379 protein-coding genes, 8 tRNA genes and 1 pseudogene (1 of these 388 cut by a window edge) are annotated in these 461,373 nt (G+C 38.1%); 202 read left to right on the top strand and 186 right to left on the bottom strand.

From position 1 onward, the window contains the following. The 8 genes from ACZZZK_RS08725 to ACZZZK_RS08690 form a co-directional block, all read right to left on the bottom strand. On the bottom strand, positions 1 to 623 hold the 5' portion of the coding sequence (locus ACZZZK_RS08725) for a bifunctional riboflavin kinase/FAD synthetase (RefSeq protein ID WP_463483814.1). 388 nt of this gene lie to the left of the window's left edge; the window shows 623 of its 1,011 coding nt (coding positions 1–623); the start codon lies at positions 621 to 623; the stop codon falls past the left edge of the window. Positions 624 to 757: 134 nt separating this feature from the next. Continuing rightward, positions 758 to 1,618, bottom strand: coding sequence for a YitT family protein (locus ACZZZK_RS08720; protein WP_463483813.1), 861 nt, complete (start codon positions 1,616 to 1,618; stop codon positions 758 to 760). Further along, complete coding sequence (gene truB, locus ACZZZK_RS08715; protein ID WP_463483812.1) at positions 1,615 to 2,346, bottom strand: tRNA pseudouridine(55) synthase TruB; 732 nt, start codon at positions 2,344 to 2,346, stop codon at positions 1,615 to 1,617. The genes ACZZZK_RS08720 and truB overlap by 4 nt, the downstream gene beginning before the upstream one ends. 27 nt (positions 2,347 to 2,373) lie before the next feature. Beyond that, positions 2,374 to 3,174 (bottom strand): undecaprenyl-diphosphate phosphatase, encoded by an 801-nt coding sequence (locus tag ACZZZK_RS08710; RefSeq protein ID WP_463483811.1) that lies wholly within the window; start codon positions 3,172 to 3,174, stop codon positions 2,374 to 2,376. Between the two features lie 15 nt (positions 3,175 to 3,189). Further along, positions 3,190 to 3,576, bottom strand: coding sequence for a type II toxin-antitoxin system VapC family toxin (locus ACZZZK_RS08705; RefSeq protein WP_463483810.1), 387 nt, complete (start codon positions 3,574 to 3,576; stop codon positions 3,190 to 3,192). Then, entirely contained in the window at positions 3,577 to 3,780 is a 204-nt protein-coding gene (gene vapB / locus ACZZZK_RS08700; protein WP_463483809.1) for a type II toxin-antitoxin system VapB family antitoxin, read from the bottom strand. A 36-nt stretch (positions 3,781 to 3,816) separates the two neighbouring features. Beyond that, on the bottom strand, positions 3,817 to 4,047 hold the full coding sequence (locus ACZZZK_RS08695) for a DUF3098 domain-containing protein (RefSeq protein ID WP_463483808.1): 231 nt from the start codon (positions 4,045 to 4,047) through the stop codon (positions 3,817 to 3,819). Continuing rightward, positions 4,047 to 4,925 carry a cell division protein FtsX gene (locus tag ACZZZK_RS08690; RefSeq protein ID WP_463483807.1) on the bottom strand — a complete coding sequence of 293 codons (879 nt, stop codon included), beginning with the start codon at positions 4,923 to 4,925 and terminating at the stop codon, positions 4,047 to 4,049. The genes ACZZZK_RS08695 and ACZZZK_RS08690 overlap by 1 nt, the downstream gene beginning before the upstream one ends. Before the next feature lie 180 nt (positions 4,926 to 5,105). Between ACZZZK_RS08690 and ACZZZK_RS08685 the strand changes: the two genes are divergently transcribed. Further along, positions 5,106 to 5,528 (top strand): lipocalin family protein, encoded by a 423-nt coding sequence (locus tag ACZZZK_RS08685; protein WP_463483806.1) that lies wholly within the window; start codon positions 5,106 to 5,108, stop codon positions 5,526 to 5,528. On the opposite strand, the gene ACZZZK_RS08680 is transcribed toward ACZZZK_RS08685, so the two are convergent. After that, positions 5,510 to 5,716, bottom strand: coding sequence for a hypothetical protein (locus ACZZZK_RS08680; protein WP_463483805.1), 207 nt, complete (start codon positions 5,714 to 5,716; stop codon positions 5,510 to 5,512). The genes ACZZZK_RS08685 and ACZZZK_RS08680 overlap by 19 nt on opposite strands. A gap of 69 nt (positions 5,717 to 5,785) precedes the next feature. On the opposite strand from ACZZZK_RS08680, the gene leuS reads away from it, so the two are divergent. Beyond that, positions 5,786 to 8,572 carry a leucine--tRNA ligase gene (leuS, locus tag ACZZZK_RS08675; protein WP_463483804.1) on the top strand — a complete coding sequence of 929 codons (2,787 nt, stop codon included), beginning with the start codon at positions 5,786 to 5,788 and terminating at the stop codon, positions 8,570 to 8,572. A gap of 702 nt (positions 8,573 to 9,274) precedes the next feature. Here leuS and ACZZZK_RS08670 read toward each other — a convergent pair. From ACZZZK_RS08670 to ACZZZK_RS08660, 3 genes are all read right to left on the bottom strand, one after another. Then, entirely contained in the window at positions 9,275 to 10,579 is a 1,305-nt protein-coding gene (locus ACZZZK_RS08670) for a DEAD/DEAH box helicase (protein ID WP_463483803.1), read from the bottom strand. 274 nt (positions 10,580 to 10,853) lie between these two features. Then, positions 10,854 to 12,188, bottom strand: coding sequence for an MFS transporter (locus ACZZZK_RS08665; protein ID WP_463483802.1), 1,335 nt, complete (start codon positions 12,186 to 12,188; stop codon positions 10,854 to 10,856). A 467-nt stretch (positions 12,189 to 12,655) separates the two neighbouring features. Next, on the bottom strand, positions 12,656 to 13,993 hold the full coding sequence (locus ACZZZK_RS08660; protein WP_463483801.1) for an APC family permease: 1,338 nt from the start codon (positions 13,991 to 13,993) through the stop codon (positions 12,656 to 12,658). 362 nt (positions 13,994 to 14,355) lie between these two features. On the opposite strand from ACZZZK_RS08660, the gene ACZZZK_RS08655 reads away from it, so the two are divergent. Both ACZZZK_RS08655 and ACZZZK_RS08650 read left to right on the top strand, forming a co-directional pair. Beyond that, positions 14,356 to 16,224, top strand: coding sequence for a DNA topoisomerase IV subunit B (locus ACZZZK_RS08655; RefSeq protein WP_463483800.1), 1,869 nt, complete (start codon positions 14,356 to 14,358; stop codon positions 16,222 to 16,224). Between the two features lie 41 nt (positions 16,225 to 16,265). Continuing rightward, positions 16,266 to 18,410 (top strand): ATP-binding protein, encoded by a 2,145-nt coding sequence (locus tag ACZZZK_RS08650; protein ID WP_463483799.1) that lies wholly within the window; start codon positions 16,266 to 16,268, stop codon positions 18,408 to 18,410. 57 nt (positions 18,411 to 18,467) lie between these two features. Here ACZZZK_RS08650 and ACZZZK_RS08645 read toward each other — a convergent pair whose 3' ends face one another. The 3 genes from ACZZZK_RS08645 to ACZZZK_RS08635 are packed head-to-tail and all read right to left on the bottom strand — an operon-like array spanning position 18,468 to position 26,789. Further along, positions 18,468 to 19,499, bottom strand: a complete 1,032-nt coding sequence (locus ACZZZK_RS08645) for a YihY/virulence factor BrkB family protein (RefSeq protein ID WP_463483798.1) — start codon at positions 19,497 to 19,499, stop codon at positions 18,468 to 18,470. Between the two features lie 8 nt (positions 19,500 to 19,507). After that, positions 19,508 to 21,808 (bottom strand): translocation and assembly module lipoprotein TamL, encoded by a 2,301-nt coding sequence (tamL, locus tag ACZZZK_RS08640; RefSeq protein ID WP_463483797.1) that lies wholly within the window; start codon positions 21,806 to 21,808, stop codon positions 19,508 to 19,510. Beyond that, the gene (locus ACZZZK_RS08635) at positions 21,792 to 26,789 is read right to left on the bottom strand and encodes a translocation/assembly module TamB domain-containing protein (protein ID WP_463483796.1); all 4,998 of its coding nucleotides are present in this window, start codon (positions 26,787 to 26,789) and stop codon (positions 21,792 to 21,794) included. The genes tamL and ACZZZK_RS08635 overlap by 17 nt, the downstream gene beginning before the upstream one ends. A 147-nt stretch (positions 26,790 to 26,936) precedes the next feature. Between ACZZZK_RS08635 and ACZZZK_RS08630 the strand changes: the two genes are divergently transcribed. From ACZZZK_RS08630 to ACZZZK_RS08615, 4 genes are all read left to right on the top strand, one after another. After that, complete coding sequence (locus tag ACZZZK_RS08630; protein WP_463483795.1) at positions 26,937 to 27,431, top strand: cytidine deaminase; 495 nt, start codon at positions 26,937 to 26,939, stop codon at positions 27,429 to 27,431. Between the two features lie 362 nt (positions 27,432 to 27,793). Next, positions 27,794 to 28,297 (top strand): cupin domain-containing protein, encoded by a 504-nt coding sequence (locus ACZZZK_RS08625; RefSeq protein ID WP_463486284.1) that lies wholly within the window; start codon positions 27,794 to 27,796, stop codon positions 28,295 to 28,297. Positions 28,298 to 28,630: 333 nt separating this feature from the next. Continuing rightward, positions 28,631 to 29,059, top strand: coding sequence for an EamA family transporter (locus ACZZZK_RS08620; RefSeq protein ID WP_463483794.1), 429 nt, complete (start codon positions 28,631 to 28,633; stop codon positions 29,057 to 29,059). A gap of 160 nt (positions 29,060 to 29,219) precedes the next feature. After that, the gene (locus ACZZZK_RS08615; protein ID WP_463483793.1) at positions 29,220 to 32,135 is read left to right on the top strand and encodes a DNA gyrase/topoisomerase IV subunit A; all 2,916 of its coding nucleotides are present in this window, start codon (positions 29,220 to 29,222) and stop codon (positions 32,133 to 32,135) included. 77 nt (positions 32,136 to 32,212) lie between these two features. Here the strand turns inward: ACZZZK_RS08615 and ACZZZK_RS08610 are convergent, their stop codons facing one another. The 6 genes from ACZZZK_RS08610 to ACZZZK_RS08585 form a co-directional block, all read right to left on the bottom strand. Beyond that, positions 32,213 to 34,402 carry a tail fiber domain-containing protein gene (locus ACZZZK_RS08610; RefSeq protein ID WP_463483792.1) on the bottom strand — a complete coding sequence of 730 codons (2,190 nt, stop codon included), beginning with the start codon at positions 34,400 to 34,402 and terminating at the stop codon, positions 32,213 to 32,215. Positions 34,403 to 34,508: 106 nt separating this feature from the next. After that, complete coding sequence (locus tag ACZZZK_RS08605; protein WP_463483791.1) at positions 34,509 to 34,763, bottom strand: hypothetical protein; 255 nt, start codon at positions 34,761 to 34,763, stop codon at positions 34,509 to 34,511. Positions 34,764 to 34,792: 29 nt separating this feature from the next. Beyond that, positions 34,793 to 35,935, bottom strand: coding sequence for a type IX secretion system outer membrane channel protein PorV (gene porV, locus ACZZZK_RS08600; protein ID WP_463483790.1), 1,143 nt, complete (start codon positions 35,933 to 35,935; stop codon positions 34,793 to 34,795). A 29-nt stretch (positions 35,936 to 35,964) separates the two neighbouring features. Next, positions 35,965 to 36,456, bottom strand: coding sequence for a T9SS type A sorting domain-containing protein (locus tag ACZZZK_RS08595; RefSeq protein ID WP_463483789.1), 492 nt, complete (start codon positions 36,454 to 36,456; stop codon positions 35,965 to 35,967). Positions 36,457 to 36,637: 181 nt separating this feature from the next. Then, a complete protein-coding gene (locus ACZZZK_RS08590) occupies positions 36,638 to 37,288 on the bottom strand; it encodes a response regulator (protein ID WP_463483788.1) in 651 nt (216 codons plus the stop codon). Further along, on the bottom strand, positions 37,278 to 40,307 hold the full coding sequence (locus tag ACZZZK_RS08585) for a ligand-binding sensor domain-containing protein (protein ID WP_463483787.1): 3,030 nt from the start codon (positions 40,305 to 40,307) through the stop codon (positions 37,278 to 37,280). Before ACZZZK_RS08585 ends, ACZZZK_RS08590 begins: the two co-directional genes overlap by 11 nt. A 426-nt stretch (positions 40,308 to 40,733) precedes the next feature. On the opposite strand from ACZZZK_RS08585, the gene pnuC reads away from it, so the two are divergent. Further along, on the top strand, positions 40,734 to 41,354 hold the full coding sequence (gene pnuC, locus ACZZZK_RS08580) for a nicotinamide riboside transporter PnuC (protein ID WP_463483786.1): 621 nt from the start codon (positions 40,734 to 40,736) through the stop codon (positions 41,352 to 41,354). Between the two features lie 30 nt (positions 41,355 to 41,384). Then, on the top strand, positions 41,385 to 42,473 hold the full coding sequence (locus tag ACZZZK_RS08575) for an acyl-CoA dehydrogenase family protein (RefSeq protein ID WP_463483785.1): 1,089 nt from the start codon (positions 41,385 to 41,387) through the stop codon (positions 42,471 to 42,473). A 7-nt stretch (positions 42,474 to 42,480) separates the two neighbouring features. Here ACZZZK_RS08575 and ACZZZK_RS08570 read toward each other — a convergent pair whose 3' ends face one another. From ACZZZK_RS08570 to ACZZZK_RS08540, 7 genes are all read right to left on the bottom strand, one after another. Continuing rightward, positions 42,481 to 43,887, bottom strand: a complete 1,407-nt coding sequence (locus ACZZZK_RS08570; protein ID WP_463483784.1) for a hypothetical protein — start codon at positions 43,885 to 43,887, stop codon at positions 42,481 to 42,483. Between the two features lie 65 nt (positions 43,888 to 43,952). After that, positions 43,953 to 44,996, bottom strand: coding sequence for a hypothetical protein (locus ACZZZK_RS08565; RefSeq protein ID WP_463483783.1), 1,044 nt, complete (start codon positions 44,994 to 44,996; stop codon positions 43,953 to 43,955). A 100-nt stretch (positions 44,997 to 45,096) separates the two neighbouring features. Beyond that, positions 45,097 to 45,978: a class I SAM-dependent methyltransferase gene (locus tag ACZZZK_RS08560; RefSeq protein WP_463483782.1), complete on the bottom strand. Its 882-nt coding sequence runs from the start codon at positions 45,976 to 45,978 to the stop codon at positions 45,097 to 45,099. Between the two features lie 3 nt (positions 45,979 to 45,981). Next, the gene (locus ACZZZK_RS08555; protein WP_056851564.1) at positions 45,982 to 46,365 is read right to left on the bottom strand and encodes a type II toxin-antitoxin system VapC family toxin; all 384 of its coding nucleotides are present in this window, start codon (positions 46,363 to 46,365) and stop codon (positions 45,982 to 45,984) included. After that, entirely contained in the window at positions 46,365 to 46,610 is a 246-nt protein-coding gene (gene vapB / locus ACZZZK_RS08550; protein ID WP_056851565.1) for a type II toxin-antitoxin system VapB family antitoxin, read from the bottom strand. Before vapB (ACZZZK_RS08550) ends, ACZZZK_RS08555 begins: the two co-directional genes overlap by 1 nt. A 20-nt stretch (positions 46,611 to 46,630) precedes the next feature. After that, the gene (locus ACZZZK_RS08545) at positions 46,631 to 47,383 is read right to left on the bottom strand and encodes an ABC transporter ATP-binding protein (RefSeq protein WP_056851566.1); all 753 of its coding nucleotides are present in this window, start codon (positions 47,381 to 47,383) and stop codon (positions 46,631 to 46,633) included. Beyond that, positions 47,383 to 48,117, bottom strand: a complete 735-nt coding sequence (locus ACZZZK_RS08540; RefSeq protein ID WP_056851567.1) for an MlaE family ABC transporter permease — start codon at positions 48,115 to 48,117, stop codon at positions 47,383 to 47,385. Before ACZZZK_RS08540 ends, ACZZZK_RS08545 begins: the two co-directional genes overlap by 1 nt. A 145-nt stretch (positions 48,118 to 48,262) precedes the next feature. Between ACZZZK_RS08540 and ACZZZK_RS08535 the strand changes: the two genes are divergently transcribed. The 7 genes from ACZZZK_RS08535 (at position 48,263) to ACZZZK_RS08505 (ending at position 55,523) form a co-directional block, all read left to right on the top strand. Continuing rightward, positions 48,263 to 48,952: an SDR family oxidoreductase gene (locus ACZZZK_RS08535; protein ID WP_463483781.1), complete on the top strand. Its 690-nt coding sequence runs from the start codon at positions 48,263 to 48,265 to the stop codon at positions 48,950 to 48,952. Between the two features lie 23 nt (positions 48,953 to 48,975). Beyond that, positions 48,976 to 49,668 (top strand): PspC domain-containing protein, encoded by a 693-nt coding sequence (locus ACZZZK_RS08530; RefSeq protein ID WP_463483780.1) that lies wholly within the window; start codon positions 48,976 to 48,978, stop codon positions 49,666 to 49,668. Positions 49,669 to 49,670: 2 nt separating this feature from the next. Next, positions 49,671 to 50,657, top strand: a complete 987-nt coding sequence (locus ACZZZK_RS08525; protein ID WP_463483779.1) for a LiaF transmembrane domain-containing protein — start codon at positions 49,671 to 49,673, stop codon at positions 50,655 to 50,657. Between the two features lie 93 nt (positions 50,658 to 50,750). Beyond that, positions 50,751 to 51,353, top strand: coding sequence for an RDD family protein (locus tag ACZZZK_RS08520; protein WP_463483778.1), 603 nt, complete (start codon positions 50,751 to 50,753; stop codon positions 51,351 to 51,353). A 65-nt stretch (positions 51,354 to 51,418) separates the two neighbouring features. After that, complete coding sequence (gene ispG / locus ACZZZK_RS08515) at positions 51,419 to 53,401, top strand: (E)-4-hydroxy-3-methylbut-2-enyl-diphosphate synthase (protein WP_463483777.1); 1,983 nt, start codon at positions 51,419 to 51,421, stop codon at positions 53,399 to 53,401. A gap of 199 nt (positions 53,402 to 53,600) precedes the next feature. Continuing rightward, a complete protein-coding gene (locus tag ACZZZK_RS08510) occupies positions 53,601 to 54,059 on the top strand; it encodes a hypothetical protein (protein ID WP_463483776.1) in 459 nt (152 codons plus the stop codon). A gap of 189 nt (positions 54,060 to 54,248) precedes the next feature. Beyond that, the gene (locus tag ACZZZK_RS08505) at positions 54,249 to 55,523 is read left to right on the top strand and encodes a mechanosensitive ion channel family protein (RefSeq protein ID WP_463483775.1); all 1,275 of its coding nucleotides are present in this window, start codon (positions 54,249 to 54,251) and stop codon (positions 55,521 to 55,523) included. 153 nt (positions 55,524 to 55,676) lie between these two features. On the opposite strand, the gene ACZZZK_RS08500 is transcribed toward ACZZZK_RS08505, so the two are convergent. Next, positions 55,677 to 56,495 carry an alpha/beta hydrolase family protein gene (locus ACZZZK_RS08500; RefSeq protein WP_463483774.1) on the bottom strand — a complete coding sequence of 273 codons (819 nt, stop codon included), beginning with the start codon at positions 56,493 to 56,495 and terminating at the stop codon, positions 55,677 to 55,679. A 394-nt stretch (positions 56,496 to 56,889) separates the two neighbouring features. On the opposite strand from ACZZZK_RS08500, the gene hemA reads away from it, so the two are divergent. Then, complete coding sequence (hemA, locus tag ACZZZK_RS08495; RefSeq protein WP_463483773.1) at positions 56,890 to 58,116, top strand: glutamyl-tRNA reductase; 1,227 nt, start codon at positions 56,890 to 56,892, stop codon at positions 58,114 to 58,116. A gap of 42 nt (positions 58,117 to 58,158) precedes the next feature. Here the strand turns inward: hemA and ilvA are convergent, their stop codons facing one another. The 17 genes from ilvA to atpD all read right to left on the bottom strand — a co-directional run bounded on the left by ilvA (position 58,159) and on the right by atpD (position 77,846). Next, complete coding sequence (gene ilvA, locus ACZZZK_RS08490; protein ID WP_463483772.1) at positions 58,159 to 59,409, bottom strand: threonine ammonia-lyase IlvA; 1,251 nt, start codon at positions 59,407 to 59,409, stop codon at positions 58,159 to 58,161. Between the two features lie 361 nt (positions 59,410 to 59,770). After that, positions 59,771 to 61,276, bottom strand: coding sequence for a 2-isopropylmalate synthase (locus ACZZZK_RS08485; RefSeq protein ID WP_265798113.1), 1,506 nt, complete (start codon positions 61,274 to 61,276; stop codon positions 59,771 to 59,773). Then, positions 61,276 to 62,376, bottom strand: a complete 1,101-nt coding sequence (leuB, locus tag ACZZZK_RS08480) for a 3-isopropylmalate dehydrogenase (protein WP_463483771.1) — start codon at positions 62,374 to 62,376, stop codon at positions 61,276 to 61,278. Before leuB ends, ACZZZK_RS08485 begins: the two co-directional genes overlap by 1 nt. A gap of 44 nt (positions 62,377 to 62,420) precedes the next feature. After that, entirely contained in the window at positions 62,421 to 63,926 is a 1,506-nt protein-coding gene (locus ACZZZK_RS08475; RefSeq protein ID WP_463483770.1) for an ATP-binding cassette domain-containing protein, read from the bottom strand. Positions 63,927 to 64,107: 181 nt separating this feature from the next. After that, positions 64,108 to 64,689: a 3-isopropylmalate dehydratase small subunit gene (gene leuD, locus ACZZZK_RS08470; protein ID WP_463483769.1), complete on the bottom strand. Its 582-nt coding sequence runs from the start codon at positions 64,687 to 64,689 to the stop codon at positions 64,108 to 64,110. 57 nt (positions 64,690 to 64,746) lie between these two features. After that, entirely contained in the window at positions 64,747 to 65,433 is a 687-nt protein-coding gene (locus ACZZZK_RS08465) for a class I SAM-dependent methyltransferase (RefSeq protein ID WP_463483768.1), read from the bottom strand. A 57-nt stretch (positions 65,434 to 65,490) separates the two neighbouring features. Continuing rightward, positions 65,491 to 65,781, bottom strand: a complete 291-nt coding sequence (locus ACZZZK_RS08460) for an antibiotic biosynthesis monooxygenase family protein (protein WP_463483767.1) — start codon at positions 65,779 to 65,781, stop codon at positions 65,491 to 65,493. A gap of 80 nt (positions 65,782 to 65,861) precedes the next feature. Continuing rightward, entirely contained in the window at positions 65,862 to 67,283 is a 1,422-nt protein-coding gene (gene leuC, locus ACZZZK_RS08455) for a 3-isopropylmalate dehydratase large subunit (RefSeq protein ID WP_463483766.1), read from the bottom strand. A gap of 86 nt (positions 67,284 to 67,369) precedes the next feature. After that, positions 67,370 to 68,851, bottom strand: a complete 1,482-nt coding sequence (gene ilvC, locus ACZZZK_RS08450) for a ketol-acid reductoisomerase (protein WP_463483765.1) — start codon at positions 68,849 to 68,851, stop codon at positions 67,370 to 67,372. A gap of 240 nt (positions 68,852 to 69,091) precedes the next feature. Continuing rightward, positions 69,092 to 69,550: a DinB family protein gene (locus tag ACZZZK_RS08445; protein WP_463483764.1), complete on the bottom strand. Its 459-nt coding sequence runs from the start codon at positions 69,548 to 69,550 to the stop codon at positions 69,092 to 69,094. A 79-nt stretch (positions 69,551 to 69,629) separates the two neighbouring features. Beyond that, the gene (gene ilvN / locus ACZZZK_RS08440) at positions 69,630 to 70,268 is read right to left on the bottom strand and encodes an acetolactate synthase small subunit (protein ID WP_056851585.1); all 639 of its coding nucleotides are present in this window, start codon (positions 70,266 to 70,268) and stop codon (positions 69,630 to 69,632) included. An 89-nt stretch (positions 70,269 to 70,357) separates the two neighbouring features. After that, positions 70,358 to 72,109: a biosynthetic-type acetolactate synthase large subunit gene (gene ilvB, locus ACZZZK_RS08435; RefSeq protein WP_463483763.1), complete on the bottom strand. Its 1,752-nt coding sequence runs from the start codon at positions 72,107 to 72,109 to the stop codon at positions 70,358 to 70,360. 21 nt (positions 72,110 to 72,130) lie between these two features. Beyond that, the gene (locus ACZZZK_RS08430; protein ID WP_463483762.1) at positions 72,131 to 72,712 is read right to left on the bottom strand and encodes an ORF6N domain-containing protein; all 582 of its coding nucleotides are present in this window, start codon (positions 72,710 to 72,712) and stop codon (positions 72,131 to 72,133) included. Between the two features lie 45 nt (positions 72,713 to 72,757). After that, the gene (gene ilvD / locus ACZZZK_RS08425) at positions 72,758 to 74,440 is read right to left on the bottom strand and encodes a dihydroxy-acid dehydratase (RefSeq protein ID WP_463483761.1); all 1,683 of its coding nucleotides are present in this window, start codon (positions 74,438 to 74,440) and stop codon (positions 72,758 to 72,760) included. A gap of 87 nt (positions 74,441 to 74,527) precedes the next feature. After that, entirely contained in the window at positions 74,528 to 75,418 is an 891-nt protein-coding gene (locus tag ACZZZK_RS08420) for an aminotransferase class IV (RefSeq protein ID WP_463483760.1), read from the bottom strand. A gap of 564 nt (positions 75,419 to 75,982) precedes the next feature. Next, positions 75,983 to 76,228 (bottom strand): ATP synthase F1 subunit epsilon, encoded by a 246-nt coding sequence (gene atpC / locus ACZZZK_RS08415; protein WP_231425138.1) that lies wholly within the window; start codon positions 76,226 to 76,228, stop codon positions 75,983 to 75,985. A gap of 115 nt (positions 76,229 to 76,343) precedes the next feature. Further along, a complete protein-coding gene (gene atpD, locus ACZZZK_RS08410) occupies positions 76,344 to 77,846 on the bottom strand; it encodes a F0F1 ATP synthase subunit beta (RefSeq protein WP_463486283.1) in 1,503 nt (500 codons plus the stop codon). A gap of 161 nt (positions 77,847 to 78,007) precedes the next feature. Here atpD and ACZZZK_RS08405 point away from each other — a divergent pair, with 161 nt between their 5' ends. The 6 genes from ACZZZK_RS08405 to obgE all read left to right on the top strand — a co-directional run bounded on the left by ACZZZK_RS08405 (position 78,008) and on the right by obgE (position 82,062). Next, positions 78,008 to 78,916 carry an SDR family oxidoreductase gene (locus ACZZZK_RS08405; RefSeq protein WP_463483759.1) on the top strand — a complete coding sequence of 303 codons (909 nt, stop codon included), beginning with the start codon at positions 78,008 to 78,010 and terminating at the stop codon, positions 78,914 to 78,916. A gap of 158 nt (positions 78,917 to 79,074) precedes the next feature. Continuing rightward, positions 79,075 to 79,539 carry a redoxin domain-containing protein gene (locus ACZZZK_RS08400; protein ID WP_463483758.1) on the top strand — a complete coding sequence of 155 codons (465 nt, stop codon included), beginning with the start codon at positions 79,075 to 79,077 and terminating at the stop codon, positions 79,537 to 79,539. 167 nt (positions 79,540 to 79,706) lie between these two features. Then, a complete protein-coding gene (locus tag ACZZZK_RS08395) occupies positions 79,707 to 79,949 on the top strand; it encodes a GIY-YIG nuclease family protein (protein WP_463483757.1) in 243 nt (80 codons plus the stop codon). Then, positions 79,940 to 80,013, top strand: a tRNA-Arg gene (locus tag ACZZZK_RS08390). Before ACZZZK_RS08395 ends, ACZZZK_RS08390 begins: the two co-directional genes overlap by 10 nt. Positions 80,014 to 80,329: 316 nt before the next feature. Beyond that, positions 80,330 to 80,899 carry an adenylate kinase gene (locus ACZZZK_RS08385; RefSeq protein WP_056851595.1) on the top strand — a complete coding sequence of 190 codons (570 nt, stop codon included), beginning with the start codon at positions 80,330 to 80,332 and terminating at the stop codon, positions 80,897 to 80,899. 167 nt (positions 80,900 to 81,066) lie between these two features. Further along, positions 81,067 to 82,062, top strand: a complete 996-nt coding sequence (gene obgE, locus ACZZZK_RS08380) for a GTPase ObgE (RefSeq protein WP_463483756.1) — start codon at positions 81,067 to 81,069, stop codon at positions 82,060 to 82,062. Between the two features lie 278 nt (positions 82,063 to 82,340). Here obgE and ACZZZK_RS08375 read toward each other — a convergent pair whose 3' ends face one another. Further along, positions 82,341 to 83,084 (bottom strand): YdcF family protein, encoded by a 744-nt coding sequence (locus ACZZZK_RS08375; protein ID WP_463483755.1) that lies wholly within the window; start codon positions 83,082 to 83,084, stop codon positions 82,341 to 82,343. 47 nt (positions 83,085 to 83,131) lie between these two features. Then, positions 83,132 to 83,497 carry a YtxH domain-containing protein gene (locus ACZZZK_RS08370; RefSeq protein WP_463483754.1) on the bottom strand — a complete coding sequence of 122 codons (366 nt, stop codon included), beginning with the start codon at positions 83,495 to 83,497 and terminating at the stop codon, positions 83,132 to 83,134. Between the two features lie 368 nt (positions 83,498 to 83,865). Between ACZZZK_RS08370 and ACZZZK_RS08365 the strand changes: the two genes are divergently transcribed. The 5 genes from ACZZZK_RS08365 to ACZZZK_RS08345 all read left to right on the top strand — a co-directional run bounded on the left by ACZZZK_RS08365 (position 83,866) and on the right by ACZZZK_RS08345 (position 90,387). Next, entirely contained in the window at positions 83,866 to 84,873 is a 1,008-nt protein-coding gene (locus tag ACZZZK_RS08365) for an IS110 family RNA-guided transposase (protein WP_463483753.1), read from the top strand. Between the two features lie 326 nt (positions 84,874 to 85,199). Further along, complete coding sequence (locus ACZZZK_RS08360) at positions 85,200 to 85,580, top strand: OsmC family protein (protein WP_463483752.1); 381 nt, start codon at positions 85,200 to 85,202, stop codon at positions 85,578 to 85,580. Between the two features lie 91 nt (positions 85,581 to 85,671). After that, positions 85,672 to 86,922: a DUF2130 domain-containing protein gene (locus ACZZZK_RS08355; RefSeq protein ID WP_463483751.1), complete on the top strand. Its 1,251-nt coding sequence runs from the start codon at positions 85,672 to 85,674 to the stop codon at positions 86,920 to 86,922. 438 nt (positions 86,923 to 87,360) lie between these two features. Continuing rightward, positions 87,361 to 89,496, top strand: coding sequence for a glycoside hydrolase family 97 protein (locus tag ACZZZK_RS08350; RefSeq protein ID WP_463483750.1), 2,136 nt, complete (start codon positions 87,361 to 87,363; stop codon positions 89,494 to 89,496). Positions 89,497 to 89,910: 414 nt separating this feature from the next. After that, a complete protein-coding gene (locus ACZZZK_RS08345; RefSeq protein WP_463483749.1) occupies positions 89,911 to 90,387 on the top strand; it encodes an acyl-CoA thioesterase in 477 nt (158 codons plus the stop codon). Positions 90,388 to 90,462: 75 nt separating this feature from the next. Here the strand turns inward: ACZZZK_RS08345 and ACZZZK_RS08340 are convergent, their stop codons facing one another. From ACZZZK_RS08340 to kdpB, 5 genes are all read right to left on the bottom strand, one after another. Next, positions 90,463 to 92,220: a HAMP domain-containing sensor histidine kinase gene (locus ACZZZK_RS08340; protein WP_463483748.1), complete on the bottom strand. Its 1,758-nt coding sequence runs from the start codon at positions 92,218 to 92,220 to the stop codon at positions 90,463 to 90,465. A gap of 87 nt (positions 92,221 to 92,307) precedes the next feature. Further along, on the bottom strand, positions 92,308 to 93,432 hold the full coding sequence (locus tag ACZZZK_RS08335) for a sensor protein KdpD (protein ID WP_463483747.1): 1,125 nt from the start codon (positions 93,430 to 93,432) through the stop codon (positions 92,308 to 92,310). Positions 93,433 to 93,790: 358 nt separating this feature from the next. Then, on the bottom strand, positions 93,791 to 94,861 hold the full coding sequence (locus ACZZZK_RS08330; RefSeq protein WP_463483746.1) for a porin: 1,071 nt from the start codon (positions 94,859 to 94,861) through the stop codon (positions 93,791 to 93,793). 256 nt (positions 94,862 to 95,117) lie between these two features. Further along, positions 95,118 to 95,678, bottom strand: a complete 561-nt coding sequence (gene kdpC / locus ACZZZK_RS08325) for a potassium-transporting ATPase subunit KdpC (RefSeq protein WP_463483745.1) — start codon at positions 95,676 to 95,678, stop codon at positions 95,118 to 95,120. Positions 95,679 to 95,794: 116 nt separating this feature from the next. Beyond that, entirely contained in the window at positions 95,795 to 97,822 is a 2,028-nt protein-coding gene (gene kdpB, locus ACZZZK_RS08320) for a potassium-transporting ATPase subunit KdpB (RefSeq protein ID WP_463483744.1), read from the bottom strand. A 132-nt stretch (positions 97,823 to 97,954) separates the two neighbouring features. Between kdpB and ACZZZK_RS08315 the strand changes: the two genes are divergently transcribed. Further along, positions 97,955 to 98,317 carry a four helix bundle protein gene (locus ACZZZK_RS08315; protein ID WP_463483743.1) on the top strand — a complete coding sequence of 121 codons (363 nt, stop codon included), beginning with the start codon at positions 97,955 to 97,957 and terminating at the stop codon, positions 98,315 to 98,317. Positions 98,318 to 98,487: 170 nt separating this feature from the next. Here ACZZZK_RS08315 and kdpA read toward each other — a convergent pair whose 3' ends face one another. The 3 genes from kdpA to ACZZZK_RS08300 form a co-directional block, all read right to left on the bottom strand. Further along, complete coding sequence (kdpA, locus tag ACZZZK_RS08310) at positions 98,488 to 100,209, bottom strand: potassium-transporting ATPase subunit KdpA (RefSeq protein ID WP_463483742.1); 1,722 nt, start codon at positions 100,207 to 100,209, stop codon at positions 98,488 to 98,490. 186 nt (positions 100,210 to 100,395) lie between these two features. After that, on the bottom strand, positions 100,396 to 100,473 hold the full coding sequence (locus tag ACZZZK_RS08305; protein WP_082468366.1) for a potassium-transporting ATPase subunit F: 78 nt from the start codon (positions 100,471 to 100,473) through the stop codon (positions 100,396 to 100,398). 333 nt (positions 100,474 to 100,806) lie between these two features. Further along, positions 100,807 to 102,144 carry a sigma-54-dependent transcriptional regulator gene (locus ACZZZK_RS08300; RefSeq protein WP_463483741.1) on the bottom strand — a complete coding sequence of 446 codons (1,338 nt, stop codon included), beginning with the start codon at positions 102,142 to 102,144 and terminating at the stop codon, positions 100,807 to 100,809. 114 nt (positions 102,145 to 102,258) lie between these two features. Here ACZZZK_RS08300 and ACZZZK_RS08295 point away from each other — a divergent pair, with 114 nt between their 5' ends. From ACZZZK_RS08295 to ACZZZK_RS08265, 7 genes are all read left to right on the top strand, one after another. After that, on the top strand, positions 102,259 to 102,489 hold the full coding sequence (locus ACZZZK_RS08295; RefSeq protein ID WP_463483740.1) for a hypothetical protein: 231 nt from the start codon (positions 102,259 to 102,261) through the stop codon (positions 102,487 to 102,489). Between the two features lie 3 nt (positions 102,490 to 102,492). After that, complete coding sequence (locus ACZZZK_RS08290; protein WP_463483739.1) at positions 102,493 to 102,783, top strand: type II toxin-antitoxin system RelE/ParE family toxin; 291 nt, start codon at positions 102,493 to 102,495, stop codon at positions 102,781 to 102,783. An 84-nt stretch (positions 102,784 to 102,867) separates the two neighbouring features. Beyond that, the gene (locus ACZZZK_RS08285) at positions 102,868 to 105,336 is read left to right on the top strand and encodes a PIG-L family deacetylase (protein WP_463483738.1); all 2,469 of its coding nucleotides are present in this window, start codon (positions 102,868 to 102,870) and stop codon (positions 105,334 to 105,336) included. A gap of 102 nt (positions 105,337 to 105,438) precedes the next feature. Next, entirely contained in the window at positions 105,439 to 107,130 is a 1,692-nt protein-coding gene (locus tag ACZZZK_RS08280) for a sodium:solute symporter family protein (protein ID WP_463483737.1), read from the top strand. 35 nt (positions 107,131 to 107,165) lie between these two features. Then, positions 107,166 to 107,687 (top strand): DUF2911 domain-containing protein, encoded by a 522-nt coding sequence (locus ACZZZK_RS08275; protein WP_056851610.1) that lies wholly within the window; start codon positions 107,166 to 107,168, stop codon positions 107,685 to 107,687. Positions 107,688 to 107,830: 143 nt separating this feature from the next. After that, positions 107,831 to 109,912 carry a glycoside hydrolase domain-containing protein gene (locus tag ACZZZK_RS08270; RefSeq protein WP_463483736.1) on the top strand — a complete coding sequence of 694 codons (2,082 nt, stop codon included), beginning with the start codon at positions 107,831 to 107,833 and terminating at the stop codon, positions 109,910 to 109,912. Positions 109,913 to 109,995: 83 nt separating this feature from the next. After that, the gene (locus ACZZZK_RS08265; RefSeq protein WP_463483735.1) at positions 109,996 to 110,187 is read left to right on the top strand and encodes a hypothetical protein; all 192 of its coding nucleotides are present in this window, start codon (positions 109,996 to 109,998) and stop codon (positions 110,185 to 110,187) included. Between the two features lie 552 nt (positions 110,188 to 110,739). Here ACZZZK_RS08265 and ACZZZK_RS08260 read toward each other — a convergent pair. Beyond that, positions 110,740 to 113,868 (bottom strand): PAS domain-containing protein, encoded by a 3,129-nt coding sequence (locus tag ACZZZK_RS08260; protein ID WP_463483734.1) that lies wholly within the window; start codon positions 113,866 to 113,868, stop codon positions 110,740 to 110,742. Positions 113,869 to 114,170: 302 nt separating this feature from the next. Between ACZZZK_RS08260 and ACZZZK_RS08255 the strand changes: the two genes are divergently transcribed. Further along, positions 114,171 to 116,144 carry a PAS domain-containing sensor histidine kinase gene (locus ACZZZK_RS08255; protein WP_463483733.1) on the top strand — a complete coding sequence of 658 codons (1,974 nt, stop codon included), beginning with the start codon at positions 114,171 to 114,173 and terminating at the stop codon, positions 116,142 to 116,144. A 31-nt stretch (positions 116,145 to 116,175) separates the two neighbouring features. Here ACZZZK_RS08255 and ACZZZK_RS08250 read toward each other — a convergent pair whose 3' ends face one another. Together ACZZZK_RS08250 and ACZZZK_RS08245 are read right to left on the bottom strand one after the other, a co-directional pair. Beyond that, the gene (locus ACZZZK_RS08250) at positions 116,176 to 116,541 is read right to left on the bottom strand and encodes a response regulator (RefSeq protein WP_463483732.1); all 366 of its coding nucleotides are present in this window, start codon (positions 116,539 to 116,541) and stop codon (positions 116,176 to 116,178) included. A 210-nt stretch (positions 116,542 to 116,751) separates the two neighbouring features. Further along, positions 116,752 to 116,955, bottom strand: coding sequence for a hypothetical protein (locus ACZZZK_RS08245; protein ID WP_463483731.1), 204 nt, complete (start codon positions 116,953 to 116,955; stop codon positions 116,752 to 116,754). 180 nt (positions 116,956 to 117,135) lie between these two features. On the opposite strand from ACZZZK_RS08245, the gene ACZZZK_RS08240 reads away from it, so the two are divergent. The 12 genes from ACZZZK_RS08240 (at position 117,136) to ACZZZK_RS08185 (ending at position 138,643) form a co-directional block, all read left to right on the top strand. Then, on the top strand, positions 117,136 to 117,465 hold the full coding sequence (locus ACZZZK_RS08240; RefSeq protein ID WP_463483730.1) for an ArsR/SmtB family transcription factor: 330 nt from the start codon (positions 117,136 to 117,138) through the stop codon (positions 117,463 to 117,465). Between the two features lie 33 nt (positions 117,466 to 117,498). Beyond that, on the top strand, positions 117,499 to 117,966 hold the full coding sequence (locus tag ACZZZK_RS08235; RefSeq protein WP_463483729.1) for a DUF6428 family protein: 468 nt from the start codon (positions 117,499 to 117,501) through the stop codon (positions 117,964 to 117,966). Positions 117,967 to 117,984: 18 nt separating this feature from the next. Further along, positions 117,985 to 118,284, top strand: a complete 300-nt coding sequence (locus ACZZZK_RS08230; protein ID WP_463483728.1) for a hypothetical protein — start codon at positions 117,985 to 117,987, stop codon at positions 118,282 to 118,284. Between the two features lie 519 nt (positions 118,285 to 118,803). Next, complete coding sequence (locus ACZZZK_RS08225; protein ID WP_463483727.1) at positions 118,804 to 119,202, top strand: GreA/GreB family elongation factor; 399 nt, start codon at positions 118,804 to 118,806, stop codon at positions 119,200 to 119,202. 251 nt (positions 119,203 to 119,453) lie between these two features. Next, a complete protein-coding gene (locus ACZZZK_RS08220) occupies positions 119,454 to 119,771 on the top strand; it encodes a hypothetical protein (protein ID WP_463483726.1) in 318 nt (105 codons plus the stop codon). 880 nt (positions 119,772 to 120,651) lie between these two features. After that, on the top strand, positions 120,652 to 126,192 hold the full coding sequence (locus ACZZZK_RS08215) for a beta strand repeat-containing protein (RefSeq protein WP_463483725.1): 5,541 nt from the start codon (positions 120,652 to 120,654) through the stop codon (positions 126,190 to 126,192). Positions 126,193 to 126,279: 87 nt separating this feature from the next. Further along, a complete protein-coding gene (locus ACZZZK_RS08210; RefSeq protein WP_463483724.1) occupies positions 126,280 to 129,411 on the top strand; it encodes a beta strand repeat-containing protein in 3,132 nt (1,043 codons plus the stop codon). Between the two features lie 68 nt (positions 129,412 to 129,479). Beyond that, positions 129,480 to 133,739 (top strand): hypothetical protein, encoded by a 4,260-nt coding sequence (locus tag ACZZZK_RS08205; RefSeq protein WP_463483723.1) that lies wholly within the window; start codon positions 129,480 to 129,482, stop codon positions 133,737 to 133,739. Between the two features lie 4 nt (positions 133,740 to 133,743). Further along, entirely contained in the window at positions 133,744 to 134,256 is a 513-nt protein-coding gene (locus ACZZZK_RS08200) for a hypothetical protein (RefSeq protein WP_463483722.1), read from the top strand. Positions 134,257 to 134,306: 50 nt separating this feature from the next. Continuing rightward, positions 134,307 to 135,599 (top strand): gliding motility-associated C-terminal domain-containing protein, encoded by a 1,293-nt coding sequence (locus tag ACZZZK_RS08195; protein WP_463483721.1) that lies wholly within the window; start codon positions 134,307 to 134,309, stop codon positions 135,597 to 135,599. 69 nt (positions 135,600 to 135,668) lie between these two features. Further along, on the top strand, positions 135,669 to 136,637 hold the full coding sequence (locus ACZZZK_RS08190; RefSeq protein ID WP_463483720.1) for a PorP/SprF family type IX secretion system membrane protein: 969 nt from the start codon (positions 135,669 to 135,671) through the stop codon (positions 136,635 to 136,637). Positions 136,638 to 136,684: 47 nt separating this feature from the next. Then, the gene (locus ACZZZK_RS08185) at positions 136,685 to 138,643 is read left to right on the top strand and encodes an OmpA family protein (protein ID WP_463483719.1); all 1,959 of its coding nucleotides are present in this window, start codon (positions 136,685 to 136,687) and stop codon (positions 138,641 to 138,643) included. Positions 138,644 to 138,873: 230 nt separating this feature from the next. On the opposite strand, the gene ACZZZK_RS08180 is transcribed toward ACZZZK_RS08185, so the two are convergent. Then, positions 138,874 to 140,892, bottom strand: coding sequence for a tetratricopeptide repeat-containing sensor histidine kinase (locus tag ACZZZK_RS08180; protein WP_463483718.1), 2,019 nt, complete (start codon positions 140,890 to 140,892; stop codon positions 138,874 to 138,876). A 342-nt stretch (positions 140,893 to 141,234) separates the two neighbouring features. Here ACZZZK_RS08180 and ACZZZK_RS08175 point away from each other — a divergent pair, with 342 nt between their 5' ends. After that, complete coding sequence (locus tag ACZZZK_RS08175; RefSeq protein WP_463483717.1) at positions 141,235 to 141,684, top strand: NUDIX domain-containing protein; 450 nt, start codon at positions 141,235 to 141,237, stop codon at positions 141,682 to 141,684. 2 nt (positions 141,685 to 141,686) lie between these two features. Here ACZZZK_RS08175 and ACZZZK_RS08170 read toward each other — a convergent pair whose 3' ends face one another. Further along, positions 141,687 to 142,784, bottom strand: coding sequence for a DNA alkylation repair protein (locus tag ACZZZK_RS08170; RefSeq protein WP_463483716.1), 1,098 nt, complete (start codon positions 142,782 to 142,784; stop codon positions 141,687 to 141,689). Positions 142,785 to 142,944: 160 nt separating this feature from the next. Between ACZZZK_RS08170 and ACZZZK_RS08165 the strand changes: the two genes are divergently transcribed. The 4 genes from ACZZZK_RS08165 to ACZZZK_RS08150 all read left to right on the top strand — a co-directional run bounded on the left by ACZZZK_RS08165 (position 142,945) and on the right by ACZZZK_RS08150 (position 148,396). Continuing rightward, positions 142,945 to 143,787 carry an NAD(P)-dependent oxidoreductase gene (locus ACZZZK_RS08165; protein WP_463483715.1) on the top strand — a complete coding sequence of 281 codons (843 nt, stop codon included), beginning with the start codon at positions 142,945 to 142,947 and terminating at the stop codon, positions 143,785 to 143,787. A gap of 1,387 nt (positions 143,788 to 145,174) precedes the next feature. Further along, positions 145,175 to 145,564: a BlaI/MecI/CopY family transcriptional regulator gene (locus ACZZZK_RS08160; protein WP_463483714.1), complete on the top strand. Its 390-nt coding sequence runs from the start codon at positions 145,175 to 145,177 to the stop codon at positions 145,562 to 145,564. A gap of 28 nt (positions 145,565 to 145,592) precedes the next feature. After that, complete coding sequence (locus ACZZZK_RS08155) at positions 145,593 to 147,476, top strand: M56 family metallopeptidase (RefSeq protein WP_463483713.1); 1,884 nt, start codon at positions 145,593 to 145,595, stop codon at positions 147,474 to 147,476. 77 nt (positions 147,477 to 147,553) lie between these two features. Next, complete coding sequence (locus ACZZZK_RS08150) at positions 147,554 to 148,396, top strand: alpha/beta hydrolase (RefSeq protein WP_463483712.1); 843 nt, start codon at positions 147,554 to 147,556, stop codon at positions 148,394 to 148,396. Here ACZZZK_RS08150 and ACZZZK_RS08145 read toward each other — a convergent pair. The 3 genes from ACZZZK_RS08145 to ACZZZK_RS08135 are packed head-to-tail and all read right to left on the bottom strand — an operon-like array spanning position 148,393 to position 150,859. Next, entirely contained in the window at positions 148,393 to 149,682 is a 1,290-nt protein-coding gene (locus ACZZZK_RS08145; protein ID WP_463483711.1) for a GntT/GntP/DsdX family permease, read from the bottom strand. The two genes, ACZZZK_RS08150 and ACZZZK_RS08145, sit on opposite strands and share 4 nt — an antisense overlap. 31 nt (positions 149,683 to 149,713) lie before the next feature. Further along, entirely contained in the window at positions 149,714 to 149,896 is a 183-nt protein-coding gene (locus ACZZZK_RS08140) for a hypothetical protein (RefSeq protein WP_463483710.1), read from the bottom strand. 42 nt (positions 149,897 to 149,938) lie between these two features. After that, positions 149,939 to 150,859, bottom strand: a complete 921-nt coding sequence (locus tag ACZZZK_RS08135; RefSeq protein ID WP_463483709.1) for a diacylglycerol/lipid kinase family protein — start codon at positions 150,857 to 150,859, stop codon at positions 149,939 to 149,941. 66 nt (positions 150,860 to 150,925) lie between these two features. Between ACZZZK_RS08135 and surE the strand changes: the two genes are divergently transcribed. Beyond that, positions 150,926 to 151,666: a 5'/3'-nucleotidase SurE gene (gene surE, locus ACZZZK_RS08130; RefSeq protein WP_463483708.1), complete on the top strand. Its 741-nt coding sequence runs from the start codon at positions 150,926 to 150,928 to the stop codon at positions 151,664 to 151,666. Between the two features lie 22 nt (positions 151,667 to 151,688). Here the strand turns inward: surE and ACZZZK_RS08125 are convergent, their stop codons facing one another. After that, positions 151,689 to 152,231: a lipocalin family protein gene (locus ACZZZK_RS08125; protein ID WP_463483707.1), complete on the bottom strand. Its 543-nt coding sequence runs from the start codon at positions 152,229 to 152,231 to the stop codon at positions 151,689 to 151,691. An 89-nt stretch (positions 152,232 to 152,320) separates the two neighbouring features. Continuing rightward, entirely contained in the window at positions 152,321 to 153,184 is an 864-nt protein-coding gene (locus tag ACZZZK_RS08120) for an AraC family transcriptional regulator (protein WP_463483706.1), read from the bottom strand. 204 nt (positions 153,185 to 153,388) lie between these two features. On the opposite strand from ACZZZK_RS08120, the gene hxlB reads away from it, so the two are divergent. Then, positions 153,389 to 154,021 carry a 6-phospho-3-hexuloisomerase gene (hxlB, locus tag ACZZZK_RS08115; protein WP_463483705.1) on the top strand — a complete coding sequence of 211 codons (633 nt, stop codon included), beginning with the start codon at positions 153,389 to 153,391 and terminating at the stop codon, positions 154,019 to 154,021. Between the two features lie 29 nt (positions 154,022 to 154,050). Next, positions 154,051 to 154,683 carry a 3-hexulose-6-phosphate synthase gene (hxlA, locus tag ACZZZK_RS08110; protein WP_056851640.1) on the top strand — a complete coding sequence of 211 codons (633 nt, stop codon included), beginning with the start codon at positions 154,051 to 154,053 and terminating at the stop codon, positions 154,681 to 154,683. A gap of 179 nt (positions 154,684 to 154,862) precedes the next feature. On the opposite strand, the gene ACZZZK_RS08105 is transcribed toward hxlA, so the two are convergent. Together ACZZZK_RS08105 and ACZZZK_RS08100 are read right to left on the bottom strand one after the other, a co-directional pair. Next, positions 154,863 to 157,412 (bottom strand): ABC transporter permease, encoded by a 2,550-nt coding sequence (locus tag ACZZZK_RS08105; protein ID WP_463483704.1) that lies wholly within the window; start codon positions 157,410 to 157,412, stop codon positions 154,863 to 154,865. Continuing rightward, complete coding sequence (locus ACZZZK_RS08100) at positions 157,390 to 158,079, bottom strand: ABC transporter ATP-binding protein (protein ID WP_463483703.1); 690 nt, start codon at positions 158,077 to 158,079, stop codon at positions 157,390 to 157,392. The genes ACZZZK_RS08105 and ACZZZK_RS08100 overlap by 23 nt, the downstream gene beginning before the upstream one ends. Before the next feature lie 94 nt (positions 158,080 to 158,173). On the opposite strand from ACZZZK_RS08100, the gene ACZZZK_RS08095 reads away from it, so the two are divergent. After that, positions 158,174 to 158,860 carry an arylesterase gene (locus ACZZZK_RS08095; RefSeq protein ID WP_463483702.1) on the top strand — a complete coding sequence of 229 codons (687 nt, stop codon included), beginning with the start codon at positions 158,174 to 158,176 and terminating at the stop codon, positions 158,858 to 158,860. A 23-nt stretch (positions 158,861 to 158,883) separates the two neighbouring features. Here ACZZZK_RS08095 and ACZZZK_RS08090 read toward each other — a convergent pair whose 3' ends face one another. Beyond that, positions 158,884 to 159,477 (bottom strand): dihydrofolate reductase family protein, encoded by a 594-nt coding sequence (locus ACZZZK_RS08090; protein ID WP_463483701.1) that lies wholly within the window; start codon positions 159,475 to 159,477, stop codon positions 158,884 to 158,886. 239 nt (positions 159,478 to 159,716) lie between these two features. Here ACZZZK_RS08090 and ACZZZK_RS08085 point away from each other — a divergent pair, with 239 nt between their 5' ends. Genes ACZZZK_RS08085 through ACZZZK_RS08075 form a run of 3 tightly spaced genes read left to right on the top strand, consistent with a single transcriptional unit; the run spans position 159,717 to position 163,880 of the window. Continuing rightward, a complete protein-coding gene (locus ACZZZK_RS08085) occupies positions 159,717 to 161,189 on the top strand; it encodes an ankyrin repeat domain-containing protein (RefSeq protein ID WP_463483700.1) in 1,473 nt (490 codons plus the stop codon). A 4-nt stretch (positions 161,190 to 161,193) separates the two neighbouring features. Next, entirely contained in the window at positions 161,194 to 161,679 is a 486-nt protein-coding gene (locus tag ACZZZK_RS08080) for a DUF2271 domain-containing protein (RefSeq protein ID WP_463483699.1), read from the top strand. A gap of 11 nt (positions 161,680 to 161,690) precedes the next feature. Further along, complete coding sequence (locus ACZZZK_RS08075; protein WP_463483698.1) at positions 161,691 to 163,880, top strand: PepSY domain-containing protein; 2,190 nt, start codon at positions 161,691 to 161,693, stop codon at positions 163,878 to 163,880. A gap of 499 nt (positions 163,881 to 164,379) precedes the next feature. Here ACZZZK_RS08075 and ACZZZK_RS08070 read toward each other — a convergent pair whose 3' ends face one another. The 6 genes from ACZZZK_RS08070 to ACZZZK_RS08045 form a co-directional block, all read right to left on the bottom strand. After that, positions 164,380 to 165,381 (bottom strand): FAD:protein FMN transferase, encoded by a 1,002-nt coding sequence (locus tag ACZZZK_RS08070; RefSeq protein WP_463483697.1) that lies wholly within the window; start codon positions 165,379 to 165,381, stop codon positions 164,380 to 164,382. A gap of 66 nt (positions 165,382 to 165,447) precedes the next feature. Further along, positions 165,448 to 166,572, bottom strand: a complete 1,125-nt coding sequence (locus ACZZZK_RS08065) for an alpha/beta hydrolase-fold protein (protein WP_463483696.1) — start codon at positions 166,570 to 166,572, stop codon at positions 165,448 to 165,450. Between the two features lie 37 nt (positions 166,573 to 166,609). Beyond that, on the bottom strand, positions 166,610 to 166,969 hold the full coding sequence (locus tag ACZZZK_RS08060) for a hypothetical protein (protein WP_463483695.1): 360 nt from the start codon (positions 166,967 to 166,969) through the stop codon (positions 166,610 to 166,612). Between the two features lie 3 nt (positions 166,970 to 166,972). After that, positions 166,973 to 168,382: a D-alanyl-D-alanine carboxypeptidase/D-alanyl-D-alanine endopeptidase gene (gene dacB, locus ACZZZK_RS08055; RefSeq protein ID WP_463483694.1), complete on the bottom strand. Its 1,410-nt coding sequence runs from the start codon at positions 168,380 to 168,382 to the stop codon at positions 166,973 to 166,975. A gap of 272 nt (positions 168,383 to 168,654) precedes the next feature. Then, complete coding sequence (locus ACZZZK_RS08050; RefSeq protein WP_463483693.1) at positions 168,655 to 169,257, bottom strand: CDP-alcohol phosphatidyltransferase family protein; 603 nt, start codon at positions 169,255 to 169,257, stop codon at positions 168,655 to 168,657. Positions 169,258 to 169,311: 54 nt separating this feature from the next. Next, positions 169,312 to 170,301: an aspartate-semialdehyde dehydrogenase gene (locus ACZZZK_RS08045; protein ID WP_056851652.1), complete on the bottom strand. Its 990-nt coding sequence runs from the start codon at positions 170,299 to 170,301 to the stop codon at positions 169,312 to 169,314. 49 nt (positions 170,302 to 170,350) lie between these two features. Between ACZZZK_RS08045 and ACZZZK_RS08040 the strand changes: the two genes are divergently transcribed. Continuing rightward, positions 170,351 to 171,358 carry a lamin tail domain-containing protein gene (locus tag ACZZZK_RS08040; protein ID WP_463483692.1) on the top strand — a complete coding sequence of 336 codons (1,008 nt, stop codon included), beginning with the start codon at positions 170,351 to 170,353 and terminating at the stop codon, positions 171,356 to 171,358. Positions 171,359 to 171,448: 90 nt separating this feature from the next. Here ACZZZK_RS08040 and ACZZZK_RS08035 read toward each other — a convergent pair whose 3' ends face one another. The 15 genes from ACZZZK_RS08035 to ACZZZK_RS07965 form a co-directional block, all read right to left on the bottom strand. After that, complete coding sequence (locus ACZZZK_RS08035) at positions 171,449 to 172,318, bottom strand: sugar phosphate isomerase/epimerase family protein (protein WP_463483691.1); 870 nt, start codon at positions 172,316 to 172,318, stop codon at positions 171,449 to 171,451. Between the two features lie 11 nt (positions 172,319 to 172,329). After that, positions 172,330 to 173,202, bottom strand: a complete 873-nt coding sequence (locus ACZZZK_RS08030; RefSeq protein WP_463483690.1) for a sugar phosphate isomerase/epimerase family protein — start codon at positions 173,200 to 173,202, stop codon at positions 172,330 to 172,332. A 9-nt stretch (positions 173,203 to 173,211) separates the two neighbouring features. After that, entirely contained in the window at positions 173,212 to 174,003 is a 792-nt protein-coding gene (locus tag ACZZZK_RS08025; RefSeq protein WP_463483689.1) for a hydroxypyruvate isomerase family protein, read from the bottom strand. 66 nt (positions 174,004 to 174,069) lie between these two features. Further along, positions 174,070 to 175,308, bottom strand: coding sequence for a nucleoside permease (locus ACZZZK_RS08020; protein ID WP_463483688.1), 1,239 nt, complete (start codon positions 175,306 to 175,308; stop codon positions 174,070 to 174,072). A gap of 110 nt (positions 175,309 to 175,418) precedes the next feature. Next, positions 175,419 to 176,099, bottom strand: coding sequence for a 3-keto-disaccharide hydrolase (locus tag ACZZZK_RS08015; protein ID WP_463483687.1), 681 nt, complete (start codon positions 176,097 to 176,099; stop codon positions 175,419 to 175,421). An 85-nt stretch (positions 176,100 to 176,184) separates the two neighbouring features. After that, the gene (locus tag ACZZZK_RS08010; protein WP_056851659.1) at positions 176,185 to 177,642 is read right to left on the bottom strand and encodes a Gfo/Idh/MocA family protein; all 1,458 of its coding nucleotides are present in this window, start codon (positions 177,640 to 177,642) and stop codon (positions 176,185 to 176,187) included. A gap of 31 nt (positions 177,643 to 177,673) precedes the next feature. Further along, entirely contained in the window at positions 177,674 to 178,057 is a 384-nt protein-coding gene (locus tag ACZZZK_RS08005; RefSeq protein WP_463483686.1) for a c-type cytochrome, read from the bottom strand. 13 nt (positions 178,058 to 178,070) lie between these two features. Continuing rightward, positions 178,071 to 179,129 carry a sugar phosphate isomerase/epimerase family protein gene (locus tag ACZZZK_RS08000; protein ID WP_463483685.1) on the bottom strand — a complete coding sequence of 353 codons (1,059 nt, stop codon included), beginning with the start codon at positions 179,127 to 179,129 and terminating at the stop codon, positions 178,071 to 178,073. Between the two features lie 8 nt (positions 179,130 to 179,137). Then, positions 179,138 to 180,295, bottom strand: coding sequence for a Gfo/Idh/MocA family protein (locus ACZZZK_RS07995; RefSeq protein WP_463486282.1), 1,158 nt, complete (start codon positions 180,293 to 180,295; stop codon positions 179,138 to 179,140). Between the two features lie 69 nt (positions 180,296 to 180,364). Next, positions 180,365 to 182,065 carry a GMC family oxidoreductase gene (locus ACZZZK_RS07990; RefSeq protein ID WP_316809016.1) on the bottom strand — a complete coding sequence of 567 codons (1,701 nt, stop codon included), beginning with the start codon at positions 182,063 to 182,065 and terminating at the stop codon, positions 180,365 to 180,367. 26 nt (positions 182,066 to 182,091) lie between these two features. Beyond that, positions 182,092 to 182,676, bottom strand: a complete 585-nt coding sequence (locus ACZZZK_RS07985; RefSeq protein ID WP_265798192.1) for a gluconate 2-dehydrogenase subunit 3 family protein — start codon at positions 182,674 to 182,676, stop codon at positions 182,092 to 182,094. Positions 182,677 to 182,931: 255 nt separating this feature from the next. Continuing rightward, positions 182,932 to 183,837 (bottom strand): TIM barrel protein, encoded by a 906-nt coding sequence (locus ACZZZK_RS07980; protein WP_463483684.1) that lies wholly within the window; start codon positions 183,835 to 183,837, stop codon positions 182,932 to 182,934. Between the two features lie 46 nt (positions 183,838 to 183,883). Beyond that, positions 183,884 to 186,814: a TonB-dependent receptor gene (locus tag ACZZZK_RS07975; protein ID WP_463483683.1), complete on the bottom strand. Its 2,931-nt coding sequence runs from the start codon at positions 186,812 to 186,814 to the stop codon at positions 183,884 to 183,886. Between the two features lie 192 nt (positions 186,815 to 187,006). Continuing rightward, on the bottom strand, positions 187,007 to 188,029 hold the full coding sequence (locus ACZZZK_RS07970; RefSeq protein WP_463483682.1) for a FecR family protein: 1,023 nt from the start codon (positions 188,027 to 188,029) through the stop codon (positions 187,007 to 187,009). 105 nt (positions 188,030 to 188,134) lie between these two features. Further along, positions 188,135 to 188,695 carry a sigma-70 family RNA polymerase sigma factor gene (locus ACZZZK_RS07965; protein WP_463483681.1) on the bottom strand — a complete coding sequence of 187 codons (561 nt, stop codon included), beginning with the start codon at positions 188,693 to 188,695 and terminating at the stop codon, positions 188,135 to 188,137. Positions 188,696 to 188,886: 191 nt separating this feature from the next. Here ACZZZK_RS07965 and ACZZZK_RS07960 point away from each other — a divergent pair, with 191 nt between their 5' ends. Both ACZZZK_RS07960 and ACZZZK_RS07955 read left to right on the top strand, forming a co-directional pair. Beyond that, positions 188,887 to 189,834 (top strand): NAD-dependent epimerase/dehydratase family protein, encoded by a 948-nt coding sequence (locus ACZZZK_RS07960; RefSeq protein WP_265798197.1) that lies wholly within the window; start codon positions 188,887 to 188,889, stop codon positions 189,832 to 189,834. A gap of 78 nt (positions 189,835 to 189,912) precedes the next feature. Beyond that, positions 189,913 to 190,641: a YebC/PmpR family DNA-binding transcriptional regulator gene (locus ACZZZK_RS07955; RefSeq protein ID WP_086547484.1), complete on the top strand. Its 729-nt coding sequence runs from the start codon at positions 189,913 to 189,915 to the stop codon at positions 190,639 to 190,641. Between the two features lie 185 nt (positions 190,642 to 190,826). Here the strand turns inward: ACZZZK_RS07955 and ACZZZK_RS07950 are convergent, their stop codons facing one another. The 10 genes from ACZZZK_RS07950 to ACZZZK_RS07905 all read right to left on the bottom strand — a co-directional run bounded on the left by ACZZZK_RS07950 (position 190,827) and on the right by ACZZZK_RS07905 (position 208,601). Continuing rightward, positions 190,827 to 191,609, bottom strand: coding sequence for a carboxylesterase family protein (locus tag ACZZZK_RS07950; RefSeq protein WP_463483680.1), 783 nt, complete (start codon positions 191,607 to 191,609; stop codon positions 190,827 to 190,829). 67 nt (positions 191,610 to 191,676) lie between these two features. Beyond that, positions 191,677 to 193,974, bottom strand: a complete 2,298-nt coding sequence (bglX, locus tag ACZZZK_RS07945; RefSeq protein ID WP_463483679.1) for a beta-glucosidase BglX — start codon at positions 193,972 to 193,974, stop codon at positions 191,677 to 191,679. Positions 193,975 to 194,087: 113 nt separating this feature from the next. Further along, positions 194,088 to 195,833 (bottom strand): discoidin domain-containing protein, encoded by a 1,746-nt coding sequence (locus ACZZZK_RS07940; RefSeq protein ID WP_463483678.1) that lies wholly within the window; start codon positions 195,831 to 195,833, stop codon positions 194,088 to 194,090. Between the two features lie 27 nt (positions 195,834 to 195,860). Continuing rightward, positions 195,861 to 197,228, bottom strand: a complete 1,368-nt coding sequence (locus tag ACZZZK_RS07935; protein WP_463483677.1) for a glucoamylase family protein — start codon at positions 197,226 to 197,228, stop codon at positions 195,861 to 195,863. A gap of 15 nt (positions 197,229 to 197,243) precedes the next feature. Further along, positions 197,244 to 198,911 (bottom strand): glucoamylase family protein, encoded by a 1,668-nt coding sequence (locus tag ACZZZK_RS07930; protein WP_463483676.1) that lies wholly within the window; start codon positions 198,909 to 198,911, stop codon positions 197,244 to 197,246. 70 nt (positions 198,912 to 198,981) lie between these two features. Next, entirely contained in the window at positions 198,982 to 199,812 is an 831-nt protein-coding gene (locus ACZZZK_RS07925; RefSeq protein WP_463483675.1) for a LamG-like jellyroll fold domain-containing protein, read from the bottom strand. 19 nt (positions 199,813 to 199,831) lie between these two features. Then, positions 199,832 to 201,316 (bottom strand): RagB/SusD family nutrient uptake outer membrane protein, encoded by a 1,485-nt coding sequence (locus tag ACZZZK_RS07920; protein ID WP_463483674.1) that lies wholly within the window; start codon positions 201,314 to 201,316, stop codon positions 199,832 to 199,834. Positions 201,317 to 201,327: 11 nt separating this feature from the next. After that, positions 201,328 to 204,342 carry a SusC/RagA family TonB-linked outer membrane protein gene (locus ACZZZK_RS07915; protein WP_463483673.1) on the bottom strand — a complete coding sequence of 1,005 codons (3,015 nt, stop codon included), beginning with the start codon at positions 204,340 to 204,342 and terminating at the stop codon, positions 201,328 to 201,330. A gap of 344 nt (positions 204,343 to 204,686) precedes the next feature. After that, positions 204,687 to 207,566 carry a triple tyrosine motif-containing protein gene (locus tag ACZZZK_RS07910; protein WP_463483672.1) on the bottom strand — a complete coding sequence of 960 codons (2,880 nt, stop codon included), beginning with the start codon at positions 207,564 to 207,566 and terminating at the stop codon, positions 204,687 to 204,689. A gap of 201 nt (positions 207,567 to 207,767) precedes the next feature. After that, positions 207,768 to 208,601 (bottom strand): polysaccharide biosynthesis/export family protein, encoded by an 834-nt coding sequence (locus ACZZZK_RS07905; protein WP_463483671.1) that lies wholly within the window; start codon positions 208,599 to 208,601, stop codon positions 207,768 to 207,770. 250 nt (positions 208,602 to 208,851) lie between these two features. Between ACZZZK_RS07905 and ACZZZK_RS07900 the strand changes: the two genes are divergently transcribed. The 30 genes from ACZZZK_RS07900 (at position 208,852) to ACZZZK_RS07755 (ending at position 243,907) form a co-directional block, all read left to right on the top strand. Beyond that, positions 208,852 to 209,274: a hypothetical protein gene (locus tag ACZZZK_RS07900; protein WP_463483670.1), complete on the top strand. Its 423-nt coding sequence runs from the start codon at positions 208,852 to 208,854 to the stop codon at positions 209,272 to 209,274. Positions 209,275 to 210,491: 1,217 nt separating this feature from the next. After that, positions 210,492 to 210,968, top strand: coding sequence for a hypothetical protein (locus tag ACZZZK_RS07895; RefSeq protein WP_463483669.1), 477 nt, complete (start codon positions 210,492 to 210,494; stop codon positions 210,966 to 210,968). Between the two features lie 139 nt (positions 210,969 to 211,107). After that, on the top strand, positions 211,108 to 211,494 hold the full coding sequence (locus ACZZZK_RS07890) for a hypothetical protein (RefSeq protein WP_463483668.1): 387 nt from the start codon (positions 211,108 to 211,110) through the stop codon (positions 211,492 to 211,494). Positions 211,495 to 211,568: 74 nt separating this feature from the next. Then, positions 211,569 to 211,949: a hypothetical protein gene (locus ACZZZK_RS07885; protein WP_463483667.1), complete on the top strand. Its 381-nt coding sequence runs from the start codon at positions 211,569 to 211,571 to the stop codon at positions 211,947 to 211,949. Then, complete coding sequence (locus ACZZZK_RS07880; RefSeq protein WP_463483666.1) at positions 211,918 to 212,658, top strand: glycosyltransferase family 2 protein; 741 nt, start codon at positions 211,918 to 211,920, stop codon at positions 212,656 to 212,658. The genes ACZZZK_RS07885 and ACZZZK_RS07880 overlap by 32 nt, the downstream gene beginning before the upstream one ends. Before the next feature lie 323 nt (positions 212,659 to 212,981). Further along, the gene (locus ACZZZK_RS07875) at positions 212,982 to 214,067 is read left to right on the top strand and encodes an MraY family glycosyltransferase (RefSeq protein WP_463483665.1); all 1,086 of its coding nucleotides are present in this window, start codon (positions 212,982 to 212,984) and stop codon (positions 214,065 to 214,067) included. Between the two features lie 74 nt (positions 214,068 to 214,141). Further along, positions 214,142 to 215,140, top strand: coding sequence for a type I glyceraldehyde-3-phosphate dehydrogenase (gene gap / locus ACZZZK_RS07870; RefSeq protein WP_463483664.1), 999 nt, complete (start codon positions 214,142 to 214,144; stop codon positions 215,138 to 215,140). A gap of 267 nt (positions 215,141 to 215,407) precedes the next feature. Further along, positions 215,408 to 216,286: a helix-turn-helix domain-containing protein gene (locus ACZZZK_RS07865; protein WP_463483663.1), complete on the top strand. Its 879-nt coding sequence runs from the start codon at positions 215,408 to 215,410 to the stop codon at positions 216,284 to 216,286. Between the two features lie 408 nt (positions 216,287 to 216,694). Further along, positions 216,695 to 217,231, top strand: a complete 537-nt coding sequence (locus ACZZZK_RS07860) for a hypothetical protein (RefSeq protein WP_463483662.1) — start codon at positions 216,695 to 216,697, stop codon at positions 217,229 to 217,231. Positions 217,232 to 217,312: 81 nt separating this feature from the next. Beyond that, positions 217,313 to 218,107 (top strand): fimbrial biogenesis chaperone, encoded by a 795-nt coding sequence (locus ACZZZK_RS07855; protein ID WP_463483661.1) that lies wholly within the window; start codon positions 217,313 to 217,315, stop codon positions 218,105 to 218,107. Next, on the top strand, positions 218,100 to 219,119 hold the full coding sequence (locus ACZZZK_RS07850; RefSeq protein WP_463483660.1) for a hypothetical protein: 1,020 nt from the start codon (positions 218,100 to 218,102) through the stop codon (positions 219,117 to 219,119). The genes ACZZZK_RS07855 and ACZZZK_RS07850 overlap by 8 nt, the downstream gene beginning before the upstream one ends. 61 nt (positions 219,120 to 219,180) lie before the next feature. Next, positions 219,181 to 221,907, top strand: a complete 2,727-nt coding sequence (locus tag ACZZZK_RS07845; protein ID WP_463483659.1) for a hypothetical protein — start codon at positions 219,181 to 219,183, stop codon at positions 221,905 to 221,907. Between the two features lie 444 nt (positions 221,908 to 222,351). Then, positions 222,352 to 222,783 (top strand): GNAT family N-acetyltransferase, encoded by a 432-nt coding sequence (locus ACZZZK_RS07840; protein ID WP_463483658.1) that lies wholly within the window; start codon positions 222,352 to 222,354, stop codon positions 222,781 to 222,783. A gap of 9 nt (positions 222,784 to 222,792) precedes the next feature. Then, positions 222,793 to 223,986, top strand: a complete 1,194-nt coding sequence (locus tag ACZZZK_RS07835) for a phosphoglycerate kinase (RefSeq protein WP_463483657.1) — start codon at positions 222,793 to 222,795, stop codon at positions 223,984 to 223,986. A gap of 199 nt (positions 223,987 to 224,185) precedes the next feature. Further along, a complete protein-coding gene (locus ACZZZK_RS07830; RefSeq protein ID WP_463483656.1) occupies positions 224,186 to 225,112 on the top strand; it encodes a hypothetical protein in 927 nt (308 codons plus the stop codon). A 443-nt stretch (positions 225,113 to 225,555) separates the two neighbouring features. Next, complete coding sequence (gene mraZ / locus ACZZZK_RS07825) at positions 225,556 to 226,023, top strand: division/cell wall cluster transcriptional repressor MraZ (RefSeq protein WP_463483655.1); 468 nt, start codon at positions 225,556 to 225,558, stop codon at positions 226,021 to 226,023. Continuing rightward, positions 226,013 to 226,918 (top strand): 16S rRNA (cytosine(1402)-N(4))-methyltransferase RsmH, encoded by a 906-nt coding sequence (rsmH, locus tag ACZZZK_RS07820; RefSeq protein WP_463483654.1) that lies wholly within the window; start codon positions 226,013 to 226,015, stop codon positions 226,916 to 226,918. Before mraZ ends, rsmH begins: the two co-directional genes overlap by 11 nt. Further along, entirely contained in the window at positions 226,915 to 227,337 is a 423-nt protein-coding gene (locus ACZZZK_RS07815; protein ID WP_463483653.1) for an FtsL-like putative cell division protein, read from the top strand. The genes rsmH and ACZZZK_RS07815 overlap by 4 nt, the downstream gene beginning before the upstream one ends. Beyond that, on the top strand, positions 227,327 to 229,423 hold the full coding sequence (locus ACZZZK_RS07810) for a penicillin-binding protein (RefSeq protein ID WP_463483652.1): 2,097 nt from the start codon (positions 227,327 to 227,329) through the stop codon (positions 229,421 to 229,423). Before ACZZZK_RS07815 ends, ACZZZK_RS07810 begins: the two co-directional genes overlap by 11 nt. 181 nt (positions 229,424 to 229,604) lie before the next feature. Beyond that, the gene (locus ACZZZK_RS07805; RefSeq protein WP_463483651.1) at positions 229,605 to 231,062 is read left to right on the top strand and encodes a UDP-N-acetylmuramoyl-L-alanyl-D-glutamate--2,6-diaminopimelate ligase; all 1,458 of its coding nucleotides are present in this window, start codon (positions 229,605 to 229,607) and stop codon (positions 231,060 to 231,062) included. Further along, complete coding sequence (gene mraY, locus ACZZZK_RS07800) at positions 231,062 to 232,309, top strand: phospho-N-acetylmuramoyl-pentapeptide-transferase (protein WP_056851702.1); 1,248 nt, start codon at positions 231,062 to 231,064, stop codon at positions 232,307 to 232,309. The genes ACZZZK_RS07805 and mraY overlap by 1 nt, the downstream gene beginning before the upstream one ends. Before the next feature lie 163 nt (positions 232,310 to 232,472). Beyond that, positions 232,473 to 233,864, top strand: coding sequence for a UDP-N-acetylmuramoyl-L-alanine--D-glutamate ligase (murD, locus tag ACZZZK_RS07795; RefSeq protein WP_463483650.1), 1,392 nt, complete (start codon positions 232,473 to 232,475; stop codon positions 233,862 to 233,864). Positions 233,865 to 233,880: 16 nt separating this feature from the next. Then, the gene (locus tag ACZZZK_RS07790; protein WP_463483649.1) at positions 233,881 to 235,074 is read left to right on the top strand and encodes an FtsW/RodA/SpoVE family cell cycle protein; all 1,194 of its coding nucleotides are present in this window, start codon (positions 233,881 to 233,883) and stop codon (positions 235,072 to 235,074) included. Positions 235,075 to 235,191: 117 nt separating this feature from the next. Next, entirely contained in the window at positions 235,192 to 236,298 is a 1,107-nt protein-coding gene (gene murG, locus ACZZZK_RS07785; RefSeq protein ID WP_463483648.1) for an undecaprenyldiphospho-muramoylpentapeptide beta-N-acetylglucosaminyltransferase, read from the top strand. A gap of 136 nt (positions 236,299 to 236,434) precedes the next feature. Then, on the top strand, positions 236,435 to 237,790 hold the full coding sequence (gene murC / locus ACZZZK_RS07780) for a UDP-N-acetylmuramate--L-alanine ligase (protein WP_463483647.1): 1,356 nt from the start codon (positions 236,435 to 236,437) through the stop codon (positions 237,788 to 237,790). Continuing rightward, positions 237,783 to 238,949 carry a cell division protein FtsQ/DivIB gene (locus tag ACZZZK_RS07775; RefSeq protein ID WP_463483646.1) on the top strand — a complete coding sequence of 389 codons (1,167 nt, stop codon included), beginning with the start codon at positions 237,783 to 237,785 and terminating at the stop codon, positions 238,947 to 238,949. Before murC ends, ACZZZK_RS07775 begins: the two co-directional genes overlap by 8 nt. 5 nt (positions 238,950 to 238,954) lie before the next feature. Next, positions 238,955 to 240,313, top strand: coding sequence for a cell division protein FtsA (gene ftsA, locus ACZZZK_RS07770; RefSeq protein WP_056851706.1), 1,359 nt, complete (start codon positions 238,955 to 238,957; stop codon positions 240,311 to 240,313). A 130-nt stretch (positions 240,314 to 240,443) separates the two neighbouring features. Beyond that, on the top strand, positions 240,444 to 242,063 hold the full coding sequence (gene ftsZ / locus ACZZZK_RS07765) for a cell division protein FtsZ (protein WP_463483645.1): 1,620 nt from the start codon (positions 240,444 to 240,446) through the stop codon (positions 242,061 to 242,063). A 168-nt stretch (positions 242,064 to 242,231) separates the two neighbouring features. Beyond that, a complete protein-coding gene (locus tag ACZZZK_RS07760) occupies positions 242,232 to 243,473 on the top strand; it encodes an aminotransferase class I/II-fold pyridoxal phosphate-dependent enzyme (RefSeq protein ID WP_056851707.1) in 1,242 nt (413 codons plus the stop codon). 257 nt (positions 243,474 to 243,730) lie between these two features. Beyond that, positions 243,731 to 243,907: a hypothetical protein gene (locus ACZZZK_RS07755; RefSeq protein ID WP_010602932.1), complete on the top strand. Its 177-nt coding sequence runs from the start codon at positions 243,731 to 243,733 to the stop codon at positions 243,905 to 243,907. A gap of 53 nt (positions 243,908 to 243,960) precedes the next feature. Here the strand turns inward: ACZZZK_RS07755 and dapA are convergent, their stop codons facing one another. The 3 genes from dapA to ACZZZK_RS07740 form a co-directional block, all read right to left on the bottom strand. Beyond that, positions 243,961 to 244,848: a 4-hydroxy-tetrahydrodipicolinate synthase gene (gene dapA / locus ACZZZK_RS07750; RefSeq protein ID WP_463483644.1), complete on the bottom strand. Its 888-nt coding sequence runs from the start codon at positions 244,846 to 244,848 to the stop codon at positions 243,961 to 243,963. Positions 244,849 to 244,936: 88 nt separating this feature from the next. After that, complete coding sequence (gene ligA, locus ACZZZK_RS07745; RefSeq protein ID WP_463483643.1) at positions 244,937 to 246,949, bottom strand: NAD-dependent DNA ligase LigA; 2,013 nt, start codon at positions 246,947 to 246,949, stop codon at positions 244,937 to 244,939. Positions 246,950 to 247,003: 54 nt separating this feature from the next. Continuing rightward, positions 247,004 to 247,684 carry an ACP phosphodiesterase gene (locus ACZZZK_RS07740; protein ID WP_463483642.1) on the bottom strand — a complete coding sequence of 227 codons (681 nt, stop codon included), beginning with the start codon at positions 247,682 to 247,684 and terminating at the stop codon, positions 247,004 to 247,006. Positions 247,685 to 247,803: 119 nt separating this feature from the next. On the opposite strand from ACZZZK_RS07740, the gene ACZZZK_RS07735 reads away from it, so the two are divergent. From ACZZZK_RS07735 to ACZZZK_RS07720, 4 genes are all read left to right on the top strand, one after another. Then, positions 247,804 to 249,096, top strand: a complete 1,293-nt coding sequence (locus ACZZZK_RS07735; protein WP_463483641.1) for a patatin-like phospholipase family protein — start codon at positions 247,804 to 247,806, stop codon at positions 249,094 to 249,096. Positions 249,097 to 249,157: 61 nt separating this feature from the next. Next, positions 249,158 to 250,444 (top strand): tyrosine--tRNA ligase, encoded by a 1,287-nt coding sequence (tyrS, locus tag ACZZZK_RS07730; RefSeq protein ID WP_463483640.1) that lies wholly within the window; start codon positions 249,158 to 249,160, stop codon positions 250,442 to 250,444. 109 nt (positions 250,445 to 250,553) lie between these two features. Further along, entirely contained in the window at positions 250,554 to 251,033 is a 480-nt protein-coding gene (parS, locus tag ACZZZK_RS07725; RefSeq protein ID WP_463483639.1) for a type II RES/Xre toxin-antitoxin system antitoxin, read from the top strand. Then, positions 251,033 to 251,488, top strand: a complete 456-nt coding sequence (locus ACZZZK_RS07720) for an RES family NAD+ phosphorylase (RefSeq protein ID WP_463483638.1) — start codon at positions 251,033 to 251,035, stop codon at positions 251,486 to 251,488. The genes parS and ACZZZK_RS07720 overlap by 1 nt, the downstream gene beginning before the upstream one ends. Here ACZZZK_RS07720 and ACZZZK_RS07715 read toward each other — a convergent pair whose 3' ends face one another. From ACZZZK_RS07715 to ACZZZK_RS07705, 3 genes are read right to left on the bottom strand one after another with little or no spacing between them, the layout of a single operon-like run. Then, positions 251,489 to 252,469 carry a LuxE/PaaK family acyltransferase gene (locus ACZZZK_RS07715; RefSeq protein ID WP_463483637.1) on the bottom strand — a complete coding sequence of 327 codons (981 nt, stop codon included), beginning with the start codon at positions 252,467 to 252,469 and terminating at the stop codon, positions 251,489 to 251,491. Positions 252,470 to 252,491: 22 nt separating this feature from the next. Continuing rightward, positions 252,492 to 252,851, bottom strand: a complete 360-nt coding sequence (locus tag ACZZZK_RS07710) for a hypothetical protein (protein WP_463483636.1) — start codon at positions 252,849 to 252,851, stop codon at positions 252,492 to 252,494. A 6-nt stretch (positions 252,852 to 252,857) separates the two neighbouring features. Beyond that, positions 252,858 to 255,287 (bottom strand): penicillin acylase family protein, encoded by a 2,430-nt coding sequence (locus ACZZZK_RS07705; protein ID WP_463483635.1) that lies wholly within the window; start codon positions 255,285 to 255,287, stop codon positions 252,858 to 252,860. Positions 255,288 to 255,489: 202 nt separating this feature from the next. Here ACZZZK_RS07705 and ACZZZK_RS07700 point away from each other — a divergent pair, with 202 nt between their 5' ends. The 3 genes from ACZZZK_RS07700 (at position 255,490) to glgB (ending at position 263,079) form a co-directional block, all read left to right on the top strand. Further along, positions 255,490 to 258,381, top strand: coding sequence for a TonB-dependent receptor domain-containing protein (locus ACZZZK_RS07700; protein ID WP_463483634.1), 2,892 nt, complete (start codon positions 255,490 to 255,492; stop codon positions 258,379 to 258,381). Positions 258,382 to 258,543: 162 nt separating this feature from the next. After that, positions 258,544 to 261,006, top strand: a complete 2,463-nt coding sequence (locus tag ACZZZK_RS07695) for a glycoside hydrolase family 31 protein (RefSeq protein ID WP_463483633.1) — start codon at positions 258,544 to 258,546, stop codon at positions 261,004 to 261,006. 99 nt (positions 261,007 to 261,105) lie between these two features. Beyond that, on the top strand, positions 261,106 to 263,079 hold the full coding sequence (gene glgB / locus ACZZZK_RS07690) for a 1,4-alpha-glucan branching protein GlgB (protein WP_463483632.1): 1,974 nt from the start codon (positions 261,106 to 261,108) through the stop codon (positions 263,077 to 263,079). 144 nt (positions 263,080 to 263,223) lie between these two features. Here glgB and ACZZZK_RS07685 read toward each other — a convergent pair whose 3' ends face one another. Continuing rightward, on the bottom strand, positions 263,224 to 265,410 hold the full coding sequence (locus tag ACZZZK_RS07685) for a TonB-dependent receptor (RefSeq protein ID WP_463483631.1): 2,187 nt from the start codon (positions 265,408 to 265,410) through the stop codon (positions 263,224 to 263,226). A 49-nt stretch (positions 265,411 to 265,459) separates the two neighbouring features. Next, complete coding sequence (locus ACZZZK_RS07680) at positions 265,460 to 265,792, bottom strand: DUF6660 family protein (RefSeq protein WP_463483630.1); 333 nt, start codon at positions 265,790 to 265,792, stop codon at positions 265,460 to 265,462. 240 nt (positions 265,793 to 266,032) lie between these two features. On the opposite strand from ACZZZK_RS07680, the gene ACZZZK_RS07675 reads away from it, so the two are divergent. Further along, positions 266,033 to 266,308, top strand: coding sequence for an RNA polymerase sigma factor (locus ACZZZK_RS07675; RefSeq protein WP_463483629.1), 276 nt, complete (start codon positions 266,033 to 266,035; stop codon positions 266,306 to 266,308). Positions 266,309 to 266,979: 671 nt separating this feature from the next. Here the strand turns inward: ACZZZK_RS07675 and gap (ACZZZK_RS07670) are convergent. Genes gap (ACZZZK_RS07670) through pfkA form a run of 3 tightly spaced genes read right to left on the bottom strand, consistent with a single transcriptional unit; the run spans position 266,980 to position 269,820 of the window. Beyond that, entirely contained in the window at positions 266,980 to 267,981 is a 1,002-nt protein-coding gene (gene gap, locus ACZZZK_RS07670) for a type I glyceraldehyde-3-phosphate dehydrogenase (RefSeq protein WP_056851723.1), read from the bottom strand. 7 nt (positions 267,982 to 267,988) lie between these two features. Then, positions 267,989 to 268,831 carry a hypothetical protein gene (locus tag ACZZZK_RS07665; RefSeq protein ID WP_463483628.1) on the bottom strand — a complete coding sequence of 281 codons (843 nt, stop codon included), beginning with the start codon at positions 268,829 to 268,831 and terminating at the stop codon, positions 267,989 to 267,991. A 2-nt stretch (positions 268,832 to 268,833) separates the two neighbouring features. Beyond that, a complete protein-coding gene (pfkA, locus tag ACZZZK_RS07660; protein ID WP_463483627.1) occupies positions 268,834 to 269,820 on the bottom strand; it encodes a 6-phosphofructokinase in 987 nt (328 codons plus the stop codon). Between the two features lie 109 nt (positions 269,821 to 269,929). Here pfkA and ACZZZK_RS07655 point away from each other — a divergent pair, with 109 nt between their 5' ends. Further along, positions 269,930 to 270,619 (top strand): NUDIX hydrolase, encoded by a 690-nt coding sequence (locus ACZZZK_RS07655; RefSeq protein WP_056851726.1) that lies wholly within the window; start codon positions 269,930 to 269,932, stop codon positions 270,617 to 270,619. Positions 270,620 to 270,757: 138 nt separating this feature from the next. Here the strand turns inward: ACZZZK_RS07655 and ACZZZK_RS07650 are convergent, their stop codons facing one another. Then, a complete protein-coding gene (locus ACZZZK_RS07650) occupies positions 270,758 to 271,618 on the bottom strand; it encodes an N-acetylglucosamine kinase (RefSeq protein WP_463483626.1) in 861 nt (286 codons plus the stop codon). Positions 271,619 to 271,838: 220 nt separating this feature from the next. Here ACZZZK_RS07650 and ACZZZK_RS07645 point away from each other — a divergent pair, with 220 nt between their 5' ends. The 5 genes from ACZZZK_RS07645 (at position 271,839) to ACZZZK_RS07625 (ending at position 278,361) form a co-directional block, all read left to right on the top strand. Continuing rightward, positions 271,839 to 272,861 (top strand): threonine aldolase family protein, encoded by a 1,023-nt coding sequence (locus ACZZZK_RS07645; protein WP_463483625.1) that lies wholly within the window; start codon positions 271,839 to 271,841, stop codon positions 272,859 to 272,861. Between the two features lie 58 nt (positions 272,862 to 272,919). Then, positions 272,920 to 274,434 (top strand): acetyl-CoA carboxylase biotin carboxylase subunit, encoded by a 1,515-nt coding sequence (accC, locus tag ACZZZK_RS07640; RefSeq protein ID WP_463483624.1) that lies wholly within the window; start codon positions 272,920 to 272,922, stop codon positions 274,432 to 274,434. Positions 274,435 to 274,437: 3 nt separating this feature from the next. Next, complete coding sequence (locus ACZZZK_RS07635; protein ID WP_463483623.1) at positions 274,438 to 275,025, top strand: riboflavin synthase; 588 nt, start codon at positions 274,438 to 274,440, stop codon at positions 275,023 to 275,025. Positions 275,026 to 275,179: 154 nt separating this feature from the next. Beyond that, positions 275,180 to 277,831, top strand: coding sequence for a family 78 glycoside hydrolase catalytic domain (locus ACZZZK_RS07630; RefSeq protein WP_463483622.1), 2,652 nt, complete (start codon positions 275,180 to 275,182; stop codon positions 277,829 to 277,831). A gap of 68 nt (positions 277,832 to 277,899) precedes the next feature. Further along, on the top strand, positions 277,900 to 278,361 hold the full coding sequence (locus ACZZZK_RS07625; RefSeq protein ID WP_463483621.1) for a DUF4268 domain-containing protein: 462 nt from the start codon (positions 277,900 to 277,902) through the stop codon (positions 278,359 to 278,361). On the opposite strand, the gene ACZZZK_RS07620 is transcribed toward ACZZZK_RS07625, so the two are convergent. After that, positions 278,354 to 279,502 carry a tetratricopeptide repeat protein gene (locus ACZZZK_RS07620; RefSeq protein ID WP_463483620.1) on the bottom strand — a complete coding sequence of 383 codons (1,149 nt, stop codon included), beginning with the start codon at positions 279,500 to 279,502 and terminating at the stop codon, positions 278,354 to 278,356. The genes ACZZZK_RS07625 and ACZZZK_RS07620 overlap by 8 nt on opposite strands. 114 nt (positions 279,503 to 279,616) lie before the next feature. On the opposite strand from ACZZZK_RS07620, the gene ACZZZK_RS07615 reads away from it, so the two are divergent. Further along, the gene (locus ACZZZK_RS07615) at positions 279,617 to 279,913 is read left to right on the top strand and encodes a hypothetical protein (protein WP_056851817.1); all 297 of its coding nucleotides are present in this window, start codon (positions 279,617 to 279,619) and stop codon (positions 279,911 to 279,913) included. 21 nt (positions 279,914 to 279,934) lie between these two features. Further along, positions 279,935 to 280,525 (top strand): porin family protein, encoded by a 591-nt coding sequence (locus ACZZZK_RS07610; RefSeq protein ID WP_463483619.1) that lies wholly within the window; start codon positions 279,935 to 279,937, stop codon positions 280,523 to 280,525. A 47-nt stretch (positions 280,526 to 280,572) separates the two neighbouring features. On the opposite strand, the pseudogene ACZZZK_RS07605 reads toward ACZZZK_RS07610, so the two are convergent. Both ACZZZK_RS07605 and ACZZZK_RS07600 read right to left on the bottom strand, forming a co-directional pair. Further along, a pseudogene (locus tag ACZZZK_RS07605) lies at positions 280,573 to 281,498 on the bottom strand (YihY/virulence factor BrkB family protein). A 76-nt stretch (positions 281,499 to 281,574) separates the two neighbouring features. After that, positions 281,575 to 281,973: an META domain-containing protein gene (locus ACZZZK_RS07600; RefSeq protein WP_082455125.1), complete on the bottom strand. Its 399-nt coding sequence runs from the start codon at positions 281,971 to 281,973 to the stop codon at positions 281,575 to 281,577. A gap of 360 nt (positions 281,974 to 282,333) precedes the next feature. On the opposite strand from ACZZZK_RS07600, the gene ACZZZK_RS07595 reads away from it, so the two are divergent. After that, positions 282,334 to 282,873 (top strand): hypothetical protein, encoded by a 540-nt coding sequence (locus ACZZZK_RS07595; protein ID WP_463483618.1) that lies wholly within the window; start codon positions 282,334 to 282,336, stop codon positions 282,871 to 282,873. A gap of 69 nt (positions 282,874 to 282,942) precedes the next feature. Here ACZZZK_RS07595 and ACZZZK_RS07590 read toward each other — a convergent pair whose 3' ends face one another. Continuing rightward, complete coding sequence (locus tag ACZZZK_RS07590; protein ID WP_463483617.1) at positions 282,943 to 283,473, bottom strand: GNAT family N-acetyltransferase; 531 nt, start codon at positions 283,471 to 283,473, stop codon at positions 282,943 to 282,945. 137 nt (positions 283,474 to 283,610) lie between these two features. Here ACZZZK_RS07590 and ACZZZK_RS07585 point away from each other — a divergent pair, with 137 nt between their 5' ends. Then, positions 283,611 to 284,402 carry a hypothetical protein gene (locus ACZZZK_RS07585; RefSeq protein ID WP_463483616.1) on the top strand — a complete coding sequence of 264 codons (792 nt, stop codon included), beginning with the start codon at positions 283,611 to 283,613 and terminating at the stop codon, positions 284,400 to 284,402. 59 nt (positions 284,403 to 284,461) lie between these two features. On the opposite strand, the gene ACZZZK_RS07580 is transcribed toward ACZZZK_RS07585, so the two are convergent. The 10 genes from ACZZZK_RS07580 to ACZZZK_RS07535 all read right to left on the bottom strand — a co-directional run bounded on the left by ACZZZK_RS07580 (position 284,462) and on the right by ACZZZK_RS07535 (position 290,735). Then, a complete protein-coding gene (locus ACZZZK_RS07580) occupies positions 284,462 to 285,070 on the bottom strand; it encodes an alpha-ketoglutarate-dependent dioxygenase AlkB family protein (protein WP_463483615.1) in 609 nt (202 codons plus the stop codon). Positions 285,071 to 285,085: 15 nt separating this feature from the next. Further along, positions 285,086 to 285,460 (bottom strand): iron chaperone, encoded by a 375-nt coding sequence (locus ACZZZK_RS07575; RefSeq protein WP_463483614.1) that lies wholly within the window; start codon positions 285,458 to 285,460, stop codon positions 285,086 to 285,088. A 98-nt stretch (positions 285,461 to 285,558) separates the two neighbouring features. Next, positions 285,559 to 286,125: a DUF4256 domain-containing protein gene (locus tag ACZZZK_RS07570; RefSeq protein WP_463483613.1), complete on the bottom strand. Its 567-nt coding sequence runs from the start codon at positions 286,123 to 286,125 to the stop codon at positions 285,559 to 285,561. Between the two features lie 166 nt (positions 286,126 to 286,291). Next, positions 286,292 to 287,029 (bottom strand): SDR family oxidoreductase, encoded by a 738-nt coding sequence (locus ACZZZK_RS07565; RefSeq protein WP_463483612.1) that lies wholly within the window; start codon positions 287,027 to 287,029, stop codon positions 286,292 to 286,294. A 76-nt stretch (positions 287,030 to 287,105) separates the two neighbouring features. Continuing rightward, a complete protein-coding gene (locus tag ACZZZK_RS07560; RefSeq protein ID WP_463483611.1) occupies positions 287,106 to 287,675 on the bottom strand; it encodes a Crp/Fnr family transcriptional regulator in 570 nt (189 codons plus the stop codon). Positions 287,676 to 287,811: 136 nt separating this feature from the next. Beyond that, positions 287,812 to 288,243 carry an NAD(+)--rifampin ADP-ribosyltransferase gene (arr, locus tag ACZZZK_RS07555; RefSeq protein ID WP_463483610.1) on the bottom strand — a complete coding sequence of 144 codons (432 nt, stop codon included), beginning with the start codon at positions 288,241 to 288,243 and terminating at the stop codon, positions 287,812 to 287,814. Positions 288,244 to 288,289: 46 nt separating this feature from the next. Next, the gene (locus ACZZZK_RS07550) at positions 288,290 to 288,829 is read right to left on the bottom strand and encodes an STM3941 family protein (protein WP_463483609.1); all 540 of its coding nucleotides are present in this window, start codon (positions 288,827 to 288,829) and stop codon (positions 288,290 to 288,292) included. Between the two features lie 2 nt (positions 288,830 to 288,831). After that, positions 288,832 to 289,443: a hypothetical protein gene (locus tag ACZZZK_RS07545; RefSeq protein WP_463483608.1), complete on the bottom strand. Its 612-nt coding sequence runs from the start codon at positions 289,441 to 289,443 to the stop codon at positions 288,832 to 288,834. 124 nt (positions 289,444 to 289,567) lie between these two features. Beyond that, the gene (locus ACZZZK_RS07540; RefSeq protein ID WP_463483607.1) at positions 289,568 to 290,224 is read right to left on the bottom strand and encodes a hypothetical protein; all 657 of its coding nucleotides are present in this window, start codon (positions 290,222 to 290,224) and stop codon (positions 289,568 to 289,570) included. Positions 290,225 to 290,243: 19 nt separating this feature from the next. Beyond that, positions 290,244 to 290,735 carry a hypothetical protein gene (locus ACZZZK_RS07535; protein WP_463483606.1) on the bottom strand — a complete coding sequence of 164 codons (492 nt, stop codon included), beginning with the start codon at positions 290,733 to 290,735 and terminating at the stop codon, positions 290,244 to 290,246. A 42-nt stretch (positions 290,736 to 290,777) separates the two neighbouring features. Between ACZZZK_RS07535 and ACZZZK_RS07530 the strand changes: the two genes are divergently transcribed. Beyond that, positions 290,778 to 291,077 (top strand): hypothetical protein, encoded by a 300-nt coding sequence (locus ACZZZK_RS07530; protein ID WP_463483605.1) that lies wholly within the window; start codon positions 290,778 to 290,780, stop codon positions 291,075 to 291,077. Positions 291,078 to 291,269: 192 nt separating this feature from the next. Here ACZZZK_RS07530 and ACZZZK_RS07525 read toward each other — a convergent pair whose 3' ends face one another. The 3 genes from ACZZZK_RS07525 to ACZZZK_RS07515 form a co-directional block, all read right to left on the bottom strand. Then, the gene (locus tag ACZZZK_RS07525) at positions 291,270 to 292,538 is read right to left on the bottom strand and encodes a tetratricopeptide repeat protein (protein ID WP_463483604.1); all 1,269 of its coding nucleotides are present in this window, start codon (positions 292,536 to 292,538) and stop codon (positions 291,270 to 291,272) included. A gap of 62 nt (positions 292,539 to 292,600) precedes the next feature. Further along, a complete protein-coding gene (locus ACZZZK_RS07520) occupies positions 292,601 to 293,038 on the bottom strand; it encodes a VOC family protein (RefSeq protein ID WP_463483603.1) in 438 nt (145 codons plus the stop codon). A 35-nt stretch (positions 293,039 to 293,073) separates the two neighbouring features. Beyond that, positions 293,074 to 293,439 carry a hypothetical protein gene (locus ACZZZK_RS07515; RefSeq protein WP_463483602.1) on the bottom strand — a complete coding sequence of 122 codons (366 nt, stop codon included), beginning with the start codon at positions 293,437 to 293,439 and terminating at the stop codon, positions 293,074 to 293,076. A 237-nt stretch (positions 293,440 to 293,676) separates the two neighbouring features. Between ACZZZK_RS07515 and ACZZZK_RS07510 the strand changes: the two genes are divergently transcribed. After that, positions 293,677 to 294,021, top strand: coding sequence for a single-stranded DNA-binding protein (locus ACZZZK_RS07510; RefSeq protein ID WP_463483601.1), 345 nt, complete (start codon positions 293,677 to 293,679; stop codon positions 294,019 to 294,021). A gap of 58 nt (positions 294,022 to 294,079) precedes the next feature. Here the strand turns inward: ACZZZK_RS07510 and ACZZZK_RS07505 are convergent, their stop codons facing one another. The 6 genes from ACZZZK_RS07505 to ACZZZK_RS07480 form a co-directional block, all read right to left on the bottom strand. Then, on the bottom strand, positions 294,080 to 296,128 hold the full coding sequence (locus ACZZZK_RS07505) for a TonB-dependent receptor (RefSeq protein WP_463483600.1): 2,049 nt from the start codon (positions 296,126 to 296,128) through the stop codon (positions 294,080 to 294,082). Between the two features lie 86 nt (positions 296,129 to 296,214). Further along, positions 296,215 to 297,534, bottom strand: a complete 1,320-nt coding sequence (locus tag ACZZZK_RS07500; protein ID WP_463483599.1) for a PQQ-dependent sugar dehydrogenase — start codon at positions 297,532 to 297,534, stop codon at positions 296,215 to 296,217. 177 nt (positions 297,535 to 297,711) lie between these two features. Continuing rightward, positions 297,712 to 299,052: an ankyrin repeat domain-containing protein gene (locus ACZZZK_RS07495; protein WP_463483598.1), complete on the bottom strand. Its 1,341-nt coding sequence runs from the start codon at positions 299,050 to 299,052 to the stop codon at positions 297,712 to 297,714. 18 nt (positions 299,053 to 299,070) lie between these two features. Further along, positions 299,071 to 300,264 (bottom strand): ankyrin repeat domain-containing protein, encoded by a 1,194-nt coding sequence (locus tag ACZZZK_RS07490; RefSeq protein WP_463483597.1) that lies wholly within the window; start codon positions 300,262 to 300,264, stop codon positions 299,071 to 299,073. Continuing rightward, the gene (locus ACZZZK_RS07485) at positions 300,264 to 301,469 is read right to left on the bottom strand and encodes an ankyrin repeat domain-containing protein (protein ID WP_463483596.1); all 1,206 of its coding nucleotides are present in this window, start codon (positions 301,467 to 301,469) and stop codon (positions 300,264 to 300,266) included. The genes ACZZZK_RS07490 and ACZZZK_RS07485 overlap by 1 nt, the downstream gene beginning before the upstream one ends. A gap of 176 nt (positions 301,470 to 301,645) precedes the next feature. Beyond that, the gene (locus ACZZZK_RS07480; RefSeq protein WP_463483595.1) at positions 301,646 to 302,218 is read right to left on the bottom strand and encodes a hypothetical protein; all 573 of its coding nucleotides are present in this window, start codon (positions 302,216 to 302,218) and stop codon (positions 301,646 to 301,648) included. A 262-nt stretch (positions 302,219 to 302,480) separates the two neighbouring features. Here ACZZZK_RS07480 and ACZZZK_RS07475 point away from each other — a divergent pair, with 262 nt between their 5' ends. Further along, complete coding sequence (locus ACZZZK_RS07475) at positions 302,481 to 304,700, top strand: NADP-dependent isocitrate dehydrogenase (RefSeq protein ID WP_463483594.1); 2,220 nt, start codon at positions 302,481 to 302,483, stop codon at positions 304,698 to 304,700. Positions 304,701 to 304,754: 54 nt separating this feature from the next. Here ACZZZK_RS07475 and ACZZZK_RS07470 read toward each other — a convergent pair whose 3' ends face one another. From ACZZZK_RS07470 to ACZZZK_RS07460, 3 genes are all read right to left on the bottom strand, one after another. Then, positions 304,755 to 305,351 (bottom strand): transposase, encoded by a 597-nt coding sequence (locus ACZZZK_RS07470; protein ID WP_463483593.1) that lies wholly within the window; start codon positions 305,349 to 305,351, stop codon positions 304,755 to 304,757. Positions 305,352 to 305,475: 124 nt separating this feature from the next. Continuing rightward, the gene (locus ACZZZK_RS07465; protein WP_463483592.1) at positions 305,476 to 306,894 is read right to left on the bottom strand and encodes a hypothetical protein; all 1,419 of its coding nucleotides are present in this window, start codon (positions 306,892 to 306,894) and stop codon (positions 305,476 to 305,478) included. A gap of 7 nt (positions 306,895 to 306,901) precedes the next feature. Further along, positions 306,902 to 309,346 (bottom strand): TonB-dependent receptor, encoded by a 2,445-nt coding sequence (locus ACZZZK_RS07460; RefSeq protein WP_463483591.1) that lies wholly within the window; start codon positions 309,344 to 309,346, stop codon positions 306,902 to 306,904. A gap of 78 nt (positions 309,347 to 309,424) precedes the next feature. Here ACZZZK_RS07460 and ACZZZK_RS07455 point away from each other — a divergent pair, with 78 nt between their 5' ends. After that, positions 309,425 to 310,417 carry a helix-turn-helix transcriptional regulator gene (locus ACZZZK_RS07455; RefSeq protein ID WP_463483590.1) on the top strand — a complete coding sequence of 331 codons (993 nt, stop codon included), beginning with the start codon at positions 309,425 to 309,427 and terminating at the stop codon, positions 310,415 to 310,417. Between the two features lie 82 nt (positions 310,418 to 310,499). After that, positions 310,500 to 310,907 (top strand): hypothetical protein, encoded by a 408-nt coding sequence (locus ACZZZK_RS07450; protein ID WP_463483589.1) that lies wholly within the window; start codon positions 310,500 to 310,502, stop codon positions 310,905 to 310,907. A gap of 77 nt (positions 310,908 to 310,984) precedes the next feature. Here ACZZZK_RS07450 and ACZZZK_RS07445 read toward each other — a convergent pair whose 3' ends face one another. The 4 genes from ACZZZK_RS07445 to ACZZZK_RS07430 all read right to left on the bottom strand — a co-directional run bounded on the left by ACZZZK_RS07445 (position 310,985) and on the right by ACZZZK_RS07430 (position 315,221). Continuing rightward, positions 310,985 to 311,509, bottom strand: a complete 525-nt coding sequence (locus ACZZZK_RS07445; protein ID WP_463483588.1) for a hypothetical protein — start codon at positions 311,507 to 311,509, stop codon at positions 310,985 to 310,987. 1 nt (position 311,510) lies between these two features. Then, a complete protein-coding gene (locus tag ACZZZK_RS07440) occupies positions 311,511 to 313,337 on the bottom strand; it encodes a DNA polymerase III subunit gamma/tau (protein WP_463483587.1) in 1,827 nt (608 codons plus the stop codon). A gap of 64 nt (positions 313,338 to 313,401) precedes the next feature. Continuing rightward, the gene (locus ACZZZK_RS07435) at positions 313,402 to 314,295 is read right to left on the bottom strand and encodes a hypothetical protein (RefSeq protein WP_463483586.1); all 894 of its coding nucleotides are present in this window, start codon (positions 314,293 to 314,295) and stop codon (positions 313,402 to 313,404) included. Between the two features lie 53 nt (positions 314,296 to 314,348). Further along, on the bottom strand, positions 314,349 to 315,221 hold the full coding sequence (locus tag ACZZZK_RS07430) for an AraC family transcriptional regulator (protein WP_463483585.1): 873 nt from the start codon (positions 315,219 to 315,221) through the stop codon (positions 314,349 to 314,351). A 177-nt stretch (positions 315,222 to 315,398) separates the two neighbouring features. Here ACZZZK_RS07430 and ACZZZK_RS07425 point away from each other — a divergent pair, with 177 nt between their 5' ends. The 5 genes from ACZZZK_RS07425 (at position 315,399) to rplI (ending at position 318,106) form a co-directional block, all read left to right on the top strand. Continuing rightward, complete coding sequence (locus ACZZZK_RS07425; RefSeq protein WP_463483584.1) at positions 315,399 to 315,992, top strand: hypothetical protein; 594 nt, start codon at positions 315,399 to 315,401, stop codon at positions 315,990 to 315,992. A 135-nt stretch (positions 315,993 to 316,127) separates the two neighbouring features. After that, positions 316,128 to 316,826 carry a DUF1826 domain-containing protein gene (locus ACZZZK_RS07420; protein WP_463483583.1) on the top strand — a complete coding sequence of 233 codons (699 nt, stop codon included), beginning with the start codon at positions 316,128 to 316,130 and terminating at the stop codon, positions 316,824 to 316,826. A 203-nt stretch (positions 316,827 to 317,029) separates the two neighbouring features. After that, positions 317,030 to 317,386 (top strand): 30S ribosomal protein S6, encoded by a 357-nt coding sequence (gene rpsF / locus ACZZZK_RS07415; protein WP_010599581.1) that lies wholly within the window; start codon positions 317,030 to 317,032, stop codon positions 317,384 to 317,386. Next, complete coding sequence (gene rpsR / locus ACZZZK_RS07410; RefSeq protein WP_010599582.1) at positions 317,386 to 317,649, top strand: 30S ribosomal protein S18; 264 nt, start codon at positions 317,386 to 317,388, stop codon at positions 317,647 to 317,649. Before rpsF ends, rpsR begins: the two co-directional genes overlap by 1 nt. A gap of 13 nt (positions 317,650 to 317,662) precedes the next feature. Next, on the top strand, positions 317,663 to 318,106 hold the full coding sequence (rplI, locus tag ACZZZK_RS07405; RefSeq protein ID WP_056851766.1) for a 50S ribosomal protein L9: 444 nt from the start codon (positions 317,663 to 317,665) through the stop codon (positions 318,104 to 318,106). Positions 318,107 to 318,269: 163 nt separating this feature from the next. On the opposite strand, the gene ACZZZK_RS07400 is transcribed toward rplI, so the two are convergent. Together ACZZZK_RS07400 and ACZZZK_RS07395 are read right to left on the bottom strand one after the other, a co-directional pair. Next, a complete protein-coding gene (locus ACZZZK_RS07400) occupies positions 318,270 to 318,968 on the bottom strand; it encodes an SDR family oxidoreductase (RefSeq protein WP_463483582.1) in 699 nt (232 codons plus the stop codon). A gap of 30 nt (positions 318,969 to 318,998) precedes the next feature. Continuing rightward, positions 318,999 to 319,808, bottom strand: a complete 810-nt coding sequence (locus ACZZZK_RS07395) for a 3-keto-disaccharide hydrolase (RefSeq protein WP_463483581.1) — start codon at positions 319,806 to 319,808, stop codon at positions 318,999 to 319,001. Positions 319,809 to 319,951: 143 nt separating this feature from the next. Between ACZZZK_RS07395 and mtgA the strand changes: the two genes are divergently transcribed. Continuing rightward, positions 319,952 to 320,674, top strand: coding sequence for a monofunctional biosynthetic peptidoglycan transglycosylase (mtgA, locus tag ACZZZK_RS07390; protein ID WP_463483580.1), 723 nt, complete (start codon positions 319,952 to 319,954; stop codon positions 320,672 to 320,674). A 63-nt stretch (positions 320,675 to 320,737) separates the two neighbouring features. Here mtgA and ACZZZK_RS07385 read toward each other — a convergent pair whose 3' ends face one another. After that, on the bottom strand, positions 320,738 to 323,149 hold the full coding sequence (locus tag ACZZZK_RS07385; protein WP_463483579.1) for an AsmA family protein: 2,412 nt from the start codon (positions 323,147 to 323,149) through the stop codon (positions 320,738 to 320,740). A gap of 125 nt (positions 323,150 to 323,274) precedes the next feature. Next, on the bottom strand, positions 323,275 to 323,754 hold the full coding sequence (locus ACZZZK_RS07380) for an ABC transporter ATPase (RefSeq protein WP_463483578.1): 480 nt from the start codon (positions 323,752 to 323,754) through the stop codon (positions 323,275 to 323,277). A gap of 50 nt (positions 323,755 to 323,804) precedes the next feature. Between ACZZZK_RS07380 and ACZZZK_RS07375 the strand changes: the two genes are divergently transcribed. Further along, on the top strand, positions 323,805 to 324,275 hold the full coding sequence (locus ACZZZK_RS07375; RefSeq protein WP_463483577.1) for a hypothetical protein: 471 nt from the start codon (positions 323,805 to 323,807) through the stop codon (positions 324,273 to 324,275). A 108-nt stretch (positions 324,276 to 324,383) separates the two neighbouring features. On the opposite strand, the gene ACZZZK_RS07370 is transcribed toward ACZZZK_RS07375, so the two are convergent. Both ACZZZK_RS07370 and ACZZZK_RS07365 read right to left on the bottom strand, forming a co-directional pair. Further along, on the bottom strand, positions 324,384 to 325,172 hold the full coding sequence (locus ACZZZK_RS07370) for a (Fe-S)-binding protein (RefSeq protein ID WP_463483576.1): 789 nt from the start codon (positions 325,170 to 325,172) through the stop codon (positions 324,384 to 324,386). A gap of 101 nt (positions 325,173 to 325,273) precedes the next feature. Next, entirely contained in the window at positions 325,274 to 326,569 is a 1,296-nt protein-coding gene (locus ACZZZK_RS07365) for a 4Fe-4S dicluster domain-containing protein (RefSeq protein ID WP_463483575.1), read from the bottom strand. Positions 326,570 to 326,828: 259 nt separating this feature from the next. Between ACZZZK_RS07365 and ACZZZK_RS07360 the strand changes: the two genes are divergently transcribed. Both ACZZZK_RS07360 and ACZZZK_RS07355 read left to right on the top strand, forming a co-directional pair. Beyond that, positions 326,829 to 326,901: transfer RNA gene (locus ACZZZK_RS07360), tRNA-Phe, on the top strand. A gap of 125 nt (positions 326,902 to 327,026) precedes the next feature. After that, positions 327,027 to 327,099, top strand: a tRNA-Phe gene (locus ACZZZK_RS07355). 64 nt (positions 327,100 to 327,163) lie between these two features. Here the strand turns inward: ACZZZK_RS07355 and ACZZZK_RS07350 are convergent. The 4 genes from ACZZZK_RS07350 to ACZZZK_RS07335 all read right to left on the bottom strand — a co-directional run bounded on the left by ACZZZK_RS07350 (position 327,164) and on the right by ACZZZK_RS07335 (position 329,230). Next, a complete protein-coding gene (locus ACZZZK_RS07350; RefSeq protein ID WP_463483574.1) occupies positions 327,164 to 327,589 on the bottom strand; it encodes an SRPBCC domain-containing protein in 426 nt (141 codons plus the stop codon). A 16-nt stretch (positions 327,590 to 327,605) separates the two neighbouring features. After that, positions 327,606 to 327,962, bottom strand: a complete 357-nt coding sequence (locus ACZZZK_RS07345; protein ID WP_463483573.1) for a DUF1801 domain-containing protein — start codon at positions 327,960 to 327,962, stop codon at positions 327,606 to 327,608. A 184-nt stretch (positions 327,963 to 328,146) separates the two neighbouring features. After that, positions 328,147 to 328,749 carry a hypothetical protein gene (locus ACZZZK_RS07340; protein WP_463483572.1) on the bottom strand — a complete coding sequence of 201 codons (603 nt, stop codon included), beginning with the start codon at positions 328,747 to 328,749 and terminating at the stop codon, positions 328,147 to 328,149. Between the two features lie 64 nt (positions 328,750 to 328,813). After that, positions 328,814 to 329,230: a hypothetical protein gene (locus ACZZZK_RS07335; RefSeq protein ID WP_463483571.1), complete on the bottom strand. Its 417-nt coding sequence runs from the start codon at positions 329,228 to 329,230 to the stop codon at positions 328,814 to 328,816. A 96-nt stretch (positions 329,231 to 329,326) separates the two neighbouring features. Here ACZZZK_RS07335 and ACZZZK_RS07330 point away from each other — a divergent pair, with 96 nt between their 5' ends. The 5 genes from ACZZZK_RS07330 to ACZZZK_RS07310 all read left to right on the top strand — a co-directional run bounded on the left by ACZZZK_RS07330 (position 329,327) and on the right by ACZZZK_RS07310 (position 333,180). Continuing rightward, positions 329,327 to 329,809 (top strand): GNAT family N-acetyltransferase, encoded by a 483-nt coding sequence (locus tag ACZZZK_RS07330; RefSeq protein ID WP_463483570.1) that lies wholly within the window; start codon positions 329,327 to 329,329, stop codon positions 329,807 to 329,809. Positions 329,810 to 329,901: 92 nt separating this feature from the next. Continuing rightward, positions 329,902 to 330,909, top strand: coding sequence for a sensor histidine kinase (locus ACZZZK_RS07325; protein ID WP_463483569.1), 1,008 nt, complete (start codon positions 329,902 to 329,904; stop codon positions 330,907 to 330,909). A gap of 50 nt (positions 330,910 to 330,959) precedes the next feature. After that, complete coding sequence (locus tag ACZZZK_RS07320; RefSeq protein ID WP_463483568.1) at positions 330,960 to 331,679, top strand: LytR/AlgR family response regulator transcription factor; 720 nt, start codon at positions 330,960 to 330,962, stop codon at positions 331,677 to 331,679. 159 nt (positions 331,680 to 331,838) lie between these two features. Beyond that, entirely contained in the window at positions 331,839 to 332,306 is a 468-nt protein-coding gene (locus ACZZZK_RS07315) for a pyrophosphohydrolase domain-containing protein (RefSeq protein ID WP_463483567.1), read from the top strand. 10 nt (positions 332,307 to 332,316) lie between these two features. Further along, entirely contained in the window at positions 332,317 to 333,180 is an 864-nt protein-coding gene (locus ACZZZK_RS07310; protein WP_463483566.1) for an alpha/beta fold hydrolase, read from the top strand. Here the strand turns inward: ACZZZK_RS07310 and ACZZZK_RS07305 are convergent. Continuing rightward, positions 333,177 to 333,896 (bottom strand): SDR family NAD(P)-dependent oxidoreductase, encoded by a 720-nt coding sequence (locus ACZZZK_RS07305; RefSeq protein ID WP_463483565.1) that lies wholly within the window; start codon positions 333,894 to 333,896, stop codon positions 333,177 to 333,179. The two genes, ACZZZK_RS07310 and ACZZZK_RS07305, sit on opposite strands and share 4 nt — an antisense overlap. 380 nt (positions 333,897 to 334,276) lie before the next feature. Between ACZZZK_RS07305 and rhaT the strand changes: the two genes are divergently transcribed. The 7 genes from rhaT to ACZZZK_RS07270 all read left to right on the top strand — a co-directional run bounded on the left by rhaT (position 334,277) and on the right by ACZZZK_RS07270 (position 343,282). After that, positions 334,277 to 335,371: an L-rhamnose/proton symporter RhaT gene (gene rhaT / locus ACZZZK_RS07300; RefSeq protein ID WP_463483564.1), complete on the top strand. Its 1,095-nt coding sequence runs from the start codon at positions 334,277 to 334,279 to the stop codon at positions 335,369 to 335,371. Between the two features lie 25 nt (positions 335,372 to 335,396). After that, positions 335,397 to 337,517 carry a bifunctional aldolase/short-chain dehydrogenase gene (locus tag ACZZZK_RS07295; RefSeq protein ID WP_463483563.1) on the top strand — a complete coding sequence of 707 codons (2,121 nt, stop codon included), beginning with the start codon at positions 335,397 to 335,399 and terminating at the stop codon, positions 337,515 to 337,517. Positions 337,518 to 337,807: 290 nt separating this feature from the next. Then, positions 337,808 to 339,088 carry a sugar isomerase gene (locus ACZZZK_RS07290; RefSeq protein WP_463483562.1) on the top strand — a complete coding sequence of 427 codons (1,281 nt, stop codon included), beginning with the start codon at positions 337,808 to 337,810 and terminating at the stop codon, positions 339,086 to 339,088. Between the two features lie 17 nt (positions 339,089 to 339,105). Next, the gene (locus ACZZZK_RS07285; protein WP_463483561.1) at positions 339,106 to 340,485 is read left to right on the top strand and encodes an FGGY-family carbohydrate kinase; all 1,380 of its coding nucleotides are present in this window, start codon (positions 339,106 to 339,108) and stop codon (positions 340,483 to 340,485) included. Positions 340,486 to 340,663: 178 nt separating this feature from the next. Beyond that, a complete protein-coding gene (locus ACZZZK_RS07280) occupies positions 340,664 to 341,695 on the top strand; it encodes a GntR family transcriptional regulator (RefSeq protein WP_056851789.1) in 1,032 nt (343 codons plus the stop codon). A 39-nt stretch (positions 341,696 to 341,734) separates the two neighbouring features. Next, a complete protein-coding gene (locus ACZZZK_RS07275; protein WP_463483560.1) occupies positions 341,735 to 342,334 on the top strand; it encodes a histidine phosphatase family protein in 600 nt (199 codons plus the stop codon). Between the two features lie 6 nt (positions 342,335 to 342,340). Continuing rightward, complete coding sequence (locus tag ACZZZK_RS07270; protein ID WP_463483559.1) at positions 342,341 to 343,282, top strand: glycerophosphodiester phosphodiesterase family protein; 942 nt, start codon at positions 342,341 to 342,343, stop codon at positions 343,280 to 343,282. A gap of 60 nt (positions 343,283 to 343,342) precedes the next feature. Here ACZZZK_RS07270 and ACZZZK_RS07265 read toward each other — a convergent pair whose 3' ends face one another. Continuing rightward, positions 343,343 to 344,110 carry a DeoR/GlpR family DNA-binding transcription regulator gene (locus tag ACZZZK_RS07265; RefSeq protein WP_463483558.1) on the bottom strand — a complete coding sequence of 256 codons (768 nt, stop codon included), beginning with the start codon at positions 344,108 to 344,110 and terminating at the stop codon, positions 343,343 to 343,345. A 205-nt stretch (positions 344,111 to 344,315) separates the two neighbouring features. On the opposite strand from ACZZZK_RS07265, the gene ACZZZK_RS07260 reads away from it, so the two are divergent. Both ACZZZK_RS07260 and ACZZZK_RS07255 read left to right on the top strand, forming a co-directional pair. Further along, entirely contained in the window at positions 344,316 to 347,693 is a 3,378-nt protein-coding gene (locus ACZZZK_RS07260; protein ID WP_463483557.1) for a DEAD/DEAH box helicase, read from the top strand. Between the two features lie 424 nt (positions 347,694 to 348,117). Then, positions 348,118 to 348,258, top strand: a complete 141-nt coding sequence (locus tag ACZZZK_RS07255; RefSeq protein WP_463483556.1) for a hypothetical protein — start codon at positions 348,118 to 348,120, stop codon at positions 348,256 to 348,258. Between the two features lie 550 nt (positions 348,259 to 348,808). Here ACZZZK_RS07255 and ACZZZK_RS07250 read toward each other — a convergent pair. Next, positions 348,809 to 349,597 carry an SDR family oxidoreductase gene (locus ACZZZK_RS07250; protein ID WP_463483555.1) on the bottom strand — a complete coding sequence of 263 codons (789 nt, stop codon included), beginning with the start codon at positions 349,595 to 349,597 and terminating at the stop codon, positions 348,809 to 348,811. A gap of 58 nt (positions 349,598 to 349,655) precedes the next feature. Beyond that, positions 349,656 to 350,237, bottom strand: a complete 582-nt coding sequence (locus tag ACZZZK_RS07245) for a thymidine kinase (RefSeq protein ID WP_265798321.1) — start codon at positions 350,235 to 350,237, stop codon at positions 349,656 to 349,658. A 122-nt stretch (positions 350,238 to 350,359) separates the two neighbouring features. Between ACZZZK_RS07245 and ACZZZK_RS07240 the strand changes: the two genes are divergently transcribed. Beyond that, on the top strand, positions 350,360 to 351,565 hold the full coding sequence (locus ACZZZK_RS07240; RefSeq protein WP_463483554.1) for a hypothetical protein: 1,206 nt from the start codon (positions 350,360 to 350,362) through the stop codon (positions 351,563 to 351,565). 530 nt (positions 351,566 to 352,095) lie between these two features. Here the strand turns inward: ACZZZK_RS07240 and rodA are convergent. The 7 genes from rodA to purH all read right to left on the bottom strand — a co-directional run bounded on the left by rodA (position 352,096) and on the right by purH (position 360,046). Then, complete coding sequence (rodA, locus tag ACZZZK_RS07235) at positions 352,096 to 353,358, bottom strand: rod shape-determining protein RodA (protein ID WP_056851796.1); 1,263 nt, start codon at positions 353,356 to 353,358, stop codon at positions 352,096 to 352,098. A 1-nt stretch (position 353,359) separates the two neighbouring features. Next, positions 353,360 to 355,366: a penicillin-binding protein 2 gene (mrdA, locus tag ACZZZK_RS07230; protein WP_463483553.1), complete on the bottom strand. Its 2,007-nt coding sequence runs from the start codon at positions 355,364 to 355,366 to the stop codon at positions 353,360 to 353,362. Further along, on the bottom strand, positions 355,366 to 355,881 hold the full coding sequence (locus ACZZZK_RS07225; RefSeq protein ID WP_463483552.1) for a rod shape-determining protein MreD: 516 nt from the start codon (positions 355,879 to 355,881) through the stop codon (positions 355,366 to 355,368). The genes mrdA and ACZZZK_RS07225 overlap by 1 nt, the downstream gene beginning before the upstream one ends. Continuing rightward, complete coding sequence (gene mreC / locus ACZZZK_RS07220; RefSeq protein WP_463483551.1) at positions 355,874 to 356,713, bottom strand: rod shape-determining protein MreC; 840 nt, start codon at positions 356,711 to 356,713, stop codon at positions 355,874 to 355,876. Before mreC ends, ACZZZK_RS07225 begins: the two co-directional genes overlap by 8 nt. Positions 356,714 to 356,771: 58 nt before the next feature. Next, positions 356,772 to 357,143 carry a four helix bundle protein gene (locus ACZZZK_RS07215; protein ID WP_463483550.1) on the bottom strand — a complete coding sequence of 124 codons (372 nt, stop codon included), beginning with the start codon at positions 357,141 to 357,143 and terminating at the stop codon, positions 356,772 to 356,774. 36 nt (positions 357,144 to 357,179) lie between these two features. Beyond that, positions 357,180 to 358,202, bottom strand: coding sequence for a rod shape-determining protein (locus tag ACZZZK_RS07210; protein WP_010601761.1), 1,023 nt, complete (start codon positions 358,200 to 358,202; stop codon positions 357,180 to 357,182). 317 nt (positions 358,203 to 358,519) lie between these two features. Continuing rightward, a complete protein-coding gene (gene purH / locus ACZZZK_RS07205; RefSeq protein WP_463483549.1) occupies positions 358,520 to 360,046 on the bottom strand; it encodes a bifunctional phosphoribosylaminoimidazolecarboxamide formyltransferase/IMP cyclohydrolase in 1,527 nt (508 codons plus the stop codon). 3,069 nt (positions 360,047 to 363,115) lie between these two features. On the opposite strand from purH, the gene ACZZZK_RS07200 reads away from it, so the two are divergent. The 3 genes from ACZZZK_RS07200 (at position 363,116) to ACZZZK_RS07190 (ending at position 367,270) form a co-directional block, all read left to right on the top strand. Next, positions 363,116 to 363,931 (top strand): hypothetical protein, encoded by an 816-nt coding sequence (locus ACZZZK_RS07200; RefSeq protein ID WP_463483548.1) that lies wholly within the window; start codon positions 363,116 to 363,118, stop codon positions 363,929 to 363,931. 436 nt (positions 363,932 to 364,367) lie between these two features. Further along, entirely contained in the window at positions 364,368 to 365,939 is a 1,572-nt protein-coding gene (locus ACZZZK_RS07195) for a type I restriction-modification system subunit M (protein ID WP_463483547.1), read from the top strand. 50 nt (positions 365,940 to 365,989) lie between these two features. After that, positions 365,990 to 367,270 carry a restriction endonuclease subunit S gene (locus ACZZZK_RS07190; protein WP_463483546.1) on the top strand — a complete coding sequence of 427 codons (1,281 nt, stop codon included), beginning with the start codon at positions 365,990 to 365,992 and terminating at the stop codon, positions 367,268 to 367,270. On the opposite strand, the gene ACZZZK_RS07185 is transcribed toward ACZZZK_RS07190, so the two are convergent. After that, a complete protein-coding gene (locus ACZZZK_RS07185; protein WP_463483545.1) occupies positions 367,263 to 368,363 on the bottom strand; it encodes a restriction endonuclease subunit S in 1,101 nt (366 codons plus the stop codon). The two genes, ACZZZK_RS07190 and ACZZZK_RS07185, sit on opposite strands and share 8 nt — an antisense overlap. 130 nt (positions 368,364 to 368,493) lie before the next feature. Here ACZZZK_RS07185 and ACZZZK_RS07180 point away from each other — a divergent pair, with 130 nt between their 5' ends. From ACZZZK_RS07180 to ACZZZK_RS07170, 3 genes are all read left to right on the top strand, one after another. Beyond that, positions 368,494 to 369,420, top strand: coding sequence for a tyrosine-type recombinase/integrase (locus ACZZZK_RS07180; RefSeq protein WP_463483544.1), 927 nt, complete (start codon positions 368,494 to 368,496; stop codon positions 369,418 to 369,420). 404 nt (positions 369,421 to 369,824) lie between these two features. Beyond that, the gene (locus ACZZZK_RS07175) at positions 369,825 to 370,724 is read left to right on the top strand and encodes an Abi family protein (RefSeq protein WP_463483543.1); all 900 of its coding nucleotides are present in this window, start codon (positions 369,825 to 369,827) and stop codon (positions 370,722 to 370,724) included. A gap of 1 nt (position 370,725) precedes the next feature. Next, positions 370,726 to 373,611, top strand: coding sequence for a type I restriction endonuclease subunit R (locus ACZZZK_RS07170; protein WP_463483542.1), 2,886 nt, complete (start codon positions 370,726 to 370,728; stop codon positions 373,609 to 373,611). Positions 373,612 to 373,678: 67 nt separating this feature from the next. Here the strand turns inward: ACZZZK_RS07170 and ACZZZK_RS07165 are convergent, their stop codons facing one another. After that, positions 373,679 to 377,122 carry a DEAD/DEAH box helicase gene (locus ACZZZK_RS07165; protein WP_463483541.1) on the bottom strand — a complete coding sequence of 1,148 codons (3,444 nt, stop codon included), beginning with the start codon at positions 377,120 to 377,122 and terminating at the stop codon, positions 373,679 to 373,681. 251 nt (positions 377,123 to 377,373) lie between these two features. Between ACZZZK_RS07165 and ACZZZK_RS07160 the strand changes: the two genes are divergently transcribed. From ACZZZK_RS07160 to ACZZZK_RS07125, 8 genes are all read left to right on the top strand, one after another. After that, positions 377,374 to 378,126, top strand: a complete 753-nt coding sequence (locus ACZZZK_RS07160) for a hypothetical protein (protein WP_463483540.1) — start codon at positions 377,374 to 377,376, stop codon at positions 378,124 to 378,126. A gap of 41 nt (positions 378,127 to 378,167) precedes the next feature. Continuing rightward, positions 378,168 to 379,946, top strand: a complete 1,779-nt coding sequence (locus tag ACZZZK_RS07155; protein ID WP_463483539.1) for an McrB family protein — start codon at positions 378,168 to 378,170, stop codon at positions 379,944 to 379,946. Continuing rightward, the gene (locus tag ACZZZK_RS07150; protein ID WP_463483538.1) at positions 379,921 to 381,213 is read left to right on the top strand and encodes an McrC family protein; all 1,293 of its coding nucleotides are present in this window, start codon (positions 379,921 to 379,923) and stop codon (positions 381,211 to 381,213) included. The genes ACZZZK_RS07155 and ACZZZK_RS07150 overlap by 26 nt, the downstream gene beginning before the upstream one ends. Positions 381,214 to 382,357: 1,144 nt before the next feature. Continuing rightward, a complete protein-coding gene (locus ACZZZK_RS07145; protein ID WP_463483537.1) occupies positions 382,358 to 387,445 on the top strand; it encodes a hypothetical protein in 5,088 nt (1,695 codons plus the stop codon). A 292-nt stretch (positions 387,446 to 387,737) separates the two neighbouring features. After that, positions 387,738 to 390,395, top strand: a complete 2,658-nt coding sequence (locus ACZZZK_RS07140) for an autotransporter outer membrane beta-barrel domain-containing protein (RefSeq protein WP_463483536.1) — start codon at positions 387,738 to 387,740, stop codon at positions 390,393 to 390,395. A gap of 52 nt (positions 390,396 to 390,447) precedes the next feature. Then, the gene (locus tag ACZZZK_RS07135; protein WP_463483535.1) at positions 390,448 to 394,731 is read left to right on the top strand and encodes a beta strand repeat-containing protein; all 4,284 of its coding nucleotides are present in this window, start codon (positions 390,448 to 390,450) and stop codon (positions 394,729 to 394,731) included. 135 nt (positions 394,732 to 394,866) lie between these two features. Beyond that, on the top strand, positions 394,867 to 397,218 hold the full coding sequence (locus ACZZZK_RS07130) for a T9SS type B sorting domain-containing protein (protein WP_463483534.1): 2,352 nt from the start codon (positions 394,867 to 394,869) through the stop codon (positions 397,216 to 397,218). A 322-nt stretch (positions 397,219 to 397,540) separates the two neighbouring features. Continuing rightward, on the top strand, positions 397,541 to 397,897 hold the full coding sequence (locus tag ACZZZK_RS07125) for a response regulator (protein WP_463483533.1): 357 nt from the start codon (positions 397,541 to 397,543) through the stop codon (positions 397,895 to 397,897). A gap of 10 nt (positions 397,898 to 397,907) precedes the next feature. On the opposite strand, the gene purN is transcribed toward ACZZZK_RS07125, so the two are convergent. Next, positions 397,908 to 398,486, bottom strand: a complete 579-nt coding sequence (gene purN, locus ACZZZK_RS07120) for a phosphoribosylglycinamide formyltransferase (RefSeq protein ID WP_463483532.1) — start codon at positions 398,484 to 398,486, stop codon at positions 397,908 to 397,910. 243 nt (positions 398,487 to 398,729) lie between these two features. Here purN and rpsT point away from each other — a divergent pair, with 243 nt between their 5' ends. The 15 genes from rpsT to ACZZZK_RS07045 all read left to right on the top strand — a co-directional run bounded on the left by rpsT (position 398,730) and on the right by ACZZZK_RS07045 (position 415,986). After that, complete coding sequence (gene rpsT / locus ACZZZK_RS07115) at positions 398,730 to 398,984, top strand: 30S ribosomal protein S20 (protein WP_010603296.1); 255 nt, start codon at positions 398,730 to 398,732, stop codon at positions 398,982 to 398,984. A 75-nt stretch (positions 398,985 to 399,059) separates the two neighbouring features. Beyond that, positions 399,060 to 399,758 carry a RadC family protein gene (gene radC / locus ACZZZK_RS07110; protein ID WP_463483531.1) on the top strand — a complete coding sequence of 233 codons (699 nt, stop codon included), beginning with the start codon at positions 399,060 to 399,062 and terminating at the stop codon, positions 399,756 to 399,758. Between the two features lie 1,605 nt (positions 399,759 to 401,363). Then, complete coding sequence (locus tag ACZZZK_RS07105; RefSeq protein WP_463483530.1) at positions 401,364 to 401,573, top strand: hypothetical protein; 210 nt, start codon at positions 401,364 to 401,366, stop codon at positions 401,571 to 401,573. A 277-nt stretch (positions 401,574 to 401,850) separates the two neighbouring features. Continuing rightward, the gene (locus ACZZZK_RS07100) at positions 401,851 to 402,687 is read left to right on the top strand and encodes an endonuclease/exonuclease/phosphatase family protein (RefSeq protein ID WP_463483529.1); all 837 of its coding nucleotides are present in this window, start codon (positions 401,851 to 401,853) and stop codon (positions 402,685 to 402,687) included. A gap of 10 nt (positions 402,688 to 402,697) precedes the next feature. Continuing rightward, entirely contained in the window at positions 402,698 to 403,468 is a 771-nt protein-coding gene (locus tag ACZZZK_RS07095; RefSeq protein ID WP_463483528.1) for a prolipoprotein diacylglyceryl transferase, read from the top strand. Beyond that, positions 403,461 to 404,855, top strand: coding sequence for a radical SAM protein (locus ACZZZK_RS07090; protein WP_463483527.1), 1,395 nt, complete (start codon positions 403,461 to 403,463; stop codon positions 404,853 to 404,855). The genes ACZZZK_RS07095 and ACZZZK_RS07090 overlap by 8 nt, the downstream gene beginning before the upstream one ends. A 1-nt stretch (position 404,856) precedes the next feature. Continuing rightward, on the top strand, positions 404,857 to 405,045 hold the full coding sequence (locus ACZZZK_RS07085) for a hypothetical protein (RefSeq protein ID WP_056849478.1): 189 nt from the start codon (positions 404,857 to 404,859) through the stop codon (positions 405,043 to 405,045). A 3-nt stretch (positions 405,046 to 405,048) separates the two neighbouring features. Further along, complete coding sequence (locus ACZZZK_RS07080; RefSeq protein ID WP_265798381.1) at positions 405,049 to 405,243, top strand: hypothetical protein; 195 nt, start codon at positions 405,049 to 405,051, stop codon at positions 405,241 to 405,243. A 239-nt stretch (positions 405,244 to 405,482) separates the two neighbouring features. After that, positions 405,483 to 407,882 carry a phenylalanine--tRNA ligase subunit beta gene (pheT, locus tag ACZZZK_RS07075; RefSeq protein WP_463483526.1) on the top strand — a complete coding sequence of 800 codons (2,400 nt, stop codon included), beginning with the start codon at positions 405,483 to 405,485 and terminating at the stop codon, positions 407,880 to 407,882. 31 nt (positions 407,883 to 407,913) lie between these two features. Beyond that, on the top strand, positions 407,914 to 408,204 hold the full coding sequence (locus tag ACZZZK_RS07070; protein WP_463483525.1) for a hypothetical protein: 291 nt from the start codon (positions 407,914 to 407,916) through the stop codon (positions 408,202 to 408,204). A gap of 33 nt (positions 408,205 to 408,237) precedes the next feature. Beyond that, positions 408,238 to 408,528: a cell division protein ZapA gene (locus ACZZZK_RS07065; protein WP_056849483.1), complete on the top strand. Its 291-nt coding sequence runs from the start codon at positions 408,238 to 408,240 to the stop codon at positions 408,526 to 408,528. A 296-nt stretch (positions 408,529 to 408,824) separates the two neighbouring features. Further along, complete coding sequence (gene rny, locus ACZZZK_RS07060) at positions 408,825 to 410,396, top strand: ribonuclease Y (RefSeq protein WP_056849484.1); 1,572 nt, start codon at positions 408,825 to 408,827, stop codon at positions 410,394 to 410,396. Between the two features lie 628 nt (positions 410,397 to 411,024). Continuing rightward, positions 411,025 to 411,540: an Mpo1 family 2-hydroxy fatty acid dioxygenase gene (locus ACZZZK_RS07055; protein ID WP_463486281.1), complete on the top strand. Its 516-nt coding sequence runs from the start codon at positions 411,025 to 411,027 to the stop codon at positions 411,538 to 411,540. A 150-nt stretch (positions 411,541 to 411,690) separates the two neighbouring features. Next, complete coding sequence (locus ACZZZK_RS07050) at positions 411,691 to 414,447, top strand: TonB-dependent receptor (RefSeq protein ID WP_463483524.1); 2,757 nt, start codon at positions 411,691 to 411,693, stop codon at positions 414,445 to 414,447. An 84-nt stretch (positions 414,448 to 414,531) separates the two neighbouring features. Further along, positions 414,532 to 415,986, top strand: a complete 1,455-nt coding sequence (locus tag ACZZZK_RS07045) for a hypothetical protein (RefSeq protein ID WP_463483523.1) — start codon at positions 414,532 to 414,534, stop codon at positions 415,984 to 415,986. Positions 415,987 to 416,042: 56 nt separating this feature from the next. Here the strand turns inward: ACZZZK_RS07045 and ACZZZK_RS07040 are convergent, their stop codons facing one another. Further along, entirely contained in the window at positions 416,043 to 416,351 is a 309-nt protein-coding gene (locus ACZZZK_RS07040) for a hypothetical protein (RefSeq protein ID WP_463483522.1), read from the bottom strand. A gap of 54 nt (positions 416,352 to 416,405) precedes the next feature. On the opposite strand from ACZZZK_RS07040, the gene ACZZZK_RS07035 reads away from it, so the two are divergent. After that, on the top strand, positions 416,406 to 416,624 hold the full coding sequence (locus ACZZZK_RS07035) for a hypothetical protein (RefSeq protein ID WP_463483521.1): 219 nt from the start codon (positions 416,406 to 416,408) through the stop codon (positions 416,622 to 416,624). 26 nt (positions 416,625 to 416,650) lie between these two features. Here ACZZZK_RS07035 and ACZZZK_RS07030 read toward each other — a convergent pair whose 3' ends face one another. Both ACZZZK_RS07030 and ACZZZK_RS07025 read right to left on the bottom strand, forming a co-directional pair. Beyond that, the gene (locus ACZZZK_RS07030; RefSeq protein WP_265797995.1) at positions 416,651 to 416,926 is read right to left on the bottom strand and encodes a hypothetical protein; all 276 of its coding nucleotides are present in this window, start codon (positions 416,924 to 416,926) and stop codon (positions 416,651 to 416,653) included. Positions 416,927 to 417,051: 125 nt separating this feature from the next. After that, positions 417,052 to 418,182: a hypothetical protein gene (locus ACZZZK_RS07025; protein WP_463483520.1), complete on the bottom strand. Its 1,131-nt coding sequence runs from the start codon at positions 418,180 to 418,182 to the stop codon at positions 417,052 to 417,054. Positions 418,183 to 418,803: 621 nt separating this feature from the next. Here ACZZZK_RS07025 and ACZZZK_RS07020 point away from each other — a divergent pair. Then, complete coding sequence (locus ACZZZK_RS07020; protein ID WP_463483519.1) at positions 418,804 to 418,926, top strand: hypothetical protein; 123 nt, start codon at positions 418,804 to 418,806, stop codon at positions 418,924 to 418,926. A gap of 178 nt (positions 418,927 to 419,104) precedes the next feature. Here the strand turns inward: ACZZZK_RS07020 and ACZZZK_RS07015 are convergent, their stop codons facing one another. Beyond that, a complete protein-coding gene (locus tag ACZZZK_RS07015; RefSeq protein WP_265797993.1) occupies positions 419,105 to 420,856 on the bottom strand; it encodes a lysophospholipid acyltransferase family protein in 1,752 nt (583 codons plus the stop codon). A gap of 92 nt (positions 420,857 to 420,948) precedes the next feature. On the opposite strand from ACZZZK_RS07015, the gene ACZZZK_RS07010 reads away from it, so the two are divergent. The 3 genes from ACZZZK_RS07010 (at position 420,949) to ACZZZK_RS07000 (ending at position 423,744) form a co-directional block, all read left to right on the top strand. Next, positions 420,949 to 421,848 (top strand): ComEA family DNA-binding protein, encoded by a 900-nt coding sequence (locus ACZZZK_RS07010; protein ID WP_463483518.1) that lies wholly within the window; start codon positions 420,949 to 420,951, stop codon positions 421,846 to 421,848. Positions 421,849 to 422,217: 369 nt separating this feature from the next. Beyond that, on the top strand, positions 422,218 to 423,369 hold the full coding sequence (locus tag ACZZZK_RS07005; protein WP_265797991.1) for an acyl-CoA dehydrogenase: 1,152 nt from the start codon (positions 422,218 to 422,220) through the stop codon (positions 423,367 to 423,369). A 198-nt stretch (positions 423,370 to 423,567) separates the two neighbouring features. Further along, a complete protein-coding gene (locus ACZZZK_RS07000) occupies positions 423,568 to 423,744 on the top strand; it encodes a DUF6496 domain-containing protein (RefSeq protein WP_463483517.1) in 177 nt (58 codons plus the stop codon). A 97-nt stretch (positions 423,745 to 423,841) separates the two neighbouring features. Here ACZZZK_RS07000 and ACZZZK_RS06995 read toward each other — a convergent pair whose 3' ends face one another. Next, positions 423,842 to 424,216, bottom strand: a complete 375-nt coding sequence (locus ACZZZK_RS06995) for a hypothetical protein (RefSeq protein ID WP_463483516.1) — start codon at positions 424,214 to 424,216, stop codon at positions 423,842 to 423,844. Between the two features lie 165 nt (positions 424,217 to 424,381). On the opposite strand from ACZZZK_RS06995, the gene rpsU reads away from it, so the two are divergent. From rpsU to ACZZZK_RS06885, 22 genes are all read left to right on the top strand, one after another. Then, the gene (rpsU, locus tag ACZZZK_RS06990) at positions 424,382 to 424,576 is read left to right on the top strand and encodes a 30S ribosomal protein S21 (RefSeq protein ID WP_010601088.1); all 195 of its coding nucleotides are present in this window, start codon (positions 424,382 to 424,384) and stop codon (positions 424,574 to 424,576) included. Between the two features lie 158 nt (positions 424,577 to 424,734). Then, a complete protein-coding gene (locus tag ACZZZK_RS06985; RefSeq protein ID WP_463483515.1) occupies positions 424,735 to 425,619 on the top strand; it encodes a tyrosine-type recombinase/integrase in 885 nt (294 codons plus the stop codon). A gap of 14 nt (positions 425,620 to 425,633) precedes the next feature. Beyond that, positions 425,634 to 425,981 carry a ribosome hibernation-promoting factor, HPF/YfiA family gene (hpf, locus tag ACZZZK_RS06980; protein WP_056849497.1) on the top strand — a complete coding sequence of 116 codons (348 nt, stop codon included), beginning with the start codon at positions 425,634 to 425,636 and terminating at the stop codon, positions 425,979 to 425,981. Positions 425,982 to 426,211: 230 nt separating this feature from the next. Continuing rightward, positions 426,212 to 426,284, top strand: a tRNA-Thr gene (locus ACZZZK_RS06975). A 37-nt stretch (positions 426,285 to 426,321) separates the two neighbouring features. Then, positions 426,322 to 426,404 (top strand) — tRNA-Tyr (locus ACZZZK_RS06970). An 88-nt stretch (positions 426,405 to 426,492) separates the two neighbouring features. Next, positions 426,493 to 426,568, top strand: a tRNA-Gly gene (locus ACZZZK_RS06965). Between the two features lie 76 nt (positions 426,569 to 426,644). Then, a tRNA-Thr gene (locus tag ACZZZK_RS06960) sits at positions 426,645 to 426,716 on the top strand. 120 nt (positions 426,717 to 426,836) lie between these two features. After that, positions 426,837 to 428,024: an elongation factor Tu gene (gene tuf / locus ACZZZK_RS06955; protein ID WP_056849498.1), complete on the top strand. Its 1,188-nt coding sequence runs from the start codon at positions 426,837 to 426,839 to the stop codon at positions 428,022 to 428,024. A 61-nt stretch (positions 428,025 to 428,085) separates the two neighbouring features. Continuing rightward, positions 428,086 to 428,159, top strand: a tRNA-Trp gene (locus tag ACZZZK_RS06950). Positions 428,160 to 428,251: 92 nt separating this feature from the next. After that, complete coding sequence (gene secE / locus ACZZZK_RS06945) at positions 428,252 to 428,449, top strand: preprotein translocase subunit SecE (protein ID WP_025143264.1); 198 nt, start codon at positions 428,252 to 428,254, stop codon at positions 428,447 to 428,449. 9 nt (positions 428,450 to 428,458) lie between these two features. Further along, complete coding sequence (gene nusG / locus ACZZZK_RS06940) at positions 428,459 to 428,998, top strand: transcription termination/antitermination protein NusG (protein ID WP_029283241.1); 540 nt, start codon at positions 428,459 to 428,461, stop codon at positions 428,996 to 428,998. A 412-nt stretch (positions 428,999 to 429,410) separates the two neighbouring features. After that, positions 429,411 to 430,517: a SprT-like domain-containing protein gene (locus ACZZZK_RS06935; protein ID WP_463483514.1), complete on the top strand. Its 1,107-nt coding sequence runs from the start codon at positions 429,411 to 429,413 to the stop codon at positions 430,515 to 430,517. Between the two features lie 2 nt (positions 430,518 to 430,519). Continuing rightward, complete coding sequence (locus tag ACZZZK_RS06930) at positions 430,520 to 431,149, top strand: hypothetical protein (RefSeq protein WP_463483513.1); 630 nt, start codon at positions 430,520 to 430,522, stop codon at positions 431,147 to 431,149. 165 nt (positions 431,150 to 431,314) lie between these two features. Beyond that, entirely contained in the window at positions 431,315 to 431,758 is a 444-nt protein-coding gene (gene rplK, locus ACZZZK_RS06925) for a 50S ribosomal protein L11 (protein ID WP_010601094.1), read from the top strand. Positions 431,759 to 431,778: 20 nt separating this feature from the next. After that, positions 431,779 to 432,477 (top strand): 50S ribosomal protein L1, encoded by a 699-nt coding sequence (rplA, locus tag ACZZZK_RS06920; protein WP_025143259.1) that lies wholly within the window; start codon positions 431,779 to 431,781, stop codon positions 432,475 to 432,477. A 2-nt stretch (positions 432,478 to 432,479) separates the two neighbouring features. Then, the gene (rplJ, locus tag ACZZZK_RS06915) at positions 432,480 to 433,001 is read left to right on the top strand and encodes a 50S ribosomal protein L10 (protein WP_056849501.1); all 522 of its coding nucleotides are present in this window, start codon (positions 432,480 to 432,482) and stop codon (positions 432,999 to 433,001) included. A 64-nt stretch (positions 433,002 to 433,065) separates the two neighbouring features. Continuing rightward, positions 433,066 to 433,443 (top strand): 50S ribosomal protein L7/L12, encoded by a 378-nt coding sequence (gene rplL, locus ACZZZK_RS06910; RefSeq protein WP_029279312.1) that lies wholly within the window; start codon positions 433,066 to 433,068, stop codon positions 433,441 to 433,443. A gap of 157 nt (positions 433,444 to 433,600) precedes the next feature. Continuing rightward, positions 433,601 to 437,404, top strand: coding sequence for a DNA-directed RNA polymerase subunit beta (gene rpoB / locus ACZZZK_RS06905; RefSeq protein WP_056849502.1), 3,804 nt, complete (start codon positions 433,601 to 433,603; stop codon positions 437,402 to 437,404). Positions 437,405 to 437,495: 91 nt separating this feature from the next. Next, positions 437,496 to 441,782, top strand: coding sequence for a DNA-directed RNA polymerase subunit beta' (rpoC, locus tag ACZZZK_RS06900; RefSeq protein WP_056850016.1), 4,287 nt, complete (start codon positions 437,496 to 437,498; stop codon positions 441,780 to 441,782). Between the two features lie 134 nt (positions 441,783 to 441,916). Next, a complete protein-coding gene (locus ACZZZK_RS06895; RefSeq protein ID WP_056849503.1) occupies positions 441,917 to 442,228 on the top strand; it encodes a DUF3467 domain-containing protein in 312 nt (103 codons plus the stop codon). Positions 442,229 to 442,318: 90 nt separating this feature from the next. Continuing rightward, complete coding sequence (locus ACZZZK_RS06890; protein WP_463483512.1) at positions 442,319 to 443,542, top strand: OmpP1/FadL family transporter; 1,224 nt, start codon at positions 442,319 to 442,321, stop codon at positions 443,540 to 443,542. A gap of 11 nt (positions 443,543 to 443,553) precedes the next feature. Further along, positions 443,554 to 444,828 carry an SGNH/GDSL hydrolase family protein gene (locus ACZZZK_RS06885; RefSeq protein ID WP_463483511.1) on the top strand — a complete coding sequence of 425 codons (1,275 nt, stop codon included), beginning with the start codon at positions 443,554 to 443,556 and terminating at the stop codon, positions 444,826 to 444,828. Positions 444,829 to 444,874: 46 nt separating this feature from the next. On the opposite strand, the gene miaA is transcribed toward ACZZZK_RS06885, so the two are convergent. The 4 genes from miaA to ACZZZK_RS06865 all read right to left on the bottom strand — a co-directional run bounded on the left by miaA (position 444,875) and on the right by ACZZZK_RS06865 (position 448,682). Further along, the gene (gene miaA, locus ACZZZK_RS06880) at positions 444,875 to 445,780 is read right to left on the bottom strand and encodes a tRNA (adenosine(37)-N6)-dimethylallyltransferase MiaA (protein WP_463483510.1); all 906 of its coding nucleotides are present in this window, start codon (positions 445,778 to 445,780) and stop codon (positions 444,875 to 444,877) included. Between the two features lie 75 nt (positions 445,781 to 445,855). Beyond that, positions 445,856 to 446,500, bottom strand: coding sequence for an IS1096 element passenger TnpR family protein (locus ACZZZK_RS06875; RefSeq protein ID WP_265797982.1), 645 nt, complete (start codon positions 446,498 to 446,500; stop codon positions 445,856 to 445,858). Positions 446,501 to 446,598: 98 nt separating this feature from the next. Then, positions 446,599 to 448,005, bottom strand: a complete 1,407-nt coding sequence (locus ACZZZK_RS06870) for a CCA tRNA nucleotidyltransferase (protein WP_463483509.1) — start codon at positions 448,003 to 448,005, stop codon at positions 446,599 to 446,601. Between the two features lie 110 nt (positions 448,006 to 448,115). Continuing rightward, the gene (locus ACZZZK_RS06865; RefSeq protein ID WP_463483508.1) at positions 448,116 to 448,682 is read right to left on the bottom strand and encodes an L-threonylcarbamoyladenylate synthase; all 567 of its coding nucleotides are present in this window, start codon (positions 448,680 to 448,682) and stop codon (positions 448,116 to 448,118) included. 196 nt (positions 448,683 to 448,878) lie between these two features. On the opposite strand from ACZZZK_RS06865, the gene ACZZZK_RS06860 reads away from it, so the two are divergent. After that, positions 448,879 to 449,445, top strand: coding sequence for a DUF4136 domain-containing protein (locus tag ACZZZK_RS06860; protein WP_463483507.1), 567 nt, complete (start codon positions 448,879 to 448,881; stop codon positions 449,443 to 449,445). Here ACZZZK_RS06860 and ACZZZK_RS06855 read toward each other — a convergent pair whose 3' ends face one another. Further along, complete coding sequence (locus ACZZZK_RS06855; RefSeq protein WP_463483506.1) at positions 449,446 to 450,633, bottom strand: glycosyltransferase family 4 protein; 1,188 nt, start codon at positions 450,631 to 450,633, stop codon at positions 449,446 to 449,448. Positions 450,634 to 450,665: 32 nt separating this feature from the next. Next, entirely contained in the window at positions 450,666 to 451,484 is an 819-nt protein-coding gene (locus ACZZZK_RS06850) for a 2,3,4,5-tetrahydropyridine-2,6-dicarboxylate N-succinyltransferase (RefSeq protein WP_056849511.1), read from the bottom strand. Between the two features lie 187 nt (positions 451,485 to 451,671). On the opposite strand from ACZZZK_RS06850, the gene ACZZZK_RS06845 reads away from it, so the two are divergent. After that, positions 451,672 to 452,073 (top strand): RNA-binding S4 domain-containing protein, encoded by a 402-nt coding sequence (locus ACZZZK_RS06845; protein WP_463483505.1) that lies wholly within the window; start codon positions 451,672 to 451,674, stop codon positions 452,071 to 452,073. Here ACZZZK_RS06845 and ACZZZK_RS06840 read toward each other — a convergent pair. The 3 genes from ACZZZK_RS06840 to ACZZZK_RS06830 form a co-directional block, all read right to left on the bottom strand. Next, a complete protein-coding gene (locus ACZZZK_RS06840) occupies positions 452,070 to 452,840 on the bottom strand; it encodes an EcsC family protein (protein WP_463483504.1) in 771 nt (256 codons plus the stop codon). The genes ACZZZK_RS06845 and ACZZZK_RS06840 overlap by 4 nt on opposite strands. 244 nt (positions 452,841 to 453,084) lie before the next feature. Then, positions 453,085 to 453,561: a nucleoside deaminase gene (locus ACZZZK_RS06835; RefSeq protein WP_463483503.1), complete on the bottom strand. Its 477-nt coding sequence runs from the start codon at positions 453,559 to 453,561 to the stop codon at positions 453,085 to 453,087. A gap of 65 nt (positions 453,562 to 453,626) precedes the next feature. Next, positions 453,627 to 454,226: an OmpH/Skp family outer membrane protein gene (locus ACZZZK_RS06830; RefSeq protein WP_463483502.1), complete on the bottom strand. Its 600-nt coding sequence runs from the start codon at positions 454,224 to 454,226 to the stop codon at positions 453,627 to 453,629. Between the two features lie 950 nt (positions 454,227 to 455,176). Here ACZZZK_RS06830 and gyrB point away from each other — a divergent pair. Next, on the top strand, positions 455,177 to 457,135 hold the full coding sequence (gene gyrB, locus ACZZZK_RS06825) for a DNA topoisomerase (ATP-hydrolyzing) subunit B (protein WP_056849516.1): 1,959 nt from the start codon (positions 455,177 to 455,179) through the stop codon (positions 457,133 to 457,135). A gap of 80 nt (positions 457,136 to 457,215) precedes the next feature. On the opposite strand, the gene ACZZZK_RS06820 is transcribed toward gyrB, so the two are convergent. Together ACZZZK_RS06820 and ACZZZK_RS06815 are read right to left on the bottom strand one after the other, a co-directional pair. Beyond that, complete coding sequence (locus tag ACZZZK_RS06820; RefSeq protein ID WP_463483501.1) at positions 457,216 to 457,626, bottom strand: hypothetical protein; 411 nt, start codon at positions 457,624 to 457,626, stop codon at positions 457,216 to 457,218. 54 nt (positions 457,627 to 457,680) lie between these two features. After that, entirely contained in the window at positions 457,681 to 458,481 is an 801-nt protein-coding gene (locus tag ACZZZK_RS06815) for a tRNA pseudouridine synthase A (RefSeq protein ID WP_463483500.1), read from the bottom strand. Positions 458,482 to 458,559: 78 nt separating this feature from the next. On the opposite strand from ACZZZK_RS06815, the gene ACZZZK_RS06810 reads away from it, so the two are divergent. Further along, positions 458,560 to 458,934, top strand: coding sequence for a YchJ family protein (locus ACZZZK_RS06810; protein ID WP_463483499.1), 375 nt, complete (start codon positions 458,560 to 458,562; stop codon positions 458,932 to 458,934). Between the two features lie 134 nt (positions 458,935 to 459,068). On the opposite strand, the gene ACZZZK_RS06805 is transcribed toward ACZZZK_RS06810, so the two are convergent. The 4 genes from ACZZZK_RS06805 to ACZZZK_RS06790 are packed head-to-tail and all read right to left on the bottom strand — an operon-like array spanning position 459,069 to position 461,360. Beyond that, complete coding sequence (locus ACZZZK_RS06805) at positions 459,069 to 459,659, bottom strand: hypothetical protein (protein WP_463483498.1); 591 nt, start codon at positions 459,657 to 459,659, stop codon at positions 459,069 to 459,071. 37 nt (positions 459,660 to 459,696) lie between these two features. Further along, the gene (locus ACZZZK_RS06800; protein ID WP_463483497.1) at positions 459,697 to 460,092 is read right to left on the bottom strand and encodes a hypothetical protein; all 396 of its coding nucleotides are present in this window, start codon (positions 460,090 to 460,092) and stop codon (positions 459,697 to 459,699) included. A gap of 1 nt (position 460,093) precedes the next feature. Further along, complete coding sequence (gene mazG, locus ACZZZK_RS06795) at positions 460,094 to 460,900, bottom strand: nucleoside triphosphate pyrophosphohydrolase (protein WP_463483496.1); 807 nt, start codon at positions 460,898 to 460,900, stop codon at positions 460,094 to 460,096. A 10-nt stretch (positions 460,901 to 460,910) separates the two neighbouring features. Continuing rightward, positions 460,911 to 461,360: a DoxX family protein gene (locus tag ACZZZK_RS06790; RefSeq protein ID WP_463483495.1), complete on the bottom strand. Its 450-nt coding sequence runs from the start codon at positions 461,358 to 461,360 to the stop codon at positions 460,911 to 460,913. Positions 461,361 to 461,373 lie beyond the last annotated feature (13 nt).

Below are 461,373 nucleotides of genomic sequence, written 5' to 3'. Positions count from 1 at the left end.
GTTGGAAAGCCTATTATTCTGCCAATTTTATCGCCTTTAATTACTCTGCCGAAAATTGAAAATGGATAACCTAAGTAATCGGCGGCTAAGCTTACATCGCCGGCTAAAAGTGCCTGGCGGATTTTAGTCGAACTCACTGCAACATCGTGAATATCCTGCTCTTTAATTTCTTCTACCGTAAAACCAAAATGGATGCCTGCAGCTTTTAAGTCGCTTAAGTTACCCGACCGGTCTTTTCCAAAGCGATGATCGTATCCAATTATAATGTGTTTGGTTCCGATGTTTTCAACCAGCGTATTTTTGATGTACTCATCAGGTGTTTGATTCGAAAAATCTCTGGTAAAAGGGGTGATAATTAAATGATCAACACCTAAACTTCTTAAAATTTCTGCTTTCTCGTTGATGGTATTAATCATTTTCAGATCCTGATTTTCAGGATCGATAATCATTCTTGGATGCGGAAAGAAGGTTAAAATAACACTTTCACCCTTGTCGGCTTTGGCTTTGGCAACCAATTGTTTGATGATTTTTTGATGGCCGAAATGTACCCCATCAAAAGTGCCAATGGTAACTACGGCATTATCCAGTTTTTGAAAGTCTGAAAGGTTGTGGTATATTTTCAATGGGAATGTTTTATGGTTATGGGTTTTGCATGAGGGATGGAAGCGGTATACCCCGATTTTACATCGGGGATTTAGCGTACAGCCCGACCCCTTGCGCAGCTTGAGGGCATGCCCTAATTATTATTATTTGTATTTTAATGTAAGGCATGGCGTTTTACTACACCGCCCTTTAAATCGGCAATTTGTTGCTGAATAACGAACGCATCTGCATCGATTTGCCTGATAGCCGATTGTAATTTGCTCATTTCTAACTTCGTTACTACGGTAAAAATGATATCGAGATCTTTCTTTTCGCCATAGCCGCCTTCGCCTTTGTAAATAGTAACACCACGTTTCATATCGTTAATAATATAGGCCTTAATTTCTTCCTGGTGCTCGGAAATAATGGTGACGCCAGTGTACTGCTCCAAACCATTTACAATAAAATCGATCGTACTTGATGCAGAGAGGTAGGTTAAAATGGCGTAAAGCGCCGTTTCGATGTTGAGGAAATAGGCGGCAAATGCAAAGATAATGATGTTTAAAATCAGGATGATATTGCCCACCGTTAAAATGCTGTTTTTACTGATGTAAAGCGCCAAAACTTCCGTACCATCAATTACGCAACCGCCTCTCATAGCCAAACCAATTCCTCCGCCTAGAAACAAACCGCCAAAAAATGCAATCAATAATTTATCGTGGGTAATGGGTTGGAAAGGAACTACAATCAATGCTACGGCCAATGTTGCAATGGCAATGGCAGTTTTAATAGCAAAACCCTTACCTATTTGTTTGTATCCTAAAATTACGAAAGGAATGTTAATGATGGCAATGAGGTAAGATAAATTCCATTTGGTTAAGGTGCTTACTAACAGTGAAATACCTGTTACGCCGCCATCAATAAATTCGTTTGGCATTAAAAAGCTTTTCAAACCAAAACAGGCTGAAGTTACACCAGCAACAATTAAAAAGAATTCTTTTACAAATCTGGTGTTTCGATTTTTAATGTTGTTCATAGTTGAGATTCGGTTTTTGGCTCTTCCTTCTTACTGCGAATATAATTAACGAGTTCTAAAACCTCAAATGAATCGGAAAGCAAAAAGTTTCCACTACGGGTACGCGTGAGTTTTGATAAATAGGCGCCATTGTTGAGCTGTTTCCCGAAATCGGAAACGAGTGAACGGATGTACGTTCCTTTACTGCAAACAATTCTGAAATCTATTTCTGGTAGTTCGATACGGGTAATTTCAAACTCAGGAACGGTAACAAAACGTTTTCGCAATTCTACTTCTTCGCCTAACCTTGCTTTTACGTATAAACGTTCGCCATTAACTTTTACCGCTGAATGTGCTGGTGGATATTGTTCTATATCGCCAATAAACGGCTTACAGGCTGCGTAGATTTCATCTTCAGTAATTTTGCTAATGTCGAAAGTTTCATCAACCGCAGTTTCCATATCAAAAGATGGGGTGGTAGCACCCAAAATCATGGTGCCGGTATATTCCTTTTCTTCTGCCTGAAAGGTATCTATTTGCTTGGTTAATTTGCCAGTGCAGATAATGAGCAGGCCTGTAGCTAATGGATCTAAAGTGCCGGCATGGCCAACCTTAAGTTTTAGAGGCTTTAAAGAATTACGAATCTTGCCAACTACATCAAAGGATGTCCACTTGTAAGGCTTATTTATTAGAAGCAGTTCGCCTTCTGCAAAATTGAAATCTTTAAACTTTGAATTTTCTGTACTCACAAATCTTTTTTTGCGCAAAGATACAGATTAAATTATTTCTAAGTTATGGCCAGTCATTAGCAGGATGATGATGATTAAACCCGCAACAATTCTATACCAGCCAAACATTTTGAAACCGTGTTTATTTAAATAGCCAATAAAACTTTTTATAGCCAATAACGCCACAATAAAAGCAATAATATTTCCAACTATGAGAAAGTTAATTTGTTTTGGAGTAATGATATTTTTAGGATCTTGATAAAAATCCAAGAGCTTCTTAGCAGTTGCAGCAAACATCGTAGGCACCGCTAAAAAGAATGAGAATTCTGCTGCCAATTTTCTACTTAGTTTCTGAGTCATACCACCAACAATTGTCGCTCCTGAGCGAGAAACTCCAGGAATCATAGCAATGCATTGAAAGAAACCAATTTTCAAAGCAGTAAGATAAGTTACATCTTCTTCTTCGTTAAATGTTGGCTTGTTAAACCATTTATCTACAAACAAAAGAATTACACCGCCAATTAAAAGTGAAATGCCTACAGCCATCGGACTTTCCAAAAGCTCATCGATTTTTTTGCTTAATAATAAACCAAATATTGCCGCCGGTATGAAGGCCACTAGAAGTTTAATGTAAAAATTGATCGATTTAAAAAATCTTTTAAAATATAGTACCACAACCGATAAAATAGCACCCAATTGAATGGCTACTGTAAATAATTTCACAAACGGATCGCTTGCGATGCCCATAAATGAAGAACCGATAATCATGTGGCCCGTACTCGATACGGGTAAGAATTCAGTTAATCCTTCAATTATTGCTAGAATTATGGCTTGATAATAGTCGTTCATAGGTTTAATAGTGGATTATTCCCACCTTAATTTTATTTTGTATTTTTTTAATTTATGATCTTTCGAGATTAAAACTAAATCTTCAGCAATAGCTTGCGAGACAATAATTCTATCAAAAGGGTCATTGTTGATGAATTCTAAATCTAGGAGTGTAGAAAGATGAGTTTCATTAATAGAAATGATTTCGATCTGATTTCGCTCGGCAAACCGAAATAATTCATTAAAACCGATATTTAATTCTAGTTTGCCAATTTGCTTTTTGATGGCTATTTCCCAGAGAGATGCAATGCTTAAAAAACAAGGTTGATTGATGTCAATGAGTTCGGATTTAATAGATAAAGGCAATTGTTTGTCGCCTGCCACAAACCAGAGAAATGCGTGTGTATCTAAAAGAAAAGCCATTTAGATATAATCAGCAAACATTTCTAAAGGTTCGTCAAAATCATCCGATAGTTTTATTTTGCCTTTTGCAAACCCAAATTCACGTGATTCTGGCCTCGATGTATTTTTGTTTTTTGATTTCAGAAATTCAACAAAGTCTGCAACCTCCTGCCTAAGATTCATGGGCAGAGAATTTATCTCGATTTGCAAATTAGTTGTTGTCATCAATTAAAGTTAAAAAAATGCGCTAGCTATGCCAAATTATTTTTTTAAAATAGCGTAAATGCCGAAGGCAAAACCAAATAATACCACTAAAGGAGCAAGTAATGTTCTTCTAAAATCGTAAATGTCGCCTGTTGTGCCCATCATTAAAATGAAGCCAAGAGCTACAATAGCCATACTAATTAACAACAATTGATAATTCTTTTTCGTAAAAACCAACTCGTTTTTCACATCCTTTGCAATCGGATTTGTTTTTTTCTCTAATGCCATTATCTGTAAAGGTTATAAGATTTTAAACGTAAATATCTGCTCACTGCAAACCAGGTACTAATGCCTGTTATAAATATGCCTATAATTACTAATGCAACAAATACAAAACCAAATTCTTTGTAATTGTTTAAAATGATAATTTCGGGCACTTCTTTTCTGGCATATATTAAAGTAGCCAATAAAATAATGATTGCAATGAACGCTGCTATTAAACCATGTAATGCAGCAAATAATAAGAAAGGACGTCGAATAAAATTTTTCGTTGCACCAACTAGCTGCATACTTTTGATTAAAAATCTTTGAGAATAAATAGCTAGTCGTATCGTGTTGTTTATCAGTGCAATAGAAATGACTAAAAGTAGTGCTGCAAAAGCCAAAATAATCAATCCAATGGTATTGATATTTTTGTTTACCATGTCAATTAAAGAGCTTTGATAAACAACCTCTTTAACCACGGGGTTTTTTGAAATAGAAGCTTTCAACCCCTCTATACTTTTGTTATTTGCGTATTCTGCTTTCAAATACACATCAAAGGTTGATGTTAAAGGATTGTAGCCTAAAAAGTTTACAAAATCCTCGCCTAAATCCTGAGTAAGATTTCTGGCTGCAAGCTCTTTGTTTACGTATTGGGTTTGTTTAACCGCTTTATTTGCATTTAACTCTTTTTGGAAAGCCAAAACATCCGCCTCTTTCGCACCCTCATCTACAATGATATTTAAAACTATGTTTTCTTTAACATAGTTTGATAGGTTTTTGGCATGTACAAGTACCAACCCAAGCAGTCCGAGCATTAATAAAACCAATGCAATACTAATAATAGTAGAGATATATACGGTTTTGGTTTTCTTAGATGCGTCACTTACTTCGAATTCTTCCATGTATTTTTCTTTTGTTTTTGCGAAAATATAAATTATACCTGATAAACACCAATATAATCATCATTAACGGCACAGGCCAATATTTAGTTTGGGAAATACCTTAAAAATTTTGATGATTTTAACAGTGCGGTACGAAATTTGTTCAAAGGCCGTTATCTTAATAACCCAATTAAAATTCAAATGAAAAGACAAATTACCCTGCTCGGTTTAATTATTGTATTTACCTCTGTTCTATTTTCGTGTAAGAAAGACGATGAGTCTGTTAAAGCTCGTATTACTGGTAGATGGAGCATCGCGAAGATAGAGGTATCTGGCTACACAGCTGCTGATGCGCTGGCAGATCCAAGTAAAGTTAATGTTCCAATTATTGGCTTAAGCGGCGACTATATGGATTTCAAAGCAGATAATGACGATCAGGTAGAACAAAGTATTAAAGGAAACAGAACCATTGGCAATTATGTTATCGTTGATAACAAGTTGAATATTTCTTTTGCTGAAGGCAATTATTATGGCACAGTTACGGCGCTAACTACAAACCAATTGCAGTTTACTGCTAAACTTGATAAAACAAACGTTGTTAAAATCTATTCTTTAACACGATAAAAAATCTTAATTCCCCGATTATTTGCTTGCGCCATTGGTTTTACATCAGTGGCGCATTTTTTTAAGTCTTTCGTCATTGCGAGGCGCGAAGCAATCTTTAAAGAAAAAGTGGATTGCTTCGTGCCTCGCAATGACGATCTATCGAACAAACCTGTAAATCCTAATTCAGTGAAAATCTGTGTTTCCATAGCTAAAATTATGTTTCACTAAACCCCTTAATTTCCGTAATTTCGCCCCTTTAAAAATTAAAACTTGCAATGGATTACCAATTCAAAGAAATAGAACAAAAGTGGCAGAAGTTTTGGGCCGACAATCAAACATTCAAAGCCGAAAATCATTCTGAGAAACCAAAATATTACGTGTTAGACATGTTTCCTTATCCATCAGGAGCTGGCTTACATGTTGGTCATCCGCTGGGTTACATTGCATCAGATATTTTTTCGAGATATAAGCGCCTTAAAGGATTTAATGTGTTGCATCCAATGGGATACGATTCATTTGGTTTGCCAGCAGAACAATATGCTATCCAAACCGGTCAGCATCCGGCTATTACAACGGAGGCAAACATTGCCACTTACCGTCGGCAGTTAGACCAAATTGGTTTTTCTTTTGATTGGAGTCGCGAAGTGCGTACCAGCGAGCCATCTTATTATAAATGGACGCAATGGATTTTCATGCAGTTATTCAATTCATGGTATAACATTGAAAATGATACCGCAGAAGACATCACTACCTTAATTGAAAAATTCAATGCCTCAGGCACAGCAGATGTAAAGGCAGTTTGCGATGATGATGTGAAATCTTTCTTACCGAGTGATTGGGCTACTTTTACAGATGAGGAAAAACAAATCGAGTTGTTAAAATACCGTATGACTTACCTGAGAGAAAGTACCGTAAACTGGTGCCCGGCTTTAGGAACAGTTTTGGCAAATGATGAAGTGAAAGATGGTTTTTCTGAGCGTGGCGGATTTCCTGTTGAGCAAAAGAAAATGATGCAGTGGAGCATGAGAATCACGGCTTACTCGGATAGGCTTTTGCAAGGTTTAGATACTATCGACTGGCCTGAACCTATTAAGGAAATGCAGCGCAACTGGATCGGTAAAAGCGTTGGTGCGAGTGTGAAGTTCCAGGTGGAAGGCAGCGATAAACAAATTGAAGTTTTTACCACTCGTGTAGATACTATTTTCGGCGTTTCCTATTTGGTATTGGCGCCAGAACACGAATGGGTTGCCGAACTAACTACGGCAGCACAAAAACAAGATATCGAGAATTATATATCTCAAACCAAAAAGAAATCGGAATTAGACCGCATGGCGGATACAAAAACGGTTTCAGGTGCTTTTACTGGTACTTATGTGATTAACCCGGTAAATGGCGAACGCGTTCAATTGTGGATTGCCGATTACGTACTTGCCGGTTATGGAACCGGTGCGGTAATGGGTGTGCCAAGTGGCGATCAACGCGATTGGTTATTTGCAACGCACTTCAACTTGCCAATTATTCAGATTTTGGACCGTCAGCAGGATATTGAAATACAAGCTGACCCAACTAAAGAGGGCAAGTATATTAACTCAGGTTTTATTAACGGGTTGACTTATAAAGAAGCTGTTCCGTTTTTAAATAACTGGTTAGAAGTAGAAAAAGTGGGTAAAGCGAAAGTTAATTTTCGCCAGCGTGATGCGATTTTTGGTCGCCAACGTTATTGGGGAGAGCCAATTCCGGTTTACTTCAAAGATGGTTTGCCATACTTGATTAAGGAAGAAGAATTGCCTTTAATCCTACCCGAAATTGATAAATATTTACCTACCGAAACCGGTGAACCACCTTTAGCAAGAGCTGAAGGATGGAGCCCGAAGGAGGGCGGACATTATGAATTAAGCACCATGCCGGGTTGGGCAGGAAGTAGCTGGTACTGGTACCGTTACATGGATGCCAATAACAATGCTGACTTCGCTTCAAAAGAGGCTATTGAATACTGGAAGGATGTAGATTTGTACATTGGTGGTTCAGAACACGCAACCGGCCACTTATTATACAGTCGTTTCTGGAACAAATTTTTGAAAGATTTAGGTTATACCATGGAGGAAGAACCTTTCAAAAAATTGATCAACCAAGGGATGATTCAAGGTAGAAGTAATTTTGTATATAGAATTAATGATGCCGATGGCAAGCCAACTAACACTTACGTTTCTGCGGGACTAAGAAAAGAATATAAAACATCAGCATTACATGTTGATGTTAACATCGTAGAAAACGATACGCTAGATTTAAATAGATTCAAAGCCTGGAGGGAAGAGTATGCTAATGCTGAGTTTATTCTTGAAGGTGGAAAATATACTTGTGGTGTTGAAGTCGAGAAAATGTCTAAATCAAAATTCAATGTAGTTAATCCAGATGATTTGATTGAGCGTTACGGAGCTGATACGTTGCGTATGTATGAGATGTTTTTAGGTCCGCTGGAGCAAAGCAAACCCTGGAATACAAACGGTATTGAAGGCGTATTTAAGTTTTTGCGCAAATTCTGGAGATTATTCCACAATGAAGCCTGGGAGTTTGCTGTTTCGGATGCTGAACCGACCAAAGCCGAACTGAAATCGCTTCATAAAATCATTAAGAAAGTTCAGGATGATATTGAACGTTTCTCTTTCAATACATCTGTTTCCAGTTTCATGATTGCGGTAAATGAGTTAACGGATTTAAAATGCAACAAACGGAGCATCTTACAAGATATGGTGATTATTTTGTCGCCTTATGCGCCACACATTTGCGAAGAACTTTGGATTCAATTGGGTAATGAAGCAGGTAGCTTGTCTTACACGGAATTCCCGATTTTCAATCCAGAACATTTAGTAGAGGATGAATTTGCATATCCTGTTTCTATCAATGGTAAAATGAAGATGAATCTAAATTTGAGTTTAACGTTAGCGCAGCCAGAAGTTGAATCTATTTTATTAGCAGATGAGCACTTCCAGAAATTTTTAGATGGCAAAGCACCTAAAAAAATCATCTTCGTAAAAGGCAAGATTATTAATGTGGTGGTTTAATTAAGAGGAAAGCTTAAAGCTTTATACAGTTTCAAAAAGATAACCCTGAGTTGAGTTTTCAACTCAGGGTTTTTTATGCGCTTCGTCATTTTGAGGTACGAAGCAATCCTAAAACTATGGGTTTCATAGCGAACGCATTAAGATTGCTTCGTACCTCGCAAGGACGACCGTTTGTGTTTTGGGTATTTTGCAATTTGCCTATTCATTGCCGTCCGGCTTCAGCCGACGGAAATAAAAGAATTGCAAACTCAACTCAGGGTTTTTTATGCGCTTCGTCAGTTTGGGAAAGAAGCAATCCTACAATTGTGGGGTTCATAGCGAACGCATTAAGATTCCTTGCGTACTTCGCAAGGACGACCGTTTGTGTCGAGTATTTTGCAATTTGCCTATTCATTGCCGTCCGGCTTCAGCCGACGGATAAAAAAAGAATTGCAAACTCAACTCAAGGTTCTTATGCGCTTCGTCATTTTGGGAAAGAAGCAATCCTACAACTATGAGCTTCATAGCGAACGCATTAAGATTGCTTCGTGCCTCGCAAGGACGACCGTTTGTGTCGGATATTTTGCAATTTGCCTATTCATTGCCGTCCGGCTTCAGCCGACGGATAAAAAACAAAACCCGAGCTATAATTTACAACCCGGGTTTTATTATGTAATTGACAAGAAAGGCTTTAGCTTTTTTGCTTTGTTCTTTCAGCTTAAACTATGCTTTAGCCTTATTTCTATTTCCGCCGAACCTACGGTTGTTACTGGCATTACGAGGTTTGCCGCTCATGTTTCCATCACCGCCACCTCTTTTGCCACCACCGCCACCTTTCGATTGTGCTTGTGGCTTGCGTTTAACCTGGTTTTTTGCCAGCATACTTTCCCAGGTTAATGGGTAAGGGTGGTTATCCACAACAGGTAACGTAATTTTAATCAATTTTTGAATATCTAATAAATACTCATTCTCTTCGGCATCGCAGAATGAAATCGCAATACCATTTGCACCCGCACGACCAGTACGGCCGATTCTGTGTACATAAGATTCAGGAATATTGGGTAATTCGTAGTTAAAAACGTGAGATAACTGATCAATATCAATACCGCGGGCAGCAATATCAGTAGCCACTAAAACGCGGATTTTTCTATCTTTAAAATCAGTTAAAGCCCTTTGACGAGCATTTTGCGATTTATTCCCATGAATGGCAGCAGCTTTAATTCCAGCATGGGCTAAATCTTTCACAATACGATCTGCACCATGTTTTGTACGGGTAAATACCAAAGCTGTCTCAATCGCTTTGTCTTCCAACAAATGAATTAAAAGTTTCTTTTTATCCGGCTTATCTACAAAATAAATCGATTGGTTAATGGTTTCAGCGGTAGAAGATACTGGTGTAACCTCCACTTTTGTCGGACTAGATAAAATGGTATTCGCCAATTTTTGAATTTCATCAGGCATCGTAGCCGAGAAAAATAAGGTCTGGCGCTTTGCAGGCAATTTAGCCACCACTTTTTTCACATCGTGGATGAAACCCATATCCAACATACGGTCAGCCTCATCCAAAACGAAAAGTTCTATCGTATTTAAACTGATGAAACCCTGGTTCATTAAATCCAACAAACGGCCTGGGGTAGCCACTAAAATATCAACACCTTTACGTAAAGCTTCTACTTGCGAGTGTTGGTTTACACCACCAAAAATAACCAGTCTGCGTAAATTAAGGTTGCTTCCGTAAGCTTTAAAACTTTCTTCAATTTGAATCGCAAGCTCACGCGTAGGAGTTAAAACTAAAGCTTTTATATTTTTAGTTGCTTTAGTATTGATATGTTTTTCGTGCAATAATTGCAACATTGGGATGGCAAAAGCCGCGGTTTTACCCGTTCCGGTTTGTGCGCAACCTAATAAATCTTTTCCTTTTAATATTGTGGGTATGGATTGCTCCTGTATTGGCGTAGGTTGAGTATAACCTTCTTTCTCAAGGGCCTTTAAAATTGGCTCAATGAGGTTTAATTCTTTGAATAACATGTGTTTTTTTCTGTAATATTTATCGAAGAAGCTAGAACGATCAATTGTTGAAGGACTAACTTGCGGAGAGAATATGCCATTCAGAATGGCAAGCCCTTATTCCTGCTTCGCTGCAAAGATAGGTAAATTAAAATGATTGAAGGAGTGAATTTCGAATCTATGAATTGTTAAATGATTCAATCAGCGAAGAGCAACTAATTTTGAATGGACGAGTCGGACGGATTGAATGACTTTAGGATGGTTTATTCTATCATTCAATCATCCTCTAATTCAATCATTTCTCTTCCTTAAACCTGCTAAAGCAAATTAAAGCGATTAAACAGAGTCCAAAACCTACAATTCCATTTAAGCGTAAACCGAAATCATTTCCTGGATCTTTTCCATAGATAGTCAGCATGGCAAAAATGGCTATTCCAAGCGTTTGCCCTAGTTTTACAAACAGGTACTTCACTGCAAAGAACATCCCTTCATGGTTTTCACCAGTTTCCAAGGTATCTTTTTGAGCAATATCAGCCAAAATGGCGTTGGGTAAAATCCCTAATGCCGCCAACGGAAAGGAAGCAGAAAGGACTAAAATATAAAGTTGCGTACGAGGTAATAGCGGTAGTTTACCCAAAAAGAAGATCGTTACAAAGATTAAGCATAAAACAACAAATGCTAAAAGAACAAATGGTTTTTTGCCAATTTTTGCTGATCCGAAATTAACAACGGGATAAAAAAGTAAAGAAGCCATCACCATGGCACCCATGAATTTTCCGCCTTCTGATTCTGGCAAGCCCAGTAAAACGGTACAGAAGAATAATAATCCGCTTGAGATAATGCTCAAAGCCGTATAAAAAGCAAAATCTGAAACGAGGTAATATTTGAAATTGCTGTTTTTAAAGGTATTTTTAATCGCAGGCCAAAGTTGAATGTGTGTAGGTTTAGCTACCGAAAAATCTTTTTCGTTAATAAAGAAAACAGGCAATAACATCACCAATCCTGATAAAATACATAAACCCCAAATGGCTATTTGCACAGCCTCGCTTCGGTTTGCAATTGCAAAATGCTGCTGAACCAGATCAGCAAAATTATTGGTACAGGCAGATAGAATAATTCCGATCACAAAGCCGACTTGCTGGTAGCTGGATAATTTCACTTTTTGTCTCGGGGTATTCGTTACCTCAGCCAATAAGGCGTTATACGGAATAATGTAAGTGGTGACTGAAACGAAAAATAAACAAAGTGTTATGGTTAGCCACCAGGCATTGTGTAAACTTTCACTTTTTTGTATTGGGTAGAAAACTAGTCCACAGAAAATGATTGCTGGTATAATGGCCCATTTCATAAAGGGCATCCTTCTGCCCTTCGGGTTTGTGCTTGCATCGCTTTTAGAAGCAATAAAGGGATCGAAAACTGCATCAACCAATCTTCCGGAAGCGGCAATAATGGATAAGATATTGAACAACCCTAAAAAAACAAGCTGCGGTACCAATGGCGGTAAGCCAGCGTTACTTGGTGGCAGATAAAAATAGGGCAGCATCACAATGATGATATTCGTCATTGTGCTCCAACCAATCATACCGGCGGCGTAAGCAATTTCTTGTTTTAGCGAGAGTGTTTTATTCATTAATTTGGTTAAAACTAGATTATTTATTCGTCATTTCCCTACGCTCAAGTAGGAATGAAGATTTATTTTCCTATTCACTACAATTAGGTTTGTTTTATGCAGGGTAACTTAATTATTTTACGGTAAAGCGCCAAACAAATCATTTAATAAAGGTTTTAAAATCACATTTATACCCAACGGAAGCTTAGGTGCTTTTCAAATGCCACAATCTTAAATAAGCTGTCATTCTGAGGCACGAAGAATCTGCAGCCTATGAAATACCCTTCCTGCGGAAGGCACGCGAAATGGATTTGTCATCGATTGAAGCTCCAGAGGAATGCTTTTGGCACAATCTCATTTATGGTATCTTTTTATCAAATGAGATTGCTTCGTGCCTCGCAAGGTCGACCGTTCTTAACATCATTAATATCGATTTTTATGCGATAAATTAACCATCAGAAGGTTAGAAGTTTTAAAAAGATTTCAATTTATTTCTTGTTGAACAATCTCGATATGAAATAGATTACTAAAAATCCTATAAAGATATAAAGTCCATTTAATGCAGCATTTGGGTCATCGGCATAAATACTAAACGCTACAAAGGTATAAGCAGCAATAAATATGATGGGCAAAACAGGATATAATGGAACAGTATAAATGGTTTTCTTATCCAGATTTGCAGTTCGCTTTCGAAGGATAAAAATCGTTGCTGCAGAACTTGCCATACTTATGCTTTCAAGAAAAATGGTGTAGTTTAAAATCTTATCGAATGTTTTGGCGTAAAAAATGATCACCACTGCCACTACCGTAAAAATAGTTAAGCTCCAGGTAATCACCTCGGTTTTTTTGTTCATCTTACTGAAAAAGCGTGGCAAAGCACCTTCTTCGCCCATAGCAAACATTGCCCTCGGGTTGCTTAGCAGGTTTACATTTACATAACCCATCACGGAAATGAAAATGATAACCGAAAGCATTTTGAAACCCGCCGGGCCAAATATTTTCGAAGCCAAAATTGCTGCAATACTTTCTGCGGTTTTCAGTTCTTCAAAACCGATAACTTTAACATAAACATAGTTAAGGATGAAGTAAAGTGCTACGATTATGGTTAAGCCGATGATAATAGATCGCGGAATGATCTTCTTGGCGTCTTTCACTTCGCCACCAAAATTAATGGTTTGTGCATATCCAGCGTATGAAAATGAAACCGCTATGAGGCAAAGCCCTAAAGCCTTGCCGTAATCTTGCCAACTTGGTAATACACCACTGCTTGTTTTGAAAACCGGAGCAACATCCTGGGTTTGTCCGCCAAAAAATACCGCACAAATTAAGGTTAAGATTAAGCCGATTTTGATAACTGTTAAAACATTTTGAGTTTTAGAACTGGCTTTTAAGCCGAGCAGGTTAATGAGGTAAAATATTAAAATAGTGGCGATGGCAATGGCTACACGATAAGTTTCATTCTGCATTTCTGTAGGTAACACAATTTTGCTTAAGTATTCTGCACCAATTATTGAGATTGCCGCAACCGATGCAGCACTGGAAATAAGCACAATGCAATTAATAGCAAATGCAATTGAAGGATGATAGGCTTGCGAGAAAATTTTGTAGTAGCCACCGGTTACGGGGTAACGGGAACCGATTTCGGCGTAAGTTAATGCACCACAAAAGGCTACAAACCCGCCAATAAACCAAGCCAGATAAAATAATTCGGGTATTTGCGCTTTTGTAGCCACGTTTACAGGCGTCCGGAAGATGCCCATTCCGATGACCAAACTAACCACAATCATGGATAAATCGAAGAGCGAAAGTTGCTTTTTTTGTTGCATTAGGGAGTAATAAAATAATGGGGTGAAGATAGGTAAATAGGCTGGATAGAAGATGTATGATTTGAGATCTGAAAATGGATTTGAGTGTTCACCTATTATTCATTTTAACTCCTACATTTTAGTCGTTTGTTTTGTTGAAATTTTCTTTTGCTAGCCTCGCAGAATAAATCTATTATTGTATAATAATTTTTGCTATTAGAGATTTGCGAAGTCAAACAACGTTTAACTCGTAAAAACTCGATATCAAATCATCCCTAAATACTTATCATGTTGACTGTTAAAGCTTGCTCCGAACCATCCCTCGGTATGGCTGCTTTGCGTTGTGCAAAGTTCAATCAATCTGGTAACAAATAACAAAATTTATGGCAGAAGTAATTTATAACGACGACAGCATTCGCTCATTAGACTGGAAAGAACACATCAGACTACGCCCCGGTATGTATATTGGTAAGCTTGGTGATGGCTCTGCGCAAGATGATGGTATTTATGTTTTATTGAAGGAAATTGTCGATAACTCAATTGATGAGTTTGTGATGGGAACTGGAAAAACCATTGAAATTACAGTTTCTGAGCAAAAAATAAACGTCCGCGATTATGGACGTGGCATCCCCCTTGGGAAAGTTATAGATTGTGTAAGCAAGATTAATACTGGCGGAAAATACGATAGTAACGCCTTTCAAAAATCGGTTGGTTTAAATGGCGTGGGAACAAAAGCAGTGAATGCTTTATCTACCAGTTTTACTGTACAATCTTACCGTGATGGGAAAACTAAAAAAGTAGAATTTTCTAAAGGTGAAATTGTAAATGAACAACCTGTTATAGATACTACTCAGCGAAACGGTACTGCCATAACGTTTTATCCCGATGAAACTATTTTCAGAAATTACCACTACATTCCCGACTTCGTAGAGAGCATGGTTTGGAATTATGTGTTCCTTAACACGGGTTTAACCATCAATTTCAATAACCAGAAATATTTTTCAGAGAGAGGTCTTTATGATTTGCTTTCTAAATTCAATAAGCCTGAAGAAATCCGTTACCCGATTATTCACATGATCGGTAACGATATCGAAATTGCGATGACACATGGTCAGCAATATGGCGAAGATTACCACTCTTTTGTAAACGGACAACATACTACACAAGGTGGAACACACCAGGCTGCTTTTAGGGCAGCGGTGGTGAAAACCGTTAGAGAGTTTTTCAAAAAGGAATTCGATGCTGCCGATGTTCGTTCATCAATCATTGCGGCAATTTCCGTTCGTGTGCAGGAACCGGTTTTCGAATCGCAAACCAAAACGAAGTTAGGCTCTCAAAATATGGGGCCTGAAGGACCTTCAGTAGCAACATTTATCAATGATTTTGTTAAAAAAGAGCTTGATGATTATCTACACAAAAATCCGGATGTAGCCGATGCGCTCTTAAAGAGAATCAATCAATCAGAAAGAGAGCGAAAAGATATTGCCGGAATCAAAAAGCTGGCAAATGACAGAGCGAAGAAAGCTTCGTTACATAATAAAAAACTTCGCGATTGTAAGGTTCATTTCAATTCTACGCATGAGAAGCGATATGAAACTACCTTATTTATCACTGAAGGAGATTCAGCATCGGGTTCGATTACCAAATCCCGGGATGTAGATTGTCAGGCCGTTTTCAGCTTGAAGGGTAAACCGCTTAACTGTTATGAGCTCACCAAAAAGGTGGTTTATGAGAACGAAGAGTTTAACCTTTTACAACATGCTTTAAATATTGAAGATGGTTTAGATGGTTTGCATTACAACAACATCGTTATCGCTACTGATGCGGATGTGGATGGCATGCACATCAGATTGTTAATGATGACTTTCTTTCTCCAGTTTTTCCCTGATTTAGTAAAAGCAGGACATGTTTACATTTTACAAACCCCATTGTTTAGGGTTCGAAATAAAAAAGAAACCATTTATTGTTATAGTGATGAAGAGCGCCGAAATGCTATCGAAAAATTAGGAAATAAACCTGAAATAACCCGTTTTAAAGGATTAGGAGAAATTTCTCCTGATGAGTTTGGTTTGTTTATTGGAAAAGATATTAGGCTAGATCCTGTTATTTTGAAAGATCAAACCATTAAAAGTTTGCTGGAGTATTATATGGGCAAAAACACTCCCGATAGGCAGCAACACATCATTAGAAATCTGCGTGTAGAAAAAGACGAGGTACAGGAAGAACCTAAAATTATTGATGAAGTAGCATAAAATTCGGCGTTGATGTAATCGCAAAAATTAAATCAACGAAATTGAAACCCACTAAAAGTTCAGCAGGAAAGTATTTAATAGTCGTATTTTTAATCTTAGTCATTTTCGGAATAACAGCAGGTTTATTCGTTAATTTCTCAAAAATACCACTCTTAAAATCGGTAAATAAAATTGCTCAGGTACAAAGTGATTTTACAAAACTAGATAGCTGTATTTTTAAATTGTACAATGCAGAAAATAGCTGTAGAATGTATGTTGTTAGTGGAGAGAGAAGCTATTACAAACAGTTCGTAAAAGAGATTAAGGAAATTTCCTTAATCATGGATACAATAGAGAAACAGAATAATAGCGAAAGAGCTTTTAGTTCCGATAACTTTGATCAACTCATTCTTCAAAAAAAGCTTCGTACCGCCCAATTTATTCAGCTTAAAAGGCTTTCTGATAGCTTAATTAATTTTTCAGTTGAGGTAGATAAAGACGTAGAAAAGATAAATCCTCAGAGCAAACTTTTTACCGCAAGGCAATTCAAAAGCATTGTAAAAATTGATACGATAAAACCAAGTGTTGCCGCACAGCCAAAGAAGAAATTTTTCGGACGAATTATTGCCGCCATAAATGATAAGGGTAAAAATAGTGTCGACAGTTCTAAATCAACATTTATTAAAACCATTATTACTGCCGATACCTCCTCACTCAATTTGGCATACAACAAATTGCAACTTAAAGCCATTAACGATTACTATTTAAAACTTTATCGTACCAATAAAAAACTTAAAGACAAGGAAAAACAGTTGCTCGATGTAAATCACCTCTTGATTTCGACAATTGTTGATGGGCTGAAGAAATACAAATCCACAGAGAAGGATTATTATTCATCTGTACAACAAGTTATTAGTGTAACAGCGTTTAGCACGGTAGAAAACCTGGATAAATTTACCTGGGTTTTACTTGCTTTGGCTGGAGGCTTACTGCTATTCGTTTTTTACATGGTTTATAAATTTTATAGAAATGAAACGGCATTAATTGATTATAGCAATAAGGCCGCATTATATGCCCTTTCGAAAAGTAGGTTTTTAGCCAATATGAGCCACGAGATCAGAACCCCGCTGAACTCAATTGTTGGTTTCTCTGAACAGCTAACGCAGGTTGAATTACAAGCCGAACAGAAGGAGCAGGTTGGCGCCATCAGAAATTCGTCTGTAATGCTACTTGATGTGGTGAACGATATACTTGATTTTTCGAAATATGAAACAGGAAAAGTTACTCTAGAAAGTGTTCCATTTTCTCCCTTTGTGGCTATTCAAGATGTTTTTGATAGCATGAAAATCCAAGCTGATAAAAAGAAAATCGGCTTTGTTATGAATATGGATATTGATAAAAACCTGTACATTTTGGGCGATCCGTTGAGGTTGAAGCAGGTAGTAATGAATTTATTAAGCAATGCAATAAAATTTACGGCAGAAGGAAAAGTAAGTTTAAACGCAAGTCTCGAGCATCTTGAAAGAAACAATACAAGCTTAAAGGTTAGTATTGTTGATACGGGGATGGGTATAAACCCTGTTGACCAAAAAATTATTTTCGATGAGTTTGCACAAGTTTATTATGCCTCTACTAAAGAAAAGCAACAGGGTACAGGGCTTGGTTTAGCCATTTGCAAAAAAATTGTAGAGTTTCAGGGCGGAACTATCGATGTAAAAAGCGTTGAACGAAAAGGTTCTACTTTTTCATTTGAGTTGCCATATCAAATTACAAATAAACCTATTAGCCAAGATTTACCAGTATCTAACTGGGATGTCGAACTTCAAATCTTGGCAGGAAAAAGAGTCCTTCTGGCCGACGATAATATGCTGAACATTTTGCTTGCCAGTACCATTCTAAAGAAATATAAAGTTACTTTTGATGCCGCCTATAATGGGAGGGAAGCGTTAGAATTGTTTAATGAAAATGATTACGATTTGGTATTAACAGATATCCAAATGCCTGAAATGGGTGGAATAGAACTCACTCAAAAAATTAGAAGCTGCGAAGACATGAACAAAAGATCCGTATCAATACTGGGTGTTACGGCAAATGTAATGCAGGAAGATCGCAAAAAGTACCTTGCTTCTGGCATGGATGAGTTGGTGCTCAAACCATTTTTAGAGCAAGAATTATTAGAGAAAATTCTGAAATATATTCGCAAATAACAAACAAATTCTATCAAAGAAGATTTGCACTAAAGACTAAAGACTAAAGACTAAAGACTAAAGACTCTTCTTTTCCGGTTCATCAACTGTATCTTCAGGGTGTTGGGGAGGCAGTATATCCACCTTTTTTTCTACTATGGTAATTTTCGTAAAAACAGCATATTTACTAGGTGCAATTCCGCCATCATATTTTTCGGCGTAAGCCTGGGTAAATTCTGCACCAAAATATAAAATAATAGAGGTGTAATAGATCCAAAGTAAAATTACAATAATGGAACTGGCCGCACCAAATGCAGAGCCTGGATTTCCTTTTTCGATATAAATGCCAATTAAGTACTTTCCTAAACTGAAGAGTACTGCAGTAAATAGTGCGCCGATAATAGCCGATTTCCATTTGATGATCACATCTGGTAAAACCTTGAAAATTACCGTAAATACTGCAGTTACCGCGGCCAAAGTAATCACGTTATTCAAAATATAAATGATTAATGCCATGGTATCATCAGCCACAGGAACAACTTTATCTATTTCAGTTTTTGATAACAATGAAATGAGTTTATCGCCCAAGCCTACTACCACACTATTTACAACTAATGAAACCAGTAATAAAAATCCCATCGAAACGATTAAAGAAAAGGAGAGTAGTCTGTTGGTAATCATTTTTAGCCAGCCTTTTTTCGGGATTGCTTTTACCTTCCAGATCATATTGATACTGTCTTGAATTTCAATAAATATAGCTGTCGAACCAACAATTAAGGTTGCAATTCCGATGATTAGTCCTATCGAAGATTGACCGCTTTTGTTAGCGTGTTCAACAAAGCCTTGAATTTGCATCGCCGCATCGGGGCCAACCATATCGTTTACTTGCGCAAAAAACTTATTCCTGGTTTCTGTATTCATTTTATCACCGAAAAACAAGGTTGCGGCAGATAAAACAATGATGATTAGTGGGGTGAGGGAGAAAATGGTATAATATGCTAAAGAAGCACTTAATTTAGTGATTCTATCTTCAGCAAAACCCTTCCCAGCTGCTATAAAAAGATGATAAAGTGCAATAAAAAACTGTTTGATTTTTTTGATTAATCTCATTTAAAAAGTTAAAAAGGATAACCAATCCCGATATTAAAAATTAAATTTTGTCTGCGCCAGTCCTTATTTCCAAATGCGATATCATCAAACACCCAGCGCTGACCTTCTGCAAGATACGGTTTACGAACAGGAAATGCTACATCCAGGCGAACTACAAAAATTGAAGCATCAACACGCAATCCTGCTCCGGTACCCACAGCTAATTCGTTAAGCACATTTTTTAATTTAAATTCCGAACCTAGCCTGCCGGTATTTGAAGTTCCAGGAACGCCCATATCCTCTTTGCGTAACCAAATATTTCCAGCATCAACAAATAAGGCGCCATATAAAATACTTACAATTTTAAATCTCAGTTCCGAATTCAGCATTAATTTGATGTCGCCACCTTGATCAGCAAAAATGGCATCATCTGGTACTTTATATGTTCCGGGACCTAAGGTTCTGGCCGGAAATGCCCTGATGTCGTTACTTCCACCAGCAAAAAACTGTCTAACAAATGGGAGTGAGGTACTATTTCCATAAGCATAACCGTAACCTAAATTCAATCTATTTGCCCAGGTTACATTTCTGGTCACTTTGTAGTAATCTCTTAAGTCTGCTTCTAATCTCACAAATTGCGATAAAGGAACGTTGAAAATAGAACGTTTGCCTTGCTCATCTTTTGGAACAAATGTTCCCCAAAGGTTACCACCAGTTTCTAGCGCACCATAGAAAAATGTGTTGTTTCTGCGATTGGTTTCCATTTGGTTGGTATAGGTAAAGTTGTAGCTACTACCAATGATAAACTGATTCTCTAATGTTGTTCTAAGTAAAGGGTTTTCAGCAAATAACCGATCTCTTGTTGTATCAGATGGAAATGTTGTTGAAACATAACTTACCGAAATTGGGTTAAAATTATGTTCTTTGTATTGATTTTCTTTGAAATTATAGCCAAACTCTCCTTTAAAAGCATGCAATGTATATTCTGATCCTCGGTTCAACATCTGGTAAGACAATGAAGCAATTGTTTTGGGGATAAAGGCTGTTGTACTATTGGGCTTATAAAACGGCACAATAAACCTTGGAAAGGTCAACTTTCCTTCAGCTGTAAGAGACAGTGAATTTTTACCTAATGAAGTACCTCTGGTTTGCGTTTCAAAACCACCACTCACGCTCACATCCAATTGCTCAGCCCCCCTAAAAAGGTTTCTTGTAGTTTGCGTAACCTTTACTTCAGAACCTACGAAATTGTTCGATTTACTGGTCCCCGTTACTGAGAAGGTAAGTGAATTTTTCTTTAGCGGTGTTAAATAAATATTCAAATCGAGTTCATTATTCTTGAAGCTATCTACCGGTAAAAATTCAGCTCTAACATCTTGAAAGGCACCGATATTTACCATCCTGTTTAAGGATTGGTTATGGTCTTTGCGGTTATATACTTCCCCTTTTTGAAAGAAAACCAATCGATCAAATAATCTGGGCTTGAAGGTATTGCGGTCATCGTAAATATTGAAATCATGATATTCCAAAGGCTTCAATTTACGAAGTGTGCTATCTCTACGGATCGAGTAATTCGGATAAATTTTAATATTTTTTATAGTATAGGGCTTCAACGCCGCGTCTGGAGCAATATCTTTAACCTTAACGGTAACATTTACCAGGTTTTTGCCGATCGTGCTATCAACCTGCATAATCAAGTAATCAGGACTGAAATAGAAGTATCCATTTTCTTTTAAGTCGTTATCAATTCTGATTCGCTCGTTTTTATAAACATCTAAATCATAAAAGTCTCCAACTTTTAACAGCGTTTTATCTTTATTGGCATTAATGATTTTAGTTAACACGCCAGAGTCAGGCGGAAAAGTGATTTTATTAATTTTATACCTCTCGCCAGTAACAGCAGTATAAATTGCCTTTCCTTTTTTATCTTTAACAACTGTATCTCCGGTTACAGCTGCTTGAAGGTAGCCTTCACTCAATAAATAGCTGGTTAATACATCGTTATTGTATTTCAATTTAACTTCACTCAAAAGTACCGGCGGCTCACCTTTTTTCCTGATCCAGTTTCTTAAACCTTTAGGTTTTTTAGGTTCACCAGCAAAGTTGTAGATAGCCAGTTTAAGTTTGTTATTTGGGCGGGGTCGGGTTTTAGTTTTTAAATCAGCCTTAACTTGTTTCTCATCATCAATTTTTCCTGCTGAATCTGGGTTGATGATCACATCTGCTCCCGTATATAAAATTTGTCCAGGTTTTAAGGATTTCGTACTACTGCAACCTGCATAAACTAAACAGGCCAATACAAATAAAATAGGTCTAGTTAGTTTTCTCATTTTGTGCTTTCTGTTCAATGTTTCTTGTTCTTCTATTGCGTTTTTTCTGGAAAATTTCTCTGAATTTGTTGTAATCAACCACTAAAGTAAAACCTAATCCGGTTTCAATAATCTGTCCTTGTACAATTACATCGTTTTGGTTGCGTCTGTAAGCTCTTAAACGGTACCTTCCATCGGCAGATAAGGCATATTCTACATTTACATTACCCGCAATATCGGTAGATTTTTCTCCTGGTGCTTGTGGTCCTTCCAATGCAAATGAACTTCCAACGGTAACAGTTAGCCTATCGTTCAATAATTTTTTAGATAAACCAATTTCCAAGTCCGTTTTTTGCTGCAGAGATCCGGTAGAATAATCTTCTGATGAATTTACACCAAAGTTTAAATCAACCCCTTGAATTAAATCCGAAGTTAAATTATTTAATTGTTCTGTTAATAATTTACTCACGCTCGATCGGGCAAGGGTAGAAACACCACCACCACCGCCAGACAAGCTTTGGAATGGATTATTAGCAATGAACCGATTGAGTGCTAATAAAGCAAAAACCTGTTTATTTAGTTCGCTTTCATCACGATTAACGTTTTGAAGTCGGGTATAAGACAAGCTCCCGATTTCTGTAGCTCTTTCATTTTCAGGTAAATCAATTCTGAATGAAATAGTAGGTTTTAATAATTCACCTTTCATCATTAAATAAACTTGAAATGGAATTTTGGTTTTGGCCTGTACTAAATCGGGTTGGTTAAGCAAATCAATTGGAGCAGCGTTAACTTCATACATTGCCGTTAAGTTGGCATTAGCCGAAGTTGGTTCGCCTGTCCAAATGATTGTACTACCTTTCACGATTCGGAATTCCTTTTTACCTAATGGTCCAACAGATAAATTGTAAGAACCATCCACCACCTCGTAACGTCCGGTTAAGCTTATTTTTCCGCTTGGATCCATGGTTGCATTCAAATCCGCATCTCCCTTGATATTAAGCGCATCACCATTTGATGGATCGACAACTACATTTAATTCTGCTTCAGGATCTATTTTCACTGCAGCAACTAGGTTTATTCCCTTTATTGGCGATTTGCTAATGCTATCTACCTTGAGTGCTTTCTGACCGTTAAAAGGCGGTGCATCTGCATCAATAAACTGAACAATTCCATCCTGATCAATGATTGATGGATCACTCGAAGGCAAAGCAAAGAAAAACTTAGTGCCTTTATTTACAGTGATATTCATGTTTACATCTGGCTGATTTAAATCTCCACGAACTTTAATGTCGCTGGTTAGATAAACCGTACCATAAATCATCTCATTATCAGCAGCAGTAGAATTAATTGCCCGGAAATTATTCATTCTGATATCCAGACCAAAGCGATAATTTTTATAATCTGTAGTTAAAACCTTTCCATTAATGGTTGCTTTCTGGTTCAAAGAATCGATCAATGTAAAGTTATTAAAGGCAATGCCCTCATTGGTAAAAGATATCTTCTCGTTCGGCATACGGAAATAGGAATTTACATAAGCCACATTTATTCCAGCGTTGTTAAAGGTTAAATCGCCTAATATTTTTGGAGCAGTTAATTCCCCTTTAACTGTTAGTGCACCAGTTAGTGTTCCCGTACCATTTTTCAGCTGCCCTTGAGATAAACTCTCGATATTTTTCATCTCAATTTTATCAATGTTCACCGTTAAATCTAAGGCGCTTTGAGGGGCGGTGTAATAAAATCCATTCACTCGTAAATCGTGAACGCCTGCTAAAGCCACATTAACTTCAAAGGCATTTTGTGTATTGTTGTTAACAGCCACACGCAAAGTCCCAAGTTGGTCTTTCTGGTAACGGAGCTGATCTATCGTTAAGTTCGCTTCAAATTTTGGCGTCGATGCCAAATCTTTCACATTGGCAGTTCCATTTAAACGGCCTCCAACTAAAGTAGTATCCGTTTCTGCGAATTTCGTTAAAGTTTCCAGTTGAAAATCTTTAAACTCAACACTTAAAGGTGCATTAGGCTGAGTTGGATTACTGTTTATTGATAGCGACTGACCACTATTGCTAATCGCAAACTGATTAACTAATATTCCGGATTGACCGAATTGAATAAAATTATCTTGCGATACCACCCACTTTTGATAATCCAATAAAAGTTTCTGCGGATCAAGGGTAAACTTAAAATCTTTGTTTATAGATTGAAAATTACCGCCAATTACATATTTATCTTTCAATTGTCTATCCCGAAGGAAGATATTAACACCTAATAAGTTGTTTAGTGCTTCACCGCTTATTTCGGTATTGAACAAGGCAATGGAAGGACTTTGTAAACTCTTCACCCTTAGGGCATAATCGAGCTTATTGTTTTCGTTATTGATGTTGATTGAAGTAGTATCAATTTTAAAATCTCCATATACCACCTGCGGGAAATTTCCTTTAATCTGTAAACTATCTTTCTGGGTATCAATTAAACCATAAAACTGCGATTGCTTGAAAACACTCAGCTCTGGAACAAACTGTTTCAGTAATTTCGAATCGTAAATTTGAACAGCGAACCGCATTCTTTGATCGGGAATTTTAGTTACCTGCCCAAAAGAATAATATTTGTTGATTTCGTTAATGAATGCACTACCGATTTTTGTCAGCTCGTACTTCCCATCAATTTTTGCCGATATAATTTCCGACTTCAACGAAAGCTCGTTTTCTGTAGCTGTCGATTTTGCCCGAACTGAAATGGTATCAACATTAATTCTTTGCGCATCTTTAGCCAACTGTAAGCCTGTAATATCTACCGAACCATTTAAATAATCTGCATCGGCAGTTTCTAAATCAACTTTTATTAAACCAGCAGCGCTTAACAACGTCGGACTAAAGTTAAGGGCCTGAAGATTTAACTGTTTTAAGTTCAAATTGGCCTTTACCGCAGGATATTTCCCCGCCAGATTTGCTTTGGCATCCAGAACAAAATTTGCGTTGCTATCTGGCATGTTACCTTTAATGGTAACATTCTGATTAGCATAAGTTCCTGCCAGATTTAAGTTTCGGTAAGTATATTTATTGTAGTAGGCGTTTAGTACCCGGGCGTTAAATTTGGCATTTATTTTTTTAGGATCAAGCCCCGTTCCAGCCACATTTGCTTTAACCGTTATTCGTCCTAATTTTGGTTGCATCTTTAACAAGCGGCCAACATTAAAATTGTTCAAAGAAACATCAGCTTTATAACGCTCTCTCCCTTTTGGTCCATTCATTGCTGCAGTTAAAATTGCACCTCCCATATCAGTTTGAATATTCATGTTGGTGTTAAAATCCGTTATCGAACCTTTAAATTTACCATTGGCATTAATCACATTTGGCAATTCGATTGTAGGTGGAAGGGATTTTTTTGGTACGGCAACTAAAATATCACTCTTGGTAACATAGAGCTTTTTAATATTTAAATCAAGGAAAGTTTTATTTATGTCGGGCAAACCTTTAGCCGTTCCGCTAATATCGATTTGTGTATTTTTTAATCCGGTGATTTGCAGGCGAGGAATGTTAAGGTTATTTAAATAGCCATTCACATCTGCATTTATTTTTATTTTTTCATTGCGGTAATTCGCTGGGATGGCATCACTAAAATAACCCGCATCTTTTAGTCCGATGGTTGTGTTTTTTAAGCTTAATGCTAGTTTCACTCTTTCCGGATGTTTAGTTAAATCATCCATCGAAGTGAAGTTCAGTTCCGTAGCATTTTCAATGGTGGTATTTGGTGTTTTTAAAACAAAGTTGCTTAGCTTAATTTGCTTGTCGTTATAGACAGCGTTTCCTTTTAACTCATTCAAAGCAAAGCCACTTTTCTCCTTTAGCGAACCATTTTTAACATTGGCCTTAATGCCATCGGCACTGTAACTTACGTCGCCAGCGCCAAAATTTAAACCAGTAATTTTTAAATGATTAAAATCCATTCCTTTCGGCGCAGCTTTTGCACCTAGGTTGTCAAATTGCACATTATTATCAGCCAGGCTAATGTTTTTAATCATCAGGCCGAGCGCCGATTTTTCAGCAACAACGGTGTCTTTAACCTTCTTTAAATCGTTACTTGGAGCAGGTTTAAAAGCAAAAAGAATATTCGATTTATTTAACTTGGCATCTTCTACCGAATATTTACTATTCGTTAAATCAACTTTAAGGTTAACCAGGCCCAATTCGTTAACATCAGCTACTGCTTTCGTAGTAGAAATCTGATCGTCGTAATTCACTTTTACATTGTTGAAAGCAAATTTTTCCACCTCAATCAATGGCAGTTTTCCAGTTTCCTTTTGGCTGCTATCTACACTATTGGTAACATGTTGGACCAGTTCTACCAAAGGTTTTTGCTGTAAATATCTAAGCGATGTATTATTCAGTGCCAAATCGCGAATTACGTAATGTTGGCCAGCTAAATCGAAAGTTTTTAGTTTTGCCTTAAATGCGCCAAGGTAAATTTTGGCATCGTTACCCGCTACATCATCACGGTAATTAATGCCTATATCTTCAAAAGAAACCTTATCAACAGAAAATTTCATAGTAGATGTGGTATCCTTATCCACCTTTTCTTCAGGTTTTTTTTGATCGCTCATAAAAGCATCAACTAAAAAAGAAAAGTTAAAAGTTGTGTCTGGCGCAATCCTTTTAACGTTAGCCCGTATGTTTTTTAGCTCAACACTGTTAATCTCAACAGTATTGTCCAATAGTTTAAATAAACTAATATCAACGGCTAGTTTTTCAGCATATAACAAAGTATCACCTTTTAAATCTTCGATATAAAACTTGTTCAAAACCACATCTTTGGGTAATGCGATTTTAATACTTTCAAGGCTAACTTCAGTCTTTGTTTTCGTTTTAAGGTAATCAATAGCTTTTCCCTTAACAAAATTTTGCACTGCAGGAATGTTGAGCGAAAGGGCAACAGCCACCACCAAAATGATGATAGATGCAATTACCCAAAGCAAAATTTTTAAACTTTTACGTACGTATTTATTCAAAGCGAATGTGTTTGGTGGTTGTTAAATGCCAAAAGCATGCCATTAAAATTAAATTTAAGGCAGTTATTTATAAATACTACAAAAATTAAACTAAATTGTTCGCCCGCTATAAAAATTTAACACTGGCGATTTATTAAAGTATTAAAAATGAAATTATTAAATCTTAATATAACCTTCGAACAGTACAATGGAGTTAGTGAATTAAATGAGCAAGATGCCATACTTTGTGAAAACGCGGAGAAAGCGTTGGCAAGTTCGTATTCCCCTTATTCAAAATTCCGGGTAGGAACCGCTATCCGTTTGGCTTCTGGTGAAATAATATTGGGCAGCAACCAGGAAAATCTGGCCTATCCTTCTGGTTTATGTGCCGAGCGTGTTGCACTCTTTTCCATTGGTTCGGCGTATCCAGATGCAGTGATCGAAAGTATGGCCATTACAGCGCAAACCGATGCCTTTGAAATTTTGAAGCCAGTTACCTCTTGCGGTGGTTGTTTGCAGGTAATGGCCGAGTTTGAAAGGAAGCAAGCATCGCCAATTGAAGTAATATTTTACTGTTTAAACGGCGAAGTTTTAAAAGTGCCCAGTGTACAAAGTTTGTTGCCATTTTCATTTGTAGAAGATCGCTTAGGGGCTAAAGCTTAAAAATATTTGGAAATTGGCAGTTCTGTAATCCTTCGGCATTTTAGCCCTGCTATCGCTGCAAGTCCTCGCTTTTATAAAAGCAGAAAATGCTTTTATTCGCTGCGGGCTTTTCGCTTTAATCAGGTTTATATTTTTCGGCTGATGTTCTTGGGTTAGGTTAAGTCCCACCCACAATATTATTCTTTATAAAATGCTTTTTCTTCTCTGATATTCAATAAATTAGTAAAAAAATCATCAGTATGGAGAATGAACAGAACAATATTTTAACTCGGAGAAGGTTGTTACAATTGCTTGCAATATCTTCGATTGGTTCAGCTGCACTGCCTTCTCAAGCTTTTGCCGATATTAAATCGCCATGAGATATTTTTGATGATATTAAGAAACCTATCTTCGTACCTGAAAATGCTGGTAAAAAAGGCAAAATCGGTGATGGAGACATCAGTTTTAAACTTAATAAAAGCCAAACCGATGGCCATGTTGGCATAACTGAATCTACACTACCTGTTGGTTATTTGGGCGCCCCGCCACATTATCATAAAACTTTCGATGAAATTTGTAGAGTGACACAAGGCGTTTTAACCATTATGGTAGGCAATGAGTTATTCGAGGTAAAAGCTGGTGATTGGCATTTACGTCCACGAGGAATTGTTCATAGCTTTTGGAACACTGGCAAAGAAACCGTAAAGTTTATAGAATTGTACAGTCCTGCTGGCCACGAAGCATATATGAGCGATTTGGCTGACTTGTTTATTAACAATCAACGACCAAAACCTGGTGATTTGGATCGACTGGCGAAACAATATGATATCACTTTCGATTGGCCAAGGTTAAAAGAGATCATGGATAAATATAAAGTTCATTTGTAGTGTAAGAGCAAGAAAGGTTTATTTCAAAGTCACATCCAAATAAACCGAGTGGCGGCCATAAGAATCGTAAAATGGTTTAAAGGTAACACTTGAAAAAACTGATGAATTTACGCCACAAGCTTATATTCGGATCACTCAGCCGGTTAAAATTCCAGGAGTACGCAGTTATGAGTTAATAGGAGATTATAAACAGGAGCGTGGCGCAACGCAGGTTAAACTTTCAACTTCCAACGTAGTGCAAGTCATTATCACCTAAATAATAAAGTTTTGCCTATTGTTTTTTGTTACAATCTATTTTGAATTTTTGCTGTTAAGCTATAAACAAAAATAACTATGTGGGTTTTATGGGCTATGCTTGCAGCAATATCAGCTGCATTGGTAATTGTACTAACAAAGGCGGGATTAAAAAATGTAGATTCCAGCTTGGCTTTTGCCATTCAAGCCGTCTTGATTTTACTCATTACCTGGGGAGTAGTTTTTTACCAGGGCAATTTTAGCGATTGGAAGGGAATCGAAAAAAATGCATGGATATTTCTGCTTTCGGCAGGGGTTTTTACATCATTGTCAACTTTGTTTTCTTATAAAGCGTTATCAATGGGCCCAGCATCTTATGTGGCTACTATTGAAAGAACGTCGTTAGTGATTGCTATTGTTTTATCCATCATCTTTTTGAAAGAAAAAATCACCTGGCAAATTGTAGTTGGTGGCACCGTGATGATTGCCGGTGCGGTACTTATCGCTTTATCAGATTCTGCTGAGTAATCTTCAAACAATTTACCGAGTTTTTTACAGGTTTTGATGTACTTCTAACCTAATTACAGCCTGCCTTGCCGATATTCCTAGGCACTTAAATGTGAATAACCTGTTTTTACACTGTGCAATCATTTTTATTATATTTACGGCTGCCAATTTCTGTAGATAAATGAGTGAAGAATCAGATCAAAACCTAAATCCAAACGAAGAGCATAAACACACCATTACACCAATTAACGGTTTGTACGAAAATTGGTTCCTCGATTACGCATCTTATGTAATTTTGGACAGGGCAGTTCCTCATATTCATGATGGATTAAAGCCTGTTCAACGTCGTATTATGCACTCGCTTAAGGAAATGGACGATGGACGTTTCAATAAAGCAGCGAATGTAATTGGTAACACGATGAAATATCACCCTCACGGGGATGCTTCTATCGGAGATGCGATGGTGCAGATTGGGCAGAAAGATTTGCTAATTGACATGCAGGGTAACTGGGGCGATCCGATTACTGGCGATAGCGCTGCGGCACCGAGATATATTGAAGCCCGGTTATCCAAGTTCGCCAATGAAGTTGTTTTTAATCCTGATACTACGGAGTGGCAGTTAAGTTATGATGGACGTAACAACGAACCGATTACTTTACCGGTGAAATTTCCGTTATTATTGGCACAAGGGGCAGAAGGTATTGCAGTTGGTTTGGCTACAAAGGTGATGCCTCACAATTTTATCGAATTGTTAGATGCCTCCATTGATGCCCTGAAAGGCGTTCGGCCTAATATTTTGCCCGACTTTTTTACTGGTGGAATGGCCGATTTTTCAAACTATAATGAAGGTCAGCGGGGTGGAAAAATTCGTGTTCGTGCTAAAATTACCGAAAAGGATAAAAAGACACTGGTTATAACAGAAGTTCCTTATAGTACCACTACAAGTTCCATCATTGATAGTATTTTGGCCGCCAATGATAAGGGTAAAATAAAAATCAAGAAAATTGAGGACAGTACAGCGGCTCATGTAGAAATTATTGTGCATTTAGCACCGGGTATTTCGCCGGATGTGACCATCGATGCACTTTATGCTTTTACCGCTTGTGAAGTTTCCATTTCTCCAAATACGTGTATTATTCAAGGTGACAAACCACACTTTATGAGTGTGAATGATATCTTAATTGAAAATACAAAGCATACTAAAAGTTTATTGAAAAAAGAATTGGAGATTCGCCTGCACGAGTTGCAGGAGAAAATTTTCTTCAGTTCGCTTTTAAAAATATTTATTCAGGAGGGAATGTATAAAAATCCTGAATATGAAAATTCGGCCAACTTTGATACGGTAGTTGAAGTTTTACACTTGCTTTTTGATCCTTTTAAGCCATCGCTCTATCGAGAAATATTACCAGAGGATTTTAAAAAACTGATCGATAAACCGATGAGCAGCATCACCAGGTTTGATGTGAAAAAGGCAGATGAGCAGATGAAAAACCTGGAGGATGAAATCAAAGTAGTTAAAAATCACTTGAAACATCTAACCGATTATGCCATCGCCTGGTTTCAGAAACTAAAAGATAAGTATAGCAAAGGCAGAGAACGAAAAACAGAAATCCGTTTATTTGATAGGGTAGAGGCATCAAAAGTGGCCTTGGCGAATGTTAAGTTGTATATGAACCGCGAGGATGGTTTTATTGGTACAGGTTTGCGTAAGGATGAATTTATTGCCGATTGCTCTGATATTGATGAAGTAATTGTTTTCCGTGAGGATGGAAAATGCATGATTACTAAGGTTGCTGATAAAACTTTTGTTGGCAAGGGGATTATCCATGCGCAGGTTTTTAAGAAAAACGACGAGCGAACAATTTACAATATGGTTTATAAAGATGGTTCTTCTGGCACGTCTTACATTAAACGTTTCGCGGTTGTTGGGGTTACCCGTGATAAGGAATACGATTTAACTAAGGGTTCGAAAGGTTCGAAGGTTTTATATTTCACTGCTAATCCAAATGGTGAGGCCGAAGTGGTTAACGTTGCTTTAAAGCCGCATTCAAAGTTACGTAAACTGCAATTTGATCAAGATTTTGCAGAAGTTGCCATAAAAGGTCGTGGTTCGCAAGGAAATATTATTTCCAAATATCCGGTCAAGAAAATCATTCTGAAAAGCAAAGGGGTATCCACTTTATCAGGACTAAAAATTTGGTACGATGATTTACTGAAGCGTTTAAATGTTGATGGACGAGGTAAGTACCTAGGCGAATTTGACGGCGATGACAGAATTTTGCAGGTTCATAAAGATGGATATTACGAGCTAAGCTCTTTTGAACTTAGTAATCACTTTGATGATGGGCTAATTTTGATTGAGAAGTTTGATGCCGATAAGATATTTGCTGCTGTTCATTTTGAAGGAAAAGCACAAAATTATTTCATCAAACGCTTCAATTTTGAATTACAGACGAATGGTAAAAAAGTCGTTTTTATTAGCGAAGAACCAAAATCCAAGCTGTTATTTCTCACGTCAAATCCTGCCGCTAAAGTATTGCTTGATGTATTGAAAGGCAAGACACAAATTCCGGAAACACTTGACTTAACATTGTCCGACCTGATTGATGTAAAAGGTTTGAAAGCTAATGGCAATCGTTTATCACCTCACGATGTTCAAAAGGTAGTTTTAGAAGAGCCTGAAATTGAAGCAGAAGAAGCTAATGAAAATGAGGGTAGTGGAGAAGATGAAACTTCGGTTGAAGAGAATCCTGTGGAGATAAAAGAAGATAACGAGGAAGCGGCTCCTGAAAACGTAGGTCCTAATAAAGGTGACGAGTCTACACAGGAAAAGCAAAAGCCTAAATTTGAGCGTAAGCCTGATTTGACGGCTGAAAAGCCAAGCGTGATGGAAAAGCCACTGGCTCAAAAGGCAGTCGATGAGGCCAAAGCTGTTGAAGAACCAGTTAATGAACCTAAAGCAGATACGGTTAAAAATCAGTCAGCTAAAGAATCGGAGAAACCAAAAGAAGAAAAGCCTATTAAGAAAGTTGATTTTGAAATCACCAATCCAGATGATATAGAAATTGATGAAAAAGGACAATTAGGCTTATTTTAAAAGCATTTTCTCAGCTCCAAACAAAAACAGCCGCTTGATTTTAATCAGGCGGCTGTTTTTGTTTCAAGTAGAATTGGCTATTTACTCTTAGCTATTTCTGGCTTGTTCTTTCTTGGTTCACTATTAATTGCTTTTAGTTTTTCGCTTAATTCTTTCGTTTCCAATTGCTTGCTTAAAAGCGTTTTCAGCTGGTTCCATTCCTCATTTGCTTTTTTTGTCTCTGAAAGTAATAATGCAAGCTCTTGATTCTGCGTTTTTAGTTTGGCAATTTCTACCGATTGTTCGGCAGTTCTTTTTTCAAGGGCTTTAACCATGATCATTAAAACACCTTCCATATCTGCCTGGGCGATGGTTGTATCGCTACCAATTGTTCCATATTTGTCTTTACCAAAAGCTGCATAAAAATCTTGTGCCATTGGGCCATAGTGGCGGTGATTTGCACCACGCTGAACTTTATAGTTCCAGGATCCCAATCTCATAGGTCTTAATTTTAGTAACATTTCTTCGCCGTTAGATGATATAAATCTTTCTTTTTTGGTGGAGTCGGATATGATATTCCACGAGTTGTCTCCAGGAGTTAAAGAAACACCTACATTCATATCATCGTTTGTAAATAACCTAAAACCACCAGCATAACGAGCGGTAAACTGGTTGGCAGCACTTGAAGTAGTATAATCCGCACGGTTTCCACTCAAACTAGATGCATCAGACAATACCAACGCACCCTCGTGTCTAGCTAAGCCTCTGTAGCCAATAGCCACGGCATAATCTTCCAGAGATTCTACTCTGTAACCAATAGCAACAGAACCTTGACCATTTGCTATAGTGGTATAACCTAGAGCCACCCCACAAAATCCACCAACAGTATTGCTCGCTCCTGCAGAAAAACCCGCAGTTCCAGTAACTGTGACGGCAGAACCAAATCCTACGCCAACTGTTGATAATACTTTAACTTGGTCGCCAAAAGCAACAGAGCCATATCCACTGGCAGTTACCTGATTTCCAAAAGCATAAGAATAGTCTTTGATATTCAAATCATCCCACTCCGTTGCAACAGCATTTCCAACTCGGAGTGCACCTTTTTTAGGGTACCACATCAAGCGAGTACCTGGTCCTTCTACTGGAATTGTACCTGTTAAAAATTTACCAGGTAGTACAAGGCCTCCTGAATTATCGAATTTGGCTGTATTGATAGTATTGTTTATGCTAGTCTTAAGCGTTAAAGCACCATTATCCTCTAATGTTAATCCATTACTGCCATTATTGGTAACAGGCTGATTATTTAATTTTAACGGAAGGGTTGCGGTATGGTTGCCTAAATCATCGCCAGAAACATTGTCTGGTTTCCAATTCGTACCATCAAATTTGAGTACTTGGTTTAAAGTTGGGGCAGTATTGGCAACCGCAACTGATTGGATTTTTGATACAACTGGATCTGGATAATTTCCAGTAAGGTCTCCACCAGCGGGTGATGCAGTAATGGTTCCTGGAATCCCCTGTGGTCCAATTGGACCTGCAGGCCCTGTTGCACCAACCGCTCCTTGAGGTCCAGCTGCCCCCGGCACGCCTTGTATCCCAATTGGTCCTGCTGGTCCGGTTAGTCCAATTGGTCCTTGCGTTCCTTTTGCGCCTGTTGCACCAATCGGTCCCTGAATGCCAATAGGTCCTTGTGGGCCGGCGGGTCCTATTGCACCAACTGGGCCTTGTGCGCCAATTGGTCCAGTCAAGCCCTGCAGTCCCATAGGTCCAGCGGGTCCTGTTAAACCAATCGGCCCCGTAGCCCCTGCAGGACCGTTTAATCCTATCGGGCCCTGTGCACCTGTTGGTCCGGCTGGGCCTACTGGTCCTATTGGGCCAGGCGTTCCGTTTGCAGAGTATAAAGCATAGGGTACACTCATTAATTGAGTAGTACCCAAATCAGTAAAACTCCCGCCTCCAATGGCTAGTTCTACCCTTAAGTATTGATTCGCATTTTGCCAAGGCACTCCAGCTAAAGTTCCTTGAGAGGGTGTCCCTTTACCTATTTGCAAAGTGAATAAACCTAATGTATTTGTGGTTAAATCATGGTTTTCAAGATATTGAACTGTACCATTGGTACTTCCGCCAAGGATAGATATGCGCACTTTTACATTTTGTTTTGCCAAAACTGTTCCATCATTATTTCTGGCAGCTGCCTGATAATTTATTCCAGTAAGACCACTTTGAGCAAGCACGTTGCCTACATATAAAAAGGTTGCTAGGGCAAGGATAAGCGTAATTTTTTTCATTTTGCTAAAATTTGATTAGGTCAATTAGATAATACATGAGCTCCTATAACTTGATTGAAAGAGATTCACTTGTTTAATTTGAATACCTGGACAGGGTAGGAGTATTTTATAGTTTAACTTGTTCTTTTTGAATTAATGGCAGTTTAATAGCATCTATTTTAGCCATTTTCTGAGCTGGAGCGAGGGTGGGTTGATCAGATGACAGGTTTTGGCCCGCTATTGTTGCAGGGATGTGAACATTTGTCTTGGCAACTTTAACATCTGTATTTTGTTGAACAGGCATGCTGCTTGGTGTAGATTGAGCTTTTGCATTTGCGATACCGATAAAAATCAGTATAAGCAAGAAAATTAATGTTTTCATTTTTTTAATTTTAAGTTGAGTGTTATAGATTAATCGATGGCATAACTTAAGGTGAACTTTATCCCATTTCTAAGTACATATCGCTTGGCAGTTGGCGCTATGTAGCTCATATCAAATTGTATAGGCTTTAATTTCAGTCCTAACCCAAGTGCAAAGTGCTGCCTGTTTCCTTTTTCTGGATCCTCATAAAAATATCCTGTTCGTACAAACAATTGATTTTGGTAAGAAAATTCTATTCCTCCAGCAATGGTGAATTCTGATATCTCTTCCCTAAATCCACCGGGAGCATCAAATAAAGAAGTAAACAATCCGCTTGGAACACTTCTACTTGGATCTTTTCCCTTTTCAATTTCTGTAGTTGTTATTCCATTTGCATCCAATTTATACCTTGGAGCAGTTGGTACCATCAACTTATTGAGGTCAACTAGAAAAGTGATGCTATTGGTTTGACTTTTTAGTATCGTGTAACCACCACCGATTCTCAAATTCATTGGCAGAAATGATTCGCCGGCAGATACTGATGAGTATTTTAATTTTGTACCTATGTTGGTTAAACTTACCCCCCAAGCATATCTGGAGGTATTTAAGGTTTTTTCAGAGTAAATACTAATGTCTGCAGAATAACCATTTACAGCATTCACTTCCAAACCATTAAACATTCCGTTGCCTAAATCGCTTCTGATGTATCTTGCTGCCAAGGCTATAGCTAAATCATTTCCAAATTTTCTGGAATAAGTGCCATCGATTGAAAACTCACTTGCCTGATACTGTTGAAGCAATCCTCCAGCGTCATTTCGAAAATTTATAGTCCCTAAATCGAAATATTTCAATGAAAGGCCGACTACATCTTTATCGCTAAATTTATGATAAGCACTTAAGTTGCCGAGGTGCAGGTTTTTATCTACTTCACGCATCCAGGGAACGTAAGAAACGCTGATTCCAGTTGTATTGGCAAAAGAAAGTTTGGCGCCATTTACATAATTGGAATTTGCATCGCTAACAAGTCCTGTTCCAGCTTCTGCCACTCCCGTATTCCTTGCATCAGTACTAACTAATAAAAAAGAAGCAGCTGTTGTTACTGTGCGGTATTGGTTTTGTACCTGCGCTTTACTATAAATTGCCAGACAAAGCGAAAGCAATAAAACTGATGAGGTTTTGATAAGCGTTTTCATGGAAAGTATTTAAGTAAGAGATTAAAGTCTTATTGGATTACAAGCTTTTCAGAATAGGTTCTGAAGTTGGCATAAAGTACTACATGGTACATTCCGGAGGCCAATCCATTTAGTGGAATAATGTATTCTACCTTTCCTGCCAGGCTCGTTACAGTGCTGGAGTGTACAATTTGACCAGCGTTATTAACCAGGTTGATTAGAACCTTGCTATCACTAAATAAATCGAAATCTACCTTTGTTCTGCCAACAGCTGGGTTTGGATAAACCCTCATGTTACCTACAGCGGGTACAATGATGTTAGATATAGTGAATTCTGGTTGCTGGAAACCTTGAGTAAGTAAAATACCGGCAGTCTGCTGAGTGAGTATTGCGACTTCGCCTACGGTATATTGTACAAGAACATTGCCTACTTGCGCACTGCCGCCAGTACTGGCCACCACATTTCTGGTAAGCATGGTTTGAGCTTTTGAATTTGAAATAGCAATAGATAAAAATAGCAAAAGTAGAGATACCGTTTTCATAGAGCGTAGGAGTTTGACTAGTTAATTTTCGTAAAATCAATTACTGATTTTTATTTTCCAATCACTATTTCTCTATTTTTTTTAGGGATTTTTAGAGCAGCGTTAATGATCGAACTATACAAATTGACATAAATCAATTTGTTAATTCAATACGCTTTTTACGGTATTTTTTGAAGGGATTTTACTCGTAGCCTAAAAACATTTTATTCTCCATGGCATACTTAACCAACGATGCAGTATTGTTTAAATCAAGCTTGTGAAAAATATTTTTTCGATGAGTATCTACTGTCCTCGTACTCAAAAAAAGTAGGTCTGCTATTTGTGCATTTGTATTTCCCTCAACAATAAGGTTAACAATTTCCATCTCCCTTGCCGAAAGTGTGTGTTTCGTTTTGGGTTTTTTATGTTTGATGTTATTCAAAAATTCATCGAGAATATCATTAAGACTTTCTGATACATAGTATTCCTCGTTCATCACGCAATCAATAGCCTTAAAGAGGTGTTTATCGTCCGTATCCTTAAAAAGGAAGCCATTTGCCCCAGCTTCGAGCATATTAAGAACGCTTCGCTTATCATTAAGCATTGATAGCACAATTACTTTAATGTTAGGGTGATTCGTTTTTATCAGCTTGATGGTTTGATAACCGTTTAATATGGGCATATTGATATCTAGCAAGATAACATCTGGAGATTGGTGTAGTAGTAAATCAATCACTTCCATGCCGTTATTTGCAATTGCAACTACTTCGTAATCATTTCTTACGGCCAAAATGAGTTTGAGCCCATTAATCAACACCTTATGATCGTCGGCTATCAAAATTTTAACTGCCATTTTTAAACTTTAAAATTTGTTTTAAATTAATTGTGATGGTCACCGCTACTCCTTTTCCAATTTGCGTATCAATAGCCAGATCTGCTTTTATAGCTTTGATATGAGCCTCGATATTGTAAAGCCCGTATCCTCTTTTTACGAGTAAAGTATCATAACCCATGCCATCATCTTCATATAAAATGATCACTTTTTCATCTCGATTAATAATTGCGATGTAAATGTTTTTAGCGCCTGCATGTTTGATGGTGTTGTTAATCAACTCCTGGCAAATTCTGTAGAGCGAATACTGTTGTGTACTTTTAAGTGCGATGTTGAAGCCTGCATAATCAAAATGTATGGTAATGATTTTGAGTTTGTTGATATTCTCAATCAGGTCTTCAAGTGCTGTAATTAATCCATGTTCATCAATAGTTTTGGGGCTTAAGTTGATCAACGTCGATCTTAATACGCTAACCGCCTGATCAATATATTCTGATGAAAGTTTGCGTAGTTCACCGCCATCTATCATTTTATTGATGTCGCCTGCCAGAAGATAGTGTTTCAACGATGATAGGCGCAAACCGACATCATCATGAAGATCATCAGCTATTCTTTTTCGGTCTGCCTTTTGGAAATTGATCATTTGACGAAGCTGAAGTATTTGTAGATGTTTTATCCACCTTAAATAAATAACAAAGCCCATAAAAGAGATGATGATCAGACTCAATAAACAAATCACCAAAAACCACCACTTTTGCCAGAATGGAGCGCTGATGTAGATGGGTAGTTCGGTTCTTTTATTGCTATACACATCAACTAACACTAACTTGAATTTTCCGGATGGCATATTTGGAAAACGAATACTGTTACTGCCTATAACAGTGATCTTCTTATCGTCGTAACCAACCATTTGATAAACAATTTTTCTTTGTTTTGGATTGGTGAAATCCATCGGACTAAATGCAATTGTAATCGTGTTTTGGTTGTGTTTTAAGTTTAGCTTGGATATTGTAGTTGGGATACCAACTAGCGAGGACGTTTTATCGTTTATTAATATAGATGTAATTTGAGGTTTGGCAACGCTGGTGTAAACCTTCGCTTTTGAGGGGTTCACTACATTTATGCCGTTTATTCCTCCAAAATAGAGCAAACCATCGTTACAGGAAAGTGCTGAGTTAATATTGAAAACCATGCTTTGTAAACCGTCAGCAGTAACATAACGGGTTTGATTTGCCTGTTTAGGTTCGTAAAAATAAAGACCATGATTGGTTCCAAGCCATAAATTGTTGTTTCGATCGGCGAGTATACTGGTGCAATTCGCATCCAATAGGCTGTACTTATCCAATGTTTTAGTAACCGTATTAAACCTGATCAGCCCGGAGCTAGTCCCTAAATAAATGGTCTCATCAATAGTAATGTTTCCATTTATGCCGAATGGAGTTGGCGCTATTTTCTGATCCAGAACAAATCGATCACCTTTTAATTTAGCTGAATAAAGCGAGGTATAATAGGTTTGAACCAATACCTCATCTTTATTAAAGGGTATAATTCTTTGAATATTTGGCCAGGTAATCGACTGATTAAAACCCTTGTCTGCAGCAAACAAAAGCTCATGGCTTGCGCTTATGGATAGTTTAGCTACTCCGTACTCTGTAGCGGCAAATAGCGTGTTATTAATTTTCACAATCTGGTTAATCTGCACCTTTCCATTTTGCTTTTCAGAAAACTTTATTTTTAATGGGATGAACCTATCAATCTTACTTTCGTAAAGAAAAAATCGTCCATCGGCAAGCTCTAATAATACATCCCCGTTGCTCGTTTCAACAAGCTTTGAGATACCTATTTTTGCAAATTCATTTTTAAATGGCTTCTTTAAATCTTTTAGGTAGATGTACAAGCCTCCATTTTTTGTGCCACACCACAGCTGTCCATTTTTAAGCCTCAGCATGGCCACAACATCATTATCAAATCCAGTGGGTACAGTGTTCGTTTTCTCTAATAGCCGAGTAAATATCACCTTATTCAAATTGGTATAATCTAGTCCATGGCCGTCAATACCAATAAAAAGATTTTGTTTTTGATCGATGTAAATTCTCCTGATATAGTTACCGGAAAGGCTTAAAGAATTGTCCGACTCGTGGCTATACCAGCCAAAAAATTTCCTTGATACTAAATTGAATAAGAGCAAACCATCGTTTCTTGTGCCAACTAATAGCCAGGGTTGGTCTGGATATTTAGCAATTGCAGTCGCGATTATTTTCTTGTTTGTTTTACAATTGCTGAATATTTGATGGCTTTTAGTTTTGGGATTGAGAAGAATTAAACCTTTATCCGTTCCAAGCCAAAGCGACGTGTCGGTTTCAACGTAAACGTCTTCAACGTGGCTATTTAACGGAGGGGAATCGTTATTCATCAAAAATTTCTGAACATGTTCTTCTTTTGTATCGTTAGCTTTATTGATATAAATTCCCTTTACTCCACGGCTTATAAACCAATCTAACTCGTGATAGAATGGAATAGGAACAAATTGAAAACCGTTAGAGTAAGTTGTAATGTATTTGGTTTTCTTAGTTTGATTACTGTACCTGTAAATATTTCCGGCAAGATAAACCCACAAATCTTTCCGATGATCGATGTAAAATGGAAAAGAATAGTAATTATCTTTTAAGTTCGGATTTTCAGGAAATTTATAACTGGTAAAATTATCTTGTTGCCTGTTATATTTAACCAGATTATTTTGCGAGCCTATGATTAAATCGCCTGCGCTGTCTTCGATAATATTGGTAATATAATTGCCAGGAAAGTTTTTAGAATTGTTGATGTTTTTGTAGGTGTAACAAGTTGTTCCATCAAAGCGGTTTAAACCATTTTCAGTTCCAACCCATAAAAAGCCATTCCTATCGATGTGCAGGGCTCTGATCGTCGGATCGCTAAGTCCATCTTCAAGGGTTAAATGTTTAAATAAAAGGGTAGGTTTAGTTTGCGAATAGCCGATCAATCCACCAAAGAAAAGGCAGAAAACGCTACAAAGCTTTATCATAAAATTTAATCTCTGGAGAGCGTTATTAAATCGCATATTAAATTTATTTGATCGGTTTCTATCTTAAATATAGAAAATATAATGTTACATCTTTAGTTATGTACTAATAATCAGCTACTTGCTTTGGTTAGTGATTTTTATTATTTGCCATGGGAAAAATAAAACTATATTTGCGTCACTCAAAGGGGTGCTTTTTGTTCTGCAATTTCTGTTGCAATCAAGAGGCTGAGATTACACCCATTTTAAGCGAAAAGTCAAGAGTGAAAAGTTTGAAGAACTTTCAACTTTGAACACTAAACTTTCAACTTAAATGCACCTGATTCGGATAATGCCGACGGAGGGAAGAGGTTAAATTATCTTACTGTTTCGCCCTGAAAGCAGTTTTCAATTATTTTTTATTAGTCGGAAGACATCAAATTATTGTTAATGAATTTTCAAGAGTGGTTCAGGCTTTTTCAGGAGCAAATTTTACATACCTCGTTAATCGAATGGCTGGCCGTAGGCTTTGGCGTTTCTGAAGTGTTGCTGGCAAAGAAAAACAACATTTGGCTTTATCCTACAGGTATTGTTTCTATCTTACTATCCATGTATCTGCTTTTAAATGTAAAGCTATATGCCGAAATGTGCCTTAGTATTTACTATTTAATCATGAGCGTTTACGGTTGGATTATCTGGAAGAAACGCAAAGTTGAAGGGGCAAACCAAGTGGCCTGGAGCACTAACAATGAGTTACTCATTGCGGTTATGATTTCGGTAGTTGGCTTTTTTGTTTTCTATTTTGTACTGCGCAACCATACCGATTCAGATGTACCACTTCTCGATGCATTTGTATCAAGCACAGCCTGGGCAGGAATGTGGCTTTTGGCCAAACGTAAAATTGAAAACTGGATTTTTCTAAATGTGTCGAACGTTGTAGCTATCCCGCTCCTGTTTCATAAAAAGTTGCCTTTAATGGCTTGTTTAACTATTTTCTTGTTTGTAGTTGCCATTTTCGGTTTTATCGATTGGAAGAAGATTATAGGCAAAAGAAGCCTTCGAACCATTTAACTCATCAACCCTATATTAAATCGGAATCCCATGGAAAATACATTAACACAAACCTGGCAGGAAAAGGTAAAGGCATTCGCGGCACCATCTGAAGAAATGGGCGAGCTGCACCCGTCGATTTTAGAACTTGCCTATCAGGAAAATTGGTTTAAACTTTTTGTGCCCGAGATTTATGGTGGTGCAGGTAAAAAGCTGCCCGAAATATTAAGATTAGAGGAAGAACTTGCCGAAGCCGATGGAAGCTTAGGCTGGACCATCACTTTGTGTGCCGGAGCAGCATGGTTCGCGGGTTTTCTAAATCCTGAACTGGCTTCGGAAATATTTGCAGACCGAGAAGTTTGTTTTGCTGGAAGCGGTGCAGTTGGTGGTATGGCGGTTAAAACGAATAATGGTTATCTGGTAAACGGCCACTGGAAATATGCAAGCGGTGCTTTGCATGCTACTATATTTACCGCCAATTGTGTACTAAAAAATCCAGATGAAAGCGATATTCTGGATGAGAACGGAAACCCGGTTATTAAATCATTTATTCTTAAGCGGGATGAGGTAGAAATTTTAGCAGGATGGTCTTACTTTGGGTTAATTGCTACCGGAAGCCATGCCTTTGAGGTAAAAGATTTGGTAGTACCAACCAATAGAACTTTTACCATTAATAGTAATATCGAAGTGGCTGATGAAGGTTTTGACTATCCTTTTCTACAGCTTGCAGAAACTACTTTGGCTGTAAATAGCTTAGGTATGGCAAAACATTTTATAGCACTTGTAGAAGAAGCTTTTAAATCACGATCGGGGTTGAAGAGATACAATGAACAACAAATTTTGTTCTTCCAATCAGAATTGCAAAAATGTAAAGAAGAGATTGCAGATTTACGCAGCCGATTCTATAATGCCTTCGATCAATCCTGGAGCCAATTGATTACCTTAGGAAAAATTGAAGAAAATTTACTTGCAGAAGTAAGTTTAACTAGTAGGAAACTCGCTCATGCTTGCCGACGAGCGAGTGACACCTTATTTCCGTATTGCGGATTAGAAGCTGCAAAGAAAGAAAGCGAAATCAATAGAGTTTGGCGAGACATCCATACAGCTAGCCAACATGCGTTGTTAACTTTTGTAGATTAGCAATTGATTATAATGTTCTTGCTTTAATTTTCTTCAGCTCTAGTTCAAAGTTAGTAGTTGATATCTGCTCCTTCTTAGCTTTCTCGATAGCTGTTTCTTGCGTTTTGATTGCTTCTTCGAAGTAACCAATTCGATATAAAATATGAGCTAACGTATCGTAATATCCCGAAATTGGATTTAATTCTATTGAACGCCGACTCCAAAGCATGGCCTTGGTTAAATAATTGATATTCTTAGTTCCAATTTCGTAAAACTTCCAGGCTGCATTGTTGAGTTCATTTGCGTAGTTATTACCTGAAGAACTTATAGATACAATAGATGAAGTCACCGTTTTAATGCCGGGAAGTTTCATTAGACTATCCATTTTCTCTTTTGAAACCATCTTCTTTGCACCCAATTGAAGAGATTGATTTTTTGAATTAACTGTATGGTTTCGCTGTTCAATTTTTTTGATGCTATCTGCACCGATATTCATGTAATGATTGTCGTAGAAATATGCCGCCGTTCTAAGATATGAAGCAGTATCCTTTACTGTACTGTAATACCAGAGCATTTGATTATTATACGACCTATCGGCTCCACGGTAATCTCTAGACCAAGTTGACCGGGCAAAATTTGCACCTGCCATCGCTTTGTTCAGATTCTTATCTTTCGCCGCCGCAATCATCGTATTTGATATAATTGCATTGTTAAATGCTACCCGTTTATATTGTGGTTCTGTTTTGTATATGCTATCTACAAGCTTTCGGTTTGTATAGGCAAGCCTGTATGCGGTGCCATCTGCATAGGGTCCGGCCTCTAGAATATAAACAACATTATCATAATTGTTAAAATCACTGATTTTCAAATTACCAACATATTGCTCTATTAAGTCTGCGTTGTTCGTAATGCCAATTTTCTTGCGGGCATCAATTAACTTTTTTAATGTTACAGCGTCTCCCTTCTGTTGAGCATCTTTCTCCAAGTCTGAAATTGACTTTTCTTTAAAAGCAGCTTTTGCCCTTTCAATCAATGAAAAATATCTGTTTTTATCTGTAGAGTTTGCAGATTCACTAAAGAATATTTCCCTGTTCGACCGAAGAAAGATATACGCAGGAAATTGTTTGATATTGCCCGAACGCATGATAGACCGCACGCTGGTATCAACCATCGTAGTGTTAAATACTACAAAGTTTTCTTCGACTTTTGATATGACCTCTTTGTCATCTAAAGCAGATGTGAAATCTACTTTGGCATTCTCAGGTAGTTTTTTCAAATGATCAATAGTAGGAGTATTAATGATCAGGAATACCGGCTTTCCGCTTTTTGCAGCTGTAGAGAATGCAGCGGTTAATGATTTGGCAGATTTAAGTTTTTGCGAAAAGCTGGCCAATGAAGAAAGTAGAAATGCAGTAATAATTAAGATGGATTTCATGAAGAGCGCAATTAGATGATTTAAAAAAACAAAAGCCCGCAACATTTGGCTGCGGGCTTAAAATATTATTGATACTGGATGTAAATTGGTTTTGGTGTAAGTTTTAGCAATTCCTCTGGCGTCATCAATCTGTTAGGTGCTTTCTTTAAATCATTTTTATAGAATAATTTGAAACCTGTAAACTGAACCGGTTCGCTTTGAATAAAATGTCTGTATGTACCTTTTTTCAACTCTGGTTCGCCCCAACCATCCATATGCATTACAACCTGTACCTCTGGGCGCAATTTAATGTTTTTAGAGTTGGTTACCATTTTTTTGGTGAAACGGTGCAATACAAAAACTTTTGGAGGCAGGTTATATTTTTTAACCAAATCTGCTAAGTAACCTGTTACATAGTTGATATCAGCTGCATCATAGGTACCTATCTTTTTACCTGGAAGTGATCCATCTTTCATGGAGAATTCAGGATCGATACCTAAGTGTACGTAGGGTAATTGTAAATATTTCTCGATGTGAGGTAATTCTGCCTTAATGGTACTTAACGCCACCTGAAGATCCAAAAATACGATCGTATTGGGTTGCATCTTTGAAATTTTCAAAACCGAATCAATCTGTTTATTACCCATGCGGTTGATGTATTTTCCATCTTTACCTGGCGTACCGCTAGCTACTGCTGCGATGTAATGTAAACCTGGCTGAACTGGAGTAGTTGGATCTGCTTTCTCCCATTTTTTTACTTCGGTGTTTAAGCGTTGCCACATCTCTTTAGGAGCATATTCGCCTAAAGCACCCATTTTTTTTGAGTGCAGGTTACCATAATAAACCACAATACGTTTAAATGGCAATATTGCTCCAGCTAGTGGTGTAGGTTGGTTTTTAACGGGCCATCTGCCTGTGGTATCACCGTTAGCCAATTTTTTATCTAAAGAGTCATATAGTTTTCTATCAACAGGTTTCATGACATTTACTGTTGAATCTGTTTTCTTTTTAGAAGTGTCGGCACTTGAGCCATTGCCGCCGCCATTTTTGCCATCTGCTGTGCAGTTAGCAAATAAGGTTACTGTAGCAAGCCCGAGCATTAAAGTACCTGCTAATTGAGGAAGTTTCATAGATATTTATTATAGTATTAAGGTGTAGACAGTTTTTCCGAATCTGTTTTGCATGAAAGTAGGATGGAAAACCGGTAGTTTAAAATAAAGTAATTAACATTTACACATTGCAGAATTTGCCAAATACACCTAAGGGTAATTTAACGCCTGCTGAAGCTTGTAAATATAATTCTCCGGTTTCTAAATTTTTAACGCTAGGGAATGAGGTGCGAATTAAATTCTCTACAATTACGGAAGAAAATCCTAAAGAATAAGTATTCAAAATTAAAAAATGTTCTTTCTCATCTAAAAGATGAACAACATCTTGCATCATTTCTTGAATATGATCTTCCAACTTCCATTTTTCGCCATTTGGTCCATGACCGTAAGCTGGTGGATCGAGGATGATTCCATTGTATTTTTTTCCTCTTTTAAGTTCTTTTTTAACGAATTTTAAAGCATCCTCCACCATCCAGCGGGTGTTTTTTAATCCAGAAAGTTCCTGGTTTTCATTTGCCCAAGTAACCACTTGTTTAATAGAATCAACGTGAGTGGTTTCTGCACCTGCTGCGTTTGCAATAAGTGATGCTGCACCTGTATAAGCGAAAAGGTTTAATACCTTAGGCTGCGGTGTTTTAAATTTTTTGATGGATGATGAGATAAAATCCCAGTTTACAGCCTGCTCTGGGAAAACACCAACATGTTTAAATGAAGTTAAGCCTAAACGTAGTTTAATGGCAACTTCGTTGTTTTTGTATTCAACATGCCAACGGTCTGGAATCGATTGGTTTTTCTTGACCCATTCTCCTGAAGTTGCTGAGCGACCTCTAAAAGTAATGTTAGCTGTTTTTTTCCACTCTTGCTCTGATAACGTTTTTTTCCAAACCGCCTGAGGTTCCGGACGAATCAAAATTGCAGTACCAAAACGTTCTAATTTTTCAAAATCCCCGCAATCAATCAGTTCATAATCTTTCCAATGGGTTGGGGCTAATAATTGTATCATGTATTAAAATAACTTTAAATTTGGATAACTTCTGATGTATTGGTCATCAGTTATCAGTGTTAAATCATCTGCTACAGCTTGCGAAATGATCATTCTATCAAAAGGATCTTTGTGAATAAATGGTAAGGATAAATATACTTCGAAGTTTATTTTATTTAGTTGAAGTATCTTTATATCAAAATTGTCTAGTAAAATGTAAATGGATTTTAGATCATCTTTGAGCCTAAGTTTTCCAATATTCATCTTAATTGTAATTTCCCAAATACTCACAATGCTGATAAACTTTTCTGTCTGTTTATCATTTAGAATTTCAATGATCTCTTCACTTATTGAGGATTCTCCATTTATAAAGAATAAGAATATATGAGTATCAAGCAGGAAACGCATTACATGTAATCTTTAAATTCATCCAACGGTTTGTTAAAATCATCAGATATATAAAGAATAGTTCCCTTCGCTGCTCCATATAAACTTTTTGGTTCTTCAACCACATTATTATTCTCTTCAGATGGTTTGAAGAAGTTTTTAGCGTGCTTAGCTTTCAAAAAATCAATAAAATCTTCTACCTCATTTACCATGCCTTCTGGTAAGGTTTCTAATTTTTTAATGATATTTTGTGTAGCCGTAGTCATAGCCAAATATAAGAATTTTCTTAAAACTTGTCTTTTGCGGCTTTCATGAAGCGACTTGCGAAAACGAAATCATTAAGTTCTTTAATTTCTGTATGGGCAATTTCCTTATTGCTGCCTTCCCAAAATTTCTTTCCTTCGTGTAAAAATAAGATGTAATCGCCAATACCCATCACCGAGTTCATATCGTGAGTAACCACGATCGTTGTGGTTTTAAATTCCTCAGTAAGTTCTTGGATTAATTCATCAATAACGATAGATGTTTTCGGATCTAAACCCGAGTTTGGCTCATCACAAAATAAGTATTTCGGGTTCATCGAAATAGCCCGGGCAATACCCACACGCTTTTTCATCCCGCCAGAAAGCTCTGCAGGGAAAAGCTTGTTTTTACCTGCCAGGTTTACGCGTTCTAAACAGAAATTTACACGCTCTATCTTTTCTTTGCGAGTTTGATCAGTAAACATGTTTAAAGGAAACATGATGTTATCCTCTACCGTCATACTATCAAATAAAGCCGATCCCTGGAAAAGCATGCCAATTTCTTTCCGAACTTCAATACGTTGCTCGTAAGTCATTGGCGTAAAATCACGCCCATCGTATAAAACAGAACCCGAATCTGGCTGGTGCAAGCCAACCATACATTTCAAGAGCGTTGTTTTTCCAGATCCAGAGCCTCCAATAATTAAATTGGTTACTCCTTCTTCAAATTTTCCTGAAATGCCTTTTAAAACGTCGTTCCCAGAGAATGATTTGTATATATCTTTAACTTCAATCATTACAATAACAGTTGAGTAACCAAATAATCGCAAACAAGAATAGAAATACAGCTAATAACAACCGCTCTTGTACTTGCCTGTGAAACCTCTAAAGCACCACCACGAACATAGAAACCTTCATAAGCCGGTACCGAGGTAATGATGAAGCCAAAAACAAAAGCCTTAACTAATGCCACAACGATAGTGTAAGGATTAAAATCTGTTGTAATCCCTTGGATATATTCGGATGGGGTAACTGCTCCGGAAATTGATCCACCTATGTAACCACCAGAAATACTTAAAAACATAGAAATGATAACCAACATGGGAACCATTGTTATTCCAGATATAATTTTTGGAAGAATGAGGTAACCAGGTGCGTTAATGCCCATAATTTCTAAGGCGTCAATTTGTTCAGTAACACGCATCGAACCAATTTCTGATGAGATGGCCGAACCTATTTTACCTGCTAAAACAATAGCGCTAATGGTTGGGCTCAACTCTAAAATACTCGAATCTCGGTTTACCGAACCGATAATGGTTTTAGGAATAAAATCACTTACCAACTGGAAAGCAATTTGTAAAGTCATTACAGCGCCAATAAACGTAGAAATGATGGCAATTAAACCCAAAGAACCCACGCCAACATAATCCATTTGTTTAGCGATTTCTTTGAGATATATTTTCAGTTTTTCCGGCTTTCTGAATACAGACTTGAGTAGCAGGATGTATCTGCCGAAATTGGTAAAATTCATTCCGTATGTATTGCTTAATTTAAATGATCATTTTATATTACTACAAAGAAACGATAAAAAAGTTGGAGCGCTTTGATAATTGCGAAAATATTCGTGGTTTAGAATATAAATATGGTTTTTTGTCAACAAAAATTAATTAATGACTATGAAAGCGGTAATAACAGGAGCAACAAAAGGAATTGGTAGAGCAATTGCAATTAAACTCTGGAAAGAAGGTTATCATTTGGCGCTGGTAGCTCGGGGTTTGGAAGAACTTAAAGCATTAAGAGATGAATTATTTCTCATTGGGAGAACAGTTTTAATATACGCAGTAGACTGCGCAGATAAAGATGCAGTTTATCAATTTTTAAATGATGTAGAAAACGATTTTGGTTTCGCAGATGTATTGGTTAATAATGTTGGTGCTTTTTTACCTGGAAGTATGTTGGATGAAGACGATGAAGCTTTCGAAAAACAACAAGCCCTTAATGTGAACGCGGCTTATTATATGAGTAAATTTTTTGGAAAAAAAATGCGTACAGCTCAACGTGGGCATATATTCAATATTTGTTCGGTAGCAAGTAAAGCCCCTGTAGAAAATGGTGGAAGTTATAGTGTAACAAAAGCAGCGATGTTAAGTCTTAACAATGTATTGCGGCAAGAGTTAGGTCCTCAGAACGTTAAAGTAACTGCTTTTTTGCCGGGTTCAACAAAAACCTCATCCTGGGCGGGAACAACTATTCCGGATGAAAAATTTGTACAACCCGAAGATATTGCAGAAACGTTATTTACCATTTTAAACTTAAGTAAAGGGGTAAATGTTGATGAGGTTTTGATTACTCCGCTGAATTTTTAAACACACACAAAATGAACAGCGTTATGGAAAAGAAGCTTTTTAGAAACGAACACGATAAGATGATTGCCGGTGTAGCTTCTGGACTTGCAGATTACATGCAAGTAGAGGTTACCATAGTGAGGCTATTATTTGTGCTATCAACCATATTTATGGCTGGAGCCGGCTTAATTGCTTATGTCGTAATGTGGATTATCGTGCCGGTTAACAATGACCCATCGTTAAAATTCACAAAATTTAATGATTATTTTAACAAAAATAATCCAAATACACCGCCATTTGGAAATGCAAATCCTTTTGGAGGAACTACCAATACTGGAAATACAAACTGGTCTCAACCGATAAACGAAACGGAGAAAAAACCATTTGAAACGCAGCCAGACTTTGGTAAAATGAGCAAGCCGAACGATGCTGGAAGAACCGTGGCTGGTTTACTCCTTTTGGTAATTGGTTGCATATTTTTGATGCGGGAGCTTGATTTTATTCCCGAATGGTTTACCATTCGCAACTTCTTCAAGTTTATGTGGCCGCTTATTTTTATCGCTTTAGGAATTGGCATTATTGCGAAATCAAAAAGAAAAAATGAATGGGCAACATTCGAAAATCAACAAGCCCAGGAGGAAGAAAAAAAGGCTGCCGATTTTACTGAAACTACAGTGGTAGAAGAGGAACCGAAAAACGACAACAATTCTACATCAACTACTCACCCTCAAGCATAAACATGATGAAAATAGATAGATTAATTTGGGGTATTTTACTGCTTTTTATTGGTGGTGTACTTCTACTAGAAAACTTTGGTGTTATCGATTTTTACTGGCGTAGCATTTGGGGCTTTTGGCCAGTGTTTTTAATCATTGCTGGTTTAAACATATTATTCAACAGAAACAATTCGCAAACCGGTAGCATCATTTCGGTTGGAGTTTTAGTTGTGGCATTAGCATTTTTATTTTATAAAGGCCAACAAGAACCTAGTCAAAGTGGTTGGTGGGGCCATAAGTTTAAGAAAGATATCGATATTAATATCGATGACAGCGACAATGACAACGATGATGAAAGTGACCATACCGATACAGCATTTAATAGCTTGAAATTGGCGGAGCCTTTTGTTGAAGCGGAAAATGCTAAGAAAACCGTTTTAAATATTTCCGGTGGAGGAATTTCATTCAACCTGGACGGCGAAACTTCTGAACTGATTAATGCCCAGGTTAAAAAAAGCCATGGTAACTTTTCGTTGAAGAAATTAATTACCGATTCGGCAACTGTGCTTACTTTTAGCATGGATGATAGGAAAAGCAAATGGAAATTTGGCGAAAATGGTAACGATGTAGATTTTAAATTGAACAAAGCTGCCAATTGGGATATTCTAATGAAGCTTGGTGCTGGTGAAGCCAATTTCGATTTCGCTGATTACAAAGTTCGTACTTTCCGCTTTGATGGTGGTGCAGCAGCGCTGGATATTAAATTCGGCGACTTACTTCCCATTACTGATGTGATTGTAAAATCGGGAGTGGCTGATGTGAAAATTAAAGTGCCAACCAATTCTGGTTGTCGCATTAAAACAAAAACAGGCTTATCTGCAAAAGATTTTGAAGGTTTTGAAAAACTAAGCGATGGCGTTTATGAAACCTCAAACTATAAAACATCAACCAAAAAGATTTTTATCAATTTAGACGGCGGATTAAGTAGCTTTGAAGTGTCAAGGTACTAGAAAGCTCAAAGAATAAAGCGAAGAGCTGGATGTTCGTAAATAAGATATTAATCATACAAAGCCCTCGCTTCTGGGGAGGGTTGGGAGGGGCTTATGGAATACACAGTTGTAATTAATGGAAAACCTCAAGGCCCATATAGTTTAGCTGAACTTAAAAATTTAGATATTACACCCAATACATTCATTCGCAAACCAGGAATGGATGACTATAAAGAAGCTCACGCGATGGAAGAATTGCGTGAGCTTTTGGGTTTTAAGTATCAAAAGACAGCACCTCAATATTTTGCCGCTTTCGATCAGCGATTGTTGGCTTCGGTGATTGACCATTTCATCATCTTTGGATTTTACTCGGTTATCATTTTAGTTAGCTTTGTTTTTATCGAAGGGAAAGATGCCCGCATAATGGCATTTTTGATTCCATTCCCATCAATTTTTGTCATCAAGCTTATTTATGGGAGTGTTGCCGAATCTTCTGCTTCACAAGCTACAATAGGAAAAAAGTTACTCAACATTAAAGTAACTGATCTCGAGGGATCACGGATTTCATTTGGTAGATCTTTAGCAAGAAATTTCTCCAAAATCCTTTCCGTAGTGCCAGTTTTTTTTGGTTATTTGTACAGCTTCCTCAATAAGAAAAACCAGTGCTGGCATGATATTGCAGCCGATGCGCTGGTGATTAAAGATAGGCTGATATAGAATAAAAGTCATTCTCTCCTTCAAAATTCTCTCATTCAAATTTCTATCTATATCTTTGCAATCACATGGAAAATTTATCGGTAAAGCATGATTTAGAAGGCGGTTATTGTAACAGTTTAACCACTTATTCGAGGTTTTTAACTCGCGAAGTAAAAATCGGTGACATCGCTTTGGGTGGTCACAACCCCATTCGAATACAATCTATGACCACTACTGACACCATGGATACCATCGGAACGGTTGAACAAACCATACGCATGGTAGAATCTGGCTGTGAATATGTTCGAATTACCGCTCCAAGTATAAAAGAGGCCGAAAACTTAGCCAATATCAAAAAAGAGTTGCGTTTCCGTGGATATGATGTTCCGCTAATTGCTGATATCCATTTCACGCCGAATGCTGCAGAAATGGCGGCAAGAATTGTGGAAAAGGTGCGTGTAAACCCTGGTAATTACGCCGATAAAAAGAAATTTGAAAATCTAGAGTATACTCAAGATGCTTATACCGCAGAGCTGGAAAGAATCAACAAAAAATTCATTCCGTTAATAAAAATCTGCAAAGAGTACGGAACAGCAATGCGTATTGGTACCAATCATGGTTCGCTATCTGATCGGATTATGAGCCATTATGGCGATACGCCACGAGGAATGGTAGAATCTGCGATGGAGTTCATCCGCATGTGCGAAGCGGAAAATTACTATAACCTGGTTATTTCCATGAAAGCCAGCAACACACAGGTAATGGTTCAGGCCTACCGTTTGTTGGTTGAAACCATGGTGAAAGAAGGGATGAAATATCCGTTACACCTAGGTGTTACCGAAGCGGGCGATGGCGAAGACGGTCGCATTAAATCAGCTGTAGGAATTGGAACTTTACTAGAAGATGGTTTAGGTGATACCATCCGCGTTTCATTAACCGAAGATCCTGAATTTGAAGCGCCAGTTGCTAAAGCATTGGCAGATCGATATGCTTTAAGAAGTCGGAAGTCGGAAGTCGGAAGTAGAGAGATTGATGACGCATCTAGACTTCGGACTTCGGACTTTAGACTACAGACTTATTCACCCTATGCCTATTCTCGCAGAGTTACTGAACCCGTACAACATATTGGTGGTCACAACCATCCGGTAGTCATGATCGATGTGTCGCAAGAAAATTTAAAAGATCCTTATTTTTTAAATGCTGTGGGCTATAACTATAGCGCAGGATTAGATAAGTACAACTTAACAGATCAAGCTTGTGATTTGGTTTTTTTGGGAGATAACTTGCCCTCATTTTCGTTTCCCGGCAACTTAAAACAAATTTATAACCATAAAACATGGTTGGCTTTAAAAGACAAACATAATTGCCACCCTGTATTTTCTTTAGATGAATTTAATACCTCCACTATTAAGGATGAGCATTTAAATTTTGTGGAGATTGACGCAACGCAGTTTAATCATCTATCGTTACATCAATTGGTAAATGTCGTTTTTATATTAAATACTTCTGCTCAACACGGTATGGCCGAACAACGAGCTTTCTTTGTTGCGCTACAGGAAAAGAATCTACAGATTCCGGTAATTATTAAGAGAACTCACAAAGATTTGGATGCAGATAATTTGCAATTGTATGCCGCCACTGATTTAGGCGCTTTATTTACCGATGGGTTTGGCGATGGAATCTGGATTGACGCCGCAAGACAAAATTTAGCCTTGTTGAATGCGACCAGTTTTGGCATTTTGCAGGCAACCAGAACAAGAATTAGTAAAACTGAATATATTTCTTGTCCGAGTTGTGGAAGAACACTTTTCGATTTACAGGAAACCACTCAATTAATCCGATCACGTACTGACCATTTAAAAGGTTTAAAAATTGGGATCATGGGTTGCATTGTGAATGGTCCCGGTGAAATGGCTGATGCCGATTATGGTTATGTAGGAACGGGTCCTGATAAAATCACCTTGTATCGTGGACAAGAAGTAGTTAAGAAAAATGTAAATACAGCCTTTGCTTTAGATGAATTGATCGATATTATCAAAGGCGACGGAAATTGGATAGAGAAGGTTTAAAAATGTTTTAGGTCTCATGGTCTGTGTCCTAAGAGATCATTATAATCCATTCAATTTCTGTCTATGAGGACACAGACCGAAGTATAGAAGGTTTAAAATCACTTCATCATAAGACAAATAATGCTGATTTGTTAATTGGTTTTACTATTTTATCCAAGTTATTAAGCTATAACTCAAATTAATAGTTAACCAAATTATAATGAAGAATGTCATAAAAATTTTTGCAGGACTATTATTGATGTATTTCGGTTTTAAATTGGGGATAGATACCGATGAGATGATTGATAAAAGTGAAATAAAGAAGTACAAAAATCTTTGTGAAAGAGGAATCATGACGAAAGGATATTTAACAGATTCAATTGAAAACAAAAATATAAAGTACACATATAATTTAGAATATAGTTATTTGGCAAATGGAGCTACATACAAGCTAAATCGCACAGCTCCTATAGGAGCTTTTGAGGATAGTATATCTGTTTGGTTTGATAAAGATTCACCCTCAGTTCATTCGACTTCTGAACCTTGTAATTTTTTGAAAAACAGTATTCAGTCAAAAGAGATTGGTAATCCAAAGTTTTACACAGTTTTTGGAATTATCTTAGTATTCATTGGCCTAATTTTACTTATTAATTCTACCAGGGAGTTAATAGGAATTTAGGTAGGCTATTTTTTATATGCAATCTACAACTCAACCCATGGTCTGTATTACGTTGTATTAAGTCGATCTTTGAGCACACAGACCGAGGGATTAAAGTATATACCATCCGCAAATCCATGGTCTGTGTCCTCACAGATCATTACTAAAGCGATCCTAAAAATATAATCAATAAACCCCTAAATTACCGCTATGCGCATCCCTGAATTTCAAATTATTTTTGGTGAACTTAGAAACTGGCTTTCCAGCAGAGGATTAACTGGTGGCGAGTTAATTTATTCTTATTTCTTCATCGGGTTAGTTGGTGTTACGCTATTCCTTTTTATCACTATATTTTTAACTCGGCAGGCCTTTATTGCTGTTGTGAAAAGCGCCAAAACAAAGTCTAACTGGCAGAGTGCACTTTTCGAATTTAGAGTATTTAGGGCTTTTGCACTAATTTTTGGCGCCTACATTATTTATAACGCTGTTCCTTTTGTTTTTGTCGATTTTAAGGTTTGGTTGTTCTACGCCTCAATTTTCGCTAAAATATACATTGTACTTGCGGTAATGTTCGCGGTAAATGCTTTCTTGAATGCATTGGTTTCCATTATGGAAGCCTCCAAAAAATATGCTGATAAACCGATTAGAAGTTATAAGCAGGTAGCAAAAATTGTTTTCTATATCGTAGGGTTTGTACTGATCTTATCGATTATTTTAAACCAGTCTCCATTGTATATTTTCGGAGGTTTTGGTGCAGTAACAGCTGTTTTTATTTTGGTTTTCCGCGATCCGATTTTAGGTTTTGTGGCCTCTGTGCAAATGAGCGCCATCGATTTAGTACGGGTGGGCGATTGGATTACCGTCGAAAAATACGGTGCCGATGGCGAAGTAACCGAAATTAACTTAACGACTATAAAAGTTAGAAATTGGGATAAAACCGTAACGATAGTTCCAAGTTATGCCATTGTAAGTGAATCTTTCAAGAACTGGCGGGCTATGGAAGAGAGCGAAGGACGGAGAATTAAGAGACACATCAACATTAAAATTTCGAGCATTAAATTTTGCGATGATGAGTTGATTGGCCGTTTAAAAAGCATCGATTTCCTAAAAGATTATTTGAGAGAAACGCAGTTACAAATCGAAACTTTCAACGCGGAGAACACTGTAAATCCGAATAATCTGGTCAACGGCCGGCACATGACAAACATAGGAACCTTTAGGGTTTATGCAGAGAAATATTTGGAGAGTAATCCACACATCAATACTGACTTAACCTTCATGGTTAGGCAATTACAGGCCACAGAGAATGGTTTACCTATCGAAATTTATGTGTTTTCGAAAGAAAAAGGACTGAAGAAGTTTGAAGAAGTTGCTGCAGATATTTTTGACCATTTACTTGCTGCAGTTCCTTATTTCGATTTGGAAATTTTTCAAAGCCCGAGTGGAAGCGACATGCGAGGTTTTGTAGGAAGAGGGAATGATTAAAATTGCTGCTGTCATTCTGAACATAGTGAAGAATCCCTGAGCTATTGACTCTGCCCTAAAATACAGAATTCCATTTTTTAGGTGTAGGATAATTGATCATTGCTTTTCATCGCCTGCAGATTCTTCGTAAACTCAGAATGACAGCGAGCCTTGTTATTCCCCCAAAAATGTTAGAACCTTCTCGCAAACTTTAAATAAAAGCGGAGGTAGAGTTTCATTCTCATAAGGATGAGAAGCGCCATAAACGTGGTTAGCTCCTTCAATCTTCACCAACCTGCTGTTCGGATTCGCATCAGCCAACTTTTGTGCATTCTCAAATGGAACATTCACATCATCATCGCCCTGAACAATTAACCACGGAATGTTGACGCGTTTCGCTGCATCGATAATATTGAAAGTTTCAGCATGTTCTTCAAAATCTTCGAGCAAAGTAACATTTAGTGGCATTTGCTCTTTAGTCCTGGCGTTAACCACATAGATTTTACCTGTTTTTTTCCATTCGGCTTCCTGCTCTTTTTTCCATAAACTATCAAAACTTGAAATCGCACTCCAGGTAATTAGCTTTTGTATTCTTAAATCGTTTGCTGCCTCGATAATCGCCAGTCCGCCGCCTCTGCTATGCCCAATCATATTTACTCCCGTTTCCTTTCCATACGCTTTCTCAATGTAATCCAGCAAGGCATTAACATCAAATAGCTCCTTCGAAAAAGTGTTGCTGGCGAAGGTTTCCAGGTCGGTAACATCTTTTGGCTGATCAGTTGTTACGCCGCTATGTGATAGATTAAATTTAATATAGCGATAACCGTTTGCTGCAAAATAGCGGGCAACAAGATTATGGGCACCCCAGTCTTTAAAACCTTTAAAGCCATGAACAAAAAGTATGATAGGCGTATTGGGGTTTTTATCGTCGAAAGTAATGTCGCCGATAATTAATTTTCCATCTGAACCACTAAGGCTAAACTCATTTTGCATAATCATCGTTTAAGGTATTGGTACAATTTATAAACCTACAAATTATAATTTTGTTGTATTTTAATCCGAGTATCAATTATAAGGGCGTACCATCCCTGTTTTCAACGGAAAGATCCTGGCGGGATAGGTTGGTTTTTATTGTTGAGCAGCGACCTGAGTGATCTAAACCTGATTGAAAGAAAAGCCACAATTTTTCATTGTGCTTGCAGGGAAAGCAGGACGAACATTAAAATGAAACACTGTTCTTGCTTTTCTAAAAGCGATTTGAAGATTTTGTCAACAGAATGCGCCTATTTAAAACCGTTCTAAATTGATGTAAATTACAGATTAATGACGTTCGCAACCGCTAACCGTGTTACTTTTGTTTCCCGATAATAGTTAATAACGGAAGCACTTGGAATATTTAAAAGTAATAGCTTTTACGCATCACCACATCGACCTAAAATCTTTAGGGAAATTGGTTATTTGTGATCAAAGTTTAGATAGCAGGTTGAAGAATATTCAAACAGAACTTCCGGTTAGTGAAATATTTTACATTGGTACATGTAATCGTGTAGAGTTTGTTTTTCTTACTAAAGAGAAAACTGACAAGGAATTTGTTACCCGGTTTTTAACCGTTTTGGATATGGGCTTACCTCCAGAATTTATGGAGCGTTTTCTGGATAACGTAACGGTTTACGAGAACGAAGAAGCTTTTAATCATTTGTTAAGAACATCTTGCTCTTTAGAGAGTTTGGTTGTTGGCGAAAAGGAAATTCTTGCTCAAATACGTAAAGCTTATGAAAACTGCCGTGATGCAGGTTTTACAGGCGACTACATGCGTATGATTATGGATAGGGTGGTGAAGACGGCTAAAGAGGTTTATACCCATACTAATATTTCAAAAAACCCTGTTTCGGTTGTTTCTTTGGCTTATCGTAAGCTTAAAGAATTAAATATGTGTGGCAATTCGAGGGTGCTGATTATTGGCGCTGGCGAAACCAATCAGAATATTGCCAAATACCTTAACAAACATAAATATTCTAACTTTTCTATTTTTAACCGTACGCTTTCTAAAGCTGAAACTTTGGCTGCGGAGCTAAACGGCAAAGCTTATCCTTTAAGCGATTTAGAAGATTTTACCGAAGGTTTTGATGTGATTATTACTTGTACAGGCTCTACAGAAGCTATTATTGACGAAGAACTTTATGCTAAGTTGCTGAATGGCGATACTGGCAAAAAGGTGATCGTTGATTTAGCGATCCCGAATGATGTTGCGCCTGCAGTAATACATAATAACCTTGTTCATTACATTGAGGTTGAATCTTTAAAAGAGGTTGCCCGCAAAAATATCCAGGAACGTTACAACGAATTGGTTCATGCGGAAGATATCATTAACAACAACATCACCGAATTTTTTACTGTTTTAAAGCAACGCCGCATTGAGCTGGCTATGCAAGAAGTGCCAAGGAAGATTAAGGAAATTAAAAATACAGCTTTAAATGGTGTGTTTGCCGATGAAATCAGCCAGATGGATGAAGCTTCTCGTGAGGTTTTAGAACGGGTGATGAACTACATGGAGAAGAAATGTATCAGTGTTCCGATGATTATGGCCAAAGAAATTTTGGTAAAAGAATCATAATGTAACTGCTCTAAAAAATTATCTTTCAGAGCAGTTAATCTTTTAAACCAAATACTCAAATAAAGTTTGATCCTGGTTTAATTCTATAATCTCAAATTTGAAATCTTTCATACGTTGCAATAAACTTGCATAATCGTCTTTGTCGGTTAATTCTATACCCACTAAAGCTGGTCCGTTTTCTTTATTTGTTTTTTTGATAAATTCAAAACGGGTGATATCATCATGTGGACCTAAAACCTCGTTTACAAACAATTTTAAAGCACCCGGACGCTGTGGGAAACGAACGATGAAATAATGTTTCAAGCCCTCAAACAGTAAAGATTTTTCTTTGATCTCCTGCATGCGTTCGATATCGTTATTGCCGCCGCTAATTACACAAACGATTTTTTTTCCTACAATCTGATCTTTCACTTGCTCCAGCGCTGCTACCGAAAGCGCCCCCGCAGGCTCTACCACAATTGCATCTTCATTATAAAGTTTTAAAATGGTGGTACAAATTTGCCCTTCGGGGATTAAATAAGTGGAGCTCAATAACTCTTTGCAATAGTTGTAGGTAATCCAGCCCATTCGCTTTACTGCTGCACCATCAACAAAACGCTCTATGTTTTCAACGGTTATTGGACCACCATTTTTAAGCGCCTCACTTAACGAAGGGGCACCCATGGGTTCTACACCGAAAATTTTAACATCGGGCTTTACAGTCTGTAAATAGGCGCTTACGCCAGAAGCTAAACCACCTCCACCAACCGGAACTACAATGGCATCAAGCTCAGGTAAATCCTGAAAGATTTCCATAGCAACGGTTGCTTGCCCTTCAATTACTTTTTCATCATCAAAAGGAGGAATGAAGGTTGATGATTTTTCGTCGCAATAAGCTAAAGCTTCTTTTAGGCAATCATCAAAAGTATCGCCTACCAAAACAATTTCAATGTTATCGCCACCAAACATATTTACCTGTTTGATTTTTTGCTTTGGCGTTATCTCGGGCATAAAAATTACGCCTTTGATACCCAGTTTTTTGCAGGAATACGCAACCCCTTGTGCATGGTTTCCGGCGCTTGCACAAACAATGCCGTTTTGCAAGGCATCGGCATTTAAAGTGCTGATTTTGTTATAAGCACCACGCAATTTATAAGAACGTACAATTTGTAAATCTTCTCTTTTAAGGTAAATGTTGGCATTGTATCTTAAAGATAAACCTTCGTTTAGCTCGAGAGGAGTGCGTTTTACCACACCTTTTAAGGTATGGTATGCACTTTCAAAATCAAAAGTATTTTTTATGGTGTCGTTCATTTTTTAACCCCAAACCCCTAAAGGGGCTTTTAGTATTGTGTATATATCTTGCTAATTTTTTCAAAAGCAGGTTCAGTGCTTTTTCGGTTGTTGTAGCGCTTCCGTTTTTGGCTGTCCGGCAGGCGTTGCAATTTTTTAGGGAATTGATTTGTAAAAGGAAGTCAAAAACCACCCCCGACCCCTCCTTGAAAATAAGAAGGGGAGCTTCCCTCAAAATTATTTAATCATTTTCTTTTCTCTATTTATTATTGCGAGGGACGAAGCAATCTTAATACTCAAGAATATTCCTCTCGCTTTAAGATTGCTTCGAGCCTCGCAATGACCATTCTATTTATGTTTTCAGCTTAACCTTTCAGCTTGTTTACAAAAACTTGTTTATTGCGTCTAAATATGCATTTGCCGAAGCTTTTACAATATCCGTGCTAAAACCAAAGCCTACGAAGGATTTGCCATTGTAATCTACTTTCATATTCACTTTACTCACGTCGTCGCTTCCACCATGCATGGCTTGTATCGTAAATTCTTTAAGCGTAATGTCTTTATCAATTAAGCTTGAAATTGCATTAATAGTGGCATCTACAGGTCCATTTCCTTCTGCCTTCGCTTCTTTCTCTTCGTTGTTGTATTGCAGCTTAATCGTAGCCGTTGGGTTTACCAAATCCCCACAAACTACTTGAAGCAAGTTCAATTTATAACCGTTAAGGTATGAAGGTGTTTCTCCATCACTCATTAAAAAAAGTAAATCGTCATCGGTAATGTCTTTCTTTTCATCGGCTAAAACTAAAAAACGCTCGTAAACATCATCAATGTTAATTTTATCAATGTCGTAATCTAAGCGTTCTAAATGGTGCTTTAACGCATGGCGACCGCTTCTTGCAGTTAATATAATGTCAGCGCTGTTTAAGCCTACATCTTCGGGATTGATAATTTCATAGTTTTCACGATGTTTTAAAAATCCATCCTGATGAATACCAGAACTGTGTGCAAAGGCATTTTTACCAACAATTGCCTTATTTGGCTGAACAGGCATGTGCATCATTCGGCTTACCATGCCACTAATTTCGGTGAAATGTTTGCTGTTGATGCCTGTATGTAAACCCAAACTATGGGTTTTTAAAATCATTGAAACTTCTTCCAATGCAGTGTTTCCCGCTCTCTCACCGATACCGTTAATGGTACATTCAATTTGACGGGCACCGTTTACTACACCTGCAATACTGTTTGCTGTTGCCAAACCTAAATCGTTATGGCAATGTACAGAGATAATAGCCTGGTCGATATTTTTTACGTTTTCTTTAAGGTAAAGGATTTTAGAACCGTATTGATCAGGCATGCAATAGCCATTCGTATCTGGTATGTTTACAACCGTTGCACCAGCGGCAATTACTGCCTCAATCATTTGAGCCAAGAATTCATTATCTGCTCTTCCGGCATCTTCTGCATAAAATTCTACATCCTCCACAAATTTCTTAGCATATTTTACAGCCTCAACTGCTCTTTCTAAAATCTTCTCGCGGGTGCTATTAAATTTGTATTTAATGTGCATATCAGAAGAACCAATTCCGGTATGAATGCGTGGATATTTTGCATACTGTAAAGACTCTGCCGCAACATCAATATCCCCTTTTATAGCACGTGTTAGCGCACAAATGGTTGGGTTTTTTATTGCTTTTGATAATTCTACAACGCTCTGAAAATCGCCAGGACTGGATATCGGAAAACCTGCCTCAATTACATCAACGCCAAGTAATTCCAAAGCTTTAGCGATTTCAATTTTTTGGTTGGTATCTAACTGGCAACCTGGAACCTGTTCTCCATCACGTAAGGTGGTGTCGAAAATATATACTTTATTGGGATCGTGTATCATTATGCTTGGGGGATTGTAGTTGATTTTTGTGATAAGAATTTTAATACCAATTTACCCATCTCGGCGGTGCCTAAAACTTTAAATCGGTTGGTGGTTTGGTCGGCAATATCATGTGTTCTGAAACCTTCTTTCAAGACTTCGTCAACAGTATCGACCAATAATTTGGCTTCTTCTTTTAGTCCGAAACCAATTTCGAGCATTAGCGCTGCCGATAGGATGGAAGCCAGTGGATTTGCCAAATCTTTTCCGGTAATATCGTGTGCCGAACCGTGAATCGGCTCGAAGAAACCAGTGCTTTCGCCAACAGATGCAGAGGCTAGCATACCCATCGAGCCTGCAATTTGAGAAGCTTCATCCGTTAAGATATCGCCAAATAAATTTGCTGTTAGTACCACATCAAATTTTTTCGGGTTTTTAATTAACTGCATCGCCGCGTTATCGATAAACATGTGCTCCGTTTCCACATCAGGATATTGTTTTGCAATTTCCTGAACAGTTTCACGCCATAAACGGGAACTCTCTAATACGTTCGCCTTATCGACCGAGCATAATCTTTTTTTGCGTTGTTGCGCAGCCTGATAAGCTTTATGTGCAATACGCTCCACTTCGTAACGGTGATAAATCATTAAATCAGAAGCGGTATTTCTATCCTCCGAACGAGATTTTTCACCGAAATAGACGTCGCCAGTTAGTTCACGGAAGAATAATATATCAGTTCCTCTTAAAATTTCAGGTTTAATGCTCGATGCCTGAAGAAGTTCGTCAAATAGTAATATTGGGCGGAGGTTTGCAAATAACCCAAGTTCCTTACGGATTTTTAACAAACCTTGTTCTGGCCTTACTTTTAGGCTTGGGTCGTTATCATATTTGGCATGGCCGATGGCTCCAAACAGGATGGCATCGCTTTTTCTGGCTTTTTCTAAAGTTTCATCTGGCAGTGGTTCACCAGTAACTTCAATCGCCGCATGTCCCATTAAAGCCTCATCGAACACAAATTCATGTCCAAAGATTTCAGCAATTTTTTCTAATGCTGCTTTTCCCCACGTGGTAACTTCGGGTCCAATACCGTCTCCAGGTATTACTAAAATGTTCTTCTTCATTGTATTGTATATTGCCGTCATTGCGAGGTACGAAGCAATCTCAGTTAGATAGTACGGTGCAAAAGGTTGCTTCGTACCTCATCATGACGAATTTTGGTGTTTAAACTTTCGACGATTTTTACTTCGCCGTTTTCTAATAATATTCTCTTTTCTATGCAGGTTGGCAGCTGCGATTCAAAGTGGCCAACGTAAATCATCGTCATGCCGTTATTGCACAACTCATCAATAAATTGATTAAAAAGTTTTGTTTGCTGCTGGTCTAAACCCTGACATGGTTCATCCAGAATCAATAATTCGGGATTTTTGATGATGGTTCTTGCCAGCAAAACCAAGCGTTGCTTTCCTAATGGAAGCGAGCCTAATAGCTCGTTCTTATTTTCGCTTAGCCCAAAATATGCGATCAGTTCATTTACCTGCTCAATTTTTGAGTAGGGTAATTGCTGAAATAAGCCAACGGTATCATAAAAACCGGAAGCAATACTTTGCCAAACGGTTGAGCTAGCATCAAAATACCAATGAAACTCAGGGGAGATTAAACCGATATGTTGTTTAATGTCCCAAATGCTTTCGCCACTTCCCCGTCGGTTACCAAACAAATAAAGTTCGTTGGCATATGATTGCGGATGATCACCGTTTATAAGACTCAATAAAGTTGATTTGCCAGATCCGTTATGGCCTTGCAGTAACCATTTTTCGCCAGCATTAACTTCCCAATTGATGTTTTTTAAAACCTGTTTTTCGCCATAGCTAATGTTAACATCAACCATTTTCACAATATTTTTCGAAGAATATATAGGTGATTCCTTAAGAAAATCTGGAATTTCTCTTGTATGTTTTTCTTCAAAAACTGATGTTATAGGTTTTGAATCAGAAACTGAAATTTGACCATTTACTATTTCCGCAAAACGATTAATAGCGCTTGGTAACTCCGAATCGTTGGAAATTAAAATCAATTGAACACCATCCGTTGAAACTTCGTCTAATAAAAGGTTAAGGTTTTTACGAGATGCGGCATCCAGGCCTGTATAAGGTTGGTCGATAATTAATAATTGCGGCTTCAACCATAAAGCTTTAACCAGTTGCACTTTTTTATGCTCCCCACTTGATAACTCAATCAATTGAGAACTGGCAAATGTTGTAAAGTGTAGTGCTTCTAAAATCGGTTCTACGTGATCAAAATGTAGATGGTTCTCTTTGCCGAAATCAACTAATTCTGCATGAACAGTTAAGGTATCTTTAGCCTGCTGACTGGTATAGCGCTGTTGATAATAGAAGTTAGCGACGCCTTCCAGGTTTTTAAACTGATACCAGCTTTCTACAAATAAAACCTCTGCTGGTAAATTGCTATTGTTATTGAAATTAATTTTTACCTCGCCAGCTGCACTTAACAAGCCTGAGATAATTTTAGCTAATGAGGTTTTTCCGCTTCCACTCGTGCCACCTAATGCCCAGTTTTCACCACGATAAATAGTCCAGTTCAAATCCTTTAACACCGATTTTTGTTGGTGTTTTAAGGTTAGGTTTTGAATGTTGACTATACTTTCTTTCATGGTTATTAATTCCTGCGGTTTGATGACACAGATTGATTGATTACACTGATTTTTACTGTCGTCATTGCGAGGCAAGAAGCAATCTTAATGCGATGGTTTAAAGAACCTAGCAATAGTTGTTGGATTGCTTCGTTACTCGCAATGACGATTGTCTTAGCTTTTTGCTTTAATCTTTTCGATATTAATTTTTTTCAAATTCCTCAATCAAATCTTTTTGGGCTAAAATGAAATCTATGTCATCATAACCATTAATCAGGCAAGATTTTTTATATGCGTTAATCTCAAACTTTTCAGTAGCGCCTGTTTCTACAATCGTAACCGTTTGGTTTTCTAAATCAACTTCCAAAGGAGATTTTGCATTTGTATCCACTGCTGCGAAAATCTGAGCTAGAAATTCTTCGCTAACCTGAATAGGTAACAGGCCGTTGTTTAGTGCATTGCCTTTGAAAATATCGGCAAAGAAACTACTGATTACGACATCGAAACCTGCATCCTGAATAGCCCAGGCCGCATGCTCACGACTGCTACCACAACCAAAGTTTTTTCCGGCCACTAAAACCTGACCGCTATAAGTTGGATCATTCAGCACAAAATCAGCTTTAGGTTGATTATCGTTCTCATAACGCCAGTCGCGAAACAGGTTTTCGCCAAAACCATCACGGGTGGTCGCTTTTAGAAACCTCGCCGGAATAATCTGGTCGGTATCAATGTTCTCTATGTTTAAAGGCACTACTGCCGATGTTAATTTTGTGAATTTTTTCATTGTACAAGTATCAAGTTGCGAGTTTCAGGTTTCAAGAACCGTTATATCGCCTTTTTTTTATTTATTTGCAGCAAATACTACAAAATTGTAATACTGATAATAGCAATTTGCATTTTGTAACCCCGCTTTTTCAAGCCATTCTAACTGCGGTTTTAAAGGCGCCATAATATCAATCTTAATTCGCTCAAATGCACTTTGTTTCTCTTCATCCGTTAAGTTAGGACTTTGCTCCACATGACTTTTCCAATTTTCAGTATATACTTTTTCTGCTATTTCAGTTGCGCCTAAAACCTGATCAGCGTTGATAAACCAACCTCCAGGTTTGAGTGTTTTTGCAATTTTGCTGAACAACTGTTGTTTCAATTCATTTGGTAAATGGTGTATTGCCAGTCCTGAAACTACTAGTTCATAATGATTTTCTGGTAAATCCATAGTGGAGAAATCGGCATTTAAAAAACTAATGTTTTTATTTCTCTCGAAACGCTCCTCAGCTTTTTTAAGCATCTCTTTAGAAATATCAACCAAAGTGATTTTCGCCTTTGGGTATTTCTCATGAAAGAATGCACTCATCAATCCTGTTCCTGCACCAATATCCAAGATGTTCTTAATTCCTGAAACATTTTCAGACAGCGATAAAGCGGTACCATAAAAATCATCAAAACAAGGTATAAGGAAACGCCTTTGCCTATCGTATTTTTCGGATACTGCATTAAATTGGTTCTGTATCTCTTGTAATGTTTCCATTTTTGTTTGTCTTTGGTTATGGGTTATTTGCTTTACCGTAAATCATTTACATTTAAGCTATCTCACCTCAACATAATGTTCAACAGTTGGAAAAGGATCATAAAAATGATGCAGTAGCTTTTTCCAGTCTTGGTATTCTGCAGAACCTCTAAAACCTTCGGTATGTGCTTTTAATGTTGCCCAGTTTACCAGCAAAATATATTTGTCAGTTTCTTCCAAACACTTTTTTAGTTGATGCGAAATGTAACCTTCCATGGAGGAAATGATTTTTTGAGCTTCGTTGAAAGCATTTTCAAAATCGGCTGATAAGCCAGCTTTTACATTTAATATCGCAACTTCTAAAATCATATTTTCTTAACTTTTCGTCATTGCGAGGTACGAAGCAATCTCTCATGTAAAATAGATTGCTTCGTGCCTCGCAATGACGACTAGGTTAGGCCACCTTCTACCGGTTCAAGCATTTCTCTAACATCCGTGATCACGCCGGTTACGGCAGCGGCAGCAGCTGTTAGCGGACTGGCCAGTAACGTTCTGGCATTCTGTCCTTGTCTACCTTCAAAATTTCTGTTCGATGTAGAAACGCAATATTTTCCAGCTGGAATTTTATCTTCATTCATCCCTAAACAAGCACTGCAACCTGGTTCACGTAATTGGAAACCTGCTGCTTCGAAAATTTTGTCTAATCCTTCGTTTTTAGCCTGTTGCTCTACTTGTTTAGAGCCCGGAACAATCCAAACCGTTACGTTATCCGCTTTGCGTTTATCCTTTACAAAATCAGCTACTTCGCGTAAATCTTCTATACGAGAGTTGGTACAACTTCCAATGAAAACATAATCAACAGGTTTTCCAATTAACGACGCATCATCATCAAAACCCATGTAATCTAACGCCTTTTGATAAGAAAGTTTTTCTTTCTCAGGTTGAGCATTGGTTGCAGGGATATGTTCTTGAATTCCCATTCCCATTCCCGGATTGGTTCCGTAGGTAATCATTGGCGCAATATCTGCTGCATCGAAAGTTAATACACTATCGAATTTCGCATCAGCATCGCTATATAAAGTTTTCCAATAAGCCAAAGCTTTATCCCACTCTTCGCCAGCTGGCGCAAATTCTCTTCCTTTAATATAATCGAAAGTAGTTTGATCTGGTGCAATTAATCCACCTCTGGCACCCATTTCTATGCTCATGTTGCAGATCGTCATTCGGGCTTCCATACTTAAAGCTTCAATTGCAGAACCCGCATACTCAATGAAATAACCCGTGCCACCAGCTGCAGAAATTTGAGAGATGATGTAAAGGATAATGTCTTTTGCACCAACACCTTTTCCTAATTCGCCGTTAACCTCAATTTTCATGGTTTTAGGTTTTGATTGCAATAAACATTGCGTTGCAAAAACCTGCTCCACTTGCGAGGTTCCGATACCGAAAGCAATTGCGCCAAAAGCACCATGTGTTGAGGTGTGACTATCTCCACAAACCATCGTTTTTCCTGGTAAGGTAATACCCAATTCAGGCCCGATTACGTGGACAATGCCTTGAAAAGGATGACCTAAGCCATACAATTCAATCCCAAATTCTGCACAATTTTTGGTCAGCATATCTACCTGGTATCGAGAAAGCTCTTCTTTAATTGGCTGTAACTGGTTTAAAGTTGGCACGTTATGGTCGGCAGTTGCCACCGTTTGTTTCGGACGTAAGACAGGCAAACCTCTTTTGCGCAGACCATCAAAAGCCTGCGGAGAAGTTACCTCGTGTATTAAGTGTGTATCAATGTATAAAATATCAGGAAATCCCTCTTCGCTTTTTACAACGTGTGCATCCCAAATTTTTTCTACTAATGTTTTTGACATCTTGTTAATCTTTTTTAAACCTCGCAGGTTTTTAAAACCTGCGAGGTTTGGTTTTGTATTTAAAACCCCCTTCAGGGGGTTGGGGGTTATGCCGTTTTAATCGCTTTCATAGCAGTCATCGCTTTACGCAAAGTAGCACCAATTTGTTCTACCTCATGCGAGCGGATAGCCTCGTTAACATCAATTAATTTTCGATTATCTACAGCACCATCTTTACCGTCGTTAAAGTTTTTACCCACTAAATCAGTATCCACTTTTTTCATGAAATCGGCTAATAGTGGTTTACAAGCCTGGTCGAATAAATAACAACCATATTCAGCAGTATCAGAAATTACACGGTTCATTTCAAATAATTTCTTACGAGCAATGGTGTTAGCAATAAGAGGTGTTTCGTGTAAGCTTTCGTAGTAAGCACTTTCTGGTTTAATCCCTGCTTGCACCATTGTTTCGAAAGCCAATTCAACACCTGCACGAACGAAAGCAACCATTAATAAATAATTGTCGAAGTATTCTTGCTCACCGATTTTAACATCGCCAGCAGGCGTTTTTTCGAAAGCCGTTTCACCAGTTTCAGCTCTCCATTTCAACAAATTTTTATCACCAGCAGCCCAATCTTCCATCATCGTGCGGCTAAACTCACCACTCATAATATCATCCTGGTGCTTTTGGAATAAAGGACGCATAATGTCTTTCAATTCTTCGGAAATTTCGAAAGCCTTGATTTTAGCAACATTGCTTAATCTGTCCATCATTGCAGTAATACCTCCTTGCTTTAGAGCCTCAGTAATTACCTCAACACCATATTGAACCAATTTGGATGCATAACAAGCATCGATTCCTTTCTCTACCATTTTATCGAAAGATAGGATAGAGCCAGTTTGCAATAAACCACAAAGGATGGTTTGCTCGCCCATTAAATCAGATTTAACCTCAGCCACGAAAGATGATTTTAAAACACCAGCTCTGTGCCCGCCAGTGCCTACGCAATACGCTTTAGCCTGTGCTAACCCTTTACCTTGAGGATCGTTTTCTGGATGTACAGCAATTAAAGTTGGTACACCGAAACCACGAACATATTCTGCTCTAACCTCGCTACCTGGGCATTTTGGTGCCACCATAATAACCGTTAAATCTTTACGGATTTGCATGCCTTCTTCCACAATGTTGAAACCGTGCGAGTAAGATAACGTTGCACCTTCCTTCATTAAAGGCATAATTGCGTTTACAACGGCAGTGTGTTGTTTATCTGGTGTAAGGTTAATTACCACATCGGCAGTTGGAATTAACTCCTCGTAAGTACCCACTTTGAAGTTGTTTTCGGTGGCATTTTTCCATGAATCTCTTTTGCCTTCAATCGCCTCTTTGCGCAATGTGTAGCTTACATCTAAACCACTATCTCTTAAATTTAAACCTTGATTTAAGCCTTGAGCACCGCAGCCAACAATCACCAGCTTTTTGCCTTTCAAAGCGCTAACGCCATCTAAAAACTCGTTGCTATCCATGAAATCGCAAACACCCAGTTGGTTCAATTTTTCTCTTAGAGGTAATGTGTTAAAATAATTTGACATCGTTTTTGTTATTTATTTTATGGTTCTATTTTCTAATAATATTATTGTCAAGTCCGTGGTTTCACGAAACAGTTTTTCTTTTCGGAATAATTGACCGATATGTTATGTGCGGTCGTCATTGCGAGGAACGAAGCCATCCTATAACTATCGCTAGGTTTTAAACTATCGCATTAAGATTGCTTCGTTCCTCGCAATGACGAGTGTGTTAGCTTTCGTCTTTTCGCTAACCCTAAACCCTTTCTACGCTTTCTTCAGTGCCCAGGCATATCCGTAATGCACATTATCGTGTCCTATAGTGGTAACCAGCACTTCTTCTATGCTTTTCATCTCTGCTCCATAGGTGGAAGTTGAAAAAGGCGTGATGTTTGCAAAAACGCCATTCGCATAATCTTCTTTTATCTTTTCAACGCTATCAAGTGCTAAAGCTTTTAATTCCTCAACTTCTTCCATCGTTACAGTGTATGTTGGCCGAGTGTCTTTCTTGTAGAATTCGTTAAACTTTACCGAGCTTGTATCTGCCAAAATACCGCTACGTACATAGCAAAGGGTTTGTGTGCTCACTACAATGTGCCCGAAATTCCAAATGATATTGTTGTTGTAACCTTCAGGGATTTCATTCAATTGCTCAATCGTTAAGCCATCTATTAACTGAATAAAGGCTTTGCGTGACGTATTTATAAAATCAAATATTTCGTTCATTTTTTCTATTGTTTTAGGTTTTAAGTTATACGGTTTACGTGCTGAACTTATAACTTACAACTTCTAACGTCGTATTCATTTACATTGTAAATATCTTCTCGCCTTTATCTAAAAACTCATTTTCTACCAGTTCTTCCCCGGGTTCAAAGGCCTCAAATTCTTTCAGTTTCTCGTGGAAACCAGCGCTATCTTTAATAATCGCAACCCTTGCAGAACGTACAAACTCAATCAGTTCGTAAGGCTCAAGTGCTTTCACTAGCGCATCGGTTTCTTCTCTGTGGCCAGTTACGGCAAAAACGGTATAATCTTTACGGATTACCACGGCACTTGCGCCATATTGTCTAAGCAAACGTTCTACGGTTACTTTTTCCGCAATTTCATCTGTAGAAACCTTGTACAGGGCTAGTTCCTGCCAGATAATTTCTTCATTGGTATTGAAATAGACTTTCAGAACTTCAATTTGCTTTTCAATTTGACGGGCAAGTTTCCGCACCACTTCATAACTTTCGGTAATGACGATGTTGAAACGGTGGATACCATCGATTTCGGAAGCAGAACTATTTAAACTTTCGATATTAATTTTTCTTTTCGAGAAAATAATCGCAATCCTGTTTAATAAACCAATGCGATTTTCAGCATACACGGTGATGGTGTACTCTTGCTTCCCGTCGATATCAGCTTTATCTATTGTATGTTGTATTGTATTTTCAGTACTCATGTTTATTGGATTAAGGATAAAGGAACAAGGATAAAAGACATCATGCCTTTTTTTATCTTTATTCCTTGCTCGTTGTTCTTTTATCTTAACTATTTCAACCTAATTTCACTTACGCTCATTCCTTGTGGAACCATTGGGAAAACGTTATTTTCTCTTCCAACCATCACTTCTAAAAGGTAAGAACCTTCGTGATTGATCATCGTTTCCAAAGCTTTTCTTAAGTTGGCACGTTCATCAACTTTATCGGCCTCGATGTAATATGCTTTAGCCAGGGCCACAAAATCAGGACTGGTAATGTTTACAAAAGAGTATCGTTTATCGTGGAATAATTGTTGCCATTGGCGAACCATTCCTAAAAAGCGATTATTCAAAATCAAAATTTTTACTGCCGCACCAAACTGCATAATGGTTCCCAGTTCCTGTGGTGTCATTTGGAAACCTCCATCACCGATAATTGCGATAACCGTTTTATCTGGCGCACCATATTTTGCACCAATTGCGGCCGGCAAGCCGAAGCCCATGGTACCCAAACCACCAGAAGTGATGTTGCTGCGGGTATTATTAAATTTGGCATAACGGCAGGCAACCATTTGGTGTTGACCAACATCGGTTACGATTATAGCATCGCCGCCGCAGATTTCATTGATATTACGCAATACTTCGCCCATAGTCATTTCATCACTTGTTGGATGAAGCTCTGGCGTAATGACCTGGTCTATTTCTTGCTGATTATAATCTTTGAATTTCGCTAACCATTCTTCGTGTTTGCTTTCATTAACAAGATTGGTTAATAGGGGTAGGGTTTCTTTACAATCGCCCCAAACACCTACTTCTGCCTTTACATTTTTATCAATTTCAGCAGGGTCGATATCGAAATGAATTACCTTTGCCTGTTTGGCATATTTGTCTAAACGGCCAGTTACGCGGTCATCGAAACGCATTCCAATCGCGATTAATACATCACATTCATTAGTCAAAACATTCGGACCGTAATTGCCATGCATCCCAAGCATACCCACATTTAATGGGTGTGAAGTTGGAATTGCGCCATCACCCATGATTGTCCAGGCAGCTGGGATGCCAGATTTCTCAAGAAACACTTTGAACTCTGCTTCCGCTTTGCCTAAAATAACGCCCTGTCCGAATAATACAAATGGTTTTTTTGCTGCATTGATTAATGCTGCCGCTTGCTCAATATATTCAACCCTAACTTTTGGTTTTGGGCGATAAGAACGGATATGATTACATTTTACATATTCAGGAAATTCCTCAACCTGTAATTGTGCGTTCTTAGTAATGTCAATTAAAACTGGTCCTGGTCTGCCACTTTTTGCGATATAAAATGCTTTAGCCAAAACCTCCGGGATCTCTTTAGCATCGGTAACCTGATAATTCCATTTAGTAACGGGGGTTGTAATATTAATCACATCCGTTTCCTGAAAAGCATCGGTTCCCAATAAATGTGCAAAAACCTGCCCAGTGATACAAACCAAAGGTGTACTATCAATTTGCGCATCAGCCAAACCAGTAACTAAGTTTGTAGCACCCGGACCGCTCGTCGCGAAGCATACGCCTACTTTTCCACTGCTTCTGGCGAAACCTTGAGCCGCATGAATGCCACCTTGCTCATGGCGAACCAAAATATGTTCTAATTTGTCTGCGTAATCGTAAAGTGCATCGTAAATTGGCATGATAGCGCCGCCCGGATAGCCGAAGATGGTGGTTACGCCTTCTTCAATTAATCCATTCAACAAAACCTGCGAACCTGTTCCTTTGAATAAAGTTTTTGAAGCTTCTGCTTTCGCCTCGGTTTGTTGTATCGTATCTTGTGCAGTTTCCATAATTATGTTTTTACGGTTCTATTATTCTTTAATTTTATACCCAATCCGCTCCCTATCTTTCCATTTTAATTGAGCAATTTTTTCGTCGAGCATGTTATCCATTGCATCGTAGAGTTCGCTTAATTGAACATCATGCTCTCCAAGTCGCTCTTTAATTTCAAGTAGCTGTTCATTAATATTGCTTTGTTTTAGCAAAATTTTGCGAATATCTACAAATGCTCTCATAATGGCAATGTTCATATTAATTGCCCTTTCACTTCTCAAAACCCCACTTAGCATGGCTACACCCTGCTCTGTAAAAGCGTATGGTAGGTTCCCACGGTGTTTTTGGGAACCGGTCACAATTTGTGACCGGTTCATTATCACAATCTGTGAGGACGGGGTAATTTCATTTGAGGTTTCAATTTGAAACCTCAAATTTCCCCACTCTTCTATTGTTAATTGAAACATAAAATCTTCCGGAAAGCGTCGTATGTTACGCTTAACCGCTTGATTCAAAACCTTTGTTTCAACTTCATAAAGCAAAGCTAAATCGAAATCTAACATTACTCTTTCACCCCGAATCATATAAATTCTACTTTGAATGCTCTTAATAATCTGCATATCTTTAAGTTTAATATTGATTTATAGTCGGGATGACCTCAAAATTTAATATTCGTCAGTTACACAACCACTTGCTGCATCTGATACTGTTTTAGCATATTTATAAAGCACGCCTTTTGTTACCTTTAGTGCCGGTTGCACATATCTGCTTCTTCGCTCTGCGATAATCTCATCGCTTACCTGGAGACTGATAATGTTATTAACGGCGTCGATTAAAATCGGATCATTATCTTCAACCAAACCAATTAAACCTCCTTTATAAGATTCTGGCGTGATGTGACCTACTACAAAGCCGTGTGTTCCACCAGAAAAGCGACCATCGGTAATTAAAGCAACCGATTTACCTAAACCCGCACCGATAATGGCTGAAGTTGGCTTTAACATTTCAGGCATACCTGGAGCACCAACTGGGCCAGAGTTTTTGATTACAATTACATCACCCGGTTGAACACGACCGCTAGAAATACCAGCAATTAAATCATGTTCACCGTCAAACACACGTGCCGGACCTTCAAATTTTTCGCCCTCTTTACCAGAAATCTTTGCAACTGAACCTTTCTCCGCTAAATTTCCATAAAGAATTTGTAAGTGACCTGTTGGTTTGATTGGTTCACTTAGTTTCTGAATGATTTTCTGATCATAATCCATAATTGATTTCACATCAGCCAAGTTTTCAGCCATAGTTTTTCCAGTTACGGTCAAGCAATCGCCATGTAACAAACCTTCATTCAATAAGAATTTCAATACTGCAGGAATGCCACCGTATTGGTGTAAATCTTGCATCAGGTATTTTCCACTTGGTTTAAAATCAGCTAAAACCGGAGTTACATCGCTCATTCTCTGGAAATCATCCTGGGTAATTTCAACTCCGATAGCTTTACCCATTGCAATAAAATGTAGTACTGCATTGGTGCTTCCTCCTAAAATAATGATCGAACGGATGGCATTTTCAAATGCCTTCCTCGTCATAATATCAGATGGTTTGATATCTTTTTCTAATAATATCTTGATGTATTTTCCGGCATCTAAACACTCTTGCTTTTTCTCCGGACTAATTGCCGGGTTTGAAGAGGAGTAAGGCAAACTCATACCTAAAGCTTCGATAGCTGATGCCATCGTGTTTGCAGTGTACATTCCTCCACATGCACCTGCACCCGGACAAGTATGTTTTATAATTCCCTGATAATCTTCTTCAGATAAATTACCACAGATTTTTTGTCCTAATGCTTCAAATGCTGAAACTATATTTAATTCTTCGCCTTTATAATGTCCTGGAGCAATCGTTCCGCCGTAAACCATAATTGACGGACGATCTAAACGGGCCATAGCCATGATTGCTCCCGGCATGTTTTTGTCACAGCCTGGAATGGAGATAATTCCATCATAATATTGTCCACCGCAAATGGTTTCGATACTGTCAGCAATTACATCGCGACTAACCAATGAGTAACGCATCCCATCTGTTCCGTTACTCATCCCATCACTTACGCCAATGGTATTAAAAACCAAGCCCACTAAATCATTTTTCCAGACCCCTGCTTTAACATCTTTTGCAAGATCGTTAAGGTGCATGTTGCAGGTGTTGCCATCGTAACCCATACTTGCAATTCCCACTTGTGCCTTTGCCATATCTGCATCGGTTAATCCGATTCCATATAACATAGCTTGTGCAGCAGGTTGTGTTGGGTCTTGTGTAAATGTTTTACTGTACTTGTTTAATTCGCTCATTGTTTAATAATTGGTGGTAATGTTGTAATGTTTTAAGGTTGTAATGTTTTGCAATCAATCTTGATACTCAATACTTACTACTTGATACTAAATAATCACCTCGTAGTTTACTTTTTCCAGTACAAGGTTTTTATAAGCTCTTTGTATGGTATAACCGATAGATTCTCTCCAGAGAGTGCGGAAAACGATATCGTCAATAGAGGCAATACCTGCAATTTCGGTGGCAGTCCCACATAGGAAGGCACTATCCGCATTTCTCAAATCTTCAACGGTCAATTTTTTCTCGATGCATTCTATATCTAAGACACTACAAAGTTCTTTAACCGTTGCCCGGGTAATGCCTGGTAAAATATTACCCAACGATGGAGTGTATAATTTTCCGTCTTTCTCTAAGAAAATGTTCGCACCCGAAGATTCTGCAACAAATCCATGCATATCTAAAAGTAGCGCATCATCATAGCCCTTTATGTTGGCCGCAGTAGTTGCCAAAATAGAGTTTACATAGTTTCCACTTAACTTAGCCTCCATCGGAGTCGATTTCGGGTTTGGTCTTTCGTAATCGGAGATGGTGAGCTTTAAAAGTTTATTCCCTGAATAAGCTTCCCAATCCCAGGCGCAGATCAGTATCGAAACCCCACTTGGTCCAGTCAGTTTCATGTTTGGATGGCAAAAAACCAACGGACGGATATAGGCATCCTTAAGCTTATTTAAAGAAAGAAGCTTGTAGGTTTCTTTAATTAATTCTTGTTTATCCCATGGGAAAGGAATATTTGCCAGCTGGCAAGAACGCTCTAAACGGTCAAAATGGGCAGCGGCTTTGAAAATCCGATTTCCATTGTGCGTTTTATATGCTCTGATACCTTCGAACGCCGCATAACCATAGTGTAACGACTGGCCATAAAGGTCGGTGCCACTATCTACGGCTTTTTCGAACCTTCCATCAAGATAAATAATCGTATTAGAATTGTAGTACTTCATAATACTGCGTTTTGTTATTTAAAAAAAGCGTCCTGTTTGTATCAGGACGCTTTAGGTATATTTAGTTTTTTAAATCTATTTAAAAGCTGCCCGTCTTCTTTCCTAAAATTAGGAGTAGGAGGTTTAGAATAATGACAAATAACAACACAATATTTCCGCCCGCATTTGCGGTGCTGATTTTGAAAAGATTGTTGTTTTGAATTGTCATTATTTTCTGATGCTTTATAAATACCAATTTAGTTTTTGGTTCATTAATATGCAAGCGAAATCAGAAAAAAGTTAAATAAGAACAATATTTTTAAATTTTATGTTTAAGCAGAATGTTATTCTTTATAGAAACGGAATTAGTGATTTAATGCCGTTGGTGGTATACCGAATATCAAAACGGTATACGGTATGTTTGTTATGCTTGCATTGTAAAATTTACTATTTTCTTCCTAAATGTGACTTATGGTTGGAGAAATGTTCAAATTCTAAGCAGTAACTATAACAAAAAAGCCTTCCCGAAATTAATCGGAAAGGCTTTCTATAATGATGCTAAAATAAATTCAGCACTAATTTTATTTAAGCAATACCTTCAGCCAAAACAACAATTTTGTTGTGGATGGCTTCAACAACACCGCCTTTTATGAAAAAACGTTGCTCATCGGCTTTGCCAGCTTTGATAATAACTTCTCCATCTTCTAAAGTTGAGATGATCGCCGCATGGTCTTTCAAAATCTGAAAAGAACCTAAAGTACCCGGAACGGTAACTGCTGTTACTTCACCTTCGAAAACTTTTTTATCTGGAGTTAATATTTCTAAATTCATTTCTTTAGTAGTTAGTATTTAGTAACTAGTAATTAGACTAGTTCGCTAAATAAATTATTGAGGTAGTACTTAGGCTAGAGACCGTATCTGTATACTAAGTACTAACTACTATATACTAATTAGCTTCTGCCAATAACTTTTTACCTTTTTCAATAGCATCTTCAATGCTACCAACTAAGTTAAATGCAGCTTCTGGATACTCATCAACTTCACCATCCATAATCATGTTGAAACCTTTGATGGTATCTTTAATATCAACCAACACACCTTTTAAGCCTGTAAATTGCTCAGCTACGTGGAAAGGTTGAGATAAGAAACGTTGCACACGACGAGCTCTTGATACTACTAATTTATCTTCTTCAGATAATTCGTCCATACCTAAAATCGCGATGATATCTTGTAATTCTTTATAACGTTGTAAAGTTTCTTTAACGCGTTGTGCAGTGTTGTAATGCTCATCGCCTAAAACAGCAGGAGAAAGGATACGTGAAGTAGAATCTAATGGATCTACCGCCGGATAAATACCAAGCTCAGCAATTTTACGAGAAAGTACTGTAGTTGCATCTAAGTGGGCAAATGTTGTTGCCGGTGCAGGGTCAGTTAAATCATCCGCAGGTACATAAACAGCCTGTACAGATGTAATTGAACCACGTTTAGTTGAAGTAATACGCTCTTGCATTAAACCCATTTCAGTTGCCAATGTTGGTTGGTAACCTACTGCAGATGGCATACGGCCTAATAAAGCCGATACCTCAGAACCTGCCTGAGTGAAACGGAAGATGTTATCAACGAAGAAAAGGATGTCTTTTCCAGCACCTTCGCCATCACCATCACGGAAATATTCTGCAACTGTTAATCCTGATAATGCTACACGAGCACGTGCACCAGGAGGCTCGTTCATTTGACCGAAAACCAATGTTGCTTTAGATTCTTTTAATTTTTCAGTATCAACTGCTTTCAAATCCCATCCACCTTTTTCCATTGAGTGTAAGAAATCGTCACCGTAGTTGATTACGCCTGATTCTATAAATTCACGAAGTAAATCGTTACCCTCACGAGTACGCTCACCAACACCTGCGAATACTGATAAACCAGCATAAGCTTTAGCGATGTTGTTTACCAACTCCATAATTAATACCGTTTTACCTACACCAGCACCACCGAATAAACCAATTTTACCACCTTTTGCATAAGGCTCTAATAAATCGATTACTTTAATACCTGTGAAAAGTACCTCAGTTTCAGTTGATAAATCTTCGAACTTAGGAGGAGTAGCATGGATCGGACGACCGCCAGTTTTATCTACAGCAGTAATACCGTCAATCGCATCACCTACTACGTTAAATAAACGACCTTTAATTTGATCGCCCACTGGCATTTTAATCGCTGAACCAGTATCAAGTACCTTCATTCCACGAACTAAACCATCAGTAGAATCCATAGAGATTGCACGTACGCGATCTTCGCCTAAATGCTGTTGAACTTCTAAAACAATTTTTTGTCCATTTTCTTTTGTTATCTCTAACGCATCGAAAATTTTAGGTAGATGGGCATCATCAGCAAAGCTAACGTCAACCACTGGGCCGATAATTTGTGCTATTTTTCCTAAGTTAGGCATATCTGTTGTGAGTAAATTTATTACAGTCAATGAATTAAAGCTGTTTGTAAGGGCTCCAATTCGGTTGGCAAAGTTAAGTTATTATTAGTAAATTTTAAATATATATTACAAATTTTTCTTAGGCGATTTTAATGGGTAGTTTAGCGGTATAAAATCAATCGATGAAAACAATTTTAACTACCGGTAGCAATGGACTTTTAGGTCAGAAATTAACAGAAAAAATTTTGACAGAGGGTAGGGTGAGGTTAGTAGCCACATCAAAAGGTATAAACCGTTATCCAGTCAAAGCCGGCTATGAATATACTGAAATGGATATTCTCAATCCGCAACAGGTTGAAGAAGTTATAAATAAATATCAGCCAGACGCCATCATTCATACCGCGGCAATGACCAATGTAGATACCGCCGAAGCGGATAAAGAGTTGTGTTATCAATTAAATGTAGTAGCGGTTCAAAATCTTTTATCGCTATGCGAAGAAAAAAATATCCAATTGATTCATTTAAGTACCGATTTTGTTTTTAATGGGGAAGAAGGGCCATATAAAGAAGCTGATCCGGTTAACCCCGTGAGTTATTATGGCGAATCGAAAGTTTTGGCCGAAGAAATAATTAAGAAATCGACAGCAAATTGGGTAGTCATAAGAACGATTTTGGTTTATGGCATTACCAGTGATATGAGCAGAAGCAACATTGTATTGTGGGCAAAGGGGGCATTGGAGAAAGGTTTGCCAATAAACGTTGTAAATGATCAATGGCGAATGCCAACCTTAGCTGAAGATTTGGCGGAGGCTTGTTTGTTAGCTGTTGAAAAAAAAGCCAAAGGAATTTATCATGTATCTGGCAAAGATTACATGAGCATTGCAGATTTAGTGCGAAAAGTTGCCGATTATTGGGCATTGGATCAATCGGTTATTTCAGAAGTAAGTTCTGTCGGCTTAAACCAAACGGCGAGGAGACCAATGAGAACCGGTTTTGTATTAGATAAAGCGATAAACGACTTGGATTACCGGCCGCATAGTTTTGAGGGAGGTTTGAAGATCGTGGATGAGCAGATGAAAATTAGAAAGTAGGGAATAGGAAATGGAAAATAGAAAAACGGGGGAGATGGAAATTAGGAAATAGACAAATCCGTAAGCTCTTTCTTTTCGAAACTTTGTACCGCAATTTATCAGTTAGCCAATTTATTCCAGCAATTCAAACAATTAAACAATTTAACAATAATAAATATATGTCATTACAAATAGGCGATCAGGCCCCAGATTTTAAATTATACAGTTCAGATTTAGCGGAAGTGTCTTTATCTGCATTCAAAGGAAAAAAAGTAATCATACACTTCTTCCCGATGGCTTTTACGGGTACGTGTACCGAACAACTTTGTACAATGAGAGACAATTTCAGTTTCTACGAAGGAATTGATGCGCAAGTTTTAGGAATTTCTGTAGATTCTCCATTTTCTTTAGCCAAATTTAAAGAAGTGCAAAATTATCAGTTCCCGTTATTGTCTGATTTTAATAAGGAAGTATCTGAATCGTTTGGTGCTATCTACCCAGAATTTGTGTTCGGTTTAAAAGGCGTTTCCAAAAGAGCAGCTTTTGTGATAGATGAGGAAGGAAAAATAGCTTATGCTGAAGTTTTAGAAGACGCCAAAGATTTGCCTGATTTTAAGGCGATTGATGATGCTTTGAAAGCTTAATATTCTGTAACGCTAAGTTTATTTGAGATTTTTTTTCAAAATTATTTTGAATTTAAATCTCAAATCTTACCTTTGCAGTCCGTTAACAAACGGAAATGCATTTGTACCTGCCTGCCGGCAGGCAGGGCTCAATTAAAAAACCCCTGAAATATTTAAACTGAGTAAATGTGAGTTATTTCGCATATGTATTACGAAGTTTAAAAGTTAAAAGGCGTTATATTGGGATGTCAGAAAACCCTGATAATAGACTTTTACAACATAATGCAGGTTCAACTAGGTCGACGAAGGGTGACAGACCTTGGGAATTGATTTATAAAGAAGAATTTGAAACTCTTCAAGAAGCCAGAAGTAGAGAAATCTTTCTCAAATCAGGCAGCGGCAGGGAGTTTTTAGATAGATTGCATTTGTAGCTCAATTGGATAGAGCATCTCACTACGGATGAGAAGGTTTGGGGTTCGAATCCCTACAAGTGCACTTAAAGAGGATCTCGAAATGAGATCCTCTTTTTTTATGTTCAATTTTTTATAATGAACTAGTCTTGTTTTGAGAATTGCATAAAAATCTGCTAGAAATTCTGCAAAGATTCCCTAAATCATAAGATTCTTCGCAAAATAATTTAGATAGGTTTCAAATTGCCTTGTTTTTCAAATAAATTCTCAATTATAAAACTCATCCAAATTAATAATGATATATTTGCAGCCTTGAAAGGCAGCGCTTTGTGCGATTTTCATGATTAGTTGATGTCTTGTTGTCAAGACTGTTTATTTTAAAGACAACCTAAACCACGTTAATGCTTAATTTAGTTCTCTTTGGCCCTCCAGGGGCGGGTAAAGGCACCCAATCTGAAAAGCTGATTGCAAAATATCAGTTGGTACATGTTTCAACAGGCGATCTTTTTAGAGCACACGTTAAAGGTGAAACAGAATTAGGAAAAAAAGTTAGTCAATTGTTAGCAGATGGAGAGTTAGTTCCTGATGCAATTACAATTGCCATGCTTGAAGAAGAAGTAGATAAAAATCCTGATGCAAAAGGTTTCGTATTTGATGGTTTTCCTCGTACTGTTCCTCAAGCAATAGAACTCGATTTATTTTTAGAACGTAAAGGAAGCAAGATTGCTGGAGTTATTGCTTTAGATGTTGATCAGGTGGAGCTTACCAAACGCATAGCTGAACGTCATAAAACAAGTGGCAGACCGGATGATGACGCGGAAAAGTTAAAAAAACGGATCTCAGAATACTTTGAAAAAACAATCCATGTTTTGCCTTATTATGAAGAACAAGGAAAGTTGAAAAAAGTAAACGGCATTGGAGAAATTGAAAATGTATACAATGATCTTTGCGCAGTAATTGATCAATTTTAAAGGATAAAAATATAAATTTTAACATCCGCAAAAATAACAGTTGTTGTTTTTTGCGGATGTTTGTTTTTTAGCGATTTTTGTAAATCAGATTCGTTAAATACAATAATACAACAAGAGTTCATCGATTTTTTTAGTCTAAAATCGTCAATCTAAAATCTAAAATCAATATGTCACAGGGTTCGAATTTCGTAGATTATGTAAAAATTTGCTGCCGTTCTGGTAAAGGAGGAGCTGGTTCAGCACATTTACATCGTGATATTTTGACTTCTATGGGCGGACCGGATGGCGGTGATGGTGGTCGTGGCGGCCACATCATTGTAAAAGGCAGCGTTCATATCTGGACATTATTACACCTCAAATACCGTAAGCATATCATTGCCCAGGATGGTGGTGCCGGCGGAAGTTCACACAAATTCGGCAAGCAAGGTCAGGATGAAATCCTCGAAGTGCCTTTGGGAACAATTGCTAAAGATGCTGAAACCGGAGAGGTTCTTTTTGAAATTACTAAGGATGGGGAAACTAAAATTTTAACTGCTGGCGGTCGTGGCGGTTTAGGAAATGCACATTTCAAAAACGCGGTACAGCAAACTCCACGTTTTGCACAACCTGGCGAGCCAGGAAAAGAGGTTTGGAATATCCTTGAACTGAAAGTTTTAGCAGATGTAGGATTAGTTGGGTTTCCAAACGCTGGAAAATCTACCTTGTTGTCAGTGGTTTCGGCTGCTAAACCAGAAATTGCAGATTATCCGTTTACCACAATTGTTCCTAATTTGGGTATTGTAAGTTATCGCGGAGGCAAATCTTTCGTTATGGCCGATATTCCGGGAATTATCGAAGGCGCCTCAAAAGGTAAAGGTTTAGGATATCGTTTCTTGCGTCACATTGAACGTAATTCGGTGTTGTTATTTATGGTTCCTGCAGATACCAGCAGAACTATCAAAGAAGAATACGAGATTTTAAAAAGTGAGCTTCAATCTTATAATCCTGAATTAATGCAAAAACCACACGTTTTGGCCATTACGAAATCTGATATGTTGGATGAAGAATTAATGGCTGAAATGAAACAGGATTTGCCAGAGATACCGTCGATTTTTATCTCTTCTGTGGCACAAAAAAACTTAATGGAGCTAAAAGATATGCTTGTAAAAGCGATTGAAAGCTAAGGGTTGCAGGTTGCAGGTTGCAGGTTGAAGGTTGCAGGTTGAAGGTTGAAGGTTGAAGGTTGAAGGTTGAAGGTTGAAGGTTGAAGGTTGAAGGTTGAAGGTTGAAGGTTGAAGGTTGAAGGTTGAAGGTTGAAGGTTGAAGGTTGAAGGTTGAAGGTTGAAGGTAATTTGGGCATACAAGTTACATTGTTTAGTTCGCAACCTGTCCATCTAAATTATTTTTTGGGTACTTCAGTATTTTAAAACGATAAGTTATCAATATCATATTAAAATCAAGCCTAACTTCTAAGCCGGTCTACTACACATCCAACCCATTCTTTCAAAATAAATTGCCAGTAGCTTAGCGCATCTGCGTTGGGCATGTAATAGTCTGATATATCATATTTTTCCTTACCGATGTAATCTGTTGGGTAATAAGCCAATTGCTTATTAAAAGCTTTGTCAAAAATCATCTTTGAACGCGGAATGTGCCATGCACTGGTGATTACCAAAACGGTTGCGTCCCGTTTATTTTTGTTGATCAGTTCTACACTATATTTTGCATTCTCTATCGTATTCTTGCTTCTATTCTCAATCAAAACGGATGAGTCTGGTATCCCAATCTGTTTTAGATACTTCGCTACATAATCGGCTTCAATAGATTCTTTGCCAATCAGTTTTCCGGAACCACCACTAATCAGGATTTTTTTGATTACACCCGTTTTAAATAAATAAATAGTTTGAATAAGCCGATCTCCACGTTCATTTGCGGCAAGTTCGCCACGTTGAGTAGATTTAGAAAAACCACCTAATAATATCCCTATATCATATGTCTGATATTTAGGATAAGTGGGTTCATAAACGTTGTATATTTTTCCGATTAAAAAACTGTTCGAAAAAACAAAAAGCAGTGAGGCTGCTATTATAAAAAGTATCTTCTTTCGCCGCTCTTTTCGCGTAAAAATTGCAAATAATAATACGGCGAAAACCCATACAATGGGTTGCAAAAGAAAAAGTAATAATTTTGAAAGAATAAATATCATAAAGCAAAATAACCTCTCAAAATTAAGGTTATTTTGCTAATTGTGCGTTATCCCTGGCCATCCTGAACTTGCCCATTATCATGAGCATGCTCTAGAATTTCCTTAATGTCTGATTTCGGTTTTTTGGTTACCGTATGTTTATAATGTGGCACTTCATGTTCTACAATATCATTTTCTATTGCTTCTACACCAAAAACCTTCTCCTTTAACAAGTTATATTTATCCTGAAAACCATAGCGTAAATTTTTTGCGCCACTGGCAATTTTACCTCTTGTTCCTGAACCACTATCTGGTGCAAATAAAATACTTACTATTGCCCCTGCTGCTAAGCCAGCCACTAATGCCAATGCAACTTGAGCGTTATTGGTAGATTTGTGGGCAACATATTTTCCGATTAACTTTCTGTATTTCATAATTATGAGCTTTTAAATTCAACAAACGCTAAGTTAATAATGTTTCATATTTTTTGTTTTGGAAAGCAATTACAGCAGCAATTGGTTTAAATCGATCCCGCTCTCGCTTCTGCTCCGATAAAAAATCGGGAGCATCTCGCTAAGATCCCTTAGGTTTGAATATTCTTAGAAATATTTGAGATTTGAATAAAACCTTAACGGCAGTGCTGCACTTTGGCTCGATCTAGGTTAAAGACCTAAAACCCGTATCAGAGCACTGCCGTTTGTTGAACAAGAACCATATAGAATTTTAGTCTTCGCTGGACCGTTAAGGGATTTAGTTTTATTCAACATTAAGGTTTGTTTTTTCCACTTAACAACCCAAAGTTATGAATTACAGATTATTTGCGGGCATCGATGTTTCAAAAATGAAAACAGATGTAGTGTTTTTTCTTACTGAAAATCCTGATGAGCAGTTTCATGGCACCTTTAGCAACAATGAGGAAGGCTGTAAGGAAATGGTGGCCTGGATGCAGGAGCTTACCGGCCTTTCGATTGCTGAGATGCTTTTTTGCGCAGAGGATACCGGACTCTACACACTTCCTATCTGCACCTATTTTGACGGACAGGGCGGAAATCTCTGGGTTGAGAACGCCCTGAGGCTTAAGCGCTCCCTTGGTCTAAAACGTGGCAAATCTGATAAGGCAGATGCTGCCGAAATAGCCAACTATGGTTTTTTACATAGGCGCAAAGCTGTTCTTTTTAAACTTCCGAGCAAAACCATAAGCAAGCTAAAGCATTTATTGAGCTGTAGAAAGCAGCTTGTGAAGCAACAGACGGCATTAAAAAACGCAAGTGGAGAGCTGGAAGCTTTCGATGGAGATTCAGCGGATTTTACATTGGAGATCAGGAAGTCACTGATCAAAGAATATGACAAGAAAATTGACATGATTGAAGCGGAACTTATAAGATGTGTAAAAGCGGACAAACTACTTGAAAAGCAATATCGTCTGGTCAACTCCGTATACTGTATAGGGCCTCAGACAGCGATGTTTATCGTGGTCCTTACGCAAGGATTCAGTCTGTTCGAGGATCCCAGGAAGTTTGCCTGTTATTGTGGTATTGCCCCTTTCGGAAATACCTCTGGAACAACACTAAAGGGGAAACCAAAGGTTAGCCACCTGGCAAATAAAAGAATAAAAACACTACTTACCATGTGTGCGCTCAACACAATCAAAAAGGATAATGAGTTCAAAAGGTATTATGACAGAAAGATACAAGAAGGAAAGCATCATTCAGCTGTTCTAAACGTATTGAGAAACAAACTGGTCAGCAGAGCTTTTGCAGCAGTATTGAAAGACAGACCCTATAAGAAAGATCTTTATAATGCTGCCTAAATATTTTAAAATTTATTTGCAAAAACCATAGAATACGGGTTTAAGCGGCAACAGCTGTGCAGCTATGTAAAAAACCTAGCGTTTGTTACATTACCTATTAGAGAAAGCGTAATAAAATTGCAGGAACAGGTTTATTTTTATTGCAGCGGCTAGCGTTTATAAACCTGAGAGACGCGAGCACGCAGTGTTAACCTTTCGAGGTTAACAACGAAGTAAAGCAAATGGCAGGACTACAGACCGCCTAAAGTTGGTTCCCCTTCATTTTCTAATAATTATAGCGCTATGTTTAAAATAAAACGTAATATTTGGAATCAAATACATTTTAAATGGTAAAAGCAACGATAAACAAAGCGCATTATGCATGTTCGGTAACAAACGGATCTCACCAAGTGATCGTAGATGAGCCGATAGAATTAGGCGGAACACACAAAGGATTTGCTCCTAAAGGTTTACTAATGGCTTCGCTAGCATCTTGCGTGGCCATAACGTTGCGCATGTATGTAGATAGAAAGGGTTGGGCTGTCGATAAAATTGAGGTGGAAGTTAATATGGGCATTGAAAATGCAGAAGATGTTTTTTTAGAAGAAATTACGTGTACGGGCAATTTAACAGAAGATCAGAAACAAAGGCTTGAAGTTATAGCCTCCAAGTGCCCGGTAAGCAAAATATTGACCGTTGGTCATGAAGTACGCTCTAAAGTGCTTTAACGGTAACGGTGCAAAACTCGTTTCACACAATGCTAAAAAGTCTTAATATCTTTGTAGCGCTTCAGTTTTTTAGGAAGTAGAAAAATTATTTATGGCCACCGAAATTAAATGTCCGAACTGTGCCCATGTTTTTCCGATGGAAGAAGCAATGGCCGAAGATTATAAGAAAGAGCTGCGTGAGAAAATGGTCACTTTTACCAAACAAAAAGATGAAGAATTTCAGCGTAAGCTTGCCACAATAGAAAATGAAAAGCAACTGCAGCAAAAGGCTTTTGATGCAAAGCTGGTTGAAGAGAAAAACAAACTCAAGGGCGATTTAGAAGAGAATTTACGTAAAAGTATTGCTTCGGATTATGAGACCAAACTTCAGATGCTGGAAGGTTCTGCAAGGGACAATGCCGAAAAATTAAGACTGGCACGGGACAAGGAACTTCAGTTTTTGAAACGTGAGGAAAGCTTAAAAATTAAGGAAGAGGAGATGGAATTGGCTTTCCAACGCAAAATGCAGGAGCAACGCAATGAGTTAGTAGAGCAAATTCGTAAACAGGAAGCCGAAAAAAATAGCATTAAAGATACCGAACATCAGCTCCGCTTAAAAGAGCTGGAGAAACAACTCGATGATCAGAAAAAACTGGCCGAAGAAATGAAGCGTAAGGCCGAGCAGGGCAGCATGCAGCTGCAAGGCGAAGTCCAAGAACTGATTTTAGAGGAATTGTTGCGGAGTAATTTTCCCTTCGATTTGATTGAAGAAGTAGGGAAGGGGGTTCGTGGTGCCGATTGTGTGCAGGTGGTGCGCAACAATTTCGGACAGGAATGCGGAAAAATTATTTATGAGAGCAAGCGTACGAAAGATTTTGGTGGCGACTGGATTGAAAAGCTGAAGAAAGATATGCGAAGCATGGGCGTTGATGTGGCGGTAATTGTAAGTCAGTGTTACCCAAAAGGTATGGATTGCTTTGGACAAAAAGACGGGGTTTGGATTTGCTCTTTCGAAGAAGTAAATGCAGTGGCTTATGTGCTGCGTGATGGAATTTTGCGGTTATCAAGCGCTATGAAATCGCAGGAAAATCGTGGAGATAAAATGCACATGCTTTACGATTACCTCACCGGAGCTGAATTTTCAGAGCAATGGAAAGCTATTCGTGAAGGTTTTATGAGTATGAAACTATCCATCCAAAGGGAACGTGATGCCATGGAACGTTTGTGGAAAGCACGAGAAAAGCAACTTGAAAAAGTATTGTTAAATGCAACGCACATTCGTGGCTCAATTGAAGGAATCGCCGGTAGCGATAGTATTCAGTTAAGTTTAACTGATGACGATGAAACATTGCTGTTGGATTAGTTTCAAACGTTTGTCATTCTGAACGCAGTGAAGAATCTAATGGTCTGGAATGCTAACCCGAAAAAATTTAGTTACAAAAATTAGTGGGTTAATTTTATGTAGTGCTGTTCGGTTATGGATTCTTCACTGCGTTCAGAATGACGGTAAAATAAATACGAGAATTACTAACGTAGATTCAGCAAAACGAGATGTCCAAGCGAATTATCTTGAGTCGGTCGTCACCCTGAATTCATTTCAGGGCCTTAATAAAATGGCGACTTGTTGAGAAAATCGCTGAAATAAATTCAGCATGAAGAGATGGCTAAGCGATGTGTCCTAAGTCGGTCGTCACCTCATCTCGACTGAAGCGCAGCGGAATGGAGAGAACTTTAAAAATTTCTACGAAAGGTAGAAATGACCATGCCAAATAAAAGAATTACAAAAATTAAATTATATAAAGTGAATAAAAATCTAACCAACAAATCCCTTAACCTTTATAAACTTCTGGTATTCATTTGCATTTTTCTTTTTTCCGGGAACGTTTCCGGACAGGAATTAAAATCGCCTGATGCAAACTTAGTAGCCAATTTTTTATTGACTGACGGTGGCGTACCAACCTATAGCTTAAAGTATAAAGGTAAAGAAGTAATCAAAACCAGTAAACTAGGTTTAGAATTAAAAGACGGTAAATCACTCTTAAATGGTTTTACCATTACCGATTCTAAGACCAATACCTTCAACGAAACCTGGAAACCGGTTTGGGGAGAAGTGAAAGAAATTGTAAATCATTACAACGAACTGGCTATAACTTTAACACAGAAGGAAACGAATCGTTTCATCATCATCCGGTTACGCTTATTTAATGATGGTTTAGGATTTAGATACGAGTTTCCGGAGCAAAAGAATCTTGATTATTTCGTAATCAAAGAAGAAAAAACGCAATTTGCCTTAGCAGGAGATCACAAAGCATTTTGGTTGCCGGGTGATTATGATACGCAAGAATACATTACGGTAACTTCAAATTTATCAGAAGTTCGCAGTAAAATGAAGGCTGCGGTTACACCAAATGCATCTCAAACTACTTTTTCGCCAACCGGTTTACAAACGCCTTTAATGATGAAAAGCAAAGACGGTCTGTACATCAATATTCACGAGGCAGCGTTAATCAACTATTCGTTAATGTCATTGAATCTCGATGATAAAAATATGGTTTTGGAATCTTGGTTAACGCCAGATGCGGTAGGGGATAAGGGTTATATGCAAGCGCCGTGTTTATCACCATGGAGAACCATCATCGTAAGTGATAAAGCGGCTGATATTTTAACATCGAAATTAACCTACAACCTTAACGAACCTACAAAATTTAAAGATGTTTCATGGATTAAGCCTACCAAATATGTTGGCGTTTGGTGGGAAATGATCACTGGAAAAAGTACCTGGGCTTATAACAATTTAACTAGTGTACAGTTGGGTGTAACCGATTATGCTAAAACAAAACCAAATGGTAAACATGCAGCAAACACCGCTCACGTAAAAGAATACATAGATTTCGCTGCTAAAAATGGCTTGGATGCGGTATTGGTTGAAGGCTGGAACGAAGGATGGGAAGATTGGTTTGGGAAAACAAAAGATTATGTTTTCGATTTCGTAACGCCTTATCCTGATTTTGATGTGAAAGAATTGCATCGCTATGCAGCTAGCAAAGGCATCAAAATGATAATGCACCACGAAACTTCTTCTTCTGTTCGTAATTACGAAAGACACATTGATACTGCTTATAGGTTTATGAAAGCCAATGGGTACGATGCAGTAAAGAGTGGTTATGTGGGTAATATGATTCCCCGTGGCGAACATCATTATGGACAGTGGTTAAATAATCATTATTTGTATGCCATCCAAAAAGCAGCTGAATATAAAATTATGGTAAATGCACATGAAGCGGTTCGGCCGACTGGTTTGGCCCGTACTTACCCTAATTTAATTGGTAATGAATCCGCCAGAGGAACAGAATATGAAGCATTTGGTGGGAACAATGCCGACCACACGACTATTTTGCCATTTACGAGGTTAATTGGTGGTCCGATGGATTACACACCTGGCATTTTCGAAACGAAGGTGAGTGCTTATAATCCAGAAAATAATTCATTTGTTCACAGCACACTTGCCCGTCAGCTTGCACTTTATGTTACCATGTATAGTCCGCTGCAAATGGCGGCCGATTTGCCTGAAACTTATAATAAATACATGGATGCTTTCCAATTTATTAAAGATGTGGCGGTTGATTGGGATGATACCAAAGTTTTAGAAGCTGAGCCTGGCGATTACATTACTTTCGCCCGCAAAGCCAAAGGCAAAAATAATTGGTTTGTGGGTCGCACCAATGATGAAATTGCCCGTACGTCGAAAATAGATTTCAGCTTTTTAGATGCCGGTAAAAAATATACGGCAACCATTTATGCCGATGCGAAGGATGCGCATTACGAAACTAATCCTAAAGCATATACCATTCGTAAAATGGAAATGACTAATAAAACGAAATTAACGTTGAATTGTGCGCCGGGTGGTGGTTATGCAATCAGCATCATGGCGAAGTAAGTTCAACTATGAAGAACGTTAAGTTTTTCAGTGATTTATTTCATTTCAAGTCGTTCCATTTGGAACGACTTTTTTAATGGTATTTTTTGAAAAATACACCAGCAAATTAAAATGATTTACGCAGATTATGATTTTCTGTGTGATTTATGATAGGCTTTTCGTCATTGCGAGGTACGAAGCAATCTTAAAGCGAAAAGTTTAATAGCTACCGTTGTAGGATTGCTTCGTACCTCGCAATGACGACCTTTCTTAAAGTCATTTATATTGATTTATATGAAGTAGACTAATCCTCACAATAGCATGCATCGGAACAATAATGCTCAAGTTTTCATTTAAAAAATCCAAATTTCTTTCTTTGCGTTTTCACTTTTTGTACTTTGCGGTTGATAACTTAATCTACGCAAACTCACCATTATGGCCAGAACCAAAAACCACATCGAACTACAATTTTTAAGCGAACCATCTGATGTAAATTATGGCGGCAAAGTTCATGGGGGTATGATGATGAAGTGGATTGACCAGGCTGCGTTTGCCTGTGCTTTGCAATGGAGTGAATCTTACTGCGTAACGGTTTACGTAGGCGGTATCCGATTTTTCCATCCCGTACATATCGGGCATTTGGTGAAAATGGAAGCAAGGATTATTTACACGGGTAAAACCAGTATGCACATCGCTGTAGATGCTTATTCAAAACCTGTGGGTAAAGCCGATTTTGTTAAAAACACACACTGTATCATTGTTTTTGTAGCGGTAAATGATGAGGGCCAGCCACAACAAATTCCTACCTTTAAGCCGAAAACTGAAAAGGAAATTGCCATGCATGGCTACGCTATAAAATTAATGGAGTTAAGAAAAAGCATTGATAAAGAAATGGAACCTTACATTGTTTAGCCAACTTAGTGTTCAAATAACAATGGACAACTGTTCGAATCCCTTCGGCTCCACTTATTGTTTACGTTTCTTTTCTTAACTATTTGCAGAAATAGATGCTACACTTGGCAACACAAAACTAAACTTACTTCCTTCTCCAAGCGCACTTTCTACCCATATTTTTCCGTCTTCTGCTTCGATAAAATCTTTTGATATGGCTAAGCCCAATCCAGAACCAGATTTGTTTTGCCCATCAGTAGGTACCTGGAAATAGCGGTCGAATAATCGTTTTTGATATTTCTCTTCGATTCCTTTTCCATAGTCTTTTACCGAAAATTGAACGAAATTATCTCTATGAAAAACATCAATCACAACCTTCGATTTTTCTGAACTATAACGTAGGGCATTCGATAAAAAGTTTACCAAAACCCAAGCTGTTTTTTGAATATCGGCATTCACCTTTGGTAAATTTTCAGCGCAGTTGAGTTCGAGTTGAATTAGTTTCTGTTCAGCCTGAAATTTTACGGCATCTAAAGCATAATTTACAATTTCCTTTGGCTCGGTTAGGGCAAATGTTAACTTCAAATTTCCGGTTTCTACTTGCGATAAATCCAGTAATTCACCAGTGATTTTTAGGAGCCGGTCACTATCTTCCTTAATGTGGTTGAGTAGCTGATTTTGTTCCTCATTTACCGAACCTACCCGATGATCATTAAGGAGCTTCAAGCTCATTTTAATGGATGATAGGGGAGTTTTCAACTCATGCGAAACCGTAGCAATGAAATTTGTTTTGGCTTCATCAAGTTCCTTAAATTGAGTAATATTTTTTAACACGTAAACACTTCCTGCAGATTTTGACGATGCGGTGAGCGCTTTTTCATCCTGCTCATCATAATTTGGGATCACGATTTCGCGGTTTTCCAAAAGGAAGTAAGATTCCTTTTCATCGGCGTATATTTTAAGGGTTTTATCCTCCGTTTCGGGTTGGGTAATTCTTTTGAGCAATTCATTTTTTTTAACCAGTTCGGTGATATTCTGGCCAATAATTTTCTCCTCATCAACACTCATCAGCTTTGCTGCCAAATGATTTAAAAATAACACTTCGCCTTTTTCATTTAACCCAATAATGGCATCTTGCATTTGTGCAATGATGGCTTCAATTCTCGATTTTTCTGACTTTATTTTGGAGAGGTTACTATTTTCCCACTCGTTCAGTTTCTTTACCATTACGTTAAACGCATCTGCAAGTTCTGTAAATTCGTCTTGATTATTGAAATGCAAACGTTGCTTGTAGTTTTTCCTGCTGATTTGTTTAATGGCATCGCTAAATTCTGCCAACGGATTAGCCACAAAGCCAGGGAAATTAACAATGAAAGTAAATAGGATTAAAAAGCTTAACCCCGCTGCAATAGAAATATACAAATTGGCGTTTGCCGACGTTTTGTTTGCCAGTTCATTTTTATCGTAGATGGCTTTCATATTTATTTCTTCTATACTTTGCAGTGCAGATCGTAGGGCTTTCAAATCAATTTTTCCGGTAGGTTGCTTCAATTTTTTGTAAGCTGAAGCCAGGTTTTGATAAGCGACTTTTTCACCATTTTCGGTGATATTTTGGCCCTCGTTTTTTAAGTTTTCTTCAAATATTTGCGCTTGTCGTGTCGATAATGGAAATACTCCTTCATCCAAAATAGTTCGCATTGCAGCAACATACTTTAAGGATTTGTAATTGTCTTTCAGGATCACTTTTGATTTATCTGAAAGCTCGTTTAAGAAAAACAATGCAATTAATCCGAAGGATAAAACAATTATAAAGAGGAATCCGAATCCGAGACGAAGCTTGGTTTTAATTTTCATGGTGTTGTTGTTTTTATAGGGTTGTCACATTGAGCCTGTCGAAATGTTTTATAGGTTCTTCGACAGGCTCAGAATGACATCTTGAGGTTAAGAAAGTATAACCAAATCAATTTCTTTGGCGGCTAAATTACGCAACAGCTGATTAAAAATTGCCGTTCGCATGATTACCTGAAAAATATTTAAATGTGGCTTTCCAATACATATGGTGGTGATTTCTTTTTCTGTCGCCATGTTAATAATAGTTTGGGTAATTTGATTGCTTTTTGTTTTCACCACTTCGGCCCCTAGTTCTGTAGCGAGTTTAAAATGGTTAATGAGATGACGCTGTTTATCGAGCTTAATTTTATCGAAACTTTCTGCATCACTTTGTACGTAAAGCACCATCCAGGGAGAATGGTAGTAGGAGGCAAGCCTTGCTGTTTTTCGAATAACCACACCAGCAGTTTCCGAATTAGAAGAGATGCAGGCTAAAAACTTTTCCGACCTCAACTTAACAGATTTTGGTATTTCGGTTTTAATTTTCCGCTCCACCTGATGAGCTACTTCCTTTAATGCCAGCTCTCTCAACTGCAAAATTTTATCTGATTGAAAAAAATTCGACAAAGCCTGTTCAATTTTACTTTTGTCGTAAATTTTGCCTTCTTTTAAACGCGTAACCAATTCATCAGCCGTTAAGTCAATATTCACAATCTCATCAGCAATTTCCAGGATTTTATCGGGAATACGTTCCGTTACGTTGATGTCCGTGATGCGCTCAATTTCTTCGTTAATACTCTCCAGATGCTGAATATTAACCGCTGAAATAACACTGATGCCGGCTTCGAGCAAGTCGAAAACATCTTGCCAGCGTTTGCCGTTTTTACTTCCCTCGGCGTTGGTGTGCGCCAGTTCATCAACCACAACAATTTCGGGGTGCCGATTCAAAATTCCCTGCAAATCCATCTCCTCAATTTCTTTTCCCCGGTAAAAAATTTTCTTCCTGGCAATTAGGGGCAAACCATTTACCAAGGCTTCCGTTTCTGCCCGCCGGTGCGTTTCCACATAGCCAATGCAAACATCGATGCCGTTGCGTAAGAGCGCATGGCTTTCCTGCAGCATCCGATAGGTTTTGCCCACACCGGCACTCATCCCAATATAAATCTTGAGTTTGCCCCTTCTCGATTTTTGTATGAGTTCGAGAAAATGTTTAACCGAATCGTCTTTTTCTTGCATTGATATTTTACTTTTTGTCATTCCGAGAAACGAAGAATCTTCAACTAATGAGCACTACTCTAACTTTTCCCATGGTCTGTGTCCCCACAGACTATTACTTGTTTGTTAGTGTTTCGGTCTGTGAGGACACAGACCGAGGCGTTAGAATCGTCTTTTTCTTGCATTGATATTTTACTTTTTGTCATTCCGAGGAACGAAGAATCTTCAACTAATGAGCACTACTCTAACTTTTCCCATGGTCTGTGTCCCCACAGACCATTACTTGTTTGTTAGCGTTTCGGTCTGTGAGGACACAGACCGAGGCGTTAGATTGGCGCTGAAAATATTCTGTGATTTCCGTGCTTCAGTGGCAATATTTTTAAAATGAAACCGCAATACTTGCTGTTAATGTTGTATTGGCATTAACGGAATTGTTTTCTCTAGCAAAAATTTTGTCCTTGCTATCATAAGTTTTACCTTCCAACCTGATTACCGCATTTGGAATTGGAGAATAATCTACGTTTAAAGAATAACCTTTCGTTTTAAATCCATTTGGTGTTCCTGTAGATATGAAAATGCCATTTTTGTCTTCGTAATATTCAAACCGTCCGGCTACTGCCCATTTCTCTGCAAATTTGTATTGAGCAATAGCTACCGGAGAAAACACCTCATTTTTGCTTTGTTTTTCTTTTGATTGCTGTTGAGTACCATAATCTAAACCAAGTGTTAGCCCGAATTTATCGCTGAGCTGGAAGACACCATAAATGTTGTGGTAGAAACGGTTTACGCGAACGGAATCTGCACCTTCTGTTCCGAGGTAATTACTATAGTTAACCGTAATTTTTGGCGTTGGTTTCCAGGTTAACTGCAAACCACCTGCAGGTTTATTGTTTCCATTTTGGCGGGTAATTCTTTGCCATCCATTGAGGTAGAGTAGTGTCGCCGTCAATTTCCCATCTTTTGTTCCATAGGTGATTTTAGCTCCAGATTCATAATATGGTGTGTTTTCTGAAGAAATATTTCTGGTTAAAACCCAACAGTCTTTCGAAACGGCGCTTTCGAACCCGATGTGTGAGGAAAATATCCCTGCGTCAATCCATAGATTTTCTGTTTTGGAAAGTTTTACGCCGGCATTTGCTTCAAAAATATTTTTCAGTACGCCAGGCTCTGCGGCTAAATTCGCATTGATGTAGGTACCAGCCATCAGCGCTAAATTTGCCCTGATCGAACCACCTTCGTAAGCTGCTTTGATAAAACCCAAGTTTAAATTCACTTCATTGGCCCGGTTGTGCGAGTAAATGAAAGCGGGTCTGTTGTGGTCGGCTGGTTTGTTAAAATCGTAACCATAGTAAGTTTCCAGGTAACCGGAGAACTTTACTTTGGGTTCATCTTGTGCGAAAGCAGTTAGAGATGCTGTTAATGTTGTGATAAGGGTGATTAATTTTTTCATTATTATTGTGTGGATTTCAAGGTTTTTTTAATCGGCCGTCATTTCGACCGTAGTGGAGAAATCTTTGGATAATATGTTGAAAGGTTCAAAGATTTCTCCGTTCCGCTGCGCTCCAGTCGAAATGACGGACGCCGTTTAAGATTCTGATTTTTTAAAGCTGTCGTCATTGCGAAGTACGAAGCAATCTTAATGCACTTGCTGCTAGATAACTTTCGTTGTAGGATTGCTTCGTGCCTTGTAATGACGATTTGTCGAATTACAAGTTATCCAATGCCAAATTCAGTTTCAAAACATTTACTGATGATGGGCCGAATAATCCAAATAAAGGTTTCAGGGTATTCATAGCCACTAATTCCTTCACTTTTTGTTGAGTGATATTTCTTGCTTTGGCTACTCTTGCTATCTGAATTTCTGCTCCCTGCTCGGAGATATTTGGGTCTAAACCACTGCCCGATGCCGTAACCATATCAGCAGGAATATTCGATTTTTGTAAGCCAGGGTTATATTTTAAAAGGGTATCAATTCTGGATTGAACTTCTTTTAAATAATCAGGATTAGATGGTCCTTTGTTTGAGCCGGCCGAGCCTGCAGCATTGTACTTAACAACAGATGGTCTGCCCCAGAAATATTCGGGTTTGGTAAAAAATTGGCCCAATAATTCGTAGCCGATTGTTTTGCCATTTTTTACAATTTTCTCACCCCCGCCATTTCCTGCGGCAAGTTTTCCAGCTATAGCAATGCTGATGGGGTAGATGATGCATAATAATACGATTAAAACTAAGGTTAAGCGTAGCGATTGTATGACGTATTTTTTCATGATGATATTTATGTGATTACACAGATTTTAAATGATTTTAAAGATTCGAGCTTTTAATTCTGAGCTTGTCGAAGAACTTTTATAAGCGTTTCGACAGGCTCAACGTGACAGCTCGGTTAAACAAATAGTCCGACTACTAAATCAATTAATTTGATGCCGATAAATGGAGCGACAATACCTCCGATGCCATAGATAAATAAGTTTCTGCGGAGCAATGCGGTAGCGCCAATTGGCTTGTAAGCCACGCCTTTAAGCGCCAGTGGAATTAATATCGGAATGATTATCGCATTGAAAATCACTGCCGACATAATCGCACTTTCTGGTGTGTGCAAGCCCATAATATTTAAACTTTGCAAGGCAGGAATTGAAGCAATAAACAAGGCTGGAACAATAGCGAAATACTTGGCCACATCGTTTGCGATAGAGAAAGTAGTTAGCGTGCCACGGGTAATTAACAGCTGTTTTCCAATTTCTACAATCTCAATTAATTTGGTTGGATCATTATCCAAATCTACCATGTTACCAGCTTCTTTAGCAGCTTGTGTTCCGCTGTTCATGGCCACACCAACATCCGCCTGGGCAAGTGCGGGTGCATCGTTGGTGCCGTCGCCCATCATTGCAACAAGTTTGCCTAAGGCCTGCTCGTCTTTAATGTAGTTCATTTTATCCTCTGGTTTGGCCTCGGCAATAAAGTCATCTACACCGGCTTTTTCGGCGATGTATTTTGCAGTTAATGGATTATCGCCCGTTACCATTACTGTTTTAACACCCATTTTGCGTAAACGCTCAAACCGTTCGCTAATGCCTGGTTTAATGATATCCTGCAATTCGATTACGCCTAAAGCTTTTTCATTTTCAGAAACCACTAGTGGCGTTCCGCCGTTGGTTGCAATACTTTTTACATGGTCTGCGATATCCGAAGGAAAAATATTTCCTGCCTTTTCAACAATATTTCTGATGGAGTCGAATGCACCTTTTCTGATTCTTCTTCCGTCGGCAGTATCCAATCCGCTGGAGCGGGTTTCGGCTGTAAACTTAATAAATGTTGAACCTGCTGGTGTGCCTGAATTTTTAAATCCTTGCTCGTTTGCCAACTCAATAATTGATTTTCCTTCCGGAGTCTCATCTGCAAGCGAACTTAAAACACAGGCATCGGTAAAATCTTTAATCACTATGCCGGCAGTAGGGTAGAAGTGGGTTGCTTTGCGATTTCCGATGGTGATCGTTCCGGTTTTATCCAATAATAAAACATCAATATCGCCAGCCGTTTCCACCGCTTTACCTGATTTGGTAATCACGTTTGCTCTTAAAGCCCTGTCCATTCCAGCAATGCCGATGGCTGATAACAAACCGCCAATAGTAGTGGGAATTAAGCAAACGAAAAGTGAAATTAAAGCTGCAATGGTAATCGGTGTATTGGCGTAATCGGCAAATGGTTTTAACGTTACACAAACAATGATAAATACCAGGGTAAAACTGGCTAATAAAATAGTTAAGGCGATTTCATTTGGGGTTTTCTGGCGGGACGCACCTTCAACCAAAGCAATCATTTTATCTAAAAAACTTTCGCCTGGAGCTGTACTTACCTGAACTTTTATTTCATCAGATAATACTTTGGTTCCGCCGGTTACTGAAGATTTATCACCACCCGATTCACGAATTACTGGTGCAGATTCTCCGGTAATGGCCGACTCATCAATGGTAGCAATGCCTTCTATAATTTCGCCATCGGTTGGAATGGTGTCACCCGTTTCACAAACAAAAACATTTCCTTTTTTTAATTGATTTGATGAACGAATTTCAATCGTTCCGTTAGCTAAAATAACTTTTGCTGGCGTTTCTTCGCGTGTTTTACGTAAGCTATCGGCCTGCGCTTTTCCTCTTGCTTCGGCAATCGCCTCTGCGAAGTTGGCAAACAAAACGGTTAATAGAAGTACCAGGAAGATGAAAAAATTATATAGAAAGGAGCCTTGTCCGCTGTGGTTAAAAGAATAGACCGTAACGTATGCCATCACGAGTGTGCCTACCTCTACGGTAAACATCACTGGGTTGCGAACCATTAATCTGGGATCTAGTTTGATGAAAGATTGTTTCAATGCAGTTTGCACTAAAGCAGGTTCGAACAATTTATTATTGGGTTTCATTTTGATTTTTAATTAATTTGAAAATTGGTAATGGGGAATTGGAAACTGATTGGGAATCTTAAATCATTGGTTGAAAATAAGTTAACCTTAAACTTGATATTTGTATATTCAAATAATTTAACGCCCTCACTTATGAAACCACACCAGAATTTAGAAGCATGGAAACAAAGTTTTGATTTGGTTAAAACTCTATACTCAGTTACTTCGAAATTTCCAATGGATGAAAGGTTCGGACTGACTTCACAGATACGCAGAGCTTGTACTTCTATACCTGTAAATATTGCAGAAGGCTCGGCCAGGAGGTCGGATAAAGAGCTACAGCAGTTCCTGTACATTGCCCTCGGTTCTGCAAGCGAACTAGATACTTTGCTACTCTTATCCAGAGAACTAGAATTTATTACACTTGATGATTTTGATAAAGTTTCCATCCAGTTAGATTTGATTTTTAAATTGTTGTTGGGCTTTATTAATATGGTTAAGAAAAGGATAGGATAATTGTGAGCTTGAGAATAGAGAATGAGTAATAGGTAGTAGGGAATGGATAATAGGGAATAGGAAATCGATTGGATGCATGATATATACAATATGTCTATTTCCATTCTCTTCTCCATTTCCTCTTGGCCTATTTCCCATTCTCTTATTTCTATTCTCATCCTCTCCATTCCCTATTTCCCTACCATTGAAAAATATTCTGCCAAAGGTCCTAAGGCCAGGGCTGGAAAGTAAGACAATGCATTGAGCACTAAAATCACGGCGAACGTCATTAAGGCAAAAGTTTTTGTATCGGTTTTTAATGTTCCGGCAGATTCAGGAATGAACTTTTTAGCGCCAAGCAAACCTGCAATGGCAACCGGACCAATGATGGGTAAGAAACGACCAAGAAAGATAATAACTCCGGTAAGCAGGTTCCAGAACACATTGTTATCGCCTAAACCTTCAAAGCCAGAGCCATTGTTGGCGTTAGCGGAAGTAACCTCGTACAACATTTCGGAGAAACCATGGAAACCTGGATTATTTAGCCAGTTTTTCGGCTGTGTTGCCCAACCTGCATCAGCATAATTGGTAAACACGTAACTCGAAATTGCCGTACCCGCCAGGATCAAAAACGGACTTAATAAAGTGATGATCGCCGCAATTTTGATTTCTCTGGCCTCAACCTTGTGACCTAAAAATTCTGGCGTTCTGCCCACCATCAATCCTGAAATAAAAACTGCTATTATTAAATAGATGAAATAGTTGAGCAAACCAACGCCACAGCCACCATACAAGCCGTTAATCATCATCGCTAGCAATTGCCATAAACCTGTTAGCGGCATCGTGCTATCATGCATTCCATTAACCGAACCTGTAGAAATTACAGTAGTTAATGTGCTCCAGTATGCAGTTGCGGCAGGTCCGAAGCGAACTTCTTTTCCTTCCATTGCGCCTGTAGTTTGTGCAATTCCCATTTTGGTTAGCGCTGGGTTTCCACCGAGTTCCGAGCTTAGGGTTGGAATCATCAGCATAAATAACCCGATGGTCATCACGCCGAAAATCGTCCAGCCTAGTTTTTTTCTTCTGATGAAATAGCCGAAGGCGATAACCATTGCAATTGGAATAATTACCTGGGCAATCATTTCGACCATATTGGTTAAATAACTTGGGTTTTCGAATGGGTGGGCAGAATTTGCACCGAAATACCCTCCGCCATTCGTTCCCAAATGTTTTATGGCAATCATTTGCGCCGCTGGTCCTCGAGAAACATTTACTGTATCACCTTGTACGGAAAGAAATTGATCTTTAGCATCATAACTGGCCGGCGTTCCGTTAAAGGTTAAAATTAGCGCAATAACAATAGATAGAGGCAGCAATAATCTGGTAATCGCCTTTATAAAAAACTCCCAAAAATTACCAAGTAAGATGGTTGTTTTATCTCTGAAAGCTTTAAATAATACAACCGCCGCTGCAATACCTGTAGCAGCACTTACAAACTGAAGAAACATCAGCACAAATTGTTGAGTGAGATAGCTGACGCCACTTTCGCCCGAGTAATGTTGAAGGTTACAGTTTGCTACGAAGCTAATAATGGTATTGAAAGCCAAATCTGGCGTCATACCAGGGTTACCATCAGGATTAAATGGGAGCTTATTTTGAAATATCAGCATAAAAAAACCGTAAACCAACCACAAGATATTTATGGTTAGTAAAGCTTTTAGCTGTTGTTTCCAGTTCATTTGCTCCTTAATATTGATGCCGGATAATTTGTAGATTCCATTTTCGAGCGGCTTTAAAAAGTCTGTCCAAACTTTTTCTCCTGCAAAAACCTTCGCCAAATATTTCCCCAACGGGAAGGCGATAATTAAGGTTAAGAGGAATGTGGCAACAATGCCAATTAATTCAGTGTTCATTTTTTTTGTTTTTGGAGAATAGGATGTTATGAAGGAGGAGATGGGGAATAGATATTTGGAAATGGGAAGTAGCTATTTGGAAATAGACTATCATTCTATTTGCTATTTCCCATTGCCTAGAATATCTGTGAATAGGCTATTTGCTATTTCCGATTCTCCATTCCCCGCTATCCATATTCTCTGTTTTTAAAATTTTTCAGGTTTAATCAATACGTAAATCATATAGATAAATACGGCGATTGCGATGATGAATAGTGCTAACATGGCTTTAAATTTTTTCGAACCAATCAATTGATTTGTAAGTTGCCCAACAGAGCAGAAGGATTACGAGTAATAGGATAATTGTCATAACTTATTGTTTTATGAAATGCCTATTGCCAACTCTTATGCCGATGAGTACGGGGAGATTTTAATTTGCTGATTGCAAGATGTTTATATGTTTTATTGAAATTTTAAGCATAAAAAAACCCTTCCAAAATGGAAGGGTTTTTTTCGTTTTGGAGTGATCTCTCAAAACTGCTGAAGCAAAATTTAAAAGTAAGTTGTTCCTTTCATCTCAACAAAATTCGAATTGCCGCTTAAGATAAGGCGACGATTCTACAATTCTCCTATGCCATATTCTTCAATTTTCCGGTATAGTGTGGTTAAGCCAATGCCCAACAATCTTGAGGTTTCTGTTTTGTTTCCTTTGGTGTGGATCAATACCTTTTGGATGTGCTGTTTTTCGATTTGATTTAAGTTAAATTTATTTTCCTGAGGGGTAAATTCAAAAAAATCAGGTGGAAGTGCTGCGGTATTTAATTGGGCTCCATCAGAAAGAATGACCAGTCTTTCGATTACATTTTTTAGTTCGCGAATATTTCCTTTCCAACTATACTGCTGAAAAGCGTTTAATATGTTGTCGGTCATTTTTAATTCTGGCCGGTTAACTTTGATCGAAAATTCGCTCAGGTAATGTGCTGCCAAAGCAGGTATGTCGGCTTTTCTTTCTCTTAGTGGTGGTAGCGTTATTGTAAAAACAGAAAGTCGGTAATAAAGGTCAGCCCTGAATTTACCTTCTGCTGCGTCAACTTTTAAGTCTTTATTTGTTGCCGCAAGTATACGCACATTCACCTGCTGCGTTAAAGTATCGCCAACCTTAATAAAACTTTGGTTTTCCAGCACCCGAAGAAGTTTGGCCTGTAAATCGAGATTCATTTCGCCAATTTCATCGAGAAACAAAGTACCGCCGTTCGCTTCTTCCAATAGGCCTTTTTTATCTTTATTAGCTCCTGTAAATGCACCAGCTTTATACCCAAAAAGTTCACTCTCCAGCAATTCTGGAGAAAAACCACTACAATTCAACGCGATAAAAGGCTTGGCAGCTCTTGGACTTTCCTGATGAATAGACTGGGCAAAAACTTCTTTTCCTGTTCCTGTTTCGCCCAAAAGTAAAACGGTAGTATCTGTTTTACTTACCCGCTTTGCTAGATCAATGGCCTCTTTTAATGCCTTTGATTGGCCAACGATAGTTGCGAAACTATGCTTTGAATTTACCTTCTTATCAAGTTCAAAAATACGTTGCTGAAGGTTAGCCTTTTCCATTGCCCTATAAAGCAACGGAATGATTTTTTCGTTGTCATCTCCCTTTACAAGATAATCGAAAGCGCCGTTTTTTATGGCTAAAACACCATCAGCAATGGTGCCATATGCTGTAAGATTAATCACTTCGGTATAAGGCTTCAGCGATTTTATATCTTTTACCAACGCTACGCCATTAACATCGGGCAACTTTACATCACTGATCACTATACTTACATCATTGTTTTTCAAAAGATTTAAGCCTTCTTTACCGGTATTCGCCTGAAGGGTTTTAAAGCCTTCCAGCTCAATAATTCTCGAAAGCAGGCTGCAGATTTTCTTTTCATCATCAATGATGAGGACGATGCCGTTCATAGGTGTAATTTATGGTGCAATATTAAAGATTTGAATTGATACATAGATTTGGTTTAGCTATAAATGCTTGAAAAGCTTAGATAAATAAACAATATTTTTCGTTAAATTTGGCTTATGAGGACACTAACTATAAATATAGAAGATAATAAATCAGAGAAAGCTTTATTGGATTATTTAGATAGCATGGGCCTAAAGTATGTTGTTGATTTAAATGAAAAAACTTATTCTTGGTGGGAGGATAACAAATTTGTTGAAGAAATTGAAAATCGTTCGATGGAATTAACAAGCGGGAAAGACAATGGTTTTTCTTTGTCTGAAATGAAAAGCCAGCTCCGTAAGAAATAGTCAATGGAATATGATGCTGTATTTTCCTCTCATGTTAGAGATGAACTTCAAGAATCATATGATTGGTATGAGGGGAAACAGCTAGGGTTGGGAGAGCGGTTTCTCACAATAATTGAGAGTGCAGTTTCAACTATCTGCAGGCATCCAGCGGCATTTTCAATAAAATTAAATAAATTTCGCGAGTATCCTGTCCCTAAGTTTCAATATGTAATCATCTATGAGATTGTTCCAGATAAAGGAGTAGTTTACATCCTTCATGTTTTTAATACCTATCTAAATCCTAAAAAGAAATAGATATCATTTTCTCTAATACCTTTTTCATTTCTACTACGCTAAATAAAACCATTTTAAGCATCTTTGTCTCACAAAGCAAATTCTATGTTTAAAAAGCTAACCCTGGTATTCATTTCCTGTTTCATCTTTTTTTTCTCTTTCGCTCAACAAGTTAGGCCAGCAAAGTCATCTGAAATTTTTCGTGAAATTAAAACACTTCGGCATATTCCAAAGGTTCTTTACCTGGCAGCACATCCCGATGATGAAAATACCGGTTTGTTATCATGGCTAATAAATGAACAAAATGTAGAAACTGCATATCTGTCGTTAACCAGAGGTGATGGAGGACAAAATTTGTTAGGAACCGAACAGGGTGCTGCTTTGGGATTAATCAGAACGCATGAGTTGTTGGAAGCAAGAAAACTGGACGGGGCACAACAGTTTTTTACCCGGGCAATTGATTTTGGCTTCTCTAAAAATACCGATGATACTTTTAAACAGTGGGATGCGGATAGCATTACCGCAGATGTAGTTTGGGTAATCAGAAAATTCAGACCCGATGTTATTATTTGTCGTTTTCCGCCGACTGCGGCTGCAGGGCACGGGCAACATGCGGCATCTGCGGTGGTTGCTGAAAAGGCATTTAAAGCAGCTGCAGATAAAAACATGTTTCCAAACCAATTGAAGTATGTTGATGTTTGGCAACCGAAAAGATTGCTTTGGAATACCTTTCGTTTCGGTTCGGTAAATACAACCTCCGAAAATCAATTGAAAGTTACTGTAGGGCAATTCGATCCACAACTCGGAATGGGTTATGGCGAACTGGCTGGGTTAAGCCGAAGTTTACATAAAAGTCAGGGAGCGGGAACGCAATCTGTAGCGGGAGTTAGGACAGAATATTTTTCCCATGTTGCGGGCGTTCCTGAAAAAGAAAGTCTTTTTGATAAAATTCCGCTGAATTGGTCGGAAAAAGGAATTGATAACATTGATGAGTTGATTGATATTATTCTGTTATCTTTCGATTATAATCATCCAGATAAAAGCTTGCATGGCTTGTTAATGCTGCGTAAAAGAATTTTGGAAATTCAGGATGTGAGATTGAAGGAAGATAAACTGAATGCGATAGATCACATTATTTTAAGCTGCACGGGTTTTATGGGCGAAGTGGTAACTAACCAGGCAGAGGCTATTGCAGGCAGCAGCTACAACTTCAGTTTAAATGTAATTTCGAGAGGAACTCCACCAGTAATTCTTGAACAAGTTAATTGGATCAATCAAACTGATGTGTTAAATAGAAGGATTTCTGGCGATTCGCTGATCAACATCCAGCGCAAAATTCAGATCCCTTTAAATGCGGCGCTTACAGAACCTTACTGGTTAGAAAAACCGGCGAAAGATGCAGCAACATTTAGTGTGGCCAATGATACATTGATCGGTTTGCCAGAGCTTGCATCTCCATTAAATGTTTCCGTTGTTTTAAAAATCGGAAGCGACAAGTTTACGGTTAAACTTCCACTGTCGTATAAAAAACTCGACCCCGTAAAGGGTGATGTGGTAGAGCAATTGAGGATTATTCCGGCAATGGATTTAAGTTTTGCCGAACCGGTTTATTTCGCAAAAGAGAAGGAAGATTTGAAAGTAACCCTTCGCTTAAAGGCCAACAAATACATCAATTATGGTAAAGTGATTTTTAGGGTAGGAAATGCAACTATAGCCACTTTCACTGGTATCAATTTGCCAGAGAATACCATTACCATTAAAGATTTTATATTGCCTGCTGGCGATCTGGCGAAAATAAAACCTCCTCAAAATAAGCTTGAAGTTGTTTTTTCTTCAGAAAATAGTGAGTTTACAAAAGGCCAGGTGCTGATCCAGTATCCACATTTGCCATCGCTGCAATACTTTGTTCCAGCCACAACCTGGTTATTAAAAGGCGATGTAAAAGTGTTGGCGAAAAAGGTGGGCTATATCCAGGGTGCAGGAGATTTAATTCCTGAATTTTTGCGCCAGGCTGGTTTGCAGGTTGATGTTTTAACCGAAGCCGATATTTTAAATCCAAGCAAGTTGGCATCATATGATGCCGTTGTAACAGGCGTGAGGGTAATCAACACAGATAAACGGATTAAAAATTGGCAAGTGGCGCTTAAAAGCTATGTAGAAAATGGGGGAACAATGGTGATGCAATACAACACCACTCAAGATATGGCTTTGCAAGATTTTGGCATATATCCATTCAGCATTAGCAGTAAAAGGGTTACAGAAGAAAATGCCGCTGTTAAATTTCTTAATCCAAATCATAAACTGTTAAGTTATCCGAATAAAATTACCGCAGAAGATTTTAACGGTTGGGTACAGGAACGAGGCGCTTATTTCCCAGATAAATGGGATGATAAATACGAGACACTCTTCGAAATGAATGATACTGGGGAAGAGCCGTTAAAAGGATCTACATTATATGCAAAATACGGTAAAGGCAATTTTATTTACACACCACTTGCGTTTTTCAGGCAATTGCCAGCAGGAAATATAGGTGCCGCAAGGTTGTTTTTCAACTTTATATCAGCAGGGAAGTAGGATGAAAAACCAGCTCAAGAATTGGAATACATGGTACGTTTTGCTTGCATTAGCGCTGGTTTTCCAAATTGTATTTTATTACCTGTTTACTAGATTTTGGGCATGAGTAATATCGATTGGTTAGTACTCATCTTTACGCTGCTGGCTGTTGTGGCTTACGGTGTTTTCATCGGCAGGGGGCAAAAAAGTAATGCCTCATACTTAAAAGCCGACAACCAAATGCCTTGGTACATTGTGCTTATAGGCATTATGGCTACCCAAGCCAGTGCCATTACCTTTCTTTCTGCGCCCGGCCAAGCCTATACTGATGGAATGCGTTTCGTTCAGTATTATTTTGGTTTGCCATTGGCAATGATTGTCATCTGTATTACCTTTATTCCGATATTCCAGCGACTAAATGTTTATACCGCATATGAATATCTGGAGCAACGTTTCGATAAAAAAACAAGGGTTTTAACCTCTCTGTTATTTTTGTTTTCCAGGGGATTATCAACCGGGATCAGCATCTATGCGCCAAGTATTATTCTATCAAGTGTTTTAAACTGGAATATTTACTTAACCAATGTTTTAACCGGTGGAATTCTATTAATTTATACTTACGTTGGTGGTGCAAAAGCTATTGCCCATACCCAAAAGCTTCAGTTCCTAATTATTCTGGGTACCATGGCATTTGCCGGATATTTATTGGTTCAAAACATGCCTAATGGCGTTGGTTTCGGTGATGCACTTTATCTTGCTGGTAAATCGGGAAAGCTTAATGTGATTACTACCGATTTCGACTGGAAAGACAAATACAACATCTGGAGCGGCTTAATCGGTGGATTTTTTCTTGCACTTTCTTATTTCGGTACCGATCAAAGTCAGGTGGGTCGCTACATTACCGCCAAAGATAATACCAATGCCAAAATGGGTCTGCTGTTAAATGGTTTAGTTAAAATTCCAATGCAGTTTGCCATTCTCTTAATCGGTGCATTACTGTTTGCTTTCTTCTCACTAAAACCAGCGCCTATTTATTTCAATGAACGTTCTTATCAATATTTAAAAGAAACACAACCACAGCAGGCTGCGGTTTTCGAGGGCGAACATCAACTGCTTGAAGAAAAATTTAATGCCCAGTCGAAGGCTATTTTAGCTCAGCGAGAAAAAAACTCTCCAGAATTAAATGCTTCAATTGCGAATTTTAAAGAAACCCAAAAAGATGTTAAAGATTTGCACAGTAGGGTAGAGGTGGCCATTAACAAAGCAAATTTTAATGCCGAGAAAACGGATACCAATTATATTTTTCTGTATTTCGTTAAAAATACTTTGCCAGTAGGTATGATTGGGTTATTGTTTGCCGTTATCTTTTTAGCCAGCTGGGGCTCTATTTCAGCGGCCTTAAATTCGTTGGCCGCCTGTTCATTAAAAGATGTGCATCTGGTTTTCAGTAAGCGAGATATGGACGATGCCACGGAGCTAAAGTACAGTAGGTTACATACTTTGGGTTGGGGGATATTTTCTATTGCGGTAGCCATGTTTGCCACACAAATGGGTTCACTTATTGAGGCGGTAAACGTACTTGGTTCTCTTTTCTACGGTCCTATTCTCGGTATTTTCCTGGTTGCTTTTTATTTTAAGAAAATTAACGGATCAATTGTTTTTATCTCAGCTATCCTGGCTGAAATTGTGGTTATTGGCGTTTATGAATTTGATGTGGTATCATTCCTTTGGTTAAACGTAGTCGGTGCCGCTGCAGTAATAATTTTTTCGACTTTAGGATTATTATTTTATCGACGCAAAGCATTAGATTCGTAAACTCAAAACAACAAAAACAAATAAATAATATTACTATGAAAACGATGATTAAATCTGTTGCATTGCTTTTTACCGCAATAACGATTTCAGTAAGTGCAATGGCGCAAGATGCCGCTCAACCAAAACCAAGTCCTGCGGCAACTGCAACAGGAAAAGTTAAAGGCGCTACCATCACTATCGCTTATAGCAGCCCTGCTGTTAAAGGACGTAAAATTTGGGGTGGTTTAGAAGCTTACGATAAAGTATGGCGTGCAGGTGCCAATGAGGCGACCACTTTTACCACTGATAAAGATATTATGGTTGAAGGTAAAGCACTTGCTGCTGGAAAATATAGCTTCTTTTTAATTCCAAAAGAAAGCGGTACCTGGACAGCAATTTTTAATAAAGAACCAAAGCAATGGGGTGCATATAAATACGAAGAGGCAAAAGATGCTTTACGTGTTGAGGTGAAAACCAAACCTCTAAAAGCTACTCAAGAACGTTTAATTTATAAAATCACTAAAACTGGTTTTTCTTTAGATTGGGATAAAGTATCTGTTCCGGTAACGATCAAGTAAGAAGCTAAACAATTTTTTTAAAGCCATTTCGGAAATACCGGAATGGCTTTTTTTTGGTCAAGAAATAGCCTTTGTAAAGAAAGTATAACATAACCTGTACTTCACGCTAAAATGCTATTTTAGGCCGATTTTACATCCCCCATATGAAACTTGCACTTAATATTATCGCTACTATTTTTCTTCTCCATTTGAATGTTCTGGCGCAAAAGAAAGCCGTTCCTTTTTCCATCAAAACGCAACGGCCGGTTGATTTAGTGAACGTTTTTTTGGGCTCTTCAGGAGATCACGGGCAAATGTCGCCAGCGGCATCTTATCCGTTTAGCATGTTGAGCATTGGCCCTCAAACCTATCCGAAAACCCACACCGGTTACGAGTACCTGGCTAAAAAGGTTGAAGGATTTACACACAATCGTTTTGAAGGAGTAGGCTGCCAGGGTTCGGGTGGAAATATTTTTATCAAACCCTTTTTAGGGAAGGATCCAATGCAGTCTACGTTAATCAAATCAACTGAAAAAGCTGGACCGGGGTATTACCAGGTAGGCTTTGAAAATAAAATTGATGCCAGCTTTGCTGTTGCAGCTAACGCAGGCAAGCATGTTTATCATTATCCCAAAGGAGAAAAAGGAATTTATCTCGATTTAGGCTATGCATTTAATGGCGCTTTTGTAACGGAAGAACATGTTGTAGATGGGAATGCTGTTTCGGGCTGGATAGAATCAAAAACGACATGTGGCGTAGGTAAATACCGGATTTACTATTATCTGGAAATTACGAGCAAGGTGAACTGGGAAAAACTATCAGAACATAAATTAGTTGCCAAACTAAATGCTGCAGCTACTTCAGCAGAAATAAATGTGGCACTCTCTTCTGTTAGTGTCGAATCGGCAAAATCGGCCATTTTAGATCAAACGCTAGAAGCCATTAAAGATAAAAGTGCTGCGGAATGGAACAAAAATCTGACTAAAATTGAGGTGAGTGGCGATGTGGAAAATGCCAAGCTTTTTTATTCGCTTCTTTACCGTACCATGCAATCTCCCTATGTTATTTCTGATCAGGATGGAAAATACCGCAATACCAAGGGTGAACTTCGGAAAGACAAAGAAATAAGATACAACGGTTGGGCCATTTGGGATAATTATCGTACGCAATTGCCGCTGCTTTCCATCATTACGCCAGAACGCTACGCCGGCATGGTTACTTCCATTGCTGATCTGTACCACTCAGGAAAGAAGGATTATGCAGGTCAAAGCGAACCATCAAATACTGTTCGCAGCGAACATGCAATTGTGGTTTTACTGGATTCTTATCGCAAAGGTTATCCTGTAGATTTCGCTGGCATTGCTGATTCACTGGAGAAAGAAGTTAAGGGATTAGATTACAAATCGCCTGATAAGGCACTGGAATCGAGCTATGATAATTGGGCTTTGGCAGAAATCTTTACGATTTTAAAGCAGCCCGAAAAGGCAGCGATTTATAAAAACAAAGCACTCGAATATAGAACCTATTGGAACAAGGATTTTAAAGATATGAGTAAACGGGATGTTGACCAGATGCAGGCAAGAGGTTTGTATCAAGGTACCATTTGGCAATACAGATGGTTTGTTCCTTACGATTTTAAAGGGTTGATCGCACTTGATGGGGGAGAGGAAGCCTACATTGCCAAGCTGGATGAATTTTTTGCTAGAGATTTGTATAACCATGCCAATGAGCCTGATTTACAGGTGCCGTTGATGTATAACGTAACCAGGCAAGGATATAAATCTCAATATTGGATGAACCAATTGGCCGCCGATACCGTTATTCAAAATTATTTCAATGATAATAGTAGGGGGATTGGAAGTTATATTGGTAAAATCTATAAGAATCAACCTGAAGCATATTTACGAACTATGGACGATGATGCAGGAGCAATGAGTGCGTGGTATGTTTTTACGGCAAGCGGATTTTCTCCTGCTTGCGTAGGCTGGCCGGTTTACTATCTCAACGTACCGCTATTTCCATCAGTTACCTTCCGCTTGCCAAATGCAAAAACATTTAGGGTAGAGGTTGCTAATTTCAGCCCAAAGAATAAATATATTAAACAGGTGTTTCTTAATGGCAAGCCCTTTAATAGAAATTATATTACGCAAGAAGATATCAACGAAGGCGGCGTATTAAGAATTGTTTCTTCAGTTGAGCCTGTTAAAGTTTCGAGCACAGAAAACTGGATTTCCAGCATGGAATAAAATGATTAAAAATCTTCAATTTTAAATGAATTCGAAAAACAAATCGTTCTCAGGCCTGTTTTAACTATATAAATAGATACGACATGGCACCTTTAAAATTAAGCGAAGAACAAAATGCTACTTTAGGCAACAAAAACCTAACAGAAAATTCAAACGATCAACCATTAGAACTTCATCCAGAGGCATATAAAGTGAAGGGACCATCTCCTGAAAAAATGAGTTCGGTATCAGCCTCACTTAGAACATACGCAAACGGCCTTTATGGTTTGTTATAACAAATTCGAAAGATTTTAAATGCCCTTATTCACAAGATAAGGGCATTTTTTTTGAAAAACATTTCGAATAGTACCTAGACTTGAAATATGAAAAGCTATTTTCTGTCTTCATCAATAACATTATTTTATCCATTAATACAACTCTGTGTTGTACAGACGATTAAAATAGTTAAGAACGTCAAAATAATCGACAAATTCACCAATTGGGTAGATAAAATTCATACAATCTCCAGAATAATAGTCGATATTTGTTAGTTCTCTTATATCCCAAGAGACTATCCTTATTATGATTGAAAATTTGCCTGCAATTAAGGTTGCGACGTGTCCAGCCTGTCCAAGGTGTAGGAACCATGAAACCTACCGCATCTCTAGAACCTATCTGTTTAAAAATATTTTAAATTTTATCCCGGTGAAACGATATAAATGTGATCGATGCTTCAATAGGTTTCATGCCATTTACAATACGAAATAAAATAATTTAGGGAATGGGTGCGCTTAACTTTGTTGAGATAATAGACCGCTTTCTAAGTTTAAATTCTTAACAGAATCGTACTATAGTGGTAAACTAAAATAGAAGATCGATCCCTTACCTACTTCACTCTCCAGCCAAATTTTACCATGATGCCGTTTAATAATTTCGGCACAAAGATAAAGTCCGATTCCAAAACCAGATACCGTTTGTGGCTGATTGGTAACCCGATAATATCTTTCAAAAAGATTACCCTGATCTTCAGGCAAAATTCCAATTCCTTCATCGCTCACGGCAACCACAGCTGATCCATTGTCAACCGCACACGATACAGTAATATTGCTTGCAGTTGGCGAGTATTTTAAGGCGTTGGAGATGAAATTATTAATGACTTGCCCGATTTTTTCGCGATCCGCGGTAACCCATATCTGTTCGGTTTTAAAAGTAAACTGATGGCTGTTAATCACCACATTAAATTCTTCTTCGATCTCTTTTAGTAAAATGGAAAGATCAAAATGTTCTGCTTCAATATGGATTTTTCCCGATTCCAGTCTGGAAACATTTAAAAAGCTATTGATCATATTAACCATTTTTTTCGATTGATTGTTCGCTTTCTCCAATACATTAAGTGCAAAGGCATCTCCATTTTGATCAGCCTTACTTTGCAATAATTGAATGTAGGCCGTAAGTGAAGTAAGTGGCGTTTTCAATTCGTGACTAACCATGCCTATGAAATCATTTTTTCGTTGCTCATCGGCCTTCACTTCTGTGATATCTGATACAATACCAACCAATTTGGTGGCTTTACCGTCGTTATCGTATCTTCCCTTTCCGTGTGCACTAACCCAATGTACAGATCCATCTGGCCAACCCACTTCATACTCCGCCTGATAAACCTGTTGATGTTTAACTGCCTCGTTAATGAGCTGAGGAATACGCTCACGATAAGCTGGAAGCATGGCTTGCAGTAAATCAGAATAAGTAAATTTCTGGTCTAAAGGCCAGCCATAACAAATCTTAAACCGATCGTTACAAACCATATCACCTGTTGCTAAATCTATCTCGGTAGAACCCAATGCACCAGCCTCGATGGCGATATTTAATCGGTTGTTAATCTCAATCACTTCCTTTTTAGCATTAACCTGCTCAGTTACTTCAGTCACTATTTGTAAAATTCCGTCAATGTTATCTTCATCTCCTTTAATGGGTTGATAAATACTATTGAAATATCTTTCTTCAGGCACCCCATTTTTAAAAATATACATTTTATTCTCCACGCCGAAATATGGTTGGTTCGTCGCCAGAACATCATTTAAAATGCTCAATAGTGGCTGATTAGCTCGTTCCGGCAGTATTTCCAATAACCTTTTGCCATTGACAGATTCCGTTAGTCCCCAAATTTCGAGCATCTTTTCATTGGCGCTATCTATGATAAATTCATCAGTTTTAAACAGGTTGATAGCTACCGGAGCTTGCTGGATGAGGGAGCGGAATTTCTGTTCACTTCTGGCAAGATTATCGAGCAGGGCGGCCATTTTCTCTGTAGAATTTACTTGCTCTGTAACATCAAGTAAAACACCGCTCAGCCTGATGGCTTCTTGCCGTTCATTAAAAAGTACCTTACCTTTTGCCCTAACAATTCGCCCCCGTGCTTGCTCGGTAGTTTGAATGGTGTAAGTGGTGTCGTAATAGCCGCCTGAATCAAATTTTAATGCAGTTTGAATGGTATCGATAACCCTTTGTCTGTCTGTTATGTGAATCACATCGGTAGCCTTATTCAATTCGATTTCGTCTTCCGGTTGTAAGCCAAACCATGTTTTCGTAAGTGCATTGCCTGTAAAACGACCTGTTGAAGGATTCAAATCAAATGTTCCTAAACCAGCTGCATCAATAGCGAGTTCCAACTCATCCTGACTAACTTTAAGTTTTTCATAAATGGATGAGAGTTGATCATTAAACCGAGCCTGTTCTTCATTTGATGCGGTGAGCTCCTCATTAATGGCCACCATCTCTTCGTTTATAGCCGCCAGTTCTTCATTGAGTTCTTGTTTTTCCTGAGCCGCAGCTTCCAGTGCTTGCTTAGCCAAAACCACATCGGTAACATCAGCAGCCGTATTCATTACGCCATAAATTTCGCCCGCCTCATTACGTAGTGCGGTAAAAATATAATTGAAGTAAAAAACCTGAGGTACCCCATTTACAATTAACACCAAACGTTGGTTTCTGGCTTCGAAAGATTTCCCTGTCGTAAATACCTGGTCCAACTGCTCAAAAACCGCCTGGTTATCCAGTTCAGGCAAAATATCGGCATAACGTTTTCCAATTACATTGCTGCCTTTTCCCCAAACCCCAATAATGGATGCATTGGCAAAAGTGATCGTCATTTCTTTACCGGTATAAACACCGATAGGGAAAGGTGCATTTTCGATAATGCTTCTGGTACGAAATTCACTTTCGGCTAAATTGGCGAGGGTTTGTTCCAGTTTTGCTGAACTATCAAACAATAATTGATTGCTTTGAATAAGCTCTTCATTTGTTGCCGCTAACTCCTCATTTGATGCCCGGATTTCTTCGTTTGAAGCCTCAAGTTCCTGGTTTAGATAGGCAATTGTAGTAATCCTCTCGGTTACTTTGCGCTCCAGGGCCTCACTCAATAACCTGAAATTCTCTTTGCTCTGCTGAAGTTCTTCATTAGTAGTATTTAACTCCTCCATCGAAGCGGCGAGCGCCTCATTTGTCGAAGCCAGTTCAATGTTCAATTCTTGTTCGTGTGCAAGGGCTTTCTCTTTTGCTTCGCTCTCAGCGGCAATATTTCTAATCCTGTTTATCTCCGTCACATCGGTTGTAGTGTGTAAGATGTATTCTGTTTCACCGACTTGATTTTTAACTGCCTGATAGCTGAAATCGAAGTAAAATAGCTGTAGCTGTCCATTTACTAAGAGTTCTGCAGGGGTATTTTTGCTTTCGTAGGTATCACCGCTTTTCCAAACTTCTTTCAGGATACTAATAAACGGTTGCCCAACAATTTCAGGCAACGCTTCTGCAATTGTTTTTCCGATAACAGAGCGATCTTTTCCCCATAGGGATATCATTGCATCGTTAGCAAAATGAATATAAATATCTTCAGTTGAATAAATGGCCGTAGCATTAGGCACTTTCGATAGGATCTCTAATAACTTTGTATCGGTAAACCGGGTGGGCGAAGGATTCATCTAAGTTTCTATTTTTTGTCGGATTAAAGGTTCTGTAGCCTATTATTAACGGAATAGCTTTAATTTGGTTTGGTAAAATTTGAGTTTTTTCAGATGATATGCTGATCGGTTTTGGGTTCACCAAAAAATGAATAACCTTATTGTCAATCATTTCGGTAGATGAATGATTCAGACGGGTAGGTACTTCATTTTTATATTCATTATAGGATAGATTGTGAACAGGGCTGTGCAAAAAAAAAACTACAAAGCTCTTAGCGCTGCATATCCTTTACATAGGGCAATTTTTCTATCTTTGGTATTCCATGAATATCGAAGAACAATCATCCCGGGAGGATTTTAGTGGAGAGCTAATCATCCAGGCCCTAGGATGCTCGCCAGAGGCAACAGCCATATATACCGATGAGGATATGATCATCCGTTTTGCAAATGAAGGAATGCTGGAGGTTTGGGGGAAAAACCCTTCAGTAATCGGAAAACCGCTGATGGAGGCGCTTCCTGAGCTAGAAGGTCAACCTTTCCTCGGTCTGCTTCAACAGGTGTGGCGTTCTGGTCAAACTTATTCCGTAAGCGATGCGCCAGTTCATGTGATCAAAAACGGAGTTTCTACTACTGATTATTATGATTATGAGTATAAAGCACTTTTAAACAAGGAAGGCAGAACCTGGTGTATCCTAAATACCGCCCGGAAGGTGAGTTCGAGACGGGAATATCTGGAGCGGATTCAGAGAAAAGAAGAGAAAGAACAATCGCTGATGGAGGAGATGGCGGCTACCATGGAAGAGCTGAGTTCTACCAACGAAGACCTGAGCACCTCGCTGAAGCTGCTCGGAGAAAGTCGCGAACATATCAGAACAATTATTGAACAGGCACCAGTAGGAATCGCAATGTTGCAAGGTCCGGAGCATATCATAGAGATTGCCAACCCAGCCATTTTAAAAATCTGGGGACGTTCACTTTCAGAGGTTGAGGGGCTTCCGCATGAAAAGGCCCGACCCGAACTTATCGGCCAGCCAGTTAATAGATGGCTTAATGAGGTATTTACGACAGGGCAGCGACGAATAAACAATGAATTTACCGTCAGATTAAGAGACCACGGCAGCTTGCGTGAAGCTATCGTTAATTCAATTTATCAACCCGTATTCTCCTCCGATGGATTAGTGAGTGGCGTATTGGTGATTCTGGAGGAAATTACACAACTCGTACTTGATCGACGGGCAAGTGAGAAAGATCAACAAATGCTTTTGCTGGCCGTAGAGGCAGGAGATCTTGCCACATTTTTTTATGAGCCGAAAACAAATCTTTTCTCTGGCAATGCATTATTAAAGTCATGGTTTGGACTTCCTGAAGCTCAAAATATCGATTTGGGTATTGCATTTTCCAGTATTTTGGATGAAGATAGGGCCAGGGTAGAAGAGGCCATCATGGAATCGCTGAGCGCTACCTCAAACGGGAATTATTTTATTGAATACCGCATCTTTAATCCCGAGGATCCAAACGGAAGACTTGTACAGGCCCGTGGTAAAGTATTTTACGATAATAATGGAAATGTGGTGAGTTTAAACGGAACCTTGCGTGATATTACCGAACAAAAAAAGGATGAGCAAAGGAAAGATGACTTCATGGCCATGGTCAGTCATGAACTGAAAACGCCGCTTACCTCTCTTAATGCTTATCAGCAGCTCATGCAGCGTAACGCTATGCTTTCCGGAGATCAGAAGCTGGAAGGCATACTCGAAAAATCACTCCGCCAGGTACGCAACATGACTTCCATGATCAATGGCTTTCTAAATATATCCCGACTGGATTCTGGTAAAATGCTGTTGGCACAATCTTCTTTCGATCTTAAAGCATTGTTTTATGAACTCGAAGACGAAGTTCATTCTACTGTACATACCCACAGAATTGTTTTTGAAAAGAACGAAAGTGTTGACCTTTATGCCGACAGAGACAAAATCTCACAGGTTATTCATAACCTCATCGGAAATGCCGTGAAATATTCACCAATTGGTAGCGACATCAATATTTCCTACTCTAAACCTAAGAATGGAAAAGTCGCGATTGTGGTGAAGGACCATGGAATGGGAATTGATGAGCAAGACCAGCAACAAATTTTTGAACGCTATTACCGGATAAAAAGTCCAAACATGGGATCAATTGCAGGTTTTGGAATCGGCCTTTATCTCTGCAAAGAAATTATCGAGCTTCATAAAGGAGAGATAAAACTCGAAAGTAGGGAAGGAGCAGGGGCTACATTTATCGTTGAGCTTCCAGCCTAGTTTTTTGTATCAAGATGGGACTTAGCTCTTTTTAATTTAAAATGAGTTCCTTGATGTTGAGCAAAAGGTGGCTGCTTTCAAATGGCTTTCCAATAATACCATCTGCCAGACATTCGATTTCGGAAATATCCTGGTAACTCAACCCTGTTAATAACAGTATAGGGATGTGGGCAGTGGCATCGCTGTTTTTAAGCTCATCGCAAATGGTTCTGCCGTCGCCATCTCCAAGGGCTATATCCAGAATAATTAAATCAGGGCGAAACTCCTCATTAAGCTTATCAATTGATTGATGGTTAGCCGATGATCTCACTTCAAAACCTTCGGTGCAAAGAAAATCTTCAAGTGCTTCAAGCAATTCAACATCATCATCAATTACCAAAATCTTATTTTTGGTCATAATACCATTCTTTAAATATGGTTGTAAATGTAAGTAAAATATTAAGTTTTTATTTCAATACTAAGAAGGTGTAAGCGACGTCTTTTTCAACGTAGCAAATTATTTACAGTGGTAGCAGGGAAGAGTTTTAAATTTTCAATAATTTGTATGGGTAATTTCTAACCAGCTGTTAACATAAGCAATATGGGCGACAACGACTATTACCTGCTACTAAGAAAAGGCATCCTGTTGCATTGTGGGATGGAGGATATCAATGAAAATAACTGTAAAATTATTTCCATTGAGATATTTAAGCAGGATCAGAATTACGTTTCCCTTACCAATATCAAACGATTTTTTGGCCTGTTGCCAATAGCTTCCCAGTTTTCGCCATTTATCCTCAACAGCCTTTCCCAGTTTATAGGTTATCATCATTGGATAGATTTTAAAGAAAATGTAACGGTATAATTAATAAATTGATTTTTTTGAAACATCATCCGACCAACAGGTTAAGATTTAATTTAATTTTCATGATTAAGTATGTCTGTTTAAAAAAATAAAAACCAAATTATTTTGACTTCTGATAGGTGTATCGTAATATTGCGATATATCATTATGGGACTTACAAAATCAGAGATATTTACTGCAGAGCAGAACCGTCTTTCTACCTTGCTAAAAGCAATTGCGCACCCTGCCCGGATCGCTATCCTGCAAAGAATCATCATTTCAAATACTTGTATCTGCAGCGATTTAGTAGGCGAGCTTGGTCTGGCTCAGGCAACTATTTCTCAGCACCTGAAAGAATTGAAATTATCCGGTATCATCCAAGGCACAATAGAAGGTGTAAGTGTATGCTACTGTATTAATCCTAAAATGTGGAAACTGTTAGAAACACAGCTTGGTGGATTTTTAGCTTCTTATAAAGGCGAAACTACCTGCTGTTAACTTTTTTTGCCTATTACTATAAAAACATATAATATGAAACTATCTGAAATAAAGACAATACTTACAACAGCTGAAAGAGTGAATTTTAAACTGGAAAATGGCAATATGGTGCCCGAACATTTCCATGTAACCGAAGTGGGAATTATTACCAAAGATTTTATAGACTGTGGTGGAACTGTACGCCATGAAAAAGTAGCTAACTTCCAGTTATGGGATGCTGCCGATGAGGAACACCGCTTAAAAGCAGGGAAGTTACTCCAAATCATTTCCCTCTCAGAAAAGGTTTTAGGTATGGAAGATCTGGAAATTGAAGTAGAGTATCAGGCAGAAACTATTGGTAAGTACGACCTGGGCTTTGATGGGCAGAACTTTCTTTTGCTGGCCAAGAAAACGGCTTGTTTAGCTATGGACAAATGTGGTGTTCCGGCTGAGAAACAAGAAATTAACCTGGTAAATCTGGCTTCAGGTTCAACTTGTACTCCAGGTGGTGGGTGCTGCTAATTTTCAAGGCTGATAAATATGATCATGAACACAAAACTTTTTCAGGAACTTGAAGGTGTAGTTAAGGCTTTTCGTTTTGACAGCATCCCATCAGAACGCAAAACGTTATTACAACCTTTAGTAGACTATACTCAGCAGAAACAAGCTACTCAGAGCGAGCTACGCCTCAATTTTATTTGCACACACAATTCACGTAGAAGCCATCTTTCACAAGTATGGGCGCAAACAGCTGCAGCTTATTATGGCATTAAGAATGTCTGCTGCTATTCGGGCGGAACATCCGCTACGGCCTCATCGCCATCTATCTTGGGTAGGTAATGGCCTGGCTAATTACTATGCTAACACGCATCCAATCTCTCGATCATCGTATTTCGATCCCCCAGCAGGCTTGTCTGTTTAATGTTAAAACCTTAAACAGGAAATAGAGCTGTTGTTAAATGTTGTATTTTTTGGATATATTTGATATGTGAGACCACATCAAAAAAATATTTGCCACATTCGCACTTTCTCACCCGAGAAAGTTTTGCTTGGTAAGTATGGTGTTTTTTCGCTTTACACTTACCTATTTTACGACGAGATTTATTGTCTATCTTCTTTTAAAGATTTTGATAATCTCACCCCATGCCTTCGATAACTTTTCGGCCTGGGGTTTAGCACCTCTTTTCTTAACACCACCATTTGGAATTTTACCCGATACCTTTTCTAACCAAAAGCTGTATCGCGAGTTAATTTAATCCTGATTAGCTTAACGTGAGAAATTCACTTTTCAATCCTGTGTTAAAGGAAGAACACAGCCTCTTTCGAGCAGACCTTTCTTACAGGATATAAAATACATTAATGACTATAGATATGAATTTAAATGAAAACACCCCGGTGGTGATCACCCAGCAAGACTTTGATCTCTTAAAGCCTTATTTCACTAAACAAAAGCAAAACTCCGCTGAGATGTCTCTGTCAGCAGAATTGAGCAGGGCGGTTATCCTAAAAAATGATGCTTTTCCACCACATGCGGTGCGACTTAATTCAAAGGTTTGGATCCAGGAGGAAAGTACCGGAACGATAATGGAACTTACAATAGTGTTGCCTCAAAATGCGGATATCAAAGCGAAAAAGATTTCGGTATTAACTCCGATTGCTGCAGCACTTATCGGGTTTAGAAAGGGTGAAACGGTTAGATGGAAAGTCCCCGTGGGAATGAAAGTGTTTAACATCATCGATGTTCTTCCACCTTTGTAAATCGTGGGCGCATTGGCGGCAGTGCTTTAGCCAGTCGCGAGTCTTTGGTCCTGAGTCGGGAGGCCGGCAGGTCAGTTCAAATCCGGAGGCTGCAAAGCCCGGCAGCCTTACTTAGTGGCGCTCAGTTGCTTGCCATTGCAAAAGCACAACTTGGTGTTCGGGAGGCTACTGGAAAGAATGATGGACATTTGCTACAGCGATATCTGGCCTACACGGGCAATCAGAAAGGCGATCCTTGATGCTCCGCATTTGTGAGTTGGGTATTTGGGCAAACTGGAGTGAAGGAACTCCGTATTGCCTGGAGCCCGGCATTATTTCCCTTTAGCCGAAAAACAAAGCTGATTAGGCCAGCAGTGGTGTTTGGTATTTATTTTCCGGAACTGAAAAGGATTGCGCATTGTGGTTTCGTCGTGAAACAGAAAAGCAACTGGATCTATACCATTGAAGGCAATACCAATGTGGCGGGCAGTAGGGAAGGGGATGGGGTTTATGCTAAAATCAGGCATCGGCGAAACATTGCGGTTTACGCCAATTGGATTTTCGATATGGAGAAGGGAGCCAGGCCATGAGATATTTTTTGACGATATGTTTAATGCTATCTGGCTGCAAGGTCTTGCACAAGTCGAACGCCAGATTATCCTCCACCGAACAGATGGAGGTGAACCGAAAAGAAAATCAATGGCTTCAGTACTCGGAATGGAAGATCATAAATGATAGTGCTAACATAGAGAGCAGAATGGAGTTTTATCCGAAGAGAAAATAAGCATCAGTGCGGATGGCCCGATTGAAGGCGAGATGGATAAAATGAGCATCATACGGAAAGAACAAAAAGTGGTAAAGTCGATGTCGCGGGAGCAGTTAAGCGCTCATCAAAATACCACAACAAGTAAAAAATCAAAATCAGAATTGAAGCGTGGGGATCGCCAGCAAACGAAATTAGGCTTTAATTGGTTAGTCTATCTTATCCCTATTGGCTTGGTGTTGCTGATCTGCTGGCGAATCCTTAAAACCATAAAATAATCAGGCATGGCCGGCGAAAGCTGGCCATTGCTTTTGATATTGATGAACGAGATTTTTCCGGGTGGTAGGTGTATTTTTGAAATGAAGTTCATCTTATAAAGCATTCATTTTAAGTGAATTCGTAAAGATCACTCACCCGCGAAAGATCCAGGAATATCTAGGGAAATTGTTGGGGATATACGGGGAAATTTATACTCATTATTATAATTATAGGGTAATTTTTTACCCGTTCTATGTTAGGCTAAAATTGGAGAAAGTCCACTGTTCTTTCCTCTACCCATTTTTGAGTTTTTGGCTGATGGTTTGAATGTGTGAAGCGTTGGCCAGTTACTGTGTGAGGAGAAATTCTCATACGTAATACTATTAGCATTCCCTAACTCCCTGCTAATGAAATGTCCGAGTTGATCAAACAAACTAGATTTAAATTAGATGAATAAACATTTACTCCTCAGTCTAACAGTTTTACTTTTAGGTGCCACCACGGCTTTTGCGCAGCAAAAGATAAAAGATGGTACCATTAATACTGGTAATCTGCCTAACAAAGATGCAATTCTTGAGTTAGAAAGCAACAACAAAGGCTTTTTGCACACCCGGGTTAATTTAATCCAAACAACCAATCCGGCGCCGCTTAGTGCGCACGTGGCGGGTATGATGGTATATAACCTGGCTACCGCAAATGATGTGGTACCTGGTATTTACTATAACGACGGTACCAAATGGGTTTTTGTAAGAAGCAGTAATTCCATTCTAGTCGAAAATCAACCAGGCAGAACAGGCACGCCAGGAACTCCTGGAACAGCAGGAGGCCCTGGAGCTGGCGTTACCATTGTAACCAATGATAGCGGAAGCTGGGTTTATAATCCAACAACGAATACATGGACCAACATTAACGGTCTGAAAGGAGATAAAGGAGATCCAGGTATAGTAGGTGTTCAGGGCATGCCAGGTACTTCGGGTACTCCAGGCAAACCAGGTGCTGGTACGCCAGGTGCTCCGGCTGCAGGCATTACCATTGTAACCAACGATAGTGGCACATGGGTTTACAATCCGGCAACAGGAGTATGGACCAATATTAATGGTCCGAAAGGAGATAAAGGAGATCCAGGTGTAGTAGGAATTCAGGGCATGCCGGGTACTTCAGGTACACCGGGTAAACCAGGCGCTGGTACACCAGGTGCTCCGGCTGCAGGGATTACCATTGTCACTAATGATAGTGGTACATGGGTTTACAATCCGGCAACAGGAGTATGGACTAATATTAATGGGCCAAAAGGAGATAAAGGTGATGCAGGTGTAGTAGGTGTTCAGGGAATGCCGGGTACTTCAGGTACACCGGGTAAACCGGGTTCAGGTACGCCAGGTGCTCCGGGTGCAGGCATTACGATTGTAACGAACGATAGTGGAACATGGGTTTATAATCCAACCACAGGAACATGGACAAATATTAACGGACCAAAAGGAGATAAGGGAGATGCAGGAATTGTAGGTCTTCCTGGCACTTCTGGAGTTCCTGGTACCCCAGGTTCAGGTACGCCTGGTGCTCCTGGTACAGGTGTTACCATTGTAAACAACGACAGCGGAACTTGGGTTTATAATCCAACAACAAATACATGGACTAATGTAGTTGGTCCAAAAGGAGATAAAGGTGATGCAGGTACGGTTGGCGTTCAGGCTCTGCCAGGAACAAATGGTACCCCAGGTACTCCGGGGTCAGGTACGCCAGGTGCTCCGGGTGCAGGCATTACGATTGTAACCAACGACAGTGGCACATGGGTTTATAATCCAACCACAGGAACATGGACAAACATCAATGGTCCAAAAGGAGATAAAGGTGATGCAGGTGTAGTAGGCGTTCAGGGTTTGCCGGGAACAAGTGGTACCCCAGGTAATCCGGGTTCAGGTACGCCAGGTGCTCCGGGTGCAGGCATTACGATTGTAACCAACGACAGTGGCACATGGGTTTATAATCCAACCACAGGAACATGGACAAACATCAATGGTCCGAAAGGAGATAAAGGTGATGCAGGTGTAGTAGGTGTTCAGGGAATGCCAGGAACAAGTGGTACCCCAGGTACTCCGGGTTCAGGTACGCCGGGTGCTCCGGGTGCAGGCATTACGATTGTAACCAACGATAGCGGCACATGGGTTTATAATCCAGCTACTGGAACATGGACAAACATCAATGGTCCAAAAGGAGATAAAGGTGAGGCAGGTGTAGTAGGTGTTCAGGGCATGCCAGGAACAAGTGGTACCCCAGGTACTCCAGGTTCGGGTACGCCAGGTGCTCCGGGTGCAGGCATTACAATTGTAACCAACGACAGTGGCACATGGGTTTATAATCCATCAACAAATACATGGACAAACATCAATGGTCCAAAAGGAGATAAAGGTGATGCGGGCGTAGTTGGCGTTCAGGGCATGCCAGGAACAAGTGGTACCCCAGGTACCCCAGGTTCAGGTACGCCAGGTGCTCCGGGTGCAGGCATTACGATTGTAACCAACGACAGTGGCACATGGGTTTATAATCCAACTACTGGAACATGGACAAACATTAACGGTCCGAAAGGAGATAAAGGTGATGCAGGTGTAGTAGGTGTTCAGGGAATGCCAGGAACAAGTGGTACCCCAGGTACTCCGGGTTCGGGTACGCCAGGTGCTCCGGGTGCAGGCATTACGATTGTAACCAACGACAGTGGCACGTGGGTTTATAATCCAACCACGGGAACATGGACAAATATTAATGGTCCGAAAGGAGATAAGGGTGATGCAGGTGTAGTAGGTGTTCAGGGCATGCCGGGAACAAGTGGTACCCCAGGTACTCCGGGTTCGGGTACTCCAGGTGCTCCGGGTGCAGGCATTACGATTGTAACCAACGACAGTGGCACTTGGGTTTATAATCCAACCACGGGAACATGGACAAACATCAACGGTCCAAAAGGAGATAAAGGTGATGCAGGTGTAGTAGGTGTTCAGGGAATGCCAGGAACAAGTGGTACCCCAGGTACTCCGGGTTCAGGTACGCCAGGTGCTCCGGGTGCAGGCATTACAATCGTAACCAACGACAGTGGCACTTGGGTTTATAATCCAGCAACAAATACATGGACAAACATCAATGGTCCAAAAGGAGATAAAGGTGATGCGGGCGTAGTTGGCGTTCAGGGCATGCCAGGAACAAGTGGTACCCCAGGTACTCCAGGTTCGGGTACGCCAGGTGCTCCGGGTGCAGGCATTACAATTGTAACCAACGACAGTGGCACATGGGTTTATAATCCAGCAACAAATACATGGACAAACATCAATGGTCCAAAAGGAGATAAAGGTGATGCGGGCGTAGTTGGCGTTCAGGGCATGCCAGGAACAAGTGGTACCCCAGGTACCCCAGGTTCAGGTACGCCAGGTGCTCCGGGTGCAGGCATTACGATTGTAACCAACGACAGTGGCACATGGGTTTATAATCCAACTACTGGAACATGGACAAACATTAACGGTCCGAAAGGAGATAAAGGTGATGCAGGCGTAGTAGGTGTTCAGGGCTTGCCAGGAACAAGCGGTACCCCAGGTACTCCGGGTTCAGGTACGCCAGGTGCTCCGGGTGCAGGCATTACGATTGTAACCAACGACAGTGGCACATGGGTTTATAATCCAACCACAGGAACATGGACAAACATCAATGGTCCAAAAGGAGATAAAGGTGATGCAGGCGTAGTAGGCGTTCAGGGGATGCCGGGAACAAGTGGTACCCCAGGTACTCCGGGTTCAGGTACGCCAGGTGCTCCGGGTGCAGGCATTACGATTGTAACCAACGACAGTGGCACATGGGTTTATAATCCAACCACAGGAACATGGACAAACATCAATGGTCCGAAAGGAGATAAAGGTGATGCAGGTGTAGTAGGTGTTCAGGGCTTGCCAGGAACAAGCGGTACCCCAGGTACTCCGGGTTCAGGTACTCCAGGTGCTCCGGGTGCAGGCATTACGATTGTAACCAACGATAGTGGCACATGGGTATATAATCCAACCACGGGAACATGGACAAACATCAATGGTCCAAAAGGAGATAAAGGTGATGCAGGTGTAGTAGGTGTTCAGGGCTTGCCAGGAACAAGTGGTACGCCAGGTACTCCGGGTTCAGGTACGCCAGGTGCTCCGGGTGCAGGCATTACAATTGTAACCAACGACAGTGGAACATGGGTTTATAATCCAACCACAGGAACATGGACAAATATTAACGGTCCAAAAGGAGATAGTGGAACAAACGGTACTAATGGAACCAACGGAACCAATGGTACTTCGGTAACCAGCGGCACTACTGCACCAACAGGTACAGGCGCTACAGGCGATACGTATATCAATACGACTACGGGTGAAACCTTTGTTTACAATGGTACAACATGGGCACCAAGTGGAAACATCAAAGGTCCAAAAGGAGATAGTGGAACAAACGGTACTAATGGAACCAACGGTACCAATGGTACTTCGGTAACCAGCGGTACTACTGCACCATCAGGTACAGGCGCTACTGGCGATACCTATATCAATACGACTACAGGCGAAACCTTTGTTTACAACGGTACAACATGGGCTCCAAGCGGAAACATCAAAGGTCCAAAAGGAGATAGCGGAACAAACGGTACTAATGGAACCAACGGAACAAATGGTACTTCGGTAACCAGTGGTACTACTGCACCATCAGGTACAGGCGCTACTGGCGATACCTATATCAATACCACTACAGGTGAAACCTTTGTTTACAATGGTACCACATGGGCGCCAAGTGGAAACATCAAAGGTCCAAAGGGAGATAGCGGAACCAATGGTACTTCGGTAACCAGTGGTACTACTGCACCATCAGGTACAGGCGCTACAGGCGATACTTATATCAATACCACTACAGGTGAAACCTTTGTTTACAATGGTACTACATGGGCGCCAAGCGGAAACATCAAAGGTCCAAAAGGAGATACCGGTACTGATGGTATCCAAGGTCCGGCAGGTGTTGCTGGTCCGGCAGGAGCTCAGGGTCCGATTGGTTTGACTGGTCCGAAAGGAGATACAGGTACTGATGGTATCCAAGGTCCTCAAGGTCCGGCAGGTGTAGCAGGTGCTCAGGGTTTAGCTGGTCCAAAAGGAGATACTGGTACCAACGGTACTTCAGTAACCAGCGGTCCCGGTAGTCCTGCAAATGGCACAGGTACTAATGGTGATACTTATATCAACACGACAACAGGCGATACCTATATCAATAACGGTACTTCGTGGGTTCTAAATGGAAATATCAGGGGACCAGAAGGTCAAAATGGTCCAACAGGTGAAACAGGCGCAGCAGGTATTCAAGGTATTCAAGGTCCTGTAGGTTCTTCAGGTCCTGCAGGTCCGAAAGGAGATCCGGGTGATATTGGTCCTTCCGGTCCGGCGGGTGATCCAGGTATTCAAGGTCCGAAAGGAGATACAGGTACATTTGCAGCTACAGTTGATAACGGTTTGAATTTTTCTACACCAACCAATATTCAATTGGGAGGCGTGTTAATACGTCCAGTTACAACAATAACTACAAATACAACAGCAGGTAGCAATACGCTGGCAATTGCGGGCTTACAACCTGGGATTACCACAGGCGCAACACCTGATAAAATTGTAGTGGCAGACCCAGTAACAGGTGTATTGAGAGCGATTCCGGCCATCAACACGTCGGTAAGCAATATCATTAAAACTACCGTAGCTTATACGGCATTGGCTACCGATGTGACCATTTTAGCAGATGCTACAACAGCAGGTTTTACTTTAACGATTCCTGCTGCAGCAACAAACAAAGGTCGGATTTTAATTATCCGTAAAACTGATGAAACCAGCAATGTGCTTACTTTCAGTGCTCCGGTTAAAATATCCGAAACAACAAGTTTTACTACACTTAACATCAATACTACCATCCGCATCCAAAGTGACGGTACAGATTGGTACAAAATAGACTAATTAGGTTTTAGGGTAACAGGCGGTGAGGGAAAAGAACCTCACCGCCAGATTCCCAATATCATATCTCATATCGAAATTCAGATAACAATGAAAAAGAATCTCAAATCAATCGTTCTCCTAGCCTTTTTATTAGCTACAGGCTATCATGCGATGGCTCAAAATACAGGACAAAAAATAGGTACAAACCCGACTATCAAAGATGCTTCTGCATTATTGGAGTTGGAATCTTCTAATAAGGGTGCTTTATTGCCTAGGATAGCGCTCAGCAGCACCATCCTTGCGGCACCGGTTACCTTACCGGCAAATGCTTTAACCGTTTTCAATACAGCAACCGCTGGATCAGGAGCGAATGCAGTTAGCCCGGGTTATTACTATTGGAGCTCCCCGCAAAATAAATGGGTAAGGTTGTTAGACCAGGCGACTATAGCCGATGTTCGTGTGGTAGGTACTGATAGTCATATTTCACAGGATGCAGGAGTGGGATCAAATGGTACAGCTCTGCCGGGTAACGATAACATCGCTATTGGTAAAGGAGCAATGAATGCTGCTACTGGCGGTGCTGCTTTACAGGGAAATGTGGCTATTGGTGGGGGAAATCAACTGGCAAATGCTGCCAGCGCAGTCAACGTAGCCGTAGGTTTCGGAAATTTACCGCTAGCCACAGGAAGTGGAAACATGGCTATCGGTGCATTAAACCTCACCAGCTTGACCACCGGCCAGGGTAATACTGCTATTGGTACTAACGCTTTAAAAAGTGTGACTACTGGTGAACAGAATATTGCATTTGGTACAAACTCGTTAAACCTGGCTACAGGATTTAGAAATTTAGGTTTTGGGGTAGATGTTTTAGCGAAATTAACAACCGGTACAGATAACGTGGGTTTCGGAGTGGCTTCGGGTAACGAATTAACTACAGGAAACTTCAATACTTTTTTTGGTACTGAAGCAGCCAACAGAATTGGAGGCCCGATCACTGAAAAATATACTTCTGGCAGCAACAGTTTATTCTTAGGCTCGCAAACCAAAGCACAAAGTACAGTAAGTAACCAGTTAAATATTGGCAACTGGATTTACGGTGTAAATGGTGCAATTGCTTTAGGTGATTTTAGTGGTGCTACTGCATTACCAACAATCACTCCAACTAACCGTTTAGATGTTACCGCTGGTAATGTACGGGTACGTGATCTATTTGGCTTAGCCGGTAGTGCTGCAACGGACAGGGTGGTTGTGGCTGATAATACGGGTATTTTAAAAACAGTAACAGTGGCCTCTCTAGCTGGCGCAGCGGTTAACATTTACAATGCAAATGGAACATTAACTACTAACCGTGTAGTTACGATGGCAGATAAACAATTGGCTTTCAAAGGAGATCATCAAGAAACAACCTTATCTCTTTTCTCTGGCTTGCTTCAAGAAGGAGTTGCATCGTCGCCATATGGCAATGGTAGTATAGCGATATTTGCTGCTGATAAAAACGCAAATAGCAGCAGAACCAAATTAGGAATACAGGCATTTGCTGAGGCAGGGACGCAAATTTTTGCCACTGAGGAAGCTACCGACCTTACCTTGGGAACTCATGGGACTTTAACGCCAGCCCCTATCAATTTTGTAACAAGCCCAGGCAGTGTAGCTGATGGAGTAGTGAGAATGACAATCACTGGAACAGGAAATGTGGGTGTGGCTACCGATACTCCTTCTGAGAAATTAGATAATAATGGAATTACGAGATTAAGAACCCTTCCGTTGAATGGTGCTACTAATGCTATAAATACCACAGGTGCGGGAGGTGTGTCGTCAAGTCAGAATCAAACTTTTACAGCAACCAGAACGGTAGTGGCAGATGCTAATGGTGTATTGGGCACGGTGGCAGGTTTACCAGCAAACCCTGTAAATATTTACAATGCAAATGGTACCTTAACAGCGCAAAGAACGGTAACAACAGCCGACCGTCTATTAACATTTGCTGGAACAGCGAGTAGCGTTGATATTTCAGCTAGATTAGATGAGGGAAGGGTTGTAGCTACTGGTACAGGTGCGGCAGGAAGAGGTACATTCACTGCAGTAGGAGGAAATTCAATGTTAGATCTTTATGCCGATAATAACTCCTTTGCACAGATTGTAGCCGGTGGAACTGGAAATACCGGGCTAGGTTTAAGAACAGAAAATGTCGCACCAATTTTCTTCAGTACTACTGACCTTGAGAGAATGCGTATTAGCGGAACCGGAGAAGTAGGTATTGCCACTCTATCGCCATCAGAGAAATTAGATGTAGGTGCAGGAAATGTGCGTATCAGAGATATCTATGGTTTGGCAGGTAGTACAGCTACTGATAGGGTAGTGGTAGCAGATGGTACGGGTATATTGAAAACGGTTCCAGTAACTGATTTAAATACTAATCTTTATACTAATGATGGCACTTTAGCCATAGCGGCGCCAGTAGGAACAAGAACTGTTACAACAAATAATCACACCCTAAGGTTCACTGGAAATGGTAATAGTGTTAGCATAAATAATACAGGTAACCAGGGTATTTTGCGGGCAACTGGTGCAGGTGCTTCAGGTAGGGGCGCACTTCTGTTAACAGGAGGTAGTGCAATAGTAGATCTATTTGTGGATAATGCTAACGTAGCCCAGTTAACTTCAAGAGGCAATGCAACAGCTTTAAATGTAGGAACAAGTACAGGAGAAGTGAAGCCATTAAATTTAATTACTAATGGGCTTACAAGAGCTACGGTAACGGGTACAGGTGAATTTGCCATCGGTGCGCTTACTGCTCCATCTTTCGTGGTGGGCGGTGCAACCATTCAACCGTTATTACACGTAGCTGGCGATATCTCTACTACAGGTAGACTTTGGACAACAAGTGGTGTGTATGCGGATTATGTATTTGAAGATTATTTCAACGGCTTTTCTAAAATTTATAAAGACTACAAATTTAAATCATTAAAAGAAGTAGCCGAGTTTATCAAAGCCAACAAACACTTGCCGGGCGTTACGCCAATCTCTGAAGTGAATGTAGGTGAAAATGGTTATAGAATCGATTTAACCCAGTTATCGATGCAACAGTTAGAGAAACTGGAAGAATTATATCTCCATGTAATTGAGATGAACGACGCTTTGGGTGAAAAAGATAAAGAAATCAAAGCGCTTCAAAACAAAACCAATGATTTAGAAGAGCGCTTGAAAAAATTAGAGCACTTATTGATTACCAAGCCATAACAGGAACCGAAAATCTTCCATGAGGTCCCTTCCCTTAAAAAGAGGAAGGGACACCTAAAATGAGAAATATGAAAAAAATCTACGTATTAATATTGTCGGCTTTCCTGGCTAGTATTTCTATTTCAAAAATATATGCACAATCTCCAGGTGGTGTGGCTGCGCCAGACTTTTGGGTAAAATCTGATGATGCCGGCGTTATTGCAACGGCATGGAAAGACCATTCTGCAAATGCCAACAACATCGCGGGATTCGGTGGATGGTCGCTTTCTACGGCCGACAGGGCGCATAACTTCCATCCTTACACCACGGGTTATTCAGGTACCAGATTTTTCTATAATTCTACTTCGGTATTGAACCCTACCAATGGCGAACTGGCCAATACCAATACTTCCATTTTTTCGGCAGTAAGGCCTACCAGTAGCGGAACAGGACGTATTACGGGAATCGATGACGATGCAACTCTTGCTGCTGAACCAGGGATTTCAATTGCTACGGGAAATCCAAGACAGTATGAGTTTTTTAGTACCACCACATCAACAGATTTTTCTGCAAATTTCAATATCGGTCAATCGAATGTATTCTCCGCAATAGCCAACAATGCTGTTGCTAACCTGGGAACTTCGCTTTCCGCTGGCGGAGAAAAAAGATTAGGTTTAAATGGTACTTACGAAACCACTTCATTTACCGGATCAAACAAGTTTCAGATCTTTGGTCGTAATTTAAGAATCGGTGAGGCTGGATGGGATGCCGGTGGTCCTTTTCCAGGGGATATTATGGAAGTGATTTGGTACAAACGTGTTTTAACCGCCAACGAGCAATCGAGAGTAAATACTTATCTTGCTTTAAAAAATGGGGTTACCTTAAACGAAAATTACCTGGCTACCAACAGCAGCATAGTATGGGATAGAACGATTAATACGGGTTATAATAATAATATCTTCGGGATTGCAAGAGATAATAATACCGTATTGCATCAAAAGCAAGCGGGGAGTGTAAACAGCGGACAGCAGCTTGTAATTTCTACAACGGGCTTTGCAAATAATAATGCTTCCAACAGCCTGGGCTTAGTGAATGATTTACAATACCTGATGGCAGGGGATAACGGCTTCAAGCGAAGCCTTACCATCCCATTAGCGTACACCGCAGGCACTAATGGAGCAACCAATTATCGTTTTGAATCGATCTGGAAAGTACAGAATACCGGGAGTGTAGGCACGATTACAGTAGCCTGGCCTAAAGGTGTGGCTAACCTGTATCTGGTACAATCTGCGGATGCGGTTTTTGATGGAAGCGATAGCTTTACGGCAATGGCTACAGAAATCACCATCAACGGTGTGGTTTACAATACCGCAACAGCTACATTAACTAATGGACAGTTTTTTACATTTGCAGGTTTCGGAAATGCTCCGGGAGGGGTAGCCAATGGATTATCCTACTGGTACAGGGCAGACAAAAATGCAAACAACAGCGGAGCGAATACAGACGTAACGGGATGGACAGATATCTGGAACGGAACTACCGTGGCACAATTGGGAACGAATGCATTGCCTAAATACGTATCCGGTGCTGCTGATTATTTCAATTTCAACCCGGGCATTAATTTTACGGTAGGAACGCAAACTTTAGGAAATAATACGGTGCGTACTTTAACCAGTTTAGACTATGATGTCTTCACGTTTACTAAAGAAGGATTGGCTTCAGGCGGGGGAAATCCAAGAGTATTTAGTACTGGTATGGATAATACCACTACAGGTTCTATAAATTGGGATGGTTTCGGGATTTGGCCGGCTACTACCGATTTAGAAAGAAGACCTTATGGAGGTGGTACGCAATTTCCAAATGTCGCTCCTGCTTTTAGTACAACGATACCTAGCATTATGTATTTCAGAAATACAAATATAGCAACAAGCAAAGGTTTGAATGGAGCTGCAATGGCAACGGCCACTGCCTTTAATGCTGTAGGTTCTATGTTTGGTGGTCATATATTCGGAGACACCCGTTTTTCATCAAACGGAAGTGATAACGCCGGATTTACAGGACATATTGGTGAAACCATCGTATACGGCGCAGGTACTTTGTTAGATGCAGACCGTAGAAAAGTTGATTCTTACCTGGCCATTAAATACGGGATTACATTAGGGCAGGTGGCTACCAATCACTATCTGGATACGGATGGAAATATCGTTTGGAACGGTGCTTCAAATGCAACTTACAACAACAATATCTTCGGTGTATCAAGAGATGATATTGAAGCTTTTGAGCAGAAAGTATCTAAAAGTGTAAATGCTGGAACCATCCTTACGGTGGCTACGATCAATAATTTCGTTAATCCAAATCAGGATGCATCACGTACTGGCTTTACCAACGATAAAACCTATTTCTTATTGGGAGATAATAATGTAACGGCAACACCTGTTGTTGACGTTACGGTTGCAGGAACTACCTGGAAGAGAATTCAGAGGATATGGCTGTCTCAACGCAAAAATACACCAAATGCATTGTATTTTGAGGCAAACCTATCTACATACGGCGTTAATTTTGGTGCATCAAGTACAGTTAGGATGTTGGTTGCAGATGATGCGGCCTTTACAGCCAATGTAAAAAGCGTTGCAGGAACTTATAGCAATGGGAAATGGGTATTTAGCAATAATTTTAATACTGATAACGCACAAAGATACATTACATTCGCAGGCCTTCCGCCAAGCTATTGCGTTACCGGCGACTGTAATACCAATACTTTTTTAAATACCTCAAACCCTAACACCATTGAGTATGATAATATGGTAAGCAATTTCCATAGTACCAGGATGCGTGACGCCACTACTGGTGCATTGATGGTATGGGGGGATAAAATGGCAAGCAACGGTTCGGGTGACCTATTGGTCCCTACTGAGGTGAACAGCACTAACTTTATTGGGCTTACCGGAAAGGTACTTAAGTTTACCGGAGCGAGTAATGGTAGTGAAGAGTCTCAAACTGTTATTTTAACTACTACCGGGCTGTTTGCATGGGGCAAAGAAGGGAATTTGATTTCTGGGGGACTTACCAGTGGTGATGTTTTTCAGAAGTTAAGTGTAGGTACTTTCGGCGTAAGTGGCGGTGCGACAAAGTCAGACGGCTTACCTGACGGCGTGGCTCCGGCAGATGTAAAGATGTTCTTCGGTACTTACCAAACATTGGCATTAACCACTTGCTCTGGCGAGGTTTGGGTACTTGCGATAAATGGCAATACATACGGTGATAATGCAGCGGATAATGCTGCAAACGATGCTTTATGGCATCGGGTACGTACCAATGCAACAACAACGCTTGATGATGTTGTCGCCATACGGGGTGAAAGTACAAATTTGATGGCATTAACTGGCACTGGCCAAGTATATACTTGGGGACTTAACACACAACTAGGTCAAGGCAGTGCCGGTATAAACAGAGTGTTTGCCACACAAATGACGCTACCAGCGGGTGTAACCCCTAAAATGATAGGCATGAGTGCAGGTACCTATTATGTATTGGGCACCAATGGCAATGTCTATGCCATGGGATCTGGTATCTTCAGGCAGTTGGGTAACTTCACTAATTCGAACAGCAATACGTGGGTGCAGGTAAGAAAATCGGTAGCGGCCAGTGATTACCTCACCAATGTGGTTTGGATCAGTCCGAATGAGCATGATCCTAATTACCCTGCCATCAACGTATTAACAACAGATGGCAGATTATGGGCTTGGGGAAGCAATCAGAATCGAATGCTTGGTGGAGGATTGAGCGACCCTATAGATCCGATGCAAATGCCGGGCAGTATCCCTATAGGTAGTGCCTACAACATGGGTAAACTGAACTGGATCGATAAAGTAATCGCGGTAGAAACCGGCGGCCATACCTCTATGATTATTAAAGAAAATAGCTATCAATATGGCTATGTAGGGCACAGGATTGATGGAAGTATGGCTGATGGGACAAGCGTAAATCAAACGGAAAATGAATATAACTTTGCAAGCACTCCAGTGATCTTTCTTTGTGGCGCACCAGTAGGTGCCTGTACCAATTTAGGTGCATTTGATGCGGCAGGTTTACCAAGTCTGACGGGAATTTCTAACCTTGTAGGTTTTAGTGGCGGCGCTACAGGATGGCCTGCCAATGTGAATAACGGACATATTGTAATCGAATCTAAAAATAAAGGTTTCGTCATCACCAGGGTAAGTTCATCAGCTGCCATAGCCGTTCCAGTAGAGGGCATGTTAATCTATGACATTGCCGCTGCCTGTGTGAAGCTTTATAATGGAACGGTTTGGAAATGTTTAGAAAAAGATTGTACTCCCTTAAGTAATTAATACAATGAAAAAATACTTCATACTATCAGTTTTAAGTTTAGGGCTTGGCTTCGCTGCTACTGCCCAAACCGCTATAGGTAAACAGACAGCAGATGGCTCTTCCGTTTTAGATTTTGCGGCAGGTACCACCAAAGGGATTATTTTGCCTGCTGTAGAAACCTTACCAGCCACGCCTGCCAATGGTACTTTTGTATTTGATAAGGTGGAGAAAATAGTGAAAATGTACCAAAATGGAGGCTGGATAAATCTTTCGGGCGTAGGGGATATTGCCGGAACCGTGCCTATAGCACCATATAGTGGTACGGTAGATAATGGCAAACAAACCATAATGGGTGCAAGAGAAACAGCAGTGGATGGAGTTTTGGTGCTTGAATCTGCTGATAAAGCCCTCGTGTTGCCCAAAATTGCTAATCCGCACTTAAATGTAAAAAGCCCTTACCCGGGCATGATGTGCTATGATACCAACAGGAAAGCACTTGCCGTATTTGATGGCAAGTTTTGGAATTACTGGAAGTAGAAACGAGAGCGTTAACTAGTGCATTTGGTTTAACGATAAAATTTTGATTCATGAAAAAAGATATATATAAATTGCTTTTAACGGTTGCCTGCTTGCTGGCCATTTTGCCAGCATTCGCTCAAACGGGTACAGGAAGTATGACAGTTGATAATTCATCTGTTACCATTTCTGCCGGAACAACTGAACAGCGTTTTAGTGAAGGCACTTTCTTCGGTCCAAATGCCAATTGGCAAATAGATGGAGTGCTGGAGATTTACAGCAAAAATGTATGGATTGCTCCGGGTGCTACCTTTAGCGGTAACGGAAAAATTGTGGTGTATAATCCAGGCACCAACCCTTTTTATTCGGGTATGGCGGCTGGTCCTACACAAATTGATGGAAACAATGGTGTTTTTATCAATATGTTAATTGAGCATCGCAATAATGGCAACATGATGCTGGCCGATGTAACCGACCCTGGTTTTGGTACAACAAACCCTGCGGGATTAAATTCTGCGTCATTAAACATCGCGGGTACGATAGATATGGCGGTTGATCAGGCTGATATTATCCTGAATGGACACAATCTGGTTTTTGGAACTACCGGTAAAATCATCAACTACTCTAAAGATAGAATGGTAGTGACCAGCAACAGCATTGCGGGGCACATGGTGAAAGATTATGCAGGAAGTGATGGTTTTGTTTTTCCAATCGGTATTGATGAGGGAGATTATACCCCTGCAACTTTAACACCAGCAACAGCGGGTCGTATTTTTGCCAGTGTACAAGATTACATGATGGCCAATAAGCCAGTGCTTAAAGAACGCTTAGGGATGGATAGGGTGTGGAATATTTACAGTGCCACACCGGTTACCGCCAACATGATTTTGCAACATAATGCCAATACCAATGGCAGCTTGTTTAAAGATGCGAATGCTGCGATTTCCCGCTACGTAAGTGGCAACAAATGGGATATGTTAAAAGGTACAAACCCGGCAACAGGCATCCATACCCGCAACAATATCGCCTTATCCAATGATGTAAATGCGAATGGCGCTTATTATACAAAACTATCCGTTTCCGGACAGGATTTGTTTATCCCAACCTTGTTTACGCCTAATGGAGATGCAAATAACGATATGTTCGAAATCAGAGGGCTTGAGCTGTTTGCCGAAAACTCTTTGGTTATTGTAAACCGTTGGGGTAATGAAGTGTACAGATCCAACAACTATCAAAATAATTGGAGTGGAGAGGGGCTGAATGAAGGTACCTATTATTATCTGCTAAAAGTGCGTGAAACTGCCGGAGGTGAATGGTTTACCTTTACGGGATGGACTACTTTAATCAGGGCATTTAAAAATTAATAGCGGCAAAATTCAGTCGCTAATTGAATTGATTACTTATGATCTGATGGCAGATCGAAATACAAAAAAATGAAAAGAATACTACAGATCTTAAGTGTGTTGCTACTGTGTTCTACTTTGGCTAAGGCCCAACAGGATGCACAGTTCAGTCAGTATATGTTTAATGGAATCTATATTAACCCGGCTTATGCAGGTTATAAAGAGCAGCTTAATGTACATGCGTTTTACCGCACCCAATGGACAGGGATTCAAGGGGCGCCCAAAACCATGTCGATAGCTGTTGATGCCATAGCCAACGATGGTAATGTAGGTTTAGCGCTTCAGGTGTCGAGTGATAAACTTGGTGCACAACGCAACCAATCTGTATATGGTAATTACGCATATCGCATCCGCTTAAATGCTGATGGAACTTCACGGTTAGCGTTTGGTTTAGGTGTGGGCGCTGTTCAATTGGGTATTGATGGTGCGATGTTGAACCCTAACGACCCGGAAATATATCAGCCTGTAGGCTTGCAAAGTACCATTTTGCCTGATGCAAGGGCAGGAGTTTACTTTGCTAACGATCGTTTTTATGCTGGTTTTAGTGCCGATAACTTGGTTTCTCAATACATTGATATTGATCGTTATGCTTTCATTGCACAACCAAAACCGCATTATTATTTAACCGCCGGAACATTAATTCCATTATCGAAAGATATTTTACTGAAGCCTTCGTTCCTTTTGAAAGATGATAGGGGTGGTCCAACCAGTTTGGATTTGAACGCTTTCCTTATTTTGGCAGAACGTTTCTGGATTGGCGGATCGTACCGGACAGGCGTAAAATTATACAATAAAAGTTACCTGCAAAAAGACTTGAGTCAGCTCAATTCTGCCGTAGGAGCCATACAGGTTTTTCCAACAGAAAACTTGCGTATAGGTTATGCTTACGATTATTCTATCGGGCCATTGCAGGGTTACAGCAGTGGTACACACGAAATTTCCATCAGTTATTTCTTTAACAGGAAAAATGTGCGTATGCTTACACCAAGATTCTTTTAGTGGGAACAATATTACATGACGATTAATACTCTTGAATTAAACAAACAATGAAGAAATTATACTACATCATTACGCTAGCATCCATATTGATCTTGGTAGAAAAACCAGCTTTTGCCCAATATGTGTTGAAGGAGGCCGATGCTCAATACCAATTGTTTAATTATAAAAAAGCAATTGATCTTTATGAGCAGGCTTATAAAAAGAAACAGACACTGTATACCGCCGAACGGTTGGGAGAATGTTATGCCCTGGTAAATGATTATAAACAAACGGAAAGCTGGTATGCTATTGCTGCAGGAATGCCCGACACGAAGGCGGAAAATATTTTAGCTTACGCAAAAGCGTTACAGCAAAACTCTAAGTATGCAGAGGCAAAGTCGCAATACAAAAAATACGCAGAGATTAATAAAAGCTTAACGCCTAAAGAGCAAAGCTTGTGGCTTTCGAGCTGCGATTCGGCGATGGTCTGGATGAAAAACCCAACGGCGACTACCATTAAAAATGAAGCCAGAATGAATACCCCGCAATCTGATTGGGGTGCTACACCATACAATAACACCATTACCTTTGCTTCCGATCGTGGAAATGTTTCGGAAGACAAACAGAGCGGAGCACGTCCTTTCTTAAAATTCGATGGCGCAAAGCGTCCGGATCGTACCATTTATGGTTGGACAGGTAACCATTACCTAAGGCTCTATATGGTTGATGGAAAACAGGATAGCGTGAACATGTTTCCTCTTGATGCGAACACCAATTATCATGTTGGCCCGGCAAGTTTTACCAAGGATGGAAATGAAATGTTTTTTACCTTAACCAGAATACCTAAAAAACCCGTTTTTGTTAAAGGCAAACTGGCAACTGTTAATGTAGAAATTTATTCGAGCAAAAAAGATGCAGCAGGTAAATGGGCTGTTCCAACACCATTTAAGTATAACAAAGTTGACGAATACTCTTTAGGTGATCCTTTTGTTACGGGTGACGGCAATAGCTTATATTTTGCATCTAACATGACTGGTGGATTGGGTGGTACCGATATTTATGTAAGTCAGCGTACCGATGCCGGCGATTGGGGAACTCCTGTAAATCTTAAAGAAATTAATACAGAAGGTAATGAACGTACACCAGTTTTTGATGCGGAGAACAACTTTTATTTTAGTACGGATGGAAGAGTGGGTATGGGTGGACTTGATATTTTCAGAACTAAGCTATCCTCAGGGAAAGTAGCAGAGCCCAAAAATTTAGGTTATCCTACAAATTCACCTCAGGATGATTTTGCTTATCTTAAAACATCGGCTTTAAGTGGTTTTTTGAGTTCGAACAGAACGGAGGGTTTAGGAAGCGACGATATTTACAGTTTCACGGAGCAGCAAGTAATTGCCTTCAGGTTAACAGGAAGAGTTTTTGATAAAACAACTAATCAACCGCTTTCAAATTCAATTGTAACCTTAACAAAAATAAACGGCCAGGCATTAAAAGTACAAACTGATGAAAGTGGTGATTTTAAATTTAATTTGGATAAATCATCTGATTATAATTTAACAGGAGATAAAACGAATTATAGAAGTGATGTGGTTTCTTTAACCACCAATAACCTCACTACCTCTACGGTAATAAACAAAGATTTATATCTCGAAAAAATTGAACTAGATAAAGCCATTAGGATTGAAAATATCTATTATGATTTCGACAAGTCGAATATCAGACCTGATGCCGCGATTGAATTAGATAAATTAGTAAAAATAATGAAAGACAATCCAACCATTTGGATTGAGTTGGGTTCACATACGGATAGCAGAGGCAATGATCAGTACAACCAATGGTTATCGCAAAGCAGAGCAAATTCTGCAGTTCAATACATTATTGATCGTGGAATTGACAAAAACAGAATCACTGCGAGAGGATATGGTGAGAGTAAATTGCTTAACAAATGTGCTAACGGTGTGAAATGTTCTGAAGCGGATCACCAGTTAAATAGAAGAACAGAATTTAAGATTACTAAACAATAACAACAACACAAATAGAACGTAAAAAAGTCATCCGGTTTGGATGACTTTTTTTGTGGAATCATAAATCAGTTTGGAAATTGTATCAGGATAGTTGGTCTAAAAATTTGTAGTACATCACCTGTATTCACATCGACGAAATCTGACCATTAGTGTTCATTTAGCTACCGGAAGCTCTACCCAGATAATGTGGTGATAATAGGAGTAACGGTTTGTCGTGTTGGCGGATGTGGTTATCTAGGTATCATAACAAAAAAAGTAGTGCCTTTATCGTTATTGTTTTCAAACCAAATCTTGCCGCCATGTGCCTCTACAATTTGTTTAGAAATAATTAGTCCAAGGCCAAAAGATTGTTCGCCCGTTGTACCGGTTCTATTTTTTCTGGTATCATCAATCTCAAAAATAGCTTCACTAAGCTCTGAGGGAATGCCGATTCCTTCATCTTTTACCGAGATGACGACATGATCTTCAGCGATGGTTGTCTGAAGTTTTATAGTCGTGTCTTTAGGACTGAATTTTATCGCATTCGTAATTAAATTACTAATGACACGCCAGATTTTTTCTCTGTTAATTTTAATGTGAACAGGATCACTTATACATTCTAGTTTCTGATCTTTTTCTACCGCTTTGTGTCTGGTAATATCTATACAATAATTCAGTAAATCTTTCAAGTCTACATTTTCTTTTTCGATATTATTAGACTGCTGTGATTTCAACTTCAGTAATTCATCAATAAACTTTAGAGAATCTTTACCTGTATTTTTAATCAGGTTCATCATGTTGTAATCCTCTTCTTTAATATCATCACCGTCCATTATTAAGCCAGCCATGCTTACGATAGCGCCTATTGGGCTCCTCAAATCATGAGCAATGAGATCCATTACTTTTCTGTTCTCCTCCTGGCTTTCTTTTAAAGCAAAAAGTGTTTGTTCCAGATCGAAGTTTTTATCATTGAGCTGGCTATTGAGTATATTTAAATGGCTATTTGTTTTTTTGGAAGCCTTCCAAATTTTGTAAAGCTGGAACAGGATAATCAGCGTGGTTAGCGATACAATTGTAGCAATGATTAAATAAAGTATGGCAACCTGGCGATCTTTCTTCAATAACTTTATTTCATATTCCTTTTGCAGATTAAAAAATTCTGCACCTAAATCTGTATTTGTAACCTCCAGTTTTTCTTTATTCGCTTGGTTGAGCAGTTTGATGTAAACAGGGGTAAGCTGCTTGGCTTTTGCAGTCTGTCCGGTTTGATTTAGATATTCGATCTGAAGCTTATTCCACTTCAGTTTTGGATAACTGACTGAGGGTTTTTGAATTTCAGCCGCTACCTCTTTCATTAAAGCTTCGGCAGGTTTTATCTCGTTTAAATTAAGATAAAGCATGGCAAGGCTCATTTTTGTCTGTTGCTGATAATATTGGTCGTTACGCGGTGGAGCATTTAATCGGATACTTTCTTTGAAATAAAACGCGGCCGTCTGTAGGTCATATTCAGTGTAGTAAATTTCTGCCAGGTTACTATAAACCACCGCCTTTGCGCATTTTATAAAATAAGGTTCATAGTTAAATGTAGCTTCATTTTTATTGATGTAGGTCAGCGCTTTCCGATAGTAAAACTTCGCACTATCAATCATCCCTGCATTTGCATAACTTAAACCAGCATTATCTAAATAAAGTTGGGTATTAACAAAACTCATAAAATCACCTTTATCCAGCACTTCATCGTTGCAGGCTTCCAGGTATAGCGTAGCGGCTTGCCTATATTTTCCACTTTTGTAGCAGGCATCTGCTAAACGAGAATTTACTCTAATTCTACTTCTCGGCACATTTTTTAATAACTGTTTTGCCTGAAAATAATTTTTATAGGCAGCTGAATAACGTTTCATTTTAACCAGAACATCACCTCTGGAGAGGTAACATTGAGCGGTTTGCTTGAGGTATTTCCCTGGTACTTTTGACAAGCCAACCCAATAAGCCATGCTGTCCGCATACAGAAGTGAAGTGCGTAAATTTGCTTCTTCGTTTTGGCTGGTGGCTAAACTTACATACATACGCTGTTTGAAGTAAGCCACCATGTACCGATCTTCATAACCAGGGTTATCCATGGTACGCAATAAGGAATCTAAATAAGGGAAAGCCTTTTCGCTATTGATTACCTCGGCCTGGGCAATAAATTTGCTTAAAAATTCATTGTGGTCTTCTGGTTCAGATTTGAAATTTTTGCAGGAAAAAATGGTTAATAGAAGTCCAGTCAAAAACAAGTTTTTGAATATAAAAAGCGGTAACCTTTTAGTTTTTGAATGCAATACGAGGGACAATTAACTTTTATAAATATAATAGTTTTATCACAACATGAATACTTTAGCCGTTATTTTTCTAAATTTTTAGATAAAGACGGGTTCTAGCGTGCAAAATTCGTTATATCATCAATTGATATTATGATTCTTTTAAATGCATCGTAACAGGTGCAATGATTGGCTTCGCCATATATTTGCGATTTTCGGAAACTTTTACAGCGATATGTTTCGAACGCTAATTGTAAAAACTTATTTTTAAATTTTTTGTAATGTTTACTAATCAATTATTGAATTCAGAAAATGAGATTAAGTGCTGGATTGCTTCTTTTCCGTAAGAATAATGACGAGCTAGAATTCTTTCTAGTTCACCCTGGTGGCCCATTTTACACCAAAAAGAATGAAGGCGTTTGGTCTGTGCCAAAAGGAGAACTTGATGGTGATGAAGAGCCATTAAAAGCTGCGGTAAGAGAATTTGAAGAGGAGACTGGAAAAATTGTAACAGGTAACTTTGTCCCATTAAGTCCTATTACACAAAAAGGAGGAAAAAAGGTGCTTTGCTGGGCAGTAGAAGGCGATTTTGATCCTTCTTCGCTAGTGAGTAATACCTTCGAGATGGAATGGCCGCCAAAATCTGGCACAATGCAGGATTTTGTTGAAGTAGATCGTGGCGATTGGTTTAATTATCAAAAGGCTTGCGTAGCCATTAAAGATCGGCAGATTCCGTTACTTGATGAATTGCGAGACCTATAAAATTAAGCGAGTAACTCAAAAGCGAATAGTTCCTTTTCAGCTCCATTAATGATTATTGCAATTTGATGCTCTCCTAAATGAAATTTTCTGGTGGTTATTAATATAAATTTTTGTTTGCGAAGAACGCTTATTTCAGCGCCTGCAAAATACATGCGTTCGGAAATTTTAAATACTTTTTTGGTGTTCTGCCCATTTTGCTTCTTATAGTAAATGGCATACTCTAACCTCACTTTCTTTTCAGTACTATTTAAATTTTTAATGGTAAAAGCGAAAGAAAGGCTTTCGCCAATTTTAACTTCAGGACTGATGAGCTGAAAATCTTGCATAATAATACCTTGATCGTCTAAGCCATAATGTTGCAAAATTTCTGGATGTCCCAGTTTTAATAGCGTTCGGCTGCCATGTTTAATAATAGCGTCTGTTTCTGGGCTTAATCCTGACCAACTTTGCGCAACCTTGATCACCACATCAGGATGATCTTTGGCAATATCATTTAAGCTATTTGCCACGCTTCTCCTCACATATTCAGATGAATCCTGTTTTAAATTGTTTAAAATCGCCAGGATCGATGTAGGATCTTTTTTTAAAAAAGGAATCGCCATGGCCCAGGGAAGTCTTGGTCGGCTACCCTCGCTGGCCAATCGCCTTACTTTAAGGCTGGAGTGTGTTGACCATTTCAGCATCTTTTCTATCATTCTGTGTTCGTATCTTAAAATAAAAGGGCGAACAGCAAATTCGCAACTTACAAATTGAGTAACAAATTCAAGTGCCTCTACCGATTCTTCAAAATAATCAATTCCGTAGGTTTCTAAATAATCGGGCAGAAACATAAAGGCCAATCCATCTTCTCCAATTCCGGCAATTCGGAATTGCTCAATTGATATTTTTAGGAGCGAAATAGTGGCGACATAGTCATCAGGCATGAATTGTTTTAATACCCGTGTAGTATGTTTCATTCGTTCTTTCAGTTCTTTAGATTCAAAATCTGAAGTGTAAATATTTTTAATAAATTGAGCTTTGTCGAAATCAGGAATCGAAACGCATAAAGCGTATCCTAATCTGTTGTAAAAGGCTGATGAGTATAAATTTTTGAGTAACATATCATTTTGGTTAAGCAAATTTAAACTTTGGATGATATGGATTATTGAAATGTTTTTAACAACCGGCATCTATTTCAACCATAAATGAAATCATTTATCGAAAATTAATTATTGAGCCATTTATTTGGCAAATTTGTTTACCACTTAAAAATAAAATGATATGAATATAGGATGGATAGGTTTGGGTAATATGGGAATTCCGATGGCCACTCAACTCATTGATGCAGCTTATCAGGTTGCAGTTTATAATCGGAGTAAAGGTAAAGAAAGTGAGTTGCAAAAAATGGGTGCAACTACTGCTGATACGCCACAAGCACTTTTAGAGAAAGCAGATATTGTAATTCTAATGGTTTCTGATGATCAGGCAATTGAACAAATTTTTGAAGGTGACAATGGTTTACTGTCTGCAGGTGCAAAAGGTAAAATCATCATCAATATGAGTACTGTTTCTCCTGGTATCTCTAAACAGATGAATCAAAAATGCAGACTAAACGGGATCGATTATTTGGATGCTCCTGTTTCGGGAAGCGTTAAGCAGGCAGAAACTGGGCAGCTTGTGATTATGGTGGGCGGCGAAGAAGAGGTTTTTGAAAGAGCCAAACCTGTACTTGAAAAATTAGGGAAGTTAACCCTGCGTGTTGGAGAAGTAGGAGCGGGCAATCAGGCCAAATTGGCTATCAATTCGTTGCTAGCTTTATATACACAAGGTTTAGCCGAAACCGTTTTGTTTGCCAATCAAAATGGAATTAGAACTGATGATCTTTTGAACCTCATTAACAACGCCGCGATTAGTAATGTTTTTACTAAAATAAAGGGCGATGCCATTCTTGCTGAAAATTATAAACCGGCATTTGCTTTGAAGCACATTGTTAAGGACTTAAGACTGGCAAAAGCTGAAGGAATCTCTTCGCCGTTGGCAAAAACTGCGTTGAAAACTTTCGAAAATGCTGAAGCTGAATATGGTGAGGAGGATTTAATTGCCGTAATTAAAGCTTTAAAGTAAGAGATTTCGGGTCAGATCAGCTGATAGTTGTTCCTAAATCATGCATTTCATGATAAATTATTCGCTTAATTTCAAGAACAATATTGCGCTCGGATGGGTATTTTATACTTGTTATCGTTTTAGGACTCCCGCCTTCGCGGGAATGACGGCAGGAGTAGTAAAGGACTCGTGGTTGCTTTAATGTCTTATAGATTTATACCAAATATCAAAGTTCGTCGTCCTACCATTGACGTTTTTAACTTTTCGTTTTGCGAAATCAATTTTTCATACCTCGCAATAATTGTTATGACTACTCCTAATTTTATGCTGCTATGTTGTGATTATTATCCTCGGTCTGTGTCCCCCACAGATCAAAACTGTAAAATGGTCTATGAGGACAGAGACCATGGTTTTTTGAAACTTTGCAATTGAGATTGCTTCGTTGGCTGAAAAGGCCGCGTCCCAGGAACGACCGTTCTTAACGCCATTCATATTGATTTTTATAAAATAAATTATCCATCAGCTCGACTGGAGATTTACACTGGTTATCGCCTTAGGATTCCCTTCTTCGCGGGAATGACGGCAAGAGTAGTAAAGGACTCCTGGTTGCGTTAATGTCTTATAGATTTACACCAAATATGAAAGTTCGTCGTCCTACCATTAACGTTTAACTTTTCCTTTTGCGAAATCGATTTTTCATACCTCGCGAAGGTTGTTATAACTACTCCTAATTTTATGCTGCTATGTTGTGATTCTTATCCTCGATCTGTGTCCCCCACAGATCGAAACTGTAAAATGGTCTGAGAGGACACAGACCATGGTTTTTTGAATTTTGCAATTGAGATTGCTTCGTTGGCTGAAAAGGCCGCCTCCCAGAAACGGTCGTTCTTAACGCTATTCATATTGATTTTTATAAAATAAATTATCCCTCAACTCGACTGGTGATTTATACTTGTTATCGCTTTAGGATTCCCGCCTTCGCGGGAATGACGGCAAGAGTAGTAAAGGATTCGTGGTTTCTTTAATGTCTTATAGATTTACACCAAATATTAAAGTTCGCCGTCCTACCATTTACTTTTTTAACTTTTCGTTTTGCGAAATCGATTTTTCATACGTCGCAATTATTGTTATGACTGCTCCTAATTTTATGCTGCTAGGTTGTGATTATTATCCTCGGTCTGTGTCCCCCACAGATCGAAACTGTAAAATGGTCTATGAGGACAGAGACCATGGTTTTTTGAAACTTTGCAATTGAGATTGCTTCGTTGGCTGAAAAGGCCGCGTCCCAGGAAAGACAGTTTAAGTTATTCATATTGCTTTTTATAAAATAAATTATCCCTCAACTCGACATAAAAATATAAAATAAGGTAATATTTGTATCGTACGAAAAATATCGTACCTTTAATTTATGAAGAATAATCAAGCTGATCAGAATTTGCCAGAACCAACCAAAGCTGAACTAGAAATTCTGCAGGTGCTTTGGGAGTTCGGTCCCTCTACCGTTCGCTTTGTAAACGAAAAACTGAACGAGAATAGGGAGGTAAACTATACGTCAACGTTGAAACAGATGCAAATTTTAACCGAAAAGGGAATTTTAAAACGTGATGAGAGCCAAATGAAGCACATTTATATCCCTGTTGAGGCCGAAGAAAAAACTAAAGTTCAACTGCTCGATCGTTTTGTAAACACTTTGTACAAAGGCTCTGCAACGCAATTAATGATGCAACTTTTAGGCAATGAAAAAACTTCGAAAGAAGAAATTGAAGATATTAGGCGGCTATTGGAGGGTATGGAATAAATATTAAAAATTCTAAAGAACCACAATTATGAATTTTAAACATTTTGATTTTTTGCCCGAAAACTGGTTAAATGCATTGGGCAACATGTTATTTCACTCTTTATGGATGGGCGTAATGCTGGCCATTATTTCAGGCGCAATTATGTTTGTCGCCCGAAAAGCAAGTGCAAAGCTTCGTTATAATTTGCTTACTGGCTGTTTATTGCTATTCATTTTCGCTATTTCCCTTACATTTTATCTGGAACTAAACCATCAAGCCGCTAATACAAATGCTAAACAAACCACTGAGGTGGCCATTCATTTAGCCAATTCGAGCCAAAGCCAGTTTATAGCTGCTATTCAGTTTGATTTATTTGCGAACCTAAATAAGGTTTTGAACATCTGGAATTCATATGCTTATCAAATTGTATTGCTTTGGTTCTTAATTATTTGTGGTAAAAGTGTGCAGTTACTTGTTGGTTTAAGCAGCATTTATCGTTTAAGAAACAACCTAACCTATGCGGCTGGCAAAATCTGGGATGAACATTTGGACTTGCTATCCCGTAAACTTGGTTTAAATCAAGAGGTAAGAATGTTGGAATCGGGAATTGTGAAAGTGCCGTTGGTGGTTGGCCATTTGAAACCACTCATTTTAATCCCTCTAGGTTTACTAAACGGGTTGAGCACCGTAGAGGTGGAGGCCATTTTGGCTCATGAACTGGCACACGTAAAGCGCAGGGATTATCTGGTGAACTTGTTACAGAGTGCTATCGAAATTGTATTCTTCTTTAATCCAGCGGTATTGTGGGTATCGCAACTTATTAAAACCGAACGCGAACATTGTTGCGATGATTTGGCCATTGCATGTGTAAACGACAGGAAAAATTATGTTAAGGCCTTAATTTTTTGTCAGGAGTTTAAGCAGCGTGCACCTGCTTATGCAATGGGCATAAATGGAAAAAACGGTAGCCTGCTACATCGGGCAAGCAGAATGTTATTTAATACCAATTCAACTTTAAATAAAATGGAAAAGACAATATTAACCATCGCATTGGTTTCCACTGTGATTTTTACTGCAGCCTTTAAAAATGTAGGCAAGGCAGCATCAATAAGTAGAACAACTATTTCTAACTCAATTCTAGCGGTGCAGGATACAGCGAAGAAAAATAAATCTGCCGAGCAGTTGGAAAAGGAAATTGAGCAGAAAATAAAAGCTGCAGAAAGGAAGGCAACAGAGAAAAATAAGCCGACCAAAAAATCATCTGGTAAGCAGGATCAGACTGATTATGAAGAGATTGCTAAACAAGCAAAACGCGATGCCAGGCAGGCGGTAATCGACGCAAAGCAGGCTGTAATTGATGCTGAGGTAGCAAAAAAAGACGCTGAGGTAGCAAAGAAAGATGCGGCTCAAGCTGTAATCGATGCCAGGGTTGCTGAAGAAGATTCTAAACAGGCGATTATTGATGCCAAACAGGCAGCAAAGGATTCTAGAAATTTTCAAAAACCAGCAAAGATGGGTAGTGTGCCGAGAGCTCCGAAGCCACCTAAAACGCCAAGGATAAATAATTCACCTGTTCCAATAGCGCCACCAGCACCGCCTTTGCCCCGATTAAATGCTGCTCCACCAGTACCCGCTACACCGCCCACTCCACCAAAAGTGAGTAGCCACTCAACCGTAAGTGAAGGGAATACTGTGAGTGTGCATGTTGAGAATGGAAAAGACAACTCAAATAAAATCATCACTCAGTTATTGAATGATGGATTAATTTCCAATACCACAAAAGTTTCATTTTCTTTGGATAAAAATAACCTGCTTGTAAATGGAGTAAAACAAAGTAAAAGTCTTCACACACAATACAAATCAAAATTTTTGGAAAGTGATAGCCATTCGTTAAGTTATCTGGTAAACGTAACAAAGACTACGAAACAATAAATCTGTTAGCTGCCGCATAAGTGATTTTGCTTTATGATGAAAATGTTCTACTTTCAGTCGAAAATCATCTTTCAGATATGAGAAAAGGAATATTCAATTGCCTTGCAACAATTATAGTTTTACTATCATCGCAGCTAAGTTTTGCAGCAACTGTTGATACGGTGCTTACTCACAGTAATGTGATGAATAAGGACATTAAGGCTGTTGTTGTGAAACCTCGAAATTATGAAGCTTCATCAAAACGATTTCCGGTTTTATATTTATTACACGGTGCTGGGGGTAAGTATTCTGATTGGCTATTGAACACCAAAGACAAAGAGGCTGTTAAAAAACTAGCAGACAATTTTGGGATGATGGTTGTTTGCCCGGATGGAGGAGTAACCAGCTGGTATTTCGATAGCCCGGTCGACCCTACCTATCAATACGAAACTTATGTTTCAAAAGAATTGGTCGAATTTGTTGATCGGAAATATCGCTCTATTGCAGATAGAAATGGCCGGGCAATAACAGGTTTAAGTATGGGCGGTCATGGAGGTTTATATCTCGCTTTCAGGCACCAGGATGTTTATGGTGCCTGTGGAAGTATGAGCGGAGGAGTAGACATCAGACCTTTTCCTGAAAACTGGAGTATAGCAAAAAGGCTTGGTCCCTACAACCAGTTTCCTGAACGTTGGGAAGCCAATACTGTGATTAATTTAACACATCTTTTAAGTCCGAATAAACTGGCCATTATATTTGATGTTGGCCGGAACGATTTCTTCTATGATGTTAATGTGGCGCTGCATGATAAATTAACGGCCCGCAATATTCCTCATGATTTTACAGTAAGGCCCGGAGCTCACAATTTTGAGTATTGGGAGAATGCCGTTGCTTACCAAATGATGTATTTCAGTAAGTTTTTTAATAAAAATAATAACTAAAAGTTTAACTGGTTTAAAGCTAAAACCCCAATCAAGCCTAAAATAGATACTATGCTTTCCATCATGGTCCAGGTGCTGAAAGTTTCTTTCAAGGTGAGGTTAAAATATTCCTTAAACATCCAAAAACCGGTATCGTTTACGTGAGAAAACATTAAACTGCCGGCGCCAACCGAAAGTACCATTAACTCTGGAGGCGCACTTGGGCCAATTAACGGCAAAACCATTCCGGAAGCGGTAAGTGCAGCTACAGTTGCCGAACCCAGTGTAACCCGAAGTGCTGCAGTAATTAGCCAGGCTAAAATTAATGGCGAAAGACTCAGGTTTGCAGTTAAAGTTTTAACCGTTTCGCCCATTCCACTGTCAATTAAGATTTGTTTAAAGGCACCACCGGCAGCGATAATTAAGATAATCATGGCGATGCTTTTAACACCTTCGGCGCAAGATTCCATTGCTTTCTCAATACTGCTCTGTTGGAGAAATAAGGTAATCAGTACAGAAATTAATAAAGCCGCCGTTGGATCTGCAAGAAAAACAAAAAAGGTTTTCCCAACGTAAGGAAAGCTTATACTGCTTCCGGCGGTTCCGGCAACGATTAAGAAAACAGGCAGCAGTGCGGTAATAAAACTTCTGGCGGCAGAAGGTAAATTTTTTCCTTCTTCGATGACTAAAGTGGATAGGATTGGCTGATCTTTTTTGATGATTAATCGCGGAAAGAAAACACCAGCAATTGCGGCAATTGGCAAGGTTAAAATTAAGCCGTAAATAAGCGTTTTGCCTATATCGGCATGGAAAATTCCTGCTAATGCAACCGGACCAGGATGTGGTGGTAAAAAGCCATGTGTTACCGAAAGAGCGGTAGCCATTGGTAAGCCGATGTATAACTTCGAAAGACCTGTAGCAGCGGATATGGCGAAAACTAAAGGAATCAGAACTACAAAACCGGCATTGTAAAACAATGGGATGCCGACCATGAGTCCGGTAATTAATACCGCCCATTGGATATTGTTTTTGCCAAAAGCTTTAATCAGAATAAATACAATTCTCTGTGCGGAACCGCTATCCTCAATTAATTTCCCCATCATAGCACCAAGGGCAAGCACCATTACCATGCTGCCCAGCGTACTGCCGACACCGCTGGTAATCGAACTCATTACTTTTGCAGCAGGCATACCCAGGAACAAACCAGTCAAAATAGCAACTGCCAATAAGGCAATCATCGGGTTAATCTTTTTCAAGATCAATACAAAGAGAACCAGAATTCCGAGTAGCAGAATGAGTATTGACATTGTTGTTGGTTTAAGGGAATATCTTTAAGACTTACTTTTTTACAATGATTGTTCTTCCCGTGACGAGATAAAATTCGTAAATTTTGTATAAACCGTCGTCGTCTATCTCAATGCTTTCCACCAGGCCGGTTTTACTAAAGGTATCGGTTACCATATCGCCAATTTTAACATCCCGGAGTACATCATCAGGCGTTTCACTGTTTAATCTGATCATGTAGTAAATGTATTATTTAAACAATAAATACGGATAGAAAATTTACTTTAACTCCTCTTTATTTACAATTACTTCTAAAAGGCTGTGCAATAATGAAATTGTTAAGTTGATTTCCTTTCCGTCATTTTTAATTTCATCATCGATATGAATGTCCGACCCTTTCCAGGTAATGTTTAGTTTTTTGGTTTGAATCGGCTTAATCGGGAAGACAGTTTTTTTACCAGTAAGGATATCCTGAATGTATTTCTCCATTACCTTTCGCTTTTCTACTGGAACAATAACAACATCAAAGAAACCATCACCAGGATCAGCGTTTTCACTAAGTTTTAAGTTTGGCCCTAATCTGGAAATATTCATCACTTCTACCATCAAACAATGTTTTTCAATTACTTGATCATCAATTTCTATCCTGCAAGCAATTGCCGGGTATGATTGTGATATTTTCAGTAAGGTATCGAGCGCAAGTTCAAATTCATCCTCGGTAGATTTAATGTGATCGGTGTTGGTATTCTCTAAAGTTTCAATGAGTTTAGGAAAAAGTCCGAAGCCAACAGCTTCTATGAAGTAAGCTGCTTTTTCCAAACCTAACACCTGGCCCACATCAAAATTCCGAAGTTTATACGAATCCCAGGTAGAAATATTTTTTCCTACATCTTCAGTAATTCCCAATGATGTAGCAATATTATTGGCTGTACCGAAAGGAAGCAAAGCAATAGGTCTTTTAAATTTTAGCTTTTTGCTTAACAAATTCATAATCGTTTTACGAATCGTACCATCGCCGCCGGCTATCGCAATAAACTCGGTTTCTGGTGCTATATCTTTTAACGATTTACTGTTCGAGGCCACACAAGAACACTTGTAACCGTAGGATTTCATGATCTTTATAATCTCTGTTTTGGAATGTTTCCCCTCTCCAGCGGTTGGATTATGAACTAAACGAACCAATTTATCTGCCTTTTTCATATTGATTGGAACAATATCGCTGTCAATTAGGTTTTAAAGTATAGCACATAATTTTAACTATTGATCATGAATATTCTCATCACAAATGACGACGGTATCTATAGTCCGGGGATTGCAGCTTTAGCAAAAATTGCACAGCGCTTCGGCACAGTAAGGATTGTAGCTCCCGATGTAGAACAATCATCAATGGGGCATGCCATTACACACTCGCGGCCGTTATCCATCAAATCATCACCAATAACATTCGAAAACGTTGATGCCTTTCGTGTAAATGGAACTCCTGCCGATTGTGTCGCCTTGGGCCTGCACATGTTTCCTGATACCAATGTGGTGCTATCGGGGATTAATATGGGGCCAAATTTGGGTAACTCCATGTGGCATTCGGGTACCTTAGCCGCCGCTAAGCAAGCAGTGCTATTAGGCATTAAAGGAATTGCCTTAAGTACACCAGTTGGTAAAACGGAGCCTGATTTTAGTGCAATTGACCCTTTTGTAGAGCAAACACTTCAAATTCTGTTGCAAAACGATGATTTGAGGCTTTACAATGTAAATTTCCCGCCGAAGCCGATAGATATCAAATGGACCAGGCAATCCGTTAGACTTTATGATGGACAAGTGGTTCCAGGTGAGGATCCGATGGGTAGAAAGCATTTCTGGATTACGGTAACGCCACTCGAGCCAGCCGATGAAAATACAGATCGCTGGGCTGTGGAGCATGATTTTGTATCCATCACGCCTTTACGGTTGGATTTAACCAATGAAAGCGAACTATCAGGTAAACTAGATATTATTGAGGTAAACCACTAAAAAAGGCATGATTGATAGTCGGCTATTGATCATGCTTTGTCCAGACCAAATCTGCAGTTTGATAACCTAAACCCTGTGCTTTTTTCAAATAAGCCTGTTTGATGTTTTCGGGAATCGTTTTCGTCCGCGATAAAATCCAAAGGTAATCCAGGTTATTCCCTACAACTAAAGCATATTGGTAATCTTTATCAATTTCAATTACGTTATAACCTGCATAAAATGGGCCGAAGAAGGAAACTTTCAATCTTGCTTCATCGTTTTCGTTTACAAATTTGGCCTTGCCTATGCTTTCCTTCCACTCTTTTTTAACGTAGTTGTATCCTCTATTATCAACTTTGATGGTTCCATCATCATTAAGCGAATAGGTTGCCGTTACATTATTTAAATCTTTTTCAAACTTGAAATCCATTCTGGCAATTTCATACCAGGTTCCTAAATATTTATCTTTTTGAAAAGGTTTAATTGCCTTAGCGCCCTGCGGAATAGAAACACTGCAACTAGCATAACTAATAATGATCACGCCTAAAGTGGCTAGTAATATTGCATTTCTTAGCTTATTGTTCATGTGTATCTTTTTAGATTAATTGAACAGCTGTTCAGCAAAAAGGTTTTTTGATAGATCGATATTTAACATAATGATAACCTAACGCTGAACTAAATCAAAGTGTTAAATTTCGATTCGATATGGTTTTTAGCTTGTTTTTGAAATTCTTCGGGGGTTTGGTTGGTTTGTTTTTTGAAAAATCTGCTAAAATAAGGCCGATCGGAAAAGCCAAGATCATAAGATATTTCTTTAATGGTAAGTTCGCTATGGATGATTTTCCTTTTCGCTTCCAAAATAATACGGTCATGAATAATTTGCATGCCTGTTTTGTTCAGCTTATCTTTCAAAATTTGATTTAAGCGCTTCGAACTGATTCCAATTTTACCAGCGTAAAAATCTGTGTTCCTAATTTGTTGATAATTGCTCTCCAGCAACATCAAAAATTCATAAACTCTTTTCTGGTTGATATCCTGGCTGGTAAAATCGTGCTCTTTGACTTGTATTAATTTTAAAATAAAAACTTTAAGTAATGCTTTGATGATGATTAAGTTATTTTCTGATTTGTGATATTCATTCTCTATCAGGCTATAAATGGCGCCTAACTCCTTTGCGGTTTCTCCATCAAGCCTAAGGCAGGAAAATTCTCCCTGAACATTGAATATTTTAAACAGATCTAACAAAAATTCTTTATCCTCTCCCTCAAGCACAGATCGTTTGAAAGATATCAATTCGCCATTCTTCCCTGCTTTGTTAAGTTGATGAACTCGATAGGGTGGGATAAGATAAATCCAGTCGCCCTTGCTGTCAATTTCCGAATGGGGCGATAAGGCATGTAAGGCATTTTCATTCTTTAGCCATACGATTTCGAAAAATTCTTTGCGGCTTGGATCGTTAAGGTAGCTCGGTGGGCAGTTATTTAGATTTCTAATGTAAATAACTGATTTTTCCAGATTGAAATCGCTTGCTGTGTTCATCACCATCAAAGTTAAACACTTAATTTCTTTGCAGTTGGATAATAAGGAACATATGGAGGACTATTCGGAAACTTAACAGGTATCATTAACTATTTATGACTTTTAAAGGATAGAATTTCCTTATTGTACCATAATAATGGCTGAAAGTATAACTAAACACAGCAGAGTCAAATCTACCTTTGAGCAACAAATCAATCATCAGGAATGGAGCTTAAGACATTAATGGAAGAGGTGGAAAAGGACAAAAAGAAATTAGAAACAATAGATAATCAACAGCTGGTATGGAGTTTACAAACCAATTTGAACCACATTATAGAAGAAAATTTAAATCTAGCTAAACGGCTGGAGCTTGAGCAAATCATCCCAGTTATTTATCAGATCCAACAGGCCAATCATATCTTCATTACTGCGGCTGGTCGTTCAGGTTTTGCAATGCGAGCAGCAGCCATGCGCCTGATGCACTTGGGTTTTAGCGTTTATTATGTTGGAGATACCACTACGCCCGCCATCAAAAAAGGCGATTTATTGATAGCTGCGTCAGGATCGGGCACCACTGAAACGATTGTCAGATCAGCAGAAAAATCAATTGAAGCAGGGGCGAAGCTGGTGGCCATAACCACAAACTCAACATCGAAATTGGCCGAGCTGGCAACTCATACCGTCATTATTCCTGCAGCAGAAAAGCAGGATCATAGCAAGAAAATTTCCAGTCAATATGCAGGTAGTTTATTCGAGCAATTTCTTTTATTGCTTAATGATGCCATTTTTCAATCTCTATGGAAGTTAAGCAATAAGCCTGCAGAAGTGCTTTGGAAGAACCATTCAAATTTAGAGTAAAATCATATTTATCATTTATAAAACAAATCATGGCAAAATTACAAGTAGCAATCGATTTATTAACAACAGAAGAGGCATTGGCTTTGGCAGCGAAAGTTGCACCCTATGTCGATATCATAGAGTTGGGTACACCTTTAATCAAAAATATTGGATCAAGCGTAATCACTGCGATGAAAAATGCCCATCCAGATAAACTGGTTTTTGCTGATCTGAAAACTGCTGATGCAGGAGAACTGGAAGCTGATATTGCTTTTAAAGCTGGAGCCGATTTAGTAACCGTGATGGGCGCAGCTGGAAATGCTACTATTATCGGCGCAGTAAAAGCTGCAAAAGCACATGGAAAAGGTGTTGTTGTAGACACCATTGGCTATCCTGACAGGGTAAAAAGAGCACAGGAAGTGACGGAACTGGGCGTTGAATTTGTAGAACTACACGCCGGTTTAGATGAGCAGTGGACAGCCGGTTATTCTATTCAGGTTTTAATAGATGAGGCGGCAAGAGTGGGTGTTCCAGTTTCAATAGCTGGTGGCGTAAACATTGAAAACGTAACGGCAGTGGTTAAAGCTGGCGTAAAAGTGGTGGTTGCAGGTGCTGCTATCTATGGTGCTGAAGATCCTGCTGCTGCAGCAAAAGCACTTCGTGAAGCAATTGATGCTGCTTAATCTCAGTAGTTTTAATTACATTTAAGAAGGAGGCTGTATCATAGATAAGAAATGTCATCCTGAGCCTGTCGAAGGACTTGCTAAATATGCCTTTTGAGGCGTTTCGATAAGCTCAACGTGACAAGATTCAAAGATAAATTGATTTATGAGACAACCTCCTTTTTTTATGAAGTACCAGATTACCCTTCTGTTCTTAATATCTTAAGCGGTGGTTGATTTAAAATGCTTCTTGTGCTTAACACCCCAGTAATTACCACAATAAAAACAACTGATCCGAAAAGGCCTAATGTTGCCCAAAAGGGAGGAATGAAAATAGCCTCGAAGCTAAATTTAGCTAAAGCCCAACTTCCGCCGATAGCCAGAATTAAGCCGGCTCCCGCTGCAAAGGCTCCTAAGAAGAAATATTCAATAGCATTAATGGCTAAAATCTGCTTTCTGCTTGCACCAAGTGTTCTTAATAAAATGCTTTCTTTTAATCTTTGATTTTTGCTTGTAAGTACCGCTGATACCAAAACAATCCAGCCAGTTACCATGCTAAACCCTGCCATAAATTGAATAACAAAACCAATTTTATCAAGGATTTCATCCAGCAATTTTAATATTAGATCTAAATCAATCACCGATACATTCGGGAAGTTTTTAACCACTTCACCCTGAAATTTAGCCGATAGTTCACTTGTAGGTACGCGGGTCATGAGTACGTGGAACTGTGGCGCTTCTTCCAGTACCCCGGCAGGGAAAACAACCCTGAAATTGGTTTGCATCCGACTCCAATTTACCTCCCTTAAACTTCCAACAACCGTCGGAATCATCATGCCTTGTACGTTAAAGAGAATCTTATCATCTAAGCCCACGTTAATTTGATCAGCGTATCGCTGATCCAGAGAAATATAAATGGTTTCTTTAGGCTTCACTTTACCAATCCAATTGCCCTTAACAATTTTCTCAGCTGCGGTTAAACTGTCTTGATAAGTCGCCCTGATTTCGTTTCGATATGCTCTTCGATTATTAGTATCTGCACTGGCTTTTTTTCCGTTGATTTCTTCAATCCGCATCGTAACCACGGGTACTTGGTTCATCAATGGCAATTTAAAGGCTTGAGTTAAGCTATCGATTCTCTTTTTTTGTGTTTTCTGGATATCGAACATCACCATGTTAGGTTGATTACTGCCAGATGAAAGCGTAACCCGACTCATTAAAATTCCCTGAACAAAAAACAACGTACCGATAAAAGCCGTGGATAAGCCAATAGAAACGGTAAGCATTAAGGTTTGGTTATTAGGTCGGTATAAATTGGCAAACCCTTGTCGCCATAAGTAATTCGATGATTTCGGAAGTAGCGTTTTTACCAAAAACATTAATAACCTGGAAAGGATAATCAGCAAAATAAAGGCAACGCCAATGCTTACCGTAAAAGCCAAAGTTTGTACCCAGGTTTTCATTTGCAAATGGGTAAAACCGACCACAAATGCAGCCATTAACAAATAAACCAACCAGGTAAAAAAATCGCTTTTGCTACGTGTTTTTTCGAACGATAAACGGATAGCATTGAGCGGGGATATTTTCCTGACTGATAGGAGTGAAGGCAAAGCAAACAACACCGAAATGATTAAGCCAAGCAGTAGACCTTGACCAACCGCCGACCAGGAAATTTGCATGGTAATTTCAACGGGCAGAAAATCTTTTAATACTAAGGGTAATAAAAACTGAATGCCTGTACCGAGAACAACACCAATTGTGGCGGCAATTAAGCCAATAAAAAATATTTGGATAAGATAAATGAAAAATGCGTGTCGCGATTTTAGCCCCAGGCAACGCAAAGTGGCAATGGCGCTCAGTTTTTCCTGAATGTAAACATGAATGGCGCTTCCCACACCTACGCAACCAAGTAACAATGCAATAAAGCCGGAAAGTGCAAGAAAGCGATTTACATCTTTGAAAGATCGGCCGGTTTGTTCTTTCCGAGATTCAACTGTATCGGCATCAAAACCTTCCTTCTCGAGTTTTACCTCATTCTTTTTTACCCATTCATCCACACCCGATGGATCATCGTACCGGAAGTAGAACTTATTGTTAATTCTACTGCCTGTTTTTATCAGATTGGTTTTTTCTAAATATTTTAATGGCAAATAAACGATTGGTGCTACGCTTGCCGCAATCCCATTTTGTCCAGGCGCTTTAATTAATGATCCTAATATTTTAAATTTTAAATCACCAATTTGAACAGAATCGCCAACTTTAGTGTTGAACTGCAGCATCAGGGTTTGATCTACTAAAGCCGTTCTATCTTCTTGAAAATGTTTTGCCGCACTTGCCGGCTGGGTTTCTATCGATCCATAATAGGGATAATTGCCTTCTAAGGCTTTCATTTGAACCAACCTGCTGCCACCGCCGTTTTCGAAATAGATCATCGAAGCAAAGGTCTTTTCCTGAGATTTTTCATCGCCTAAACTATCGATAACCTTCTGCATCGCCTTACTTACTCCTTTTCTACTGTCGAGCACTAAATCGGCACCAGTTAGTTCTTTGGCCTGAGCATCAATATCGCGTTGCAAATTATCCTTAAAAGAATATACTGCAACCAAAGCAGCAATCCCTAAAACAATCGAGGAGATAAAAAGTAAAAGCCTTGATCGGTTCTTTCGGCTGTCTCGCCAGGCCATTTTGAAAAGCCATGAAAAACTGATACTTTGTTTTGGGATATGATTAGGCATAAGTTGAGTTTTCATCTGAAATAATTACTCCACCTTTAATTTTTATGGTTCTGCTGGTTCGGGCGGCAAGTTCTAAATCGTGGGTTACAATTACCAAAGTTGTACCGAAATCTTTATTCAGATCAAAAAGCAGTTTGATTACCTTTTCGCTGGTTTCTGCATCGAGGTTGCCGGTAGGTTCATCAGCAAAAAGAATTGCAGGTTTATTAGAAAAAGCCCTGGCCAGCGATACACGTTGCTGTTCTCCACCCGATAATTGAATAGGATAGTGGTGCGAACGATCGGCCAAACCTACTTTGTCAAGCAGTTCCATCGCTTGGACTTTAATATTTTTAGCACCTCTCAATTCCATAGGCACCATTACATTTTCTAATGCCGTTAATGTTGGCAAAAGCTGGAAATTCTGGAAAATAAAACCTACATATTGGTTTCGAACGGCAGCTCGTTCATCTTCATTTAGCTTTTCGAGCGCAATACCATTTAATTCTACGGTTCCGCTACTCGCCCGATCTAGTCCGGCACATAAACCTAAAAGTGTCGTTTTCCCACTACCGGAAGGGCCAGTAATGGCAACTGTTGAACCTGCTTCGATAGAGAAATTAATTTGATCTAAAACAGTAAGGTCTCTCCCAGCGTTTTGATAAATTTTACTTACTTTCTGAATGTTTAAAATATTTTCCAAATTTTTGAATTAAAGTTTTGTACCTATGTTTTACCAAACATAACCCGGCATTGCCTGTTAAGATAATGGTTTTTATTTAGAGAAAAAATTAGTTATGATGTTACGAAAACGCTTTATTGGTTTATTTGTTTTGGCTATCCTTATTGCTTCCTGTGGAAACAATAAGCGAACTGGAAATGAAGAAAAAACTTTAGATTCGGCTGACCAAAAGCAAGCAGCTAGATCCATCCAAAAGAAAACCATCCTTTTTTTCGGCACCAGTTTAACCGCTGGGTATGGTCTTGATCCAACAGAAGCTTTTCCTGCATTGATTCAAAATAGAATCGACTCTTTGAATTTACCTTACTCCGTTATTAATGGCGGATTGAGTGGAGAAACATCTGCAGGAGGAAAAGGTAGAATAGATTGGTTGTTGAAACAGCCTATTGATATATTTGTGTTGGAACTCGGCGCCAACGACGGTTTAAGAGGGTTGCCTGTAAAACAAACTACTAAAAATCTTCAGGATATTATTGATGCCGTTAAAGCGAAATATCCAAATGTTAAAATGGTGTTAGCCGGTATGCAAATGCCACCAAGTATGGGCGCCAGATACGCAAATGATTTCAAAAATATATTTCCCGATTTAGCCAGGAAAAATAATATGGCGCTCATTCCTTTTTTGTTAGATAAAGTGGGCGGAATCCCAAAATTAAATCAGGAGGATGGAATTCATCCAACGGCAGAAGGAGACAAGATTTTAGCTGAAAACGTTTGGGTGGTGTTGAAACCGCTTTTGTAGTGAAAACCCAGATGTCAACATTGTTAATCTGAAACAGTTCCAGTTGCAACTTCGCCAAATCTTTGATACTTGGCAAATATCACCCCTTTTTTGCTGGTAACACTTTCTATTAATTTAAATGAAGTCGCACTTGCTTCATCATTAAAGAGTCGTTTACCCTTACCTAATATTACCGGATGGATCATCAAAATAAATTCATCAACCAAGTTGTTCGCTAACAATAATTGAACAAGTTTACTGCTCCCCCAAACCTTTATATCGCCACCATTAGTTTTTTTAAGCTGTATGATATCTTCCAGATTGGTAAGGAAAGTGGTGTTTTTCCAATTGGAGTGTTTTAAGGTTGATGACAAGACATATTTGTTTACCTCATTAATCCCTGGCCAACCATCTTCTCTGTCTGGCCAATAATCAGCAAAGATATCGAAGGTTTTTCTGCCTAGGAGGATATCAGAAGCTTCCATATTCTTTTGCATTTCTTTGCCAGAGATCTCGTCGTTGAAAGGGGCAACCCAGCCTCCATATTCGAAACCTCCAGTATGGTCCTCATCAGGACCGCCTGGCGCCTGCATTACTCCATCTAACGACATCATAGATAAAACAATAATTTTTCTCATTATCAAGTGTTTATAAAAGTCTTATTACAAATTTTTAGCCAGAATTTTAGGAATAGAGAAGCTATTTTCCATTTTCCAATAGGAGAAACCACATCATAAAACCTTTCACTAATTATAATTAATTTAAATAAATAGAGCTGAAATGCATTATTTAGAATGATTCTTGTTAACTTAGCCCGAAATTCTTTTGCCCTGCAAAGCGCTATCGAATTTGTTAATCAAAACTATTAAGCTTAGAAATGAAAAAAATCCTAATTGCTGTTCTTGCAATGGCATCGTTTACTGCACAGGCTCAAAAAAACACCTTTTTTGATCAGTCTTTTTGGAAAGGAAATACAGACTTAGCAACAATTAAGGCAGAAATTGCGAAAGGCAGTAATCCTTCACAATTAAACCCAATGTCGTTCGATGCAACTGTATTGGCTATCAACAATAATGCGCCAACGGAAACGATTTTATACCTTTTATCGCAACCTGGTAATGATGTGAATAAAATTACGCACGATAGCAGAACTTATCTGTTCTGGGCAGCATCTAGAGGAAATGTGGCAGTGATGGAACACCTGTTAAAAAATGGTGCTAAAGTTAATCTTCAGGATAGTCATGGGGCAACGCCATTAACCTTTGCAGCAGGCGGCGGCCAGGCTGATACTAAAGTTTACGATCTTTTAATTGCAAACGGTGCCGATGTAAAAACCAATTTAAATCATGATGGCGCAAACGCATTATTAATTGGAATCGCCAATGATAAAAACTTTGCTTTAACGGATTATTTTGTAGGCAAAGGATTAAGCTTAAACAGTACCGATGCTGTTGGCAACACCGCTTTTAACTATGTGGCAAGAAGTGGTAACATCGAGTTGATGAACAAATTGATTGCAAAAGGCGTAAAATATAACGACAATGCTTTTATTATGGCTGCACAGGGTGGACGAGGAAGTTCAAATGGTATAGCTGTTTTTCAATATTTGGAAAGCCTTAAATTAAAGCCAACTGTTATTGGAAGCAATGGAGAAAATGCTTTATCGTATGTAGCCCGTAAACCGAAGCAAGAAGAAGTAATCAACTATTTCCTATCAAAAGGAGTGGATGTGAATGCAGCAGATAAAGAAGGCAACACTGCTTTTATGGCTGCCGCCGGAGGGAATAGAGATTTAGCTACCTTGGAGTTATTAGCCAAAAGTGTAAAAAACGTTAATCAGGTAAATGCAAAAGGTGTATCTGCATTGGCAATGGCAGTTCGTGGTAATTCTGCAGAGGCGGTTAGTTTTCTGTTGAGCAAAGGTGCTGATATTAACGGTGCCGATAAAGATGGAAATAACCTGGCTTATTATCTTTTCCAATCTTATGGACCTCGTGGTATGGAAGACTTTAATGCTAAACTAAAAGTGTTAACTGATAAAGGTCTTAATCTTGCTGCAGTGCAGCCAAATGGCAATACTTTATATCATTTAGCGGTTGCTAAAAACGATTTGGCTTTAGCAAAACTGGTTGCCGATTACAAAGTGGATGTAAACTTGAAAAATAAAGAGGGTTATACTGCGTTACACAAAGCTGCAATGACGGCTAAAGATACCGAGCTTTTGAAATATTTAATTTCTGTAGGTGCGAAAAAAGATGTAGCAACAGAGTTTAAAGAAACACCATACGATTTAGCCACCGAAAACGAATTTTTGACTAAAAACAAAGTATCAATCGACTTTTTGAAATAATAAAATGAATAACATATATAAACTGTGCCTCGCTTTTGCTTTAATTCTATTCGTACCTAAATTATCATCGGCACAAAAAACTACAAAATACAAGTGTATGGTTCAAATGACCAACTACACAGGTGAAGGTGCTTATATCGCGGTATCGCTAATCAATGCAAAAGGCGCTTACGAAAAAACACTTTATGTGATGGGATCAGATAAGAAATGGTATCCTGACTTAAAAGAATGGCACAAAGCTTATAAAAGTAAGCCCACAAATATTAGTGCTGTTACCGGCGCATCAGTAACGGGTGGCGATAGAAGTGTAACTACTTTTGATATTGAAACCGCTAAAATTAACAAAGGTTACAAGTTGCGTTTCGAAACTGCTGTTGAAGACAATAAATACTATGTTAAAGATGCTGAAATTCCTTTAACAACTGAAGGTTTGGCCGCTAAAACAGAAGGAACGGGTTACATTAGGTACGTGCGCCTAAGCCCTAACTAAAAGCTTATTCAATGACAATTTCTCTATGGAGATACAGCCACCTTGCTTTAGCTGTATCTTCTTTTCTTTTTATTACACTTGCATCCGTTACAGGTATCATCCTATCATTTAAGCCCGTCACTGAAAAGATTCAGCCTTATAAATCAAAAGATTTCAATCAGCTTAATGTTGCCCAGCTCATCCCGACATTGCATAAATCCTATACGGATATTGCTGACGTAACCATTGATGCCAATCAATTTGTAATTGTAAATGGCACAGACTCGAATGAGAAGTCCGGAAATTTTTATGTCGATCCTAAAACTGGCAAATCATTTGGTAAAGTCGCCAAAGAGAATGAATTTTTTAGGTGGACCACTACTTTACATAGGTCGTTATTTCTGCATGAATTGGGGAGGCTTTTTGTTGGTATTACCGCCTTTCTGTTATTTCTTATTGCAACATCTGGTACAGTTTTGATTATTCAGCGCCAACGCAGCCTAAAGAAATTTTTCGGGAAGATTGTTAAAGATGGATTTGCACAATACTATCATGTTGTTTTAGGGCGTTTGCTCTTAATTCCAATCATCATCATTTCGCTATCTGGTACCTACCTTTCATTACAACGATTTGGGATTATTAAGGAAGAAAAAATAACGCACAAAGTTGATTTCGATGCCTTAAAAACCACTCCTGCAAAACCGATTAGCGATTTTGAGGTTTTCAAAAATATCCCATTAAGCGACTTACAATCAATAGAGTTTCCCTTTTCTGAAGATGTAGAGGATTATTTTACGCTTAAACTTACCGACAAGGAAATTACCGTGAATCAAGTTACGGGAGATATTATTACCCAACAAACTTACTCCAGAGCCACCATTTTTAATAACCTCAGTATGGATTTACATACGGGTAGAGGAAGTGCCATTTGGGCGATTGTTTTAGCCATTGCATCGGCAAATATCCTGTTTTTTATCTATTCGGGTTTTGTAATTTGGTGGAAACGCAGCCGTAACGGTATCAAAAACAAATACAAGTTCGATCAGGCAGAATATATTTTACTGGTTGGCTCTGAAAACGGTAGTACCTTTCGTTTTGCCAATGCCATTCAACAACAGCTTTTAAAGAATGGGAAAAGTGCCTTCATGGCCGAACTTAATGATTACAAAGTTTATCCAAAGGCCGAGCATATTTTAATTTTTGCGGCAACTTACGGTCAGGGAGATGCGCCGACAAATGCTTCGAAGTTTAAATCGCTCCTAAAAAAGCATAAACAATTATCAATTGTCGATTTTTCGGTAGTTGCCTTTGGTTCTCAAGCCTACCCTGATTTTTGCAAGTTTGGTTACGAAGTTAACAATGCTTTAGCGCATGAAGATTGGGCAAAACCCTTGCTCGAAATCCATACCGTAAACGATCGGTCGCCAGAGGATTTTATGCGATGGGCAAACTTATGGGCACAGGCTTCTCATATCGAGCTAAGTGCTATTGATAAATTGCTTGCCCCAAAACCTGCGAAAACGCAGGAGTTTCAAGTAGTAGATAAAACAGTTTCAAGCCATGAGGATACTTCATTCATTATCCGCTTAAAGCCTCTTAAAAAAACTAAATTTACTTCTGGTGATTTATTAGCTGTTTACCCGGCAAACGATCATCGAGAACGTTTATATTCCATTGGTAAAATGGATAAAGATGTTCAGTTAAGCGTTAAACTTCATCAAGGAGGTTTAGGCTCGGGTTTTTTGCACGATCTTAAAATCGATGAGAAATTCAAGGCTGCGGTTGTTAAGAATACACATTTTCATTTTCCTGCTAAAGCAAAAACGGTAGTCATGGTTTCAAACGGAACGGGTATAGCGCCGTTTTTAGGTATGATAGATCAGCAAGGAAGAGTGCAGGATATTCATCTGTACTGTGGTTTTAGAAACAAAGCGTCGTTTACACTTTACGAAAATGCAATCAATAAAGAAGCCAATTTGCTTACTTCTCTCCATGTAGCCTATTCTAGAGAAGGAGAAAAACAATATGTTAAAGATCTTCTTTTAAAAGACCAGTCTTTTGTATGCCAAACATTAAAAGATAATGGAGTGATTATGCTTTGCGGTTCTTTAAGTATGCAGAAAGATGTGATCGAGTTGTTGGATCAATTATGTCAGCAAGACCATCAAAAAAGTATTAGTTACTATCAATCGCGAGGTCAGATTTTAATGGATTGTTATTAGCCTGGAGTTCGATTAATATTTCTTGAAGCCTTGGTTAGCAGCGTTTCCATCATTGCAAAGCACGGTTTGTCTCCACCGTTCGGGGAAAGCAATTTATATTAGGTAAGAAAGATTGCTCCACCTCGCACAAGTCTGGGTTTGCAATGAGGATCGTTCTTGTAAAATGCGCACAGCTATTGTAAAAGGCATTTTAATCTCTAACGCCTGGGTCTGTGTCCTCACAGACCGGAACACAAAAAAGCAAATAATGGTCTGCGGGGACACAGACCATGGAGAAAGAAAACAATCTATTTAGGTAATAAAGATTGCTTCATCTCGCACAAGTCTGGGTTTGCAATGATGATTGTTCTTGTGAAATGCGCACAGCTATTGTAAAAGGCATTTTAATCTCTAACTCTTGGGTCTGTATTCTCACAGACCGAAACACTAATTTTATGAAATGAATTAACCATCAGCTAGTCTCCGCAAAAATGCGGAAAACCTAGTTACTTCCAGATGCCTATATTCCCTTCTTCCACTCTTTAAGCAATTTCTCACTGATATTTTCGGAATGATAAACCTTTCCATCATCACTGAACAAAATACAACTGTAAAGCGGATAGGCTTTGATCAGTTCGAGTGCTTTATCTTTTCCCAAAACCATCATCGAGGTACTAAAACCATTGGCAAGCTCAGCATCTGGTCCAAATACGGTTACGCTCGTTAAACCTGTAGCTGGGTAGCCTGTAACGGGGTTGATGATATGAGAATAGCGTTTTCCATTGAACACCACAAATTTCTCATAGCTTCCTGAGGTGACCACCGCAGCAGTTTTAAGCGGAACTACCGCAAAAAGGCTGTCTTTATTAAATGGATTGGTAATTCCTATTACCCAATGTTTTGCTTTAGGTGGTTTCCCCCACGTACTCATGTCGCCAGATCCATTTACAATGCCTGCCTTTATTCCTTTCGCAAGCATCATACTTCTACATCGATCTGCAGCATAACCTTCACCCAATGCTCCAAAACCAATTTTCATCCCTTTTAATTTTAAAAAGATTGTCGAATTTAAACTATCAAGAATGATGTTTTCATAACCTACTTTTTCGACGGATTTTTTTACTGTTTCATCATCGGGCATAGCTATCATCGATCCATCGAATTTCCAAATCCTGTCCATCGCTGCAAAACTAATATCAAATGCACCGTTTGTTATTTTTGAAAGGTTAAGCGCCCTTTGGGTGAGATCAAAAACTTCCTTGTCAACTTTTACAGGTTTTATTCCCGCATTTCTATTTACTTTCGAAATTTGTGTTTCGGGTTTCCAGTCTGAAATTAAGTATTCAATTCGGCTGATTTCTGCGATCACACTATCAATATTTTGCGTGGCGGTTAGGGCATCTTTAGCTACAATAGTAATTTCAAACTTACTGCCCATCAACAAGGTGGTGCGTTTCTTTAATACTTGCGCTGATGCTGTAAACTGTAAGAGGACAAAAAAAATGATAAAGCTTCTTTTCAATGATATGATATTTAAGTAAAAAAGGCTTTTGGTAATTCAGAAAGCTATAGTATCTGCTCTGAACTATTACTTTGCTATGAATTGATAAAAATGAACAAACTCACGATGCCAAAACCATTCGGTGTGCTTTCCATCTTCTTTCTCCAAAAAAACAATGTTTTGATTCTTTTCTTTAGAGTTCAAGATATCATACATCTTTTTCGTGTTCTGAACCATTGTAAATCCTTCTTTATCGCCAGCAACAAAAAATATTTTGCTGTGTTTTAAGCCATTTAATTTAGTAGTTACTTCTGTATAAATTTGAGGGGCTAACCAAAACGCCGGACTAAAAACGCCAGCCGAACCAAATACTTTTGGGTATTGTGCAATGGCGTGCATGGAAATTAAGCCACCCATTGAGCTGCCGGCTATCGAAGTGTTTGCAAAATCTTTCAAGGTTCTGTAGTTCGAATCAATGTGAGGCTTTAATGTTTCCACTAAAAAGGAAACATATGCTTGTCCTTCTCCTTTGCCGTATTGACTGTCGTAAGGATTATATTCTTTTAGCCTATCCTTGCCACCATGATCTATTCCTACAACGATCATTTCCTTTGATCCTTCACGATTTAAGCTGTCCATGATTGAATCAACTGCCCATTCATCGGCTCTCGGCGGATTGGCATGAAATAAATTCTGACCGTCCTGCATATAAATTACAGGATAACGCTTGTTAGACTTTACATAATCTTTAGGCAAATAGATCCAAATCTGGCGATACTTATTCAATTGTGGCATGTAAAAAGCAGAATCCACAAGATGAACATGGTCGCCGAAATGGTATTTTTCTTTAACTTGCTTAAAATTATCCGACCAATTTGCAATCTCTATATCCATTACAGTATCAACATCTAAATTTAAAACTCTGTTTGCTACTGATGCGCCATTTTTTTGGCATTCAGTTTTATCCCAGCTTCCTCGGGTAATTTTAAACTCATGGTTTCCTTTTGGTAAATTCAACGCGACTTCATAAGTAAGGCTATCTTTTTGCTTTAAAATGAAAGCTTCACTTCTTGGGTTCCAATCGTTAAAACTGCCCGCAATGAAGAGTGTATCTTGTGTTTTCTGATGAACACTAACATTTAGCAATACCTTAACCTGTGCAATTGAAATGACCGGTAAAAGCAGAATAATGATGAATAGCCTTCCAGTCATAATAAGTTTGGTGGTGTAATCAATTGATATCTAAAACTTAAAGATTGGCGAAAACGAAGTTTAACCTGGCCAATTCAGTTTTAACTTGATTCATCCCTATTAAACCACCCGACATGCCGCTAGTTTGCTGAAAAATATTAACCACTAGTTCATTTTTTTCGGCAGGTGTCATGCTCACGCTGAATTTAAAATATTTTACTAACGCTCCCAGCAAAATGCGCTGTATTCTGCTGCCTTTCTCTAAAATTAAATTACCAAAACCTTGGTCTTGTACTTTATATCCTTGTTGTTCTAAATGGTAAACAATTGTTTTAGTCATTTCCTCAACAGATACATTTCCGTACAAATTTGAGATTAACCCATCCACAGTTTGAAGGTTTTTGATAAAATAAGGCATAAATTATTTTAGTTGGTTTAAAACATTGAATAGTTTCTTATTAATTCCGCTTCCACTATAATTGTTGATGTTAATCACAATTACATATTTATTACCTGCAGTGTCGGTGTGATAGCCTGCAAAAGCAGAAACATCATTTATCGTTCCACTTTTTATTTTCATGCCATTGTATTCTGGTAAACCTTTATAAAAATCGGTAAACCAGCTTTCTTTTTGGATTTTGAATAGAATGTTGGCCATTGCTGAGGTAGTTACTCTATCGCCAGGAGAAAGTCCGCTACCATCGATGATGTTCAAAGCTGTTTTATCGATCCCTTTTGCTGCCCAATAATTAATTTCTGTTTCTGCACCTTTTGCGGTTGTCGCTGGCTTTCCTGATTTTAAGGCAATTGTTTTTAGCAAAGTTTCACCGTATAAATTGATGCTTTTGTTTAAAAACCAATAACTGATTTCGCTCAACGTTGGTGAACTAATAGTGCTTATTTTTTGGCTTACAGAAGGAATAGGCTGATTATTCAAAGCGAGGAGCCTTGCTGTTGTAGCTTCCAAACTTGTTGGAATTCCTAATTTCTTCAAGGTGTCCTGTAAACGATAAGCACAATCCAAGGCAGGATCAGGTGTGGCAACAGAGATACCGGTTTTGCCAATTCCCATTCCCCAACTGCCACGTAAATAAGCCACATTACTGTATGGCGGCAGAAAGGCATAACTTCTATCACCAGTTCCGGAAGCACCGGTTTTCAACTCATTTACCAACTTAATATAGGGTGTTTCAGGTACTGTTTTTATAACTTTAACTTCATCAGCTGTGCTAGCGCCCGGACGTAAATGAATGTCGAACTGATTTTCTCTCCAGGCTAAACCTGAAGTACCTGCGCCGTAATAGTTTCCTATATCTTGCCAAACCCAACCTTCTGGTGTAGTTTGTGTTCCAAAAATGCTATCGTCACCAATAATCGAACCTTCAATTTTTTTAATTCCTGCAGCTTTTATAGCCGCAACCCATTGAGTTAAAACTGCATTTTCTTTATTTTGATAACGCCAGGAGCCAAGCGTGGGATCGCCACTTCCTATAATCACAAGATTTCCTTTCAAAGTGCCATCACTTGTGATGTTTCCAGTGTAGGCTAAGGTAGTTTGAAATTGGAAGTCTTTGCCTAAAATACTAAAAGCAGTGGCTGCGGTAATCGTTTTCAAAGTTGATGCAGTAGCCAAACCAATTTGCTCATTCTTTGCAAACAGTGTTTTGCCGCTATTAGCATCTAACACACAAAGTGATAAAAGGGCATGTTTCGCCTGCTCATCTGCCAATAAATTATTGAAAGCTTTTTCGAGGTTTTGGATTTTGTTTTGGGCATTAACAAAATGGCCAACGAGCACAAATACGAAAAGAAGGGATATTTTAAAACGCATAAACTAGCTATTGAAGAGGAACAAATATAAAGTTATTTGAAAGCCTAAGCCAATAATTATAGTACCAAACTATTTTATTTGAAAAGCAAAACCTGTAGTACTTGGGTTTGCTTCGGACCCGGTTTATTTTACGCAGTTTAAAATTACTATCCGGGCCACCTCAACCTGATCAAAGCGAGATGCCGATTTTTTATCGGCAGAAGCGGGAGCAGGACAGGTGTAAGTTAAAAGCTACCGAAACTGCTTGCCAAAATAAAGGTTAATTTGTTATGCTATCCATTAAAAAGCTTATTGCGCTTAATTTCTTTTCCCTGGCGCAATTTAACCGCATGATAAATTGTAGGAACATCATTTGTCCACTTTTTTAAGGTAAATATTATTGCAGCGATTTCCAGCCGTGTAGCTACTCCAAGCCACAAACAAAGCTCAAACAACACGACAGATCGGCAATGAATCATTATTTCGATGAGCGCTGCGAATAGCGTTAAAGTCCAGATTTTGGCACCGATGGAATGTGTAGCAACCTCTTTTTTAAACTTCAAATAGCTAATTAGATAAATCATTACCTCTGCACCAATTAAAATGGTCAGCTTAACGGCGTTGGTTTTAAAAAAATCTGGACATTGGATATAAGTCGCCACAGCAACAGAAATAAAGAAAACCTGGTCGATCCCAGAATCCAATCGCCTCAATTTTTCTGAAGAGATATCCAGTTTTCTTGCAATGATGCCATCAAAAACATCAGTTAACAAGCCTATTGTTAATAAGGAAATGGCAAAAAAGGAATAAAGATTTACCTGAAAAACGCTCAACAAAATAATAATAAAGCCAATAAGCAATCTGGAATATATTAATGCTATCGGAATGTTTTTCATGAGTGGAGAGCGCATAAAAAAGCCTCCACTTTTATCGGAGGCTTTGAGTTATAGTTAAACTAATTCTTTCTGAATTAGATATTCTGCAATTTGAACTGCGTTGGTTGCAGCACCTTTGCGCAAATTATCTGCAACAATCCAAAGGTTTAAAGCTTTCGGCGCTGATTCATCTCTACGAATACGACCAACAAAAACTTCATCTTTCTCATGTGCATCTTTTGGCATTGGGTATTTTAAGTTTGCTACATCATCAACAACGATAATACCAGGCGATTTTTCTAAAATACTGCGCACTTCAGCTAAATCGAAATCGTTTTCAAATTCGATGTTAACCGACTCTGAGTGACCGCCCATTACAGGAATACGAACAGTTGTCGCCGTAACTTTAATGTTGTTATCGCTCATGATTTTATTTGTTTCCTTCACCATTTTCATTTCTTCTTTGGTATAACCATTTTCCATGAAAACGTCGATATGAGGAAGCACATTTAAATCGATTTCGTAAGGATAAGCTTTCGGGCCATCAATGCCTTTGCGCTCATTCATCAATTGTTCAACGGCTTTAACGCCCGTTCCGGTAACCGATTGATAGGTAGAAACCACTACACGTTTGATTTTGTATTTATCATGTAACGGTTTTAAAACCACTACCATTTGAATGGTAGAGCAGTTTGGATTAGCAATGATTTTATTGTCGATAGAAAGCTCATGCGCATTAACTTCCGGAACGATTAATTTAACCGCTGGGTCCATTCTCCATGCCGAAGAGTTATCAATAACGGTTGTTCCGGCCTCTTTAAAACGAGGTGCATGCTCTAATGAAGTATTGCCTCCGGCAGAGAATAAAGCGATATCTGGTCTCATGCCAATTGCAGTGTCCATGCTAACGATTGGGAACTTCTTACCCTTAAAAGTAATTTCCTTACCAACACTCTTTTCTGATGCCACGGGAATTAACTCTGTTAAAGGGAAATTTCTCTCCTCCAATACTTTTAACATCACGGTACCAACCAATCCGGTTGCACCTACAACTGCTACTTTCATTTTAGATTTTAATTATTATATTTATTAAACATTTGATATAAGCCCAAATATGGTAAAAATTACGCTTATATCCCTATTGTTATTCTTTAAATTTACGGTTGATATTCTAAGTCCTATATTTTCTACGGAATTTATAGGCAATGACACGTTTTCCATCCCAACGTTCGCCAACAAATCCCCTATTAATATTAAACAGAGAAATCCATCTAATATTATCAGCAAAGGTGATATTCTGATTTCTGAAATTTTATTTAATCCGCGATCTGGAGGCGTTGATTTTGTAGAGATACACAATAATTCAAATCACGAAATTGATTTAAAGGAGTTACAGCTTGCAAACGCAAATGCTGCTGGCGAACCTGCAAGCATTAAAAATGTTTCTTCAGCAAAGCTGATGATAGCGCCAGGAAGTTATTGGGTAATTACCACCAATCAAGCGAATATCAAGCTAAATTACCAAACAAAGTTTCCAAATCAATTTGTGCAAATTAGTAGTTTGCCCGCATTTAACAATGATAAAGGAGTGGTCATTTTATTGAGCAATAATCAGGTGCTAGATCGGTTGGACTACAATGCGAAAACTCATCATCCTTTAATCCAGGATGAAGATGGGATTTCTTTGGAGCGTGTTTCGTTTAATGCCGGCGCAAACGAAGCGGGTAATTTTAAATCAGCAGCGGCTACTTCAGGTTTCGCCACACCAACTTATAGAAATTCTCAAGAATTGACTGGCGATGAAAATTTCGCTCGCTTGATATCTAAAACTTTTTCACCTGATGGCGATAACTTTGAGGATTTGATGATACTCCAATATCAACTTGCTGCGAACGCAAGTTTAGCTACGGTTAACATTTACAATGATGAAGGAAAATTGGTGAGGCAATTGTTAAAAAACCAAACCATTGGTACAAATGGAAATTTAACCTGGGATGGAGTAGGAGACAACGGGGAGAAAGCCGCTGTTGGCATCTATGTTATTTTGTTTGAGTTTTTCGATTTAAATGGAAATACGAAACGGATCAAAAATACGTGTGTATTGGCCGGGAAGCTGAATTAGAGAATATCTGAAAAAAATATTGAGATCATAATTCCGTAATTAAAATGAGTTAGCCTTATATCTGCTAAATCATTTTAATCTGAGGGAACATTATATCAAATTTGCCTTAATATAATCGCAGCTCGTTTTAATTGAGCCTATCGGATTAGGATTGTAATTATTTTCATGTTCTACAAAAAAGTGTTTCATGCCGGATAACTTTTTTTCGGCAAAAATAGCTTTGAAGTCAATCGAACCTTTACCTACTTCTGTATTCTGTTCAGGCTTGGCTTTATCCATATCTTTAACATGCCACATGGGGAAACGACCCGGATACTTTTTAAATAAAGCCAACGGATCGTTTCCTGAGCGAGCAACCCAATATAAATCAAGTTCAAAATCAACAAGATTTTTATCGGTTTCAGTTAAAAAAACATCGTAACCTGTAATATCACCTAATTTTTTAAATTCGAAATCGTGGTTATGATAAGCGAATTTCAAGCCGGCATTTTTTGCCAGTTCTGCAACTTTATTAAAATCAGAAGCGGTCTTTTTGAAACCATCAATACCTTTTTTAGTATCCACATGGGCACCCGCAATGGTGAAATATTTTCCTCCAATAATTGCGGCTGCTTCGATGTCGGCTTTCAATTTGTCGGTATTGCCGCTTTTAGAAAATGCATCCATTAAATAATGTCCGCTGGGCGCTTTTAAGCCGTTTGCCTTAAGCAAAGCTTTAAATTCTTTTGGGGTTAAACCCCAGAATTTTCCGTCGGCAAAACCATAAGTTTCTACTTCCTTATATCCCGCTTCGGCAACTTTCTCCATTACGCCTTGTACATTTTTTGGTAGTTCATCACGCAGCGTGTAGAGCTGAAGCCCCACTGTTTTATTCACTTTATCAAAAGCGAAAGAGGGGATAACCAAAGAAGCACCTGCCATTAGGCCGGCTTGTTTTAAGAAAGTTCGTCTAGCGTTCATAGAAATTAAAGTTATAAAATATTCTTTTTCAAATATGCACAACTAGCCGCAACAGATTCCATTGGATTTGGCTTATAATTGGTTTCATGTTCAACAAAAAAGTGTTTCATGCCTGAAAGTTTTGCATCTGCAAAAATAGGTTTCCAGTTAATGCTGCCCGAACCAACTTCGGTGTTTAATGCCGGATTGGTTTTATCCATGTCTTTTACATGCCACATGGTAAAACGACCTGGATTATCAGTAAACAACTTAATCGGGTCGTTTCCAGAGCGAACTACCCAATATAAATCCAATTCGAAATCAACTAAATTCTTGTCTGTTTCGTTTAATAAGATTTGATAACCAGTAGTTTCTCCAAGTTTTTGGAATTCGAAATCGTGGTTATGATAAGCCAACCTTAGGCCAGCATCTTTACACATTTTACCTGCCACATTAATTTTTGCGGCGATTTTTTTATAATCCTCAGCAGTTTTTCTGATGCTTTGATCCAACCATGGAATGGTTACATACTCGCTACCCAATACCTTTGCAGCAACAATTGCCTCCTCTAGTTCGGCAGTATTGCCATCAGTTAAGTAACTTCCCAAGCCATAGTGTCCACTTGGTGCTTTTAAGCCATTGGCATCTAAAAGTTTCTTAAACTCAATTGGGTTCATGCCCCAAAATTGATCTTTGATAGAAAAACCGTAAAGCTCAACTTCCGTGAAACCAGCTTTAGCTACTTTTTCGATAGTGCCTTTTACATCTTTTGGCAATTCAGCCCTTAATGAATATAATTGCAATCCTACTGCTTTCTTTTGCGCTACGCATCCAATTGATGGAGCTAAAATAACTGTTGCAATTGCTAAACAGCTGTTGATGATAAAACTTTTTCTTGATAACATATTAATTAATTAAATATCACAGATTGAAACAGCTTGCTTTAATGAGGCCATTCGATCTGCATTTTTAGGAATAAACTCTTGTGCTACAAAACCTTTAAAGCCGGTTTCTGCAATGGCTTTCATGATGGCAGGATAATTCAGTTCTTGCGTTTCATCAATCTCGTTTCTGCCCGGTACGCCTGCAGTGTGATAGTGCGCAAAGTATCGATGGTTATTTTTAATGGTTGAAATTACATCTCCTTCATCTACCTGCATGTGGTAAATATCGTAAAGTAATTTGAAGTTTTCAGAATCTAATCGCTTACAAAGTTCAACTCCCCATGCGGTTTTACTGCATTGATAATCTTGATGATCGATTTTGCTGTTGAGCAATTCCATCACCAGCGTTACCTGATGTTGCTCTGCCAAAGCAATGAGTTGTTTTAACGCTTCTACACAATTATTCCAACCCGTTTCATCGTCCATGCCTCTTCTATTACCACTAAAACAAATTAAGTTTTTATAACCTGCTTTGGCAACCAATGGAATCATTTCCGAATAATTCTTGATCAGAATTTTATGAAATTGTTTATCATTGAAACCATCAACTAAATTAATTTCGGCACCATTACACATGGACGACTGCAAACCATGTTTTTTTAGTATCGGCCAATCTTTTGGGCTAACCAGGTCGATGCCGGTAAGCCCCATTTTTTTACTCTCAATGCAAAGTTCATCTAAACTGAAATCGTTAAAACACCAACGGCAAACCGAGTGATTGATATTGCCTTTTAACGGATGGTTTTGCATTGGTGATTCCATGTTTTAAATAAACAAACACCGAATGTGATCTAACAATCGGTGTTTAGTTAACTATTTTGAATAAGATTAAATGGCTTTAGCGTCTATTTCTGATTTCGTTTTATCGTTGAAAGTTAATGCAAAGAGGATGAATACTGCAGCAGCAATTCCCGCAGGAATGGTCCAAACCATTTTCCAATTTGTTATGGTTCCAGATTTGTATGAATCAGTAATCATACCGGCAACCTCGAAACCAATCAACATACCAACACCGTATGTGGCCAGCGTGATTAATCCTTGGGCTGAACTTTTATATTTTTCTCCAGCTTTTGAATTGGTGTAGATTTGACCAGATACAAAGAAAAAATCATAGCAAACACCATGCAGTGCTATCCCAATGATAAGCATAAAACTTAAGTCGCCGGCATTTCCATAAGCAAATAATATATATCTTAAAGCCCAAGCCAGCATACCTACTAAGATGGTTTTTTTGAATCCATATTTTGAAAAGAAAACAGGAATTGCTAGTAGAAATAATGCTTCAGAGATTTGCCCAATAGCCATTTTACCTGTTGGATTAGATACTTTAATATCTGCTAAAAACAAACCTGCATTTTGATAGTAGAATGCTAAAGGTATACAAATCAGAATTGCAGAGATAAAGAATATCGCGAAGTTTTTATCTTTTAGCAATTTAAGGGCATCCAAGCCAATTAAGTCCCCAATTTTAATTTTTTCATCAGCAGATACTTTTGGTGGGGTTTTTGGAAGGGTAAAGCTAAATAAACCAAGCACCAGTGATACTATTCCCGCCATTAGAAAAGTATTCTTAAGTAAACCTGTTTGTATGCCTTCGGGAGAATCCCAGTGAAAAACAAAGCTGATTAGCAAACCGGCAATAATCCATCCAATCGTACCCCAAACACGTATTTTCGAAAACTCTTTTTCTGGATCTTTCATTTGGTTAAACGAAACTGAATTAACCAATGCTAACGTTGGCATAAAGAGAATCATATACCCTAAAACATAAGGATAGAAAACACTTACATCAGGTGCTTTATACATTTGGTACATAAGAACTGCACCAACCAGATGCAAAACACCTAGTATTCTTTCAGCATTGAAATATCTATCTGCAATTAATCCCACTATAAAAGGAGCTATAATTGCACCCCATGATTGTGTTCCAAACACCGAAGCAGATTCGGAACCAGTTGCCTTTAAGTTATTACCCAGGAAGGTTCCCAGCGTTACAAACCAAGCTCCCCAGACAAAGAATTCCAGGAACATCATGGTAGAAAGTTTAAAGCGAGTAGTGCTATTCATTTGGTTTATATAAGGTTAATGTTTAGGCTAAGACTGAGGTTTAGGTTAAGGTTTAGGTTGAGAGTAAGGTTGATCTCAACCTAAACCTCGACCTCAACCCAAATCTCATTTTATAGTTCTTTTATTGAAATGTTTTTGTACCAAACTTCATCGCCATGATCTTGCAATGCAATTTTTCCTGATCTGTAAATTCCCCAATTTTCCCATTTAGCAAACTTGCTTCCTGCAATTAGGTTTTTCCAGTTTTCATCCCAAAGGGTGGTTTTTACTACTTCAACGCCGTTTAAAACTAAAGTCAAATTTCCTTTTTTGCTGATGATTTCCGCTTTGTTCCATTCACCAACGGGTTTAACAGGTTCTGATTTACTTTTAACCAAGTCATATAAATCACCAGAACGGTGTTTAGTGATTTTTCCATCAGGATGACCATCGTTATCTAACACCTGCATCTCTAAACCTGTAGAGTAGGTAGCATGATATTTTGGTTCCTCGTGTACGTAGAAAATAAGTCCGCTATTTGCTTTTGGAGCTACTTTCCACTCATATTTCAAGTGAAAATCTTTATATTCTTTATCGGTAACTAAATCGCCACCGCCATCTTTTCCCTTAGTTTTAGGATCCAGGTGTAAGGCACCATCTTGAACTTGCCAGGCGCTTCCTACATTAGTTTTGTTATAAGTGTGCCAGCCTGTTGTTGTTTTTCCATCAAATAAAGGCTTGAAACCTTTTTGAGCCTGAGAAATTTGAGTAAATGCCAGCAAAATGCAGGCAGATAGGATGAGTTTTTTCATTGTGTGTTTATATTAACCGTCATTGCGAGGTACGAAGCAATCCAAATAGAGAGATTGTTTCGTACCTCGCAATGAGGATGTTTTGTTATAGAGTTAAGTTATTCCAACCAGAACGGTATTCGCGTTTTACAAATTGATTTGCTTCATCGAAATTGGTAATTTTCATGTTATCGTTATCCCAAAGCATTTTCATGTATCTTCCAGGATAAGTGTTTTTGCCGTTTACGTTCTTCTTGATATCGAAACTTCTAATGGCCAGATTTGCCATCAATAATGCTTCCGTTAGCGGACCAGCGATTTCGAATGGAGAACTTACTTCCTGTTTTCCATAACCTGCAATTGCGGCATCAACCCATTGCGCATAATGACCATTTGCGCCATCTTTTACACGGGCATATTTTTCTTTAACTTTAATGTCTTTGTTTCTGCTTAACGGCAATAATTTAGGGTTTGCACTATAAGTTTCAGACATCATTTTGCCTTTTGTACCGATAAATAAGGTACCGTTACCACCATCGCCAAATGTTTCATTTGCTTCAAGTTCTGCTGGGCGTTCTGGCTGAATTCCGCCGTCCATCCAATGCAAAGTAACATCACCTTTGGTTTTATCTGTTTTAGGGAACTTTAAAGTAACATGGCTTGAAGGAGGACAGCTTTCGGGGAAATATCCACGTTTAAATTCATCAACGTAAACAGAACCCACACTTGCCTCAACCTCTTTTGCATATTTTAAATTCAGTACACTAAACGGAGCCTCAATTAAGTGGCAACCCATATCACCTAATGCACCTGTTCCATAATCCCACCAGCCACGCCAGTTAAAAGGAACTAATTTATCTACGAAATCTTTCTCCGGAGCTGTACCTAGCCATAAATTCCAGTCTAATTCTTTCGGAATATCAGCCTTTTTTGCAGGCCAGGGAATACCTTGAGGCCAAACCGGACGGTCAGTCCATGCATAAACCGTATGTACATCACCAATTAAACCAGCCTCGTACCATTCTTTCATTTGACGGGGACCATCGTTTGATGCACCTTGATTACCCATTTGAGTAACCACTTTATATTTCTTAGCAGCAGCCGTTAAAATACGGGCTTCATAAATATCGTGTGTTAGAGGTTTTTGAACATATACATGTTTACCCAATTGCATGGCTGCTAGTGCCTGGATGGCGTGGTTATGATCGGGAGTGGAGATAGATACCGCATCGAAATTTTTATGCTCTTTATCTAACATCTCACGATAATCCTTGTAGTATTTTGCTTTAGGAAAGTTTTTAACACTTGTTGCTGCCCTGCGGTCATCTACATCACATAGGTAAGCAATATCGGCTTTTCCACTTTTAGCAAACATATTAATGTCGCTCTGTCCTTTGCCACCAACACCAATACTGGCAATAATTAAACGGTCGCTTGGAGCTAAATAGCCCGGCCCACCCAAAACATGGCGTGGAACGATCATAAATGCAGCTGCAGCTATAGCGCTTGTTTTAATAAAATCACGGCGGTTAGTTGTGCTTTTATTTTCTTGATCTGTTTTCATTTAGTATCTGAAGTTTAATAGGGATTTTAGCTTATTTTTTCTTCAACGAAAGAATGTATTTAACCATCAATTTCGCATCTGCTGGTTTAAGTGTAGAGTGAGCAGTCATAGGCATAGTACCCCAAACCCCTGTACCACCTTTAATAATTTTATCGGCCAGGTAATTAATATTTTTTTCTGTAGCTGGATATTTTTTAGCGATCTCAGTATATGACGGACCGATAATTTTATTCACTTTGTTGTGGCAGCCAATACAATCTGATTTGTTAATCAATTTCTCGCCTGCACTCATTTGAAACTCGTGATTGGTTGAACTAGCCGTTGCAACTACCATTTTCTCCTTCTCTAAATCTGCGCTCGAAAAAGACGCCATAAGTATTACTATTGCGCCTAAACCTAAAAATGTTTTTTTCATTGTGTGTGTGTTGTTAATCTTGTAATCCTAATATTTTTTTGTTGAAAGCGCTATCACTACCCGATGCTGCAAAATCATCAAATGCTTTGTCTGTTACATTGATAATGTGTTTCTGGATAAATTCAGAACCTTCGCGAGCACCATCTTCCTGATTTTTAATGCAACATTCCCATTCCATAACGGCCCAACCTTTAAAGTCGTATTGCGCTAATTTACTGAAAATGGTTTTAAAATCAACTTGGCCATCGCCAGGAGAACGATATCTACCGGCTCGGTTGGCCCAACTCTGGTATCCACCAAAAGTACCCTGTTTACCTGTCGGATTAAACTCGGCATCTTTAACATGAAAGGCTTTAATTCTTTCATGATAAAAATCAATGTACTGAATGTAATCCAATTGCTGTAACACAAAGTGAGATGGATCATACAATAAGCATGCCCGAGGATGATTATTTACCGCGGCAAGGAACATTTCGTAAGTTTCTCCATCAAATAAATCTTCGCCAGGATGAATTTCATAACAAACATCAACCCCGCAATTGTCAAACTCGTTCAATATTGGTGTCCATCGCTTTGCCAATTCTGCAAATCCTTCTTCTACTAAACCGGCAGGCCTTTGTGGCCATGGGTGAAAATATTGCCACAGCAAAGAACCGCTAAATGTAGCATGTGCATTTAAACCTAGGTTTTGCGAAGCTTTAGCTGCATATTTCATTTGTTGAACTGCCCATTCGGTTCTGGCTTTTGCATTGCCATGAACTTCTTTCGGAGCAAAAGCATCGAATAAATCATTGTATGCCGGGTGCACAGCCACCAACTGACCTTGCAAGTGAGTGGAAAGTTCTGTGATTTCTAAACCATAAGAAGCAATAGTACCTTTCAGCTCATCAGCATATGTTTTACTTTCTGCAGCTTTTTGAAGATCGATAAATCTGGCATCCAAAGTAGGCATTTGAATACCTTTAAATCCTAGCCCGGCAGCCCATTGGCAAATATTATCCAAAGAATTGAAGGGCGCTTCATCACTAATAAATTGCGCTAAAAATACTCCTGGTCCTTTTAAAGTTGTCATGCTCAATTTTAAATTTTATAATCCCACCATTTCTGATCGGAGTTACTCGAATCTACTACGTTTTCAATAAATGCCATTCCACGAATTCCGTCTTCAGCATTTGGAAAATCAAGCATTTCTGCAGTAGGCTGTTCGTTATTTAGTTTTGCATTTACCGTTAAGGCGAAGTTTTTATAGATATTAGCAAAGGCTTCTAGGTAACCTTCTGGATGCCCACCTGGTGTACGGGTGTTGTGTTTTGCAAAACTACCCATGTATCCGTTCCCTGTTCTGTAAATTTGAGCGGGAGCGTTAGACCATTTTACGATTAGCGTATTTGGCTCCATTTGATGCCATTCCAATCCACCTTTTTCGCCATATACTTTAATTTTTAAGGCATTTTCCTCACCAGCAGCAATTTGCGAAGCGATTAAAACTCCGTTTGATCCGTTGTCGAATTTCAATAAAACGTTTCCGTCATCATCAATTGCTCTCCCGGGAACAACGATATTTAAATCGGCACAAATTTTAGTAATCTGCAAGCCAGAAATATATTCGGCAAGATGAGCAGCGTGGGTACCAATGTCGCCCATGCTACCGCTTTTCCCAGTTTTAGAGGGATCGGTTCTCCATGCGGCTTGTGCATTTCCTTCTCTTTCTGATAAAGTACTGAGCCAACCCTGAGGATATTCAACAATAATTTTTCTGATTTCGCCTAAAGCACCTTCGCCAACCATTTGTTTGGCTTGCTTAACCATTGGATACCCAGAATAAGTATGGGTTAAACAAAGTGTTAATCCAGTTTCATCAACCTTTGCTTTCAGCTGTTTTGCTTCTTCCAACGTTAATGTCATTGGTTTTTCTATCACCACATTAAAGCCATGTTCTAAGGCCATCATTGCTGGCGCAAAGTGTGCGAAATTCGGAGTTACAATCGTTACAAAGTCAATTTTTTCATCAGCAGGCAATTCGCTTTCTGCTTTGATCATCTCTTCGTAATTGCTATATATTCTGTTATCCGGAAGGAACAATAGTTTTCCAGATTCGTACCCAACTTCGGGATTTACACTTAAGGCTCCGGCAGAAAGTTCGATTAAACCATCCATGTTCGCAGCCAGGCGATGTACAGCACCGATAAACGCGTCTTTACCGCCGCCTATCATGCCCATTCTTAATTTTCTCTTCATCATTAAAAAGTGGTAAGTTGTAAGTTATAGGTTTTACGTAAAACCTATAACTTACAACTTATAACCAATTTATATATTATTTTTCTTTAGCTCTTTTACAGCGTAATCTGCTGCACGGGCGGTTAATGCCATAAAAGTTAAGGATGGATTTTGACAAGCAATTGATGGCATACAAGCTCCATCTGTTACAAAAACGTTGCTCACTTCATGCATTTGATTCCACTTGTTAAGCACTGAAGTTTTTGGATCGTTGCCCATTCTAGCGGTTCCCATTTCATGGATAGCCATGCCTGGATAACAGCCGTTGTCGAATGTTTTGATGTTTTTCAATCCTGCTTTTTCTAACATTTCAGCAGCATCATTCATCATATCAACACGCATTTTCTTTTCGTTTTCTTTGTACTCGCAATCAATCGCTAATACTGGCTGTCCCCACTTGTCTTTCTTGGTTTTATCGATGTATACTTTGTTTTCGTAGTAAGGTAACATCTCGCCAAAACCACCTAAGCCCATGGTCCATTTACCTGGTTTGGTCATTTTCTCTTTCAAGCCTGAACCAAATGATAATTCGGCCACATCGCTTTGCCAGTTACTTCTGTTTGCACTGCCCTGATAACCGAAACCACGTAAATAATCGCGTTTGTCGTTACCGATGTTCTGGTAGCGTGGAACATATATTCCATTTGCACGGCGGCCATAAGTGTATTTGTCATCAAAACCTTCTGCTTCGCCATTGGCACCACAACGGAAATGGTGATCCATTAAGTTGTGACCTAACTGACCACTTGCATTACCCAAACCGTTTGGATGAGCATCTGAAGTAGAGTTTAATAAAATAAATGTTGTACCCAATGTAGAACCATTAACGAAAACAATTTTCGCGTAGAATTCCATTGTTTCATTGGTTTGCGCATCGATTACCATTACCCCTTTTGCTTTCTTTGTATCCTTATCATAAATAATATGGTTTACGATAGAATATGGTCTAAGCGTTAAGCGTTTGGTAGCCATTGCTGCCGGTAGGGTAGAAGATTGCGTAGAGAAATATGCTCCAAAAGGGCAACCACGGCTACATAAATTTCTGTATTGGCAATTACCGCGGCCTTTATGCGGAACGGTAAGGTTAGCTACACGACCGATCATCATGATACGTTCTCTGTTGTAAGCTTCCTCAATACGTTTTTTAACAGATTTTTCTACAATGTTCATATCCATTGGAGGAAGAAATTCTCCATCTGGACAAAGTGGCCAGTTTTCTTTTGATCCACTGATTCCTGCAAATCGCTCTGCGTAATCATACCATGGAGATAATTCTTTATAACGCACTGGCCAATCATTTCCATGACCATCTTTTGCGTTATCTTCGAAGTTATGATCGCTTAAACGATAACTTTGACGGCCCCACATTAATGATTTTCCACCAACATGGAAACCTCGGTACCAGTCGAAACGCTTATCCTCTGTGTACGGACATTCCAAATCGTTCACCCACCATTTTTCATTAGCTTCCTGATACGGATAATCCCTTTTTTGTACAGGGTGTGTACGTTTTTGTTCTTCGGTTAATTTACCTGCATGCTGAAATTCCCAAGGGCTTTTCATCGCGTTTTCATAACCGGTAATGTGTTCAATGTTCATTCCTCTTTCGAGCATGAGCACTTTTAGTCCTTTTTCGGTAAGTTCTTTTGCAGCCCAGCCGCCACTAATCCCCGATCCTATAACAATAGCATCGTAAGTATTTTCTGCTTTTAAATTTGTATTTAAATTCATGATGTTTTGTTGTTGTAGTTTAGAAATTAGGTTGCCCAAGATTTTTGTCCAGGTTTCAATGGTGCACTTCCGTCATACCTTCCAGGAACGAGGATGTATTCACGAGCTTGTGTACAACCAATTTCTGAAGCGTAATAGCCTAGTAAAGTCAAATCTCTGGCTGTGATAAAAAAGTAAGCCAGATCTTCGTTTTCAGGTGCTTTGGTTTCTTTTTGAGCGATAGACATGAGTCTTAAATCCACCATTAGTTTGGTGCGTTCTGCAACACTTAAGCTCATGTAATTTTTCCCAAAATCTTTCATTGCTTTTTCCTGAAGTTGCTCAAAGCCTTTTGCAAATGATGTTTGCATTTTAGCTGGATAACAATCCTTCATCATCATCGGGATAAATTTGCCTAAACCAGCAGCTTTGGCACCCGGAGATGATTTAGTGGTGGGCACGATAATGTTCGCAAATTCAGCAAAGATTTTTTCATCCTGAACAGAGAATGATACAAAGTTTTTTTCGTTTTCAGGGAGCGTAAAACTTTCGAATAGAACGCCCATTGTGCTTGCAGATATCGCTCCTCCAAGTAAAAATGCGACGTTTTTGAGTGCTTCTCTTCTGTGCATCGTTGTATATTTTTTATATTGGTTCTTTATGCGTTGAATGAGTAATATTAGAAAAAATATGGCGTAATAATCAAATCTGACTGTTTAATTTAACAATCTGCAATGCGATTGTTACTACATAGAATTGTTCTAAATAAGATAATTATGACCGTCTCACTAACGTTTATTTGATGTTTTTCTTTGTTCTATGCTTCGTGTGAATTATACAATATCTATATATAAAAGTAATATTCACTTGTAAAAAGAATACTTGGACTAAATCAAGTTGCTTTTAACGTAGTTGTAACTCTCAGTTATACTTTGGTAAACGTCTTTTTTAATCAAATCTTGTTCGGTAAAAATATAATCTACGCCCGCCAATTTCGACTCCGCAAAAATACTTTTGAAATCAATTTTTCCTGAACCTACCTCGGCGAAAACACTTTTGTCTTGTTTATCCATATCCTTAACATGAAACATTTTGTAACGCCCCGGATTTTTCTTAAATAAATCTACAGGATTTAAGCCAGCATTTACAGCCCAGAAAATATCAAGTTCAAAACCTACGAGGTTGGCATCGGTTTCATTTAACAAAATATCGTAGCCAGTGGCGCCATTTCCCTGATCTTTATATTCAAAGTTATGGTTATGGTAAGCTAATTTTAAACCAGCCTTTTTACAAAGTTCGCCTGCAGTATTAAATTTAGCAGCCATTCTTTTGTAATCGTCTAAAGTTCCATTTGTTCGTACATCAGTTGGAAGGGCAGGAATAACAAAATATTTTTGTCCGACACTGTTTGCCACTTCAATATGTGTTTTAAGTATTTTATCATCTCCGCTTGATAAAAATTCGGATGTATTGTAATGCCCGCTAGGCGAAGTGAGTTTATTTTCTTTCAATAATTGATTAAAATCCTTGGCTGGTAAACCCCAAAATCCTTTTACCTCATATTTGCCGGGGTATCCATAATAGGTTTCTACCTGATTATAACCAATTTTGGCCACCTGTTCTATCGTGGCTTTAACATCGGCAGTAAGTTGCTCTCTTAGCGTAAACAAGCCTATGCCAATCTTCGAGATTTTAGCCGGTTGTGCCAATGCCGAAGTAATAATTGATGGACTTATAAATGCCGCGGCACCTGCTAAACCTGCCTTTTGTAGAAATGATCTTCTTGTTGTCATGATGTGTTAAATTAAAAAGCCGGAGCATAAACTCCGGCTTTGGATGTTAAAATGAATAAGCCAATGATCCCCAGAAAGTACGTTGAAGTAAAGTTCTGCCAATCATTAATTGACCAGGTGTTACGGTAGAGAAATCTCTGAACTGATCTCCACGAACATCACCTTCAGTCAACACTTTCGCATCTAACAAGTTGTCTGCCCAAAATCTTATCGCCACTTTTTTACTGAAATTATAACCAGCACCAGCTTTCATTACCACATATCCTGGTAACTTATAGCTTTCGCTAGGCGAGGTAAAACGACTACCAACATAGTTTGCGGCCACATATAGATTAAAATTTTTGAAATCGTAATTAGCTCCTAACTCCGTGTTTAAAACAGGAACCCTCTCCGTTCTATTGCCAGTAAAACTGTATACGCGATTTCCGAATTCTGCTGCTACAGCGGCGTTTCCACTAGTATTGGCTTCGTAATCGGTATATTTCGAATCTTGTAAAGTACCAGTGAATCTTAAACTTAAAGGTTTAAATATTTTATATGAAATTTCATATTCTGCACTCCAGGTACGGGTAGAACCAAAAGCAACCAGGGCTTGTTGGCCAGCTGCTACCGTTGGTACATTAATGGTTAATGAAACATTTTTGATTGCTGAATAACTTCCAGAGGCGAAAATAGCCAGGTTGTTTTTAGCATATTTAAAACCCACTTCGCCTAAGTACACCGGGCGTTTTTTAATGTTAGCGCCATTATAAGCCGATGCATTATAATCGCCAATATTTGGTGCGTTGTACGCTTTGGTAGCACGAGCAAACATACTAGCTGTAGTGCTTATTTTATAGTTTGCACCTACTGAAGCAGACCAGTTTGTTAACGTTTCATCGTAAGCGGTATAACCTAAAATATTAGGACTTGCCGCTGCCGCAATGTTCACTGTTCCGTTTGCATTTAGTGCGTAATAAGGCCTGTCGCCCTTTACATTCTGGTTATCGATTCTCGCACCAATATCCAAACGCCATTGCTCTGAAATCTTTATTTCATCGCCAGCATACAATGATAAAGTTCTGGTATTGCCAATAAAGGTGTTTTTAGTTTGAATTGTACGCTCAAGCGCAGTTGGCGATTGTAATATAATGCTTGGGTGTTCTTTAAATTCGGTAAATGAACGGAAGGCAAAACGTAAATCATCTCTATTGTATTGATGAATACCTGCACCAATGTTTAAACTGTGGTTTTTAATGGTTTTCTTCAAATCCAAGTAGTTAACAATCTGAACATCGCTGTTAATTTGGCCTTGAGCATTTGAGGTTACTACATAATCTCCTGAAACAAAAGGCGCCACTGCTCCACCTGGATAATAATAAGGAACAGCTGATGTTCTTGCGGTTATACCTGCAGGTGCGGTATAAGTACTGTTAGTATGCGTATTTTGGTAACGAAAGTTGTTCACAATCTGCCATCCACCGTCTGTTAAATAATTAAATTGGAAACCTGCAGAACCCAGTTTGGTATGGATACCATCTTTTAAACTGAAGCTGTGAGCGCCAGTTGCAGGATCAGTGTAATTCCAATCCGTTTGTACAGGCATGATTGATTGCGTTGCCATGTTATAATCGCGGTAGGTAGTAGGCTTGCCTGTTCCATCATATGGATAATAGCTGGTTAATAAAAACTGAACCTTGTCGTTTAGATACTTTCCGTATACACGAATAAAACCTTTGTTGTTTTTGAAATTAAAAGTCATATTGCCTTTAATTTGTCCACCCTGGTTGGCTGGATTAAAACCTTGATCTACAACACCGTTATCTGTACGATAAAAGCCGCCAATGTTATATTTAATCTGATCATTTATTTTTCCACCTGTGTTTCCGTCAAAACGGTATAAACCTTGAGAAAATCCTGTGGTAAATTTAACCTGGCCATATTGTTTGTCGGCCCCAACATAACTTAGATTATTAACCACTGCACCTGGGGTATTTGCTTGGATGATAGAAGCATTACCACCTCTTACAGCTTCAATGTTTTGGATGGTTAAATCAGTTTTATAGTATTGATCTACCGAGGGATTGGTGTTGAATCCGGTTGGCAAAAGTGGTAAGCCATCTTCTTGGATACCTAAAAAGATATACCCGCCTTGTTGTGGAAAACCACGTACCCAAACATTACCTGGTCCATCACCACCAGTGCTTTCTACTGTTAAGCCTGGTATCGCTTTTAATAAATCGGTACTGTTTAATGGCGCTCTATTGGTAATGTCTTTATTGCTTACAGAGGTGATGGCTACCGAACTTTCAAGTTTTTTCTTTGGATTACCGCCTGTTACCATTACGCTTTCGAGTTGAAGATTATCTTCTGATAAGCTAATACTAATGTTTTCATCGGCATTGCCTGCCGAAAGGTTTACCTCTTTGGAAATGTAGCCTACATAACGTACCACTAATATGCGGCTATCAACCGTAAGTCCTTTTAGTGCAAAGTTTCCATTTTCATCGGTCGTGGTGCCAATTGTTTTGCCTTTAACGGTTATAGAAACGCCGGGAATTGGATTGCCTTTGCTATCTAGAACCTTACCGGTAACTACACCATCGAAGGCTTTCAGCAACTCCAGATTGTTATTAGCGGGAATAGAATAGAGCAAAATCTGATCTTTAACTATCCTATATCCCACGTCATAACGTTTTAGCGAATTCTCAAGAAAGTATTTAAGTTTTTGGTTAACTACATTGATAGAGATTTTTCTATCAGAATTTATTAATTGCGGACTGTACACAAACTTTACGTTTGCTAACATTTCCGTTTTAGCAATAATGGTTTTAATATCAGTTTGATCGGCTTTGATCGAAATGGGTTTATTTAAAAATTCCTGGGCATCGACATTTTTGGCAAATGCAGTGCAGGTAAAAATAGTTATTGCAAGTATTTGGTAAATCGAAACTCTCATTGCATATATCGCCAGCGAAATAAGTTGATTTTTTTTCATAAATTTGGTTATTGTTCATTAAATGATTGGATTTATTGGACATAGAAATACCATGAATACATTCTAATGTATTTAACTCGCCGGCAATGCCCCACATTGTCGGCTTTGTTTTTTAGAAAATATTATGGATAGGTAGCGGAGGCTACTGACTGAAATAGGTTACTGCTTTCTTCATAATTTTATATATTTTGGTTAGTTTTTGTTTGAAACCACAATGCTGGTTCCTTGAATATAATACTTGCTTGAAATGGTTCCGCAGATTAAATCGAGCTGCTCATATAGCCCTTTTTTACTCAAATCTCCGGTAAAAGTATAATTTGATATCTGCTCGTTATCAGCTTTAATCTCAATTCCGTAAGCTTCGGTAAGGGTTTTAAAAATTTGTTTTACACTTTCTTCCTTGAAATTATAACTCAAACTTGTTGGTACATTATAAGCTTCGGCCAGTGGAATAGGTTTACTTACCAGGGTTTTGCTTAACTGATGATTGCTAAATACACCTTTTTGATTGGGCGTTAGCAAAATAGGCTGAGCTAATTTTTCTTTTGATAAACCAAGGAATGTGCTTTTCTCATTTTCTTGCACCTGCACTTTTCCAGTTCTAACGGCAACTTGCGCAGGCATTTTATCGGTTGATTCTTTTACCCAAAAGCTGGTTCCTAAAACGCGAACAACCAGCTTTTGATTATAAACATAAAATGGGCGCTTCGGATTCTTGCTTACCGAGAAGAAAGCCGTTCCTTTTAAGTAAATAGTTCTCTTATTGTCGGCAAAAACCTCTGGGTACAAGATATTAGCATTAGGCTTAAGTGTTACTACACTTTCATCGCTAAGCTTTATATCCATTAACCTGTTTGTGTTGTTTGTTTTGCTAATCAGCGCTATATCGCCATTTTCATTGATAAAGGCCTGTTCAGTAGGGTTATAATTATAAAGATATAAACCCCCAAGAAAAAAAGCGATCATGATTGAAGCAGCTATTGCAAATTTTGGCCATAACCTTTTCACTTTTAGTGTATCAATTTGCTTTTCGTCGGAGTGGTTGATGTTGAGCCAGATTTTATCCTGCATTTCATCAAGCTCGCTCGAAGAAAGGTCGTTGTAACTTTTATTGTTTAAATTATGATACCATTTGTCTACCCAAAGCTTTTCGGCATCGGTGCAGTTTCCGTTTTGATAACGGAGGAGTAAATCGTTGAATGATTTCTGGTTCATAAGGAAATATTTGGCTCTATATTATACAAGTAACATAACAAGCCAGTATCCCTAACGCATCATCATAAAAAAATAAATAATAATTATAACTTGTTGATTATCAATTTAAAAAAAGAGGTAAAAATTTTTAATATATTCTTTAATTCTTTTAATAGAGCGGGTAATATGGTATTCCACCGCCTTTTCAGATATATTTAGGTCAGTGGAAATATCCTTTACGGATTGGTGCTGGTAACGACTTAAACGGAATACTTCCTGGGTTTTTTCTGGCAATGAATTAATGCCTTCTTCTATAATTGATGATAGATCATGCAGATCTACGAGATTGGCCGTGTCTTGATGATTTTCATTATAGGTTAAGGTTTGGTACTCCATGTATTTATTTTCCATCACCAAACTACGTACATGGTTAATTACACTTAGCTTTAAAGCACCAAAAAGATAAGCCTGGAGGTTTTTGATTTGTAGATCTTGTCGTTTTTCCCAAAGGGAGATAAAAATATTTTGCACTAACTCTTCCGCTACAACCTTATCACCAGTTTTTTTAAAGGCTGCATATAACAGTTCTTTACTAAAAGTGAAGTAAATCTGTTCATAAGCCTGCTTATCACCTAGCTTTAGGCGCACAAGTAAATCGATAGACTTTTCAGGCTCTTGGAGCGTCATTAATTCGTTTTGGTTAGCTAGGAATGAAGTAAATGTAGGAAATTATTTCATTCTGAAATTCCATTTCTGATTAAATTTAGCAATAATCTTCCGTATTTATACCCTGTACTTTTTAAAGCATGCACCTAAGCGTAAATATTTTATATGCCTTTTGTCTCATTTTTTTACCTTTGCTCAATCTCTAAAAAATTATGCAGGAAAATATTATTGTTTTAGGCTCTAATGGGCAAATTGGAACCGAATTGGTTACCATGTTAAGAAAAATTTATGGTGATGATCATGTAGTGGCTTGTGATATTCGACGACCAGATTACGACATCAAAAATTCTGCGCCCTTTGAGTTCGTAAACGTTTTGGATAAAGAGATGATTAATGGCATTTTCAAAAAGTATAAACCTACGCAGGTTTATCTTTTAGCTGCGCTATTATCAGCAACTGGTGAGCAAAACCCGAAGTTAGCCTGGGATTTGAATATGAATGGGCTTTTAAATGTGTTAGATTTAGCGTTAGAATATAAAGTAGCAAAGGTTTACTGGCCAAGTTCAATAGCTGTTTTCGGACCAAATTCTCCAAAGGATAACACGAATCAATATTGTGTGATGGACCCGAACACGGTATATGGAATAAGTAAACTGGCAGGAGAACGCTGGTGCGAATATTATAACCAAAAATATGGTTTGGATGTGCGCAGTATCCGTTATCCTGGATTAATTAGCTGGAAAGCTGCTCCAGGTGGTGGAACAACAGATTATGCTATTCATATTTTTCATGATGCATTAAAAAAAGGAAGTTATCAAAGTTTCTTAAATGCGGGTACCGAATTGCCAATGATGTATATGGATGATGCAATCCGCGGAACGATAGAATTGATGGATGCTCCATCAGATCAGATTACGGTTCGTAGCAGTTATAACTTTGGTGGGGTAAGTTTTACGCCAGAAATTTTGGCAGCAGAAATCAGAAAACATATTCCGGATTTTACCTTAACTTACACATCCGAAACTGATCCTAGGCAGCAAATTGCAAATAGTTGGCCACGTTCAATTGATGATAGTACTGCAGCAAAAGATTGGGGATGGAAACCGGAGTTCGATTTATCGAAACTGACAACCGATATGTTAAATAATTTAAAAAAATAAGGTAGGTGGTTTAAGGTGGAAGGTTAGGGTGTTTTAACCCCATTCCTTATACCTGATCCTCAATACTTGATACTAAAAATGGGAAGAGCATTCGAATTTAGAAAAGAAAGAAAGTTTAAGCGTTGGGCCAAAATGGCGGTTCAGTTTACGCGTATTGGTAAAGATATCGTGATGGCGGTGAAAGAATCAGGACCTCATCCTGAAACAAACTCTCGCTTGCGTACTGCAATGCAAAATGCAAAGGCGGTAAACATGCCAAAAGATAGGGTGGAGGCGGCTATTAAGCGGGCATCCGATAAATCGATGGCCAATTACGAAGAAATTGTGTATGAAGGTTATGCGCCTCATGGGGTAGCTGTTCTAATTGAAACCGCTACCGATAATACCAACCGTACCGTTGCAAATGTTCGGAGTTATTTCAATAAAACCGACGGTTCTTTAGGTAAAACTGGTTCATTAGATTTTATTTTCAACCGCAAATCTATTTTCCGTTTTGTACCTGCAGAAGGTTTGGATTTGGAAGAATTAGAATTTGAATTAATTGATGCGGGCTTGGAAGAATTATATGTAGAAGCTGATGAGGAAGGAAACGATATCGCCGTAGCACAAGGTGCTTTCGAGAATTTTGGTTCTTTGCAAAAAGCTTTGGAAGAAAAAGGGATTGAACTGAAAAGCTCTAAACTAGAGCGTATCGCATTATCGCACCACGAAGTTACAGAAGAGCAAGCTGCTGACGTAATGAAGTTGATTGATAAGTTAGAGGAAGATGATGACGTACAGGCGGTTTATCATAATATGGCGGAGTAAGGATTTTCAAATATGAAAACAAAAGGCTTGAAGATTTTATTCTTCAAGCCTTTTGTTTTTCTGATCTCCATAGTAACCTCAACCGTCCTTTAGAGCGAAGCCGCAAAATCCCTGAACAGAAAACAGATGGAAAAGATCTCTCCGCTACGTTGCACTCCGGTCGGGATGACGATGGATTAATTTTCCTAATCCTTCTGATGCCCAAACAACCAGGGCAACAAATTTGGTTCAGCGAATGCGCTATCCCAGCTGTTATGGTTTGCATTTGGATAGAGCGTAAATTTTACCTCTTTACCAACTACTTTTAGCCTTTCGGCAATCGCCATAGAAAATGCCGGATCAACGATATCATCTTTTCCACCATGAAAAATCCATAAAGGAATATTTTTGTATTTCTTAATATTGTTGGTGTTATCGCCACCGCAAATGGCAAAAGCAGCAGCAAAGGTGTTTCGCTTTCTTCTCAATAGTTCATAAGTTCCCATACCTCCCATGGATAGGCCGCCTACATAAACCTGCTCCTTATTTACAAAGGGTTTTTTTAAGAAATTCTTTACCATTCCCTGTAGAGCATGCATGGCTTTTGTCGGTTTTCCATTTTCAATGAAGCTAAAATTCCTTTTGCCCTTATCGTTTGTAGTGATGTTTACGTTTGCCCAATAGCTATCAGCCGGGCACTGTGGAAATACGATGATAGCGGGGAAGTTTCGCCTTATACCTTCGTTTAGAAATAATTTCGCCCCGTGTGTCAGTTGTTTCTCGTTGTCATTGCCGCTTTCTCCACGCCCATGCAATACAAATAATATCGGGTACTTCTGTTTAGGGTTGAAATTTTCTGGAAAAAGGATTCTGTAATAGATCGAATCCCTTCCTTTGATAAAACTGCCACGATCATATTTTTTTAAATCCTGAGCATTTAAAACGATCGTTGCAAGGAGCAAAAAGATGGTTAGAAAAATATTCTTCATCTAGCAAAAATAAAAAACCCTGCCTATTTTACAATAGTGCAGGGCTCATAATCAAACCTAACCTTGATTATTTTAATGTAAACGATGCTGCTTTTACATCTCTGGAATTTGTGCCGATAAACACCTGGAATTCTCCAGGTTCAGCTACAAATTTTAAGTCAGAATTGTAAAACTTCAAATCATTTTCTGAGATATTGAAAGATATTGTCTTGCTTTCACCCGCTTTTAAATTCACTTTCTGGAAACCTTTCAATTCTTTAACCGGACGGGTAATGCTTCCAACCAAATCGCGAATATAAAGTTGAACAACTTCTTTGCCATCATATTTACCAGTATTGCTTAAGGTTACAGAAGCTGTAATCGATTTGCCTTTGGTTAAGGTATTCGAGCTCAGTTTAACATCGCTGTAATTGAAAGTGGTGTAGCTTAAACCAAAACCAAATGGATATAAAGGATCGTTGCTCACATCTAGATAATTAGAACGGAATTTCTCGAACCATTTGCCTTCTGCCAAAGGGCGACCAGTGTTTTTGTGGGCATAATAAAGCGGCACCTGACCCACATTTTGAGGGAAAGTTGCACTTAATTTACCCGAAGGATTTACTTTTCCAAAAAGAGCATCGGCGATAGAATTTCCAGCTTCGCTGCCAGGAAACCAAACGTTTAAAATTGCAGGGATATTTTCCTGCTCCCATTTCAATGCCAACGGGCGACCAGTAAACAATACCAACACAATTGGTTTTCCTGTTTTTGCCAAAGCTTTTAAAAGGTTTTTCTGAGTTTCTGGAATTTGAATGTCGGTAACGCTACTGGCCTCACCGGTAAATTCAGATCCTTCACCCATAGTGGCAATTACCACATCTGATTTTTCGGCAACTCTCACGGCCTCCTTGATCATTTCTTCTTCTGATCTCGCATCGCGTTTGTAGGTTGGATTGTGAACGTTAACATAGCGGTGTTCGGCAACAGAATCGGCTAAAAAGTTTGAGCCACGAGCCGTTAAAATTTTAGCATCATTACCCAAAGCATTTTTTAAACCTTGCAACACCGTTACCGATTGATCGAACAAAGCCGCAACGCTCCAGGTACCATACATATTCGCCGTATTATCAGCCAAAGGACCGATTAAACCAATAGTGCCGGTTTTTTTAAGTGGAAGCAGGTTATTGTTGTTTTTTAATAAAACAAAACTTTCGGCTGAAATTTCACGGGCTATCTGGCGGTTTTCTGCATTGAACACCTCTTTTTCAGCTCTTGTTGGATCGCAAAATTTGTAAGGGTCAGTAAACAAACCCAACTTATATTTAGCTTGAAGGATTAAACGACAAGCCCTGTTTATTTCATTGATGCTTACTTTTTTCTCGGCAAGTGATTTTTTTAATGTTCCAAGGAAACCTTCTCCAACCATATCCATATCGATACCAGCATTCATGGCCAAAGCAGAAACGGTTTGTAAATCGCCCATACCATGCGCAATCATTTCAGGGATGCCCGTATAATCCGTAACGACGAAACCTTTGAAACCCCATTGGTTGCGCAACACATCAGTCATTAGCCATTTGCTTCCTGTCGCTGGAATACCATCAACCTCATTAAAAGAGGCCATAATACTTGCTGCACCTGCATCTACCGCAGCTTTGTACGGCGGGAAATATTCGTTATACATGCGCACCTTACTCATATCTGTGGTGTTGTAATCTCTACCCGCTTCTGCCGCTCCATACAATGCATAGTGTTTAACGCAAGCCAATATTTCATTATTTGCTTGCAACTTACCTTGATAACCTTTTACCATAGCAGCGGCAATTTTAGACCCTAAATAAGCATCTTCGCCACTGCCTTCAGAAATTCTTCCCCAACGTGGGTCGCGGGAAATATCAACCATAGGAGAGAAGGTCCAGTTGATGCCACTGGCGCTTGCTTCGATAGCTGCAACCCTTGCCGATTTTTCTACTGCTGTCATATTCCAGGTTGCGCTCATGCCCAATGGAATTGGAAAAACGGTATTGTAACCGTGAATCACATCCATCCCGAAAAGTAATGGAATTTTCAACCTGCTGTCTTCAACGGCAACTTTTTGTACCGCTTTAATTTTATCAACGCCTTTTATATTGAACAAACCACCCACCTGGCCGTCTTTAATCTTTTTTCCGATATCGCTACTATTCGCCTGCCCAGTGGTAATATCGCCAGAACTAGGCAAGTTGAGCTGCCCGATTTTTTCGTCGACAGTCATCTTAGCCATCAGGTTGCTGATGAAAGTATTCATCTTGGCCTCTTCAGGAGATATCGGTTTTTTGGTTTGCGCTGAAATATTCAGGGCTAAGGATGTTAAAAAAACAACTAGGATTTTCACTTTTTTCATATGTGTAAATTTGTTTTCAATGGTTATGAAGCTATCATGATTTTACTCACTAGTGTTTGTGACTGGCAAAATCATGATGGTTTCATTATATATGTGTTTTATGCTTTTAAAATTTAGTCCACTTTCTTCACTTTGCTTTTGGCTGAAACGCCATTTTCATTTATAGCTTCAATAGAAAAATAATAAGCCTTTTGGCTGTCCATCGCTTTAAACCAATACTCGTTGAAATCATGCACCATAATGCAGTTATACAATTTATCTGGAGCTGTGCCGTAATACAAATTATACGCAAATGCATTATCAACAGGTTGCCACTTAATGTAAGCACTGCGCTTGTCTTTCTCTGTTCTGAGTACAATTAGGTTTCTAACTTCTGAAGGTTTTTCGCCGTTTCCATTTCCAAAAACGCGGAGGCCGCTAATGGCAAATTTCCCGGTTGGCATGTGGATATTCACCATCTTGATATATCGTGTTTTAACAGGTTTTTCCAACTCGATATAATCATGGGGAACATCAGTTTTATTCTGACTTTTATCCACTAACGTTGTCCAGTTTTTACCATCAGTTGATGAAAGGATTTTATATTGGTGGTAAATGCCGATGTGCTTGCCGATAAATTCAGCATCTTGATCGGCATAGTTTATTTGGATAGCGTTTACTGTGGCTAAGCTTCCTAAATCGGTTTGAATCCACTCCCCATTGTTAGCCGTTTTGGCACTCCAATAGGTCTTTATACTTTCATCAACAGCATTATTAGCATTGAAAGCTCCAAGTGTCGAAGAAACCGTTACTGGTTTTTTATAATTGATGAGCATCCAGCCTGGCCCCGCTGGTCCATTTTCTTTTCTTTCTGATGGGAGATAAAGCGGATAATCACCAAAAGCCGTATTCGTCCACATGACATCATCCTTATCGAAACCGGTTGGCCAAATTCCCATTCTGCGTTCCCATGTATTTTTTACACAAATGATACTGGTAGAGATGTGCCAATAATTTTTGCTGTTATCCTGAAAGGTTGCTCCATGACCAGCACCTCGGGAAAATCCACCACCTTTATAGCTCAGCGGATCGGATTGTGGTGTAAACTGCGAATCGTAAAAAAGTGGCTTTGTACCCACTACCACGCCATCTGAATAGCCACTAAATTCTGTTCCCGGAGCGCCATATTGAAAATAGTATTTTCCATTGTGTTTGGTCATCCAAGCGCCCTCGGCAAAAGGATCGAGGAAAGTGTTATCCATATATTCACCAAAACGTTGCCAACCATATCGCCAGCTTTCTAGTAAATACATCGGCATACGTGTGCCTTTTGGTTGAAATGTTTTTCGATCGAGTTCTACGCCATACATCGGATAATTATTACTACTGCCATTGTACATGTAAAATTTTCCATCATCATCAGTAAAAAATGCAGGATCCCAGCCACCAATTTCCAAGGAATCAACCAATGGAAACCATTTATTGCCTAGTGGATCTGTGCTTCCCCAAAGCGTAAAATTTTTGGTGTAAGTACTGCCGAAAACTACGACTGTATCACCAATAATACCCACTCCCGGAGCGCAAAGTTCATCTTTCGTTTTATTCCAGGGGCGAAGAAATTTGCGTTCTATAAATTTCCAGTTCAACATATCCGAACTGTGCCAGTAACCCCATTGATTGGTACTAAACAGCAGATATTCGCCCTTGTAATTCACAATAACCGGATCGGCCGTTGCTCTATGTTTGCCCCATTCGGTAAAAGATTCAAAAGGAGTGTAACCATAATCAACATTGATAGGGTTGCAATAGGTTTTTTGCTTCTGAGCGAATGATGCCAGAAAGAAGGTTAAAAAGAAGATTGTAAGTATCGTTTTTTTCATGCTTTAAACTTCAAACGCAATAATGAATTATTTTATCTCCGAACTTTCAAATCCCAATTTCGTCAACCCTTTTTGTACATCAGAATTACTCATAAATAGCTTCCAAAGTAAACCTGATCTATAATTTTCGATCATCACCACCATCGGGCCTTGATCAATGCCTAAATATCTTTTTGGATACCAATTATCCGTTTCTGAAAACGCATCGTAGAAACCATATTTGCCCCAAACTTTATCTCCTAAATTTTCATATAAATGACGGATGACTTTCATTGATTCTTTTGGTGTGTATGGAATTGACGAAATGGCTGCGGTAGGGGAGATCACCCCAAAATCTTCTTGTGGATTATGAGCTGCATAACCTTTAACCGAATAACTTGCCGTTAATCCCCAGTTGTTTTCACCGTAACCTTTGAATCCTTTTGGGTTAGCTACACAATAATCGTGAATGGCCAGCGTATGGTTTACATTGTTTTCCCAATAATTGGCATACTGGTCTCTCAACCCATTAGGATTTAATCCCAGGTATGAATAATGCGCCCAAAAAAGCGGTCCAACTGATTTTTTTTGTCCCTGGTAATACATCGTAAAAGGGTGTCCGTAAACCTCAAAATTATCTTTGATTTTACCTTTTGCTGCCCAACCTTCGTGGTAAACTTCGGCAGGAACTGTGTGCGTAGGCGAAGATGCTGCAAGCACATACATAATCAAACACTCGTTGTAGCCTTGAACAGGAAAATTCATTTCCCAGTTATATTCTGGCGACCAGTGCCAGTAAAGCACATTTTGCCCGCCCTTACGGTACCAGTTGAAATCAATTCCTTTCCAAAGTTGATCTGCTTTTTGAGCCACCGCTTTTTCTTCGGCATTGCCATTTTTATAATATGCATCAATACAAATTAGAGCTTGCGCAACAAATGAGGTTTCAACCAAATCGCCGCCATTGTCTTTTTTACCAAAGGGTTTTACTTTTCCGGTTTCGCCATAAATCCAATGCGACCATGCCCCATGGAAACGATCTGCTTTAGTCAGAAAATCTAAAATTTTATTTAGTCGATCCAGGCCCTCTTTTTTGGTTACATAACCTCTGTCTATTCCACTTAAAATGGCCATTAAACCAAAACCTGTGGCTCCTGTAGCTACAGTACTTTTATCGTTGTCTGGATAAATTTCATCGGCGTGATAACGCTCCCTACCTGCACCTGAAGTAGGTTCGGCGCCATCCCAGAAGTATTGAAATGTCTGCTTCTGAACAAGATCTAGCAACTGCTCATCAGATAAGCCTTTTTTGATGGTTAAATCGGGGTTATAGGGTTTACTTACTTGTTGCGCACAAGACGAAAAGGAAATTGCGATAACAGATACGAGAAGTAAGTTGCGGAATGTAAGTTTCATTAGGAATGTAAAATGCTAAAGGTTGGGACTACTGAAACCTAAACTTTTCATGCCTGCTTTTACCTCAGGTGCACTCATAAATAGATTCCAGATTAATTTTGTTCTATAATTTTCAATCATCACCACTATTGGGCCTTGGTCAATAGCTAGCGTAGAGGAGGCAAACCATTGGTCTTTTAGCGAGAAGGCATCGTAGAAGCCATATTCTCCCCAAGTTTTGTTTCCAAGCTTGTAGTAGAAAAATTTTAAAGCCTGCATAGATTCTGTTGGTGTATAGGCCATAGATGCTAGTGCAGCAGTAGGAGCTATGGTTCCAACATCATTTGTTGGCGAACTCGCAGTATATCCTCCTTGAATATCACTTGCCGTTAAACCCCAGCAATTTTCTCCATAGCCATAATTGGCTTGCGGATTTGCTTTGCAGTAATTGTAATTGATTAAAGTATGTGCTTTAGTTTGCGTTTCGTAATTAGCATAAGCATCTGTTAACCCATTCGGATTGATCCCCATGAACGAATAATGTGAAAAAAACATAGGCCCACCATTTGCAGGACCTAGTGGAAGTTGGACACCATAATACGTGTTGCCATTTTTCATGGATCCGTTTTGAGCCCAGCCGCTATCATAAACTGATTTTGGAATAGAGTAAGTAGGCGACGCTGCTGCCATTACATAGGTAATTAAACATTCGTTCCAGCCTTTGATCGGTAGGTTCATATCCCATCCATAATTTGGACTCCAATGCCAGTAGAGTGTGGCGCTGTTATCTTTTCTGTACCAGTTCCACTCTACGCCATTATAAATAGTGTTGATGTCGTTTCGTAAATTAGTTTCAGCTGCATCTGTGCCGCTGAAGTATTGACGAGCCGTAATTAAACCAGCCATTAGAAATGAAGTTTCTACCAGGTCGCCACCATTGTCTTTTGTGCTAAAGGGAATTACTTTTCCGGTATTTCCATCTAACCAATGCGGATAAGCACCGTGAAAGCGCTCAGCAGTTTTTAAGAAAGCTACGATTTTTTGCATGCGGGCTAAACCATCAGTTCTGCTAATAAAGTTGCGGTTTATCCCAGTAACCAGTGCCATAATGCCGAAGCCGGAACCTCCCGAAGTAACGGTATTGCCTGATGTATTCCTTTCTCTGGCCAAACCACTTGTCGGGTGGCCGAAATCCCAGAAATATTTAAATGTTTGCTTTTGAACAAGGGTTAAAAGTTCATCATCGCTAATGCGGGGAAATTTGTCGGTATCGTCAACCGCTGTTATTAAGTTAACGGCAATACTGCTTTGCAGTTTGTTGTTAGTTTTGGATAATAAGCCAGTATTAACAGTTAAAATATATTTTGTAATAGGTTGCAAAGCCGAAGGCGTTATCACAACGGTATTATCGTTATTCTCTAAAGTTGGTATAAATGCAGCTGAGTTTCCAGCAGCATCTGTTAAGGTAATATTTCCACTAACGGAAGTAAGATTAATGGGAGATGAAAAGGTGATTTTAATAATGGGAACATTATTTAAACCAAAGTAAGTAAAGCCATTGAAAGTGCCATTTACTTTCAAATCGGAAAAAGAAAAAGTTGATGGGGGAGTAACAGGATCAATAATGGGATCTGATGATCCACCTTTTTTACAGGAGAAGAAAAAAATAGAAAGTGCTAAAATATATAAGTAAATTTTTTTCATTTGAGGATAGTTAAAAAAAAGGCTGCCAAACGGCAGCCCTTTTATATGTGCCTAGTTAGGATTAAGAATGTTATTTTCCTCTACCTTCTAGTTTAGCTAGATAGCCAACCTCATCATCGGTTAAGGCTTTGTTGTAAATTTTGACCTCATCTAATTGACCAGTTAGAAAGTTTGCCCAAGGCTCTTTTGAATGGCTTGTTGTTTGGCTAGGTGTTGTCATAAATTGAACTGTACCAAAAACTAAATTTCCAGAATTCACAAAATTTAGCGGCCCGGTTATTCCATCTAGTTTTCCAGCGCTGAGCCTAGAACCATTTACATATACTTTTACCATAGAGGTAGTTTCATCATAAGAAACAGAAAATGCATTCCATTTACCAAAAAAGTTAGCTACATTACTAACAGTGTAAGTTTTATCGCCAGTTCCATTATTTGTAAATACTACTTTTATTGTTGCATTATCGTTAGTGCTTCCATTTTCAATAAATACTTCTAAGTTACCCCAGAACTGCGATTTATTAGATAGACTGAAAAGCCCAATAATTCCAGTAGTTGGGGCAGCTGTATTTACCCATTCTGTTAACGTAAAACTTTTTAAACTTGTAATCTTGGTAGATGGAGCACTTAAAGCATACTTGTCAATGCCACCTTGTAGAGACTGTCCTTTAATTCCCATAGTGAAACTAGTTCCTGTGTTTACACCAGCAGTATTCGATATGCTATCAATTAAGCTACCATCGAATGCCCAGTAGGCAACTAAATTACTTGTGGCGATTTGTTTCGAGTTGGTGTATCCTCCAATGTTTAAAGGTGGAGCATAGCTAGTCGGATCAAATTCTTTTTGGCATGATGACAAGCCTAAAGTTGTGATTGCTATTAATAAAAAATATTTTGTTTTCATTTGTCTTAAAATTAAGCGATTAATAACCTGGGTTTTGAGTTAAAGTTCCTGCGCTTTTATCGATTTCGTTTGAAGGAATTGGCCAAACTTCATTTTTGCCAGCTTTCCATCCTTTAGGGCCAAATACTGCAGTTCCACGACCTTGGCGAATAACATCAAAGTAGCGATCATACTCCATTGCTAATTCGACAAATCTTTCTTTCCAAATAGCTTGACGAATTGCTTCTTTGTCTGTTGATGTAACATCAGGAAGCACTCCAGCAACACCTCCTCTTGCACGGGCTCGTACACGATTTAGTGATGTTTTAGCTAAAGTTGGATTTCCTTGTTCGTTTGCTGCCTCAGCATTCATTAACAAAACCTCTGCAAAGCGGATCACCCGTACATTTTGTTGAGCACCTTGGTTGTAGCTTGAATTAATTAAATTGAAAGGTACATATGGTTTTTGGCTATACATCGGATTTGGAACTGTAACAGGAATGGCATCACCTTGAGGCGTCGTTTCTCCTCTAAAGATGATAGTTGCATCTCTTCTTACATCGCCAGGCTCATATGCAGCAGCTAAAGTTGCTGTAGGAACATTCAAGCCATAACCACCTAATGTGCCTCTAACGCCTTGTATTTGGCTATATTGAGATGTAGCTGAGCCATCAATAGTTGGAATAATTTCACATTGGATTTCAAATATTGATTCCACATTATTCTCATTATTTAGGCGAAAGCTTTGCTCGTAATTAGGAAATAAGCTGTAACCCATAGTCATCACAGTATTTGTTAGGCTAAGAACATCAGCCCATTTTTGTTGGTACATCGCCACTTTAGCATGTAATGCAAGAGCTGCGCCTTTGGTAGCTCTTCCTAAATCAGCTGCTGGATAAGTTTGAGGTAACACAGCGGCGGCATCATCCAAATCTTTCTCAATGGCAGCATAAACTTGTGCTTTTGGTGTCCTAGGAATATTAAATTCTGAGGCATCTTTAGGAACATTTAAACGCAAAGGTACGTCACCATAGGCTCTTACTAACCGAAAGTAAGAGTAAGCACGAACAAATTTTGCTTCTGCAAGATATCTAGCTTTCAGGCCTGCATCCATACTAATTGCAGGGATGTTATCTAAGACTTGGTTACATAAATTAATGTTTTTGTACTGACCATTCCAAAATCCCTGTAACTGACCTTCAGTGGAAGAAACACTAAAATCGTCGTAACTGTTGTAGTAACTCGCATCATTTGGATCACTGCCTTTTTCTGCGTCATCACCACCAACGCTTTCTATGGCTATTGCTGGAAATCCTGTATTATCATTGGCTCGCAGTATACCATAGATTGAATTAACAGCTTTAGTTGCATCATCTTGAGTTTTCCAAAATGTAATAGCAGGTTGCTGTGCTTGTGGATCTACATCTAAAAAACTTTTCTTACATGCAGGCAGTGCGAATAGACTTGTGCATAGCGCAACAAGTCCAATCTTTTGTATATAATTATTTTTATTATTTAATTTCATGGCTATTTTTATTAGAAAGTAACTTGAAGACCTAATCTATAAGTAGCTGATAAAGGATAAACGCTTGCATCAATTCCTGCATTTGTTGGCGTTCCTCCAATTTCAGGAGTGAAGCCTTTATATCCAAAAAGATTCACAGCATTTTGCGCATCAACAAAAACTCTTATTCTTTGCATTTTCCATTTGCTCATTAACATTGATGGCAAAGCATATCCCAATTGAATATTTCTTAAACGAATGTATGAACCGTCTTCAACATAAAATGAATTAGGGGCAGCATTTGCAGTTGAACCTACAGCAGCAGAAGGATAGGTGGTTGAAGTGCCAGGTCCTTGCCATCTGTTATCGTAAAAGTCTTTGCTAAAGTTTTCGTTACCAAAACGATACGCAACATTTGCATTAAATACGTCCACGCCAGCCACTCCTTGTATGTCTAATGACATATCGAAGTTCTTATAGTTGAACGACGTATTTAAACCATAACTGAATTTAGGATTAGGGTTACCTAAAACAATACGGTCTTTACCATCAATAATTCCATCACCGTTTTGATCTACATATCTAAAATCACCTGGCTTGGCTGTTTTTTGTGCTGATGCAGCAACTTCAGCGTTATTTTGAAATATTCCAGCTACATCGTAACCGAAGAATTCTCCAATTGCACCACCTTGAATTGTACGTGTTGCTAACGCACCATTAGCTATTCCAGCACCACCTGCATAAATTGGATTTAAACCAGTTACCACAGATATAACTTTATTGTTGTTAATTCCGATATTCCCACTAATTGAATATCCAAAACCGCCTTTTGATTTATCAGTAAATGTTGCTAAAAATTCAAATCCTCTATTTTGAAAATCTGCCTGGTTACCAATTAATGATCCCGATGCCGTTCCGATAGAACTTAAAACTGGAATTTCAAAAATGGCTTGTTCAGTTTTTTTATTATAGATACCTGTTTCAATGCTTAAACGATTATCCAAAAATCTTGCTTCAATACCAACATCTGTGCCCGTTGTCCGCTCCCAATTTAGAAAAGAAGGAACCAATGAGTTGATGTTTGCGCCAGTATATCCAACTCCGTTAAAAAAGGCTACTAAATCACCACCTTGAGATACGGTGAGCGTAGTTGGGTTAATTGGAACACCTGCGTTGCCTACTTTACCCCAAGATCCTTTTAATTTTAGGTAATTAACAACTTTTTGATCTTTCATGAAATCTTCATTGCTGATTACCCAACCTGCTCCAACTGCTGGGAAATTACCCCATAAATCGCCTCCCCCAAAAAATTGAGATGCTCCGTCTCTACGAATTGTCGCATTTAACAGATATTTATCTTTATAAGAATAATTAACGCGACCAAAGTAAGAAGCTGAAGTTGATAAACTTCCACCGTCTAATACAGTACGTGTGGCCGCAGTTCCTAGAGCTAGATATAAGTCACCATCACTTGAATAGGGAACATCAAAAGCTTTCGAATTAATGAAGTAAGATTTTCTTCGTTGCGCTGTTGTTCCGATTAAAGCTGTGATGTTGTGATTGCCAAACGTATTTTTGTACGTTAAGGTGTTTTCTAAAATCCAGTTTCTTGTTTCATTTCTTTTTATTTCTAATGTGCTTTGTGTTGTTCTCTGCCCTTGTGTTGCTGCATATACTGGTGTGTATGCTCTTACCTCATTCTGGCCAAAATCTCCGCCAGCGCTAGTTTTAAAGGTAAAGTTTTTGGCAAACGTCAATTCGGCATAAACATTTCCATTCATTCTATAGTTTTTAGATTTCTGATTAAAATAATCTAAAGTAACCTGTGGATTGAAATTGTTTCCACCACCTAAGCTAAAATCATTCGCATCACCATAAGTTCCATCAGCATAATAAACAGGAACTACTGGTCCTGCTGTGTAGAGCTGACGAAATATACCATCGTTTATGTCGTTTGTGTTAATAGCTGTACCCGAAACGGTATACCCGATTTTTAAAGGTTTTAAAACTTGAAAATCATTAGATAATTTAGCTGTATAACGCTTATAGTTCTGAGTTTTCACTATTCCATCCTCATTGGTGTAACCTAAAGAGAAATTGTAAGTTGTTTTCTCCGTTCCACCATTTACTGAGATTTGATGATTCGTTTGTAAAGCATTTCTAAATGCTTGATTGTACCAGTTTGTACCAGTACCAAATGAAGACGGGTTAGCAAACAACGGATTGGCGCCGTTAGATGCAGATAGTTCGTTAATAATGGTTGCATATTCTGTTGCATTAGCCATTTCAACTTGGTTAGTTACAGCCTTATAACCGATAGAGCCATTATAAGCTATGCTAGGTTCGCCAGTTTTACCTCTCTTTGTGGTTACCAAAACAACACCATTTGCTGCTCTGATACCGTAGATAGATTGAGAAGACGCATCTTTCAAAATGCTAATATTCTCGATGTCGGCCGGGTTTAAGAAGCTAATCTCATCATACCATACACCATCGACAACGTATAGAACACCAGTATTGCCATAAACTGTTCCAGTACCACGAATCGTAATTTGTGGAGACGAACCCGGAGCACCGTTGTTGGTTATAGAAACACCAGCAACTTTACCTTGCAAAGCACTTACGGGATTTACCGAAGCTTGCTTTGATATATCTTCGCCTTTAACTGTGGCTACCGATCCGGTAACATCGATTTTCCTTTGTGTACCGTAACCCACAACCACAACTTGATCTAACTGTTGTGTACTTGAAGCTAATGCTACATTAATAGTTGTTCGGTTGCCAACTGCTTGCTCTTGGGCAGTATAGCCTACAAAATTAAAGACTAATGTTGCTGTAGATGGTACACTGATGGAGTAGTTACCATTTGCATCTGTTTGAGTGCCTCCTTGTGCTCCTTTAATTAAGATAGTTACGCCAGGTAACGGAGTTTTATCACCTCCATCTGTTACCACACCTTTTACAGTGATGTTTTGCGCAAACGCTACGTTAATTGCGAGTAAAAGAAATACGGCCAGAACAGAAATTCTTGTAAAAATTCTTTTCATGCTTATTAAAAATTTAGTTTAATTGATAGGATAAATGTGGGGTTGTTTTTTTGGTTGTGCAAGTGCTTTTACCTCAACATTAATACATCATTTTTATAAGAGAAGTTTTTTCAGAGGAAAACCAATTAGCATTTTGGGCCAAAAAGGCAATTTTTAAGCTTTGTAACTAATTAATTACCCGAGTTAAGTGTGTAAGTTACACTAAGGCTTTTGTAGGGGTAAAAAAATAGTTATGAGAGGTAATGATGTAGTGTTTTTAACCATCCGATGTTTGAAATTCTAAAGAATATCGTTTTTATGCAAACGTTCCCGACGATGTTTCGGCTTAGTTTTCTTCTTTGAAGTTACAATTCCATTAAGAATTCAGTTAGGTTTTTATCGTGTGGTACTTCCAGTTTTTTACGCAAGCGATAGCGGCGAATTTCCACACCTCTTAGGCTAATATTTAGCAATGACGACATCTCTTTACTGCTCATGTTCATCCGCAGATAGGCACAAAGCTTCAGGTCGTTCGGTACCAAATCCGGATGTTGTGCTTTAAGCTTTTTGAAGAAACTTTCATGGGCCTCATTAAAGCTGTTTTCGAATAAATGCCAATCCCGCTCATCATTCATTCCATCGTTAATTACCTTTTGAATTTTTTTAGTCTGATCGTCTGAAAGCTTCTTGCCATTCTCATCTTTCAGCTTGGTAATTTCATCACTCAGTTTTTGAAGCAGCTCATTTTTATAAACCAAGGTCATGGCCGAGTTGGCAAGTTCTCTATTTTTGGAGGCCAGCTCTGCCTGAAGCTTTTCGGTTTGCAGCTTTATAATTTGCTTTTCGTTTACTTCGGCCTCCTGTTTTAGAATTTCATCCTGCTCTGCTTTCAACCGCTCACTAATCTTATGACTATCGCGTTTCAGCTTTGCTTCGTACAGCTTTTTGCCCACGAGTAATACGACCACAACTAAAATTGAGTATAAAACAATAGCAATGTTGCTTAGATACCATGGCCGGAGGATGGTGAACTCGAAAGTGGTGATCTCGCTAATCGAAGAATCATTGATTTTTGCCCGCACCTTGAATTTATAAGTGCCGCTGCTCAGGTTGGTAAAATCTTTTTGGGTAGCCACACTCCAATCCGACCAATCTTTAGAATATCCTTCTAAATAGTATTGAAATTTGAGCTTTGCCTGTCGGTAATACGGCAGGGCAAATGAGATCCTAATGTTGTTCCTGCTGTTTGGTATCTCCGTTTCTTCATTGTGATTGCCTGTTTCGCTGATTGTGAAATACTTATCTGTGATGTCTTCAATCCTCCGGATTAAAACTGTTGGAAGTTTCCTTTTGCCAGGCGATTGGCTAAGCAGATTATTGTAAATTACGAAACCATCATCAACACTGATCAAATAAATAGAATTTCCAATTTGACTAATGTTTTCATAGTATTGAACCATTCTGCCATCTAAAAGGCTAAACTGATTGGAGTCGATTTCTATTTTCCCAGGTTCGGAAAAGTTTACCAATGAGGTTTTGCCATGATCGATAAACCAATACTTTTTATTGACCGCACTAATAATTTTGTTAGAAGTAGAGAATGAGCCGAGGCTTTTGTTGAGCACATCATACAAAGTAAATTTATTGCTCAATTCATCGTAAGTGTAAAATCCTTTATCGGAGGAGAACACAATTCTATTCTCCAGATTGAAAATATTTACGTTATAGTTTCCAGGTAAGCCATTCTGTTCATCGAAATATTTTACACTGGTTACTTTGCTAAAAGTGCTGTTCAGGGTGAGTTTGTATAAGCCCTTATAGGCGTGGGCTACCCAAATATCGCCTTTGTTATCTTGCTCAATGAATCTGGATGGTTCTGTAAAGCCTAAAACTTTACCATCAAATTTTAATCCCGACGCGGTATTTTGATAGAGTGATAACCCGACATAAGTTCCCTGGATAAAATAGTTGGGGTTAGAATGAAGTTGTTTAATGGTCCAACCGCCACTTACCGACGAGATCCAACTGATTTGATCGCCTAAAACTTTAAAAGTACCACTATTGTGACCACAAATTAATTCGTTATTCACGATGGCGAGATCCCAAACCTGCCCTTGCGAACTTGGAATAAGGCGAAAATTGAAAGGAGTTAATTCATCGTTTTTAGACCAATTGCTGTAAAACAAGCCCTGGTTAGTCCCCAGGTAAATTTTATCTTTAAAAATGATGCTGGAGTAAACGGTTCCGAACTGTCCGGTTTTATCGAAATAGAAATAAAGTGGGGAGTTTAACTCAATGCGGTCGATTCCATTATCCAAACCCGTCCACAGATTTTGCTCGTTATCGGCAAAAATACTTAATACCGTATTATTTTGTAAACCACTCGATTTGTTGATGCGTTGCACTACCCGGCCACTTTCATCAATGATGATTAATCCATTTAGAATGGTGCCATAAGCATAATATTTATTTAAGAGCTTTACACCATTATTTAGTTGGTAAGTTTTGAGATAGTCGTTGGCTGGGGTAGCAAGAGGTGCAAAATCTTTTCCATCGAAAGTAAACAGGCCGTTTTTACTGGTGCCAATAATGAAACCACCATTTTTATAGGGTAAGATAGAGAGCACACCTTGTTTACCCAGCTTTTCACTATTCGGAATAAACTTCAATTGGTTTCCTGCTAATTCAAATAAACCTTTGTCGAGCACCTCGACAATGTATTTGTTGTTTACCTGATGTAAAAAGAGAAAGGAAGATGGTGCTTTAATGATCTCAATTTTTCCATTTTTATAAATAAATATCCTGGAGAAGGATTGAAAAATCACACGATCTTTATCCACATATATTTTCCAGATTTCATCACTTACTTTATTGCCTTTTGGTAGGAGCGGGGTGAGTGATTGATATGTTAATTTGTTGTTGGTATAAGCCCAGTACCCAAATTCACCAAAAGCTCCAGTATATATTTTTCCATTATTGTCAGTCGCTACTGAACGAACAATTTGTCGGTTGGGCATTTGGTACTTTTGCCAATATTTGCCATCGAAGGTTAAGAGACCTTCGGCATTCCCGAAGTACATGATGCCATTTTTATCCTTCGCAATGCTCCAATTTTGATTGCCTGATGCGTAAACCGATTTTGGGTAATTTTCGATATATGGCACCCCAATGCTTTTGATGTCAGAAGCATTGGTTATTTGGGCAAATAGGGAAAGGAGTAATAAAAGGTGAAAAAATTTATGCATATATTATGGATAATAGAACAAATGATTAAAGAACCAGGAACAAAGAATAAGGAACAAGGATTAAAGAATAGAGACAAGAGTAACAAAGAAGAAATACCTCCCAACCATTTGCTCCCAACTCCCAACGCTCAACTCCCAGCTAGACAACCTAGCTTTTGACTACCGACTCCGGACTAGAAACTCTCAACTCCCAACTCAAAACTACCTCGTTACTGTAAAGATCAACACAGCCAAATTCACTACCACTAAAAGCGGCTGTAAAATATTGTTCAGGCTCTGAAGTTTATCACTAGTGGCCGAACTTTTGGTAGGTTGAAGCACGATAATATCATGATTTTGCAATACCAGTTTTTTGCTTGCCAAACTGTTGATGTCATTTAGGTTAACATAAATAAGTTCAGGGTTTGCCCGGTCGCCACGAATAATTTTTAATGTTTTCGGATCGGCAGTTTTGGTAATTCCTCCCGCTTCGCCGATAATATCGATGAGCGTGGTATTATCCCGTTCTAGTAAAAAGTTGCCTTGTTTACTAAATTCGCCCAATAGTGTCACCTTTAAATTCACCACAGACAATTCAATGATGGGGTCTTTCAACAATTTGTTTTTATAGAGGTCCTGAATTTTAATAGCCGCTTCTCTTCTGGTTAAACCGATTACTTCTACCTTACCAATGGCCGGTAAATTAACCATTCCATCTAAATCTACAGGATAGGAAAGTACGTTATTGATTCCGCCGGAGGCGCTGCTTTGTCGGCTATTGCTACTTGCTGCCGAACCTGTTGTATTGCCTGTTGCACCGAATTCGAAGTTTTGTACGTTGCGGATAGCCAGTTGGTCGTTCACTTTTATTTTATAATAGGCATCACTAATGCCCTGATCGTTCACTACATAAACCTGTTTGATGGTATCTGTAACGATATCGCTCGGCGCATTAAATAAGGTGCGTTCTTTACGCACACCACACGAACTCAAAACGGCAAGAATAGAAATTATAGCAATAAAAAGGAAGTATTTCTTGATGTGAATGAAAATCATAAAAGGCGGAGACAAGGTTTGGTTTATTAAGAAACAAAAATACTTTTTAATATATGAAATCGAAAATTTATAAAATGGGGGGGGAAGGCATATGGAAATTAAACGTTTAATCACTAAGACTTAGAAAAATAAAATTTTGACATATGTCAATTATTAAAGTGGTAACCAAGCGTTTATTTTATTGGTTAGCCGTATCTTTGTGTACCCCTATTGTTGAAGCACACCCCTTGGAAGTAATAAAATTATTATTATGAAGAGGTTGTTTTTAATGTTTGTCGTTTTCTTTTGTTCGCATTTTCTTGTAAAGGCTCAATCAAGTACTGCTACGGGTTGTCTTCTTCCGAATAACATCATTTATACTGATGATTACACGTTCACAAACTATTTTAAAACATCATCAATAAATACTCTTCCTACTAATAGATGTAGCTGGACCCCTGTTACAGGTCCAACATGTTACGTTTCAGCTAGTAGATCATTTGATGTTTTTGGCTGCTTTTGTTATGTCTATGCAAGTCCCCAAACAGGATTTAGTGGAACGTTTACTGCTAGCACAATTGGTTGCCCACTTGATGATTATGTATTGTTTTTAATATTGCCAATAGGTATTTTGGGTATCTTTTATCTGCGTAAGCACACAACAATTAAATTTGAAGAAGCATTGACTTTATAGTCTTTCCCCAGCGGCAATCCATTCAAACGTTTAATTAACTATATACTCATATTTAACTACCAAAAACTCTTTTTTTGTATGATTAAATAGATTTATTCGCGTTTTTAAAAATACGCAGTTATTTTTGAGGTGGAATTTGCTCGTTTCCAATTCTGCTTATGAAATACTTATCAAATTTAATTTTAATAATATTTTTTGTTTTTGCGTTTGAGTTTTCTTATTCGGCGACTGGTTGTAGGGTGTTATCTGGCCCTACCCCTGGCGTATATTACACATTAGTCAGTGGAACTAATTATAATTGTAGTTATTATGGAACGTTGGCCCAGTGTCAAGCAGGATTATCAGGTTCTAACAGTTATGCAAATATTACCAATCCTCTGCCTGGCACAGTCTGCAGAGCTTGCGCAGGAACGAACGGTGTCTATCAGTTTCCAGGAACTATCGTAACTTACGATAGGTTGAACTGTCCGTTGGATAGCCATATTTATTGGCTCATTTTTCCGTTTTGCGTATTTTCATTTATTTATTATCGTAGGAGATATTTACAAGATTATGTTTAATACTACTAATACCATTCACACCAAGATGCAACTTAGTCGTAGCGTCTCGCTAAGACTTATCTTTGTACCCTTTATTGTAATGTAGGCATCCCAGTTACTTTACCCATCTAGTCGTAGCGTCACGCTAAGACTCATCACTAGTTATTTATAGCTATTGTAATGTAGGTATCCCATTTGTCATACTATTAGTTTATGTAATCCGCCCCAAATTTACGCATTTAGTCCCAAGCGATAAGCTTGCACCAGCTTGAAATCAACTTGCAATTCTCCAAGCCAATTAACATGGCAAGATTTGTAACTTCTGCCTTTTCTAACCAAGGATCTCGCACATGATTTATCAGTGTCATGTTAATCCACAATTTCTCTTGTTCATTTTGTTCATGACATTTGTCAAATGATCATGTCAGCTTTTTCTCTTAATTTTTCGTTTGCTAATAATCTCCTAGTTAGCTTTTTAAATCACAACTCACCTTTTTTCAATATCAGAGGAGGTTTTTGTTAAAAGTACACTTATTACCTTGTAATTATTCCAAACTTGTATTCCTAGAAAGGCTACGAATTTAGGTTTATGCAATTTTTATTTCTGATTTAAATTTTCATATTCGCGGCGTTTTGTAGTTTTTATGCTACTAAATAACCTTATATTTTGTTCCGTTTATGAAAGCTCCATTCCTATTACCCTTTTTATTTTTCTATTTTTTTACAGTTGCAGGTCTAGCAGAAACGAAAGTCGGATGCTTAATTGACGGTGGACCCGGTATTATATATTTAGATGCATTTTCCGGATCAACAAAATTTTATAGTAATGGTAATTATAGGGTTTACAATAGAAATGGACAAAAAAAATTTAAAGTCTATAATCCACCAGTAAATTGCCTTGAATATTCACCGGGTGAGCTAAGGTTGCATAGCGAGGTAGGATTTGCTACTTCATGTTGGGTAAACGATATTAAAAATCCGGACGATAATGATAGTAATGTGAGTTATGGCTCATGGGTTGAATTTGATGTAAGAACGAATTGCGTAGCTTCAAATTTGCCAATTGACGATTACATTCCATTACTCTTGGCGATTTTTGCAGGCTTGGGGTTTTTATTTATCCGTCGGCAAATTACATTGAGTTATCTCACATAATGATGGATATCTAGAAGCATATTGAATGAAATGAACGTATGTTCACGGATGGGATTGATGTAATTTCGTGTACATCAGCGCTAGCAATATGTTTATCAAGACATGTCTTTATTTCATAATATTCTTATTTATAGCAAATTTGTCCAAAGCCCAAACTGGTTGTCTGGTTTCATCAAATAATACCACCTATACCGTGCAGGACGACCGAGGTATTATAAATGCGGTTTTAGCTCTTGTTTTTGGAGGTAATCCTGTCTATCAGGCCAATCCAAATGAGCCTGGTACAACAGCCTGCATAGCAAATTCTCAAATTAAATGGATTGCGACATCGCAGAACTGCACAGTGTGTCCTTTTGGATACAGTACCAATGTTTTAGGAATTATAACAGGATGTTCAACTGCTACTTATAATGGAAAAATAGCAAATCGAACGGTTGTTAATTGCCCCCTTGATGATTACTCCTGGGCTTTCGGTGCATCTGCAGCCGCGTTAGGTATCTTCGTGATTAGGAAAAGAAAAATATAGTTTTCTATCTAATTTCAGTTTCTTTATTTTCCTATATATTTCCTATCTTCCTGCAATGATTAACACCACTGCTTATGAAGAAGTTAGGTTTAATCATCCCGCTCTTAATAACTATCTCCATCCCAAACAAAATATTTGCTGAATATGGATGTCTCGTACCGGGGTATCCGGAGCTTCTTATTTATCAAACTGCCCCACCTGGAGGTGCTTTTTCTAATGTTCCAAACATACAACCAGATGCAAACTGTCAATGGTTATTAGATGCTTCTCAGCCATCATTAGGTTGTGTTGGTCATGGTAGGGGTGGTATTAAAGGTACATATTATCAGCAGTGCCCAATCGATGATTATATCCCGCTATTATTTATCTTTACGGCTGGCATTGCTTTCTTTCAGATCAGAAAAAGGCAAGCTTCTTTAAAAGATGAAAATCTCCATCATTACCGTAGTTTATAATGCAGAACCATACATTAAAGATTGTATCGAATCCGTAATCAATCAATCTTATAAACCTATTGAGTATATCATTATTGATGGTGGCTCTACGGATCAAACCCTAAACATCATCGAAAAGTACAAGCAGAATGTTACCCATCTGGTTTCCGAAAAAGACCAAGGACTTTATGATGCCATTAATAAGGGAATAAAACTGGCTTCAGGAGAGGTGATTGGACTGCTCAATGCTGATGATATGTTGGTCGGAAGTCATGTGGTCGCAGCGATTGCAAAGGCTTTTGCCGCCCAGCCAGTTACTCAGGCAGTTTACGGAGATTTAAATTATATCACAGCAGATAAAAGAAAAATTGTGAGGCAGTGGCGTTCTCACCAGGCCGATTCTAAGGATATCGAAAAAGGCTGGATGCCCGCTCATCCCACATTGTATCTCAAACGAGAACTATTTAAGCCGTATGGAAATTATGCCCTCGATATGGGAACGGCTGCAGATTATGATTTGATTTTAAGGTTTTTCCATACAGACAAGTTGAAAGCTGTTTATCTTCCACTATTGATGGTAAATATGCGCACAGGTGGCGTAAGCAATAGAAATGCTTCAAGTTTGCTACATGCATTAAAAAATGATTATAAAGCTTTACTGCGAAATAAAATTCCAAATCCAGTTTGGGTTTTGCTAAGGAAAAAGCTTAGTAAGTTGAAGCAGTTTTAATAATTATCATTCTCAATTTTTTTGTAATGCTATTTGATTGTAGTGGCATTAAGATTCCCGCCTTCGCGAGAATGACGACTGCTGATAGGGCTATTCATCTTAACAATGAGGAGAGTAGATTGCCACAGCCGATGAAAAATCGGCTTAGCAATGACGTCATTTTTGAAAAAAAAAGATAGAATGCTTCGGCCGATCTTCTCCACTTCGCAAATTGCTGAGAGCGGTAATCTTAGCCCACCAGTTTTGACTTATGTCAAGTTAATTGGCTAATCACCAATGCAAAATCAACATCATTCCCTATATTTGTTCAAACCGTTCCCGTTTTGTTTACAGATTTAATTGTTGCACATCCTATCGTCTTTTACGGCGCCATTGCCTTATTGGCATTTGCGATGGTATTATTAAGTACTCCATCCATCATTTTCACTTCGTTGAAGTACAAACTGTTCGATACAAATGATTTACACCGAAAAAACCATAATTTAAGTATATCCCGTTTAGGCGGTTTGGCAATTGTGGCCAGTTTTACGATTAGCACCTTACTATTTTCGGCCATAATAAATTTTAAGGAAGCAAACTACTTAATAGTTTCTTGTATTATTTTATCGGCCCTGGGTTTAAAAGATGATGTTTATGGCACTAACACCAGTACGAAATTTATCCTACAGTTGTTGGTAGCTGGCATTTTGGTGTTTTTTGGTAATTTTCGGTTAAGTAGTTTATATGGCGTATTGAATATTTTCAATATGAATATGATGTGGGGAGGCCTGTTTTCCATTGTTTTGATTATATTCCTGAACAATGCTTTTAATCTCATAGATGGAATTGATGGTTTGGCGGGTTCAATCGGGATACTGGCAGGCCTGTCTTTTGGGATTGCCTTCGCTACTGCCAATCAAATACCTTATGCATTTATCTCCTTCGCTCTTACCGGGGCAATAGCTGGGTTTTTGAAGTTCAACTGGTATCCGGCGAAGATTTTTATGGGAGATACAGGGGCGCTGATTATCGGTTTAACTACTGCTGCGCTGGCCATAAAGTTTATAGAAATCAATAAATTTACCGGCGATAATGAACCCACGTTTTATTCTGCACCTGCCATTGCTGTTGCCATATTAATTGTGCCCATTTTCGATTCTTTGAGGGTATTTACCATTAGGATATTAAAAAGAAAATCACCATTCACTGGCGATCGTGATCATATCCATCACCGCTTGCAAAGATTGGGTTTAAAACCAAATCAAATTGTCTGGATCACGACAGTGTTAAATATTTCCATTATTGCGTGTACCATTCTACTTCAACATTTAGGTAATTTCTTGTTGATTGTGCTTTTAATCACTATCTGTGCTATTTATAATGGGGCGATCACTTGGCGGTTATCAAAGGCAATACCTGGAAAGGCGTAATTTTCAGTTACTGGTTTCACATTCAATTTTAATATCAAAATAAAGCGTATTTTTGCGCCTAAAATATTAATGTAATGAGGCTGGCGATTAATGGTTTCGGTAGAATAGGGAGAACATTTTTGCGTTTGGCATTGGCCGAGGGTTTCGATGTGGTGGCAATTAATGATTTGGCTGATGCTAAAACAATGGCACATTTATTTAAATACGATAGTGTGCATGGGGTTCATGCAAGTGAAGTTTTTGCCAAACCAGATGCAATTGTTATCGATAAAAAAATGATCCCTGTTTTCGCAATAAAAGATGCGGACGAATTGCCGTGGTCGGCCTTGAGGGTAGATTTAGTGGTGGATTGTACAGGAAAAAACCTAAGTGTTGAGGCTGCTGAAAAACACCTTAATGCCGGAGCGAATCAGGTGCTTATTTCTGCTCCCGCTGCCGATGAAATACCGATGTTGGTTTTAGGCGTTAACGACGATCAAATAGATTTAAAAAGTCCGATTCTTTCTAATGCAAGTTGTACCACCAACAACATTGCGCCAATGATTAAGATTTTAAACGATAATTGGGGTGTAGAGGAAGGATATATCACTACCATCCATTCGATGACGGGTGATCAAAATCTGCATGATTCCAACCATAAAGATTTACGAAGGGCGAGAGCGGCTTCATCTTCCATCATTCCAACTACAACCGGGGCAGCAAAGGCGATTACCCATATTTTCCCTGAATTGGAAGGGCGTTTAGGAGGTGCAGGGATCAGAGTGCCTGTTTTAAATGGTTCACTTACTGATTTTACTTGTCTCTTAAAAAATAAAACAACCATTGAAGAAATCAACGCGGCTTTTAAACGGGCTTCTGAAAACGAACTTAAAGGAATTTTGGAGTATACGGAAGATCCGATTGTTTCGGTAGATATTATTGATAATCCAAACTCCTGTACTTTTGATTCTTTGCTCACTTCGATAGTGGGCGACATGGTGAAGGTGGTAGGCTGGTACGATAATGAGTATGGCTACAGCAGCAGGTTGATTGATGTGGTAAAGAAGATTAAATCTTTACGAGATTCAGCATAAGGTTTCAGACTCTTAGCCAAACTCCAGCATTTTTTATTATTTCTTTTAACGCTTATTCTACTAACATCGATGCATTTTCATCAGAAAAAGCCACCAATATTTGCATTGATTAAGAGATTGAGAAATTTGCATAGGAGTAAGGCGAGATGATTTTGAAATTCCATTTTACAACCACAGGTTTTGAAAAATGGTTGCCATTCCGTTGATAAAATTATATCTTCGAAATCGTTGTCTTTCTAATCCCGGAAAAGAAAACTTTTTAGTGAAATGGCTGCTCCCACAGATCTTGACTTCCTTATTAAGGATCATATTCATATTTGTAAAGCTTCAGAGGCTTGCTTAAAACTTGAAAATCCTTACAAAGCCCAACGTTGGCCTTTTTTTGCCATCTTGTTCTCTGTTGGCGAAGATATTTCTCATTGTGTTGAAAATGAAAAAATTGCCATCCCAAGAAGTCATTTCCTATTTATTGGCCCTGATCGTTATCATGCTTTTATGGAAAGAGAGAATGAAGATCTATGGATCGTAATTTTCGATTACGGTTTCTATGCCAGAACACCTGCAGACGCTTATTTCATCCAAAATACACCTTTATTTTTCGATCAAAGTAAGATTTACCTTAGTAGCCCGTCAATAGATATTGTAGAATATGTGCGGTTGCAGCTTTTGTATATGCAAGCGCTGCTTGGCCAGTTGAACAACCCTATGGTGATTGATATCCTGCACAACGCAGTTCAGGCGATGTTGCTTCGGTCCACATTTTATCACCAGGGTTTAATCACTTCTGGTATCCAACAAAGCAATCAGGAAGATAAAAAAATCGCAACCCGTTTTCGCGAAATTCTTCATCTTAACTTTCATCAAGCCAAAAAACTCGATTTCTATGCAGATGAATTAGGGATCAGTCCGCGAAGATTGAACCAGGCGATTATCACTGTTCACGGAAGATCGGCAAAGCAGCTTACCACAGAAAAGATTTTTGAAGAAGCAAAAAGCTTACTTGGTCATAGTGCACTTACCATTAAAGAAATTAGCTACCGTCTGGGTTTCACCGAAGAAAATAATTTTAGTGCTTTTTTTACGAAACATGCCGGCTACAGTCCGAAAAAGTATCGCAATCTCCAAAATAGCCTGGCGGTTCAGTAACTGCTCATCGCACCAGCGTCACTTAAATCATGCAAATTCAATAGCAGGCTCAGCCACAAATACGATTTTGATGCTGGCCGCTTGTCTGATTAATTTTTACAAAAATGTATTTATTTTGACTGTCTATTACTACAATATTCATTTTGTTGATAATTGTCAATAACACCTTTTACTGGCTATTTTATTGATAAACAGTGTATTGACATAAAATTGTCGCTGTTTTTTATCCTGTCTGTTTTTTAATACTTTATTTGTCTTTTTTAATATTTTTTTGGAATAAAATTCGAAATACCTTTGCACTCCGTTCAGAACAGAAAGTAACTAAAAATTTACAAAGAAATTCAGGTGATTTTTGAGTGAGGGGAACACAAAAATAAAATAAAAAACAAAAAAAGCAACATAAAAGACATGAAATTAATCATCGCAACCATCGCAACCATCCTAGTATTCACTTTCCAACAAAACGCATCAGCTCAAGCTGACAATGCAACATTAAACATTCGTTTGTATCCAATACAAACCATCACGGTAAACCCTGCGCAAAAACTTGTTAACCTAGATTATAAAACAACTGCTGATTACACTAATGGTGTAAGTTCAACACAAAACGATCACCTTACCGTATATTCAACAGGTGCATTCGTAGTAAAAGTAAAATCAGCAGCTGCAACATTGCAAGGAAGTAAAGCATCGATTGATGCAAGTGATGTAACCATTACGCCAATAGCAGGTACTACTAATCAGCTTACAAACGCTGTTTACAATGCCCGTAGCTTAAGCAATAACGATCAGCCGATCATCACCAGTACTACCGGAAGTGTAAACAAAAATTTCAACATCACTTACAAAGCTGCAGGTGCTGAGAAATTTGTAGATAAATATTTCAAAACTGAAAACCCTACAGTTTACAGCACAGTAGTTACTTACACAATTGAGGCAAACTAAAAAAATATCATTCAAGGAAGGCAACGGTGGAACAATCCATTGTTGCCTTTTTTGTATATTTGCAATCCAGTCCCTGCCTTCATGAAAAGACAATTTACTCTACTTACCTTTACGGTATTGCTTTTTACTATTAAAGCATTAGCACAAACAGGTCTTTCAGTAACTCCTCCTAGGGTTTACTTTACTGTTGATAAGGGGCAATCTCAAAAGCAAATTGTGACGGTGAGTAACGTGAGCAAAACCACTTCACTGGATTTAAGCGTTTCTTTAAGCGATTGGGCATACGATATAAAAGGTAACAACAATATTTTCGAAGCAGGCTCTACCGCCGGATCTTGTGCAAACTGGGTATCGGTATTGCCATCCTCTTTTTTCTCATTGGGTCCTGGTGAGCAAAAAGATATCGAATTGCAGGTAAGTCCTCCAGCAAATCTTACGGATACACTCCCCGTGCATACTGCAATGCTTTATGTTACTCAACTCAACCCTTTTGATGATGTGAGCGAGAAGGGCGCAAATATTAAGGTCGCCATTAGAACAGGCATCAAATTGTATCAACGGTTTCCAACTACCAGGCGCCCCGATTTGGATATTGTGGGTTTCTCCATCAACAAGAAATTGCTCACTTTAAAATTCGTTAATATAGGAAACGTTTGGGCTGACGGCACAGCAACATGCGAACTACTCGAGCGTAAATCGGGGAAGAAAACCATGCTAAAAGATGTTATATTCTACTCTGTTCCTGGTAATAACCGGGAAATATTTTTCGAGCTTCCCGCCGATTTGGCAAAAGGAGAATATGTAGCATCTTCCATCCTCAACTATGGAGAAGATTCGACCGTAAAACTAGCAGAACTGGAGTTTAATCATGAATAAACTTTTCTTCTTTTGCTGCCTGTTTTTTACAGTGCTTTTTTCCATGTGCAGAGTTGATAGTTTTGCACAGGCCAGAATTGGCGCCAGCAATCAAAATTATATTTCAGTAGCCACTTCTAAAGATCAAACCTTTGGTAATGCCTACCAGGTTCAGCTCGATGTACTTGGAATTTTAAGAAACTACCCGAACTGGAGTTTGGGAATGATTCTCTTGCAACCTATTACAAACAGTGAGGGCAAAACGTTTCCTTTTAATAAGCTTAAGCTGAAGTTAAGTGCAGTTAATGGTACAACTTTTCAGCAAATAGGAAGCGGAACTACACCAATCCCTTTATCTACTCCAGGCACACAATCATTACTCATCAATTCGTCTAAATATGCATTAAGTACCGAGTGGTATGAGTTTTATAAAAGCATTGTTTTTACGGTTGATTTGGTTTTAGAAGGTGGAACTTATATGGATGCGCTAAAATCATGGCAGGCTTATTCACTCAATATCGCATTTGTACTCTTAGATAGAAATGGAAATGAGCTTGGGCGTTCCAGTGCGGTAAACGGAATGCAAATCCGCCCGGATGGCAGTTACCAATCTCCGGCAAGCTATGGAATTCAGGTGCAAGACAATGCAAGATCAGCTTTGCTCGAACTTAAAACCATGAATGATTATGCCAATGGTGCATCAGTAAGCTATGCCAATGGATTAAGCATAACAGCAGCCACGCCTTATGCCATTCAGGTAAGGATGGGCAGTGCGAATTTTAGTTCAGGCAAAAATTCGCTTCCTGTTTCTGTTGCTAACTTGAACTTAATTCCTGCAGCGGGCGGGGCTGGAGGCAGCATCACCCTTTCGGAAACTGCTCAAACCATTTTAAATGGAGGTGCAATGACGTCTTCATCACAGCCGTATCGCTATAATGTTCGTTATTTTACCAAGGCTAATGATGCCAGACTGAATAATGCTGTACCTGATTCTTACAGCGGCTTAGTGATTTACGAGATTATTCCACAGTAAATACCTCATGCTTCGATCAGTTACTAAATCCTTTCTGGTATTTTTTATTTTGACGATATTTTTGTCGACCGCCTTACATGCGCAGCAAAAAGCATTGGTCAGCATTTCTGCGGATACGCTTGTAGAACTGGGAAATGACAAACTATTATCGCTGAGTGTTAAAGTTTCTAATTCTTCTGCTTCAACTTTTGAGGGATTTATTTCTCCCATTTTGCCGCAAGGCTATAAAAAGGTTGGCGAGCCGTTGCTTAAAGTTAAAATTCCAGCTGGTGGGCATAGCTATTTTCCGGTTAAATTTCTGGTTCTGAATTCGGCCAATGCTGGCGATGCGAAAATCGTTTTCAATTTAACTGATCTTGAAGCCAGATTGCTCTCTTCTTCATCGGCAACGGTTAATCTTCCACTTGTTAGGGCTACGGCTTTGGTAGTAAGTACCCCAAGTATTTTATTAAAAAGCGTAGGCGATTCTATTATATTAAAGGTAATGGTGCGCAATGCTGGTAATCAAGTGGAAGATCTTAAACTGGTCGCAGCTTTTCCTGGCGGCGAGGGAGAAAGTAAACAAATTATCGAGCAAAATCTGTTACTTATTCCTGGGAGTGAAAAGGAAATTCAGTTTTCGAAAGTCATTACCAAACAAATTTATCAACTCAGTAGCTTTTATATTAATGTGGCGGGCCTTTACAAAAACGGAAATCTTTTCGGTAATGGTGTTGCATTTGTGCAAAATGCGGCTGGCGAGAGGCAATTTGTTTCTAGCGGTCAGGATCGTACCCTCAACCTGCTTGGTGGTACAAACCAAATTTCACTAATCGGGCAAAATTTATTTTCCGATTCTCAATCCTGGCAGCTTACCGGAGGCGGTGCCACTCAGGTTGGAAACGGGCTTCTCGCTTTCAATATTGATGCTTATCAATGGCAAAATCTATCTAATCAGCCCTTAATTACCAACACCTGGTTAAATTATGAAACCAAGAATTATGGTGCGACGGTAGGAAATATCACTGAAAATTTAGAAAGTTTTATTAATGGCAGGGGAATAAAAATCTATACCAAAAAAGAAGAAAGTAAAGAGGGTTTGGAATTTGGTGCGGTAGAGAAATCATTTAATTTGTTGGGATCAAATTTTGACTACGGTTATGCGGCTTACGCCAAGTTAAATGCTGGAAATGGTGGTGCTGGTTCGGTAGCAAGCAGCATGATTTTCGACTATTCACCACTGGATGAAACACGGTCGGTATTAACATCCAATACGGTTACACTGTTCAATCGTCAGAAATTTTCTTTCAACGCAACGGCTGGCGGCGGTTTGTCGCAAAATCTTAATGATTTAAGCGACATTAAGCCGTCATTATCATTAGGCGCAAATATGAATGGTGCGATAGGGAAGTTTAGTTTTACCAGTAATAACTTCTATTCAAGCGCTTACTATCCCGGAATTCGGCGGGGAGTAATGCAGTTTAATGAACGGATAGCCAAGTATTTCGGGAAGCAATATCTTTGGGTGGGTTTCAATTATTATAGTTTTGATCCTCAATATCAACGCGGTTTTAGCTTCTTCCAAAGGGATTATGCCTTGCAGCGATTAGAATTGGGATGGGCCAGGCCGATTGGGCAGCTAGCAAATTTCACGCTAACGCTTTCCAATGATCAGGAGAAGGCCTCGTACAATTTTTTAGGCTATGCAAAGGGAAGTCTCAATGCTATCCGCTTAAATGAATCGATAAACTGGCACAGCAGAAATTTCAAGCAAAATATATTTTTATCGTTAGAAAACGGATTCGCCAATTATTCTTCCAGAAACAATTTTCAGCTTAGGATGAATGCCAATTGGTCTCATCCGTGGTTCAATCTTAATGTATTCTATCAACGCGGAAGCTTTTTAATCGCAGAAACATTTCAGGGAGATCCCGCCGAAGATATTTCACGCTTCAGTGTGAGTCCTTCTTTCCGCCATACTATTTTAAAAGGCAAGCTCAAGCTAGAGGCTGGCATAATATTTTACCGGGATGGATTTTTTGGCAATAACACCACTTATACCGCAAGAAGCGAATTTCAAATTAGTCAGAAAAGCTCGTTTTATATTGGTAGCTATCAGTATCAATACAGCAACATGCTCACCAGGTCTACTTTCAGAAGTTTACAGGCGGGCATAACGCAAAAACTTCCAACGCCAAAGCAACACATCACGGGTAAAAAAGGCGATATGGAAGTTTTATTTTTCATTGATGAGAATCAAAATGAAATTTTTGATGCCGGGGAAATTCCTGCAAAAAATGTAAACGTACTCATCAATAGAACCTTATTTGTAGTTCCTGTAGATGGGAAAATAAAATATAACAAAGTACCCTATGGTAGCTATGTCATTAATATGCCTTTGCAAAACGGTTATCAGATCGACCCGCAGACGGTTACTGTCGATCAGAAAAAAACTATACTTGCCATACCGCTTCAGCGAAATGGAAATGTTGCCGGAATGGTAAACGTTTTATATGAAGAGAACAAAAGTGTAGAAACCGTAATTTCTCTTGCTGAAATAAATGTTTCTTTTGTTAATGATAAAGGAATTATTCGTTCGGTTAAAACTGGAGAAAAGGGCAATTATTCGATAAACCTTCCACTAGGTAATTACAAAGTTTATCCCGAAAGCAAAAACCTCCCGCTAAATACTGCTTATGTTTTGCCGCCTAAATCGATCACGGTTTCTAGTGGGCAAACCACCAAAGTAGAAACTATAACTTTAAAAGTGAAGGAAAGAAAGGTGGAGATAAAAAGGTTTAAAAACTAAAAAATCATATATCAGTTGAGGAATTGTTTTTTAGGGAATTCAACGTTTGATATATGATTTCAGATATTTTTGAACATGAATCTTCGCTCATAAGAACCAGGTACAAAGATGTAACAGTTGGAGCAATAAAAAGTTTTTTTTACATCAACCTGCTGGTTTTTTACATGAAACCAAATCGAGGTTTAGGCTAACCAATTAAACGGCAAATGAATTTTGAAATAAATCCTAATCATCTCTATAAGCAACAAGAATCAAAATATTTTTTCGAAAGATTGAATTTCAGGTTTTAATGCCAAGATTTATTGGTCTGAGTTGTCGCAGGTGTCTTAATTTTTACGTTAATTTTTAATGTGCTTTCAAATGCTTTATTAACTTTGCAAACGTTTGCGAAGCCGATTAAATATCATTTTACACTCGGAATCTGCTGCTTGCTACTCATAAGCTATGGTTAAATTTATTCTTCCGGAAGAGGTGCTGCCCTTGAGAAGTTTGGTTCTAAGAAATGGAAAACCCTTAACTGAATGTGAATTCGAGGGCGACAGAAACTACGATACCTTTCATCTCGGTTATGTAGAAAATGATGAAATCAGATCGATTGCCAGCCTAATGCGAAACGATTATTTCCCTGAAGAAGGAGAGGGTTATCAGCTCAGGGGAATGGCTACCCACCCCGGTTTTGGAGGGAGAGGCTATGGCGCTGCATTAATTAATTTTGCCGTAGAATACCTGAAAGAATATAAAACCGATTATTTATGGTGCAATGCCCGAAGCAGTGCTGCAACATTTTATAAAAAAATAGGTTTTATAAACGAGTCGCCAGAATTTGATATACCCGGAATCGGCTTCCATTATGAAATGAGACTAAAACTAAAATAAAATATAAACATGAAAACGATTGACCAATTAGATTTTAAAGATAAAAAAGCACTCATCAGAGTAGATTTTAATGTTCCCTTAGATGATGATTTTAAAATTACCGATGATAAAAGGATGCGTGCTGCTTTGCCTACCATTACCAAAATTTTAAACGATGGCGGATCGGTGGTTTTAATGTCGCACTTAGGCAGACCAAAAGATGGTCCAACTGATAAATATTCTTTAAAACATATTCTTGGCGATTTGTCTCGCATGCTCGATCTTGAGGTGAAATTCGCTGATGACTGCATTGGAGAAAGTGCCGTTAATCAAGCGAAAAATCTTTTCCCAGGAGAAGTTTTGTTGTTAGAAAATTTACGTTTCTACAAAGAAGAAGAAAAAGGTGATGTCGCTTTTGCAGAGAAGCTTTCGAAATTGGGTAATGTATATGTGAATGATGCATTCGGGACTGCGCACAGAGCACATGCGTCTACGTCGATTATTGCACAATTTTTTCCTGATGCAAAATACTTTGGTTATTTAATGGCCTCTGAAGTAGAAAATGCTGAGAAAATTTTAAATCATGCTGAACGTCCGTTCACCGCTATTATGGGTGGTGCAAAGGTTTCCGATAAAATTTTATTGATTGAAAAGTTATTGGATAAAGTTGATAACATTATTATTGGTGGTGGGATGGCTTACACTTTTGCTAAAGCGCAAGGTGGCGAGATAGGTACATCATTGTTAGAAGCTGATAAGCAAGAACTTTCTTTGGAGCTTGTAGAAAAAGCTAAAGCGAAAGGGGTTAATTTAATTCTTCCTGTTGATACCGTAATCGCTGATAAATTTGCCAACGATGCTGATAAGAAAGATGTAGATTCTGGTCAAATTCCAGCTGATTGGATGGGATTAGATATTGGTCCAAAATCTGTAGCCTTGTTTCAGGATGTAATCAAAAACTCTAAAACATTATTGTGGAATGGCCCAATGGGTGTTTTCGAAATGGAAAACTTTCAGGTAGGTACAAAAGCGGTTGCTGATGCGGTTGTGGCGGCAACAAAAAACAACGGTGCTTTCTCATTAATTGGTGGTGGCGATTCTGCTGCGGCAATTGCTAAATTCGGTTTGGAAGACGAAGTGAGTTATGTGTCAACCGGTGGTGGCGCATTGTTAGAGTATATGGAAGGTAAAGAGTTGCCAGGTGTTAAGGCAATAAACGAATAAATAGAAGTATTACCATTTATGAAAGGCTCCTCGATTCTCTCGAAGGAGCCTTTTTTGTATTCGCTCACTGAAAAGCTGTTTTTGCTAATCCAACCGCCAGCTCTACTCAGTATCAATATTTATATCGCCAGGTGTGCATAGTTTAGTTCTTGAAATTAATGTAATCGAAACACAAATTCAATAAACTAAACTGTTTAACATGAAAACGAAATTAAATTTTAAACTATTAGCCCTACTGATGGTAGTGGCATTTTGCACATTTCTAGGTTGCAAAAAAGAGATTGCACAAAAAGGATTAAAAGGTGAGCCTGGCATAGCAGGGCCTGCAGGCAGCACGGTATTAAGTGGAAATGGTGGGCCAGATGCCACATTAGGTAAACTAGGCGATTTTTATCTAGATCTAGCCGCAGGTAACTTTTACGGACCAAAAAAAGCTGAGGGATGGGGAACGCCGTTTTCTATGAAAGGGGCAGCGGGGCTAACTGGGGCTACCGGGGCAACTGGAGCAGCAGGAGCCACTGGCGCAAACGGTACTAACGGTACTAACGGCACCAATGGAGCCAACGGTGCGCCAGGAAGTAAAATCTTAAATGGAACAGTTACGCCAGCTGCCGATTTAGGTGCAGTGGGCGACTATTACCTGGATAAGGCAAGTTATAATTTATACGGGCCGAAAACAGAAACAGGCTGGGGTGTTGCGCTTTCACTAAAAGGAACCGCTAATGTAATTTACTCAGGCTGGAACTATGCCAAAAACTTTAGAGATACTACAATTGATGCTTCATTGCTTCGAATAGGCGATCTTATGGCGCCGGCATTAACCACATCAATTTTGAACACTGGTTCAATACAGGTTTATTTCGATTTCGGTGGAGGTGTTTATCCCTTACCATATACATCTTATGCAGGCTCAAAACTCAGTACTATCAATTATATGCCAAGATTGGGTAGGTTTACCTTTAGCCGTTTTACTACAGATAATAGCAGATCAATACCTCTTTCTTCAACGCTTCAATATCGTTATGTTATTATTCCTGGCGGTACCGCAACAGCAGTTGCCAAAGAAAATAAACTTGATATGAAAAACTATCAGGCCGTAGCCAAATTTTACGGTATCGGCAACTAGATAACAAAAAAAGGTTCGCTCTCATTTTCGCCCTGATTACATCCGTAGTCAGGGCTTTTTATTTTGTGAGGGATAAAAATGATTAGCCAATGTTTAGTCAAGCTGGTTTAGTCATTAGAAAATCGTAAGGGGATTACAGGCCCCATTTGTTTAATGCTTCTGTGCTTTTTTTGTAGCTTTAACCCCGCACAAAGATGTTTGATGAGTTATTCTTCCCACTGAAATCATAATTTGGAAATTTCTCCCACTTTAGCGGTGGTAGCTTGGAATTGCTTAGTTATCAGTGTTTAAGGTTTTTTATTTAATAGACTGAAGTTTGATTTAGTCTCATTTATCGGGTTAAATGTAACAAAAAGGATGTGGAAAACTTTTTTGTGGTAAAAAGTGGTAAAAAGTGGTAGAACTCTTTACTTTTACACTAGATAAAAAGTGTAGATACCACTATGACCCAACTTTTAGGAGAATTTGATTGTAAACTTGACGCAAAGGGACGCCTTATGGTACCTGCTGCGCTTAAGAAACAATTGCCTAATTCGGAGAGTGAGGGTCTAATCATCAACCGTGGTTTTGAAAAAAATCTCGTTATCTATCCAAAAGCTGTTTGGGATGCTGTTGTCGCTGATCTTGCCAAGCTAAATATTTACGACGAAGAGAACAGGAGATTTGTAAGGGCCTTTACCCGTGGCGCAACAGAGCTTTCGCTTGATGCTGCCGGACGTGTTTTGTTGCCGAAATCTTTGGTGGAATATGCTGGTATTGGTAGCGATTTAGTTTTAGCATGTCAATTGGATCGAATTGAAGTTTGGGATAAAAAATCTTACGAAGATATTTTTGACGACGTGCCGGCCAACTTTGCAAGTTTAGCTCAAAAAGTAATGGGCGATAAGAAAGGAGGGGCTGATGGCGAATAATTACCATGTTCCTGTAATGCTTCAGCCTTGCATCGATGGATTAAATATTAAGCCAGATGGTGTTTACGTGGATGTTACTTTCGGTGGCGGCGGCCATTCGAAGGAAATTTTAAAACATCTTGGTCCGAAAGGTATTTTAATCGCTTTTGATCAGGATCCGGATGCGCAGGCAAACATCCCGGCTGATGATCGCTTCATTTTCATTGACCAGAACTTCGGTTTCCTCAGAAATAATCTTCGTTTAAAGGGTTTCCGTCAGGTAGATGGTATTCTTGCTGATCTTGGAGTTTCTTCGCATCAGTTTGATGTTCCGGAACGTGGGTTTTCCATCCGTTCGAACGCCGATTTGGATATGCGTATGGATCAACACCGCGATCTTACGGCTGTTCAGGTGTTAAACACTTATTCTGAAGATAAGCTTCATAAAATATTTGGGATCTACGGGGAGGTAAAAAATGCCAAATCATTGGCTCGAGCTATTGTTACAGCCCGTCTTGAAAAGCCTTTTACCGATAACGACAGTTTAAAATCAGCCATTTCAGAATATATCCCGAAAGGAAAAGAAAATAAATATTTAGCACAGGTTTTTCAGGCTTTACGGATAGAAGTAAATGCTGAAATACAGGTTTTGGAAGATTTTCTTCTGCAAGCTTCTGAGGTGTTGAAGCCGGGAGGTCACCTGGTTGTGATGTCTTATCATTCTTTGGAAGATAGGCCTGTGAAAAACTTCATGGCTAAAGGGAAATTTCAAGGCGAGGTAGAAAAAGATTTTTTTGGTAATCAACAAAAGCCATTCAATGTAATTACCCGTAAGGCAATTGTGGCAACTGAAGAAGAGATTGCGCAAAATAACAGGGCTCGAAGTGCAAAACTTAGAATAGCTGAAAAAATATGAACAGGTTCAGAGAGGAGATAGAGGAAGAGGAAATCGGGCCTGAGCCAGAGTTAAAAGCGGCGCCTAAAAGACCGAAAACCGCAGAAGAGAAAATGGATAGTAATTCATTTATCAGTAAGCTTTTTAATGATGGACTGGTATCAAAAGAGGCGGCCACTGATGCTTTGCCTTATTTGTGTTTTCTGGCATTTTTAGGAATGATATACATTGCTAACAGCCATTTTGCGGTAAACAATGTGCGTAGCATTGATAAATTAAATAAAGAAGTAAAAGAATTAAGATGGGAGTATAAATCTTTGAAAGCAGAGCTGATGTTTAAAAGCAAACTAACAGAAGTAGCGAAGAAGGTAGATACCCTTGGTATAAAAGAACTAATTGAACCACCAAAAAAAATAATTGTTAAAAGCGATGAATATTAGAGCAAACATCTTGCTTCGTGTATATCTGGCATTTGGCTTAATTGTGCTTTTTGCTTTTGCAGTATTTCTGCGTCTGGGTCAGGTGCAGTTTGTGCAAGGTAAAAAATGGAAGGCCATGGCCGATAGTCTTTCTACCCGTTATGTAAACGTGGAGGCTACTCGTGGCAATATTTATTCAAACGATGGTAGTTTGTTGGCAACGTCTGTACCCGAATATGAACTGCGTATGGATATGTTCGCAGGTGGAATTGCTGACGATAAAGTTTTTAATGAGAAAGTTGATTCATTGGGGATGAAACTGGCGCAAATTTTTCAGGACAAATCTGCAAAAGATTACGCCCGTTATTTGCGAAAAGGTCGCCAGGATAGTGCTCGTTATCTGCTGATTCACCGCAAAGTAGGTTATTCAGATTTAAAAACCATCAGAACTTTTCCCTTGTACAATATCGGGAAATTTAGCGGAGGTTTAATTGCGGTTCAGCAAAATAAAAGAATTCTGCCTTTTCAGGCTTTGGCTGCCCGTACCATTGGTTATAAAAATGAGAATGTTGCTAATGGGGTGGGATTAGAAGGTGCTTACAAAGAATATATCAACGGGGAAACTGGTAAAAGATTAATGCAGCGTATTGCCGGCGGAGTTTACATTCCGGTAAACGAGGAGGCGGAGGTTGCGCCCAAAGATGGAGCAGATATCATTTCTACCATCGATGTGAATATGCAAGATTTGGCTCAAAGTGCTTTAGAGAAACAGTTGATTGCAAGCAAAGCTGATCATGGGGCAGTGATTGTAATGGAGGTTGCAACCGGTGAAATTAGGGCTGTTGCCAATTTTTCAAAAGTTGAAGAGGGCGTTTACAAGGAGAAATTTAACTATGCTATCGCCGGTAATCAGGATCCTGGTTCAACTTTTAAGTTGGCATCATACATGGCGCTTTTGGAAGATGAATTGGTAGATACGAATACCATGGTGGGTACTGGTAATTACAAAATTCCAGGTCACATGATCAAAGATTCTCACGGAAGTATCGGTGTAGTAACCGTAAAAAAAGCTTTTGAACAATCATCTAATGCAGCAATTGCTTATTTAATTAACAGTAAGTATGGTGCAAACCCTAAAAAATTCACCGATCATTTGTACGATTGGCATCTGAATGAAAAACTGGAGTTGCAGATTCCTGGAGAAGCTAGACCAGTTGTAAAAAATCCATCTAATAAAAGCTGGGGAAAAATGACTTTGCCGCAAATGGCTTATGGCTATGAGATGCAGTTAACCCCATTAAAGATGCTTTCATTTTACAATGCGGTAGCCAATAACGGAAAATATGTGGCGCCAATTTTTGTAAAAGAAATCAGAAGATTGGGTAACCCTATCGAACAATTTAAAGCTAGGGTGATCAACAACAAAATTTGTTCTGATGTAACCTTAAGTAAAATACGAAAAATGCTTGAAGGGGTTGTGTTAGAGGGTAGCGGTAAACAAATTGTTTATAATCCTTTGTATCCTATTGCAGGTAAAACTGGTACAGCGCAAGTTGCAGATGCCAACAAAGGTTATAAAGCAAATAAGCAATATCAAGCTTCTTTCGTAGGTTATTTCCCTGCCGATAAACCTAAATATTCTATGATCGTGGTAATCAACGATCCGAAAGGCGCTTATTACGGTGCATTGGTTTCAGGACCAGTTTTTAGAGAGGTTGCCGATCGTATTTACGCTAGCGACATGCAAATGTACAACGATGTACCAACTCGCTTAGTTGGAAATACAGGCAATCCACCAACAAAAGCCGGACAAAGCAAAGCCACGCAAAAAGTATTCAAAGCATTTGGTTTTAAACCACTTTTTGCATCAAAATCTGAATACTATAACATCGTTGATACCAGCGCAGGAGAAGTTTTTCAAGAGAATACGGAACGAAAAGGCGTAATGCCGAATGTTTCGGGCATGGGCTTGAAAGATGCGCTTTATCTTTTAGGAAATGCAGGTTTAAAAACGAAAGTAATTGGATCTGGAAAAGTAATCGCTCAATCCATCGCCGCGGGTACAAAGGTTGGAAAAGGTTTGGGCGTACAAATAGAATTGAATTAAAAACAATGAATGAATGAGGGGTGAGTGAATGACGGAATGTTGCGATCGATGCTAACATTCACTCATTCAAAAATCTCTCATTAAATAAAATAAATGATTGAGAGTATGATTGAAGGCTAGAATGTTGCGATCGCTGTTAACATTCACTCATTCAAAATTCACTCACTCAAAATTAAAAAGTATGCAATTACAGGATTTACTTTACGGCATTACGATTAAAGAATTGGTTGGCAAAACCGATAAGGAAATCAACAGCCTAAATTTTGATTCTCGTAAAGTTGGAAAAGATGATGTTTTCTTTGCTGTAGTTGGAACACTTGCTGATGGTCACCAGTTTATTGAACAAACCATTGCTCAAGGTGCTGCTGTTATTATTTGCGAAAGTTTGCCAGAAGTGCATGACTTTACAGTCACCTATATCAAGGTAGAAAATACTGCTGTTGCCTTAGGTATAATGGCAGGTAATTATTTTGGAAATCCATCGGCCGATTTAAAATTAATTGGCATTACGGGTACCAATGGTAAAACCACCATTGCCACTATTTTATTTAAGCTTTTTAAAGATTTAGGATATAAAACCGGCCTTTTATCAACAGTTGAAAATTATATTAACGATACCGTTGTTGCCGCGACGCATACCACGCCAAATCCAATTGCTTTAAATCAGTTGTTACGTGATATGGTAAATGCTGGTTGCGATTATTGCTTTATGGAAGTAAGCTCGCATGCGGTATCGCAACATCGTATTGAGGGATTAACGTTTTCAGGTGGTGTTTTTTCAAATATTACTCACGATCACTTAGATTTTCATAAAACCTTCGACAGTTATTTAAAAGCCAAGAAGGCATTTTTTGATGTTTTACCGAAATCGGCTTTTGCGTTAACCAACATTGATGATAAAAATGGAATGGTAATGTTGCAAAACACAAAGGCACACAAAAAAACATATGCGCTGAAGCAACTTGCTGATTTCAAAGCAAAAATCATCGAAAATCAATTCAGCGGACTTCATTTAGATATCGATAATGAGGAGGTGTTTTTTAAGTTAGTTGGTACTTTCAATGCTTATAATCTACTTGCGGTTTATGGAACAGCCATTCTTTTGGAGCAAGATAAATTGAAAGTTTTGACTTTGCTAAGTCGCTTAACAGGTGCTGAAGGCCGTTTTGATTACATTACTTCCCCAAATAAAATCATCGGCATTGTAGATTATGCACATACACCAGATGCTGTTCAAAATGTGTTAAGCACCATTGCTAATATTCGTAAAGGGACGGAGCAGGTTATTACTGTAATTGGCTGCGGTGGCGACCGGGATAAAACCAAGCGCCCGATTATGGCCCAAGTGGCTTGCGATTGGAGTGATAAGGTGATTCTAACGTCCGACAATCCAAGAACAGAAGATGCGCAAGCAATCATCAACGATATGGAAGCGGGTGTTTCACCAACTAACAAGCGTAAAACGTTATCCATTTTAGATAGAAAAGAAGCGATAAAAACTGCTTGCCACCTAGCGCAGATCGGAGATATTATTCTAGTAGCCGGTAAAGGCCATGAAAAATACCAGGAAATTAATGGTGTAAGGAACCATTTTGATGATAAAGAGATTTTACTTGAACAACTTAACCCGAACAGCTAATGTTATATTTATTATTCGAATACCTGCATAAGCATTACGACATTCCTGGATTAAGGTTGTTTCAATATATCACGTTCCGTGCCTCCATTTCTATCATTTTATCGTTGATCATTACCACCGTGTATGGTCGTAGGTTGATTGATTTTTTACATAAGAAACAAGTAGGTGAAACAGTTAGAAATTTAGGTTTAGAAGGGCAAATGCAAAAACAAGGTACGCCTACAATGGGTGGTATTATCATTTTGCTGGGTATTTTAATTCCAACCTTGTTATTCGCCAACATCACAAATGTATATGTGATTTTAATGATTATCACCACAGTTTGGATGGGCGCTGTAGGTTTCCTGGACGACTATATCAAAGTTTTCAAAAAGAATAAAGAAGGTCTAGCTGGTCGTTTTAAGGTAGTTGGACAAGTAGGTTTAGGTTTAATTGTGGGTTGTACCATGTATTTCCATCCCAATATCGTAGTGAGAGAAACCGTTCAGGATGATGTTAAACCAACTTCTACTGTGCCAATGGTCCTTCGCCAGAAGGGCGAAACTTTCTACTATACGCAAGATGTAAAATCGACCAAAACGAACATGCCTTTTTACAAGAATAATGAGTTCGATTACGCGAAGGTATTTAAGTTTTTAGGAGGCGATTATCAGAAATATGCTTTCCTGGTATTCATCATTTTTACTGTTTTCATTATCACTGCGGTAAGTAACGGCGCTAACATCACGGATGGTATCGACGGTTTGGCTACCGGTACATCTGCAGTAATCGGGATTACTTTGGGTATTTTAGCTTATGTATCAGGTAATACCGTAATGGCCGATTATCTGAATATTATGTATATCCCGAACTCTGGAGAACTGCTGATTTTCGCGGGCGCCTTTGTGGGTTCATGTGTGGGTTTCCTTTGGTACAATTCTTATCCCGCTCAGATTTTTATGGGCGATACCGGAAGTTTGGCCATCGGTGGTATCATCGCATCTTTCGCTTTAATGATTCGTAAAGAGTTGATTATTCCAATCCTTTGCGGAATATTTTTAGTGGAGCTGGTTTCGGTAATTATGCAGGTATCTTATTTCAAATACACTAAAAAACGATTCGGAGAAGGGCGAAGAATTTTCCTGATGTCCCCGTTACACCACCACTATCAAAAGAAAGGTTATCACGAAGCGAAAATTGTAACCAGATTCTGGATTATCGGAATTATGCTGGCCATCATCACCATCGTAACATTGAAATTGAGATAAGGTGGAAGTTAAAGGTTGAAAGTTAAAAGTTGAAGGTTAAAAGTCGAAAGTTAAAAGTTAAGCAAAACGCAAACTGAGTAAATAAATAAAAAATAATAACTGTATTAGTCTTTAGCACCTCAATCTAAATACTATATACTAAATACCAACTACTAATTAAATAATGAGCACAAATCAAAATAACACAACAAGCAATCCTCAGTCAGCAATGGCAGGGCAGGCCCGCGTGGTTATTTTGGGTGCTGGAGAAAGTGGTGTAGGTGCTGCTAAGCTTGCTCAATTAAAAGGCTTCGATGTTTTTGTATCTGATTTTGGCGTAATCACTGATAAATATAAATCGGCATTAGAAAAGCTGAACATTCCCTTCGAATCTGAAAAGCATACTGAAGAACTGATTCTGAATGCTACCGAAGTAATTAAAAGTCCTGGTATTCCGGCTACGGCGCCAATTATTAAAAAATTGGTTGCTAAAAATATTTCAGTGATTTCGGAAATTGAATTTGCTGGCCGCTATACGGATGCAAAAATGATCTGCATAACAGGTTCTAACGGTAAATCGACAACCAGTCTGCTTACTTACCATATCCTAAAGAATGCAGGTTTAAATGTGGGTTTGGCAGGCAATATCGGTCATAGTTTTGCCGCTCAGGTAGCCACAGAAAATTTCGACTATTACGTTTTGGAGATCTCCAGCTTTATGCTTGATGATATGTTTCATTTCAAAGCCGATATCGCTGTGCTTTTAAACATCACTCCCGATCACTTAGACAGATACGACTATAAATTGGAGAATTACGCTGCGTCGAAAATGCGTATTATCCAAAATCAAACTGCTAACGATGTCTTCATTTACTGTGAAGATGACGAAGAAAGCAAAAAAGCATTAGCAAACAACCAGCCACTGGCTAAAACATATCCTTTTTCAATTATCAACACATTGGAAAAAGGCGCTTACTTACACGAGCAAATCATACATATCCTCACTGAACCAAATAACCAATTCACCATGTCTATTTCAGATTTAGCCTTACAAGGCAAGCACAACATTTATAACTCTATGGCTTCGGGCATTGTAGCGAAGGTTTTAGAGTTAAGAAATGAGACCATTCGTGAAAGTATGGGCAATTTCAAAAATATTGAGCATAGGCTAGAGCATGTAGCAAAAATTTCGGGAATTGATTTCATCAACGACAGTAAAGCCACAAATGTAAACTCTACCTGGTATGCTTTGGAAAGCATGACAACCGATGTAGTGTTGATTATGGGTGGTGTGGATAAAGGTAACGATTACAACATGCTTAAAGATCTGGTGAAAAGCAAAGTGAAGGCAATTGTATGTTTAGGTAAGGACAACAAGCGTATTCACGATGCTTTCGAGGATGATGTTGAGGTAATTGTAAATACTTTTTCGGCTGATGAAGCAGCACAGATTGCTTTCCATTTGGCTAAACGTGGTGATGCGGTCTTGTTATCGCCAGCTTGTGCCAGTTTCGATTTGTTCAAAAATTATGAAGACCGCGGTAATCAATTTAAAGCGGCAGTAAGAGAATTATAAAAGGAGGCTTAATTATATGTTTCAAGCACTACTTAACAAAACTAAAGGCGATAGATGGATCTGGTTAATCATCATCCTGCTTTCGCTTATTTCTGTAATGGCTGTTTACAGTGCAACAGGGACTTTAGCCTACAAAAAAGGCGAAGCGGTAGAAAAATTGCTTTTAACCAAGCACTTAATTTTCGTTTTAATGGGAATTGGGATGATATACATTGCCCACTTACTTGATTATCGGTATTATGCCGGTATCTCGAAAATTTTGATGATTGTAACCATTCCGCTTTTGGTTTATACCTTAATATTCGGAACAAATTTGAATGATGCTTCGCGTTGGGTTAAAATTCCGGTAATTGGACTTACGTTCCAAACCTCCGATTTAGCAAAACTAGCGTTAATTACGTTTTTGGCCAGAATGTTAACCAAAAAACAAGAAAACATCAAAAACGTTAAAGAGTCGTTTGTACCAATTATGGGCTCTGTTTGTGTGGTTTTCGTTTTAATTGCTTTGGCCAATTTGTCTACAGCTTTAATGTTATTTGGCGTAAGTATTTTGCTCTTAATCATCGGGCGTATTAGTATTAAACAGATTGCAATTGTTTGCGCTGGTGGATTTGTATTGTTATTATTTGTCTTTTTCCTCGGGCCAAGAAGAAAGACCTACATGTCGCGTATTAATACCTATTTGCATCCCGAGATGCAACATTCAGATAAAACTTTTCAGGCAGATCAGGCAAAAATTGCTTTGGCTACTGGAGGGGTTTTTGGTAAAGGGCCAGGTAATAGTACACAACGGAATTTCCTACCACACCCGTATTCCGATTTTATTTTCGCCATTATTATTGAAGAATGGGGAACACTGGGAGGAATTATAATCATGGTACTGTACCTGGTGCTTTTATACCGATGTATAAAAATAGTGACCAAGGCCCCCAAGGCATTCGGGGCGTTATTGGCAGCTGGATTGAGTTTTAGTTTAACCATTCAGGCTTTTGCAAACATGGCAGTGGCGGTTGGTTTAGGTCCGGTAACGGGAGTACCTTTGCCATTGGTGAGCATGGGTGGAACTTCGATGATTTTTACTAGCGTAGCCTTCGGGATTATATTAAGTGTAAGCAGAGACGTAGAAGAAAATGCAGGTGCGATAGCAAAAGAAGATAAAGAGAAAGTAAAGAATAAAGTGATTGTAGGAGAGATACCGGCGTTTGGATGAGGTTAGTCGTCATTGCGAGGAAGCATGACGAAGCAATCTATTTAATAAATATAGCAAATGAGATTGCTTCGTGCCTCGCAAAGACGAGCATAAAGAATGTCAATAATTAAATACAAAATGAATAATTCCCCAAAAATTATCATATCAGGTGGTGGCACCGGCGGGCATATTTTCCCCGCCGTAGCCATAGCCAATGCGCTTAAGCGCTTGGTTCCAGCTTGTGAAATTCTGTTTGTGGGTGCAAATGGCCGCATGGAAATGGAAAAAGTTCCAGCTGCCGGATATAAAATAATAGGCTTAAACATTAGTGGGATGCAGCGGGGTTCGATTGTAAAAAATCTTGCCTTGCCGTTTAAAGTTATCGGCAGTGTACGCAGAGCGATGCAGATTATTAATGATTTTAAACCAGATGCCGTAGTGGGCGTCGGGGGTTATGCCTCTGGTCCGTTATTGTATGCAGCATCATTAAAAGGAATTCCATACCTCATTCAAGAGCAGAATTCTTATGCTGGTGTAACCAATAAGTGGCTGGGTAGAAAGGCTTCAAAAATTTGTGTTGCTTTCGATGAAATGGAACAATTCTTCCCTGCTGATCGACTTTTGAAAACGGGGAATCCGGTTCGCAAAGACGTAGTTGATATCAAGGGAAAACACCACGCAGGTGCTGAACTTTTGAAACTCGATCCATTGAAGAAAACCATAATGGTTACAGGCGGAAGTTTAGGAGCTGGTACACTGAACAAAGCAATTGAAAAACATCTGCCGGAAATCATCGAACAGGATGTGCAAGTGGTTTGGCAAACGGGTAAATATTATTATAAGGGAATCATCGAGCGTTTGGGTCTGGAATATCATCCAAATGTGCGTATTCTGGAGTTTTTGAATAAAATGGATTTGGCTTATGCGGCTGCAGATGTGATTATCAGCAGAGCAGGAGCGGGAACGATCGCGGAACTTTGTCTAATCAAAAAACCAGTGATTTTGGTGCCTTCTCCTAACGTAGCGGAAGATCATCAAACCAAAAACGCAATGGCTCTGGTTAAAAATGGTGCCGCACTGCTTATTAACGACCGCTTCGCGGAAGATACATTAGTAAAGCAAGCGTTGTCGCTTTTGAATGATAAAGAACAAAGTGAAAAACTGGCTGAAAATATTGGTAAAATGGCTTTGCCAGAAGCAGATGAAATTATTGCTGGAGAAGTATTGAAATTGATAAAAGCTTAAGACTAAAGCTGAAAGACCAAAGCATAATTGACAATTCGTCATTGCGAGGTACGAAGCAATTTCAAAGTGAAAAAATATATAAACGGTAGAAAGAAAAGCTTTTCACTTTAGTCTTTCTGCTTTTAGCTTAAATAAAATGGAATTAAGTAAAATAAATAGAGTGTTTTTTGTAGGTATCGGTGGTATCGGCATGAGTGCGCTTGCTCGTTATTTTGCTAAACGCGGTCAGGTGGTTTGTGGTTACGATAAAACCAGAACGAAATTGACCGAGACTTTGGAACAGGAAGGCATTTTGATCACTTATTTGGATGAGGCAGCATCTCTGCCTTGCGCATTTTTAGATCATCATGATGATACTTTAATTGTTTATACACCTGCCATTCCGAAAGATTCCAAAATTTTAAATCACTTCATCGATAAAGGCTTCAGTCTTAAAAAACGCTCTGAAGTTTTAGGCATCATCAGCAAAGGCATGTTTTGTATCGGCATTGCAGGTACACATGGCAAAACCACTACCTCATCAATTGTGGCTCATCTTTTAAAAGATACAGGTTACGATTGTACTGCTTTTTTGGGTGGAATTACCAGTAACTACAACAGCAACGTATTGTTTGGGAAAAATAATGTGGTAGTCGTTGAGGCAGACGAATATGACCGTTCATTTTTAACGTTACATCCTGATATTGCTGTGGTTACTTCAATGGATGCCGATCATTTAGATATTTATGGAGACAAAAGCCATTTAGATGAATCTTTCCAATTGTATGCTGGTCAACTCAAACCAAATGGTACACTTTACGCCTATGAGGGTTTGCCATTGAACAATAGCATTAGCTATGCAGCAAGCACAACTGCAACCGCCAAAGCAGAAAACCTTCGGGTAGAAGGGTCGAAGTTTGTATTTGATTATACTGATAATGATACCCAGATTAAAGACATCAACTTAATGTTGCCTGGCAAGCACAATGTAGAAAATACAACGGTTGCCATTGCCATTGCTTTAAAACTGGGAATTGATGCAGATAAAATTAAGCAAGCAGTAGCAAACTTTAAAGGCGTAAAACGCCGATTCGAATACATCGTAAATAACGATAATCAGATTTACATTGATGATTATGCCCATCATCCTGAAGAATTAAGAGCTTGTTTCGATGCTGTTCGTCAATTGTATCCAGATAAAAAGCTTACGGTTATTTTTCAGCCACACTTGTTTACGCGTACGCGAGATTTTGCCGATGACTTTGCAAAAGTTTTAAGCACAGCTGATGATTTGTTACTGCTGGAAATATATCCGGCGAGAGAATTGCCTTTGGAAGGTATTGATTCGAAGTTTTTATTGGATAAAATCAGCCTGAAGAATAAACAAATATGTGGAAAAGATTTTGTGGTTCAGTATGTTAAGGACACAAAGCCTGAGTTAATTTTAACGGTTGGTGCGGGTGATATCGATACAATTATTGAACCTCTGAAAAATACATTAAACCATGCTTAAAAGAATAAACTGGAGCGCAATATTTACCGGCTTTGCCTGGCTGATTAGCCTGGCTGGTGTGGTGGTGCTTTTAAGTTTCATCAACATTAAAAAGCAAACGGTTAAATGTACAGATGTAAAAATTTTAATTCCTGGGGCAGATAACTTTATCGAGAGAGAAGAAATTGATCAGATTTTAAGAGAAGATCAGGGCGTATTGCTGGGACGAAATATCGAAAATATCAATATTCATAAAATAGAAAAGAAGCTGCAATCTAATCCATACATCGCCTTTGCGAAGGTGTACGTAGAAATGGATGGTGTGTTGAACATAGAAGTGAAACAGCGCCAGCCGGTGGTGAGGATATTAAACAGTAGCGGTCAGGATTTTTATATTGACAACGACGGTTTGAAAATGCCAATCTCCTCAAACTTTACCGCAAATGTTTTGGTGGCAACAGGCAATATAACAGAGGTTTTTGGAAGTAGAGTTGATACCCTCCATACCAAATTGGCTCATGATATTTATAAAACCGCTTTATTTATCAAGAGAGATACTTTGTGGGATTCGCAGATTGAGCAATTGGTTGTAGATCAAAAAAATGATATTGAACTGATTCCCCGTGTAGGTGATCAGCGCATCATTCTAGGTAATGCGGATTCTTTAGAAAAAAAGATGACCAACCTTTTGCTATTTTACAAAAAAGCAATGCCACAAGTGGGTTGGGATGCCTACAGAACTATTAATATTAAATATACTAATCAAATAGTTTGCGAAAAAAGAGATTCGACAGCAATTGCCAGAAAGCGAAAAACAATTTCATCTTCCGATAGTTTGAGAATACAACAAAAGGTAGCCGATTCGCTAATTAGAAATGTAATCAGCGATGCTATAGTAGAACAAACTGCTGCTGTTGTTCCGAAAAAAACGGAAACGAAAACCGCTGAGCCGAAAAAGCCAGAAGTAAAAACAGTTGCTCCAGCGAAGACTGAAACCAAAAAAACAGTAATAACTGCAGCTGGTAAGCCAAAGGAACAAAAGCCCGCAGAAAAAAAGCCGGCGACTTCGCAAACAACGGAAAAGAAAAAAACCAATACAAAATCTGCAGCCCAACTGAAGCTGGAGAGAGAAAAAGAAATCAGAGCCCTAGAAAAACAATATAAAACTCAACAAAATTAACGAATATGGACAAGGCAAAATTTACCAGTCAGTCTCCCATTGTAGTAGGATTAGATATCGGTACTACAAAAATATGTGTTATCGTTGGCCGTAGAACCCAACATGGTAAGATAGAAATTTTAGGAATAGGAAAGGCAGAATCGGCGGGGGTGACACGAGGAGTAGTTTCTAACATTCAAAAAACAGTGCAGGGCATTGCTCAGGCGGTTGAGGTGGCGAGTGGACAATCAAATGTAGAAATACAGGTGGTAAATGTTGGTATTGCCGGTCAACACATTAAAAGCTTGCAGCACCGAGGAATTTTAACAAGAAGAGAATTAAATAACGAAATCGGTAAAAAAGATATCGATAAGTTAATTGATGATATGTTTAAACTGGTGATGCCTCCAGGTGAGGAAATTATCCATGTATTGCCACAGGAATTTACCATTGATAACGAACCGGGAATTAAAGATCCTATCGGGATGGCCGGTGTACGTTTGGAGGCTAATTTCCATATCATCTCTGGGCAGGTTACAGCGGTTAAAAATATCATCAAATGTGTAAATAATGCAGGATTGCAAACTCAGGATCTGATTCTTGAGCCATTGGCTTCTTCTGAATCGGTGTTGAGCGATGAAGAAAAAGAAGCTGGTATTGCATTGGTTGATATAGGTGGTGGAACTACCGATATTGCCATCTTCCACGAGGGTATTATTCGTCATACCGCTGTGATTCCATTCGGGGGGAATAGTGTAACTGAAGATATCAGGGAAGGTTGTTCAGTAATGCGCAATCAAGCCGAGTTATTGAAAACACGTTTTGGTTCTGCTTTGGCCGAAGAAAATAAAGAAAACGAGATCATTTGCGTTCCTGGTCTTCGCGGTCGTGAGCCGAAAGAAATTTCGGTTAAAAACCTGGCTTATGTTATCCAGGCCCGTATGGAAGAAATCATCGAGCATGTTTACTACGAGATCAAATCTTCTGGCTACGAGAAAAAGCTAATCGGCGGAATTGTAATCACTGGTGGTGGTGCTTTATTGAAACACTTATCGCAGGCGGTAGAATATGTAACGGGACTAGATTGCCGCATTGGTTATCCAAATGAGCATTTATCTAAATATGAAGATATGCCAAAGGCGATTTACGATGATTTAAAAAGCCCGATGTATGCTACCAGTGTTGGTTTATTAATTAAAGGTATTCAGAAAGCTGAAGAATTAATTGAAGAAATGAAACAGCCAGGTGTTTTTGTAGAAAAGCCAAAAGCACAAAAAGAAAAAGAAAAACGCGGTCCAGGCTTATTTGACAAACTCCTGGCTAAAACAAAAACATTCATTCAAGATGATATGAATGTTAGCGATGAAGATTATCTGAAAAGCTAATTTTTTTTCAACAACATGTGAGTTTTCCACATTCTTAACACTTGTGGAAAACGTCTGTTGAAAAAGTGTTAATATTACGTTGAGTAATGAACAGAATTTAAAACTTTTTAAACAACTGATTCATAAAGATATGCAGTTCGAAATGTTAAAAGATAAGTCATCAATCATCAAAGTAATTGGTGTTGGAGGCGGTGGCGGCAACGCAGTAAACCATATGTACCTATCGGGTATTACTGGTGTAGACTTTATTATTTGTAATACAGATGCCCAAGCTTTGGAATCTAGTCCGATACCTAACAAGGTACAATTAGGGGCTAGTTTAACTGAAGGTATGGGTGCTGGTTCTATTCCAGAGGTTGGCAAAAACTCAGCGATAGAAAATATCGATGATATTAAAGCCATGTTGGGTAGTACAACAAAAATGTTGTTTATTACTGCTGGAATGGGTGGTGGTACCGGAACTGGTGCATCGCCAATCATTGCCAAAGCTGCCAAAGAACTTGATATTTTAACAGTTGCCATTATTACCACGCCATTCTCTTTTGAAGGGAAGAGACGTAAGCTTCAGGCTGATGAGGGCATGGAAGAATTGAAAAAATATGTAGATTCTTATTTGGTCATCTCTAACGATAGATTGCGTGAGATCTTCGGGAATTTAACGTTAGGTTCTGCATTTGGTCAGGCCGATGATATTTTAACAACAGCAGCAAAAGGTATTGCAGAGATTATTACAGTTCCAGGTTATATAAATGTGGACTTTAAGGATGTGCGTACTGTAATGAAAGAAAGCGGTGTTGCCATCATGGGTAGTCATGCAGCTGACGGCGAAGATCGTGCTTTACAAGCAGTTGAAGGTGCTTTAGCATCTCCACTATTAAAAGATAACGAAATTGAAGGTGCCCGTTATATTCTATTAAACATCAGTTCTGGCGTTCAGGAAGTAACAATGGATGAAGTTTCCATCATTACTGATTACATTCAGGAAAAAGCAGGTTTATCTGCTGATTTAATTTGGGGTAACTGTACAGATGAATCATTAGGCGAGAAATTATCAGTAACTATTATCGCTACTGGCTTCCAAACATCTGAAGAGCGTGTTCATGAAGAGAAAAACAAAAAGAAGATCTCATTATTAACTCCTGAAGAAGCTCCGTTGGTTCGTCCAATTGAGCCGGTAAATTCTTTTATTCAGCCAAAGGCTGCTCCAAGTTACGAGCCGGTTTTGAAAGCTAAAGAGGAAGTTTCACAAGCTGATCTTTTCGGTGGAATGTTTGCAAAAGCTGAACCTCAAAAAGTTCAAGAGCCTGAAAATAATGTTGTTCGTCATACTTTAATTGAAGAAGAGCCTCAGGTAGAAGAACCACAGGAAACAGGTTTTGAGTTTGAAGTAAAGTTGGCAGAAACCAATTTTGTGTTCGAAACACCAGCGGTACAACCTGCTCCGGAGCCGGAAGTGGAAATGCATGTTGCTGGTTTGGATGACGACAAAAATGATGAATCGATGGAAGAGCAGTTGAAAAAATCTAAAGAACGTATCTTACGTTTAAAAGATTTAAGCATGAAATTGCGCACTACCAACGGCTTGCAAGAATTAGAAAATGAACCTGCTTACAAACGCAAACAAATGCAGTTACAGCAAGTTCAACATTCTTCTGAATCGCAAGTGAGTCGTTTCACATTAAGTAACGATCAAGATGGTGGTACAGAGATTAGACCAAACAATTCTTTCTTACACGACAACGTTGATTAAATCAAACCAAATATAATTTTAAAGCCTCGATTTACTATCGGGGCTTTTTTGGCATAAATTTAGATTGTTAAAAATCTTAATTGACAAGCGGAAGATTAATCTGGTTGATTTTAAGCCAAATAAACCGTAAATTCGCAAAATTTTTATTATCAAAAAACACATAATACATTGGATATATTTGAAAAGATAGCAAAGCACATGGGCCCGCTTGGTCAACACCAAAAATGGTCTCATGGGTATTTCTCGTTTCCAAAATTAGAGGGAGAAATTGCACCTCACATGCAATTCAAAGGAAAAGAGCATTTGGTTTGGAGCTTAAACAATTATTTAGGTTTAGCCAACCACCCAGAAGTTAGAAAAGCAGACGCTGATGCAGCTGCAGAATTTGGTATGGCTTACCCGATGGGTGCCCGTATGATGAGTGGAAACTCCAAATACCATGAACAACTGGAGCAGGAACTTGCAGCATTTGTGGGTAAACCTGATGCGTTTTTGTTGAATTATGGTTATCAGGGGATGGTTTCTATCATCGATACTTTGGTGGATAGAAATGATGTGATTGTGTATGATGGTGAATCTCATGCCTGCATTATCGATGGTCTTCGTTTACACATGGGTAAACGTTTCGTGTACCAACACAACGATATTGCAAGTGCGAAAAAACAATTAGAGCGTGCTACGAAATTAACCAAAGAATCTGGCGGAGGTATTTTATTAATTACCGAAGGCGTTTTCGGAATGAGTGGAGCGCAAGGTAAACTAAAAGAGATTGTTGATTTAAAGAAAGAATTTGATTTCCGTATTTTGGTTGATGATGCACACGGTTTTGGTACAATGGGTAAAACAGGTGCAGGTACGCACGAAGCTCAAGATTGTATTGAGGGTATTGATGTTTACTTCGGAACCTTTGCAAAATCAATGGCTGGTATTGGCGCTTTCGTGGCTTCTACTGAAGAGATTACCAACTTTTTAAGATATAACATGCGTTCACAAACTTTTGCTAAGGCGTTGCCAATGCCAATGGTTAAAGGATTATTAAAACGTTTGGAATTGTTAAAGAGCAAGCCAGAACTTAAAGATAAGTTATGGGAAATTGCAATGACTTTACAAAAAGGATTGCGTGAAAGAGGCTTCGATTTGGGTGTAACTGATTCTGTGGTAACGCCAGTTTTCTTAAAAGGAGAGCTTACTGATGCGACAGCAATCACTTTCGATTTACGCCAGAACTACAGCATTTTCTGTTCGATTGTTGTTTATCCGGTAATTCCAAAAGGAATGATCGAGCTGCGCTTAATTCCAACAGCTGTACACACATTAGAAGATGTTCAACGTACGTTGGATGCTTTTAGCGAAGTTGCAGAAAAGCTTGAAAACGGTTATTATAAAGAGAATCAGTTTGCAATAGCTTAATTGATAATTATATTTAAAAGCCCTTTAAACTAGTTTAAAGGGCTTTTTTTATGAGTTAATTTTCTTAATATACTGCAAGTCAGATCTTTGCTTGTTGTTTTTATAACTACTGATGTTCATAAAACGTTTCAGTGTGGAAAAAAACGGCATCAACGGCGATTTTTATTCAGTTAAAAATTTTTGTTTCTACAACAAACCTATTAAATTAGAGTTAGATAATTAAAAATCAAACCTTTAAAATTGTAGGAGTACTAAAAATGAAAAAATTTGAAGAAGTAAAAAGTCTGGTTGCAGCTTTAGAAGCTGATGCAGACAAATTTTATAACAAAGGAAACAGTGCCGCAGGAACAAGAGTTCGTAAAGGCATGCAAGATTTGAAAAACTTAGCTCAGGCGATTCGTTTGGAGGTTCAGGACACTAAAAATAAAGCTTAAGCAATAAAGATATTTAAAGAAGTCAAGTTCAAAAACTTGACTTCTTTTGTTTTTTAAGCTAATTGACCTAGTTTTTCGATCTCTTTGATAATCGATTGTTCTAATGTTGAAGACGCTTTAATCAATGGTAACCTTACTGTATCATCACAAACACCCAGATATTTAAGTGCAGCCTTTATTCCCGCTGGGTTTCCTTCTGCAAAAGCTAAACGCGTAAATTCTACCAGGCTTAAGTGTGCAGGATTAGCGCCTTTGAAATCCCCGGCTAAACATTGTCTCACCATATCAGAAAACTGTCGTGGTAAAGCGTTCGCAATTACAGAAATAATTCCAGATGCACCTAAAGCAATCATAGGCAGAGTAATAGGGTCATCACCAGAAATTAATAGAAAATCTTCCGGTTTATCCCTCATAATCTGATTGAATTGGTCAAAACTTCCTGAAGCTTCTTTCGTGGCAATGATATTCTTGAAATCATGCGCCAATCTACAAGTGGTTTCAGGAGTCATATTGCTCATCGTACGTCCAGGAACATTATAAAGGATTAGATCCAAAGGTGAAACCTCGGCTAAATATTTATAGTGTTGGTAAATTCCTTCTTGAGTTGGCTTGTTGTAGTAAGGACTTACAGATAAAATGGCACTATAGCTGTTTGCATCAAAAGATTTGATATCTTCTGCAACAGCCAGAGTATTGTTGCCACCAATTCCGGCAACTAAGGGTAATCTATTATTGTTTATTTCAGCAGTATAAGCCCACACCTTCTTCTTCTCATCCTTGGTCATTGTAGCGGTTTCGCCGGTTGTACCTAAAGAAACGAGGTAATCTATCCCTCCGTCGATCAAGTGATTAATCAGGTTTTTTAAACCATTATAATCAACAGATCCATCTGTGTTGAAAGGTGTAACCAACGCCACACCAGTACCCTGAAATTTGTTCATTCTAATTTATAATTATTGAATTTTGAATAAGAGATTGAATGAAGGTGTTAAGCATTCATTTAATCATTCATTCAATCACGCTCTCATTTTATTTTATCATTTCTAAAAGTTCTGCATCACTAATGATGGGAATATTTAGTTTGGTTGCTTTCTCTAACTTGGATGGTCCCATATTATCACCGGCTACCAAATAATTTAATTTACCTGATATTCCACTCAAAATTTTCCCACCATTTGCCTCGATAATATCTTTCAATTCTTCGCGGCCGTAATTTTCAAAAACGCCCGAAATTACGAATGTTTTTCCAATAAGTTTATCACTCGCCAGTTCAATTACCTTTTCTTCAATTTCGAACTGCAAACCCGCTAATTTTAATAGTTGAACCTGCTCTAAATGCTCTTTTTTTGCGAAATATTCAACAATGCTTTCGGCAATGCGTTGCCCAATTTCATCAATGGCAATTAATTCGTCAATTGTGGCACGAGATAAGTTGTCAATATTTTTTACGCCAGCGGCTAGTTTTTTTGCAACTGTTTCTCCCACGTAACGAATCCCTAATCCGAAAAGCACTTTCTCAAATGGCATTTCTTTTGATTTTTCGATTCCAGCAAGCATGTTTTCAATGGAGCGTTCGCCAAATCGATCTAAGCTTTTTAACTGATCTGATTTTAAATGTAAACTATAAAGATCACTAATGTGATTGACTAAGCCATGTTTATAAAAAGTTTCAATAGTTTCATCACCGAGGCCATCAATATTCATCGCTTTGCGTGAAATAAAATGTTGAATCTTTCCGACGATTTGTGGCGGGCAACCTTCATCGTTCGGGCAATAGTGCACCGCTTCTCCTTCTTTTCTAATCAGTTCAGTTCCGCATTCCGGGCAGTTGTGTAGATAATGAACCCGATTAGAGCCTTCAACTCTTTTATCTAAATTCACTTTTATTATTTTCGGAATGATTTCCCCGCCTTTCTCTACAAAAACGGTATCGCCTTCATGTAAATCCAATCTTTCGATTTCGTTTGCATTATGCAAAGTAGCTCTTTTAACAGTCGTTCCTGCCAATAAAACAGGCTTTAAATTAGCTACGGGCGTTACTGCGCCAGTCCGACCAACCTGATAGGTTACCTTCTCTAAAACGGTTTCCACTTCAGCAGCTTTATATTTATAGGAGATTGCCCAACGCGGAGATTTAGCTGTAAAACCGAGTTCCTGTTGCTGGGCGTAGCTGTTTACCTTAATCACGATTCCATCAATATCGTAACTCAGTTTAAAACGTTCGGTTTCCCAATGGTGAATGAAAGCCAGGACATCATCAATATTTTTAACTAAGCGATTGTGCTCGCACACATGAAAACCCCAATCTTTGACCGCCTGCAGGCTATCCCAATGATTTTTAAACTCGTTTTTATCGGTGTTCAGAAAATAAATGAAACCATCTAGAGGTCTCTTCGCAACTTCCTTGCTGTCTTGCATTTTTATCGTTCCGGAAGCAAAATTGCGTGGGTTAGCATAAGGAATTTCTCCCAATTCTTCACGTGCAGCATTTAAACGCAGAAATGCCGCCTTATGCATAAAGATCTCTCCCCGAATTTCGAAATGCTCTGGTGCTTTTTCAGTTTTGATTTGATGCGGGATAGTGTGGATGGTTTTAACATTATTGGTCACGTCATCACCTTTGGTTCCATCGCCACGGGTTACTGCTCTTAGCAACTTTCCGTTTTCATAAGTGAGGCTGATTGATAATCCATCAAACTTCAGTTCGCAAACGTATTCAAAGTTATCGCCGATTGCTTTTCGAATCCGTTCGTCAAAATCGCGAAGATCCTGTTCATTATAAGTATTACCCAGCGATAACATTGGGTATTTATGATTTACGGTAATGAAGTTTTTGGTAATGTCGCCACCTACTCGTTGAGTAGGAGAGTTTGGGTCAGCAAAATCAGGATTTGCCTTTTCTAATTCAGCAAGATGCTTAAGCTTTTTATCAAACTCATAATCGCCAATGGTTGGCATAGCCAGCACATAATAATTGTAATTATGCTGGTTTAACTCGGCAACCAGCGCATCCATTTCTTCTTTAATTGCAAATAGCGACATAAGAGCAAATATAAAAAAAGGATGAGTTGCTTTAGGATTCGTTTGGAAAAATAATTAACTGCCAGATAATTGATCCGATATCTCATCGAAAATTTCCATAAAATCTTTCTCCAGCGTTTCCTTACATATTCCCAATTGAAATGTTAGCGCTGCCAATTGCTTTTCGTTTAAGGTTTCTGGCCACAAACGCATGCAAATTCTATTTAGCGCATAGCTGATGTTTTCTAATTTTTGATAGCTTAAAAGGTACTTGCTACTAATGAAACCTTCCATGAATTTAAAAAAAACCGATTGATCTTTCAAGCCACAATGTGTAAGGAAATCGCCTAGTGATTCCTTTTTCACCGCAGATAATTTGTCGTAAAAATGATTTACCTGAATGAGATTATGTTCTATTAGTAGGTGATCAAGTAAAAGTTCTAACCCGATGTGCGCTAAAAATGAGGGTCGAACCGGCGTATCTTCGACAATTGGTTTTATAAGGAACTTCAATTCAGTAGTTTTTTCCAAGAAATAATTGGAAGAGTGGAAAAGCAAATCAACTGAGAGATGTCTTTTCCAGCCTCTTAATAGCGATTCTTCATCAGGATTTCCTAAGAAAAGGAATTCGTTTTTTTGAGGGTATAAATTGGCCTCTTTGGAAGCGTTTTTTATTAAGTCAGGCAATACTGTTCCCAAAACCACATTGGCATCATCATTTGATTTATCGAAGTAGTAGTGAGACAAGAAATTCATGCTCACAAGTTAATGTTTTCTTTATTGCCGAAAAACTGAATTGGGTAAATGTTCGGCTTCGAACCTGTATTGTTTTGTAAGTTAATTATTTATAAATTTAAATACCATAATTGATCATCATGCCTCATCCCAAAACTTACAGGATTCTTTCTTTAGATGGAGGCGGATCCTGGGCGCTTATTCAAGTAAAATGTTTAAGAAAGCTCTTTGCAGAAACTTTTAATAATCCTGATCCAACAGGGCATGAGGTATTGTCAAAATTCGATTTGGTGGCTGCCAATAGTGGCGGGAGCCTCGTTGCCGCCGCTATGGCCGAAAACCTTCGTTTATCAGAAATTGAAAAGATTTTTGGCGATGAACAATTGAGGAGTAAGGTATTTTCCAGACTAAGTTTTTTTGAAAAAAGTTTGCTTTCCAGCGTAGCTCGAATTTTTAAAATAGGTGCAAAATATGCTACAAAACGAAAATATCAAGCCTTAAAAGATATTCTTCCAAAAATATCGCAAATTGATCTGATGCACATTCCACAACATGTTGCGGTTAACGGAGATATCAAAACTCAATTTTTAATTATCGGATACGATTACTATCGTAACCGGGCGGAAATGTTTCGAACAGATTGCGATAGCTTGGCATCCACATCGGTAATAGAGCGGAAACTTAAAAATTTGCCCGCTACTGCCAAAACGCCTTCAGATTGTTTAGTGAGTTTGGTTGAGGCCATTCACGCTTCGAGTACGGCACCCGTTAATTACTTTAACGAACCTGCGGCGTTCAAAGTAAATAATAAACTTAAATTTTATTGGGATGGCGGCGTAACGGGTAATAATAATCCGGTTTTAGCAGCCGTTACTGAAGCCATTTGCAACCGTGAACAGTATCAAATTGAGCACATTCAAGTTCTCTCAATAGGTACAGGATCTGTTTCGCAACTGCAATACGATGAAGAAATTCCTGTGCGTTACGATGAATTGAAAGCGAAACACGAAGCGCCAGGTTTGATTAAGGATATTCAAAAAATGGGAACCAGTATTTTGAATGATCCGCCTGATACAGCAGCTTTTATTGCTTACATGATTTTAAACTCATCGATGCCTGCAAAACCTATAGATTTTATCAGAATGAACCCAGTATTGCGCCCAATGATGGTTAATGATATAGCTGGTAAACATTGGGATTTGCCCGCAGGTATAAACAAAGACGAATATGTGGCGCTAAATGCCATGGATATGGATGCTGTTGAAGATAAGGAAGTATCTTTAATCATTAAATTGTGCGAGAATTGGTTGGGCAATTCAGGCGTTCCAAACCAGGCTATTCGCAGCGACAGTAAGCTAAATTGTTTAATTGGCCATGCTGATTTTAACGCTGCCAAGACTGATTTTAAAAGCTGGTTTACACTTACCAACTAATTTGCTTTAAACTAAGCTAAAATTTTATCTTTGCACGCACAATTATAAAAGTGTTTGTACAATGACGAATTTTGTTGAAGAGTTAAGGTGGCGTGGCATGCTGCATGATATTATGCCGAATACTGAAGAAAAGTTAAACGAAGGTATGACTTCTGGTTATATCGGCTTTGACCCAACTGCAGATTCTTTACATGTTGGCCATCTCACGCAAATCATGACTTTAATTCATTTCCAAAAAGCTGGTCATAAGCCTTATGCTTTAGTGGGTGGTGCTACAGGAATGGTGGGCGATCCGTCAGGAAAATCTGATGAGCGTAATTTGCAAACACCAGAGATGATTGAACACAACCTGAAAGGGATGAAGAAGCAATTGGCTAAATTCTTAACTTTTGAGGATGGTGGCAATGGTGCCGTGATGGTAAACAACGCCGATTGGTTTAAGGATATGAATCTTTTTACCTTCATCAGAGATGTTGGTAAACATATCACTGTTAATTATATGATGGCAAAGGATAGCGTAAAGAGACGTTTAGAAGGTGATTCTGGACTGTCATTTACCGAATTTTGCTACCAATTGATTCAGGGATACGATTTTTATCATTTATGGAAAAATGAAAACTGTTTGGTTCAAATGGGTGGATCAGACCAGTGGGGAAATATTGTTACCGGAACAGAACTGATTAGAAAAAAAGACGCTGGAACGGCTTATGCGATTACTACGCAATTAATTAAAAAAGCCGACGGAACAAAATTCGGTAAAACTGAAAGCGGTGCAGTTTGGTTAGATCCCGAAAAAACTTCTCCATATAAATTTTATCAGTTTTGGTTAAATGCATCAGATGATGATGTTAAGAAATGGATCAGAATATTTACGCTAAAAACCAAAACCGAAATCGAAGCTTTAGAGGCTGAACATGATACAGCACCGCACTTGCGTATTTTGCAAAAAGCGCTAGCAGAAGATATCACGGTTAAAACGCACTCGGTAGAGGCTTTAGAAACAGCAATCAAAACTTCCGAATTTTTATTCGGAAACGGATCTCTTGAATTTTTGAAAACCCTTTCGGAAAGACAAGTATTAGAGATGTTTGAGGGAATTCCTCAATTCAAAATTTCGAAAGCAGAACTGGCTATTGGAATAGATGCTGCTACATTACTGGCTGAGAAAGCTTCCGTATTTCCTTCAAAAGGAGAAACCAAAAAGTTGATTCAAGGTGGTGGTGTTTCGGTAAATAAAGAAAAGGTTGCTGAAGCGACTCAGATTTTCAATACCGATCATTTGATTAATGATCAATTCATCGTTGTTCAGAAAGGTAAGAAAAACTATTTCCTGCTGATCGCGGAATAAGATTCAGTAAAATATTTTGTTTCAAAAGTCTTAGATCTTTCTAGGACTTTTTTTATAAGAATTTTTTATTACCAGACAAAATGTATATATTTGAGTGTAATTGTCGGTTATGAAAAGGAAAGTTGAAGAGTCAAAAGTTGTTGAAGAGCGAATGGTAGCTTACGGAAACGTTGTGCATACACCTATGGTAGCCATGATGGGTAATTCCTTCGCCAATTATTCTGATTACGATTTGCTTAAACTCGCCCGTAAAGGGATTACCAAAAAATCAATAACTGCTCTGGCAAAACAGATTTCTTTAACGATAGAAGAAATTGCAGCAGTATTACACATTTCAGATAGAACTTTACAGCGATATACGCCAGATACCTTGGTTAAAACGGAGTATGCCGATCGAGCCATTGAACTTGCAAGGTTATACGAAAGGGGCATTGAGGTTTTAGGTAGTGCCAAAGCATTTAACAGTTGGGTAAAATCTCCAAATTATGCCTTAGGTGGCGAAATTCCTTTTGATCTTTTAGATACACATATTGGTTTCACCATCGTATCAGATATTTTAGGCCGAATCGAGCACGGGATATTTAGTTAATGTTAATCTATCGAATTTCATCTTCAAAATATATTGAAGATTTAAGTGGCGCTGGTGCTAAACAATATGGCGGCAGGTGGAATAATAAAGGAACAGCTGTTGTGTATTTGGCGGAAAGCAGAGCCATGGCAGTAATGGAAGTGATAATGCATTTAAGTCCAGAGCAAGTAGACCGTCCTTTTGTTCTTGCTACATTTGATGTGCCAGATGATAGGATATATGACATCGGCACTTTTGATTTACCCGAGCATTGGAGAGATCCGCAGGCAGCAGATGAACTGAAAAAAATAGGCGATAAGTTTGTTCGCGATGGAATTTATCTGTTGATGAAGGTTCCATCCATTATACTGGAGGAAGAATTTAATTTTATTATCAATCCTAACCATCCAGATAGTAAAAAAATTAAGCTTGTAAACAGAAGAGGCTTTGTTTTTGATAAAAGATTTAAAACTTAGTTACTGCACCAACAAATTACAACCTCTAATATCGGCATTGTCAAACCTACCTAAGACTTCAAAACTGCCGTCGCTGTTTACTCTGCCTAAATCCTGCGTAGCAATAAAAGAGCAAGAATTGATATTTGCTAAATCGATTACATTAATGCCACCGGTTTTTCCGTTTTGCACTAAAGATAATGGGTCATTCGTATCACGAATCAAAACTTTCATCCACTTGGGGCAGTTGAAAATACCGTCTCCTAAAGAATAAGCCTGAGACAGCAATTCCGTCATTCCGTATTCGCTATGGATAGTGGGTACGCCAAAACCCTGAGTCAATTGTGCATGCAACTCTTCCCGAACCATTTCTTTGCGTTTTCCTTTCATTCCACCGGTTTCCATTACAATTAAATCAGGGAAATCGATATCGTAATTTTCAATAAAATCAAGTAGGGCATAGGTTACGCCAATTAAAACAGTTGGTTGGTTCTTCGTTTTAAGGGCAAGCAAAGTTTGGTACAAATCATCATGGTTATAAAGAAAATAACCGCTTTCAGGATGGTCGCTTTTTTCGATTAAATCGTTAACCATATAAATTAACGAAGAGCCCGACCGCTGTTGGTAGGAGGGAAGCAAGGCTAAAAAACAATAATTGCGAATGTTTCCGTAAAATTGATCAAAAGCTTGTAGATAGCTTTGCTCGTAAAGTTTTACATTGGTTACGTGATGACTGCTTTGAATCATTCCAGTAGTGCCCGAGCTGCTAAAGGTGATTTCAACAGGAAGTTGACTGCTTAAAATACTGTGCGTTTTAAAAAAGCTGATGGGAAGAAAGGGAATTTCTTCCAGACGCTTTACTTCCGCCACATCAACTTTTAAATGATGAACGTATTGCCTGTAAATTTCACAATGCGTAACCTGATGGTTAAAAACGGACAAAGCATGAGCACTAAACTCATCATCATTATGTATTGAAAAGATATCTTCATTAAGCAGCATCACACTGCAAAAGTACGAAGCATTATGCTAACTTCTCGTCAGTTTTTTTAGCAAGCATGGCCATTCTAAAATGATAGCCACAAAAACCGCTGATGCCGGCAACCAATCCGCTTAATATTCCGGTAACTAATAGTAGCCCCCACCAAATTTTAATTCCTGTCATTACTGCAACGCGACCCGCCAAAACGTTGTCGTTAGGTAAACTTTTAAATAAAGCATAGCCAATCCACAGCAAAAAAATGGCAAAGAAAGATTGCCAGAAAGCAATTTTGGCTGTTTTACCGATGATGCCACAGGTGGCGAACGCAACTACAATAATTACCCACCAAGGCGCAATCATTTGAAGTAAAAAACAAATTATGACGATAACGATAAATACCATTTTAAACTATTTTGAAATTTTTAAACGAGAGATTATTTTTCCAGATTGATCGTCAGGAGTTTGCATGTAAAACAAGTCATAAAGCTGACCACTTGCCCAGGTATCCACCATATTATCATAAAATTTACTACCCGGATTTCCAGATTGACCGCCTGGATAAACACCATGACCTTTTGGCGTTTTACCTAGTTCAATTACCATCCTCCACGATGGTCCATTGGTTTCGCTGATAGCGTTGATGGTACTTTTTGCTCCTCCAATTTGGAGAATTTTCGAACCAAAACCGGGAATTTTCGCCAGGTGTGGTACATTCGTTTGCTTTACATTGCTCCATCGCCAATCTTTATTTATCGGGCCAAAACGGCGTTCTAAACTGTCGCAACTGTATTTGAAAGCTTCGTTTACCAAATCAGGAAGTGTTTCTTTTTGCTTGGTGTTGATGTTATCATACCACTTGGCATTGGGTTCTTTTAAGATCATTTCCACGGTACGGTCTCTCGAAGGATAACGCATCGGAATGCCTTTCACTACAAATTCATCATTCCAGATATTGAAAGCTAAACGCTTGGTCCAGATTTCAAAAACGCTGGCTGCAATTTCATCCGCATCGTAACGTTTGCTCCATTTGTTTATATAGTTCAAGGCTTCTTTTTGTGTCGCATTTAAACTTTCTGGGTTTAACAACGGTACGACTGCCGGCAGAACGTTTTGAGCCAAAATGCTGTAGTTATCGGTTTGCATTAACCTAATGCTGTCCATCGTTGCTTTGCTCATGGCGCCTAAGCGATCATTAATTCTCTTTCCTCTTTCGTAAGGCGCAAATTCCCAATTGATGTAATAAGGGTAAGTTGGGTCGGTTGAGGATTGATTTGCCGAACTTACGAAACCACGTGGTGGATTTTTGACTGTTGGGTTTTGAGCCGCTGGAATCCAGCCCTGCCAATCATAAGCCGGATCGGTTCCATCTAAAATAAACTTACCTTGTTCTTTCCATTTTAGTGGAAATTTTCCATTTGGTGTAATGGCGATATCGTTATCTATACTGGCGAACACAAAATTTTGAGCTGGTGCGGTATAAAAAGTGAGTGCCTTGCGGTAATCGTTATAGTTACTTCCTCGATTCAAATAATAGAAAGTCAGCAATTCGTTTGACCGATCGTGTGCAATCCATCTCAATGCATCTCCAACTGGCACGTTATCGGCTCTGCCATATTTAGGTTTTTGAAAGTAAACTACGGGACCATGGTGCGTATAATAAACCGTATCGATTTCATCTTTGCTTCCACGAATTTTGATGTTTTCTAAACGCCTGGTGGTTTTGTTCCATTTGTTATTGTACCAATATTCATTGTGGGATGAATCCTTGAATTTAATCTGATAGAAATCCAGCACATCGGCAGCAACATTGGTTACGCCCCAGGCAATTTTTTGGTTGAAACCTATAATTACTCCTGGTGCACCAGGTAAAGAAACGCCATAGGTATTTACCCCAGGTGCATGTAGCTGAATTTGGTACCAGATAGATGGAAGCGTTAAATCCAAGTGTGGATCATTGGCTAGAATTGGATATCCAGACGCCGTTTTCGAACCAGAAAGTGCCCAATTATTACTTCCAATACCTTCAATTTTTTCTTTTGTTTTTACATCGCCTGTGGTGGCATCGGTAAAACTTTGGGGCGTTTTTGGAGTTGGTAAAGGGGTGAAATCCCACTTGGTACCCACGGGGATAATTGGGTCTTCTTTAAAAGGATAATCAGGAAAAAGATCTTTAGTGACTTCTGGGCCAAATTTTTTCAGGATGTTAGTCATGTAAAACTCGTCGGAACCCATTGCCAAAACGGCCGACATTTGTTTCAATAACAGGGCGCATTTAATAGGCGTCCAATTTTCAGGTTTAAAATCCAGTAACTTATATTCCAGCGGGTAATTAGAATGAGAAAGCGTTTTGATATAAGCATTGATGCCTTCGGTATAAGCTAAAATCATTTCTTTGGCTTTTGGGTCGGCCATCATTCCTTTTAGCGAATGTTCAGCGCCATAAACCATGCCCATTCTACGTTGGTAACGATCAACTTCAATTGCTTTTTCTCCAACCACTTCACTAATTCTTCCTGCGGCAAAACGCGTTTGAAAATCCATTTGCCAAAGCCGATGCATGGCCGTTACGTAACCTTGTGCCAAATAAAGATCGTGATCGTTTTGGGCGAAAATATGAGGGATCATTCTGTCATCGAAAACGATTTCAATTTTATCAATTGCGCCTTTAATTTTTGCTTTATGATTGAAAATAAAATGATTGTTTTCAGCATTTTGCCAAAACCCCATAAAAGGGTTCAGAAATTTCAGCAGCGGCGGGTTTTGGCCAATTTTCGTATTAAATAAAAAGGCGAGTGTTATGGGAATTATTACACAGAATAGAGCTTTAATTTTATTCATAAATAATGGTTAGCTGAAAACTATCAGGTGACTAAGATAAAGTAAAATGGTGATTTTAATTGAATGAAAATACAACAAACTGATTATCAATCCAAATTATAAAATGAATCGAAATTATTATGCAAACATAATTTGTTTAATTCAAAAAAAGCATTTAAGTTTATCCTAACTAATAATACAACTAACCAAATTTTAATCATTTATGAGTAGGAACTTTACACAAATCTTGTATGTGTTATTCTTTGTATTTGCAATAAATATTGCGGCAAAGGCACAGAACATCACGGTTAGTGGAACCGTTAAAGATAAGGAATCAAAACAAGGCCTCGCTGGAGTAAGTGTAACCATAAAAGGTCAAACTGGTGGTACTGCATCAGCTGGTGATGGCAGTTTTTCTTTCAGTACATCAGCCAAAGTGCCTTTTACTTTAGTGGTATCTTATGTAGGCTATGGCACAGTAGAGCGTCAGGTAACCGGCAACACTGCCGGAATTAACATCGAACTGGAAGGTGCTGTAGTTTTAGGAGGTGATGTGGTGGTATCTGCATCCCGAACTCCAGAACGTATATTAGAATCGCCGGTTTCCATTGAGCGCATGAGCGCTGCTTCGATTAGAGAAATTGCCGCACCATCTTTTTATGATGCCTTGAACAACATGAAAGGTGTAGAAAGTAGCATGCAAAGCTTAACCTTTAAATCCATTAATACACGTGGTTTCAACTCAAATGGTAATACCCGTTTCAATCAATACATCGATGGAATGGATAACCAGGCGCCAGGTTTGAACTTTTCGGTTGGTAATATTGTGGGTATTACGGAACTTGATGTAGATAATGTAGAACTTTTACCAGGAGCTTCATCCGCTTTATATGGTGCTGGCGGTATTAATGGTACTCTACTAATGACTTCTAAAGATCCATTCAAATATCAGGGTGCTAGTTTTCAATACAAAACAGGCATCAACCATGTAAATGATGATAACAGCAGCGTACAGCCATTTAACCAATTGGATGTTCGTTTGGCAAAATCATGGAACAATAAGTTCGGCGTTAAAGCAGCTTTCTCATTTTTACAGGCTAAGGATTGGATGGGTACCAACTATTCGAACTTTGATCGGGTGGCTAATAGTGTGAAACCTGGTACTAGAAGTTCTGATCCAAATTATGATGGCGTAAATGTTTATGGTGATGAGGTTTCTGCAAATCTCCGTTTTGCTGCTGCAGGATTAGCTGCAGATTCACGCCTTGCGCCAGCTTTCGCCGGATTTAATGGTATTATGAATGCTGCTCCAACATTAACTTATGGTAATCTTGTCAATTTGATTCGTGCAAACCCTGCGTATGCCCAATTGGTTCCTGCATTACCGTATTTAGGTGTAGCTTACGGATTAAAAAATGGCTTGATATCAAATCAATCGGTTTCTAGAACAGGTTATAATGAAATGGACTTAGTTGATTATGATACCAAATCGTTAAAATTGTCTGGCGGTATGTACTACAATTTTACTCCAACTATTCAGTTGGTAGCGCAGGCCAATTGGGGTACTGGAACATCGGTATATACTGGTTCCGATCGCTATTCTTTAAGAAATTTTAATATCGGTCAGTACAAATTAGAGCTTAAGGGGCAAGATTTTTTTGTTAAAGCTTATACTACGCAAGAACGTTCTGGAGATTCCTATATTTCTTCAATATTGGGTAGCTATATTAATGAAAAAACAAACCCTTCAAAGGCAGGATGGTTTCCGACCTATACCGCGGCATATGCTACAGCAAAAGCACAAGGAGCGAACGATGAAGTTGCAAATGCTGCTGGTAGGACTGCTGCAGATGCCAACAGGGCTTTACCTGGTTCGGCTGCTTTTGAAACAAATAAGCAAGCCATAATGAATACCAACATTAGTGCTACAAATTTTGGAACTGGTGTTTATGGGGCTAGATTTGATGATAAAACTAATTTATATCATTATGAGGGGATGTATAATTTTAATAGTTTATTTAATAATGTTATTGAGCTCCAAGTTGGAGCATCATCAAGATTATACCAACTTAGGTCGGGTGGAACTATTTTTGACGATTTAAACCGAAAAATTGATATAAATGAATATGGTGCCTTTGGTCAGATTGGGAAAAAATTTGGAGAAGTATTTAAACTTACTGTAGCTGGACGTTATGATAAGAGTACAAACTTTGAAGGTCGTTTTACACCTCGTATCACTGGGGTTTTTACAGTTGCTAAAAATAACAATATACGTTTATCCTATCAAACCGGTTACCGAAATCCAACCACTCAAAATCAATACATCGATTTATCAGTTGGGGGAGGGTCGCAACGGTTAATTGGTGGTTTGCCAGAAAGCTTAGCTAAATACGGTTTAGGTACTGGGGCTACTAAAGGATATACCGAAAGCAGTTTTAGAGCATATAATGCGGCACTTGTTTCTGGAACACCAACAACTGGAGTTTTACAAAGGTACACATTCGACCCTAGAGGAGTTCGACCAGAAAGTGTTCAGGCATTTGAATTGGGTTATAAGGGGTTGTTAGGGCCTAAGTTGCTAATCGATGCTTACGGTTATTATAATATGTATAAAGATTTTATAACTGCTGTTAATGTTTATCAACAAGTTGGAACAAGCACGGATTTTGTAAAATATGGAGTACCAGTTAATGCAGAGGGAGAAGTTACATCTTATGGCGGTGCTTTAGGATTAGATTATCTTATCGGTAAATGGAACTTAAGTGGCAATGTTTCTTACAACCAAATTGGTGATCTACCAGCAAATTACATCAACGATTTTAATACGCCAAAGATTCGCTATAACCTAGGTTTGGGAAATAAAGAAATTATCAAAAACTTTGGTTTTAATATTTCTTACCGTTGGCAGGATCAATTTTACTGGAACTCATCTTTTTCTGCAGGACAAGTGCCAGCGTATAGCACACTTGATGCCCAAGTGAGTTTGAAAGTACCTTCAGTAATGTCATCGATAAAACTTGGAGGTTCAAATATCTTAAACAAATATTACATCACTTCCTACGGTAACCCCGCAGCAGGTGCTATATATTATTTGGCATTCTCTTTCAATCCATAGGGATTAAAAATGTTCGCTTTCATGAAGCCCCCGGATATTAATATTCGGGGGCTTTTTATTTATTATTTAATACCCCCCTTTTATAAAATATTTGTATTATAGTACTTTCTTAAGCACATCCCAGTTTAAGAGCTATTAAATTAAATTTTTGAATAAATAAGGATGGAAGAGAATAACGACAAAATAAACGAGGTAAGTGATCTGATTGATAAGGAACAAGAAATACAGCATCTAAATAACCCAGTTGATATATCTGTTAAGCCTATTGTTAAACAATATCTTGGCACAGTAAAGAAAGTAAAGAAAGAAGGTAACCGTTTTTATTTTTCAGATGGTGATGCTAAAGTAGAAATCCGGGTAGTGAGTGACGAAATTATTCGCGTTCGCCTGGCGCCACATGGTGTATTTTTAGATGATTTTTCTTACGCAGTGCCTGAAGTAGATCAAAAAGTTTCTGTATTTAAAATGCAGGAGCACGAAGATCATTACACCGTATCAACCCATTCGGTTACCTGTAAAATAGAAAAAGCCAATTTTCATGTTTCATTTTATGATAACATTACCAATTTGGTGATGGTTGATGAGGCGAATTCTATGCACTGGGAAGAAAACACCGATTTTGGGGGTTATTATATTTATGCCACTAAAAAATGCCATCCCGAAGAAAATTTCTTTGGCTTAGGTGATAAATCGGGTAATTTCAATTTACGTGGTAGACGTTTCGAAAACTGGAACACCGATGCTTATTCTTTCGGCTGGAACCAGGATCCGCTTTACAGAACAATACCTTTTTACATCGGGCTACATAATCAGGCTGCGTACGGAATATTTTTTGATAACACCTTCAAATCGTATTTCGATTTTGGTGGCGAAGATGTTTCTAAAACCAGTTTTTGGGCCGATGGAGGAGAATTGCAATACTATTATATCCATGGTCCACATATCATGGATGTGGTTAAACGTTATGCAAGTTTAACGGGTACGCATCCTATGCCTCCGAAATGGACTTTAGGTTACCAACAGTGCCGTTGGAGTTATTATCCGGAGACTAAAGTAAAAGAAATAGCGAAACAGTTTAGAGACCGTAAAATCCCATGTGATGCCATTTATTTGGATATCGATTATATGGATGGTTATCGTTGTTTCACCTGGAATAAAAAATATTTTCCCGATCCACGCAGAATGATCAAAGAACTTTCTGATGATGGTTTTAAAACTGTAGTGATGATCGATCCGGGAATTAAGGTGGATGATGATTATTGGGTTTTCAAAGAAGGTAAGGACAATAAATATTTCTGCCGCCGAAGCGATGATTATTTTATGGAAGGCCATGTTTGGCCGGGCCGTTGCCAGTTTCCTGATTTTACCAATCCTAAAGTGCGGAAATGGTGGGGCAAATTATATGAAGAATTAGTTGATATGGGCGTTGCGGGTTTCTGGAACGATATGAACGAACCTGCAGTTTTTGGTTCGGGCACTTTTCCTAACGATGTTCGCCACAATTACGACGGTTACCGTGGCTCGCACCGCAAGGCACACAATGTTTATGGAATGCAAATGGTGCGTTCAACCTATGAAGGTTTGAAAAAGCTGATGCGCAATAAACGTCCTTTTACCATCACCCGTGCTGGTTATTCAGGTATGCAACGCTATGCCAGCGTGTGGACAGGTGATAACATTGCCACCTGGGAACATTTAAAAATTGGTAACATTCAGTGCCAGCGTTTATCAGTTTCTGGCGTTCCTTTTTGCGGAACCGATATTGGCGGTTTTAGTGGTGAGCCTGATGGCGAATTATTCACCCGCTGGATTCAGTTGGGTACTTTTTCTCCTTTTATGAGAGCACACTCTGCAGGTGATACCGCAGAACGTGAACCTTGGAGCTTTGGAGAATTCTTTGAAGATATCAATAGAAAATTTATTGAGTTGAGGTATCGTTTAATGCCTTACCTGTACTCCGTTTTCTGGGAGCATCACCGTTATGGATTCCCAATTTTGCGCCCATTAGTGATGCTTGAGCAAGAGAATATCAGCAACAGTTTCCGTCAGGATGAATTTTGTTATGGAGATAAATTATTGATTTGTCCTGTTTTAGAGCAGGGGGCAATTTCAAGGAAAGTATATCTTCCAAAAGGAACCTGGTATAATTTCTGGACAAATGAAGTGTTAGACGGTGGCAACGAATACACTGTGGAAGCGAAAATTGATAGCATGCCAATGTTTGTAAGAGCAGGTTCGGTTATTCCAGAATATCCGGTGATGCAGTATGTGGATGAGAAATCAATCACAGAAGTAACTTTAAATATTTATCAAAGCGATTACGAAGTAAACTCATACATGTATGAAGATCACGGGGATACTTTTGCCTTTGAGCAAGATATTTACTTGGAAAAAAAGTTTACTGTTAAAGCAGATAACCAGCTTTTGAAAGTTAATCAACGGATAGAAGGCTTGTATACACCTAATTATGAGTTTTATGCTTGTAATGTAATGGGCGTTAAATTTAAGGTGAAAAAAATTATAGTGGATAATAAAGAGGTAACTGATTTTTATACTGATGATAAAAATGTTCTCCACTTTAAGTGCCTTAAAACATTTGCCGAAATACAGATTCTAAGTCTTTAAATCTTTTAGCCCCAAATGCTGTTTAGTTTTTGGGGCTAATGATTATTTGGGGGGTTTTAACTCCGATCTCACATCTAAATACGTCTAGCCAAAAAGATTATGTCAAAAACAAAGAAAGTTTCAGATAAAAAAGCAGCTTTAACAAAAATCGACACCAATAAATCAGTTTGGGTACACAGTTTGTTTACCGATTATGATATTGATCTTTTCTTGGTCGGTAAGCATTTTAGGTTGTATGAAAAAATGGGCTCTCATCTTGTTGTTCTGGAGAAAACCGCTGGAACTTATTTTGCCGTTTGGGCGCCTAATGCGACAAGAGTAAGTGTTGTTGGAGATTTCAATGATTGGAATAATTCGGCTCATCCATTAAATAAACGCTGGGATAAATCGGGCATTTGGGAAGGTTTTCTTCCTGGCTTGGCAAAAGGCGACGTATATAAATACTTTGTTAAAGGATTTGATGAATCTGAACATTTAAAAGGCGATCCTTATGCCCGTAAATGGGAACATCCGCCCCAAACGGCATCTATTGTGTGGGATACCGATTATACCTGGAAAGATAAATCGTGGTTGGCGAAAAGGCCAAAGCTTAATGCACTCGATCAGCCTATCTCGGTTTATGAATTACATTTAGGCTCCTGGGAACGCGATCCGGGCAATCCTGAAAGGGTGTTAACAGCCAGAGAGGTTGCGGGCCGATTGGTTCCATATATTAAGGAAATGGGTTTTACTCATGTAGAGTTAATGCCGGTTATGGAGTTTCCTTTCTTTCCAAGTTGGGGATACCAAATAACGGGCTACTTCGGCGCAAGTTCCCGTTACGGAACACCTGAAGATTTGATGTACCTGATTGATGCGCTTCACAGAGCGAATATCGCGGTCATTTTAGATTGGGTTCCATCACACTTTCCTGGAGATAGACATGGCCTTTATGAATTCGACGGAACGCATTTATATGAGCATGCCGATATGCGTAAGGGTTTTCATCCCGATTGGAAATCTTATATTTTTAATTACGACAGGCCAGAAGTGCGCTCATTTTTAATCAGCAATGCGATATTTTGGCTGGATCAGTATCATGCCGATGGATTGCGTGTTGACGCGGTGGCATCGATGCTATATTTTAACTTCTCTCGTGAGGATGGTGATGCCGCAACAAATGATCAAGGCGGCCCTGAAAATTTTGGCGCAATTAAATTTCTTCAAGATCTTAATGTGGCTGTATATGGTGATTTCGAAGGGGTTCAAACTATCGCCGAAGAAAGCAGCACATATCCTGGAGTTACCCATCCGGTTCATGCGGGTGGTTTAGGTTTCGGTATGAAATGGATGATGGGTTGGATGAATGACACCTTAAAATATTTCAAGGTTGATACACTGGGTAGAAAGCACCACCATAATCAATTGAGTTTTAGCATGACTTATGCTTTTACCGAAAACTTCATGCTTCCTTTTTCGCATGATGAAGTGGTTCATGGTAAATCGCCTATGCTGTATAAAATGCCTGGAGATGATTGGCAGAAATTCGCCAATTTAAGGGCACTTTACGGCTACATGTTTACCCATCCAGGAGCAAAGTTGCTTTTTATGGGCAATGAGTTTGCAGATACCAATGAATGGAACTTTACTAAATCATTAGATTGGCATTTGCTTCAATATGCACCACATAAAGGGATGCAAGAAACGGTAAAAGCATTAAATTTCCTGTATCGGAAAGAGCCCGCCTTATATCATTTTAATTTTAGTTATGAAGGTTTTCAATGGTTGGATGCCGATAATGCAAACGAATCGGTTTTTGCATTTATGAGGAAGGGACCAAAGGCGAAAGATACTTTAATAATTGCCTTGAATTTTACCCCTGTAGTACGGGAAAACTATCGTATCGGTGTGCCTTTTAAAACCAAATGGCAGGAAATATTTAACTCTGATGATATCATCTATTACGGGAGTGGCATCAATAATAGGGGAGATATTGTGCCTAACGCTGTTGGCTATAATCATCAAGAGTATTCGATTGATATTACGCTACCACCGCTGGCTGTTACCATTTTTAAAGTAAATAGGAGCATATAAAGCTTTAGATGAAGAAAACGCCTAAATAAGAAAAGCCTTTCATTGCTGAAAGGCTTTCTTAATCCTTGGAGTGGAAGCTTCCAAGGAGGGTGCAAAGATACGATAAGAGTTGGTAGTTACAAGTTTATTCCTGTAAATAAAATATTATAGTTTAAACTTGATGCCCCCATTGAATGTTCTACCTTCTGTATGGGTCCAGATATCGTCGAACGTAGGGTTTAGGTGCGATCCGTTAACTACACTTTTATATCTGCTTTGCCTGGTGTCAGTAAAATTTTCGGCGTTTATAAAAATCGAAAACTTTCCAAAAATCTTTTCGGCCATAAAACCAAACTCCCAAAAAGCGTTGGTTTGCTGGTTATTGTATAAGTATTGTTTATCGGTAAAATAACCTTCCAAACCCATTTTAAAGTTTCCTTCCTTTTCATAAAGTAAAGCCAGGTTAAGTTTATTTTTTGGTAGCAATCTAATATTCTGGATTACGGGTAGATAATCGGCCTTGGCATCGGTAAATGTATAACCGGCAAAAAGTTTAAAATATTCATGGAAAATTATTTTCGCATTGGTTTCAAATCCTAAACTCCTAACAGGTGCTTTGGTATTATCGAAAAAGAAACTACCGTTTGCTTGTTGAAGTAAAATGGTGGAGTTATTAATTCGGGTATAGAAAAACATTTGGTTGAAGCTAAGTAGCCAGTCTTCACCTATGCTTGTTTTATAGTTTACATCCGCTGTTCCACCGTAACTTCTTTCTGCTTTTACATTATTTAGTGCTTGCAGGTTTTGGTATTGGAAAGTTTCTGTTTGCTCGGTAAAAAGGGTAGGCGTTTTATAGCCTAATCCACCGCCAATTCTCGAGCTCCAATGATCATCAAATTTATATAGTGCAGATACGCGGGGTAAAACGAAGACCTCATCTTCACCATAATTGGCGTTAAAGTAGTTAACGAAATCGGCCCGCAAACCACTTTCCAACTTAAACTTATCCGAAACATCCCAGGTGTGTTGTACATAAACACCAGCTGTTCTGGTTGTGAAATCCTTTTTAAAAAGCGATTGATCTTGCTCATTAAACTTATCATAAACTACATTAGCACCAAAAATTAAACTTTGATCTTTCAAAGATCTTAAATAACTAATGTCAGTGTACGAGTTATAGTTCACCCCATTAAAATTATAATCGGGAATGGCTATTCCACGTTTAAAATAATTGAAACTAGTTTTTACTTTTAGCAAATCTTTTTCTGCAGTTTGATAGCTGAAATCTAGTGTCGTGGTATTTCGGGTGGTATTATTAGCCTCAAAATAACGGTGATTCGCATCAACGCCATCGTTGACTACAAAAATGTCTCCTCCAGTTCTTTCACTCTTTGTAAACGCATTGCCAATAACTATGGTGGTTTTATCGCTTGGATAAATAAACAGCTTAGGGTGAATGGTGAAATCACTGGTTTTTGGCAGCTCGGTAAAATCGTCTTTATCTACATCGTATGCCTTTTGAAAATTACTAAGTGCAAGTAGACTGTAGCCTATTTTTTTGTTTCGCTGCATGCTAAAAGCACCAATATTGGTTTGCCCAACGTTCGATTGGTTAAGGATGAAATTGAGATCGGCCTTTTCTCTCGGAGACCTTGATATAAAATTGACTACACCTGCAATTGCACCAGCACCAAAAAGGGTAGAAGATGGACCTTTGATAATTTCAACCTGGGCTAGATCCAGCGGCGGAATTTCTAAGATGCTCAATCCGCTGGCAAAATTTCCAAAACTGGCGTAACCGTCTTTCAAAAGTTGGGTGTACCTCCCATCCAAACCCTGGATCCTAATGCTGGCATTTGCACTTGTTGCCGAGGTTTGTTGTACTGCAATACCGGTACTTTCATGCAAAATCATGGACACATTTGCCGGGCGCATATTGCTTTTCTCATCTATTTCTTCCAGTTCGATGGTTTCTACTCTGGTAGGCGTATTTTGGATAGTTCTGCTTGTTCTGGTAGAAGATACAATCACCTCTTCAAGTTCCTCATCAGCTTCTTCCATTAAAATTTCCAATGGTTGATCTTGGCTATTAGGGAATAGAAGTGCTAATTGTTGTTCCTGAAAACCGACATTTCTGATAATCAGTGTTTGCTTCCCATTTGGGATATTGTTGAATACTGCTATGCCGTCGGCTGAAGTTTTAACAACAATAGTGGTGTTTTTTAATAAGATCGTTGCATCACTCAAAGCGCCTTTGGTGTCTTTATTCTTAACTATTATTTTAAATGAATTCTGTGCATAGGCAGTTGTAATGCACAAAACTGTGCAGAACAATAAAATTAATTTTCGCATTGATGTATTTCTAAAATTGAATAAATGGATGTAGTCCTGAATTCAACGGTTACCCGTTAAAGTGATTATTCAATTTTGGCGGTTGCCAGATATTTTGTACGTAGCTGGAGATGAAATTACTGTTGTAAGCGTTTGACTCTTTTTTCGGAATTGATCTTTTAAGTGTTTTTGGAATAGAAACCGGAATGTTCGCTATCAAAAGCTGACCACAACAGTTGCAGGTACATAAAGGAGAGCAATTATCTTGCTCAGTTATGCCTTTAGATTTTTCTATACTGGCGCTCGATATTTCAGAATGACTAACCATAGCCATAACATCCTCACAATTGATGCAGGATAAACTGATGATTATAAAGCTCAATAAATAGATTAAGATCTTCATTCTGGGCAAAGGTACAAATCATCTCTAAATACTTCTGGATTTTAATTTCTTTTAAATTTAGCAACAAATAATGCGCTCAATTCAACGGCGAAGTTTAGTCGTTTAGGTTGTATTCCAACCAGTTGTTTGATTCTCTGAGCGTCAAAGAACAATATAGGCATCACTGTGTTATCAGTTTATTAGCTCTACAAAATGCAGTTGTCAACCACCGAAATTCAGGATTACGAATCAGATCAAACCTTGAAAGTTTGGGTATCCGATGAAGTGGCATTCTCAGATCGGTTACGAGCAAAAGAAGATGGTGCATTTAAGATGCTCTATCATAAATATGCTTCTGCCATTTACGGCAATATACTCAGAGCTTGCGTCGATCAAGACAAGGCAGCGGTGGTTTTGGAAAATGTTTTTATTGAAGTTTGGTATTCAATCCCGGCTTATGACAACAAGATTAAGCTGTTTACTTGGATAAATCAAATTGCAGCAAAACATATCAATCTTTCAAAAGCTAACTCTTAGTTAAAGCTTATCAATCTGTTCTTGTTTATAATCCTAAACGATTGTTACAAATATTGTCTGTTGAAAAAAATTCAATCAGCTATTTGGAATTTGCTGTAAAAGAAAAAGGAGACCTCATCCAAGCGTCTCCTTTTTTTCTAACCAAATATAAACCTGTTATGAGCCAGGCTTTGTCTTAAATCCTATTCGAAACCTAAGTTTCTGTCAGGATGTTTTTATCTTTTTAATTGTAAACAAACATCGTTCCGTTTATTACTCTACAAATATAGTAAAAAAATTCATAGTGTAAAAAATACACTAAGAAATTTTTAAGTATTTTTTTTGTCATTTTTTATTTACAATTGATTTTTTGAAAGATTGAGGCTTTAAAAACGACTTGCCTGCAAATATAAGCTGAAAATATGTTAAGTAATTGTTAAATCGTGATTTTTTCAATCTGTTTAAGCTATCAAATTGTTAATTAAAGGTTAAAAATTAAGGATGAGTCAATTTTTTGGCCTTTTTATAGTGTATTCTTTATTTTTAAACGGAATAATAGGCTAAAAAAAATTTTATAAGCTAAAATTCGGTCAAAATAATTTTAATTTTATTAGTGAAATATTTTTTTATATAGAAAAAGCGGCTAATGTTTGAAACATTGCCGCTTTCCTAATTTTAATATTTATTTAAATTTATTTCAAGCTACCGTAGTATTCTACGAATTTAGCCAGGGCTGATGAATATCCCCATTCGTTATCGTACCAAGAAACAACTTTAACAAAGTTATCATTCAATGAAATACCAGCTTTTGCATCGAAAATAGAAGCATGATCATCGCCAATAAAATCTGATGATACCACTTCGTCTTCAGTATAGGCCAATACACCTTTTAATTCACCTTCAGAAGCTGCTTTCATAGCTGCTTTAATTTGCTCGTAAGTTGCTGGTTTTTCTAAACGTGCTGTTAAGTCAACAACAGAAACATCGGCAACAGGAACACGGAATGACATACCGGTAAGTTTTCCTTTTAATTCTGGAAGTACCATACCTACTGCTTTTGCAGCACCGGTTGATGAAGGGATGATGTTTGAGAAACCACCACGGCCACCTCTCCAGTCTTTAGCAGAAGGACCATCAACAGTTTTTTGCGTTGCAGTAACTGCATGGATCGTGCTCATTAAACCTTCTACAATACCAAAGTTATCATTTAAAACTTTAGCAATTGGCGCTAAGCAGTTTGTAGTACATGATGCGTTTGAAACGATAGTTTGATCGGCCGTTAATTTATGGTGGTTAACGCCCATTACATAAGTAGGGATATCAGCATCTTTAGCTGGTGCAGAGAAAACAACTTTTTTAGCACCTGCAGCAATGTGTTTTTCAGCATCTGCACGTGTTAAAAATAGGCCAGTAGATTCAATTACTACTTCAACACCTACAGCATCCCATTTCAAATCAGCTGGATTTCTTTCTGCTGTTACACGGATTGTTTTTCCATTAACAACTAAATTTCCATCAACAACTTCAATTGTTCCGTCAAACTTGCCATGAGTTGAATCATATTTTAACATATAAGCCATGTAATCTGGCTCAATTAAATCGTTAATTGCTACAATATCTAATCCTCTTTTAAGGGCAGCTCTGAAAACCAGTCTGCCGATACGGCCAAAGCCGTTTATTCCAATTTTGCTCATTGTTTTGTTAATTAGTGTAATGTTTTAATAAATTTAGTATTGGTTCTTTAATAATCGTTTTTATTTTAATCTGATGCTTCGCTGCGGTAAGTAGCAGTCTGTCTTCTAATTCTGCAGCAACTTTACCTACAAAATGGATATCTTCCTTTCCATATTTTTCTACCGTAGGTAAAATGTAGGTTTGGAAATATTTTTCAAATCCAATATCAATTAGCTTGATAATATATTCATGTTCAATATTTTGAGTGAAAAAATCAAAAAATGACGTCAGAAAAATATTCGCATGTGGCTTATTGTATATTCTTTCTAATATCTGAGGGCGATCTAAATTGTAATTTCCGATAAATTTTGCTTCCAAATCACCTGGCAATTTCTGACTCAAGAAATCTTTCAGAAGCATTTTTCCAAAATAATTTGATGACCCTTCGTCTCCAAGGATGTAGCCTAATCCAAAATTATTCATTATTGGTTTTTTGCCATCAAAATAAGCACAATGTGAGCCGCTGCCCAACATGCCAACAATTCCTGGCTTATCATAGCAAGCAGCTTTTGCAGCACCAAATAAGTCATCCTCAACAAAAACTTTACTATACCTAAAAAATGAAGATAAAGTTTTTGAAAGTTCTTCTTTACGACCGGGCGATGAAGCACCAGCGGCAAAGAAATAAATTTTCTTTATGTTTTCAGCGTTGTTAACTAAAACTACCTTTTTATTCAAAATCTGCAGCAGCATTTTCGAATCTACAAAAGTTGGATTAATACCAGCCGTATTGCAATGTCCTACAACCTGCCCATTTTGGGTTAATTTCCAGAATGCTGTTCTCGATCCACTGTAAACTACTGCTATCATGATTATATAGATAAAACTTCAGTCATTTCCATTAAATCCGGTTCCAGTTTGAAGCTGTGTGCCGTTAAAGCTTCTGCAATGCTGGTTAATTTTATTTCATTGCCTTTTAAGCCAACCATTTGCTCGGTTTCTCCAGCAATTAGAGCATTAACTGCCGCAAATCCTAGTCTGCTGCCCAAAATTCTATCAAAACTACTCGGACTTCCGCCACGTTGCAAATGGCCGAGTATGGTTACTTTGGTATCGTAATGATCAAACGTTTCCTTCACTTTTTTGGCAATATCATAAGCACCACCTTGCTTGTGTCCTTCGGCAACAATAACAATACTCGATGATTTTTTTGTTGCAGCGCCCAAAGCGAGTTTATCAATCAATTCGGTTACGCTGGTTTCTCTCTCTGGTAATAAAACCGCTTCTGCACCACTGGCTATCGAGCTTCTTAAAGCAATACAGCCGGAATCTCTTCCCATTACTTCAATAAAAAATAAGCGGTCGTGTGCATCTGCAGTATCCCGAATTTTGTCGATTGCTTCTATAACGGTATTAATGGCAGTATCATATCCTAAGGTAAAATCCGAACCCACTAAGTCGTTATCAATAGTACCAGGAATACCGATTACTTTAACGCCGAAAGTTTCTGAAAACCTCTTGGCACCTGTAAAAGTTCCATCGCCCCCAATAACCACTAATCCATCGATATTATTTTTCTTTAAGTTATTATAAGCTATTTGTTGTCCTTCCTCAGTTTTAAATTCAAGGCAACGTGCGGTCTTTAAAATAGTTCCGCCCAAGTGTAAAATATTGCTTACAGATCGGGCATCCATTGGTTTTATATTATCGGTTATCAGTCCTTGATATCCTTGCATAACACCAAACATGTTAATGCCATGATATATTCCGGTACGAACAACAGCTCTGATTGCGGCATTCATTCCTGGGGCATCGCCACCAGAAGTAAGTACAGCTATATTTTTAATATTTGGCTCCATCTATGATACGAATATAGTGTGTAATTTTTACACTAAGTAATTTTTTTTATTTTTTTTACTTAATATTGAAAGTCATACCTTTATCTGCTTAAAATAACTAAATTTTACCTTGGAACAAATTTTACCTCATTTAGATTCAGTATTCTCGATAGATTGCGTTTTGTTTGGATTTGATGGAAAGGAATTAAAAATCCTTCTCATTGAAAGGAATGAAGAACCATTTAAAGATTGGTGGGCACTGCCCGGTAACATTGTTGGTGCCGATGAAAGTTTAGATCAATCAGCCTCTAGAATTTTATACGAACTTACAGGTCTCCGTGGCATTTACATGGAGCAATATTATGCTTTTGGCGATCCTAATAGGCACCCGCAGGGTAGGGTAATTACCTTAGCCTATTATGCACTTATTCGTTTAGGTGGCGATAAAGAACTTCGCCCGATCAGTACTTATGCCAAAAGGGCAAACTGGTTACCCATTACCGATTTGCCAAAACTAGCTTTCGATCACCAAAAAATCTACGATAAAGGTTTAGAAAAAATCAAGAGGAGAATTAAACATCAACCAATTGCTTTCGAGCTTTTGCCAGAGAAGTTTACCTTAACGCAATTGCAGCATGTTTATGAGCTGGTATTGGGTAAAAAGCTTGATAAAAGAAATTTCAGGAAGAAAATTGTAAGTTTTGGTGTGTTGAAGGAACTTGACGAAAAACAAAAAGGGGTTTCTTACCGAGCAGCTACCTTATATCGGTTTGATAAAAGAAAGTACGCTAAACTTTTTGGGAAAGAGATATCTTTTTAAGTTAAAAGTTAAAAGTTGAAAGACAAAGTGTGAATAGAGCGCTTTTAACAAATAAGCCAGATTTGAAATTTCAAATCTGGCTTATTTGTTTTATAAAGAAGGACTTAAGACTTCAGTCTTAACACTCCCAACTCCAAACTATTTTTTTGGAGCTAGTTCTAAGTGATAATGCACTAAATCATCTATAGGAGAGCGGATTATTTTTCCAACACCCATTTCGTATCTATCAGCCACAATACTTAAAATATCGCGGAAGCTATAACCTACAGATCCTACGCAGTTCAGTTTGTGATCTTTATAGTTTGGATAGTGAATAACCAATGCTTCAAAAAACGAGGTAAAAGCATAATCGATTGTGCTAAATGCATAATCTTCATAATTATCTTTAAAATCGTATAAAAATTTACTAAAGCTGGCGCAGAAACGATTTGGCAACGGCTTGTTGTAAATATTATCGAAAATATCCTCATTTGTTAAAGCATAGTTATCATAAAATGCTTCACGTAATCCTTTTGGCATGTAACCTTTCATGTAATCACCCAAAATGCGCTTACCGATAAAAGAACCACTTCCTTCATCTCCTAAAAAGTAACCTAATGAGTCGATGTTCAATGTAATGTCTGTTCCATCGTATAGACATGAATTGGTTCCCGTACCTAAAATAGCAGCAAATCCTGGCTCGTTTCCTAGAAGTGCTCTGCAAGAGGCAAGTAAATCATGACCAACAAAAATCTCGGCATTAGTAAAAACCTGTTTCATGGCATCAGCCACAATTTTTACATTACCCGGGGTAGAACATCCAGCACCATAATAGTAAACTCCTGTTAATTTTTCTCTTTCCAAGTGGTCTGGAAGAGTTTCATTCAAAGACTTTACAATGTATTCTCCTTTGGAAAAATATGGATTGTAACCCTCGGTGTTAAAGTAAATTTTTCTGCCGGCCTCGTTAATCAAGCACCAATTTGTTTTGGTTGATCCACCGTCTGCAATTACTATCATTTTATTTATTTTTGGTTTTAGCACGATAAAAGTATAAAAACTCTTATATTTTGTATCTTTTTTTTTAATAATTTTTTAACAATTTGTTGTTGTTTAAAATTAAGTGTGTAAAAAATACACTATATACAGTGCTTAATGGCCTAAAAACCTTAAAATTATACCAGAAAAGGCATTGGTCTTTTTTCTTAACCGTAAAAAAATATTTACATTTCATACAAAAATGAAGAGCAGATTTTTAGATTTTAGAAGTGATACAGTAACAAAGCCAACCGCTGGGATGCTAGAGGCGATGATGAGTGCCAAAGTTGGCGACGATGTTTTCGAAGAAGATGAAACCGTATCCGCACTCGAGCAGAAATTGGCATTGATGTTTAATATGGAGTCAGGCCTATTTTGTCCATCCGGAACAATGACGAACCAAATTGCTATTAAATGTTTTACGCAACCAATGGATGAGGTAATTTGTGATCAAACCGCTCACGTTTATCGATATGAGATAGGTGGCATTGCCTATCATTCGGGCGCATCGGTGAGGTTACTTTATGGCGATCGGGGTATTCTTACGCCTGAATTGATTGAGCCAGAAATAAACGAAGATAATATTCACTACCCAAATTCGAGCCTGGTGGTTCTGGAAAATACGGTCAACAAGGGAGGTGGGAAATGCTATACTTTGGATCAAATTGCGCCGATCCATCACTTATGTAACATAAAAGGACTAAAGCTGCATTTAGATGGTGCCCGGGTTTTCAATGCACTTGTAGCCACTGGCGACAAAGCAAGTGCCTATGGAAAATATTTTGACGGCATATCAATCTGTTTATCAAAAGGTTTGGGTGCACCTGTAGGATCATTATTATTGGGATCAAAGGATATGATTACCAAAGCCCGGAAAATCAGGAAAGCTTTTGGTGGAGGTATGCGCCAGGCAGGGTTTTTAGCTGCTGCAGGTATTTATGCGCTTGATCATCATGTAGAAAGATTGAAGGAAGATCATGATCATGCGAAAGCATTGGCGGGCGCCTTAGCAAGAACGAGTTATGTTAAATCGATTATGCCTGTAGAAACCAATATTTTGATTTTTGAAGTAGCGAAAGGATCGGCTCAAAAGATCGTTGATCAGTTGAAAGAAAAAGGCCTTCACTGCAATACCACAAGTGCAAGCACCATTAGGTTGGTAACACATTTGGACCTTAATCAATCGATGATTGATGAGGCTATCGAAATAATTTTACATTTGTAATAACAGATTGATTCTTCTTTAAGGATACTGAAAAAATAACTTAATAAACTCTAGCCAGATGTCGATACCAGATAAAGAACAGCTTAAAATATCCAAACTCCTTATCGCCAATCGTGGAGAAATCGCTTTGCGAATTATGCGTTCGGCAAAGGAAATGGGAATAAAAACGGTTGCTGTTTTTTCAGAAGCTGATCGCAATGCATTACATGTTCGCTATGCAGATGAAGCAATTTTTATCGGACCTGCACCGTCTAACCAAAGCTATTTGGTAGGTGCAAAAATTATCGAGGCCTGTAAAGAAACAGGAGCTGATGCTATTCATCCTGGTTATGGTTTCCTTTCTGAAAATGCAGGTTTTGCACAACAGGTGGCCGATGCGGGGTTAATATTGGTTGGCCCTTCAGCGAAAGCAATGGAAATTATGGGAAACAAGTTATCGGCAAAGGCGGCAGCGCTTAAGTATAATATCCCAATGGTTCCTGGTACAGAAGAGGCCATAAAAGATGTTTCGGAGGCTAAATCAAGAGCAGTCGAAGTTGGTTTTCCGATTTTAATTAAGGCTGCTGCGGGTGGTGGGGGCAAAGGCATGCGAATTGTAGAGTCTGTAGATGCTTTTGAAGAACAAATGCAGTTGGCCGTAAGTGAAGCTACCTCAGCTTTTGGAGATGGAGCAGTTTTTATAGAAAGATATGTTACCTCACCAAGGCATATCGAGATTCAAGTATTGGGCGATGAGCATGGTAATATCGTTCATCTTTTCGAGCGTGAGTGCTCAGTTCAAAGGAGACATCAGAAGGTGGTAGAAGAAGCGCCGTCATCCGTGCTAACTCCCGAAATTAGAGAAAAGATGGGAAAATGTGCGGTAGATGTTGCTCGATCTGTAAATTATACCGGTGCAGGAACGGTTGAGTTTATTTTGGATGAAAACCTCGATTTTTTCTTCTTGGAAATGAACACCCGTTTGCAAGTAGAGCATCCGGTTACAGAATTGATCACTGGAATAGATTTAGTAAAAGAACAGATAAAAATCGCATCGGGCGAAGCCCTTAGTTTTAATCAGGAAGATTTAAAAATAAACGGGCATGCAGTTGAATTGCGTGTGTATGCCGAAGATCCTAACAATAATTTTTTACCAGATATTGGTACGCTGCAAACGTACAAAACCCCAAAAGGCAATGGTGTAAGGGTAGATGATGGCTTTGAACAAGGCATGGAGATACCGATTTATTACGACCCGATGATTGCAAAACTAATTACTTTTGGAAAAGATAGGGAAGAAGCTATCCAAAGAATGATCAGGGCAATTGACGAATATGATATTACTGGGATCGAAACTACTTTGGGTTTTGGTAAATTTGTAATGCAGCATGAAGCGTTTAGAACTGGAGATTTTGATACTCACTTTGTTGGCAAATACTTTAATGCCGAAAGCCTTAAAAGCGCCGACGAGACAGAAGCCTTGATAGCAGCCCTGGTTGCAGTCAGGCTTTTTGACAATAAGAAAGAGGCTAAAAAGTTGGATAGCACAGTTGCAGAATCCTCCAATTGGAGAAAAAATAGAATTAAACTTTAAGTAATGTTTACTGGAATTATAGAAAACCTGGGCGAAGTAAAAGCCATCAAAACCGATCACACTAATATTCATTTCACTATTTCTTCGTCTATTAGCCACGAGCTCAAAATCGACCAAAGTGTTGCACACAATGGGGTTTGTCTTACCGTTGTAGGCTTAACTGAAGATACACATACTGTTACTGCAATTGATGAAACTTTGAGTAAAACCAACCTCAGTTATTTAAAGGTAGGGAGCAAAATTAACCTGGAGCGTTGTATGCAAATGAATGCCCGTTTGGATGGGCATATCGTTCAAGGCCATGTAGATCAGACTGCCGTTTGCGTGAAACGCGAAGAGTTGGATGGCAGTTGGGAGTATCGGTTTAAATATGATGCCTCTGCCGGAAATGTAACTGTTGAAAAAGGTTCTGCCTGCGTAAATGGAATTAGTTTAACAGTTGTTAACTCTCAAGCCGATGAATTTTCTGTTTTCATCATCCCCTACACTTTTGAACATACTAATTTACATCAGGTTGAAGTTGGCGATACCGTAAATTTGGAGTTCGATATTATTGGTAAATATGTTGCTCGTTTAATGGCAAACAAGTAGAAACATAGAGGATTAAAAGTAATATTTTAGTTAGTAAGCTTGGCCTTGGTTATTTAAACCAAGTCTTTTCTTTTATGCATAACTGTACAGGACAGTTAGCCTTGATTTAATGCGGATTATAGTATTACCAAAGCCAAATTTAAATAATTTCAATATGAGCCTATCCATACTGTTTTCTCGCCTTTTTATTGTTTTTACAGTTCTTGTTTTTTCTGTTGCCGAAGGGTTTTCTCAAAAAATCGTCGTACAAAATTTAACTGTTGAGCATTTAGTAAATCCTTTTAGCTTAGATAATTCCAAACCAAGGTTTAGTTGGAAGATGCAATCAGCTATTAAAAATACATTGCAAACCAGCTACGAAATAAGGGTAGGGAAAAGCGAAGCGATTGACAAGAGTAGAGTTTGGACTTCAACTAAAAAGAGTGATCAATCTGTACTAGTAACTTACGCTGGTCCTGATCTGGAATCGAAAACAAAATATTTTTGGCAGGTGAGGGTGAAAGACAATCATGGGAATGCATCGAAATGGTCGCAAGTGCAATGGTTTCAAATGGGTTTAACGGAAAGAGATTGGGTTGCTAATTGGATAACTGTTGATGGTAAAGATACTTCGTTAGCGAGCCCAATGCTTAGAAAGGAATTTAATATTCGCAAGAAAGTAAAAACAGCTACCGCTTATATTACAGCCAAAGGTTTATATGAAGCTCGATTAAATGGCCAGCGAATAAGCGACCACTATTTTGCACCAGGGTGGACGAGTTATCAGGATCATTTACAATATCAGGTTTATGATTTAACCAAGTTTGTAAAAACAGGTTTAAATGCTTTTGGTGTTACTTTAGGCGATGGTTGGTATAAAGGTAGAATAGGTTTCGCAGGGCAAAGTAAGTTTTACGGTGATACCAGGGCCTTACTTTTTCAATTAGAAGTTGTTTATGCGGATGGAACCAAAGAAATTTTTATCACGGATGATACTTGGAAAACTTCCAATGGACCGATTTTATCATCAGATATTTATAATGGAGAAACTTACGATGCTCGAAAAGAGCAAGCTGGATGGGATCATGTAGGTTTCAAAGAGAACGCACTATGGAAAGCGACAAAAATTCTTCCTAAAGATAAAGTAAAATTGGTGGGGATGAGTGGTCCTCCCGTGAGGAAACATGAAATCTTTAAACCGATTAAAATTTTCAAAACGCCACTGGGAGAGACCGTGGTAGATTTCGGACAGAACATGGTGGGTTGGGTAATATTAAAAGCCAAAGGAACAGCAGGCACAAAAATAACGCTAAACCATGCCGAGGTATTGGATAAAGCAGGCAATTTCTATACCACCAACTTGCGTTCAGCGAAGCAATCGAACGAATATATTCTTAAAGATAATTTAGCACAAAGTTTTGAGCCACATTTTACTTTCCAAGGGTTTCGGTATGTAAAAATTGATGGCTATCCTGGAGAATTAACTACGGATGCACTCACAGCAGTAGCCATATATTCAGACATGAAACAAACGGGCAATTTTACCAGTTCGAATACAATGTTAAATCAGTTGCAGCATAATATCCAATGGGGACAAAAAGGAAATTTTGTTGATGTTCCTACCGATTGTCCACAAAGAGATGAACGTTTGGGTTGGACTGGCGATGCACAAGCTTTTGCAACCACAGCAGCTTACAACATGGATGTTGCCGGATTTTTTACCAAGTGGATGAAAGATGTTTCGGCAGATCAATTGGAAAATGGAAGTGTGCCGTATGTAGTACCAAATGTGCTTAATAAACGCGATGCGGGGTCGGCAGGCTGGGCTGATGTAGCAACGATAATTCCCTGGGATATGTATGTTGCCTATGGCGATAAAGGAATTTTAACCGCTCAATATACCAGTATGAAAAAGTGGGTAAATTATATTTCATCGGTAGCTAAAAATGATTTATGGAACTCGGGTTCGCACTTCGGCGATTGGTTGTTTTATCGGCCAAATGATGATAATGATGGCCGTGCAGCCGTAACGGATAAGTATATGATTGCACAAACATTTTACGCACACTCTACGCAACTGCTTATCAACGCAGCAAAAGTTTTGGGAAAAACCGATGATGTAAATCAATATGAAGCGCTACTGAAAAGAATTAAGCAAGCTTATGTAAATGAAAACATGACTGCAAATGGCAAGTTGGCTTCGAATACGCAAACGGCCTATGTTTTGGCTTTGCAATTCGATATGTTACCAGAAGAAAACCGGAAACAAGCGGCAGAAAGATTGGTGCAGAATATTAAAGATTATGGTAACCATTTAACCACAGGTTTTTTAGGAACACCGTATTTATGCCATGTATTAAGTCGTTTTGGTTATGATAACGTAGCTTACGATTTATTGATGCAAGAAGGTTATCCTTCATGGTTATATCCAGTAAAAATGGGTGCTACTACCATTTGGGAAAGATGGGACGGTATTAAACAAGATGGATCTTTTCAAACACCAGATATGAATTCTTTCAATCATTATGCATATGGTGCCATTGGCGATTGGATGTACAAAAATATAACAGGCATAAATCCTGTTGCAGAAAATCCTGGTTATAAGGAGGTATTAATTGCTCCAAAACCTGGTGGTAAATTATCGAGCGCAGCTGCAGAACTGGAAACGGTTTATGGTTTGGTAAAATCATCGTGGACATTAGAAAATGGTATTTTTAAATTAGACGTAACTATTCCGGCTAACTCAACGGCTACTGTAATATTGCCGAAAACCGATAAAAAGGAAAAAATTGGATCAGGAAATTATCATTTTGAATACAGATATTAATGCTTTAATATTGCAGGCTGTTGCTTCATAAACGATAATTTCGATTGTAGCAGCAGTATAAATTTAATATGTATAGCAAAGAAGAGGCAGCGAGGTTAAGGCAACAATTTTGGATCAGCTTTGGGCAGTATATGAAACCTGTTCCATCGGCAAGCGGATCTACTGTACATTGGGTGAATTACAAAACTGGTGTAAAAAACATCTTCTTTAAAATGGATGTGACCAACAACCAAGCGATTATTGCCATTCAGCTTACCCATTCCGATCCCGACATCAGGCATTTGATTTTCGAACAGTTTGAAGAATTTAAACTGATGTTTACTAATACCATGAATGAGGAATGGGATTGGGCAAAGGATTTTACCGACGATTATGGCAAAACGGTAAGTCAAATTTATACTTCATTAACCGCTGTAAGTGTTTTCAACCAACAGCATTGGCCAGATCTTATTTCCTTCTTTAAACCTCGTATTATTGCTTTAGATGAATTTTGGGATCATGTAAAGCCGGTCTTCGAAGATCTTATTTAGTTAAATCCATTTGCTCAATCCTTGCCTGTGCAAATTTAATTTCCTGCCCGTCTATCTTAACATCGGGTTTGCTTTTTAAATAAAGTTTATAATAATTTTTGGCTGTTTTAACCTGTTTTAATTTTGTATCATACAGTATCGCAAGGCGATAATACAAAGTAGGGTTGGTATCAAAAAAAAGCCCTTTTTTATAAGCAGCATTTGCCAATGAGTATTGCTGGTTCTCTTCGTAAGCCAAACCTAATAGTGCGTAATAGTTAGGGATATTGGGCGAAATGCCCTCCTCAATTGTTTTCCTAGCATAAATTGCTGCCATTTTAAAGTTTTTTAAATAGCGATAACATAGCGTTGTAAAGTATAAAGTGTTTTCATTTTGCATCTGCATTTTCTCCAATTGGGTAAACAACGCAACTGCTTTATCATATTTTTTGGTGAAGTAATAAGCTTTTGCCACATCTTTTATCACTGCAGCGTCTGGTCCAATCTTTAATAGTGCTTCGCCCGCAACAATTACCTCATCATATTTTTTCAGATAATTAGCTATTGGCAGTTTCGTTCTCTGTAAAACAAAATTTTCATTATCGGCTTTAATCGCAACATTTAAAACCTCGTAAGCTTTTCCGTAATCTTGATATAAGGCATGAACTTCTGCCAGATCTACGGCAACATCGCCATCAGTAGGCATGAGTTTATTTGCCTTTAATAAATAAACACGCTTTAACGAGTCTTTATTAGAGTTGTACAGGTTAGCCAAAAGCTTGTAAACGATAAAATTATTGCTATCAATTTCCACAATTTCGCCATAATACTGTTTTGCTTTATCGGTATTGCCTCTTCGGTTATTAATGCTGGCCAGATTAAAAAGGATAGGCAAACTTTTAGATTGCAGTGAATTGGCCTTTAAATAATATTTTTCTGCCTCCACATTATTACCTGCCATCAAAAAACAATAACCCATTTGAGTTAAGGCTTTCAAGTCGTCGGTATTTTCACCGTAATTCTGTTTAAGGTATTCCGCAGCTTCCGCATAACGTTGATTTTGATAGAAATCAAATAGTTTGTCTTTATCTAACGCCAGTTGTTGACCGAAAACAATGATATTAAACATCAATCCGACAGCAACCAAAATAAATTTTTTCATACTTGAAAAGTTTTAAACTAATTTATTAGTTGTTTTTTGTAATTCCAAATAAATTGAATAAAAACAAAATGGACAGGTAGGGGTTTATTAGGAAACAGTATAAAATCAAAAGCTATGAATACTTTAAAGAAGTTTGAATTAATGGAAAAGATTGTGCGTGAACTTGAGGATTTACAAAATTCGCAACAGGCACTTATTCAAAAGATCGGTAAAATTGAAGTTGATAATATTGAACTTGGCGATACAAGGTTAGAAAAAGATGCTGGTGATATGCATCAGAGACTGGCAGACAATTTGGATACGATTGTATCTATTTTAGACTACTTCGCTAACAAAACAGAAAATTTTGGCAATAAAAACAATGTTGACGCTTTGAAAGAACAAGAAGCTATTAACAACGCAACAAGCTAAGAACTCTAAATCATCCCTATTATGAAATTTTTATCTTTAACAGCAGCATTCTTAATGGTATGCTTTTTTGCAAGTGCGCAAATTTTACCCTCATTTCAGTTTGGTTTAAAAGCAGGAGCTAACTTTTCCAAGTTTGATTCGGAGAATACTTTTAGCAGTGATAACCGTGCTGGATTTTATGGCGGAGTTTGGGCCAGGATTGGTGCAGCGGGAATCCATTTTCAACCAGAACTGTATTTATCGGGCAAGAAAGCTGATTTAATTAGCGATGCAACGGGAGAGGTAAACAAAGTTCGCTTCACAAGCTTAGATGTGCCTTTGTTAGTAGGTACAAAGTTCGGCGCTGCTGGTATTGGCGTTAGATTAAACACCGGGCCAATGTTCTCTTTAATTATTGATGAAAACCAGAGTTTCGGTCAAGCTGCGGGAAGCGTATTTAGAGCCGATTTTAAAAATCAGGCTTTGGCTTGGCAATTTGGAGCTGGAGTAGATATAAAGAAGCTTAGTTTGGAAGCGAGGTACGAACTTGGTTTGTCAAAAATTAACAAATCAGGTTATCCAGGAACGAAGTTAAATTTGTTTACTGTAGGCCTTGGTTACAGATTATTCTAGTAAAAAGCATCCCATGTAAGAAAGCAAATCGAAAGATTTGCTTTTTTTTATTCCGGTTTTTCTGTATCCACTTCTGTTAACTCGTAAGCGTAAGAGCCATTTTTTGGAATAATCGGTGTTTCTCGACCAATGCTTAAAGCCTTTATGTAAGATGCTCCGAAGTAAAAAATCAAGGAAGAATAAAATACAAACAGCATAATTACAATGAGCGACCCTGCAGAGCCATAAATGTTACTGATGTTGCTTAGCGGCAACAAAATGCGTAAAATGTATTTTCCTGCAGTAAATAAGCAGCCTGTAAGTAAACCACCAGACAATGCCGCTTTCCATGTTGGCCTTCCATTGGTTAAATACCGAAACAGCATGGTAAACCAGGTTGTAACGATAATTACAAATACAATCTGATTTAAAATTGAAGTTAAAATCAATCCGAATGAAGGTGAATTGGTTTTTAAATAAGCACCTATAATGGCTTGAACACTATCGGCAAGTAGGCCGATAAAAAAAGAATGCCCGCCAATAGGATAATAATCATAGAAATTGCCCGAGACTTTAAAGTACTTAAAACTCCTTTTTTGTCTTTCTGCCCTATGTTCCAAATTTGTTCCAGCGAATTTTTGATCACGTTGAAAAGAGTAGTGGCCACGAAAAGAAAAAAAATAAAGCTGAAAAGCGTAATATACCAGGCTTGATCTACTCCCCGAATGTTTCTCAAGGTTGATCTGATTTGTTGGATACTGTCATCATCAAGAATGTTTGCCAAACGCTCAAATAGGTTAGTTGCCAACATTCGTCTATCGGTAAACATCCCAAACAACCTAATTAAAATAATCAAAATAGGAGGGAGCGCAAAGTTGGTGAAAAATGCGGTTGCTCCTGCTAAACGTAATGGGTCGTTTTTTTGAAACAAAGAAAAAGCATTTCTAGCAGTAGCAAAAAAGAACTTAAAATCCAGGTTGATTTTTAATGGCATTGTTTCAATATAAAAACTAAAAGCCCGAAAATACTAAAAAAGGTTCATTTCGGGCTTTTGAATATTTAAAATGTTGCTAATCTATTTTACTAAAAACCAACAGCTTTTGTGTACCGTTTGATAAGGTAAGTTGATTATTTTCAATTTTTGCGGCATTAACCTGATTAATTGCTTGTAAATAAGCACGCTCAGCAGCGTCGGTTTCCTGACAAAACATTTTGGTGCTAAATAAATTTTTAAGCATAATTTTATTATCAACTACCTCTGCCTTACCGCCATAGTTATTGCAAAAAGATTTGCCAGTTACTTTTAAACTGTCGCCGAAGTTTAAAGTTGCCTTTGTTGTGGTTGGTAAAGTTAAACCTGGTAGTTCAGTGAGTTCCCATTTGGTTTGAGTCAATTTATTTTGGTCAAATTTTTCTAAACAAGCACTAAATAGGCACACCACCAGGCAACAAATAAGTAAATTTTTCATGGATTTTTATTTTTCAAAATTGACATCAAAAACTAAACCAAGATCATAGTTGCGCAATTAATATTGTTTGGTTTAAGAAAGCTGGATTCTACCTTTGAGGCAAGAATTTGTAAAACCATACTGCGCAAAGATTACAGTTGATGTCGTTGCTTTAGGGTTGCCCAACAAACGGCTGAAAAATGATAAGCCCTGCTAATCCGAATAGCTGTCAAGAATTTGTGTATGTTCCAGCTGAATATCTAAAATTCACTGCCTTATAATTTTAAACTATAGAGAGATTAATTAATTTTGAGCTGATACGGGTTGGTTTGAACAATTTTTAATTATACCCTTAAAAGCGCTTATCATAAATAAAAAACAGTGATTGACATTAAATATATTTTAAAAGAAGAGGATTTTTTACAGGCCAATCTGTACTTCTTCAAAAAGGAAGGAAAACTAAAACAAATCATCCTCAGAACTTGGCTAGCCTATTTGTTTATTATTTCCATTATCATTGGATTTCTCGTTTGGAAAGAAGAAATGCTGATGGCTTTAGTGCTTGTTTGTATTTTGGCAATCATTACATTTTTTCATTCGGGTAGGATGAGAAAACATTATTTTCACTATTATAAAAAGAAAGTAAAGGTGTATGAGAGTAGATTTTTTAAGGAAGTAAAGTTGAAAGTTACGGATACTCACTTACATAACGAAAGCGTTGCTGGGCAATCTAATGTGTTCTTAGCTCAAATTAGTTCTATCGATGAAACTCAGAATTATTTCTTTATTAAATTAAAATTTGAAGGATTAATCATTCCAAAAAGTGAACTAAATAATGTTAGCGAATTGAGGAATGATTTAATTGAGCTTGCCAAAAAAGTGAATGTACAATATCAGGAAGATTTAAATTGGAAATGGTAAGGAATTGATCGCTCGAGGAAGATTTTTTTAGACGAGAGGTCAAGTTACCTTCCGCTTACTTAAAAAACTTCAGTTCTGTTCAGATTTTTCCACTTTCAACCAGTGATGTGCTCTCCCATGGTAATCGAAAATGTTGATTTTTTGCAAGCCCAACTTTTCTAAAACTTTTATTGAAGCTATATTTTCTATATCGGCAATACCAATAATTTCGTTTAGTTTTAAGATATCAAAGCCGTATTTCATCGATGCTTGAGCAGATTCAGTAGCATAGCCTTTACCCCAAAATTTCTTGATGAAACGATAACCGAGGTCATAATAATTGCAATGGTTATTATAAGTTTCTTTAATTAATTTTAAACCGCTCCAGCCCACAAATTGATTGGAATCTTTTTCAATTACTGCCCAACGGCCAATGCCGTTTTCAATATACTGCTGCTGAATGTAGGCGATATCGGCCAAACTTTGTTCGGGGGTCAACACTGGTTTGTTGCCTAAAAACTGATGTACGGCAGGGTCGCTGTCTAAGTCAAACATTCCTTGTGCATCAGTTTCTTGCAATTCGCGAAGAATTAGTCTTTCTGTTTCTATCGTAACACTCATTTTTCTAAATTTAGTTAGTTTTCAATAGAATGCAATCATGTATTTTTTTTGTTAATCAGAAATTTAATTCATTGGGTTTTAATTTTAAAGCAACAAAAGATGATAAATTAGCCAAAAAATTAAAGCTATTCCTTTTTATGAAAAACACACTATTTGCTCTTTTTCTATCGGTTATTTTATTTGGCTGTACGGGCGGAGGGCTCGAAAAAACCCTAACATCAAAAGCATTTGCTGATCAAGATGATTTTAATGAATTTCCCAAATTTAAGGATAAGATTTTGGCTATCGAAGATGTTTACGATAAGAATCCGGATAGCTCTGGTGGCTTTACGGTTAAATTAAAAGATACTGCGTTATACATTCAAGATGGATCGAAACCTCTGGCCAAAAAATATCAGGATGCCCGATTTATCAACTCACAAAAAACTGCAGTGTTGGTACAAATAGCAGATGGTGCCGGAAAAATATCGCCATTCTATATCATCACACTTAAAGATGGGTTACCAATGGCGGTAGCATTATCAATGCCTTCAAAAGGGGCTAAGGATAAAGATTTTGCCAAAGGTTTGGAAGAAATCACCCGGACAACGGTAGTGGTAAATAACGATTTTGTGGTGGCTACTGTGCGTGGAAAGGTTTATCCTATTAAAAGACAAAATCCATCAGAACTGATTCAGGGTAACTTCATTTTATATTCTGCTGATAAATCGACACTTGTTTTCGCAGTTGATAAAGGGTTATACCAGGTAAATTATTTAACGGGTGAAACTATGACTTTACCAGTTCCTGCAAAGGTGTTAAACTCTGAAACTATGGTGAGAGAGATTCAACAAAATTATAGCTGGGAGAAAAACAGTCGCGGCACTTCGTTTTTGAAAGCAAACCCCGATGATGACCGCATTGTAGACATCAGAGAATTTAAACACTAAGTCTTTAATGGTTTCATCTGATGAAATAAACAACTAGAAAGTTTTTATCAGATGATTCATTAAACAACCATCGTTCTAAAGGTCAAATTGATTCGGGGTTTAGTTACTTTTTTGCTCGGCGGTAAGCGGTGTAACCAAAAGGTTTGGGTTTCGTCTTTCATCACCAATAAACTGCCGTGTTCCAAAAAAGTGGTGATCGTTTCTTTGGTCTGCTTATGCTTAAATAAAAATCTTCTCTCGGCACCAAAACTCATAGAGGCGATGGCGGTATTTTTTCCCAAAGTTTTTTCATCATCGCTGTGGTAGGCCATTCCTTCATCGCCATTATGGTACAAGTTTAACAGGCACGAATTAAATTTGGTGCCTGTTTTTTGTTCTGCAATGGCTTTAAGCTCCAATAAAGAATTAGTCCATGGAAGCGCATGTTTAGTGGCATTTGAATAGGTGTAAGCGTAACCCTCATCGCCATACCAAGCTACCTTTCGTTTGGTAATAATGTGTTTGCCCATAATAAAAGCTTCGTCATTTTTCCACTCGATGGTGTGCATTAACTCGTTAAAATATTCGTTGGCAATTTCAGGCGTAAATAACTTGCCGAAATAATTTACGGTACCACTATGAGGCAATAAATTTTGATCGGGATCTCTATTGGTATTAAATAAATCCATTAAGTGCCACTCAGTTTATTTTTTAGATTTTAGCTTTGCTTTTGCCAAATTTTGGATAACGCTAAACTTGGTTATTCTGCTAATTAAATCCAAAGGTAAGGGTTTATCTAGAGGAAATTGAACTGACCCTTTTGCGCTTTTGTAGTTTGAGATTTCCTCCTTAAAAGCTTCAATGCCGCCGTTTCCCGGATAAAAGCCTATATGGTTTTTATAACCTGCATAATGCACCAGGTTTCCATACAAATCGAAGGTAGGAATGGCGTAACTAATTTTTTCTTTGGCTTCTGGGGCGGCTTCCTTTATGGTTTCTCTAACTAGCTGTAGTTTTTCCTGGGTTTCTGTCGGAAAGTTAGCGATGTATTGGTCTATTTCTGGGTTAACGTTGCTCATTCTTTGCTTAATTTGATAGCTGAAATTACAACCAATCGTAAATAAATAGATAGTGTAAAAATGGCAAATTTTATTGGTGGTTGCGACAAATTATACTTTTAAACCCTCAACAAGCCACGAAATCCTCTGGCAGCATAGTATGATTCTGCTCCGTTGTGGTAGGTAAAAACTTTGTTGTATCGCCTATCGCAAAATAGGGCGCCACCAAGTTTTCTGATCTCTTCTGGCGTTTTAATCCAACTGGAGGTTTTTAAATCGAAATTGCCCAATTCTTGTAATCGGCGATATTGCTCTTCGGTTAGTAATTCTATTCCCATTTCGCTGGCTACATCCATCGCATTGTTTTGTGGCTTGTTTTCTTTTCTCGATTCCCAGGCTTTTAAATCGTAACACAAACTTCTTCTTGCTTTAGGGCTTTCAGCAGCACAATCAACATAAAGAAACTCGCCAGTTTCTTCATCATAACCAATAATATCTGGCTCACCGCTAGTAACTTCCATTTCATTAAGCGACCATAATTTTTCAGGTTGTGCATCAAGCTTCGATATAACATCTGCCCATGATAAACCTTCATGTCTATTCATGTTCTTTTCGAAGCGTTGTTTTAAAATATTTAATAGTTCGTTACGCTGTTCTTCGGATAGCTTTTTAGTCGTGGTGCTCATTTTTATTTGGTTGCAATAGTGATTAGATTGCAAATAAAATTAGTCAAATTATCTTTAGTGCAAAATGGAAAATTGTGATGGTTAAGAAAAATGCAGAGAACTTAAGAAAATAAAAAGTCCAATAGTTACACCTACTATTGGACGCAAAACCATCACTAAATGATGTTTACCAGGGGCTTATGCCTGTTTCATCTTCAATATCATTACTGTAAAACTGACCAGTTGGTTCATCTTCATCGGTAAGGGTATGTTTAACAATAAAACTTGCTGCGCTTTCTACTGTACCTGGCCCATTATGATGGTTAAAGTCGGTAGCAGTATAACCTGGATCAATTACATTTACTTTGAAAGGCAAGTCTTTCAACTCGTAAGCCAATACAATTGTGTAGGCATTTAAAGCAGCTTTGGAGGTACCGTATGCTGCAGTTTTTACCGGATAGTATTTCCAAGTTGGGTCGCTATGAAGGGTTAATGATCCAAGACCAGATGTAATGTTGCTAATCCTCGGACTATCCGATTTTTTAAGGAGTGGTAAAAATGCTTGTGTAACCTGAATCACACCAAAAAAATTGGTATCGAAAACATCTTTGATTTCCGAAATTGAAGTTTCTGTGGCTGTTTGTGGGCTTACACCAAGAATGCCGGCATTATTGATCAAAATATCCAATTTGCCCTGTTCATTTTCGATGAGATTTTTAGCCGCAATAATAGAATCTGTATCTAAAACATCTATTTCGATGGCCTTAATGTTTTGAAAGCCCTTTTCAGCAAGTTCATTTGCTATTGCTTCTCCTTTTTGAAGGGAGCGACTTCCTAAATAAACAAATATTCCTTGTTGAGATAACTGTTTAACAGTTTCCAATCCTATGCTTCTGTTTGCTCCTGTAATTAATGCTGATTTCATTTTTATCTTTTTTAATTTGATGATGTAAAACTGCAGGTTTTATTGATGAAATCATTTGCCATTTGGCAAAAAGTAGCTATCGTATATTTTTTCTTATCCTACTTAGTGATGATTGGGTTATGCCAAGGTAGGAGGCAATATAGGAAAGCGGTACGCGGTTAACTAATGTTGGGTAAATTTCCATAAATTTTAAATAACGGGTTGTACCGTCTTCTGATACCAATGGACTTCGTCGCTCTACTTTTAACATCAGCGCTCTTGCAATAATTTTATGTACGATGGTATCCCAACCCACAATGGTTTGTAGGAGTTCTAACCAGTCTTTTCTCTCAAAAACCATCATTTTACAATCGGTTACTGCCTGTACGTAAGCGCTGGAACAAATTTGATTATCAAAACTTTCTAAATCTACCACCAGATTGTTTTCTTCAATGAAGTATTTGGTTACTTCTTCGCCCTTATTATTGTAATAGCAAACTCTTAAAATACCCTCTGTAATAAAACCTACCTGTCGGGAAATTTTGCCAGCTTCGGAGAAATAATCATCCTTTTTGATTTCGACTACCAACAATTTTGACGCAATGAAATCAATTTGTTGTTGGTTCAGGTTGCCAAATCTCAAGATAAAATCAAAAAGTTGTTTCATGTGTGCAAGATAGATAAATCAAGGTTCACAAGAATTGCCATTTGACAAAAATGACTGACAGATATTATTATCGTTTTGTGTAATGATGTTATTAAATCCCGAAAGGGAAATAATTAGTTAAGGAACAATGTGCAAACTAATCTTCAATAGCATCTATTCCCTTTTCCTTTAAAGCAGCCAACGCTGTTTTCATTGCCGCAACCTGCTCTTTTGGATGGCTTTGCCAAGTGGTAACCTCTCCAACCACTTTAAAGGGATGTTTAGAACGATAAGATTTAGTTGGATTTCCCTTGAATTTTTTATCAGTTAAATTTGGATCATCTTCAATAGAACCGGTTGGTTCTACCAAATAAATCCTTTCTTTTCCATCACCTAAAGCAAGTTCGGCTCCCCAAACCGCTGCATCTAACGTAGCGGATAAATAAATGTATCTGGCTTCTGTTTGCTTGCCGTAATTGGAATTCAAGCCAACTTTTATGAAGTCGCCAAGTTTTAAATCGGCCTTGGTTCCATGAAAAAATGTTTGTGTAAATGCCGTATGAATAGTTTCAGGTTTGATCGTTTCCATTGTTATCAAGTTAGATTCAATGATTGAATTTTGTGGCCAATTTTTTTTAGTTTGTTTTTTCTTTCAAGCGTTCTTGTAATAACTTTTCTAACTCATCAAAATTGCATTTCAAAGTATTCGGACTTATCGAAAGCGGTGTTCCGTAATTATTCATATTCCCTTCCATCATTTTTTTCTTTATTCCTTTTGCATTGTTTAAAGCAATAGCTGGATCTTTAACAAAAACAAGCAGAAATTTTGAATTTTCGTAGGTTGCCGTCTTTATTTCTGTTATCTCATTCCAATTAATAAACCCAATGCTTAAAATTCCAGAATTGTCCGTAACTCCATTGTCATCAATGATAAGGCCGATTTTATTGTTAAAGATTTTTTTTGCTCCGTAAAAGGTAAGCCAGGCAAACACTAGAACCACTAATACACTAACAAGTCGATTTAACATTGGGTTTTGGAACAAAAGGAAAACGGTAGTTTTAGCTGTTTCTTCGGCCTCAATAAAAAGCCAAATTCCCGTTAACACAACTAAAAATGTAAATGCTACACTGAATATCAGTTTTGTTTTATTCAGGGGTATTTCAATTTTATCCATATCTATTTATTTATTGTTATTTCAGGTAGTTGAAATTTCCCTGCTAAATTTATTAATTCAACTCTATGTGCTTTAAGTTTTAGAATAAAGTTGTTAGCGTCTTTTCCATAAGCCCTATCACTCACAGCAAAAAGCAAAACACAGTTTTGCCCATTCTTTTCTGTAATTGATTTATACCGATAAACATTTCTTTCTACTATGCTTAAATATTTCCCGTCTGGTGTATTTGTACTGACCAAAAAATCGAGAATCACTTCACCATTTTTTTCAAATATTTCATAATTCACAATAGGATTGGTTTCTTTCATTTTTTTTAGGTCAGCAACTTTTGCAGCAACAACATCATTAATTTTTGTCATCCCTGTTAAGGCCTCAACTATAATTAATCTTTTAAACTTCTCTATTTTGTCATCTTGTTTTAAATATTCTTGCTTATAATAGTTGCCTGATGGGTGAGCGCTCCAAGCCAAATGATAAGCCACATTATCAAACATTATTGTGTTTTTGGTACCCAAATAATTTATTGGTTTACTTTGTTGTCCAAAACCTGCCAAAGATATTAGCAGTGTAAACATTAGTGTTGTGAGGGTTTTAGAGAGAGTTGTATATTTCATTTTTGTTTGGTGTTTAAAGTTGCAGCTTAAGGTTTAATTTAAAAGTCTCTGATTTTTCAATTCATGCCGTCTGATGCAAGCTTTCCGTTCGCTGTTATTTCTTAGTTAGCTAAGTTTTGTAACATTACTTCAAATTTTTATCCAGGTAATTTTTCAAATCTATCACATAGCCACTGTAAAAATTTTCGATAGTCGCTTTATTCATCGGATTTACTATTTTCCCTTGTGCATCAAAAATGCTTTCTGGATAAGCCAGTTTTAGCTCTCTAACAGTTTGGTATATAGAAGATTTTTTTTGGTTCGAAGCCTGCACAAAAACATATTCGTTAAAAGGAACATCATTTTCAGATACCACAATATCATCTGGATTGATGTTCAGTTTGGCATTGAAAATACTAGAGTATATTTTTGATGTGATGCCTAGATTTACCTTTACCTCCCCATTTTGAGGCACAATATTAACGTAAGTAAGGGCAACCAAATCTGCCATACACTTTTCCATCGTACAAATTGTTGCAAAGTCTCGATAATATAAATAGTCGCTATTTTCACTTTCTATTTTTAACCTAGGCCTTTCTTTTAAATACTGATGGATGGCGAGCATTAGTTGTTTTTGTGATTTCCCTGTATACGGTAATACCACTTCCTTTTTGTTGTTAAGTGGTTTTATCATCAAACCATAGGCGTCTTTGGTTAAAACAATTTCAAAGTATTTTTCTTGTGATTGTGCAGCGGTAGCAACTATTACAAAGCCAATAACTGATAAGATTTTTATAAGCATTTTTACGTTATTTAATAGGTTAATTGCTTTTATAACTCCAGTCTATTTTTGTGATGATATTGTTTTTCCCAACGTAAACGGTTGTGGTTTCTGTATTGGTAACAAGATGGCGACTATCTATCGTATTTTTACTGCCTGTCACTACCGTTTGTCCATATCCATTAGTAGCTGTCTTGATATACCCAGGTTCGTAAATACCAGCGATATAACTGCTTATGTTTTCATAAACGGAAACCGTTCCACCATCGCCATCGGGGAAAGACCGAGACGGAGCACCCCATTTTTTAATTAACTCTGAATATTTTACGCCCACCCAAGATTTTTTCCACTCTTCTTTTTTGTAATATTCTCTTTGAATATAAGCGTAATGGCTGTCGTTCTTATAGCGTTCTGCCAATGCTTCCTTCATATTTTTACTGATTTTAACATCCTCTTTGTCTTGACCAGATACATTCAAGCCAAAGAATATTAAAGATAAAGTGCAGAATAGTTTGGTTATGGTTGTTATCATTATTGTTCGGTTTTTTACGTTTTTATTGATGATTATAAAGTGATGGCTAACATGCAGACATTGGTATTGGCGATCATCCCTGGCCCCGAAGCAAAAATACAAGCTGAGCTTCGTGTATTTGCTTGTTCGCAATTACCGCTAACTTTTCAGGACTTTGCGATGGTGGGCAATCCCTGCCTGACTGCTGGGAAGCAAAAATCTTCAACTTTGCACAAAAGTTCAATCGAAGCATTGCCATTGAATTTAGTAATGAACCCGCCAGAAGCAAAACCCTTATTGTTGGTAGTTTTTAATTCGATCTGTTTGGTTTTTCTTCCACTAAACCAAATGCAAAACATTTAAGATTCATTTGTACTTAACTTGTTAGTTACATTTGTGTTTTCAAAAGGTCTGATTACAATACCGATTTAGCTGAATTAAAAATATATAAATTAATTACGCTCATTAGCTTGTTTATTCTTATGCAGGGCGAATATTATTCTTTTACTACAGATCACTGGAAAGAGCATACAAAAAATTAGATTGGGGCGGTAATTACCAATCACATCCTTTAATTAAACCTTTTGATAATCCTATTTTTTTAATTTCACCATCTTTTTTAATCTCAACAAATCTTTCTACACGCTCACTTCGCTCAACTACATAATCCTGATCTTGATAATAATTTGTTATTACCTGGCCATTGTTATTCGACCCAGTGTAAACTCGGTTGGTTTTTAGTTGATTAAAATTATGGATCATCTGGATAAAATATTTTCCCGGTTTTAATCCTTCGAAGGCAAATCTTCCATCCCCATCAGTAAATGCCTCAATAGCGTATTTATTCGCTTCTTTTGACATATAAACCGATGCTTTTTTACCTTCTTTCTTTTCCCTTAGTGCATACCATTCTTGCAGATACGGCGTAACAGGGAATAGTATGACTTTAGTACCTGCAGCTGTAAATATTCGATTATCAATTTTTGAACAAGCTCTACCTTCAATTCTAGATAAACCGCGGCTTAATGCTGATTGAGCAAGCGCTGCATCAAAAGTTCCCTGTGGATAAATAGAACGTTTTGTGTTTGCGGATGTGGCCGAAATTTTGCCACCCAAATCGCTATATTTTTTCCGATCTAGATCTGCTAATTTGGTGTTGCCGATGGCGTCATAACAATAGGCACGACCAGTATAAGCCAAAAGATATTTTGGGTCAATTTCTATTGCTTTTGTATAGTATGTAATAGCCTGGCTAAAGTTCTCCTTAGTGCTGTATACATAACCAACATTATTATATCCAGTGGCATCTTTGGGCAATAACTTAATGGACATTTGATAATCGGCAAGTGCTAAGTCAGGCTTTTCCAAATCAAAATAAATATTACCCCGAAAAACGTATAACTCTGGGTATTGTTTACCGCCCAATTCAATAGCTTTTGTATAATTTATAACGGCCAATTCATAATTCTTTTGAATTTCGTAAATGATACCCTGATTTTTATAAACGGCAGGTTCTTTTGGGTTCAATTGGATAACTTTTGCATAGTCTGCAAATGCCTCAGTATACTGCTCTTTTTTCTTGTAACAAACACCACGGCTTAAATAAGCATCTAAAAATTTAGGATTAAGCGCTATTGCTTTGGTGTAATCGGCAATGGCCAGATCATATTTCTGATCCTCATAATATTTATTGCCTCGGTTATAGAATGCATCTGATGTTCGAGGATTTTGTTTAGTAGTACCATTCTGAGCTAAGATTATATTGATATTAGCGATTAATATGGTAACCATTAAAATAGAAAATTTGATTAATTTTTTATGCATAGTATAGGTTATTTGAGTTACCTACTTGAATTTATCAGTTGTTATTAAAGCCTTCTTATTTGTTACATTGGGTTCTCATCAAAATTCACCATCCAATTAATGCCAAATTGATCAGTAAACATCCCAAAATAAGCACCCCAAAAAGTATGATTCATTAGCATGGTTATTTGTCCATCCGCAGATAGTCCTTCAAAAAGTTTATCGGCTTCCGCTTTGCTTTCTGCATTTATAGATATAGAATAATTGTTGCCCTGTTTAAAGCTCGCTGCCCATTCGCCACCCGTATCGCTACCCATTAAACAAGTTTCTTTACTTATTGGAAGCATAACATGCATCACTTTGTTGCCATCCGCTTCGTTCCTAGCGGGTTGTCCTTCTTGTTGGGGCATCTCGTTAAATTTGCCAATGTATGTAAAATCGCCCCCAAAAACGGAGCGGTAGAAATTGAACGCATCTTCGCAATTGCCATCAAAAGTGAGGTAAACATTTACTGTTGCCATATCTGAATATTTGATTGGATTATTAAATTAAGAGCTTAAGATAACCACAACTTTTCTTCGCGTTTTACTAACAGAAGTTCCTCTTCGCTCAAAAATAAAAAGCCATACTCATAACAAAAATGATAAGTATTGCCAGTTTGGGTTTGGTAAGTATGGGTATGGTATTCGAAATTAAAACCAGCCGATGCCAGTTTCTTTTTCATGGTTTTTACTTTGCCGTTTGGATTGAGTGAGGCTAAAATGGTTCGATTTTTTTTTAAAATCAGGTTAATCTTCTTAATTACAATCGTATCATCACTTTTGGTGTGATTATTATAATTATTTCTGCAAGCATCGTCGCAAAATTTTTTATCGGCCCTACCTACAAGAGGTTTGCCACAATCTAAACAGGAGCGGTCCATAATAATTTGTTAAGTTTATTACGGGATGATGTTTTAAAAATACTAATTAATTACATTTTACCTAAATAAATAATCCATTTCGATTGATTTCTATTGACATTTATCCGTTTTTAAGCGTTTATAACCGACTATAATTATTTAAAAACCGAATAACTTTTGAGCACCTTCTCACCTTTGTTCTGTCGGTAGTCGTGGTGACTATTGTTCGTTAAACATCAATACTTAAATTTTATTATCATGGAAAGTGCAATTAACAAAGTAGTATTAAGCGGATTTGCAGGAGCAGATGCAGACTTCAAAAATTTATCAGGAAATCAAAAACTAGCAAAAGTTAACTTAGCTGTTAATGAGTATTTCAAAAATTCCTCAGGCGAGGAAGTGAAAAAAACGCAATGGTTCAATCTTACCTTCTGGAATGCTAAAGCAGAATTGGCTTTAGCCCAAATTAAAAAGGGAACTAAGATTACCGTTGAAGGTAGGTTGCAAACAGGAAGTTATGAAGCAAAAGATGGTTCAAAAAGATTTACCACCGATATAGTAGTAAGTGAGTTAGTGGTACAAGAAATAGAAATAGCCAATTAGCATAAAGAAAACTGAAATGCTGAGCTTAGCAAATCGGCATTTCAATTTTAATTTGCAACTAGAGTTTTAAAGCGGTGCCGATATAGAAATTTATCCCAGCGGCTGGGTTGTAAAATCGGTTACCTACTGCGTTTAAATCATTTCCTAAACTATATTTTTGGTTAAACAGGTTATTAATTCCTACAAAAAGATCTGAATCGAGTTTTCCAATTTTTAATTTATTGATGCCAGTTTTTATTTCTACGAGGTTATATTTCTCTGCAAAAGCAGCATTGCTATCGTTAAGCGGTATGGCGGAAGTATAGTTATGCTGAGCAAAAAGATAAATTCTCTTTTTGAACTCCATCAGCAAACTGCTCACCAGTACATTCGCAGGCACTCCGGTCAATCTGTTGCCAGAAAAATTTAAATTTCCATTCTGAAAATCCCTAAATCTGAAATGGTTGTAAGTATAATTGCTTCTAAATTGAATGCCGCTAACCAGTGAAATATCGCTTTTCCAAACCCAAAGTGATGTTTCCAATTCAACGCCTTGCTGTTTGGTTCCTCCAGCGTTAATAAAGTATTCCGTATCATTTGCATTCAATCTTCTTACAATGGCATCTTGTAACTCGAACTGAAAAATATTTGCATTCGCATAAAAGCGGTTGTTTTTACTGTTAAAGCGCAAACCAGCTTCATAATTCCAGCCTAGCTCGGCTTGGAGGTTATTATTTATGTTGTTGTCTGAGGCCCGAACTTCGGCAATAGTAGGTGGCGAATAACCTTTGCTAACGGATGCTCTTAACGAAACTGACTTACTTAATAAATAGGAGGCTGCAATTTTTGGCATTACCTGGTTACGGAATTTGCGTTTTTGTACTTCAATAGGAATTGGGAAAACGCTTTCGTATTTATAATTGAAGAAATTAATACTTGTAGCCAGCTCCAACAAAAGTTTTCTCTTAATGTCAAAATTTATCCTGGCAAAGGCAAAATCCTGGTTCGCTTTTAACCGGTCGAATGCTTGCAGATTGGAAGGCTCGCCTGCGCTATTGTCAAAATTTTTAATTTGTGTTTTAGTTTTAGCAGTTTCAGCACCAAGCTGTGCATTCCATTTAACATCTTTTTCCGATTCGGCATATTCAACGAAAGTTCTCAATCCTAATGTACTTTCATAACGTTTTTCATAGTTGGTTATAAATGGGTTTTTGAAATCGGTGTATGAGGTGAAAAGGGAAATGACATGTTTAAATTTTGGTGCAATTTGATAGCTATTGGTAAGGCCGGCTAGCGTTGATTTATTGAATATACCTGCTTTTTGGGCAATCGCTCCGGGTAATGTGGCTGTTGCGGGTCTTGCCGATCTGGGGTTTTGCTCCAGCTGCTGAAAGGTAAGTCCGCCAGGAGTATTGTAATTTAAGTCGCTGTAAAATGCAAAAAGTTTTAAGCTTCCCTTATTGTAATCTAATTGATGTGCCGTTTGAAAGTATTTCCGGCTCATGTCGCTATTTTCTCGATATCCATCGCTCCGTTGATAACCCTGGAAAATACTGAAACTGTATTTTTTAAATTGATGCTGAACTTGAGCAGTTTGATGAAATAATCCATAAGACCCGGCAGTAACTGTTGCGTTAACCTTATTTGTATTTTCATCAGTTGAAGAAATTAATACTGCTCCGCCTGTATTGGCGCCAAAGATATTAGCTTCAGGCCCTTTGTAAATTTCAACTGATTGCAAAGCCAAAGGATCAATTGAATTTAAATAGGTATTTCCTCCTGCATCTGTGAGTGGAATTTCGTCTAGATAAATTTTGATGTTCCTGATCCCAAAAGGTGATCGCAATAAACTTCCGCGTAGCGATAAGCGATAACTGCCAGGCGATCTTTCTTCCATCCGTACACCGGTAACGGAATTGAATGCACTTACCAGCGAAGAATGTTGCTGGTTTTTCAGTTGGTTGCTATCGAGTAAATTTACCGCTGAAACTGATCTTAACAAGGGCTGCTTATTGTAGTAGCCTTTTACAACAACTTCTTCAAGTTTTTTAGCGGTATCAATTGGAATATTTTGTGCACCAACTTTTAAGATAAAAACTACTAAAATTAAAAATAGAAACGATTTCAATACGTGATGATTTGGAATAAAAAGCAATTCGCAGATAAAGCCCTAATGTAGAACTTTAATCTGCGAAGTGAAGATCAATACTTAAATTACTTTGCTGCAACCTTCCAAACTACACCGCTCACATCATCAGCAACTAAAATTGCACCATCTGGTGTTTGGGTTACGCCAACTGGTCTTCCATAAACTTCTGCTTTATCTACATCAGCGATAAAACCTGTTAAAAAATCTTCTGGTTTGCCTATAGGTTTACCATCCTTAAACGGAACAAAAATTACCTTGTAGCCTGCTAAAGCCGAACGGTTCCAAGAACCATGCTGACCTACAAATGCACCTCCCTGGTATTTAGAAGGAAATTTAGTGCTCTTATAAAATGCCAATCCTAATGAAGCCGTATGCGAACCAACTGCCACATCTGGCACGATTGTTTTCTTCACCAATTCTGGCTTTTGCCCTTTCAACCTTGGGTCTTCATTTTGACCGAAGTATGCATAAGGCCATCCGTAAAAACCACCTGGTTTTACGCTGGTAATATAATCAGGAACCAAATCGTCGCCCAAACCATCACGCTCATTAACTGCAGTCCATAACATGTTGGTGCCAGGTGCCCAATCTACACCAACAGGGTTACGTAAACCACTTGCGTAAATTTTTTCCCCTGTACCATCAGGATTTATTTCTAAAATATTTGCTCTTTTTACCTCATTTTCCATTCCGTTTTCGCCAACGTTGCTACCAGAACCTACAGTAATATAGATTTTGCTTTTATCTGCATTGGCAATTAAATTTCTGGTCCAGTGGTTATTATATCCGCCAGCTGGAAGGCTCAAAATTTTCTTACCGGTGCCCGTAATTTTGGTGTCACCAGTTTTGTATGGATATTGCAAAAGACCATCGGTATTGGCTACATAGAATGAATTTCCAATGATGGTTACACCGTAAGGTTGATTGAGACCTGTTAAGAAGGTGGTTTTCAATTCTGCAACACCGTCTTTATCCGCATCGCGATACAATAGAATGGTATTGGCACTTTCGCCAGTGACTTCAGATTTTGCTTTTCCAGTAACCGCATTTGCCACTTTTTCTTTTGTGCTGCGTTCGGAGTTGCTCAACACAATTAATACATCACCATTAGGAGCAATGTAAGTGTTCCGCGGACTTTTAATATTTGATGCGAATTTGCTTACCACAAATCCTTCGGGTGCTGTCGGCATTTTATTCTCTGGCCAACCTATCACTTTGCTAAATTTATTTTTAGCCGCTGTTGTATCTGGAGCTGGTAAATTCACCTGTTGATTTTCTGTGCTTACCGTGGTGGAGTCGCCCTGCTTTTCTGATGTTTTGTTAGATTGGCAGCCGAATAATACTGTGGCTGAAAATAAAGTAGTGTAGAGAATCTGTTTTTTCATAATCTGTATTTTTGAGAAAGGGATGTGTTTCACGAAAAATATAACAGAAAATTAAAGCAGATGTTTTGGCGGTGCTGGTTTAGTGTATTGCCTCGATAAGCTATTTACTTATCGAGGCAACTGTACTGTATGTTTTATTGAAGATTTTAACTATTGCAAACTCTAAAGCAAATATCACTATCCCTTTAAAATCTTTGCCTTTTCACCATCAAATTCTTCTTGCGATAAAATTCCAGCATCCAACAATTCCTTCAAATCAAGCAAGGCTTGCTTTTTACTTGCCATATCATTTTTGGCAGGTTCAGCGGTTTCTTGTACAGGTGTTTTAGTGGCTTGCGGAGAAATGTTTGATGGTCCAAATTTTAATAATAATTCGGTAATCTCATTAAAGCCTTTAATGTTTGAATAATCAATCGCTTTTTGCTCCTTAACATTTACAATAGTAGGATCGGCAGCTTTTTCCAGAAGAAACTTTACCACATCTTTCTTTCCATTTGCAGATGCATAGTGCAAAGCAGTGTTGCCGCTTTCATCTTGAATATTTACATCGGCACCCTTCTCTAAAAGCAATTTCAACATATTTAAATGGCCACTTTTAGCGGCAACATGTAGCATACTTTCGCCACCATATTCATAAGAACTATTGAAAGAAAAACTCGCCGAGATGGAAATATTGTTAGCGGTTTCTACCCATTCGAGGTAAGAATACATCGAATCATCATTGTTGGTTAATGGCTTTGCATAATTTACATTTACACCATTATTTAAAAAGAGCTCAACAATTTCCTTCTGATTATTGGCACAGGCGTACCAAATAGGAGAGAGGCCATTTTTTGAAGACACAAAAACATCAGCACCTTTATCGACCAAAATTTTAGTTAGCATTCTGTTCGAATCGTAACAGGCAATTAATAAAGCAGATTCGCCCTGATGATTTACTTGATTGATGTTGCCACCATTCTCCAAAATCAATTCTACCATTGGCGTATTTTTCGATTTTACTGCAAAAAGTAAAGGTGAGTCTCCTTCTTTATCTGTGGTGTTGATATTGGCACCATGGTTTAAAAGCATTTGTACCACTTCTTTATTTCGCCAACTGGCAGCAATAAGTAAGGCAGTTTGCGCTTCGTTGTTTTCTTTATCAACCTCCAAACCTTTTTCCAATAGTTTTTCCAAAACCTCTATTTGTCCGTTTTGAGCGGTAATGTGTAGCAGACTGTTTCCTTTATAATCGTTAATGTCGATTTTTGCGCCTTGATCTAAAAGATACAGCGCCGTTTGTTTCTGCTTTTGTAAGCAAGCGAAGTAAAATGGTGTTTCACCTGCGTGATCTGCGTAGTCCAAATCAGCTCCCTCATTGATCAAGATCTGCACTAAATCCAAATAGCCGCGGTGAGCAGCATAGTGCAGCGCAGTTCTGCCCTTTTCATCGGTATAACCTACTTCAACTTCTTTGTTGGCCAATAAAAGCTCGGCAATTTTTCGTTTACCGCTTTCGCAGGCAATTATAAATGACATCGACATAATTCTTTTCTATTAAGCTTGTTTCATTAAAAGTTCTACTGTTTTTATTTTGTAATTATCATTTGATGCAAGCATCATTGGCGTTTGATCTTCATCGTTGGTAATATTGGCATCGGCACCATTTTCAAGCAAAAGTTTCACCTTACGATAAGTATCTTTAGCTTTATCATGATCGTCATTTACGTTATATGCGCAAACTTTATGCAATAAAGTATTGCCTTTTTCATCTTGCGCATTGATATCAACAATGCCTGTGTCTAAAATCGCTTGAATAATTTCTGCAGATTTCCCTGCAGCCATATCTAAAGCTGTTTTTTGCTCTCCATAACGATTACATGCTTTTTGTAAATCTGCACCATCATTGATCAACTGCTTAATGATGGCCTGGTTGGTTTCCAAACTATCGAAATTAATTTCTGTGATGTAATTGAACAAAGCGGTTTGGCCCACACCGTTTATCTCATTTAAATTGGGCGATGCATATTCGCTAAGTTTCAAGTAAGCATTAAGGTCATGATTCCAGACAATGGCATAGTAAAATGCATTGTTTCCATCATCATCAACATGGTTTGGATCGGCGCCATTGGCTAAAAGTACATCGATAAAAAATGGCTTTCGAAACCTGAGCGCAGAAATTAATGCAGTTTCGTTTTTAATGTTTGGCGCATCTACATTTAATCCCATTTGAGCCAATGGATTGATATAGTGATGCATTCGTTGAATATATTCATCGCCGCCAAGCCCATGTGGTACATTCGCTTTCACCAATTGATGAATGATGTTTTCATCCTCGTGATTCATGAAATTAATGTCGCAACCATAATTAACTAAGCTTTGGATACAGCTTAAAGTAGCACCGCGAAGAAATGCGAAGCTTAGTAAAGTTTCACCTTTTATCTCATCGTTTATATTCGTGAAATGACTAATAAACGTGTCAAAAAATACATTTATTTCATCATCGATATCCCTGTAATTGAACAAAACATCGAAGAAGCTATATTGGAAACTGTCGTATTCATAAATATCGGTTTCGATAATTTTTTGTTGTACAAACAATTCCAAGATTTCGAATTGCTTGTTTTGAATCAAGATTTCAATCAGCATTGCTTTCACCTGAATATTTAGATCAGCTGGCAATTTTTCACCGTTCGCAAGTGCTGTAATTGTGTTGGCAAAATCTCTGTTTCGTATCGATTCTTCTAACATTATTGAGCGTTTTTCATTAACAATTCTACTGTTTTTATTTTTAAATTATCATCAGAAGCCAACATCAACGCAGTTTTATCCTCGTCATTTGTTGCCGTGATAGCAGCATCGTTTTCAATTAATAGCTTTACTTTTCGATAAATTTCTTTGGCTTTTTCAGGTTCATAATTAACGTTTTGCGCACAAACTTTATGCAGTAAACTGTTCCCTTTATTATCATTTCTATTCACATCCACTTTGCCGGTTTCTAAAACGGCTTCTAAAATTGCCGCAGGCTTTTCAGCAATTAAATCCAGTGGTGTGGTTTCAGTACTGTAATAAACGGAGGGCTGGTAAAGATCTGCACCATCTTCCAACAATTTAATCAAAAATGTACATTCAGTATCCGAATTGTACATCATTCTCACATACTCAAACAATAAGGTAACTTGATTTTTATTTACCACCTCAAAATTCGGTAGTGTAAATTCTCGCATGATATCGTACATCTTTATACTTTGCAAATGTGTTACTGCATAAAAGAAAGCCGAATTTCCTGTTTTATCTAAATGGTTTGGATTGGCTCCATTGTCCAATAGGAATGAGAGAAATTGTATTTTGTTAGATTCAACCGCATTTATTAAAGGAGTTTTTTCCACTATATTTTGTGCATCGACTTCTAGGCCTTCATTTATTAATAAATTGAGATAACTTATTTGGAGGTTATGTAATTGTTCTTCGTTTAAATCAAATCTTTTTTGGTTGTTTTTTACCACCTGGTGGATGTAGTTTTCTTCTGCATTGGTTTTGAAATTCACGTCGCAACCAGCATCAATTAAAATTTGAATCAGCTCAATAGGTGCCAACTTTTCAAAGAAATAGCCTAACAAGGTTTGTGCTGAAACTTCATCATTTAGATTGTCGAATTTTGAGATGAAATCCTTGAAAAACTCCAAACCTTTTTCGTCTGCTTTTAAATACCTTACTACGGTTTGAAAAATGCTTCCATCAAAATTTTCGAACTCATAGACATCTGTTTCGATAGTTTTATCCTTGATTAAATGCAAAATAATGTCGTATTGCTCACCGCGGAAGAGATTATCAAATATTTGCGATTTTTGATGGGGTTGTAGCGTTTTCGGAAGTTTTTCGCCAGCTAAAAGTTTAGCATATGCATCTGTGAAATTTGCTGAATTAAAAAGTTGTTCTAAAGTCTGCTCACTCATATTAGTTATAATAGCCAAGTTTTTGAATACATGTTTTCTAAATAATAACGTAAATGAGTTGGAGATGTTCATTATCAACCAACGAATATTCATTTAACACCAGTTATTTAGGGTAAAATAATAAAAATATTTAGGGCTGATTTTTGGAGGGAAGTACTGAAGTAAATGTAGAAATTTTATTTTGACTCATCAATTCTGATGTTGTCTGTTTGAAATAGAAATTGTTTGTCTCCTTTTTTAATGTATTTTTCAAAAGGTAAGCCATTGGTTTTTTCAGGTACCTCTACTACAACATATTTACCAGTCTCTTTGTATTTAGAATAAACAATATCGAAGGATAGTATGATTTTGTTTGCTAAAGGAATATGCTTTCCATCATTACCGATAGAGAACGATTTTTTTTCATCATAATCTTCATAGTGCAGATTATTTTTCTTTTCTGAATCTCCTGTTTTGCCAAGGTTGATAGAATTTTTTTCATCACTTTTGATATTGATGAAAAGAAGGTGCTCGCCCTTTTCATCAACCAATTCACAGTAAATTTCGTCGCCTCTTTGTCTCCAGTTTTGAATGCTTATAAATCCTTCGATAGCTATCCTTTGTCCGTCATAGTTGTTTTTGGCATAGAGCGTTTCGTAAACACTTTTAGCATCTTTGTTAGGCAGCAATTTTCCTTTGTCCAGTTCTGCTTTGCATGAAATTACCAGGAGTAAAAGATAAAATAAGGAAGTTTTAGATCTCGTTTTCATCAATTTTAGATTAAGTTCAAGGAGGTTTAACCGTTGTTAATAAGCAACATTTTGCAGTAGATAAATTGAAAGTTAAAAAACTAAAATCATTAACTAGATCATTTTAGAAAAAATAGTTTCCACATTCTTATCGATGCTATAAATAACATTACAATGTTCCTTAATTCATTCGATTATTTTATCTTTAGGCGATTTAAAAAAACTCGGTTTACAATCTTAATCGAGATAATATTTAACTTATTAAAGCAAAATCAATTTAAACATGTCAAATACATCAAAAATTATCTACACCAAAACCGACGAGGCGCCAATGTTGGCTACTTATTCACTTTTACCTATTGTACAAGCTTTTACCGCATCAGCAGGTATTGATGTAGAAACCAGAGATATTTCTTTAGCAGGAAGAATTTTGGCAAACTTTCCTGAGTATTTAAACGACGATCAAAAAATTGGAGATGCATTGGCTGAACTTGGTGGATTGGCAACAACCCCGGAGGCGAACATCATCAAATTACCTAATATATCTGCATCAATTCCGCAATTGGTAGATGCCATTACTGAACTGCAATCGCAGGGTTATGCATTACCGAACTATCCCGATAACGCACAAACTGAAGAAGAAAAAACCATCAAAGCGAAATATTCAAAGGTTTTAGGTTCTGCGGTTAATCCCGTTTTACGTGAAGGGAATTCTGATCGGAGAGCACCAAAGGCAGTTAAGAATTATGCAAAACAAAATCCTCATTCAATGGGTAAGTGGTCTGCAGATTCGAAAACTAAAGTAGCCAGCATGACTGAAGGCGATTTCTACGGATCAGAAAAATCGACCACAGTTTCAGAAGCTGCTCAGTTTAAAATTGAATTCGTGGCCGAAGATGGTGCGATAACCGAATTAAAAGGTTTATCTCCGTTAAAAGCAGGAGAGGTGATCGACTCATCAGCTTTGAGTTTATCAGCCCTTAAAGCTTTTGTTGCCAAAGAAATTAAAGAAGCAAAAGCTGCGGGTGTGTTGTTATCTGCACACTTAAAAGCTACAATGATGAAGGTTTCTGATCCGATTATTTTCGGTGCCATTGTTGAAGTTTATTTTGCTGATGTATTCACTAAATATGCTGATCTTTTTAAAGCATTGAATGTTGATACCCGCAATGGTTTGGGCGACGTTTATGCAAAAATTGCAGGCAATCCACAACAAGCGGAAGTTGAGGCTGCTTTAGCTGCGGCAATTGAAAATGGTCCGGCTTTGGCCATGGTAAATTCTGATAAAGGAATTACAAACTTACATGTGCCAAGTGATGTGATTGTTGATGCTTCTATGCCTGCAATGATTCGTACTTCGGGACAAATGTGGAATAAAGAAGGGAAACCTGAAGATACAATTGCACTGATTCCAGATCGTTCGTACGCTGGTGTTTATACTGCAACAATTGATGATTGTAAAGCAAACGGTGCTTTTGATGTTACCACAATGGGTTCGGTACCAAATGTGGGTTTAATGGCCCAAAAGGCAGAGGAATATGGATCGCACGACAAAACTTTCCAGGCTACCGCTAACGGAACAATTCGCGTTACTGATGCTGATGGAAAAGTTTTCTTTGATCAAAAAGTTTCAACCGGAGATATTTTCCGCATGTGCCAAACTAAAGATGCACCCATTCAGGATTGGGTGAAATTAGCGGTTAACAGAGCTCGTTTATCTGAAACCCCTGCTGTTTTCTGGTTAGACGAAAACAGGGCGCATGATCGGGAAATCATCGCTAAAGTGAATAAATATCTAAAAGATCACGATACCGAAGGTTTGGATATTCGCATTCTTGCGCCAATTGAGGCTACGAAGTTTACTTTAGAGCGTATTCGTAAAGGCGAAGATACTATCTCGGTTACTGGTAATGTTTTAAGGGATTATTTAACAGATTTATTCCCTATTTTGGAATTAGGAACTTCTGCAAAAATGTTATCTATCGTTCCTTTAATGAATGGTGGTGGTTTGTTTGAAACTGGTGCGGGTGGTTCTGCTCCGAAACATATCGAGCAGTTTATCCACGAGGGTTACCTCCGTTGGGATTCTTTAGGAGAGTTTTTGGCTTTACAAGCTTCATTAGAACATTTATCGCAAACACAAAATAATAGCAAAGCACAGGTTTTAGCTGATGCTCTGGATGAAGCAAATGCGAAGTTCTTAGCTACAGATAAATCGCCAGGTAGAAAATTGGGAACAATTGATAACCGTGGCTCCCACTTTTATTTGGCCTTATATTGGGCAGAGGCATTAGCCGCACAAACGAAGGATGCCGAGTTGCAAGCAAGATTTGCGCCTTTGGCAAAAGCATTAACTGAGAACGAAGCGAAAATTACAGAAGAGTTAATCAGCTCTCAAGGTAAAGCGCAGGAAATTGGTGGCTATTATCATCCAAATGATGATTTGGCTAGTAAAGCAATGCGTCCAAGTGCGACATTAAATACTGCATTAGCATCGTTATAAAATAAGCTTTTAAGTATTAATCCCCAGCTGCATCTTTTTCAGCTGGGGATTTTTTTATGATTTTTTGCTGTGGAATTTATCGATTTCCCATTTAGTTGCATTGTTTGCAATATAATTAGAAATGGTTTCGAAAGCCCTGTCATCACGAATAATGTTGTCGTAAAAGCGGGTTTGCCATCCGAATTCAATGCCCAATCTGTTGCAATGTTTGGTTACAGCAGATTTGTAGCCTCCAACGATAGAAGATATGGAATTTTTGCCCTGGTTTTGAAAGCGTAATTGTCCGGGTGATTTTGGGATATCGGCGGTGGGATGGGGATTGTGTGGTGGCGCTAGAGACAAGGCATGCCTTGTCTGTACATCATCCCCGGCATTATTTCCATCCAAAATCAAAATCCCATGAATATGATTAGGCATTACGATAAATTCGCCCAGTTCGATATTGATGTTATGATGTTTTATTTCATGCCATAAAATATCGGCAATTACGCCCGCATCTGTTAGTATCATTTCGCCATTCTTCACCTTGCCAAAAAAATGACGTCGGTCCATTGTACAAATCGTAATAAAATAGGCGCCATCATTGGCATAATCCCAAGTCTGCAATCTTGCAGAAGGAATTCTGTATTTATTCAGGTACTGTTCATTCATCGGAGTGTTAATTCATCCTATGAATATAAATAAAATCAGGCACTTTAATTTGAAAATGTGCGAGGATTTAAATAACAAAAAAGGGCAACCATAGTGATTGCCCTGATAAAAATGTTTTTTTTCTCTAGTAAGCACCTAGATAAAAGCTGCCAGATTGATTCTTTAATTTGGCGCCTTTAGTAACTGTTTTGGTTTTGTAATTGATTACATATAAATTTCCATCAACACCGTTTGGCGTCATTGGAATATAAACATTATCGCCTGCAAGGCCAATATTTTGAAACTGACCGAATGTGCCAGTTAATGCGGTTCCGCCATTTTGAGCAGCAGTTAAACCTGAGTAACCACCATCAGTTTGTTTTTCTGTAGTTAATCTGGTAGCAGTTTTAGCATTTAAATCGATCAACGCCAAGTATCCACCCTGAACCCCAGTTTCAGTAAATAATACGATACCAACACCATCTTTAATGTACTTCCAGGCGCTGATAGCAACATTATTAGCTGTACCTAAAGCAGTTTTTAAATTGAAATTATAAGTGTTATCATATTCGTTAGTAGAAGCATTGATCCGCAAAATCTGAGCGCCAGAAGTTGCTGTAGCCTGATAAACGTTTCCATCGGTACCCACATATTGCGTCATGGTGCGATAAGAGTGGTTGTTTACTTTACTGATATTAGGATCTACAAAGATCAATTTAGGGTTGGTTAACGATGGATAATCAACAACTAAGGTTGCTGTACCCAATTCTCTTACCCCTGTAGACCAGGTTTGCGCAGTACCAGCAGTATTTACACCAGATTTCTTAGTTACATCTGTTCTAGACACATTACAGCCAATAAAAATTTTGGTTTTTGTTGCATTTAAAACCGGTACATCAATGCGGCCAATTTGATAACCTGCTTTGGTTTGCTCAGCAGTAAAAGGTATGGTAAACTCTGTTTGACGGGTAATTTGCGGATCATTTAAGTTAAGCACTGCAATTTTAGCTGTACTTTTTACATCAACAAAATCAGCTCCTGCGCCAGTAGCCGGAGCGCCAGTAATCACAGATGATGCAAATACACCTATGCCAATGCCGTCGCCAGCCACTACCCAACGAGGAGACGAACCAAGAATCGGCTCAGTGTTTACCTCTTCACGAGTATCTACAAAGTTTTTATCGCCTTCTACTTTATATTTATTAAAGATGCCACCATCTGTACCTGTGTACTGAATGTTATATAAAAAGTTTCCGTTTGGAGAACTTTGTACACGGGCAGTACGCTGAGACCTTAAACCGTATCCATTCGCAAATACATTTACTTCGAAGTTAGGATCAATAGCTTGCGCAAGCGTAATAGCAAAAGCTCTTGTGCCACCATTTCCAGCGGTACCTTCAGCATCTGGAAAAGCAGCAGTCAATGTTATAAATTTTCTATCCCAAATATCTGGTCCCGAAACACCAGTTTCTGGTGAATCTCCACCATCTTTTTTACAACCAGCTAAGGCACTGATGGCTAATACTGATCCGAATAATGCGGTTTTTAGTAAATTAGTTTTCATGTTATACTTATTTAAAGTTATTTATAGTGTAATTCAATTTAAAATAAAATGCCCTTCCTGGTCGCTGCACACCAAAATTGTCGTATACTTCAGCATTTAGCAGGTTTTTACAATCTAGGCTCGCAACCAGTTTTCCAGTAGGGAAACGATAACTTGCTCCTAAATCATGAGTAAATTGGTTCGGGGTAGTAAACCATTCTGATTCAATCCAAATGGTACTAAAAGCGGCTACATATCCGGCATTGTAGTAAACGTTCATTACAGATTTCTTTTGAAATAGGTTATCGAAGCGATACTGAATATTCCCGTTCACTGTAAAGAAAGGTTCATTCGGAACCTGTTTGTTGTATAAGCTGTTTGGATTTCCGCGTTCATCAAGCTCGACTTTGTATAGTGAATTGAATTTTGAGAAATTTACCATAGCGTTTAATTTGTTAGCATAGATGTAATTAACCTCGGCCTCAAATCCAATAGATTGTGTTTTTGATAAATTAACAAACTGAGTTACCTGGATATCTTCTACCTGATTTTCACGTCCTTCAATTACAGGATCTACACGGGTTTGTTGAATAATTTTATCGTAACCATTTCTCCAGAAAGCATTTCCATACAATGAGAATTTATGCTGGTTTGATGTGTTAAAGTTGTATCGTCCACCCAAATTGTAATTGATGGCCAATTCCGGCAAAATATTTGGGTTAGCCAGCAAATTGTTTTCTGGTTCACCATATATGTGTCTATCAGTAGGCATGATAAATGATTTCTCTGCGGATAGAATCAAAAATCCGTTGCGAATTGCTTCATAAGAAAGCGTACCACCGAAGCCTTTATTATCTCTGGTAGTGCTGCTGTTTTGATAATTTAGTACGCCATTTAATTCGCTTATTGGTCTTTGCTGGTTAGTTTTGTAGATGGCATACTTTCCAAAAATGTTGGTTTTCAATTTCCCACGAAGAAGTTCGGCCTCATAGTTCATGGCGAAAATATTCGTAGTTAATCCGTTAAGCGTAATCCACTTACTGCGTTCCGGAATCAGCAGGTCCTGGTCGTTCCGGTCAGATTGCTCGAATTTATGATTCAACGAGACACGGTGGCCAGACACAATGGTGTAAGCTAAATTCGAGCGGATGTTGGAAATTTTACGTTCGATATTACTCATTACCGCCACACCTTGCTGCCCCATGCCCGGACTATATCCATAGGTCTCTGGCGGGCCTTCGGAATTCTTAACCAGCAGCGTTCCATCCCAGTTATATTTTAAACTTACCGTATCTTCCAGATAAGTGGTTCTTCTGCTGTGAACCGCATTAACAGTAAGTGCTAAACCATCCAACAAAAAGTTATTCTTATTATAATTCAAGCTTAAAACATGCGCTTGATACTCGTTAAATCTTCCGAAGTAGGGCTTAGTCATCGTTATCCCATGTGGAATTTGTTTATATGAATCTGAAATGTTGTAGCCGATAAAAAATTGATCTGCCCATTTTACATTGGTGAAACCCGCTTCAAATCGGCCACCAATGGTTTCAAATTCATCATTAGGCCGCTTGGTGCGATAGTTTCTAATAATTCTTCCGCCAGGCAAAGTGTATTTTGAAAACTTTCCCCACATTTCATAATTATTGTCCGAATAACTGTAAAAGCCCGATGCTCTTGCTGTAAAGCCATTTTTCTGATTGCGGTATAATGCACTTACATCTGCTCTGTAGGTATTAAAAGATCCATAAGAAGCTGCAGCAGTTATGTTATTTGCTGAGGCATCTTTTTTCATGATCACGTTGATGGCGCCGCCGATGTAATTTCCACTTAAATGAGATGGAAGTACGCCTTTGTAAACCTCTATGCGTTCAATCATCGATGGAGGAATATTATTAAGATTAAAGGAAGAGCCGTAAGTTGATATCTCAATTCCATCTAAAAACAAACCGATGGTACTGCCCGACATGCCATTCAAATTATATTCAATGGGCGATCCTTCGCCACCATTCTGACGAACTCTGACGCCAACTGCCCGGTCTAGAAGTTCATTTGTGGTGAGGTTTCTCAATGAAGCCTCTTTGGTTTCGATTATAGACATTGCAAAACCACTGGTTTCCATTTTGCGTTTTTCGGTTTTGCCAGCTATACTTACCTCCTGCAAATCGCGATTAACATTTTCCTTCACTTTGGTATTGAATACGATGCTTGGTGAATTGATGTTTATATTTTGCGTCTTCTTTTCAGAAACTACTGAGCTGATTAACAGTGTGTAACTACCATATTTAACGTCTTTGAATTCGTACCTCCCTTTCTCATCAGTCATCGTGCTTCTATTAAGCTCTTTGATAATAACTGTTGCACCATCCATCGGCTGTCCGCTATTATTGGTGATTTTCCCGGAAAGAGTTGCTGTTTGAGCGATAGCAACTATAGAAAAGCAAAGGAAGAATAGGGATAGTAGCGATATTTTCATCGATTATGTAACTTTTTTAAATTCTTCTTTAGAATAGGTCTTAATAAGAATAACTTTGCGCAAAGATAAAATCTGAATATGACGCAATCAGAAGAAATTGTAACGCCAAAAGGAGAATCTCGACAAGCGGTAGAGAACGTATTCTTATACAATCAAAATATGGAAGTGAGTTACAGCACTTCAATTTACGATAGGAATAAAATAGAAATCAGGTTGAACCATCCAGATGAATTGGAAAAGGAAACCTATCAAATGATATTTGTGCTGAAGGGAAATATAAAGGTTTCTAAATCTGGATCTAACCATGAGTTTGTCGAAATAGCAAGCCAACAACATAATCTATTTCGATTGGCTTTTAAATCTACGAGAATACTGGTTGATACTTCCGATGATATGCTGTTCATCAACCTAAGTAAGTCTTTTTTAAAACGATTTCTACCTCATGAACATCCTGCCTATAAGCTGCTGTTGAATGAAGATTTAGATAGTCAAATGGTATTATCAACCATCAATATGCCTATTACGCCAGAAATCAGTGCGATTTTGCAGAAGTTAGGCAATTCAGATCAATCCACATTTTCAGATCAGTTACTGCTTGAATCTAAAGCGATCGAGCTTTTTGCTCTACAAATCTCACAGTTTGAACAGCTACAGAATAGCGAAGCGCCGGCAAAGCTTAAAAAGATAGAGATGGAGAGGATGCACGAAGTGCGGGAAATTCTTATTCAACAATCCGGAGATCAGCTTTCGCTACGAGCCCTTGCTCACTTAGTAGGGACAAATGAGTTTAATTTGAAAAGGGATTTTAAAGCCTTGTTTGGAAAAACTGTCTTTGCCTATCTTAATCAGCATAAAATGGAAAAGGCCAGAAATATGTTGATTGAAGAAGATACTACAGTTTCAGAAATCTCTAAAAGAATGGGTTACAAACATGCCACTCATTTTACAAGTGCGTTTAAGAAATATTTTGGCTACTTACCGAATAAGATTAAAACCGGTAAATTATCACTATTAATTTTCTTTGAAGATTTTATTGCACTATTGGAAAACCTAAGTCTTTTAACCATTTAGATTTCAAATTATAAAGAACTGTTTTGCAAACCATCTCTTTGCATCTTTGTTGTATATTTATAAAACAATAGGAGACAAAAACATGGAAAATAACGAAAATAAAGGATCAAAAGATAAGATACATAGCACAACAGAAAACGCTGAAATCAACAAAGAGAATTTAGCCTACGATAAGGTTAAAGGCAGCTACGAATTAGATGTGAATGGAACCGATAAAGATTATGATCACCCGATGGGCTATGAAACTGTGGCAGTAGGAGCGAAGGATGACGATTCTACCTATGACGAGGCGAACCCTTATATTGGTGATGAATATGCTAGTAATGAGGACATTGCAGAAGACAATTTAGAAGAGCTCGGCATGCATGTGGATAATGGAGAAAGCGTAAGACTGAATGCAGAGGACGAAATTTTAGCCCGTACACCAGAAGATAACCGTGATGATCTAGATGAAGAAGGTTATCCCATTAACGATACGCCGCTAAAATAGCTAAACATAAAAATGGTTGATTGACTTCACAATCATAATCAGAAAAGCAGGATACATATTATGAAGCCTGCTTTTTTTTATGCGGTTTGTGAATGGGGTTGATCAATTAAAATCTGGATATTTTTTTTCCAGATATCTCGATGATTCACTACGAATTTTTCTTCTGCTCCTTCCTTTAAAATAATCTTCAAACCATTTGGTATCAAGCCTAAAGTGTTATAGAAAATAATATCCTGAATATTGTTGATCTTAATGGCGAGGGTGTGGTTTTGAATATTGACTTGGTGTGATTTGAATGCTAAACGATCGCTCAAAAGATACAATGTGCCGCCAACGGCTTCTGCATTTTTGAAATGATTTGCACCGCCAGAATAAATAACCTCGCTGGCTTCAACACCTTCAAGTATCGTTTGCTCTTTTACTTTTCTAGCGTTAACAAACAAGTACATCATCAAACCCCAAAGTGCACCTGTAATGGGGCCAGCAATGAGTGCATACCAAATGCCGTTTGTAAATGCTATGAAAATGCCAAATAGCAAGGCAAAACCGATGGAGGCATAAACTAGGCTTTTTATAGTAGCTTTTTTTTCAGCGATGATCATATTATGGATTGATATCTAAATTAAATCTTTTGCGCAATTCGTCGAGTTTTGGATTTTTGTTAACCAAATAATCATACTTTTCACGATTGCCATACAGCCTGTTTTCAATTTTTCGCTCCACCTGTTTAAAAGTAATATCAACGGCGAAATTTTGAAGTTCATTTCTCAGGTAGTTCATTAATTCGACTGACTCCTGAACAATTAATTGTTCTTGTGTTTTGCTTTCTACAGAGATTTCAATCAGCGTTGGGTTGACAAGGGTAGGAGCAAAATTATTGAGAATTGTAAACAAATTAATTTTATCAGCTTTCTTAAGTATCTGAATGTAGCTGTTCCAAACTTCTAATAGTCTATCGTAGCTAAACTGTTGCCTGGCTTCGCCAGTTACAGTTTTTGGCGTTCCATCATCTTCTCCAGTAGCAAGTCTTTCCAAATCATTTAATGAGGGGATTAATGTTCCAACATTTTTTTTCGGGATATTAATGCTAATGGAAGTAGCGGATGGTATGCTGAGTTTAGGAATTTCTTTCGGTTTTTCGTTTAATGAAATACTTGCAGGAATTTCAGCTTGAGGTTTATTGGGGCCAATTGACGAAGGATTTTCAGCCTCCACTTTCAACTTTGAACTTTCAACTTCAGAAGCCTTTTCGGCTACGACATTAGTTTTTTTTTTATCCTGATCTCCGTCAGTTGCTGTGTTACTCGTATTTAAAGGTTGCTGTGCTAAATGAACTACCGATCGAATATGGCACATTTTTATTAGTGCAAGTTCTACCTGTAAACGCTGATTTTTGGAGTTTTTATAATTTAAATCGCAATTATTAGCCAGGTTTAATGCTGTTAATAAAAATGAAAGCTCGGTTTGCCTGCATTGATCCAGATACTTTTGTTTGATGTTCTCGCTAACCTCCAAAAGTTTGATCGTTGCTGCATCTTTACCTACCAGCAAATTACGGAAGTGTGTAGCTAAACCATTAATAAAGTTATTTCCATCAAACCCATTATTCAGAATTTCATCAAACAATAATAATGTTTCACTTACTTCTGCTGCGGTTAGGTAGGAGGTAAGCTTAAAGAAATAATCGTAATCTAAAATGTTTAAATTATCAATTACAGCCTTATAAGTGATGTTTTTGTTTGCATAACTTGCAATCTGATCAAACATCGATAGAGCATCACGTAAACCTCCATCTGCTTTCTGAGCGATAATGTGTAAGCCATCAGTTTCAAAAGCGATGTTTTCACGTTGTGCAATGGCAGCCAAATGGCTCGAAATATCTTCAACCTGAATGCGGTTAAAATCAAAAATTTGACAACGTGATAAAATCGTTGGCAGAATTTTATGTTTTTCTGTAGTAGCTAAAATGAAAATAGCATAAGATGGTGGTTCTTCCAATGTTTTCAAAAATGCGTTAAATGCACTTTGAGATAACATGTGAACCTCATCAATAATATAAATTTTGTATTTACCGGCTTGTGGCGGTATGCGAACCTGCTCTATTAAACTACGGATATCATCAACCGAGTTGTTTGATGCCGCATCCAATTCATGAACATTAAAAGAGTGTCCGTTTTGGAAAGACAGGCAGTTGTCACAAGTTCCGCAAGCTTCCATATCTGCTGTAGGATTGGTGCAGTTAATGGTTTTCGCAAGGATCCTGGCGCAGGTAGTTTTACCAACGCCCCGTGGACCGCAAAAAAGAAAAGCTTGGGCCAGCTGATTGTTTTTGATGGCATTTTTTAGCGTGCCGGTAATATGCTGCTGCCCAACAACGGTTTCAAACGTGGCCGGACGGTATTTACGGGCAGAAACAATAAAATTTTCCATCGGCACGAAAATAGGAAAAATTTAGATGGAGTTTTATTGAAAAATGTGAATGTTGAAAAGTTGACTATTTGCCCAATTGCATCACTTTATCGAGCAATGGCGGTAATCCATTCTCCAATATTTTATCATTATCCCAAAAACTCATCACACAGCTCACATAATGATCTCTCACCTTATCGGCAACATAATACGCGATTAACGTTTTGCCTCCAGAGGTTTTTACCGCTAAATTGGTGAGCCCAGTAAAGCCATAAACAACTTTTAGTGCCGTTGTAGGTGTGTTTTCAAAAATGACTTTTACCTCTGTCTTGGAAATAATTTTTAATCCTTTTCTTAGTCCAGTTACAGTCAGTTGATTTTGAATCGCCTTTGTTGCACTTTGCAGTGTTTGATGTAACGACCAATTCATTTCTCCTAAATAAGGACACTGAACGGTGTTTACATTGGTCCAATAGCAGCTGTTGCTCAACTGAATTTTTCTGCCAGCAAAATCAATGCTGTCAATTTGATTGTCTTCAAAAATACTGGGAGGTAATTTGTCTTCTACAATGAGGTTAATAAGTTCCCGCTCAAATTGCTGGTTAGGGGTACCAAAATAGGTGAAGCAAATTACAGTAGTCAGTTTTTGTTTATCCTCTATAAAATAGTACGACGAAATTGCATGTAAACTATCAGATATTTTTTCGCGTTTAGTGATATGTACATTATTATAAGCCAGGCTATCGACCTTCGATTTGAGATCGTTGTTTGTTATGGAATATTTCCGGTATGCGAATTTTAGATCTTTATCGGTAAAGGGACTGGTAAAAGTTTGGCTGGTGAAATCAATTCCATCTATGTTGTAATAAGTTAAAGATCTGTTTTTAACAGCTTTAAGCCTTTTTAAGTAATTGTCTTTCTCTTGAGATAATGCAACAAAAGGTATTATTAGGAGCAATATAATATATGCTTTTGCCATATAGTAGATATTTTATTAAAGATAAAGACTTCGAAATGATTTATCTCTGTTGGTTATTTTATAATCGATTTCAGCTCATTTCTGTATTCTGATGCACTTTTACCAGTAAACTCGTGGAAAATTTTATTGAAGTGACTAAAGTTATTGAAGCCACTCTCTAAAGAAATGGCGGTAATGCTGATGTGTTTTTCGGCCAAAAGCTTAGATGCATGTACAACGCGATATTCATTTACGAAACGGGTAAACGTTTTCTTAGTAATTTTTTTGAAGTAGCGACAAAAAGAGGGTACCGTCATTGCCGACATTTCTGCCACATCTTCCAGGTTAATTTGCTCTTGAAAATGATCTTTAACATGATTGAATATCATATTGATTCGATCATTATCCTGAATTTGCATCTCCATTGCAAAGCCCGAAGCATTCAAAATGGTTAAATCTTTCGATCCATCCAGCGTTTTTAAAACGGTGAGCAGTGTAACCAGTTTTTCAAATGGTTGTTGATCTTCCATAGCTTCTATATGAACACCAACCGCCTTTTTGGTTTTCTCACCGAAGGCGATTCCACCCTTTGCTTTTATAAATAAGTCTCTTAAAAATTTATTCTCTTGCAGCTCAAGAAATTGCTGTCCTAAAAAATCGGCTTTGAATTGGATAACGGTTTCGTTTTTGTTTCCCGTATTGTTATCCGTAAAACCGCAATGTGGCAGGTTACTGCCTACTAAAATCAAATCGCCATCGGTATAAAAAGAAACGTGACTACCAATTTGTCGCTTTCCCGAACCTCCATTTACAAAAACCATTTCTATTTCTGGATGATAATGCCACACATGTGCTTTATTGTTTTCATTTTCTACATATTTAGAATAGTAAAATGAGCTTCCAAAGGATGGTTCGACAACTTCAAAGCTTGGTTTTAAAGTTTTCATGACAATTTAATGTTAATTGTAGGTTAAATAATGTGCTTAATTGATGGTTTGATATAAATTTAATGATAATGAGGATAATTTTACATATATATCTGAAAATATAGCGTAATTTCTGTGTGTTTTCTTAAAGTAATTTAGCAGTATAAAATAATTGTACACACATTAGATGATTTAGTTATGAAAAAGTTCTTTAAAATCGGTTTAATTGCTGCCTTATCATTCACTGTTTCGATTGCGCAAGCAAATGACAATGAATTTTCTTTAAAAGTTAAAAACGAAAAACAGAAATCAATAAGTTTCTTAATGAGAAACAATAAAGAATTCAGCTTTTCTGTTTTTTCTGAGAATAATGACTTACTTTTTGATCAGAAGTTTAAAGGAACAGCTGGATTAACTAAAACATATGACTTAAATGCACTTCCTGAGGGAAATTATACGCTTAAAGTGGAGTCGGGCACTACAGTGGCAGAATATGCAGTTAAAATAGCATATGATAAAGCTCAAATTTTAACCAGTAGAATAACAGAGGTGATTAAGCCAAAAATTACCAAAGTAAAAGATTTAATTACGCTTGATTATCAGGTTAAAGATAATATGCCAATCGAGGTTGCTGTATTTAACGAGCGTAATGATGAACTTTATTCTCAAATTTTCAAAGATAGATCGAAACTGATCAAAAAATTTAACATCGGTAAAGCTGATGGAGACTCGCTAACGTTTGTTGTAAAACATAACAATGAGTCGTTTACAAATACAATACAAACTCGCTAAAACAATCAACCAAACAAACTAATTAGGGAGATACTCACAGTATCTCCTTTTTTTGTTTTATGGGCTTTTTAGTTAGAAATGTTATTATTCGTTATTTTTGTTTTATAATATATTACTAAGCGGCTATTCTAGGATATGGATAATGAATTTTCTAATTACAAAAGTGCTGCAGTAGTATCAACGTTTAATCAATTAGTTAACTCAGATTTTCAGGGCGTTAAAAATGCAATCTGCTGGTACAGAAATTTAACTGGAGATTTTGCTGAAATAGTATCAAATCTGCAATTAGAAGGCAACTTGACAGAAGTGTCTTTAGAAACAATTAAATCGTTGGAGCTCTCCGAAGAGGGAAGTAGGGCAAGGGAAATTATTATAGATGACTTTAACTTATTAACGGCTTGTGGTGCATTGCCTTCACTTAATTTGATTAAAAATTACGAACGCGATGAAGAGTTGGATTTCATCTCAACAGATGTTTATTCATTCCATGTAGATCGCTCACCCGTTGGTATTGATACTTATTTATGTACATATTATGGTGCGGCTAGTGAAATTGTGGCTAATGATGATGCAGAGCAAAAGATTTTAATTCCTGAAGTTCGGCAGAAACTAAAAGCTATGTACGATGGACCAGAAGAAGAATTTGAGACTTTTTTGATTGAAAATTATTTCAACTTGCATTATCAGCCTAAACCAAATGCGCAACCACTAAACCTGGGGCTAGGTCATATCTGGAGATTAGCAGTAGATCATCCTGAAAAACCAGTTCTGCCGTGTATTCATCGGGCGCCTGTAGAGAAAGATGGTGAATATAGACTGCTAATGATTTGCTGAACTTGATTTTACTAAATATGAAATTTGCCTTTAAATTCATTTATTAATTTGCAATTATATGCTTTATTCATTGCTCCTCGATCTTTGCTCCGTTTCATTCTTCTTTTTTCTGCTCAATCATTTGATTTTAAGAAATATATTGCTACTTTTGCAACCCCGTAATATACCTCGGGATTAAAAAATTAAAAACATAATTTATAACAATGAATCAGTACGAAACTGTTATCGTTCTAACCCCATTGTTATCTGAAGAGGCTGCAAAAGAGGCATTAGCTAAATTTAAAGCAGTTCTTGTTGATAACGGTGCCGAAATTATCCAAGAGGATAATTGGGGTTTGAGAAAATTAGCGTATCCAATTGAGAAAAAATCAAACGGATTCTTCAACTTAACTGAATACAAAGCTTCAGGAGATTTGATCGCAAAATTAGAGCTTCAATTAAAACGCGATGAGCGTGTGTTACGTTTCTTAACTATCCGTTTAGACAAACATGCTGTTGCTTACAATGAGAAAAAACGTAGTGGTGCGTTTAACAAAAAAACTAAGGAGGTTGCAGCGTAATGGCAAGAGAACAAATTCAATACGTTACTGCCCCTAAAGTAGAGGATAACCGTAAAAAATATTGCCGTTTCAAGAAAAACGGAATTAAATACATCGATTACAAGGATGCAAACTTCTTGTTGAAATTTATTAACGATCAAGGTAAATTATTACCAAGACGCCTTACTGGTACTTCGTTAAAATTCCAACGTAAAGTTGCTCAAGCTGTTAAACGTGCTCGTCACATCGGTTTGTTACCATTCGTTGCAGATCAATTAAAATAGGAGGCTCAGAGATATGGAAATTATTTTAAAACAAGATATTAAAGGCCTTGGTGAGAAAGATGATGTAGTAAATGTGAAAAACGGTTATGGCCGTAACTACTTAATCCCTCAAGGTTTTGGCGCTTTGGCTACTTCTTCTGCTAAAAAAGTTTTAGCTGAAAACTTAAAGCAAGCTGCTTTTAAACAAGATAAAATTAAGAAAGATGCTGAAGGTATTGCTGAGCGTTTAACTGCTGTTAAACTTTCTATCGGTGCTAAAGCTGGCGAAAGCGGAAAAATCTTTGGAGCGGTTAACACGATCCAAATCGCTGAAGCATTAAAAGCACAAGGTTTTGATGTAGATCGTCGTCGTATTACTTTCGAAACTGAACCTAAATTTGTTGGCGAATACGTTGCTAACTTAAACTTACACAAAGAAGTTAAAGTTCAGGTTCCTTTTGAAGTAATCGCTGAATAAGCATTCTTAAACGAATCATAAAAAAGTCCTTTCAGTTTTCTGAAAGGACTTTTTTCGTTAATATAAAATCTAAAAAGAAGGGTTAAAATTGGATGTTAGACTTTGATTTTCACTTATCCATTTCCCATTTTCTTTTTCCTATTTTCTCCTCCTCAGTTACAACCTATCCCTTTGGCGTTGTTGGCCTGATTTCGATTTTACTTGGTAATGTTCTTGCTGGCATGGCCAATAAATCGACAATTAACTTACCCATATCCTCTGGCTGAATTTTCCAGGCATCGTTTTCTGCATCTGGATCATGATCGTTAAAATGCGTGGCTACCGACCCTGGCATAATCGTACTCACTTTTACGCCGTACTTTCTTAAATCGAGCATTACCGATTGTGTAAAACCAGTTAAACCAAACTTACTGGCATTATATGCAGCACCGCCAGCAAAAAAGTTAGTTCCAGCTAAGCTAGAAATGGTAAAAATACTACCTTGAGATTTTTTAATTTCCTCTACACTGGCTTTTATACTGTAGAAAACGCCTGTTAAGTTGGTATCGATGATATCTTGCCAATCTTCTATCGCCAATTCATCAATAGGTGCAAAGCTACCCACACCGGCATTTGCAATTAGTGCATCCAATTGTCCCCATTTTTCTATTACCAAATTCACAGCCCCAGCTTGCGACTGATAATTTTTAACATCTGCCTCAATGGCGAGTACATCACCAAATTCAACAAGTTTGGCTGCAGCATCATTTGCAGCAGCTATTGTTCTGCTCGTAATGGCTACCTTGTATCCGTTTTTTAGAAGTGCCTCGGCAATACCGAAACCGATACCTTTACTTCCTCCTGTAATTAATGCAACTTTCATATTTTCTAAACGCAAAAAGGGTAGAAATGTTTATTTCTTTCGTTCAGCCTGTAGCTTCAAAATTTCGATATCTTTAAAATCTACCGGTTGTCCTTCACTCTGCAATGCGATGAAGCCTTGTTTTAGTCGTTTTCCATCTATCTTTATTCTTGGGTCAAAGCCATTTGCAACGCCGCCACCAATTTGCGGCTTGCTATACTGAAGCACAGTATCGCCGTTGATGGTATGTTTTACCAACGAATCGCCCAATACGATAAGCTCTGCCGAAACCCATTGGTCTCCATCGTAGGTTTTTGATTTAGAATCAAGGCAGTGGCCATCGTATAATTTGCCATTATAAATAATTTCCGTTCCTGGTGAACACATGTTTCCGGTCGGACGCGGCTTCCCATCACTTAAACCACCCAAAAACTGCATTTCTACCGAGATTGGCCAATCCTGTTCTTTAAGCATAGTGGCAGGGTCTTGTGAATGAAACATGATGCCACTATTTCGTAACGTATAACTTGGTGCCCCTTTGTGTAAATCGCCAACAAAACGGTATTTCAGTTTCAAGTGATAGTTGGAAAAAGGCGTTTTGTAGTAAAGGTGACCAAACTGATCATTAAAATCACCGTATTGATCATATCTTACCTTGATTATTCCGCTGTCCACCCTAAATGTATTTCCGAAATTTACATTGTAATTGTGGTGATGAATTTTTACATTCCAATCTTTTATGTCTTTCCCATTAAATAGAGATATCCATTTCTCTTGATGCTGATCAGCATTTTTAATGCTGCTACAACTCAAAAACATCACGGCAGTAAGAAGAAAAAATGTGGTTCTTATGTTCTTCATTGTAAATACTTGTTTTTAGCAGGCTCCATATTTCTGAGGATGAAAGATAAGAAATGATTTATCGATAGCAAGGGAAACACATTTACAGTTGCTAAAATAAAAATCGCCTCCATTACAAAACTGCTTTTTACTACCTTTGATGCATGGCTAAATCGCGTTCTACAAAAACGAAGACTAAACGTCCTTTACTTAAAAAGATTACCAATATTGCTACAAAGTTTTTTTTGTATTTTCTGATGGTTTCGGTGCTTTGGGTTTTAGCCTATCGTTTTATAAACCCACCAATAACGCTGCTAATGGTTCTACGAAACATTGAACGCAAATCAGACGGAAAGCCTTTTAAGACAGAGAAGGAGTGGGTCGATTTTGAAGATATGTCTGATAACATGAAAAGGGCAGCGGTATCAGCAGAAGATCAGCTGTTTTTAAAACATATTGGATTCGATGTTAAAGCAATAGAGAAAGCTTTTGCTGCCAATGCAAAAAGTAAAAAGGTAAAGGGTGGAAGCACGATCTCGCAACAAACAGCAAAAAATGTGTTTTTATGGCCGGGAAGATCGTGGATAAGGAAAGGTTTCGAAGCTTATTTTACGCTCCTAATTGAATTATTTTGGAGCAAAGAGCGGATTTTGGAAGTTTATCTAAATGTAATTGAAATGGGCGATGGTATTTACGGAGCGGAAGCCGCTGCCCAAGCTTATTATGGCAAATCTTGTCATAAGCTAACCAAAGCTCAAGCCGCACTTATTGCTGCTTGTTTTCCAAACCCAATAAGATGGACACCCAAAAACCCAACCCGTTATATCAGGCACCGACAATATTTAATTTTGAGAAATATGAATAGGTTGGGACCGCTTGACTTCTAGTCCGCAGTCCAAAGTCTCTAGTCTTCAGTCTATAATCCAAGAAATAGGACTGAAGACTCACGACTAATCATGATCCTTGTTCCATCTGATTTTTATTCCACCTTTATCATCGTCTACCGCTTTTAAGTGTAATACGATGCCTTTCATTCTGGCCTCACGTTTTTCCTGCCTGGTTAAGTTTTCATCGCCTTTAGGATTGCGAAGTGGAATATCCAATTCTACGTTGGTACCAGTGCCGAGAGCATAAATTCCTTTTACGTTAAAATTCATGGCGCTGGAGTTGATCTGCATTGGGCTAATATCTACTTTATCGCCACGGATATTTAAAGTGCCGTCAAGATTTTTAATCTCAACATTTGATAAGTTTCTGTTTGCAAAGGCAAACTTTCCGACTTTAACCATAGGCTCGAAATTAACGAGAGCTGCATTGCTTAAATTAAAAACTACTTTCCCATTTATTGAGCGGGGTAGAATTTTGGCTGAATGAGAAATCTTCCCTGCAATATTTACGGTGGATGATAAATAGCCTTTCAGATTTTTATTCGTGATCGTTTTCTGTCCGAAATTATCAAAGGAATAGAAAAAATCTTTCACACTTACATGGCTAACTTTTGAATTGATTTTGAAACTATTTGAACCTGGCTGCTGAATTACATTTCCATTTAGTGAAAGAGTTCCACCAGCATGAACTACACTAATTTTATTAAAATAGATTCCTTCGCCTCTTAACGAGATATCAGCAATTAGGTTTTTGGCTAAAAACTTTTCGTAAATCGCTTTATCTACCCGAAGGTTCATGTTCATTTTAGAAAGTTCTAAAACATTGCTTAACTGTTTAGATGCTGCTTTCATTGAGTTGCTGGACGCAGATTTCTTTTTGGTACGTGGACCTAAAAATGGAAGAAACTCGTTTAAATACAGTTGTGGACTGTGCATTTTAAGGTTCACCAAAATTTTATCAGGATCGGTATAGTAAAGTTTAGCAAAGTTCTCGATGCTACAACTCACATTTAAAATGCTTTTACCCAGCTGAAAACGGCCATTTTGGATAGATAAATCGTTTTGATTGAAATTGATATTCAATGCACTTTTTACTAAGTGAAGTTTTCGAGGAATATATAGAATATCAGCATTTGCAATATTTATCTTTCCTGATACCACGGGTTTCGTAAACCTAAAATTGTCTATGTCGGCTTTGCAATATAGGCGCAAATCTGCAGTACCTTGCTTAAATTCAAAATCTTGTGTACCTAATGAATTATTCAGATTTGTAAGCGGAAACTGCGAAGTAACCAGTCCTGTAGCGATGGGCCGCGATAAATTGGTCACTGTAAATGTATCTATTTTTAGGGGTGCATTATAATACTTAGCCGTTAACCGGTGAAATTTAATGGCCGAATTTTCATCCCCAATAATGCCACCAACAGTATCCTGGTTAGTAAATGATCCATCGAAGTTTGCCGAAGTTAATTGTCCTGCTGGAATCGAAATTACATTGTCTCTCACGGTAATCCCGACTTTAATTAAAGGGTCGCCAAATTTACCGGATCCATCATCCACGATATTTCCTCTGATATCAATAGGTTTCTCAATGCCAAACTTCAACAACTTCGAAGAAATATTGGGCGATAGCAACATCGCCACATCTTTAAATAAAATATCATCAACGGCAATGCTAATGGCAAATGCTGATTTATCTAGTTCTATTTTTGCACCGATTTTGAATGGGTGACCGCCAATTTTCAACACTTCAGGATCAAGAATTACGGCATCCATATCCCTGCTATAATGTGCCGAAAGCGTTCCTTCTAGCGATTTGTCTTTCAAGAAACTTCCTTTCCGGGTATTGAAGGCAAAACTATTTACCTGTGTTTTGAGCTTAATTTTGCCAGTCCAACCACTATCCGGATATTGCATTCTGCCCTGGATTTGGTTGATGTTAAAGTTAAAGAGCTTATGTCTTTTTTGGTTATCAATAATGAGGGAAACCCTATTGAAATCGATTTTTTTAACGGCAAGATCTGGCGATTTTGATTCCTTATCTTCAACTGCTTTTTTCTTCTTGAAGATGCTGGTATTACTATATCCTGTCGAATCGGTATAGAGATAGATGGATGCATCATTAATCGCGATCTGATTGATGTTAACATTCCCTACAATTAAAGAAAGTACATTTAACGAAACATCAATATCCTGAGCTTTTAATAGATTATGCTGGTGCTGAATCCATAAACTATCGCGTAGCAATACGCCATTTAAAGAAACAGAAACACCTGGAAAACTTTTCAGCAAGGTCGGCTCCATGCCTGTAGCTGTAATCTGGCCATTCAAGTTTTTATTTAACTGAGCCAATATCGTACTTAAAACTTCCTTTTTATTTCTACTGATGTAAAATGCAGCAGCCAGCCAGGTTATAATTACCAAAATAATTAACCCTGATAGAATACCTAAAGAAATTTTGAGCCAGCGTTTCATAAACATGATTGGTTTGAAGCAATATAATGTTTTTTAACGCATAATTGTTTTAGCCTAACTGAAAATAAATAGGCTTAAAAGGTGTAAGTGAAAGGATTAGCTCCCTATTCTTTTAAAATAAAAAACTATAGCAAATGTGCAAACACCGTTGAATGCCAACTTTGTTTAAATGGCACTTCCCATTTAGTTTCCAGTTCGGCCAATGTTTGTACCATGTTATTAAACACAATAGTATCTGGCGTGATTTGTTTAATGTTAACCAATGTTTCAAAGTCTTCTTTACTGTTTACGATTACTTCATCGCCAACCTTGTAGGCCATATTAAACCGGTTAAAAAGATCAACATTGAATTCTTGTTCAATTTCCTTTATTAATCTTACGGAGCTGTCAATAGAGCAACCGGTAACATTCGCCTGCGTCTCATCAACAGTTAGAATAATAAAAAAACCGTATCTAACCTCAGCTTTAGCAAGCAATTCATTTCCATGCGCCTTCCACTGGTTGGTAAACGAAGCCAGCTTACTTAAAATCTCAATTTGCTCAGTAGCCGTAAATTTGCGGTTGTTTTGGTAAACCCAAACTCTTGATTGTGGAGAAAAACTCATATACAAATTTAGTATTTTAATTAAATTGGTGTGTTTAAAACGTCATCCCCATGAAAAAGTTTACAATCGGCTTGAAAATAGTGCTTGTTTCAGTGCTATGTACGTTATTTTGTGCTTTTTCCGATCCCGAGTCTATTGAACAATACGTGGGATATTTACAAAAATCGCTAACAGATCATTATGATTTTAGTCAGGAAAGTAACCAGATAAAGCGCTACGAACTCAACATTACTAACAATGGTTTCTGCCGCTATAAGCGATATTTTAACAATGGGAAAACAGAATATTTTGCTTTCAAGTTAGCAAAATTTAAGGATATGGATTACCTCGGCAATGCGACTTCGGGTAAGTTGTTTTTACGCACAAAGGGTGATGACGTAATCGTTCAAACTTATAAGGATAGGGGTGGAGATGTGGATTCGATGGCTACTCAGGTAATTATTCCACTTAAAAATATTGAACCGGAAGAACTGAATCTAATCAGGGAAAATTTCACGAAGATTAGCCCTAAAACTCCCTGAGAGGGATTTTGAAAGCGAGTGAGATAGGTCTATTGTTGGGAAGAAATAGTAAATCTCCAGCAATCGCCTTGCATAAAACGTTCGCAAGGCGATGTTTGCTTTAGGGGTTTAGAGACCGTTAGCTCTTGCTGTAATCTCCGCAATATCTAACACTTTAACTTCTTGTTCTTTATCTTTTAGTTTTACACCATCACTTAACATTGTCATACAGAATGGGCATCCCGCTGCGATAAACTGTGGGTTGGTTTCCAATGCTTCATCAATGCGTTCGACATTAATGTCTTTTTTGCCTTTTTCAGGTTCTTTAAACATTTGTGCGCCACCCGCTCCACAACAAAGTCCATTGCTTTTGCAACGTTTCATTTCTACCAGTTGGGCATCTAACACTTCTAATGCTTTTCTCGGCGCTTCGTAAATTCCATTTCCACGGCCCAAATAACAAGGATCGTGATACGTTATTTTTTTGCCCTTGAAACTTTCTCCGCCTTCAGCTTTTAGTTTGCCTTCATTTATTAAATCCTGAATCAATTGGGTGTGGTGAATAACTTCGTATGTTCCACCTAAACCTGGATATTCATTTTTAATCGTATTGAAACAGTGCGGGCAACCTGTTACTATCTTTTTAATATTATAAGCATTCAGCACCTCAATATTCGTCATCGCCTGCATTTGGAAAAGAAATTCGTTTCCTGCTCTCTTTGCCGGATCTCCTGTGCAGCCTTCTTCGGTGCCCAAAACTGCATATTTGATCCCCACATGATGTAAAATTTTACAAATATCGCGGGTAATTTTTTGTGCTCTCTCATCGTAACTCCCAGCGCAGCCCACCCAAAATAATATTTCTGGTTCTTCGCCAGCGGCCATTAATTCGGCCATTGTAGGTACTTTAAATTCCATTTTCTTAGTAGCTAGTATTTAGTATCAAGGAATAAGACTTGATTTTCAATCACGTTAATTTATTTGGTTTTAGTGCTAGATTAATGACTTCAAATTCACAACTAGTTTTCATTTGCCCAATTAAAACGATCTGCTGGAGAATATTTCCATGGTGCCTGGTTGTTTTCGATATTGCCAAGCATGGCATTGATGCTTGCAGGTGCCTGAGATTCTTCCATTACTGCATATCGACGCAATTCGGTTATAATTTGTAGTGGATCGATATTTACCGGGCAGGCCTCTACGCAAGCATTACAGCTGGTGCATGCCCAAATTTCTTCCCTGGTGATATAATCGTCTAGTAAAGCCTTTCCATCTTGATGTTCAGGGCCATTTTTCTCCATGTTTTTTCCGATTTCTTCAATTCGATCACGGGTATCCATCATAATTTTCCGTGGCGATAAAAGCTTACCCGTGATGTTTGCAGGGCAAACCGATGTGCAGCGCCCACATTCAGTACAGGTGTAAGCGTTCATCAAATTTACCCAGGTAAGATCTGTAGCATCTTTTGCCCCAAACTTACCAGCCTCTGTTTCTGCAGGAACAAATGAAGGATCCAGCATGGCTTTTACCTCGTTTGTAACAGATGCCATATTGGTAAATTCCCCTTTCGGTTCTAAATTTGAAAAGTAGGTGTTTGGGAAAGCAAATAAAATATGGAAGTGTTTTGAATAGGGTAAATAATTTAAGAAAGCCAAAATACCGATGATGTGAAACCACCAGCAACCACGTTCAATCATAATTAATGCGCTTTCATTTGAGGGTAGCAAATTCATCAAATATTGGCTTACAGGGAAAGAGCCGGCAACTGTATAATGATTGGCACCCAGTATTTGCAGTTTTGCGTCAGCTGCATTCATCAAGAGAAAAGCACTCATTAGTAAAATTTCTACAATGAGAATATAGTTTGCGTCTGATTTGGGCCAATTGGTCATCTCTACACCTTTGAAACGCTTTAATTTTAAAACATTTCTACGAATAAGAAAAATAACACAGGACACCCAAACCGTTAAGGCCAAGATTTCAAAAGAGCCGATTAAAAAATTGTAGAGACCACCTAAGCCATTGAAGATTCGATGCGTTCCGAAAAGGCCATCAATCATGATTTCCAACACCTCAATGTTGATGATGATGAAGCCAATGTAGACAAAAAAGTGAAGGAATGCCGGGATAGGGCGCACCACCATTTTTGATTGGCCGAATGCAACACGAAGCATCGTCATTAACCTTTTTTGAGGCTGATCGCTTCTATCAACAGATTTTCCTAAGCGGATATTGCGAATAATTTTGCGAAAATTAAAGGTAAACAGCGCAATTGCTGCAAGGGTTATTACTAGAAATAGGATCTGAGCCACCATGCAATATTATATTGTTTATGCTAAATTATGATATTAATCGAAATAAATTACTATGCATGCATAAAAAAAGTATGAAAATTTTTAGTTTGTATTCATTCTAAGCCATACATTCATGTGTTTTTTGGCTGCTAAAAATTTAATTAATTGATTATCAGAGTTCAACTAAAATAATGATAAAAAAGTTTTGCTTTTGGGAAAAGAACACTACATTTGTGCCTCCAAAACGGGTTATTTCATTGTAAATTATCCTAATGTAGGAGGTGCCATAGCTCAGTCGGTAGAGCAAAGGACTGAAAATCCTTGTGTCCCTGGTTCGAATCCAGGTGGCACCACTTCCAAAAGCCTTTCAGAGATGACAGGCTTTTTTGATAAAAAGATTCTCTGCGATGGGGAAATAAATTAAATTGGGTTGTTGCATTTGAAGAAAAGAATACTACATTTGCATTCCTAAACGAATGGTGCCATAGCTCAGTCGGTAGAGCAAAGGACTGAAAATCCTTGTGTCCCTGGTTCGAATCCAGGTGGCACCACAAAAAAGCCTTTAGATTTTCATCTAAAGGCTTTCGTTTTTTATCACTTTTCGATATGATCTATTTAGCTTCCTTCGGCCAAATCTTTAACTTTTTGTAAGGCTTTAGGCCAGGTTTCCTCAAAATAGCCTTTCCACTCGTCTGTTATACCCATGTCTATCTTCAGCTCTGTTTTTCCGTCTTTTTCGCTAAGCGAATAATTTTCTAAAGGTTCTCCCCAGTTTTTAAGTTCTTCTTTACCCTCTTTCACTTCGCCTAAATGTTTAATAGACATAAATTTGTTCGGGATATTGTCTTCAATAACCGCAAGCATTCCGTTTCCCGTTCCATCACCAAATATTGCTTTGCTGCCTTTTTGCCAATCGGTTTCTACTGAAGAATTTTCTGCAAAGGCTACAGTCCATTTTGGATAGGTATCCTTACCAAAAAGTGCATCCCATACCTTTTCTGCACTGGCATTAATTTCCGTTTTGAATTCAATCTTTTCCATATTATCTCAATTTTGATTAGGCGTTTTCCATCAATGTTACCCAGGCATTAACAGCTTTTTTCAATCCATCACTATGCTTTTCTACGTCTTCCATGTTGTAAAATTTAGCATAAGCTTTGCCTTTGGTCTGTTCTTCCAAAAAACCAAAATCATCATTAAAAAGTGCTGCTTTGTGAAATATTACAATCACATAGGTCTTGATTTTTGGATTTATCGTTGCCATATCGCCTTTGAAGCTAAAACTCGGTCCGCCCCATTTTATACTGCTTTCAATTTTAGGGTTGGCATTTTGTATAATCGTGATCACTTCAACCATTTCCTTTTTTAAAGGATGATCAAGTGTATCAATCAACTGTTGTATTTTATCGTTCATCGTTAAAAGTGCAATATTTAAATATGAGAACATCAAAATTTAAAGTTGCGGTGTAATAGCGACATTTTTCGGGTGTGATTTAAGAATTTCCTAAATCATCCATTTTATAAACAGAAATAAAATTGTTTTCTGATAAAAAATAACATAAAAAAACTCCCTTCATTATCTGAAGGGAGTTTCTTGGTTAAAGCAATATCTTGCTGCTAATATCTTTGTTAATGGTGATGTAACCAGGATATTTGACTGGAGTATTGCCAAGCATAAAAGTCGGTTTGATTTTTATAGTTAATAATCCCAACTTTTCATCTTTTGAAGAAGATCCTTTCTGAGCAGCCTTCACAATATCATTGAAAACATTTCCATTTGAAACCAAACCATAAATGTTGCTGATCAATTGAACAGGTACAGTAACGGTTTGTCCTTGCGCAATGCTCACATTTTGGTTCACAATTCCTTCTGCCAAATCGGTGTTATTAACTAAAATTTTATATTCAAACTGGTTAATTGCCGCCAAATTCGCTGATGGATTTGTAATCTCCAAGTTTAGATTTGCTTTTAACGGAATATCTTTTCTTAATAAACCCAAAGCCACCCCAGGCAAGCTGGTTAAATTAAAACTTTGCTGATCAATTAATTTTTTAACATCGGTACCGGCAATGGTAATCTGCTGAATATTTGTTATTTTATAAGTACAGTCTTCCAGCGCCTTTATTTGTTGCGCCTGCCTGTTTATTCCGCAACTAAAAAGGGTAATAGTTACCAGGCAAAGCAATAGTGTGTTTTTCATGTTAATCATAACGCCAATTTAGGCAAACTATTTCAGGAACAACATTTCTTTAACTAAAATAGCATTACGGACTTACCGTTTCAATGTCATCACGTTTATCATCCGGGTTGCTATCATCTTGTTTTTCAGTTGCCTCATCTGTAGCCTCTTCGTTTTCGCTAATTTCTTCCTTGGTAGAATGTTCGTTTTGATCAGCGGTTTCTGCGCCCTTTTCACCTTCAGTTACTGGTAATCCTTCACTTTCTGGTGCTTTACTTTCCGATCCAGTTTGCGCTACTTCATCACTTTTTTGAGCTGTATCTTCGGTGTCTTTAGGCTGTTCTTGCGCCCCATTAGTATTTTCATCTACTGGCTTTGATGGATCGACTTCTTCTTTATGGGCCGAAGGAACAACTGTTTCAATATCCATTTGAACATCATCTGTCGGTTTCGGTTGTATATTTGTATTTTCTTCTGTTGTTTTATCTTTTTCGTTTTCCATGGTAGTATCTTTTCTTTATTAAATGAATTCGAGCGCAATTTTGTTTCAAATTTCTTCAATGCTTTAGTCTGCTATTTCTACCTTTGAGAAAAAGCTATGGCGATTATATACCGAAAAATAGAAGAGCGAGACGACGAATCGCTTGCAGATTTAATTAGAAAAATATTAAGAGAGTTTAAAATAGATAAGCCGGGTACGGTTTATACTGATCCAACAACTGACCATTTATCAGCAGTTTTTACTGCAGCGCAATCTGTTTACTGGGTTGCTGAAGAAGATGGACAATTGCTGGGTGGCTGTGGCATTTATCCCACCGCTGGTTTGCCAGAAGGTTGTGTAGAGCTGGTGAAACTTTATGCATCGGCTGAAGCAAGGGGTAAAGGCGTAGGGAAGACATTGATGCAGAAAAGTATAGAATCTGCTCAACATTTCGGCTACAATGAAATTTACCTGGAGTCGTTTCCGGAATTAACAACCGCCATTTCGATGTATGAAAAAACTGGCTTCAAGTATTTATCAGCACCTTTAGGCAATTCTGGCCACTTTGCTTGCAACGTTTGGATGCTACTTGTACTTTGATAAAATTATCCTCAAATAGCCAGTTGGGATAATTTTTCAGCCTGTTGGCATAACAAAGTTTATCACTGATCAGCGTTAAACTACTTTTATTTATGAAAAGGACAAGAATCGTAATCATACACATTGTTTGCTGGCTAGTGGTATTGGCCTATCTGTATGGTGGGGCGCTGATAAAAGGGGTAACCTTGAGGCAATCGGCATTTGATATTTCGATGAACTTTATTCAAATAGTCGAATTCTACATTTGTTATTTATGGGTGTATCCAAATTTTTTAAAAAGAGATAAAATCCCTCAGCTTATTGGAGCGATGTTTTTTACCATTGCTGTTTTTATTGCTTCGCGATACCTCATTGAGCAGGTTTTGTACAAGCATTGGTTTGATATGCAAAACTATACAGATGATACACCAATATCAAAATATATTGCAGATAATATTTATTACAGTCTGGCATTTTTGGTTATGCCCGCAGCCGTTTACAGCGTGGAACAAAACTTTAAAACCGAAATTACCAATCGGAAGCTGAAAGCAGAGGTGGTTAAATCGGAATTGGCTTTTTTAAAATCGCAGATTAACCCACATTTTCTTTACAACACTTTAAATTACGTTTATTCGCTGGCTATCCCGGTTTCTGATCAACTTGCAAATGCGGTTTTGCGTCTTTCAGATTTGATGCGTTATACTTTAAATGAAAGTGTTGATGGTAAGGTGACGCTAAATAAAGAGGTTGAATATCTGGAAAGTTATATCGAGCTTTTTAGAATGCGTTTTGAGCCTAAATTCTATGTGAGTTTTATTACTGAAGGCATAGCAGATCAAAAGTTAGCCGCTTTAATGTTAATTCCTTTTGTAGAAAATGCTTTTAAGCATGGCGTTTTGAATGATGAGCAGCATCCAGTCCGTATTAAACTAAAAGTACAGGCTAAACGATTGAGTTTTGAAGTGAGCAATAAAATAAACCGCGGGCAGAAAGATCATTCGAGCGGTGTGGGATTGGTTAATATTCAAAGGCGATTGGATTTAATATATCCTGATCAGCATGAATTGCTGGTATCGAATAATGGGAATACTTATAAAACTACTTTGATACTGAATATTTAAATGCATCAACTCACAACTTATATTTATTTTACTCGTAACTAAATTTACTTATGATCCGCTGTTTAGCTGTTGATGACGAATCTTACGCATCAGATATTATTGCAACCTTCATTTCTAAAACGCCATTTTTAGAATTGGTAGGAACCACAACTAATCCGTTTGAGGCACTAAGTTTAGTTCAGGAAGGCAAGGTTGATCTTGTTTTTCTGGATATCCAAATGCCAGAACTAACAGGTATACAGTTTTTAAAAATTTGTGGTGGAAAATGTAAGGTAATTTTAACCACTGCCTATCCTGAGTATGCATTAGATGGTTTTGATTTGGATGTTGTGGATTATCTGCTGAAACCAATATCTTATGAACGTTTTTATAAAGCGGCGATAAAAGCGCAACAAATTATTTCGCCTTCGCAGTATGAAGTCATTAATACCCCATCGCAAACAAGTGGAAACGATTTTGTTTTTATTAAGGGCGACACGAAAAATAAATTTATCAAAGTGAACTATGATGATATTTTATATATAGAAGGCTTGAAGAATTATGTGTCGGTTTACACCGCTACACAAAGAATCATTACTTATCAGGCCCTCAGGGAATTGGAGGTTGATTTGCCAAAGCCGCCATTTTATCGGGTACATAAATCGTACATCATTTCTTTGGAGAAAATTAAAATGATTGATGGAAATACAATTTACATCAATGATCAATCGATTCCGATTGGTGACACTTACAAAGAAGAATTTTTTAAAATTATAAAGGATCGAAAGTAGAATTGGACCTTGGATAAATAATTGACCGCGAATTTTCTAAAGATAAATAGCTAGCTAATGTGTGTTGATAACGTGCGCAATTGACTAGCTAGCTTGATAACAGTCCATTTAAGAATCGAACAATATTTGTTAAGTTTGCCGATACTAAATCGAACAAAAATGCAAGAAACCAATTCGCTAAATCAAGTTGCTGAATTTCATACTACGTTTAAACATCCAATCTTAGAATCACCTGTTATTCCTGCTAAACAAAGGGCAAACCTGCGTGTTGCGCTTCTGGCCGAAGAATTAAAAGAATTGCAGGAAGCTATTGAGAATGATGATTTGGTAGAGGTTGCCGATGCATTATGCGATTTGCAATATGTTTTGGCTGGAGCCATTCATGAATTCGGTTTAGGTGGAAAGTTTAAAACACTGTTTGATGAAGTGCATCGATCCAACATGAGCAAAGCTTGTAAAACTGTCGAAGAAGCAGAACTGACCATCAAACATTACCTCGATAAAGATCAAACAGAATCCTATTACAAAGAAGTTGATGGTTTGTTTTTAGTTTTTAGAAAAGCAGATGATAAAACTTTAAAGTCTATCAATTACTCTCCAGCTGATTTAAAATCACACCTGGTATAACATCTGAACATTGACGATACTAAAACAGATAGTTGCAGATATTAAAACATCGGTTGTTGAACCAGGAGAAAATCGAGATGCACTGATTCGTAAATTTGTGCTTTACTCTCCAAAAATGCCGCTCCGATTACATCAGCAGCAGCTTATTGCCGAAGCGAAAAAGTTTAACCTATCTGTTTACGACGAATACTTTACGGCAAGCGACATTGCGATTAACTGTTTTAGCTGGGGCGATGGCAAGACCAAAATATTGCTTACTCACGGTTGGGCTTCTAAAGCACTCGATTTTTACGAGCTTATTATGGAGCTCCGCAAATTGGAAGATGTAGAAATAATCGCTTTCGATGCCCCTGGAAACGGAGGTTCGGTTTCAGAACTTTCTAACCTCATACTTTATAAAAATTCGGTTAAGGCGATTATAGAAAAATATGAAGTTGTCGATTTCGTGATTGGCCACTCTCTGGGTGCTATGGCCAACATTTTGGCGCTGCAAGATTTAGCCATTCAACCAACACTGTTAATGAGCATTGCTCCCTTAATTAAACTGAAAGAAAATTTTGTGCAGAGCTTGGAATCTATAGGTGTGAATCAAGCAGATCAGGATATTTTCTTTAGCAATTTTGAGCTTGAAGTGAAAATCCCCGCAGACCATTTCAATCTGTTAAATCTGTATCATTTGGATCCGTCGATTAAGCATTTAGTAATTTTCGATCCAGAAGATCACATCTCACTTTACCCTTATCTGCAGGATTTTTTAGCGCAGAACAAAGAGATCACAGCAATTAAATTTGAGGACATCGGTCATTTCAAAATTATTAAATCGCCGGAGGTAATTTCATTAATAGTTGGAGAAATTATGGCGAGAATAAATTAAAGGTTGGTTCGGAGGTTACCCATGCCGCCATCAATATTAATAATCTGACCAGTTATCCAGTTGCTTTCATCGTTTAATAAAAATGAAATTGCTGCAGCAATATCTTCTGGTTGCCCATATTTTCCAAGTGGATGTCTTTTTGCCGATGCTGTTTTTTTGTCATCAGTGTTTAATAAGCCAGCTGATAAACGCGTATCGGTAAGTGATGGTGCTACTGCATTTACCCGAATGTTTACAGCCGAAAATTCTGCTGCTAAAGATTTTGTTAAACCTTCAATACCTGCTTTCGCACTCGAAATACTGCTGTGAAATCCCATCCCGGTTGTTGCCGCAACCGAACTTATCAAAACTATTGAAGCAGAATTGGCTGCTTTCAGATTTTTGAATGCTTGCTGAATTACTTTAGCGGCTCCAATCACGTTTAGGCGGTAGTCATTCAAAAAATCATCTTCCGAAACCCTACCAAAAGGTTTTAAAGTAATGCTTCCTACAGAATACACCAGGCCATGCAATGTTTCAGGTAAAAAATCAGCTAATGCATTTACGTCTTGCAAAACGTCTAATTCCTGGTGTTTAACGCCAGCTGGCCATTCCTCGCTTATTGTTCTTGAAGCGGTATAAACTGTTGCCCCTTTTTCTGTCAGGCTTTTTACCAACGCCAAGCCAATTCCCGAGCTTCCTCCAACCACTAAAATATTCTTATTATTGAAATCCATGATAGCTATACTTCAAAAACGCCATTTTAGTTTTTGTAGTCCGAATATTATAGCACAACGGAGAGGCTATGCGCTAAAAATCTTCACAGATGTGGATAAAGTAAATTACGTAAACAAGGTAATCAAATTTCCTGGAATAGAACTTTTGAAGTGGGAATAGGGAAATTTCACTTCGAATACGCAGTAACAAATAAGTTGCTACAGATACTATTGCAAATCAGCGCCATTAACCGTCGTAAGTTTACCCGAATAAGCGATGGATTGTCGCCCTCCGGTTTAATCGGTCCGGTTCGAATTTTGAGCAATTAACATGACAGTGCATAACAGTAGAGGTATCCTTATTTTCTATTTTAGACCAACCAAATATTTAAAATTAGAGCATGCAGGCATTTTTAGGCGTTATTTTTCATTTCATCGGCGGTTTCGCGTCCGGGAGTTTTTACATACCATATAAAAAGGTAAAAGGTTGGGCCTGGGAAAGCTACTGGATAGTTGGCGGCATTTTTTCCTGGCTAATTGTTCCGCCTTTAGCAGCTTATTTAACCATTCCGAACTTTACTGATATTATTGCCACTGCGGAAGGAAAAACTTTAGCACTGGCTTATTTCTTTGGCGTTCTTTGGGGCATTGGAGGTTTAACTTATGGCCTGGGTGTTCGTTACCTTGGCGTTTCATTGGGTAGCAGTATTATTCTTGGGCTTTGCATGGTGCTCGGTTCAATTTTGCCTTCTATTTATTTCGATGTTTTTCCACAGGAAGGCAAAGATACTTTCACTATGTTTTTGCAAACCGATTGGGGCCGAATGGTATTGCTCGGGCTAATCGTTTGTGTACTTGGAATCGTGATTTGCGGTAAAGCCGGAATGATGAAGGAAAAAGAAATCAACACAGGTGTTACCGATCCACATGGTTTGGAAGTAAAAACGGAGTTTAAATTCGGTTTAGGTTTATTCGTTGGTATCGTCTCAGGTGTTTTAAGTGCTTGTTTCAATTTCGGTATCGAAGCCGGTAAGCCAATGGCTGATGCCGCAAATTCTATCTGGAAAGCAGCAAACCCATCAGAAACCGGTAATTTTCTTTTCTCCAACAATGTAACTTACATCATTGTACTTTGGGGTGGTTTAACTACCAACTTCATTTGGTGTATGATTTTGAACGCCAGAAATAAAACATTCGGCGATTATACCAACGCAAAAACACCGCTCTTAAAAAACTATATATTTTCAGCGCTTGCAGGTACCACGTGGTTTCTACAATTCTTTTTTTATGGAATGGGAGAGAGCAAAATGGGCAACGGCGCAAGTTCATGGATATTACACATGGCTTTCATCATCTTAATTGCCAACGTTTGGGGCTTGGTGTTAAAAGAATGGAAAGGCGTATCCAGAAAAACATTCATTACGGTGTTGGCTGGGATCATCACCATCATTGTTTCCGTGCTAATTGTAGGTTACGGTAATTCACTTAAAGGATAAATCACAAAAAATAAAAAATACGATAATGTCGATCGAAACGAAAAATTATAAACACGTAAGCTATTTGTGGAATGAAGAGGAAGCCGCAAAACTAGCAGGCGATGAAGTAGCTTTACTAATTTACCGTTCAAATTTATTAGGTGCCGATTTGCGCTTAACCAACTATGGTGGTGGAAATACATCATGTAAATTGATGGAAAAAGATCCGCTAACAGGTTCGGAAACCGAAGTAATGTGGGTAAAAGGTTCTGGTGGCGATTTGGGCACTTTGAAAAAAAGTGGATTAGCAGCGCTTTATGTTGACCGCTTGCGCAGTTTGAAAAATATTTACCGTGGTGTGGAGCATGAAGATGAAATGGTTGAATTGTTCAATCACTGCATTTTCGATTTAAGCTCAAAAGCACCATCAATTGATACTCCGTTGCACGGCTTTTTGCCTTTTGCACACATCGATCACTTGCATCCGGATGCAGCTATCGCGATAGCGGCAGCAAAGGATGGAAAGAAAATTACCGAAGAACTTTTCGGTGGCACAATTGGATGGGTAGAGTGGAAAAAACCTGGTTTTGAACTGGGATTGACACTGAAAAAATGTTTAGATGAAAACCCAGGCATCCGCGGAATTATGTTGGGTTCTCATGGTTTATTTACCTGGGGAGATACTGCCTACGAAAGTTACCTGAACACTCTTGATGTAATCGAAATTTGTTCAGAATACCTGGCGCAAAATTATGGCAAAAAAGGTCCGGTATTTGGCGGACAAAAAATAGAAAGTGCTGATGCAGAAAGCCGTAAAAAACAAGCTGCTAGTTTAGCGCCGATTTTACGTGGATTGTGTTCATCAAAACAACATATGATTGGTCATTTCACTGATGACGTTCGTGTGTTAGAGTTCACCAATTCTAATGATCTTTCTCGTTTGGCACCAATGGGAACAAGTTGTCCAGACCATTTTTTGAGAACGAAAATTAGTCCGCTGGTTTTGGATTTAAAAACCGATGCAGATTTATCGGATACCAAAGCGGTAAAAGAATTGCTTTTGCCAGCTTTTGAAGCATATCGGGCAATGTATACTGATTATTATGAAACTTGTAAACATGATAACAGTCCTGCAATTAGAGACACTAACCCGGTGGTAATCTTATATCCTGGAATCGGGATGTTTACTTTTTCGAAAGATAAGCAAACTGCAAGGGTAGCTGCCGAATTTTATATCAATGCCATTAATGTAATGAAAGGCGCTGAAGCCATTTCAGAATATACTTCACTGCCACATCAGGAAGCTTTTAACATCGAATATTGGTTGTTAGAAGAAGCGAAATTGCAACGCATGCCGAAGCCAAAGCCCTTAACTGGAAAAATCGCTTTGATTACCGGTAGCGCTGGTGGTATTGGAAAAGCAATTGCAAAAAAATTCGTTGCTGAAGGTGGCGTTGTGATTTTGAATGACATGAATGCCGAGCGTTTGGCAGAAGCCGGTGCTGATTTCGAAAAACAATTCGGAAAAGATTCATACAGTACTGCGGTTCTAAACGTAACCAGTCAGGAAGATATTGATGGTGCATTTGCTGCTGCGGCTTTGGCTTTTGGAGGTATCGATATTGTAGTGAACAATGCAGGTTTATCCATTTCTAAAACAATCGGCGATCACACTGAAAAAGATTGGGATTTATTGTACGATGTATTAGTTAAAGGGCAGTTCTTTATTACTCAAGCAGCTACCAAAACCATGCAAAAGCAGGATATAGGTGGCGATATCATCAATATTGTAAGCAAAAACTCATTGGTAAGCGGACCAAACAATGCAGGTTATGGAAGTGCGAAAGCGGCGCAATTGCATTTAAGCAGGTTAAATGCTGCTGAGTTGGGTGCTGATAACATTCGTGTGAATGTGGTTAATCCTGATGCCGTAATTAGCGATAGTAATATCTGGGCTGGCGGATGGGCTGAAGGCAGAGCAAAAGCCTACGGAATTACTGTTGCCGAACTGCCTGCATATTACGCAAAACGTACATTGCTTAACCAGATTATTTTACCTGATGATATTGCAAATGCATGTTTCGCCTTTGTAGGTGGCTTGTTAAGCAAATCTACCGGCAACATGTTAAATGTTGATGGTGGCGTAGCAATGGCTTTTGCCAGATAAAAAAGACGCCGTCATTGCGAGGTATGAAGCAATCTCATTCTGGCTAAAATTTTAGTAAATATGAATTGCTGCCCCTCGGTCTGTGTTCTCACAGATCGAAAAGTAAAGTAAGTAAACGATCTTTGGAAACACGGATCAAGAATAATATTTAAAATAGTTTTAGTAAGTTGTTCTCTCGGTCTGTGGTTCGCCACAGACTGGAAATGACTTTAAAATTCTCAATCTAAATTGAGGATCAAATCAAAGCGATTTATCGCTTAATTATTAACCTAACAAAACCAAATATTCTCATGAATATCGAGCAGAACCAAATAGAAAAACACAATGATTCCCTTATCAGTTCACATCAGCGCAAGCTCAACTTTTTAAAAGAAGATTGGTCGCATGTTGATTTAGAAGGTGTAATCCAGAAATTGGTTGATTTTCAGATTGCGATTCCATCATGGGCTTTAGGTACAGGTGGTACACGTTTCGGTCGTTTCGCCATTACTGGTGGCGAGCCCCGCACAATCGAAGAAAAAATTGAAGATGTTGGTTTGCTTCATGCTTTAAATGGGGCAAGCGGTGCTATTTCCCTTCACATCCCTTGGGATATCCCACAAAATGCAGAGAGTTTAAAAAGCCTTGCAGCTGGCTACGGACTGAAGTTCGACGCCATGAATTCAAACACTTTTCAAGATCAGGCTGGTTCGGCACATAGCTATAAATTTGGTTCCTTACAAAATGTAAATAAAGCCATTCGCAAGCAAGCTATTGAGCATAACATCGAAGTAATTAAACATGGTGTGGCGCTAGGTTCTGATGCACTAACAGTTTGGCTGGCCGATGGATCTTGTTTCCCTGGTCAGTTAAATTTCCGTAGGGCATTCGAAAATACATTAGAAAGTTTAGAAGAAATTTATTCGGCTTTGCCGGCAGATTGGAAACTTTTTGTAGAGTACAAAGCATTCGAACCAAATTTCTATTCTACAACAGTAGGAGATTGGGGTCAGTCGCTGCTTTACGCAAGCAAATTGGGGAAACAAGCTTATACCTTGGTAGATTTGGGTCACCATTTACCAAATGCAAATATCGAACAAATTGTTGCCTTGCTTTTGATGGAAGGAAAGTTAGGTGGTTTCCATTTTAACGATTCCAAATATGGTGATGATGATTTAACTGCCGGAAGTATCAAGCCTTATCAGTTGTTCCTGATTTTTAATGAGCTGGTTGAGGGTATGGATGCGAAAGGAATGAACCATGCTAAAGATTTAGGATGGATGATAGATGCCTCTCACAATGTGAAAGACCCTTTGGAAGATTTACTACAATCGGTAGAAGCCATTATGATTGCTTATGCTCAAGCCTTATTGGTAGATCGTAAAGCTTTAAATGCCGCACAGGATAATAACGACGTGGCAAAAGCACAGGAAATTTTACAAAATACTTTCCGTAGCGATTTAAGAGCGTTAGTGGCTGAGGCAAGGTTAAGAGCTGGAGCAGCTTTGGCTCCGATAAGCTTATACCGCGATTTGAGTGTAAGATCAAATTTAGTTAGCCATAGAGGAAATACTGTAGCAACAGGTTTATAAAAAAGGGAGCTAAAGAGATGCCAAAACCGGTTATTGCAATATTTGACGTTGGGAAAACGAACAAAAAACTTTTTCTTATTGATGAAAATTATCAGATTGTTTACGAACGTTCAGCCCGTTTCGTAGAAACTGTTGATGAAGATGGTGAGCCATGTGAAAATCTGGAGAGCCTGAAATCATCTGTTTACGATTCTTTGCATCAGGTTTTGCAGATGAAAGAGTTTGATGTTAAAGCTGTCAATTTCTCTACTTACGGTGCCAGTTTTGTGTATCTCGATGAAAATGGATCACCCTTAACACCGCTTTATAATTATCTGAAAGAATATCCAGAAGAATTAAAAAAAGAATTTTATGCAAAATATGGCGGCGAGGAAAAGATCTCTTTAGAAACTGCCTCGCCGATATTAGGTAGTTTAAATTCTGGAATGCAGCTTTACAGACTTAAAAAAGAGCGACCTGCTTTATTCGATAAAGTGAAGTATGCGTTGCATTTGCCGCAATACTTAAGCTTCTTGATTACCGGTAAAGCCGTTAGCGATATCACCAGCATTGGCTGCCATACACAACTTTGGGATTTTAACCAAAATCAGTATCATCAATGGGTGACTTCAGAAAAAATTGAGGAGAAATTTGGTGAATTTACGCCTGCCGATTCAAGCATCGCAACTACTTTTAATGGCGCAACTTTTCAGGTTGGCGTTGGTTTGCATGATAGTTCAGCCGCATTAATTCCTTACCTGGCGAACTTTAACACGCCATTTATTCTAATCTCAACAGGTACCTGGTGCATCAGTTTAAATCCTTTTAATCAAGAGCCGCTTACTAAAGAAGAATTGAAACAAGACTGCCTTTGTTATATGCATTACAAAGGTAAGCCGATAAAAGCTTCCCGAATTTTTGCGGGCTACGAACATGAAGTACAGTTAAAACGTATTGCCGAGCACTTCGATAGAGCCGCTTATTTATTTAAGCACCTGAAGTTTAATCCTTCCATGATTTTGAAGCTGGCCAATAAAGTGCCGGAAAACCTGACTGCGCAAACAGAATTTTCAGCTAATTCCGCGTTCCCGGATCGTGATTTGAATCTTTTTCAAACTGCCGAGGAAGCCTACCATCAGCTTATTTTTGATCTGGTAAAGCAACAGATTTATTCTTTAAACCTGGTTCTAAATTCGGGTGTAAAAAGAGTATTTGTCGATGGCGGATTTGGTAAAAATGCTATTTATATGCACCTGCTGGCCACCTCTATTCCTGATATTGAGGTTTATGCGTCTTCGGTTTCGCAAGCCACTTCCATTGGAACAGCACTGGCAATAAATGATGCCTGGAATGAAAACCCGGCACCAACTGATATGATTCAGCTCAAATATTACTCTGCAATTCAACGGACGATATAGCGTCATCTAGAATGCGAAATTATTCGCGATGCAAATGGGTACCTGAAGCTTTTTCACCGGGTAACCTGAGTGGTTTCATTGTGTTAAGGTTAAAAAATGAGCGGAATGAAATAATCTCTAATGTACCCGACCTCAAACCACATTAATTTGCTATATTCGGGCTTAGAGCCAGCATATAGTGAAAACAGACGACCTAATTTCCTTAATTCAGATTGATGAATATTCTTCAACGCCGAAGTATAAGCAACTTACCAATGCGATACTAAGTGGCATCGAATCTGGCAAACTAAAAAAAGGAAGTTTGTTGCCATCAATTAATGAGCTAAGCTTCAGTCTGGAAATGTCAAGAGATACGGCAGAAAAAGGTTATCGTAACTTGCGTAAACTGGGTGTTGTCGATTCTGTTCCTGGTAAAGGATATTTTATTACCAACATAGATTTTTCCAGAAAACTCAAAGTTTGTTTGCTATTCAATAAACTGAGTACCCACAAAAAGATTATCTACGATTCGTTTACGAAAGCAATTGGAGAAAAAGCAGCTATAGATTTCTATATCTACAACAACGACTTTGCATTCTTTAAAAAAATGATCACCTCTAAAATTGACGACTACACCCATTTTGTCATCATTCCACATTTTTTAGAAGGGGGTGAAAATGCACACGAAATTATCAATACCATCCCAAAGGAGAAATTAATTATTTTGGATAAGTTGTTGCCAGGGATTACTGGCGATTTTGCAGCTGCTTATGAAAACTTCGCTCAAGACATTTATGCCGCTTTAGAACAGGCCTTGCCACGATTATCTCAATACAGTACAATCAAAATTATTTTCCCAAAAAACAGTTATTTTCCACAAGAAATTTTAACAGGTTTCTATCGGTTTTGCCAGCAATATGCTTTTGATCACAAAGTGATTCACAATATTAAGGAAGAAGAAATAAAGCCAGGCGAAGTTTATATCAACTTGATGGAGGATGATTTGGTAACGCTAATAGAACGATTAATTGTCCTTAAACTAAAAATCGGGCAGGATGTTGGTGTAATTTCTTATAACGAAACCCCTCTCAAACGTTTCATTCTAGATGGAATAACCACAATATCTACAGATTTTCATGAGCTTGGCACACAGGCAGCAGAATTTGTATTAAATGGAAAAACCGAAAAACTCGAAGTTCCATTCTACTTAAATCTTCGTAATTCACTTTAATTTTTTTGGTTGATTATTTGCTTAAACACGAAGAAATTTATGCTTAAAGTATATTTATTAAGGCACGGAGAAACTGCTTATAATGCAGATGGAAACCGTTATTGCGGTAGAACAGATATCGAATTGACGACAAAAGGGCTCAGGCAGGCAAAATTTGTTTGCGATCAGCTGAGCGATATGAAGATTGATGCGGTTTATTCTTCTCCACTGCTTCGTGCAAAAAGAACCGCCGAAATTGCATCTGGAAAAAGAGAGGTGTTTGTAGATAATCGATTAATTGAAGTCGATTTTGGCAATTGGGAAGGCAAAACAAAAGAAGAATTCGTAGCCGAGAATGCCTCATTGTGGACCAATTGGATGAATGCTCCAGAAACCAATAAAGCCGGTGGAACCGGAGAATCGGCTACAGAAATTCTAGATCGAGTAACCAGTTTTTTTGATGAGATGATGTCTAAACATCGTAACCAAACCATCATGGTTGTTGGGCATAATGGCATCAACCGCCTTTTTATGGCGAGCAAACTCGGAATGCCATTAAAAAATTATCGCCAGCTGGCACAGCAAAATTCATCCATAACGGAAATTGAATTTGATGAGGATGGCGTAATGACGCTCAGACTTTTAAACAGCAAAATATAATTCGAAATGAAAACTACCTTAAAGGCTTTCCTGTTTGCCAAGCTTGTTTTTGCTAGCTCTGTTTGTGTATTTGCACAAACTAATATCAACACGCTAAAAATTAAAAATGTAAACGAACTGCGTGAATTTTTTAAATACACAGGAAAAACTATACCCATTATTAGCGGCCACAGGGGCGGTACGGTTAAAGGTTTTCCAGAGAATTGCATTGCCACTTTTGAAAATACGCTGAAATTTACACCAGTTTTTTTTGAGATTGATCCGAGGCTAACCAAAGATAGCGTTTTGGTTTTAATGCATGATGCTACGCTTGACCGAACTACAAACGGTACTGGTAAGGTAGCGGATTATACTTTTGCCGAGCTTCAAAAATTTAGATTGAAAGATCCGGAAGGGCATGTTACGAAGTACAAAATCCCGACACTGAAAGAGGTAATTGATTGGAGCGCTGGTAAAACAGTGGTCAATTTAGATCGTAAAGATGTGCCTTTAAATATGCAGGAACGAATCTTAAAGCAAAATCCAAATAAAGTAATCATGATTACTGTTCATGATGCCCAACATGCTAAGTTTTACTACGATCAAAATCCTAACCGAATGTTTTCTGCTTTTGTGAAAACTAAGAAAGCTTTGTTGGAATACGAAGCTGCAGGTATTCCTTGGGAAAGCATGATTGCTTACATTGGACCAACTAACAAACCTGAAAATAAAGAACTTTTTGATATGCTCCATGCCCGCGGCGTGATGTGTATGATTTCTGCAGCCACCACTTATGATAAGTTGGCAACGAAAGAAGATAGGGCTAAAAATTATAGAGAAACCTTTGAACAGGGAGCAGATATTTTAGAATCTGATTTGCCAATTGAAGTAGCCGAAGCCATTACAACGCTCCAGCCAAAAAATAATCCGAAAGCCAGGTTTATGGACAAAGTAAACCTTAAAAAATAAGTATCAATCCATGGCTCAAGCATTAGCAAAACCCGAATGCATAGATGTAAGCTTAATTAATTATTTAGCAATGATGACTTTGACGCCCTTTTCTTCAATTTGATTCACGATAAATTCAGAAACACCGCTATCGGTGATAATGTAATGAACCTGTTCGAAGCCACAAACCTTGCCGAGGCCACGCTTATCAAATTTGGTACTATCGGCCATAATTACAACAGTTTGGGCAGTATCTATCATTTTTTGGTTAAGTGTGGCTTCTGCTAAATTGGTTATCGAGAAACCAAAATCCATATCGATGCCATCTACCCCTAAAAATAGTACACCACAAGATATTTCACTTAGTACCCGTTCTGCATACGAACCGGCTACTGATGAGGAGTTGGAGCGAATTAAACCGCCGAGCTGCAAAACCTCAACATTAGGGCGAGTGCTCAGCTCCAAACCCACTTTTAGCGCAGGCGTGATGACCGTTAAATGCTGGTTTGGGTACAGACATCTGGCCAATTCAAAAACTGTAGTTCCAGAACCAATGCTGATAGAATCACTTTTTTCGATTAAAGAGAGGGCCGCTTTTGCAATCTTTTGTTTCTCATCAGCGTTGATGAATGCTTTTTCATTAATCGTCCGTTCGTTTGCATAGGGATTGTTAATCGATCCACCTCCACGAGTTCTGAAAAGTAAATTTTTATCTTCTAAAAGTTTTAAATCTTTTCTAATAGTAACTCCAGAAACCTCCATCAAATCGGTAAGCTCGATAATGCTTACTTTTCCGTTTTCCTTTAGGTTTTTTAAGATGAATTCGTGTCTGTCGGTAATGTTTTTCATGGACAATATTCGGTTTGGAGCTTAATTTATTTAATGTGAACAAACATAATTTAAAATCAGAGGATTCAAAATTATATTTAGTTAAATTACCTTTCAGTGTGTTTATATTAAATTAACTTTCAAACAGGCTGTTGGTAAAAACTTCCCATTCTATTGCGCCATTATCGCGGGGTAAATGTATTTTTATCCATTATTTCCAATTTAAATGAGTGAAGAGAATCGCAGCGATCAAACGATAGAATTAAATCCTTACGACTATATACTTGAGGGTTTTAATCTCCAAAATTTGAATGCTATCGTAATTTTAAAACATTTAAATCAACAAATACATACCGATGTAAAAGGGTTTTACGGTTTAGTTGCAGAACAAATTGAAATTGATTTTGCTGCGTTCAGTTGCTACGACTCTGCGGCAGTTTTCCCCATTGTTCAGGTTCAGCAGAATGAAAAAAATGTAAAACTTTCTTGCCGTTGCGGAACACCAAAAACTAAGCTATGTGAACATCAGGCGCAGGTTTTATACAACATTTTGTATCGACAAGAATTATTGATTTTTTTCGATAAAAACCTGAGAAAACAGCAGCTGCTCAAAATTGCAGTAAATTATGGGTTAGAATATGAGAAAGATCTGGAGTCGATTTTTAATTTGACTTTACAAGATGGTGAAATAAAAATCAAACCAAAAATTGAAGCACTGCAACCTTTCAATCGCGAAGCGAAAGAACAACTCGAGCAAATGTTGTTGCCAAAGGAGACAGGTAAAAAGCCGAACGTTGATGCTGGTAATCTGATTTTAGTTTTGGGGCAACACCGCTACTACAACAACCTAACTATAGAGCTTTTTGAGGCGCAGATTACCAAAAACGGAAAGGTAAAAAATCCATTAAAAAGTGTAAATCCCAATACCCATATTTTTAAGGCTGAAGAAGGCGACGTATTAAAATTTTATAGTGGAGTTGCTGCTTTTCAACAAAATTATAACAACGAACAAAGTGAAGACGAAATTAACGCTTTGAAGGCCGTTGTTAAAAATCCTTTAAATTTACCTTTCTATATTCAAAGCAATAAGCAATCTTCAGCCATTCAGGCATCAACAATAGCTGCGGTGACTGTTAAAGCACTGGAAGTTGATTTGCGCTTAACTGTTAATCAAAAAGGCGATTTCTTTGAAATTACCGGGCGTTTAAGCATAGAAGGGAAGTCCTATGAAATTGATCAGTTAATGCTGGTCCATCAATATTTTATCCAGCTCAAAGATCAGCTTTACCTTATTACCCGGTTGGATTTGTTGCGGGTAATTGGATTTTTCAAGAAGCAAAGTAATCGCTTAATCCTTCATAAATCGAAATATCCTGAGTTCCAAAAAACAATTTTAGTGCAGTTGGAAGGAAGCATTCATGTAGATTATTCCTACTTAAAGCCTGCAACAAAAAAACAAATTGAAGAAAAGGGCTTTGATTTGGAAACCGAGCAGCTGATTTATCTATCCGAATCGGAAGATTTTATTCTCATCACCCCGGTAATGCGATATGGAAATCAGGAAATTCCTGTACTCTCCAAAAAGCAGATTCACGCACAAGATAAATTGGGGAATGTTTTTACTGTTCATCGTGATGATCATGCTGAGTTACAGTTTATTGGCAATGTGCTAAAGCAGCATCCCTTTTTTTACGATCAGGAGAGTAATGATTCCTTTTACCTTCATCGGAAAAGATTTTTAGAGGAAGCCTGGTTTTTAGATGCATTTGAAACCTGGCGGAATAAAGGAATCCACATTCTGGGCTTCAATACGCTGAAAAATAATAAACTCAATCAGCACAAGGCAAATATTAACATTGAGGTTTTAAGCGGAACCGATTGGTTTGAAACTAAAGTGGAAGTAAAATTTGGAAAGCAAAAAGTCGCCTTAAAGCATTTGCATAAATCAATCAGGAATAAGAGCAAATTTGTTACCCTCGACGATGGCACGCAAGGCATTTTGCCAGAGAGCTGGCTACAAAAATTTACCGATTACTTTAACGCTGGTGAAATTACTGAAGATGCTATATTGACGCCAAAAATAAAATTTGCCACCATTAACGAGCTTTATTTAGATGCTTTGCTTGATGGTGAAGTTAAAAATGAGCTTCAATCTTATCGCCAGAAGTTTGAACATACCGATTCGATAAAGGAAGTTGAAGTTCCAAAGACTTTACAAGCCACTTTAAGGCATTACCAAAAAGATGGCTTAAACTGGCTCAATTTTCTGGATGATTTTAATTTTGGATCTTGTCTGGCTGATGATATGGGCTTGGGTAAAACGATCCAAATTCTAGCTTTTATCCTTTCTCAGCGAGATAAAGTAAAGCACAATACCAATCTTGTTGTTGTGCCTGCCTCTTTAATTTTCAACTGGAAAGCTGAAGTAGAAAAATTTGCCCCATCAATAAAGGTAAAAACGATTTATGGCAATGAAAGAACTAAAACTACCGATACTTTTGATCGCTTTGAGCTGATACTAACCTCTTACGGGACTTTGCTTTCTGATATTCGCTTTTTGAAAGATTATCGCTTTAACTACATCTTTTTGGATGAATCGCAAAACATCAAAAACCCTGAATCGCAGCGATACAAAGCAGTTCGAATGTTGCAATCGCGGAATAAAGTTGTGATGACCGGTACACCGATTGAGAACAATACTTTTGATTTATACGGGCAATTGTCTTTTGCCTGCCCGGGTTTATTTGGCAGTAAACAGCAATTTGCTGATTTATATTCTACCCCAATTGATCAGTTTAAAGATAAGCGACGAGCAGAAGAACTTCAGCAGAAGATCAGGCCATTTATTCTTCGAAGAACCAAAGAGCAGGTAGCTACAGAGCTTCCTGATAAAACGGAAATTATTTTATACTGTGAAATGGGAGCGGAGCAGCGAGAAGTTTATGAGGCAAACAAAAAGGAAATTCAAGATTATATTCTGAATAAAACTGAAGATGAATTACCCAAAAGTTCGATGCATGTGTTAAAAAGCATTACTCAATTAAGGCAGATTTGCAATTCTGCAGCCTTATTGGCCGATGGAAAATCTTTTTTACAGGCATCTTCGAAAATCGATGTGCTTTTGGAGCAAATAGAAAGCAAAGCCTTAAACCATAAAATTTTAGTGTTTTCTCAGTTTGTAAGCATGCTCGATTTAATTAAGAAACAACTTGAAAAACGGAGTATTAAATATGAGTATCTGACTGGCCAAACTAAAAACAGGGAAGAAGTTGTTCAATCTTTTCAGGAGGATAAGGATATTCCCGTATTTCTGATCAGCTTGAAAGCAGGAGGAACAGGTTTGAATTTAACCCAGGCAGATTATGTTTATCTTGTTGATCCATGGTGGAATCCTGCGGTTGAAAATCAAGCCATTGATAGGGCTTACCGCATTGGGCAACATAATAATGTAATGGCAGTAAGGCTAATTTGCCCGGATACGATTGAAGAAAAAATTATGAAATTGCAAGCCACAAAAAAGGATCTGGTTAAAAATTTGATTCAAACTGATGGTGGATTTTTTAAGAACTTAAGCAAAAAGGAACTACTGGGTTTGTTGAGTTAATTTAATCTTTTACAACGCTTTGTCATTCTGAGGTTTTGTTAGTCTGGATTTGTAATCCCGACTTTAGAAGTATGCTCTATAAATCTCGACTAACCCTTTGTCATTCTGAGCGCAGCGAAGAATCTGTTAGATCAAAGATCCCAACATTAATAGTTTACAGATTTTATTTCAGGTGTTGCGGCTAATTGAGTTAGTACTTTGTAGGTTAGGGATTCTTCGCTGCGCTCAGAATAACAGGTTTTTATGAAGCGGTTTGTTAGTCGGGATTTGTAATCCCGACTTTAGAAGGTTTCCTTTAGTTTTTTCGGCTAGCCGCCGATGGGCTCTTTTCTTTTGTCTTGAAACAAAAGAAACAAAAACTCAAGGCTTGAATCCAATGTCGGATAAAATCATCAAAGCTTAATTGGCGGCATCACAAGCTGCGATGAAGAATCGCAGAATACGCGATGCCTTGTTACAGTCGGCATTGAAAGTTGGTACAAAAGCTTTGATGTTTTCTCCTTCCATTGTCTCCTATGCCGGAGAGCATGGCGGAACATCAATAGCAGATATAATACTTCTTTAGTTTGACGTTGCTCGTTCATCCGTTTTGTAAGTCGGGATTTGTAATCCCGGCTTTAGAAGTACGCCCTACAAATCTCCTCCATCGCTTTGTCATTCTGAGCGCAGCGAAGAATCTGTTAATTCAAGGCATCCTACATTAATAGTTTACAGATTTTATTTCAGGTGTTGCGGCTAATTGAGTTAGTACTTTGTAGGTTAGGGATTCTTCGCTATGCTACCATTGACGTTTTTAACTTTCCGTCATTGCCTGCCTGCGGCAGCCAGGCGAGATTGATTTTTCATCGATTGAAGCAATCTCATTTGTTGCATTATTTTATTAAAGGAGATTGCTTCGTCCCTCGCAATGACGACCGTTCTTAATAGAGATTACAAATCTCCCCCATCGCTTTGTCATTCTGAGCGCAGCGAAGAATCTGTTAATTGAAGGCATCTTACATCAATAGCTTACAAATTGTATTTCAGGGCTTGCGGCTAATTAAGTTAATGCTTTGAAGGTTGTGGATTCTTCGCTGCGCTCAGAATGACAGGTTTTTTTGAGGCGCAAGCAAAAATTAAATTGCAATCTGGAAATCGTATTGTAAAAACTCAGGAACGTTAACACTTTCCACAACCTTCCAATCTTTCTTTTCATCTATAAAGAGGGGTTCCATTAAACCAGATGTTTTCGCTGCTTCAGTGTAAAACTCCTTTTTTGTGGGATGGTGAGGAGAGCAAGCGTTATAAATCCGTCCGTAAGCCTGTTTGTCTAAAATTGCAGCAGCAATACCAACCGCATCAGTTTGATGGATGAGATTAACAGGTGCTAAACCATTTGGAACGTCAGTTTTGCCAGCGAAAAACCTGCCGGGGTTTCTATCCGGCCCAATTAATCCCGCAAAGCGGATAATGGTAAAATGATCTGGTAAAGAAGACTTTAAAATATTTTCTGCAGACAATACCACCTTTCCCGAATCGGTATCAGGATGTGTCTCGCTGTTTTCGTTTACTGTTTTATTTTCATCAGCATACACACTTGTCGAACTGATTAATACAACCTGTTTCGATTTATCTTTCGCGGCTGCCAAAATTGATTTTATCTTTTGAGGGTAATCAAGAAGTTCAGCGGAGTTTCTTTTTGGAGGAATGCAGATAAAAAGCGCATCCGCATCAAAGAATTCGTCGTCGGCAATAATTTGCTCAGCTGTGAAATTGATTAGGAACGGATTAATTTTCTCTTCTGCAAGTAAATCAAGTTTTTCGGGCGAAGTAGTAGATCCTTTCACTTCGTAACCAAGCTCAACTAGTTTTTTTGCAAAAGCAAAACCAAACCAGCCGCAACCTAAAATGGAAATCGTTTTCAATTGAATTTTAGTATTTAATATTGACTAACAATCGGATAAGTAAACAGTTTGAAATCGCTTATCCTTTACCCAAATTGTAACAAGCCCTGCATCGTGGCTCATAGCTTTCCTTTTCGCCTAGTAAAACGGTAGCTTCATCAGCCACTGTACGGTAACTATAAAGGGCTGGGTTGCCACAGCAAACACAAACTGCATTTACTTTTGTAACATGCTCGGCAATGGCCATCAAGGCGGGCATCGGTCCAAAAGGTTTGCCCGTAAAATCCATGTCGAGCCCGGCGACAATAACTCTGATGCCTTTGAGCGCTAACTTATTGCAAACATCCGGAAGTTCATTGTCGAAAAACTGGGCTTCATCAATGCCCACAACCTGGGTATTGGTTCCCAATAGTAAAATGGCCGAAGCGCTATCAACAGGAGTGGAGTTTATGGAATTTAAATCATGAGAAACCACAGCACTTTCATGGTAACGGGTGTCTGTACGAGGTTTGAAAATCTCTACATTCAGCTTAGCAATTTGGGCTCTTTTCAGTCGGCGGATTAGCTCTTCAGTTTTTCCAGAAAACATAGAGCCACAAACCACTTCAATACTTCCTGAAAATTCTCCCCTTCTTCTAAAATTCTGTTCGCTAAATAACATGCCCTATTTTTTATAACCCGGTGGATTCTCTTTAATTTTAAACCGAACAAATATCATAATTATGTGTTATTTTTGAATACATAGTTACCAACATAAATCGACCAAAAAATCGTTATCACTTCATGATGAACCAACAAGATATCTTTAAAAAAGTAGGCAATATTTTAACAGAATTAAATGAGCAATACCAGTTCTTGGCTCAAAATCCTGAACAATTAAACGATTTAGAAGTGGAGCTATTTTTAGCGAATGCCGATTTTTTAGCAGATCATGTTCGCATTGTACAAAAGTTAAACAGCACTTCGCAACAGCGAAATGTAACTACTCAGGAGATACCATTTGTGCCTCAACCAGAAACTTTAGAAGATGAAATTTGGGCGGATAAAAGTGATTTAGAGGAAGAGGAAAGTTTCGACACCACTGAGCTGGAGGAAATTGCCACTGCAGAGGAGGAGGAAGAAAGAGTGGATGTAAAGCAGGAGCAAGAAGTTTTGGATGATGAAAAAATTCATGAAGATGTTGCAGATGAAGTTTTAGAAAAAGATTTCTTTAAACCCGATCAGGATGATCATTCTTTTGAGTTTGTTTTAGGCAATCACAGTACTGATGATAAATTCGATTATGAGGAAAAGTCGGTTGAAGAGATTTTCGATCGCCCGCTGAGTAAAGATGAAGAACAGGTACTTGCTCAAAAGAAAATGATCCATGAAAAAGAGGAGCAGCCAAATTTTGTTGAGGAAACCTTGACAACTGAAGAAGATGAAATTGGTCCGGAGCCATTTTTAATTCCTCATGATGATGAACCAGAGGTTAGAGAGGTTGAGGTTGACGAAGAGGTTGAGAAAGAGGTTGAGGTTAAGAAAGAGGTTGAGGCTCCGATTGATAATTTTAAACCTATCGAAGCATTAAGAGATGTAGAGATGGACGATCCTATTATTTCGCCACCAGTGGTTGAAGAAAGACCCATGTTTATTCCGGAAGCGATTCCGGTTAGACCTCCAGTTCAACCCATTTCATCAACGCCAGCACCAAGTTTAAATGATTTGTTGGCCAAAACACATGCTAATAACGAAGAGCCAATTAAAGCACCAATAGCTGATTTAAAACAAGGCATCAGTTTAAATGAAAAATTACTGTTTGTTAAAGATTTATTTAAAGGATACAATCTGGCCTATTCAGAAGCGATTGACATTGTAAACAAGATGAATAGCTTTGAAGCTGCAGATAGCTTCTTGCAGACAAATTATGCTGCTAAAAATGACTGGGCCAGCAAACAGGCAACCGTCGACCAATTTTACGAATTGTTGAATAGAAGATTTAGGATTTAGGTTGTAAGTTATAAGTTAAAGGTTATAAGTCTGATCGCATTAAGGTGAAACCCTTAACTCGCAATCCATTCCTATGATCGTCGTCAGTGCTAAGATGATCCTTCATCATCTGTGGCAATCTCATTCGTATTTAGTCAGGATTTGCAACAAATATTTGGAGTCGAGATTGCAAATCTCGACTAACGACGATTTGCAATCCCGTTCCAACGATCGTCATTGCGAAGCTAATCCTTCATTAGCTGAGGCAATCTCATTCGTGTTTATTCAGGATTTGCAATAAATATTTGGAGTCGAGATTGCAAATCTCGACTAACGACAAATCCCTTGCCAACGATCGTCATTGCGAAGCTAATCCTTCATTAGCTGTGGCAATCTCATTCGTATTTTCGTCGGGATTTGCAATAACCTATTTTTGAGTCGAGATTGCAAATCTCGACTAGCAGCGAACTAGCCCGCTGACTATACGACTATATCTTTGCTCTTTACTCCTTGATCTTTGCTCTTTACTCCTTGATCCTTACTCATTGCTCTTAAAAAAATCCCATTCTATTTGAATCCAGTTTCAAAAAGATAAATAGCAAAATGGTGAAGCTCCATAAGGAAGAACCACCATAACTGATTAGCGGCAGGGGTATTCCAATTACCGGAATAATTCCAATGGTCATCCCTATGTTAATGAAGACGTGGAAGAAGAGAATACAGGCCACACTGTAACCGTAAACTCTGGAAAACGTAGAGCGCTGTCGTTCGGCTAGGTTAATCAACCTCAACAGTAAAAAACTATACAATCCAATCACGACCAAACAGCCCAAAAATCCCCATTCTTCACCAATGGTAGAGAAGATAAAATCGGTACTTTGTTCTGGTACATAGCCGTATTTAGTTTGTGTTCCTTCTAAAAACCCTCTACCTGTAACCTGCCCGGAGCCTATGGCGATTTGAGATTGAATTACGTTATAACCCGCACCTCTGTTATCTGTTTTTAGGCCAAGCATCAGCTCAATACGACTTCTTTGGTGTGGAGCCAAAACCTTTTCGTAAGCAACTTTGATTAAAAAAAGATAACCAATAGCAAAAACAGTAACCAAAACTGTAGAGAAAATAATTTTCTGTTTCCTGCGGTTATTGTAAATAAATAAACCCGCAATTACGGTGATAATGGTAATCAAAATCCACGTTGGTACCAGAAAATCGGCTACAAACAATACGATCATTCCCAGAAATATCAAAAGGAAATAACCAGATAAACCTTCACGATAAAGGGGAAACATAAAGGCCAGGAAGACTAACGCAGAGCCTGTATCAGGCTGAAGCATAATTAATAGCAACGGTGCACCAACAATTAAGGCTGCAATGGCGATTGATTTAAAATCGCGGAATTTAGGGTTAAAACTACCTACGTATCGGGCCAGAAGCAGAGCAGTTCCAAATTTGGCGAATTCGGCAGGCTGCAGTTTAAAGGAGCCAATGGCGATCCAGGCCTGATTACCCGCCACTTTATTTCCGATAACTAATACCGCCAGGAGCAATAACAACGTACCCCCGTAAATAAAAGGGGAGAAGACGTTAAAAAGTCTGCCATCAAATAGCAAAATGGCTAAGCCTAAAATTAATCCGGAAATCACATAAATAAGCTGTTTGCCGTAAAGTTCGCTAAAACCAAAGGCAATCGTTTTCTCCGGAGGAACAGAAGCGTAAATGTTGACAAATCCAATAGCGCATAACGCAATATAAATCAAAACGGTAATCCAATCTACATTGAAAAAGAAACGGTTTCCCTGTTGTTGCTGCATTTTACTTTTGGGTTACAGGGTTTTCTAATGGAACGGTTTTGCTTCCTTTTGGCTTGGTGGCCACACTTTGTTTAATAGTTGCCGCCCTTATGCTCAAGCTATCTTTCACTTTTTTGGTTGAATCCGCTTTTTTAATTAATAGGCTATCTGCTTTGGTCACGATCTTAACTGGCTTCGTCTTATCTTTTAAAACAGGTAAAAGATTCTGGCTTTTCATCCATTCCACCTGAGCGGCTCTTGAGCCTGTAACTTTGCCTTTTAAATACTTTTCAATCATGTAACTGGCAATGGGAGCGGCATAGGTACTTCCAAAACCTGCATTTTCTACAATAACCGCAATTGCGATTTTCGGATTATCGCGTGGGGCAAAACCGATAAAAACAGAGTGATTTTTACCATGTGGATTTTGCACTGTACCCGTTTTACCGCAAAGTACCACATCAGGTATTCTTGATAATATCGCGGTTCCCCAACTGGTGTTAACTGCATCTTGCATGCCATCAATCACGGGTTCGAAGTGCTTGGCATCAACGCCAACATATTTTTTATCTACGTATTCCTTTTTAATCTTATCGCCCATTGCCCTAATGATATGGGGTTTGATATAGTAGCCACGGTTGGCAATGATGGCCATTGCATTGGCCATCTGCAGCGGCGTCGCCGTAATTTCACCCTGTCCGATAGCCTGCGAAATTACATTAGTGTAGCCCCAACGTTTGCCATAAATTTTATCATAATGATCTGCTTCATAAAAATATCCTTTTCTTTCATAAGGCATATCAATATCCAATTTTTCTCCGAAACCGAATTTCGCAATCTTATCCCGCCATTCTTGATAAGTTTTTCTTTGGTTCTTCATCCCATTTTTGGTGATCAACTTTTGAAAGACGTAACAAAAATAGGTATTGCAAGATCGGGCTATGCCTCTTCGTAAAGAAATAGAACCATCAAAGTGTTCGCATTTAATTTTTCTGTTTCCAGCTTGATAATAATGCGGACAGAAGAAAGTTGTATTTGGATCGATTACCCCTTCTTGCAGGCCAATTAAGGCATCAACAGGTTTGAAAGATGAGCCTGGAGGATAATAACCCATGATGGGCCTCACCAATGATGGGCGATAAGGGTTACCAACAATGAACTTCATATAATTATTGCCCTGATCCCGACCAACCAGTAAATTAGGGTCGTAACCTGGGCTACTAATCAAAGATAGTATTTCGCCGGTAGCAGGCTCAATGGCTACAATTGCACCCACTTTGTCTTTCATCAACTCTTCGCCAAGTTTCTGAATGCGCATATCAATACCAGATATCAGGCGTTCACCTGAAACCGCATTGATATCGTACTTGCCATCTGCGTAACTTCCTTGTGGCGTATTATGAGCATCATATACCGTATTCACTACTCCTTTCTCCCCCCTTAAAATCTCTTCGTATGATTTTTCCAAACCGCTCTTTCCTTTGTAATCGCCTGGCCTGTAGAATCCTTCCGAATTGGCAATATCAGCACTATCCACCTCTTTTACATAGCCAAAAAGCTGTCCGCCCACGCTGTCAGGATAGTGCCTTACCGTTCTGTCTTGTGTTCTGAATCCTGGAAAACGATATAGGATTTCCTGCAAACGGGCATAACTTTGAACAGATATTTGTTTAAGAAAAGGGGTAGATTGATAAGTCGATTTTCCTCTCGCTTTGCGTAAATTTTTACGCACATCATCAATGGAAATTTCTAAAGCCTGGGCAAGTGCCAGCGTATCGAATTCTTTAACCTCGTTTGGCGTAACCATTAAATCGTAAACAGGCTCATTTTGAACGATAACTTTTCCGTTGCGATCTAAAATGGCGCCACGGGCAGGGTATTTATAAATTTTGCGCAAAACATTACTCTCAGCAGAAAGAAAGTATTTATCACTAACAATCTGGATATAAAATAATTTCCCCAATAAAATCAGGGCGATTACAATAAATAATCCTTGAACGATATATTTTCGGTTAAATAATTGATCCATTAGCGGGACGTTCTTCTATAGAATATAAACTCTACCAATAAAATAATAAGCAGTGTAAAGATACAACTTAAGCCGCATCTCATTAAGGTATAGCCAATTTCGGTTAACCTAAATGTTTCTAAAAAGAACAGCACCAGGTGGTGCGCAATCACACAAAGAAAAGCATATAGCGAAAACCATTGGAAGCCCATATAACTTAACGAAGGTTCTGGGTCGTCAATTGCATCGCGGTTTAAACTAATTGAAATAAAAGATATCCTTACAAAGGCCAAAACGATACAGGCCGTAGCATGAACGCCCATCGTATCGTAAAATGCATCGAGTGTTAAGCCCGTTGCAAAAGCCAAAACGTAAAGTAAAATGTTAGGTATGCCAAAGGGCAATAAGAGTAAAAACAAAACGTAAACAAAGGGGGTAGAAAGATCGTAAAAGCCCATGTTTTTGAGCAGAAATATCTGAACAAAAAGGAGCAAAATCCACCTGATTATATTTACAATGACTATTCTACTATTCATTTGGCTTAATTAAGCTCTCCAAAGCTTTCTGCTCTTCAGCTCTTTTGTCTTTTACCACGTAAACGTATTGTAACGTACTAAAATCGGTAAATAAATTTAACTCACCCGATAAAAAATTATCATTGGTTGCTACATTTGGTTTAATAATTCTACCCACTAAAATCCCCTTTGGAAAAGAACCAAAGCCGGAGGTTACCACAGAATCGCCCACCAGCATTTTAATGTGATTGGGAACTTCCTTAATTAATGCTTTTTTGATATCGAAATTTGAATCTCCCCAAACCAACGACCCCAAAGCCGTATTCTTTTTAAGCATTACACTAATCCGGGTATCTTTATGCAATAATGATTGAATGGTGGCCAGGTGTTCAGAAACATCCCGAACTAAGCCTACTACCCCACGCTGTGGCGCAATTACAGCCATGCCACTTTTTATTCCATCCAAGCTGCCCTTGTTAATCGTCATGACGTTATTGCGAAGGGTAATGGAATTTTTAATCACCTTTGCGGCTAAATACGTGTATTGCTGATCGGTAACCGTATCAATTACTTTTACATCTTTAGTCGTATCAACTGTAGTCAGGTTTAATAAATGAGTTTTCAGTTTAGCATTTTCGGCCGCTAAACTGTCGTTTACCATCCCCAGATTCATGTATCTTTTAAAAACATTAAGCCTTTCGTATGCAGTACCCACAATTTCGTTAGATGAATTTAAGGTTACGCTGCGCTGATAGGCATTGTTTTTTACCGTAAGATAAATGCCGATGATGAAAAAGATGATAAACAGGAAAAATGCGTTGTATCTGCTGATGAAAATCCAAAGGTTACGCATGCTGATTTACGGTTTTAGATTGACGATTTACGATTGCCGGCATAGTTTCATTCAAAATTTATGGTGTTTGACGAGCCTGTTCGTTTTTTCTAATCGTTACGATTGAAGAAACAATAATTGAAAGCAATTCATTTCCTTCCTTCCAATTTCTATCTATTTCAACGGCTAAATCAGCATTAAACTCTTTTAATAATTCAAGAAAAAACATCGATTCATCTAGTTCCTCTTCGACAATTTTTAATTTGTTCAAAAAATCAGCTGTAGATTTTGCTCTGCAAGCGGCTCTGTAGTTTGCACCAACAGAACTTGAACAACGAACCAATTGATTTGAATAATTCTTACTTAAAATATTGTACGGCAACGAAATTATTAATTTTCCAATTGATATAGCATAGGCTTTTGTTCTTATTTTAAGCGTTTCGCTATTCATCAATCGTCAATCTAAAATCTACATTCGTAAATGAGTCTATTGCATTAAAAATTTATAACCGCCAATGTTTTTAAGGGCGATACCAGTTCCGCGAACTACTGCACGAAGTGGATCTTCGGCTACGTGAACAGGTAGCTTCGTTTTGGCAGCAACACGTTTGTCTAAACCTCTTAACAAAGCACCACCACCAGTTAAATAAATACCAGTTTGATAAATATCGGCAGAAAGTTCCGGAGGGGTAATCTCTAATGCTTTTAAAATTGCTTCCTCAATTTTTGAGATCGATTTATCTAAACAATGTGCAATTTCAGTATAAGAAACGGTGATCTGCTTTGGAACACCCGTCATTAAATCACGACCTTGAACAGCAAAATCAGCTGGCGCATCCTGTAACTCTGGTAAAGCTGCACCCACTTCAATCTTAATTTTTTCCGCAGTACGATCGCCAATCATAATGTTGTGCTGACGGCGGATATAATTCACGATATCAGAGTCGAAGTTATCTCCCGCAACGCGGATAGATTGATCGCATACGATACCAGATAAGGCAATAACCGCAATTTCTGTGGTACCACCACCTATATCGATAATCATATTACCCATTGGTTCTTCCACGTCAATTCCAATGCCTACTGCAGCAGCCATTGGTTCGTGAATTAAATAAACTTCTTTAGCTCCGGCAATCTCAGCAGAGTCGCGTACAGCACGTTTTTCTACTTCAGTAATGCCTGATGGAATACAGATTACCATCCGTAAAGATGGGAACATCCAACCTTTACCGCCATTTAGCATACGGATCATGCCCTTGATCATCGCCTCAGCGGCATTGAAATCGGCAATTACACCATCTTTTAAAGGACGAACAGTTTTAATATTATCATGGGTTTTACCTTCCATTTGCATCGCCTGACGACCTATAGCGATAACTTTGTTTGTAGTACGATCAAAAGCAACAATAGACGGTTCATCTACTACTACTTTGTCGTTATGTATAATTAGGGTATTCGCAGTGCCTAAATCGATGGCCACTTCCTGCGTAAACCAATTGAATAATCCCATGTATGAGTTATATTTTCTTTAATTTGTTAAATCTATACTATTCCTAATGTAAAAATAGGTTTTTTATTGTTTTAAGTTTTATTTTCTTCGTTCATTAAATTGTTTTTAAGGCAATTAAATTATGTTGAAAATCAAAACTTGTAATCCTTCAGCTTCTTTCTTTCTAAAACGATCGTCATTGCGAGGTACGAAGCAATCTTACTACTAAGGCTTTATAACGCTTACGATTGGCAGCTTGTGGGAGGCAGGCTTCATGTCTGGCAATGATGGCATATCGCATCACCTTCAACCTCTAAACCTTCAACCTTTTACTTTATCTAGTGTTTAAAGTGTCTTACGCCGGTTGTTACCATCGCAATACCTTTTTCATTTGCTTTCGCAACCGAATCTGCATCTTTAATTGATCCTCCTGGTTGTAAAACTGCAGTAATACCTGCATCAGCAGCAATTTCTACACAATCAGGGAAAGGGAAGAAAGCATCAGATGCCATTGCGCTTCCTTTTACGCTAAAACCAAAAGAAGCTGCTTTTTCAATGGCTTGTCTTAACGCATCAACCCGGGAAGTTTGACCCACACCACTTGCAATTAACACATCATCTTTCACCAAAACAATGGTGTTAGATTTTGTATGTTTTACGATCTTATTTGCGAAATGCAAATCTTTTAATTCCTGAGCAGTTGGCGCCTTATCGGTTACGGTTGTCATTTGCTCCGGACCTTCGATAATTAAATCTTTATCCTGCTCAATTACGCCGTTTAATAAAGTTTTAAATTGCTTTTTGCTCAACTCCACATTGTTGCGCTGTAAAATAACGCGGTTTTTCTTTTTGCTGAATAATTCTACTGCTTCCGGTTGGTAAGAAGGTGCAATTAGCACTTCGAAAAACAAGTTGTTAATCTCTTCAGCTGTTGCTAAATCAACTTCCACATTGGTAATTAACACACCACCAAAAGCAGAAACCGGATCGCAAGCTAATGCATCCACCCAGGCTTGTTTAACGGTAGGGCGGGAAGCAATTCCGCAAGCGTTTGTATGTTTTAAGATCGCAAAAGTCGGATCTTCAAACTCATCAATTAAAGCCACTGCAGCATCCACATCTACCAGGTTATTGTAAGAAAGTTCTTTGCCGTTTAATTTGGTAAACATGGCATCTAAATCGCCATAAAATACTGCACCTTGATGTGGATTTTCGCCATAGCGCAAGGTTTTAGCATCAGCCACACTTTGTTTAAAAACATCAAGTGGTTCTTCCTCATTAAAATAATTGAAGATTGCCGTATCATAGTGAGAAGAAGTATGGAAAGCTTTTTTAGCATATGCTTTACGTTGCGCTAAAGTGGTTTCACCATTTTGTTCTTCTAATTGAGCTTGTAAAGTAGGGTAGTCGTTTTTCGAAGCGATAATCACGACATCATTAAAGTTTTTAGCTGCGGCACGGATTAAGGAAATACCGCCAATATCGATTTTCTCGATGATTTCTTCTGGTGTTCCGCCAGCTTTTACAGTTTCTTCAAACGGATATAAATCAACAATTACTAAATCAATTTCCGGAATTTCGTATTCGGCAATTTGTTCCTGATCGCCTGCCAATGCTCTGCGATTTAAAATGCCACCGAATACCTTCGGGTGCAAAGTTTTAACGCGACCGCCTAAAATAGAAGGATAGCCAGTCAAATCTTCAACCGCTGTAACCGGTAAGTTTAAGTCTTTGATAAATTGTTCGGTTCCGCCGGTAGAAAATAACTGCACACCCTGAGCGGCTAGCAATTTTACTAATGGCTCCAAACCATCTTTATAATATACTGAAATTAAAGCGTTTTTGATTTTAATGGGCTGACTCATTCTACTGTAAATTTTGAGCCGCAAAGGTAGTAAAACATGATGATTTTTTTGGTATGCCAAGGAGGTAAAAATGGATTATCTTATTTTAGACTATGGCAATCTTATTGTTTGCCCTACAAATCCTTTCTACTCCATCCGTCGTCCTCGCGTAGGCGGGGATCTTAACGGGCTGTGAGGGCTTTGTTTGTGGTTTTTTCTTTCGCCTCATCGGCGGTGGCCTTTTTCTTTTGTCTTGGCCCAAAAGGGACCAAAAGCCCAAGGCTTCCCGATGAATCGGGACACGTGGATCTGATGTCGGGTAAAGTCGTCAAAGCTTTTATTGCGGCATCACAAGCTGCGATGAAGAATCGCACAATACGCGTTGCCTTGTTACTGGTAATTGAACATTTGTGCTCGTTTTCCACTGCTTTCTGCTTCCAAAATTGGCTATGCCGGATAGCAGGGTGGCTATAGCGAGCTCCTATTTTAAGGCATCGTCATCTCGACCGTAGTGGAGAGATCTTCGAAAATAGGTTTTATCTTAATCTGTATGTCATCCTGAGCGTAGTCGAAGGATCTCTTTCGCCTCATCGGCGGCGGCCTCTTACCTTTTTCTTGACAAAAAGGTAACCAAAAGTCAAGGCTTGCCGCTTTTGTTTGCATAAAGCTAGCGGAAAACTATTAGCGGTAATTTGAGGCCAGCCCTGGCGCTTTCCTCTTCGGCTGCAAATTTCCTTGACTACTGGTTTTTGAACGTTTGTGCTCGTTTTCCACTGCTTTCTGCTTCCAAAATTGACTATGCCGGATAGCAGGGTGGCTATATAGCGAGCGCCTATTTTAAGGCATCGTCATCTCGACCGTAGTGGAGAGATCTTTGGAAATAGGTTTTATTTTCGTCAGTATGTCATCCTGAGCGTAGTCGAAGGATCTCTTTCGCCTCATCGGCGGCGGCCTCTTACCTTTTTCTTGACAAAAAGGTAACCAAAAGTCAAGGCTTGCCCCTTTTGTTTGCATAAAGCTAGCGGAAAACTATTAGCGGTAATTTGAGGCCAGCCCTGGCGCTTTCCTCTTCGGCTGCAAATTTCCTTGACTACTGGTTTTTGAACGTTTGTGCTCGTTTTCCACTGCTTTCTGCTTCCAAAATTGGCTATGCCGGATAGCAGGGTGGCTATATAGCGAGCGTCTATTTTAAGGCATCGTCATCTCGACCGTAGTGGAGAGATCTTTGGAAATAGGTTTTATTTTCGTCAGTATGTCATCCTGAGCGTAGTCGAAGGATCTCTTTCGCCTCATCGGCGGCGGCCTCTTACCTTTTTCTTGACAAAAAGGTAACCAAAAGTCAAGGCTTGCCACTTTTGTTTGCATAAAGCTAGCGGAAAACTATTAGCGGTAATTTGAGGCCAGCCCTGGCGCTTTCCTCTTCGGCTGCAAATTTCCTTGACTACTGGTTTTTGAACGTTTGTGCTCGTTTTCGACTGCTTTCTGCTTCCAAAATTGGCTATGCCGGATAGCAGGGTGGCTATATAGCGAGCGTCTATTTTAAGGCATCGTCATCTCGACCGTAGTGGAGAGATCTTTGGAAATAGGTTTTATTTTCGTCAGTATGTCATCCTGAGCGTAGTCGAAGGATCTCTTTCGCCTCATCGGCGGCGGCCTCTTACCTTTTTCTTGACAAAAAGGTAACCAAAAGTCAAGGCTTGCCCCTTTTGTTTGCATAAAGCTAGCGGAAAACTATAAGCGGTAATTTGAGGCCAGCCCTGGCGCTTTCCTCTTCGGCTGCAAATTTCCTTGACTACTGGTTTTTGAACGTTTGTGCTCGTTTTCGACTGCTTTCTGCTTCCAAAATGGCTATGCTGGATAGCAGGGTGGCTATATAGCGAGCGCCTTATTTTAAGCCATCGTCATCTCGACCGTAGTGGAGAGATCTTTGAAAATAGGTTTCATTTTCGTCTGTATGTCATCCTGAGCGTAGTCGAAGGATCTCTTTCGCCTCATCGGCGGCGGCCTTTTACCTTTTTCTTGACAAAAAGGTAACCAAAACTCAAGGCTTGCCACTTTTGTTTGCATAAAGCTAGCGGAAAACTATTAGCGGTAATTTGAGGCCAGCCCTGGCGCTCTCCCTTTCGGCTGCAAATTTCCTTGACTACTGGTTTTTGAATGTTTGTGCTCGTTTTCCACTGCTTTCTGCTTCCAAAATTGGCTATGCCGGATAGCAGGGTGGCTATATAGCGAGCGCCTATTTTAAGGCATCGTCATCTCGACCGTAGTGGAGAGATCTTTGAAAATAGGTTTTATTTTCGTCTGTATGTCATCCTGAGCGTAGTCGAAGGATCTCTTTCGCCTCATCGGCGGCGGCCTCTTACCTTTTTCTTGACAAAAAGGTAACCAAAAGTCAAGACTTGCCGCTTTTGTTTGCATAAAGCTAGCGGAAAACTATTAGCGGTAATTTGAGGCCAGCCCGGGTGCTTTCCCTTTCGGCTGCAAATTTCCTTAACTACTGGTTTTTGAATGTTTGTGCTCGTTTTCCACTGCTTTCTGCTTCCAAAATTGGCTATGCCAGATGAGCAGGGTGGCTATATAGCGAGCGCCTTATTTTAAGGCATCGTCATCTCGACCGTAGTGGAGAGATCTTTGAAAATTTTTTAATAAACTTTGAGGGAAACTCCCCTCCTTATTTTCAAGGAGGGGTGGGGGGTGGTTAAATATGTTATCTTCTGGCTCTTGTACCGCTGCTCCTCTAGCCACCGCCACAATAGCATCATCTTTCCTTCGGGAACGAAATCCACCGCATTCGCCTCCTGTTCGGGAAATCCCTACCCATTATAGTTCTTATCCTTACTTAATAGTGCCTATCCAGCACCATGCAAGCACCATACAAGGATGGGAATTCTTCTGCCTGAAATATAGTATTCCCGAAGCAGACCCGAAGCATGCTTGGAGCAGGGTGCAAGCAGCTATGGGTAAAACGTGGATATGAGGTGGACTAATGGCGGGCAAAAGGTGGACTTGAAACGAAATTTAAATGATTAAAAAGCAGAAAATTGCTATCTTGGATTGATCAATCCCTTGATTACGCTAATATAAATAATTATGGCCACATTAAATGGGATTGTTCGATTTTCGGGGCAACTTGGAGATCTTGTTTTTTATAGAAGAGGAAAAAAGGATGTGGTGCGGCATGCACCGACCGTTCATCATCTGTCTGAAAACAGCCGCAAAAGCGCTACCGACTTTGGCAATGCCAGCAGAAACGCCGCCTACATCCGAAAAGCCTTCGCAGCTATGGTTAAAGATTATGGTTATGGCGACTTGCATAACCGACTCAACAAAAAACTGATTGAGATTTTTAAAACTGCTCCTACAGCAGAGACCGGGCAAAAGAAACTGGAAGACAGTAACATCAAACTGCTCCAGGGATTTGAATTTAATGCAGCTACAAAACTTGAACAGCTTTTAATTCGGAAACCAGCGGTTATACTTACCGATAATGGTTCGATCCAACTGCTTATCCCTAAAATCGAAACCAAACATCTGGTTAAGTTCGTTCCCAAATCGGATGACTTTGTGTTACAACTGAGCATTTTTAACTTTGAAGTGAACACTGAAAAATATGAGCTGGTTAAAGTTAATGATCTTCGTTTTTCGCTTGAACAGAGCGAGTTCCCTGGGGCTAAACTGCTAATGCCTTTTGAGTGGGAAGGCAAGCGAATCCTGCTGGTGGGCATTGGCCTTCATTACCTGCATGGGCAAGTCAAAAAAGATGACCGCCGTTATTATGGATGCCAGATCAGCCATTGTTTTCATCTTCAGGATGGGGTGGAAGTGGCGTTTGTTGAGCCAGTAAAAGAAAAGCGAGCGCCAGTGGAAGAAGTGCAATCGGGTTTGAGTTGGGAATTAGAGAGATAATTTGAGTTATAAATTACACTAAAAATTTTTACAGTTTCCCGTAACCTGAAAAGTGGTAATTTACACCTATTATCGTAATAATTTTAACCATTCATTTAACGCTTTGATGGCCAGTTTAGAAAAAGAATTAGCAAAGGAGCAGATAGGATGTGCTCTTGAACATATTATTGAAAATCACATTCAATTAACGGCATAAACTTTATGATTAGTTTGGTTACTCTCTGGAAAAAAATGAAAATTTAAATCGTCGTGTTGGACAGCATATTATTTGTTTCTTCCTTACATCAAGTCTAATCTTTAAAAAAAAAACATAGCTAAATAGAAATATCGAACTTCTGATGTGATTAGAAACTCCACAAACGTCACTCACATATTCTTTGCATTAAGGATATTATTAATAGTTTTACATTCCACTATTACTCTCAAACAATCTATCATGTCAGAAGATCAAAAGAAGCAACTAGAACAGCAACTTTGGAATATTGCAAATACCCTCCGTGGTAAAATGGATGCCGATGAGTTTAGAGATTACATTTTAGGCTTTATATTTTATAAATATTTAAGTGAAAAAATGGAATTGTTTGCTAATGAGATATTAGAACAAGATCAATTGCTATTTGCAAATATCAATGCTAAAATGGCAAATGCTAATGAGTATCTTGATGCAATTAAAGAAGAAGCCTTAGAAAAATTAGGCTATTTTCTTAATCCTGAAGAATTGTTTACTGCTGTAGCATTAAGAGGGAATAGCAATAGTGAAGTAGAAAACGCCACGAATTTTATATTGGGCGATTTACAAAAAATCCTAACCAACATTCAATTGAGTACCATGGGTACGGAGAGTGAAGAAGATTTTGATAATCTTTTTGAGGATATGGATCTGAACAGTACCAAGCTAGGTAAAACGCCAGAAGCTAGAAATGAGATAATTGCCAAGGTTTTAGCGCATTTAGACAAGATAGATTTTAAGCTTAGAAATACGGAATTAGACGTTTTAGGCGATGCTTATGAATATTTAATTGGTCAGTTTGCTAGCGGAGCAGGTAAAAAAGCAGGGGAGTTTTATACGCCTCAAGAAGTTTCCAAAATCTTAGCTAAACTGGTTACTACAGGTAAACACAAACTTAAATCAGTATATGATCCAACCTGTGGCTCGGGTTCTTTATTGCTTCGTGTAGCCAGAGAAGTAAAAGACGTAGGTGATTTTTACGGACAGGAAATGAACCGTACCACCTATAACTTGGCCCGTATGAATATGATTTTGCATAGTATCCATTACCGCAAATTTGATATTAAACAAGAAGATACTTTAGAGCGCCCGCAACACATGGGGCAGACTTTCGAAGCGATTGTAGCTAACCCGCCATTCTCAGCACAATGGAGTGCTAACCCTTTACATTTAAGCGACGACCGCTTTAGCCAGTATGGTAAGTTGGCACCTGGTAGCAAAGCTGATTTTGCTTTTGTACAGCACATGGTTTACCATTTGGCCGAAAACGGTATTATGGCAATTGTTTTACCACACGGGGTTTTGTTTAGAGGAGGAGCGGAGCTTCATATTCGTAAATATTTGATAGAGCAGAAAAATTATTTAGATGCCGTAATTGGTTTGCCTGCTAATATATTCTACGGTACTAGCATACCCACCTGTATTTTGGTGTTCAAAAAATGTAAAGAAAACCCAGAAGATGTTTTATTTATTGATGCTAGTAAGGGCTTTGAAAAGGTAAAAACGCAAAATATTTTACGTGAAGAACACATAGACCAAATTGTAGAAACCTACCGCAATAGAACCGTAACCGAAAAATACAGTTACCGAGCACCGCTACAAGAAATTGCCGATAACGATTATAACTTAAACATACCACGGTATGTAGATACTTTTGAAGAAGAGGAGGAAATTGATATCCAAGTCGTAATGCAAGAAATTAAAGAATTGGAAGCCAAAATAGCTGAACTCGATAAGGAAATAGAAGTTTATTTTAAAGAACTAGGACTAGTTTTTTAATCTATTAAATCCTTAATGTTAATAGTACTTACAAAAAAGTAATCGAGAAAATGGCTAAAAATAAAGAAATGGGCAATGTTCCTAATTTCTCAGAACAAGTACCTAATCTTAGATTTCCTAATTTTAGTAAAGAATGGGAAATGGAAAAATTGGGGAATGTTATGGATTTCAAAGTAACTAATTCTTTTTCGAGAGATAACTTGAATTATGAAACTGGAATTGTTAAAAATATTCATTATGGCGACATACACACACGCTTTCAAACTTTGTTTGATATAACAAAAGAAAAGGTTCCATATATTAATGAGGAAATTTCAATTAGTAGAATTTCAGAAGATTTCTATTGTAAAGAGGGAGATATGGTATTTGCAGATGCTTCTGAAGATTTGAATGATGTTGGAAAAAGTATTGAGGTTTTTAATCTAAATAATGAAAAAATACTTGCTGGCTTACATACTATTTTAGCCAGACCCAGAGCAAATTATTTTAAAAAGGGGTTTCTAGGCTATTTGTTTAAATCTGAAAATACTCGCCTTCAAATAAAAAAGGAAGCTCAAGGTTCAAAAGTTTTAAGTATAAGTTCTGGAAGAATTTCAAAAGTTGAACTAACCTTTCCTATTCTTGAAGAGCAAGAAAAAATCACCAGATTATTATCTCTTGTTGATGATAGAATAGAGGTCTCAATCAAAATAATTAATAAGCTAAAAACCTCAATTCAAATCCTTAGAAAAAAGTTGTTTAATCAAGATTTATGTTTTAAAGATGATGATGGCAAAATTTATCCAAACTGGGAAACTAAAAAATTAGGGCAACTTGGAACTTTTTTTTCTGGAGGAACACCTTTAACAACTAAAAGACATTATTTCGATGGAACCATTCCTTTTATTAGATCTGGAGAAATCAATGCATCTTCCACTGAGCAATACATTTCGCAAGAAGGTCTTAAAAATTCATCTGCTAAAATGGTGGAGGTTGGAGACTTAATTTATGCATTATATGGAGCAACTAGTGGAGAGGTTGGTATTTCAAAAATTAAAGGTGCGATAAATCAAGCTATTTTATGTTTTAGAACTGAGTTAAATAATGTTTTTCTACTAAATTACTTGAAATTTCAAAAAGAAAATATCTTAAGTACATTCTTACAGGGTGGTCAAGGTAACCTTTCTGCGGAAATCATAAAATCATTAAAAGTTCCTGTACCAAAAATCAATGAACAGGTTCGTATCGCAAACATTCTTTCGAATATAGACAGTAAAATCGAATTTGAAACTAAAATTTTAAATACATATCAAAAACAAAAACAATATTTATTATCAAACCTTTTTATATAAACAAGTTTTGTAGAAGATATTTTTTTTGAGTTTCATATTTAAGAAGTAACTGTTTTTCTAATTCTAATTTTCGTTCAAACACCGAAAACATATCTGATATTTTAATCTGTTCTTTTAATGATGGGTAGGGTAAACTGATATCAGAGAAATATTTGTAGCTTATCATTTTTCCATCTCTTATACCTTCTAATTTCTTATTTAAAGCTTTGATGTAATTTTCTGTTTTTAAATAGAATTTATAAAAACGAGTATCAATATCAATTTTTGTTTTTAAGACAATATAAGCAGGACTACAAATGCCTTTATAATTTGAATATTCAATACCACCTTGAAAACTTCTAAGGCTAATAATGAAATCTCCTACTTCAACAACTTTATAGCTTTCAATACTTTTATCTGTAACTGAGATTTGATAGTCAATTAAATCTCTAGGAATAGCACCGTGTTCTTGAGTGATAGCTAAAATTGGCAAATCTGAATTATGATTTTTATTTGAAATATTATCGAAAATTTCGTTACCGAGCTTTTTCTCCCATTCAGGAAAGTCAGTACTATTTTCATCTTTTAATTTTGTTTTTCGATCGAATATTCCTTTGGCTAACTCTTTGATTTGAGATTGTAGATTATTAATTATTTTGCTTTGGGTTGAAATACGGATGTCTATAAGAGATAGAGCTTTGCAAATATTTTCTTGCTCTTTAATTGAGGGAATATTAACTTCAATTTTTTCTATTGTACTTTTAGATAGACTTGGTACTCCAGATGCCTCGTTGAAATTTAACCAGTTAATATTCTCAAATAAATAGAGCACAAATTTTGGTAATGCATTTTTAAATGAATGTGTGTAAAACAATGTGTCAACTGTCCAAAATTTGCCATTAAAATAACTAGGTTTATTTATGGTACCCTTCCTGCCGATAAAAACGGTTTCACCATCATATAAAAAACTGCTAACAGCAGTCATTTGACCACCAGTGCCAAAGACAGGTATATCACCAGACAACAAATGTTTATAGTCTTTGCCATTTCCTATTTTAAGTATACTTCCTAAGTTAATTTCTTCCCACTCCCCTTCAAACCCTGGAAATCTCAAAGTAGGAACGTTAAAACTAAAAATCCTCTTCCTTAAGATTGAGGAGATTTATGCCCACTAATTGAAATACTAACGTATTTAATTGTTTTCGGCTTCCTTTGCGATTTATAAAATCTAAAAATCAACATTAATGAACAAACAGAAAAAATTAGCAGAAGTAGTAGCCTTATGGAAAGTCGACAAAAAACAGTATGTGAAAAAATCGAGTTTTTCGGCTTATGTACTGCTTATCGAAAACCATTTATTGCCCACATTTGGAGAACAAACCTTAATTGAAGAAGCGCAAGTGCAAGCATTTGTATTGCAAAAGCTAGCGCAAGGCTTAAGTCAGAAAACCATTAAAGACATTTTAATTGTGCTAAAAATGGTACTTAAATTTGGTGCTAAAAACAAATGGTTTACACATTTGCCTTTTGATATTCAATATCCTACGGATAGAGAGAAATATAGTCTTGAAGTATTGAGTAAGGCCAATCAAAAAAAGATGATGCTGTATATACAAGAACATTTTACCTTCAGAAATTTAGGGGTGTACATCTGTTTAAGTTCGGGTATGCGCATTGGTGAAATTTGTGCACTTACTTGGGAAGATGTTGATACGGAAAATGGTGTGATTAATGTGAGTAAAACCATTCAGCGCATTTATGTAATAGAAGATGGTTTGCGTAAAACAGAACTGATATTAGACACCCCAAAAACTAAAAACTCCATTAGGGAAATACCCATGAGTAGAGATTTATTAAAAATGCTTAAACCATTTAAGAAAATAGTTAATCCATCTTTTTTTGTGCTTACCAATGATGCTAAACCTACTGAGCCAAGAACCTACAGAGCCTATTATAAAAACTTAATGAAGTCGTTAAATATGCCCGAGTTAAAGTTTCATGGCTTGCGTCATAGTTTCGCTACTAGGTGCATAGAGAGCAACTGCGATTATAAAACGGTGAGTGTGTTATTGGGGCATTCTAATATTACTACGACTTTGAATTTATACGTGCATCCTAATTTGGAACAAAAGAAGAAGGCGATAGAGCAGATGTTTAAGGGATTGAGATAATTAGATTTAGGTTACCTTTATGGATTGTAGGAATAACAATCTTACAATCCATAGTCGCTTATTTTAGATTTTATGGTTTCCCATAATTTTTATATGGCTAAATATATTATATTCGTTCAATCTAAAAATGCTCAATATCACCAATCAAATATCAACAAGTAATGTAGTGGTTAAACTAATGAAGCCAGTGTTTGATTTCCTTAAAAATATTAAACAATTATTTTTAATACCAAAAAAAGATACTACATTTGTATCAACAGTACTCGCCACGCTACCCATTAGAACAGCGTCCCAGGGCGGGTCTTTTGCTTTTATAGACTTTTTTATAAAATATCTTTACCTTCTGAAAGTGCATATCAATGCGTATTTAGAAGGTTTTTCTTTTTGTTGTAAAATTAGCTCCAATGATTTATAGCAAAAATCCATTTACTATTGATGAGCACATTGCGCAACTTCAAGAAAGGGGATTAGCTATTGATGATAAAGCTTTGGCAGCTCACTATCTTGCACACGTAAGTTACTACCGCTTAGCGGGCTATTGGTGGCCAATGCAGGCAAATAAAGAACAGCACCTATTTAAACCAAACAGTAAATTTGAAGATGTAATTCACCTCTATAATTTTGACAGAGAACTCCGGATTTTAATTTTCGATGCTATTGAGAAAATTGAAATCAGTCTTCGTACCAAACTAATTTACCATTTATCTCATGAATTTGATCCTTGGTGGTTTCAAAACGTGGCTATATTTCAAGATAGTGGAGCATTGATAGAAACGCTTGCCAACTTGAAAGAGGAGATTGACAGGTCTAAGGATATTTTTATTAAAGAACACAAAAGAACGTATAAAGAAGATTTAAGGTTTCCACCAGCTTGGAAATCATTAGAGATGACAAGTTTTGGTTCACTTTCCAAATTGTACGGTAATCTTAAAAATACTGTCAAATCAAAAGATACCATTGCAGAAGAATTAGGTGCGGTAAACCATACCTATTTGCCTAGTTGGCTACAGTCGATTGCGCAAATTAGAAACTACTGTGCGCATCATAGTAGGTTATGGAATAAAAATCTTCCAGGAACTCCAAAAATGTTATCTAGACCTCCATATCGTTGGCTAACAGATTTGCCAACTGATACCCAAAAGCTATATATACATTTATGCATTATCAGGTATATGCTTAACATTATAGCGCCAGAGAATTCATTTGCGCTAAAAATAAAAGAATTATTAACCAAATACCCATCCGTAGATCCTAATGCCTTGGGTTTTAAGGCAGATTGGAAGAACGAAGCACTTTGGAATTAAAATGGCTAAACAAAGCGAACAAATATTAGAAGAACAGTTAATCGCCAACTTGCAAAAGTTAGGTTACAATTACGTTACCATTGTCAATGAAGATGCACTCGTTCGCAATTTAAAGTTGCAGTTAGAGAAACACAACAAGGTGCGTTTTTCTGCTACAGAATTTGATAAGGTGCTTAACATTTTGAATAAAGGTACTGTATTCGAGAAAGGAAAAACCTTAAGACAAAAGCAACACATAGTTAGAGATAATGGAGATAATTTATATTTTGAGTTTTTAAATACAGAACATTGGTGCCAGAATGAATATCAGGTAACTAACCAAGTTACACAAGAAGGTAAATATGTAAACCGTTACGATATTACTTTGCTCATTAATGGCATGCCCTTAGTTCAAATAGAATTAAAGCGCCGTGGTTTGGAAATGAAAGAGGCTTTTAACCAGCTTAATCGTTACCAGAAGCATTCTTTTAATGCTAGTTATGCCTTATATCAATATGTACAGGTATTTGTAATTAGTAATGGCGTTAACACTAAATATTTCGCTAATAACCGTCACCAAGATTTTAAACAAACCTTTTACTGGACGGACATACAAAATAAAAGAGTTACCAATCTGCTAGAAGGGTTTACTGACGCGTTTTTAGAGCCTTGTCATATCAGTAAAATGATATGTAAATACATTGTTTTAAATGAAGCGAATAAAATCCCGATGATACTGCGCCCTTACCAATACTACGCAGTAGAAGCATTGATTGAAAGGGTTAAAAATACCACTAAAAACGGCTACATATGGCACACTACAGGTTCCGGCAAAACTTTAACTTCATTTAAAGCTAGTCAGATTTTAATGAAGTTGCCACAAATTCATAAGGTAGTATTTGTGGTAGACCGTAAGGATTTGGATTATCAAACCACTAAAGAGTTCAACAGCTTTCAAGAGGGGAGCATAGACGGGGCAGATAACACCAGTAATCTAGTTAAACAGTTTACCGATAATTATGTAGATAAAAAGGGAGAGCATAAGAATTCGAAGCTTATTGTAACCACAATACAAAAACTAAACACTGCTATTAGTAAGTTAAAGTATGAAGGTAAAATGGCCGATTTAAAAGATAAACGTATTGTGTTTATTTTTGATGAATGCCATCGTAGCCAATTTGGTGATACTCACCAACGTATCAAGTCATTTTTTAATAACAGTCAGCTGTTTGGTTTTACAGGTACGCCAATTTTTGCAGATAATGCCAATAAAAACGACTTAGGCAAACGTACTACGAAAGATTTGTTTGAAGACTGTCTACATAAATATGTGATTACTGATGCTATTCGTGATGAAAATGTGTTGAAGTTTTCGGTAGAATATGTTGGCCGTTACAAACATAAAGATGGTAGGGAGACGGCTATTGACATAGAGGTAGAAGATATTGATACTACAGAGTTAATGGAAGCCCCTAATCGTTTGACTAAAATTGCAGATTATATTATTGCACATCACGACCGTAAAACACAGAGCAAACGATTTACAGCAATGTTTTGTGTGGATAGTGTTAAGACATTAATCAAGTATTACGAGATTTTTAAACGTAGGAAACAAGAGGGGGCTCATGACCTAAAGATAGCCACTATCTTTAGCTATGCCAGTAATGAAGATGATGCCGAAGCGAATGGCTTTATTCCCGAAGAAGTTTCCGTGGTGGAAGAGCCAAAAGCATTATATGGTTTACAAGCGCATAGCAGAGAAAAGCTAGACGAGTTTATTACAGATTATAATGGCCTGTTTGGTAGTGCTTACAGTACAAAGGATAGCGAAAGTTTTTACAACTATTATAACGACATTTCTAAGAATGTAAAAGATGGTAAAATTGATATTTTGCTTGTCGTAAATATGTTTTTAACTGGTTTTGATAGTAAAACCTTAAATACGTTGTATGTTGATAAAAACCTTAAATACCATGGTTTAATACAAGCTTATTCACGTACCAATAGGATATTGAATGAGCAAAAATCGCAAGGTAATATTGTGGCTTTCCGTAATTTGAAAAATAGAACGGACGAGGCTATCACCCTGTTTAGTAACAAGGATGCAATTGAAGTCATCATCATGCAGCCTTATGAAGATTATACCCAAGAGTTTGAAAAAGCTTATGAAAAACTGACTGCTATTGCTAGATTCCCAGATGATGTAAGTGAGTTGGTGACAGAAGAAGATGAACTGGAGTTTGTAAGGGCGTTCAGAAATGTAATGCGCATCAAAAACATCATGACTTCTTTTGCCGATTTTAACTGGGATGATCTGCAGATGGGCGAACAGGAATTTGAAGATTTTAAAAGCAAATATCTTGACTTATATGACAAAGTAAAACAAGAACACGCCAAAGAAAAGGTCTCTATTTTAGATGATGTAGATTTTGAGTTGGAACTTATCCATCGAGATGAAATTAATGTTACCTACATTATCCAATTGCTAATTAAACTTAAAGCGGCCAATAAAGGTGATGACGAAAAGACGAAACAAGAGATTGCCAATTTGTTATCAACCGAAACTACCTTACGTAGCAAACGTGAACTAATTGAGCGCTTCATTGAAGAAAACTTACCATTAATTAAAGACACCGATGAAGTGACCAACGAGTTTGATAAGTTTTGGGATAAGGAACAAAAGCAAGCGTTTGAAAAATTAATTGATGAGGAGCAGCTCTCTAAAGCAAAAACAGAAAAGCTAATAGAAGATTATCTTTTTGCTGAAAAAGAGCCATTAACAGATGATTTACTTGACTTGATTGAAGGAGAGAAACCGAGTATCCTTATGCGCAAGAAACGAAGAGATGGAATTTTACTACGCATCAAGGATTTCGTAGAGACTTTTATTAATGGGATGGTGGGGTAAGATTTGAACACTAAAGCGGTTCTTAGCTATTTGATTTTATAATGCATAGTGTAATCATGTATCATCTCTACTTCGGTAGGTTTGAAGATAATTGACTAAATAAACCTGCACTTTCCCAATTTGAGCGATTCCCAACAATGTAAATTACTTCCTTTGCTCTAGTTACTGCAACATTTAAAATATTGGGCTTAGTTCCTGCCCAATTCCTAGCGCCCTTTTGCCCAATTGCGGGAGCACCCAAAACAAAAATAACGGCTTCAGCTTCTCTACCTTGGACGGTATGAACGGTACCAATTCTTTCGTAAGGCCACAGATCTGGATTTTCTACCCAATCAACTAAAATTCTACTTTCATAAATTAATTTTCTTAAGTTTTCTGCTACAATCAAGAAAGGCGTGATGATATATAAATCTGGTTTTATGCAAGATTGTTTAATCTTTTGGAGTATATCTCTAACCAATTCGCCTTCCTTTGCACTCCATTTATCAGTAGAATCAGAGTTGATGTTAAACCATCTAGAAGGACCAATTAAATCACGAATTGGAGAATTGCCAATCTTTTTTGCTTGTACCATCTTTCCTTCATAGGCAACACTATTCGATATTTCAAACATTGGTGTAGTACATCTACGATGAACTAATAAAGGAATGCCGACTTTACGAAAACCGTTACTTCCATCAAATATCCCGACATATTCTGAAGTTGCATCTGCAACAGTTTGAACGGAAGCTATAGGTGCGTTGAAACTGTCTGAGTCGATTTTAAAATATTGGCAGATTTTGGTAGTAAGTATATCAGGTAACGTAACAACAGGTTCTATTTGAATTGGGTCGCCAACTACAACTGCTCGTTTAGATCTCATTATTGCTCCAACTGCAGCTTGCGGAACTGCTTGTCCTGCTTCATCTATTAGCAACCAGCCTAAGCTTTCAGGTGGCATTTCTCCTAGCATTCTCTCTATAGAGGCAAATGTTGTTGATATACTTGGAACAACTAAGAAAAGCGAAGACCATAAATCTGGGATCAACAGTTCTTTTTCCTTATCAGCCATTTTCTTTCCAGACAATACCATCATCATTACAGCCAAATTATGTCTCAATTTTTGAGCTGCAGCATCATTAAATGCTTTATGGACTTTCATTGCTGAAACAAATACATTATCTCTTATTTGTTGAATGTCACTATTACACCAAGGGGCAATTAATTGAATGTCATTTAGCTTTTTCATCATGAAATCTTCGTTGATAAAGTGATTGCCAATATTTGCGGAAGATTTTATAACGATATCATTTGCTATTTGTAGTTCACTTACAGATTTTTGAAGAGATATTTGCGATGATTGATATTTTGAAAATAATGATTTGGTGTCATTTGATTTTTGGGCCTCTCTTTTACTGATATTCTTAATTGTAATAAGTTTTGCATTTAATTCTTCGAGTAATTCAGATTGCTTAAGTTTCCATGTTTTAAATGATGTGGATCCAAATAGTCGTTCAAAAAAGCCAGGTCTAATTTGTTTGTGCAAATCAATTCGTTTTTCGATGTATTGCTTTTCTATAGTAGCTTGATTGTGTTCTTCTTCGATACTTGTTAATTCGCTTTTTATTTTCGTGTATGCAGCTAAATTAGTAGCCGTATTTTTAGTGTTTTCTGCTTCATTTTTTCTTAAAAGTGGCAGTGCTAGTACTTGTAATCTAATTTTTTCTAAATCGGAAAGTTTTAAACGACTTTCGGCCAGCAGGCTTTTGAAATCTTGTTTAATTTTATGCCAATTAAATAACGCAGTTTCAAAATTAGGAGGGGCATTATCAGTCATAATTCCTTTCGGCTTCCTGGTTTTAATTACTTCGCCAGTTTCGGGTTTTTTCTCTTCTATCCATTGTGGATTTCCAGATGCCTCCGCAAGATACGTTTGCATCCCTACTTCTTTATCCCACCAAAAACGCTGAATAAAAAGGTTTTTGTTTCTCCCATTTCCTAACACTGCCGCTATTAAGCCCCATGTTTCCTTATCATGAAGAACATCGGATAAGCCTTTATAATATCTCAGCTCAGGAAAAGTACTACTCACAGCATTTATGGCTGGTAATTCAGCGCTTACATTTTCAACAGCTTTGTTATTCGAAGAAGTAATTAATATTTCATGCCCTTTTAAAGATTGATCCAACTTGTATAAATGAAGCCAGCCTTGACCAACATTTATCTTTTGTCCAGTAGTAGAAAATGCTTTTTGAGGGTCGTCAAAAGCACACATTGCTTCTGCTCTTTGTGTTATAATGCCCGCTATAATATCACGAAGTAATGTGGTTTTTCCTGTTCCAGGTGGGCCGTTTACAGGTAGAATACCATTGTTTTTTAAATTCTTAAATGTAAGATTTACTGCTGCTTGTTGCAAAAGTACTAAAGGATGTAAGCCTTCTCCCGGCCATCTAGAAAGAGGGAAGTTTAAAGGAGAAATTGTATCCTCAAGGGCTCTGCGATTCTCGAATAGGTTATATTGCTTATTAGGTATTTCGATACCTAAATATTTTTTTAATACGGGTGTGATTTTATTTTCTTTGATTAATTTTTTAGTCAGCTCTAAATCTTTTAAGTAAAAGCTATTAAGAAGTAATCCATCAGGAGAACCACTGCTTTTATAGTAGTGATAATATCTAACAGCAAATAAATTATTCTTAATTAAGTTTTCTGGTAATTCTAAGGTTTTTGTGAGCCAGTTATAAGCATTATTTATTTGATTAAAGTTCAACGGTGAATCTTTATCATCACTGTCTTTCCTCCTAAGAATTGTATCTAAACCATCTTGAATTTTTTGCTCAAACAGCGCCCAATCACCAAGTTTAGTTAAATCTCCCCTTAGAGATTTTGGTAGTGCCCATGCGAAACTAGAGATTGAAACTGCTGGGGCCTCTACAAGAGTTCCTTTATTATTTACTATTATCGAAGCAATTACAGCTTCTCCTTTTTTAGTCGGTTTTTCTTCATTTGTATCTCCATAAATTTTCATCAACAGGTCAATAGACTCATTAACTTTTATGGTGCCTAAAATAATGTGGTAGAATAGTTGATAATTAGGTTTTGATTTTTCACCCAATCCTTCCCAAGGTAAATTTCCAGATTTAAAAGCTGCTATTAGTTTTGCGTCTCCATTTTGAGCAAGCTGCTCCGGTTTAACAAATGTTTGTGGTGATAAAACTTCTAGGGCAGACCAAGCAGAAATTATATTATAACCCTCTTTATCTGATAAATTTGGCCTCAGGTCTTCCATATTAATTTTTGGTTCATCATGTGTATGTTTTTCAAACTGTTTTTCTACTTTGTCAGTTATTTTATATAGATCTTCATTCTTAGATATAATCAATAGAACTTCCTTCATCAATTTTTGAGCTCTAGATGAATTACGAAAACTAAGTTCATTGCGAAGAATTATTAAGGAATCTGAGATATGTTTTTCTGAATGATACTTTAATTCCAGCTCCTCGATTGTATGATTAAATAAAGGGCGATTCATTTCGGTTTAGAGCTTTAGGTATGTAAGAGTAATTGAACTGAATTATTAAGGTAAACTGTTTTAAAATAACATTTAAAGGGCAGAAAAAGAATAATTTAAAAACGATTATTATATCTGGTAATATTTTTCTCAAATATATGGCAATTATTATTTTGATAAATTACGGTTTCCAGTAATAGAAATGTGTTAGGTTTAATTAATTTTAAAACTTCAACATCATAAATAGATTAGAAATATTAGCCTAACGCTCAATGCCCAGATTAGCCAAACAAGTTACAAAAGATCAAGTAATTACTGCACTTGAGCATATCATTAAAAATAATCTAGAGCTGAATGGTTCTACAGTACATAATTTAGTTTATAAAGGAAAATCATTTCCTCCAAAAGAAGTAGTACGTTGGGCGGCTCGATTAGCAGAAATTCCTAATTGGGAAAACATGGGTTTGAGTGGTGGGGATGACACAAATGTGCCGTTAAAGAATATGGGGTTTGAAATTGTGAATAAAATTGTAGGTGATGTTAACACAGATCTCATTATAAAGTATAAACAATTAATTAGTAATGGCAACGCTGGTGAAGTTTATAAATGGCAACTTATAGAGAAATATAAGGGGAGGCCAGATTTAGATGTTGTGGATTTTGGTAAGGAGATTATCTCAATAAATTATCAAAATTTAATTTTCCATAATGGAATTGCAGTCAGAAATCATATCGCTAAAGAAAAGCCTGCAGAGTACCGTAGTGCATTCCGAAAACTATTTGATGAGGGTGTTGATCTAAGTGAGCGTGTAGTAGAATTTCAGAAAGACATTGATACAATTTACAAATCAATGGGGCAGACTCTCCATCATCATCATGATGAAAGAAGCATAGCAACATTTCTCTCATTTCATAATCCAGAAAAATATATTTTATATAAAAACTCTTTCTATACTAGATACTGTAAATTATTAGGGATTAAACAGGCAAAAAAAATGAAAGGTATGTTCATTATTTATCATTAGCAGAAAATTTTATAACTAACTACATTAATGTTGATCAGGAATTGATAGCATTGAAAGAAGGTTTTTTATTAGATGATTGCTACTCAGATTCCAATAATTTAATTTTTGCTCAAGATATTTTATATCAGGCTTTAGACGGGCAAATGGAAGATGGCATCGGAGAAAATTCCGAAATCAATGATAATTTAACAGCTACCCAGAAAATTCTCATGAAACATCCTCTTAACCAAATCCTATATGGTCCTCCGGGTACTGGTAAAACCTACCATACCATTAACAAAGCATTGTCTATAATCGAAAATAAATTAAAAGATGAATTAGCACAAGAAACAAGGGAAGCATTAAAAGAAAGGTATCAAACTTACATGGCTAATGGGCAAATTGTGTTTACCACTTTTCACCAAAGCATGGGCTATGAAGATTTTGTGGAGGGAATAAAGCCGGAAGTGGAAGAGGATAAAGAAGGTCTACGTTCGGTGGTATATGATGTGAAAGATGGAATATTTAAAACTCTGTGCGCTAAGGCAAGGGTTTCGTCTTTCAAAGAAGAACAAACTGTGGTATACCAATTTGATGAAGCATGGAATGATCTATTAGAAGAAGTAAGGGCAACCGAAGAGACAATGGATGATTTCGTTCTGGATATCCTAACACCAAAAAGAGGTTTGAAGGTTACAGAAGTTACAGATCAAGGTAATCTACGCTTGACACCTTTCAGCATTGTGGGTTTAGAATATACAGTATCATACAACAGAGCTAAGAAGTTACAAGCTACTTTTCCCGAATTATCTGTAGTTAAAAACATTGATAAAGAGTTTAGAGCAGTGATCGGTGGTGCAAATTCTACAGCCTATTGGGCAGTAATTAATAATATAAATAAGAAAATTGCACAACATCAGCCCACAATTGAGTTAGACGTTGCATTATTGAAACCTTTTGTCTTGATTATCGATGAAATTAACCGTGGTAATGTTTCTGCCATTTTTGGTGAGCTTATTACTTTAATTGAAGAAAGCAAACGGGCGGGTGCTGCTGAGGTGCTGGAAATTACATTGCCTTACAGTAAGGAAAAGTTTTCTGTGCCTAGCAATCTTTACATCATTGGCACGATGAACACAGCGGATAGGAGTGTGGAAGCTTTAGATACAGCCTTACGCAGACGTTTTGCATTTGAAGAGATGATGCCGCTCCCAAGTTTATTAAATACTGATAAGCTAATTTATGATGCTCTTTGGAAGTTCAAAAATGTAGCGTGGCAGAAACAGGAATGGATTACGGTAGAAAATGGATTAAATGAGCTATTTGAGTTTAACCAGAAGTGGGAAGTAGATAAAGAAATGCTTTGGGAGAGCTTAGAGGCTAATGGACAAAATCCTAGCGATATTTCAAAGCTATATAACTATCATGGCAATAAGTTTAATTTAGAAAAAATATTAACGATAATAAATCAACGAATAGAAGTGCTCTTAGATAGAGATCATCAAATAGGTCATTCTTATTTTATCGATATAAATAATTTAGCCGATTTAAAAGCTGCTTTCTATGATAAGGTAATTCCTTTATTACAGGAATACTTTTATGTAGATTATGCCAAAATCGGTCTAGTCTTAGGGTCAGGCTTTATCAAGCAGCAAACGGTTAATGCTAATGTATTTTCAAGTTTTGATCCCGAGTTGGCTAGTAACTATGAAGAGAAGCAAATCTATTATATCAAGGATTATCGAAATGGCAGTTACCTAGCTGCAGATGAAACATTTGAGAAAGCTATATCAACATTACTTAACCAAGGTGTAGATGCAACACAAGAAGTTTCAGTTTAAATTTTTTGAACACGAGCGTTGTTTTGTAGACCGTGGCGAAAAGCCACTGGATAAGGATTTGTATGCATTGTTGCTTAAATATCATGGCGACGGTATTCCCTATTTTAAACTCTTGCATAGAGGAATACAATTTAATGAACATGTTGGAGTGATTCAGTTAGGTAAATACTTAGTTGAGGTTTTACCGAAAGCTGACAAGGCGTTAACCATTAACAACGCCGAGGAGATAAGGGACACACAGGAAAGTAGATGGCAGGGCATATTGTTAAATATGATTCGTACCATTTGGAATTTTCCAGTTGATACTACAAGCGAAGCAAATCTAAAGATTAAACAAAATAGCTTGTTAGATCTCTATTTTGAACTTTTTGTAAAGGAAGTAGAATATTTGGTGCACATAGGCCTTATCAAAAGATATGTGAAAGAAGAAGGAAACTTAAAAGCATTAAAGGGTAAATTACTCTTCCAGAAACATATAAGCCAAAATTTAGTGCATAAAGAGCGGTTTTATGTGCAGTACAGTCAATACCATAAAGATCATCAACTTAACCAAATTCTTCACACAGCCTTAAACTTATTAATTAAATTAAACAAAAATCGCTTACTTCAATCAAGAATACATCATCTCTTGTTAAGCTTCCAAGACCTAGCTACCCTAAAAGTCAGCGAAAAATCTTCCAGTGATATTCAATACAATCGTAAAAACAAATCTTATCAAAAAGCTATTAAAATTGCCCACTTACTGCTGTTGAATTATCATCCCGATATAAGTAGTGGTAAAAATAATGTGTTGGCGTTAATGTTTGATATGAATGCACTATGGGAGGAGTTTGTTGCTGTAGTTTTACGTAAAGGTTTAAAGAAACATATTATACGTACGCAAAGTAGAAAAGCTTTTTGGAGGCCCAACCACGGTTATGTTATGGGTATGATACCAGATATTATAGTAGAGCAAAGAGAGGGTAATAAAAACAAATATGTTTTAGACACTAAATGGAAAAACTTAAACGGTTACATTAAGCCATCGCCGGATGATTTAAGGCAGATGTATGTGTATCACCAATATTTTGAAGCAAAGAAGGTTGCATTAGTTTATCCAGGGCTTACTGGTACTATTGGTGGTAGTTACTATCACGCCGATGGCGTTTGCTATGAGGAGCCGCATGATATGAACAAACATTGCGCTATCATACAAATTGGTATTAATGAGCAGTTTTCACTTTGGAAGACAAATATTGTAGAAGAGGTTATTAGGTTTGTTAGCTAGTATTGTCCGTGTAAGGATTGATTACTAGACTGTTCTACTTAAAAAATCCAACAGACCCTTGGGCTCTACTCCTAAACCTTTAGCAATATCTAGTAGCGTTGTGAACGTAAAGTCTTTATTTCCATTTTCAATATTACTTAAATTTCCTTTTTTAACATCGCAATTTGTAAGTACTTGGTTTATCTTAGTCTGTATGTCATCCTGAGCATAGTCGAAGGATCTCTTTCGCCTCATCGGCGGTAGCCTTCTTCTTTGTTCTTGATACAAAAGAAACAAAACCGAGCCCTTCAGCGAGCTCATTAACACTTTTAAAAAACAATAACAAATTATTAATACCAAGGCATCCCGATGAATCGGGGCACGTGGATCTGATGTTGGGTACATTCGTCAAAGCTTTTATTGCGGCATCACAAGCTGCGATGAAGAATCGCAGAATACGCATTGCCTTGGTTTGTGGTTTTTGAACGTTGCTGCTAAAGCTTTAACGTTTTCCTCCCGAAGGTAAATCGGGACAGGCTCTTCCATCATCTGCTATGCCGGATAGCAGGGCGGCTATGCAATAAGGGCACATTCTTTTACGAGCCTTTCTCTTTAAGGAGAAAGGTGCCGATAGGCGGATAGAGGTTTTTTCTCCTTCCATCATCTACACGGCTGGAAAGCAAGGAGCAGAAAGCTCTACATCATAAAAGGGAATTTGTTATATAACTATGAGGGGAAACTCCCCTTCTTATTTTCAAGGAGGGGCGGGGGTGGTTCCTGTGGCAAAAAGAATAATACCGTTGCCTGCCTGGGGTAGGCGGGAGAAGGATTGTTTCACGACTGTGGCGATCTTCTGTTTTAATTTTTTAGACGGAATCTGTTACCTCAACTCTAATCTTTTCCTTGCGTTTTGTAGAGATAGTTCCTCAAACTGTGGAAAGCATAAAGATTTCTCCCCATTTCAAATTAACCCATCCATCCCTCAAAAAAAAATAATCGAAGAAAAAACCTGCACTGCAGTTTAGTTTGCCATTCCAGCTGTTTTTTGTGTAATAACTGCTACAATTGGGGCTAAAATTGCATTAAAATTTTCTCTCTCTGCGTTCTCTCACCAGCTCGGTGTCTCTGCAAAGCGATAACTATTAAATTTATAATTTCTTGTTATATGAAAAAAAATTCTACAAAGGTAGTGATGATTGTTGTATTGATTGCTTTCGCACAGTTTGTAAAAGCTCAGGTTAAAATAGGTGAAAATCCTACAACAATTAATAAGGCGTCTATTTTAGAACTTGAGAGTAACAACAAAGGGTTATTATTTCCCAGGGTAAATTTAATCAATACAACTACCTGGAGTTTAACTACTGGTAGCACTCCTGTTGCAGGCATGGTGGTGTATAATACAAAGACCATTGCTTCAGGTTTTACAGGGACGGTGAATTATCCGGTAATTTTACCTGATGGTACAGGTCTTTATTATTGGGATGGTGCCGGATGGGTTGCAGGAAAGGGGTTAAAAGGTGATCAAGGCTTGATAGGGTTAACTGGCCCGAAAGGAGATACAGGAACACAAGGTATTCAAGGCTTACCTGGTGCTCAGGGCCCGATAGGGTTAACCGGTCCAAAGGGAGATACAGGAACACAGGGTGCTCAAGGCTTGATAGGTTTTACTGGTCCGAAAGGAGATACGGGAACACAGGGTATTCAAGGGTTAACTGGTGTTCAGGGTCCGATAGGACTAACTGGTCCAAAAGGAGATACTGGTACTGACGGTATACAAGGTTTGACTGGTCCAAAAGGTGATACAGGAACGCAGGGCATTCAGGGTTTAACTGGTGCTCAAGGCCCTATAGGTTTAACCGGTCCGAAAGGAGATACGGGAACTCAAGGGATTCAAGGTTTGACTGGTGTCCAGGGGCCAATAGGTTTAACTGGGCCAAAAGGAGATACAGGAACTCAAGGGATTCAAGGTTTAACTGGTGCTCAAGGCCCTATAGGTTTAACAGGTCCAAAAGGTGACACTGGGACACAAGGTGTTCAGGGCTTAACTGGTGCTCAAGGCCCGATAGGTTTAACTGGTCCGAAGGGAGATACTGGTACTGACGGTATACAAGGTTTAACCGGTCCAAAAGGAGATACAGGAAGCCAGGGTATTCAAGGATTAACTGGTGCTCAGGGCCCGATAGGACTGACTGGCCCGAAAGGAGACACAGGTACTGATGGTATTCAAGGTTTAACTGGTGCTCAGGGCACTATAGGTTTAACAGGTCCAAAAGGAGATACCGGAAGCCAGGGTATTCAAGGATTACCTGGTGCTCAGGGCCCGATAGGACTGACTGGCCCGAAAGGAGACACAGGTACTGATGGTATTCAAGGTTTAACTGGTGCTCAGGGCCCTATAGGTTTAACAGGTCCAAAAGGAGATACCGGAAGCCAAGGTATTGCCGGTCCGAAAGGGGATACAGGTACTTTTGTAGCCACAGTAGACAATGGATTAAATCTATCTACACCAACAAATATACAATTAGGTGGTGCTTTAATTGTGCCAACAACCATAACAACTGCTGGTAGTAATACTCTGGCGATTGCAGGTTTACAACCAGGCGCTACAACAGATAAATTAGTGGTAGCCGATCCGATTACCGGAGTATTGAAGGGAGTCGATCAATCTAGCATAGTAGTAGAGCCGTGGAATGTTCAATCTACAACAGATAAGGCAACCACAAATACTCAAAATATTTACCAAAACGCAAATGTAGGTTTAGGGGATTTTTCGGGTTCGAATCCACTAGCCAGACTAGATGTGAGAGGGGCACTGAGACAAGGTACAGGCCATTCAGGTGCAATTGGATTAAATTCAGCGGCATTCGGCTCAACAAATATAGCAAGTGGTACAAATGCCTTTGCTTTTGGAAATAATACTACTGCATCAGGCTTAAATTCATTTGCGGGTGGCGCTAATTCAACTGCCGCAGGGCAGGGTGCCTTTTCTTTTGGTGGCGTAAGTGCTGCAGAAGCAAACGTAGCTAGCGGATTGGTATCGGTGGCATTAGGTGGAGGTAATAACATTGCTGAAGGTAATGCTTCTTTTGTAACGGGTGTTAGAAATAAAACAACAGCATCGGGTAATACAAGCATGGTATCTGGCGAAAATAACACTGCATCAGGTCATCATACTTTTGCAACAGGACAAGATAATATTGTAAGTGGCCAACACGGTTCTGTATTTGGTTATTCAAATAAGGTTTATGGTAATGCTGGAACTGCATTTGGCGCTTTCAATACCTCTAGCGCCCCTGGTGAATTTGTTATTGGTGCAGCAAATGCTATTAAAACAGGTACACCAAACGCAGATGTGCAAACAGATGGACTGTTCCAAATTGGTAATGGAACTTTAACAACGCCAAATAATGCGTTAACTATTCTTAAAAATGCCCACACTGCTATTGGTGTTGTTGGGGTAGAAGCTGCAGCAAAACCAACTGAGCTTTTAGATTTAGGCGGTGACGCAACAGCAGGTAACGGAGGTCTTAAAATGAGAAATATCAATAGCGCTGCCTATACAGGTAATGCTGCTACAGATAAAATAGTAGTTGCCGATGCTACAGGTGTATTAAAAACAATCGACGCCACTTCAATATCACCAACTATTACTGCTGATAATGGATTAAATAAAACTGGGAATAACATTCAATTGGGTGGAGCTTTAATTCAGCCTACGATAATCACTACGGATGCGACTAAAACCCTTGCTGTGCAAGGTTTGCAAACAAGTAATACAGCTACAGATAAGATTGTATTGGCAGATGCAACAACGGGTGTGCTTAAACAAGTGGATAGATCAACATTTGATGCAGATTTGCGTTTGGTTGGAAGCAGAAACCATATTACAAAAGATGCAGGTGTTGGAAGCAACGGAACTAATGGTGGAACCGCTGATAATATATTTATCGGTCAAAATGTTGGAGCCGCATCAAGTAATGTAGGCGGACAATCGAATGGAAACGTGGGTATTGGTTCTAATGCATTAAAGGATAATAATGGTATCAATAACGTGGCTATTGGACTTAGTGCGGCGGCACTTAACAAATTTGGATCATTGAATACAGCTGTGGGGGGCTATGCTATGCAAGCTAACACCTCTGGGGGTAGTAATGCAGCTTTTGGCCACTGGAGTTTATCAAACACTACTACTGGAAGTGAAAATACCGCTGTTGGTACGCGTTCTGGAAATAATGTCACTACAGGTTCATGGAACACAACGCTAGGAAGTCAAGCTTGGGTTCCTTCAGCAACAGCAGATAATCAGTTAAGTATTGGGAATTTAATTTATGGAACAGGACTGGATGGAAGATTTACTAATATTTCATCCGGAAATATCGGTATTGGCGTAAAAGCTCCATCTGAGAAATTAGATATCAATGGTAGATTAAGAGTGAGAACATTAGATGCTGGCGCTGCCACTGATAAAATTGTAGTAGCAGACCCAACAACTGGTGTATTGCGTTCAGTTTCACCTTCTGTTTTTACAGCCGATCTACGAGTAGTTGGTACTGATAATCACGTTACGCAAGATGGTGGTGTAGGAAGTAACGGAACATCATTAGGTAATGGCTCTAGGAATATTGCGATAGGAAAAAATGTGTTAACAAACATTGGAAGTGGTAATAGTAACATAGGGGTAGGTGCTAATTTAATGTCGGGTCTTTTAAGCGGTAATGGCAATCTTGCAATTGGCGACTTTTCTTTATTCGATTTGCAAAGTGGAGATCGAAATATTGTTCTTGGGAGTAACTCCGGTGGGTACATGAATAATGTTTCTAATAACATCATTATTGGAAACTCGATAGCTGGAAAGTTTGACGGTAACGGTAATATCTTATCAGATTTAGTAAATATTAACAATACTATTTATGCCACCAATAGCTTAGGTGCTGGCTTTGGGCGAACAGCTTTAGGTGTATTCTCTTATAATTCGGCAACAGATAATATGTTCAAAGAAACCCTAAGTATCAATAGTGGTGGTATTTCAATTAACGAAATCAACACTGCTGCTTATGCTGGTAATGTAAATACAGACAATTTTGTTGTGGCCGATGCTACTGGTATTTTAAAAACAATACCATCTGCGACCCTATTAAATGATTGGCATATTACAGGTAACGCAGGTACAACAACGGCTAATTTTTTAGGTACAACTGATGATGTTCCATTAAACTTCAAAATTGATAATACCGTTGCTGGTAATGTAAGTAAAACAGGTACCTCGTTTGGTTATAAAGCTAATTCGGGCACTGGAGATCATAATACGGCTTTCGGTTTAGAAGCTTTATCTCTTGTTACTGACGGACTTAATAATACAGCAATGGGCGCTCAGGCACTTCGTGTAAATACTGGATATTCTAATACGGCTTTCGGTAACGAAGCCTTATTATCAAACACTACAGGAAACGCAAACGTAGCAACCGGTAACTATGCGCTGCGAATGAACACAACAGGTGAAGCGAATTCGGTTTTCGGTAATAATGCAATGAATGGTAACACAACCGGGGCATTGAATGTTGCTGTAGGAGCCAATGCTTTACAAATTAACAGCGTAGGTGCTTTTAATACCGCTGTGGGCCAGGGAAGTCTTGAAACTAATACAACTGGTTTTTATAACGTGGCAGTAGGTGGTTCAGCAGGCGTGTTGTCAGGAGACCTGAGAAATGCCATTGCAATAGGTTTTCAGTCAAAGGTAGGAGCTAGCAACAGCATGTCACTTGGGGGTACAGACTTTTGGCAGGTAAATGTTGGTATCAATACGCCAACTCCGTCAAATAAACTACATATAGTAGGTAATGGTACAGCAGATCCTGTTCGTGTTGAAGGTTTACAGGCTAGTGCTGATGCTACCGACAGAATTGTGGTTGCTGATGCAAATGGCGTATTAAAAACAATACCATCATCTACAGGAACTTCAGCCATCGAAACCAAAACAGCAGATTATGTAATGTTAGCAACAGACGAAACGATTTTGGTTGAAACTGGTGTCGCTACAACAGTTAAAATTACTTTGCCAGCTGCATCTGCTACCAATAAAGGTAAAAGATATACAGTTAAAATGATTGAAGGAACCGGAGCGGTGAATGTAGTTTCTGCTGGCGGTACCATAGATGGCAATGCTGCAGCTACTGGAATAACTGGCTCATCAATATGGCAAGGTTGGGTAATCCAATCTAACGGTAGCAGCTGGTTTATTGTTAGCCGTATATAAATTAAAAGATAGAGGCTGGAAAGATTAAAGTTTTTCTTCAGCCATTAGCAAATATTTCCAATCCTTTCTGATTAAATCGAGATAGGATGAGGCAAAAGAGAAGAGGGAAGTGCCATATTTAGGGATGATTAGTGCGCATAAGGAGATTTCTGAAATCTCACCCTCTCTTTTTAAAACACAGTAATATAATAATTGACTTTACCCGCCGCAGCTATATTAGAAATTAGCTTTCTCAATCAATAAAAACATGAAAAAATATACATTCAAAAATACAAGACACAAACATACAGCTATGAAGAAATTTTTATCCTTACTTATTGTACTTCTAGTTTATGGTCAAGTATTAAAAGCTCAACAAGGTTTTGGTACCAGTAATCCGGCGCCATCATCTGTAATAGATATGACCGCTACCAACAAAGGTGCGTTATTGCCACGTATTGCGTTAACCAGCACAACCGTTGCCGCACCTGTTAATGCTCCTGCAAATGCTTTAACCGTATTTAATACTGCTACCGCAGGTACTGCTCCAAATAATGTTACTCCAGGTTATTATTATTGGAACCTAGACGCTGTTACACCTGCAAATAGTAAGTGGATTAGATTGTCTGACAGTAATACACCATCTTTAGGTTGGTTGTTAACTGGTAACGCTAGTACAAATCCTGCTACTAATTTTTTAGGTACGACAGATAACCAGGATGTTGTTTTTAAGGTAGATAATCAATCAAAAGCGATATTGCCAAAAAACACTGGCATAGGTTTACTTTCAGGTTCGGCTGCAAATATCGATGGCTATCTTGCCAGTCCATCTACGCTTATGGGAGGGGCTTTTACATCAATTATTAGAGACCACTCGATATATAATTTCAGTGCTACAGGAAGTGCAGCAGGTTTTCATGGCGCTTCGGCAGGGGGCACTATCGATGCGCCAACATTTCCAGTATCTCCTACTGCTTTATTAACATTTGTTAAAGGTTCTATTTTTGATGGAACAACTTTTAAGGCCGCTGCACGTATGTATTTTCGAGGAGATGGTGCTGCCAGCGCAACAAGTTTGCCATCTAGTATAAGTTTTTATACTACCGCCACCGGAACTACAGTAGAGCGGGAGCGCTTGATGATTAAGAACAATGGTTTTGTAGGCATTGGTTTGCCAATTACACCGATGGCGCCAACAAATATGCTACATGTTTATGCTGCTGCAAACCCTGTAAGATTTCAGGGAATGCAAACCGGAACAATTATAGGAGCAACACCAGATGATATTGTTGTAGCAGATGCAAGCGGGGTATTAAAAACAGTTCCAGCTACATCTCTAGCCACTGCAGCAATAACTGCCGATAATGGTTTAACCAAAACTGCTGACAACATTCAATTAGGTGGAGCCTTACTTCAGGCTACTACTATAACAACAGATGCTGCAAAGACTTTGGCCATTGCAGGGTTACAAACGGGAGCGGCAACTGATAAAATTGTGGTTGCAGATCCCATTTCTGGCGTAGTTAAAACAATTGATCAAACATCGCTGGGTATTGAGCCATGGAACAAGATGCTAACATCGACCAAGGCGACTGAAAATATCGATAATATTTATCAAAAAGGCAATGTGGCAATAGGAACTCAAAATGGAATAGGAACGTTCCACATTGATGCTGCAAAAAATAATCCTGCAACGGGCACACCTACATCAACCAATGTATTGGATGATATTATTGCAACTCCAGGGGGAAGAATTGGCTTTGGCTATAACCCAAGCGACGTGGTGATTTCAGGTCGTCAATTCGACGATAAAGTAACTTTTCAAGCTAACGATGATTTAGATTTGAACTATAGTCTGGCAACAACTAATAATGCTCAGGCTATTGTACACAGAAATATTATTTCTGGTGGTACTATCGGATCAAGAACAGCTAGAGGAAATGGTCAGTCTATCGTCGCTTTTGAGGGGCATACTACAACAGCAAATTCAAACTATGCTCTAGGTAGTTTAAGTACGCAGCAGCGGGCTGGTATGGTGCTGAGAACAGGTAAATTAAATGACTTTGGCGGAGAAATATGGTTTGGTGTATCTGGCGCTTCCGCTGGAGATGGTGGAAAAACGCTAGTGAACACTGCTGGGGTAAACTACCGTGCAGTGATGGATCAAAAAGGTAACTGGGCATTTGGTTCGGATCCGAACTTTGACCCATTTTGGAGGGCTCCATCAGAGAGATTGGATATTATTTTAGGTGGTATGCGTATTGGTGCATTAGGTTATGGTACGCTGGCTTCATGGAGAACTGTGGAAGCTGCAGAAAGGGCTAATTATATCAGTACAGACGTAAATGATAAGATAGTTGTTGCTGATGCAAATGGGGTTTTGAAAGTAAAAGATGCTTCTGCAATTGCTCCTAATATTACAACTAATAATGGTATCACAAAAAACGCAACCACTTCCGAAATTGAACTTGGGGGGACTTTAAACCGTGCTACTACTATAACCACCGATGCAACTAAAACTTTGGCCATTGCAGGGTTACAAACGGGAGCGGCAACTGATAAAATTGTGGTTGCTGATGCAAGTGGTATTTTAAAAACAGTGGCTGCAATTAGTCCGCAGTTTTTCTACGCACCATCTATGGTAATGCCAACCGCTAACGTAGATTTGCCTTCTTATGTAACCTATTCAGGAGGAACTTTCACTGTAGATATGTATTCTTTTTACAGCTACCAATTTAGCATGACAGGAGAAACTGCGCCAACTAAATCTGCAATTAAAAGCGCAGGAGCCGGAACTTTAAACGTAATTCCAGCAACTGGTCTAGGCTATTTTGTAACTTATTTTGATAACACCGTTTACGATCCTGCGAGCATAACGCTTTCTGCCGATGGTAAACTGAGTTACAAAATACTAAGTGGAGCATCAGTAACTGCCAAAACCTACATGAATATAGTGTTTAAACAGTTGTAAGATTTACTTCTAAAATTATTGATTTCTTACTCACTGCCACTTCGCTCTTACAATGAATAAAATTTTATACCGATTGATTATTATATCCACCTTCATGCTAACTTATAGCAATGAGGGTTGGGCAACCGATTTCTACTGGAAAACCGTAGGTAAAGCAGATCAGAACTATACCAACTCTGCCAATTGGGAAAGTTCGCCAGGTTCTGGTGTTCCTGCGAATGGGTCTTTAGCCCCATCATCTGTTGATGATGTTTATTTTCCGGCAGGAAATTTACTTCAAACGATTAGTGTCTCTGTAGGTGCTGCAGGAAGAAATATTAATATCCTCTCTAGTGGTGTAATTACTTTGGCAGGTATTGTGAATGTTTATGGGGATTTTATCTCAAATGGTAGACATCTATTTTCCAATGGCATGACCTTTTTAGGTGCAGGAAACCATAAAATTAACATGGGTGATAATCTATCGAAAACCAGTGCCACAACAGGAGGTGATTTCGTTTTTTCAGGTACTGGTACCTATACGCTGCTAAGTGACTTAAACTTGCCTCGTAAATCAATTACTATTACCAATTCTAGCTTTGTGGCCAATGGCTATTGGGTGCAGGTTGGTTATTTTGGTATTGCGAATACAGCTACAGGTACTAAAATCGTAAATCTTGCAAATAGTAAATTAAGTGTCAATGCAGGTGCTAGTAATTCTGGGGCATTGGTTTTTGGTGCTAGTCCCGCTAGTACTACTTACAACTTTACCAACGCAGAGCTATACATTAACCAAGCAAGTAATAGTACATTTATAAATACTGGCAATGCTGTTACAAATGGAACAGTAATAAATGGCATTAAGTCAATAACATTTACAGAAACTACACCAGGAATTGCAGCAGAGCATATTCGTTGTAGCACAGGGCCATTTACTTTAGGTGTAGCTCAATTTAATCTTAACGTATCTGCATTTAATATAACAGGTAGTGGAAGGTTAAATATAAACACCACTAATCTTAATCTACTAAAACCGGTAGATATTACTTCAAATGGTGTTACCCAATTGAATGTTAATGCATTAGTTGAAGTAGCTAGTTGTACTGGTCAATCTAGTCTACGGTCAGAAGGCGCTACACCGATTTCATTTACAGCTACGGCTCCTATTGCCACTTCAAATATTGGATTTAAAAGTATTGCCTTTTCAGGAAGTACAGTTACTATGCCTGTAAATAACGATTTGGGTTTAAATACAGGTACTTATGCTACTACTGCGACTGCCACAACCCGTTCATTTTATTGGGTGGGTGGTACAGGTAACTGGAACGATCCTACTAAATGGTCGTTAACGGGTAGTGGTGGTGTAGCACAGTCGGCTGCGGGCTGTTTGCCAAACTTTAACGATGATGTCTATTTCGATGGCAACTCCTTTACAGCCAGTGGACAAATTGTTACCATTTCTGGTAGCGGAAGCGCCATGGCTTATGCTCGAAATTTGTATTGGACTGATCCAGGTAACGAAGGCCGGTTGACAGGTGGCACATTGAATATTAATGGAAGCGCAGATTACTCTGGAAGTACGGGAATTGCTTCAGCTTTAGTTTATGTGGGCAGTGGCAATCATACAGTTAAATCTGGAACAAATTTCGTATATGCATCTAATACAATTCAATTTTTTGGAACAGGCACGTATAATTTATCCGATAACTTAATAGGAGGAGCCAGCACAGGAATTTTTATTTATTCCGGAACATTTAATAGCAATAGTAAAGCTATTACCGCAGATAGATTTGGCAGTTCTTCTGTGCCTGCATTAGCAACAAATATTCGCCATATTGATATTTCAAATTCTACATTAACATTTTCAAGAGGTGACTTGGGAGGGATTAATGCATTTACATTATCTACTCCATTTTTAGGATCTTTTGAAGCTTCGGGATCAACAATTAATATTTCAAGCGCCATCGATCCTATCTTCCTAATCAACGGATACGTCAATAACAGTACCGTCAGTCTGAGTAATTTAGCACTGAATAATATAAACTTCACCGCTCCAACAGGTAATCCAATATTTTCTCATAGCGGGGTATTAAACTTTTCGGCTAATGTTGTAAGTTTCAGCTCAAACGGCAGCATAAGTCAAATGAGCGGTGCGGCGGCATCCCATCAGGTAAATAACTACAATTTTACTGCAGGCAAAGTTTATCGGTTTGCTTCAAGTACATCAAGTTCTGCTCCAACTTACACGGTCATAAATGGAATTAATAGTAATAGTGTAGGCAGTTGTTCTCCAAAAATTTCTTTGCAGTCTACTACGGCAGGTGCCAGAGTGAAACTTTATAAATCAGCTGCACCTTTCAATATCGACAATGCTATTTTAAAAGACATCAATTCGACTGGAGTAACGTTAAATGTTCCTGGAGGCGAAGACTTAGGGAATAACCTAAACGTAAATATCACTTCCAATGCGCCTCAAAACTTTTATTGGGTTGGTGGTACAGGTAATTGGACAGATCCTACACATTGGAGTATTGGCTCTTCGGGTGGAAATCCTGCGCTGAATAACGTTAACAGCTGTATTCCTTCTTTATCTGATGATGTTTTTTTTGATGGGAATTCATTTACTGCCAGCAATCAAACGGTAACTATTGATAACAATGCAAGTTGCAGAAACCTGCTTTGGGATAATGCGGTTAGTGCTAAAATGCCGGTTTTCGCAGGTGCAAGTGGATTTAACCTATACACTTACGGTGCGGTAACGCTAGCTTCAAACATGACCTTCCCATTTAATGGAAATTGGTTGATGAGAGGAGGTTCTTTGAGTGCCGGTGCAAATGCCATTACTACCAATGGCGTAGCGATAAGAAGCTTATTGTCGCTTGATGGAGGAGGTAGGTATGATTTTCTAGATAACTTCAATTCTAATGGTAACATCAGATTTTCATCTGGCCAGTTTTACAGTAATGGTAAAACGATCATTGCAGCATCGTTAAATTTAAATGTTACTGGTACTAACCGGGCAGATATATCTAATTCTGTAATTACCTTAAATGGTACTGATGGTACAAACACTTATATCGCATCGCACAGTTCAGCTAGTAACTGGAATGCTGCAGGTAGTACCATTAACGTAAACGTAAGAGGTATTCCCATTACAACTCCGGCAGGGGTAACCATCGATTATGGAACGATGAATGTAAACCAAAGTATTCTCGCGAATTTAAGCAGTGGCTCAGGTACCCTAAAGTTCACTAATCTTAATTTTTTAAAGTCAACTAGCCTTCTTGGTGGTCGTTTTATTGTAGATAATTTACGGTATACTAATTCATCAGATAATGCCATTGGAGCTGGAAGCACCATTACTGTAAATAACACTTTAACCGCAAATGGTACACCCTGTAACCCCATCAGGTTTCGCTCCAATACAGCTGGTACGCCTGCCACGCTGATTTCCACTTTGTGTAATTTTGATATTAAGTTTGCCCGATTAACAGACATTACCGCAGGCAGCACTTGTACCGCCGCACAAAATAAAGTTATAGGTGATGATGCTGGTGGTAACAGCAATTGGACATTCGCCACCATTAGTGCCTTTCAATATTTAGGTGCAGATAAAGTTTTAAAATGTAATGAATATCCTTACACCCTAAGTACAGCTAGTTTTAATCAAGATGCTACTTCCATTTTATGGAGCACCGGTGCCACAACGCCAGAGATTACAGTAACTGGTCCGGGTACTTATAGTGTAACAGTAACTTATGGCGCTGGCTGTAATTTAACTGATGCAATAACCTTAGGTTTAACGCCTAGTCCGGTTTTGGCGGCTACCACTATTTATGCTTGCGAAACCTCGGAGAATGCTGGAAGCGGCACCTTCAATTTGCATGATGCCGATCCATTATTGGTGGCAACCCCATCTGACTATACCATTAGTTATTTTTTAACTGCTGCTGATGCTCTTGCAGCAAGCAATCCGCTTGGCAACAGTTATTTAAGCAATAGTGCAGTTGTTTATGTTAGGGTAGTTGAAACAGCAACAGGTTGTGTAAGTACGCGGGATGTGATCCTAACAGTAAGGGCCAAAATATTGCCAATAGCACCGCCTTTTCAAAAGATTTGTGCCACGGTAAATACATCCTTGGCAAACCTAATGATAACTGGTACCGACATTAAATGGTATGCTGATGCCAGCAGTAATATTACTTTGCCCATAAATACACTTTTGGAAAATGGTTACACCTACTATGCTACACAAACTACGAGTACAGGGTGTGAAAGCACATGTGTAGCAGTTAAGGTTTTGCTGGAGAACTGTGCCTTTGCCAACCCAGCTTTAAGAAACAAAGGCCAAAAATAATTTTTAATTGCCAATAACTTTCTCTACAAAAGGGAACAGTTATCAGCCAGCATTTAGCATCATGATTGGATATCGAAACAAAGCTATAAAACAAGTTATCCATGAGGAGCTCAATAAAATACTAAAATCATTACCATGAGAAAAATATTACTCCTATTCATCGTAAGTGTTATATGGCTGAAAGGCTACAGTCAGTCTGCCACTTACATTAACAGCAATTTTGATATTAATGCTGGTGTTCCAACTACGTGGTATGGCGATGTAACCTTTGGTCCGGATGCTGTAGTTTATCTCGAAGACGGTGCAACAGCAATTTTCTATGGGAAGAACATGACCATAGATCCGGCTGCTCGTTTTATATGTTTACCAAGCAACGGGCAAACAGGAACCGGACTGATTATCTTCAGGGCAAACAATCCACTGTATCCAGGCTATCCGGCGCAACAAACCTTAAATGGGGGATATGCAGCTGGGGTTAATCCATCGTTGCCAAATATCGAGATCGATAACGCAAGTGGTGTTTCATTGAGTGGAAATACCCGTGTTACCAATACCATCAAGTTTACCGCTGGACATTTGATTTTAAATAACTTCAATATTGTTTTAGATGATGATGCAACTTTTACCGGATATGATGTGAACAAACACGTTGTAACCAATGGTACAGGCGTTATTGTTAAAGAAAGTTTGGCAACCGGAAATTCCTTTTTATTCCCGTTGAGTATTGCAGGGTTAGATTATACGCCAGCAACAGTGTCAAATCAGATAGCGGCTAGAAATATTAATGTGCAGGTAAAAAACTATTCTTCCAGCGCAGCTGTAGAAACGAGTTTTGCTACTAAAGGAATGGACAGAACCTGGCAGATTAGCAGTAACATTGCCGGGGCTGCTAATATAGTATTACAACACAATACAGCAACTAATGGAAATGGAACCGGTACAGATGAAACCGCTTTTAACAATGCACTTGCCTTTGTAAGTCAACAGGTTTCGCAGGGCGTATGGAGTACCAGCTGTACAGGTACGAACGGTGGAAGCCCAATTAGTATTAACACGGGCAATAACTTAATACTTCCGGGAGGTATCAATGCCACCGCGTATTTCACTAAACAAACAGTGAGCTGTGCGGATCTTATGGTAACCAAAACAGTAAATAACGCAATGCCGGTTATCGGCAGCAGCCTCACTTTCACCATCGTTGTGAAAAATAATGGTGCTGCAAATGCAACTGGTGTAAAAGTGATGGATCAACTTCCGACAGGATATGATTATGTAAGTAGTACGACTATGTCTGGTGCTTACAATAGTGGTACCGGAATCTGGACGATAGGTGATTTGGCCAACGGCGCCAGTGTAACATTAACCGTTACTGCAACCGTAAAAAGTACGGGGAGTTACGCCAATACAGCTGCGGTTTCTGGCAATGAAGAAGATCCTGATTTAACTAATAATTCATCTACCGTAAATCCTGTTCCTGGCTTGGTTCAAGCTAATTTGGGTGTTGTTAAAACTGTAAATAACCTAAGTCCAACCGTTGGCGAAAATGTGGTATTTACCATCGTTGCAAATAATGTTGGTCCGAATGCAGCCACTAATGTCATAGTTACAGATCAATTACCTGCTGGTTATACGTTTGTGAACGCCAGCGCGGCTGTAGGTAGTTTTGATGCAACCACAGGAAAGTGGACGATTGGCGGACTCGCGAACGGAGCCAGTGTAACGCTTACCATTACCGCAAGAGTAAATTCTTCAGGGCCTTATTCCAACACGGCGGTTGTTGCAGGAACAGAATCTGATCCTGTTCCAGGTAATAACAGCTCAACAGTAACTCCTGTTCCAAATGCGGCTATGGTTGATCTAAGTATTAATAAATCAACTGCTCTAGCTACCACGGCAATAGGCGACGAATTTGTTTATGACCTGGTTGTGCGTAACAAGGGTGCAAATCTCGCTACCAATGTCACAGTAAGTGATGTATTGCCAGTTGGCTTAACCTTTATTTCGGCAAGCAGTAATAATGGTACGGTGAACTACGATTTAGCAAGCAGAACATTAACCTGGACTATTGGGCAGGTTTCAACAGCCAGTAGCGTATCGCTTACATTAAGAGTAAAAGCAGATTTGGCAGGTATCATCACCAACACCGCTACCGTTACGGCTACGGAACGCGATATAAACCCTGCAGACAATACGTCGACAGCTGTAAAGGAAATTTTTGGCTTAAAAATACCGAATTTGTTTACGCCAAACGGGGATGGAAGGAACGATACTTTTGTAATTTTAGGCTTGAATGCTTACCCAGAAAATAACATGGCAATATTTAACAGATGGGGTAACGAGGTTTATCATAGTAATGGCGCCTATAAGAACGATTGGACAGGTGAAGGCTTAAATTCCGGTACGTATTATTATCTATTAAAATTGAAAGATTTGAATGGTAAATGGCATGTGTATAAAGGCTTTTTAACACTACTTAGAACCAATTAGCCAACATCTTTTTGATGAGAAATTATTTGGATCAAATACCTTGCTGGCTTTTGCGTAAGTTGCCAAAAGTCAGCAAGATATTTTGTGTACCAATTGGAGGTTAGCGGAATTATAATAACAACTACTATTTAAAAGGAGTATGCGATCTACGCAATATAAAACAGTGGGCTTTATTCGTGGGATAAAGGAAGAATATGAGTATGGTTTTAGATGAAGTCGCTCGCGATGGCCATCTTAGCTTTGTACTTTAACTGGCTTTTGAGGCACTGGAGGTTCAAGGCTCCATCTCAGCTTCTCCAAATAAAAAAATCAGCTGTGTTTTATGAAGATCATCATTGTTACAAATCATCAGATTGTGGGTTATGGATTGAGACTGATTTCGAAATCAGTTTGGCCAGTGGCTACGGTTTTTGAGTTGTGTGATTTGTATGGAACAAATGATTTTCTCTCGGAGGATAAGGCCGATCTAATTATTGTAGATTTATCAATAACAGAAAATAAGAAGTTGCAAGACTTTTTGCAAAAAGTAGGTGGTAAAGTGAAAGTGATTATTTTTTCCAATAGCCAAATCAGCCATACTTTTGCAAAGAGCTTAATCGCATTTGGTGCAAATGGAATAATTGACAAAAAGTCGTCGGTGTTGGAAGCTACAGATTTACTCGCAAAACTGTTTATCTAGCAATTCAGTCTTACTTTTTGATTTTTTTTACCAGACTTTCAACAACCTTTGGATAATGTAGATGCTCTAATTGTTGCCCCTTAAATTTGATCATTTCCAGGTTGTCGCCTTTGTCTATTTTATATCTTGCCTGATAGATATATTCTCCTTCATCATAGTTTTCATCTACATAATGAATCGTGATGCCACCTTCAGTTTCGCCGGCAGCCATTACGGCGTTGTGTACATGGTCGCCATACATTCCTTTTCCTCCAAACTTCGGTAAAATTGCAGGATGGATGTTGATGATTCTTCCCGGGTAAGCGGCTATTAAATTTTGAGGAATTAACCAAAGAAAACCTGCAAGAACAATGAAATCGATATCTAAGTTCTTCAGTAAATCGATCACTTGTTCCGTTTTGTAGAATTCGTGTTTATCGAAAATGTGGGAGGGGATTTCAAAGTTATCTGCTCTTTGGAGTACGTAGGCATCAGCGTTGTTAGTTAATACCAAAGAAATTTCGATGTCGTTACTGCGTTTAAAATGCTCCATTAGCTTTTGGGCGTTAGAGCCTGAGCCGGATGCGAAAATGGCTATTCGTTTTTTCACTCAAAAATCGTTTTCCCCAAAAATAGTATTTTTAAGCAGGTTTTCTCAATAGAAGTTAATTTTTATTAAGCCGGGTTAAAGTGTTATTAATGAATAAATTTAATGTATTTTTGCTGTTGGAAAATGTGTTGCAATTTATGTGGATAAAAAAGTTAAATTGTTTTGTAATTTAAAAACATAAACTCTATATTTGCAACCCGAATTATAGGAAACGATTAAGAAAAAATAAAAGGCTAAATAGAAATGGCAAATCATAAATCTTCATTAAAAAGAATTAGAGCAAACGCTACAAAACGTTTACGTAACAGATATCAGGCAAAAACTACCCGTACTTTCATCAAGAGATTACGTGCTGCAGAAGATAAAAAATCTGCTTCAGATTTATTGCCTAAAGTGATCTCTATGTTAGATCGTTTAGCTAAAAAGAACATCATCCACAAAAACAAAGCAGCTAACAACAAATCGAAATTAACGAAATTCGTTAACGGTTTAGCATAAGCTAAGTTTTTTTACGATATTAGTAAAAGGCATCCCAACCAAAAGTTGGGATGCCTTTTTTTTGCGTAAAAAATTATGGATGAATACGATCAAAAGTTAGGAATCAAATTATGGGCTGAAGAAGATCGGCCAAGAGAAAAACTTTTACAGCATGGTCGCAGGCATTTGACCGATGCCGAACTGATCGCAATTTTAATTGGATCGGGCAACAGAAATGAAACAGCTGTAGATTTAAGTAAACGAATTTTAGCGTTTTACGATAACAACCTGACCAAACTTGGAAAGGCGTCTATTCAAGATCTTTCGAAGTTTAAAGGCATAGGGGAGGCGAAAGCAATTTCGATAGTGGCCGCTTTGGAACTTGGTTTGCGAAGAAAGGAAACGCAGCAAGAGCAGCTTATCCAGATTACCGCATCCAGCGATGTTCATAAATACCTTCACCACACCTTTGCGGATCTTAACCATGAAGAATTTTGGATTTTATTGCTAAACAGATCCAATCATATTATTGGCAAACATTTAATTAGCAAAGGCGGGCAAGCTGGAACAGTGGCCGACCCAAAGATTATTTTTAAAGTAGCCATTGAAAATAATGCAGCCTATATAGTTCTGGCGCATAATCATCCGTCGGGAAATTTAAAACCTAGTGAAAGCGATAATAAACTTACCAGAGATGTTGTCGCATCTGGAGCTATGCTGGGACTGTATGTAGTTGATCACTTGATTTTTGCGAACGATCATTATTATAGTTATAAAGATGAAGATTTGATTTAGGATTTTTCCATCAGCTGCTATGTCGGAAAACGCGGCCCCAAGTCCGTCATCCTCGCGTATGCGGGGATCTTTTAGAAAGTTTCAGCCTAAAGTGTGTGTCATCTGGACCGTAGTGGAGAGATCTTTTAAGTGATTCTTAATCAAGTCATTATGTCATCCTGAACGTAGTCGAAGGATCTTTCCGCCTCATCGGCGGCGGCCTCCTTCTTTGTTCTTGATAACAAAGAAGCAAACAATCAAGGCTTGCCCCTTTTGTTTGCATAAAGCTAGCGGAAAACTATTAGCGGTAATTTGAGGCCAGCCCTGGCTTTTTCCTTTTCGGCTGCAAATTTCCTTGATTACTGGTTTTTGAATGTTTGTGCTCGTTTTCCACTGCTTTCTTCTTCCAAAATTGGCTATGCCGGAAAGCAGGGTGGCAATAGCGATCGAACTATTTTAGGGCGTCGTCATCTCGACCGTAGTGGAGAGATCTTTTAAGCGATTCTTAATCAAATCATTATGTCATCCTGAGCGTAGTCGAAGGATCTTTCCGCCTCATCGGCGGCGGCCTCCTTCTTTGTTCTTGATAACAAAGAAGCAAACAATCAAGGCTTGCCCCTTTTGTTTGCATAAAGCTAGCGGAAAACTTTTAGCGAGAATTTGAGGCCAGCCCTGGCTCTTTCCTTTTCGGCTGCAATTTTCCTTAACTACTGGTTTTTGAATGCTTGTGCTCGTTTTCCATTGCTTTCTGCTTCCAAAATTGGCTATGCCGGAAAGCAGGGCGGCTATAGCGAGCGCCTATTTTAGGGCGTCGTCATCTCGACCGTAGCGGAGAGATGTTTTAAGGGATTCTTAATCAAATCATAATGTCATCCTGAGCGTAGTCGAAGGATCTCTTTCGCCTCATCGCGGCGGCCTTTTTCTTTTGGCTTGGCCCAAAAGAAACAAAAGCCCAAGGCTTGCCCCTTTTGTTTGCATAAAGCTAGCGGAAAACTATTAGCGGTAATTTGAGGCCAGCCCTGGCTTTTTCCTTTTCGGCTGCAAATTTCCTTGATTACTGGTTTTTGAATGTTTGTGCTCGTTTTCCACTGCTTTCTGCTTCCAAAATTGGCTATGCCGGATAGCAGGGCAGCTACAGCGAGCGCCTATTTAGGGCGTCGTCATCTCGACCGTAGCGGAGAGATCTTTTAAGCGATTCTTAATCAAATCATTATGTCATCCTGAGCTTAGTCGAAGGATCTTTCCGCCTCATCGACGGCGGCCTTTTTCTTTTGGCTTGGCCCAAAAGAAACAAAAACCCAAGGCCTGGATCTGATGTCGGGCAAATTCGTCAAAGCTTTTATTGCGGCATCACAAGCTGCGATGAAGAATCGCAGAATACGCGATGCCTTAGGCTGTGGTTTTTGAAAATTGCGGCATAAGCTTTAACGTTTTCCCCTTCCATCATCTCCTATGCCGGATAGCAGGGCGGCTACAGCAATGAGGTGAGATTCTTTTACTAGCCTTTCTCTTTAAGGAGAAAGATGCCGATAGGCGGATAGAGGTTTTTCTCTTCCATCAGCTGCTATGTCGGAAAACCCGGCCCCGAATCCGTCATCCTCGCGTATGCGGGGATCTTAAAGCGCTGTGAAGGCTTCACCTTTGATTTTTTTCGCCTCATCGGCGGCGGCCTTCTTCGTTGTTCTTGATAACAAAGAAGCAAAAAATCAAGGCTTGGATCTAATGTCGGGTAAATTCGTCAAAGCTTTTATTGCGGCATCACAAGCTGCGATGAAGAATCGCAGTATACGCGATGCCTTGGGTTGTGGTTTTGGAAAATTCCTGCAAAAGCTTTAACGTTTTCCCTTCCATCAGCTCCTATGCCGGATAGCAGGGCGTCGTCATTTCGAGCTAAGCCGAGAAATCTTTTAAACTAGTATAAAGTTACAGCTAGTTTTAAAGATCTCTCCGCTTTGTTGCACTCTGGTCGAGATGACACCCTGGGTAACATTTCGTGTTCGAAAAGATGAGGAGCTGTCCGACCTCGACTGGTATATTTATAACAATTTGACTACTTAAAACTGAATTAACACTAAATTAGTAATATTGGCAAATTGAAAAAATAACCCATCTTATGAAATTCTTTAAAACCTTATTCTGTTTAATACTTATTTCTGTTGTAACCTTTGCCCAAAAGAAAGGAGCGCCAATTAACATTATTACTTATAACATTCGTTTAAATGTAGCATCAGACGGTGTAAATGCCTGGCCTAACCGTAAGGAAAGTGTGAAAGCGCTAGTAAAATTCCACGATGCTGATATCCTTTGCGTACAAGAGGCTTTGCCTGAACAATTTGATGCCTTACTTGAAAACTCCAATTTTGATGTAGTGGGTGTGGGGCGTGAGGATGGGAAACGCAAAGGAGAATTTTCTGCGGTATATTATGATAAAGATCGTTTTACCAAAAAAGACGGAGGGACTTTCTGGCTTTCGGAAACGCCAGATGTGCCATCGAAAGGCTGGGATGCCGCATTAAACCGGGTATGTAGCTGGGTAAGACTTTACGATAGAATCAACAAAAAAGAATTTCTGGTATTTAATACCCATTATGATCACATTGGTGTGAAGGCGAGGATTGAATCTGCGAAACTTTTAAAACGGAAGATACAGGAAATTGCCCCTACTTTGCCGGTTGTTTTTACAGGCGATTTAAATGTTACTCCAGAAACCGAAGCCATTGCCACTATAAAATCTTTTTTAACTGATGCAAAAGAAGTCAGTATAGAGCCTGCGTATGGTCCGAATGGAACGTTCAACGCTTTTGATTTTAACAGCGATTTAAAAAATAGAATCGACTATATCTTTGTAAACAAAGGTTTTAAAGTTCAAAAATTCGCTGTACTGTCTGACAGTAAAGATAAAAGATATCCATCTGATCATTTACCAGTGTTTGCAAGATTATCGTTTTAACTGAAAGCTATTGAAATCCAGCTCGCCTTTTCCATTTCAGTTCGAACTTTTTGGTGATCAATATCATTATCATTACTTGTTTGAAACCCTGGCCTTCATTGTAGGTGTTCGGGTATATTATTATTTAAAGAAGGGGATTGTTGATCCTATTTCTGATGAGAACAGATTGTGGATCATGCTTTGGGCGATGGTGGGTGCTTTGATCGGCTCGAGGGTGGTAGCGGTTTTAGAAACTCCGGCGATATTGGCACAGCTCAATTTTTCCATTCTTTATCAAAGTAAAACTATTATTGGTGGCTTGCTTGGAGGTTTGTTCGGTGTAGAGCTTATTAAAAAAATCATCGGCGTTCATATTGCTTCGGGAGACATTTATGTTGTGCCGATTATAATCGCATTATTCATCGGTAGAATCGGTTGTCTTTCAATGGGAATAGATGAGCCAACTTTTGGTATCGCTACCCAATTATTTACCGGAATGGATTTGGGCGATGGCATAAAGCGACATCCGATTATGCTCTATGAAATGTTTTATTTGATACTGCTTTTATTCTTCTTTAATGCATTAAAAAGCAAGAATCTCATCAATGGAGATCGTTTTAAATTATTCATGGTGCTCTATTTTTTATTTAGATTCCTCATCGAATTTATCAAGCCGTATCAATCATTATTTCTAAATTTAAGCAGCATTCATTGGTCTGCTTTGCTGATTTTTGCTTATTATTATAAATTCATCATCAGAATATCAAAATCAGTTTTTACTAAAAACGTTCAATATGGCTAACACCAGGGATTATATTTATTACGATTATACCAAGAGTCTTTGTCCGGAATGCCTGATGCTTTGCGATGCAAAAATTGTTTTTCAGGATGCGAAAGTCTTCATGCTTAAAAATTGTAAAACGCATGGCGATAGTAAAGTAATGATTGCTGATGATGTGGAGTATTATAAACAAATTAGAAATTACAACAAACAATCAGAAATGCCACTGAAGTTTAATACGAAGGTGCATTACGGTTGTCCGTACGATTGTGGTTTATGTACCGATCACGAGCAGCATTCGTGTTTAACCGTTCTCGAAGTAACCGATCGTTGTAATCTGGCCTGCCCAACTTGTTACGCCATGTCGTCGCCACATTATGGCCGTCACCGTACACTGGAAGAAATTGAACGAATGATGGATGTGGTGGTTGCAAATGAAGGAGAACCAGATGTGGTTCAGCTTTCTGGTGGGGAACCTACCGTGCATCCAGAGTTTTTTAAAATATTGGATCTGGCGAAAACCAAGCCCATTAAACATTTAATGGTAAATACCAATGGAATCAGGATAGCTAAAGATATTTCCTTCGTAGAGAAACTGGCCTCTTATATGCCCGATTTCGAAATCTATTTGCAGTTTGATAGTTTTAGTGCGGAGGTGTTAACCAAATTAAGGGGAGAAGATTTAACCGAGGTGAGGAAAAAAGCAATAGATCATTTAAATCAGTTTAATGTATCGACAACTTTGGTGGTCACTTTACAAAATGGCCTAAACGATCACGAAATCGGAGATATTCTGGAGTACGCACTTAAACAGCGTTGCGTTCGTGGGGTAACTTTTCAGCCTACACAGGTTGCCGGGAGGAATGATGATTACAATGACCAAAAGGGAAGAATTACCTTAACGGAGGTTCGAAGGAAGATATATGAACAGTATCCTACTTTTACCCCGCAAGATTTAATTCCGGTTCCTTGCAACCCAGATGCGCTTTGCATGGCCTATGCACTCAAAATCGGCGATGAAGTGGTCCCTATGACACATTTGATCAACCCCGAAGATTTATTGAACAACTCCAAAAATACCATCGTTTTTGAGCATGACGAAAAGTTGAAGGAGCATATGTTAAATTTATTTAGTACCGGTGTTTCTGTAGATTGTGCAGAAGATACTTTTGGAGAATTAATGTGTTGTTTACCGAGGGTGAAATCGGATAATTTAAGTTACGATAATCTGTTCCGCATCATCATCATGAATTTTATGGATCCGCTTGATTTTGATGTAAGAGCTGTGAAGAAATCTTGCGTTCACATTGTAAGTGATAAATATAAGATGGTGCCTTTTGAAACTATGAACATTTTTTATCGTGATCACAAGATCGACACTATTAGAGAAAAACTAAATATGAATTGATATGATCATCATCCTCTTATTTCTTTATGGCCTCGCCATTGTCGGACTGTTTATCGGCGGGATCATCACCATCATTGTAAAATCATCCAACAACGAACCTACCAAGCTGGGTGTACAAATGTTAATCGCGTCGATTATACTGGTTGTAATTGGTGGCGGTGCTTGTGCGGTGTTACTCGCTAACGGATAGGCTATGGGGCTAATTATTTTTTACTGGCTTGCGGTGGCGGTATTGTTTATCGTTGGTTTAGTTCAGGTGATCATCAGATCTTCCAGAAATCAACCGGTAAAGCCAGGATTAATGCTGATCATTATATCGGTAATTATGATCGTGATCGGCGCCGGAGCTTGTGCCATCATTTTATCCAATTTAAGTATCGGGCGCTAGCTTAAACCGCTCGTCATTTCGAGCGTAGTCGAGAAATCTTTTAAAGATGTTATCAGTAATGCTTACTTTCAATACCGATGCACTCTTTCAGAACATCATATTTTTTATTATATCAAGATTTCTTGTTTAGCTTCCTGCTTTGCCGTTTAAATAATATCTTTGCGTTTTATAATTCTTGAACAACTGTTTTAGTTATGGTATGTCTAAAATCTCTTGTCTGGAATCTCAAATCTCAATAAATGAAAATATCATATAACTGGTTAAAACAATTTGTTAAAATAGACAAAACGCCGGCAGAACTTTCCTTAATCTTAACTAATGTAGGTTTAGAGGTAGAAAGTGTAGAACAGGTTCAGCCTGTTGTTGGCGGACTTGAGGGTTTGGTTATTGGGGAGGTTTTAACCTGTGTGCAACATCCTAACGCCGATCGTTTACGTGTAACTACGGTAAATGTGGGCGGCAAAGAAAATCTTCAAATTGTTTGTGGTGCACCAAATGTGGGCGCCGGGCAAAAAGTTGTGGTTGCTACCGTTGGAACAACCGTTTATCCTTTGGAGGGTGAGCCATTTAAAATTAAGGAATCGAAAATCAGGGGCGAGGTTTCGCAGGGAATGATTTGTGCGGAAGATGAAATAGGTTTAGGTAAATCTCACGATGGAATTATGATTTTGGCTGAGGATACTGAAATTGGTATTCGTGCTAAAGACCATTTTAAAATGGATGATGATTTTGTTTTTGAGATCGGATTAACGCCAAATCGTGCTGATGCAGCCTCACATTTGGGTGTTGCCAGAGATTTAGCTGCCTATTTCAGAAGCGAATATGAAATGCCGGATCTGTCAGCATTTAAAGTCGATAATGAAAATCTGGTTATTCCTGTTGAAGTGGAAGATGCTACTGCTTGTCCGCGATACAGTAGCCTAACCATTTCTGGTGTTACGGTTACCGAATCTCCAGATTGGTTAAAAGATAAATTGAAAGTAATTGGTCTTCGCCCGATTAATAATGTGGTAGATATTACCAACTACGTATTACATGGCTTAGGGCAGCCTCTACATGCTTTCGACGCCGATAAAATTGCCGGCGGAAAAGTAATCGTTAAAAAAGTTGCTGAAGGAACGCCTTTTGTAACCCTTGATGATATAGAGCGCAAATTAAGTGCTGATGATTTGATGATTTGCAATGCCGATGCACCGATGTGCATTGCCGGTGTTTTTGGGGGCAAAACTTCAGGTGTTGATACCCAAACAAAAAACATCTTCTTAGAAAGCGCTTATTTCAATTCGGTTTCGGTACGTAAAACGGCAAAAAGACATGGCTTAAAAACTGATGCGTCTTTCCGCTACGAGCGTGGTACTGACCCGGAAATTACGGTTACAGCTTTGAAATATGCGGCCTTGTTGATTAAAGAATTGGCTGGAGGCGAAATTTCATCATCAGTTTTTGATATTTATCCTAATCACATTCGTCCTTTCGAGTTCGAAGTGAGTTATAACAACATCAATAAGCTCATTGGGGCAAATATTCCATCTGCAGAGATTAAGCATATCATTACCGCTCTAGGAATTACCGCGACCAGTACGTCTGATGATACTCTTGCTTTGAGAGTGCCATCTTTCAAAGTAGATGTAACCCGCGAATGTGATATTACCGAAGAGGTTTTACGCATTTATGGCTATAATAATATTGCTATTCCTTCGAAAATAAATGCTTCTTTATCTTATAGCTTAAAGCCAGAGAAAGAAAACACACATAATACTGTTGCAGATTTATTAAGTGCCAACGGTTACGCTGAAATTATGTGTAACTCATTAACAAAGTCGACTTATTCAAAAAATCTTGATGAAGCGGTTTTTATTTTAAACCCGCTAAGCAGCGATTTGAATGTAATGCGCCAAAGCATGTTAATGCCAGCGCTGGAAAGTGTAGCTCATAATCAAAACCGCAAAAATGCTGATGTTAAGTTTTATGAATTTGGTAAAACCTATCATTTAATTAACGAACAATATGTAGAGCGCCCGCGGTTGTTGTTACTAATATCTGGCGCAAAACAAAGTGAGCAATGGAATCAAAACTCCAAATCGGTAGGTTTTTATAATTTGAAGTCGGCTGTTGATGCGATTATCAATCGTTTAGGGATTTCCAGTTATCAAACGGATGTTTTAAATGATGAGAACTTCGCTTATGGAATTAAATATTTCCGTGGAGATAAAACGCTGGTTAGTTTCGGGGCAGCAAGTAAAGCTGATCGTAAACTTGCAGATGTAAATGCGGAGGTTTTTTATGCTGACTTTGATTGGGCTGGGTTACTGGACATTGTAAGGAAAAACAAGATCATCAATAAAGAGGTTTCCAAGTATCCGCAGGTGCGAAGAGATTTATCGTTGTTGATTGACCAGGTCGTAACTTTTGATACCTTAAAAGGGATTGCCTTTAAAACGGATAAAAAGTTGATTAAAGAAGTAGGTGTTTTTGATGTTTATGTGGGGGATAAATTGCCGGAAGGTAAAAAATCTTATGCGTTGAATTTCATTTTGCAGGATGAAGAACAAACGCTGACTGATAAGCAGATTGAAAATACGATGCAAAAATTAATCGCGAATTTAACCCAGCAAGCGGGTGCAGAAATTAGGAAATAAAATATAAATTCGTATTTTTAGAAATAAATTCATGACTTCTGTTGCAGATCAATTAGATAAGGTATTACAAAAAACAGCTCGATTAATTGAGTTATGTAATGCATTACAAGAAGAAAATGATTTATTAAAGCTTGAAAATCAATCGTTAAAAGTGGCGCTTGATACTTCGAAAGTCAAAAATGTAGAGCTTGAAGAAAAATTAAGGGTTACTAAATTGGCCAAAAGTATTGAGGGTACAAGTGAAAAGTCGCTTGACATTAAACAAAAAATTAACGATTTTGTGCGGGAGATTGATAAAAGTATCGCATTACTTAAAAAATAAATGATGCGAAGAAATCAGAAACTAAGCTAACAAATGGGAGAAATCTCGATTAAAATAACCATTTCCGACCGTATTTACCCACTTAAGGTGAATACAGAAGAGGAAGAAATTGTGAGACGGGCAGCTAAAATGATCAATGAGCGCATAAAAGATTATCAAGATAATTATGCGGTTAGAGATAAGCAGGATCTTCTTTCTATGGCAGTTTTGCATTATGCAACCGCTGTATTAAGAACGGAAAATAAAGTGCAAAACCAAGATACTGCCGTTGCTGATAAAGTTGAAGAGTTGGATATTTTACTCAACGGTTTTTTTACAAAATAAGGTTCGTTCTTTGGCGATTTGTCACTTTGAACTTGTTTCAAAGTCTTAACAATTAAGTTCCTGGAATAAATTCAGGATGGCGTCGCTCTAATTAGCATAAAAACATAGCCGCGGCTAGTTTTTTGAGTTTCAAATTTATAAAACTTAACACTTCAATATCTATGGGGTTAAGAGGGCGTATTTCATCTGCTTTATGCACCTGAAAATGGCTTAAATCCCAATTATGCTTAGTTGAGGTTTAAAATGATGAGACTTTAAAAAAATTAGTTGCGGTTTTTTTTTACTTAAAAAACAAAATGGAGATAACGGAAATTCTAGGATACATATTTGCCTTAATAGCAGGCTTAGGTATCGGTATAGCGGTAGGCAGGTTCCTACTGCGCAACCTGTTAAAAGGGCAGGAAATTGCGGCCCAAAACAAGGTGAAAAAGATTTTAAAAGATGCAGAGAACAATGCAGAAATTCTAAAAAAGAATAAACTTTTAGAAGCAAAAGAGAAATTTTTGCAGTTAAAAGCAGAGCATGAACAAGAAGTGAATGCCAAAAATAATTCCATCAATCAGCGTGAGAATACCATGAAGCAGAAAGAGCAATCGGTAAACCAGCGCATGGAAAACTTCAACAAAAAAGAGCAGGAACTAGATAAGCAAAAAGCCAATTTAGAAAAGCAAACTGAGCTTGCAGTTAAAAAACAAGAAGAAGTTGAAGTGTTAAAAAATCAACACCTGAAACAATTAGAAACCATTGCTGGTCTTTCTGCTGAAGAAGCTAAAGCACAATTAGTAGAGAATTTAAAGCAAGAAGCCCGCACGCAAGCGATGATGCAGGTAAAAGATATTGTTGATGAAGCCAAATTAACAGCAAGCAAAGAAGCCAAAAAAGTGGTGATCCAAACCATTCAACGTACGGCTACAGAAGCTGCGATTGAAAATTCGGTTTCTATTTTCCATATCGAGAGTGATGAGATTAAAGGTCGAGTAATTGGTAGAGAGGGTAGAAATATCCGTGCTTTAGAGGCTGCGACTGGTATTGAAATTATTGTTGACGATACTCCTGAAGCGATCATTTTATCTGGTTTCGATCCGGTAAGAAGAGAGATTGCCCGTTTGGCCTTGCACCGTTTGGTAACTGATGGTCGTATTCACCCTGCCCGTATTGAAGAAATTGTAGCGAAAACCAAAAAGCAAATCGAAGATGAAATTGTGGAGATTGGCGAACGTACGGTAATCGATTTAGGGATTCACGGTTTGCACCCTGAATTAATCAGAATGGTTGGCCGTATGCGTTACCGTTCATCTTATGGTCAAAACCTTTTACATCACTCACGTGAAGTGGCTAATTTCTGTGCTACAATGGCGGCTGAGTTGGGCTTAAACGCAAAGATGGCTAAACGTGCCGGTTTATTACACGATATTGGTAAAGTGCCTGATGATAACCCGGAATTGCCTCACGCAATTTTAGGAATGCAACTGGCCGAAAAATATAAAGAGCATCCAGAAATTTGCAATGCAATTGGTGCCCACCACGACGAGATAGAAATGACTTCGATGATTTCTCCAATCGTTCAGGCTTGCGATGCCATTTCAGGCGCTCGTCCTGGTGCACGTAGAGAGGTAGTGGAAAGTTACATCAAACGTTTGAAAGATCTTGAAGAACTGGCTTTGTCTTATCCTGGAGTAGAGAAAACTTTCGCCATCCAGGCAGGTAGAGAACTTCGTGTGATTGTAGAAAGCGAAAGAATTACAGATGCACAGGCAGAATTATTAGCTGCAGATATCTCGACCCGTATTCAAACGGAGATGACTTATCCTGGGCAAATCAAAGTTACTGTTATTCGCGAAACACGATCGGTAGCATTTGCGAAGTAGTCGTCTATCCGTCATTGCGAGGTTTTTAAAGCCGAAGCAATCTCATTAATAAATTAAGCGATGGAGTTTTTTCCATCGCTTTTTTGGTTTTTAGGGTTGACATGTGATAGGCGATTTGAACTTCTTTTCATCTGCGAAAATCACCGTGATCGGCGGGGGGATTTTAGCCCAATGCAATTATAGATTTAGGTTTCCCGCAGATTAAGAAGATTAACGCAAATCTTATTTGATGAATTGTCTTTTATCTCGTCTTTTCGACTGAAATGCAGTGGAATGGATAAATCTTTTAATCCTGTATTCGGGACGTGTTAATTTCAAAGGTTCTCACCTTCGCTCGAAATGACGGCGGATGAGATGATAAAATTCCTATCTGCGAAAATCACCGTGATCTGCGGGGGGATTTTTAGCCCAATGCAATTATCTATTTAGGTTTCCCGCAGATTAAAGAGATAATTAGCATTGGTGCTAATTTTTAAAAAGTTCGTCATTGCGAGGCAGGGAATGAGCGAGCCGAAGCAATCTATATTAAACCAACACTACGAGATGGCTTCAGTCGATGAAAAATCGATTTCTAATGGATGACAAGCTCACGGTACGCTTTCTCCAACATTTTTCATATTTTTACACCATGAGCAAACCAACTATCCAAATTGAACCTAAACGCCCTGTTGATGTACTTTTTGATAAGTATGCGGAAAGCCACCAAAATCCGACCAATAAACTAGTGCATTGGATTTGTGTTCCATTGATTGTTTTTAGTTTACTGGGCTTGGTTTGGCAAATTCCATTTCCACACATTGGTTTTTTAGGCAATTACAACGGCTTCTTCAATTGGGCTTCTTTTCTGTTGGCATTTAGTTTATATTACTATTTCACGCTCTCGCCTGTATTGTTTTTTTTAATGATTTGGGTGGTAGGGTTAATGAGTTATGTCATTGTGAAAATAGAGCAGGCTGTTGGTTTGGGAAGCGGGACAGCTTATGCGATTTATGCCGCCATATTTGTCGCTGCCTGGGTAGGTCAATTTATTGGGCATAAAATTGAGGGTAAGAAACCATCTTTTTTAGATGATGTTAAGTTTCTGTTAATCGGTCCGATTTGGTTATTGCACTTTATCTGCAAGAAAACGGGTATAAGATACTAACCTAAAAGTAGCTAACATTAAATTAACCTTTAGCTAAACAAAGCTTAATTAACATCTAACATACAGCTAACATTGTGGTAATAGCTTTGCCTAAAATTAAATACAGGCAAATTGGACTTAATCACAATTTTTAAAAAGTCGGCATTAGTCATGCTGATTTCATTTCTGAGCATTGCAGCTTACGCACAAACTGGTAAAATTTCTGGAACGGTAGCCGATAAAAAAACCGGTGAAACCTTGATTGGGGTAACGGTTAAAATTAAGGGCACTGCTAAAGGCGTATCGACTGATATTGATGGTCATTACACATTGCAAGCAATGGCTTCAGGAAAATACACCTTGGAGTTTTCTTACGTTGGATATCAAACTAAAGAAGTGTCTGATGTTGATGTAAAAGGACCTGCTGTTACTAACTTGAGTGTAACATTGGCTGAGGCTGGTGGACAGAATCTTCAAGAGGTTGTTATTAAAGCTTCTTTTAAGCAAGAGTCTATTAATACATTGTATGCTCAGCAAAAAAATAGTGCATTAATCTCTGATGGGATCTCAAGCGAGCAAATCAAAAAGTCACCAGATAGGAATACCTCTGATGTTTTAAAACGTGTTAGTGGCGCAACCATTCAAGATAACAAGTTTGTTATTGTACGCGGTTTAAGTGATCGTTATAATACGGCCACACTTGATAATTCTACTTTACCAAGTACTGAAGCTAACAGAAAAGCTTTCTCTTTTGATATTGTACCATCAAACTTGGTAGATAAAATTACGATAAGTAAAACGGCTACACCAGATTTGCCAGCAGATTTTGCAGGAGGTGCAGTACAGATTGTAACTAAAGATATTCCAGATCAAAACTTCTTGTCGTTTGGTGTTGGATATGGTTACAATTCTCAATCTACATTTAAAGATTTTTTAGGTACAAAGAAAAATGCACTTGCCTACTTAGGTTATGAAGATGGCGGGAAGCAGTTGGCCGAAAATTTCCCTACTCGTGAAGCAATCGCTGCGGGAACGTTATCTAACGCGAAAAATATTGCAGCTTTAAAATCTTTTCCTACAGATAATTCTATTAAAACTACAACTGCGCTACCTACTCAAAATTATCAATTCAATTTAGGTAGAGTGAAAAACTTTGAAAATGGGAATAAGTTCGGTGCAATGATTTCTGCAACTTACAGGAATGCGCAAACGATTTACGAGAACAACGAACGTAATTTTTATATCTACAACTATAACGATAATCAATATAGGTTTTCGACAAATGTTGGGGGTTTAGCTAACTTTGCTTATAGTTTTGGAAAGAATAAAATTAGTTTCAAAAACATCTACAATAAAAATTACGACGACAATTATACTGTTCGTACAGGTATTAGAGATGCCAATACGCTTAATCAATTCTATGCATATGATATTATGCAGAAATCTCTTTACAAGGCAACTTTAGAAGGTGATCATCAAATAGGCGAAGGAAATAGTAAACTGAAATGGACGGCATCATATAGTAATATTACTAATAATCAACCTAACCAGTTAAAGCTTAATTACCAAAAAGCTCTCGCTTCTCAAAATGATCCTTCAGTTCCTTATGAAGCAAATATCACATCTTTGGGTAAGGAAAATACGAGGTTGTTTTCTGATTTGAACGAGAATTTATATTCTGGAGAGGCTAATTACATTACACCTTTCAAATTGTTTGATGCTTCTACTACTATGAAAGTGGGGTTAGGATCACAATATCGTGAAAGAACTTTCAATGCTCGTTTTGTGGGGGCACAATTACAAACTAACGATATCGACTTACAAACTCAGATCAGATCTTTGCCAATCACTGAAATCTATTCTCAATCATTAATAGAGTCTGGTGTTTACAAGTTGGCCGAGGTTGGTGGACCATTAGATGATTACAATGCTAACTCGTTTACCAATTATGGCTATTTAATGCTTGATCAAAAATTTGGCGAAAACTTTAGAGCAGTTTATGGAGCAAGGGTTGAAAACTATAATGTGAAGTTAATGAATACGTTGAGCACTTACGTTGATGATACCCAGCTTGACGTACTCCCATCTGCGAACTTAACTTACAGCCTAACTAAAAAAGCCAATTTGCGTGCCGCTTACTACCGTACATTGGCAAGGCCGGAATTTAGAGAACTTTCGTTAAATTCTTATTATGACTACGAACAATTGAGCAATATTATTGGTAATCCAAATTTGAAAAGATCGATTATTGATAATTTTGATTTACGCTATGAAATTTATCCAGAAGCAGGACAGCTTTTCTCAGTCTCTGCTTTTTATAAGCGTTTTACAAATGCGATTGAAACTTATCGTTATGATGTATTATCAACTGTTGATGTTGCCTTTTTCAATACACCAAAAGCTTATGTTTATGGTTTAGAGTTTGAGGGTAGAAAGAATTTAAACTTCATTAATGATGAAGGCTTCTTTAAAAATACCACTGCTTATTTCAATTTATCCATAATTAAATCTAAGGTAACCAATCCAACAGATCAAGATTATATTGATAAAACTCGTCCAATGGTTGGTCAATCTCCATATTTAATCAATGCAGGTTTACAGCACAGTGCTTTAGATAACAAGTTAAATTTCAATATTCTTTACAATAAAATTGGAAGAAGAATAGTACAGGCAGGTGGTATCCGTTTCCCTAGTACCTGGGAAAACCCGAGAGATGTAATCGATTTTCAAGCAAGCTACAAGGTACTTAAATCTAAAGGTGAGGTGAAGCTGAATGTTGGTGATATCTTAAACCAACGAAACACAGTATACTTCGATTATAACGGAGATAAAAAATACAATGGAAGTGTAGGTAACGGTGGAGACGAAACTTTTACCTCTTACAAAAGCGGTACAAATATTTCATTATCATTCAACTACTCTTTTTAGTCTTTACAATATGTTAACAGGATTTTAATCCTGAAGAAAAATTAAAAGTATCTCTTTGTAAAAAAAACATTTAAAACAAAAAAAATGAAAAACCAATTTCTACTACTTGCTTTAGCGGTGGTTTTATTCTCAACTTCTTGCAAGAAGAATATTATTGTAGAAGGACCTGCAACTGATGTTCCAACTGGTTCAACTTCAAATGTTGTAGAAGTATCTGGAGAAATTTCAGCAAATACAACTTGGTCGGCAAGTAAGATCTATTTATTAAGAGGATTTGTGTTTGTAAGTAACAACGCTACTTTAACTATTGAGCCAGGAACAATTATCAAAGGAGATAAAGCTTCTAAAGGAACGTTAATTATCACTCGTGGTTCAAAAATCAATGCAACTGGTACAGTTGATAAACCAATTGTATTTACTTCGGCTTTAGGAGCAGGTGCTCGTAGCCAAGGAGATTGGGGTGGTATTATCCTTTTAGGTAAAGCGCCAGTAAACCAAGGTACAGATGTTAAAATTGAAGGTGGTTTGGTTCAACCTACTGGAAAAGACGAAAAAGCATATATTTATTATGGTGGTGCTGATGCAGCTGATAACTCTGGTGTAATGAAATATGTACGTATTGAATTTGGTGGTATTGCTTATTCAGTAGATAATGAGATCAACGGGTTAACAATGGGAGGTGTTGGTAATGGCACTACTTTAGATTATGTTCAAGTTTATCGATCAGGAGATGATGCATTTGAATGGTTCGGTGGTACTGTAAATGCAAAACACTTATTGGCTATTGGTACCTGGGATGATGATTTTGATACAGATTTTGGTTACTCTGGTAATGTTCAGTTTGCGTTGGCACAACGTGTTTCAACTGTTGCCGATCAATCTCAATCTAATGGTTTCGAATCTGATAACAATGCAACAGGTACAGATCAATCGCCAAAAACTTCTGCAGTATTTTCTAACGTAACTATTTTAGGTCCGATTAAAGCTGCTGGTGGTTCTTACAATGCTAACTTTTACCATGGTGCTCAAATCCGTCGTAACTCTTCAATGAGCTTATTAAACTCAGTAATTTCTGGTTTCCCAATCGGAATTTACATTGATGACACGAAAGTTATAACTGCTGGTTCTACTTCAGCAAATTTCACTACAGGAAATATGGTTATTGCTAATAACTTAATTTACGGTATAAAAAATACCGAAGTAAGTGTAAGTAATACAGCAGTAGCAGCAGCTATTGAATCTAAGTTACGTGCTGATAATACTTTTGGATCAGCGCTTTTCGCAAGCACACTGTTTAATACTCCGTATGCATACGGAACAGATTTCGCAGCAAGTGGATCGGCAGCGGTTGCAAACTTCACTTTGTCGGCTAACTCAGCGGCAGCAACTGGAGCATCATTTACTAATGCTAAAGTTTCTAATACTTTCTTTGATAAGGTAGATTATAAAGGTGCTTTTGGTTCGGTAAATTGGGCTTCTGGATGGGCTGATGCTGATCCTCAAGTACTAGCGTATACTACTCCAGGCGCAGTGAAATAATTTTGAGAAGTTAAACTATATAAAAAAGGGTCAGAAATTAATTTCTGACCCTTTTTTTATGCGGTTTTATTTGCATCCGTTTTATCTTTCTTTTTACTCACTTTCTTTTCAATCGCCTCATCAACTGCTGTAACGAGTAAATTATCATCTTCCTTTATAAAAGGTGTAATAGAATCGTCTTGTTGCAATAAGGTCACTTTCTTCGAAAGTTGTTTCGCAAACTTCTCTATCAATTTATCTGTCTTTTTGGCTTTACCTACCTGGCTTACAACTTCGTTAAATGCTATTGCTAATTTAGATTCTAATTCTTTACGTAATTTTTTGCTTGCCGATTGCTTTTTCGACCTGGATTTATTCTTCTTCATTTAACTCATATGGATTTCTCCAAAGATAAAATTTCGTGAAGTTAAATTAATATTATGATTATGTTAAGCGTAGGATTGAGAGTTAACATCAAAAATATTTTGTGTTATATTTATAATGATCTGTTCATCACTAAAGAAATAACCATGGGTGTAAATTTGCCAGTTGTAATCGTAGTGGCCATAATGGTGGTTCTGTTAATTGTATTTATCATTAAGAGAAACCAAAAAGACAAAAAGAAATTCGAGCAGGAAATGATCGATGAAGAAATCTAGCCAGAAAAAGACGATAAGGAAAATATTTAGAAATTACTTCCTTCAGCTATCTCGCCACCTAAATCCAAGGTGTTTTGAAAGGCTTCCAGGTAAGCTAACAAATGTCTTTCCGCGTTGGCGTAAGAGGTAAATGTTGCTGCCGGCTCATTTGCATCAGCATCACTTTTGCTTTTAAAATAGTGGCTAATTTGAAACTTGAAGCTGTTCTCGTCATTAATCGGCGACATAATTCTGGCCTTAACCGGGTGGCCATGAACCTCAACAAAAAATTCTTTTAAAATATTATAAATGACTGCCGACATAGGGTTTGTTTTTAAACTAAAATTATTTAGTGAACTAAAGTACCGTAAAAGCAGTATAGTTTCGGTTTTTAGCAATAAGATTACGTTTTGTTAATATTAAATTAACATCAATTATCGAAATACGACTATTTTTTGATTGGCTCGTATGCGTAAACAATTTCGTAACTGGCATTTTTTAGATTACTTGAAATCTGGCCAATTTTTAGATTTTGCGTTTGTGGGGTAGGTTCACAGAAGGAATATTTTTTGCCCTGATAGGTAATGAAACTCCCTACGGGTTTATCGAACTGAACGGCCATTGTTAAGTGTGTAGGGTAGAGCAAGGCAATCATCGGTAAATTATAGATTTCCTTTACTAAAAAGAAAAATAATGCTGCCCGGTCATCGCAGTCGCTATATTTATTTAGTAAAGTTTGCTCTGGAGACAATCTTTTCTCTTTACCGAAATTCTGGCCGTCATCTTCATATAAAAAAGCATATCGGGTAAATCGCATTAAATAATCAACCCCGTTTTTTTGATCCAGGTGTTTGGTGTTTTCTTTCAAAATTGGAATCAAAGAGCTGTAGGTTTCTCTACTCAATGGAATATTAAAATAGCTTTCGTAATCTACTACCGGATAGTTTTTAAATATCTTTTGCACTTCGTCATTCACTTTTAATTTAAAGTGGTAAACCTTTTGTTTATAGCTAAATTGAAGATCCTTTTCTTCATAAGTTTCAGGTTTAAACTCGGGCATTCGCGTTACTTTATAAGAAAAGGGTTTGGTGGCTTCTGGTATCTTAATTTTAACAGGAACGTAAACACTCTGCTTAAATAGCTTCCCATAATCGTGATAATTTAAGCACATATATTTTTTATCATCAATCATAAAGAAAGGGATATCGCTAATATCTTCATCGTTATTTACATAAAATACAATCTGATTGTTGCCGATTGCAATTCTGGCATCGTAGCCGCATTTACTTAGTAAATACCATTTGTAAAGCGTATAACGAAAATAATTCTCTGCCTTCGGGCTAATCTCTTCGGCCGTTTTCCTGATCAGTTGATAGTAGATCCAATCGTTAAGATGGTGTTTTTCTTGGTAAGCCTTAAGTGCTGAAATGATTGTTCGGGTATCTGCTGACTCGATTTTATTATAAAAGTTTAGGGCCTCGGCAGTCGTTGGCTTATTAACGGTAGAAATAATTAATGATGAATCTAAATTGAAGTTAAAAGTACCATCATAAAATTCAAACGATCGATTTTGAGCCATTACGGAAATTCCACAAAGCAGCAAGCATGTGAGCAGTACTTGTCGAAATTTATTTATGTAAAAGCCTGATTTCAATTCATTAATATTTGGTTACATTAAATTTACATCTTATTAACTTAAAATCAACAATTTCTTTATGTTAAGAATTCTGGATGTTGTTCACCTATATTTAACACAGATTTGCGGCTATAGGAAATTAGGTAGAAATTTTTAAAAATTTTTGTTGTTAATTCAAACATAAATTATACTTTTGCCAACGCAAGGGGTGAGAGCCTTGCATCACAATCATAAAGATTGAGAGCGTTAATTTAGATAAAGGTTACAACAGCGATTGTTGTAACCTTTTTTTGTTAAATCAATCATGTGCCTAAACGCAAAAGGCAAAAAACGAAGCCCATTCGCATTAGCGATATTGACATATCATCAATTATAGAAGAGACAATTGCCATCACGATAAAGAAACGATGGTTGAATGTTTACACCAAAATTTATTAAGAGAAATTGAGTGATTGAGGATAGCGCCTATTTCTGTCCTGGCGGTTTGTCAGCTTCGAAAAGTTGATTAGCTTTTGCATGATCCAGTACCAGCCATCAATGCCGAGAGGTGAGAAGTAGTTATCAATGCCTTTTATAAAGAAAATAGCGCAGGCAATCGTTTTTATGGATAATGGTTTTGTTTTATTTAGTAAGGAAGCATTTAAGCTTGGCGATGGAAAGCAAACAGCTATTATGGTGCGTAAATAATTGTATAGCTATGATGACAATTACCTTTAAAAACATCCATTTTATAATCTTAAGTTAATTTCTTCTTAACAATACATCCTCATATTTGTGGCATAAATATTTGGTTAGTATTTATAAAGTTTAGGTTAGTTGATAACAAAAATACCCAGATGGATGTCTGGGTATTTTTATTTTAAAGCTATAAGTTTTTACCGAGTTTTTCCAACATCTCTGGCGGAATATTATGTGTATCTACCACTAAGAAACCATCCAGACAATCTGAAAATTTCGGATCTATATTGAAAGAAATGATCTTTGCATTCAAGTTCATGTACTGCCTTAATAAAACAGGAATTTTAATATGCGAATTTTCAATGTCGCCAATAATGCTATCTAAATCTTTAAAAGATTCACTACTATCAACCAATGTGTCGGTCGAAATTGGAAGTAAATCTGCTTTGAATTTATTACGTGGCTTAACGTATTTCGCCATTTCATAATCAAAATGGTTTTTAGTGATATAATCAACAATCAGGGCCTTACTAAATTTAGAAAAACTGTTGCTAATACTTACCGGTCCGAACATGTATCTATATTGAGGGTTATCAATAAGATACTTTAAAATACCTTTCCACAATAAAAATAATGGAAGCGGTTTACCCTGATATTCTTTTCTGATCCACGATCTGCCCAGTTCAATGCCTTGTTTTAGCATAGGGTAAAATTGATCTTTCATTTTAAAAAGTTCGGAAAGATAAAAACCTCTACGACCCATGCTTTCTAAAATTTCATCGCCTTTTCCAATGCGGTAGGCACCCACAATATTCTCCAGATCTTTATCCCAAATAAATAGGTGGTTGTAATAAATATCGTAATTATCGAGATCGATTTTTTTATTGGTTCCCTCACCAACTTCGCGAAAGGTAATTTCCCTAAGTCGCCCAATCTCCCGTAAAACATTTGGAATTTTTAGCGTGGGAACAATATAAACCTCGTAGTTTTTTTCTGTCCATACTTTAAAATCTTCCAACTTGCTCACTTCGGTCTTAATCAACTCACGAGAAGTCTCTTCAATAATCTCTGCTGGCTTTTTCTTTATCTTGAATAATTTAAGCGGATTAAATAACCTTCTTTCCTGATCTAAACCAACGCCAAGCGCATAGGTGCGGGCACGAAGGAAATCCATCAACTTGTTACTGCTATTCATGTGCGAAACCTCTGATGGAGCGATCGCTTTTCCAACACGAACTTTGATGGTTAAACCTTGTTTGTTTAAAAACTCGGATGGAAGTTTAGCAGTACGAAGGGTAGGATGAATAAAACTTAAAATATTAAATAAAACGCCATTATTACCATGGAAATAAATGGGAACAACCGGCACTTTTGCCTTCGCGATTAACTTCCCAACTACCGGATGCCACATTCTATCGGTAACTTGTTGCGCATCTAATTTGAAGGTAGAAACTTCACCCGCAGGAAATATTCCTATTGGTATTCCATTTCTCAGTAAATCGAAAGTAGTTTTTAAACCGCTTATGCTCGATGAGTGTTGTACATTTTCAAAGGGATTTACCGCTACAAAAAATTCATCTAGATTAGGTATTTTTTTCAAAATGAAATTGACCATTACCTTCGCATCCGGACGTACAGTGCATAAAAGTTTCACTAGGGCCAAACCTTCAACCCCGCCATAAGGATGGTTTGCAATGGCAATAAATGGCCCCGTTTTAGGAATGCTCTTTAAATCATCTTCGTCAAATTCAATAGAAACTCCAATAGTTTCCAAAATTTTATCTACAAATTCTAAGCCTTTAAAGTGTTGATTTTGAGCAAAAACATCGTTAATGTCATTCAGTTTCATGAGCTCCATCATCAAGCCGGCCAAACCTGGCACACCGAGTTTATCTATCTTGGTTGCTTTCGCAAACTCAGAAGTAGTAATGATCTTCATATAATATTCTTAGATTGTTGATAGCTAAAACCCGTGAGCTTTGCAATCCCAAAAATAAGATTTATATTTATAATACACACGTCATATCACACATGAGAATTTGGCTCAATAAACATTTTGGTTTCAGTAAGGGCGAATTCAATGGATTACTGTTGTTGATATTTATTATCATCATATTAAAGGCGATACCTATTATATACGAGAAGGTGCAAACGGTAGAAAAGGACAGTCCTGATTTACTAGCCAAAATCCATAAATTAGAAATAACCGACCAACAAGATTTTCATTATACCAGAGATCGAATTGAAAGATCAGGAGGATCCAGGAAGGTAAAACTATTTAATTTTGATCCGAATAGTTTAAGTGTTGAAGGATGGCAATCTTTAGGTTTATCTGTAAAACAGGCACAAGCTATTGTGAACTATACTAATAAAGGTGGTAAATTCTATAAGGCTGAAGATCTTCAAAAGATGTACACGATTTCGCCAGAGATGTATAGAAAACTATTTCCATTTGTTAGTATTGAGAATCAGTCCAGCCATTATCCAAAGAAAGATCTCGGTTTTGAAAAAAAGGAGTATGTTAAAAAACCTCCGACAATTATCGATATCAATACTGCAGATTCTGCCCAGCTTGATGAAATAAAAGGTGTTGGTGGCACATTTGCTAATCGAATTTTAAAGTATCGGGAACGTTTAGGCGGTTTCCATAAAAAAGAGCAGCTAATGGAAGTTTATGGTTTAGATTCGGTTCGTTACGAGGAGATTAAAAATCAGATTTCAGTAAGTCCGATGGCGCTAAAAATTATCAATATTAATACCGCACAATTTAACGACTTGAAAGGAAATCCATATCTTTCCTACAAACAAATTAATGCCATTATCCAATACAGAAAGCAGCATGGAAATTATAGTGATCCGGCTGATTTAAAGAAAGTCCTAATCCTTAATCAAGAAGTAATCGATAAGATTACACCTTATATTTCTTTTTAGAAAAGCAATCGAAGTGCTAATCGGTTTCGATAGTCCCGCTTTCACCCCAATCTTTTTTTAACTTTTGTCATGCTTCGGTTGCAGCTGCTTCGTGCTTCAGCATGACAGTACATTTAGGGTTGCTTCAAAAAAAAGTATTTCCGATTAATCGGGTTTATTTAATTTAAACCTTTTCAAATAACTAAAATTCATACGTAATGAACTAAAAAATATAAAATAGCTGCTATACCGTATTTATACCTTTAAAATTAATCATTAATGTTATTGAACCGAATACCATTTCATTCTGCATTGATGCAAATTTATAATGGCAATTAACTATAAAATAATTGTTTATAATTGCCAGAACTAACTTAAAATATAAACTTAATGAGCGTTAGCTTTAATTTTTCAGAAACAGAAACTCAACAAAATGTAAAGGCAATGGTCCGCGATTTTGCTGAGAAAAACATACGTCCAAATATTATGGAATGGGATGAAGCGCAACATTTTCCTGTAGAGTTGTTTAAGCAATTAGGCGATTTGGGTTTAATGGGTGTTTTAGTTCCTGAAGAATACGGTGGTTCGGGCTTGGGTTACCAAGAATATGTTGATGTAATTGTCGAGGTGGCGAGAGTTTGTGGTTCTATTGGATTATCACTTGCTGCACACAATTCACTTTGCACAGGGCATATTTTGGCTTTCGGCAATGAGGAGCAAAAACAAAAGTGGTTACCAAAACTAGCTACTGCCGAATGGATTGGAGCCTGGGGTTTAACAGAGGCCAATACCGGATCTGATGCATTAAGGATGATGACCACTGCCGTTGAAGACGGTGATGATTACATTATTAATGGCGCAAAAAACTGGATCACCCATGGTAAAAGTGGCGACATTGCAGTTGTAATGGTAAGAACAGGGGAGCAGGGAAGTTCGAAAGGAATCTCTGCAATTGTGGTGGAACGCGGAACGCCAGGTTTTTCGGCCGGCAAAAAGGAAAATAAATTGGGTATGCGGGCCTCAGAAACTACAGAAATGATTTTTGATAACTGCCGTGTGCCTAAAGCCAATGTGTTGGGTAATGTAGGCGAAGGCTTTAAACAAGCTATGAAAGTGTTGGATGGAGGAAGGATTTCTATTGCCGCATTAGCATTGGGAATTGCAAAGGGTGCTTTTGATGCTGCAGTTGCTTATTCGAAACAACGCCAGCAATTTGGACAACCTATTTCCAGCTTCCAGGCTATAAGTTTTAAACTAGCTGATATGGCAACTGAAATTGAAGCTTCAGAATTACTAATCCGTCAGGCAGCTGATTTAAAAAACAGGCATTTGCCGATGACGAAAGAATCGGCTATGGCTAAATATTTCGCTTCGGAGGTTTCCGTTAAAGTGGCTACAGAGGCGGTTCAGATTTTTGGTGGCTATGGTTATACCAAAGATTTCCCGGTAGAGAAATTTTATCGCGATAGTAAATTGTGTACAATAGGAGAGGGCACATCAGAAATACAAAAGATTGTCATCGCCAGAGAGATTTTAAATTAATTAAGAAAGGAAAGGGAAGTGGCTAAGATTTAGGCTAAGGTTCATTCCTCAACCTCGATCTCAAAGTTATTAAACCAAATATACATTATGAGTAATCCGGAGTGTTTAACCACCTTCGGATTTTTTTTGCTAAATTTTTAAAACCAAGCTTTGTTAACGGCGGTTTTGATTAATGACTAACGACTAATAACTAAAGCTATGGCAAAATATTCGAAAAAAGCTGGTGAAAAAGTAGAGGAAACCATGCATGAGATGAAAGAGGGAAAGCTTAAAACAGGATCTGGCAAGAAAGTAACGTCCAAGAAGCAAGCGGTAGCGATTGGTTTATCCGAGGCGAAAAAAGAAGGCGCAAAAGTTCCGAAAAAGAAAAATTAAACCTATTATTTGGAAAACAAGTTGAGCAAAGGTCAGTTAATTTAAAGACTAAAGACTAAAGACTAAAGACTAAAGACTAAAGACTAAAGACTAAAGACTACTTAGCGGTTATAATACTATCTACTACATATTCGCTAAATCCTCTCCAGGGTAAAGCATGATTGTATTGTTTATAATGCAGCTCGTAAAATTTACCGCTATTGGCCATCATCTTTTCAGCAAGTTCTTTGTTTGCAATTGAAAACTCGAACTCATTACTTTGCACACTTCCGGTAGTCCGTGATCTCAAACCACTCTGAATTATTTTTCCTTCGTAGGTTTTGAAGATATAACCCTTTTTAACAACAAAGTTTAGCTCGCCAGCTTTCACACCTTCGCCGAACACGAAGAAATAACGATAGTAAAATACTATGCCTAAAATAATAATTACTAAAACTGCAATGATCGAGATTGTTTTCTTACCGGTTGTCATATATTAAAGTATCACTAAAAGTAATTAAAGATCATTATAAAACAATTAATGTTTGAATAAAATTTGTTTTTAAAAATCTTTCTCATATTCAATTATTTACTTACATTTGCAGCCCCGCTAATAGGGGAATAATTTAAAAACCACGAGAGGAGGTATTTCAGCGTTATGATCATTATTAACATTAAAGACGGCGAATCATTAGATAAAGCCCTAAAACGTTTCAAGAAAAAGTTTGAAAAAACTGGTGTATTGAGAGAACTACGTAGTCGCCAAGCATACGAGAAAAAATCCGTTGCTCGTCGTACTGAAATTAAACATGCTGTTTACATTCAGAATATGAATCAAGATACAACTTCATAAGTTGTTCACGATATAGAATATTAAAGTCCCGATCTTTTAGGTCGGGACTTTTTTGATTTAGGCTATCATCGAAATCTTTACAATAAACAATTAGTTAATGATTTCTTTATATCAAAACAATTTGTAACTTCATATCTATACCTAGCAGGAGATATTGCATGTTGCTAAAAAGTTTTATTACCTATTTAACTCACGAGAAGCGCTATTCTTCGCATACCATCACTTCCTATCAAACTGATTTGGATCAGTTTGAGCAATACATTCACGCCACTTTCGAAATAAACTTCACAGAAGTTAAGCATACGCACATTAGAAGCTATATGGTTGATTTGATGGAGCGAAAAACTTCAGAGAACACAATCAACAGAAAAATTTCTGCTTTAAGAAGTTTATATAAGTTTTTAATGCGGGAAGAGCAGGTAAATCAAAATCCTACACTTTTAATCAAGGCTCCTAAAATTCCAAAACGTCTTCCGGTATTTGTTGATTCGCAGAAAATGAACGTTCTACTTGATTCGGAAAATTATTTTGACAATAGTTTCGAGTCTGTTAGAGATCATTTGGTTATCGAATTGCTTTTTGGTACAGGAATCCGCCTTGCAGAGCTTATTCAACTAAAAGAAGCTGATGTAGATACTTATTCAGGAACGATTAAGGTGTTGGGTAAAAGAAATAAGGAGCGAATTATTCCGGTAAATAAACAACTTATTAATCAGATCAATAGCTATATTGATCAAAAAAAATTGCAGAATTTTAATAACAATTTGATTAACTTAATCGTTACGAATACAGGTGCAGCGGCATATCCAAAGCTAATATACCGTATTGTAACTTCATACCTAAACCACATATCAACCAATGAAAAGAAAAGTCCACACGTGTTGCGGCATAGTTATGCGACAAGCCTGTTAAATGCAGGAGCAGATTTAAATGCCATTAAAGAACTTTTGGGCCACGCCAGCTTGGCTGCAACCCAGGTTTACACCCACAATTCAATCGAAAGATTAAAAACAATTTATAAACAAGCCCATCCAAAGGCGTAAAAAAAGGAGGAAAAATGAAAATCGGAGTTCAATCAATCCACTTCAGTGCAGATAGTAAGTTGTTAGACTTTATCCAGAAAAAGGCAAACAAGCTAGATCAGTTTTTTGACCAGATCATTAGCGGCGAAGTGTATTTAAAATTAGAGAACGTAGAGGATGAAGCCAATAAGATCAGTGAGATTAAACTCATTGTGCCGGGTGGAACACTCTTCGCTAAAGAACAATGTAAATCATTTGAAGAGGCGACTGATTTAGCGATTGAGTCGTTGAGGAAACAAATCACGAAGCACAAAGAAAAAACACGTGCAAAATTAAGTGAACATAAAGCAATTTTAACAGAAAGCGAAGCGACTGATTATTAAGTGTATATTTAAATAAAGTATAATTTATAGGATAGCGAACAAAAAATGTTCGCTATTTTTTTTCAAATTTATTTTGAAGTGAAATATAAGTGTGTATATTTGCATTCCCTTTCGGAAACGGTGTTAAGCAACAAAGAAAAGGTAAGTTCTTTTAAAAGATTAAAGTTTTTAAAAAACACGCTAATAGTATGAAAAATGAAGATTTTTCGTATCATTGCACAAAATTAAAAGCCTCCTTAGCTCAGCTGGTAGAGCAACTGACTTGTAATCAGTAGGTCATTGGTTCGATTCCGATAGGAGGCTCTTTTATTTTAAAGTGTTGGTATTTTAAAATAAAGTAGGGGAGATTCCAGAGCGGCCAAATGGGACAGACTGTAACTCTGTTATCGCAAGATTTCGAAGGTTCGAATCCTTCTCTCCCCACGATTAATGAGTGGATGAGTGAATAAGAAAATGAGTGAGTATAGTAATTCAATCATTCCCAAATCAATCATTCTATCATTTGTTAAAAGCGGAAGTAGCTCAGTTGGTAGAGCGATAGCCTTCCAAGCTATAGGTCGCGAGTTCGAACCTCGTCTTCCGCTCCAATAAAGTTGAGCAGTTGGCAATTAAAGGTTGCAGTTTTATGATAACTGACAAAACTGAAGATTGATAATTGGAAAAGCCGACTTAGCTCAGCGGTAGAGCACTTCCTTGGTAAGGAAGAGGTCATGGGTTCAATTCCCATAGTTGGCTCAGGTGTAATAAAGCTTTGTTAAATCTGTTATATATTACAGAGTAGACAAGGTTTTTTGTGTTGAAATAACAAAAAATAAAAATAATAAAAAGTTAACCTACTAATTAGTTATAAATAAAATGGCAAAAGAAAAATTTGACCGCAGTAAACCGCACTTAAACATCGGTACAATCGGTCACGTCGATCACGGTAAAACAACTTTAACAGCAGCTATTACAAAAGTTTTGGCTGATGCTGGTTTAACTGAGGCACGTTCATTCGATTCAATTGACTCTGCTCCAGAGGAAAAAGAAAGAGGTATTACAATCAATACAGCTCACGTTGAGTATTCAACAGCTAACCGTCACTATGCACACGTTGACTGTCCAGGTCACGCGGATTATGTGAAGAACATGGTAACTGGTGCTGCTCAAATGGACGGTGCAATTATCGTTGTTGCTGCTACTGATGGTCCAATGCCACAAACTCGCGAGCACATCTTGTTAGCTCGTCAGGTTGGTGTACCTTCATTGGTTGTATTCATGAACAAAGTGGATATGGTTGATGATCCAGAATTATTAGAACTAGTTGAAATGGAAGTTCGTGAATTATTATCTTTCTACGATTTCCCAGGTGATGATATTCCAGTAATCCAAGGTTCTGCATTAGGTGGATTAAACGGTGATGCTAAATGGGTTGGTAAAATTATGGAATTAATGGATGCTGTTGATAGCTACATTCCAATTCCTCCACGTTTAACTGAACTTCCTTTCTTAATGCCTGTTGAAGATGTATTCTCGATCACTGGTCGTGGTACTGTTGCTACAGGTCGTATTGAGCGTGGCGTAATAAACTCTGGAGATCCAGTTGAGATCTTAGGTATGGGTGCTGAGAACTTAAAATCTACAGTAACTGGTGTTGAGATGTTCCGTAAAATTTTAGATTACGGTGAAGCTGGTGATAACGTAGGTTTATTGTTACGTGGTATTGAGAAAACTGATATCCGTCGTGGTATGGTAATCTGTAAACCAGGTTCAGTAACTCCTCACTCTGATTTCAAAGCTGAGATCTATGTATTATCAAAAGCTGAAGGTGGTCGTCACACTCCATTCTTTAACAAATACCGTCCTCAATTCTATTTCCGTACTACAGATGTAACTGGTGAAATTTCACTAGCTGAAGGTACTGAAATGGTAATGCCAGGTGATAACGTTACAATTTCTGTGAAATTGATTTCTCCTATCGCAATGGAAAAAGGTCTACGTTTCGCTATCCGTGAAGGTGGTAGAACAGTAGGTGCTGGTCAGGTAACTGAAATCTTAGCTTAATTTTAAGCTATTATATAAAAATTAGCTAATTGGCTTCTATGCTGATTAGCTAATTTTATCCACGGGAATAGTTCAACGGTAGAATAGAGGTCTCCAAAACCTTTGATCAGGGTTCGAATCCTTGTTCCCGTGCCAAAAAATAATGATTGTATTAGTGAATGTTTTAATGATTGAATGTTAAGCATTCTCTCACTCACTAATTCAATCATTTAATCATTATAATAAATATGGCTAAAGTAGTTGAGTTTATAAAAGAATCATACGATGAAATGACCAATAAGGTTACATGGCCTACTTGGGGAGAGTTGCAAAGCTCTGCGATTCTTGTTTTAGTGGCTTCTTTAATTATTGCATTGGTTATTTTTGCAATGGATAAAGGCTCTACATTTGTGTTAGATACTTTTTATAAATCACTTTCTAATTAATATTTACTAATGAGCGATCTAAAGTGGTACGTTGTAAGGGCGGTTAGCGGTAAAGAAAAGAAGGTAAAACAATACATTGATGCTGAGATCAGCCGTTTAGGTTTCTCTCATTTGGTTCCTCAGGTTTTAATACCAATGGAAAAATATTACCAAATGAAAGATGGTAAAAAAATTGCCAAAGAACGTAACTTTTATCCTGGTTATGTTTTAATCGAAGCAACATTAGATGGAGAGTTAGAGCATATCATTAAAGGCATTAACAGTGTTATTGGTTTCTTAGGCGATAAAGCCGGTAATCCAATTCCAATGCGCCAGGCAGAGGTTAACCGTATTTTAGGTGTTGTTGATGAAATGAGCGAGCAAGGCGAAACTATGAATGTGCCTTATTATGTTGGTGAAGGTATTAAAGTTATGGATGGACCTTTCAATGGTTTCTCTGGTGTGATTGAAGAAGTGAACGAAGAGAAGAAAAAATTAAAAGTAATGGTTAAGATTTTCGGTCGTAAAACACCATTGGAACTTAACTATATGCAAGTAGAAAAAGAATAAAGGGATTTACGATTGTAAATTTAAGAATTACGAATTTTACTAAGATATTATAAAAGCTTTTCTTAAAAAGAAAAGCTTTTTGCGTTCATGGTATTTTGTAAAATAAGTTTTATTAGTATATTCATTTATCTCATCTCTCAAAAAGTCATTTATTCTAAGAATCTAAATTAACAAAATGAAAAGATTATTTTCAAAACCCTTTGTGTTCTTCTGCTGCTCGGTGGTAGGTTCGTTATTTATCTTTAATTCGTGTAAGAAAAGCGAAAGTATGATTTCAAACACTGAACTCATTTCACATGCAACGAGTTGGTTTTCGTCAGAGAAAAATATTTTTTATATACCTAATTGAGATAAAGTCGAGATATTTAAAGATAAGGAGATAAATTATTTAATTATGCCTTCAAATTTCAAATTGGAAACAGGAAATAATAGGGTTGTTTCACAATTGATTATTGCTGATTCACTAGGAAGTTATTCAGCTAAGTTAATAGAAGTTGTAAATGCTGATTTACCTGAAACGATAAGAGATTTGACAGTTATATTTCAAGGTGGAAAAGATTTGAATAGTAATTTTACCGGCAATGTTTTAGTTTTAGATGCTGCACACACGTTTAAATATGGACAGCAATTTATTAACGGTAAGGTCAGTTCGAAACTGAAAGTTAAGTTTTTTCAGAATGGAACAATTGGGCTAAGAGATAAACTTTTAATGACTATGCAAGCACCACCAGAAGTACCTGTTGAGCCAATATGTACAGATTGGTACTGGACAACTTTTAATGGGAATACTGGACAGGTTATTTCTGAGAGTTATTTATATACTACTTGTACGGGAAATAATTCTTATGGTGGTGGCAGTAGCACTGGAACAGGAGAAAATAACGTAAATAGGGAGATTATTGATAGTTTAACCAATGAGTGTTTAAAGACTGCACTTGCGAAAGCAAAGGGAGTAAGTGGCAAAAACTTTACAGATACAATTAGTAAAATTATATCCAGTTTGGATGCGAACACTAAGGTAAAAGTAGGTATTAGTAACGTACCCGAACTATATGATAATAAAGGGAAAGTAGTTGATGGCAGAACTACAGGATATAATTATGATGGGGGCATTTTCAAGTGTTCAATCTTACTAAATGAAGATGTGTTAAAGAACTCAACACAAGAATATGCTGTTGCAACCATAATACATGAAACATTGCATGCTTACCTACAGTATAAAAAAGGGAGCACTATTAATCATGGACAAAATCATGAGGATATTTCTAAAAATTATATTACACCGTTTGTAAATATTATGAAATCTATTTATCCTAACTTAGATTTAAAAGAAGCTACTGCAATGGCTTGGAGCGGTGTTCAAGGTACATCATTATGGAAAGAGAATTATGAGAATGATACTTTTAAAATTGGAGCAACAAATCTAACAATGGACTTTTCTACAATGAAAGGTTTGGAAAATGCTCATCATTATGGTTTTGCCGATAATAGTACACCTTTATGCCCCAAAAAACAATAATTATGAGAGTTATAATCTGTTTATTTATAATTAGTTTTTTTTCTTTGGATGCTAAAGCACAGAATAACGTAGGCATAACCCCCCTGCATGAATTTTTTCAAAAAAATGCAGACAGTACTTATATATTACAATTTGTAGGTACTTTTAATATTCCAAGCTATAGAATTTTGAGTAAGGTAGGGGACACCATAACAACCTATACCTATAAAAGTAATACAAAACTGGATCATAAGGTTAAAAATATTCCAAAAGCATTTAGAGATATGTTTTTAAAGAAAAATGGAAATTTGATATATTTTATACCTGTTGACATTAACATATTTTTTAACCCCCATTATTTAAGTTTAGATAGTTTAAATCAATTTTGGTCTAAATCTTCCAAGTTAAAAATGTGGGATATTAACGATGATAAGATTGATGGAGAAGGCTGTGGTGAAAAACATTCTAGGTACGCAATATCAGATGGTGGTGAGATTTATCTACATCTTATTACTAAAGATAGTATTAAAGAATTATTTTTTTATGCACCAGATTATTATAATAAAAAATGTCCTGGTAGAAAAGGGAGAAAAGCTATTATAGATTTATGGGATCTGTTTGATACATATTTCAAAGTGGAAACTAGGTATTAAAAACTTAAAGATATAATATAAAATATATTTTTCCTAATCTATTGTAGGACTGCAAGATTATCCATATCTTTGCAGTCCTTTAAGTTTTATAGGAACTATAAGGAAAATAAATGTTACATGCTTCCAATATTTAACATTGAGTTTTAAATAAACAAAAAACACAAAATGGCAAAAGAAGTCAGTGCAATGATCAAATTACAGATCAAAGGCGGAGCGGCAAATCCATCGCCACCAGTAGGACCTGCATTAGGTGCTAAAGGGGTGAACATTATGGAGTTTTGCAAACAGTACAACGCTCGTACCCAAGATAAAGCAGGTAAAGTATTGCCAGTTGTAATTACTGTTTATGCTGATAAGTCATTCGATTTCATCATCAAAACCCCTCCGGTAGCTATCCAGTTAAAAGATGCTACTAAATTACAGAGTGGTTCTGCTGAGCCTAACCGTAAGAAAGTTGGGTCGGTGACCTGGGACCAGATTAAAGTTATTGCTGAAGATAAAATGCCTGATTTAAATGCATTTACAATCGAATCTGCAATGAGTATGGTTGCTGGAACAGCACGCAGTATGGGAATCACCGTTTCTGGTGACGCACCCTGGAACAATTAATTAAAAAACAGTTTACAACAGTGGCGAAATTAACTAAAAATCAAAAAAAGGCACATGCTAAAATAGAAGCTGGTAAAGCTTATACTTTGAAGGATGCTGCTGCTTTGGTAAAAGAAATCACTACTACTAAATTCGATGCTTCAGTTGATATTGATGTATCTTTAGGAGTAGATCCGCGTAAAGCCAATCAAATGGTACGTGGTATTGCTACTTTACCACACGGTACAGGTAAAACTGTACGTGTTTTAGCTTTGGTAACTCCTGATAAGGAAGAAGAAGCGAAAGCAGCTGGCGCAGACTTCGTTGGTTTAGACGAGTATGTTGCTAAAATTGAAGGTGGTTGGACCGATGTAGACATTATTATCACTACACCAGCTTGTATGGCTAAGGTAGGTAAATTGGGCCGTGTTTTAGGTCCAAGGAACTTAATGCCTAACCCAAAATCAGGTACAGTAACTAACGAAGTTGGTAAAGCTGTAACTGAGGTTAAAGCAGGTAAGATCGATTTTAAAGTAGACAAAACGGGTATCATACACGCCTCGATAGGAAAAGTATCATTCCCAGCAGACAAAATTTATGAGAATGCACTTGAAATTATTCAAGTAATTTCAAAATTAAAACCATCTGCTGCAAAAGGAACTTATTTTAAAAGCATTCACGTGTCTTCTACAATGAGTCCTGGGATTGCAATTGAAACTAAATCAGTAGCGGGGATTTAATCATGAACAGAGAAGAAAAAAACGACGTAGTTTTAGAACTACAAGGACAAATGCAAGAGTATGGCAATTTCTATATTGCTGATACTTCTAGCCTTTCTGTTGAGCAGATTAATAACATCCGCCGCAAATGTTTCGAAGGTGATATCATTATGAAGGTTGCTAAAAACTCTTTAATTCGCAAAGCGATTGAAGGTTTAGATGGCGATGCTTCTGAGATATACGAAGCGCTTAAAGGTTCATCATCATTATTATTCTCAAAAACAGCAAACGCTCCGGCTAAGTTGATTAAAACTTTGAGAAAAACTTCTGATAAACCTGTGCTTAAAGCCGCATACATAGATTCATCAGTATATGTTGGTGATGATCAATTGAATAACTTAGTAAGCTTAAAATCAAGAGAAGAGCTTATTGGCGATATCATTGGATTATTACAATCACCAGCTAAAAATGTTCTATCTGCGCTTCAATCAGGCGGTAACAAAATTGCAGGAATTGTTAAAACTCTTCAAGAAAGAGAAGGTTAACGAACACCTTAAGTTCGCAAATAAAACAAAATTATTTTACGTAAAAATTTAAAATCTTAATAAAATGGCAGATTTAAAATCGTTTGCTGAGCAATTAGTAAACTTAACCGTTAAAGAAGTTAACGAATTAGCTCAAATCTTAAAAGACGAGTATGGTATCGAGCCTGCAGCTGCTGCTGTAGTTGCTGGTCCTGCTGCTGGTGGTGATGCACCTGCTGCTGCTGCAGAAAAAACATCTTTTGATGTAATTCTTAAAGAAGCTGGTGGCGCTAAATTAGCAGTTGTTAAACTTGTAAAAGACTTAACAGGTCTTGGTTTGAAAGAAGCTAAAGACTTAGTTGATGGAGCACCAAAAGAATTAAAAGCTGGTGTTACTAAAGACGAAGCAGAAGCTCTTAAAAAACAATTAGAAGAAGCTGGAGCAGTAGTTGAAATTAAGTAATCACTTAATTTAGCTAGGCTAAAAATGTATTAGACACCGACTGAAAATGTCGGTGTCTTTACCTGTTTATAAACATCTCATTTTGTTTGGTTAATGAGCCTGTTTAAAATCCCAACCAAACAAATAGTTTATTCTTAAACTAAAATCTTTTAGTCCATTGGCAAAGACAGTCGAACAAAGAGTAAATTTTGCAACTAGTAAGCACATTATAGACTATCCGGATTTTCTGGATGTGCAATTGCAATCATTCAGAGAATTTTTCCAGATAGATACCACATCAGACGATCGCTCTAGCGAAGGTTTGTTTAAAGTGTTTGCTGAAAACTTTCCAATAACAGATTCAAGAAATATCTTCGTATTAGAGTTTCTTGATTATTTTGTTGATCCGCCACGTTACGATATACATGAGTGTATTGAGCGTGGATTAACCTACAATGTTCCATTAAAAGCAAAGCTTAAGCTTTCTTGTAACGATGTTGAACATGAAGATTTTGAGACCATTATTCAGGATGTGTATTTAGGTACGATCCCGTATATGACACCAAAAGGTACATTTGTTATCAACGGTGCAGAACGTGTTATCGTTTCGCAATTACACCGTTCTCCAGGTGTGTTCTTCGGCCAAAGCCGTCACACTAACGGAACCAAATTGTATTCTGCCCGTGTTATCCCTTTCAAAGGTTCATGGATCGAGTTTGCTACTGACGTGAACAACGTGATGTATGCTTACATCGATCGTAAGAAAAAATTCCCGGTTACCACTTTATTACGTGCTATCGGTTACGATTCTGATAAAGACATCTTAGAACTTTTTGATCTTGCTGACGAAGTAAAAGTTAGTAAATCAGGTTTAAAGAAATATATCGGTCGTAAACTGGCTGCAAGAGTTTTAAAGAAATGGGTTGAAGATTTTGTAGATGAAGATACAGGTGAGGTAGTTTCTATCGACCGTAATGAAGTGATTCTTGAAAGAGAAACCGTTTTAGAAGACGAACACATTGATATGGTTATCGAAGCTGGCGTGAAAAGCATCATCTTATCAAAAGAAGATGGCGCTAGTCAGGCAGATTATACCATTATTTATAATACATTACAAAAAGATACCTCTAACTCAGAGAAAGAAGCTGTTGAAAACATCTATCGTGCTTTGCGTAACGCGGAACCACCTGATGAGGAAACTGCTCGTGGTATCATTGATCGTTTATTCTTCTCGGATAAACGTTACGATTTAGGTGATGTTGGTCGTTACCGCATCAACCGTAAATTGAAAATGAATACTCCTGATGAGGTTAAAGTTTTAACAAAAGCAGATATTATCGCTATTGTTAAATATTTGATCAAATTGATCAACTCAAAAGAAGAAGTGGATGATATTGATCACTTATCAAACCGTCGTGTACGTACGGTAGGTGAGCAGTTGTACGCACAATTTGGTGTTGGTTTAGCCCGTATGGCTAGAACAATCCGTGAGCGTATGAACATTCGCGATAACGAGGTGTTTACACCAACTGATTTGATTAACGCCCGTACGTTATCATCAGTGATCAACTCTTTCTTTGGTACAAATCAGTTGTCTCAGTTTATGGATCAAACGAATCCATTAGCAGAGATTACACACAAACGCCGTTTATCAGCTTTAGGCCCAGGTGGTTTATCACGTGAAAGAGCTGGTTTCGAGGTACGTGACGTTCACTACACTCACTACGGTCGTTTATGTACTATCGAAACTCCTGAGGGACCAAATATTGGTTTAATTTCATCACTTTGTGTGCATGCAAAAATCAATAATTTAGGTTTCATCGAAACACCATACAAACGTGTTGAAGATGGTAAGGTAGTGGTTGATTCAGACGTTATTTATTTATCTGCAGAAGATGAAGATGGTAAAACCATCGCTCAGGCTAATGCAGAATATGATGATAAAGGTAACTTTATAACACCACGCGTTAAAGCACGTTATGAGGGTGACTTCCCGATTATTGAGCCTGAGAAATTAGACTTAATGGACGTTGCACCTAACCAGATTACTTCAATTGCTGCTTCGTTAATTCCGTTCTTGGAACATGATGATGCGAACAGGGCTTTGATGGGATCGAACATGCAACGTCAGGCCGTACCATTGTTACGTCCTGAGGCACCAATTGTTGGTACAGGTTTGGAAGGTCGCGTTGCCCGTGACTCAAGAACATTGATCAACGCTGAAGGTGATGGTGTTGTTGAATATGTAGATGCTAACGAAATCACTATTAAATATGAGCGTAACGAGGATGATCGTTTAGTTTCATTTGAAGGTGATAGCAAAACTTACCGTTTAATTAAGTTCAAAAAAACCAACCAGAATACTTGTATCAACTTAAAACCAATCGTTAAGAAAGGTCAGAAAGTTACTAAAGGACAAGTGCTTTGCGAAGGTTACGCAACAGAAAACGGTGAATTGGCATTGGGTAGAAACTTGAAAGTGGCTTTCATGCCTTGGCAGGGTTTCAACTTTGAGGATGCGATTGTAATCAACGAGCGTATTGTTCGTGATGACGTTTTCACTTCATTGCATATTGAAGAGTTTGAATTAGAAGTACGTGATACTAAACGTGGAGAAGAGGAATTAACACCAGATATCCCGAACGTTTCTGAAGAGGCTACAAAAGACTTAGATGAAAACGGTATTATCCGTGTTGGTGCTGATGTAAAAGAAGGTGATATTTTAATTGGTAAGATCACTCCAAAAGGAGAATCTGATCCTTCACCAGAAGAGAAATTACTACGTGCAATCTTTGGAGATAAAGCAGGTGATGTTAAAGATGCGTCTTTAAAAACTCCTCCTTCAATTCAAGGTGTGGTAATTGATACTAAGTTATTCAGCCGTGCTAAGAAAACTACAAAAGCTGAAGAAAAATCGGCAATTGAGAAATTAGATAAGAGCTATAATAACATTACTGAGAAGTTAAAAGCAGAATTAGTAGACAAATTATTCACTATTGTAAATGGAAAAACATCTCAAGGTGTATTTAATATTTACAAAGAATTATTAGTACCTAAAGGCGCTAAATTTACTCAGAAAATTTTAGCAGATCTTGAGTTTGCGCACATCAGCCCTAACAAATGGACGACTGATGATGACAAAAACGAGATGATTAAAATGTTGCTTCACAACTACGGTATCCGTGTTAACGAAGAACTTGGAGCTTACAAACGCGATAAATTTGCGATTAGTGTAGGTGATGAGCTTCCATCGGGAATTGTACAAATGGCAAAAGTTTATGTTGCTAAAAAACGTAAATTAAAAGTAGGTGATAAAATGGCGGGTCGCCATGGTAACAAAGGTATTGTAGCACGTATTGTTCGTGATGAAGATATGCCTTTCTTAGCTGATGGTACTCCGGTTGATATTGTGTTGAACCCACTGGGTGTACCTTCACGTATGAACCTTGGTCAGATCTATGAAACTATTTTGGCTTGGGCAGGTCAGGAATTGGGTGTGAAATTCGCAACTCCAATTTTTGATGGCGCTACACACCAAGAGGTAGAAGAGTGGATTGCTAAAGCCGGCGTTCCTGCTTCAGGTAAAACTTACTTATACAATGGTTTAACAGGCGAGCGTTTCGATCAGACTACAACTGTAGGTATTATCTACATGTTGAAATTAGGTCACATGGTTGATGATAAGATGCACGCCCGTTCAATCGGACCATACTCATTAATTACACAACAGCCATTGGGTGGTAAAGCCCAGTTTGGTGGTCAGCGTTTTGGTGAGATGGAGGTTTGGGCATTAGAGGCATTCGGTGCAGCTAATATTCTTCAGGAGATCTTAACCGTTAAATCGGATGATGTAATCGGAAGAGCAAAAACCTACGAAGCCATTGTTAAAGGTGAAAACCTACCAACTCCAGGTGTTCCAGAATCGTTTAACGTATTGGTTCACGAGTTACGTGGTTTAGGTTTAGATATTACGTTAGACTAATTGAATGAAAGAATGAGTGAATGAGTGAATGATGGGTAACTGTCATTCAATCATTCAATCACTCAATCCTTCGATCATTAAAGAAAGAGATATGTCTTACAAAAAGGATAATAAATTAAAAAGCAATTTCACATCAATCACGATTAGCTTATCGTCTCCAGAAATTATTTTGGAACGTTCAAGCGGTGAGGTGTTGAAACCGGAAACCATTAACTACCGTACTTACAAACCTGAGCGTGATGGTTTGTTCTGTGAGCGTATTTTTGGTCCGGTAAAAGATTACGAATGTCATTGCGGTAAATACAAACGTATCCGTTATAAAGGTATTGTTTGTGATCGTTGTGGTGTTGAGGTAACAGAGAAGAAAGTACGTCGTGAGCGTATGGGACACATCGCTTTGGTGGTTCCTGTTGCACACATCTGGTATTTCCGTTCGTTACCAAACAAAATCGGTTATTTATTAGGTTTACCTACTAAAAAATTAGATTTAATTATCTATTACGAGCGTTACGTAGTTATTCAATCAGGCTTAATGGCCGAAGAAGGTATCAATTATATGGACTTCTTAACGGAAGAAGAATATTTAGATATCTTAGATAAATTACCTAAAGAGAACCAATACTTAGACGATAAAGATCCTAATAAATTCATCGCCAAAATGGGTGCTGAAGCATTAGAAGATTTATTAAAGCGTATTGATCTAGATACTTTGTCTTATGATTTACGTCACCAGGCTGCTAACGAAACCTCTCAACAACGTAAAAATGAGGCTTTAAAACGTCTTCAGGTTGTTGAAGCTTTCCGTGGTGCTAATACACGTATTGAGAATCGCCCTGAGTGGATGATTGTTAAAATCGTTCCGGTTATTCCACCAGAATTACGTCCTTTAGTTCCATTAGAAGGTGGTCGTTTTGCAACTTCAGATTTAAATGATTTATACCGTCGTGTAATTATCCGTAACAACCGTTTAAAACGTTTGATCGAGATTAAAGCACCAGAGGTAATTTTACGTAACGAGAAACGTATGTTACAGGAAGCTGTAGATTCGTTATTCGATAACTCACGTAAAGTTAACGCGGTAAAAACTGAAGGTAACCGTGCTTTGAAATCACTTTCAGATATTTTGAAAGGTAAACAAGGTCGTTTCCGTCAGAACTTATTAGGTAAACGTGTGGATTATTCAGCTCGTTCGGTAATTGTTGTAGGGCCTAGCCTTAAATTACACGAGTGCGGTATTCCTAAAGATATGGCTGCTGAGCTTTACAAACCGTTCATTATTCGTAAGATGATTGAGCGTGGTGTGGTAAAAACAGTTAAATCTGCAAAGAAAATCGTTGATAGAAAAGATCCATTAGTTTGGGATATCTTAGAAAATGTATTGAAAGGTCACCCGGTATTATTAAACCGTGCACCTACATTACACAGATTGGGTATTCAGGCTTTCCAACCAAAATTAATTGAAGGAAAAGCGATCCAGTTACACCCATTAGTGTGTACTGCATTCAACGCCGATTTTGATGGTGACCAGATGGCTGTCCACTTACCACTAGGTAACGCGGCAATTTTGGAAGCCCAAGTATTAATGTTGGCTGCACACAATATCTTAAACCCTGCAAATGGTACACCAATTACAGTACCTTCTCAGGATATGGTTTTGGGTCTTTATTATATTACTAAAGGCCGTAGAACCGATGATACAAGAGTAGTAAAAGGACAGGATTCTAATTTCTATTCTCCAGAGGAAGTAATTATTGCTTACAATGAGAAAGAATTAGATCTTCATGCTTTCATCAAAGTAAGGGTAAATGTTAAGCAAAACGATGGTTCTATCGTTAATAAATTAACTGAAACTACTGTTGGTAGAGTATTATTTAACCAATTGGTGCCTGAAGAGGTAGGTTATATCAACGAATTATTAACTAAAAAATCGTTAAGAGATATTATCGGTGAAGTAGTGAAAATGACTGGTATGGCCCGTGCTTCTCAATTCTTAGATGATATCAAAGAATTAGGTTTCAAAATGGCTTTCCAAGGCGGTTTATCGTTCAACTTACAAGACGTAAACATCCCGGTAGAAAAACATACTTTATTAGAGCAAGCTGCAGCTGAAGTTGAAGAGGTAAGAAACAACTATAACATGGGTTTCATTACCAACAACGAACGTTACAACCAGATTATCGATATCTGGACTCGTATCAACAACAGGTTAACTACTTTCGTTATGACTCAGTTATCGTCAGATAACCAAGGTTTTAACTCAGTTTACATGATGCTTGATTCAGGAGCACGTGGATCTAAAGAGCAGATTCGTCAGCTTTGCGGAATGCGTGGTTTGATGGCGAAACCTCAAAAATCAGGTTCAGGTGGTGATATCATTGAAAATCCGATCTTATCAAACTTTAAAGAAGGTTTATCGGTATTAGAGTACTTTATCTCTACTCACGGTGCTCGTAAAGGTTTGGCGGATACGGCTTTAAAAACGGCGGATGCGGGTTACTTAACTCGTCGTTTACATGACGTTGCTCAAGATATGATCGTTAACGATAACGACTGTGGTACTTTAAGAGGTATGTATACTACTGCCTTAAAAGATCAGGAAGATATCGTTGAACCATTATTTGATAGAATTTTAGGTCGTACTTCATTACATGATGTATACAATCCTTTGGATAATACATTGTTAGTAGGTGCTGGCGAAGATATTAATGAAGAAGTTGCTAAATTGATCGAAGAATCGCCTTTAGAAGGTATTGAAATTCGTTCAGTATTAACTTGCGAAGCTAAACGTGGTGTTTGTGCATTATGTTATGGCCGTAACTTAGCATCTGGTAAACGTGTCCAAAGAGGTGAGGCAGTAGGTGTAATTGCAGCACAGTCAATCGGTGAGCCGGGTACACAGTTAACACTTCGTACTTTCCACGTGGGTGGTACTGCATCAAACATTGCTGCAGAATCAAACATTGTTGCTAAGTTTGATGGTGTTATCGAATTCGAGAATATCCGTACAGTTGATACGCAAACTGAAGATGGTACAGTACAAGTAGTATTGGGTCGTTCAGGTGAGTTTAAAATTGTTGAGCCAGGTACAGGCAGAGTGATTGTTACCAACAACATTCCTTATGGTGCTTTCTTGTTCGTAAAAGAAGGAGATAAATTATCTAAAGGTGATAAAATTTGTTCGTGGGATCCATACAACGCGGTTATCCTTTCGGAATTTGCAGGTAAAGCACAGTTTGATGCTATTATTGAAGGTGTTACCTTCCGTGAAGAATCAGATGAGCAAACTGGTCACCGTGAAAAAGTAATTATTGATACACGTGATAAAACTAAAAACCCTTCTGTTCAAATTGTAGATAAGAAAGGTGAATTTATCAAAGGTTATAACATTCCAGTAGGTGCTCACGTTTCAGTTGATGAAGGCGAAGCGATTCAAACTGGTCAGATTATCGCTAAAATTCCTCGTGCAACTGGTAAAACCCGAGATATTACAGGTGGTTTGCCTCGTGTAACGGAGTTATTTGAGGCTCGTAATCCTTCAAACCCAGCTGTAGTAACTGAGATTGATGGTGTAGTAACTTTAGGTGGTGTTAAACGTGGTAATCGTGAGATTACAATCGAATCTAAAGATGGTGAAGTTAAAAAATACCTTGTTCCATTGTCGAAACACATCCTTGTACAGGATAATGACTTTGTGAAAGCAGGTATGCCTTTATCAGATGGTTCAATCTCTCCTGCAGATATCTTATCAATTAAAGGCCCGGCAGCGGTTCAAGAATACTTAGTAAATGGTATTCAAGAGGTTTACCGTTTGCAAGGTGTAAAAATTAACGATAAGCACTTTGAGGTAATTGTTCACCAAATGATGCAGAAAGTTCACATCGAAGATCCAGGCGATACTATTTTCTTAGAAAATAACGCTGTAGATCGTTGGGATTTTGCAGAAGAGAACGATGCGATGTACGACAAGAAAGTTGTGGAAGATGCAGGCGACTCGACAGATTTAAAACCAGGTCAAATTGTATCATTGCGTAGATTAAGAGACGAAAATTCTCAATTGAAACGTAAAGATTTAAAACAGATCACGGTTAGAGATGCAAGACCAGCAACAGCAAGTTCTATCTTACAAGGTATTACACGTGCATCATTAGGTACTAAATCGTTCATTTCTGCGGCTTCGTTCCAGGAAACTACGAAAGTATTAAATGAGGCGGCGATTGCAGGTAAACGCGATAACATGTTAGGCTTGAAAGAAAACGTGATCGTTGGTCACTTGATCCCTTCAGGTACTGGTGTACGTGGTTACGAAAGAATCATTGTTGGTTCTCAAGAAGAATACGATAAGTTATTGGCTTCGAAACAAGAAGAAGTAGAGGCATAATAAACTTCATATTTTTAAAAGGGCTGTTTCATTTATTTGAAGCAGCCCTTTTTGTTTTAAATATTTTTTTAGTCTTAATGATAAAATATTACCTTTAAATGCTCTATTAAGAACAGTGCAAAATTTACCACGTCATGGAAGAACAACAAAACGAAAATCAATTAAACATAGAGCTATCTGAAGAAATTGCTGAAGGAATTTTTTCGAATCTTGCCATTATCACACACTCCAATACCGAATTTGTATTGGATTTCATACGTGTAATGCCAGGAATTCCGAAGGCAAAAGTTAAATCAAGAATTATTTTAACGCCAGAACACGCCAAGCGATTACTTGTTGCTTTGGATGATAATATCCAGAAGTTTGAAGCGGTAAATGGTAGAATCAAAACGCAAGAGGAACCGCCGTTTCCGATGGGTTTTGGAGGGCCTACCGCGCAAGCGTAACCTGCAAAGTTTTCAAGGTCATCTTAAAAACAAATTTTTGCTTGCTATGTTAGCATAGTAGGCATTTCTGCTATAACCATATATTAAACTATGAGAAAACTTTTATTAGCCTTATTATTTTCTGCTCCGCTATGGGTGCTGGGACAAGGTTTCCAGGTCAATTTACAGGGACAAAAACAAATAGGAATGGCTGGCGCCGGGTCGGCACTGGCTTTAGACGAAGCTTCTGTATTCTTCAATCCCGGAGCTGTTACTTTTTTAGAAAAAAATTCTATTTCTGCGGGAGTTAATCCGTTACTTTTTAAATCTGCTTTTAAACAAAACGGCTCAAACATCACTGAAAACGTTAAAAATAAAATTGCACCGCCTTTTGAAGCTTATGCCGTTTGGGGGCCGAAATCAAATAAATGGAAGTTTGGTTTAGGTGTTTATACTCCATTTGGAGGTTTGGTAGACTGGGGTAATGATTGGTCTGGCAGATATGCATTAACATCATTAAACCTGAAGGCAATCTATTTTCAACCTACCTTAAGTATTAAAATTACCGATCGGATTGGTGTTGGAGCAGGCTTCGTTTATAACCACGGAGATGTTAATTTACAAAGGGAGTTGCCTGTGAATTATCCTGACGGACGCTCCGGTCATGCCACTTTAGAAGGAACTGGAAGCGGTTATGGGTGGAATGCAGGTTTATACATTAACACATTAAGCAATATTACCTTTGCGGTGGTTCATAAATCAAAGGTGATTACCAAATTGGAGGGTGGATCGGCAACTTTTGATGTTCCCGAGTCATTAAGGTCATCGTTCCCAGCCGGAAATACTTTTAATGCAGAATTGCCATTGCCATCTACAACGACTCTAGGTATTGGTATTCCACTTTCAAAAAGTACCACTCTTGCGTTTGATGCGAGTTGGGTACAGTGGAGGATTTACGAGGAATTGGCTTTTGATTATGCTGTGAATACTTCTGCTTTGGCCGATACGAAATCTGCCCGTAATTATCGTGATGGATCTTCGTTTAAATTAGGTGTAAATCACAAAGCATCTGAAAAAGTATCATTAAGAGCCGGTGTGGGTTATGCATTTTCTCCTGTCCAGGATGGATATGTTACGCCAGAAGCTCCAGACGCAAATCGTTATATTCTAAGTGCTGGTGTAGGCTATGCACCGACAAGCCGTTTTGAAGTAAATGCTTCGTTTTTCTTTGAAGATGTTCAATCGCGTAAGCAAAAAAATATAGAAACTGGTTTAGATGGTACTTTCAAAACGTTAGTTTATGCGCCTGGTCTTTCATTAACTTATAAGTGGTAGGAGAAATTTAAATGAAAAAATATATATTAAATAGTCTTTTCGCTGCCGTTGTTTTATTCGCAGCTTCATGTAAGCCAGAAATTGAAACGCCTGCAGGCACCACCGCGGGGCAAGCAAATTTCAGTAAATATATTGCTGTTGGGAATTCACTCACTGCTGGTTTTGCAGACGGTGGCCTTTACCTCGAGGGGCAAAAAGTAGCCTATCCGAATTTATTGGCTGCACAAATGGCTACTGTGGGTGGTGGAGCTTTCACCTCGCCATTTTTCGCTGATGCTCAAGCAAATGGTTCTGGATATTTAACCTTATCGGCTTTGGTAAATGGAAGTCCAACTCTGGCAAATGTTACCACGAATCTTGCTTATCGCGATGCGACCCACTTGGCAAAGTATACCGGAGAAGTTCAGAACCTGGGCATACCGGGAATGCGTGTTGATTTGGCTTTTGCGGCTCCTTACAGTGCTGCAAATATGTATATGGAGCGTTTACTCAGTGATACACAAGTAGGAGCAACAACATATTTTCAGTTTATCCAGGGTAGAAATCACAGCTTTTTCTCTTTATGGTTAGGAAATAACGATGCTTTGGGCTGGGCTACAAATGGAGGTGTAACTACTGATGCAACAAATGTGTTAACGGATAAAGCCACATTTTCAATGTTGTATTCTAATTTGGTTAATGCATTAACTGCTGGCGGTCAAAAAGGGGTGGTAGGAACTATTCCAGATGTTACGGCTGTACCTTACTTTAATACGGTAACCGTGCCTGCCTTATTAGCAGCTGCAAAGGCGATAAATCCTGCTGCGGTTGCAGTATTTATTCAAACCGGAACTGGTGTTAGAGCCGCTACCAGCGAAGATTTGATTCGTTTACCTTTCCAAACTGCTGGCTTATTTGGTACGGGAGCAATTCCTTATGGGCTGGATCCAAGAAATCCAATTGCTAATAATTGGGTATTGGATAAAGATGAGATTATACGCGTTAAAGATTATGTAAACAGCTATAACAGTACAATTAAATCGCTTGCTAATAGTAAAGGTTTAGCTGTAGCTGACACTTACACTTATTTAAATATGGTTAAAGCTGGTATCGCTATTCAGGGAATTAATATTAATTCTGCTTTTATCACTGGTGGCGCATTTTCATTGGATGGTGTTCACCTTACCCCGAGAGGAAACGCGGTAATTGCAAATGTGTTTATTGATGCCATTAATAGCAAATACAATTCTACCATTCCTTCGATTGATATTACGAAATATAGAGGTGTGAAGTTCCCCGATAAATAATCGACTTCTACAAAAAAGGATTCACCATATGTGAATCCTTTTTTGTTTATAATCTACCTTCAATATAGTTAATTACATTTTCCGTATCGTTGGGCTCGAACCATTTTATCTCTTCGTCTCTACGAAACCAAGTCAACTGTCTTTTTGCGAAGCGACGTGTATTTTGTTTAATTGCATTAATGGCATCGTCTAATTCGATTTTGCCATCCAGATAGTCGAAAATTTCACTGTAACCAACGGTGTTAAGAGCGTTATATTTTCTGAAGCTCCTTAAAGATTTCACTTCCTCTACCAGGCCATTATCAATCATTTGATCAACACGCTGATTAATTCGATCGTATAAAAAGGCTCTGTCGGTATTCAAGCCAATTTTAATCATATTAAACGTACGTACTTTCTTTGTAGCAGAAAGCATGGACGAAAGTTTTTTTCCAGTGGATAAAAATACTTCCAGGCCTCTGATCATTCTCTGCGGATTGTTTTGATCCACCTTTGCAAAATATTCGGGATCTAGAATGGACAGTTGCTCCTGAATGCTACTCAAACCTTCTATTTCAAATTGTTTATTTAATTTTTCTCGTATAGATAAATCAATTTCTGGCATTTCATCCAAACCATTAATTAATGCATTCACATATAAGCCAGATCCGCCGACCATGATTGCTGTGTGATGCTGATCGAAAATTTCAGCTAGCTTTTGCAGGCCTTCCACTTCAAAATCGCCAGTGCTGAACAGCTGAGTAATAGAATGTGAATTGATGAAATGATGTTTTGCGGCAGCAAGTTCATCACTTGAAGGTTTTGCGGTACCAATCTCCATCTCCCGAAAAAACTGACGAGAATCTGCCGAGATAATTTCGGTATTAAAGTGTTGAGCAACTTGAATAGCCAAAGCTGTTTTTCCAATAGCGGTTGGACCAACGATAGATATTAGCGTCTTTTTATTCGGCATAAACTGGATTTAAAAACAAAAGCTGTCAAATTTAAATATTTGACAGCTTTAAGTTTACTTTAATTATGGGATAGATTAATAATCCTCTTTTTGATCATCATCGAAGTTATCTCCGTCAGAGAATTCGTCACCAAATTCATCATCTTCACTTTCTTCATCATCATCTGATTCTTTCTCATTGATTCCCATTTCACCCATTGCTTCCAATTCGTCTGTATCTTCTGGAACAAAGTTCATTTCATTTAAAAAATCAAATTCACTTGCTGCTGCAACAGCACCTCGAGGGTCAACCGATTGCGGACCATTTTGCTCCATGATTTTAGGAGCCTCACCAGTACTCTTCGCTAAAAACGGATATTCGATATTCGGGTCAGGATCTAAAACTATTTTCACTAATTCTACATGAAAATCGTACGGTCGATCGAAATTATAGATGTAATAAAATTTTTGATGAGGATCTTCAATAAAACCACTTAACTTAGAATTTTCCATTAAAACCACCCGGTCTTTTTTCCTCTCATTGGGTAGGTAGGCAATTTCATCACCTTTTAGCCAATTATCAGTACTTACGTAAAATGATGATGGTTTCTCGGCATTGTAACCAGTAGATTTATGAATAGCCTTGTGCAGGTCTTCAAAAGTTTGGTTTGATTTAATGTCGATCTCTCTCACAACATCATCAAAATCTTCGAAAGTAATTCTAAATTTATAAATAGCCATTATTGTATTTTGGAACCGTAAAAATAAAGTTAATTTATATTACCACAAACAACAAAAAATATAAAAAGGTTGCGTTTAATTAATGTATGGGCATTAAATTACTTATTAACAGGATTTAAACCCATTTGTTTTGCTTGATTTAGCATAAAGTGATATGCTTCATCGTAATCATTTTTGATTTCTCCCTCGAGGATAGCTTCGCGTATCGCATTTTTGATTAGCCCCACTTCTTTACCTGCTGGTAAACCAAAAGTTTCCATAATATCAAGTCCGGTTATTGGTGGTTGCCAGTTGCGAAGTTGATCACGTTCCTCAACATCTTTCAGCTTTATCTTAACCAGTTCAAAATTTCTTCGGTATTTGGTTTTTTTATATTCGTTTTTGGTGGTAACATCAGCATTGCACAGCATCATTAAACTTTCAATTTCTTCACCAGCATCGAATAAAAGTCTTCTCACTGCAGAATCGGTCACCGTTTCTTGGGCTAAAACAATCGGACGCAAATGTAATTGAACGAGCTTTTGCACGAATTTCATTTTTTCGTTCAATGGAAGCTTAAGCTGAGCAAAGATTTTCGGAACCATTTTCGCTCCTCTATCTTCATGGCCATGAAACGTCCAGCCGTGGCCTTCTTCGAAACGTTTGGTAGCGGGCTTGGCAATATCATGCAGAATTGCAGCCCAGCGTAGCCACAAATCATCAGTGTTTGCGCAAATGTTATCTAATACCTCAAGCGTATGGTAAAAGTTATCTTTATGTCCTTTTCCTTTAATAATTTCTACACCATAAAGCTGGGCCATTTGAGGGAAGATAATCTCCAGCAGTCCGGTGTCAAACAGGTGTTTAAAACCGATAGAAGGAACGGGTGATAAAATGATTTTATTCATTTCATCCGTAATTCGCTCTTTGGAAACAATACTAATTCTTTTTTTCTGCGTTTTAATTGCGTTTAAGGCAGCCGGATCTATATCAAAATTCAATTGAGCGGCAAAGCGAATAGCCCTCATCATACGTAATGGATCATCAGAAAAAGTTACTTCTGGATCCAATGGCGTACGGATGAGCTTGTTCTCTAAATCTCTGACTCCATTAAATGGATCTAACAGTTCGCCAAAATGATTGGCGTTTAAATTAATGGCCAAGGCATTGATCGTAAAATCTCTGCGGAGTTGATCATCTTCTAAACTACCATCTTCTACAATGGGTTTTCTGGAATCTGATCGGTAAGATTCTTTTCTCGCCCCAACAAATTCGACTTCTAAATCTTGATATTTAATATTTGCAGTGCCAAAGTTTTTAAAAATAGCCACTTTGCTATTTAGCTTTTTACCAACGGCTTCGGCATATTCAATGCCACTGCCAACCACAACCACATCGATATCTTTCGAAGGTCGGTTTAAAAATAAATCCCTCACAAAACCCCCAATAACATAGGCTTCGGTGTTATTTTTATCCGCAATGGCAGATAGTGTTTTAAAAATTGGGTTTTGAAGATGTTGCTGCATAGTTTTGAAATCGTCATGCTATCCTGATCATTTGGGATTAGCATATACACATACATCCCTGAAAACTTAGGGGCGAAGGCGATTTAAATAGGTTACAAAAGTACTAAAATTTACTTGCGGATAAATTCAAATTGACCGCTTGGCGTGAGTTTCATGATAGTAGATGGTTTTTTGATGCTGCGGTCTTCTTGCTGAAAGTCTACCACATAATCAACAGCTTCGATAATTTCAGGGTCGATATCATCGAAAAACTGTGGTGATGGTTTGCCACTTATATTCGCTGATGTTGATACTACAGGCTTTCTAAACCGCTGAATAAGGGGCGTACAGAAATCGTGTTTAACTATACGAATACCCACGCTTCCATCTGTGTTGATCACATTTGGAGCTAAATTTTTTGCATCAGAAAAAATGATTGTCAAGGGGTTTTCTGCGTATTCAATTAAATCATAGGCCACCTCAGGAATTTCTTTAACGTAGCTTTGAAGCTTGCTGTCCACATCCAAAAGCACAATCAGGCTTTTTTCTGCTGGCCGATTCTTGATTTTAAGCAGTTTTTCTACTGCATCAGCATTCGTTGCATCGCAGCCTAAACCCCAAATGGTATCAGTAGGATAGAGGATTACTCCGCCGTTTTTAATCACTTCTAAGGCTCTATTAATTTCATCTTTTAGCATACTGCAAAGTTAGCTTTTTCTATCAAATGTTAAATTTTCATAATATCCTAAAGCTAAGCGCTATAAGCTAAAACTAAATCAATATTTATTCGTTTTTTAATTGACAATAAAAATGTAAAATTATTGATCTCAGTATTTTTGTACATACAAAATCACTATATTTATTTCAGGTTATTCAAATAAAAACAACGCACAAATGAAAACATTTAAAACACTACTAATGCTATTTACAGTTGTATTGGCATTAACAGGATGTTCGAGTCTTAGGACAGCATCCGACTACGATAAAAACGTAGATTTCACCGCTTACAAAACTTATAACTTCTACGACAAAGGAATTGAGCGAGTAAGGCTTAATAATCTTGATAAACGTAGATTGATGGCAGCCGTAGAAGCTGAAATGAACGCAAAAGGATTTGTTAAAGCTGATAAACCGAGTATGCTGGTAAACCTTGTTGTGGTAGGAAGAGAAAAAACTGACATGTACAACTCTGGCTTTGGTGGTTGGGGTTGGGGCGGCGGCTGGGGCTGGCGTGGTGGCTGGGGAGGCTGGGGTTGGGGCGGTGGTCCAACTTATGTTAACCAATATATAGAAGGGACCATCATTATCGACTTTTTAGATCCCAACAAAAAAATATTATTTTGGCATGGAAGAGGCTCTGGCTTTAACCTTGATAATTTAAATAAACGAGAAGAAAGATTGTATACAGGCGTAAGAGAGATTTTGGCGCAGTATCCGCCAAATGCACTTGCCGCTAAATAATTAGCTTAAAACTTTTTGATAGCAATTCATTAATTGCCGCGTTACCAAAGGGCTGTTGAATTTTTGAACGAATTCCAGCCCTTTTTCTTTCATCTCGTTTTGTAAAGTTGAAGATGATAGGACCCTAGTTATTGCTGCTGATAAACCTTCGGGATCATTGGGGTTGACATAAATACTGTCTGGCCCGCCAGCTTCTTCCAAACAAGAACCACTCGCCGCAATTGTGGGTATTCCAGAATACAGGGCTTCGATAATGGGAATCCCAAAGCCTTCATAAAAAGAGGGGTAAACGAATACACTAGCCATTTGGTAGATGCCTGGCAAATCTGCAAAAGGGATGTTTTTAAGGAAAATAATTCTGTTGCTCAATCCCAAAAGCTTAATTTCCTTTTCTACTTCTTTAAAATAGGCTGTTTTCTTTCCTATAACTACCAACTTATATTCCTCGTTAACATCTTTCAATGCTTGGACAATCAGTTTGAGATTTTTCCGATTTTCAATGGTACCAACATTTAGTAAGTATTTCTGCGGTAGTTTATAAGTGGTTCGGATTTTATCAAGCGTAGTTTGAGGAAAGGCCGTTTTAAAGCTATCATTGCAACTTTGATAAATGACTTCAATTTTTCCAGGATTTATGCCATAAAATTCAATGATATCAGCCTTCGTTTTTTCGCTTATTGCGATGATTTGATTAGCTCTTTCACAGGCAGATCTGCTCTTCCATTCGTACAATTTCCGATCGATAAATTTATAGTACAGCGGATAACGTAGGAAGATTAAATCGTGAATCGTAACAATGGATTTGATTTTTGTATGCTGAATAGCGAAAGGAATTTCATGACTTAGGCCATGGAAAATCTGAACTTTATCTCTCAGTAAATCTTTCAGAATATTTAGTGAGCGCCACAAAAAAGTACCGTTTATTGGCAGTTTTAGCTTGATGTTTTCCGCTTCGAAAAAAGCATCTATCTGCCTTGAAGATTTTACTTTTGGCGAATAAACGAGGTATTGATTTTCAGGAAATTGTTCGGATAAGGCTTCAATTAACGATCGGCTATAATTGCCTAACCCCGTTAAATTATTCGCGGCCCGTTTACCGTCGAAACCAATTCGGAGTTTAATGTTTAAAGTTGAAAGTTGAAAGTTCTCTTGCAGAGAAATCAAACTTTTGCGATTTTCTTGCATCATGTTACTTTCCACTTTCAACTCTTAACTAATTACTATACTGCTACATTATTTTCTCTCAACGCATCGTTAAGTGAAGTCTTTTTATCTGTGCTTTCTTTACGTTTACCGATAATTAAAGCGCATGGAACTTGATAATCTCCTGATGGGAATTTTTTAGTATAGCTACCTGGAATTACAACTGAACGAGCTGGAACAATACCTTTATATTCGATAGGCGTTGGGCCAGTTACATCGATGATTTTAGTTGATGCAGTTAAAACCACGTTTGCACCAAGGACTGCTTCTCTTTCTACTTTTACACCTTCCACTACAATGGCTCTTGAACCTAAAAACGCATCATCCTCAATAATTACTGGAGCAGCCTGTACTGGTTCTAAAACACCCCCAATACCCACGCCACCGCTTAAGTGAACCCGTTTTCCGATTTGTGCACATGAACCGACAGTAGCCCAGGTATCGACCATTGTACCTTCATCAACATATGCACCAATATTTACATAAGATGGCATCATGATTACGCCCTTAGCCAAAAACGAACCGTAACGAGCACTTGCCATTGGCACTACACGAACTCCAGTTGCTTTGTAATCGGTTTTTAAGTCCATTTTATCGTGGTAAACAAATGGTCCGCTTTTTATTTCCTTCATCTCGCGAATTGGGAAATATAAAATTACCGCTTTCTTTACCCATTCATTAATGCCCCAAGAGTTCAAAACTGGTTCAGCAACGCGAATTTCACCCTTATCTAATCCTAAAATTACGGTTTCAATAGCTTCGCAATAGTTGCTGTACTTTAAAAGAGTTCTGTCTTCCCAAGCGGCTTCAATTAATTTCTTTAAATCTGAATACATGATGTTTTTAAATTTTACGCAAAATAACTCAATTTTTTTGGTTTTTTAGATTTTTAGGTGTTTGGTTTTTTTTGATTAGGTTGGTGGTTTCGTTTTTAGTTTAGGTTGTTTAACTTTGGTTTTTATAAGTCAGACACTTGAATTTTAGGATATGCACCTCGTAAACAACACCAATTAACAAAGCATCATGGCGGAAACGGAAAAACTTAGGATAGATAAATACTTGTGGGCGATTAGGTTGTTTAAAACTCGAAGCCTGGCTACTGAAGCTTGTAAAGCTGGCCGTGTGAAATTAAAAGGGCAAAATATAAAGCCTTCAGCTATCGTGAAGATTGGCGATGTTTATCAGGTATCAAAAGGAATAGAGAAGAAAGTGATTGAAGTTGTTGATTTTTCTTATAACAGAACAGATTCACCAACTGCCTTAACTAAATACAAAGATCTAACACCGCTAGAGGAAACCCATGCTTTTAAATCAGCATTTCACTCGCCTAACTTAAAGCGAGATCGGGGAACTGGCCGACCAACTAAAAAAGATCGGAGAGAGACTGACGACTTAATTAGTGGTTTGTTTGAAGATGAAGATTAACTAATTCTCAAATCTCGATTGTCGGTTTCTTCGGTACTTATTGTTGCATACTGCATGCTGAAAAAGCGCATTCTATAGCTCATCATTGCAGTTTTTCCCAACTTATCGATCAATTTGTAATTTGCAACCGCACCCACTGCAGCACCAACAAAGGGTAGCATTTGAGCCAGCTTAGCCAGGTCAATATAATCTCGGTACTGTTGCTGAAAGGTGAGCCAGTCAAATTCATCGATATTTGTTGGAAGTTGATGTGCTTTATTATCCCAATCTTGCATTTTAACAAAAATATTCTGGCTCTCTTCTTTGCTGGAAAATGCCAGTTGAAAAATGTGAAGGATAAATAAACGTTCGCGATAATCTTTGACATCGTAACCATAAACGGCAGCGATATCGAAAAGCATTTTCATTTTAATGCCCAGCAATAGAGGAAAATCAGCCAAGCTCATCAAGAATCCTCCAGCTCCCGTAATTCCACCTTCCGCTGCGCCTGTTTTCTTATAGCTTTCAATTTTTTGTTTGATTAATGCTTCTCGATGCATCAATGTTAAATCTGTTAATGGTTTTGAAGTGGTAAATGTAGAACCAAAAAGTACGGCTTTAACCATTTGTTTTATCGCTATGGTTATGGCATTGTGAACTTTATCAGGAATATAACTGTTAATTTTTTTTTGAACAGAATTAGTCACCTTATTAAAAAGTGATGGCTTTTGTAAAATTTTAAATTTCCAGAAATCAACTTCACTCGTTATTTTTTGTTCGTAATTCATATTGCATTTATTGCAAAAATTGTTCCTTAAATTTTTAATTCTTGATTGATGTTTTAAGTTCAACTTTAAGTCTATTTATCTAGGAAATCATTACAGGGCCTTAAGACAAGGAGATTTGGATGTATTTGTGGATGCTAAACACTGCAAGATTTGACGTGTTAAGTGCTTACATGATAGAAGAAATTCAAACTAAAATTTATTATCGGCGGCGAAACCAGGTTCAGCTTTTTGCTGAACCTGGTTTTTAATAATCTATTCTCATTGCTGAATCGCCCCAGAGTTTAAATGCTTGCATCGCTTCATCTCGCATCATTTGTACCACAGGTAACGACCGTTTATCCATTGGCTTTTCCAGTTCTTCGTAAATAAATTTATCGCTGAAGCCAATATTTTCTGCGTCAACCTTAGTGTTTGCAAAGTAAATTGTTTCAATCCGCGACCAATAAATGGCTCCTAAACACATCGGGCAAGGTTCGCAACTCGTATAAATTACACAACCACTTAAATCGAAAGTGTTTAATTTCTGGCAGGCTAAACGAATGGCCGAAACTTCCGCATGTGCTGTTGAATCATTGGTAGAAGTAACCTTATTGGCCGAGCCAGCAACAAACTTTCCATCCTTCACAATCACTGCCCCAAATGGTCCGCCAATACTTTCTGTAACATTTTGTATTGATAGCGCAATCGCCATGCGCATAAATTCTTTGTGATCGTTTTCCATGATAAATATTTAAGCAAAAAAAATGCCCCGATGAATCGGGGCATTTTTATATATCTATTTAAAATTTATTTCTTGCTGTATTGGGCGTTTAAGCCTTTAATCACTTCCGAAGTCACATCTAAAGTTTCATCAGCAAATAAAATTGCGCTATTACCTTTAGAGTAGGTTAAAACCATTTTATAGCCTTTTTCTTTTGCATAACCTTTTAAATAGTCAGCAACTTTATCATAAAGTTTTTCGTTTTCGGCTGCTTGCTCATTTTGTAAAGCTGCACCAGCATTTTGTTGGTAAGCTTGTAATTCTTGTTGTTTACGACCTAAACGTTCTTCAGTCGATTTGCGTTGATCAGCAGATAAAGTTTGAGCAGATTGTTGGTATTGAGCCAATTCTCTTTGAAAGGCCTGACCTTTAGCCTGCATATCAGCCTGAGCATTTTTGGTTTTACCTTCAAATTTTACTTTCAAATCTTTGAAGTATTCGTATTTAGTTAATAAAGAATCAGAGTTAACGTAAACAATTTTTTCGCTCGGCGCTACTGCTGCTGTGGTGCTATCTGTTTTCTTAGTTTCAGTTGTTTTAGCGTCTTTGTTTTGACATGCAGAAAATGCTGTAATTAAAGCAGCAGTCGCAAATAAACCAAAGGTTTTAAAGGTTCTTCTTTCCATTATTGTTTAATAAATTTCAGCAAAGATAAAAATGATAATTAAGTATGCAATAAATAGTTTCTGCCCATAAACTTTTCAATTATAATCGTTTATAGGTTGATTTAACGAAGTTTAGTTGTCAATTATTATTTGAAAAGCAAATGTGGTGTTCTGTTTTAAAGCTTGTCCCGCCAGCCGCTTTACTTCTCCCGATAAAAAAAATCGGGATTCGTGCTCGCTTTTGTCGGGTTTAGGTGGCACTGGTAGTGCTTAAATTTGTGGTTGCAGGGTTCAAGATTCACGAAACGTTTCAAAGGATATGAATTAAATTATTGTTTTTTTTTGCAGGAAACGTTCCTACGGAACGAAAGAATGCTTCGCTTGTTTTTTCCTGATCAAATGTTTTCTACCGATAAAACGTTTTCTACCAATAAAACGTTCCTACGGAACGACATCATTTGGTGTTTTTTTTTACCGTGAAAAATTCCTATGGAACGAAAAATGCCTTGCTTTCTTTTCTAGTATCTCAATTAAGGCTAATATCACTAGCTAAATGTGAGAAACAAACTAAGCCAAATTGAAATGTTGTTATATCAGCACTGCCGCTATTTACCACTTGCTTCGTCCCATCGGGACGTCTCCTCGGTAGAAAAAAATATAAAATTGGTATTTCGTTCCGTAGGAACGTCTCATGTTTTTGACGCGATCTATTCGGATTTCGTTATGAATAGTTGCAGATTTTAGCCACCTAAACCCGATGAAAATGGAAAGCGCTCAATTCTTCATTGAGCCTTGTAATGGACAGCGGGACTGACATCCATCGGAAGAGCTGGTTTTGCTTTCCAAATCCTCGTTTAAATGCCCGATAAGCCGTTTTATGGATAAGTTTTTAACGTCTTAAAACTTATCCACATATTAGTTTAATTGCCAAAATTTCCGTATTTTTGATACTTATAGTTTTTAATTAATATATGAGCGAAGAACAAGATTTAAAGTCAAATTATTCGGCAGATAATATACAGGTTTTAGAAGGTTTGGAAGCGGTGCGTAAGCGCCCTTCGATGTATATAGGTGATACTGGTGTAAAAGGTTTGCACCACTTGGTTTACGAAGTTGTAGATAACTCGATTGATGAGGCTTTGGCCGGTCATGCAGATACTATTGACGTTAGAATTTTAGAAGGAAATTCGATCAGAGTAGAAGATAATGGTCGTGGTATTCCGACTGGTATTAATACAAAAGAAAATAAATCGGCGCTTGAAATTGTAATGACGGTTTTACACGCTGGTGGTAAATTTGATAAAGATACTTACAAAGTTTCTGGTGGTTTACACGGTGTTGGGGTAAGTTGCGTAAATGCATTATCTACCGATTTGAAGGCAGAAGTGCATCGCGAAGGTAAAATTTGGATGCAGGAATATAAAATTGGTGTTCCGCAATATGATGTAAAAGAAGTTGGAACTACTGATAAACGTGGTACGATCGTAACTTTTAGTCCGGATGCTACTATTTTTACGCAAACTACTGAATATAAATATGATACTCTTGCCAGTCGTTTACGCGAATTGGCTTTCCTTAACAAAGGAATTAAATTAACACTTACTGATGAGCGTGAAACGTTGGAAGATGGTTCATTTTTGTCAGAAGTTTTTCAATCTGAAGGTGGTTTAAAAGAGTTCGTTACATTTTTAGATGGTACCCGTGCATCGTTTTTACCTGAACCAATTTATATTGACGGCATAAAAAATGGTGTTCCTGTTGAGTTGGCTTTCCAATACAACGACAGTTACTCGGAAAATGTTCACTCGTATGTAAATAACATTAACACACATGAAGGTGGCACGCACATTGCCGGTTTCCGTAGAGGTTTAACACGTACTTTAAAAAGTTATGCTGATAAATCAGGATTGTTGAAAAACCTGAAGATGGAAATCACCGGCGATGACTTTAGAGAAGGTTTAACTGCTGTAGTTTCTGTTAAGGTTCAAGAGCCTCAATTTGAAGGGCAGACCAAAACTAAGTTGGGTAACAGTGAGGTAATGGGTGCTGTGGATATCGCTGTTGGTGAGGCCTTAGGTGCTTATTTGGAAGAAAACCCAAAGGAAGCTAAAATGATCATCAACAAGGTTATTTTGGCTGCTACGGCACGTGCTGCGGCTCGTAAAGCTCGTGAAATGGTTCAGCGTAAGAGTGTGATGGGTGGTTCTGGCTTGCCAGGAAAACTAGCCGATTGCTCTGACAGTGATCCTGAAAAATGTGAAATTTACCTGGTAGAGGGCGACTCGGCGGGTGGTACCGCTAAACAAGGTCGTGATAGAAACATTCAAGCTATTTTGCCTTTAAAGGGTAAGATTTTGAACGTAGAAAAGGCGATGGAGCACAAAATTTACGAAAACGACGAGATCAAAAATATGTTTACGGCTATAGGCGTAAGCATTGGTACGCCAGAAGATGATAAGGCTTTGAACATGACGAAACTTCGTTATCACAAAATCGTAATCATGACGGATGCTGATATTGACGGTTCGCACATTACAACGTTGATCCTGACTTTCTTTTATCGTTACATGAGGGCTTTAATTGAAGCAGGATACGTTTATATTGCATCACCACCTCTTTATCAGGTTAAAAAAGGTAAAGAATTTGAATACTGCTGGAATGACGTACAACGCGATGCTGCTGTACAACGTTTAAAAGGTGCTGGTAAAGAAGATAGTGTACACATTCAACGTTACAAAGGTTTGGGTGAGATGAATGCTGAGCAGCTTTGGGATACTACATTAAATCCTGCTACCCGTACTTTATTGCAAGCCACAATTGAAAGTGCAGCAGAATGCGACCATACTTTCTCTATGTTAATGGGCGATGAAGTTGCCCCACGTAGGGAGTTTATTGAGCGTAATGCAAAATATGCCAAAATTGACGCTTAGATAAGCTTTAAGCTGAATGCAAATAAAAAACCTTTAAGAGTTCTAAATCTTAAAGGTTTTTTTATAGACTTAAATCGAGATTACATTTTTGTTACTTGCAGCTTTACCGTTTTTGGAACAACCACTTTTTCAAAAGTATTGTATGGATTTACTTCAACAAGTTTAACAGTGTAATTTACGCTTGCAACACTGAAAGTTTGTTGATCTGATAAGCCGGCTTTGTTGCAATCTCCGCCAATGCACAGCGTTAAATCTTTGGTTTCGCCATTAACCTTTAACGAGAGCTGCGCCTCAGCCTTACCAGCGGTAATACAATCTGCATTAGGAGGACATCGGTTATCGGTGATGTTGGTTACTGTGACGTTCGCAGAATTAACCATCTGCGATTTGTTCAACGCAAATTCGATGCTTGAATTGGTTTCTAGGTTCTTTTTCTTGCAACCGAAACTAGTTAATAAAACTGAAAGGAGGATGTAGCTAAGCGTTTTCATGATTGTTGTTCTTGTTTTATTGGTAAAACGAAACTGACATTCAAAATGCTACAATTATACTGAAATCCATTCAGTTCCTAGTAACGGACTAATAAAATCAGTTCTAGGTTCTAGGTTTAGGTAGGGGTAGGTTACTTTTGATAAATATAACCCTGTAGGATGCGCTGGCAATGATAATTTTGATGCTTGCAGGGTGATCAGGTCATTTTCAAACTCATCGACACTCAGCTCATTTTTACCTACCATTAGAATTTTACCCATCGTAATGCGAATCATTTTGCCCAGAAAACGGTTGCTTGCAATGTGAAACCGGAAACGATCTCCTTTCGGATTTACAGATAAATCGGCTTCCATTACATTGCAAATGGTATGTTCATACTTATCTGGATGCGTACAAAAAGCCCGGTAATCTTTGTATTTTGGCAGAAGCTTTACCACAGCTTTCATTTTGTCAAAATTAAGATCGCTCACCTGGTAAAATGAACTTTGAGTACTCAGAAAAGGATCTTTGTAGGTGTGTACAAAATAATCGTACTTGCGTTGAACGGCATCAAAACGGGCATGTGGCTTGCCTTCCATTTTGATAATGTCGAACACAGCAATGTTATAGGGAAGCGCTTTATTTAATATGTAAAGCAGATCAAAATCAATCGCTTTTTCTATGTCTGCATGAAAAAAAAATTGGCTTGCATGAACATGTGCGTCCGTTCTTCCACAGCCATTAATAGCAATTGGCAACTTTAATATTTTAGAAAGGGTTTGCTCAATAACCTCTTGTACACTCTTAACGCCAGGCTGTTTCTGCCAACCGCTAAAGTACTGTCCTTGATATGCAATGTGAAAGAAATACCTCATTATTTTTCAGTGCAATTTTACGGAAATTTTAGCAGAGGAAATATTTAATCCTAAATTTGTTCGTTAATCGAAAGCTAAATGATGATTTGTCCCTGCGGAACGAAACTAGAATATGAAAATTGCTGCCAGCCATACCATTTAAAAGTCACCAATGCGCCAACCGCCGAGATGCTTATGCGTTCTCGATATTCGGCCTTTGTTATAGCAGATGCAGATTACCTTTTCGAAACCACGCACATCAGTAAACGTAAAGGAAATTCGAAAGATGCTTATCTAAAAAGTGCTGAAAATACCAAATGGCTTAAGCTAGAAATTATATCAGCAGCGTATGATAAAGTTGAATTCAAGGCCTATTATTTGAATAACAAATTTCAAACTGATGTGCTCCATGAAAAATCGAACTTCAAATTCGAAGAGGGTAAATGGTATTATGTTGATGGTGTTTTTTACTAAATCTGTCAGGTTTTAAGATTTCTCCACTTCTGTCGAAAATATGACATTGCTTTCTTTATCCCGTTCCTTAACTTCCTAATTTTCCAAATTGGAAGGTGAAAAATGGTATCATGTTAATGGATCATTTTGGCAGATTATGATTCAATACCCAATACCAAGAAAACTTTCCCTTTAGCATTCTTGTAAATTGAGATTTCTGACAGTACAAGATCCGCTATATCATGACCCCAGATCCCATATTTTCCGTCAGTCTGATTTCTATTAATCAGTTGCTTTCTTTTTTCGATGGGTATGGTCTTAACTTTTGCAGATGCTTCCTCTTCCTCATAAATTTTATGATATGTATCACTAACTATTTTAAGAAGCTGTTTTCTTGTAAAACCATTTTTGCTGAAAAAAGTATTTCGATATTCGTTGGTTAAAGGATAATCGATTAACAGGGTAACCTCCTCCTGCTCGATTATCTTCTTGTCTCCATCAATAAGCCTGGGAAGTTGCTGATCTATGCTGTCAATTCTTGCCCAAGGAGCCGTTCCATTCTCAAAATCCTTATTGTCTGTTTTAACTTCAAATGGAATGGATGCGATTAATTCGCCTAAATCAGCCGTTTGCTTATTCACAGCATCCTGTTCCCTTTTACTAATGTTTTCAATACTTTTCTGTTGTTTATTTACACAGCTAATAATTGATAGAAAAAACAGAATTAAAAAAAGATAATTTTTCATAGGAGCGTTTAGTTTTTAATTTACATTAAACTTTTGTTTAAACATCAATATCCAAAGTGATTTCGATTTTACCAGAATTGGTTCTGTAAACATCCAAGGCTACCAAATCAATTGCTGAAACATCTAATGTTTTTGCTTTGGCTAGGCTTAAAAACTGCTCTCTAATTTCTATCAGTAATAACTTCCGGGAGAAACCGATAGCTGAAAACAACTGAAAAGATGTTGGGCTTGTTAGCGGGTAATCGATAACAACAGTAATTTCATGTTCAGGTATCACTATTTCATCAGCATCTATCAGATTCAAGATTTCCTCATTTGCCTTGCTTATGTTAATCCACGGAATAACACCTCCATCAACAGTTTGCGTTGCAGTAACATTAAAAGTAATGATACCAATTAGATTTTTCGGTACTTCGTTTTCTCCTAAATTCATGCTACAATTTCTTTGCTTCGTTCCAATAAATATCCATTTCACTCAGCGTCATATCTGCCAGGGCTTTACCATTTTCCTTTGCCTTGGTTTCTAAGTATTGAAAACGTTTGATAAACTTTTTATTTGTTTTTTCCAAAGCATTTTCAGGGTTGATGTTGATAAATCGGGCATAATTGATCAATGAAAAAAGCACATCACCAAATTCTGATTCTGCCTTGTCTATATCTATTGCGGTTTGATCTGCAACATTAAATTCGGCTTTAAATTCCTGAAGTTCTTCTTCAACTTTTTCCCAAACCTGACTTTTGTCTTCCCAATCGAAACCAACTCCGCGGGCTTTTTCCTGAATTCTGGCAGCTTTTACCAAGGCGGGCAATGATGCTGGAACGCCAGCTAAAACCGATTTATTGCCTTCTTTTAGTTTGATTTGTTCCCAATTTCTTTTTACGTCTTCCTCGTTTTCTACTTCTACATCACCATAAATATGAGGATGACGATTAACCAGCTTATCGCAAACACCATTTAAAACATCAACAATATCGAAAGCGTCGGTTTCTGAAGCGATTCTTGCATAGAATACTAAATGCATCATTACATCGCCTAGTTCTTTTTTGATTTCCTCTAAATCGCCTTCCAGTATGGCATCACTTAACTCGTAAGTTTCTTCAATGGTAAGGTGGCGCAAGGTTTCCATCGTTTGTTTTTTATCCCACGGACATTGCGTACGTAAGGTATCTAAAACAGTTAGTAGGCGGTTAAAAGCGCCAGCGGGATTATTTGCGGTAACAGGAATAGGATTCTTCGGCATGGTATTTTTATTAGCGAATGCTAAAGTACCAAACCCAGGCGATTAAGAAAAACTGAAAAGGAATTCTAAACCATAAATATTTTACACCTGGCCCCGGTTGATATAAATTTTCATAGTTAATTTGATGTTTTGCAGCATAAATATTAGCTGGCAATATTGCCAATAAGAAAACGATCAGACCGACTCCGGAATAATAGCGGCTACTTTCAATACAAAGTCCAACGGCAAAAGCAATTTCCAATATTCCTGTAAAGATTACAATTTCTACTTTTTTTGGTATAAATAGCGGAATCATTGCAGCCATGGAAGTTTTAAATTTAAAGTGCCCAATTGCAGTAAATAGCAACATCACCGCCATCGCGATGTTTCCTGCGAAAATATCGCCTTTATCAAAGGCGGTATGGCCACCAAAGGCCATCAAAGCTATATAAACAACAAGAAGAATAAATAGAGGTTTCACTTTATACAGTTAA

This window comes from Pedobacter sp. AC163, from assembly GCF_979258665.1.
This window is presented reverse-complemented; position numbering and strand designations above follow the sequence as displayed.

What these genes read in the sequence shown, in the direction of transcription:
- ACZZZK_RS08365 (WP_463483753.1), top strand. Translation starts at nt 83,866, where the DNA reads ATGAATTACAGATTATTTGCGGGCATCGATGTTTCAAAAATGAAAACA.
- ACZZZK_RS08520 (WP_463483778.1), top strand. Translation starts at nt 50,751, where the DNA reads ATGGAATACACAGTTGTAATTAATGGAAAACCTCAAGGCCCATATAGT.
- ACZZZK_RS08375 (WP_463483755.1), bottom strand. Translation starts at nt 83,084, where the DNA reads ATGATATTTATTCTTTCAAAATTATTACTTTTTCTTTTGCAACCCATT.
- ACZZZK_RS07620 (WP_463483620.1), bottom strand. Translation starts at nt 279,502, where the DNA reads ATGAAAAAATTTATTTTGGTTGCTGTCGGATTGATGTTTAATATCATT.
- secE (WP_025143264.1), top strand. Translation starts at nt 428,252, where the DNA reads ATGGCTAAAGTAGTTGAGTTTATAAAAGAATCATACGATGAAATGACC.
- ACZZZK_RS07295 (WP_463483563.1), top strand. Translation starts at nt 335,397, where the DNA reads ATGTCGATCGAAACGAAAAATTATAAACACGTAAGCTATTTGTGGAAT.
- ACZZZK_RS07005 (WP_265797991.1), top strand. Translation starts at nt 422,218, where the DNA reads ATGAGCGTTAGCTTTAATTTTTCAGAAACAGAAACTCAACAAAATGTA.
- ACZZZK_RS07065 (WP_056849483.1), top strand. Translation starts at nt 408,238, where the DNA reads ATGGGAGAAATCTCGATTAAAATAACCATTTCCGACCGTATTTACCCA.
- ACZZZK_RS07700 (WP_463483634.1), top strand. Translation starts at nt 255,490, where the DNA reads ATGAGTAGGAACTTTACACAAATCTTGTATGTGTTATTCTTTGTATTT.
- ACZZZK_RS07420 (WP_463483583.1), top strand. Translation starts at nt 316,128, where the DNA reads ATGGATAATGAATTTTCTAATTACAAAAGTGCTGCAGTAGTATCAACG.
- ACZZZK_RS07610 (WP_463483619.1), top strand. Translation starts at nt 279,935, where the DNA reads ATGAAATTTTTATCTTTAACAGCAGCATTCTTAATGGTATGCTTTTTT.
- ACZZZK_RS07895 (WP_463483669.1), top strand. Translation starts at nt 210,492, where the DNA reads ATGAAAGCTCCATTCCTATTACCCTTTTTATTTTTCTATTTTTTTACA.
- ACZZZK_RS08545 (WP_056851566.1), bottom strand. Translation starts at nt 47,383, where the DNA reads ATGATTGAAGTTAAAGATATATACAAATCATTCTCTGGGAACGACGTT.
- bglX (WP_463483679.1), bottom strand. Translation starts at nt 193,974, where the DNA reads ATGAAAAAAGTGAAAATCCTAGTTGTTTTTTTAACATCCTTAGCCCTG.
- ACZZZK_RS07965 (WP_463483681.1), bottom strand. Translation starts at nt 188,695, where the DNA reads ATGACGCTCCAAGAGCCTGAAAAGTCTATCGATTTACTTGTGCGCCTA.
- ACZZZK_RS08190 (WP_463483720.1), top strand. Translation starts at nt 135,669, where the DNA reads ATGAAAAGAATACTACAGATCTTAAGTGTGTTGCTACTGTGTTCTACT.
- ACZZZK_RS08460 (WP_463483767.1), bottom strand. Translation starts at nt 65,781, where the DNA reads ATGATTTTAGAAGTTGCGATATTAAATGTAAAAGCTGGCTTATCAGCC.
- rplK (WP_010601094.1), top strand. Translation starts at nt 431,315, where the DNA reads ATGGCAAAAGAAGTCAGTGCAATGATCAAATTACAGATCAAAGGCGGA.
- rodA (WP_056851796.1), bottom strand. Translation starts at nt 353,358, where the DNA reads ATGCAGCAACAACAGGGAAACCGTTTCTTTTTCAATGTAGATTGGATT.
- ACZZZK_RS07650 (WP_463483626.1), bottom strand. Translation starts at nt 271,618, where the DNA reads ATGATAGTAATTGCAGACGGTGGATCAACCAAAACAAATTGGTGCTTG.
- ACZZZK_RS08045 (WP_056851652.1), bottom strand. Translation starts at nt 170,301, where the DNA reads ATGAAAGTAGCAGTTGTAGGTGCAACCGGATTGGTTGGTACCGTGATG.
- ACZZZK_RS08090 (WP_463483701.1), bottom strand. Translation starts at nt 159,477, where the DNA reads ATGAGAAAAATTATTGTTTTATCTATGATGTCGTTAGATGGAGTAATG.
- ACZZZK_RS07165 (WP_463483541.1), bottom strand. Translation starts at nt 377,122, where the DNA reads ATGAATCGCCCTTTATTTAATCATACAATCGAGGAGCTGGAATTAAAG.
- ACZZZK_RS07500 (WP_463483599.1), bottom strand. Translation starts at nt 297,534, where the DNA reads ATGAAAAAACAGATTCTCTACACTACTTTATTTTCAGCCACAGTATTA.
- ACZZZK_RS07925 (WP_463483675.1), bottom strand. Translation starts at nt 199,812, where the DNA reads ATGAAAACAAAATATTTTTTATTAATAGCAATCACAACTTTAGGCTTG.
- ACZZZK_RS06875 (WP_265797982.1), bottom strand. Translation starts at nt 446,500, where the DNA reads ATGGCTATTTATAAATTTAGAATTACTTTCGAAGATTTTGATGATGTT.
- ACZZZK_RS07050 (WP_463483524.1), top strand. Translation starts at nt 411,691, where the DNA reads ATGCTGATTTCATTTCTGAGCATTGCAGCTTACGCACAAACTGGTAAA.
- rplI (WP_056851766.1), top strand. Translation starts at nt 317,663, where the DNA reads ATGGAAATTATTTTAAAACAAGATATTAAAGGCCTTGGTGAGAAAGAT.
- ACZZZK_RS07995 (WP_463486282.1), bottom strand. Translation starts at nt 180,295, where the DNA reads ATGAAGAGAAAATTAAGAATGGGCATGATAGGCGGCGGTAAAGACGCG.
- ACZZZK_RS08535 (WP_463483781.1), top strand. Translation starts at nt 48,263, where the DNA reads ATGAAAGCGGTAATAACAGGAGCAACAAAAGGAATTGGTAGAGCAATT.
- ACZZZK_RS08630 (WP_463483795.1), top strand. Translation starts at nt 26,937, where the DNA reads ATGAAATTATTAAATCTTAATATAACCTTCGAACAGTACAATGGAGTT.
- tuf (WP_056849498.1), top strand. Translation starts at nt 426,837, where the DNA reads ATGGCAAAAGAAAAATTTGACCGCAGTAAACCGCACTTAAACATCGGT.
- surE (WP_463483708.1), top strand. Translation starts at nt 150,926, where the DNA reads ATGAATATTCTCATCACAAATGACGACGGTATCTATAGTCCGGGGATT.
- ACZZZK_RS07450 (WP_463483589.1), top strand. Translation starts at nt 310,500, where the DNA reads ATGGAAAATAACGAAAATAAAGGATCAAAAGATAAGATACATAGCACA.
- ACZZZK_RS07575 (WP_463483614.1), bottom strand. Translation starts at nt 285,460, where the DNA reads ATGAGCAACGTTAACCCAGAAATAGACCAATACATCGCTAACTTTCCG.
- ACZZZK_RS08230 (WP_463483728.1), top strand. Translation starts at nt 117,985, where the DNA reads ATGATCATGAACACAAAACTTTTTCAGGAACTTGAAGGTGTAGTTAAG.
- ACZZZK_RS07490 (WP_463483597.1), bottom strand. Translation starts at nt 300,264, where the DNA reads ATGTTAGAAGAATCGATACGAAACAGAGATTTTGCCAACACAATTACA.
- ACZZZK_RS08120 (WP_463483706.1), bottom strand. Translation starts at nt 153,184, where the DNA reads ATGAACACAGCAAGCGATTTCAATCTGGAAAAATCAGTTATTTACATT.
- ACZZZK_RS07335 (WP_463483571.1), bottom strand. Translation starts at nt 329,230, where the DNA reads ATGGAAAACGAAAAAGATAAAACAACAGAAGAAAATACAAATATACAA.
- ACZZZK_RS08695 (WP_463483808.1), bottom strand. Translation starts at nt 4,047, where the DNA reads ATGGCATTAGAGAAAAAAACAAATCCGATTGCAAAGGATGTGAAAAAC.
- murG (WP_463483648.1), top strand. Translation starts at nt 235,192, where the DNA reads ATGAATAATTCCCCAAAAATTATCATATCAGGTGGTGGCACCGGCGGG.
- ACZZZK_RS07035 (WP_463483521.1), top strand. Translation starts at nt 416,406, where the DNA reads ATGATTATGTTAAGCGTAGGATTGAGAGTTAACATCAAAAATATTTTG.
- ACZZZK_RS08170 (WP_463483716.1), bottom strand. Translation starts at nt 142,784, where the DNA reads ATGTTACTCAAAAATTTATACTCATCAGCCTTTTACAACAGATTAGGA.
- rpsT (WP_010603296.1), top strand. Translation starts at nt 398,730, where the DNA reads ATGGCAAATCATAAATCTTCATTAAAAAGAATTAGAGCAAACGCTACA.
- ACZZZK_RS07665 (WP_463483628.1), bottom strand. Translation starts at nt 268,831, where the DNA reads ATGATAGCAGTAGTTTACAGTGGATCGAGAACAGCATTCTGGAAATTA.
- ACZZZK_RS08590 (WP_463483788.1), bottom strand. Translation starts at nt 37,288, where the DNA reads ATGGCAGTTAAAATTTTGATAGCCGACGATCATAAGGTGTTGATTAAT.
- ACZZZK_RS07270 (WP_463483559.1), top strand. Translation starts at nt 342,341, where the DNA reads ATGAAAACTACCTTAAAGGCTTTCCTGTTTGCCAAGCTTGTTTTTGCT.
- ACZZZK_RS07510 (WP_463483601.1), top strand. Translation starts at nt 293,677, where the DNA reads ATGGAAAGTGCAATTAACAAAGTAGTATTAAGCGGATTTGCAGGAGCA.
- ACZZZK_RS07705 (WP_463483635.1), bottom strand. Translation starts at nt 255,287, where the DNA reads ATGAATAAAATTAAAGCTCTATTCTGTGTAATAATTCCCATAACACTC.
- rplL (WP_029279312.1), top strand. Translation starts at nt 433,066, where the DNA reads ATGGCAGATTTAAAATCGTTTGCTGAGCAATTAGTAAACTTAACCGTT.
- mreC (WP_463483551.1), bottom strand. Translation starts at nt 356,713, where the DNA reads ATGCGTAACCTTTGGATTTTCATCAGCAGATACAACGCATTTTTCCTG.
- ACZZZK_RS07545 (WP_463483608.1), bottom strand. Translation starts at nt 289,443, where the DNA reads ATGAAATATACAACTCTCTCTAAAACCCTCACAACACTAATGTTTACA.
- ACZZZK_RS06845 (WP_463483505.1), top strand. Translation starts at nt 451,672, where the DNA reads ATGGCGGAAACGGAAAAACTTAGGATAGATAAATACTTGTGGGCGATT.
- leuC (WP_463483766.1), bottom strand. Translation starts at nt 67,283, where the DNA reads ATGTCAAAAACATTAGTAGAAAAAATTTGGGATGCACACGTTGTAAAA.
- ACZZZK_RS07585 (WP_463483616.1), top strand. Translation starts at nt 283,611, where the DNA reads ATGAAAAACACACTATTTGCTCTTTTTCTATCGGTTATTTTATTTGGC.
- ACZZZK_RS08680 (WP_463483805.1), bottom strand. Translation starts at nt 5,716, where the DNA reads ATGGAAACACAGATTTTCACTGAATTAGGATTTACAGGTTTGTTCGAT.
- ACZZZK_RS07905 (WP_463483671.1), bottom strand. Translation starts at nt 208,601, where the DNA reads ATGATTTTCATTCACATCAAGAAATACTTCCTTTTTATTGCTATAATT.
- ACZZZK_RS07430 (WP_463483585.1), bottom strand. Translation starts at nt 315,221, where the DNA reads ATGAAAACTTTAAAACCAAGCTTTGAAGTTGTCGAACCATCCTTTGGA.
- ACZZZK_RS08150 (WP_463483712.1), top strand. Translation starts at nt 147,554, where the DNA reads ATGAGAAAAGGAATATTCAATTGCCTTGCAACAATTATAGTTTTACTA.
- ACZZZK_RS08060 (WP_463483695.1), bottom strand. Translation starts at nt 166,969, where the DNA reads ATGCCTTATTTTATCAAAAACCTTCAAACTGTGGATGGGTTAATCTCA.
- ACZZZK_RS08565 (WP_463483783.1), bottom strand. Translation starts at nt 44,996, where the DNA reads ATGAAACTTCCTCAATTAGCAGGTACTTTAATGCTCGGGCTTGCTACA.
- ACZZZK_RS07850 (WP_463483660.1), top strand. Translation starts at nt 218,100, where the DNA reads ATGAATAAACTTTTCTTCTTTTGCTGCCTGTTTTTTACAGTGCTTTTT.
- ACZZZK_RS08085 (WP_463483700.1), top strand. Translation starts at nt 159,717, where the DNA reads ATGAAAAAAATCCTAATTGCTGTTCTTGCAATGGCATCGTTTACTGCA.
- ACZZZK_RS07625 (WP_463483621.1), top strand. Translation starts at nt 277,900, where the DNA reads ATGTATAGCAAAGAAGAGGCAGCGAGGTTAAGGCAACAATTTTGGATC.
- ACZZZK_RS08285 (WP_463483738.1), top strand. Translation starts at nt 102,868, where the DNA reads ATGTTTAAAAAGCTAACCCTGGTATTCATTTCCTGTTTCATCTTTTTT.
- ACZZZK_RS08185 (WP_463483719.1), top strand. Translation starts at nt 136,685, where the DNA reads ATGAAGAAATTATACTACATCATTACGCTAGCATCCATATTGATCTTG.
- gyrB (WP_056849516.1), top strand. Translation starts at nt 455,177, where the DNA reads ATGAGCGAAGAACAAGATTTAAAGTCAAATTATTCGGCAGATAATATA.
- mrdA (WP_463483553.1), bottom strand. Translation starts at nt 355,366, where the DNA reads ATGGATCAATTATTTAACCGAAAATATATCGTTCAAGGATTATTTATT.
- ACZZZK_RS08690 (WP_463483807.1), bottom strand. Translation starts at nt 4,925, where the DNA reads ATGGAAGAATTCGAAGTAAGTGACGCATCTAAGAAAACCAAAACCGTA.
- ACZZZK_RS08540 (WP_056851567.1), bottom strand. Translation starts at nt 48,117, where the DNA reads ATGAATTTTACCAATTTCGGCAGATACATCCTGCTACTCAAGTCTGTA.
- ACZZZK_RS08005 (WP_463483686.1), bottom strand. Translation starts at nt 178,057, where the DNA reads ATGAAAAAAACATTTTTAGGTTTAGGCGCAATAGTAATACTTATGGCG.
- ACZZZK_RS08295 (WP_463483740.1), top strand. Translation starts at nt 102,259, where the DNA reads ATGAGGACACTAACTATAAATATAGAAGATAATAAATCAGAGAAAGCT.
- murD (WP_463483650.1), top strand. Translation starts at nt 232,473, where the DNA reads ATGAGCACAAATCAAAATAACACAACAAGCAATCCTCAGTCAGCAATG.
- gap (WP_056851723.1), bottom strand. Translation starts at nt 267,981, where the DNA reads ATGAGCAAAATTGGAATAAACGGCTTTGGCCGTATCGGCAGACTGGTT.
- ligA (WP_463483643.1), bottom strand. Translation starts at nt 246,949, where the DNA reads ATGTCGCTATTTGCAATTAAAGAAGAAATGGATGCGCTGGTTGCCGAG.
- ACZZZK_RS08095 (WP_463483702.1), top strand. Translation starts at nt 158,174, where the DNA reads ATGATGTTACGAAAACGCTTTATTGGTTTATTTGTTTTGGCTATCCTT.
- ACZZZK_RS07325 (WP_463483569.1), top strand. Translation starts at nt 329,902, where the DNA reads ATGAAAAGGACAAGAATCGTAATCATACACATTGTTTGCTGGCTAGTG.
- ACZZZK_RS07930 (WP_463483676.1), bottom strand. Translation starts at nt 198,911, where the DNA reads ATGAAAAAAATTTACTTATATATTTTAGCACTTTCTATTTTTTTCTTC.
- ACZZZK_RS08500 (WP_463483774.1), bottom strand. Translation starts at nt 56,495, where the DNA reads ATGCAAAATGAGTTTAGCCTTAGTGGTTCAGATGGAAAATTAATTATC.
- ACZZZK_RS07365 (WP_463483575.1), bottom strand. Translation starts at nt 326,569, where the DNA reads ATGGTGGCTCAGATCCTATTTCTAGTAATAACCCTTGCAGCAATTGCG.
- ACZZZK_RS07040 (WP_463483522.1), bottom strand. Translation starts at nt 416,351, where the DNA reads ATGAAGAAGAATAAATCCAGGTCGAAAAAGCAATCGGCAAGCAAAAAA.
- ACZZZK_RS07860 (WP_463483662.1), top strand. Translation starts at nt 216,695, where the DNA reads ATGAAATTAATCATCGCAACCATCGCAACCATCCTAGTATTCACTTTC.
- ACZZZK_RS08670 (WP_463483803.1), bottom strand. Translation starts at nt 10,579, where the DNA reads ATGTTATTCAAAGAATTAAACCTCATTGAGCCAATTTTAAAGGCCCTT.
- ACZZZK_RS07530 (WP_463483605.1), top strand. Translation starts at nt 290,778, where the DNA reads ATGGCTAACATGCAGACATTGGTATTGGCGATCATCCCTGGCCCCGAA.
- murC (WP_463483647.1), top strand. Translation starts at nt 236,435, where the DNA reads ATGGAATTAAGTAAAATAAATAGAGTGTTTTTTGTAGGTATCGGTGGT.
- rsmH (WP_463483654.1), top strand. Translation starts at nt 226,013, where the DNA reads ATGGCGAATAATTACCATGTTCCTGTAATGCTTCAGCCTTGCATCGAT.
- ACZZZK_RS08260 (WP_463483734.1), bottom strand. Translation starts at nt 113,868, where the DNA reads ATGAATCCTTCGCCCACCCGGTTTACCGATACAAAGTTATTAGAGATC.
- ACZZZK_RS07680 (WP_463483630.1), bottom strand. Translation starts at nt 265,792, where the DNA reads ATGAAGATCTTAATCTATTTATTGAGCTTTATAATCATCAGTTTATCC.
- ACZZZK_RS07535 (WP_463483606.1), bottom strand. Translation starts at nt 290,735, where the DNA reads ATGATAACAACCATAACCAAACTATTCTGCACTTTATCTTTAATATTC.
- ACZZZK_RS07515 (WP_463483602.1), bottom strand. Translation starts at nt 293,439, where the DNA reads ATGGACCGCTCCTGTTTAGATTGTGGCAAACCTCTTGTAGGTAGGGCC.
- ACZZZK_RS06865 (WP_463483508.1), bottom strand. Translation starts at nt 448,682, where the DNA reads ATGCTAAAAGATGAAATTAATAGAGCCTTAGAAGTGATTAAAAACGGC.
- ACZZZK_RS07815 (WP_463483653.1), top strand. Translation starts at nt 226,915, where the DNA reads ATGAACAGGTTCAGAGAGGAGATAGAGGAAGAGGAAATCGGGCCTGAG.
- ACZZZK_RS07465 (WP_463483592.1), bottom strand. Translation starts at nt 306,894, where the DNA reads ATGAAAACTAATTTACTAAAAACCGCATTATTCGGATCAGTATTAGCC.
- ACZZZK_RS07000 (WP_463483517.1), top strand. Translation starts at nt 423,568, where the DNA reads ATGGCAAAATATTCGAAAAAAGCTGGTGAAAAAGTAGAGGAAACCATG.
- ilvN (WP_056851585.1), bottom strand. Translation starts at nt 70,268, where the DNA reads ATGAGTACTGAAAATACAATACAACATACAATAGATAAAGCTGATATC.
- ACZZZK_RS06885 (WP_463483511.1), top strand. Translation starts at nt 443,554, where the DNA reads ATGAAAAAATATATATTAAATAGTCTTTTCGCTGCCGTTGTTTTATTC.
- ACZZZK_RS07525 (WP_463483604.1), bottom strand. Translation starts at nt 292,538, where the DNA reads ATGCATAAAAAATTAATCAAATTTTCTATTTTAATGGTTACCATATTA.
- ACZZZK_RS08710 (WP_463483811.1), bottom strand. Translation starts at nt 3,174, where the DNA reads ATGAACGACTATTATCAAGCCATAATTCTAGCAATAATTGAAGGATTA.
- ACZZZK_RS06850 (WP_056849511.1), bottom strand. Translation starts at nt 451,484, where the DNA reads ATGTATTCAGATTTAAAGAAATTAATTGAAGCCGCTTGGGAAGACAGA.
- ACZZZK_RS07375 (WP_463483577.1), top strand. Translation starts at nt 323,805, where the DNA reads ATGAAAAAGTTTACAATCGGCTTGAAAATAGTGCTTGTTTCAGTGCTA.
- ACZZZK_RS06895 (WP_056849503.1), top strand. Translation starts at nt 441,917, where the DNA reads ATGGAAGAACAACAAAACGAAAATCAATTAAACATAGAGCTATCTGAA.
- pnuC (WP_463483786.1), top strand. Translation starts at nt 40,734, where the DNA reads ATGAATTTTCAAGAGTGGTTCAGGCTTTTTCAGGAGCAAATTTTACAT.
- ACZZZK_RS07950 (WP_463483680.1), bottom strand. Translation starts at nt 191,609, where the DNA reads ATGAAGAATATTTTTCTAACCATCTTTTTGCTCCTTGCAACGATCGTT.
- ACZZZK_RS07190 (WP_463483546.1), top strand. Translation starts at nt 365,990, where the DNA reads ATGGCTAAAAATAAAGAAATGGGCAATGTTCCTAATTTCTCAGAACAA.
- miaA (WP_463483510.1), bottom strand. Translation starts at nt 445,780, where the DNA reads ATGCCGAATAAAAAGACGCTAATATCTATCGTTGGTCCAACCGCTATT.
- ACZZZK_RS07340 (WP_463483572.1), bottom strand. Translation starts at nt 328,749, where the DNA reads ATGAAAAACACACTATTGCTTTGCCTGGTAACTATTACCCTTTTTAGT.
- ACZZZK_RS07865 (WP_463483663.1), top strand. Translation starts at nt 215,408, where the DNA reads ATGGCTGCTCCCACAGATCTTGACTTCCTTATTAAGGATCATATTCAT.
- ACZZZK_RS08215 (WP_463483725.1), top strand. Translation starts at nt 120,652, where the DNA reads ATGAATAAACATTTACTCCTCAGTCTAACAGTTTTACTTTTAGGTGCC.
- ACZZZK_RS08265 (WP_463483735.1), top strand. Translation starts at nt 109,996, where the DNA reads ATGGCACCTTTAAAATTAAGCGAAGAACAAAATGCTACTTTAGGCAAC.
- ilvA (WP_463483772.1), bottom strand. Translation starts at nt 59,409, where the DNA reads ATGAACGACACCATAAAAAATACTTTTGATTTTGAAAGTGCATACCAT.
- ACZZZK_RS07010 (WP_463483518.1), top strand. Translation starts at nt 420,949, where the DNA reads ATGAGAATTTGGCTCAATAAACATTTTGGTTTCAGTAAGGGCGAATTC.
- ACZZZK_RS07935 (WP_463483677.1), bottom strand. Translation starts at nt 197,228, where the DNA reads ATGAAACTTACATTCCGCAACTTACTTCTCGTATCTGTTATCGCAATT.
- mtgA (WP_463483580.1), top strand. Translation starts at nt 319,952, where the DNA reads ATGGCTAAATCGCGTTCTACAAAAACGAAGACTAAACGTCCTTTACTT.
- ACZZZK_RS08560 (WP_463483782.1), bottom strand. Translation starts at nt 45,978, where the DNA reads ATGATACAATTATTAGCCCCAACCCATTGGAAAGATTATGAACTGATT.
- ilvC (WP_463483765.1), bottom strand. Translation starts at nt 68,851, where the DNA reads ATGTCAAATTATTTTAACACATTACCTCTAAGAGAAAAATTGAACCAA.
- ACZZZK_RS07245 (WP_265798321.1), bottom strand. Translation starts at nt 350,237, where the DNA reads ATGTTATTTAGCGAACAGAATTTTAGAAGAAGGGGAGAATTTTCAGGA.
- mraZ (WP_463483655.1), top strand. Translation starts at nt 225,556, where the DNA reads ATGACCCAACTTTTAGGAGAATTTGATTGTAAACTTGACGCAAAGGGA.
- ACZZZK_RS07755 (WP_010602932.1), top strand. Translation starts at nt 243,731, where the DNA reads ATGAAAAAATTTGAAGAAGTAAAAAGTCTGGTTGCAGCTTTAGAAGCT.
- ACZZZK_RS07055 (WP_463486281.1), top strand. Translation starts at nt 411,025, where the DNA reads ATGAGCAAACCAACTATCCAAATTGAACCTAAACGCCCTGTTGATGTA.
- vapB (WP_463483809.1), bottom strand. Translation starts at nt 3,780, where the DNA reads ATGACAACAACTAATTTGCAAATCGAGATAAATTCTCTGCCCATGAAT.
- ACZZZK_RS08465 (WP_463483768.1), bottom strand. Translation starts at nt 65,433, where the DNA reads ATGGAAACATTACAAGAGATACAGAACCAATTTAATGCAGTATCCGAA.
- atpD (WP_463486283.1), bottom strand. Translation starts at nt 77,846, where the DNA reads ATGCCTAACTTAGGAAAAATAGCACAAATTATCGGCCCAGTGGTTGAC.
- ACZZZK_RS08275 (WP_056851610.1), top strand. Translation starts at nt 107,166, where the DNA reads ATGAAAACGATGATTAAATCTGTTGCATTGCTTTTTACCGCAATAACG.
- ACZZZK_RS08655 (WP_463483800.1), top strand. Translation starts at nt 14,356, where the DNA reads ATGGCAGAAGTAATTTATAACGACGACAGCATTCGCTCATTAGACTGG.
- ACZZZK_RS07470 (WP_463483593.1), bottom strand. Translation starts at nt 305,351, where the DNA reads ATGAATGAACAGTACCTGAATAAATACAGAATTCCTTCTGCAAGATTG.
- ispG (WP_463483777.1), top strand. Translation starts at nt 51,419, where the DNA reads ATGGAAAATTTATCGGTAAAGCATGATTTAGAAGGCGGTTATTGTAAC.
- ACZZZK_RS07100 (WP_463483529.1), top strand. Translation starts at nt 401,851, where the DNA reads ATGAAATTCTTTAAAACCTTATTCTGTTTAATACTTATTTCTGTTGTA.
- ACZZZK_RS07580 (WP_463483615.1), bottom strand. Translation starts at nt 285,070, where the DNA reads ATGGATTTATTTAATACCAATAGAGATCCCGATCAAAATTTATTGCCT.
- ACZZZK_RS06810 (WP_463483499.1), top strand. Translation starts at nt 458,560, where the DNA reads ATGATGATTTGTCCCTGCGGAACGAAACTAGAATATGAAAATTGCTGC.
- ACZZZK_RS08360 (WP_463483752.1), top strand. Translation starts at nt 85,200, where the DNA reads ATGGTAAAAGCAACGATAAACAAAGCGCATTATGCATGTTCGGTAACA.
- ACZZZK_RS08595 (WP_463483789.1), bottom strand. Translation starts at nt 36,456, where the DNA reads ATGAAAACGGTATCTCTACTTTTGCTATTTTTATCTATTGCTATTTCA.
- ACZZZK_RS07715 (WP_463483637.1), bottom strand. Translation starts at nt 252,469, where the DNA reads ATGCTGCTTAATGAAGATATCTTTTCAATACATAATGATGATGAGTTT.
- tamL (WP_463483797.1), bottom strand. Translation starts at nt 21,808, where the DNA reads ATGAGAAAACTAACTAGACCTATTTTATTTGTATTGGCCTGTTTAGTT.
- ACZZZK_RS07635 (WP_463483623.1), top strand. Translation starts at nt 274,438, where the DNA reads ATGTTTACTGGAATTATAGAAAACCTGGGCGAAGTAAAAGCCATCAAA.
- kdpB (WP_463483744.1), bottom strand. Translation starts at nt 97,822, where the DNA reads ATGAAACCCAATAATAAATTGTTCGAACCTGCTTTAGTGCAAACTGCA.
- ACZZZK_RS07830 (WP_463483656.1), top strand. Translation starts at nt 224,186, where the DNA reads ATGAAAACGAAATTAAATTTTAAACTATTAGCCCTACTGATGGTAGTG.
- rhaT (WP_463483564.1), top strand. Translation starts at nt 334,277, where the DNA reads ATGCAGGCATTTTTAGGCGTTATTTTTCATTTCATCGGCGGTTTCGCG.
- ACZZZK_RS08000 (WP_463483685.1), bottom strand. Translation starts at nt 179,129, where the DNA reads ATGACAACTTTAAAAGGACCAGGAGTATTTTTAGCGCAATTTATTAGT.
- ACZZZK_RS08105 (WP_463483704.1), bottom strand. Translation starts at nt 157,412, where the DNA reads ATGAAAACTCAACTTATGCCTAATCATATCCCAAAACAAAGTATCAGT.
- ACZZZK_RS08345 (WP_463483749.1), top strand. Translation starts at nt 89,911, where the DNA reads ATGGCCAGAACCAAAAACCACATCGAACTACAATTTTTAAGCGAACCA.
- ACZZZK_RS08140 (WP_463483710.1), bottom strand. Translation starts at nt 149,896, where the DNA reads ATGATCAGATTAAACAGTGAAACGCCTGATGATGTACTCCGGGATGTT.
- ACZZZK_RS08225 (WP_463483727.1), top strand. Translation starts at nt 118,804, where the DNA reads ATGACTATAGATATGAATTTAAATGAAAACACCCCGGTGGTGATCACC.
- ACZZZK_RS07305 (WP_463483565.1), bottom strand. Translation starts at nt 333,896, where the DNA reads ATGGATTTCAATAATAAGAATATTTTAGTGGTTGGAGGAAGCTCGGGA.
- ACZZZK_RS08485 (WP_265798113.1), bottom strand. Translation starts at nt 61,276, where the DNA reads ATGATACACGATCCCAATAAAGTATATATTTTCGACACCACCTTACGT.
- nusG (WP_029283241.1), top strand. Translation starts at nt 428,459, where the DNA reads ATGAGCGATCTAAAGTGGTACGTTGTAAGGGCGGTTAGCGGTAAAGAA.
- ACZZZK_RS07735 (WP_463483641.1), top strand. Translation starts at nt 247,804, where the DNA reads ATGCCTCATCCCAAAACTTACAGGATTCTTTCTTTAGATGGAGGCGGA.
- ACZZZK_RS07225 (WP_463483552.1), bottom strand. Translation starts at nt 355,881, where the DNA reads ATGAATAGTAGAATAGTCATTGTAAATATAATCAGGTGGATTTTGCTC.
- ACZZZK_RS08610 (WP_463483792.1), bottom strand. Translation starts at nt 34,402, where the DNA reads ATGAAAAAAATTACGCTTATCCTTGCCCTAGCAACCTTTTTATATGTA.
- ACZZZK_RS07125 (WP_463483533.1), top strand. Translation starts at nt 397,541, where the DNA reads ATGAAGATCATCATTGTTACAAATCATCAGATTGTGGGTTATGGATTG.
- rplJ (WP_056849501.1), top strand. Translation starts at nt 432,480, where the DNA reads ATGAACAGAGAAGAAAAAAACGACGTAGTTTTAGAACTACAAGGACAA.
- ACZZZK_RS06860 (WP_463483507.1), top strand. Translation starts at nt 448,879, where the DNA reads ATGAAAACATTTAAAACACTACTAATGCTATTTACAGTTGTATTGGCA.
- ACZZZK_RS07145 (WP_463483537.1), top strand. Translation starts at nt 382,358, where the DNA reads ATGAAAAAAAATTCTACAAAGGTAGTGATGATTGTTGTATTGATTGCT.
- ACZZZK_RS07285 (WP_463483561.1), top strand. Translation starts at nt 339,106, where the DNA reads ATGCCAAAACCGGTTATTGCAATATTTGACGTTGGGAAAACGAACAAA.
- ACZZZK_RS08615 (WP_463483793.1), top strand. Translation starts at nt 29,220, where the DNA reads ATGAGTGAAGAATCAGATCAAAACCTAAATCCAAACGAAGAGCATAAA.
- ACZZZK_RS07395 (WP_463483581.1), bottom strand. Translation starts at nt 319,808, where the DNA reads ATGAAGAACATAAGAACCACATTTTTTCTTCTTACTGCCGTGATGTTT.
- ACZZZK_RS07445 (WP_463483588.1), bottom strand. Translation starts at nt 311,509, where the DNA reads ATGATCATCGCTGAAAAAAAAGCTACTATAAAAAGCCTAGTTTATGCC.
- ACZZZK_RS08605 (WP_463483791.1), bottom strand. Translation starts at nt 34,763, where the DNA reads ATGAAAACATTAATTTTCTTGCTTATACTGATTTTTATCGGTATCGCA.
- ACZZZK_RS08255 (WP_463483733.1), top strand. Translation starts at nt 114,171, where the DNA reads ATGAATATCGAAGAACAATCATCCCGGGAGGATTTTAGTGGAGAGCTA.
- ACZZZK_RS07885 (WP_463483667.1), top strand. Translation starts at nt 211,569, where the DNA reads ATGAAGAAGTTAGGTTTAATCATCCCGCTCTTAATAACTATCTCCATC.
- ACZZZK_RS08645 (WP_463483798.1), bottom strand. Translation starts at nt 19,499, where the DNA reads ATGAGATTAATCAAAAAAATCAAACAGTTTTTTATTGCACTTTATCAT.
- ftsA (WP_056851706.1), top strand. Translation starts at nt 238,955, where the DNA reads ATGGACAAGGCAAAATTTACCAGTCAGTCTCCCATTGTAGTAGGATTA.
- ACZZZK_RS07265 (WP_463483558.1), bottom strand. Translation starts at nt 344,110, where the DNA reads ATGAAAAACATTACCGACAGACACGAATTCATCTTAAAAAACCTAAAG.
- arr (WP_463483610.1), bottom strand. Translation starts at nt 288,243, where the DNA reads ATGGAAACGATCAAACCTGAAACTATTCATACGGCATTTACACAAACA.
- ACZZZK_RS07085 (WP_056849478.1), top strand. Translation starts at nt 404,857, where the DNA reads ATGATCATCATCCTCTTATTTCTTTATGGCCTCGCCATTGTCGGACTG.
- dapA (WP_463483644.1), bottom strand. Translation starts at nt 244,848, where the DNA reads ATGAACAAATTTCAGGGTACTGGTGTGGCGTTGGTTACACCTTTCAAC.
- ACZZZK_RS07790 (WP_463483649.1), top strand. Translation starts at nt 233,881, where the DNA reads ATGTTTCAAGCACTACTTAACAAAACTAAAGGCGATAGATGGATCTGG.
- ACZZZK_RS08065 (WP_463483696.1), bottom strand. Translation starts at nt 166,572, where the DNA reads ATGACTGGAAGGCTATTCATCATTATTCTGCTTTTACCGGTCATTTCA.
- ACZZZK_RS08400 (WP_463483758.1), top strand. Translation starts at nt 79,075, where the DNA reads ATGTCATTACAAATAGGCGATCAGGCCCCAGATTTTAAATTATACAGT.
- leuS (WP_463483804.1), top strand. Translation starts at nt 5,786, where the DNA reads ATGGATTACCAATTCAAAGAAATAGAACAAAAGTGGCAGAAGTTTTGG.
- ACZZZK_RS07720 (WP_463483638.1), top strand. Translation starts at nt 251,033, where the DNA reads ATGTTAATCTATCGAATTTCATCTTCAAAATATATTGAAGATTTAAGT.
- obgE (WP_463483756.1), top strand. Translation starts at nt 81,067, where the DNA reads ATGTCACAGGGTTCGAATTTCGTAGATTATGTAAAAATTTGCTGCCGT.
- ACZZZK_RS08200 (WP_463483722.1), top strand. Translation starts at nt 133,744, where the DNA reads ATGAAAAAATACTTCATACTATCAGTTTTAAGTTTAGGGCTTGGCTTC.
- ACZZZK_RS07990 (WP_316809016.1), bottom strand. Translation starts at nt 182,065, where the DNA reads ATGAATTTAAATACAAATTTAAAAGCAGAAAATACTTACGATGCTATT.
- ACZZZK_RS08555 (WP_056851564.1), bottom strand. Translation starts at nt 46,365, where the DNA reads ATGCGTTTCCTGCTTGATACTCATATATTCTTATTCTTTATAAATGGA.
- ACZZZK_RS06835 (WP_463483503.1), bottom strand. Translation starts at nt 453,561, where the DNA reads ATGGAAAACGATCACAAAGAATTTATGCGCATGGCGATTGCGCTATCA.
- ACZZZK_RS08685 (WP_463483806.1), top strand. Translation starts at nt 5,106, where the DNA reads ATGAAAAGACAAATTACCCTGCTCGGTTTAATTATTGTATTTACCTCT.
- ACZZZK_RS07645 (WP_463483625.1), top strand. Translation starts at nt 271,839, where the DNA reads ATGAAGAGCAGATTTTTAGATTTTAGAAGTGATACAGTAACAAAGCCA.
- ACZZZK_RS08405 (WP_463483759.1), top strand. Translation starts at nt 78,008, where the DNA reads ATGAAAACAATTTTAACTACCGGTAGCAATGGACTTTTAGGTCAGAAA.
- ACZZZK_RS07330 (WP_463483570.1), top strand. Translation starts at nt 329,327, where the DNA reads ATGGCGATTATATACCGAAAAATAGAAGAGCGAGACGACGAATCGCTT.
- ACZZZK_RS07775 (WP_463483646.1), top strand. Translation starts at nt 237,783, where the DNA reads ATGCTTAAAAGAATAAACTGGAGCGCAATATTTACCGGCTTTGCCTGG.
- ACZZZK_RS06800 (WP_463483497.1), bottom strand. Translation starts at nt 460,092, where the DNA reads ATGAATTTAGGAGAAAACGAAGTACCGAAAAATCTAATTGGTATCATT.
- hxlA (WP_056851640.1), top strand. Translation starts at nt 154,051, where the DNA reads ATGGCAAAATTACAAGTAGCAATCGATTTATTAACAACAGAAGAGGCA.
- ACZZZK_RS07215 (WP_463483550.1), bottom strand. Translation starts at nt 357,143, where the DNA reads ATGAATAGCGAAACGCTTAAAATAAGAACAAAAGCCTATGCTATATCA.
- ACZZZK_RS08355 (WP_463483751.1), top strand. Translation starts at nt 85,672, where the DNA reads ATGGCCACCGAAATTAAATGTCCGAACTGTGCCCATGTTTTTCCGATG.
- ACZZZK_RS08145 (WP_463483711.1), bottom strand. Translation starts at nt 149,682, where the DNA reads ATGTCAATACTCATTCTGCTACTCGGAATTCTGGTTCTCTTTGTATTG.
- ACZZZK_RS08205 (WP_463483723.1), top strand. Translation starts at nt 129,480, where the DNA reads ATGAAAAAAATCTACGTATTAATATTGTCGGCTTTCCTGGCTAGTATT.
- ACZZZK_RS07485 (WP_463483596.1), bottom strand. Translation starts at nt 301,469, where the DNA reads ATGAGTGAGCAGACTTTAGAACAACTTTTTAATTCAGCAAATTTCACA.
- ACZZZK_RS07460 (WP_463483591.1), bottom strand. Translation starts at nt 309,346, where the DNA reads ATGAAAATATCGCTACTATCCCTATTCTTCCTTTGCTTTTCTATAGTT.
- ACZZZK_RS08510 (WP_463483776.1), top strand. Translation starts at nt 53,601, where the DNA reads ATGAAGAATGTCATAAAAATTTTTGCAGGACTATTATTGATGTATTTC.
- ACZZZK_RS07345 (WP_463483573.1), bottom strand. Translation starts at nt 327,962, where the DNA reads ATGAACGATAAAATACAACAGTTGATTGATACACTTGATCATCCTTTA.
- ACZZZK_RS07045 (WP_463483523.1), top strand. Translation starts at nt 414,532, where the DNA reads ATGAAAAACCAATTTCTACTACTTGCTTTAGCGGTGGTTTTATTCTCA.
- ACZZZK_RS07840 (WP_463483658.1), top strand. Translation starts at nt 222,352, where the DNA reads ATGGTTAAATTTATTCTTCCGGAAGAGGTGCTGCCCTTGAGAAGTTTG.
- ACZZZK_RS06815 (WP_463483500.1), bottom strand. Translation starts at nt 458,481, where the DNA reads ATGAGGTATTTCTTTCACATTGCATATCAAGGACAGTACTTTAGCGGT.
- ACZZZK_RS07090 (WP_463483527.1), top strand. Translation starts at nt 403,461, where the DNA reads ATGGCTAACACCAGGGATTATATTTATTACGATTATACCAAGAGTCTT.
- ACZZZK_RS07565 (WP_463483612.1), bottom strand. Translation starts at nt 287,029, where the DNA reads ATGAAATCAGCATTAATTACAGGAGCAAACAGAAGCATAGGATTGGAA.
- gap (WP_463483664.1), top strand. Translation starts at nt 214,142, where the DNA reads ATGAGGCTGGCGATTAATGGTTTCGGTAGAATAGGGAGAACATTTTTG.
- ACZZZK_RS08300 (WP_463483741.1), bottom strand. Translation starts at nt 102,144, where the DNA reads ATGAACGGCATCGTCCTCATCATTGATGATGAAAAGAAAATCTGCAGC.
- ACZZZK_RS07480 (WP_463483595.1), bottom strand. Translation starts at nt 302,218, where the DNA reads ATGAAAACGAGATCTAAAACTTCCTTATTTTATCTTTTACTCCTGGTA.
- accC (WP_463483624.1), top strand. Translation starts at nt 272,920, where the DNA reads ATGTCGATACCAGATAAAGAACAGCTTAAAATATCCAAACTCCTTATC.
- ACZZZK_RS07425 (WP_463483584.1), top strand. Translation starts at nt 315,399, where the DNA reads ATGAAAAAGTTCTTTAAAATCGGTTTAATTGCTGCCTTATCATTCACT.
- ACZZZK_RS07320 (WP_463483568.1), top strand. Translation starts at nt 330,960, where the DNA reads ATGATCCGCTGTTTAGCTGTTGATGACGAATCTTACGCATCAGATATT.
- ACZZZK_RS08290 (WP_463483739.1), top strand. Translation starts at nt 102,493, where the DNA reads ATGGAATATGATGCTGTATTTTCCTCTCATGTTAGAGATGAACTTCAA.
- ACZZZK_RS07170 (WP_463483542.1), top strand. Translation starts at nt 370,726, where the DNA reads ATGGCTAAACAAAGCGAACAAATATTAGAAGAACAGTTAATCGCCAAC.
- parS (WP_463483639.1), top strand. Translation starts at nt 250,554, where the DNA reads ATGAAAAGGAAAGTTGAAGAGTCAAAAGTTGTTGAAGAGCGAATGGTA.
- ACZZZK_RS07955 (WP_086547484.1), top strand. Translation starts at nt 189,913, where the DNA reads ATGGGAAGAGCATTCGAATTTAGAAAAGAAAGAAAGTTTAAGCGTTGG.
- porV (WP_463483790.1), bottom strand. Translation starts at nt 35,935, where the DNA reads ATGAAAACGCTTATCAAAACCTCATCAGTTTTATTGCTTTCGCTTTGT.
- hpf (WP_056849497.1), top strand. Translation starts at nt 425,634, where the DNA reads ATGAAAATCGGAGTTCAATCAATCCACTTCAGTGCAGATAGTAAGTTG.
- ACZZZK_RS07475 (WP_463483594.1), top strand. Translation starts at nt 302,481, where the DNA reads ATGTCAAATACATCAAAAATTATCTACACCAAAACCGACGAGGCGCCA.
- ACZZZK_RS07520 (WP_463483603.1), bottom strand. Translation starts at nt 293,038, where the DNA reads ATGGCAACAGTAAATGTTTACCTCACTTTTGATGGCAATTGCGAAGAT.
- ACZZZK_RS08250 (WP_463483732.1), bottom strand. Translation starts at nt 116,541, where the DNA reads ATGACCAAAAATAAGATTTTGGTAATTGATGATGATGTTGAATTGCTT.
- ACZZZK_RS08080 (WP_463483699.1), top strand. Translation starts at nt 161,194, where the DNA reads ATGAATAACATATATAAACTGTGCCTCGCTTTTGCTTTAATTCTATTC.
- ACZZZK_RS08475 (WP_463483770.1), bottom strand. Translation starts at nt 63,926, where the DNA reads ATGAAAGAAAGTATAGTCAACATTCAAAACCTAACCTTAAAACACCAA.
- pfkA (WP_463483627.1), bottom strand. Translation starts at nt 269,820, where the DNA reads ATGGAGCCAAATATTAAAAATATAGCTGTACTTACTTCTGGTGGCGAT.
- ACZZZK_RS08155 (WP_463483713.1), top strand. Translation starts at nt 145,593, where the DNA reads ATGAATTTTAAACATTTTGATTTTTTGCCCGAAAACTGGTTAAATGCA.
- ACZZZK_RS07195 (WP_463483547.1), top strand. Translation starts at nt 364,368, where the DNA reads ATGTCAGAAGATCAAAAGAAGCAACTAGAACAGCAACTTTGGAATATT.
- ACZZZK_RS07455 (WP_463483590.1), top strand. Translation starts at nt 309,425, where the DNA reads ATGACGCAATCAGAAGAAATTGTAACGCCAAAAGGAGAATCTCGACAA.
- ACZZZK_RS07290 (WP_463483562.1), top strand. Translation starts at nt 337,808, where the DNA reads ATGAATATCGAGCAGAACCAAATAGAAAAACACAATGATTCCCTTATC.
- dacB (WP_463483694.1), bottom strand. Translation starts at nt 168,382, where the DNA reads ATGCGTTTTAAAATATCCCTTCTTTTCGTATTTGTGCTCGTTGGCCAT.
- rpsR (WP_010599582.1), top strand. Translation starts at nt 317,386, where the DNA reads ATGGCAAGAGAACAAATTCAATACGTTACTGCCCCTAAAGTAGAGGAT.
- ACZZZK_RS06890 (WP_463483512.1), top strand. Translation starts at nt 442,319, where the DNA reads ATGAGAAAACTTTTATTAGCCTTATTATTTTCTGCTCCGCTATGGGTG.
- ACZZZK_RS07380 (WP_463483578.1), bottom strand. Translation starts at nt 323,754, where the DNA reads ATGAGTTTTTCTCCACAATCAAGAGTTTGGGTTTACCAAAACAACCGC.
- ACZZZK_RS08340 (WP_463483748.1), bottom strand. Translation starts at nt 92,220, where the DNA reads ATGAAAATTAAAACCAAGCTTCGTCTCGGATTCGGATTCCTCTTTATA.
- ACZZZK_RS07260 (WP_463483557.1), top strand. Translation starts at nt 344,316, where the DNA reads ATGAGTGAAGAGAATCGCAGCGATCAAACGATAGAATTAAATCCTTAC.
- ACZZZK_RS07630 (WP_463483622.1), top strand. Translation starts at nt 275,180, where the DNA reads ATGAGCCTATCCATACTGTTTTCTCGCCTTTTTATTGTTTTTACAGTT.
- glgB (WP_463483632.1), top strand. Translation starts at nt 261,106, where the DNA reads ATGTCAAAAACAAAGAAAGTTTCAGATAAAAAAGCAGCTTTAACAAAA.
- pheT (WP_463483526.1), top strand. Translation starts at nt 405,483, where the DNA reads ATGAAAATATCATATAACTGGTTAAAACAATTTGTTAAAATAGACAAA.
- ACZZZK_RS07960 (WP_265798197.1), top strand. Translation starts at nt 188,887, where the DNA reads ATGCAGGAAAATATTATTGTTTTAGGCTCTAATGGGCAAATTGGAACC.
- ACZZZK_RS07200 (WP_463483548.1), top strand. Translation starts at nt 363,116, where the DNA reads ATGGCCACATTAAATGGGATTGTTCGATTTTCGGGGCAACTTGGAGAT.
- ACZZZK_RS07130 (WP_463483534.1), top strand. Translation starts at nt 394,867, where the DNA reads ATGAGAAAAATATTACTCCTATTCATCGTAAGTGTTATATGGCTGAAA.
- ACZZZK_RS07025 (WP_463483520.1), bottom strand. Translation starts at nt 418,182, where the DNA reads ATGGCTCAAAATCGATCGTTTGAATTTTATGATGGTACTTTTAACTTC.
- ACZZZK_RS08705 (WP_463483810.1), bottom strand. Translation starts at nt 3,576, where the DNA reads ATGGCTTTTCTTTTAGATACACACGCATTTCTCTGGTTTGTGGCAGGC.
- kdpC (WP_463483745.1), bottom strand. Translation starts at nt 95,678, where the DNA reads ATGAAAAAATACGTCATACAATCGCTACGCTTAACCTTAGTTTTAATC.
- ACZZZK_RS07435 (WP_463483586.1), bottom strand. Translation starts at nt 314,295, where the DNA reads ATGGCAAAAGCATATATTATATTGCTCCTAATAATACCTTTTGTTGCA.
- hxlB (WP_463483705.1), top strand. Translation starts at nt 153,389, where the DNA reads ATGGAGCTTAAGACATTAATGGAAGAGGTGGAAAAGGACAAAAAGAAA.
- radC (WP_463483531.1), top strand. Translation starts at nt 399,060, where the DNA reads ATGGATGAATACGATCAAAAGTTAGGAATCAAATTATGGGCTGAAGAA.
- ACZZZK_RS06930 (WP_463483513.1), top strand. Translation starts at nt 430,520, where the DNA reads ATGAGAGTTATAATCTGTTTATTTATAATTAGTTTTTTTTCTTTGGAT.
- ACZZZK_RS07590 (WP_463483617.1), bottom strand. Translation starts at nt 283,473, where the DNA reads ATGAGTGTTACGATAGAAACAGAAAGACTAATTCTTCGCGAATTGCAA.
- ACZZZK_RS08270 (WP_463483736.1), top strand. Translation starts at nt 107,831, where the DNA reads ATGAAACTTGCACTTAATATTATCGCTACTATTTTTCTTCTCCATTTG.
- ACZZZK_RS08305 (WP_082468366.1), bottom strand. Translation starts at nt 100,473, where the DNA reads ATGTTAGCACTATTCATCATCGCAATCGCCGTATTTATCTATATGATT.
- ACZZZK_RS08525 (WP_463483779.1), top strand. Translation starts at nt 49,671, where the DNA reads ATGATGAAAATAGATAGATTAATTTGGGGTATTTTACTGCTTTTTATT.
- ACZZZK_RS07855 (WP_463483661.1), top strand. Translation starts at nt 217,313, where the DNA reads ATGAAAAGACAATTTACTCTACTTACCTTTACGGTATTGCTTTTTACT.
- leuD (WP_463483769.1), bottom strand. Translation starts at nt 64,689, where the DNA reads ATGAAAAAATTCACAAAATTAACATCGGCAGTAGTGCCTTTAAACATA.
- mazG (WP_463483496.1), bottom strand. Translation starts at nt 460,900, where the DNA reads ATGCCGAAGAATCCTATTCCTGTTACCGCAAATAATCCCGCTGGCGCT.
- ACZZZK_RS08125 (WP_463483707.1), bottom strand. Translation starts at nt 152,231, where the DNA reads ATGAACAATAAGCTAAGAAATGCAATATTACTAGCCACTTTAGGCGTG.
- ACZZZK_RS07385 (WP_463483579.1), bottom strand. Translation starts at nt 323,149, where the DNA reads ATGAAACGCTGGCTCAAAATTTCTTTAGGTATTCTATCAGGGTTAATT.
- ACZZZK_RS07440 (WP_463483587.1), bottom strand. Translation starts at nt 313,337, where the DNA reads ATGGAAAATTTTATTGTTTCTGCCCGTAAATACCGTCCGGCCACGTTT.
- ACZZZK_RS06840 (WP_463483504.1), bottom strand. Translation starts at nt 452,840, where the DNA reads ATGAATTACGAACAAAAAATAACGAGTGAAGTTGATTTCTGGAAATTT.
- ACZZZK_RS08280 (WP_463483737.1), top strand. Translation starts at nt 105,439, where the DNA reads ATGAGTAATATCGATTGGTTAGTACTCATCTTTACGCTGCTGGCTGTT.
- ACZZZK_RS07920 (WP_463483674.1), bottom strand. Translation starts at nt 201,316, where the DNA reads ATGAAATTAAATAATAAAAATAATTATATACAAAAGATTGGACTTGTT.
- ACZZZK_RS08240 (WP_463483730.1), top strand. Translation starts at nt 117,136, where the DNA reads ATGGGACTTACAAAATCAGAGATATTTACTGCAGAGCAGAACCGTCTT.
- tyrS (WP_463483640.1), top strand. Translation starts at nt 249,158, where the DNA reads ATGACGAATTTTGTTGAAGAGTTAAGGTGGCGTGGCATGCTGCATGAT.
- ACZZZK_RS07975 (WP_463483683.1), bottom strand. Translation starts at nt 186,814, where the DNA reads ATGAAAAAAAATCAACTTATTTCGCTGGCGATATATGCAATGAGAGTT.
- ACZZZK_RS08020 (WP_463483688.1), bottom strand. Translation starts at nt 175,308, where the DNA reads ATGAATAGCACTACTCGCTTTAAACTTTCTACCATGATGTTCCTGGAA.
- ACZZZK_RS07020 (WP_463483519.1), top strand. Translation starts at nt 418,804, where the DNA reads ATGCCTTTTATAAAGAAAATAGCGCAGGCAATCGTTTTTATGGATAAT.
- ACZZZK_RS08530 (WP_463483780.1), top strand. Translation starts at nt 48,976, where the DNA reads ATGGAAAAGAAGCTTTTTAGAAACGAACACGATAAGATGATTGCCGGT.
- ACZZZK_RS07915 (WP_463483673.1), bottom strand. Translation starts at nt 204,342, where the DNA reads ATGAAAAGAATTTTTACAAGAATTTCTGTTCTGGCCGTATTTCTTTTA.
- ACZZZK_RS08160 (WP_463483714.1), top strand. Translation starts at nt 145,175, where the DNA reads ATGAAGAATAATCAAGCTGATCAGAATTTGCCAGAACCAACCAAAGCT.
- ACZZZK_RS07710 (WP_463483636.1), bottom strand. Translation starts at nt 252,851, where the DNA reads ATGGTATTTATCGTTATCGTCATAATTTGTTTTTTACTTCAAATGATT.
- ACZZZK_RS07695 (WP_463483633.1), top strand. Translation starts at nt 258,544, where the DNA reads ATGGAAGAGAATAACGACAAAATAAACGAGGTAAGTGATCTGATTGAT.
- ACZZZK_RS08420 (WP_463483760.1), bottom strand. Translation starts at nt 75,418, where the DNA reads ATGAAGTACTACAATTCTAATACGATTATTTATCTTGATGGAAGGTTC.
- ACZZZK_RS08505 (WP_463483775.1), top strand. Translation starts at nt 54,249, where the DNA reads ATGCGCATCCCTGAATTTCAAATTATTTTTGGTGAACTTAGAAACTGG.
- ACZZZK_RS07910 (WP_463483672.1), bottom strand. Translation starts at nt 207,566, where the DNA reads ATGCATAAATTTTTTCACCTTTTATTACTCCTTTCCCTATTTGCCCAA.
- ACZZZK_RS07140 (WP_463483536.1), top strand. Translation starts at nt 387,738, where the DNA reads ATGAAGAAATTTTTATCCTTACTTATTGTACTTCTAGTTTATGGTCAA.
- purH (WP_463483549.1), bottom strand. Translation starts at nt 360,046, where the DNA reads ATGAGTCAGCCCATTAAAATCAAAAACGCTTTAATTTCAGTATATTAT.
- ACZZZK_RS08025 (WP_463483689.1), bottom strand. Translation starts at nt 174,003, where the DNA reads ATGGAATCACCAATGCAAAACCATCCGTTAAAAGGCAATATCAATCAC.
- vapB (WP_056851565.1), bottom strand. Translation starts at nt 46,610, where the DNA reads ATGACTACGGCTACACAAAATATCATTAAAAAATTAGAAACCTTACCA.
- ilvB (WP_463483763.1), bottom strand. Translation starts at nt 72,109, where the DNA reads ATGGAAACTGCACAAGATACGATACAACAAACCGAGGCGAAAGCAGAA.
- ACZZZK_RS08175 (WP_463483717.1), top strand. Translation starts at nt 141,235, where the DNA reads ATGAGATTAAGTGCTGGATTGCTTCTTTTCCGTAAGAATAATGACGAG.
- ACZZZK_RS08620 (WP_463483794.1), top strand. Translation starts at nt 28,631, where the DNA reads ATGTGGGTTTTATGGGCTATGCTTGCAGCAATATCAGCTGCATTGGTA.
- ACZZZK_RS08235 (WP_463483729.1), top strand. Translation starts at nt 117,499, where the DNA reads ATGAAACTATCTGAAATAAAGACAATACTTACAACAGCTGAAAGAGTG.
- ACZZZK_RS08575 (WP_463483785.1), top strand. Translation starts at nt 41,385, where the DNA reads ATGGAAAATACATTAACACAAACCTGGCAGGAAAAGGTAAAGGCATTC.
- ACZZZK_RS08445 (WP_463483764.1), bottom strand. Translation starts at nt 69,550, where the DNA reads ATGAACGAAATATTTGATTTTATAAATACGTCACGCAAAGCCTTTATT.
- ACZZZK_RS07240 (WP_463483554.1), top strand. Translation starts at nt 350,360, where the DNA reads ATGATGAACCAACAAGATATCTTTAAAAAAGTAGGCAATATTTTAACA.
- ACZZZK_RS07540 (WP_463483607.1), bottom strand. Translation starts at nt 290,224, where the DNA reads ATGCTTATAAAAATCTTATCAGTTATTGGCTTTGTAATAGTTGCTACC.
- ACZZZK_RS07135 (WP_463483535.1), top strand. Translation starts at nt 390,448, where the DNA reads ATGAATAAAATTTTATACCGATTGATTATTATATCCACCTTCATGCTA.
- ACZZZK_RS08035 (WP_463483691.1), bottom strand. Translation starts at nt 172,318, where the DNA reads ATGAACGCTAGACGAACTTTCTTAAAACAAGCCGGCCTAATGGCAGGT.
- mraY (WP_056851702.1), top strand. Translation starts at nt 231,062, where the DNA reads ATGTTATATTTATTATTCGAATACCTGCATAAGCATTACGACATTCCT.
- ACZZZK_RS08660 (WP_463483801.1), bottom strand. Translation starts at nt 13,993, where the DNA reads ATGCAACAAAAAAAGCAACTTTCGCTCTTCGATTTATCCATGATTGTG.
- ACZZZK_RS08385 (WP_056851595.1), top strand. Translation starts at nt 80,330, where the DNA reads ATGCTTAATTTAGTTCTCTTTGGCCCTCCAGGGGCGGGTAAAGGCACC.
- ACZZZK_RS07210 (WP_010601761.1), bottom strand. Translation starts at nt 358,202, where the DNA reads ATGGGATTATTCAATTGGTTTACGCAGGAAGTGGCCATCGATTTAGGC.
- ACZZZK_RS08135 (WP_463483709.1), bottom strand. Translation starts at nt 150,859, where the DNA reads ATGAAAAAGGCAGATAAATTGGTTCGTTTAGTTCATAATCCAACCGCT.
- ACZZZK_RS08665 (WP_463483802.1), bottom strand. Translation starts at nt 12,188, where the DNA reads ATGAATAAAACACTCTCGCTAAAACAAGAAATTGCTTACGCCGCCGGT.
- ACZZZK_RS07560 (WP_463483611.1), bottom strand. Translation starts at nt 287,675, where the DNA reads ATGAAACAACTTTTTGATTTTATCTTGAGATTTGGCAACCTGAACCAA.
- ACZZZK_RS08015 (WP_463483687.1), bottom strand. Translation starts at nt 176,099, where the DNA reads ATGAAAAAACTCATCCTATCTGCCTGCATTTTGCTGGCATTTACTCAA.
- ACZZZK_RS07900 (WP_463483670.1), top strand. Translation starts at nt 208,852, where the DNA reads ATGAAGAGGTTGTTTTTAATGTTTGTCGTTTTCTTTTGTTCGCATTTT.
- ACZZZK_RS07805 (WP_463483651.1), top strand. Translation starts at nt 229,605, where the DNA reads ATGCAATTACAGGATTTACTTTACGGCATTACGATTAAAGAATTGGTT.
- ACZZZK_RS06855 (WP_463483506.1), bottom strand. Translation starts at nt 450,633, where the DNA reads ATGATGCAAGAAAATCGCAAAAGTTTGATTTCTCTGCAAGAGAACTTT.
- ACZZZK_RS07985 (WP_265798192.1), bottom strand. Translation starts at nt 182,676, where the DNA reads ATGCACAGAAGAGAAGCACTCAAAAACGTCGCATTTTTACTTGGAGGA.
- ACZZZK_RS08570 (WP_463483784.1), bottom strand. Translation starts at nt 43,887, where the DNA reads ATGAAATCCATCTTAATTATTACTGCATTTCTACTTTCTTCATTGGCC.
- ACZZZK_RS06805 (WP_463483498.1), bottom strand. Translation starts at nt 459,659, where the DNA reads ATGAAAAATTATCTTTTTTTAATTCTGTTTTTTCTATCAATTATTAGC.
- ACZZZK_RS07810 (WP_463483652.1), top strand. Translation starts at nt 227,327, where the DNA reads ATGAATATTAGAGCAAACATCTTGCTTCGTGTATATCTGGCATTTGGC.
- ACZZZK_RS07400 (WP_463483582.1), bottom strand. Translation starts at nt 318,968, where the DNA reads ATGAAAGTTGCATTAATTACAGGAGGAAGTAAAGGTATCGGTTTCGGT.
- ACZZZK_RS06830 (WP_463483502.1), bottom strand. Translation starts at nt 454,226, where the DNA reads ATGGAAAGAAGAACCTTTAAAACCTTTGGTTTATTTGCGACTGCTGCT.
- ACZZZK_RS07255 (WP_463483556.1), top strand. Translation starts at nt 348,118, where the DNA reads ATGAAGAATCGCAGAATACGCGATGCCTTGTTACAGTCGGCATTGAAA.
- ACZZZK_RS07980 (WP_463483684.1), bottom strand. Translation starts at nt 183,837, where the DNA reads ATGACAACAAGAAGATCATTTCTACAAAAGGCAGGTTTAGCAGGTGCC.
- ACZZZK_RS07835 (WP_463483657.1), top strand. Translation starts at nt 222,793, where the DNA reads ATGAAAACGATTGACCAATTAGATTTTAAAGATAAAAAAGCACTCATC.
- rpsF (WP_010599581.1), top strand. Translation starts at nt 317,030, where the DNA reads ATGAATCAGTACGAAACTGTTATCGTTCTAACCCCATTGTTATCTGAA.
- ACZZZK_RS07970 (WP_463483682.1), bottom strand. Translation starts at nt 188,029, where the DNA reads ATGAACCAGAAATCATTCAACGATTTACTCCTCCGTTATCAAAACGGA.
- ACZZZK_RS07370 (WP_463483576.1), bottom strand. Translation starts at nt 325,172, where the DNA reads ATGGAATTTAAAGTACCTACAATGGCCGAATTAATGGCCGCTGGCGAA.
- kdpA (WP_463483742.1), bottom strand. Translation starts at nt 100,209, where the DNA reads ATGAACACTGAATTAATTGGCATTGTTGCCACATTCCTCTTAACCTTA.
- ACZZZK_RS07175 (WP_463483543.1), top strand. Translation starts at nt 369,825, where the DNA reads ATGATTTATAGCAAAAATCCATTTACTATTGATGAGCACATTGCGCAA.
- ACZZZK_RS07275 (WP_463483560.1), top strand. Translation starts at nt 341,735, where the DNA reads ATGCTTAAAGTATATTTATTAAGGCACGGAGAAACTGCTTATAATGCA.
- ACZZZK_RS07615 (WP_056851817.1), top strand. Translation starts at nt 279,617, where the DNA reads ATGAATACTTTAAAGAAGTTTGAATTAATGGAAAAGATTGTGCGTGAA.
- rny (WP_056849484.1), top strand. Translation starts at nt 408,825, where the DNA reads ATGGAGATAACGGAAATTCTAGGATACATATTTGCCTTAATAGCAGGC.
- ACZZZK_RS08050 (WP_463483693.1), bottom strand. Translation starts at nt 169,257, where the DNA reads ATGAAAAACATTCCGATAGCATTAATATATTCCAGATTGCTTATTGGC.
- ACZZZK_RS08195 (WP_463483721.1), top strand. Translation starts at nt 134,307, where the DNA reads ATGAAAAAAGATATATATAAATTGCTTTTAACGGTTGCCTGCTTGCTG.
- rpsU (WP_010601088.1), top strand. Translation starts at nt 424,382, where the DNA reads ATGATCATTATTAACATTAAAGACGGCGAATCATTAGATAAAGCCCTA.
- leuB (WP_463483771.1), bottom strand. Translation starts at nt 62,376, where the DNA reads ATGAAGAAGAACATTTTAGTAATACCTGGAGACGGTATTGGACCCGAA.
- ACZZZK_RS07570 (WP_463483613.1), bottom strand. Translation starts at nt 286,125, where the DNA reads ATGAGCACCACGACTAAAAAGCTATCCGAAGAACAGCGTAACGAACTA.
- rpoC (WP_056850016.1), top strand. Translation starts at nt 437,496, where the DNA reads ATGTCTTACAAAAAGGATAATAAATTAAAAAGCAATTTCACATCAATC.
- ACZZZK_RS07160 (WP_463483540.1), top strand. Translation starts at nt 377,374, where the DNA reads ATGCCCAGATTAGCCAAACAAGTTACAAAAGATCAAGTAATTACTGCA.
- ACZZZK_RS07685 (WP_463483631.1), bottom strand. Translation starts at nt 265,410, where the DNA reads ATGCGAAAATTAATTTTATTGTTCTGCACAGTTTTGTGCATTACAACT.
- ACZZZK_RS06870 (WP_463483509.1), bottom strand. Translation starts at nt 448,005, where the DNA reads ATGCAGCAACATCTTCAAAACCCAATTTTTAAAACACTATCTGCCATT.
- ACZZZK_RS07080 (WP_265798381.1), top strand. Translation starts at nt 405,049, where the DNA reads ATGGGGCTAATTATTTTTTACTGGCTTGCGGTGGCGGTATTGTTTATC.
- ACZZZK_RS07495 (WP_463483598.1), bottom strand. Translation starts at nt 299,052, where the DNA reads ATGTCATTTATAATTGCCTGCGAAAGCGGTAAACGAAAAATTGCCGAG.
- ACZZZK_RS07015 (WP_265797993.1), bottom strand. Translation starts at nt 420,856, where the DNA reads ATGAAGATCATTACTACTTCTGAGTTTGCGAAAGCAACCAAGATAGAT.
- ACZZZK_RS08040 (WP_463483692.1), top strand. Translation starts at nt 170,351, where the DNA reads ATGGTAAAAATTACGCTTATATCCCTATTGTTATTCTTTAAATTTACG.
- ACZZZK_RS08030 (WP_463483690.1), bottom strand. Translation starts at nt 173,202, where the DNA reads ATGTTATCAAGAAAAAGTTTTATCATCAACAGCTGTTTAGCAATTGCA.
- ACZZZK_RS08210 (WP_463483724.1), top strand. Translation starts at nt 126,280, where the DNA reads ATGAAAAAGAATCTCAAATCAATCGTTCTCCTAGCCTTTTTATTAGCT.
- ACZZZK_RS08430 (WP_463483762.1), bottom strand. Translation starts at nt 72,712, where the DNA reads ATGCAGATTATTAAGAGCATTCAAAGTAGAATTTATATGATTCGGGGT.
- ACZZZK_RS08720 (WP_463483813.1), bottom strand. Translation starts at nt 1,618, where the DNA reads ATGAACAACATTAAAAATCGAAACACCAGATTTGTAAAAGAATTCTTT.
- ACZZZK_RS08165 (WP_463483715.1), top strand. Translation starts at nt 142,945, where the DNA reads ATGAATATAGGATGGATAGGTTTGGGTAATATGGGAATTCCGATGGCC.
- ACZZZK_RS07030 (WP_265797995.1), bottom strand. Translation starts at nt 416,926, where the DNA reads ATGTCGGCAGTCATTTATAATATTTTAAAAGAATTTTTTGTTGAGGTT.
- ACZZZK_RS07740 (WP_463483642.1), bottom strand. Translation starts at nt 247,684, where the DNA reads ATGAATTTCTTGTCTCACTACTACTTCGATAAATCAAATGATGATGCC.
- ACZZZK_RS07350 (WP_463483574.1), bottom strand. Translation starts at nt 327,589, where the DNA reads ATGGAAAAGATTGAATTCAAAACGGAAATTAATGCCAGTGCAGAAAAG.
- ACZZZK_RS07070 (WP_463483525.1), top strand. Translation starts at nt 407,914, where the DNA reads ATGACTTCTGTTGCAGATCAATTAGATAAGGTATTACAAAAAACAGCT.
- ACZZZK_RS07550 (WP_463483609.1), bottom strand. Translation starts at nt 288,829, where the DNA reads ATGGATAAAATTGAAATACCCCTGAATAAAACAAAACTGATATTCAGT.
- ACZZZK_RS08335 (WP_463483747.1), bottom strand. Translation starts at nt 93,432, where the DNA reads ATGCAAGAAAAAGACGATTCGGTTAAACATTTTCTCGAACTCATACAA.
- ACZZZK_RS06995 (WP_463483516.1), bottom strand. Translation starts at nt 424,216, where the DNA reads ATGACAACCGGTAAGAAAACAATCTCGATCATTGCAGTTTTAGTAATT.
- ACZZZK_RS08370 (WP_463483754.1), bottom strand. Translation starts at nt 83,497, where the DNA reads ATGAAATACAGAAAGTTAATCGGAAAATATGTTGCCCACAAATCTACC.
- ftsZ (WP_463483645.1), top strand. Translation starts at nt 240,444, where the DNA reads ATGCAGTTCGAAATGTTAAAAGATAAGTCATCAATCATCAAAGTAATT.
- ACZZZK_RS06820 (WP_463483501.1), bottom strand. Translation starts at nt 457,626, where the DNA reads ATGAAAACGCTTAGCTACATCCTCCTTTCAGTTTTATTAACTAGTTTC.
- ACZZZK_RS08010 (WP_056851659.1), bottom strand. Translation starts at nt 177,642, where the DNA reads ATGAAAACAGATCAAGAAAATAAAAGCACAACTAACCGCCGTGATTTT.
- ACZZZK_RS08245 (WP_463483731.1), bottom strand. Translation starts at nt 116,955, where the DNA reads ATGATGATAACCTATAAACTGGGAAAGGCTGTTGAGGATAAATGGCGA.
- ACZZZK_RS08075 (WP_463483698.1), top strand. Translation starts at nt 161,691, where the DNA reads ATGACAATTTCTCTATGGAGATACAGCCACCTTGCTTTAGCTGTATCT.
- ACZZZK_RS07150 (WP_463483538.1), top strand. Translation starts at nt 379,921, where the DNA reads ATGCAACACAAGAAGTTTCAGTTTAAATTTTTTGAACACGAGCGTTGT.
- ACZZZK_RS07940 (WP_463483678.1), bottom strand. Translation starts at nt 195,833, where the DNA reads ATGAAAAAAACGATACTTACAATCTTCTTTTTAACCTTCTTTCTGGCA.
- ilvD (WP_463483761.1), bottom strand. Translation starts at nt 74,440, where the DNA reads ATGAGCGAATTAAACAAGTACAGTAAAACATTTACACAAGACCCAACA.
- ACZZZK_RS08330 (WP_463483746.1), bottom strand. Translation starts at nt 94,861, where the DNA reads ATGAAAAAATTAATCACCCTTATCACAACATTAACAGCATCTCTAACT.
- ACZZZK_RS08315 (WP_463483743.1), top strand. Translation starts at nt 97,955, where the DNA reads ATGAAACCACACCAGAATTTAGAAGCATGGAAACAAAGTTTTGATTTG.
- ACZZZK_RS08585 (WP_463483787.1), bottom strand. Translation starts at nt 40,307, where the DNA reads ATGATAAAGCTTTGTAGCGTTTTCTGCCTTTTCTTTGGTGGATTGATC.
- ACZZZK_RS07600 (WP_082455125.1), bottom strand. Translation starts at nt 281,973, where the DNA reads ATGAAAAATTTACTTATTTGTTGCCTGGTGGTGTGCCTATTTAGTGCT.
- ACZZZK_RS07315 (WP_463483567.1), top strand. Translation starts at nt 331,839, where the DNA reads ATGCAAGAAACCAATTCGCTAAATCAAGTTGCTGAATTTCATACTACG.
- ACZZZK_RS07880 (WP_463483666.1), top strand. Translation starts at nt 211,918, where the DNA reads ATGAAAATCTCCATCATTACCGTAGTTTATAATGCAGAACCATACATT.
- atpC (WP_231425138.1), bottom strand. Translation starts at nt 76,228, where the DNA reads ATGAATTTAGAAATATTAACTCCAGATAAAAAAGTTTTCGAAGGTGAA.
- ACZZZK_RS07180 (WP_463483544.1), top strand. Translation starts at nt 368,494, where the DNA reads ATGAACAAACAGAAAAAATTAGCAGAAGTAGTAGCCTTATGGAAAGTC.
- ACZZZK_RS06985 (WP_463483515.1), top strand. Translation starts at nt 424,735, where the DNA reads ATGTTGCTAAAAAGTTTTATTACCTATTTAACTCACGAGAAGCGCTAT.